This window comes from Planktothrix pseudagardhii, from assembly GCF_904830925.1.
GTDB lineage: Bacteria > Cyanobacteriota > Cyanobacteriia > Cyanobacteriales > Microcoleaceae > Planktothrix > Planktothrix tepida.
In genome coordinates this window covers 3633299-4094671 of sequence record NZ_LR882967.1, presented here as the reverse complement: position 1 = coordinate 4094671, position 461373 = coordinate 3633299, and the positions used below count along the sequence as shown (strand labels likewise).

404 protein-coding genes, 4 tRNA genes, 7 pseudogenes and 2 riboswitches (2 of these 417 only partly in view) are annotated in these 461373 nt (G+C 38.8%); of the genes and pseudogenes, 198 read left to right on the top strand and 217 right to left on the bottom strand.

Features of this window, described 5'->3' with window-relative positions:
- Nucleotides 1-592 carry the 3' portion of an NAD-dependent epimerase/dehydratase family protein gene (locus NMK36_RS17405; protein ID WP_072719548.1) on the top strand. The gene continues 398 nt to the left of window position 1, outside the view, so 592 of the gene's 990 nt are visible here — the last part of the coding sequence; its start codon lies beyond the left edge, outside the window; its stop codon occupies nucleotides 590-592.
- Between the two features lie 27 nt (nucleotides 593-619).
- Entirely contained in the window at nucleotides 620-1429 is an 810-nt protein-coding gene (locus NMK36_RS17400; protein ID WP_254174268.1) for an MBL fold metallo-hydrolase, read from the top strand.
- 21 nt (nucleotides 1430-1450) lie between these two features.
- Here the strand turns inward: NMK36_RS17400 and NMK36_RS17395 are convergent, their stop codons facing one another.
- Together NMK36_RS17395 and NMK36_RS17390 are read right to left on the bottom strand one after the other, a co-directional pair.
- Nucleotides 1451-3574, bottom strand: a complete 2124-nt coding sequence (locus NMK36_RS17395; RefSeq protein WP_254174267.1) for a PAS domain S-box protein — start codon at nucleotides 3572-3574, stop codon at nucleotides 1451-1453.
- A 423-nt stretch (nucleotides 3575-3997) separates the two neighbouring features.
- Nucleotides 3998-5494, bottom strand: coding sequence for a glycosyl hydrolase family 57 (locus NMK36_RS17390; protein ID WP_254174266.1), 1497 nt, complete (start codon nucleotides 5492-5494; stop codon nucleotides 3998-4000).
- 380 nt (nucleotides 5495-5874) lie between these two features.
- Between NMK36_RS17390 and NMK36_RS17385 the strand changes: the two genes are divergently transcribed.
- The 8 genes from NMK36_RS17385 to atpC all read left to right on the top strand — a co-directional run bounded on the left by NMK36_RS17385 (nucleotide 5875) and on the right by atpC (nucleotide 13366).
- Nucleotides 5875-7863 (top strand): amylo-alpha-1,6-glucosidase, encoded by a 1989-nt coding sequence (locus NMK36_RS17385; RefSeq protein ID WP_254174265.1) that lies wholly within the window; start codon nucleotides 5875-5877, stop codon nucleotides 7861-7863.
- Nucleotides 7864-8027: 164 nt separating this feature from the next.
- Nucleotides 8028-8756, top strand: coding sequence for an HAD family hydrolase (locus NMK36_RS17380; RefSeq protein WP_254174264.1), 729 nt, complete (start codon nucleotides 8028-8030; stop codon nucleotides 8754-8756).
- Between the two features lie 54 nt (nucleotides 8757-8810).
- A tRNA-Ala gene (locus tag NMK36_RS17375) sits at nucleotides 8811-8883 on the top strand.
- A 144-nt stretch (nucleotides 8884-9027) separates the two neighbouring features.
- Nucleotides 9028-9849, top strand: a complete 822-nt coding sequence (gene minC, locus NMK36_RS17370; protein WP_254174263.1) for a septum site-determining protein MinC — start codon at nucleotides 9028-9030, stop codon at nucleotides 9847-9849.
- Between the two features lie 60 nt (nucleotides 9850-9909).
- The gene (minD, locus tag NMK36_RS17365) at nucleotides 9910-10716 is read left to right on the top strand and encodes a septum site-determining protein MinD (protein ID WP_072719542.1); all 807 of its coding nucleotides are present in this window, start codon (nucleotides 9910-9912) and stop codon (nucleotides 10714-10716) included.
- Between the two features lie 58 nt (nucleotides 10717-10774).
- Entirely contained in the window at nucleotides 10775-11260 is a 486-nt protein-coding gene (gene minE, locus NMK36_RS17360) for a cell division topological specificity factor MinE (RefSeq protein ID WP_254174262.1), read from the top strand.
- Nucleotides 11261-11411: 151 nt separating this feature from the next.
- Complete coding sequence (gene atpD / locus NMK36_RS17355; protein WP_072719540.1) at nucleotides 11412-12860, top strand: F0F1 ATP synthase subunit beta; 1449 nt, start codon at nucleotides 11412-11414, stop codon at nucleotides 12858-12860.
- Nucleotides 12861-12952: 92 nt separating this feature from the next.
- The gene (gene atpC, locus NMK36_RS17350; protein ID WP_072719539.1) at nucleotides 12953-13366 is read left to right on the top strand and encodes an ATP synthase F1 subunit epsilon; all 414 of its coding nucleotides are present in this window, start codon (nucleotides 12953-12955) and stop codon (nucleotides 13364-13366) included.
- A gap of 170 nt (nucleotides 13367-13536) precedes the next feature.
- Here atpC and NMK36_RS17345 read toward each other — a convergent pair whose 3' ends face one another.
- The 7 genes from NMK36_RS17345 to NMK36_RS17315 all read right to left on the bottom strand — a co-directional run bounded on the left by NMK36_RS17345 (nucleotide 13537) and on the right by NMK36_RS17315 (nucleotide 22152).
- Nucleotides 13537-13884: a hypothetical protein gene (locus NMK36_RS17345; RefSeq protein WP_072719538.1), complete on the bottom strand. Its 348-nt coding sequence runs from the start codon at nucleotides 13882-13884 to the stop codon at nucleotides 13537-13539.
- 25 nt (nucleotides 13885-13909) lie between these two features.
- Entirely contained in the window at nucleotides 13910-14272 is a 363-nt protein-coding gene (locus NMK36_RS17340; RefSeq protein ID WP_072719537.1) for a papain fold toxin domain-containing protein, read from the bottom strand.
- Nucleotides 14262-14579, bottom strand: coding sequence for a hypothetical protein (locus NMK36_RS17335; protein ID WP_072719536.1), 318 nt, complete (start codon nucleotides 14577-14579; stop codon nucleotides 14262-14264). The genes NMK36_RS17340 and NMK36_RS17335 overlap by 11 nt, the downstream gene beginning before the upstream one ends.
- Nucleotides 14580-14942: 363 nt before the next feature.
- Nucleotides 14943-17648 (bottom strand): cadherin-like domain-containing protein, encoded by a 2706-nt coding sequence (locus NMK36_RS17330; RefSeq protein ID WP_254174261.1) that lies wholly within the window; start codon nucleotides 17646-17648, stop codon nucleotides 14943-14945.
- A 340-nt stretch (nucleotides 17649-17988) separates the two neighbouring features.
- On the bottom strand, nucleotides 17989-18279 hold the full coding sequence (locus NMK36_RS17325) for a DUF7734 family protein (protein WP_254174260.1): 291 nt from the start codon (nucleotides 18277-18279) through the stop codon (nucleotides 17989-17991).
- Between the two features lie 58 nt (nucleotides 18280-18337).
- Nucleotides 18338-20944 carry an ATP-binding protein gene (locus tag NMK36_RS17320; protein WP_072719534.1) on the bottom strand — a complete coding sequence of 869 codons (2607 nt, stop codon included), beginning with the start codon at nucleotides 20942-20944 and terminating at the stop codon, nucleotides 18338-18340.
- A 290-nt stretch (nucleotides 20945-21234) separates the two neighbouring features.
- A complete protein-coding gene (locus tag NMK36_RS17315) occupies nucleotides 21235-22152 on the bottom strand; it encodes a histone deacetylase family protein (RefSeq protein WP_254174259.1) in 918 nt (305 codons plus the stop codon).
- A gap of 58 nt (nucleotides 22153-22210) precedes the next feature.
- Between NMK36_RS17315 and NMK36_RS17310 the strand changes: the two genes are divergently transcribed.
- From NMK36_RS17310 to NMK36_RS17290, 5 genes are all read left to right on the top strand, one after another.
- Nucleotides 22211-22720: a hypothetical protein gene (locus NMK36_RS17310; protein ID WP_254174258.1), complete on the top strand. Its 510-nt coding sequence runs from the start codon at nucleotides 22211-22213 to the stop codon at nucleotides 22718-22720.
- Between the two features lie 119 nt (nucleotides 22721-22839).
- Nucleotides 22840-23451, top strand: a complete 612-nt coding sequence (locus NMK36_RS17305; RefSeq protein ID WP_254174257.1) for a hypothetical protein — start codon at nucleotides 22840-22842, stop codon at nucleotides 23449-23451.
- Between the two features lie 209 nt (nucleotides 23452-23660).
- Nucleotides 23661-25202: a glycosyltransferase gene (locus NMK36_RS17300; RefSeq protein WP_254174256.1), complete on the top strand. Its 1542-nt coding sequence runs from the start codon at nucleotides 23661-23663 to the stop codon at nucleotides 25200-25202.
- A gap of 10 nt (nucleotides 25203-25212) precedes the next feature.
- Complete coding sequence (locus NMK36_RS17295; RefSeq protein WP_254174255.1) at nucleotides 25213-26367, top strand: ATP-grasp domain-containing protein; 1155 nt, start codon at nucleotides 25213-25215, stop codon at nucleotides 26365-26367.
- Between the two features lie 47 nt (nucleotides 26368-26414).
- Nucleotides 26415-27317, top strand: a complete 903-nt coding sequence (locus NMK36_RS17290; RefSeq protein ID WP_254174254.1) for a succinate--CoA ligase subunit alpha — start codon at nucleotides 26415-26417, stop codon at nucleotides 27315-27317.
- Nucleotides 27318-27442: 125 nt separating this feature from the next.
- On the opposite strand, the gene NMK36_RS17285 is transcribed toward NMK36_RS17290, so the two are convergent.
- A complete protein-coding gene (locus NMK36_RS17285; protein ID WP_254174253.1) occupies nucleotides 27443-33184 on the bottom strand; it encodes an MG2 domain-containing protein in 5742 nt (1913 codons plus the stop codon).
- A gap of 248 nt (nucleotides 33185-33432) precedes the next feature.
- Between NMK36_RS17285 and NMK36_RS17280 the strand changes: the two genes are divergently transcribed.
- Nucleotides 33433-34020, top strand: a complete 588-nt coding sequence (locus NMK36_RS17280) for a Uma2 family endonuclease (protein WP_254174252.1) — start codon at nucleotides 33433-33435, stop codon at nucleotides 34018-34020.
- 155 nt (nucleotides 34021-34175) lie between these two features.
- Nucleotides 34176-34289, top strand: a complete 114-nt coding sequence (gene psbM / locus NMK36_RS17275; RefSeq protein WP_193870927.1) for a photosystem II reaction center protein PsbM — start codon at nucleotides 34176-34178, stop codon at nucleotides 34287-34289.
- A 99-nt stretch (nucleotides 34290-34388) separates the two neighbouring features.
- Here psbM and NMK36_RS17270 read toward each other — a convergent pair whose 3' ends face one another.
- A complete protein-coding gene (locus NMK36_RS17270) occupies nucleotides 34389-35243 on the bottom strand; it encodes a universal stress protein (protein ID WP_254174251.1) in 855 nt (284 codons plus the stop codon).
- A 115-nt stretch (nucleotides 35244-35358) separates the two neighbouring features.
- Between NMK36_RS17270 and NMK36_RS17265 the strand changes: the two genes are divergently transcribed.
- The 4 genes from NMK36_RS17265 to NMK36_RS17250 all read left to right on the top strand — a co-directional run bounded on the left by NMK36_RS17265 (nucleotide 35359) and on the right by NMK36_RS17250 (nucleotide 40605).
- Entirely contained in the window at nucleotides 35359-35856 is a 498-nt protein-coding gene (locus tag NMK36_RS17265) for an acyl-CoA thioesterase (protein WP_254174250.1), read from the top strand.
- A 173-nt stretch (nucleotides 35857-36029) separates the two neighbouring features.
- Nucleotides 36030-37169, top strand: a complete 1140-nt coding sequence (locus tag NMK36_RS17260; protein WP_254174249.1) for an ATP-binding protein — start codon at nucleotides 36030-36032, stop codon at nucleotides 37167-37169.
- 200 nt (nucleotides 37170-37369) lie between these two features.
- Entirely contained in the window at nucleotides 37370-39064 is a 1695-nt protein-coding gene (mutL, locus tag NMK36_RS17255) for a DNA mismatch repair endonuclease MutL (RefSeq protein WP_254174248.1), read from the top strand.
- A gap of 236 nt (nucleotides 39065-39300) precedes the next feature.
- Entirely contained in the window at nucleotides 39301-40605 is a 1305-nt protein-coding gene (locus NMK36_RS17250) for a TldD/PmbA family protein (protein WP_254174247.1), read from the top strand.
- On the opposite strand, the gene NMK36_RS17245 is transcribed toward NMK36_RS17250, so the two are convergent.
- Nucleotides 40602-42404, bottom strand: coding sequence for a ShlB/FhaC/HecB family hemolysin secretion/activation protein (locus NMK36_RS17245; RefSeq protein ID WP_254174246.1), 1803 nt, complete (start codon nucleotides 42402-42404; stop codon nucleotides 40602-40604). The two genes, NMK36_RS17250 and NMK36_RS17245, sit on opposite strands and share 4 nt — an antisense overlap.
- 280 nt (nucleotides 42405-42684) lie before the next feature.
- Here NMK36_RS17245 and NMK36_RS17240 point away from each other — a divergent pair, with 280 nt between their 5' ends.
- Entirely contained in the window at nucleotides 42685-43017 is a 333-nt protein-coding gene (locus tag NMK36_RS17240; RefSeq protein ID WP_254174245.1) for a 2Fe-2S iron-sulfur cluster-binding protein, read from the top strand.
- Nucleotides 43018-43074: 57 nt separating this feature from the next.
- A complete protein-coding gene (locus NMK36_RS17235; protein WP_072719520.1) occupies nucleotides 43075-43512 on the top strand; it encodes a hypothetical protein in 438 nt (145 codons plus the stop codon).
- Nucleotides 43513-43700: 188 nt separating this feature from the next.
- Here the strand turns inward: NMK36_RS17235 and NMK36_RS17230 are convergent, their stop codons facing one another.
- The 4 genes and pseudogenes from NMK36_RS17230 to NMK36_RS17215 all read right to left on the bottom strand — a co-directional run.
- On the bottom strand, nucleotides 43701-44120 hold the full coding sequence (locus NMK36_RS17230) for a helix-turn-helix domain-containing protein (protein WP_245824252.1): 420 nt from the start codon (nucleotides 44118-44120) through the stop codon (nucleotides 43701-43703).
- A 262-nt stretch (nucleotides 44121-44382) separates the two neighbouring features.
- Nucleotides 44383-44454 (bottom strand) — tRNA-Thr (locus NMK36_RS17225).
- Nucleotides 44455-44520: 66 nt separating this feature from the next.
- A tRNA-Tyr gene (locus NMK36_RS17220) sits at nucleotides 44521-44602 on the bottom strand.
- A gap of 71 nt (nucleotides 44603-44673) precedes the next feature.
- Nucleotides 44674-45333, bottom strand: a pseudogene (locus tag NMK36_RS17215) (CBS domain-containing protein); the annotation flags it as partial.
- 11 nt (nucleotides 45334-45344) lie between these two features.
- Here NMK36_RS17215 and NMK36_RS17210 point away from each other — a divergent pair.
- Both NMK36_RS17210 and NMK36_RS17205 read left to right on the top strand, forming a co-directional pair.
- A complete protein-coding gene (locus tag NMK36_RS17210) occupies nucleotides 45345-45587 on the top strand; it encodes a hypothetical protein (protein ID WP_254172700.1) in 243 nt (80 codons plus the stop codon).
- Between the two features lie 32 nt (nucleotides 45588-45619).
- Nucleotides 45620-46519: an IS982 family transposase gene (locus tag NMK36_RS17205; RefSeq protein WP_254172701.1), complete on the top strand. Its 900-nt coding sequence runs from the start codon at nucleotides 45620-45622 to the stop codon at nucleotides 46517-46519.
- A gap of 137 nt (nucleotides 46520-46656) precedes the next feature.
- Here the strand turns inward: NMK36_RS17205 and NMK36_RS17200 are convergent.
- Both NMK36_RS17200 and NMK36_RS17195 read right to left on the bottom strand, forming a co-directional pair.
- Nucleotides 46657-47115, bottom strand: a pseudogene (locus NMK36_RS17200) (CNNM domain-containing protein); the annotation flags it as partial.
- 201 nt (nucleotides 47116-47316) lie between these two features.
- Complete coding sequence (locus NMK36_RS17195; protein WP_072719519.1) at nucleotides 47317-48606, bottom strand: glucose-1-phosphate adenylyltransferase; 1290 nt, start codon at nucleotides 48604-48606, stop codon at nucleotides 47317-47319.
- A gap of 304 nt (nucleotides 48607-48910) precedes the next feature.
- Between NMK36_RS17195 and NMK36_RS17190 the strand changes: the two genes are divergently transcribed.
- Nucleotides 48911-51424, top strand: a complete 2514-nt coding sequence (locus NMK36_RS17190) for an NACHT domain-containing protein (protein WP_254174244.1) — start codon at nucleotides 48911-48913, stop codon at nucleotides 51422-51424.
- An 8-nt stretch (nucleotides 51425-51432) separates the two neighbouring features.
- Here the strand turns inward: NMK36_RS17190 and NMK36_RS17185 are convergent, their stop codons facing one another.
- Nucleotides 51433-53535, bottom strand: a complete 2103-nt coding sequence (locus tag NMK36_RS17185; RefSeq protein ID WP_072719517.1) for a S8 family serine peptidase — start codon at nucleotides 53533-53535, stop codon at nucleotides 51433-51435.
- Between the two features lie 292 nt (nucleotides 53536-53827).
- Here NMK36_RS17185 and NMK36_RS17180 point away from each other — a divergent pair, with 292 nt between their 5' ends.
- Nucleotides 53828-55291, top strand: a complete 1464-nt coding sequence (locus tag NMK36_RS17180) for a glycoside hydrolase family 13 protein (RefSeq protein WP_254174243.1) — start codon at nucleotides 53828-53830, stop codon at nucleotides 55289-55291.
- A 140-nt stretch (nucleotides 55292-55431) separates the two neighbouring features.
- Nucleotides 55432-56628, top strand: coding sequence for a M20 family metallopeptidase (locus NMK36_RS17175; RefSeq protein ID WP_254174242.1), 1197 nt, complete (start codon nucleotides 55432-55434; stop codon nucleotides 56626-56628).
- A 96-nt stretch (nucleotides 56629-56724) separates the two neighbouring features.
- On the opposite strand, the pseudogene NMK36_RS29135 reads toward NMK36_RS17175, so the two are convergent.
- The 3 genes and pseudogenes from NMK36_RS29135 to mnmG all read right to left on the bottom strand — a co-directional run.
- A pseudogene (locus NMK36_RS29135) lies at nucleotides 56725-56979 on the bottom strand (IS701 family transposase); the annotation flags it as partial.
- Nucleotides 56980-57175 (bottom strand): annotated as a pseudogene (locus tag NMK36_RS29130) (IS701 family transposase); the annotation flags it as partial.
- Between the two features lie 212 nt (nucleotides 57176-57387).
- On the bottom strand, nucleotides 57388-59304 hold the full coding sequence (mnmG, locus tag NMK36_RS17165; protein ID WP_254174241.1) for a tRNA uridine-5-carboxymethylaminomethyl(34) synthesis enzyme MnmG: 1917 nt from the start codon (nucleotides 59302-59304) through the stop codon (nucleotides 57388-57390).
- Between the two features lie 468 nt (nucleotides 59305-59772).
- On the opposite strand from mnmG, the gene NMK36_RS17160 reads away from it, so the two are divergent.
- Entirely contained in the window at nucleotides 59773-60810 is a 1038-nt protein-coding gene (locus NMK36_RS17160; RefSeq protein ID WP_072718165.1) for an IS630 family transposase, read from the top strand.
- Between the two features lie 169 nt (nucleotides 60811-60979).
- Nucleotides 60980-62311 carry a hypothetical protein gene (locus tag NMK36_RS17155; RefSeq protein ID WP_254174240.1) on the top strand — a complete coding sequence of 444 codons (1332 nt, stop codon included), beginning with the start codon at nucleotides 60980-60982 and terminating at the stop codon, nucleotides 62309-62311.
- A 27-nt stretch (nucleotides 62312-62338) separates the two neighbouring features.
- On the opposite strand, the gene NMK36_RS17150 is transcribed toward NMK36_RS17155, so the two are convergent.
- From NMK36_RS17150 to NMK36_RS17140, 3 genes are read right to left on the bottom strand one after another with little or no spacing between them, the layout of a single operon-like run.
- Nucleotides 62339-63412, bottom strand: coding sequence for an SGNH/GDSL hydrolase family protein (locus NMK36_RS17150; protein WP_072719512.1), 1074 nt, complete (start codon nucleotides 63410-63412; stop codon nucleotides 62339-62341).
- Between the two features lies 1 nt (nucleotide 63413).
- The gene (locus tag NMK36_RS17145) at nucleotides 63414-64628 is read right to left on the bottom strand and encodes an alginate O-acetyltransferase AlgX-related protein (RefSeq protein WP_072719511.1); all 1215 of its coding nucleotides are present in this window, start codon (nucleotides 64626-64628) and stop codon (nucleotides 63414-63416) included.
- A 58-nt stretch (nucleotides 64629-64686) separates the two neighbouring features.
- Nucleotides 64687-66030, bottom strand: a complete 1344-nt coding sequence (locus NMK36_RS17140; RefSeq protein WP_254174239.1) for a hemolysin family protein — start codon at nucleotides 66028-66030, stop codon at nucleotides 64687-64689.
- 240 nt (nucleotides 66031-66270) lie between these two features.
- Between NMK36_RS17140 and mfd the strand changes: the two genes are divergently transcribed.
- From mfd to dcm, 6 genes are read left to right on the top strand one after another with little or no spacing between them, the layout of a single operon-like run.
- Nucleotides 66271-69783: a transcription-repair coupling factor gene (gene mfd / locus NMK36_RS17135; RefSeq protein ID WP_072719509.1), complete on the top strand. Its 3513-nt coding sequence runs from the start codon at nucleotides 66271-66273 to the stop codon at nucleotides 69781-69783.
- Nucleotides 69784-69810: 27 nt separating this feature from the next.
- Nucleotides 69811-70047: a DUF6737 family protein gene (locus NMK36_RS17130; protein WP_072719508.1), complete on the top strand. Its 237-nt coding sequence runs from the start codon at nucleotides 69811-69813 to the stop codon at nucleotides 70045-70047.
- A 12-nt stretch (nucleotides 70048-70059) separates the two neighbouring features.
- The gene (locus tag NMK36_RS17125) at nucleotides 70060-70215 is read left to right on the top strand and encodes a hypothetical protein (protein WP_186440392.1); all 156 of its coding nucleotides are present in this window, start codon (nucleotides 70060-70062) and stop codon (nucleotides 70213-70215) included.
- Entirely contained in the window at nucleotides 70199-70318 is a 120-nt protein-coding gene (locus tag NMK36_RS29125) for a hypothetical protein (RefSeq protein WP_437126714.1), read from the top strand. The genes NMK36_RS17125 and NMK36_RS29125 overlap by 17 nt, the downstream gene beginning before the upstream one ends.
- A gap of 7 nt (nucleotides 70319-70325) precedes the next feature.
- Nucleotides 70326-70622, top strand: coding sequence for a DNA cytosine methyltransferase (locus tag NMK36_RS17120; RefSeq protein ID WP_254174238.1), 297 nt, complete (start codon nucleotides 70326-70328; stop codon nucleotides 70620-70622).
- Nucleotides 70570-71613, top strand: coding sequence for a DNA (cytosine-5-)-methyltransferase (gene dcm, locus NMK36_RS17115; protein WP_254174237.1), 1044 nt, complete (start codon nucleotides 70570-70572; stop codon nucleotides 71611-71613). The genes NMK36_RS17120 and dcm overlap by 53 nt, the downstream gene beginning before the upstream one ends.
- A gap of 36 nt (nucleotides 71614-71649) precedes the next feature.
- On the opposite strand, the gene NMK36_RS17110 is transcribed toward dcm, so the two are convergent.
- Nucleotides 71650-72834: an aminotransferase class V-fold PLP-dependent enzyme gene (locus NMK36_RS17110; RefSeq protein WP_254174236.1), complete on the bottom strand. Its 1185-nt coding sequence runs from the start codon at nucleotides 72832-72834 to the stop codon at nucleotides 71650-71652.
- Nucleotides 72835-72954: 120 nt separating this feature from the next.
- On the opposite strand from NMK36_RS17110, the gene NMK36_RS17105 reads away from it, so the two are divergent.
- From NMK36_RS17105 to NMK36_RS17095, 3 genes and pseudogenes are all read left to right on the top strand, one after another.
- The gene (locus NMK36_RS17105) at nucleotides 72955-74067 is read left to right on the top strand and encodes a YihY/virulence factor BrkB family protein (protein WP_083580028.1); all 1113 of its coding nucleotides are present in this window, start codon (nucleotides 72955-72957) and stop codon (nucleotides 74065-74067) included.
- 21 nt (nucleotides 74068-74088) lie between these two features.
- Nucleotides 74089-74442, top strand: a pseudogene (locus tag NMK36_RS17100) (RNA-guided endonuclease IscB); the annotation flags it as partial.
- Nucleotides 74443-74511: 69 nt separating this feature from the next.
- The gene (locus NMK36_RS17095) at nucleotides 74512-74967 is read left to right on the top strand and encodes a GAF domain-containing protein (RefSeq protein WP_083580027.1); all 456 of its coding nucleotides are present in this window, start codon (nucleotides 74512-74514) and stop codon (nucleotides 74965-74967) included.
- Between the two features lie 140 nt (nucleotides 74968-75107).
- Here NMK36_RS17095 and rpsU read toward each other — a convergent pair whose 3' ends face one another.
- The 3 genes from rpsU to NMK36_RS17080 all read right to left on the bottom strand — a co-directional run bounded on the left by rpsU (nucleotide 75108) and on the right by NMK36_RS17080 (nucleotide 82114).
- Nucleotides 75108-75305, bottom strand: coding sequence for a 30S ribosomal protein S21 (gene rpsU, locus NMK36_RS17090; RefSeq protein ID WP_006616180.1), 198 nt, complete (start codon nucleotides 75303-75305; stop codon nucleotides 75108-75110).
- Nucleotides 75306-75668: 363 nt separating this feature from the next.
- The gene (locus NMK36_RS17085) at nucleotides 75669-78002 is read right to left on the bottom strand and encodes an Ig-like domain-containing protein (RefSeq protein ID WP_254175197.1); all 2334 of its coding nucleotides are present in this window, start codon (nucleotides 78000-78002) and stop codon (nucleotides 75669-75671) included.
- Nucleotides 78003-78019: 17 nt separating this feature from the next.
- A complete protein-coding gene (locus NMK36_RS17080) occupies nucleotides 78020-82114 on the bottom strand; it encodes a DUF4347 domain-containing protein (protein ID WP_254174235.1) in 4095 nt (1364 codons plus the stop codon).
- A gap of 1088 nt (nucleotides 82115-83202) precedes the next feature.
- Here NMK36_RS17080 and NMK36_RS17075 point away from each other — a divergent pair.
- Nucleotides 83203-84849: a sensor histidine kinase gene (locus NMK36_RS17075; RefSeq protein WP_245824251.1), complete on the top strand. Its 1647-nt coding sequence runs from the start codon at nucleotides 83203-83205 to the stop codon at nucleotides 84847-84849.
- A 289-nt stretch (nucleotides 84850-85138) separates the two neighbouring features.
- Here NMK36_RS17075 and NMK36_RS17070 read toward each other — a convergent pair whose 3' ends face one another.
- Nucleotides 85139-85336, bottom strand: a complete 198-nt coding sequence (locus NMK36_RS17070) for a YqaE/Pmp3 family membrane protein (RefSeq protein WP_072719500.1) — start codon at nucleotides 85334-85336, stop codon at nucleotides 85139-85141.
- A gap of 207 nt (nucleotides 85337-85543) precedes the next feature.
- Here NMK36_RS17070 and NMK36_RS17065 point away from each other — a divergent pair, with 207 nt between their 5' ends.
- Nucleotides 85544-85927 carry a phage holin family protein gene (locus tag NMK36_RS17065; protein WP_072719499.1) on the top strand — a complete coding sequence of 128 codons (384 nt, stop codon included), beginning with the start codon at nucleotides 85544-85546 and terminating at the stop codon, nucleotides 85925-85927.
- 195 nt (nucleotides 85928-86122) lie between these two features.
- Here the strand turns inward: NMK36_RS17065 and NMK36_RS17060 are convergent, their stop codons facing one another.
- From NMK36_RS17060 to NMK36_RS17035, 5 genes are all read right to left on the bottom strand, one after another.
- Nucleotides 86123-86950: a DUF1206 domain-containing protein gene (locus tag NMK36_RS17060; RefSeq protein WP_254174234.1), complete on the bottom strand. Its 828-nt coding sequence runs from the start codon at nucleotides 86948-86950 to the stop codon at nucleotides 86123-86125.
- Nucleotides 86951-87010: 60 nt separating this feature from the next.
- Complete coding sequence (locus NMK36_RS17055; protein ID WP_072719497.1) at nucleotides 87011-87958, bottom strand: putative 2-dehydropantoate 2-reductase; 948 nt, start codon at nucleotides 87956-87958, stop codon at nucleotides 87011-87013.
- A 23-nt stretch (nucleotides 87959-87981) separates the two neighbouring features.
- Nucleotides 87982-89037: a hemopexin repeat-containing protein gene (locus NMK36_RS29015; RefSeq protein ID WP_072719496.1), complete on the bottom strand. Its 1056-nt coding sequence runs from the start codon at nucleotides 89035-89037 to the stop codon at nucleotides 87982-87984.
- 108 nt (nucleotides 89038-89145) lie between these two features.
- The gene (locus NMK36_RS17040; RefSeq protein WP_072719495.1) at nucleotides 89146-89559 is read right to left on the bottom strand and encodes a tellurite resistance TerB family protein; all 414 of its coding nucleotides are present in this window, start codon (nucleotides 89557-89559) and stop codon (nucleotides 89146-89148) included.
- An 82-nt stretch (nucleotides 89560-89641) separates the two neighbouring features.
- A complete protein-coding gene (locus NMK36_RS17035) occupies nucleotides 89642-90961 on the bottom strand; it encodes an ATP-binding protein (protein ID WP_072719494.1) in 1320 nt (439 codons plus the stop codon).
- Between the two features lie 215 nt (nucleotides 90962-91176).
- Here NMK36_RS17035 and NMK36_RS17030 point away from each other — a divergent pair, with 215 nt between their 5' ends.
- The 4 genes from NMK36_RS17030 (at nucleotide 91177) to NMK36_RS28815 (ending at nucleotide 96463) form a co-directional block, all read left to right on the top strand.
- Nucleotides 91177-91497 carry a TMEM14 family protein gene (locus tag NMK36_RS17030; protein ID WP_367400274.1) on the top strand — a complete coding sequence of 107 codons (321 nt, stop codon included), beginning with the start codon at nucleotides 91177-91179 and terminating at the stop codon, nucleotides 91495-91497.
- A gap of 44 nt (nucleotides 91498-91541) precedes the next feature.
- Nucleotides 91542-92720, top strand: coding sequence for a cobalt-precorrin-5B (C(1))-methyltransferase CbiD (gene cbiD / locus NMK36_RS17025; RefSeq protein ID WP_072719492.1), 1179 nt, complete (start codon nucleotides 91542-91544; stop codon nucleotides 92718-92720).
- 180 nt (nucleotides 92721-92900) lie between these two features.
- Nucleotides 92901-94520, top strand: coding sequence for a glutamine-hydrolyzing GMP synthase (gene guaA, locus NMK36_RS17020; RefSeq protein ID WP_072719491.1), 1620 nt, complete (start codon nucleotides 92901-92903; stop codon nucleotides 94518-94520).
- A 356-nt stretch (nucleotides 94521-94876) separates the two neighbouring features.
- Nucleotides 94877-96463 (top strand): SDR family NAD(P)-dependent oxidoreductase, encoded by a 1587-nt coding sequence (locus NMK36_RS28815; RefSeq protein ID WP_072719490.1) that lies wholly within the window; start codon nucleotides 94877-94879, stop codon nucleotides 96461-96463.
- A gap of 327 nt (nucleotides 96464-96790) precedes the next feature.
- Here the strand turns inward: NMK36_RS28815 and NMK36_RS17005 are convergent, their stop codons facing one another.
- Nucleotides 96791-98626 (bottom strand): vWA domain-containing protein, encoded by a 1836-nt coding sequence (locus NMK36_RS17005; protein WP_254174233.1) that lies wholly within the window; start codon nucleotides 98624-98626, stop codon nucleotides 96791-96793.
- Nucleotides 98627-99179: 553 nt separating this feature from the next.
- On the opposite strand from NMK36_RS17005, the gene NMK36_RS17000 reads away from it, so the two are divergent.
- Nucleotides 99180-99302, top strand: a complete 123-nt coding sequence (locus NMK36_RS17000; protein ID WP_072719488.1) for a photosystem II protein Y — start codon at nucleotides 99180-99182, stop codon at nucleotides 99300-99302.
- 211 nt (nucleotides 99303-99513) lie between these two features.
- Complete coding sequence (locus NMK36_RS16995) at nucleotides 99514-99765, top strand: MoaD/ThiS family protein (RefSeq protein ID WP_072719487.1); 252 nt, start codon at nucleotides 99514-99516, stop codon at nucleotides 99763-99765.
- Nucleotides 99766-99978: 213 nt separating this feature from the next.
- On the opposite strand, the gene NMK36_RS16990 is transcribed toward NMK36_RS16995, so the two are convergent.
- Nucleotides 99979-103374 (bottom strand): diguanylate cyclase domain-containing protein, encoded by a 3396-nt coding sequence (locus NMK36_RS16990; protein ID WP_254174232.1) that lies wholly within the window; start codon nucleotides 103372-103374, stop codon nucleotides 99979-99981.
- Nucleotides 103375-103768: 394 nt separating this feature from the next.
- Between NMK36_RS16990 and NMK36_RS16985 the strand changes: the two genes are divergently transcribed.
- Entirely contained in the window at nucleotides 103769-104182 is a 414-nt protein-coding gene (locus NMK36_RS16985; RefSeq protein WP_254174231.1) for a thiol-disulfide oxidoreductase DCC family protein, read from the top strand.
- A 47-nt stretch (nucleotides 104183-104229) separates the two neighbouring features.
- On the opposite strand, the gene NMK36_RS16980 is transcribed toward NMK36_RS16985, so the two are convergent.
- Nucleotides 104230-106011, bottom strand: coding sequence for an ArnT family glycosyltransferase (locus NMK36_RS16980; RefSeq protein ID WP_254174230.1), 1782 nt, complete (start codon nucleotides 106009-106011; stop codon nucleotides 104230-104232).
- A gap of 14 nt (nucleotides 106012-106025) precedes the next feature.
- Complete coding sequence (locus tag NMK36_RS16975; RefSeq protein WP_072719483.1) at nucleotides 106026-106694, bottom strand: phosphatase PAP2 family protein; 669 nt, start codon at nucleotides 106692-106694, stop codon at nucleotides 106026-106028.
- 172 nt (nucleotides 106695-106866) lie between these two features.
- On the opposite strand from NMK36_RS16975, the gene pap reads away from it, so the two are divergent.
- Together pap and NMK36_RS16965 are read left to right on the top strand one after the other, a co-directional pair.
- Nucleotides 106867-108354 (top strand): polyphosphate:AMP phosphotransferase, encoded by a 1488-nt coding sequence (gene pap, locus NMK36_RS16970; protein ID WP_072719482.1) that lies wholly within the window; start codon nucleotides 106867-106869, stop codon nucleotides 108352-108354.
- Between the two features lie 202 nt (nucleotides 108355-108556).
- Nucleotides 108557-109543 (top strand): YdcF family protein, encoded by a 987-nt coding sequence (locus tag NMK36_RS16965; protein ID WP_254174229.1) that lies wholly within the window; start codon nucleotides 108557-108559, stop codon nucleotides 109541-109543.
- Here NMK36_RS16965 and NMK36_RS16960 read toward each other — a convergent pair.
- Entirely contained in the window at nucleotides 109540-109827 is a 288-nt protein-coding gene (locus NMK36_RS16960; RefSeq protein WP_254174228.1) for a hypothetical protein, read from the bottom strand. The genes NMK36_RS16965 and NMK36_RS16960 overlap by 4 nt on opposite strands.
- 233 nt (nucleotides 109828-110060) lie before the next feature.
- Nucleotides 110061-111722, bottom strand: a complete 1662-nt coding sequence (locus NMK36_RS16955; RefSeq protein WP_254174227.1) for a mechanosensitive ion channel — start codon at nucleotides 111720-111722, stop codon at nucleotides 110061-110063.
- Nucleotides 111723-112029: 307 nt separating this feature from the next.
- On the opposite strand from NMK36_RS16955, the gene NMK36_RS16950 reads away from it, so the two are divergent.
- Both NMK36_RS16950 and NMK36_RS16945 read left to right on the top strand, forming a co-directional pair.
- On the top strand, nucleotides 112030-112479 hold the full coding sequence (locus NMK36_RS16950; protein WP_254174226.1) for an SRPBCC family protein: 450 nt from the start codon (nucleotides 112030-112032) through the stop codon (nucleotides 112477-112479).
- Between the two features lie 114 nt (nucleotides 112480-112593).
- Complete coding sequence (locus NMK36_RS16945) at nucleotides 112594-114096, top strand: multicopper oxidase family protein (RefSeq protein WP_254174225.1); 1503 nt, start codon at nucleotides 112594-112596, stop codon at nucleotides 114094-114096.
- Between the two features lie 79 nt (nucleotides 114097-114175).
- Here the strand turns inward: NMK36_RS16945 and NMK36_RS16940 are convergent, their stop codons facing one another.
- The 3 genes from NMK36_RS16940 to NMK36_RS16930 all read right to left on the bottom strand — a co-directional run bounded on the left by NMK36_RS16940 (nucleotide 114176) and on the right by NMK36_RS16930 (nucleotide 117559).
- Nucleotides 114176-114817: an alpha/beta hydrolase gene (locus tag NMK36_RS16940; protein ID WP_072719189.1), complete on the bottom strand. Its 642-nt coding sequence runs from the start codon at nucleotides 114815-114817 to the stop codon at nucleotides 114176-114178.
- A 110-nt stretch (nucleotides 114818-114927) separates the two neighbouring features.
- Nucleotides 114928-115752, bottom strand: a complete 825-nt coding sequence (locus NMK36_RS16935) for a SirB1 family protein (RefSeq protein ID WP_072719188.1) — start codon at nucleotides 115750-115752, stop codon at nucleotides 114928-114930.
- Between the two features lie 346 nt (nucleotides 115753-116098).
- A complete protein-coding gene (locus NMK36_RS16930; RefSeq protein WP_254174224.1) occupies nucleotides 116099-117559 on the bottom strand; it encodes a hypothetical protein in 1461 nt (486 codons plus the stop codon).
- Between the two features lie 379 nt (nucleotides 117560-117938).
- On the opposite strand from NMK36_RS16930, the gene murQ reads away from it, so the two are divergent.
- Nucleotides 117939-118853 carry an N-acetylmuramic acid 6-phosphate etherase gene (gene murQ, locus NMK36_RS16925; protein ID WP_254174223.1) on the top strand — a complete coding sequence of 305 codons (915 nt, stop codon included), beginning with the start codon at nucleotides 117939-117941 and terminating at the stop codon, nucleotides 118851-118853.
- Here the strand turns inward: murQ and NMK36_RS16920 are convergent.
- On the bottom strand, nucleotides 118843-120171 hold the full coding sequence (locus NMK36_RS16920) for a lipid-A-disaccharide synthase-related protein (protein ID WP_254174222.1): 1329 nt from the start codon (nucleotides 120169-120171) through the stop codon (nucleotides 118843-118845). The two genes, murQ and NMK36_RS16920, sit on opposite strands and share 11 nt — an antisense overlap.
- A 235-nt stretch (nucleotides 120172-120406) precedes the next feature.
- On the opposite strand from NMK36_RS16920, the gene NMK36_RS16915 reads away from it, so the two are divergent.
- Complete coding sequence (locus NMK36_RS16915) at nucleotides 120407-121447, top strand: diguanylate cyclase domain-containing protein (protein ID WP_072719184.1); 1041 nt, start codon at nucleotides 120407-120409, stop codon at nucleotides 121445-121447.
- A 6-nt stretch (nucleotides 121448-121453) separates the two neighbouring features.
- On the opposite strand, the gene NMK36_RS16910 is transcribed toward NMK36_RS16915, so the two are convergent.
- Nucleotides 121454-121648, bottom strand: coding sequence for a hypothetical protein (locus tag NMK36_RS16910; protein WP_072719183.1), 195 nt, complete (start codon nucleotides 121646-121648; stop codon nucleotides 121454-121456).
- A gap of 317 nt (nucleotides 121649-121965) precedes the next feature.
- Here NMK36_RS16910 and NMK36_RS16905 point away from each other — a divergent pair.
- The 3 genes and pseudogenes from NMK36_RS16905 (at nucleotide 121966) to NMK36_RS16895 (ending at nucleotide 125187) form a co-directional block, all read left to right on the top strand.
- Nucleotides 121966-123057 (top strand): annotated as a pseudogene (locus NMK36_RS16905) (ISAs1 family transposase).
- A gap of 363 nt (nucleotides 123058-123420) precedes the next feature.
- On the top strand, nucleotides 123421-124614 hold the full coding sequence (locus NMK36_RS16900; protein WP_072719182.1) for an XRE family transcriptional regulator: 1194 nt from the start codon (nucleotides 123421-123423) through the stop codon (nucleotides 124612-124614).
- An 18-nt stretch (nucleotides 124615-124632) separates the two neighbouring features.
- Nucleotides 124633-125187: a hypothetical protein gene (locus NMK36_RS16895; protein WP_072719181.1), complete on the top strand. Its 555-nt coding sequence runs from the start codon at nucleotides 124633-124635 to the stop codon at nucleotides 125185-125187.
- Between the two features lie 34 nt (nucleotides 125188-125221).
- On the opposite strand, the gene NMK36_RS16890 is transcribed toward NMK36_RS16895, so the two are convergent.
- Together NMK36_RS16890 and NMK36_RS16885 are read right to left on the bottom strand one after the other, a co-directional pair.
- Nucleotides 125222-127051 (bottom strand): DUF3685 domain-containing protein, encoded by a 1830-nt coding sequence (locus tag NMK36_RS16890; protein WP_072719180.1) that lies wholly within the window; start codon nucleotides 127049-127051, stop codon nucleotides 125222-125224.
- 8 nt (nucleotides 127052-127059) lie between these two features.
- Complete coding sequence (locus tag NMK36_RS16885) at nucleotides 127060-127698, bottom strand: TetR/AcrR family transcriptional regulator (protein WP_186440353.1); 639 nt, start codon at nucleotides 127696-127698, stop codon at nucleotides 127060-127062.
- 232 nt (nucleotides 127699-127930) lie between these two features.
- Between NMK36_RS16885 and NMK36_RS16880 the strand changes: the two genes are divergently transcribed.
- Entirely contained in the window at nucleotides 127931-129232 is a 1302-nt protein-coding gene (locus tag NMK36_RS16880) for an ABC exporter membrane fusion protein (RefSeq protein ID WP_254174221.1), read from the top strand.
- 262 nt (nucleotides 129233-129494) lie between these two features.
- Nucleotides 129495-130670: an ABC transporter permease DevC gene (gene devC / locus NMK36_RS16875; RefSeq protein WP_072719179.1), complete on the top strand. Its 1176-nt coding sequence runs from the start codon at nucleotides 129495-129497 to the stop codon at nucleotides 130668-130670.
- Between the two features lie 56 nt (nucleotides 130671-130726).
- Here devC and NMK36_RS16870 read toward each other — a convergent pair whose 3' ends face one another.
- The 3 genes from NMK36_RS16870 to NMK36_RS16860 form a co-directional block, all read right to left on the bottom strand.
- The gene (locus NMK36_RS16870; protein ID WP_072719178.1) at nucleotides 130727-131146 is read right to left on the bottom strand and encodes a PIN domain-containing protein; all 420 of its coding nucleotides are present in this window, start codon (nucleotides 131144-131146) and stop codon (nucleotides 130727-130729) included.
- Nucleotides 131147-131148: 2 nt separating this feature from the next.
- Nucleotides 131149-131376, bottom strand: a complete 228-nt coding sequence (locus tag NMK36_RS16865; RefSeq protein ID WP_072719177.1) for a hypothetical protein — start codon at nucleotides 131374-131376, stop codon at nucleotides 131149-131151.
- A gap of 145 nt (nucleotides 131377-131521) precedes the next feature.
- Nucleotides 131522-132094 (bottom strand): GNAT family N-acetyltransferase, encoded by a 573-nt coding sequence (locus tag NMK36_RS16860; protein ID WP_254174220.1) that lies wholly within the window; start codon nucleotides 132092-132094, stop codon nucleotides 131522-131524.
- A gap of 15 nt (nucleotides 132095-132109) precedes the next feature.
- Between NMK36_RS16860 and NMK36_RS16855 the strand changes: the two genes are divergently transcribed.
- Complete coding sequence (locus NMK36_RS16855) at nucleotides 132110-132871, top strand: DevA family ABC transporter ATP-binding protein (RefSeq protein WP_072719176.1); 762 nt, start codon at nucleotides 132110-132112, stop codon at nucleotides 132869-132871.
- Nucleotides 132872-132950: 79 nt separating this feature from the next.
- Here the strand turns inward: NMK36_RS16855 and NMK36_RS16850 are convergent, their stop codons facing one another.
- The 3 genes from NMK36_RS16850 to NMK36_RS16840 form a co-directional block, all read right to left on the bottom strand.
- Nucleotides 132951-134543 carry a bifunctional metallophosphatase/5'-nucleotidase gene (locus NMK36_RS16850; RefSeq protein ID WP_254174219.1) on the bottom strand — a complete coding sequence of 531 codons (1593 nt, stop codon included), beginning with the start codon at nucleotides 134541-134543 and terminating at the stop codon, nucleotides 132951-132953.
- A gap of 120 nt (nucleotides 134544-134663) precedes the next feature.
- Nucleotides 134664-135014 (bottom strand): hypothetical protein, encoded by a 351-nt coding sequence (locus tag NMK36_RS16845; RefSeq protein WP_072719174.1) that lies wholly within the window; start codon nucleotides 135012-135014, stop codon nucleotides 134664-134666.
- 156 nt (nucleotides 135015-135170) lie between these two features.
- The gene (locus NMK36_RS16840) at nucleotides 135171-136610 is read right to left on the bottom strand and encodes a glycoside hydrolase 100 family protein (RefSeq protein WP_072719173.1); all 1440 of its coding nucleotides are present in this window, start codon (nucleotides 136608-136610) and stop codon (nucleotides 135171-135173) included.
- A gap of 109 nt (nucleotides 136611-136719) precedes the next feature.
- On the opposite strand from NMK36_RS16840, the gene NMK36_RS16835 reads away from it, so the two are divergent.
- The 4 genes and pseudogenes from NMK36_RS16835 to NMK36_RS16820 all read left to right on the top strand — a co-directional run bounded on the left by NMK36_RS16835 (nucleotide 136720) and on the right by NMK36_RS16820 (nucleotide 146156).
- Nucleotides 136720-140223 (top strand): AAA-like domain-containing protein, encoded by a 3504-nt coding sequence (locus NMK36_RS16835; RefSeq protein WP_254174218.1) that lies wholly within the window; start codon nucleotides 136720-136722, stop codon nucleotides 140221-140223.
- Nucleotides 140224-140250: 27 nt separating this feature from the next.
- Nucleotides 140251-141858, top strand: a complete 1608-nt coding sequence (locus tag NMK36_RS16830; RefSeq protein WP_254174217.1) for an AAA-like domain-containing protein — start codon at nucleotides 140251-140253, stop codon at nucleotides 141856-141858.
- 50 nt (nucleotides 141859-141908) lie between these two features.
- A pseudogene (locus tag NMK36_RS16825) lies at nucleotides 141909-143059 on the top strand (ISL3 family transposase).
- Nucleotides 143060-143105: 46 nt separating this feature from the next.
- Nucleotides 143106-146156 (top strand): eIF2A-related protein, encoded by a 3051-nt coding sequence (locus NMK36_RS16820; protein WP_254175196.1) that lies wholly within the window; start codon nucleotides 143106-143108, stop codon nucleotides 146154-146156.
- A 122-nt stretch (nucleotides 146157-146278) separates the two neighbouring features.
- On the opposite strand, the gene NMK36_RS16815 is transcribed toward NMK36_RS16820, so the two are convergent.
- The 4 genes from NMK36_RS16815 to NMK36_RS16800 all read right to left on the bottom strand — a co-directional run bounded on the left by NMK36_RS16815 (nucleotide 146279) and on the right by NMK36_RS16800 (nucleotide 151219).
- On the bottom strand, nucleotides 146279-147016 hold the full coding sequence (locus tag NMK36_RS16815; protein ID WP_072719168.1) for a DUF928 domain-containing protein: 738 nt from the start codon (nucleotides 147014-147016) through the stop codon (nucleotides 146279-146281).
- Between the two features lie 211 nt (nucleotides 147017-147227).
- On the bottom strand, nucleotides 147228-149504 hold the full coding sequence (locus tag NMK36_RS16810; RefSeq protein WP_072719167.1) for a CHASE2 domain-containing protein: 2277 nt from the start codon (nucleotides 149502-149504) through the stop codon (nucleotides 147228-147230).
- A 71-nt stretch (nucleotides 149505-149575) separates the two neighbouring features.
- Complete coding sequence (locus tag NMK36_RS16805) at nucleotides 149576-150523, bottom strand: DUF1822 family protein (RefSeq protein ID WP_072719166.1); 948 nt, start codon at nucleotides 150521-150523, stop codon at nucleotides 149576-149578.
- A gap of 48 nt (nucleotides 150524-150571) precedes the next feature.
- On the bottom strand, nucleotides 150572-151219 hold the full coding sequence (locus tag NMK36_RS16800; protein WP_072719165.1) for a hypothetical protein: 648 nt from the start codon (nucleotides 151217-151219) through the stop codon (nucleotides 150572-150574).
- Nucleotides 151220-151270: 51 nt separating this feature from the next.
- On the opposite strand from NMK36_RS16800, the gene NMK36_RS16795 reads away from it, so the two are divergent.
- A complete protein-coding gene (locus tag NMK36_RS16795) occupies nucleotides 151271-153631 on the top strand; it encodes a CHAT domain-containing protein (RefSeq protein ID WP_254174216.1) in 2361 nt (786 codons plus the stop codon).
- Nucleotides 153632-153766: 135 nt separating this feature from the next.
- Here the strand turns inward: NMK36_RS16795 and NMK36_RS16790 are convergent, their stop codons facing one another.
- A complete protein-coding gene (locus tag NMK36_RS16790; RefSeq protein ID WP_254174215.1) occupies nucleotides 153767-154462 on the bottom strand; it encodes a TIGR04283 family arsenosugar biosynthesis glycosyltransferase in 696 nt (231 codons plus the stop codon).
- A 168-nt stretch (nucleotides 154463-154630) separates the two neighbouring features.
- Between NMK36_RS16790 and ilvD the strand changes: the two genes are divergently transcribed.
- On the top strand, nucleotides 154631-156316 hold the full coding sequence (ilvD, locus tag NMK36_RS16785) for a dihydroxy-acid dehydratase (RefSeq protein WP_072719163.1): 1686 nt from the start codon (nucleotides 154631-154633) through the stop codon (nucleotides 156314-156316).
- A gap of 92 nt (nucleotides 156317-156408) precedes the next feature.
- Here the strand turns inward: ilvD and NMK36_RS16780 are convergent, their stop codons facing one another.
- The gene (locus tag NMK36_RS16780; protein ID WP_072719162.1) at nucleotides 156409-156576 is read right to left on the bottom strand and encodes a type II toxin-antitoxin system PemK/MazF family toxin; all 168 of its coding nucleotides are present in this window, start codon (nucleotides 156574-156576) and stop codon (nucleotides 156409-156411) included.
- Nucleotides 156576-156830 (bottom strand): hypothetical protein, encoded by a 255-nt coding sequence (locus tag NMK36_RS16775; RefSeq protein WP_072719161.1) that lies wholly within the window; start codon nucleotides 156828-156830, stop codon nucleotides 156576-156578. Before NMK36_RS16775 ends, NMK36_RS16780 begins: the two co-directional genes overlap by 1 nt.
- A gap of 375 nt (nucleotides 156831-157205) precedes the next feature.
- On the opposite strand from NMK36_RS16775, the gene NMK36_RS16770 reads away from it, so the two are divergent.
- A complete protein-coding gene (locus NMK36_RS16770; RefSeq protein WP_072719160.1) occupies nucleotides 157206-158909 on the top strand; it encodes an EAL domain-containing protein in 1704 nt (567 codons plus the stop codon).
- A gap of 122 nt (nucleotides 158910-159031) precedes the next feature.
- Here the strand turns inward: NMK36_RS16770 and NMK36_RS16765 are convergent, their stop codons facing one another.
- On the bottom strand, nucleotides 159032-159631 hold the full coding sequence (locus NMK36_RS16765) for a chorismate lyase (RefSeq protein ID WP_245824241.1): 600 nt from the start codon (nucleotides 159629-159631) through the stop codon (nucleotides 159032-159034).
- Nucleotides 159632-159721: 90 nt separating this feature from the next.
- Between NMK36_RS16765 and rnhA the strand changes: the two genes are divergently transcribed.
- The 5 genes from rnhA to NMK36_RS16740 all read left to right on the top strand — a co-directional run bounded on the left by rnhA (nucleotide 159722) and on the right by NMK36_RS16740 (nucleotide 162990).
- Nucleotides 159722-160204, top strand: a complete 483-nt coding sequence (gene rnhA, locus NMK36_RS16760; RefSeq protein ID WP_072719158.1) for a ribonuclease HI — start codon at nucleotides 159722-159724, stop codon at nucleotides 160202-160204.
- Between the two features lie 99 nt (nucleotides 160205-160303).
- On the top strand, nucleotides 160304-160846 hold the full coding sequence (locus tag NMK36_RS16755) for a Uma2 family endonuclease (protein WP_072719196.1): 543 nt from the start codon (nucleotides 160304-160306) through the stop codon (nucleotides 160844-160846).
- Between the two features lie 93 nt (nucleotides 160847-160939).
- Entirely contained in the window at nucleotides 160940-161560 is a 621-nt protein-coding gene (locus NMK36_RS16750; protein WP_072719157.1) for an AAA family ATPase, read from the top strand.
- A 7-nt stretch (nucleotides 161561-161567) separates the two neighbouring features.
- Nucleotides 161568-162437: a hypothetical protein gene (locus NMK36_RS16745; RefSeq protein ID WP_072719156.1), complete on the top strand. Its 870-nt coding sequence runs from the start codon at nucleotides 161568-161570 to the stop codon at nucleotides 162435-162437.
- A complete protein-coding gene (locus tag NMK36_RS16740; RefSeq protein ID WP_139295049.1) occupies nucleotides 162406-162990 on the top strand; it encodes a hypothetical protein in 585 nt (194 codons plus the stop codon). Before NMK36_RS16745 ends, NMK36_RS16740 begins: the two co-directional genes overlap by 32 nt.
- Nucleotides 162991-163103: 113 nt before the next feature.
- On the opposite strand, the gene NMK36_RS16735 is transcribed toward NMK36_RS16740, so the two are convergent.
- Nucleotides 163104-164528 (bottom strand): NADP-dependent isocitrate dehydrogenase, encoded by a 1425-nt coding sequence (locus NMK36_RS16735; RefSeq protein ID WP_072719154.1) that lies wholly within the window; start codon nucleotides 164526-164528, stop codon nucleotides 163104-163106.
- A gap of 616 nt (nucleotides 164529-165144) precedes the next feature.
- Between NMK36_RS16735 and pckA the strand changes: the two genes are divergently transcribed.
- Complete coding sequence (gene pckA / locus NMK36_RS16730; protein ID WP_072719153.1) at nucleotides 165145-166872, top strand: phosphoenolpyruvate carboxykinase (ATP); 1728 nt, start codon at nucleotides 165145-165147, stop codon at nucleotides 166870-166872.
- 344 nt (nucleotides 166873-167216) lie between these two features.
- Here the strand turns inward: pckA and NMK36_RS16725 are convergent, their stop codons facing one another.
- A complete protein-coding gene (locus NMK36_RS16725; protein WP_083579994.1) occupies nucleotides 167217-168095 on the bottom strand; it encodes a choice-of-anchor L family PEP-CTERM protein in 879 nt (292 codons plus the stop codon).
- A 557-nt stretch (nucleotides 168096-168652) separates the two neighbouring features.
- On the opposite strand from NMK36_RS16725, the gene NMK36_RS16720 reads away from it, so the two are divergent.
- Entirely contained in the window at nucleotides 168653-169873 is a 1221-nt protein-coding gene (locus NMK36_RS16720) for a threonine synthase (protein WP_222425234.1), read from the top strand.
- Here the strand turns inward: NMK36_RS16720 and NMK36_RS16715 are convergent.
- The gene (locus tag NMK36_RS16715; RefSeq protein ID WP_072719151.1) at nucleotides 169863-171203 is read right to left on the bottom strand and encodes a dicarboxylate/amino acid:cation symporter; all 1341 of its coding nucleotides are present in this window, start codon (nucleotides 171201-171203) and stop codon (nucleotides 169863-169865) included. The genes NMK36_RS16720 and NMK36_RS16715 overlap by 11 nt on opposite strands.
- 39 nt (nucleotides 171204-171242) lie before the next feature.
- Nucleotides 171243-172460 carry a transporter substrate-binding domain-containing protein gene (locus tag NMK36_RS16710; protein ID WP_083579993.1) on the bottom strand — a complete coding sequence of 406 codons (1218 nt, stop codon included), beginning with the start codon at nucleotides 172458-172460 and terminating at the stop codon, nucleotides 171243-171245.
- Nucleotides 172461-172879: 419 nt separating this feature from the next.
- On the opposite strand from NMK36_RS16710, the gene NMK36_RS16705 reads away from it, so the two are divergent.
- Entirely contained in the window at nucleotides 172880-174826 is a 1947-nt protein-coding gene (locus NMK36_RS16705) for an adenylate/guanylate cyclase domain-containing protein (protein ID WP_254174214.1), read from the top strand.
- Here NMK36_RS16705 and NMK36_RS16700 read toward each other — a convergent pair.
- From NMK36_RS16700 to NMK36_RS16675, 7 genes are all read right to left on the bottom strand, one after another.
- Nucleotides 174823-176175: an ArsB/NhaD family transporter gene (locus NMK36_RS16700; RefSeq protein ID WP_072719149.1), complete on the bottom strand. Its 1353-nt coding sequence runs from the start codon at nucleotides 176173-176175 to the stop codon at nucleotides 174823-174825. The two genes, NMK36_RS16705 and NMK36_RS16700, sit on opposite strands and share 4 nt — an antisense overlap.
- A gap of 73 nt (nucleotides 176176-176248) precedes the next feature.
- Nucleotides 176249-176740, bottom strand: a complete 492-nt coding sequence (locus NMK36_RS16695) for a hypothetical protein (RefSeq protein WP_072719148.1) — start codon at nucleotides 176738-176740, stop codon at nucleotides 176249-176251.
- Nucleotides 176741-176766: 26 nt separating this feature from the next.
- On the bottom strand, nucleotides 176767-178908 hold the full coding sequence (locus tag NMK36_RS16690; RefSeq protein ID WP_072719147.1) for a cation:proton antiporter: 2142 nt from the start codon (nucleotides 178906-178908) through the stop codon (nucleotides 176767-176769).
- A gap of 265 nt (nucleotides 178909-179173) precedes the next feature.
- Nucleotides 179174-179323: riboswitch (cyclic di-AMP (ydaO/yuaA leader) on the bottom strand.
- Nucleotides 179324-179432: 109 nt separating this feature from the next.
- Nucleotides 179433-180077 (bottom strand): M48 family metallopeptidase, encoded by a 645-nt coding sequence (locus NMK36_RS16685; RefSeq protein ID WP_438822840.1) that lies wholly within the window; start codon nucleotides 180075-180077, stop codon nucleotides 179433-179435.
- 108 nt (nucleotides 180078-180185) lie between these two features.
- Nucleotides 180186-181223, bottom strand: coding sequence for an IS630 family transposase (locus tag NMK36_RS16680; protein WP_072718165.1), 1038 nt, complete (start codon nucleotides 181221-181223; stop codon nucleotides 180186-180188).
- A 44-nt stretch (nucleotides 181224-181267) separates the two neighbouring features.
- On the bottom strand, nucleotides 181268-181396 hold the full coding sequence (locus NMK36_RS28805; protein WP_302184670.1) for a hypothetical protein: 129 nt from the start codon (nucleotides 181394-181396) through the stop codon (nucleotides 181268-181270).
- A 148-nt stretch (nucleotides 181397-181544) separates the two neighbouring features.
- On the bottom strand, nucleotides 181545-184919 hold the full coding sequence (locus tag NMK36_RS16675; protein ID WP_254174213.1) for a Calx-beta domain-containing protein: 3375 nt from the start codon (nucleotides 184917-184919) through the stop codon (nucleotides 181545-181547).
- A 419-nt stretch (nucleotides 184920-185338) separates the two neighbouring features.
- On the opposite strand from NMK36_RS16675, the gene ccmS reads away from it, so the two are divergent.
- The gene (ccmS, locus tag NMK36_RS16670; RefSeq protein ID WP_072719145.1) at nucleotides 185339-185770 is read left to right on the top strand and encodes a beta-carboxysome assembly chaperone CcmS; all 432 of its coding nucleotides are present in this window, start codon (nucleotides 185339-185341) and stop codon (nucleotides 185768-185770) included.
- Nucleotides 185771-185878: 108 nt separating this feature from the next.
- Here the strand turns inward: ccmS and NMK36_RS16665 are convergent, their stop codons facing one another.
- The 5 genes from NMK36_RS16665 to NMK36_RS16645 form a co-directional block, all read right to left on the bottom strand.
- Nucleotides 185879-186088 carry a hypothetical protein gene (locus tag NMK36_RS16665; protein WP_254174212.1) on the bottom strand — a complete coding sequence of 70 codons (210 nt, stop codon included), beginning with the start codon at nucleotides 186086-186088 and terminating at the stop codon, nucleotides 185879-185881.
- A gap of 86 nt (nucleotides 186089-186174) precedes the next feature.
- Nucleotides 186175-187071, bottom strand: a complete 897-nt coding sequence (locus tag NMK36_RS16660) for an alpha/beta fold hydrolase (protein ID WP_254174211.1) — start codon at nucleotides 187069-187071, stop codon at nucleotides 186175-186177.
- 161 nt (nucleotides 187072-187232) lie between these two features.
- A complete protein-coding gene (locus tag NMK36_RS16655; RefSeq protein ID WP_072716837.1) occupies nucleotides 187233-187448 on the bottom strand; it encodes a hypothetical protein in 216 nt (71 codons plus the stop codon).
- A gap of 289 nt (nucleotides 187449-187737) precedes the next feature.
- Nucleotides 187738-189723 (bottom strand): FHA domain-containing protein, encoded by a 1986-nt coding sequence (locus NMK36_RS16650; RefSeq protein ID WP_254174210.1) that lies wholly within the window; start codon nucleotides 189721-189723, stop codon nucleotides 187738-187740.
- Nucleotides 189724-189756: 33 nt separating this feature from the next.
- Entirely contained in the window at nucleotides 189757-190293 is a 537-nt protein-coding gene (locus NMK36_RS16645; protein ID WP_072716839.1) for an FHA domain-containing protein, read from the bottom strand.
- Nucleotides 190294-190529: 236 nt separating this feature from the next.
- Here NMK36_RS16645 and NMK36_RS16640 point away from each other — a divergent pair, with 236 nt between their 5' ends.
- Nucleotides 190530-191399 (top strand): SDR family oxidoreductase, encoded by an 870-nt coding sequence (locus NMK36_RS16640; protein ID WP_072716896.1) that lies wholly within the window; start codon nucleotides 190530-190532, stop codon nucleotides 191397-191399.
- Between the two features lie 107 nt (nucleotides 191400-191506).
- Here the strand turns inward: NMK36_RS16640 and NMK36_RS16635 are convergent, their stop codons facing one another.
- The 3 genes from NMK36_RS16635 to NMK36_RS16625 all read right to left on the bottom strand — a co-directional run bounded on the left by NMK36_RS16635 (nucleotide 191507) and on the right by NMK36_RS16625 (nucleotide 193309).
- Entirely contained in the window at nucleotides 191507-192220 is a 714-nt protein-coding gene (locus tag NMK36_RS16635; protein ID WP_139294917.1) for a hypothetical protein, read from the bottom strand.
- Between the two features lie 238 nt (nucleotides 192221-192458).
- The gene (locus tag NMK36_RS16630) at nucleotides 192459-192866 is read right to left on the bottom strand and encodes a hypothetical protein (RefSeq protein WP_254174209.1); all 408 of its coding nucleotides are present in this window, start codon (nucleotides 192864-192866) and stop codon (nucleotides 192459-192461) included.
- 41 nt (nucleotides 192867-192907) lie between these two features.
- Entirely contained in the window at nucleotides 192908-193309 is a 402-nt protein-coding gene (locus tag NMK36_RS16625) for a response regulator (protein WP_072716897.1), read from the bottom strand.
- 338 nt (nucleotides 193310-193647) lie between these two features.
- Between NMK36_RS16625 and NMK36_RS16620 the strand changes: the two genes are divergently transcribed.
- Nucleotides 193648-194061 (top strand): hypothetical protein, encoded by a 414-nt coding sequence (locus tag NMK36_RS16620; RefSeq protein WP_072716842.1) that lies wholly within the window; start codon nucleotides 193648-193650, stop codon nucleotides 194059-194061.
- A gap of 56 nt (nucleotides 194062-194117) precedes the next feature.
- Here the strand turns inward: NMK36_RS16620 and NMK36_RS16615 are convergent.
- The 3 genes from NMK36_RS16615 to NMK36_RS16605 form a co-directional block, all read right to left on the bottom strand.
- A protein-coding gene (locus NMK36_RS16615; RefSeq protein ID WP_139294985.1) for an IS630 family transposase occupies nucleotides 194118-195154 on the bottom strand; the annotation gives its coding sequence in 2 pieces (ribosomal slippage) (nucleotides 194118-195022 and nucleotides 195022-195154; 1038 coding nt in all).
- A gap of 64 nt (nucleotides 195155-195218) precedes the next feature.
- Complete coding sequence (locus NMK36_RS16610) at nucleotides 195219-195683, bottom strand: hypothetical protein (protein WP_254174208.1); 465 nt, start codon at nucleotides 195681-195683, stop codon at nucleotides 195219-195221.
- A 17-nt stretch (nucleotides 195684-195700) separates the two neighbouring features.
- A complete protein-coding gene (locus tag NMK36_RS16605; protein WP_072716844.1) occupies nucleotides 195701-196051 on the bottom strand; it encodes a hypothetical protein in 351 nt (116 codons plus the stop codon).
- Between the two features lie 343 nt (nucleotides 196052-196394).
- Between NMK36_RS16605 and NMK36_RS16600 the strand changes: the two genes are divergently transcribed.
- The 4 genes from NMK36_RS16600 to NMK36_RS16585 all read left to right on the top strand — a co-directional run bounded on the left by NMK36_RS16600 (nucleotide 196395) and on the right by NMK36_RS16585 (nucleotide 197985).
- Nucleotides 196395-196643, top strand: coding sequence for a hypothetical protein (locus NMK36_RS16600; RefSeq protein ID WP_254174207.1), 249 nt, complete (start codon nucleotides 196395-196397; stop codon nucleotides 196641-196643).
- Nucleotides 196640-197056, top strand: coding sequence for a type II toxin-antitoxin system VapC family toxin (locus NMK36_RS16595; protein ID WP_254174206.1), 417 nt, complete (start codon nucleotides 196640-196642; stop codon nucleotides 197054-197056). Before NMK36_RS16600 ends, NMK36_RS16595 begins: the two co-directional genes overlap by 4 nt.
- A 147-nt stretch (nucleotides 197057-197203) precedes the next feature.
- Complete coding sequence (locus NMK36_RS16590) at nucleotides 197204-197563, top strand: hypothetical protein (protein WP_254174205.1); 360 nt, start codon at nucleotides 197204-197206, stop codon at nucleotides 197561-197563.
- Nucleotides 197560-197985, top strand: coding sequence for an HNH endonuclease (locus tag NMK36_RS16585; protein WP_254174204.1), 426 nt, complete (start codon nucleotides 197560-197562; stop codon nucleotides 197983-197985). The genes NMK36_RS16590 and NMK36_RS16585 overlap by 4 nt, the downstream gene beginning before the upstream one ends.
- 208 nt (nucleotides 197986-198193) lie before the next feature.
- Here NMK36_RS16585 and NMK36_RS16580 read toward each other — a convergent pair whose 3' ends face one another.
- From NMK36_RS16580 to NMK36_RS16535, 10 genes are all read right to left on the bottom strand, one after another.
- Entirely contained in the window at nucleotides 198194-198592 is a 399-nt protein-coding gene (locus NMK36_RS16580; protein WP_072716849.1) for a helix-turn-helix domain-containing protein, read from the bottom strand.
- Nucleotides 198576-198878 (bottom strand): type II toxin-antitoxin system HigB family toxin, encoded by a 303-nt coding sequence (locus tag NMK36_RS16575; RefSeq protein ID WP_072716850.1) that lies wholly within the window; start codon nucleotides 198876-198878, stop codon nucleotides 198576-198578. The genes NMK36_RS16580 and NMK36_RS16575 overlap by 17 nt, the downstream gene beginning before the upstream one ends.
- Before the next feature lie 411 nt (nucleotides 198879-199289).
- On the bottom strand, nucleotides 199290-199676 hold the full coding sequence (locus tag NMK36_RS16570) for a type II toxin-antitoxin system VapC family toxin (protein ID WP_072716851.1): 387 nt from the start codon (nucleotides 199674-199676) through the stop codon (nucleotides 199290-199292).
- A gap of 1 nt (nucleotide 199677) precedes the next feature.
- The gene (locus NMK36_RS16565; RefSeq protein WP_072716852.1) at nucleotides 199678-199902 is read right to left on the bottom strand and encodes a hypothetical protein; all 225 of its coding nucleotides are present in this window, start codon (nucleotides 199900-199902) and stop codon (nucleotides 199678-199680) included.
- 97 nt (nucleotides 199903-199999) lie between these two features.
- A complete protein-coding gene (gene pruA / locus NMK36_RS16560) occupies nucleotides 200000-202975 on the bottom strand; it encodes an L-glutamate gamma-semialdehyde dehydrogenase (protein WP_254174203.1) in 2976 nt (991 codons plus the stop codon).
- A gap of 137 nt (nucleotides 202976-203112) precedes the next feature.
- Nucleotides 203113-203259: a hypothetical protein gene (locus NMK36_RS16555; protein WP_186440268.1), complete on the bottom strand. Its 147-nt coding sequence runs from the start codon at nucleotides 203257-203259 to the stop codon at nucleotides 203113-203115.
- On the bottom strand, nucleotides 203253-203726 hold the full coding sequence (locus NMK36_RS16550) for a hypothetical protein (protein ID WP_072716854.1): 474 nt from the start codon (nucleotides 203724-203726) through the stop codon (nucleotides 203253-203255). Before NMK36_RS16550 ends, NMK36_RS16555 begins: the two co-directional genes overlap by 7 nt.
- 199 nt (nucleotides 203727-203925) lie before the next feature.
- A complete protein-coding gene (locus NMK36_RS16545) occupies nucleotides 203926-204243 on the bottom strand; it encodes a helix-turn-helix domain-containing protein (RefSeq protein ID WP_245824125.1) in 318 nt (105 codons plus the stop codon).
- Nucleotides 204240-205307, bottom strand: coding sequence for a hypothetical protein (locus NMK36_RS16540; protein WP_072716855.1), 1068 nt, complete (start codon nucleotides 205305-205307; stop codon nucleotides 204240-204242). The genes NMK36_RS16545 and NMK36_RS16540 overlap by 4 nt, the downstream gene beginning before the upstream one ends.
- A 235-nt stretch (nucleotides 205308-205542) precedes the next feature.
- Nucleotides 205543-205788 (bottom strand): hypothetical protein, encoded by a 246-nt coding sequence (locus NMK36_RS16535; RefSeq protein WP_072716856.1) that lies wholly within the window; start codon nucleotides 205786-205788, stop codon nucleotides 205543-205545.
- A gap of 163 nt (nucleotides 205789-205951) precedes the next feature.
- Between NMK36_RS16535 and NMK36_RS16530 the strand changes: the two genes are divergently transcribed.
- From NMK36_RS16530 to NMK36_RS16520, 3 genes are all read left to right on the top strand, one after another.
- Nucleotides 205952-206647, top strand: coding sequence for a hypothetical protein (locus NMK36_RS16530; RefSeq protein WP_254174202.1), 696 nt, complete (start codon nucleotides 205952-205954; stop codon nucleotides 206645-206647).
- Between the two features lie 68 nt (nucleotides 206648-206715).
- Nucleotides 206716-207123, top strand: coding sequence for a helix-turn-helix domain-containing protein (locus tag NMK36_RS16525; RefSeq protein WP_254174201.1), 408 nt, complete (start codon nucleotides 206716-206718; stop codon nucleotides 207121-207123).
- The gene (locus NMK36_RS16520) at nucleotides 207120-207572 is read left to right on the top strand and encodes a transposase (protein WP_254174200.1); all 453 of its coding nucleotides are present in this window, start codon (nucleotides 207120-207122) and stop codon (nucleotides 207570-207572) included. Before NMK36_RS16525 ends, NMK36_RS16520 begins: the two co-directional genes overlap by 4 nt.
- A 35-nt stretch (nucleotides 207573-207607) precedes the next feature.
- Here the strand turns inward: NMK36_RS16520 and NMK36_RS16515 are convergent.
- A protein-coding gene (locus tag NMK36_RS16515) for an IS630 family transposase (protein WP_254172945.1) occupies nucleotides 207608-208665 on the bottom strand; the annotation gives its coding sequence in 2 pieces (ribosomal slippage) (nucleotides 207608-208270 and nucleotides 208273-208665; 1056 coding nt in all).
- Nucleotides 208666-208822: 157 nt separating this feature from the next.
- Between NMK36_RS16515 and NMK36_RS16510 the strand changes: the two genes are divergently transcribed.
- Complete coding sequence (locus NMK36_RS16510; RefSeq protein ID WP_254174199.1) at nucleotides 208823-209452, top strand: hypothetical protein; 630 nt, start codon at nucleotides 208823-208825, stop codon at nucleotides 209450-209452.
- Between the two features lie 9 nt (nucleotides 209453-209461).
- Here the strand turns inward: NMK36_RS16510 and NMK36_RS16505 are convergent, their stop codons facing one another.
- From NMK36_RS16505 to NMK36_RS16480, 6 genes are all read right to left on the bottom strand, one after another.
- Nucleotides 209462-209701 carry a type II toxin-antitoxin system HicA family toxin gene (locus tag NMK36_RS16505; protein WP_072716858.1) on the bottom strand — a complete coding sequence of 80 codons (240 nt, stop codon included), beginning with the start codon at nucleotides 209699-209701 and terminating at the stop codon, nucleotides 209462-209464.
- Nucleotides 209694-209957 (bottom strand): type II toxin-antitoxin system HicB family antitoxin, encoded by a 264-nt coding sequence (locus NMK36_RS16500; RefSeq protein WP_072716859.1) that lies wholly within the window; start codon nucleotides 209955-209957, stop codon nucleotides 209694-209696. Before NMK36_RS16500 ends, NMK36_RS16505 begins: the two co-directional genes overlap by 8 nt.
- Nucleotides 209958-210087: 130 nt before the next feature.
- The gene (locus tag NMK36_RS16495) at nucleotides 210088-210348 is read right to left on the bottom strand and encodes a BrnA antitoxin family protein (protein WP_083579835.1); all 261 of its coding nucleotides are present in this window, start codon (nucleotides 210346-210348) and stop codon (nucleotides 210088-210090) included.
- Complete coding sequence (locus NMK36_RS16490; RefSeq protein ID WP_072716861.1) at nucleotides 210323-210610, bottom strand: BrnT family toxin; 288 nt, start codon at nucleotides 210608-210610, stop codon at nucleotides 210323-210325. Before NMK36_RS16490 ends, NMK36_RS16495 begins: the two co-directional genes overlap by 26 nt.
- 153 nt (nucleotides 210611-210763) lie before the next feature.
- Complete coding sequence (locus NMK36_RS16485) at nucleotides 210764-211171, bottom strand: barstar family protein (RefSeq protein WP_072716862.1); 408 nt, start codon at nucleotides 211169-211171, stop codon at nucleotides 210764-210766.
- Nucleotides 211168-211572, bottom strand: a complete 405-nt coding sequence (locus NMK36_RS16480) for a ribonuclease domain-containing protein (protein WP_072716863.1) — start codon at nucleotides 211570-211572, stop codon at nucleotides 211168-211170. The genes NMK36_RS16485 and NMK36_RS16480 overlap by 4 nt, the downstream gene beginning before the upstream one ends.
- A gap of 57 nt (nucleotides 211573-211629) precedes the next feature.
- Between NMK36_RS16480 and NMK36_RS16475 the strand changes: the two genes are divergently transcribed.
- The gene (locus NMK36_RS16475; protein WP_072716864.1) at nucleotides 211630-212649 is read left to right on the top strand and encodes a GUN4 domain-containing protein; all 1020 of its coding nucleotides are present in this window, start codon (nucleotides 211630-211632) and stop codon (nucleotides 212647-212649) included.
- 5 nt (nucleotides 212650-212654) lie between these two features.
- Here NMK36_RS16475 and NMK36_RS16470 read toward each other — a convergent pair whose 3' ends face one another.
- Nucleotides 212655-213149, bottom strand: a complete 495-nt coding sequence (locus tag NMK36_RS16470; protein ID WP_072716865.1) for a tetratricopeptide repeat protein — start codon at nucleotides 213147-213149, stop codon at nucleotides 212655-212657.
- 270 nt (nucleotides 213150-213419) lie between these two features.
- On the opposite strand from NMK36_RS16470, the gene NMK36_RS16465 reads away from it, so the two are divergent.
- From NMK36_RS16465 to NMK36_RS16440, 6 genes are all read left to right on the top strand, one after another.
- The gene (locus NMK36_RS16465; RefSeq protein WP_254174198.1) at nucleotides 213420-214187 is read left to right on the top strand and encodes a hypothetical protein; all 768 of its coding nucleotides are present in this window, start codon (nucleotides 213420-213422) and stop codon (nucleotides 214185-214187) included.
- 239 nt (nucleotides 214188-214426) lie between these two features.
- Nucleotides 214427-215662: an ABC transporter substrate-binding protein gene (locus NMK36_RS16460; protein WP_072716867.1), complete on the top strand. Its 1236-nt coding sequence runs from the start codon at nucleotides 214427-214429 to the stop codon at nucleotides 215660-215662.
- A 157-nt stretch (nucleotides 215663-215819) separates the two neighbouring features.
- Nucleotides 215820-216770, top strand: a complete 951-nt coding sequence (locus tag NMK36_RS16455; RefSeq protein WP_072716868.1) for a branched-chain amino acid ABC transporter permease — start codon at nucleotides 215820-215822, stop codon at nucleotides 216768-216770.
- A gap of 9 nt (nucleotides 216771-216779) precedes the next feature.
- On the top strand, nucleotides 216780-217742 hold the full coding sequence (locus NMK36_RS16450; protein WP_254174197.1) for a branched-chain amino acid ABC transporter permease: 963 nt from the start codon (nucleotides 216780-216782) through the stop codon (nucleotides 217740-217742).
- A 3-nt stretch (nucleotides 217743-217745) separates the two neighbouring features.
- Nucleotides 217746-218525 (top strand): ABC transporter ATP-binding protein, encoded by a 780-nt coding sequence (locus NMK36_RS16445; RefSeq protein WP_254174196.1) that lies wholly within the window; start codon nucleotides 217746-217748, stop codon nucleotides 218523-218525.
- Between the two features lie 3 nt (nucleotides 218526-218528).
- A complete protein-coding gene (locus NMK36_RS16440; protein ID WP_254174195.1) occupies nucleotides 218529-219230 on the top strand; it encodes an ABC transporter ATP-binding protein in 702 nt (233 codons plus the stop codon).
- Between the two features lie 199 nt (nucleotides 219231-219429).
- Here the strand turns inward: NMK36_RS16440 and NMK36_RS16435 are convergent, their stop codons facing one another.
- Nucleotides 219430-220731 (bottom strand): hypothetical protein, encoded by a 1302-nt coding sequence (locus tag NMK36_RS16435; RefSeq protein WP_254174194.1) that lies wholly within the window; start codon nucleotides 220729-220731, stop codon nucleotides 219430-219432.
- Nucleotides 220732-220986: 255 nt separating this feature from the next.
- Between NMK36_RS16435 and NMK36_RS16430 the strand changes: the two genes are divergently transcribed.
- On the top strand, nucleotides 220987-221994 hold the full coding sequence (locus tag NMK36_RS16430; protein WP_254174193.1) for a hypothetical protein: 1008 nt from the start codon (nucleotides 220987-220989) through the stop codon (nucleotides 221992-221994).
- A gap of 225 nt (nucleotides 221995-222219) precedes the next feature.
- On the opposite strand, the gene NMK36_RS16425 is transcribed toward NMK36_RS16430, so the two are convergent.
- The 5 genes from NMK36_RS16425 to NMK36_RS16405 all read right to left on the bottom strand — a co-directional run bounded on the left by NMK36_RS16425 (nucleotide 222220) and on the right by NMK36_RS16405 (nucleotide 227479).
- Complete coding sequence (locus tag NMK36_RS16425) at nucleotides 222220-223068, bottom strand: pentapeptide repeat-containing protein (protein ID WP_254174192.1); 849 nt, start codon at nucleotides 223066-223068, stop codon at nucleotides 222220-222222.
- 271 nt (nucleotides 223069-223339) lie between these two features.
- A complete protein-coding gene (locus NMK36_RS16420) occupies nucleotides 223340-225649 on the bottom strand; it encodes an S-layer homology domain-containing protein (RefSeq protein ID WP_254174191.1) in 2310 nt (769 codons plus the stop codon).
- Between the two features lie 212 nt (nucleotides 225650-225861).
- Nucleotides 225862-226068, bottom strand: coding sequence for a hypothetical protein (locus NMK36_RS16415; protein WP_072716877.1), 207 nt, complete (start codon nucleotides 226066-226068; stop codon nucleotides 225862-225864).
- Nucleotides 226069-226144: 76 nt separating this feature from the next.
- The gene (locus NMK36_RS16410; protein WP_072716878.1) at nucleotides 226145-226957 is read right to left on the bottom strand and encodes a hypothetical protein; all 813 of its coding nucleotides are present in this window, start codon (nucleotides 226955-226957) and stop codon (nucleotides 226145-226147) included.
- A 162-nt stretch (nucleotides 226958-227119) separates the two neighbouring features.
- Nucleotides 227120-227479, bottom strand: coding sequence for a BON domain-containing protein (locus NMK36_RS16405; RefSeq protein WP_072716879.1), 360 nt, complete (start codon nucleotides 227477-227479; stop codon nucleotides 227120-227122).
- A 419-nt stretch (nucleotides 227480-227898) separates the two neighbouring features.
- On the opposite strand from NMK36_RS16405, the gene NMK36_RS16400 reads away from it, so the two are divergent.
- Complete coding sequence (locus NMK36_RS16400; protein ID WP_254174190.1) at nucleotides 227899-228306, top strand: pentapeptide repeat-containing protein; 408 nt, start codon at nucleotides 227899-227901, stop codon at nucleotides 228304-228306.
- A gap of 378 nt (nucleotides 228307-228684) precedes the next feature.
- On the opposite strand, the gene NMK36_RS16395 is transcribed toward NMK36_RS16400, so the two are convergent.
- Nucleotides 228685-229107: a hypothetical protein gene (locus tag NMK36_RS16395; RefSeq protein WP_254174189.1), complete on the bottom strand. Its 423-nt coding sequence runs from the start codon at nucleotides 229105-229107 to the stop codon at nucleotides 228685-228687.
- Nucleotides 229108-229992: 885 nt separating this feature from the next.
- Here NMK36_RS16395 and NMK36_RS16390 point away from each other — a divergent pair.
- On the top strand, nucleotides 229993-230877 hold the full coding sequence (locus tag NMK36_RS16390) for an SDR family NAD(P)-dependent oxidoreductase (RefSeq protein ID WP_072716883.1): 885 nt from the start codon (nucleotides 229993-229995) through the stop codon (nucleotides 230875-230877).
- 85 nt (nucleotides 230878-230962) lie between these two features.
- On the opposite strand, the gene NMK36_RS16385 is transcribed toward NMK36_RS16390, so the two are convergent.
- Nucleotides 230963-231370, bottom strand: coding sequence for a DUF4112 domain-containing protein (locus tag NMK36_RS16385; protein WP_072716884.1), 408 nt, complete (start codon nucleotides 231368-231370; stop codon nucleotides 230963-230965).
- Nucleotides 231371-231521: 151 nt separating this feature from the next.
- On the opposite strand from NMK36_RS16385, the gene NMK36_RS16380 reads away from it, so the two are divergent.
- Together NMK36_RS16380 and NMK36_RS16375 are read left to right on the top strand one after the other, a co-directional pair.
- A complete protein-coding gene (locus tag NMK36_RS16380; protein WP_072716885.1) occupies nucleotides 231522-232037 on the top strand; it encodes a DUF2267 domain-containing protein in 516 nt (171 codons plus the stop codon).
- Between the two features lie 728 nt (nucleotides 232038-232765).
- Nucleotides 232766-238084: an nSTAND1 domain-containing NTPase gene (locus NMK36_RS16375; RefSeq protein ID WP_072716886.1), complete on the top strand. Its 5319-nt coding sequence runs from the start codon at nucleotides 232766-232768 to the stop codon at nucleotides 238082-238084.
- Between the two features lie 502 nt (nucleotides 238085-238586).
- Here the strand turns inward: NMK36_RS16375 and NMK36_RS16370 are convergent.
- The 11 genes from NMK36_RS16370 to NMK36_RS16325 all read right to left on the bottom strand — a co-directional run bounded on the left by NMK36_RS16370 (nucleotide 238587) and on the right by NMK36_RS16325 (nucleotide 248448).
- Entirely contained in the window at nucleotides 238587-239120 is a 534-nt protein-coding gene (locus tag NMK36_RS16370) for a GDSL-type esterase/lipase family protein (protein ID WP_438822825.1), read from the bottom strand.
- Nucleotides 239032-239325, bottom strand: a complete 294-nt coding sequence (locus tag NMK36_RS29120) for a hypothetical protein (RefSeq protein WP_438822824.1) — start codon at nucleotides 239323-239325, stop codon at nucleotides 239032-239034. Before NMK36_RS29120 ends, NMK36_RS16370 begins: the two co-directional genes overlap by 89 nt.
- A 189-nt stretch (nucleotides 239326-239514) precedes the next feature.
- Nucleotides 239515-240627 (bottom strand): IS630 family transposase, encoded by a 1113-nt coding sequence (locus NMK36_RS16365; RefSeq protein ID WP_254172743.1) that lies wholly within the window; start codon nucleotides 240625-240627, stop codon nucleotides 239515-239517.
- 316 nt (nucleotides 240628-240943) lie between these two features.
- Entirely contained in the window at nucleotides 240944-242038 is a 1095-nt protein-coding gene (locus tag NMK36_RS16360) for a class III poly(R)-hydroxyalkanoic acid synthase subunit PhaC (protein WP_072716888.1), read from the bottom strand.
- A gap of 82 nt (nucleotides 242039-242120) precedes the next feature.
- Nucleotides 242121-243113 carry a class III poly(R)-hydroxyalkanoic acid synthase subunit PhaE gene (phaE, locus tag NMK36_RS16355; protein ID WP_072716899.1) on the bottom strand — a complete coding sequence of 331 codons (993 nt, stop codon included), beginning with the start codon at nucleotides 243111-243113 and terminating at the stop codon, nucleotides 242121-242123.
- 144 nt (nucleotides 243114-243257) lie between these two features.
- Nucleotides 243258-243980 (bottom strand): acetoacetyl-CoA reductase PhaB, encoded by a 723-nt coding sequence (phaB, locus tag NMK36_RS16350; protein WP_072716889.1) that lies wholly within the window; start codon nucleotides 243978-243980, stop codon nucleotides 243258-243260.
- Nucleotides 243981-244025: 45 nt separating this feature from the next.
- A complete protein-coding gene (gene phaA, locus NMK36_RS16345) occupies nucleotides 244026-245216 on the bottom strand; it encodes an acetyl-CoA acetyltransferase PhaA (protein ID WP_072716890.1) in 1191 nt (396 codons plus the stop codon).
- Nucleotides 245217-245541: 325 nt separating this feature from the next.
- Nucleotides 245542-246753, bottom strand: a complete 1212-nt coding sequence (locus NMK36_RS16340; RefSeq protein ID WP_072721577.1) for an ISAzo13 family transposase — start codon at nucleotides 246751-246753, stop codon at nucleotides 245542-245544.
- A 337-nt stretch (nucleotides 246754-247090) separates the two neighbouring features.
- Nucleotides 247091-247528 (bottom strand): heavy metal-responsive transcriptional regulator, encoded by a 438-nt coding sequence (locus NMK36_RS16335; protein WP_254174188.1) that lies wholly within the window; start codon nucleotides 247526-247528, stop codon nucleotides 247091-247093.
- 101 nt (nucleotides 247529-247629) lie between these two features.
- Complete coding sequence (locus NMK36_RS16330) at nucleotides 247630-247938, bottom strand: hypothetical protein (RefSeq protein ID WP_072716893.1); 309 nt, start codon at nucleotides 247936-247938, stop codon at nucleotides 247630-247632.
- Between the two features lie 339 nt (nucleotides 247939-248277).
- Nucleotides 248278-248448: a hypothetical protein gene (locus NMK36_RS16325; protein ID WP_186440269.1), complete on the bottom strand. Its 171-nt coding sequence runs from the start codon at nucleotides 248446-248448 to the stop codon at nucleotides 248278-248280.
- A gap of 60 nt (nucleotides 248449-248508) precedes the next feature.
- On the opposite strand from NMK36_RS16325, the gene NMK36_RS16320 reads away from it, so the two are divergent.
- Nucleotides 248509-249093, top strand: a complete 585-nt coding sequence (locus NMK36_RS16320; protein ID WP_190516705.1) for a DUF3611 family protein — start codon at nucleotides 248509-248511, stop codon at nucleotides 249091-249093.
- 24 nt (nucleotides 249094-249117) lie between these two features.
- Here the strand turns inward: NMK36_RS16320 and NMK36_RS29115 are convergent, their stop codons facing one another.
- Nucleotides 249118-249297 (bottom strand): NACHT C-terminal alpha/beta 1 domain-containing protein, encoded by a 180-nt coding sequence (locus NMK36_RS29115; RefSeq protein ID WP_438822839.1) that lies wholly within the window; start codon nucleotides 249295-249297, stop codon nucleotides 249118-249120.
- A gap of 216 nt (nucleotides 249298-249513) precedes the next feature.
- On the opposite strand from NMK36_RS29115, the gene NMK36_RS16315 reads away from it, so the two are divergent.
- On the top strand, nucleotides 249514-250155 hold the full coding sequence (locus tag NMK36_RS16315; RefSeq protein WP_254174187.1) for a Uma2 family endonuclease: 642 nt from the start codon (nucleotides 249514-249516) through the stop codon (nucleotides 250153-250155).
- Between the two features lie 18 nt (nucleotides 250156-250173).
- Here NMK36_RS16315 and NMK36_RS16310 read toward each other — a convergent pair whose 3' ends face one another.
- The 8 genes from NMK36_RS16310 to NMK36_RS16275 form a co-directional block, all read right to left on the bottom strand.
- Nucleotides 250174-250728: a Uma2 family endonuclease gene (locus NMK36_RS16310; RefSeq protein ID WP_254174186.1), complete on the bottom strand. Its 555-nt coding sequence runs from the start codon at nucleotides 250726-250728 to the stop codon at nucleotides 250174-250176.
- Nucleotides 250729-251113: 385 nt separating this feature from the next.
- A complete protein-coding gene (locus NMK36_RS16305; protein WP_254174185.1) occupies nucleotides 251114-251434 on the bottom strand; it encodes a hypothetical protein in 321 nt (106 codons plus the stop codon).
- 98 nt (nucleotides 251435-251532) lie between these two features.
- The gene (locus NMK36_RS16300; protein WP_254174184.1) at nucleotides 251533-253578 is read right to left on the bottom strand and encodes an ATP-binding protein; all 2046 of its coding nucleotides are present in this window, start codon (nucleotides 253576-253578) and stop codon (nucleotides 251533-251535) included.
- Between the two features lie 193 nt (nucleotides 253579-253771).
- Nucleotides 253772-254068, bottom strand: coding sequence for a type II toxin-antitoxin system RelE/ParE family toxin (locus NMK36_RS16295; protein WP_254174183.1), 297 nt, complete (start codon nucleotides 254066-254068; stop codon nucleotides 253772-253774).
- Nucleotides 254069-254076: 8 nt separating this feature from the next.
- Nucleotides 254077-254298: an addiction module protein gene (locus NMK36_RS16290; RefSeq protein WP_072719451.1), complete on the bottom strand. Its 222-nt coding sequence runs from the start codon at nucleotides 254296-254298 to the stop codon at nucleotides 254077-254079.
- Nucleotides 254299-254514: 216 nt separating this feature from the next.
- Complete coding sequence (locus NMK36_RS16285) at nucleotides 254515-255918, bottom strand: NAD(P)(+) transhydrogenase (Re/Si-specific) subunit beta (RefSeq protein WP_072719204.1); 1404 nt, start codon at nucleotides 255916-255918, stop codon at nucleotides 254515-254517.
- Nucleotides 255918-256214: an NAD(P) transhydrogenase subunit alpha gene (locus NMK36_RS16280; RefSeq protein WP_072719205.1), complete on the bottom strand. Its 297-nt coding sequence runs from the start codon at nucleotides 256212-256214 to the stop codon at nucleotides 255918-255920. The genes NMK36_RS16285 and NMK36_RS16280 overlap by 1 nt, the downstream gene beginning before the upstream one ends.
- Before the next feature lie 20 nt (nucleotides 256215-256234).
- Nucleotides 256235-257392: a Re/Si-specific NAD(P)(+) transhydrogenase subunit alpha gene (locus NMK36_RS16275; RefSeq protein ID WP_254174182.1), complete on the bottom strand. Its 1158-nt coding sequence runs from the start codon at nucleotides 257390-257392 to the stop codon at nucleotides 256235-256237.
- A gap of 296 nt (nucleotides 257393-257688) precedes the next feature.
- Here NMK36_RS16275 and NMK36_RS16270 point away from each other — a divergent pair, with 296 nt between their 5' ends.
- The 10 genes from NMK36_RS16270 (at nucleotide 257689) to NMK36_RS16225 (ending at nucleotide 264831) form a co-directional block, all read left to right on the top strand.
- Entirely contained in the window at nucleotides 257689-258201 is a 513-nt protein-coding gene (locus NMK36_RS16270; RefSeq protein ID WP_072719207.1) for a DUF2808 domain-containing protein, read from the top strand.
- Nucleotides 258202-258350: 149 nt separating this feature from the next.
- Complete coding sequence (rpmH, locus tag NMK36_RS16265; protein ID WP_071783091.1) at nucleotides 258351-258488, top strand: 50S ribosomal protein L34; 138 nt, start codon at nucleotides 258351-258353, stop codon at nucleotides 258486-258488.
- Nucleotides 258489-258598: 110 nt separating this feature from the next.
- Complete coding sequence (rnpA, locus tag NMK36_RS16260; protein WP_072719208.1) at nucleotides 258599-259003, top strand: ribonuclease P protein component; 405 nt, start codon at nucleotides 258599-258601, stop codon at nucleotides 259001-259003.
- Nucleotides 258975-259367, top strand: coding sequence for a PH domain-containing protein (locus NMK36_RS16255; RefSeq protein ID WP_072719209.1), 393 nt, complete (start codon nucleotides 258975-258977; stop codon nucleotides 259365-259367). Before rnpA ends, NMK36_RS16255 begins: the two co-directional genes overlap by 29 nt.
- Nucleotides 259368-259532: 165 nt before the next feature.
- Nucleotides 259533-260696 carry a membrane protein insertase YidC gene (gene yidC / locus NMK36_RS16250; RefSeq protein ID WP_072719452.1) on the top strand — a complete coding sequence of 388 codons (1164 nt, stop codon included), beginning with the start codon at nucleotides 259533-259535 and terminating at the stop codon, nucleotides 260694-260696.
- Between the two features lie 2 nt (nucleotides 260697-260698).
- Nucleotides 260699-261175, top strand: a complete 477-nt coding sequence (locus NMK36_RS16245; RefSeq protein WP_072719210.1) for a protein jag — start codon at nucleotides 260699-260701, stop codon at nucleotides 261173-261175.
- Nucleotides 261176-261227: 52 nt separating this feature from the next.
- Entirely contained in the window at nucleotides 261228-261731 is a 504-nt protein-coding gene (locus NMK36_RS16240) for a YceD family protein (protein WP_072719211.1), read from the top strand.
- Between the two features lie 149 nt (nucleotides 261732-261880).
- Entirely contained in the window at nucleotides 261881-263392 is a 1512-nt protein-coding gene (locus NMK36_RS16235; RefSeq protein WP_254174181.1) for an AAA family ATPase, read from the top strand.
- Between the two features lie 130 nt (nucleotides 263393-263522).
- Entirely contained in the window at nucleotides 263523-263981 is a 459-nt protein-coding gene (locus NMK36_RS16230) for an SH3 domain-containing protein (RefSeq protein WP_072719453.1), read from the top strand.
- Nucleotides 263982-264078: 97 nt separating this feature from the next.
- On the top strand, nucleotides 264079-264831 hold the full coding sequence (locus NMK36_RS16225; protein WP_072719213.1) for a hypothetical protein: 753 nt from the start codon (nucleotides 264079-264081) through the stop codon (nucleotides 264829-264831).
- On the opposite strand, the gene NMK36_RS16220 is transcribed toward NMK36_RS16225, so the two are convergent.
- Nucleotides 264832-265623, bottom strand: coding sequence for a Uma2 family endonuclease (locus NMK36_RS16220; RefSeq protein ID WP_254174180.1), 792 nt, complete (start codon nucleotides 265621-265623; stop codon nucleotides 264832-264834). It abuts the gene before it with no gap.
- Nucleotides 265624-265948: 325 nt separating this feature from the next.
- Between NMK36_RS16220 and NMK36_RS16215 the strand changes: the two genes are divergently transcribed.
- On the top strand, nucleotides 265949-269233 hold the full coding sequence (locus NMK36_RS16215; RefSeq protein WP_254174179.1) for an Eco57I restriction-modification methylase domain-containing protein: 3285 nt from the start codon (nucleotides 265949-265951) through the stop codon (nucleotides 269231-269233).
- A gap of 140 nt (nucleotides 269234-269373) precedes the next feature.
- On the opposite strand, the gene NMK36_RS16210 is transcribed toward NMK36_RS16215, so the two are convergent.
- From NMK36_RS16210 to NMK36_RS16200, 3 genes are read right to left on the bottom strand one after another with little or no spacing between them, the layout of a single operon-like run.
- Complete coding sequence (locus NMK36_RS16210) at nucleotides 269374-270498, bottom strand: ATP-binding protein (protein ID WP_083580000.1); 1125 nt, start codon at nucleotides 270496-270498, stop codon at nucleotides 269374-269376.
- Between the two features lie 9 nt (nucleotides 270499-270507).
- Nucleotides 270508-271485: a WD40 repeat domain-containing protein gene (locus NMK36_RS16205; RefSeq protein ID WP_254174178.1), complete on the bottom strand. Its 978-nt coding sequence runs from the start codon at nucleotides 271483-271485 to the stop codon at nucleotides 270508-270510.
- On the bottom strand, nucleotides 271472-272941 hold the full coding sequence (locus tag NMK36_RS16200; RefSeq protein ID WP_254174177.1) for an ATP-binding protein: 1470 nt from the start codon (nucleotides 272939-272941) through the stop codon (nucleotides 271472-271474). The genes NMK36_RS16205 and NMK36_RS16200 overlap by 14 nt, the downstream gene beginning before the upstream one ends.
- Before the next feature lie 482 nt (nucleotides 272942-273423).
- Here NMK36_RS16200 and NMK36_RS16195 point away from each other — a divergent pair, with 482 nt between their 5' ends.
- The 5 genes from NMK36_RS16195 (at nucleotide 273424) to NMK36_RS16175 (ending at nucleotide 276905) form a co-directional block, all read left to right on the top strand.
- Nucleotides 273424-273900 carry a hypothetical protein gene (locus NMK36_RS16195; protein ID WP_072719219.1) on the top strand — a complete coding sequence of 159 codons (477 nt, stop codon included), beginning with the start codon at nucleotides 273424-273426 and terminating at the stop codon, nucleotides 273898-273900.
- Between the two features lie 113 nt (nucleotides 273901-274013).
- Complete coding sequence (locus NMK36_RS16190; protein ID WP_072719220.1) at nucleotides 274014-274544, top strand: hypothetical protein; 531 nt, start codon at nucleotides 274014-274016, stop codon at nucleotides 274542-274544.
- 68 nt (nucleotides 274545-274612) lie between these two features.
- Nucleotides 274613-274879: a hypothetical protein gene (locus tag NMK36_RS16185; protein WP_072719221.1), complete on the top strand. Its 267-nt coding sequence runs from the start codon at nucleotides 274613-274615 to the stop codon at nucleotides 274877-274879.
- A 148-nt stretch (nucleotides 274880-275027) separates the two neighbouring features.
- Nucleotides 275028-275204, top strand: coding sequence for a hypothetical protein (locus NMK36_RS16180; RefSeq protein WP_186440354.1), 177 nt, complete (start codon nucleotides 275028-275030; stop codon nucleotides 275202-275204).
- A gap of 102 nt (nucleotides 275205-275306) precedes the next feature.
- Nucleotides 275307-276905, top strand: a complete 1599-nt coding sequence (locus tag NMK36_RS16175) for a peptidoglycan-binding domain-containing protein (protein WP_254174176.1) — start codon at nucleotides 275307-275309, stop codon at nucleotides 276903-276905.
- 106 nt (nucleotides 276906-277011) lie between these two features.
- Here the strand turns inward: NMK36_RS16175 and NMK36_RS16170 are convergent, their stop codons facing one another.
- Entirely contained in the window at nucleotides 277012-277557 is a 546-nt protein-coding gene (locus NMK36_RS16170) for a transcriptional repressor (RefSeq protein WP_254174175.1), read from the bottom strand.
- A 155-nt stretch (nucleotides 277558-277712) separates the two neighbouring features.
- A complete protein-coding gene (gene sigC / locus NMK36_RS16165) occupies nucleotides 277713-278963 on the bottom strand; it encodes an RNA polymerase sigma factor SigC (RefSeq protein WP_254174174.1) in 1251 nt (416 codons plus the stop codon).
- A gap of 597 nt (nucleotides 278964-279560) precedes the next feature.
- Here sigC and psbZ point away from each other — a divergent pair.
- From psbZ to NMK36_RS16125, 8 genes are all read left to right on the top strand, one after another.
- A complete protein-coding gene (gene psbZ, locus NMK36_RS16160; protein WP_072719225.1) occupies nucleotides 279561-279752 on the top strand; it encodes a photosystem II reaction center protein PsbZ in 192 nt (63 codons plus the stop codon).
- Between the two features lie 352 nt (nucleotides 279753-280104).
- Nucleotides 280105-281382: an RNA-guided endonuclease IscB gene (gene iscB, locus NMK36_RS16155; RefSeq protein ID WP_254174173.1), complete on the top strand. Its 1278-nt coding sequence runs from the start codon at nucleotides 280105-280107 to the stop codon at nucleotides 281380-281382.
- A 72-nt stretch (nucleotides 281383-281454) separates the two neighbouring features.
- Entirely contained in the window at nucleotides 281455-282015 is a 561-nt protein-coding gene (ribH, locus tag NMK36_RS16150) for a 6,7-dimethyl-8-ribityllumazine synthase (RefSeq protein ID WP_190516507.1), read from the top strand.
- Nucleotides 282016-282118: 103 nt separating this feature from the next.
- Nucleotides 282119-282190, top strand: a tRNA-Gly gene (locus NMK36_RS16145).
- Between the two features lie 103 nt (nucleotides 282191-282293).
- Nucleotides 282294-282797: a hypothetical protein gene (locus NMK36_RS16140; protein ID WP_254174172.1), complete on the top strand. Its 504-nt coding sequence runs from the start codon at nucleotides 282294-282296 to the stop codon at nucleotides 282795-282797.
- A gap of 71 nt (nucleotides 282798-282868) precedes the next feature.
- The gene (locus tag NMK36_RS16135) at nucleotides 282869-283093 is read left to right on the top strand and encodes a type II toxin-antitoxin system HicB family antitoxin (protein ID WP_254174171.1); all 225 of its coding nucleotides are present in this window, start codon (nucleotides 282869-282871) and stop codon (nucleotides 283091-283093) included.
- Between the two features lie 419 nt (nucleotides 283094-283512).
- Complete coding sequence (locus NMK36_RS16130) at nucleotides 283513-283926, top strand: hypothetical protein (RefSeq protein WP_072719228.1); 414 nt, start codon at nucleotides 283513-283515, stop codon at nucleotides 283924-283926.
- On the top strand, nucleotides 283923-285185 hold the full coding sequence (locus NMK36_RS16125) for a glutamate-5-semialdehyde dehydrogenase (protein ID WP_254174170.1): 1263 nt from the start codon (nucleotides 283923-283925) through the stop codon (nucleotides 285183-285185). Before NMK36_RS16130 ends, NMK36_RS16125 begins: the two co-directional genes overlap by 4 nt.
- Here NMK36_RS16125 and NMK36_RS16120 read toward each other — a convergent pair.
- Nucleotides 285182-286015 carry an acyl-CoA desaturase gene (locus tag NMK36_RS16120; protein WP_254174169.1) on the bottom strand — a complete coding sequence of 278 codons (834 nt, stop codon included), beginning with the start codon at nucleotides 286013-286015 and terminating at the stop codon, nucleotides 285182-285184. The genes NMK36_RS16125 and NMK36_RS16120 overlap by 4 nt on opposite strands.
- 85 nt (nucleotides 286016-286100) lie before the next feature.
- Here NMK36_RS16120 and NMK36_RS16115 point away from each other — a divergent pair, with 85 nt between their 5' ends.
- Nucleotides 286101-287333 carry an aminotransferase class I/II-fold pyridoxal phosphate-dependent enzyme gene (locus NMK36_RS16115; RefSeq protein ID WP_254175194.1) on the top strand — a complete coding sequence of 411 codons (1233 nt, stop codon included), beginning with the start codon at nucleotides 286101-286103 and terminating at the stop codon, nucleotides 287331-287333.
- Nucleotides 287334-287488: 155 nt separating this feature from the next.
- Here the strand turns inward: NMK36_RS16115 and NMK36_RS16110 are convergent, their stop codons facing one another.
- Entirely contained in the window at nucleotides 287489-288946 is a 1458-nt protein-coding gene (locus tag NMK36_RS16110) for an NB-ARC domain-containing protein (RefSeq protein ID WP_254174168.1), read from the bottom strand.
- Nucleotides 288925-289137, bottom strand: coding sequence for a hypothetical protein (locus NMK36_RS16105; protein WP_254174167.1), 213 nt, complete (start codon nucleotides 289135-289137; stop codon nucleotides 288925-288927). Before NMK36_RS16105 ends, NMK36_RS16110 begins: the two co-directional genes overlap by 22 nt.
- Before the next feature lie 43 nt (nucleotides 289138-289180).
- Here NMK36_RS16105 and NMK36_RS16100 point away from each other — a divergent pair, with 43 nt between their 5' ends.
- A complete protein-coding gene (locus NMK36_RS16100; protein WP_254174166.1) occupies nucleotides 289181-289639 on the top strand; it encodes a hypothetical protein in 459 nt (152 codons plus the stop codon).
- 395 nt (nucleotides 289640-290034) lie between these two features.
- Here the strand turns inward: NMK36_RS16100 and rsfS are convergent, their stop codons facing one another.
- The 3 genes from rsfS to NMK36_RS16085 all read right to left on the bottom strand — a co-directional run bounded on the left by rsfS (nucleotide 290035) and on the right by NMK36_RS16085 (nucleotide 293746).
- Nucleotides 290035-290451 (bottom strand): ribosome silencing factor, encoded by a 417-nt coding sequence (gene rsfS / locus NMK36_RS16095; RefSeq protein ID WP_254174165.1) that lies wholly within the window; start codon nucleotides 290449-290451, stop codon nucleotides 290035-290037.
- A gap of 205 nt (nucleotides 290452-290656) precedes the next feature.
- The gene (locus NMK36_RS16090) at nucleotides 290657-291931 is read right to left on the bottom strand and encodes a WcaI family glycosyltransferase (protein WP_072719239.1); all 1275 of its coding nucleotides are present in this window, start codon (nucleotides 291929-291931) and stop codon (nucleotides 290657-290659) included.
- Between the two features lie 171 nt (nucleotides 291932-292102).
- Entirely contained in the window at nucleotides 292103-293746 is a 1644-nt protein-coding gene (locus tag NMK36_RS16085) for a DUF3352 domain-containing protein (RefSeq protein ID WP_254174164.1), read from the bottom strand.
- A gap of 156 nt (nucleotides 293747-293902) precedes the next feature.
- Here NMK36_RS16085 and thyD point away from each other — a divergent pair, with 156 nt between their 5' ends.
- Nucleotides 293903-294829: a thylakoid membrane protein ThyD gene (gene thyD / locus NMK36_RS16080; RefSeq protein WP_072719241.1), complete on the top strand. Its 927-nt coding sequence runs from the start codon at nucleotides 293903-293905 to the stop codon at nucleotides 294827-294829.
- Nucleotides 294830-295096: 267 nt separating this feature from the next.
- On the top strand, nucleotides 295097-296524 hold the full coding sequence (locus NMK36_RS16075) for a GTP-binding protein (RefSeq protein ID WP_072719242.1): 1428 nt from the start codon (nucleotides 295097-295099) through the stop codon (nucleotides 296522-296524).
- On the opposite strand, the gene NMK36_RS16070 is transcribed toward NMK36_RS16075, so the two are convergent.
- Nucleotides 296506-296931, bottom strand: a complete 426-nt coding sequence (locus tag NMK36_RS16070) for a DUF4359 domain-containing protein (protein ID WP_254174163.1) — start codon at nucleotides 296929-296931, stop codon at nucleotides 296506-296508. The genes NMK36_RS16075 and NMK36_RS16070 overlap by 19 nt on opposite strands.
- Before the next feature lie 180 nt (nucleotides 296932-297111).
- On the opposite strand from NMK36_RS16070, the gene NMK36_RS16065 reads away from it, so the two are divergent.
- Both NMK36_RS16065 and NMK36_RS16060 read left to right on the top strand, forming a co-directional pair.
- Nucleotides 297112-297321 carry a hypothetical protein gene (locus NMK36_RS16065; protein ID WP_254174162.1) on the top strand — a complete coding sequence of 70 codons (210 nt, stop codon included), beginning with the start codon at nucleotides 297112-297114 and terminating at the stop codon, nucleotides 297319-297321.
- Nucleotides 297318-297731, top strand: coding sequence for a type II toxin-antitoxin system VapC family toxin (locus NMK36_RS16060; RefSeq protein ID WP_254174161.1), 414 nt, complete (start codon nucleotides 297318-297320; stop codon nucleotides 297729-297731). Before NMK36_RS16065 ends, NMK36_RS16060 begins: the two co-directional genes overlap by 4 nt.
- A gap of 51 nt (nucleotides 297732-297782) precedes the next feature.
- On the opposite strand, the gene NMK36_RS16055 is transcribed toward NMK36_RS16060, so the two are convergent.
- On the bottom strand, nucleotides 297783-299153 hold the full coding sequence (locus NMK36_RS16055; RefSeq protein ID WP_254174160.1) for an NB-ARC domain-containing protein: 1371 nt from the start codon (nucleotides 299151-299153) through the stop codon (nucleotides 297783-297785).
- Between the two features lie 235 nt (nucleotides 299154-299388).
- Here NMK36_RS16055 and NMK36_RS16050 point away from each other — a divergent pair, with 235 nt between their 5' ends.
- The 4 genes from NMK36_RS16050 (at nucleotide 299389) to NMK36_RS16035 (ending at nucleotide 303169) form a co-directional block, all read left to right on the top strand.
- On the top strand, nucleotides 299389-301569 hold the full coding sequence (locus NMK36_RS16050; protein ID WP_254174159.1) for a hypothetical protein: 2181 nt from the start codon (nucleotides 299389-299391) through the stop codon (nucleotides 301567-301569).
- A 192-nt stretch (nucleotides 301570-301761) separates the two neighbouring features.
- Nucleotides 301762-302409 carry a calcium-binding protein gene (locus tag NMK36_RS16045; RefSeq protein WP_254174158.1) on the top strand — a complete coding sequence of 216 codons (648 nt, stop codon included), beginning with the start codon at nucleotides 301762-301764 and terminating at the stop codon, nucleotides 302407-302409.
- 253 nt (nucleotides 302410-302662) lie between these two features.
- Nucleotides 302663-302878: a hypothetical protein gene (locus NMK36_RS16040; protein WP_079680660.1), complete on the top strand. Its 216-nt coding sequence runs from the start codon at nucleotides 302663-302665 to the stop codon at nucleotides 302876-302878.
- Nucleotides 302879-302881: 3 nt separating this feature from the next.
- Complete coding sequence (locus tag NMK36_RS16035; RefSeq protein WP_026786313.1) at nucleotides 302882-303169, top strand: type II toxin-antitoxin system RelE/ParE family toxin; 288 nt, start codon at nucleotides 302882-302884, stop codon at nucleotides 303167-303169.
- Nucleotides 303170-303370: 201 nt separating this feature from the next.
- On the opposite strand, the gene NMK36_RS16030 is transcribed toward NMK36_RS16035, so the two are convergent.
- From NMK36_RS16030 to NMK36_RS16010, 6 genes are all read right to left on the bottom strand, one after another.
- Nucleotides 303371-303616 carry a DUF4926 domain-containing protein gene (locus NMK36_RS16030; protein WP_254174157.1) on the bottom strand — a complete coding sequence of 82 codons (246 nt, stop codon included), beginning with the start codon at nucleotides 303614-303616 and terminating at the stop codon, nucleotides 303371-303373.
- Nucleotides 303609-303950 carry a DUF6883 domain-containing protein gene (locus NMK36_RS16025; RefSeq protein WP_254174156.1) on the bottom strand — a complete coding sequence of 114 codons (342 nt, stop codon included), beginning with the start codon at nucleotides 303948-303950 and terminating at the stop codon, nucleotides 303609-303611. The genes NMK36_RS16030 and NMK36_RS16025 overlap by 8 nt, the downstream gene beginning before the upstream one ends.
- Nucleotides 303951-304091: 141 nt before the next feature.
- Nucleotides 304092-304355, bottom strand: coding sequence for a DUF4926 domain-containing protein (locus NMK36_RS16020; protein WP_254174155.1), 264 nt, complete (start codon nucleotides 304353-304355; stop codon nucleotides 304092-304094).
- A gap of 53 nt (nucleotides 304356-304408) precedes the next feature.
- Nucleotides 304409-304540, bottom strand: a complete 132-nt coding sequence (locus tag NMK36_RS28800; RefSeq protein WP_302184669.1) for a hypothetical protein — start codon at nucleotides 304538-304540, stop codon at nucleotides 304409-304411.
- 129 nt (nucleotides 304541-304669) lie between these two features.
- On the bottom strand, nucleotides 304670-304882 hold the full coding sequence (locus tag NMK36_RS16015) for a DUF6883 domain-containing protein (RefSeq protein WP_254174154.1): 213 nt from the start codon (nucleotides 304880-304882) through the stop codon (nucleotides 304670-304672).
- Between the two features lie 12 nt (nucleotides 304883-304894).
- A complete protein-coding gene (locus NMK36_RS16010) occupies nucleotides 304895-305212 on the bottom strand; it encodes a DUF433 domain-containing protein (RefSeq protein ID WP_254174153.1) in 318 nt (105 codons plus the stop codon).
- Nucleotides 305213-305472: 260 nt separating this feature from the next.
- On the opposite strand from NMK36_RS16010, the gene NMK36_RS16005 reads away from it, so the two are divergent.
- Nucleotides 305473-305775 (top strand): hypothetical protein, encoded by a 303-nt coding sequence (locus NMK36_RS16005; RefSeq protein ID WP_254174152.1) that lies wholly within the window; start codon nucleotides 305473-305475, stop codon nucleotides 305773-305775.
- 602 nt (nucleotides 305776-306377) lie between these two features.
- A complete protein-coding gene (gene ltrA / locus NMK36_RS16000) occupies nucleotides 306378-308105 on the top strand; it encodes a group II intron reverse transcriptase/maturase (RefSeq protein WP_254173914.1) in 1728 nt (575 codons plus the stop codon).
- A 382-nt stretch (nucleotides 308106-308487) separates the two neighbouring features.
- Here ltrA (NMK36_RS16000) and NMK36_RS15995 read toward each other — a convergent pair whose 3' ends face one another.
- A complete protein-coding gene (locus NMK36_RS15995; RefSeq protein ID WP_190516346.1) occupies nucleotides 308488-309447 on the bottom strand; it encodes a M48 family metallopeptidase in 960 nt (319 codons plus the stop codon).
- Between the two features lie 84 nt (nucleotides 309448-309531).
- On the opposite strand from NMK36_RS15995, the gene NMK36_RS15990 reads away from it, so the two are divergent.
- The 4 genes from NMK36_RS15990 to NMK36_RS15975 all read left to right on the top strand — a co-directional run bounded on the left by NMK36_RS15990 (nucleotide 309532) and on the right by NMK36_RS15975 (nucleotide 314197).
- A complete protein-coding gene (locus NMK36_RS15990; protein ID WP_254174151.1) occupies nucleotides 309532-310212 on the top strand; it encodes a chromophore lyase CpcT/CpeT in 681 nt (226 codons plus the stop codon).
- A 78-nt stretch (nucleotides 310213-310290) separates the two neighbouring features.
- Entirely contained in the window at nucleotides 310291-310914 is a 624-nt protein-coding gene (locus tag NMK36_RS15985; protein WP_254174150.1) for a hypothetical protein, read from the top strand.
- 187 nt (nucleotides 310915-311101) lie between these two features.
- Complete coding sequence (gene glgX, locus NMK36_RS15980) at nucleotides 311102-313225, top strand: glycogen debranching protein GlgX (protein WP_254174149.1); 2124 nt, start codon at nucleotides 311102-311104, stop codon at nucleotides 313223-313225.
- Nucleotides 313226-313339: 114 nt separating this feature from the next.
- Nucleotides 313340-314197, top strand: coding sequence for a lysophospholipid acyltransferase family protein (locus NMK36_RS15975; protein ID WP_254174148.1), 858 nt, complete (start codon nucleotides 313340-313342; stop codon nucleotides 314195-314197).
- A gap of 123 nt (nucleotides 314198-314320) precedes the next feature.
- On the opposite strand, the gene NMK36_RS15970 is transcribed toward NMK36_RS15975, so the two are convergent.
- Nucleotides 314321-314821, bottom strand: a complete 501-nt coding sequence (locus NMK36_RS15970) for an Rpn family recombination-promoting nuclease/putative transposase (RefSeq protein ID WP_254174147.1) — start codon at nucleotides 314819-314821, stop codon at nucleotides 314321-314323.
- 572 nt (nucleotides 314822-315393) lie between these two features.
- Here NMK36_RS15970 and NMK36_RS15965 point away from each other — a divergent pair.
- Nucleotides 315394-315567 carry a hypothetical protein gene (locus NMK36_RS15965; protein WP_186440356.1) on the top strand — a complete coding sequence of 58 codons (174 nt, stop codon included), beginning with the start codon at nucleotides 315394-315396 and terminating at the stop codon, nucleotides 315565-315567.
- 101 nt (nucleotides 315568-315668) lie between these two features.
- Here the strand turns inward: NMK36_RS15965 and NMK36_RS15960 are convergent, their stop codons facing one another.
- Both NMK36_RS15960 and radA read right to left on the bottom strand, forming a co-directional pair.
- Nucleotides 315669-318320: a sensor histidine kinase gene (locus NMK36_RS15960; protein ID WP_072719257.1), complete on the bottom strand. Its 2652-nt coding sequence runs from the start codon at nucleotides 318318-318320 to the stop codon at nucleotides 315669-315671.
- Nucleotides 318321-318662: 342 nt separating this feature from the next.
- Complete coding sequence (gene radA / locus NMK36_RS15955) at nucleotides 318663-320276, bottom strand: DNA repair protein RadA (protein WP_072719258.1); 1614 nt, start codon at nucleotides 320274-320276, stop codon at nucleotides 318663-318665.
- A gap of 424 nt (nucleotides 320277-320700) precedes the next feature.
- Between radA and rpaB the strand changes: the two genes are divergently transcribed.
- From rpaB to NMK36_RS15935, 4 genes are all read left to right on the top strand, one after another.
- Nucleotides 320701-321432 carry a response regulator transcription factor RpaB gene (rpaB, locus tag NMK36_RS15950; RefSeq protein ID WP_072719259.1) on the top strand — a complete coding sequence of 244 codons (732 nt, stop codon included), beginning with the start codon at nucleotides 320701-320703 and terminating at the stop codon, nucleotides 321430-321432.
- A gap of 151 nt (nucleotides 321433-321583) precedes the next feature.
- The gene (locus tag NMK36_RS15945) at nucleotides 321584-322249 is read left to right on the top strand and encodes a cofactor assembly of complex C subunit B (protein ID WP_072719260.1); all 666 of its coding nucleotides are present in this window, start codon (nucleotides 321584-321586) and stop codon (nucleotides 322247-322249) included.
- A 397-nt stretch (nucleotides 322250-322646) separates the two neighbouring features.
- Entirely contained in the window at nucleotides 322647-323060 is a 414-nt protein-coding gene (locus NMK36_RS15940; protein ID WP_072719261.1) for a hypothetical protein, read from the top strand.
- Complete coding sequence (locus NMK36_RS15935; RefSeq protein ID WP_072719262.1) at nucleotides 323032-323367, top strand: hypothetical protein; 336 nt, start codon at nucleotides 323032-323034, stop codon at nucleotides 323365-323367. Before NMK36_RS15940 ends, NMK36_RS15935 begins: the two co-directional genes overlap by 29 nt.
- Nucleotides 323368-323430: 63 nt before the next feature.
- Here NMK36_RS15935 and rfbB read toward each other — a convergent pair whose 3' ends face one another.
- A complete protein-coding gene (gene rfbB / locus NMK36_RS15930; protein ID WP_072719263.1) occupies nucleotides 323431-324540 on the bottom strand; it encodes a dTDP-glucose 4,6-dehydratase in 1110 nt (369 codons plus the stop codon).
- A 145-nt stretch (nucleotides 324541-324685) separates the two neighbouring features.
- On the opposite strand from rfbB, the gene NMK36_RS15925 reads away from it, so the two are divergent.
- From NMK36_RS15925 to NMK36_RS15890, 8 genes are all read left to right on the top strand, one after another.
- Nucleotides 324686-326380, top strand: a complete 1695-nt coding sequence (locus NMK36_RS15925) for a CapA family protein (protein WP_072719264.1) — start codon at nucleotides 324686-324688, stop codon at nucleotides 326378-326380.
- Between the two features lie 122 nt (nucleotides 326381-326502).
- Nucleotides 326503-327969 carry a hypothetical protein gene (locus NMK36_RS15920; RefSeq protein ID WP_222425236.1) on the top strand — a complete coding sequence of 489 codons (1467 nt, stop codon included), beginning with the start codon at nucleotides 326503-326505 and terminating at the stop codon, nucleotides 327967-327969.
- 74 nt (nucleotides 327970-328043) lie between these two features.
- Nucleotides 328044-328472: a hypothetical protein gene (locus tag NMK36_RS15915; protein ID WP_072719266.1), complete on the top strand. Its 429-nt coding sequence runs from the start codon at nucleotides 328044-328046 to the stop codon at nucleotides 328470-328472.
- Between the two features lie 246 nt (nucleotides 328473-328718).
- Nucleotides 328719-329096 carry a 50S ribosomal protein L21 gene (gene rplU, locus NMK36_RS15910; protein ID WP_072719267.1) on the top strand — a complete coding sequence of 126 codons (378 nt, stop codon included), beginning with the start codon at nucleotides 328719-328721 and terminating at the stop codon, nucleotides 329094-329096.
- A 54-nt stretch (nucleotides 329097-329150) separates the two neighbouring features.
- A complete protein-coding gene (rpmA, locus tag NMK36_RS15905; protein WP_072719268.1) occupies nucleotides 329151-329435 on the top strand; it encodes a 50S ribosomal protein L27 in 285 nt (94 codons plus the stop codon).
- A gap of 508 nt (nucleotides 329436-329943) precedes the next feature.
- Nucleotides 329944-330423, top strand: a complete 480-nt coding sequence (locus NMK36_RS15900; protein WP_072719269.1) for a GNAT family N-acetyltransferase — start codon at nucleotides 329944-329946, stop codon at nucleotides 330421-330423.
- A 271-nt stretch (nucleotides 330424-330694) separates the two neighbouring features.
- Nucleotides 330695-331627 carry a class I SAM-dependent methyltransferase gene (locus NMK36_RS15895; RefSeq protein WP_072719270.1) on the top strand — a complete coding sequence of 311 codons (933 nt, stop codon included), beginning with the start codon at nucleotides 330695-330697 and terminating at the stop codon, nucleotides 331625-331627.
- A 137-nt stretch (nucleotides 331628-331764) separates the two neighbouring features.
- Complete coding sequence (locus NMK36_RS15890) at nucleotides 331765-333963, top strand: alkaline phosphatase D family protein (RefSeq protein ID WP_254174146.1); 2199 nt, start codon at nucleotides 331765-331767, stop codon at nucleotides 333961-333963.
- On the opposite strand, the gene NMK36_RS15885 is transcribed toward NMK36_RS15890, so the two are convergent.
- Nucleotides 333936-334988 (bottom strand): GGDEF domain-containing protein, encoded by a 1053-nt coding sequence (locus NMK36_RS15885; protein ID WP_186440357.1) that lies wholly within the window; start codon nucleotides 334986-334988, stop codon nucleotides 333936-333938. The two genes, NMK36_RS15890 and NMK36_RS15885, sit on opposite strands and share 28 nt — an antisense overlap.
- Before the next feature lie 631 nt (nucleotides 334989-335619).
- On the opposite strand from NMK36_RS15885, the gene ltrA (NMK36_RS15880) reads away from it, so the two are divergent.
- A complete protein-coding gene (gene ltrA / locus NMK36_RS15880; RefSeq protein ID WP_367997175.1) occupies nucleotides 335620-337335 on the top strand; it encodes a group II intron reverse transcriptase/maturase in 1716 nt (571 codons plus the stop codon).
- A 520-nt stretch (nucleotides 337336-337855) separates the two neighbouring features.
- On the opposite strand, the gene NMK36_RS15875 is transcribed toward ltrA (NMK36_RS15880), so the two are convergent.
- A complete protein-coding gene (locus tag NMK36_RS15875; RefSeq protein ID WP_072719273.1) occupies nucleotides 337856-338935 on the bottom strand; it encodes a PIN/TRAM domain-containing protein in 1080 nt (359 codons plus the stop codon).
- Between the two features lie 287 nt (nucleotides 338936-339222).
- Here NMK36_RS15875 and hemW point away from each other — a divergent pair, with 287 nt between their 5' ends.
- Entirely contained in the window at nucleotides 339223-340491 is a 1269-nt protein-coding gene (gene hemW / locus NMK36_RS15870) for a radical SAM family heme chaperone HemW (RefSeq protein ID WP_072719274.1), read from the top strand.
- 62 nt (nucleotides 340492-340553) lie between these two features.
- On the top strand, nucleotides 340554-341876 hold the full coding sequence (locus NMK36_RS15865; RefSeq protein ID WP_072719275.1) for an aromatic ring-hydroxylating dioxygenase subunit alpha: 1323 nt from the start codon (nucleotides 340554-340556) through the stop codon (nucleotides 341874-341876).
- A gap of 93 nt (nucleotides 341877-341969) precedes the next feature.
- On the opposite strand, the gene purF is transcribed toward NMK36_RS15865, so the two are convergent.
- Both purF and purL read right to left on the bottom strand, forming a co-directional pair.
- Nucleotides 341970-343451, bottom strand: coding sequence for an amidophosphoribosyltransferase (gene purF, locus NMK36_RS15860; RefSeq protein ID WP_072719276.1), 1482 nt, complete (start codon nucleotides 343449-343451; stop codon nucleotides 341970-341972).
- 299 nt (nucleotides 343452-343750) lie between these two features.
- Entirely contained in the window at nucleotides 343751-346096 is a 2346-nt protein-coding gene (purL, locus tag NMK36_RS15855) for a phosphoribosylformylglycinamidine synthase subunit PurL (protein ID WP_254174145.1), read from the bottom strand.
- Nucleotides 346097-346437: 341 nt separating this feature from the next.
- Between purL and tadA the strand changes: the two genes are divergently transcribed.
- The 3 genes from tadA (at nucleotide 346438) to NMK36_RS15840 (ending at nucleotide 348233) form a co-directional block, all read left to right on the top strand.
- Nucleotides 346438-346917, top strand: a complete 480-nt coding sequence (tadA, locus tag NMK36_RS15850; protein WP_072719278.1) for a tRNA adenosine(34) deaminase TadA — start codon at nucleotides 346438-346440, stop codon at nucleotides 346915-346917.
- 108 nt (nucleotides 346918-347025) lie between these two features.
- Complete coding sequence (locus NMK36_RS15845; RefSeq protein WP_254174144.1) at nucleotides 347026-347736, top strand: lysophospholipid acyltransferase family protein; 711 nt, start codon at nucleotides 347026-347028, stop codon at nucleotides 347734-347736.
- Between the two features lie 56 nt (nucleotides 347737-347792).
- Nucleotides 347793-348233: a hypothetical protein gene (locus NMK36_RS15840; RefSeq protein WP_072719280.1), complete on the top strand. Its 441-nt coding sequence runs from the start codon at nucleotides 347793-347795 to the stop codon at nucleotides 348231-348233.
- An 87-nt stretch (nucleotides 348234-348320) separates the two neighbouring features.
- Here the strand turns inward: NMK36_RS15840 and NMK36_RS15835 are convergent, their stop codons facing one another.
- Nucleotides 348321-348515, bottom strand: a complete 195-nt coding sequence (locus tag NMK36_RS15835) for a hypothetical protein (RefSeq protein WP_072719281.1) — start codon at nucleotides 348513-348515, stop codon at nucleotides 348321-348323.
- Nucleotides 348516-348999: 484 nt separating this feature from the next.
- Between NMK36_RS15835 and NMK36_RS15830 the strand changes: the two genes are divergently transcribed.
- Together NMK36_RS15830 and NMK36_RS15825 are read left to right on the top strand one after the other, a co-directional pair.
- Nucleotides 349000-351660, top strand: coding sequence for a TIGR03960 family B12-binding radical SAM protein (locus NMK36_RS15830; RefSeq protein ID WP_254174143.1), 2661 nt, complete (start codon nucleotides 349000-349002; stop codon nucleotides 351658-351660).
- Nucleotides 351661-352899: 1239 nt separating this feature from the next.
- Nucleotides 352900-355161 carry an Rne/Rng family ribonuclease gene (locus tag NMK36_RS15825; protein ID WP_072719283.1) on the top strand — a complete coding sequence of 754 codons (2262 nt, stop codon included), beginning with the start codon at nucleotides 352900-352902 and terminating at the stop codon, nucleotides 355159-355161.
- Nucleotides 355162-355290: 129 nt separating this feature from the next.
- On the opposite strand, the gene NMK36_RS15820 is transcribed toward NMK36_RS15825, so the two are convergent.
- The 10 genes from NMK36_RS15820 to NMK36_RS15775 all read right to left on the bottom strand — a co-directional run bounded on the left by NMK36_RS15820 (nucleotide 355291) and on the right by NMK36_RS15775 (nucleotide 364195).
- A complete protein-coding gene (locus tag NMK36_RS15820) occupies nucleotides 355291-355779 on the bottom strand; it encodes a hypothetical protein (RefSeq protein WP_072719284.1) in 489 nt (162 codons plus the stop codon).
- Nucleotides 355780-355997: 218 nt separating this feature from the next.
- On the bottom strand, nucleotides 355998-356843 hold the full coding sequence (locus NMK36_RS15815) for a M56 family metallopeptidase (protein ID WP_072719285.1): 846 nt from the start codon (nucleotides 356841-356843) through the stop codon (nucleotides 355998-356000).
- Nucleotides 356843-357265 (bottom strand): BlaI/MecI/CopY family transcriptional regulator, encoded by a 423-nt coding sequence (locus NMK36_RS15810; protein ID WP_072719286.1) that lies wholly within the window; start codon nucleotides 357263-357265, stop codon nucleotides 356843-356845. The genes NMK36_RS15815 and NMK36_RS15810 overlap by 1 nt, the downstream gene beginning before the upstream one ends.
- Nucleotides 357266-357436: 171 nt before the next feature.
- Nucleotides 357437-357775 carry a cytochrome c6 PetJ gene (petJ, locus tag NMK36_RS15805; RefSeq protein ID WP_072719287.1) on the bottom strand — a complete coding sequence of 113 codons (339 nt, stop codon included), beginning with the start codon at nucleotides 357773-357775 and terminating at the stop codon, nucleotides 357437-357439.
- A 168-nt stretch (nucleotides 357776-357943) separates the two neighbouring features.
- Entirely contained in the window at nucleotides 357944-359827 is a 1884-nt protein-coding gene (locus tag NMK36_RS15800; RefSeq protein ID WP_072719288.1) for a hypothetical protein, read from the bottom strand.
- A gap of 18 nt (nucleotides 359828-359845) precedes the next feature.
- Entirely contained in the window at nucleotides 359846-360808 is a 963-nt protein-coding gene (locus NMK36_RS15795) for a lysylphosphatidylglycerol synthase domain-containing protein (protein ID WP_222425237.1), read from the bottom strand.
- Nucleotides 360809-361094: 286 nt separating this feature from the next.
- Nucleotides 361095-361505, bottom strand: coding sequence for a lysozyme inhibitor LprI family protein (locus NMK36_RS15790; protein WP_072719289.1), 411 nt, complete (start codon nucleotides 361503-361505; stop codon nucleotides 361095-361097).
- Between the two features lie 74 nt (nucleotides 361506-361579).
- Nucleotides 361580-362833 (bottom strand): rod shape-determining protein RodA, encoded by a 1254-nt coding sequence (rodA, locus tag NMK36_RS15785; protein ID WP_072719290.1) that lies wholly within the window; start codon nucleotides 362831-362833, stop codon nucleotides 361580-361582.
- Nucleotides 362834-362859: 26 nt separating this feature from the next.
- Nucleotides 362860-363210: a VOC family protein gene (locus NMK36_RS15780; RefSeq protein WP_254175193.1), complete on the bottom strand. Its 351-nt coding sequence runs from the start codon at nucleotides 363208-363210 to the stop codon at nucleotides 362860-362862.
- A 43-nt stretch (nucleotides 363211-363253) separates the two neighbouring features.
- Nucleotides 363254-364195: a tetratricopeptide repeat protein gene (locus tag NMK36_RS15775; RefSeq protein ID WP_254174142.1), complete on the bottom strand. Its 942-nt coding sequence runs from the start codon at nucleotides 364193-364195 to the stop codon at nucleotides 363254-363256.
- 878 nt (nucleotides 364196-365073) lie between these two features.
- On the opposite strand from NMK36_RS15775, the gene ltrA (NMK36_RS15770) reads away from it, so the two are divergent.
- Entirely contained in the window at nucleotides 365074-366804 is a 1731-nt protein-coding gene (ltrA, locus tag NMK36_RS15770; RefSeq protein WP_254174141.1) for a group II intron reverse transcriptase/maturase, read from the top strand.
- Nucleotides 366805-367203: 399 nt separating this feature from the next.
- Nucleotides 367204-368316, top strand: a complete 1113-nt coding sequence (locus NMK36_RS15765; RefSeq protein ID WP_254174140.1) for a hypothetical protein — start codon at nucleotides 367204-367206, stop codon at nucleotides 368314-368316.
- A 219-nt stretch (nucleotides 368317-368535) separates the two neighbouring features.
- Here NMK36_RS15765 and NMK36_RS15760 read toward each other — a convergent pair whose 3' ends face one another.
- The 4 genes from NMK36_RS15760 to NMK36_RS15745 all read right to left on the bottom strand — a co-directional run bounded on the left by NMK36_RS15760 (nucleotide 368536) and on the right by NMK36_RS15745 (nucleotide 372869).
- Nucleotides 368536-369633, bottom strand: a complete 1098-nt coding sequence (locus NMK36_RS15760) for a patatin-like phospholipase family protein (protein ID WP_254174139.1) — start codon at nucleotides 369631-369633, stop codon at nucleotides 368536-368538.
- A gap of 653 nt (nucleotides 369634-370286) precedes the next feature.
- The gene (locus NMK36_RS15755; protein ID WP_254174138.1) at nucleotides 370287-371462 is read right to left on the bottom strand and encodes a homocysteine biosynthesis protein; all 1176 of its coding nucleotides are present in this window, start codon (nucleotides 371460-371462) and stop codon (nucleotides 370287-370289) included.
- 60 nt (nucleotides 371463-371522) lie between these two features.
- The gene (locus NMK36_RS15750) at nucleotides 371523-372569 is read right to left on the bottom strand and encodes an AI-2E family transporter (RefSeq protein WP_072719301.1); all 1047 of its coding nucleotides are present in this window, start codon (nucleotides 372567-372569) and stop codon (nucleotides 371523-371525) included.
- 162 nt (nucleotides 372570-372731) lie between these two features.
- Nucleotides 372732-372869, bottom strand: a complete 138-nt coding sequence (locus NMK36_RS15745; protein ID WP_254174137.1) for a hypothetical protein — start codon at nucleotides 372867-372869, stop codon at nucleotides 372732-372734.
- 241 nt (nucleotides 372870-373110) lie between these two features.
- Here NMK36_RS15745 and NMK36_RS15740 point away from each other — a divergent pair, with 241 nt between their 5' ends.
- From NMK36_RS15740 to NMK36_RS15730, 3 genes are all read left to right on the top strand, one after another.
- Nucleotides 373111-374433: a class I SAM-dependent methyltransferase gene (locus tag NMK36_RS15740; RefSeq protein ID WP_254174136.1), complete on the top strand. Its 1323-nt coding sequence runs from the start codon at nucleotides 373111-373113 to the stop codon at nucleotides 374431-374433.
- A gap of 103 nt (nucleotides 374434-374536) precedes the next feature.
- Nucleotides 374537-375037: a type IV pilin-like G/H family protein gene (locus tag NMK36_RS15735; RefSeq protein WP_302184668.1), complete on the top strand. Its 501-nt coding sequence runs from the start codon at nucleotides 374537-374539 to the stop codon at nucleotides 375035-375037.
- Between the two features lie 132 nt (nucleotides 375038-375169).
- Nucleotides 375170-377398, top strand: coding sequence for an O-linked N-acetylglucosamine transferase family protein (locus NMK36_RS15730; RefSeq protein ID WP_254174135.1), 2229 nt, complete (start codon nucleotides 375170-375172; stop codon nucleotides 377396-377398).
- A gap of 35 nt (nucleotides 377399-377433) precedes the next feature.
- Here the strand turns inward: NMK36_RS15730 and NMK36_RS15725 are convergent, their stop codons facing one another.
- From NMK36_RS15725 to NMK36_RS15710, 4 genes are all read right to left on the bottom strand, one after another.
- Nucleotides 377434-378426 (bottom strand): hypothetical protein, encoded by a 993-nt coding sequence (locus NMK36_RS15725; RefSeq protein ID WP_254174134.1) that lies wholly within the window; start codon nucleotides 378424-378426, stop codon nucleotides 377434-377436.
- A 110-nt stretch (nucleotides 378427-378536) separates the two neighbouring features.
- On the bottom strand, nucleotides 378537-379649 hold the full coding sequence (locus NMK36_RS15720; RefSeq protein WP_254172743.1) for an IS630 family transposase: 1113 nt from the start codon (nucleotides 379647-379649) through the stop codon (nucleotides 378537-378539).
- 44 nt (nucleotides 379650-379693) lie between these two features.
- Complete coding sequence (locus NMK36_RS15715) at nucleotides 379694-380197, bottom strand: hypothetical protein (RefSeq protein WP_254174133.1); 504 nt, start codon at nucleotides 380195-380197, stop codon at nucleotides 379694-379696.
- A 44-nt stretch (nucleotides 380198-380241) separates the two neighbouring features.
- Nucleotides 380242-384042, bottom strand: coding sequence for an FkbM family methyltransferase (locus tag NMK36_RS15710; protein WP_254174132.1), 3801 nt, complete (start codon nucleotides 384040-384042; stop codon nucleotides 380242-380244).
- Nucleotides 384043-384339: 297 nt separating this feature from the next.
- Here NMK36_RS15710 and NMK36_RS15705 point away from each other — a divergent pair, with 297 nt between their 5' ends.
- The gene (locus NMK36_RS15705; RefSeq protein WP_254174131.1) at nucleotides 384340-387348 is read left to right on the top strand and encodes an O-linked N-acetylglucosamine transferase family protein; all 3009 of its coding nucleotides are present in this window, start codon (nucleotides 384340-384342) and stop codon (nucleotides 387346-387348) included.
- Here the strand turns inward: NMK36_RS15705 and NMK36_RS15700 are convergent.
- The 7 genes from NMK36_RS15700 to NMK36_RS15670 all read right to left on the bottom strand — a co-directional run bounded on the left by NMK36_RS15700 (nucleotide 387318) and on the right by NMK36_RS15670 (nucleotide 392387).
- Nucleotides 387318-387488 (bottom strand): hypothetical protein, encoded by a 171-nt coding sequence (locus tag NMK36_RS15700; RefSeq protein ID WP_254174130.1) that lies wholly within the window; start codon nucleotides 387486-387488, stop codon nucleotides 387318-387320. The genes NMK36_RS15705 and NMK36_RS15700 overlap by 31 nt on opposite strands.
- On the bottom strand, nucleotides 387466-387825 hold the full coding sequence (locus NMK36_RS15695) for a nucleotidyltransferase family protein (RefSeq protein WP_254174129.1): 360 nt from the start codon (nucleotides 387823-387825) through the stop codon (nucleotides 387466-387468). The genes NMK36_RS15700 and NMK36_RS15695 overlap by 23 nt, the downstream gene beginning before the upstream one ends.
- A gap of 8 nt (nucleotides 387826-387833) precedes the next feature.
- The gene (locus NMK36_RS15690; RefSeq protein ID WP_254174128.1) at nucleotides 387834-388259 is read right to left on the bottom strand and encodes a tetratricopeptide repeat protein; all 426 of its coding nucleotides are present in this window, start codon (nucleotides 388257-388259) and stop codon (nucleotides 387834-387836) included.
- A gap of 72 nt (nucleotides 388260-388331) precedes the next feature.
- Nucleotides 388332-389150 (bottom strand): Uma2 family endonuclease, encoded by an 819-nt coding sequence (locus NMK36_RS15685; protein WP_254174127.1) that lies wholly within the window; start codon nucleotides 389148-389150, stop codon nucleotides 388332-388334.
- Between the two features lie 99 nt (nucleotides 389151-389249).
- Nucleotides 389250-390329, bottom strand: a complete 1080-nt coding sequence (locus NMK36_RS15680) for an acyl-CoA dehydrogenase family protein (protein WP_254174126.1) — start codon at nucleotides 390327-390329, stop codon at nucleotides 389250-389252.
- Between the two features lie 443 nt (nucleotides 390330-390772).
- Nucleotides 390773-391891: an AbrB family transcriptional regulator gene (locus tag NMK36_RS15675; RefSeq protein WP_083580004.1), complete on the bottom strand. Its 1119-nt coding sequence runs from the start codon at nucleotides 391889-391891 to the stop codon at nucleotides 390773-390775.
- A 34-nt stretch (nucleotides 391892-391925) separates the two neighbouring features.
- Nucleotides 391926-392387, bottom strand: coding sequence for a peroxiredoxin (locus NMK36_RS15670; RefSeq protein WP_072719310.1), 462 nt, complete (start codon nucleotides 392385-392387; stop codon nucleotides 391926-391928).
- 154 nt (nucleotides 392388-392541) lie between these two features.
- Here NMK36_RS15670 and NMK36_RS15665 point away from each other — a divergent pair, with 154 nt between their 5' ends.
- The 3 genes from NMK36_RS15665 to NMK36_RS15655 all read left to right on the top strand — a co-directional run bounded on the left by NMK36_RS15665 (nucleotide 392542) and on the right by NMK36_RS15655 (nucleotide 396241).
- The gene (locus tag NMK36_RS15665; protein WP_072719311.1) at nucleotides 392542-394104 is read left to right on the top strand and encodes a B12-binding domain-containing radical SAM protein; all 1563 of its coding nucleotides are present in this window, start codon (nucleotides 392542-392544) and stop codon (nucleotides 394102-394104) included.
- A 291-nt stretch (nucleotides 394105-394395) separates the two neighbouring features.
- Entirely contained in the window at nucleotides 394396-395079 is a 684-nt protein-coding gene (aqpZ, locus tag NMK36_RS15660) for an aquaporin Z (protein ID WP_254174125.1), read from the top strand.
- Between the two features lie 253 nt (nucleotides 395080-395332).
- Nucleotides 395333-396241, top strand: a complete 909-nt coding sequence (locus NMK36_RS15655; protein WP_254174124.1) for a cation diffusion facilitator family transporter — start codon at nucleotides 395333-395335, stop codon at nucleotides 396239-396241.
- Nucleotides 396242-396302: 61 nt separating this feature from the next.
- On the opposite strand, the gene NMK36_RS15650 is transcribed toward NMK36_RS15655, so the two are convergent.
- The gene (locus NMK36_RS15650; protein ID WP_254174123.1) at nucleotides 396303-397940 is read right to left on the bottom strand and encodes a peptide chain release factor 3; all 1638 of its coding nucleotides are present in this window, start codon (nucleotides 397938-397940) and stop codon (nucleotides 396303-396305) included.
- A gap of 186 nt (nucleotides 397941-398126) precedes the next feature.
- On the opposite strand from NMK36_RS15650, the gene NMK36_RS15645 reads away from it, so the two are divergent.
- Nucleotides 398127-400859, top strand: coding sequence for a PAS domain-containing protein (locus NMK36_RS15645; RefSeq protein WP_254174122.1), 2733 nt, complete (start codon nucleotides 398127-398129; stop codon nucleotides 400857-400859).
- Nucleotides 400860-401091: 232 nt separating this feature from the next.
- Here NMK36_RS15645 and NMK36_RS15640 read toward each other — a convergent pair whose 3' ends face one another.
- Nucleotides 401092-401826 carry a 4'-phosphopantetheinyl transferase family protein gene (locus NMK36_RS15640; protein ID WP_254174121.1) on the bottom strand — a complete coding sequence of 245 codons (735 nt, stop codon included), beginning with the start codon at nucleotides 401824-401826 and terminating at the stop codon, nucleotides 401092-401094.
- The gene (locus NMK36_RS15635; RefSeq protein ID WP_254174120.1) at nucleotides 401819-404188 is read right to left on the bottom strand and encodes a response regulator; all 2370 of its coding nucleotides are present in this window, start codon (nucleotides 404186-404188) and stop codon (nucleotides 401819-401821) included. The genes NMK36_RS15640 and NMK36_RS15635 overlap by 8 nt, the downstream gene beginning before the upstream one ends.
- Before the next feature lie 340 nt (nucleotides 404189-404528).
- Between NMK36_RS15635 and NMK36_RS15630 the strand changes: the two genes are divergently transcribed.
- Entirely contained in the window at nucleotides 404529-404906 is a 378-nt protein-coding gene (locus NMK36_RS15630; protein ID WP_083580006.1) for a hypothetical protein, read from the top strand.
- 169 nt (nucleotides 404907-405075) lie between these two features.
- Nucleotides 405076-405441 (top strand): hypothetical protein, encoded by a 366-nt coding sequence (locus NMK36_RS15625; RefSeq protein WP_254174119.1) that lies wholly within the window; start codon nucleotides 405076-405078, stop codon nucleotides 405439-405441.
- 75 nt (nucleotides 405442-405516) lie between these two features.
- Here NMK36_RS15625 and NMK36_RS15620 read toward each other — a convergent pair whose 3' ends face one another.
- Together NMK36_RS15620 and NMK36_RS15615 are read right to left on the bottom strand one after the other, a co-directional pair.
- Nucleotides 405517-406275 (bottom strand): CorA family divalent cation transporter, encoded by a 759-nt coding sequence (locus NMK36_RS15620; protein ID WP_072719461.1) that lies wholly within the window; start codon nucleotides 406273-406275, stop codon nucleotides 405517-405519.
- 184 nt (nucleotides 406276-406459) lie between these two features.
- Entirely contained in the window at nucleotides 406460-406981 is a 522-nt protein-coding gene (locus tag NMK36_RS15615) for a hypothetical protein (protein WP_072719320.1), read from the bottom strand.
- 372 nt (nucleotides 406982-407353) lie between these two features.
- Here NMK36_RS15615 and NMK36_RS15610 point away from each other — a divergent pair, with 372 nt between their 5' ends.
- On the top strand, nucleotides 407354-407611 hold the full coding sequence (locus NMK36_RS15610; protein WP_072719321.1) for a hypothetical protein: 258 nt from the start codon (nucleotides 407354-407356) through the stop codon (nucleotides 407609-407611).
- Nucleotides 407612-407839: 228 nt separating this feature from the next.
- Here NMK36_RS15610 and gatB read toward each other — a convergent pair whose 3' ends face one another.
- Complete coding sequence (gatB, locus tag NMK36_RS15605; protein ID WP_072719322.1) at nucleotides 407840-409324, bottom strand: Asp-tRNA(Asn)/Glu-tRNA(Gln) amidotransferase subunit GatB; 1485 nt, start codon at nucleotides 409322-409324, stop codon at nucleotides 407840-407842.
- A gap of 164 nt (nucleotides 409325-409488) precedes the next feature.
- On the opposite strand from gatB, the gene egtD reads away from it, so the two are divergent.
- On the top strand, nucleotides 409489-410511 hold the full coding sequence (gene egtD, locus NMK36_RS15600) for an L-histidine N(alpha)-methyltransferase (RefSeq protein ID WP_072719323.1): 1023 nt from the start codon (nucleotides 409489-409491) through the stop codon (nucleotides 410509-410511).
- Nucleotides 410512-410603: 92 nt separating this feature from the next.
- Here the strand turns inward: egtD and NMK36_RS15595 are convergent, their stop codons facing one another.
- From NMK36_RS15595 to NMK36_RS15585, 3 genes are all read right to left on the bottom strand, one after another.
- Entirely contained in the window at nucleotides 410604-411914 is a 1311-nt protein-coding gene (locus NMK36_RS15595; protein ID WP_193868669.1) for an LCP family protein, read from the bottom strand.
- Nucleotides 411915-412041: 127 nt separating this feature from the next.
- Entirely contained in the window at nucleotides 412042-412725 is a 684-nt protein-coding gene (locus NMK36_RS15590) for a HEAT repeat domain-containing protein (RefSeq protein ID WP_254174118.1), read from the bottom strand.
- A gap of 153 nt (nucleotides 412726-412878) precedes the next feature.
- Nucleotides 412879-413529, bottom strand: coding sequence for a methyltransferase domain-containing protein (locus NMK36_RS15585; protein WP_254174117.1), 651 nt, complete (start codon nucleotides 413527-413529; stop codon nucleotides 412879-412881).
- 131 nt (nucleotides 413530-413660) lie between these two features.
- On the opposite strand from NMK36_RS15585, the gene NMK36_RS29010 reads away from it, so the two are divergent.
- Complete coding sequence (locus NMK36_RS29010) at nucleotides 413661-414911, top strand: CBS domain-containing protein (RefSeq protein ID WP_367997189.1); 1251 nt, start codon at nucleotides 413661-413663, stop codon at nucleotides 414909-414911.
- The gene (locus NMK36_RS29005) at nucleotides 414886-416070 is read left to right on the top strand and encodes a GAF domain-containing sensor histidine kinase (RefSeq protein WP_367997215.1); all 1185 of its coding nucleotides are present in this window, start codon (nucleotides 414886-414888) and stop codon (nucleotides 416068-416070) included. Before NMK36_RS29010 ends, NMK36_RS29005 begins: the two co-directional genes overlap by 26 nt.
- Before the next feature lie 39 nt (nucleotides 416071-416109).
- On the opposite strand, the gene NMK36_RS15575 is transcribed toward NMK36_RS29005, so the two are convergent.
- Complete coding sequence (locus tag NMK36_RS15575) at nucleotides 416110-416877, bottom strand: class I SAM-dependent methyltransferase (protein WP_254174116.1); 768 nt, start codon at nucleotides 416875-416877, stop codon at nucleotides 416110-416112.
- A gap of 523 nt (nucleotides 416878-417400) precedes the next feature.
- Between NMK36_RS15575 and NMK36_RS15570 the strand changes: the two genes are divergently transcribed.
- From NMK36_RS15570 to NMK36_RS15555, 4 genes are all read left to right on the top strand, one after another.
- Nucleotides 417401-417802 (top strand): 6-pyruvoyl trahydropterin synthase family protein, encoded by a 402-nt coding sequence (locus tag NMK36_RS15570; RefSeq protein ID WP_072719328.1) that lies wholly within the window; start codon nucleotides 417401-417403, stop codon nucleotides 417800-417802.
- 79 nt (nucleotides 417803-417881) lie between these two features.
- Nucleotides 417882-418610 carry an HAD family hydrolase gene (locus tag NMK36_RS15565; RefSeq protein ID WP_072719463.1) on the top strand — a complete coding sequence of 243 codons (729 nt, stop codon included), beginning with the start codon at nucleotides 417882-417884 and terminating at the stop codon, nucleotides 418608-418610.
- A 52-nt stretch (nucleotides 418611-418662) separates the two neighbouring features.
- Nucleotides 418663-419670 carry a S66 peptidase family protein gene (locus NMK36_RS15560; protein ID WP_254174115.1) on the top strand — a complete coding sequence of 336 codons (1008 nt, stop codon included), beginning with the start codon at nucleotides 418663-418665 and terminating at the stop codon, nucleotides 419668-419670.
- A 483-nt stretch (nucleotides 419671-420153) separates the two neighbouring features.
- Nucleotides 420154-421200 carry a hypothetical protein gene (locus NMK36_RS15555; protein ID WP_254174114.1) on the top strand — a complete coding sequence of 349 codons (1047 nt, stop codon included), beginning with the start codon at nucleotides 420154-420156 and terminating at the stop codon, nucleotides 421198-421200.
- Nucleotides 421201-421261: 61 nt separating this feature from the next.
- Here NMK36_RS15555 and NMK36_RS15550 read toward each other — a convergent pair whose 3' ends face one another.
- Both NMK36_RS15550 and pheA read right to left on the bottom strand, forming a co-directional pair.
- Nucleotides 421262-422650, bottom strand: coding sequence for a hypothetical protein (locus NMK36_RS15550; RefSeq protein WP_254174113.1), 1389 nt, complete (start codon nucleotides 422648-422650; stop codon nucleotides 421262-421264).
- Between the two features lie 122 nt (nucleotides 422651-422772).
- Entirely contained in the window at nucleotides 422773-423615 is an 843-nt protein-coding gene (gene pheA / locus NMK36_RS15545) for a prephenate dehydratase (protein ID WP_072719332.1), read from the bottom strand.
- 327 nt (nucleotides 423616-423942) lie between these two features.
- Between pheA and NMK36_RS15540 the strand changes: the two genes are divergently transcribed.
- The 3 genes from NMK36_RS15540 (at nucleotide 423943) to NMK36_RS15530 (ending at nucleotide 425777) form a co-directional block, all read left to right on the top strand.
- Nucleotides 423943-424530 (top strand): DUF1997 domain-containing protein, encoded by a 588-nt coding sequence (locus NMK36_RS15540; protein ID WP_254174112.1) that lies wholly within the window; start codon nucleotides 423943-423945, stop codon nucleotides 424528-424530.
- Between the two features lie 177 nt (nucleotides 424531-424707).
- Nucleotides 424708-424920, top strand: a complete 213-nt coding sequence (locus NMK36_RS15535) for a hypothetical protein (RefSeq protein ID WP_072719334.1) — start codon at nucleotides 424708-424710, stop codon at nucleotides 424918-424920.
- 341 nt (nucleotides 424921-425261) lie between these two features.
- Complete coding sequence (locus NMK36_RS15530; protein ID WP_245824244.1) at nucleotides 425262-425777, top strand: hypothetical protein; 516 nt, start codon at nucleotides 425262-425264, stop codon at nucleotides 425775-425777.
- 17 nt (nucleotides 425778-425794) lie between these two features.
- Here NMK36_RS15530 and NMK36_RS15525 read toward each other — a convergent pair whose 3' ends face one another.
- Nucleotides 425795-426598, bottom strand: a complete 804-nt coding sequence (locus NMK36_RS15525) for a DUF928 domain-containing protein (RefSeq protein WP_083580007.1) — start codon at nucleotides 426596-426598, stop codon at nucleotides 425795-425797.
- A 175-nt stretch (nucleotides 426599-426773) separates the two neighbouring features.
- Between NMK36_RS15525 and NMK36_RS15520 the strand changes: the two genes are divergently transcribed.
- From NMK36_RS15520 to NMK36_RS15475, 10 genes are all read left to right on the top strand, one after another.
- On the top strand, nucleotides 426774-427325 hold the full coding sequence (locus NMK36_RS15520; RefSeq protein ID WP_072719336.1) for a PAS domain S-box protein: 552 nt from the start codon (nucleotides 426774-426776) through the stop codon (nucleotides 427323-427325).
- Nucleotides 427289-427588, top strand: a complete 300-nt coding sequence (locus NMK36_RS15515) for an EAL domain-containing protein (RefSeq protein ID WP_083580008.1) — start codon at nucleotides 427289-427291, stop codon at nucleotides 427586-427588. The genes NMK36_RS15520 and NMK36_RS15515 overlap by 37 nt, the downstream gene beginning before the upstream one ends.
- Before the next feature lie 80 nt (nucleotides 427589-427668).
- The gene (locus tag NMK36_RS15510; RefSeq protein ID WP_072719338.1) at nucleotides 427669-428193 is read left to right on the top strand and encodes a DUF937 domain-containing protein; all 525 of its coding nucleotides are present in this window, start codon (nucleotides 427669-427671) and stop codon (nucleotides 428191-428193) included.
- Between the two features lie 54 nt (nucleotides 428194-428247).
- Complete coding sequence (locus NMK36_RS15505) at nucleotides 428248-428541, top strand: TIGR03792 family protein (RefSeq protein WP_072719339.1); 294 nt, start codon at nucleotides 428248-428250, stop codon at nucleotides 428539-428541.
- 439 nt (nucleotides 428542-428980) lie between these two features.
- Nucleotides 428981-429883, top strand: coding sequence for a hypothetical protein (locus NMK36_RS15500; protein WP_139295051.1), 903 nt, complete (start codon nucleotides 428981-428983; stop codon nucleotides 429881-429883).
- 107 nt (nucleotides 429884-429990) lie between these two features.
- Entirely contained in the window at nucleotides 429991-430434 is a 444-nt protein-coding gene (gene cynS / locus NMK36_RS15495; protein ID WP_072719341.1) for a cyanase, read from the top strand.
- A gap of 78 nt (nucleotides 430435-430512) precedes the next feature.
- Nucleotides 430513-430654, top strand: a riboswitch (cobalamin riboswitch).
- Nucleotides 430655-430684: 30 nt separating this feature from the next.
- A complete protein-coding gene (locus NMK36_RS15490; protein ID WP_186440361.1) occupies nucleotides 430685-431356 on the top strand; it encodes a HupE/UreJ family protein in 672 nt (223 codons plus the stop codon).
- Nucleotides 431357-431444: 88 nt separating this feature from the next.
- On the top strand, nucleotides 431445-432482 hold the full coding sequence (gene cobW / locus NMK36_RS15485; RefSeq protein WP_072719343.1) for a cobalamin biosynthesis protein CobW: 1038 nt from the start codon (nucleotides 431445-431447) through the stop codon (nucleotides 432480-432482).
- 248 nt (nucleotides 432483-432730) lie between these two features.
- On the top strand, nucleotides 432731-434758 hold the full coding sequence (gene dnaK, locus NMK36_RS15480) for a molecular chaperone DnaK (protein WP_254174111.1): 2028 nt from the start codon (nucleotides 432731-432733) through the stop codon (nucleotides 434756-434758).
- Nucleotides 434759-434834: 76 nt separating this feature from the next.
- Entirely contained in the window at nucleotides 434835-435827 is a 993-nt protein-coding gene (locus NMK36_RS15475) for a DnaJ C-terminal domain-containing protein (RefSeq protein WP_254174110.1), read from the top strand.
- 151 nt (nucleotides 435828-435978) lie between these two features.
- On the opposite strand, the gene NMK36_RS15470 is transcribed toward NMK36_RS15475, so the two are convergent.
- From NMK36_RS15470 to NMK36_RS15420, 11 genes are all read right to left on the bottom strand, one after another.
- Nucleotides 435979-436722, bottom strand: coding sequence for a methyltransferase (locus NMK36_RS15470; RefSeq protein WP_072719346.1), 744 nt, complete (start codon nucleotides 436720-436722; stop codon nucleotides 435979-435981).
- A 48-nt stretch (nucleotides 436723-436770) separates the two neighbouring features.
- Nucleotides 436771-437892 (bottom strand): iron-containing redox enzyme family protein, encoded by a 1122-nt coding sequence (locus NMK36_RS15465; RefSeq protein WP_254174109.1) that lies wholly within the window; start codon nucleotides 437890-437892, stop codon nucleotides 436771-436773.
- 439 nt (nucleotides 437893-438331) lie between these two features.
- Complete coding sequence (locus tag NMK36_RS15460; RefSeq protein WP_072719348.1) at nucleotides 438332-439654, bottom strand: four-carbon acid sugar kinase family protein; 1323 nt, start codon at nucleotides 439652-439654, stop codon at nucleotides 438332-438334.
- A 44-nt stretch (nucleotides 439655-439698) separates the two neighbouring features.
- Entirely contained in the window at nucleotides 439699-440811 is a 1113-nt protein-coding gene (locus tag NMK36_RS15455; RefSeq protein WP_254172743.1) for an IS630 family transposase, read from the bottom strand.
- Nucleotides 440812-441110: 299 nt separating this feature from the next.
- Nucleotides 441111-441833: a hypothetical protein gene (locus NMK36_RS15450; protein ID WP_072719349.1), complete on the bottom strand. Its 723-nt coding sequence runs from the start codon at nucleotides 441831-441833 to the stop codon at nucleotides 441111-441113.
- Between the two features lie 134 nt (nucleotides 441834-441967).
- Complete coding sequence (locus tag NMK36_RS15445; protein ID WP_072719350.1) at nucleotides 441968-443539, bottom strand: MotA/TolQ/ExbB proton channel family protein; 1572 nt, start codon at nucleotides 443537-443539, stop codon at nucleotides 441968-441970.
- A gap of 62 nt (nucleotides 443540-443601) precedes the next feature.
- On the bottom strand, nucleotides 443602-446829 hold the full coding sequence (locus tag NMK36_RS15440; RefSeq protein ID WP_139295052.1) for a tubulin-like doman-containing protein: 3228 nt from the start codon (nucleotides 446827-446829) through the stop codon (nucleotides 443602-443604).
- Nucleotides 446830-446850: 21 nt separating this feature from the next.
- The gene (locus tag NMK36_RS15435) at nucleotides 446851-447999 is read right to left on the bottom strand and encodes a VWA domain-containing protein (RefSeq protein WP_254174108.1); all 1149 of its coding nucleotides are present in this window, start codon (nucleotides 447997-447999) and stop codon (nucleotides 446851-446853) included.
- A gap of 252 nt (nucleotides 448000-448251) precedes the next feature.
- Nucleotides 448252-448944, bottom strand: coding sequence for a hypothetical protein (locus NMK36_RS15430; RefSeq protein ID WP_072719353.1), 693 nt, complete (start codon nucleotides 448942-448944; stop codon nucleotides 448252-448254).
- A gap of 121 nt (nucleotides 448945-449065) precedes the next feature.
- Entirely contained in the window at nucleotides 449066-449704 is a 639-nt protein-coding gene (locus NMK36_RS15425; protein ID WP_072719354.1) for an SLATT domain-containing protein, read from the bottom strand.
- A gap of 122 nt (nucleotides 449705-449826) precedes the next feature.
- Nucleotides 449827-451230: a sensor histidine kinase gene (locus NMK36_RS15420; RefSeq protein ID WP_254174107.1), complete on the bottom strand. Its 1404-nt coding sequence runs from the start codon at nucleotides 451228-451230 to the stop codon at nucleotides 449827-449829.
- A gap of 143 nt (nucleotides 451231-451373) precedes the next feature.
- Here NMK36_RS15420 and NMK36_RS15415 point away from each other — a divergent pair, with 143 nt between their 5' ends.
- Entirely contained in the window at nucleotides 451374-451697 is a 324-nt protein-coding gene (locus NMK36_RS15415) for a DUF3155 domain-containing protein (protein WP_072719356.1), read from the top strand.
- A gap of 279 nt (nucleotides 451698-451976) precedes the next feature.
- Here NMK36_RS15415 and NMK36_RS15410 read toward each other — a convergent pair whose 3' ends face one another.
- The 5 genes from NMK36_RS15410 to NMK36_RS15390 all read right to left on the bottom strand — a co-directional run bounded on the left by NMK36_RS15410 (nucleotide 451977) and on the right by NMK36_RS15390 (nucleotide 455812).
- A complete protein-coding gene (locus tag NMK36_RS15410; RefSeq protein WP_072719357.1) occupies nucleotides 451977-452510 on the bottom strand; it encodes a cofactor assembly of complex C subunit B in 534 nt (177 codons plus the stop codon).
- A gap of 46 nt (nucleotides 452511-452556) precedes the next feature.
- On the bottom strand, nucleotides 452557-452910 hold the full coding sequence (locus NMK36_RS15405; protein ID WP_072719358.1) for a PadR family transcriptional regulator: 354 nt from the start codon (nucleotides 452908-452910) through the stop codon (nucleotides 452557-452559).
- Nucleotides 452911-453097: 187 nt separating this feature from the next.
- The gene (locus NMK36_RS15400) at nucleotides 453098-454204 is read right to left on the bottom strand and encodes a leucine-rich repeat domain-containing protein (protein WP_083580021.1); all 1107 of its coding nucleotides are present in this window, start codon (nucleotides 454202-454204) and stop codon (nucleotides 453098-453100) included.
- A gap of 67 nt (nucleotides 454205-454271) precedes the next feature.
- On the bottom strand, nucleotides 454272-454949 hold the full coding sequence (locus tag NMK36_RS15395; RefSeq protein ID WP_072719359.1) for an ATP-dependent Zn protease: 678 nt from the start codon (nucleotides 454947-454949) through the stop codon (nucleotides 454272-454274).
- On the bottom strand, nucleotides 454949-455812 hold the full coding sequence (locus tag NMK36_RS15390) for a M15 family metallopeptidase (protein WP_254174106.1): 864 nt from the start codon (nucleotides 455810-455812) through the stop codon (nucleotides 454949-454951). The genes NMK36_RS15395 and NMK36_RS15390 overlap by 1 nt, the downstream gene beginning before the upstream one ends.
- Before the next feature lie 102 nt (nucleotides 455813-455914).
- Here NMK36_RS15390 and NMK36_RS15385 point away from each other — a divergent pair, with 102 nt between their 5' ends.
- The 3 genes from NMK36_RS15385 (at nucleotide 455915) to NMK36_RS15375 (ending at nucleotide 459234) form a co-directional block, all read left to right on the top strand.
- Nucleotides 455915-456856: an AEC family transporter gene (locus tag NMK36_RS15385; protein ID WP_072719466.1), complete on the top strand. Its 942-nt coding sequence runs from the start codon at nucleotides 455915-455917 to the stop codon at nucleotides 456854-456856.
- A gap of 324 nt (nucleotides 456857-457180) precedes the next feature.
- Complete coding sequence (locus NMK36_RS15380) at nucleotides 457181-458290, top strand: DegT/DnrJ/EryC1/StrS family aminotransferase (RefSeq protein ID WP_254174105.1); 1110 nt, start codon at nucleotides 457181-457183, stop codon at nucleotides 458288-458290.
- Entirely contained in the window at nucleotides 458287-459234 is a 948-nt protein-coding gene (locus NMK36_RS15375; protein ID WP_072719361.1) for an NUDIX hydrolase, read from the top strand. The genes NMK36_RS15380 and NMK36_RS15375 overlap by 4 nt, the downstream gene beginning before the upstream one ends.
- 238 nt (nucleotides 459235-459472) lie before the next feature.
- Here NMK36_RS15375 and NMK36_RS15370 read toward each other — a convergent pair whose 3' ends face one another.
- The 3 genes from NMK36_RS15370 to NMK36_RS15360 all read right to left on the bottom strand — a co-directional run.
- Nucleotides 459473-460393, bottom strand: coding sequence for a transposase (locus tag NMK36_RS15370; protein WP_254172698.1), 921 nt, complete (start codon nucleotides 460391-460393; stop codon nucleotides 459473-459475).
- 67 nt (nucleotides 460394-460460) lie between these two features.
- Nucleotides 460461-460643, bottom strand: a complete 183-nt coding sequence (locus tag NMK36_RS15365; protein WP_254174104.1) for a hypothetical protein — start codon at nucleotides 460641-460643, stop codon at nucleotides 460461-460463.
- A 316-nt stretch (nucleotides 460644-460959) separates the two neighbouring features.
- On the bottom strand, nucleotides 460960-461373 hold the 3' portion of the coding sequence (locus tag NMK36_RS15360) for an IS630 family transposase (RefSeq protein ID WP_254172743.1). 699 nt of this gene lie beyond the right edge of the window; 414 of the gene's 1113 nt are visible here — the last part of the coding sequence; the start codon falls outside the window, past its right edge; the stop codon is at nucleotides 460960-460962.

Genomic DNA, 461373 nt, shown 5'->3' with positions numbered 1-461373 from the left:
TCAAAATCCTATCCATCCTTATATTAAAACAAAGCAATTAGCAGAACAAGAAATTAATCGTGGGTTTCAACAAGGTTTACCTGTGATTTCTATTCGTCCGCGTGGTATTTTTGGCGCTGGGGATACGGTGATTTTTCCCCGACTATTAAAAGTAAGTGAAACAACGGGTATTCCATTAATTAATGGAGGAAAGGCGATCTTAGATATGACTTATGTTGATAATGTTGTGGATGCGTTATTATTGTGTCAAACTGCACTGGATCAACAATTAGGAGAATATTTTAATATTACCAATGGAGAACCGATGGAATTATTAGCCTTATTAGAAAAATTATCACAAAAATTGAATATTTCCTTAAAGTTTAAACCTTTACCCTACGCGATCTCATACACTTTAGCAACGGGGATGGAATGGTTTTATCAATCTTTTTTACCCAGTCGAGAACCTGCTTTAACGCGCTATACTCTAGGATTATTAGCTTTTAGTCAAACTTTGGATATTACATCGGCTAAAATCCAGTTAGGGTATAAACCTCAAATTTCCATTGAAAAAGGTTTAGATGAGTTTGTTAGATATTGGAAATCTTTATAAAATAAGGTTAAAGTACAACAACAGAATATGGTAGAAATTACATTTTTGAAGGCGGGATATTGTACACACCCTGAAGCGATGGTACTTCCGGGGGAAAGTTGGAAATCGATAATTTTCCCGGCGTTATTTGCTTTAATTCGTCATCCTATGGGGTGGATTTTATTTGATACGGGATATTCTGAACGGTTTTATCAAGAAACACAGCATTTACCCCAAAAGCTTTATGCTTTATTAACCCCGGTTTATTTAAAACCTCAAGAAACTGCGATTTCTCAACTCAAACAGTTAGGAATTGAACCGGAGGAGATTCAATATATTATTATTTCTCATTTTCATGCGGATCATATTGGGGGATTAAAAGATTTTCCTCAAGCAGAATTTATTTGTTTTCAGTCGGGTTATAATACGATCAAAAATACACAGGGTTTGAGGGCATTAAAAGCTGGTTTTTTAGCAGGTTTAATGCCTGATAATTTTGAAGAACGAGTCATTTTTGCGGACAATAATCAGGCTATAAAATTACCTGAAACTTTGACTCCCTTTGAACAGGGTTTTGATGTGTTTGGAGACGGTTGTTTAATTGCCATTGAATTACCGGGTCATGCCGTTGGACAACTGGGGTTATATTTAACAGATAATAACGGAAAACAGTATTTTTTAATTGCGGATGCTTGTTGGTTAAGCCGTGCCTATCAAGAATTAATTTATCCTCAACGCATTGCTGATTTATTGTTTGCAGATAAAACGGCTTATCGAGAAACCCTGAAAAAAATTAATCAGTTATATCGAAATAATCCTCATCTTAATATTGTTCCATCCCATAGTTCAATAGATTAGCAGAAATAGCTTAGTTTCTATCTAACTTTTTAACGGAATTGTAATTAAAAACTCGGTTCCGACTCCTAAGCTAGAAAAACAATTGAGTTCTCCCTGATGTTTATCCGTGACTAAATGATAAGCCAAAGATAATCCTAAACCTGTTCCTTTTCCCTGTATGTGTGAGGTCATCAACGGGTCAAAAATACTTTTACATTCAACTTCTGACATTCCAATTCCATTATCAGAAATCGAGATAGCAACGGTATTTTTATCCGGTAAATAGGTACGAATGATAATCTGAGGTTGAGTGGTTAAATCTCCTTTAGAACTGGTTGCTTCTAACTGATCAATGGTATAGGTGAGTAAATTCATAAACACCTGATTCAATTGTCCGGCGTAGCACTCCACTTTCGGTAAAGCACTATATTCTTTAATTAAGTTAATACTCGGTCGTCCCGCTTTAGCTTGCAGACGATTTTGTAAGATTAAAATTGTACTATCTAACCCTTCATGAATATCAACAGATTTCATTTGAGCTTCATCTAAACGAGTGAAATGACGCAGCGATCGCACGACATCCCGAATTCGTTCTGACCCGACTTTCATCGATTCTAAAATTCTCGGTAAATCCTGTTTTAAAAAGCTCAAATTCATCTCTTCTATTTCATCAGCAATTTCAGGAATAATCTGAGGATAATGCTGTTGATATAAAGTTAATAACTTCATTAAATCCTCAATATAATTTTTGGCATGGGCAATATTTCCTGAAATAAAATTCACGGGATTATTAATTTCATGGGCAATTCCCGCCACTAACTGACCCAAACTTGACATTTTTTCCGTTTGAATCAGTTGGGTTTGAGTGCGTTGAAGCTGATTTAAAATCGCTTCTAATTCTGCTCGTCGTTTAGCTTCTTGTCCTTCACTTTGGCGTAAAGCCTCTTCCATTTTTTGTCGTTCTGTAATATCTAATCCGACGAAAACCGCCGCTGATCCGCGATGATATTTTTGAGCAACAATTAAATAGGTGTAAGGAACGCCACGAACATTAGCCGTAATTTCCCTAGAGCTTTTCCAAGCATCTTGGGCAAAAAATTCATAGACAAATTCATTAAATTTAGGGCTATTTTGCAGAAATCCGACTTCTTTCCCGACAAATTCTTCCGCCGGAACATTGTAAGAATTGGCTAAATGGCGATTGACCCCTAAATATTTTAAATCAGAACTAATCCAAGACACTAAACCCGGTACAGCATTCAACACCGCTTCTAATTGATCTTTGGATGCGACCACCGCAGAGGATGTGGCTTTTCGGTCAGAAATATCCGTCGCAAAACCACAAATTAATGGGGAACAGAGAACACAGGCTGAACCAAATTCCGTTTGAACGGTTAAGTCGGGTTTAGTAGACTGTAATTCTAAATAATTAATGGTAAAATCAACTGGAAAAATAAAACCAGATTTTTTTTGATGACGGGACTCAAAAGTTAATGATCCTTTTTGCTGTAATTCTTGGCAATATTCTCCCCAAATGACAGGGGTTAAATCTCGATCAATATCATGAATATTCAGTTGTAGCAATTCACTTTGGGTATAACCCAACATCCGACAGGCGGCTTGATTCACATAACAAAAACGACCGTCTAACGTCATCCCAAAAATCGCCGTCGCCGCTTGTTCAAAAGCTTGTTGAGTCAGTTGTAATTTTTCTTGTAATTGTTTTTGAGGGGTAATGACTTCTAGGGATAACATTAACCCCCCTATGGTTCCTGATGCGGTTTTCCAAGGTTGAACAACCCATTTTTTCCACTCCAGAGCACCATTCACCAAGGGTTGACAAATTTCTAGTTCCCAATAAGGTAATTTTCCCACTAAACACTGTTCAGCATTTTGATACCAAATTTCGGGTAAATGGGGAAACCAGTCTTGATGAGAACAACCGATTAAATCAGGATGTCCACCTGCATAATGTTGTTGCCATTGACGGGACACGGCTAAATATCGCAGTTGCGAGTCAACCATTGCCACTGCCGTTGGTAAATATTCCACGAAACGACGGAAATAATCTTCCTCGGCATTGGCAGAAGTCGGGGAAAGAATCAACTTCCCTGGGGGATCAGGAGGGTTAGAAATGATAATGGGTAGAACTCGCCTTTTGTTCACGGTTTGGCACTCCCTCAGTCAAGGTTGGGTCAAATAAGTTGATCCATTTCTGAATACAAGATGGAAGAAATTGATTTCTGAAATAGACTTTTAAATGGAAGTTTACCCGAATGAGGGGTATTACCCTCCATTGTATGATTAATTACACCCTGTTGTCTATAAGTACCCTCGATTTATCGTCGAAATTCTCGGCGGTGAGGGCTGGCTAGACAGTTAATCATTCTTTTTTTAAATTAATTGTTATCTCTGATACTGAAATCTCAGTAACTAATTAATGTAACTCACGTCCAGTAGAGATTTCCTCTATCTGGGGTTAAGTAGAGTATGGCATTGTTTTGTTCAGTTTCCGAGGAAGTTAGAGATGACTAACTTCCTATAACACGGTCAATAAGATAATTTCAGCGACTTTTATCCCAAAATGAATTAATTTAACAATTCCATTCCTCGACGATAAAGTTCTTGAGCATAATCTGTCCAGGTTCCCTGTCCCCAATAGCGAAAACAACTGGTTTGTAATAACAAGTTGTACAATAACGCTTGTTGATAATGAACGTCTTTTGTAATATTGGGGTTTTGCTGCACTAAGGAATCATACTTTTGATGAAAAGCAATACTCAATTGTTTCATCGGTTCTAAAACATTTTCATAGCCTTGTACCCAGCTTAAATTATTTGTCCAGGATGCACCCTCCATTTGAAATGAATGATCGGTTTGTTTTAAATGGGCGATCGCAGTTTCAACGGCTTCCGGTGTTGCTTGATGGGGATCAACGTGTTGCCAAATTTTATGCTGATGAACTCCTTGACAGGTAGGATAATCTTCTGGGTTCACTCCTGATGCTTCTAATAATTCTAAATATTCCGTTCCATTCAACGCCACAACTCCAGAATTCCCAACATTTTGATCCCGCATTTCATAATAAATTCTAAAGAAATCACGGGGATATTCATTCATCATCACCCCGCCATTTTCTCCATCGGCAATTTGGGTCACTAAAGCCGGAATTTCAACCCCAGAAATCAATTGTTTTTGTTTCGTTTTGGCTTCAAAATAAGGCTGCATCTGGGCAACTAATTTAGTATCCGATCCTTGGGTTTTAATTAAAGCCATCATGCTTATCGTTTCCCCCTGAGAATTCCGGGCAATTAACCGATTAGGAATATATTTTTGCTCTTGAGGTAATTCGCAACCTTTTAAGGTTTCTACCGAATGTTCCTGAACCAATAACCAGCGATAACCACAATCTTTTAACGCTTTTATATATTCATATAAGGTATCGGGATGGTTGGGTAAGTGCATTTCGGGAGGTGAAAACCCCTTAACTCGCTTTAAAGCTTCTTCTCCAAAAATAGCTGCAAAATGATGTTGCCAAGCTTGAATTTGTAATAAAATATCAGGAATCGGAGTTGAAGGAACCACCCCATGACTCCACAGAGTTCCTAACCATTCCACATAGGGTTGATAGTTGGGATCGCAGGTAATTTTTTTCAAAGAATTTAGAATATCCTCTCGCCCCATTTGCTCAAATGCCCATAATAAATTCCCGGAATAATCCAACATAATTCGAGGGTTACATCCTTCGGCGACTAATTGAGGAATAAACTCTCCCATCCGCCGATAACACCAAGCAAAGGGTTCCGCATTATGGTTATCCCCTTCCTGGGGATGCTCATACATATATTGAAGATTACTGATTAATGCCCCATTTTCCCCCGCCGGAATCGTGGGTTGATGAAAATGTAACGCACAAGCAAAGCCAGCCGTGATTTTATCTAAGTTTAAATTTGTTTTTGGCAAAAATATGGGATAATTATGATTAACAAGATCTCTAATTTTGGCTTCCCAACCACAAAGGTTAGGGAGGCTAGAATCTAAGTATTCTAACAGAGGAAAAGGAGTTAAAAATTCGGGTTTTGTCATAAAACTAAAGTTTAATAAATGGGGACACAAAATTGGATCATTGCATGATTTTTGGGAACACAAAAACTCAAAAAAGTGCAGTTAATACGCCACAATATTTTGAGACAAAGGAGGAATGAGTTTAGTCGGGGTTCGATTTGAGGAAATGGGGGTTTTGATTTAGACGATAAAACGTTATAGTAAATAACGCTGGTACTTGACGTGGAGTCAACAAGGACAACCTTTTTGAGTCGTAAACAGTTATTACTGACATTCTATCCTGAAATTGGACAAATGATCCTTCATCTGTTGTAGAGGTTTAAGTTGTGAATTGAGAGGGTGAAAGGCTTCTAAATCTTTAATTTTATTGTTGATGCAAAATTTTGAGTGTTTAAGGTAGTATGAGTATTAATTTTGGACGAGAAACTTGCTGTAATTTGCCCAGTGCTGAAGCACGAGAATGGTTAGTCACCAATGGGATCGGTGGCTATGCTTCAGGAACAATCGCAGGTGTACTAACACGCCGTTATCAAGGGTTATTAGTGGCGGCTTTAAAACCTCCCTTGGGTCGTACCTTACTGGTGGCGAAAATAGATGACCTTGTAAACTATCAGGGACAAGTTTACCCTCTTTATACGAACCGTTGGGCCGGAGGCTCAATTGACGGTTATGGACATCACCAGATTGAACGGTTTCAGTTAGAACGAACGATCCCCACCTGGAAATTTGCCTGCGCCGATGCGTTGCTGGAAAAACGAATTTGGATGCAGCCCGAAGCGAATATTACCTACGTTCGTTATAGTTTAACTCGTGCCTCTGGCCCTATTACCCTGACATTAAAAGTTTTTGTTAATTATCGAGATTATCATAGCGATACCCAGGCCGGGAATTGGCAAATGCAGATCGAACCCGTTGAAAACGGCTTGTGTGTGACTCCCTTTGCAGAAGCAGTGCCTTTTTATTTATTAACCGATCGCGCTAGTGTTACCTCCACCCCCCAATGGCACTATAACTTTGATTTAGTACGGGAACGGGAACGGGGCTTAAAAGATTATGAAGATCATCTTCAAGCCGCCACCTTTACCGCCACCTTAAACCCCGGAGAATCTTTATGTTTTGTTGCGAGTACAGAACCCAATCCTAGTTTAAATGGAGAAGCCGCCTTAGAAGTCCGTCGCACCCACGAACGCAAATTATTAGGATTTTGGCAAGATAGCTGTCCGGCTAACATCCGAGAAACGCCTCAATGGATACAACAGTTAGTTTTTGCGGCGGATCAATTTATTGTCAATCGTCCCATCCCCGAAAATCCAGTTGGTAAAACCATTCTAGCTGGCTATCCTTGGTTTGGTGATTGGGGACGGGATACCATGATTAGTTTACCCGGTCTGACCATCACCACAGGTCGGCTACAAATTGCCCGCGCGATTCTTTATACCTACGCCAAATACGTTGATCAAGGGATGTTACCCAACCGTTTCCCCGACGAAGGAGAAATCCCAGAATATAACACCGTTGATGCGACCCTTTGGTATTTTGAAGCCATTCGTCAATATTATGAACTCACTGAAGATCTTGATGTGATCGAAAATTTATTTCCTGTACTCACGGATATTATTCACTCTCACTGTCGAGGAACTCGCTACAATATTCACCTTGATCCGGCCGATGGTTTACTGTATGCCGGAGAACCCGGAACTCAATTAACCTGGATGGATGCCAAGATCGGGGATTGGGTTGTTACGCCCCGCATCGGCAAACCCATTGAAATTAATGCTCTTTGGTATAATGCCCTGCGAATCATGGGGAAATTTGCCCGTCAAATTGGCAGACCTTATCAAGAATATGATGCCCTAGCGGATCGAGCTTTAGCTCGGTTTGAACGGTTCTGGCATCCTGAATTAGGCTATTGCTATGATGTGATCGATGGCATTTATGGGGATGATGCCACCTTGCGTCCGAATCAAATTTTTGCTGTTTCTTTGCCTAACAGTGCTCTGCCCCCCGAACAGCAACGGGCCGTTGTTGAAACCTGCGGACAGTTTTTGCTGACATCCTTTGGGTTGCGATCGCTCGCCCCCAATAATTTTCACTATCGAGGGTATTATGGGGGAAATCCGATTCAACGAGATAGTGCTTATCATCAAGGGACAGTTTGGGCGTGGCTGTTAGGGCCGTTTGTGATCGCCCATTTGCGGGTGTTCCAAAATCCCAATATAGCCCGTACTTTTTTAGACCCCATGATTAACCATCTTTCAACAGCCGGGATCGGAAGTATTAGCGAAATTTTTGATGGCAATGCCCCCATGCACCCCCAGGGCTGTATTGCACAAGCTTGGTCAGTGGGAGAAATTCTTCGGGCTTGGTTAGCGATAGAACGTTTTAGATGAAAATCAGTTATCAGTTATCAGTTATCAGTTTATAATTAGCAAATCTTATAGCAATTTGCGCCGAGGTTGTAATCATTTACAACTGACATAAAACAGCCAAAAGTATTATTGCTGTTCCCTGTTCCCTATTCCCTGTTCCCTCTCTTAAGTTTAGGGTTTGGACGATGAGTTTAAAGGCAGTTCTATTTGATTTTAATGGAGTCATTATTAATGATGAACCCATCCATGAACAACTGATAGAAGAATTGTTACTGGCAGAAAACCTACGTTCTAAACGGGAGGAAATTCGCAAATTTTGTTTAGGAAGAAGTGATCGGGCTTGTTTAACAGATTTGTTAACTTATTGCGGTCGTACTGTTACCAATAGCTATTTGGATCAGTTAATTGAACGTAAATCCCTTGCCTATAAACAGCGTTTAGAACAGCTAGAACAACTTCCTATCTATCCGGGTCTTGAGGAGTTTATTCAACACTTGCAAGCAGCTGATCTAAAATTAGCCTTGGTGACGGGGGCGATCCGGCCAGAAGTGGAACTGATTTTAAATAAAATCGGGCTGATGGAGGTTTTTCCGGTGATTGTAACGGGGGATGATATTATCCTCAGCAAACCCGAACCCGAAGGCTATTTATTAGCAGTACAAGCTTTAAACCAAGTCTACCCCCAGTTAAATTTACAGCCCTCGGACTGTCTCGCCTTAGAGGATACCTTTGTCGGGATTATCGCGGCTCAACGGGCCGATATTCAAGTGGTCGGGATCGCCCATACCTACCCCCTGCATCTTCTCCAACGCTGGGCTAATTGGGCTGTGGATCGATTCAGTGATCTGGAATTAGACAGAATTCAAAAAAATTTTTTACAAGAATCTTTACAATCTGGGGTTCCGTTGTGTTAGAATAATAAATCGGAGTCAGACATTATTCCTCACACTGGATTGTTTGACTCGCACGGGGAATTAGCTCAGTTGGTAGAGTGCTGCGATCGCACCGCAGAGGTCAGGGGTTCGAATCCCCTATTCTCCATTTTTGTTGAGAACTCAAATTTCTGAATCTCTGGGGTAATTCTAGCTTCTACCCCCTCAGCTAATTCCCTAAAGTGATTAGATCTGTCCCTGATCCCTTAGAATAACCAATTGAGTTGAACGATTGCCCATTACATTTTTATCTATGTCTTTGGATACCCCGACCTCCGAGTTGATCACCACTGAACCTGAATCTCCTGTGAGTGTACTGGAGGTTGATCCGAATTTACAAGTCCGGTTTAAGCGCGAAGACGGACGATTACTCTTATTTTTACCGCCGGAAAATAATCGTGAAGACAGTGAGACTAACCTCAATCATACCTGGACAGAACTTTGGCAACAACTCAAACATCGTCTCAATGGCAGTGAACACGCAGAACAACCCCAAACCGAGGTGCATCTGATCGCCGAAAATCGGTTATTAGATGTTCGTCAACTGCAAGATATCGCCGAAGCCTTAAACGAAGTCGAACTGCAACTGAAACGGGTTAAAACCAGTCGTCGTCAAACCGCCGTCGCCGCCGTCATGGCAGGATATAGTGTTGATCAAGATGCAGAACGGGAAACCTTAACTCAATCTGTCTCGGAACCTTCCCCATCCACCTTAGCAGAACCGTTATATTTGAAAAAAACGGTGCGGTCTGGGGTGGATATTCGTCATCCGGGAACCATTGTGATTTTTGGGGATGTTAATCCGGGTAGTTCGATTATTGCCGATGGCGATATTATTATTTGGGGACGTTTAGGGGGAAATGTCCACGCCGGGGCTAAAGGCAACCGTAACAGTTTAATTATGGCCCTGCAAATGGAACCCAAGTTAATTCGGATTGCGGATCAAGTGGCACGGGGGCCAGAAACATCACCCGAACAAGTTTATCCTGAAGTGGCTTATATTAATGCTAACGGTATTCGCATCAGTCACGCCAGGGAAGTTGCTAAAGCCAGAGTATTGACCCTTGAGCCTTAACCGATTAAGCGCATAAATACGTTATCCTAATCACCGGATCAATTATTGCTGAATACAAATATGAGTCGTGTTATTGTAATTACCTCTGGAAAAGGAGGAGTCGGAAAAACAACCTGCACCGCTAATGTGGGGATGGCATTAGCAAAACGAGGACATAAAGTTGTCCTGATTGATGCCGATTTTGGATTAAGAAATTTAGACTTACTCCTGGGTTTAGAAAATCGAATTGTCTATACCGCAATGGAAGTTTTATCCGGGGAATGTCGCCTAGAACAAGCTTTAGTCAAAGATAAACGAGAAGCCCGTTTAGTGTTATTACCGGCGGCTCAAAATCGCATGAAAGAAGCCGTGACCCCGGATCAAATGAAACAATTAGTAGAAATGTTAGAGGGGAAATATGATTATATTTTAATTGATTGTCCGGCGGGTATTGAACAGGGATTTCAAAATGCGATCGCTCCCGCTAAAGAAGCCATTATTGTCACAACTCCAGAGATTTCTGCCGTTCGAGATGCGGATCGAGTGATTGGGTTATTAGAAGCCAATTCCGTTAAACAAATTCGGTTATTAATTAATCGAATTAAACCCTTAATGGTGGAAGCTAACGATATGATGTCGGTGCAGGATGTGGAAGAAATTTTAGCGATTCCTTTAATTGGGGTGGTTCCCGATGATGAAACCGTGATTGTTTCTACCAATAAAGGAGAACCGTTGATATTAGCAGAAAACGCCTCTCAAGCTGCCCAAGCGTTTAATAATGTCGTGCGTCGCATTGAAGGGGAAAAAGTGGCATTCTTGGATCTCAATCCCCGTCCAGAAGGGTTTTTTGCAAAACTACGTCGTTTGTTTACCTCTAAAGTGGGTTAAAGGTTTTTCTCTTAGTTTTTTGATTTTTCTGCCTCTGTAGTTACCCTGCAAACACCCCATGAAAATTAATGAAATCCTAGAACGACTTTTTCCTCGAAATAATCAAAGTAGTCGAGAAGCAGCTAAACGACGTCTGAAATTTGTTTTAGCCCATGACCGGGCTGATTTACCACCGGAAATGGTGGAAGCCATGCGAAAAGAAATCCTTGAAGTGGTGTCCCGCTATGTAGAAATCGACACCAATGATTCTGAATTTAATTTAGAAAGCGATAACCGAGTCACCGCCTTAGTTGCTAATTTACCGATTCGCCGGGTTAAACAAAAAGCATTAGTTGATTCGGTGGAGCCTGAAGTTACTCCAGAACCTCAACCTGAACCGTCTCAAGCGGAAAAAACTGACAAAATAGAAAAACCCCCCGAACCTCTAACGGAGAGTTCTGAACCCTCCCCAACCCCACTGGGGAAAGCAGGAGCAGCAGAAGAGGAGAAGCAGGGGAAGAAACCGAAAGCAGAAGAAGAGAAGAAAACAAGAACACAGGAGTAGGATTAGGTCTAACCTGGATTGCAGCCAATAGCCAACTCTTTGTTAACGGGTGACTGATAGCGTGATACCCTAAAAGATGGCAATATTAAATTCTTCTAAAGCTTTCCGAGATGAATTCGGAATCAGCTTGTATTAACCCATAGGCAAACCCATGGTCACCACCGCAGAAAAAACACACGTAGGCTACATTACTCAAATCATTGGCCCGGTTGTAGATGTTAAGTTTCCGAGCGGTAAATTGCCGGAAATCTACAACGCATTAAAAATTAGTGGCAAAAACGAAGTTGGTCAGGAAGTTTCCGTTGTTTGCGAAGTCCAACAACTCCTCGGCGACGGCCAAATCCGTTCCGTCTCCATGAGTACCACCGATGGCTTAGTCCGAGGGATGGAAGTAGTGGATACGGGCGCCCCCATTAGTGTTCCCGTTGGCCCTGCTACCTTGGGACGGATTTTCAACGTGGTGGGCGAGCCCGTTGATAGCTTTGGCCCGGTACAAACCCAAGAAACCTCGTCTATTCACCGTCCCGCCCCTGCATTTACTCAGTTAGAAACAAAACCCGCCGTATTTGAAACGGGGATTAAAGTGGTAGACCTGTTAGCTCCCTATCGTCGGGGTGGCAAAATTGGTTTGTTCGGTGGAGCCGGAGTGGGCAAAACCGTTATTATTATGGAACTGATTAATAACATCGCTAAAGCTCACGGGGGAGTATCCGTGTTTGGCGGTGTGGGTGAACGGACTCGTGAAGGGAATGACCTTTACAATGAAATGATTGAGTCTGGGGTTATCAACACCAACGACCTGACTCAATCTAAAGTGGCTCTGGTTTATGGTCAGATGAATGAACCCCCTGGAGCTAGAATGCGGGTGGGTCTGTCGGCTCTGACCATGGCTGAATATTTCCGGGATGTCAGCAAACAAGACGTGCTGCTGTTCATCGACAATATTTTCCGGTTCGTGCAAGCGGGTTCTGAAGTGTCCGCTCTGTTAGGTCGGATGCCTTCTGCTGTGGGATATCAGCCTACTCTAGGGACGGAAATGGGTGAACTGCAAGAACGGATTACCTCGACCACCGAAGGGTCTATTACCTCAATTCAAGCGGTTTATGTGCCTGCGGACGACTTAACCGACCCCGCTCCAGCTACAACCTTTGCTCACTTAGACGCCACCACCGTATTATCACGGGGTTTGGCTTCTAAAGGGATCTATCCGGCGGTTGATCCTCTGGATTCGACTTCCACAATGTTACAGCCGGGGATTGTCGGTAGCGAACACTATAACACCGCTCGTGCTGTACAAGCTACCCTGCAACGGTACAAAGAACTGCAAGACATCATCGCCATTTTAGGGTTAGATGAACTGTCTGAAGAAGACCGCATGACGGTGGCTCGTGCTCGGAAAATTGAGAAATTCCTGTCTCAACCTTTCTTTGTGGCGGAAGTGTTTACGGGTTCTCCGGGTCAATATGTCACCCTGGAAAAAACCATTAAAGGGTTCAATATGATTATGTCTGGGGAACTTGATGATCTGCCAGAACAAGCCTTTTACATGGTGGGCGATATTGACCAAGTGATTGCTAAAGCTGAAAAATTGAAAGGCTAACTTTCACCTGCGTTGTTGGGCTTTAGCTATTTGGCATCAGTCCAACAACGATTCTGTTTTAATCTCCACAATATTTTTTTACCTCTTGACAAATGACATTAACTGTGCGTGTAATCGCTCCAGATCGGACGGTCTGGGATGAAACTGCCGATGAGGTGATTCTTCCGAGTACCACAGGACAACTGGGTATTCTGACAGGTCACGCCCCCCTATTAACGGCTTTAGATACCGGGGTACTGCGGGTTCGGTTAAAAAACCAATGGACTCCTATTGCTTTAATGGGTGGGTTTGCTGAAGTTGAAGCCAATGAAGTCACAATTTTAGTGAATGGTGCCGAGCGCGGTGACTCTATTAATTTAGAGGATGCTCGGACTGCTTATACCAAAGCTCAAGCTGATTTAGAAGCGGCTGAAAGTAGTGGTTCTGAAGAAGGCAAAATTAAAGCCAAAAAAAGAGTAAAAAGAGCCAGAGCAAGGTTACAAGCGGCGGGTGGTAGCGTCGAGTAACAAACAAGAAACCGGGTTTCTGCCCTAACCTTTGCTATTAACAGAAAGATAACTTAACAAACCCGGTTTCTGACTCTCACCCACCTCCAAGAAACCGGGTTTCTCCCTTAACCTTTGCTATTAACAGAAAGATAACTTAAGAAACCCGGTTTCTGACCCTCACCAGTAATTTAAACCTTTAAAGATAAAGACTCTTTTTTAATTGTTTCTGAATCATGTTGCTGATTTCTAAACTCTGATAATAAATCAAAGAAATTTTTAAAAGCGTCGGCTTCATCACTAGAATACAATAAAATAATTCTAGCCCAAGATGCGGAAGTATTGACTCCAAATTTAGCTTGTAGCCAAGGCTGAAATTGTGCAAATTCTATTTCTTGTTGAGTTTCAGGAAGTTCCATCGCTTCACAGGCGTATTGATAACCACACAAAAACATCAATAAATTATTAATATTAGGGTTCCCAATATACATTCCTGGTTTTTGTTTAATTTGTTCGAGTAAGTCATAGAGGTTTGTCATCTTTATTTCTCCAGAAATATTATAGTTAAAACTTTTCAATTTCTTCTATTATAAACTTTCCACTTGGACAGTCAAAGTCTACTATCCATTCTTCTCTAGTTAATCCGAAAGTAGATAGGTTATCAAAGACTTTACCTCTTGCTTCAATACCATAGTGCGTTCCATTTTGGGTAATTGATGTTTGACCATTATCCCAACGCTTACTAACAATAAATAATCCCCGACCTACGAGTTTTATTTTCAAATGGATGCCATTAATTTGATTCGCCTTTAACCAGTTTTTGATAGCAGCAGCACACTCCGCACATTCTAACAATTTGTATTTTTGAATAATTTGAGCAATTTGTTGATAGATTTGTTCATCGGGAAATTGGGAATTATTGGACATTATTGGGAATTAAGAACGTAGATATCAAGTTAGGATTTGAATTAGTCTCAATAGAAACATCCTCTGGATCTGAATATCGAGAAAATAATTCGTTTAAAGCTTCTTCTCCAGATATTTCGCCTTGACTAATAAATCTTTCAATCTCGACAGATCCATCATTCAAAAATTCAACTTCCCAACGCTCCCCAGGAAGCGCAACACTCACCATAATCGCCTCATCCCGATGATGAGCTAGAGAATAGCTAATTTCTTGTTGATCTAAATTTTGTAAGAAACCAAGAAACTGATCAAAAATATCATTTTTCATTTATCAAACCTCCGATCACTTAATAATTTGCGAACAACTTTAAAACCCGGAGAGTTTTCAGCAACTCCTTTTTCTATTTCTTCCCATGTCATCTCACTAAATTCTTCCCAGCTAGGCGATCCTTGTGGAAGTTGTGCTTGTTTGATACTGCCTTTTTTTAGTTTTAAAATGTCACATACTTTTTGGCCAGAGAACTTATGTACGATTGTTTCACCTCCTTTTCTTTTCCTTTAACTTAATTATATCGAACAGGCATCACCCACGCCTCCTAAAAACCGGGTTTCTGAGCCTATCGGAAACCCGCAACCCGCATGACTTCGAGGAAAATGTTGATGTCATCCTTGCTGATTGCTATATGAATTTTTAGACAACCGTAAAAGGAAATATCTGTAACCCGGTGCTGATAGATGAATCAGAAACATTAAACCCGAAACTATCTACAGATCCACCGGAAACTGTGGTAGGATCGTAACGGAAAATCTGGTTATTATTTGCACTTCCTAAACTTCCCTGGAAATAAATGATTTTTGTCTCGGGGTTAATGTCTAGGTCGGACAAACTATTAAAGTTCTGTTCTGTTAACTGGGTTGTTATCTTAGTTAACAGATCATAATGGAACAGTTCTACATCATTGGAATTACCATCTGCTTCCCCATCTGTTCCTGACCAGAATAGACCGTCTTCCGGGTTAGAAGGGAAGAAGATATTTGGAGAGTTACCCGACTGGGTTGTCAACTGAGTCGTTTCATCTGTAACAGGATCATAGCGAAATAAATCTACTTTAGCCACAAAATTGACATAGGTTTTTGATCCTGTCCAGATAACACCTAATAACGGATCAACCTTTTGAAGATAATTGTCTTCAATATCAGGTTTGCTAATTTCTTTGGTGGTGTTTCCATCAGTCAAAAAGATTTGAATCTTTGGATTATTGGAATTACTCCTGCTATAGGTACTAATGATCAACTTTTGACTATCAAGGTGTTGTACTTCACCAATCCAAGAAAAGTCCCCATTAGTCAATTTTTCTGTAGTTGTACCATTAAAACGGTAGAGTTCCGTACCTGAACCATCATTACCTTGCCAGTAAACATTGTTTGAGTCGTTTGAATCATTAAGAATGATACCGGAGTTCTGGGTACTTTCGGACGATAGTATTTTAATCTCATCTGTTTCTGTGTTATAACTGTTATAACTCAAAGAATTTTTTGTGGTCTCATCGCTGGCTTGAAAAGCATAGAGATTTGATTCCAAACCTCCAACTTGTCCTAATGACGAAATGTAACTATACTTGTTGTTGGTAATTTTAGTTGTAGTTTTTCCATCGGAGCGGAACAGTTCATACCCACTACCATCGTTTTCTTTCCAGACAAGAGTATTAGAAGAAGAAATCTCAAACATTTTTTCACTGTCACCCTCATTATTGAGTTTAATGGTGTTTGTACCATCGTGAAAGAAGATATGTGTCTCGGCGAACCTGTGTGAGTCAGCTGATGCAAAAATAGGGCTATCGGTTTCAATAAAGAACTGGTCATTTTGCAACTTGCTCACGTCTAAATATATCAAGTTAGTATAGGTTGACATTAACCCTACTATTGAGATTAACTTTGTGGTTGTTGTCCCATCAGATTTATAAACTGCGGAACTCTCTCCTTCTTTATCGCCAATAAACACGAAGGCTTCTTGACCATTAACAGAGGTTCCTAATGACTTAATGGAGTTAATTTCCCTAAAATCCTCATTCGTGTATTGAGTTATGGTTTGACCATCATAAGTAAATAGTTCATAACCACCACTATCTTTTCCTATAAACAGGTAAGTAACCTTACCATCTTCACCTAAGATTGATAGTTTAAATTGATTATTGGTTGTATTCGGACTAATAGAAGTTACTGTTGATCCTTCAATCCGCAGAATATCAGTAGTATTATCAAAGGTAGAGGCACTAAACAACGCAGTAGTTGAGGAATTCGGATTACTTCCGCTATACATACGATCGACATAGGAATAGAGAAAGTCTGTTAACTGAGTGGTTTGACTGCCATTATAGCGAAAAATTGCCTTTTTAAAAGGAACGCTGTTAATATCTGAAAACGATTCCAGCCAGAAGGTATCGGAACCGACAAACTTCACAGAATCATCACTGACACTATCGCCACTGATCAAAACAGCTTCAGACTGAATTGGGGTATAATTATAATAAGTAAGCTTGCCTTGATTAATATCTGCTTGAGTAAAGGTTCCATTAGTTGCTAATACCGTTCCATCTAACTTGAGTTCTCCCTGCTTGGGCAGATTAATGAGAGTGTAAACAATCTGGTTTGGGTCAGTTTGTTGGTCATCCGTAAACTTGAGTTCAGTTTGGCTGATGGTTTTAGTTTCGCCCTTAGTGACCTGTAACCCTTTGTTAGCTTCTACAGTGAGTGGATTAAAGTCAGGTTGAGGGGTTAGTGTGGGTGCGGGTGTAGGTACGGGTTCTGGTGCGGGTTCTGGTGCGGGTTCTGGTGCGGGTTCTGGTGCGAGCACGGGTTCTGGTGTGACTTCCGGTTCTTGAATATCGGACACTAAAATACTTTTGTCAACACTATTGCTGTCAACCCCCTGAAGAATTGCAATAATTTCCAGGGTGTCTTTATGTTGGATAATCGTACCTCCTGAATCGCTATCTTTGAACTCAATATTTTGAACGGAAATCCCCTGAAGTTGAATCCAATCCTCGCCTCTTGTAAAATCCGTGATGACATTGGTTTTTACAAGTTCTAATGAACCTGAGTGTGGTTTAAAAACAAATACATCTTTACCTCCTCCACCTGCTAGGGTGTTTGAACCTGCATCGGCATACAGGGTATCATCTCCTTTACCCCCAAATAAACTATCATCGCCTTTTCCGCCAAATAATAGGTCGTTTCCTTGTCCACCATAGAGAATATCATTGTCTGCATTACCCAATAATTGATCATCTCCTCGCAGACCAAAGAGGATATCATTTCCTCCTAGTCCGATGATTTCGTCATTCTCTTGGGTTCCTACTAAAAAATTGTTATTCAGGTTGTCGATAGATTTTACCATGTCAACCTCATCAAAATAATAAACTATTCTTTTTTAGTTATGACTCTCTCCAAGGAAAAATGTTGCAATTCAATTCACATTTTAACAATTAAAACTTCTTGAGGATGTTTAATTGTATTGGGAAACTAAGTAGGTAAGTAGGTAAGTAGGTAGACGGGATTAAACTTTTCCATATAACAATACGTAAAGGAGGGTTAGATCAACTATTAGAGAGCGTTAGAACGATTTACAATCTTTTACATAGGGAGTTTTTATAGAGCCTACCTACTGACCCTAACTTTTGCTATTAACAGTAAAGATAAATTGAGAAACTAGGTTTCTGACCCTTACCCCAGTTTTGCTATAGCCCCAATTCTGTTAATAATTCCTGCATCATTTCCCAAGTTAATGCCTGTTGAATATAACGGGGATTAGTGGGATTATAAGGGCTTAATAAGCGATCAATTTCAATAATTTTAGCAGTATCAGGAAGAACTGGAACATCAGGATCAAAAGCAGTAGGACGCATTAACGAACTGGAAAATCCTTTGAAAATAGCAATTTCATCCGCGTCTCCCTCAATTTCAATTTTAACAATTAAAACTTCTTGTGGACGTTTAATAGTATATTGTTCTAAGCGATGTGAAATCATAATTAAAACCTGTTTTTTTGCAAAACTGTATTCAGAAGATAGCCTAATTTTGATTCATTTAATTGTTAGAATTAAGAGCAGCGAAATAAGATGATTTTCTCAAGGGTAAAGTAACCGTAAAAGTTGATCCTTTTCCTTCCCCTGCACTTTCAGCTTGAACGCTTCCGTGCTGCAATTTGACTAACTGTTTAACAATAGCTAATCCTAATCCTAATCCTCCATGTTGTCGAGTAATTGAACTATCAGCTTGTCGAAAGGATTCAAAAATAGAAGGTAAGGATTCTTCTGGGATGCCTTGACCTGTATCTTGAACTTGAATAAAAGCTTGAGTTGAATTTGTTGTTAAACTAATCTTAACCTGTCCCCCTTGAGGGGTAAACTTAATCGCATTATCTAAAAGATGTTCTACAATTTGTTGTAATCGTTCTGGATCTCCAATGACATTACTAACGGATTCATCCACTTGTACTTGCAAATTAATTCCTTTGGTAATTGCGACAGATTCAAAGTTTTTTAATACAGATTCAATCACCGCTTGTAACTTAACAGACATTAAATTAATTTTAGTTTTGCCTTGTAATAAATTAGAAATATCTAATAAATTCTCAATTAACTTCGTCAAAGCCTTAGCGTTACGTTCCATCGTTTCTAAGGCGGCTTGGGAACGTTCAGGAGTTAAAGAACGGGTACGCAAAAGATATAACCAACCTAAAATAACATTTAAAGGAGTCCTTAATTCATGGGAAACGATTGCTAAAAATTCATTCTTTAATTGATTAGCTTGTGTCAATTCTTCTGTTTGTTGTTGGAGTCCTTTTAAAGCAATTTGTAATTCTCGTTTTCTTAACGCTAATTCCTGAGCTAAGGTTTCTAAATCTACACTTTGAGTCGCTAATTCTTGCTGTAATAACTCTCTGGTTCGCTTAATGATAATCCAGTTACTAACCCTGGCTCTTAATTCCTCTACCGAAAAGGGTTTCATTAAATAATCTTGTGCGCCTTCTCGTAATAATTGTACCCGTGATTCATCATCCACTTTAGCCGTTAACATCACAATCGGAATCATATTTAGTTCTGGATAAGTTCGGATTTGATGTACCAGTTCATCCCCACTCATTCCAGGCATCATAATATCACTAATAATTAAATCAGGATGTAGGGCGAGGGCTTGCTGTAAACCTGTTTCTCCATTATTAGCAGTAGCTGTATTATAGTCTAATGCTAAAGTCGTACAGACAAATTGACTCATCGTTGGATTATCTTCGACTACCAAAACTAACGGTTTTTCCGGTTGAGAAATTTTTTGAGATAAGGACTCATTAGGGATTAAGGTTCGCAGTTCATCTAACCAAGGTTGAATTTTCTTTTCACTCCAAATGGGGGAATTCTGGTTAATATTGGTAGTAGTTAAAGACTCAACTTCAGTCTCAGAGATCATTCTTAACGGAAATTCTACCCAAAATAATGCTCCGTCCTCTGGTGCATCCTTAACCGTAACAAAACCGCCTTGAAGTTCCACAAATTCTTTAACAATGGCTAATCCTAATCCCGTTCCTCCAAACTGTCGAGCTAACCCCGTATCTACTTGACGAAACCGTTCAAAAATTTCCTCCCGAAGTTCAGGCGCAATCCCAATTCCACTATCTTGCACTTGTATAATTCCCCAAGGAGAATCTGTTTTTTCAGACACAGATAAACCGCAGTAAACTTTCCCCCCCTTTGGCGTAAATTTAAAGGCATTTGAAAGTAAATTTAATAAAATACGTTCCATTTTTTCCACATCGATTTCTGCTAGAACACATTCTGGCGTATCTACCGTGAAATCAATATTTTGTTCCTGGGCGAATCCGTCAAAATTTGCGGCCATCACTTGCACCAGATGGGCAATATCCACCGAGCTATAGTGAAGCTCCATTTGACCTTCTGCTAATTTAGAGACATCTAGCAGGTCATTCACTTGTTTGAGTAATAAACGCGCATTACGTTCAATAATTTGGATATCTTTATGGTGTTGTTGAGGAAGTTCGGGTGAAGCTAATAACTGTTCTGCTGGCCCCAAAATTAATGCCAAAGGAGTCCGAAGTTCATGGCTCATATTGGCAAAAAATTGTGTTTTGAGGTGATCTAATTCCTTGAGTTGATCATAAAGCGTTTCTAATTTTTGATTAGCAGATTTTAAATTTTGATGCCGTTGTTCTGATAAATGAGCCGATTCAATTAAAGCTAAAGCTTCGGGAACTAAAGGCGGTAATGCTAACGCCGTTACCACTGAAACAAAGGCTGTAATAACTTTAATGACTCCCGCTAACCAATACATCGGATGCCAGAGTGTCCAGACCTCCATCAGATGAGTCATTCCACAGGCAATAATAAAGGCTCCAAACGCTAAGAACATCCAATGGAAGGGAATTTCTCGACGAGATTTATGAACAAAATAAACCAATGTGACAGAAATGGAAAAATAAGCTAAAGCAATCAGAACATCAGAACTGACGTGCATCCAGACCAGTCCGGGTTTCCATAAATAACAATGACCATGAGGAATAAAACCAGACCCATTAAATAGGGTTTGAAAGACTTCTGGTGTAAAGATGCCAACCAGAATCGGAATGGATAGAATAACAATCGTACTTGAAACAATAGAATTAGATTGAGTTGTGATCATTGTCACTTCGGAACCGTTGGGACGGGAATTTAGGGAATATATTCTTTAGTTTAAACTACCCCAGAGGAAGTTGTAAGTCTATCTTTAAAGTTAATAATGACAGCAGATGGAAAGAATAGTATCCTTAATCTTGGATATGGCGTTATGTTAGGCTAAATTAAATAGATTCATCAAATCAGGATGAGGAAATTTAATGAAAATAAAAATTTAAGCTATTTTTTGAATATAGTTATGGTTTTAACCTCGAAAATCATTCTTTAATTTTCAATAATTTTTGTCGGTTTTTGATTTTAAAGACGATATTGATGATAAACTTGAGAAGCAGCGCGGTGCAGTAAAGAATGGCGATAAACTAATGCTTCTAAATCATCGGAATAGCCCCCACCAATGATTCCAGCAACCGGATAACCCAGACTAACACAAGTGCTCAAGACTTGCATTTCTCGCCGCCAAAGTCCCGTATCAGTTAAAGCTAATTTTCCTAATCGATCCTCGCAATGGGGGTCAACGCCTGCATCATAAAAGACTAAATCGGGTTTCACTTGAGATAATATATCTGGTAAATAATCAGCTAAAGTTTGTAAATATTCCTCATCTTCCATGCCTATCGGTAAGGAAACATCTAAATCACTGATTTGTTTTTTAGCGGGAAAATTCGCCTCACAGTGCATTGAAAAAGTAAATACATTCGGATCATTTTGGAAAATAACGGCGGTTGCATCTCCTTGATGTACATCCAAATCCAGAATTAATATTGTTTTAGCCAGTCCTAAATGTTGTACCACACGAGTAGCGATCGCCATATCATTAAAAATACAAAATCCTGATCCAAAACTGGGAAACGCATGATGAGTTCCTCCGGCGGTATTGCAAGCTAAACCCTGAGATAACGCTAATTTTGCGGTTAAAATTGACCCCCCCACAGCAATACAAGTTCGTCTTGCTAAAGCCGGACTCCAAGGTAAACCGATGCGACGTTGTGCTTTAGGCTCAAGAGTTCCCTGACAATACCCCTCTACATAATCTTTATCATGCACCCATTCAATCCAGTCTTGAGGCGGTAATTCTGGGGTATGAACCTGAGAAATGTCCGTCACTCCATCCCGCAATAATAACTCATATAATAAAAGAAACTTAGCCATCGGAAACCGATGTTCAGGCGGTAAGGGAACAACATAATCAGGATGAAAAACAATCGGTAAATCCATACTTGCTAACTGTAGTTAAAACGTTAGAGTTAAATCAAATAGAATTGAGTCAAAAACAATGACAACCCTTTGGCAGTATGGCAGTAGTAACCCTGATAATGCAACCCATCTCGATACCATTCGTCAGTGGTGGGCATCCTTACAAGATCAGGAAATTCATTGGCAACAACGGTTACTCCCGACCGATGGAGATCTCACCCATTTAGACTGGGAACCCCAACGATTTGATGAAATCTTTACCATCAAGACCCCACAAGTTCGGGGTGCTACACTTTATTGGTTTAAACCCGAACAACCTCAAGAACGAAGTATTACCCCCCATAAATTAGAACTGGATTTACAACAAAAACGATTGTATATTTTTCCTCAATCTCAACAACAAATTGTGATTCGAGTGGAACGCTATAAACTGCCCTATCAACTGATTGAATTAACCGATCCAGATTTAGCAGTCGGTAAAAATGGTATGATTTTATTACGGGATCATCAACAGTTAATAGAAGTGAAAATCAATCTCAGTTTAGATCGGCTGAACCTGTTAAAATCTAAACTGAGTTCGGCTCAATAACTTCCCCCAGATGTGATTCAACCCCAGATCAGTTCCTTGACATCCTTGAGATTGATGCACTACCATGTCGTCTAATCACAAACCCATCTGATAAATACTGGCAAGTTAGGACGTTTCTGATGTCAAAAATCTATAGTACAGAGGAACTGATCCACATCTTAAATAAGGAGCGCGAGGCTTGCCTGAAAGGGGAGCGTTTGAATTTAAAGGCAACGCCTGCCGTCGGAAATCCAGTCATTGATTGTTTTTTGAAGCCGGAGGGAATTCAAAAGTTTACAGCCTATCAAAATTTTAAAGCCACTATTCACCAGTATCAAAAAGACAATCAAGTTTCTGGGATTCTGGAGCGAGAAATTACCGTTCAGGGAAAAACCCTACAGTTTCCCTTTGTTAATGAACAATTAATCGCCTTACCTTGTGATTTTGAACAGTTAAAACGGGCAAAAATTCGAGTCTTAGAATTTTGGGACGAAGTAACGGCTGGAATGGATTTATATTTAAGTTTAAATAATGGTAAAGATTATCGTCAAATTTGTGTTGAAGAAGTAGATGCTATTGTCCAACGCACGGAATGGGCTTGTATTTGGACATGGGAAAAATCTAGTTTTTTAGAGATGTTATTACAATTAGGTTGGGGACAACCCGGAGAAGCCGGAGATCGAAGAGGATGGCCTCAATCAGGAAGTGAAAATATTCATGCCGTTAAACCCGGTCAACAGCCCATTTGTTGAACAGGAGCAGAGCTATTTCATCTTGTTTGCCTGCATAGAACTCAATTTAGGGTTCGGTTTCTATCTGAGATCCCAAACCTAGCCATGATTCCAGTATCACTGATAAAATGCTCTCAACAGTTAATCCGCCCCAAACAGCGAAGAAGTGTCACAATATTGGATACTAGATAGCAGATTGGACGAATATTGAGGGTTAAATCAGATTATCTATGCCAAAACAGTCTTGGCCAGAAAAAGATGCTGACAGCTTATGCAATGGTGATGTAAAAGCGCTAACCAGTGATCAAGACTATCCTGATCCATCTCCGGCTTGGAAATCTCAACGGAATCAGCAGGATAGTGAGGTCAGTGGGAATGGAGCCTCAACGGTTTATCCCTCGGTAAATGTCGCTACTCCACAGGCTGGCACGAGTTTTTCCCCCAAAAAGTCAGACTTCAAGGTTTGCTCCCAGTGGTATCAAGGTCGTAGACAGAAAGCGGCCGTTGCCCTGAGCTTAATTTGGGGTGGAATCATTATTCTACATTTTGTTTCTTGGGGAATGGGATTTGTCCTCGGTTTAACGGGTTTATTATCCATTCATGCCTTAAGAATTTTTTTAGCCAAAACCCGCTCTTTTGAGGAAATTTTATCGGAACAACCCCAACAAAATTGGCCTTATGTTTCGTTATTAGTCGCCGCTAAAAATGAAGAAGCCGTCATTGGTCGTCTGGTTAAAAATCTCTGTAGCTTAGATTATCCCAGTGATTGCTATGAACTCTGGGTTGTTGACGATAATAGCAGCGATCAAACCTCTGTTGTTCTGGAAAAACTCGCCCCAGACTATCCTCAACTTAAGGTATTACGGCGTTCCGGGAATGCCACGGGTGGAAAATCAGGGGCGTTAAATCAAGTCTTACCCTTAACTAAAGGCGAGATTTTAGGGGTTTTTGATGCCGATGCTCAAATCGCACCGGATATGTTACGCCACGTTGTTCCCCTCTTCAATACCGAACAGGTGGGGGCTGTCCAAGTGCGAAAAGCCATAGCCAATGCCTCGGAAAATTTTTGGACTCGTTCTCAAGCCGCAGAGATGGCTTTAGACGCTTATTTTCAAGAACAACGAATTACCATTGGTGGCATTGGAGAACTGCGGGGAAATGGGCAGTTTGTCCGACGTCAGGCTTTATTAAGTTGTGGGGGTTGGAATGAAGAAACCATTACCGATGATTTAGATTTAACGATTCGATTACATTTGGATCAATGGGACATTGAATGTTTATCCTTTCCCCCCGTGAATGAAGAAGGAGTTACCCATTTCAAAGCCTTATGGCATCAACGCAATCGTTGGGCAGAAGGAGGTTATCAACGCTATTTAGATTATTGGCGTTTAATTCTCCGTAATCGCATGGGAACTTCAAAAACCATCGATTTGCTCGGTTTTTGGATCACTCAATATATCTTACCGACGGCGGCGGTTCCTGATTTGGTACTGTCTTTAATTCAACGCCGTTTACCCTTAACAACGCCCTTAACTTGTTTTACCGTCACCCTTTCTTTATTGGGAATGTTTCTGGGCTTACGACGAATTCGCCAAACCCAATCCCTAACCCTTTGGATTGATACTGTTCGGGGTACGGTCTATATGCTTCACTGGTTATTAGTGGTCGGGAGTACAACGGCTCGGATTTCGATTCGTCCCAAACAACTGAAATGGGTCAAGACCGTTCATCAAGGAACCCGTACAGACGCGCCATGGCACGTCTCTGAATGAGGAACACTGCATGGATTTGCTAGAGTATCAAGCTAAAACGTTATTTCGTCAAATGTCGATTCCGGTTTTACCGTCACAACGGATTGATCAAGCTCAGGATTTGAAGGGTTTGACCATTCCCTATCCGGTGGTGCTTAAATCCCAAGTCCGGGCGGGGGGACGGGGAAAAGCCGGAGGCATTCGGTTTGTGGAAAATACCATTGATGCGGTCGCTGCGGCCCAAATGATTTTTAATTTACCCATTCGCGGTGAATGTCCCCAAGTCCTCTTAGCTGAAGCCAAATATGATGCAGATCGGGAATTATATTTAGCCGTTACTTTAGATCCGGGTTCACGGCGTCCGGTGTTATTGGGCTCACAACAGGGAGGGGTGAATGTAGAAGCTACCCTCTCCAAAATTCAGCAAGTGATTGTCGATCAGGATTTTTCCCCGTTTTATGCTCGACGATTAATGTTGAAAATGGGATTAGAGGGAGATTTAATTCTCTCGGTGAGTACCATTGTTGAAAAAATGTATCGTTTGTTTGTTGAGAAAGATTTAGATCTCGTTGAAATTAATCCGTTAGGGATTAGTCCGACGGGTGAAGTGATGGCACTAGATGGTAAAGTAATCGCCAATAGTGGCGCCTTGGGACGACATGAAGACTTGATTTTGCTTTTGAAAGCCCAACAAACTTATCATGCGGTTTCCCTACCGAAAATTGCAGATGAATTGTTTCATCCCCAACTGAATTTAGTGGAATTAGAAGGGAATATGGGGATTTTATGTAATGGGGCTGGCTTAACCATGGCAACCTTAGATTTAGTCATGCAATCCTCTGGTAAACCTGCAAATTTTCTCAATTTAGGTGGGGCGGATCATTATGAAATTACAGAAGATTTTCGCCAACGATTATATCGGGGAATTGATTTAGTAACCCAATCCAAACAGGTTAAGGTTGTGATTGCAAATCTCTGGGTTCAACCTACGATTCGTTTCCCGATATTAGTGGAAATTGCCGGGTATTTAAAACGCAAAGCTCGGACAACTAATTTACCTCAATTTGTGTTTCGGTTAGCTGGAATTGATCTCGAATCCTGTCGAGAACAGTTTGCTGATTTACCTGTAAATTTATTTGATCGGTTAGATTTAGCTGTGGTTGCAGCGATTAATTTAGCGAAATAGTTTGTGACTCACCCTTGTAAAACTTCCCCCGAATTGGATGATCAAATATGAATTTAACTCCTGATAGTAAAGTGATCGTACAGGGTACAACGATCTCGCCTTCCTTAACCCAAGCGGTTGTACAAATGAAAACCTACGGGACTCAGATTGTCGCCTGTGTCAGTCCGGGTCAGGGAGGGCAGGAGTTAAGTGAAATTCCAGTTTTTGATTTAGTTGAACAAGCCATTGCCAGTGTCGGAGAAATCGATATTAGTGTGATTTTTGTTCATCCTTATCAAGTTTTAGATGCGGCATTAGAAGCAATGGCGGCGGGAATTCGTCAGTTAATTATTATTACTGAGGGAATGCCACCTTTAGATATGGTGCATTTAGTCCGCAAAGCGGAAGTTACAGAAACTTTAGTCATTGGCCCTAATTGTTCAGGGATTATTATTCCAGATCAATTATTATTAGGAACTCACCCCAGTGAATTTTATAAACCGGGAAATGTAGGATTATTAAGTCGAAGTAGTACCTTAACTTATGAAGTGGCGGCAGAATTAACCCAAGCGGGATTAGGTCAATCGGTGGCGGTGAGTATTGGAAGTGATTTTATTGTGGGTTCTTCTTTTTTACAATGGTTAGAAATTTTAGATGAAGATGAAAATACAGAGGTGATTGTTTTAGTGGGAGAAATGGGGGGAACTAGCGAAGAAGAAGCGGCTTCTTATATCGCTGAAGCTATTGATAAACCCGTTGTTGCTTATATTGCCGGGTTACACGCTCCAGCGACTAAACTTTTAGGTCATGCTAGTTTATTAATGACTTCAAAAGTTGTTAGTAATATGGTAGATGCAGGTACGGTTGAAAGTAAAATTGCGGCTTTTAAAACGGCAGAAGTTCTCGTTGCAGAACGTCCTTCGGAAATTCCTATTTTAGTTAAAAAAGCACTCAAAAGACGGAAAAAATAATGGGACAGGGAATAGGGAATTACGAATTACGAATTACGAATTACGAATGGGGAACAGGGAACAGGGAACAGGGAACAGGTTTCATGATCTAGTAGAGACGCGCCATGGCGCGTCTCTACAGGGGACTAAGGTTTAGAAACTAATAAAGTTGTTGATGCACTGCGACCAAATTCTTCAGGAGTATATTGTAATTTAGCTTCTGCACCGGGCCATAAATATTCTCCTGGGGTGACAGACCGAACTAAATAATGCAGTTGATAAATTCCCGGTTCCAAACGATCACTATAGGCAATAATTCGATCTTTGTAAATGGTTTGATAGTTAATTTGCCAACTACTTTTTTGAGCTTGTACTGCCAAATTAGTTGTTTTAAAACTAGCATCAATGGCTTCAAATCCAGCCGGAAGGGGATCAGTAATCATCACTTGATCAATGGGATGATCCGTAATAATATCTAACCCAATATCAAACACTTGTCCGGGTTGAACTTTCAAAAGCTGTTGAGGAGAGTTTAAATCAATTGTTTGTAAGACTTTATCCTCATTAGCCGGACGAATTGTTCGGGTAATTCTTAATCCATTTAATCGTCCCGGTTGATTTCCTTCTAAACGATATCGATAAGCAACCCAATAATTTAATAAACCCTGATTAGATTGTTGTAAAATTAAATCGTTTTTGCCTTTCGGTAATTCTGACATCGGTACATTCAAACGATAACTTGAATCTTTATACCCTTTAAATTGAGTTTCTCCTAAGATTTGATTACCAAGTTGAATGGCAACATTAAAATTAGGAGGTGTGGTTTCTGTATCTGCATAAGCAACTAAAGCTGTTAACGCTTGTGCATTATCATAACTACTTCCCCAAGTGCCATCTTGACGTAGATTCAATAAACTTTGTACCAGTTTATCAACGGTTTGAGATTGGGGATTTTGGGTGAGTGCTAAACGTAATCCTTGAGATTGAATAGTTGTCGGAGAATTTAACCAACGGTAGCCTTGGGGGAAATTGAGCGTCGCAGTTCTTCCGGTGATATAGATCTGTTTCTGCACTTGCTCAAAAAGACGATTATACTCTTCTTTCCATTGAGAGAATTGGAATAAATAGCGCACTAATTTAATTTGATTAACAGCATCAAATTCCTCAAAGTTTTGCAAGATAGTATCTAAGAAATCACTCCGTTTTTCTCCTAAGTTATCCAAAGCTATTAACGCATTTAAGCGAATTTCATTTTTACAAACTTCTTCGGTACAAAAGTCATATTTACCAGGGTTATCAACCCCTTGGATTAAATAGGTTTTGAGGGAATTAATCACCTGAGAATCAACAGCAAATCCCGCTTTTGTAGCTTGAGCTAAAGCTTCCCCCGTATAGGCAGAAAGAAGCGGATCGGAGAGTCTTGAACCCGGATAAGCTGCAATCCCACCATTTTCCTTCTGTAACGTCTTAATCTGAGCTAAAGCGGTTTTAGCGCGTTTAGATAACTGCAATTTGCTGAAATTTTGATTATATTTTTTACCCAGAATTTCCAAATTAGCAGCGATTAGCAATTCACTCACCGCAGGTTCCAGAAACGGCCATTCGTCTTGATTAAAAACTTGTTCAGCAGCAGCCGTTAATTGAGGAATTAAGGTACTCGCTAAATTAATTTCTAATCCTCCCACATCGGGAACAACTTTTTTACTAATATTCAGGGGAATGGTGATGGAATTCGTCGTGCGTCCTGACTCAATGACTTGTTCAATAACGTTAAACGGTTTAACTTCTAAAGGCACTTCAAACCCATCGAATTTGTTGTTAAATTCCGTTTTGAACTCAACTTTGGCGTTACCTGCTTGTTTGACTAAAATTGGAAAACGGTAAGCATTTGTTCCGGCTTCAGCTTTAGTTTTTAAAGTTTGTTGATTGGTATTTCCCGGCGAAAATTGAATCCCCCCATTAACGGTTCCCGTAATATTTAAGTTACCTTGTTCTTCCGTTAAATTAGTAATGGATAATCCGCCTAAAATGCGATCGCCAGGACGAGCAAATTGAGGTAAAATGGGATTAGAAATTAACGCTTGAGTGGTAATAAATGTGGTTTCCTCCGAACCAAATTTAAGATTTCCATCCGTTGCGACAACCATCACTCGCCAAGTCGTCAAATCATCAGGAACCTTGAAATTAACCGTTGCTTTTCCTTGATTATCCGTAACAATTGAACCGTTATAAAAAGCTAAAGGTTGAAATTCTTTGCGAATTCGAGGATTAGCAGTTGCAGTGGATAAACCGCCTCCATAACCCCAACCTTTTGCTAACGGAGAGGCGACTTGATTTAAAATAACCGCCGGACGATTATCACTAAATCGGGTGGAAATCGGTTGATCAGCATAGACTGTTTCGATTAAATTGGGGGGACGATAACCATTAAGTTGTAAAATCGAATCATTCACCACCATTACCGTCAATTGTCCGCGAACAGGTTGATTTTTTGCATCTGTTAAAGTTAGATTTAAGGTTTGTTCAGAACTGGGTTCTAGCTTGTTTTGTTGAGGATCAACTTGGACTTTGAGATATTGATCTTCGAGATTAATATTAAACGGTGTTAACCCAATTTTAGCTAAGTTTTCTAAGCTCCCCGGTTCAAGTTCAGAAATCGGTTTTCCTTGTCGCACTAATACCGCTTCAACTGCTGCATTCGGTAACATTTCAGGAGTCACTTGAAACTTGATTTCAGGTGCACTTCCTTTGACTTTCATCACCGTTTCATACAAAGGTTTATCGCGGACGACGGCAAAATATAATTCTCCTTCAGGATAGGGAGATTGAATTAAAGCCGTTGCAGTTTCTCCAGGTTTATAGGTGGTTTTATTGAGTTTAATTTCTAAACGGTTCTCGTCTACTCCTCCCCAGTTCACGAATTCATTTCCTGTTACCCAAATTTGTAAATCTGTGGCTGTAATTTCATCATTAGTGTCCGTAAAATTCGCCCGAATTCGATAGGAACCAGACTCAGAGGGGGTTAAAGAAACCGTTTTTTCTTTAGCACCGGACGTTACCTCAATTTGATCAACTGTTTGATATTGGATTTGATTTTTATCCGTTTGTGCGCCTTCAACAACCCGTGTAACGCGGCTATAATCCATTTTTTGCAATTGCAAATTTACCCCAATATTTTCTAAGGGTTTTCCTTGATCATCTGTGACAATTATATCAATGGGTAAGGCTTTACCTGCTTCTCCAATAAAGGGAGTTTTTAACCCAATTAAACGATGACTCGGAAGGGCAATAAACGATTGAGAATTGGCAACGGATAAATTAGAAATATCCGTTACTTCTACATCAACGCGATAGGTCATAGGATAGGGTAAATCCTTAGCAACGGTAACGGTTTTACTTCCCAAACCTTGGTCATCTAAGGCTTGATTTTCTTGCAATACACTATCAGAAACATTCGGTTTTTCTTCCGGCCAAAACCATTGACGACCAAAGGAATAATTATCCCATCCTTTCGGACTAAAATCCGTTGCTGTCCGGGTGACATAATATTGAGCTAAACCCTCCGCAACGGGAGAACCAAACAAATATTCACTCTTAGCATTCGCCGTAATTGTTTCTCCAATTTGAGCAAATTTTTGAGTTAAATTTAGGTCTACTTTAAAATTAGGGGGTTTAAATTCAGCGACACGGAAATTCCCTAAAATTTCTACCCCATTTTGATTTTTTGCTCGAACAATATAATTTCCTAAAGGTTGATTTTCTGTTAAGGGTAATTCTACAGAAAATGTTGCAAATTCGTTGGTTTTATACTCTCCTAACGTTTGGGTTTGCTTTTTAGGATTTTCTAAGGTCACGGTATAACTTTCATTTTTATTGGGTTTTAAAATTCCCTGTTCTAAGGAGTAAGCGATACCTGTTAAGGCAATTTTTTCTCCCGGTTTATAAAGTTGACGGTCGGAAAAAATTACTCCCCGTGATAAAATTTGTTGGTCTTCCCAATTGGCATAAATTCCATAACCGTAAGCTCCACTATCGGAAAAAGTTCGAGTAAATGCCCAATCTTTGCCTTCTTTAGCAATGACTAATAACGCCGGAGCTTTAGCAAATCGTTTCCCCTTCATACATTGCTGTAACTGTTGAGAATTTAACACTAACATTCCCTGTTCATCAGTCATTCCCGTTGCACAAACTTTGGGCTGAGGATAGGATTTTGCCTCCAGTTGAGAGGGATAAATATCCACTGATACCTTCTCAGCAACGGAACCATTATCTAAGTGATGAACTCGGACTAATCCTGATTCGGGAAACCATTGAGCAAAGACTCCTAAGTTAGTTAACTGTACCAGTCCATAAAATTGAGGTTCACTCCATTTTTGTTGACCTTCTCGTTGATATTGAGTCGTTTTTGCGCTTACTCCATAAGCTAACATTCCTGTATTTCCGCCTAATTTTTCTCGTAAATTAATGGAAGTTTCTTGAATTTTATTTTTTGGGGTAGAAGCCTCAAACGTTGCCCATTTTTCTACGGGAACTAATAAATTTTTACCCTCAGTTCTGGGGTAAGCACTATCGGTATAAACTAAATCTGTCGGTTGAACAACATTATAACTCGCTTGATATTGAGATTCAGGTAAATTTAACGTGGAAATATTGAGTTGTAAATTTTGTTGAGAGGGAAAAATATTGAGTCCTGAAGGGACAAAAATATCGGGGGTTAAATCTCCGGTTTTATGAGTAATCGTAACAGGTTTGCCTAATTTCTGATTAAATTGATCTTCAAGTTCTCCCCCTATGGTAATTGTATAATTGGTTTGCGGTTCTAAAGCCCAAGGATTAAGGGTTATACTGTCATTATTATCATAGGCTTGGATTAATTTAATATTGGCTTTAGGTGCAGGTTTAAGGGTTATATTTTTAAGGGCTGATTCTGCAATAATTCCATTATTAAATCGTAGTTGGGGGTTTCCGGTTACAAACCTTCCAAATGTTCCTTCTATGCTGGCTTTACCGGGAAGTTCTAAACTGATAAATTTTAAGGTATCATAGGTTTTAACTAAGCTAGAAATCTCAACTTGAGTCTCTAAATTTCCTTGCGCTGGACGTAACCCCGGTGTGATTTTAAATTGATATTGGGTAGCAGTTTGTAAGGGTTGTTTAGGCGTAACACTATATTCTATAGTTTGAACAGCCGGATTAAATTTAACATCGGGTTCAACTGGGGTTTTATTGTCTTCTGGTTCGGCGAGTTTAACCTCAACTGGAATCACTTGATTGGTTTTTTGTGAAATCAGTTGTAAATGTTGTTTTAAAGAGTTTAAATCTAATTCTACGTTAGAATTAAATTTAAGTTGGGGATTTAATCTTAACGGGTTTTCTGGAGAGCCGGGTTGTTCTTTCGTTCCGGGTAAATTCGATAATTTGATCGGTTCGGTGGCAAATGTCCAGGCGATATCTTGGTCTAATTGATGTTGGTTTAAATCGGCTAATCCTTTTTTCAGAGTGACTTGTAACCGAGTGGCTAAAGGTAAGGCTTGATCAGCTTGAAATCCGACCATTTTCGGGGTTAAAAATCGAAATTCTCCGGGTATTTTAGGGGTAATTTCAAAGTTGTTTAAAAGTTGTTTTTGTCGGGAACTGTCTAAATTTTCAACCGGAATTAAAGGATCTTTAAAAATAACATGAATTTGGCTTAATTCTGGACTATCCCCTAACGGATTAATAGTTTCAATCCAGTTAGGAAGTTGGGGTTTGGGTAAATCAGCCACCATCGGAATCACTTCGCTAACGGGAGCATGACTAATGATGCGACATCCCACCAGAGTTAAGATAAATAGAAAAACGAAGATAAACCGCCGCCGAATTAGGCGAAATTGGGTAAAATTTCTCATCGTCTTTAATAGGTGATACTTTCCTTTGTAATAACAGATATTTCAAGTAAAATTCCAGAAAATTCCAGAAGATTTAATTTTAGTTTCTGTTTGGGGTTCAGGGGTGCAAAGTGACCGGATTATGAATTAAAAATGTTACAAAAGTTAACATAAATTAGAGATGAGTTTGTTAGTTGAAGGTGTTTCTTTTAAAAATATTATGCTATAATATCTTAATAAAATTTTATAATTTTATTTACAAAATTCCTATGGAAACCAATATTCTAACTTTACCCCCCATTTTAACATTAAAACTCGATTTAACTCAGGAACAATTTTGGCAACTGTGTCAAGAAAATCATGATTTGCAATTTGAACGCACGGCGACAGGAGAGTTAATTATTATGCCACCAACGGGAGGAAATACGGGGAAACGAAATGTTAAACTCATCACTCAATTGGATTTATGGAATTCTAAAACCCATTTAGGTGAAGTGTTTGACTCAAATACGGGTTTTACCCTCCCCAATGGTGCTGACCGTTCTCCTGATGCGTCTTGGGTAAGTCGAGAACGTTGGGAAGCGTTAACTCCTGAACAACAGGAGAAATTTATCCCCTTATGTCCTGATTTTGTGGTGGAGTTAATGTCTCCCAGTGACCGTTTAGAAAAAACTCGTCAAAAAATGCAAGAATATCAAGAAAATGGGGCAAAATTAGGATGGTTAATTAATCGGAAACAGCAACAAATTGAAATCTATCGCTTGAATCAAGGCGTGGAAATTTTAGATTATCCAAACGAAATTTCAGGAGAGGATATTTTACCCGGTTTTGTGTTAGATTTAACTACAATTTGGTAAGTTGTGCTTACCTATCACCGCAACACTGAAGACCAGGGAGAGGAACTCCGTACTTGGTACTCCGCACTCGGCAACCCTTAACACTATTCAGAAACGTCAATCAATGATATCCTATGTCTATTAGAATTTTCTGTTTAAGCTAAGGTAGGGCAATTATGCAAGTTAATGATCTGGGTTTTGTAGCCAGCCTTTTGTTTGTGCTAGTTCCGGCTGTTTTCCTGTTGATTCTGTATATTCAAACCCAAAGCCGCGAAGGAAAACAAGGTTAATTTAGGTTTTCGTGAATTTGGGTTGAATTTTCATTCAAAAAAGCGCCCTCAGACTATTGCTGTGGCGCTTTTTTCTAACTAGGATTGATTCAGAATAAATTATGCGCTGGTTGTCCGGGTTAATAACACAGGACAACTCGCATAAACTCGAACATAATCTGATAGCGAAGCTCCTAACAATCGGTCTAAGTCGATGAAGCTCTTCGCTACGTTGGGGCGACGGTCTGGGGAACCCAACATCAATAAATCAGCGTTTACTTCTTCAGCAACACGACATAATTCCGGGCCAGGTTTACCAATCCCACTCACACAACGGTAACTAATTCCCATGCGTTTTGCTTCTTCAATAGCAGGGGCTAAAATCGGGTCTCTTTCGGCATTCATACTGAAATCTTCGCTCGATTTCCCCGATAAATCTTTATTAATATGGACTAAAATCAGTTGAGCACCTGGAAGATCTTTAGTAAAGGAAATCGCCAACTGCAAACACTGTTTAGAGGATTCAGAAGCGTCCACCGCTACCATGATTTTGCGGAGTTTTTTGACATAAGTATCGTCCTTAACTAATAGCATCGGACGACTGGTTAATTGAAACACATATTGACTAACGGAGTTTTCCAGGATGGCTTGAATGCGCCCCAAACCCCGTGAACCCATAATAATTAAATCCGCATCTTCCTCATCAGCCACTTGACAGACAATATCTTTAGGGTCACCTTGTTTACGTTGAGAAGTAATTTGTTTGGAGTCAAGGTGAATTGATTTAACAGCCTCCTCCAGAATTTTTTCCCCCTCCTCTAGCTTTTCTGACATTGTATCTGAACTGACTTGAGGGGGAACAACGTGCAGAACCGTGACAGATGCTTTTTGGAAGGAGGGGATATCCAACAGCATATTCAGCATTTCTTCGCACAATCCCCGACCTGCAACAGCAACTAGAATTTTCTTTATCATCTGTATTTCCTTGGATTAAAATAAATGATTTGTCAGTGGTCAGATTAACTCCGACTCGGATTAAAAAGGTTCTATACCTAGAATAAACCTGACTGTTGACAGATAATTTGTAGAAATGTTGCGTTCTCAATCTATTTGTAACGTGTTTGAAACAAATCCTTTCCCTCAGTCTGGGCCCTCAACGGATACCGTTTCCGAAAAGCCTTGGTTTGACTATATTGTGCGAGTTTTTCCCCACCATACCGACTATGGCGGGATTGTTTGGCATGGAACTTATCTGTCTTGGTTGGAAGAAGCACGGGTAGAACGGTTACGTTTGACCGGATTGGAGTATCATACCTTAGTAGAAATCGGGTGCGAATTGCCGGTTGTGTATCTCAATATTCGTTATCATCAACCCGTGAAAATGGGCATGGAGATTGTTGTTAAAAGTCGAATCCTACCAACAAAAGGCGTGCGATTGCCCTGGGAATATCGGATTGAATCTTTAGATGGTCAATACCTTTATCTTACGGCTCAAGTAACTTTAGTTCCCATAGACCGACAAACCGGAAAAATTATGCGTTGTCTACCTCCCGTGTTACAAGCGTCTTTAGCTCAATTGCTGGATTAACTCAAGCTATAATTTAGTCAAGAGATTGAACTCTCGTTTTTTGATCCCCAAAACCTAATCCAATCCTACCTTTGAAATCCCTCTTTTCTCAACTATCAAGCCCTTTCTCTTCCCCTGTTTAACTCTACAAGAGCGGATCACTCCTATTCTGCATGATAACCCGGTATTTTGAAATGGATCTACCCTCCCATCGATTTATTAGTTATTTTGATGCTCCAGAAGCTCAACAACTCTGTGATCTCGCCGTTGTTGAACAATTTACAGACCAATCTATTATTTTTGAAGAAGGGGAAGACCCTAGTTTTTTATACTTAGTTTTAGAAGGTCAAGTTGAGTTTAAAAAACAAGCTTCCTTCAATCAATATCAAACCGTTGCTGTTGCTAAAGCTAATGACTTTTTTGGAGAATTTGGGGTTTTAGATGGACAACCTCGCAGTGCTAGAGCAATGGCGGCTGGAAAAATCAAATTAGCCAAAATTTCCCGACCTCACTTGATGGAAATTTTAAGCAATGCTAAGGGTAAAGTTATTCTAAATTTATTTAGTTATATTATTCACCATTTGCGAGTGACCACTAATCAATATGTTAATCAGTTGGTTCGGAAAGAAAAAATGGAATTAGTCGGGGAAATGGTAAATACTATTTTGCATGACTTTAGAAGTCCTTTTACCGGAATTCAGTTATCCAGTGCCATGTTGAAGGAAATGCACCCCGATGAAGAAACGGAAGAATGGTGTGATTTAATTTCGATGCAAATTCAACGAATGTTAGGCATGGCGGAGGAAGTTTTAGAATTTGCCAAAGGCAGCACGGTATTGTATCGTCGCCCCGTTTATGTTGCTAAAATGTTGGAACATTTTGAGAAATTAAATCGAGTCTATTTTCAATCCACTCAAGTTGGGTTTTCTGTGAAGGCGGATGATGATTGTGTTATTTATGTTGATGAAAATAAATTGATTCGAGTCTTTCAAAATTTAGTGGGGAATGCGGTAGAAGCCTTTGAAAAACCAGGGGGAAAAATTGTAATCACCACCTCAAAAACTCCAGGCTGGGTTACAATTGCCATTGCGGATAATGGCCCTGGAATTCCTGAAGCGATTCGAGAGCATTTATTTGATGCTTTTGTCACCTATGGAAAACGCAGTGGGACGGGATTAGGCACAGCAATTGCTAAATCAATTATTGATGCTCATGGCGGTAAAATCGAGTTTAAATCGATTCCTCACGAAGGCACGACCTTTTATATTCTATTGCCAGAAACCCAACCCGAAGAAATGCTAGAAGAAGTTGCTGAAGAAGTCAAATTAAATTAAAATTATAGTAGGGAACAGGGAACAGGGAACAGGGAACAGAGAGGAAAAGAGTTCTCTGCACACGGTTTTGGCATCAGTCTATGTTCTAACTGCCTTGGCAACTGCTATACGCTTTAACCCTGAGATCAAGATCGGAACTGTAGGGAAAGAATAAACTCGATCTCTACAGCATTTTAACGTTAAACTTAACTGTTTTTCCTTTGAATTTAATTCGTGTACTCCCCCAAGATGTTGTTTATTTAATTGCGGCTAGTGAAGTTATTGATTCCTTAGCCGCTGTGGTTCGAGAATTAGTTGAAAATGCCTTAGATGCCCACGCAACTCGGATTACAATCTCCGTATGGCCGGAATTGTGGCGGGTACAAGTGGCGGATAATGGGTTAGGAATGGATTTAGCCAATTTAAAACAAGCTGCCACCGCCCATAGTACCAGTAAAATTAATACTATTACTGATTTATTTCAAATTAAAAGTTTAGGATTTCGCGGGGAAGCCTTACATAGTTTAGCGCAATTATCAAATTTAGAAATTATTAGTCGTCCGAGTTCTCCTTCTATTTCGAGTCCGGGTTGGCGAGTTCATTATAATCAGCAAGGAGAAGCGATTAAAACCGAAACTATTGCGGTTGCATCGGGAACCGTTGTTACTGTTTCTAATTTATTTGAAAATTGGCAAACTCGTCGCCAATCTTTGCCGTCTTCTGCTCAACAATTGCGGGGGATTCAGTTAATAATTCAGCAAATTGCCTTATGTCATCCCCAGGTCACTTGGCAACTTCGTCAAGGTAATACTCCTTGGTTTCAAATTAGTCCGGGAGTCAATGCTCAACAAATTTTACCCCAAATTATTAAAAATATTCGTTTGAATGATTTATATTATTTGAAAATTCCCCAAAATTCTGATAATATTAATGAAGAAACTATTGAATTAATATTAGGATTACCCGACCGATGCCATCGTCGTAAACCCGATTGGGTGAAGGTTGCTATTAATGGCCGGATGGTGCGATCGCCTGAATTAGAACAAACCTTATTAACGGCCTTGGCGCGAACTTGTCCCCGTGATCGCTATCCCATTTGTTTTGTTCATGTCCACCTTTCTCCCAATCAAATAGACTGGAATCGTAACCCGGATAAAAGTGAAATTTATCTTCAAAACTTAAACGTATTACAAGGACAAATTAGTCAAGGAATTGATCAAGCCTTACGGTTAAATTTTGATCGAATTTCTTTGCCTCAAAATCGAATTGATCAGTTAATCAAAGTTTCAGAAGAAAAGGGAAAGTATCAAATTAATTCTTCGATAAACTCTAATTTAGAAGAATCTGCAATTTCCTCTCATAATGAATTAGGGATGATCGAAATTAAAGCGATCGCCCAAGTTCTGAATACTTATATTATTGCAGAACATTCTAGCGGATTATGGTTAATTGAACAACATATTGCCCATGAACGGGTTTTATATGAACAAATTTGTGATCAATGGCGATTAGTTCCTCTCGAACCTGGTATTATTTTACAATCTCTCTCAACAGCCCAATTAGAACAAATGCAGCGTTTAGGATTAGAAATTGATTTGTTTGGCGAGGAGGTTTGGGTGGTTAGAAATGCACCGGAATTATTAGCAAAACGCAGTGATTGTTCAGAAGCTTTATTAGAATTAAGTTTAGGCGGAGATTTACAAGCCGCCCAAGTCGCAACAGCCTGTCGCAGTGCGATTAAAAATGGCACATCTCTGAGTTTAACCCAAATGCAAACTTTATTAGATCAATGGATCAAAACTCGAAACCCCCGCACTTGTCCCCATGGTCGCCCGATTGTTTTACAATTAGAAGAATCCTCCCTATCCTGGTTTTTCCGTCGTCATTGGGTGATTGGAAAAAGTCATGGAATTTAATAATAAGGGAACAGGGAACAGGGAACAGGAAATCATCAAATAAATGTATAAATAATTATGTCTCGGTACTTATAAGGCAATGATCAATGGGGAATAGAAAAAAGTGATTGTCTAATATTTTAGGGTTTAACATTAGAAGTCAAAAAAAGTTTAAAGGCTAATAGAGAGTAACTTATAATTGCAGACTTTCTGATTTTTGTTATACAATAAAAATAATCCTATTTTATTAATTTCCAATGGTAAATCCTATCTTAGATCAAATCTTACAACTCGCCACTCCAAAAGCAGATGCTGTTGAGGTTTATTATCTGTCGAGTCAGAATACTCCTATTGAGTTTGAAAATAATCGCCTCAAGTCCCTACAAACAAAAGCAAGACAAGGAGTAGCATTACGACTCATTCACCAAGGTAAATTAGGATTTGCTAGTTCAACGGATTTAACCCGTTTAGAAGATTTAGTCGAAGCCGCCTTACAAACCTCAGAAATTGGAGCCCCGGCTGATTTTGAATTTGCGGCGGATCTCCATTTATCTTCCCCGACTTCTTCCTTTATTCCTCCCACCACTCAAGAATTAGTTGAAATTGGGAAAAACTTGATTGAACAGGTACTTAATTATAATCCTGAAATCTTAGTGAGTGTGGGATTTAATATTTCTCGTCAACAAATCCAAATTGCCACAAATCAAGATGTTTATGCCGAACGTTCTAGTCAGTTATTCAGTGCTTCCTTATCGGGAAATTTAGTTAGAGGAGAAGACTTTTTAGAAATTGGCTGTTATGATGTTGCCAGCGATCGCCCTTTACAAACTGACCGCTTACTCCAAGACTTAATCCAAAAATATCGCCTAGCCGAACAAAAAGCCACAATTCAAAGTGGAACTTTCCCCATCTTTTTTACCCCACAAGCCGTTGCGAGAATATTTGGGGGATTATTTAGAACAATTTTATCCGGTCAAACCATTGTTCAAAAATCTTCCCCCTTAGTTGATAAAGTCGGAGAAACTTTATTTGATTCTCGTTTAAGTTTATATGAAGACCCCAATTTCGGCCCCTCCGCCTGTTCTTTTGACGATGAAGGAACTCCAACCACCGCCAAACGATTCATTGATCACGGAACAATAAATCAATTTTACTGGGATCGACAATGGGGAAGTAAGTATCAAATTTCATCCACCGGAAATGGATTTCGCGGGGGGTTATCTCGTCCTAGTCCGTCCTTAGTTAATTTATGTCTTGAACCCGGAAAAACCTCAACCGAAGACTTAATTGCTAGTATTGATCAAGGTTTAATTGTAGATCAAGTTTTAGGGGCAGGTCAATCCAATCAACTCGCCGGAGAATTTTCCGTTAACCTCGATTTAGGCTATAAAGTTGAACAAGGTAAAATTGTCGGTCGGGTGAAAAATACAATGGTAGCGGGGAATATTTTTGAAGCCTTTAAACAGTTAGTGGATTTAGGAAATCAACCGGAATGGGTGGGAAGTAGTTCCTATGTTCCGAGTTTATTATTTGAACAGTTAGGAGTTGCAGCTAAACATTAAAAAAGCCGCCAATTTAATAAAAAATAAATTCCTTGTTCCTGTAACGTGCGATCGCCAGACTCTGTTTGAATTAAGGGAATTCCCCAGTCAATTCGTGCGGTCAAGCGATCGCTATATTTCCACCTTAATCCTAACCCGACGGACAATAATGTGCGATCGGGTAACTCCAATTCTCCCGGTGCATTCCAAGCTTGACCAAAATCTATAAAGGGGGTGAGTTGTAAGACTCCCTCACCATTTTTGGTGCGAACTAGGGGATAACGCAATTCTGCGGAAGCAAAAATCACATTATCCCGTAACAACACATCCTGACGATAGCCGCGCACACTTTCCATCCCTCCCAGTCCCATTTGTTCTAAAGGAAGTAATTCTTGGTTTGTCAGTTGCACATCAGACCGCAATAAAAACACAGTATCAGGTGCTAACAACCGCACCCACTGCACCTGACCTCGCCAAGCAAAATATTGACTATCCGGTTGATCTGAACTCAACGTTGCATCCAAGAGTCCGACCCCAAAACTCAATTGCGATCGCACCGCAAACACCTGTTTTGGCCCTTGATAGGTATATTCTTGAGAAAAGCGAAAAATCGAAAGTCGCGTTTTCCCGTCCTCCTCTGCACCCCTGGACAAAGGAAAACCCACCCCTAAAATGCTGGTATCACTTTCCCGACGACCAAAGGTTAACCCTAATGCGAATTCTTCCGTTGGGGTTTGAATAATGGGTTGACGAATGCGGAATTCATAATTAACACTATTAGCTTTAATATCTAAATCGTTAAACGGAGGTTCCACAATGCGACTATTAGTATAGTTAAAATAAAAACTTAATGTCGTATTGCGAGAGGTAACAGGAAAGGTATACAACGTATCGACAATATTACTCCCTTGAGTATTACTATAGGACAACTCTAAGCGATCGCCTTGTCCTAATAAATTCCCTTCACTGACTTCAATTCCCCGTTCCCATGATCCGACCGTCGGAGAGCGATTATTATCGGTAAATAAATTAACATTAAAGGTGTTTGCCGTTTCAAACGTAACATTCAGAATACTTTCGCCTGGATTAATTCCGGTTGCTAATTCCGCCGAAATCCTTTCCACAACCGGATCAAGTTGCAGTAATTGTAAAGCTTGTAAAAGGTGTTTTTGATTAAAGGGTTTACGAGTTACTAATTCCAACCGACTTTTAACATAGTTAGGATTTAATCGCCCTTTTCCTTGAATATTAATTGCGGTAATTCTTCCTTCTAAAACGGTAAGGGTCACGGTTCCATTAGTTAAGGTTTGGGGCTGAATTAATGCACCGGACGTAATATAACCCTGAGAAATATAAAAATTTGTCACCGCAGAACGCGCCTGCAATAACTCGGTAAAGGTAATGGGATGACCCACAAAGGGTTTAGTGATTTCCGCTAATTGTTGATCACTAAAAACCGTATTTCCTTCAAATTCAAACCGTTCAATTGTAATGGTATTCAAACTCTCAGGAATTTGTTCTGAGGGGATTGGGGTAGGAACTGACGGAGAAAGCAAGGGTTCTAATGGAGGGGAAGGAGAAGGAAGTTGAGGTTCTAGGGGTGAGGGTTGAGGGGGAATTGGGATAATTGATCCGTCGTGGGGTAAAGATTCAGGACGTTGATCTATTAGAGGAGAACTCACCTGAGCTAAGGCAGAATTGATCTGTAAAAATAGGATAAAAAATGGAGAATAGGCAGGAAAAAAACGAAGTTTAATATTAAGTTTTAAAGAATTAAAACCCAGGTTTTTAATATTAAAAAAATGTAAAAAATGAGGCATAAAAAATATAGAAATCTGGTTTTACTAGAGTCTTAGGAGTTAAGGAATCCAGAAATTGAAAATAGTCCAGAGCATGAATATTTCATCAACCTCCAGAGCCTTTATTCTTCTATTGATTTCTTTCTTCAAGTCAGCCAATCTAAATCCTGATTATTAGCCATTTTAACTTTTGCAACAAATTGATATCAAGATTAGAGATCTTGGGTCTAAAGTGTCTCCTTCTTCTTTTATAATTAAAAATTAGGCTACTCCTGAACAGCAATTGAGTCAAATTTTTACAATGACGGTTTATCAAGTCCGCTTAATTAACGAAGCTCAAGGTTTAGATTGCACCATTCCGGTTCCTGATGATCAGTATATTCTCGATATTGCAAAAGACAATGGTATTCGTCTACCATCAGGATGTGAGCAAGGAGATTGTTCAGTTTGTGTTGCTAAACTCCTAAACGGTCAAGTTGATCAAAGTGAACAAAAATTTCTCCGGCCTGCGGAAATCGCGATGGGGTATACTGTAACCTGTGTTGCTTATCCTCGTTCAGATTGTACCCTCTATACCCATCAAGAACAAGTTTTATATCAATCCTCTCTTTATCATCAACCCAATTCAGATTGATATTTATCCCTTGATTCATCTAAACTCGCCGTCAAAACTTAACTTTTTATTCTTAATATGGATCGTTTTTTATACGAAAAATCTATTTCTTATCAAGGGTATTTAATTATTCCCTTCGTTCGAGTAACGGTGAGTGATAAAAAGATTTATTCTTATATGTTATTATCCCAATGGGGACATAAAGGAAAATTTCACAAATCTGAAAATCCGGCTGATCTCTATTGTAGTCAACTGGAAAAAATTATCGAAATTGCTCAAGATCATTTAGATCACTATTCGGATATTGTTCCTAAAGAAGATTATTTTCACTGTCGATATACCTATCAAAATGATTTAATTGTAATTTATCAAGAAGCGGAAAAATACTTTTACGATCATTACAAACCTTATAGTTTAAATAATATTGCAGCCCCTAAACTTTTCCTTTCACAACAAGATTGTATTAATTGGGTCAAAGCCGGATTAGATCGTTCTGGGACAGTCACCGAGCCATAAAAAACTCTTGTACATTAACTATGGAACCAATTCGGTTGTGCGGGGCGTGTTATGCTGAATCTCCTTGTCATAAGCTGCGTAGCAGCTTGATTTAATAAACGGCATTTCCCTTGTTTTTAATTTTACGATGCCAATTGATGATTAGCTTTCCTTCATTAATAATTTATGTAACAAGTCTTCTAGCTGCTCTACTTTCTTTGTAATATTCTCCTGACTTGAGAGCCGCTCAACTTAATTCCTGTTGCTTGCTCTAAATATGTTGCTAATCTATTTCCTGTCCATCTCCCAAATTCATATCCATATTCTGATGGCTCTTTTTCTACTACTTCTACTAACATTTCTTCATATTCAGCAGTGGCTTTCCGAAAGTTTCCTTGGCTTCTCCCATCTATAAAACTCTCCATTTTATCTGGATCTCCATGAACGGCCCAGTACGCTACTGTCGGATAGGAAATCTCTAAAAAATTGGCTATCTCTTGATACGTTTTTCCCTCATTCATTAATAATAAAATTAATATTCTTTCTCTAATTTGAGCATTTTTATTCTCTTTCATTTCTTTAAGTAATTTTCTTTTTTGCTCTTTAGACAGATGATTTTTGGCTGGCATTGGGGGTTATATTCCTAAAAACACTTAATCTTCTATTATACAATCAAGCTGCGTAGCAGCTTATTCGCTCTACATCTAGCTAATTTGGGGCTCGTTTGGGCATTTCTATATAAAAGTTATGGGTGAGTTACTCATTTTACTCTTAAGCTAGATATAGATTGAGTAATTTTTGAGTAACTCAGTGGTAGAATCTCTCTTGCGTAAGGCTGAAGTCACGATGTAAGCCTTGTCAGCAAGTGCTTAGAGTGAACGAAAGAACAGAAGCCCGTGACGAGGATTGAACTCGTGACTTCCTCCTTACCAAGGAGGTACTCTACCACTGAGTTACACGGGCAAAAAAAATTAAGAAGTAAGAACTAAGATTTGGAAGTTCCTAATCTCTAAGGTTTAATTTTAGAGGTGGGCCGAGCTGGATTTGAACCAGCGTAGGCGTAGCCAGCGGATTTACAGTCCGCCCCCATTAACCGCTCGGGCATCGACCCATTTATTCAACAATTTTATATAGTAGCACAATCTCAGGAAATGTCTAGGGGTTTGGAAAACTTTTTTTCCATTAGGAGGAAGGAGGCTCAAAATACTGACGATTTGGGAGTCGGCGGGATTGTTCTGAAGTTCGGTTTGGGCGGGAGGGATTGCGGGGACGTTGGGTACGACTCGGAAAATCGCTCTCATCGTAAATTTCCCCGACTAACTCCTCTAAAATATCTTCTAACGTGATTAACCCAACGGTTCCCCCATATTCATCAACCACAATCGCCAGGTGGAGGCGCTGTTGTAGCATTTCCTTGAGTAAATCCCCGACTCGTTTCGTTTCGGGAACGTAAACCGGCGGGCTCATAGCTTCGGTGACAGAAATAGTGTTGCGTTCCTCCTCGTGGGTATGAGCTAATTGTAACGCCCGTTTTAAATGAACAATTCCCACAATTTCATCTTTGGATTCTCCTTGAACTGGAATTCGAGAATATCCGGTTTCTAAACATAACTCAATCACTTCGGGTAAAGTGGCTTGGTTGGAAATTGTTCGCATCTCAATTCGCGGTTTAACGACTTCTCGCGCCATTAAATAATCCATCATCAACGCTTTATTCAACAGTTGATGTTTTTGCCAATCTAACTGACCCCGACCCCCTAAAATTTCAATCATCAGTCGTAGGTCTTGCACCGATAACCCCTGCTGGACTCCACCGGGGCTAAACAGGCGAATAATGCTTTGACGTGAGTTCGATGGAGTGCGATCGCGACAAAACAGACGACTATTGGACAGGCGATCGCGATAAAACAGACGACTATTGGACAGGCGATCGCGATAAAACAGACGACTATTGGACAGGCGATCGCGATAAAACAGACGACTATTGGACAGGCGATCGCGATAAAGCAGACGGCTATTTGGCAGGCGATCGCGATAAAACAGACGGCTATTTGGCAGATGATCTAATCAGTAAGCGTGGGAAAATAGAGATGTAACCAGCAAATATTAGACAATTAGGGAGGCTTTTATGGATCACAGAGCATCACACTTAGACATGACAGAAGTTTTTTGTGACGTGGATGACTTTTGTCAAGTATTTGAACCCTTATTGGCACAAATGTTGTTACCAGAAGTGGTGGGTCAAAGCCGACCCAAAACCCGCTTGACTTTAAGTGAAATAATGACAATATTGATCGGATTTCATGGTTCACGTTACCGAACATTTAAAGACTTTTACCGATTACAAGTAATGGCATATTGGTCGAAAGCTATGCCTAACTTAGTCAGTTATAATCGTTTTGTTGAGTTAATGTCTTATGCTTTATTAGCACTATGTTGTTACTTTGAGTATTGTTGTAAAGGCGAGGTAACTGGAACAAGTTTTATCGATTCAACCGCCTTAAAAGTCTGTCATAAAAATCGAGCAAATAGCCATAAAGTCTTTGCTGGACTAGCGGAATGGGGGAAAAGTTCAATGGGCTTTTATTTTGGATTTAAGTTACATTTAATCATCAACGACTATGGGGAAATTTTAAATTTTCAAGTCACACCTGCCAATGTTGATGACCGAAAAGTAGTCCCAGAATTAACAGAAGGAATTGTGGGGAAAATTTTTGGAGACAAGGGATATATTTCGGAAAAATTATTTAGGCAATTACATGAAAAAGGTTTACAACTGATAACTAGGCTGAAGAAAAACATGAAAAATAAATTAATGTTGTGGTCAGATAAAATGAAATTAAGAAAAAGAGGTATAATAGAATCAGTGAACGATCAACTGAAAAACTTATGCCAAATTGAACATACAAGACATCGAAGTGTAGCTAATTTTATGGTGAATTTAGTAGCCGGAATGATAGCTTATACTTATCAACCAGAAAAGCCATCATTGTATGACATTGAACAACCCGTTTATCATTTTGAATAAATTTAAATTTCCCGCGCCTTAAATAAACATTAAAACTGACAAGCAAATTTCGATCAAGCCTTAGCACTTACAGCTTGGGGCTTCGCTGTGAGCGTCAGCCGGACGGTGTAGCGATCGAACTCCGTCGAACTCACGTTGCTTTGAGTAATCGTTTCTAATAGAACAATAACCGGAGACAGGATAATAGATAACAGGTAAATCGGGCGAACTACAGCTTTAAAAATCGGTAAAATGTTGTTAATGGCAAAGGATTTGGGAGTAATTTCTCCAAAAATTAGGACTAAGAAAGTAACAACAGCCGTTGCAATTCCTATTCCCGCATTTCCTAGCCAAATTGCAAATAAATTACTGGTGAGAATGGCAGAGAAATTATTCACCAAGTTGTTTCCCACTAACAACGTTGTAATAAATCTTGCCCGTTTTTCTAAAACCAAGGTATACATTCCATTGGGGTCACCTTGTTCTTTAATTAAAGCTCGCAGTTTTAAATTATCGAGGGCGGTGATAGCCGTTTCGGAACCGGAGAAAAAGGCAGAGAGAACCAGCATGAAGGTCAGAACCAGAATATCTAGCCCAACATTTCCCAGTAAAGGCATCGCTTCCGCAAGGGCCAACAAGAATTCAGACGGAAAAGTTGTAAACACAACAGGATAAAGTTATCTAAAAAAACTGTTTTGATTGTAGAGCATTGTCATTGTAGTCAGCCAATTTTGAAAAGGAATCTATGCAAGAAAGGACTCCTGATTTTCAGGAAGTCCTCTGAATACAATGGGTTAAGTTTTATTTTGGCAGTAGCCTTAAATCACGGTATCGTCAGGAATCACCGCATTTTTAAGAACAACAACAATTCCACTGCGGATATAAAATCCTAAATCTTCCCGTTCTGCTTCTTGGATATTATCTTTGTTGATAATTTTAACATTGCGACCAATGCGGGCATTTTTATCAACAATTGCCTTACGAATTAAGGTATTAGAACCAATCCCTAATGGAACTCCACCTTCTTGTAAACCCGATTGACGTTCTGAAAACGGTTGATAAAAGTCTGAACCCATAAGCAGGGTATCTTCAATCACACATCCAGCTTCCACACGGGAACGTAAGCCCAAAACAGAATGATCAATCCGACATTCTTTGAGAATACAACCCTCAGCAACAATAGATTCAGTAATGTGACAATCTAAGATTTTCGTGGGGGGTAAATAACGAGAACGGGTATAAATCGGGGATTTTTCGTCGTAAAAACTAAAGGAAGGTTGAGGTTGTTGGGTTAAACCAATATTGGCATTATAAAATGCTTCAATGGTTCCAATATCTTCCCAATAGTCTTTAAATAAAAAGGCTTGAACATTATGATCGCCGGAGGCGCTGGGAATAATTTCTTTACCAAAATCTGTCTGTTCAGGATTGTCTGTTAACAGCTTAATCAAGACATCTTTGTTAAAGACATAAATCCCCATCGAAGCAATATAAGGATTTTCTTTCGCTTGTTCAGGAGATAAACCCAACATGGAGGTATCGACCTGCATTTGTTTGAGAGCGTCTCCTTTTGGTTTTTCACTGAAACTGACCACTCGCCCTGAGTCATCCAGTTTCATTAACCCAAAATCAGAAGCTCGTTTTTCATCAATGGGTAATACTGAAAGGGTAATATCCGCATTAGTATCTAAATGACGTTGGACAAATTGTCGATAGTCCATGCGGTAAAGATGATCACCGGATAAAATCAGATATTGGTCAACGTCCCATTCTTGAAACAACCACAAATACTGACGCACCGCATCTGCTGTACCCTGGAACCAATTGGGGTTTTGGGTGGTCTGTTGGGCGGCTAACACTTCTGTAAAGCTATCATCAAAGCCAGAGAAGTTGTAAGCACGAGCAATATGACGGTTTAAAGATGCTGAGTTAAACTGGGTTAAAACGTAGATTTTGAGGATTTCGGAGTTAATACAGTTACTAATGGGGATGTCGATTAACCGATATTTACCCGCAATGGGCACCGCAGGTTTGGCCCGCATTTTGGTTAAAGGATACAGGCGGCTACCCGCACCGCCACCGAGAATGATTGCTAAAACTCGTTTCACAAAAAATTACCTCTCAACTGCCAATAGTCTTCCCAAGTCCAGTGTCCGACTGTACGGTACTCTTGACAAGGGGGGAGAAGCAAAACCTGTCTTAAGTTTGGGTTAGGGGGAAGTTAACAGGAAGGGATAACAATGGCCAAGGAATTGTTCAAGAAGAATTGAATTTTAAGGGTTGAATCGTTTCTACTTGCATTGTTGTTGATAATTCTTTATATTTTTTTGCTGGATTAATGGGGAACGGTTTTGAATAATTAAGGTTATACCAGAATAAACAGAATCAATTTTGATTCAGAACAGAGGATTTATGATGCACCCATATTGGCATAAGGTTTCTCAGGCGATTAAAGTGGCTGTGGTTGGCGTTTCTTTACCGTTATTGTTGTCGAGTGCTGGGTTAGCGCAACAGAATGTTAAGCAAGAAGCTATTCAGGTTGATCCGAGAATTAAAGAGCCGATTGAGATGTTGATGGATGATAATATTGATAATGATCAAGAAGCTATTAGCCAATTAAGCAAAATTCCTGATGTTGTTAATACTTTAATTCAAGAATTAGAAAATAATAACAATCCTGAAGTTATTGCCTCTGTACTCCAAGCCTTATCAGAAATTGCACAAACTACTAAAATTCTGCCTCAACAAACTGATTATATTACTAATTTAATCATTGATCATAAGTTGCTCAGTCACCCTGATCAGTTAGTGCGTGTTTATGCTATTGATGTTTTGAGCAAGATTGCACCGCCAGAGAAAATACAGAAGACACTTAAAATTTTATTAAATACCCTGAAAGATAATAACAAAGGTGTTCGTTATCGCGCTGCTGGTGCTATCTATTTTCTACTTCGTAAAATTGATTCTTCAGATTTACAACAGGCTCTAGTAGACGTGAGATCAGTTGCATTAACTAAAAGCAATGATTGGCAAGTACGACTAGGTGCTGCTTATGCTCTTGCAAGTAGTGGTCGAGACGTTAAAACCGCAATTACCACCTTTAAACAATTATTAGACCAACAAGATCAAGAAATAACACAAGAGGTAATTACGTCATTGCGTTATGCAGGAGATGAATTATCAATAAAATCATCTAACTTAACAAAAGAAGAAAAGTCCAATGCTAAAGAAGGTTTGGAAGATGCTTTAGATTATTTGAATCAAAACTATAGTAGTGAAGATCAACAATCAAGATCAAATATCACCCAAGCCAAAGAATCTTTAAATTATGCCATCAATAATATTGATAATATACCCGACTCAGTAGAACCTAAAATTATACTGGATTGGATAGTCAGTAAACCTCAAGAATCCGTGCCAATATTAATCATTATATCTTGGCTATATTTTGTTTTAATGTCTCTGTGGTTACGTCCTTTGTGGCTGTTAAGGTGTAATGATATTCTACAGCGCTATACCGATATTCCCTTACCAAATTTTCTAGGAAATCTCAAAATTTCAGATTTATTAAGGTTGCTTTTATTTCGGTCTTGTTACCACCCCAGGGTACTAGACGCATGGGTTAAAGATAATTTAGGTAAAGCTCGTAAAGAATTTGACAAAAAAACAACGGTTAAAGAGCGTAGTATTTATGTTCCCATCCCAGTCATTTTAGATGGTATTGATATAGCGGAATTGACAGCGAAGGAATTGCAAGCTAAATTTAGTGAACAACAAGAATGTCTTTTAATTTGGGGTGAAGGGGGTTCAGGAAAAACAAGTCTTGCCTGTCAAATTGCACGCTGGGCTATGTCAGATGTTCCTGAAAAACGGCTGTGTAAACATCGGATGCTGCCAATATTAGTTGAACAGGAACTAGATGTTAAAGTTGCTGAAGGAAAACAGGTTTTTCTTGAGGTTATCCGAGGTTTATTGAAAAATTTAGTCGATGCTCAGAAGCCGGTTTCTGAAGAATTTTTAGAACAACTTCTGATTCAACAACGTTTACTGGTAATTGTGGATCACTTCTCAGAAATGAGTTCACCAACCCGCGAACAAATTCGTCCTGAATTACCCGGATTTCCTGTTAATGCTTTGATTGTAACATCACGGATGGAGGAATCATTAGGTGGAGTGAATAAAACGATACTTCAACCGATGCGAGTTGAGCGAGATCGCCTATTACCTTTTATGCAGGCTTATATTACTCAACGGGGAAAACACGATATCTTTAAAGATCAAGAATTAGTTAATGCCCGTGATCGACTGTTGATGATTGCCGATAAAAGAGATGTTACAGTGCTGTTAGCTAAACTTTTTATTGAACAGATTATTTCAGTTAAAACGGGAGGAAATATTGATAAGTTTCCTCAAAATATCCCTGATTTAATCTTAGAATACTTAAATCGAATTAATGGGAATATATCAGGTGATCATCCAGAAAACTCTAAGATTCATCAGGATGTTAAAATTATTGCTTGGGAATGTCTAAAACAAACGTATCGACCGACAACAGCGTTAAAAGAGACTGTTGTTAAAGCGTTAGGGAGTGATGATGCAGAAGTGCGTCTCAAATATTTAGAAAATCGTCTCTGCATCATCCAAACTATTCCTCCTAGTTACACTGAAATTCGCTTTGTGCTTGATCCTTTAGCTGAGTACCTAGCGGCTATGTCCGTTGTAGAACATTGCGGTAATAATGAGCAGTTATGGCATGAATTTTTTGCTCAAGCCGATATACAACAAGGTACGCCGGAAATGATTAAAGGATTGCTATTAGCAGTGCTAGATTGTTGTTTAGCTAACGATAAAGCTGCAAAAATCCCTGAGTTTGTATTATTAGAACTTGATACGAGAACAAGTTCAGGCTCCAACTCAAAGATTTAAGTTTTTCTCTATCTATTGGGTGGGGTACATGGAATGAGCATTCGTCCGCAACGCGCATTCCAAATTCCATTTTCTTTTATATTACACTCCGCAGATGTACCGTCACTGCATCGTACCATCAGTTCATCATCCTCATTAGGATTACTGGATTTTGAACCACAACCACAAAAACTCAGTTCTCCTAACGCTTTAATTGCACGAGATCTTGCTATTGGGCGATCAGCTTTTTCCAATACTTCTGTCAGAAACTCAATTACAAAATCATCGGCTTGACCCATCTTTAATAGACTTTCAGCCGCGACTAAAGCCGACAGAGGAATGTTGATTTTTCCTACATTTTTCATGCTATTTTTCACTTCTTCAATTTCTTGTTTCAGTGCAGCAACAACATTAGTTTTTGGAGAGCGTATGGTAAAGCTGATTTGATCAATTTCCAGATAGGGGATATCGGGATCATGGCGTCGAGCATCCTTTAGAAGCTCTTGCAGTTTTTGGTCAAGTTGCCACTTAATATCTAATTTGTTTAATTTTTGGGTAAGCTGTTCGTTAGACTGAATATCAACAGAAAAATTCATAAATCCCTCCACTGGTTTGATGTTTTGATGTTTTGAAACTGGGTGTGCATATCGAACTTGAGAATTTCGATTTTGTCTTTTTGTTTCCCCTTTTGCTAATTTTTTTGCTGTTTTTACCGCCTCAAACCCATTAACTAAACCGCTCCCTGTTGCCCAATCAAATCCGGGTTTTGCCGAATGTCCTCCCGTCGCAGAATTGCAATTTCCTGCAATTACATCAATGGCGGTCTGTTGTAGAATTTCATTAGCTTGTTGGGGCGATAATTGCGGGTTAACTTGCTTCATCAACGCGCAAATTCCCGCCACTTGGGGGGCTGCGGCGGATGTTCCACTAAAGGCTGCCCAACCATCTTCTGAGGACGTTTCATCCGCGTCAGGGTGTTTAACACCGGGTATACCAAAAACGGCATCTAACGTGCTTCCAGGGGGAACAGGTAAGACAATATAAGCCGCCCTGGGTTTTTTTCCCACTAACCCACAAATATCAGGAACAATTCGCCCCGAATAGATGTTACTGCTAAAACCACTAGCATAATTACTCGCTTCTAACTTGCCATCAGAATTGATATAAACGCCTCCAGCCGCAATCACATCTGGGTGTTGAGAGGGAAATCCCCAATGTCCATTTCCGGCGGAAAAAACAACAATAATTCCTTGATAAACTGCATCGGCAATATTAGCAGTTAAGGCAATATCATAGGCAGATAAAGGCAAATATTGTTTGCTGCTTCCCCAACTACAAGAAATAACATCAGGACGCAAGGAAACCGCTTTTTTAAAGGCTGCAATGGAATTTTTAAAGTTCCATTTTATCATGGTAAAATTGATATCTGGAGCTACAGAAAATAGATTGGCAGATTCTCCGGTTCCATGTCCATTTTCATCGACTTCGGGATTAATACATCCTGCCCCTAAAATAACTTTACCTTGATATCGATTCCGGGCAAAAAAAGGATGACGATACCATCCAGAATCGACCATGACAACGTTAATCCCTTGACCTTTAATTCCTTGGTGATGAGCCGTTACTGCATTGAGTTTTTGGGCAATATCCTGGGGTATTAAATGCCAATAGGACGGATTTGGAGGAGATTCCGAAGGTAAGCCGACATCTGTATAATAAACAGGTTCACTTAAGGCAATTCCTTCAATTAAATCGGATAAAGGACTAGAAGACGGATCAACAAAACCCACCATATCAGTATCGGGAGTATCTAAAAATGTGGCGATACTTTCTAATCCTCCCCCTTTGATAACGGTTTTGTCTTTAGCAATGATTTTTGTTTTAAAAACCCGCTCGTACAGGTCAATAGAACCTGCAATGCTGAGAGTAACTCGTCCGGTTTGTAAAACTTCAAATCCTTCTGCTTGTAGACGCTGAATCGCTAAATTAACCTGTTGAGGATGAGAATAAAATTGATTAATATTCTCATGGGTAATTTGTTCTGAAAATTGGAATAGGGAAACCCCGCCTTGGGAATGGACGGAGGCTTCCGCATACACAATTGATGGTAATTTATTATTTAAGTCATTCATCCCTCTGGGTGCAAATCCAATAATTTGTTTTTAACCTATCATAGATAACTGAGAAATTTAGGATGTCTTAAGAAAAATTCAATATTTGATCAGGACGCTTGATCTTTTTAAGTAACAATAACTAGGGGTATAATCACTAATGTCCCAGCTTAGTTTAGTTTAGTTAAGTTAAATGAAGTAATTTTGTGAAATTTTGCTTAACTTTAGAATTGCTACCAAAATTTACACCTAAAGTCAGAGGTTAAATAGGATAGAGGCTTTTACTGTATTTTGGATGAGTTATAAGGATTCTATGATTGTACAAACGCCTGATTGGGTCAAACACGCGGTATTTTATCAAATTTTTCCCGATCGCTTTGCTCAAGCTGCCATTCCCCGCAAAAAATTGTTAAGTTCTGATCGCTGGGAACAATGGGATTTACCTCCGAGCTTACAAGGATATAAAGGAGGAAATTTATGGGGCGTGATTGAACAATTAGATTATTTACAAGATTTAGGAATTAATGCGATTTATTTTACCCCCATTTTTCAATCCGCTTCTAATCATCGTTACCATACCCATGATTATTATCAAATTGACCCCATCTTAGGTGGAAATCCAGCGTTTGAAGAAATGCTAAAAGCGGCTCACCAACGCAATATTAAAGTTGTTTTAGATGGGGTATTTAATCATGCCAGTCGGGGTTTTTTTCAGTTTCATGATATCTTAGAAAATGGCCCCCATTCTCCTTGGTTAGATTGGTTTAAAATTGAAGGATGGCCGCTATCAGCTTATGATGGGAGTAAACCTGCAAATTATGTAGGTTGGATTGGAAATCGGGCTTTACCTCAATTTAATCATGATAACCCTCAAGTTAGAGAATTTATTATGGAAGTTGCCGAATATTGGGTTGATTTTGGCATTGATGGTTGGCGTTTAGATGTACCCTTTGAAGTGAAAACTCCAGGGTTTTGGAAGGAATTTCGAGAGCGAGTGAAGGCGGTTAATCCAGAGGCTTATATTGTCGGAGAAGTGTGGGGGGATTCCAGAGAATGGTTAGATGGAACCCAATTTGATGGGGTAATGAATTATTTATTTGCAGGCTCAACCATTGCTTTTACCGCAGGCGATCGCGTTAAAATGGAATTAGTCGAAGGCCCTTCTTATTCTCCCTATCCGCCTTTATTTGCAAAAGAATATGGAGAGAAAATTAAAGCGTTATTAGACTTATATCCTTGGGACATTCAACTCACCCAATTGAATTTACTTGATAGTCATGATACAGCCCGATTAATTACGATTGCTGGAGGCGATAAAGTTACGGTTCAATTAGCTACGCTATTATTATTTACTTTTCCCGGTGCACCTAGTATTTATTATGGGGATGAAGTCGGGTTAGAAGGACAGCTTGATCCTGATTCTCGCCGCGCTTTCCCGATGAAAGAATCTTGGCATCAGGATGTTTTAGATTATCATAAAAAACTGATTGCTATTCGTCATCAGTATCAGGCATTACGAATCGGTTCCTACAAAATATTATATGCTGAGGGAATTGTTTATGGGTTTGCCCGGTGTTTAGAAAACGAAGAAGTGATGGTTTGGGTGAATTCAGGAACTGAACCAGCCCATATTCATTGTACTGTTACCGATTTAAAAACCTGTCCGAATCGGTTGATTTATGGAGAAGGGAAAATTAGCTGGAAACCAGAAGATGAACACACAGAATTAGAGGTATACATTCCCCCGCGTCAAGGGATAATTGTAGCGAATTTTTAGAATCTTCGAGGAGAGAAATTCAAGATCAGGGTATGGCAATGCCATGCCCTAGGGTTAGAAAATTACCCTATAATAAAGAATCAACTTTAATTGAATACTTGGTAATTTCATTCTAGCCCATGACCCAGACTCCCCCATCTATGCTTGAAAAAATTAAAGAGATTGCGACTGCTTTAGCACCTCGGTTAATTGAAATTCGTCGCCACATTCATGCACATCCAGAACTCAGTGGTCAAGAATATCAAACCTCTGCTTATGTTGCTGGGGTTTTATCTTCCTGTGGACTTAAAGTTCAAGAAGGGGTAGGAAAAACGGGAGTTATCGGAGAACTCAAGGGAAACACCACCGCTTCCCGTTGGTTTGCGATTCGCACGGATATGGATGCTTTACCGATGACGGAATTAACCGGGTTAGAGTATGCTTCCCGACAGATGGGAGTCATGCACGCCTGCGGACACGACTTGCACACCACCTTGGGGTTAGGAACAGCGATGGTGTTATCTCAGTTAGGTCAGGAGTTCCCTGGAAAGGTGCGGTTTCTGTTTCAACCGGCGGAGGAAATTGCCAAAGGCGCGACCTGGATGGTACATGATAACGTCATGGAGGATGTGGCGGCGATTTTGGGGGTTCATGTCTTCCCCAGTATTCCCGCCGGATGTGTGGGACTGCGCCAAGGTGCGTTAACGGCGGCGGCGGATGATTTGGAATTAACAATTATCGGGGAGTCCGGTCATGGGGCGCGACCTCATGAAGCTAAGGATGCAATTTGGATAGCCGCACAGGTAATTACCATGTTACAACAAGCCATTAGTCGCACCCAAAATCCGTTAAGACCTGTGGTTTTATCTATTGGTCAAATTATGGGGGGACGGGCTCCTAATATTATTGCGGATCAAGTTAAACTATTAGGAACGGTGCGATCGCTTCATCCTGAAACCTACGAAGCTTTACCTAATTGGATTGAACAAATTGTTGCCAATGTCTGTCAAATGTATGGGGCAAATTATGAGTTAAATTATCGTCGGGGCGTTCCTTCGGTGCAAAATGACCCAATATTAACTCAAATTGTAGAAGAAACGGTACGAGAAGCCTTTGGCACTCAAGCTATTATTAATTTACCCGAACCTTCTTTAGGTGCAGAAGATTTTTCCGTCTATTTAGATTATGCACCAGGCATGATGTTTCGGTTGGGTGTCGGACACAAAAAGAAACAAAATTATCCCTTACATCATCCCAAATTTGAAGTCGATGAATCTGCGATTATTACGGGAGTGGTGACATTAGCTTATTCTACTTATAAATATTGTCAGAAACAATTAACAATGGAAAAGAGTTAATCAACAGGTTGACTATTGTAAAGAAATGTAAAGTTTGCGTAACCCTTGGGGGAACTGCCTATAACTCTATAGTTCTTAACGGGATTTGAACAAAGTTCAAGCCCAAACAAGCCCCAAATTGCTTAGATGTAGAGCAAATACATCATGATTCTCTTGGAGCCAAGCGACAAATCGATAAGATATAGCTGTTCTAAAAGCGGATAAAGCATCAGTAAATGTATTTAACGGTTTGTTAGCCCAACGCCGTCTTAATCCGCCAGTTAACTGTTGCCAAATAATGAAACTGTAGGCACAAAAAACTAAGATTAGATGCCGATGAAGGCTTTTAAGACTTCGAGTCTGATATTCTTGATGCAATTGGTGATAAACCACGCAAAGCTGCATTATTTGACATCTGAGTTAAGTTTTTTCGTTCACTTTCGCCCAATAATCCTCCTAAATAGTGCCTAAATCCTTTTTTTTGAGATGGATTCCTGAATACCAAATCGAACCTAGCGCACCATTTCTCAAAGCACGGTGGCATAGCAGAGGGAGTGGTTTCTTTCATGGCAGCTTCCCAACGTAGAATACTTACCCTATCGATATTATAGACGTTTTATTTCTTTTTTTCTGTTTAAGTACCGATAATGAACCCAATTATTAATTATAAAAAATACCCAAGTTTTGGGTAGGGGCGAGGCGCGCCTCGCCCCTACACTGAATTGGATTTTCAGACTGATGTACAACTGATTTAAACTTACTATCAAAAATCAGTGAACTTTAAGAATTAAGACTCACCTGATGTTGACGATTTCGCACTTCTAAATAAATCAATAACGCATTAATATCAGCAGGATTCACCCCGCCAATTCTCGACGCTTGACCCACCGTTAATGGTTTAACTTTCATTAACTTTTCTCGCGCCTCCATAGACAAAGTTTCAATTTTCATATAGTCTAAATCTTCAGGTAATGCCCGATTTGATTGGCGACTAACTTGGTCAATTTGGTTTTGTTGGCGTTGCAGATACCCTGAATATTTAATCTCGATTTCTGTTCCTTCTTTTTCCAGTTGATTAAGATTAATATTGCCTAAATTATACTTTTCTAAATCAACGTAATGGAACCCTGGCCGACGCAATAAATCTGCTAAGGTAATTGACCCTTTAATTTTTTGTTGGGTGTCATTAAAAATCGCAATTCCCACCGGATGATTTTCCTTAATTCGAGTCGAGTATAACCGCTCTTTTTCAGCAATAATATTTTCTTGTTTCTGTTGAAATAACTCCCAACGACGGTCATCAATTAACCCAATTTCTCGACCCAACGGCGTTAACCGTTCATCCGCATTATCAGACCGTAATAATAACCGATATTCAGACCGACTTGTTAACATTCGATAGGGTTCTCGCAAATCTTTGGTACACAAATCATCAATTAACGTTCCGATATAACTTTGTTCACGGGAAAATACAATCATTTGTTGATGTTTGACAAATCGCACCGCATTAATTCCGGCTACAAAACCTTGCGCTGCCGCTTCTTCATAGCCCGTTGTGCCATTAATTTGTCCCGCACAAAATAGCCCCTCAATTTTCTTCGTCATCAACGTGGGATAACATTGAGTGGCGGGTAAATAATCATATTCCACCGCATAAGCCGGACGCAACATTGCACAATTTTCTAACCCCGGAAGACTTCTTAACATTTGCAATTGCAACGTTTCTGGTAAACCTGTCGAAAATCCTTGAATATACAACTCAGGAATATCTCGACCTTCCGGTTCTATAAAAATCTGATGACTTTCTTTATCCGCAAACCGAACAATTTTATCTTCAATACTCGGACAATAACGGGGGCCCTTCGCATCTACCCAACCGCCATAAACCGGAGATAAATGCAAATTTTCTCGAATAATTCTATGGGTTTCGGCTGTAGTTCGAGTCAAATGACAACACATTTGTTCCCGTTCAATTTGAACTTCTGGGTCAAAACTAAACCACCGCACTTCTGTATCTCCGGGTTGGGGTTCTAACTGAGAATAATCTACAGACCGTTTATCCACTCGCGCCGGAGTTCCAGTTTTTAATCGTCCCGTTTCAAACCCTAAACGGTTGAGGGTTTCTGTTAACCCAATAGCCGCAAATTCTCCCGCTCGTCCAGCCGCCATTGATTTATTACCAACCCAAATTATTCCACCTAAAAATGTACCCGTTGTTAAAATTACCGCTTGGCATTTAAAGGCAACTCCAAAATAAGTTTGTACTCCAATAATTTCCTCATTTTTACCTAAAATTAAATCCGTCACCATCCCTTCTCGGACGGTCAAATTATCCTGATTTTCAATAATAGTTTTCATCACGGCGGCGTATTCCCGTTTATCGGTTTGCGCCCGTAACGCCCACACCGCAGGGCCACGAGAAATATTCAGCACTCGTTTTTGCAAATAGGTACGGTCAGCCATTTTGCCAATTTCCCCCCCCAAAGCATCCACTTCATGGACGAGTTGGGACTTAGCAGGGCCTCCGACAGCCGGGTTACAGGGTTGCCAAGCGATTTTATCCAAATTTAAGGTTAACAGCAGGGTACGGCATCCCAACCGCGCGGAAGCCAGCGCTGCTTCACAGCCGGAATGTCCAGCACCGACAACAACAATGTCAAATTCATCTAAAAATTCTACTGAAGATGTTAGGGTCATAGGTTAGTTTAAGGTTTTATAGACTTATTTTTTGATTTTAGCGGTTAAAATTAATATCATCATAATATCCCGTTTCTGTATTTACATAAATACAGCTTATTAAACCAATTTCTCCAATCACTCGATGTTCATTGCCACGCTTATTGACGAGCGAAGTTGGTTAGAGTATAGTTGATTTGGCTACTCATAAGAAATCAATATAAAATCCATATGAAAGTTAACTATTAAGAAAAAATTGATTTAACATCAGAAAAATTATCAACTTTACTGATGGCATCTAACTGAAACAAAGTAAATATTAGGCTTAGAAATTAATGTCTCTATTTAGATTTTTAAAGACCCTTATGAATGGGGGCAAAAGAAGAATTTCAAAAGGTCATTTTGCTATTGGAATAATGATATAGCACTTCCAAATGAGTTATAATAAATGTAAGGTTAGCAATAATCCCCCAAAGCTGGCAACGGAAAATGAATATAATCGACGAAATAGACGATTTTATCAATCAGACAAAAGATCCTAGAGAAATTAAAAGAGCGATCGCTGTCAAACTCAAATTACAAGGTAAAGCCTACCGGGAAATTCAAGACTTATTACAAGTTTCTCAAGGATTTATTAGCCAATGGAAAAATCGGGTGCTTGTGGAAGGAGTAGACAGTTTAAAACTTCAATATAAAGGAAGGAAAGGTTATCTAAGCCCTGAAGACAAACAGAAAATTATTGAAGAATTAAGGGAAAGAGATTGGTTAAGATTGTCTGATTTACAAGTTTTGTTAGAAAGGGAGTATGGAGTCGTGTTTCAATCCCATCAAAGTTATTATAGCTTGCTGGAAGAGGCTCGCATCAGTTGGAAAAAAAGCCAAAAAAAGAATCCGGCTAAAAATGAGCAGTTAGTCCAAGAGAAAAAGGAAGAAATTGAAAAAAAGTTAGCGAGTTGGAAAGAGGAAATAGGGGCGGGAAAGCTGACAGTGTTTATGATTGATGAATGTCATCTTCTTTGGGGAGATATTTTAGGGTATGTTTGGGGAAGGACGGATCGAAGAATAGAAATTCCCATCAAAAATCAAAAAGAAAGGCAAACTTATTATGGAGCTTTAGATTACCAAACGAAAGAATTTATTATCAAAGGTTATGCGGCGGGCAATACAGAAAATACCGTAGACTTTCTCCAGTATTTACAACAGCAAAATCCGGGGAAAAGGTTGGCTATAGTCTGGGACAATGCCACTTATCATTGTTCTCAAAACTTTCGAGATTACTTAACTCAAGTTAATCAAAATTTATCGGAAGAAGAATGGCGGATTACTTGTGTAAATTTTGCTCCTAATGCGCCGGAGCAAAATCCGGTTGAAGATATTTGGTTACAAACCAAAAATTTCGTGAGAAAATTCTATCATTTATGCCCATCTTTTAAAGTAGTTAAGTGGCTATTTGAGTTTTTTGCTCAGGGGCAAATTTTTGATTTTCCCAAGCTTTTTATGTACGGGATTTTGCCACAACCTATTTAGGATTGCTATAGCAATTTTCTTCATTATTTGTTTTACGTTTAGACTAATCCCAGACCCCTATGGAGACAGAGCGGTTTTTGTTTCTGTAGCTGAGTATCTACTCTCAGGACATCGACTTTATATCGACATTTATGATAATAAAGACCCTTTGTTCTTCTATGCTGTGTCAATGCAGCGATTGCTCGGAGTGGCAGGTGAATACCTATTTGAGTTGGTAATGGTAATCATAGCCGCAGTATCCGCCTATGACATATCGAGAATTGTTGATCACACTGGCACAAAGCATAAAATACTTCTGCTGATTGCAGTACCTCTTCTTGTTACGGGGGCTTTTTGGATGCCAGGAATGACACATCTGCCCGCTACAGCATTAAGCTTATTGGCATGCGCTCTTTTTTTCAGAAAAAAAATGGTATTTGCTGGAGGATGTATAGGATTAGTGGCATATATGAAATTGATCATGTTTCCTCTACCTGCCATCTTTTGCCTTACTCATGAAGTTATTTTGTGGGATAAAAAAAATAGCCGAGAACATTTCAATCGAATGGTCATCGGATTCACTTCTGTTTCCATAATGATGATCATAATACTTCTCACTAGGCATGAGTTACTTGGCTATATACAAACTCAGCAAAATAACTTTTTATATTCCAACAGTGTGCTAGTAGACAATAGTAACCTAGGAAATTCTTTTGCTTCGCATCTTCGATCAATCTTCCTGCTATCTGGTGGGTCGTTACGCATAGGACTCTCAATAATAGCAATCATAAGCTTTTCTGGATATATTGCAACTCAACCCACGGTCGAGAAGAAGAGCAAGTCTTTTTTGATTAGCACACTCGCTACATACATCATTTCAATAATAATATTGGGGTTGACAGGTATATGGTCTCATCACCTGCAGCTAATATACTTCTCGCAAACTCTTATATTAATTTACATAGCAATAAACTTTAAGCCAAAGAAAGCCTTTATTAATTCATCATTTGGAATTGCATTTGTAGTTTTGGCAATCCTACTCAGTGGGACACTTCGCTTGACTCACTATGTTGTCTCCCCACAGGAAATAATAACAAAGATTTCATCCTTAACTCAAGAGCCACCTCAAACCAGAGCTTTCAGGGCTATATATCCAAATGGAGCAGCATTTGCGCGGCTTGGTCTAAACACTTATATAATACCATATGGAGCCGCCAACGATAAACTCCTGTGCCCAGACTTTGCTCAGTATCCTTTCTATTCTCGCGAAAGATTGGATAATATTCTTACTTGCATCAAAACGTCACCGACACTCATCGTTGATGAGTCATTTTCGCTTCATCACAGCAGAGTTTCCGTGTTGCCAAGAGATGCGGAGAGAAAAATTATAATGGAGAATTGGAATAATTTCGTGACAGAGGGAGAAAAGATAATTACCACTCAGTATTCTTGCAAAAAGCTAGGGACTGTTAGAATATGCAATACCGATAAAATTAAGCTCATCCCCTTTGTGTCTTTGTAGTTTCTTCTACAGTTAAAAACTCCGTTTCTAAGGTTGGTTGTTTTTTGAGGTGAGATGTTGGGTAATTAATTCAGCCGCTAAACGATTTCCGGCGATATTCCAGTGGGTATCATTGGGTTTATAGAGGCGGGTTTGTTGAGAAGAAGCCTTAAAATAAGGTAATAAATCCAAATAATCAATATTAGCTTGCTGTAACTGTTCTGTTAACATTCGGTTGGGAAGTTCAAAGTCTAATAAATTCTCATTCTTAGGATCAAACACTTGTTTGACTTGTTGTTGAAGTTGGGAATTGACTTGAACTTCATCGGGAATGATCACAACGGTTAAGGGGAGCTTTTGAGAATCACAAATTTGTTTAATTTTTAGTAAATCTTGTACCGCATCCTCTACAAAGCTTTTAAAAATACTATCCGCAGGGTTTCTAACAAACATATTACTTTTATTAACCGTATCTTGGAGATATTTTTGGTTATTAAATGTGGGTTGATTATCGTTATATTTAACCGACGTTGGATTGAGAACTTTTCCTTTATAATTACTTTGAATTTTAATTAAAGATTTAATTAAAGCAATCACATAGGATTTTTCCTCAGTTCTAAGGTTAGCGGTCAAGGAATTATCTAAAAAATCATTGCCAATATAGAAAAATACCATCACTTTATCGGGATTAAGTTTTAATCCTTCATTGACTAAAATTGATAAATAATCTCTTGGCCCCATTCCGGGTATTCCCATATTAATCACTTCTGTTTTTTGACCAGACTGGTTTAAGTTTTCCTCTAAAAGCGTCAAATAATTATATTGATAGGGAACCACGCCATAAGCAAAGGAATCTCCTATCCCTAAAATTCGATAGGTTCCCGCAGGTTTTTCAACGGTAAATTCAACATCTTTAAAGCCTTGGGAATTTAACTTAAAGTCATAGTCGGGGGCGTTAGGTTTTCCACGAAACCGATTATAGGATGAATCATAAAACACAAAACTGGGATTGATTTTATTATAAATTCTTAAGGTAATTTCGGACATTACAAAGGTAATTAAGGCAATTAAGGCGGTTTGTCCGAGAATTTTACTAAAAGCTTTGAGTTTAAGTTTTTGCATTTTAAATTTTGTTTGAGGAAGGAGGTAGACGTTTAAAAAATTGTTGAGTTTTTTCTAATAACTGATTAAAGAGGATATCCGCAGCTAATTGATTTCCGGCTGTATTCCAGTGAGGTTCCTGTAATAGATATAAGAGACGCTGTTTTTGTTCCGCTTGAAATTGAGGTAAGAAATCAAGATAAGCAATTTGTTGTGTTTTAAGATAAGGAATCAGAAGATTCTGCATACAGGTTGGATCATAATTTGCTAAGTTTAATTTATGGGTTTGGGTAATTTGGGTTAATAAATTTGGGTTGACTTGGAATTCATCAGGATAAATGGCAACGATAAATTGAATATTTTGCTGTTTTAACAGCTGGTTCATTTCATCAATGCTTTGGAAAATATAGTTAATATTATCATTCCAGACACCCTTTTGCAAATCTTTGCGTTTACAAAAGTCTAAGCGAGTTTTTTCAGTATCCAGAAAGGTTTCTAACGATAAAATACCCGGAGATTTTTCTGGGAGAGATGAATTAGAAACGAGTTGGAATTGATAGGGGGAGGAAGATGGAATAACGGAGTGTTGTTTTGCTTTGGTGGCTTCTTGAAAAATTTTATATTTTTGTTGAAGAAACAGAAGGAAACGAGATTGATTAATAATGGGATAACCGAAGATTTTTACTTCTTTGCGTTTATCAATATCAATATAAATATCATTAACAATAATGCGTTTTCGGTTGGGGTCAGCATCAATAAAATCATTGCCGACAAAAAACCCTAACACGACTAAATCAGGATGATATTGTAAAGCATATTTTTTTAATAAGGCTAACTGTTCCCCGGTATGAGTTCCGGGGTATCCAGCATTAATCACTTCAACGTTAGGTTTTTGATAATAGCGTTCAAATTGTTTTTCTAATAACGCTGTATAATTTCCTTCCTTTCCTCCCGCCCAGTTAAAAGAATCACTGAGAATTAAAATTCGATAGTTTTCAGGTTGTTTTTGTAGGGGATAATCTCGATCATTAAAGCCAAATTGATTGTTTCCATTAGCATAGGGACGAATTTTGAAGCCTAAATCTGGATCGTATTGATATAGCCCTTGGGATAAATAAGGTTCGAGGACAATCATTAACAATTCCACAAGAAATAATGGTAAAATTGTCCAACAAAATAACAATAGTAAGCTTTGGCGTAGGGATTTTAAACGCAATTGGGAGAACTTTTTAAACATGAATCAAAAGGAAACGGAAATGAGCGATCACAAATATCCTAAACCTAGTCTGTTAGGTTTAAGCTTCTTCGGGTTCAATATCAGAAGCGGGGTTATTTTCAGGGGAAGATAAAGGTACAATTAACACTTTATCGACTCGGTTTCCATCCATATCCATAACTTCAATACGGAGATTTTGCCATTCAAAATGATCCGCCGCTGCCGGAATACGACCTAACTGGGTAATCACAAACCCCCCAACGGTGTGATAATTTCCTTCTGATTCTTCTAATAAATGTTCTAAACCAAATAGCTCAAAAAATTCCTCAACGGGTAACATCCCATCCAACAACCAAGACCCATCTTCTCGTTGAACTTTCTGCGGTTCTTCTGGGTTTTCCCAAGACGGAATATCCCCGACTAATTCCATTAAAATATCATTTAAGGTGACTAATCCTTGAATCACCCCATATTCATCGACCACCAACGCAAAATGGGTTTCTCCCTGTTTAAATAATTCTAAAATTTTTAAAACCGATGTGGTTTCTGGTACAAATAAAGGGCGGCGTAAATTAGCCGTTAAATCTAAGGGTTGACCCGATAAAGCTTGGGTTAATAAATCCGTGACTTTAATAAACCCGACAACATGATCTAAATCTTCTTGACAAACCAAAATCCGAGTATAAGAACTTTCGGAAATACTTTGACGATTTTCTTCAACCGGATCATCAATATCAATCCAAAAAATATCCGGGCGAGGGGTCATTAAGGTTCGCACTTGGCGATCGCCTAATTCAAACACCCGTCCGACAATATTTTGTTCCGTTTCCTCAACAATTCCTGATTTTGTTCCTTGTTCAATCAGAATTTTAATTTCTTCTTCGGTGACTTCCGGCTCTGTCGAGGTATGACTGCCTAAAAACCGAACAATTAATTCTGTAGACGCACTCAACAAATGAACAATAGGGGAACTAACGCGAGATAACCAACGCATAGGAATAGAAACCGTAGTTGCGATTAATTCAGGAGAATTCAGAGCCAACCGTTTCGGAACTAATTCCCCTACAATTAATGATAAATAGGTAATCGTAATTACAACAACGGTAAAACTAATGGCATTACTGTAAGGGGCTAAAATTGGAATTTGCTTGAGTTGGGTATCTAATCGAGCCGAAATTGCCGCCCCTCCAAAGGCACCTGCTAAAATTCCAATTAAGGTAATTCCCACTTGCACCGTTGAGAGGAAACGATTTGGAGAGTTTGCTAATTCTAAAGCGACTTTTGCTTTTTTATTGCCTTGATTGGCTAATTGTTGTAACCGCACTTTACGCGAAGAAACAATCGCCATTTCGGACATCGCAAAAACCCCATTGGCGAGAATCAGCAGAACAACAATCAAAATTTCTTGGAACACAGATGACATTTTTGGGTCAGGATAGAACGATAAAAGATAAGAATAACCGATCACATCTCAATGTGATGATTCTAAACCCCAAAGGTCAGATTGTGTCATCTGTGTTTAGACGGGAAAATAATCTAACTTCTTTCGAGATCGAATCTTCTGGAATTCCTTAAAATATGAGAACGACTGTTGTAGAGATGCGCCACGGCCCGTCTCTACCCAGGCCATGATCTGTTCCCTGTTCCCTGTTCCCTCCTCTATATGACGTTTTCCTCTATCGTGCGTGCATTGGGGCGATCGCCGTTAACGGCTGAACTCCTGACCAAACTTAACAAATTTCAAGCCCTCTACCTCAACGGTATGCCTCGCATTCCCAAGGGGTTAGTTGCGTCCACCTTAGCGCAGGAGTCGGGATTAAATTTATTCGTCGTCACCGCCACCTTAGAGGAAGCCGGACGCTGGGCGGCGCAACTGGAGGCTATGGGATGGACAACGGTTCACTTTTACCCCACGTCGGAAGCCTCCCCCTACGAGTCGGTGTCTTCTGAAGAAATGACCTGGGGACAAATGCAAGTTTTAGCCGACTTAGCAGGACGTTTAAAAAACCCTGGTTCTCCCGTTGCGGTGGTCGCCACAGAACGCAGTTTACAACCCCATTTACCCCCCGTTAACGTCTTTCAACCTTATTGTTTAACGCTGTATCGGGGAATGACGTTTGAAGGAAAAACCCTGGATCAACAGTTGGCTAAATTAGGCTATGAACGGGTAGCCACCGTCGAAACCGAAGGACAATGGAGTCGGCGAGGGGATATTGTCGATATTTTTCCCGTCGCCTCGGAATTACCCGTGCGTTTAGAATGGTTTGGAGATGAATTAGAACAACTTCGAGAACTCGATCCCACCACCCAACGATCATTAGATAAAATCGAAAGTTTGATTCTCACCCCAACGAATTTTGATGTCATGATTCAGGGGAATTTACCGGAAGCAGAAACCTTAATTACAGAAGTGATTCCCCCAACTCCGACACCGGAATTTCAACTGGATAATACTAATTATAAACCCCCCAAATCCTATCATCCTTTATTAGGATTAGCCTTTGAAACTCCGGCTTCGTTATTAGATTATTTAACCGATACTACCTTAATTGTTATTGATGAACCGGATCAATGTTGTGCCCATAGCGATCGCTGGTTAGAACATATTGAAGAACAATGGCAAACGTTACCTGAAAAACTGCCGAAAATTCACCGTTCTTTTATAGATGCTCTCCAAAAAATTGAAGGGTTTGACAAATTATATTTATCTGAATTAGCAGATTATCAACCCACTCTAATTAATATTGCTGATGTTCCTAGTTTAAATTTATCTTCCCGTCCCGTACCTGCCACTCCCCATCAATTTGCCAAACTCGCTGAACTCATTCGTCACGAACGACAACGACATTTTGCTATTTTTCTCGTTTCTGCTCAACCTAGTCGATCCGTTGCACTGTTATCCGAACATGATTGTCCGTCTAAATTTATTCCTAACCCCCGTGATTATCCGGCTATTGATAACTTAATTAAAAATACCCCCGTCGCCTTAAAATATACCGGACTAGCAGAATTAGAAGGGTTTGTTTTACCGACATTTCGATTAGTTTTAATCACCGATCGAGAATTTTATGGGCAACATTCCCTCGCCACTCCCAGTTATATTAGAAAGCGGCGTCGGGCGACCTCCAAACAAGTTGACCTAAATAAACTAAGACCCGGTGATTTTGTCGTTCATCGTCAACATGGGGTGGGAAAATTTATTAAATTAGAAAGTTTAGTGATTAATCATGAAACCCGTGAATATTTAGTATTACAATATGAAGATGGAACCCTACGGGTTGCGGCCGATCAAGTCGGAAGTTTATCGCGGTTTAGAAGTGCGGGAGGGAAAGTTCCTCAACTGAATAAACTCACCGGACAAGCGTGGGAAAAAACCAAGGAAAAAGTCAAAAAATCCTTAAAGAAATTAGCCGTTGATTTATTGAAATTATACGCCCAACGTGCCCAACAAACGGGTTATGCCTTTCCTGAAGATATGCCTTGGCAACAGGAACTTGAAGATTCCTTTTCCTATCAACCCACACCGGATCAAATTAAATCCACCCAAGACGTTAAATGGGATATGGAAAGCGATCGCCCGATGGATCGTTTAGTTTGTGGAGATGTGGGATTTGGCAAAACTGAAGTGGCAATTCGAGCTATTTTTAAAGCAGCGACGGCTGGAAAACAAGTGGCATTATTAGCCCCGACAACAATTTTAACTCAACAACATTATCATACCTTAAAAGAACGATTTGCCCCCTATCCCATTGAAGTTGCTTTACTGAATCGTTTTCGGACAACAGCAGAAAAACAAGAAATTTTAAAACGATTAGCAACCGGGGAAATTGATGTGATTGTCGGAACCCAAGCGTTACTTGGAAAAGGCGTTCATTTTAAAGATTTAGGGTTATTAGTGGTGGATGAAGAACAACGATTTGGTGTTAATCAAAAAGAAAAAATCAAAACCTTAAAAACCCATGTGGATGTGTTAACATTAACTGCAACTCCCATTCCTCGAACGTTATATATGGCATTATCGGGAATTCGAGAAATGAGTTTAATTACAACTCCACCTCCCTCCCGTCGCCCCATCCAAACCCATTTAGCACCGTTAAATTTAGAAACCGTAAGAACCGCTATTCGTCAAGAATTAGACCGAGGCGGACAGGTGTTTTATGTTGTGCCTAGAATTGAAGGAATTGAAGAAAAATCTGCCCAAATTCGAGAGATGATTCCTGGGGTCAGATTAGCGATCGCTCACGGACAAATTGATGCCTCTGAATTAGAATCGATTATGTTAACTTTTAGTTCTGGGGAAGCGGATGTTTTAGTGTGTACCACGATTATTGAATCCGGGTTAGATATTCCCAGAGTTAATACCATTTTAGTTGAAGATGCTCACCGTTTCGGGTTAGCTCAATTGTATCAATTAAGAGGTCGGGTTGGACGTTCAGGAGTACAAGCTCACGCCTGGTTATTCTATCCCACCACCGCCGATGGACGGGTTAATTTAACTGATGATGCTCGTAAAAGATTAAGAGCGATTCAAGAATTTGCTCAGTTAGGATCGGGTTATCAATTAGCGATGCGAGATTTAGAAATTCGGGGTGCGGGTGATATTTTAGGGGCAGAACAATCCGGTCAAATGGATGTGGTGGGGTTTGATCTTTATAGTGAAATGTTACAGGAAGCCATTCAAGAAGTCAAAGGTCAAGAAATCCCGCAGGTTGATGATACTCAAATTGACTTAAGTTTAACTGCCTTTATTCCTTCCGATTATATCCCTGATTTAGATCAAAAAGTCAGTGCCTATCGCTCAGTAGCGGCTTGTCAAAGTCGAGATGAATTATCTCGAATTCAAGAAGATTGGTGCGATCGTTATGGCCCTATTCCTACCCCAGCACGTCAATTAATTAGAATTATGGAACTTAAACAAATTGCCAAGAAATTAGGCTTTTCTCGCATTAAACCCGACGGTCAACAACATATCTTATTAGAAACTCCAATGGAAGAACCCGCCTGGAATTTATTAAAAGCGAATTTAGCGGAACATTTACACAGTCGGTTTGTGTATAGTAAAGGTAAAGTTACTGTTCGGGGATTAGCCGCCGTCAGCGCCGATAAGCAGTTAGAATCTTTGGTAAGTTGGTTGGCTCAAATGCAAACCGCTTTACCAGAGAATTCTGTTGTTTAGAACTTGACGTTTTAAGGGAATTATAAAATGACGAATCAAGAACCGTTTAACCCCTGGAATTATAAACCTTGGTGGTGTCAACCTTGGTCTATTCTATTAACTGGAATGACGTTGATTTTAGGAAGTTGGTTTCTATTGCATATTATTTGGATTACGATTTTAGTTGCTATTCCTTTGTTAGCTTGGATGGGATTTTTTCTATTGATATGGCCGAAGTTAATGGCGGAGGTTTATGCTCAGGAGTATTTAAGCAATAAAGATTAAGTGATTAAAACCATGTATCAAGAAGATCAAGAACAATATTTTGTGGTCTGTGTTAATAACCAAGATTATCCAGCTTCCTTAGAAGTAAAAAAGATTTATCAATTTATTCCTGATGAACAAGCAACTCATCATCAAATGATTCGTGTTATTGATGAATCGAAATATTAGAGAAAATGCAGTCAGTACAATTTGCCGTTATAGTGATTGTACGGTAGCTTTCTCAAAAGAAGAAATTCAACTGTTAGCTAAGTTTATTCAAGAAAATTCATAACATTACAATGAAAATAATTAAATTTATTGATTTATTTGCTGGAATTGGAGGAATTAGACTCGGATTTGAAAAAGCTGCTTCTTCATTAGGATTTAAACCCCAATGTTTACTCAGTAGTGAAATTAATCAAGATTCGAGATGGGTTTATCAAGCTAATTTTAAAGAACAGTCTTTCGGTGATATTAGAACACTTGAACACTTACCAGAACATGATGTTTTACTAGCGGGTTTTCCTTGTCAATCTTTTTCTTATGCGGGAAAAAAAAGAAGGCTTTGGAGATACGAGGGGAACCTTATTTTTTGAAATCATGAGATTAATTGATACCAATAAACCTCAAATCATGATTTTAGAAAATGTACGAGGAATCCAGACTAATGATCAGGGAAGAACCCTAAAAACTATAGAATATGAAATTACAAAAAGAGGTTATAGTTTTCAATTTTTTTTATTGAATAGCTGCAACTTTGGTTTACCCCAAAATCGATTAAGAGCTTATATGATTGGGGTATTAGAAAAATCACCTAAATTAAATATTGTTTCCGATTGTGGGCCACCCGATTCTCATTCTTATAGTCAGCAACTTTCTCTGTTTCAACAGCATCAATTTTCCTGTGTAAAAACAATTTTAGAAGATAATCCTGATCCTAAATATGATTGTTCTCCTGTGTTTATTGAACGCTTAAAACACCATTTTAAGGGAGACTTAGACAAGTTACATGGGAAAAGATTAATTGATTACCGAGGAGGAAACTCAATTCATTCTTGGGAACTTGGTTTAAAAGGAGAATGCAGTCCCGAAGAAATCGAGTTAATGAATCGTTTTATTTTAAAAAGACGAAATAAAGAGTTTGGAGATGAACAAGACGGAAAGCTTTTAACCCAAGAGCAAATTGCGACGTTTTTTAATGCTCCTAATTTAGATGATATTCTGCAAGGATTGGTTGATAAAAAATACCTAAAAATGATTAATAATCAATATAAACCTGCTAGTGGTAATTTTTCCTTTGAAGTGTATAAATTTTTAGATCCTGAATCTATTGCTGTAACGTTAGTAGCGAGTGATGCAAATAAGTTAGGAATTTATCATCAGGGTCGAGTTCGTCGGATTACTCCCCGTGAAGCAGCCCGTTTACAAGGTTTTCCTGACCATTTTAATCTGCATTATAATGATGATAAGGCTTATTATCAACTGGGGAATTCAGTTAGTATTAATGTGATAGAGTTTATTGCTAAGGAAGTTTTGTCAAAAGTGTTATTGAGTGAAATTTATTTGCTGACCCATCCTACAATTTAAAGGTTATTGGCTAATAAGTGACACCTGCAACCTGAGTCAATTTAATAAAACTTCTGCTAAATATTCATATTGAGATAAATGATTATAAATTTGGGCAGAAATTCTGATTAAAGGTTGATTGTCATCATCCCAAGGCATAATTGGGACTTCGATTTTATGTTCTTGCCAAAGTTTTTGATTCAAATCGGAGAAACTTTGCCATCTTTTCCCTAATGGTAAAACCGCCATTGAACCGATTAGATGATCAGGACAAGGTAAAGGAATTTCTAATTTTTCTGATAGTAATTTTCGAGCATTTACCGCTAAATTATGATTGGTTTTGATTAATTCTGTCCATCCTCCGGGTAACAGAGAACCCATAAAATTAATAGCTTCAGGAATCGATAAATAAGCACTGGGATCAGGGGTTCCTGTCCAGTCAAATTCTAATAAAAATCGAGAGCGATCGCTACGGGTAGAATTAGCTCCATGACTAATAGTAAGGGGACGAATCAACCCTTGTTTATCTTGTTGTACTGCTAAAAACGCCGCTCCTTTGGGTGCAGATAACCATTTATGGCAATTTCCCGTGTAGTAAGTTGCCTTAATTTCTTGTAAATTTAAAGCTAACATTCCGGGTGCATGGGCTCCATCGATTAGAGTATCTATTCCTAAATGATTTAATTGTTGAATAATCTCTTGAATCGGAAAAATTAACCCCGTTTGGCTCGTAATGTGATCAATTAATACTAATTTTGTACGAGGAGAAACCTTTGCCATGACTGCTTCAATAATTTGTTGAGATGAAGTGATAAAAAAAGGAATATCTGCTATAATAATTTTAGCTCCTGTGCGAGTTGCAACAAAATCTAAGACATTGCGACAGGCATTATATTCATGATTGGTGGTGAGGAGTTCATCTTGTTCTGAAAAAGAAAGCGATCGCAAAACCGTATTGATCCCTGTTGTCGCATTCGGAACAAAGACCAAATCTTCAGGATTTGCCCCTACAAAATCAGCTAACTGTTGTCTAGCCTGATCGAGTAAAGTTTCATATTCTCGGACAAAAAAATGGAAAGGTTGCTGTTCAAGTTGTTGTCGAAATTGATATTGAGCGTCTAAAATTGGAATCGGACAAGCACCAAAAGCACCATGATTCAGAAAAGTTACCTCTGGATCAAACATCCAATAGCGATGAAAAGCAGAATATTCAGGTTTAGTCTGTGAAGGATTATCTTTCATGTCCGATAATATTAAGAGCTACAATAATCTTAAATCAATCTTGAGCTAATTTATTTTGAACCACTGTTTCAGAATCCTTGTAAATTAGAAAGAAAGTATGCTTTCCTTAAGTCAATGGTAATGGCCAGCTTTTTCCGGTTCTGGCGACATCTCAAATGGGTAAAGTGGCAACCTTGTTCAGTTCACACCCATTTAGTAAAACTGATTGCTGACAGTGCTGATTGCGTCGCTGATCTATTAATTGCCTTGTTTCCTATCCTAATCAAAGGACTCAAAAGGATTCATCGGCGAATGATGCGTTTTTGCTGTTTTTTTCTGTATTTGAATCGCAGAACCTTCAAACAGCTAATTCAAGCCAGCCTAGAACAACGATTACCAGGTTTTGCGGCGGAAATGGCTTATCATGCTACCCTCGCTTTATTTCCAGCCGTATTAGCTTTATTAATTGCTATTAGTTCATTTCAATTAGTACAAACTGAACTCTATCAAATGGCAATCTTACTGAGTCAGATTGTCCCGGAAGAGGTACAGGATTTAATTGGAAATGGCATTGATCAATTATCCCTCACGCCTAGTTCTAGTTTACTCTCGTTTAGTTTTCTGGTTTCTTTGTGGATTTTTTCAGGTGTTATTGGTGCAGCGATGGACGCATTAAATCATATTCATCGCGTTAAAAAGGATCATCTTCGACCTTTTTGGAAAAATAAATTAATTGCCTTAGCTTTAGCATTAGGGACTCTATTATTATTAATTTTGGCATCAGCATTAGTCTTAATTAGTGACTTGATTGTTGAAGGAATGGCTCGGCAAAGTTGTATGCTTGAGACGGTTGGTAATTGTGCTTTAGAGGATTTAGCAATTTGTATGATCAAACCTCCAGTACAAAGTTGTTTATTAGAATCAACTTTATTAGAAACCTGGAAACAATTTCGCTGGCCGATAACGTTAGGAATTGTTTCCACAAACTATGCGTTTATTTATCGTTATGCACCCAGTTACCGAGAACCCGGAACTCCGTTGATGCCGGGAGCGATTTTAGCGGCTGTATTTTGGGCATTTGTGTCTAATTTATTTCGCTGGTATGTTTACCATTTTGGTAATTTTAATATTACCTATGGCACAATTGGCGGTTTCGTTGTCTTATTACTTTGGCTGCAAATCAGTTCATTGATTATGTTGATTGGTGCTCAACTTAATGTTATTGTGGGAGATGCCATGAACACTAACTCCTAAGCAGTAAACAACCCCCACTGACACTGGTTAGATGCAGCTTGTGTGGGAAAAGTTGAATCCTTAAAAATCTTAACTCGTCAACCGTTATTGATTCAGGCAACAGGTCATGGGTCAAGGCAAATGTGTCGAACCGATAAATACGGGTTTCCGTCTCGTTATGTTCCTCGCTTTAAATTTGTTAAAGGATTCCAGACCGGGGACATTATTAAAGCTGTTGTGACTCAAGGAAAGAAAATTGGAACCTATTTTGGACGAATTGCTGTTCGTTCAAGCGGGAGTTTCAATATCACCTCGAAAGGGGCAATTGTTCAAGGAATCAGTTACAAATACTGCACAATAATTCACAAAAAGGATGGTTACTTATATGCAGTCTAAAACCCACCCTCTGTTTCCTCCCACCACTGACCTGATTACAGGTTCAGTGGGGGTCTCCACAGAGAAAGAATGATGAATCAAGCTCTAACATTACAAACCATTGCTGAACAAGTTCAAGAATTACTGCAAGCTGAAACGGTTGTTGTTATGCTGGCAGAATCTTCTGGTGAGCAAGTTTACTTTGCGGCAGCCGTAGGAAAATATGCAGCAGATGTTGTGGGAAAACGAGCAAATGCAGCGACATCCGGTTTACCGGGAATAGTGTTTAAAGGTTCATGTCCTGTTTTAGTCGAAAATACCAAGGGAGATCCTCGAGTTCGCCAAGATACTGCACAAGCCTGGGGAATTAAAAGCGCTTTAGCAATACCTTTATTTTTCCAAGGTCAACTTTGGGGTGCTTTAATGGCTTTGAATCGTTTAGACGCTGAAAGCTTTACTGAACAAGATCAGCAAAAGTTAGTCAATTATGGAGCGACGATTTCCGATTACCTTCCCCTCTCTCAACATTCAGAATCCACAAGTTAGAATGAAGGTATGCAAGATCAAAGAGACCTGGAAAAAACGAAAATCCGCGACGTTACTCCCGGCTTTGTCCATTGGGCCTCAAGCGGGAGTTGTGGCGCGGTTCATTCAGAGTGAGGTTTTAGGTTGTAAAATCCCTAAAACTAGAACATCCGTTTTTTGCGGAAAGCACGTCTTTGACGTTGGTTAGCGATGGCTTTACGCTTACGCTTTTCTGGAGGGGTTTCAAAGTGACGTTTTTTTCTAACGTCCGCCAAAATGCCAGCCTTAGAAACTTCACGCTTAAAACGTCTTAAGGCTGACTCTAGCTGTTCATTTTCACCCAGAATAACTTGGGTCATGTCCTCTCCTTAATGGTCTACAACAACATTTGAAAATTTTTTGTGAGATTATTCCCCTTATGCCATATTACAGCAATAGGGGAGATCTCGTCCATGTTTGTGATGGCTACAATCCTGGAGATAGTAGGGCATAGAGCCTAAATTTAGCGGCTCACCGAACTTAAAACACCAGTACCAATTGAGAGGATGAGTAATATCCAAATCACATAACCCGGAATAAAAGCTAAAAAGGATAAGCCCCTGAGCGTCCATAACACAACTAAGACGGTTGTGATGAATGCAAACAGATAAGAGAAAATCAGCTTTTGGGAATCAGGATGTCGAGTCACAAAGAGTACCAGGCTGGAAATGCTCCTTTATAGCTTAACTTAAGAGTTCAAAGCTATTCGGAGTAATTAAATCTACCGATACACCCGCAAGACGGGCTAAGGATTTATCCCCTACCCGAATTAAGGTAGAAGTTCCATCTTGGGTGAGGGTTAATTGATTAAACGTTAAACCGTTAGCCAAGACTAAAATATCTTCTCCGACTTGGAAATTAATAATTTGGTCAAACCCAGTTTCAGCAGACATAACAAAGCGATCACTACCACTGCCGCCACTGATTAAATCATCACCGAGATCCCCAAACAACCAATCATCCCCTGACCCCCCACTCAAGGTATCATTTTGTTGTCCACTGTAGAGGGTGTCATTGCCATCGCCACCACAAAGTTTATTCTCTCCCTCATTGGCCGACAGTAGATCGTTACCCGCACCACCACTTAATTGATCTTTAGCTGAACTATCATGAACGGTATTATTCTGGCCCAGACCGCCATAGAGGGTATCATCTCCATCACCACCGCAGAGAATATCCGTACCTTGATCACCGTACAGGAGATCATTTCCAACATCTCCATAGAGCATATCATCCTGCTCACCGCCATATCCTGTATCATCGCCCTCACCGCCCATGAGGGTGTCGTTGTTGCGGTTGCCAGAAATCCAATCATTTCCGGCTCCTCCCCAAACTACATCAGCCCCATCTCCAGTGTTACTGAGAGCATCGGTGTCAATACCAATACTGAGATTATCGGCAAAGATGGTGTCATTACCCTGATCTCCATAGATCGTATCCGTACCCAACTCACCCCGGAGGAGATCGTCACCTTGACCGCCAAACACAAAATCATTGCCAGGGCCAGCATAAACCGTATCGTTGCCAACACCGCCTTGGAGTAAATCGTCCTCTGTGTAGCCATAGAGGACATCCTGTTCCTCGTCTGCGTTAACAACATCATCAGTGGGACTGCCAATCACAGTATCATTCCCCTCATCACCATAGAGAGTATCGTTGCCGTGATCTCCAAAAATTAGGTCATCATTTTGACCCCCATATCCGATATCGTTGCCTTCTCCTGCCGTCAGCGTATCGTTGTTTTCGTTACCCGATAGAAAATCATCTCCAGTACCCCCACTGAGCCAATCCCGTCCTTCCAAGTCTTGGGGAACATCAGGATCATCAATTCCAGCTAAGAGAGTATCATTCCCCTCTTGACCCTGAAGGGTATCATTGCCATAGCTACCCCGAAGTAAATCATCACCCCCGCCTCCTTCAATCCAATCATTACCGGATAAAGCATCAACGGTATCATTTCCTTCACCAGCATAGACATTTTCATTTCCTGTAAAGGCTGTAATCAAATCATCCCCACCAAAGGTAAAGATGCTTTGATTAGCAATGACTCCGATGACAACATCATTGCCCTGTGTTCCATTCAGGATACTGAAAGTAGGATTGGGTGACTCTAAACCTAGTATGGGAGGTTCAGGGAATATGACATTCGGTAACTCTGGAGCAGGGAGACAGATATTACACTCAGAATTTTGCCCAGATGACCGTGGTGGTGTAGGTTCTGGTGTGGGAATGAGTTCTGGTGTGGGAATGGGTGTGGGAATGGGTGTGGGAATGGGTGTGGGTTCTGGCGTGGGAATGGGTGTGGGTTCTGGCGTGGGAATGGGTGTGGGTTCTGGCGTGGGTTCTGGCGTGGGAATGGGTGCAGCTACTACAGAAATGGTTAGGGTTGCTGGATTAGAAGTAGCACCGAAATTGTCCGTTGCCAGATAATTGAGAACAAAGGAACCTACAAAGTTAGGATTGGGAGCGAAGGCTAGGGTTTGGGCTTGTTCTGGGGTGAGTCCTTGTACCTGACTCAGATCCGTAATCGGGGTTTGACCTAAGAATAAGGTTCCTTGTTCAGAATTAGGTAAGCTGGTGAGACTATAGCCAACGATACTTCCGGTTAAATCCGTTGCGACCAAATTGGGTATTTTCACCGAATCAGAAGTATTGACAATTCCTGAAAGGTTAAGATTTTCAGCAACTGGGGGTTGATTGGGAATCGTCACCCCAACTTTGGCAGGATTTGAAGTAGCACCTTGATTATCCTCAACCGTATAACTCAGGGTTGCAACTCCAGCAAACCCTGGAACTGGGGTAAAGGTAATATTGCCCTGATCATCAACCTTAAAGGTTCCTTGATTGTCCAGAGTAATGGTTTTTTGTTGACCCGGAGTATTGGGGTCAAGATCCACAGTGGCTAAATTAAGCGTGCCATCGGGGTCAGTGATCTGATCAGCAATATTAAAAGTAATTGGTGTATTAGGAGTGCTTTCCAGATTTTCATCCGTAGCAACCGGAGGTTGATTGGGAATGGGTTGAAAGTTTAAGTTTAAAGTCGTCGCTGGAGAGGTTGCGCCTTTGTCATCCGTGACTGTAAAACTAAAGCCACCGTTGCCGCCTGTACTGAAACTGTCCCTTGATTATCCGTAACCGTGTAACTAAAGCTACCTCCGTCAAACTGATCTGTTGCTTGGAATTGCAGTTGAGAAGCTTGTTCGGGTGTAACAGTTTGATTCAGGGTGACAGGGTTTTCATTCAGTAATAACAAGCCATCAGCCGGATCTGGTAAAGCAGTAATTGTATAATTGGCAACGGTTCCATCGGCATCTGTCCCTGATAGACTCGGTAGATTTACGGTGCTATTCGGGACAATCAGAGTATTTAAGTTATTGGGAATGGGAGGTTGATTGACGGGAGGTAGGATCAACCCTATGGTTCCGGCTCCGGCTGAAGTTAAACCTTGATTATCTGTTACTGTGTAGCTAAAGCTACTACCATTAAAGCTACCCGTAGATTGAAATTGCAGGCGAGAGGCTTGTTCAGGGGTCAAAACCTGGTTGGATGTTATAGGTTGACCATCAAGCAGCAGCACCCCATCCGCCGGATCTGGCAGTTTGGTAATGGTAAAACTTGCGACAGTCCCATCAGGATCACTCCCCGATAAGCTGACAGGAACAGTGGTATTAGGGGTAATAGAAACGTTCAAATTATTCGCCACAGGCGGTTGATTTACCAGAGGCGCAATTAAACTAACAACAGCAACTCCTGGCGAACTTAAACCTTGGTTATCCGTGACAATGTAGTTAAACTGGCTACCATCAAAAGTTCCTGTAGATTGGAATTGCAGTTGTGTAGCTTCTTCAGGCGTTAAAACCTGATTTAACTCCACAGGTTGACCATTGAGCAGCAATATCCCATCGGCTGCATCCGGTAAGCTGGTAATGGTGATAGTCGCGATTGTTCCATCCGGATCTTGTCCCGATAAAGAAACAAGTGTGGTACTATTCGGAGTTAAGGTAAGGTTGATATTATTAGCAGTCGGAGGTTGATTTACCGAAGGCTGAATCAGTGTTACCGTAGCTGGAGTGGAGTCAGTTGCTCCTTGATTATCCGTAACGGTATAACCAAAACTACCCCCATTAAAGGTTCCTATAGCTTGGAACTCCAGTTGTGTCGCTTCTTCTGGGGTTAAAACCTGATTCAACTGTACAGGTTGACCATTGAGCAGCAATATCCCATCGGCTGCATCCGGTAAGCTGGTAATTGTAAAACTAACAATAGTACCATCAAAGTCACTTCCTGATAGTGAGATGGGAATCTTACTATTGGGTAAAACCGCAGCATTCAGGCTGTCAGCCACCGGAGAAATATTCTCTGGCGCTGGTGTCGGTGAAGGTGTTGGTAATGGTGTGGGAGTTGGTTCCGGCGTTGGTGTCGGTGTGGGATTCGGTGGCGGTGTGGGAGTCGGTTCCGGCGTTGGTGTTGGAGATGGTGTTGGTGTGGGATTAGGTGTGGGAGATGGAGATGGAGATGGAGATGGAGATGGAGTCGGTGTCGGTGTTGGTGTTGGAGATGGTGTTGGAGATGGTGTTGGAGATGGTGTTGGTGTTGGTGTTGGTGTTGGTGTTGGTGTTGGTGTTGGAGATGGTGTTGGAGATGGTGTTGGTGTTGGTGTCGGATTAATATTAATGGTTGTTTGAGCAATATTACTATCATTTTCTCCGTCATTGACCACCACTGAAATATTCCGAGGGGTGAGGTCGGGGTTGCTGCTATTGTTGCTAAATTGAATTCCTTTAATGGCGGTTTGATAGTTGCTTAAACTGCTACTCCCCGTTAAATTCACGGTGATTTGTCCAGCTACACTGGTGTCAATTGTTCCGCTAATTCCTGTGGGGAATGTGGGCAGGGTTAAATTGTCTGCTGTTTGAGCGTTCGTCAGGGTAATAACAGCATTTTCAATATTGGTATCGTCTAGGTCTGTGATACTAATATCGCTATTGGCTATGGCTACTCCTGCACTGTTTTCGGTGAAGGTTGTTGTGTAGTTTGTTCCGGGTTGGCTACTGTCTAAATCGATGACGGGGGGGTCGTTGACAGGTACAACCGTAATTGTACTAACAGCAGTATTACTAACATTAACACCATCATTAGCAAACACATTAATCTTACGATCTCCGGCAGTGGGGTTTTCTGAAGTATTCTTGTAGGTAATACCTTGTAATAAACTCTGTAAGTCAGCCGTCAGAATATTGCTATTATCCGGTTTAGTGACTTTAATTTCCTTTTGGGTGTCATCGTAAGCAACATTGAAACTGGTGCTACCTACTGTAATTGTTGCTGTTTTATTTGCATTTTGGGGAAACTCTGTACCCCCAATTGTTAAGACTTCTGAGGCTCCATTTAAAATACCAGAAATCTGGAGGGTAAGACTGATAATATCATTCCCATCAGGATCACTGACTGTGGCAAGATTGCCCGCGATATTACTAGCAATATTAACTGGACTATTACCTTCGGTGAAGGTCGTGGTATAATCAGTTCCAATGGTACTGCCATTCAAATCAACAACTGGGGGAGAACCCAAACTTAATACTTTGGTATTGGTAATTTCATGAATATTTGTAGTTCCACCCGTAGAGGCAGCAAAGCCAAATTTGAAGGTAGCAGGTACTATACCTCCATTGGCTGCTTTGATATCCAAATTCTGAAAAACATATTCACCTGCATCTCCAATTCCATCAGCATCAGCATCAAAGAAAAGGCTTAATTTTCCATCTTTAGACAGTTGAATTCCTACTTTTCTTTCAACACCTGCATCCGTTCTTTTCGTTGCACCATTAGGCCCATCAATGCTAGTAATACCTCCTGCTAAGGTATTATAAGTATTAATCCAGGGATAAGATTGATTGCGATCTTGTACCCCGGCTCCAGATAGAATTTCCCTCCCCCGAATTGTAATCGAATCAGGAACAGAAGTTTTTTTAGCGGCACCTGCTAGGGGACTTGCTCCTACACGAATAGTTGCACTATCACTACTTCTGACCTCTGTAGCAAAGTTCCCATACTCATCAAATCCAATTCCAATATAACCTCCGGCGATACCGTCTGTATTATTAGAGCGGTTTTGAGCATATCCCAAGGAACCCCCAAACGCTCCTGCTTTGGTTGGAGATTTGCTGCCATCTATTAAAAAAAAGCTTAATCCATCTCCTCTATTCCCTGTTGCATCAGCGGTTCCTCCATAGGAGTAATAATCAAATAATATTGTTAATCCAGAGGTGGAAGAAACGGGTTGATTATAAATCACAAACCCTGACTGGTTAGTGGTAGCTGAAGTTAACCTTAAGGCTCCCGTCCCATCAGGATCAGCCGTTACTCCTGATGAAGGAATCCCAGGAATTGCACCAGTAGTTTGTTGAGGTGCTCTAATTGTTCGCGCTGTTAAGTAGGGAAAAAATTGAGTATTTAACAGAGAAGGATCAGCAACAACATCCGCCGAACCTTTCGTGTTATTTCCATACAACCAATTAATCGTAGGTGAAGCGCTTCCTGGGGGTTGAGGTGTTAGGGTGCTATTATTAAAAGATTCATCGACTAATGTGTTCAGTAATACGCCATCATAGTTCGATAACGTTTGAGTTTGAATGGCTAAACTGGTATCAATGGTTCCGGTTGCATATTCTAAATTCCAATCTCCTCCGAACTGAGTCGCACCTGTTAAATTTTCCGAGGCTGCGATGTCTGCTTGAGTTAGTTGGGATAAATTTGTAACGAAAGATTGTCCTAAACTTCCTGAAGCCGTATTACAGCTATATAATAAAATATCAGCATTTTCAGTTAATCCGGTTTGCCATTCTTGGAATTGTGCAGTATATTGATTTAAGGTTTGATTATCTAAAATTGTATTGCCTAATTGGATACTTCCTGAACTTCCATGAGCAATAATTTGTAGAGAGCCAATATTGTTAGAATTTGATAAAATAGAAGTAATTTGATAAATTCCGTCTTGATTTGGGTCAAGAACTACTACCTCTGCATTTGGATCAATACCTTGTAGTAATGTTTCATAATTCTCAACTTGAGAATCAATAACAACAAGGGTTTTATGAGAATTATGGATGGAATTATGATTAGATGACATACCCTGATTTCCTTTGATTGAGATAGGCTTTAAGAAAGTTTAATAAATGGGGTTTATACAAGATAAACTCAGTATCTTAAATGGCAAGATACTTTTTTATCCATTAAGTATAATCTATCTTAAACGCAAATTTTTATAGCAAAAAAGCTTTTGCTCATTAGATTAGAGATTATACTGATAAACTCCTATTAGAGATGCGTTTTTGCTTTGAAAGGCATTGGCGAGCAAATCCAAAAATATTCATCACTACTTTTAGAAATCATCAAACAAGTAGGGAAGCTTTTAAAACTAGATTTGTGCAGAAATATACACAATTAAAACAATGCTCTTTCATAGAAAGAAGGATTTTTTTTATACAAAAAGCTAGATTTCTCGAAAACTGATGATCCAGTTTGTATTCGAGAGACACTGATACACTATTATGATGCTTTTGACCCTGAATTAAAATTGTGTATCACAATTTACATTTTGTAAGTATAAATGCGGATGTTTGAGAAAATCACTCTGTATATGTCAGATTTAAAATTGTCCTATTAACAGTTGACAAGATACTATCAATATAGTAAAAGTGCTTTTTTGAATCCAATTCATTAAATCTGGGAACCAAATCCCTCCCCACAAGGGTTATAGACCTATTATCTTGTTGTAGAGAAGCGATAGATGAGTGGAGAAATATTAAGAATAATCAATTGAGATTCTAACTTCTATGACCCTGTTTTAAAACTATTATCCGAGTTAACACGGATATATTGATCAAAAATCCCACTCTCTCAGTTTGTTGGGTGTACTCGCTGGAAAATACTGGGGTAAATCGTAACGTTCCGGGTGGGCAATCAGCTAGAGAAAATGGACGACAAGGAAACATAAGGTTATCTTAAAAGTAGTGGCATCCCGTGAAGCGTCAACATCCCTCAAGCAATTCAGTTAATTTTGTTTTAGGAAATCCCTGGCGTAGAACAGCAAGGTGGATGTCAACTAGCATAAAATAATATAGACCTTCTTGGCTAAGAGCGACCTTGCGGATGTCTCTAATTTCATCTCAACATAACTTAACAAAAAGTAAACGTTCCTCTGGCATTGTATTGCCTATGTTTGATCGTCTAAGCATTCGGCAAAAAATTGGCTGGGGTTATGGATTAGTGATTGGGGTAGTGCTGGTTGGCGTAACCACAGCATTTTTAATTGAAACCGCTTCTCAAAAACCTCTGCGAACCCAATTGCAAATTGATCAGGAGAAAGCAACGGTTCTTGATGGACTCAGCCAAAGTCTTCTACAGTTAAAGCATAATCAAGATAATTTAGTCCAATTCCTCAGCAATAGCCAGGATATGGAAAAAGTTGAACGAGGGGTTTCAGCCTTGCGTTCTACTCTTTTTGTGATGAATAATCAGCTTCAACAACTTCAAAATATTCCTGAAACTACAGATAACGAGGTTCAACAGGATTATCAACTCTTACAAGACTTAACTCAACGCTATAAAGAACGACTCAATAACTATTCATCCCCGTTTGAAAAACTCATTCAAATCACAGAAAGACCTAACCTTAATCCTAAAATTTTGCAATCCGTTCAAAAATCTTTGATTGATTTGAATCGGAGTGCCGGAATTACCCAAGTTTATCCCCTTTATTCAGAAACAACTCAACTTGAAAATAGATTTCGGAAACGAGCCGAAAATGCAATCCAAGCTTATGATAAAATCAGTGTTTTAAGCAATCAAATTATTATCGTTACTTTATTAATATCTGGGGGATTAGCAATCATATTAGCCATTGGTATTGGTCGAATGATTGCCTTTCCTTTGGAAACAATGATTAAAGTCGCCGAGCAAGTGAGTGAAGAATCGGATTTTGCCTTACAAGCTCCCGTGACCAGTTCCGATGAATTGGGAGCATTAACGCTATCTTTAAATCATTTAATTCAACGGGTTGCTGAGTATACGGAAGAATTGCAAAAAGCAAAAATGGCGGCGGAAGCTGCCAACCGTTCTAAGAGTGTCTTTTTAGCCAATATGAGTCATGAATTAAGAACCCCTTTAAATGCGATTATTGGCTATAGTGAAATGCTTCATGATGAATCTGAAGATTTGGGATATACAGACTTTTTACCTGACCTAGAACGAATTCAAACCGCCGGAAAGCATCTGCGGGATATGATTAGTGATATTTTAGATATTTCTAAAATTGAAGCGGGTCATGTCACCCTATATTTAGAAAATTTCCCCGTTGATAAATTGGTAGAAGATGTGATTACAACGGCTAAACCCTTAGCCGAAAAAAATAATAATGTTTTGAAAGTTAAGGCTAAATCTAATATTGGAACGATGTATGCCGATATGCCGAAAGTTAGACAAATTTTATTAAATTTACTGAGTAATGCTTCTAAATTTACTGAAAAAGGAACGATTTATTTAATTATTGAACGAACTCAGGAAAAACCCCCTATTTCAGAAGATGATGAGTTAATGTATGGATTGATTGCTAACTCTCCTCAATATCTGGTGTTTCGAGTACGAGACACAGGAATTGGGATGACAGAAGAACAATTACAACAGATTTTTAAACCGTTTATTCAAGCGGATGCTTCTACAACAAAACGTTTTGGGGGAACGGGTTTAGGACTAGCTATTAGTCAGCGTTTATGCCAAATTTTGGGGGGAGTGATTACCGTAGAAAGTCAAATTAATAAAGGTTCTATTTTTAGTGTTTGGCTACCCGTTCATGTCAAAGGATAAATAACCATACTCAACCTTGTAACAAGGGTTAGAACCTACTATTCTTTGTTATAGTGCTACTTGAAGAGGGAACAGGGAGCAGGGAACAGGGAACAGTAAGAATTGAAAGGGTTTCAGAGTTTAAAAATGTCCTAACCGTAATGCGTAGTGCTATAAAAGCGCGTAGTTCTATAACTTGTAAAAAAACCCAGTTTCATGATGAAACCAGGCTTAACTTTGGAACAAATCCTAACTCGAAATTTATTGGCGACCCTGTAGAGATTACCGAGATAAAATTCGAGAAAATCTGTTAAGTATTGTAGGTTCTTTCTACTTCTCCTTGTCTTTCGGCGTGCTTGGCAATCACCCAAACCGCATGAATTGAACCGGGTAGCCAACCTAACAGAGTAAGCAGAATATTAAATAACAGTGCTGAACTAAACCCAACTGTTAAATAAACCCCAAGAGGTGGCAAAAGAATTCCTAAGATAACTTGTAATAATCTCATCAGAATTGGTTTCCATAGCAACTACCTTATGCTTTTATTTTTAATTTTAACCCTTAGATTTACATCTTTCTAAAGGACGATTCAGGTCTGGGGGATGAAAATGATTTACGATAACGAATCTATCTATCTATAGAGGTCAATCATTACTTTTTTTAACTAAGATAAAAAGTAAAATTTGTTAGATTTGTAAAAAATTGAGGAAAATTTATGATGGCATCGTTATTGACTTTGGTAGCAACGGCTCTAAGTTTATTAGTTGTTGATCTTGTTGTTCCTGGAGTAAATCTAGCCACATTTCCGGCTGCTTTAATTGCGGCAGTAGCCATTGGTGGGGTGAATGCTTTTATTAAGCCTGTGATCTCAACATTATCTCTTCCCCTGAATTTTTTAAGCTTGGGTGCTTTTTCCTTTGTTGTTAATGGTTTGTGTTTCTGGTTGGCTTCTGTATTAGTTCCTGGATTTCAGGTCTATGGTTTCTTGGGCTTTATTTTAGGCCCTGTAATTTTATCAGCCGTTAATACTTTCTTGAATAGTTATTTTGTGGAGAAATATCCCCAACAATTTAATGCTCAAGAACCCTTAACTAAATAAGTGGCATCTATAGTAAGTCTAAATCAATTGTACAACTGTCTTGATCCCAATTGATCGTAGGGGCGAGGCGCGCCTCGCCCCGAACTGCAAATCAAAGTATTTTTTAGTATTAATAATCAAGTTGACCATTTTATAAAATTCCTTTCAACTTGCTATATATCTGATACAAATTAGTAAAGATTCCCCCTAAACTCCTTAATCCACTTCAATGCGCTTATAAATGGCTTTTACCGCCATATAAATTCCGTAAGCAACTAAACCTAAAGCGACTAAAGTTAATAGAAATTTACCAAAAGGTTGTTGTTTTAAGGTTTGTAAAGCTCCATCAATTCCTTTAACTTCATTGGGATTAGTAAAACGAGCGGCTTGAATCAAGAAAAAACCAATAATAACAAAAACAATCCCTCTAGCAAAAATCCCTAATCGGCAAATATTAATTAATAAGTTTTGCTTTTTGGGTTCTAAATTCCTTAAATCTAGCTCTTGAGTAAACTTAGTTTTATAGGCTTTATAAAACATATAAAACCCTAAGCCAATAATGAATGCTCCTAGGGTGGCAACTAGCCAATTTCCCCAAGGTTGAGCGAGTACAAACGCTGTCCAATCTTGTTGGGAATTTCCGCCTCCGGTGGCTGCACCCATGACTAAACGAGCCGATGTTAAGGCTAATCCGGCATAAATTAATCCGCTTATCGCATAACCTAAACGGCTAAAAATTCCTTTCGCATCGCTACCTTTATGTTCAGGATCTTGAATACATTCAATCCATCGCCATAGGGCATATCCGATTAATCCAATCGTGATTAATACTAATAGAAATTGTCCAAAAGGTTGGGTTGCAATTGTCTGTAAGGCTCCAGTGGTATCCGTTGTTTGTCCGCCCAAACCAAAGGCAGCCATTAGGGCTAACACTCCAATTAATCCATAAACAAAGCCTTTCGTTATATACCCTAAGCGGGCTAAACGTTCTATCCAAGTTGAACGATTTGCAGTGACAGTATAGGAAGGTCGATTAGAACTCATAACGTCCTTCAAATTAGATTTGATCTTTCTAATTTAACGAACCCTTCCTAATTTCTCCCTCTATCGGAGGATAGTTTGATTTCGGGCATCTAAAAATTTTAACTGTTGATAGAGCATCGTAATTTTAGGAACATCAACACCCTGAGCAATAGCAGCTTGTAAAGGATTTCCAACAATAGCTTCCAGTTCTAAAGGACGATGAGCGTCATAATCTAACTTCATACTGGTTAAATAAGGCTTCATTTTATCCGTATGATCGAGCATCAATTCAATATAATTTTTAGGAAGATGGCGATTATAACTAGAAGCGATCGCTACGACTTCTCCCATTAATTCTTCTGCTAAAAGACGAGTTTCTGGGTTTGCCATGATTTCATCGGTTCTGGCATCTAACACCACTGAAAGCCCATTATAAGGAATATTCCAGACTAATTTTTTCCATCGAGATAACATTAAATCTTCTGTCAGTTCCACCGGAATATTAGCTTGCTGAAAATCTCTTCCAATCTCTTGCATACGCTCGGAAATTCCTCCGGGTTGATATTGAGCTTGATATTCTCCTAAATGAACCGCACTATAATCAATATGCTGAATATGTCCAGGCCCGACTTTATTAGAACAAATAAAACAAAGTCCCCCCATCACTCGTTTTTCCCCAACGATTTCAGCAATTTGAGGTTCAACATTGAGTCCATTTTGTAAGAGTAAAACAACTCCATCGGGTTTAACAATGGGTGGCAATAGTTGAGGTAATAAATAATTGTGAGTCGTTTTTAAAGCAACAATCACAACATCACAGGGAGGCATTTGATGAACATCATTATAGGCCTGAACTTGGGGCAGGGTAAAATTCCCCTCTAAAGAGTCAATTTTTAAACCTTGTGTACGGACAAATTCATAATCTCGATTTAGGAGAAAATGAACTTCCAGACCCGCTTTTTGAAGTTTCGCACCGTAAAACCCTCCGACTGCACCTGTACCAATAATTGCATAGCTTCGAGTTGCCATAACCTTAAAAAACGCTCCTGAATTTAACGAGGTTTACAATAAAAAATTGACCAAGTTTCATTGATTTTTTTAGGATGACCTGGCTCAATAGAGCCTAGATTAATATCATAGACAATATATTGATCTTCTTTAAATAAAAAGGCTTTCTGATAATTAAGTGTTACGGCTGCATCAATCCCTTCCGTAAATTTCAAAGGCCATTCTTTTCCTAATCCGTCTTTAATCTTCTTGGGATAACCTCGATCTGTCATTTCTTTATAAATATCATATTGTATATATTCATCCCCTTTAAAAAAATAAGCTTTTCCATTATTCCATAAAACAGCAGCATCAATTCCTTGATAAAAATGACTAGGCCATCCCAACCAATTCCCACTATTTAATTTTTGAGGATAACCCGGTTCTACCCGATTTTGATATAAATCAAAGCGAAGATATTCATTTCCTTTAAATAAAAATGCTTTGCCATTATTCCAGAGTAAACCCGCATCAATTCCCTGATGAAAGGACTCTGGAAAACTAGCTCCGATTCCCTGTTGAATTTTTTTAGGGTATCCTGATTCAATACAGTGGTGGGCTAAATTATAATTAATATACTGATTGCCTTTGAAAAAATAAGCATTTCCATCTCGCCAAATTACAACTGTATCTAAATCCGCCATCAAAAACCGAGCTTTTCCCAAATCTAACCAGTTAAGAATTTCTGCTGGTAAATGTTTGCGTTGACGAGTTTTTGGATCAATACAGATATGTTTCGTTGATCCTTGAGCAATTAATTGATCAGAAGATTTCAAGACAACTTTATATTGTATTTTGAAAGAAGTTTCATTAATCAATTCAGGGGTTGATTCAATTAAAATGTGATCTCCACAATATAAAGGAAAGCGGAAATCAACTGTTGCATGAACAACAGGAATAGCAGAATCAGGATTAATAAAAAAATTTTTAATATCAATTTCAGCCGTTGTTAGAGAGGCTTCATAAGCTTCATGACACATCGCCAAAATATTGGTAAAATAAACCACACCCGCAGCATCCGTATCTTGAAAACGAACGATTCGACTGTAGATATAAGTCATTTTATCCTCTCATTTCAAACCTAAATCTTGAAAACTTAAATTTTGTAAAAATACACTGAGGTGGGCAATGCCCACCTACTCAATTTTAATTCTTTTTCTCTAATTGTATCATCCTTTATTTTTGATCAACATAACATCAATAATGTTATTTGCCATGCTTTCAGAAATCTCTAAGACATTAAAGAGATTATCGAGCAAGGCATCTTCTTCTTCGGTAATTTCTCCATCGGCTAAGGTAATATCTGTAACAACGGCAAAAGCCGTTTCTCTCAATTCTTTAGGCAATTTTTCCACGGCTGCTTTTAATAATACATCCGATCCCTGCTCTTGTAATTGATTTAGGAGTTGATCAATCATAGCTCGCATTTTCTCACCGGAATAATCACTGAAAAGCTGCATTCGTGAAAACGTTGTTGTTATCGCTTGGGACTCACTTCCGGTAATATAACCATCGGCTGCTACTGCAATTAATGAGATCGCAGCAAAAGCTTCCGCAGAATTCAGTTCAATGGGACTTGGCATTGTTAAAACCTCCTGACTAATTTGGAATTGAAGCAGATTTTTCCCACGCTTATGATGACACTATCTGCTGATTTTTTCCAATTTATTTTCTGAAAATTGCTAATTCAGCCGTTAAAAAGTCAATAAATTGTCGCGCCGTCCGCCCAGATCGACCATTATGACGAGTGGCCCATTGTAAGGCTCGAAACTGCAAATCTTCAGGACTAATCTCAATTCCTCCTTGATAAGCTAAATGTTTGACAATATTCAAATAAGTATTTTGATCCGCCGGTTCAAAGGTTAAGGTTAAACCAAAGCGATCGCTAAAGGATAATTTTTCCTGTACCGTATCCCAAACATGAACTTCATCCTGATCTTTTGGAGACGGTCGATCTTCAAAATATTCTCGCACTAAATGACGACGGTTAGAGGTTGCATAAACCACAACGTTTTGAGGACGGGCTGTTAAATTTCCTTCTAATACAACTTTCAAGGCTTTAAAAGCATCGTCATCTTCTTCAAAGGATAAATCATCCACAAAAATAATAAATTTTTGCGGTACACCTTGCAACTGTTCGACCACAAGAGATAAATCTTTTAAATCTGATTTTGCGACTTCAATTAATTTTAAATTTCGATCCCTATAATGGTGTAATAATGCCTTGATTAAAGAGGATTTACCCGCACCTCGACTTCCATATAATAAAACATTTAAGGCGGGATATCCGGCTAATAAAATTTCAGTATTTTTTAAGAGCATATCCCGTTGGGTTTCATAACCGACTAACTGGTTTAAATGGACAGGATCGGGATTTAAAATTTTAATAAATTGTTTCTGTTGCCAACGAAATGCAGAGGCACTGGCAAATAAACCCGTCCCAAATTTCCGATAATGATCTGCTAAACTTTCTACGGCATCTGACCAATTTTCTAAGGTTGAAAACTGACTTTTTAGGGGCAATTCTTCAATTTTATTTAACTGTTCCGGTTGCGGTTGCCAAATTGTCGGATTTTCGGATAATTGGGCAATACTTCGTAACCACTGACTTATTTTTTCACTATTACATTGATAGAGGGTTTGTAATGTTTTTAAGTCTAGTTTTGTTGCTTCAATTAAAGACGAGGATAATTGATTAAAGGAGATTTGCTGCGCTTGTTGACTAAAGGGATTATCAGCGCGTAAAATTTGGGTAATTAAATAGTCTTGCCAAGTTTGTCGATGTTTGGCTTGAACTTGAAACCAAATTCCATAGGCTTTTAAACAATTTAAAATACTAGATTCACCGTGATGGAATGCTTCTAGCAGGCTTAAAAATGCCTGTCCAATTTCATCATTTAAAACCTCTTGATATAATAATAAAGATGCAGCTTGACGTTGCAAAAAGCGTACCTGAGAGATGATTTGACTATTCAGAGAAGACATAGGAACAAGTTGACAATTTATCTTCCATTTTACCAAAAATTGTCTGATTCAGAAACTCTTTTTTTCCCAGATGCTGGATTTCTAGGATTAACAAGCTCTATATAAATTTTTACAACGTTAAAGTTTAACTTTTGATACAATTAGAACAAATGTTAATCCAGTTCGCCCCTAAAGTTGTATAAAAGAACTTTGTAATAATGGGATGAACAGGAGTTATGATGAGTTTAGGGGTAATTGCTGCGATCGCTTACGGCTTATTAGCGATTATCGGTGGCATTGTTGGTTATACTAAAGCTAAAAGTAAAATTTCTCTGTTTGCAGGTTGTACCACTGGTCTATTACTGGTGTTAGGTGGAATTCTTCAGATTCAAGGGTTAACCTGGGGATTAATTTTCTCCATTGTTCTGTCGGGTTTTTTGATCATTACTTTTATTTCCCGTTTATTCAAAACCCGTAAATTCATGCCTTCTGGATTAATGATTATTGCCGGATTTGTTGCCTTGGCTTTGATGGGATATCAACTGCAAATTCTTTGAATATAGTAATAGGGAATAGGGAATAGGGAATACAGCTAAAAATTATGATTATAAATCAACCTTGTTCTGGATATACACTTCCTGTTTTTGCTTGTGCTGCGGCTGTAGCTGCTTTACAATATTTACAACAAAAAAATCAGTTCCTTCAGCAAGTTTCCATTGATTTAATAGATCCGGCGGAAACAGTTAATATCCCCATTGAACAAATTGCGATGTTAACCGAAAATTCTGCTTTAGCGATTACTCGTTCTGATCCAGGAGATAATTTAGATTTAACTCGAAATACGCCCATTTGGGCAAGGGTAGAATGGGTGAATCATTTACCCCTACCTTTGTCTTCTCCAGGGAGAAGGGATCAACTTTCAGATGCTATTTTTATTCAAGGTGGAGAAGGAATTGGCTATCATGAAAAAACCGGACAAACCGCAATTTATCGTTATGCAAAACTTTTATTATTAGCCAATCTTGAGAAATACCTAAAACCTAACGAAAAAATTTTAATCACCTTTATTTTACCTGAAGGGAAACAACTGGCAACCCGCACCTCTAATGCTGCTTTTGGAATTGTTGAAGGCTTATCGTTATTGGGAACAACCGGAATTTCTCAAGCCTTAACTGTTCCTGAACAATTAGAACACTATCAAGCGCAATTACAAGAAAAAGCTAGAGAATTTGATTGTTTAGTTTTCTGTATTGGTGAAAATGGATTAGATTTGGCTCAGAAAATGGGAATTCCACCTCAACAAATCGTGAAAACAGCAAATTGGTTAGGATCAATGTTAGTTTCCGCAGCCTTAGCTGGAATTCAATCCATTTTATTATTAGGTTATCATGGCAAATTAATCAAATTAGCGGGGGGAATTTTCCACACCCATCATCATCTAGCTGATGGCCGATTAGAAATATTAACCGCCTATTGTGCAACTGCTGGACTCCCCACCGTAAATCTTCAACAAATTTTTAACAGCACAACGGCTGAGGATGCCTTACAATATCTGCGAGAATTAGAGGTAATACAAGGGGAAAATTGGGTTAATCAAGTTTATGGAGCGATCGCAACCGCGATTGATCACCGATCCCAGGCTTATATTTACACCCACTGCGAAAAAAATGTCAAGGTAGGTTCCCTAATGTTCGACCGTAAGCGTAAAATTATCATCACAAGTAAAATCGCTGATACACTTTTACAGCAAATTTGTTATTCTAATTTGAATCACTCTTGAAGGCTGTTGTCAAGATTTGTCCATCCTGACCCATAACCGCTAATTCAGGATCGCTAAATCTATAATCATGTCATGAGCCGTTGAAAGCCTCCTCTATATATTCTCCTCAGTGAGACTAGAGGACGTGTGGATTTTATAGTTTTTGACCTTCTAATTTCTATCCCTTACATTAAACTCAATATGTCTCCCCAGACTCAAACTCCAACTCAACCCCAAGATACTCATACTTCAGGCGAAAAATTGAACCGACAAATGATTGTCATTCTTGACTTCGGTTCCCAATATTCCGAATTAATTGCCCGCCGCATTCGGGAAACCGAGGTTTATTCTGAGGTGATTTCCTACCGCACCACCGCCGAACAACTCACAGCCCTGAACCCAAAAGGCATTATCCTCTCTGGTGGCCCCAATTCTGTCTATGATGAAGGCGCACCCGAATGTGATCCCCAACTCTGGGAGTTGGGTATTCCCGTTTTAGGGGTTTGTTATGGAATGCAGTTAATGGTAAAACAGCTAGGTGGCGGCGTAGAACGAGCCAAACGCGCCGAATATGGTAAAGCTTCTTTACAGATTGATGATCCAACGGATTTACTCACCAATGTTGAACAGGGTGCAACGATGTGGATGAGTCATGCTGACTCCTGCACCCAATTACCCCCTGGATTTGAAGTTTTAGCCCATACTGATAATACCCCCTGCGCCGCCATTGCTGACCATGAAAGACGTTTATATGGTGTCCAATTCCATCCTGAAGTGGTTCATTCCATTGGGGGTCAAGCCTTAATTCGCAATTTTGTTTATCATATTTGTCGCTGTCAACCGACTTGGACAATGGAAGCTTTTGTTGAAGAATCCATTCGAGAAATTCGTGCGCGAGTTGGTGATAAACGGGTATTATTAGCACTTTCCGGTGGCGTTGATTCTTCAACTTTAGCCTTTTTATTACACCGTGCCATTGGCGATAATTTAACTTGTATGTTTATCGACCAAGGGTTTATGCGGAAATTAGAACCGGAACGATTAGTTAAGTTATTTCATGAACAATTTCATATTCCGGTTCAATATGTGAACGCCCGTGAACGCTTCTTAAAACAACTTGAAGGTGTTACTGACCCCGAAGAAAAACGTAAACGCATTGGTCGAGAATTTATTCGAGTTTTTGAAGAAGAATCGACTCGTTTAGGGCCCTTTGATTATTTAGCTCAAGGAACATTATATCCTGATGTGATTGAATCGGCTGATACTAATGTTGATCCCAAAACCGGAGAACGGGTTGCGGTTAAAATTAAAAGCCATCACAATGTCGGAGGATTACCTAAAGATTTACGGTTTAAATTAGTAGAACCCCTGCGAAAACTGTTTAAAGATGAAGTCAGAAAAGTCGGGCGTTCTATTGGTTTACCCGAAGAAATTGTTCGACGTCATCCTTTTCCTGGCCCTGGTTTAGCCATTCGGATTTTAGGAGAAGTCACGGCTGAAAAGTTAAATATTCTCCGAGATGCAGATTTAATTGTTCGTGAAGAAATCAATAAACAAGGGGTTTATCACGATTATTGGCAAGCTTTTGCAGTATTACTTCCGGTGCGAAGCGTTGGGGTGATGGGAGATCATCGCACCTATGCTTATCCGATTGTTCTACGATTTGTGAGTAGTGAAGATGGCATGACGGCCGATTGGTCACGGGTTCCCTATGATTTATTAGAACAGATTTCTAATCGGATTGTGAATGAAGTTCGTGGCGTGAATCGGGTCGTTTATGATATTACGTCTAAGCCGCCTGGAACTATTGAATGGGAATAGAATTTTTTAAGTCAAATTCCCCATAAACAATCGTAGAGACGCGCCTTCAATAACCGTAGAGACGCGCCTTCAATAACCGTAGAGACGCGCCTTCAATAACCGTAGAGACGCGCCTTCAATAACCGTAGAGACGCGCCTTCAATAACCGTAGAGACGCGCCTTCAATAACCGTAGAGACGCGCCTTCAATAACCGTAGAGACGCGCCTTCAATAACCGTAGAGACGCGCCTTCAATAACCGTAGAGACGCGCCTTCAATAACCGTAGAGACGCGCCTTCAATAACCGTAGAGACGCGCCATGGCACGTCTCTACAAAGGCATTTTTTTAACCAGAGTGAATTTTAACCAGAGTTAATATGAAACCACCAGTTTGTCTAATCACCGGGGGAAGTTCTGGAATAGGTTTAACCACCGCATTAGAACTCGCTAAACAGGGATATCATGTTTTAATAGCTTGTCGTTCTGAACGCAAAGCCTATCAAGCCATTGATTATATTGAAAAACACACAAATCAGGGAAAAGTTGAATTTTTACCGTTAGATTTAGCTTCATTAGATTCAATTCGTTGCTGTGTTAATCATTTTGAAAAACGACAGCTTCCGTTAAATTTATTAATTAATAATGCAGGTATTTTTAATCAATCTGGAACCACAGAAGAAGGATTTGAATTAATTTGGGGAACCAATTATTTAGGACATTTTTTATTAACCTATTTATTATTAGATAAACTCAACTCATCAGAATCCAGCCAAATAATATTCATAGGTTCTGATGTAGCTTTATGGTCAAAAAATCTGGACTGGAAACGATGGGTGAAGAAAACGCCCTTGAACTTCCTGAAATTATATGCAGATTCTAAAATGTGTTTATTACTCTTGATGCGGTATCTTCTACAACATCAATTGTATCAAACCGCCGTCAGAGTCAATACATTTCATCCGGGTTTTGTTCAATCTAATATTACCATTTGGCATCAGTTAAGCCGTTTTTTAAAGATTGGTAATTCTCCTCAAAAAATAAGTAAAAATATTATGAAATTTTTGACTGATCCTGAATATAATTCAGTTCAAGGTCAATTCCTAAATCGAAATCTTCAACCGATGCCCTTAACGGATGTTAGCATAAATGATCATTTAGCGAGTCAAATTTGGGAAAAAAGTTTATTTTGGACTGGATTATCTAATCCAATTATACAAACCCCCGTTCAATATAACCCTGAAGATGGAATCTGGGGGCCTTATTCTTTAAATTTAACCGAAACCGAACTGAAAGAGATTCAAAAACAGATTTTCAAGATTGTTTTACCCCGTTCTCCTATTCCCGTCCTTTTTAATAGCTATCAATTTCTCAAAACCGGAAATTTTGGCTCATTAATATTATTACTAATTCAAGGATTAAAACGGGAATTTCACATGGAACGCCATTTAGATTCTCCTGTTATTTTTGAACTTTGCCAAAACCCCTATTTACTCGAAAAAGTTCGAGAATATTTAGGAGAATCTTTGTTTCTTTGGCGTTCTGAATTATGGGTGAATTATCCCGCACAACAATTAATTCCCCTTTGGCATCAAGACCGATATCCTCAGTTATTAACAAAAACGGGAAAAACTCTCCATGCTTATCTTGCTTTAACTGAAGTAAATGCGGGCAATGGATTTCAATATTTACCGGAAAAATATAACTCGTTATGTTCGGTTAAAATGAATGATCCCTTTAGCGGAAATCCTTTTTTTGAAGTCAAAACAGATGTAGAACAATTGGCATTACCCGTTTGTTTAAAACCGGGAGAATTTATCTTTTTTACTGATGATTTAATTCACCGTTCGATTTGTAATATGAGTGGTCAAGTTCGTCTCTCCTTAACCCTCCGTTTTGCCGAATCTAGCGTTAAAATGTGTAGAAGTTATAGTTCTCACATCCAATCTCCCATTGTATTTTTTTAGAGGTAAATCGTAGGAGCGAGGTTTCTTTCAAAGTCCGTCAACTTAACCCTAAAAGCCTTGAAATAAATTTCAGGCTGTAGAGACGTTGCATGCAACGTCTCTACGTCATCTAAAGATGACTGAAGGCTTGTTTTTCTTAACCCGTTAAAACGGGTTTGAGCTTTTAGCCCGAACTTGAGTTCAGGGCATTATAACTACAGTCAGCATTGAATCACTAGCGACCAAGCCTGCCGTAGACGATTCCTTTTTTCAGTAATATGTGCTAGTTGTTTAGACCCGAAACCTTGAGGTTTATTTTCTTTAAGTGTTGATGGTTAGCATCCAATTCTATTGAATCAGACGGCGAATTTTGCCATAAGCGGCATAAGATTTGCCATCGGAAGACTCCCGAACTTCATCAACTACATAGAGTACACCTTCGGCGCGAATATCACGAGGAAAGCGAATATTATAATTAGGATTATAACCATCGGAAACAACTCGCGCCCGGAGTTTACTGCCTTCTTTCACACATTGAATAATCACGCCATTTCCGACGGTATCAGTGGTTTCTAAATCAGCGAAGGATTTAGGAGCTTTAGCAGCTTGTAAATTAGTCGTTTTTGGGGTTTTCTGTGTTCCGGCTTGACATTCTTCTCCGGGTTTGACGAAGCGTTTAATGGTTCCAGAAGCACGATAAAAATCTCCATTGGCAGACAGTTTAATTTCTTCGACAATATAAGTAACGCCTTCTTCTCGAATATGACGTGGAAACTGAACATTAAACTCTGGATTATACCCGTCTGAAATAACTCGAACTCTTAATTTTCCCCCCTCGCGAATACATTCGACTAATACCCCTTGTTCAAAACTGGAAACGGCCTCTAAACTATCAGCATCTCCGGCTGCAATTCCTCGTAAATTTAAGTCTTCTCGGTTGCGAGTTCGGGTTTGATAGGATTGATCTCGCATTTCTTTACGGCTGACGGAATCAAAATTTCGGGTTTCAATCCGTTGAGCATAATATTCTAATTGTTCAATTTCTTCAGCAATTTCAAAGATTTCGTTTAAGAGTTTTTGTTGAATGTCTTGAATCGCAGATCGTAAGGTTTCCGCCGCTTTTTGATAGTCTCCTTTATCGGTTAAAGAGATCGCTTGTTCTTTAACTTGAGCAATTCTCAATTTACTGGTTTGTTCAAAAACGGATTGATCGGGTTTAACTTGTTGAGCGTCTGCCTCGGAACCGATATTAATGGTAATCGGTAATTCTCCAGAAAGCTGTTCAATACTGTCATTAACAATAGTTTGATATTGATAATGAATCGAGATCAGTGGCAGTTGACCAATAGGATTTTGAGGCGGAATTACTAATTGTACGGCTAACTGTTTGGCTTCTATTTCATAAACATCCCCGACAAAAATTTCTAAGCCCTTTTCAGTGGAGGATGTTCGGTAATTATTTAAGATTTCTCGGAGTTCAATCGAGGATTCAGGGTGTAATGTTACGGTTAAATTTTGGCCAACTACGGAGGTTAAACTTTCTAATTCAATCCGAAAGACATCGGTGGCTTCATCGGGAGATTGAATAAAATAAAAATTCCCTCCCGCCGCCTTAGCCATCGCAATTAATAAATCTTCATTAAAATAAGTACCAAATCCCAATGTAGTTGTGATAATACCCTGTTCTGATTGTTTATGAGCCGTTTTTGTCAAGATTTGAGGATCGGTAATGCCCTCATTGGCTTGTCCATCGGTTAATAATAAAACTCGGTTTAAATGTTCACGATTGAGACAAGATTTAACTTGTTCGCAGCCTAATAACCAACCCCCACTTAAATTTGTACAACCTCCGGCTTTAATTTTGCCCAGGATTTTACAAATTTCCGCTTTATTTTTAACGGGTTGAGGAGGTAAAATTAAATCAGCTTGATCATCATAAATGACAACAGAAACAATATCTTGCTCCGTTAAAGATTCAACTAACTTTTGGGCAGCTTGAATGGCATAACGCAAAGGTTGACCTGCCATTGAACCCGAACGATCAATGACTAAACTTAAATTCAACGGTCGTCGAGAAGAAACACGGGCTGTTTTTTCTCCATTAAAATTTAGAATTAAATCAACGGTAGTCGCTGTATTCGTAGCAATTAATGAATGAGAAAGCGAATAGTTAACCTGAATCATAATTTAAACTCCTAAAGATCAGCCAAAATTTCAAAATTCATCAAAAGCTGTCATCACAAGTGTGATCGGGTTAACATGGTCTATCCCCCAATTTCTCTGGTTTCTATTGTGCCCAGTAAAGGTTCAAATCGATCAAAATTTAAGATTTGCTTTTTGGGTCTATAGCGCTACACATTACAGTTAGGACATTTCTAAATCCAGCAAAAGGATTCACTGCTTACTGTTCGGTGTTCCCAGTTAAGCTGTTCCCTCTTCAAGTAGCGCTATAGGTTTTGGGGACTTTCCCTGAAGATAATTAACAAAACTTCACATTTTTGAACAGGGTTCTCATTCCATCCCCCCGGAAATCTGATAGAATCTCCTTATCATGCTTGACTTTAGGCCATTAGCGAAACCTTAGCTAATCGCTAAACAGTCAAAGATCAGTTTTTTGGGTCTTGGGTCTTGGGAACCCCAACTCCTGCCTGGGGAGGAAATTTAAGACCAGTAAAGACAAAAATACGATCACAATAAAAAGATGAGAGACGTTTAAAAATTTTTAGGAGGAAAATCTATGGATTTCGATTTTCGGATTCTCATTGTTCTGTTACCCTTGCTGGCTGCGGCGGGATGGGCTGTCTATAATATTGGTGCGATCGCCCTCAGACAAGTTCAAGGCTTTTTAAATAAAAGTTAAATATTAACTCTTAACCAATGCTTTGCCCTATCCTGTGATTCTAAGGGGTAGGGTTTTTATTTGCTTTAAAAGGGTTCAAATTAACGTTAAGATTAAGCTAATTTTTAAAACTTTTCTCTAGTGGAAAAAATAACAATTTGATTTTTCATTTCAAGCCGCGATCAGCTGCTTTTTTTGTTATCATAATATTTTTTAAGTCTTCATTCTCAATATGTCAATTACGGTTACGGTTAAACTCTTTGCAGCCTTTCAAGAAGCCTACAGTGTTTCCGAATTAGTGTTACACCTTCCACCTCAAACGCCTGTATCTGCAATTTTAGACCACTGTATTCAGGAACATCCTGAACTAGAGAAATGGCGAAATCTAACGCAATTTGGCATTAACCTAGAATTTGCCAGTGCTGAGACACCTCTAAAAAATGGAGATGAAGTTGTTTTAATTCCCCCGGTTAGTGGTGGTTAATTTTAAGGGAATTGAGGTGATTTACCGCTATTGATTTGTTGGAATTAATGAAGAGCGCTCTCCCCCTTTCAGTTCAACAGAGCGCTCAGTCCCCAAAATTTCATCACAATCGTATATTATCACACCTGTTTAAAAAACGATACCCCTATTAGGCATAAAATTTTATACCGTGCATTCTCATTGGGAATCAATATTTCTCCAAAATAGTAAATTCTACACGGGTTGAACACAATAACGGGCACGTCCTTTTTGTTTAGCTTGGTATAAGGCTTGATCAGCAGCCTCAATTAACACAGACAAAGACGTTAAAGGAGAGGGAAGGGTACAAGCTACCCCTAAACTTAAGGTTAACCACGGACTTACTGTTGATTTGTCGTGGGGTATTTCTAGTTGTAAAACCGCCCCTTGAATATGTTGTGCGACATGAATCGCTCCATCCTGATTGGTATTGGGTAAAATAATGGCAAATTCTTCTCCACCATAACGAGCGACTAAATCCGCAGGCCGTCGTAACGTATTCTCAATCGCTTGAGCGACTTGTTTCAAACAGCTATCTCCGGCGGGATGTCCATAGTAATCATTATATTGTTTGAAATAGTCAATATCACACATAATTAAAGCTAAAGAACCTTGTTCTCGTTGTAAGCGTTGCCATTCCTGTTCCAAATATTCATCAAAGCGACGACGGTTTGCGACTTGAGTTAAACCATCAACGGTGGCTTGGCGTTTTAATTGTTGGTTAGCAACTTGTAATTCTTGATAAAGTTCAGATTGTTGAATCGCGATCGCTAATTGATCAGCAATGGCACAAGTTAACTCGATTTCCGATTCTTTCCAGCCCCTTAAATGTTGATGTTTAAGTAACCCCAAACAGCCCCAAACTTGAGAACCCACCCGCAAAGGAATCGGTAACCAAGTTCCAGAAATTCCGGTTAAATGTTGAATTTCTTGAGAATTTGGAACAGTCAAATCCTCAGTTTCTGAGTGATGAAGTTGCTGAATGGGGGAAAGAATTGCAGGAGTTGTATTGCGATCATAACTATAGGAAGCTACCTCTTTCCATTGTTCTTCTTGGGGAAGATGTTGTAAAATACAAGCCCGATCCACCCGTAATAAGGTGACAATTTCAGCGACGGCTGTGGAAAAAATAGTATCCAAATCCAAGGATTGACGAATGAATTGAATCACATGATTTAACGTTTGGGCACGACGAGCTTGATATTGAGTTTGTTGATAAAGTTGACTTTGTTGTAGGGCAATTCCAACTTGTTCGGAAATTTGTCGCAGTAAGGTTGCTTCCCATTGTAACCAATGGCGTAACCCATGATTTTGACAAATCATTAAGAGTCCCCAAAGTTGATTTTGTTCAAATAAAGGAACCATAATCGCCGAACAAATTCCCCAATATTTTAAGACTTTTAGCATTCCTGAATGAATCGGATCATGATTAATATCATTAATCACTCGCATCCGACCTTGATTAAAATTTTCATAGCATTCCAGAGGAATTAAAGGGGTTTCAGATTGTCGGTTTCTCAAGAATTTTAAGGATTCATCGGGTTCTGTTTCGGCAATAATTTTACCTCGCCGATCCGGGAAAATTCGATAAATTAAAACCTGATCACATTCGAGTAACTGTTGCACTTCTTTAACCGTTGCATTTAAAATATCATCTAAATTCAAGGATTGACGAATTTGATGGGTAATTTCCCAAATTAAATGTTCTTGAACAATCAATTGACACAATGCTTTTTCGGCTCGTTTGAGCGGTGTAATATCTTGAAACGTCGATAAAAATAAGCGATGTTGCTGATCTTGCATCATCACCGTTGATAATAGTAAGGTTTTTAACTGCCCATTTTTAGCTTGAATTGTCGTTTCCAAATTAAAGATTGAACCCGTTGAAGCCACCTTTTTTAATCGGTCTTGCGCCTTCTGATAACCTTCAGCCGTTGGATATAATAAAGCCAGAAAATCGGAATGAGATTGAGCTTCTTCTAAGGTATATCCGGTAATTTCTGTCATTTGAGGATTAAACAGATAAAAATTCCCCTGTTCATCACTGAGCATAATTCCACTGCCCACGGTTTCAATCACTGTTTTTAACCGATTTTGTGTTGTTAAAAGTTGCATTTCAGCTTCTTTGCGATCGGTAATATCAACAAAATAACCTACAATTTCTAATGGATTTCCTCGCCCATCTTTAATCAGTCGCATTTCTAATCGTAACCAACACCAATGACCTTGAGCGTGTAAAAAACGAGCTTCATGAATATGGGTTCCAGTTGTTAATACCTGAATAAAAGCATCCTGCCATTGAGATTTTTCTTCTTCTGGAACATAGTTGTGCCAAATATTCTCTTCCTTTAAAAAGGTAGCAACCTCATATCCTAAAAGCGTATATACATTGTCACTAATAAATGTAATTTGATAGTGGGGTTGAGGTTGACAACTAAAAATCACCGCCGGACTACTGCGAAGTAATTGTTTGAGGCGTTCACTCACTTGATGAAGTTCCGATGTCATTTGTTGACGACGCTGGAGTTCTTCTTGTAACCCATCATTCGCCTGAGTTAATTCGGCTGTCCATTGTAATAAAGAAAGTTGTAGTTGTTCATTAGATTGTTGAGATTGTTGAATAGGCGTTTGGGTTGGTTGATCTTCTGTAATATCTGTGATTGTACTCAGAAGTAATGCTCTACCATCGGTCAATTGTCCCAAGGTCAGGGCACTCCATTCCCAAATTCTCAGATAGCCTTGATGATTCGTAATCAGATAATCTCGGCGAAGTTCAGGTAAACGAGATCCCCCGACTAAATTTTTAGTGCTGGGGAGAGGTTCTGGGTTCGTTAACCGTTCGCTCCAGGCTGAAATGGTGGGTAATTGAGCCACAGTATAACCTGTAATTTCTGCCCAACTCTGATTAATTTCAATGACTTCGCCATCTTCGGTGTGTAGCATCAGGGGATGGGGGGCAGATAAAAGAGCTTGGTAAAGCTTTTCTTGGGGTTGGGAGGTGTCATTTTCCCCCGGTGGCAAGTTCTGTTTTAGTTCCAGAGGGTTTGAGTCTTCAGCTTGAGAATGGCGGTAGGACATATAATTAACATGATGGATGATCCACCCAATAAAGATTAGAAACAAAACCCAATTGGTCAGATTTTGGATCATCTCTTCAGGTTCACGAGTGTAGAGGGGGTAATGGAACCCTAAAAAGATTAATCCTCGTAGGAACAACCCCATTAAAAATATTCTGGGTAAAAACTGTTGGAGGATTTGACAGGCGAGTTGATACACGCCCTGAAATTTAAGCCAAAATAGTGTAAATTTCTGAAAAACAAATGAAGAGTTTTGATACCATAGCCATAAACTGATTCCCGCTAAAACCAGACAAAACGCCATATCAACTTGAATCTTGAAAAAATCTCGTAAGACAATATTCAAAACCGAACTGTTCAAATACAAACCTAACAGCACACTTAGCACTAAACTGATTAAGTCTAAACCCATTGACCGGGAAAAAGGCTCAAAATCCGTCTTTTTCTTCTCAAAAAAAGATTGTTGTAGATGAGTTTTGAGTTGCCAAGAGTGATTGCTTCCATTCTGATTCATATTGACAATTCCAGTTTTTGAGATGGCTATCAATTTTAACCTCAATCTTTCGGTATTTCCCTCTATCTATAGCTAAGAAAACTGGCTTATACAGAAAAAAAAAGATTTTAAGATGAGGATTTAAACGATCCTACCTCACAAAAATTTTTCGAGATAAACTTATTAGTTTACTCAAAAAAATATCTGTAGGAAACAGTGATATTACGGAACTTTAAGCGTTGTACAGATTAGGCTTGATACGGTACTGGTACAAAAATACTGATGAATTCCCCTATTTCTTTAGATAGAGGTGATCCTTGAATCAATATCACTTCTTAATTCCCTGGATGGTTAGAAATGTTTTATCCTATAAGAGCATGGTAACACTATCGGATTGTGACTCTGGGCTAATTTAATGACATATCATGTAATCTATGACGGGAATTGCAACTTATGTGTAACCCTGGTGCAACTGTTAGAAATTTTAGATCAAGGACACCAGTTTACCTATATTCCTATGCAGGATGAGCAAGGGTTAAGCCATTTTGCCATTACTCCCGGCGAGTGTAACTTAGGTATGATTTTAATTGATGGGAATCAACCTAACCACCGTTGGCAAGGAAGTGATGCGGCGGAAGAAATTGGCAGACTTTTACCCGCAGGAGGAATTTTTGTCGCAACTTATCGAGCCTTACCTGGGTTAAAATGGATTGGCGATCGCCTTTATGAACAAGTTCGGGATCATCGATATCTATTATTTGGTAAACGTTCAACTCCTTATCAGTCTACTTATCCCAGTTGTTGTACAAAAGGTGAATGTAATCTTTAACACCAAATTCTGGCTGAACTATTTGAGGTGGGGTTTCTCCACCTCTATTATTTTAATAGCACATCTCGCTTAATTCTAATTAATTGATAACCGCCTTGATTTTCTAAAACTTGATATTCTGAAGAATTTAATCCTAATTTGGCGATTTCTTTAGGTTTTGTAATCATTAAAATGGTATCAATGGGACGATTTAAAGGAAATAATTCTAATAATCGTTGTTTAATATTGTAGGTCATGAAATAGATCCGGCGTTGGGTATAAAATACCAAACTGGGTTTAAAAACACCAATGGTAATCAGGGGTTCATTGGGTTGATGAACTTGTTGAACTCGTAGGGATAATTGTCGCAGAGGTAAGTGTCTTTGAGTATCTAATAATTGACCCACTGGTAAGGCAACTAAACTCATAAATGCTAAAAATCCTAAAACATTTCCGATCCAAACTGCCCGTCTCCATCGAGGTTGCAAAAGGCAATAAAGGGTGATTCCACTAGCGATTAACCAGATTATTCCTGATATTATGGGTAAATGACTGGTTTGTAATAATTGAGGAAAATTAGGAGTATCTTCTCCCACCAGTTTCGGACTTAAAAAACTGGCAATTGCTAATATTAATAATATCAGAATATTAATACTGCCTGTGATTAAAAAAGGCAGAGATATTTTAGTTTTGTTTGACTCAATATTATTCTGCTGATTTCCCCATAAACTGATTAAAATCACTCCGGCGGGAATACAGGGTAAAACATAACTGGGTAGTTTGGTTGCAGATACACTAAAAAAAGCGAAAATAATCACAAACCACAATAAAGCAAATACACCTAACTGTTGAGAACGATCTTGAGAACGCCACTCTGGAAGTTGCCAAAATTTGACTTGATAAATTGCTATCGGTAAATAGACAGACCAAGGTAATAACGCTACTAAAATTACGGGGAAATAATAAAACCAAGGGCCAGGATGATTACTAACCACACTGGTAAATCGTTCTAAATTATGATGTCCAAAAAATGTGTCTAAATAAGCTTGACCATTGGCAAGGGTGACTAAAATAAACCAGGGAACTGCTATGATGATAAAAATTAAAATTCCGGGTAATAACTGCATTTCCCAGATCACCCTTTGCCATTGTTGGGTATAAATTAAAAATGCACCAATAATTAGAATCGGAAATACAATTCCAATCGGCCCCTTGGCTAAAACGGCTAAAGCAGAAAAGGTATAAAATGTAAAATACCAAGCTTTTTGTTGGCGAGTTTGGGGTTGAGCATAACCTAAGAAAAATGCTAATAATGAAATCGTTAAACAACTGGCTAAAAGCATATCGGAAACCCCCGTGCGTCCCCAAGCAATCCAAGCCGGATTTAACACCATCATTGCCATTCCCCACCAGGCTCCAATCCACTGTTGACGCAGGGTAGAAGGTTTAATTTCCCCTAGTAAAGAGGCTGGGTTTCCAAAGTAACGCAGGGTATAAAATACAAAAAAAGTCGATAAAATTGCGGTTATAGCTGACGGTAATCGTGCGCCCCATTCATTCACCCCTACAGCTTGAAAAGCGATCACCATTAACCAATAAATTAAGGGCGGTTTATCAAAACGAGTTTCCCCATTCCAATAGGGAGTAATCCAATCGCCTGTGAGGTGCATTTGTCGGGCGGCTTCAACAAACATGGGTTCGGTTTTATCAATTAACCCAATATCGCCTAAATGACTTAAAAAGGCGATCACACTGAGCAATAATAATCCTAGAATAGTTATTCCCCAAAGAAATTTCGGATAATTTTCCCAGGATTTCCAGATCGTTTTAAAAGATTGATTCAATAACATGGGTTGATGGTTGACTATTTCCTGATTTTATGATTTTCACGCGCTATTTTTAACCACGCCAAGCTCAGGGTTAAACTAATATAGCCTAAACCATACCCGGCGAGAATATCACTCGGCCAATGACATCTTAAATAAACACTACTAAAGCCAATAATCAGTACCCAGAGGGTAGCAAATCCATAGATATAGGGCGTTAATTTGGGATAACGTTCTGCGAGGAGATAAGCCATAAAAAAATAAAACAAAACATTCCCCGTCGCGTGACCACTGGGAAAGCTTCTTCCGACAGATTCAACTAATCGATCTGGGGGACGACTGCGAGAAATTAGCGGTTTCAGGATATCATCGACTACAATTAAAATACCCAAGGTGGAAAACGCTAAAACTTTGGCTTCAATCCAATACCGTTTCCAAACGAGTAACCCTAAAGTTAAAGCAATAATAACGGCTGTTCCTTTGACCCCTGTTAATAAATAAAAAAACCGAAAAATAGCATCCCAACTCTGGGGAAAGATTTGATGGGGAACTTGAATTAAAATTTGATCCAGTAATAAATCTTCGTGAACATTAAATCGAACAGAAAGTAAGATAAAAGGAACTAAAATTACCAGACAAATCCAAGCTTGCTGTTGAGAAATGGCTTTTTTAAACGAAACAAATCGACGATTGCAAGTTAAACGCATTATTTCCCACGTTTACTAATCCGTAGTTGAGTGAGTTTTGATTATACAATAACTGATCCCAATCCGGTGAATGTTCTCAAACCAAAAGTTAAAAAAGTTATTTAGGTTTTTGAGTCATGCCCTAATCAGAATTAGAATATTGAATCAGGACTTCATGAGGATCAAAGAGTCAATGTTAGATACCCTTGACCTGACGCTATCGCTGGATAAAGAAAGCTATAAAACTCAGATAGAAGCTTTAATGAAGGAGTTGCGATCGCTTCAACAAACCTGCCGAGATAAAAAATTACCGATTATTATTGTATTAGAAGGATGGGCAGCGGCGGGAAAAGGTGGACTCGTGAAAAAAATGGTGGGATACATGGACCCGAGGGGGTTTACGGTTCATCCCATCTGGCCCCCGACCCCTGAAGAATCCCGTTATCCGTTTCTGTGGCGGTTTTGGCAAAAATTACCTCCTCAAGGCACTATTGGCATTTTTTATCATAGTTGGTATACCCATATTTTAGAAGATCGCTTGTTTGGGCGACTGGAAGCACCGGATGTGCCCATGGCCATGCGACAAATTAACGCCTTTGAACGTCAGCTTGTCGATGATGGGGCGGTGATGGCGAAATTTTGGATCCATTTGAGTAAAAAAGAACTGAAAAAACGTCTAAAAACGGCTTCAGAAGATGAGTTAGAAGCTTGGCGGGTGCGTCCTGAAGATTGGAAACAAGCCAAAAATTATGATACCTATAGCACCCTAGCAGAAGAAATGGTGATTCATACTGGGACAGGTTCAGCCCCTTGGATATTAGTCGAAGGAGACTGTAAACGCTGGGCTAGGGTAAAGGTATTATCAACAATGGTGGCTTCCATAAAAGAAGCCTTAGACCGTTTGTATATTCAATTACCTCCTGCCTTTACAACGCCTCAAGACCGTTTACAACCCACAGAACCTAACCCCCTGGCTGCGGTTAATTTAAGTGCCGCCTTATCTTCGGAAAACTACAAAATCCAGTTACGTCAGCAACAAGTTAATTTAAGTCAATTGCAACAAACTCTCCATCAACAACAAATCCCCGTTTTAGCTTTATTTGAAGGTTGGGATGCGGCAGGAAAAGGAGGAGCAATTAAACGATTAACCGATATTTTAGATCCCCGTAGTTATGAAGTAAATACCTTTGCTGCACCGACGGATGAAGAAAAAGCTCATCATTATTTATGGCGGTTTTGGCGTTGGTTACCTCCGGGGGGAAAATTAGGAGTATTTGACCGCAGTTGGTATGGTCGAGTATTAGTAGAACGAGTCGAAGGCTTTGCGACTGAGTTAGAATGGCGACGAGCTTATCAAGAAATTAATGAATTTGAAGAACAGTTAACCAGTGCGGGCTATGTGTTAGTTAAATTCTGGTTACATATTGATCAAGAAGAACAATTAAAACGTTTTCAGGAACGGAAAGACAACCCTTATAAATTACATAAACTCACGGAAGAAGATTGGCGAAACCGCGAAAAATGGCCGTTGTATGAAGTAGCCGCTAATCAAATGATTCAACGCACCCATACACCCCATGCGCCTTGGACATTAGTAGCTGCTAATAATAAATATTATGCTCGTGTGAAAGTCATTGAAACCGTTGTTGAGGCGATTCGCCGTCGGTTAAAACAGGACTAATCTAGTGTTACTTGAAGAGGGAATAGCTTAACTGGGAATTACGAATTGGGAATTACGAATTACGAATTGGGAAAGGGTTTGCTGGATTTAGTAGATTAGTAGAGACGTGCCTATTTATGCTGTCAGACTATTGGCACGTCTGTACCACTGTTAAGGATTGATTCAAGTTAAGCGGTATTATTATAAAAATTCCTCTAATGCTATGTTTATTATCCTGACTCAACTTTTATTTCTGTTACTGGTAGGAGCCATTGCATTTAAAGTCTGGCAAATTTTGGGAGGTAAGGATAATAGCTTAATTAGTCGGTTGTTATTCATCCTGGTTTTAGTCTTAATTGTTTCTGCCTTGATTTCACCCGATAGTCAAGTCGGGTTAGTGGTATTAGGAATTTTATCAATTTTTTTTCGTCCCTTGGGATTATCAATTTTACTTTTATTAATTGCCTCTATTTTTATTAAAAATGGTAAAATCGATAAACCAGGGCCAACCTTAATTTTAGTCGCTTTATTAATTTTAATTGTAGCCAGTACCCCCGTCTTTGCGAATTGGCTGGCTCAACAAGTGGAAAAAGTTGCCTTAAAAACCGTACAAACCGATTTATGTTGTGGAGAACGGGCGGGGGCTATTGTTTTATTAGGACGGGGAACCACAGAACCCAAATTACCCTATCGCAAGCAAATTCAATTAACAGATACAGGCGATCGCATTCCCTACGCAGCCCAACTTTTTCGACAAGATCGAGGGCCGTTTATTATTGTCAGTGCAGGGCCTCGTCAGGAGTTAATTAATCCGATCATTGAAGCTAATGATATTAAACAACTTTTAATTTATATGGGAATTCCCGCAGAACGAATTCTACTCGAATCTCATGGAGGAACCACTTATAATAATGCTGTTGAAATTTATCAAATTATGCAAAAACATCGTTTAGGTCGAACGATTATTCTCGTAACCTCTGCCTTAGAAATGCGTCGGGCGAGTTTAACCTTTGCCAGAGTTGGGTTTAAAGTTATTCCCGCCCCCACCAATTTTTATACCTTTATTCATCAGAAAAAATATGTTCGTCATATTACTGGGGCAGATTTCGCGCCCAGTGCAGAAGCCTTATTATTAACAACACGGGTTTTAGATGAATATTTCTTAACCTTCTATTATTTTATTCGCGGTTGGTTAGCTCCCAGTATTTAAAACCGAGCATATTGAACGCGATCAAGAGCAGAACTCGGCTGTGAGACTGGACTGGAAGAGGAACCTAACCCGACGGAATTTCCTACCATTGCTACTAAGAAAAAGAGGAGCAGAAATAAAAATCCTAGAGTTTCCCAATCGGAATTTTTCTCAGGTTTTGGTTTCTGTTCCTCTTTAACGGATTTAACATCCACTTTAACTTCTATCTTTTTCCCCTGTAAGGGGCCATGCAGTTTAATACTGTTGCAGGTAATTTGATCCGCGATATTATCTTTATTAGACATGGTGCTTTCCTGAATTGTTAGTCTTAGAGCAATTCGCTAATCAACTACAACTCGGTTAACCTGAATTCGGGATCAAAATCTTAACCTAAACCCCCTTGAACTTACGTTCCCGATTCCGGGCTAAAAAATCAATCCGCTTTAAGGTTTAGGGGCGGGTGCTTTCGGAATTTCTGTTAACCCCAGAACCCAGTTAAAAACCCGTCCCAACCTAGGAGAACAGAAAACAGAATTAACTATTCATTGCGGAATTTAGAGAGGAAATTGCGAAGTTGTTCCCCCGCAACATCTCGTCCTCCTAAACCAAAAGCGATCGCAATTGCTACCGCAACAGCCCCTAACAACAAACCAAAGGCTAAATTGACAATATCGCTGGCAATTCCCATTTGTTGTAACGCCATTGCACCGACAAAGATAATAATCGCAATTCGAGCCGCTTGGGCTAAAAGACTAGATTGACGAGTTCCCGAACTCTCGATTAAATCATGAGCTAAATTGGCAAAATACAAACCAATGGCAAATACAATAATACCAATCAAAACTTTACCCGCAATCACGATAATTTGATTGAGAATTAAAGTTAAGGCGGCTAACCCTAAAATATCCGTTGCGGTGACGGCCGCAAACAACATAATCCCCACTAACACAATAATTCCGGCTAATTCAGACGGTGTGTTTTGGGGTAAGCGGGTAGAAACCGGAGAAACGGTGGGTTCCGTTGGAATGGTTTCTTCCGTAATAATACGTTCCTCAACTACAGGAGTTTGGGGAGAATGAATCCCTAACCAGCGAAAGATATTATCAAACCCAATACTGGTTAGAATATTAGTGACTAAATCCGCTACAAAACGCCCAATCAAATAAGCAAAAATTAAAACTGAAATTGCTAAAAAGATTTGGGGTAAGGCGTTAAAGATTTCCGTCAACATTAAAATGGCTGGCCCAGAAATCGCCTCGACTTTCAGGGTTTGTAAGGCAGAAATTGCCGTAGGAATCAGAATTAAAATGTAGACAATCAATCCAATAAGAGATGATAATCTTTGATTCCCTGTAAGCCGATTTAAACCTAAACGACTGCCAAATTGATCAATCCCAACCGCCGCCAAAAGATTGGTGACAATTCGACTCACGACTTGAGCCACTAACCAACCCGCACCTGCAATGACTAAAGCCGCAACAATATTAGGGAGAATCGAAAGGATTTGATAGAGCATTTGTTGAACGGGCTCTAATAATCCTTGTAACTGAAGCGTACTCAGAATGGCAGGCAAAAATAACAGAATGATGAACCAATACAGAGCATTTCCCAAGGTTTCACTCAGGGAAAATTGATCCGTAGTGGCATCATTCACTTGTTGATTTAAGCGTTCATCAAGGCGAAAGGCTCGGAAGACTCGAATTAATAAAGTTCGGGCAATCGTTGCTAAAATCCAAGCAATAGCAATTAAAATTGCCGCCCCAAACATTCGGGGTAAATAGTTTGTAACTTGGTTCAGTAAACTGGTTAAGGGTGTCGATGCTGCGGTAAGCTGAAGCTTATCTAAAAACGCAACAATTGCAAAGATAAAAATAATCCAGAATATGGCACTCCCCAACCAATCTTCTACCGGAAGTTTATCTTCTGGTGCCGTTGAACCCGAAACCCAAGCGGCAATTCGGTTATCTAAGTCTGTTTTTTTAAACAGGCTTTTCACTAAAGATTGAGCAAATAAGGCGATGAGGTAGCCAACCAATAAAATCCCACAAGCTAAAGCAATATCCACTACGGAAGTTTGACCTAACTTTAGGTTATTTAAGTCTAAGGGAACCGCTAGGGGATTGTCCTGAGCCAAATAAAGCGGGGATAAGGAATATAATTCCGTTCCCAACGGTGCTATTTGGTAAAATGTTCCATTCATAATAGTTCCAGTTACTTATTGGATGTCCAAACGTCGGCAAGGTTGTCATTCTCCCAGCCTTTCTGTAGAGTTGAACGGTTGTCAATTCCTAAAGTGGAGGTTTTTGGTCTCACAGGAACATGAACCGTTCTTCGCAAAGTCCTGGCTCTCCTGTTTTAACGAGGGTGCATCTTAAAGTCTGGTTATAATAGCGGAAAACAGGGGAATTTTTGAACGTTATTAGGGGTTTTCCACTCATTCCCTCGTTAATAGCGTGGCTTTTTCACGTTTAACATGAAAAAAATCTGCCTATAGCTTGAAGGTTATCATGCCATCTCGTCAAGTTTTTGAACAATCAATTTTAATTCGGGCCAGTGCAACGGTTGTAGAACGATGTTTTACCGATTTGGAACTCATGCACCAATGGTTGAACCCTATGTTACGTTGTGAACCCCTTGAGGTCTGGGATACAAATGTAGGGGGTCGTTGTCGATTTGTGATTAAACTTCCTTTGTTTCAACCCACATTAAAAACGGTGGTTTTAGAACGGGAACCGGGGTTAATTGTTTGGGGATTTGAAGGGTATTTTCAAGGCTGCGATCGCTGGGAATGTGTCCCGGAACTTGCCGGAACTTGCTTATTAAATCGATTTGAATTTGAAATCCCTAATCCTCTGATTGAATTCGGGTTTAATCGTTTCGCGGCTGCTGTTACAAAATCAGATATGGAAGCTCAATTAAGACGTTTAAAGCAAGTGGCTGAACGAATTAAAAATTGAGTAGTGGTAGGGTAATATTTCATCCGGGTTTCATTTTTTCGTCTTAGCATGGAGACAAAACAACGTTAGTAAAAATTTTGATCGCTCTTTTATTAAGTGATCGTAGGGAAAGTTATGAATCTGATCAATCGGCGAAAATTTTTGATGTTAAGCGGTGGTGTGACTGGATCAGTTTTATTGACTCATTGTCAAACAAGTCCTGCGTTACTACTACCCATCAAGCAAACAACAGCAATCTCCTCCACTACTAGCAACAACGGATTGTTAGAGGTTGCCTTAGAAGCCCGCTCCAGCTTGATTAATCTGGGAAGACAGCAGGCACACCTGATGACTTATAACGGTAGTATTCCCGGCCCCCGATTAGAAGCCAAGCCTGGAGATAGGGTGCGAATTCGCTTCACCAATAAACTCTCTGAGCCAACCAACCTGCATTATCATGGCTTGCACATTCCGCCAACGGAGAATGCAGATAATATCTTTCTCAGCGTCCCTCCCAACGAAACGCTGACTTACGAATTTACGTTGCCTCAAAATCACCCGGCTGGGACTTTTTACTATCATCCCCATTTACATGAATTTGTAGCGGAACAGGTATTTGGTGGGTTAGGTGGTATTTTTGTGGTGCGAGGTGAATTGGATAAAATTCCTGAAATCGAGGCAGCAAAAGAAGAGTTTCTGTTTATCAAAGACTTTGCGGTCGATGCCAATGGGCAAATTTCCACTCCGGGACACATGGATCTGATGCAGGGGCGAGAGGGAAACATTCTAACAGTGAATGGGCAGGTGAATCCCAACTTCTCTCTGGTAGCAGGCGGACTGTCCCGGCTACGGATTGTGAATGCTTCAACCTCTCGCTTCTATCGATTACAACTGGAAAATCATCCCTTTTTCCTGATTGCGACTGATGGAGGCGCGATCGTTGAACCTGTGGAGCTACCAGAGCTACTGCTTTCTCCCGGAGAACGAGCAGAGGTTTTAATCCAAGGAAACCGTTCACCAGGAGAATATCGGTTACTCAGCCTACCCTACGATCGCGGAGGGATGGGAATGATGGGGAGTGGAATGATCGGAGGTGGAATGATGGGGGGGATGTATCACGGTAATTCAAGAGGTTCAACTCAAGCTCCGCAAGTCATCGCCACTGTGACCTATCAGGGTGCGAACCCAACGACCTTGCCACTGCCCCAGACACTCTTGCCTGTTCAATCATTACCACAACCCATTACAACTCGTCGGATTGAAATGTCGATGTCGATGGGTATGGGTCGTGGAATGGGAATGCAAATGGCATTTTTGTTTAATGGCCAAGTATTTGACATGAATCGGGTGGATGCAGAGGTCAAGCTGGGAACAGTTGAAGATTGGGAGTTAGTCAATGTTGACCCAGACGGGATGGAACATTCCTTCCACCTACACACCAATCCCTTTCAAGTGGTGAGTCGCAACGGTCAACCTGATGCCTATCGAGCATGGGAAGATACCCTGCGGGTGCGAGCTAACGAAACCGTCCGTATTCGGATTCCATTTCTGGATTATCTCGGTAAAACGGTTTACCACTGTCATGTGCTCGATCATGAGGATTTAGGCATGATGGGAATAGTGGAGATCCAGAAATAGTAGGCAACATCTAAAATTTAACTCGACTCCCAACCGTTAACTTTTCGTTACATACTTGTTGATTTTTCTGCCCACTGACTTATTGACAAAGGCGTTGTTGAACTGCGGGTTGAGCTTTCAAGAAAGCGATCGCTTCTTCTCCTAAATTAGAAACATCATTATAGAGGTTGATCAAATCTTGAACATTAATCGTAATCGCATTAACTCCCTGGTAGCTGAGAAGTAATTCTAACATTGAGAGTTGACCATCACGGGTTACATTGCGTAATGCAGCAATCACCTTATCAACGGCAACGTCAACGGTACTTCCTGAAGCCACAAATTGATTAAAAGCTCCTACTACTAATCTGCCATAGGTGGAGTCCAGCAGATCATTAACAACATTAGTCGGAATTTGAACAGAGTAATTGAGAGCTTGACGGAATTGTTGAACCTGATCTGGAGTCAGTTTAGCTAAAGTAATCAAAGAACGTAGTTGATTAGACTGATCCCCAGTTTGAGCAAAGGTTTGTAAATCGACAATTGATAAAGAAATATTGGCTGGCCCATACATCAATCTTAACTCATCAATAGCAGGTGCAGGTTGAGCAAATATTCCTAAACTAATTGTTAATCCCAAAATCATTGCTAATGCAAGGGATATATATTTAGATAGACCCTGAGTAAAAAATTGATAGGGATTACGAACTTTTTGAAACCAACGTCCTGATGTTAAGTTCATTTGTTCCTTCCTCACAAGTAAAATTTAGTAACACAGTTATTTTGTTGTCCCCTTCTATAGGTCTGTTTGGCCTCTATTAAGGTTCCCTTAGAAGGGGACTTCCCAAACTGTTACATATTCTGGCTCATTTGATCCAGTATCTGCCGGATTATAGCAGCATCCTGAGCCATTGGTAGAATTTCTAAATAATTCTCCAAATCTTGCTGTGCTTCTCTCCATTGCTCCTGATGGTAGTAGAGAATACCGCGATCGCGTTTTTCATTGACTGAATCTGGAAAGAGCAATAAAATCCGTTCAATCACTCCTAAAGCTTGTTCAATTTTGCCTTCATTCAAATAAATAACTTTCAAATTCATCAACATTCGACCTAAAAATTGGCGGGGATTAACTGCCGCTAAAAATTCGGGTTGCATTTCGATAGGTTGTTGATAAATTTGTGTTAATCGGGTTGTACAATCTTCTGGAAATAAAATTTCTCCTTGGTTAAACGCATCTACATAAATTTTGGCATCCTCAAACTCAGGACGGATTAAAAAATGCCCTGGCATTCCAATCCCTACCATCGGAAAATCAATGCGTTTACACAACTCTAAATAAATGAGGGAAAGGGTTATTGGAATTCCTGTTCGTCGATTGATGACTTCATTAAAATAGCTATTTTTGGCATCGTAATAGTTATTTTGGTTGCCCCTAAATCCTAAATCTTCATAGAGATAGTGATTGATGGTTTGAATCACCCGTAGAGGATAGCGTTCCTGGGGTAATCGTTCTAAAATTTCCGAGGCCATTGTATCTAAAGCATTGATATATTCTTCAGGTTCAATTTCTGGATATTCTTCTTGAGCAATATAAAGAGCCGCTTTTGCTAAATCAATTTGTTCCTCCGGTTGTTGAATTTCTTGAAAAAAGCGTTGTCTAGCTTGTAAACAATTCATATTTTATTAGGAGAATTTTAAATTAATGGGGTTTTAACTAACTTGTGTTTAATTTTACCTGGTAAAGCTATAATCCAGAACAGACATCTATCTTTAGGTAGATTTTGATATCCTTGTTAATCAAAACAGTATAAATTGTTATTAATCTTTTGGGGACAAATCTACTTCCTGACTCTTGGATACTTACCCCAAAAATGAATAGGGATGACTGTACGCCACCCCTACAACGGTGATTGGGAAAGTAATAGACTCAGGAAAAAGGTTTAAATCGAAAAAATCGGCTCTGTGTTGAACAGTGAACGGGTGAAGAGATGACCCGTTTTAGAATAGAATTTTAAACTGAGCCTTAAAAGTCTTCCGTTAAGAAGGGATTTTCTTTGGGAAAAGTTGGTAAGTGAATTGAGGCTAAAGACTCTAATTTTTTACGTCGTTGGGGATAAATTAATGGGGCTGGCCAATTAGCAGTTTTACTTTCCTCCGATTCCCGTTGTTGAACTGCTACTGCACTGGTAGATTGAGATTTTTTTACCTCTAAATTGAAGGATTGTTCCCCCGTTGATCTAGCAAATTGTTGTTGCATCGGCATAGTTTCCGATGGCGTTTGCAAGACAAATAAATCCGCATCTTCTGAAATAAACGAAGCATATTCTAAACGAATTCGTTCTAATTCCCCTTCTAAAAATCGAGGTTGGGGAGATTCTTCAACAGGAATTTCATCGTTGGAAACGGTTAATTCTACAGGGGGTTTAAACGGTTCAGGGTTAGACAATGGTGTTTCCTCAGAAGATAGAGATTCTAACCCTTCCGATAAAGCTTGAACCACTGGAAGCGTCATCTCGAATTCTAAGGATGTTTGAGCACCTATATTCCCTGAATCAGTCGATGAATTAACCGAATCTTTCATCGGATGTATGGGGTTATTGTTAGAGGCTGACCAAGGTTGTACTGGGGGAGCTTTAGGTGTTAATAAACCAGCAGAATAAAATAGGTGAGGTTCTTCTGTAATCACCGGAATTGATTCTAAGGTTTGTTTTCCGGTTTCAAATTGAGCTTGATTTTCTAAACATCGTTCTAATGCTACTTTAAATTGTAGGGCTTGGCGTTGTTGACGATGGAGTCGTGATCGCAATTCTCGACCCATATTTTGGGCTTGAACTAACTCATGAAACTGCTCATTATATCGTTGTTGCGTTAAAGCACAATCCCGTTCCATTTGTGCTAATCGAGTTTGGGTAGATTCCCATTGTTGGGTTAAGGTTTCAACTAAAACCTGTTGTTGTCGGATAACTTGATTGGCAATTTCTAACTTTTTAAACAGTCGTTTAACTTGATCTTGTGTTGCCCCTAATTCTTGGGTACGTTGCAATAATTCTGTGTCTTGATTCTGTCGATTCTGCCGATTTTCATCTAATTCTGCTTCTAATTCCGCCACCCGATTAATTAAATCTTGGTTACACTGATGTAAAATTTGCACCACCCGCACGGGATTATCTTCCGTTTCCCCTTCCACCGACATTAAGGACGCGGTTGCCATTTCGTTTCCCTCGGAACCCTCTAGGAAAATCCCATCGGGAACGGCTGAATCCTCATCCCTCGCCTCAGTTTCTGCCGATTGTTCTAACTGGTTGATAAACTCAGTTAACAATTCCTCCAGGGGAATCGTGTTAGGAAAGTTCACCGTCTCCCACTCCTCATCAAGGGTTGCAGCAGGACTAACGGACTCTTCCGACGGGGGCAAAGGTTCGGATAAAGGCGCTTCAGGAGGCTGATCAAACGAGTCAGGAGTGGGGAGATCGGCTTCAGACATGGCTTTTTTTATTTGATTTGTTTATTTATTTCTATTCTCAATACATGGTGAAATGTATTGTTTCTTATATTAAGGGCAATGGAGAATCGCGTCAAGTTGCTAATTTAAAAAGGTTTTATTAATGATCAGTTAAATCGGAACCTCCATTGATCTCGATTAGAGATCTATTGCATCCCTGATTAATGTCTTGCTGATCAAGTCTTAAATAATAGCGATTTTTGCGCTTAATCTATCAAAAAAATGATAGCAAAATAGGCTGTAATTGATATTATTCGTTTAGCTGATCACTCAATGTTAACGAAAACCATCACCTGATGACAGAAATTGGATATATTGGAGTAGCTGAAATCATACAGATTACATACAGGTTGAGTTAAATATGGAACAGTGGGAGTCACGGGGACATTTATTAACCGAACAAATCAACGCGAGTAGTCAGAACTTAGATCAACTCAGTTCTTTAGAATTAGTCGATTTGTTCAACCGGGAAGATGTACAAACGTTACTGGCCATCGCCCGTTCCCGTGAATCATTGGCCCAAGCCATTGACCTGACTACTGCCGCCTTGCATCAGGGAGGGCGACTGTTTTACGTTGGTGCGGGAACCAGTGGCCGTTTAGGGGTTTTGGATGCGGCGGAATGTCCTCCCACCTTCTGCACCCCCCCAGAATTAGTACAGGGTATTATTGCGGGAGGGGCGGGGGCGTTAGTCCGCAGTTCTGAAGATTTGGAAGATCAAGCTGAAGATGGGGCAAATGTGATCGCCTTACGGCAAATTACCCATAAGGATGTGGTGGTTGGAATTACGGCTGGAGGGACGACACCTTATGTACAGGGGGCGTTACAAGCTGCCCGTCAACGGGGGGCAAAAACGGTGTTTATTGCCTGTGTTCCCGTAGACCAGGTAGAATTTGAAGCAGATGTGGATATTCGCTTATTAGTAGGGCCAGAAATTTTAGCAGGTTCAACTCGATTAAAAGCCGGAACGGTGACGAAAATGGCGTTAAATATTCTTTCAACTAGCGTCATGGTTAAGTTAGGAAAAGTCTATGGCAACCGCATGATTGATGTGGCAGTAACGAATAAAAAATTGCAAGATCGAGCCTTAAGAATTTTAATGGATTTAACAAAAATTAATCGAGAAGAAGCCGAAATTTTATTAGAAAAAAGTGGAAAATCGGTGAAGTTAGCGTTATTGATGAAGTGGACAGGATTAGATGCCCTATCCAGTCAAGAATTATTAGATCAGCATCAAGGACAATTAAGACAAGCCGTATTAAGCCTTAAACCGTAAAATTTGTTGATAAATATTCAGCAATGCGACGACTCGCTCCCGGCTGTCCAAGGCGACGTTTGCCATTTTCTGCGATTAATTGTAATCGATCCGGGTTGCGAAGCAGCGATTGCAATATTTCAGGAATTTCTGTGGGATTTTGCCCAACAATTAACGATGGCCCTAATAGACGGTGTTGATTATCAGCAAAGGTTGGGGTAAATTGTGGCCCTGTACCGGGAAGAGCGATCGCAGGTTTCCCTAAACCGACAAACTGTTCCGTTGCAGTTCCTGCCATTGCAAGGGCTACATCTGCTAACCTTAAACACGCATTAAACCCTTGATTTGTTAAGATTAATGTTGCCTTTTCCAACGAAAATATTAAGTCTCCATGACCCCAATAAAAGTTAAGATCAGCTTGGGTTAAATCCGAGCTTTCTTGCCACCCTAAAGCCGTGAGAGGTTCACAAAAGGAGGATAACTCTAAACCGGGGGAAATCGCAGCTAGAAACACTAACCGTTGATAGCTACGGACATGATTTCCGGGTAAAAGCATTAAACCTTGATTGGGATCAGTCAACCCTTGAATAATATTTTGAACCCCCTGTAAAATTAAGTCCCAATTGCGATAAACTTCGGGAGGGCGAGAACCAGGAAGTAAGGTAATTACCAGCGATCGCTGTTTTTCTTCCGGTTCAATAGTGAGTTGATCAAAACGGGTTGTTATGGGTTCTAAATCATCCATCATTGGATTTCCAAAATCAATCGCTGGAATAGAATATTTCTGTAAAGTTTGAGTCGTTAATGTATCTCTGGGAAATACCCCGCGACAGCGAGAATTTTTCATTAACCAACATTCCCAAGGAAAATAAATTGAATCAAAATAGCGATACCATCGCCACATTTGAGTTAAGGGTAACTGTCCCTGTTCATCCCGCAAATAATACTCCGATTTCGCTGTCCCCACAAAGGCATAATTAGCACCACTCAACCACGCTAAAAACAAAGGAACAATATCCCCAACGGCGAGAATAAATCCCCCTTGTTTGACCCACTGACGAAGGGTTTGATATTGCTGAAGAATTAACGGAAATAACCCGGCTTGGAGATCTCGCCAAAGTTGGTCTTGATCCATATAAATAAATCCCCCGGAAGGGAGAGATTTTACCGGGCCAATAATCGGTACATTGTCCAGTTGACCATAGGCTTGTCCCAGTCCCACCAGGGGTAAAGCGGCTAATTCTAGGGGGTGGGGTTGTTGCTGAAGTTCTTGTAAAATCCGAACTGCGATCGCATCCTCCCCATGACCATTACTCAAAGATAGAATTTTGACCGTCATGGCCTAATTTCCTCACACACTGTTTCGTTAGATTAACAGCAAGAGGTCTATGATCAAGGAAAGAGTACAATCAAGATTAACTTTAAGTTTTCCCTGATCCTGGGTTTGTAGGTGTCATCTTGAGTGTGAATCAGGGAGTTTTGGATCATTGAAGAGTTCATGAGTATTGAAGAAGAAGCATCGGCTCAATCTGAATCAATTCTGATTTTGAACTCTATTTTATTTGATGAAACTTATGATTTTGCCAGCCCCAGTATCTCCTTTCTTAGATTGCTTAATTATTGATTCCCATGACCAGGATGTACAACATCTATCTCAAATTTTAGTGGAACAAGGGTATTCTATTAGAACTGCCTTAAATGGATCTGTGGCATTAAAAGAGTTAAAGTTTAAACTGCCTGATATTGTTTTTTTAGATTATTTAGAGTATCAAAATCAAGAATTTTGTCTTGATATCTTTTTAAAGCTTTATCACAATCAATGCCAGAATATTATTATTATTTTCTTGATTTCCTGTCCTGAACAGAGCCGTTTTCTTCTGTTAGAACCCAACCTTCATTGTGACTCAATTAGAAAACCTTTTTATCCTGAAGAAGTCATTTTAAGAATTAGAAATATTTGGCATGATTGTCAGAATCAGAAGGCTATGGAACAGTCCAGACTTCAGTTAAAGCAAGAAATTTCGGCTCGTCGGAAAGCAGAACAACAACTCGAACAAATTAACCAACAGTTACAAACGACAACGGAACACTTAAAGCATTTGAGTCGGTTTGACTCCTTAACACAATTAGCAAACCGTCCTTATTTTGATGAATATTTATTCAGAGAATGGCAACGTTTAGCCCGCGAAAAAATACCCTTATCCCTAATTATTGGGGATGTGGATGGGTTTCAAGGCTATAACGAAGCTTATGGATATTATCAGGGAGATATCTGTTTACAAACCATTGCTCAAACGATGAGCACTTGCATTAAGCGTCCGGCGGATTTAGTGGCTCGTTATAGTGGGGAAGAATTTGCCATCTTGTTACCCCATACGGGCAGTTCGGGGGCGATAGAAGTTGCCAAGCTGATTCGAGCTAAAATTAAGCAGCTTGAAATTTCCCACCCTAAATCCCAGATTAGTTCCTACCTGACGCTTAGTTTAGGGGTGGCAACGGCGATTCCTCTGCCTGACTTACCTCCAGATCCCTTAATCACTGTTGCTGAGGAGGCTCTACAGGAAGCCAAACGGCAGGGTTGCGATCGCATTGGCGTAGGAGTAAGTTGGCGTTAGGGGTATTTATTTAGCTTTTTTCGTATCGATGTCTTCGGCTTCCCCATCCTCATTTTTTCCCTTGTAATCATTTGTTGTCCAACGCTCGATGGTAGTTTTATTGACCTCGGATTTGGACGGGACTGCATGAGCAGAAGAAATGGAGAACATGGTAAAACTTGTGGAAGCAACCAGTCCTAAAACAACAAGAATATTTTTCATGAAATGACCCCTGATGGCTATCAAAATAGATGCCTTGATTGAACGGAACAGTAATATGAGAAGGTCGTAACAACCTCATCAAATCCTGAACAATCTGCACAGTATCTAGGAAGCAGTTTTGGTAAATGCAAACAAAACTTAAATGCTTCCTTGTGTCTTTTATCTTCCCTCTATCTTGAAGATTTGGGGAGCAGGGAGTAACCCATCAGGGGGGTGAGGGGGCAGGGCTGTTTCAAAGTCGGATGAAAAAGAGTAAAGAGATAGCGATCGCAGCCTGATAAAATGAAGAGCGATCGCCATTTTTTATAAAATCAAAGATGCTAAAAAGTTTAATAGAAAATTTAAAAGAAGTCAAGGATTTCCGAAAAAATCAGGGAAAAAGGTATGGGTTATGGGAAGTGTTATTAGTAGTAGTTTTAGGGGTGATGTCAGGATACCAAGGATATCGAGAGATGGGATATTTTGTCAAAGCCAACGAAGTGATCCTGAAAAGAACATTCAATATCTATAGCCAAGAAATGCCATCTTATTCAACAATAAGGAGAGTAATGAGAGGAGTAGATGAGAAAGATTTAAGCAGAATAGTAAAAAAATGGTCAACAGAGAATTCTCCTAAATTAAAGGGAATAGAGGGATTAGCAATCGATGGAAAAAGCTTAAGAAGTACGGTAAAATTCCCCGGAAATCAGCGACAAAACATGGTAATAATGGTATCTCTATTTAGTCAAGAAACCGGATTAGTATTAGCGACGGAAAAGTTCGAGAGTAAAACGGGGTCAGAACAAGCTGTAGCCCAAGAGATAATAGGAAAATGTGGTCTAAAAGGAAAGTTAATAACGGCGGATGCGTTACATTGTAATGTCACCACAACACAAAAGATTATGGAGAGTTGAAACGATTATTTAATCGCTGTTAAGAAGAATCAAATCAAGCTGTATAATCAAATTGAAAAAATCATAAAGACGACAAAAGCTGAAAGTATAGATACTCAAAAAGAGCGGGGTCATAGACGAGAAATAACTCGTCGGGTATCAGTGTTTAAAAAATCGATAAAAATTGAAAGCCCTTGGGAACATATTCAAAGTATAATTCAGGTAGAGCGGTGGGGATACAGAGGAAAAAAGCCTTATAGAGAAACGGTTTATTATATAAGTAGTATCTGGGAAAAAGCCGAATTTTTTTCCCAAAAGATTAAAGGGCATTGGGGGATTGAGAATCAAGTTTATTGGGTAAAAGATGTGTTATTTAAAGAGGATAGTATGAAAATTCATCAAGTACAAGCGGCGACTAATTGGGCACTGCTCAACACCCTAGGATTGAATCTTTTCAGAGGTTTAGGATTGTTATCAATAACAGAGGGAAGAAGGTGGTTAGGAAATCAGTGGGAGAAATTACTGGCTATCTCTTGATCCCCACGTTAAAACTTAAAAAATAGAGCGATTAATTTAGAGAAAATAGATAAGAATTAAAAACGTAAGTTTTACTCCGTAGGGAATAGGAATATTTCTGCTGTTTAGATCAATAGTGAATATAACTGATATATAATATGAATTATATCCCCTATTAATTTTTCTGAAAATAGCTATCATGTTTGAGAATTATGACCCCAAAGTAGGCTATAATTTTCAAACATGAAACAGCCCTGGGGGGGGTAGTCCCAGGTTGGATCAAAGTGTTAGAGCAGAAAATATATTACTTTAGATCAAGAAAATAATAAGCAGATATCAGATCACCGTCTAGTTACTGTTCAGTCAAGTTAAAGGAAAAATATTATGACTGTCAACATTCTCGATAAAATTGATCTCCGCCAATTGGGTGAACGACTGCAACAAGCTCGTAAGAAATGTGGCATGACTCAAGCTGATGCTGCTCAAATTATTAATGCTGCAAGAACAACTATTGTTGCAATTGAAAAAGGAGAACGTCGCCTTAAACCCAACGAACTTATTAAACTGGCTCGTGCTTATGGGCAAGCTGTTAGTAATTTTGTTCGACAAAGCCCCATTATCGAGCCTTTTGAGGTTCAATTTCGCGCAGCTTATCGACGTAGTGAGACAGAGGAAGCCCAAATTAATCCTGCGATTTTGCGCTTAGAGGAACTCTGTCAAAACTATTTAGAACTTGAGAAAATTATGGATGCTCCTCTTCCTCGGAATTATCCTCAAGAATATGATGTCACAAATATGCCCATAGAGGCAGCAGCAGAAAGTATTGCTATTGCAGAACGTCAACGATTAGGACTCGGTGACAGTCCAATTCCCATTCTTCGGGATGTTTTAGAACAGAGTGTAGGATTGCGTATTTTCTATTTAGAAATGCCATCCAAATATTCAGGTTTATACAGCTATGATGAACAACTGGGTGGCTGTATTGCGATTAATGCTAAACACCCAGAGGAAAGACGGCGTTGGTCATTAGCTCATGAATATCTTCATTTTCTTGCCCATCGACGTAAACCTGTACTCGACTATGAAAATCAATACCAAAGAAAGCCAGATACTGAACGACTAGCTGACAGTTTCCCTGACCATTTTCTAATGCCAACCAGTGGTTTATTGAAACGGTTTAATGATATGTACCAGACTCACGGCAAATTTACTCCAACTAATTTATTTACCTTGGCTCATTATTATGGGGTGTCTATTGAAGCCCTGGGTAATCGATTAGAATCGATAAAATTGATCCCTTCTGGTACTGTAGAGCGACTGCGCGATCGCGGATTAAAAGTAAGAAAAGTTCAACAGGAACTTGAGTTAGAAGAAATTCCACAGCGCACTGATATGCTTACCATTCACTATCAATACCTTGCAATTGAAGCGTTTGATCAAGGGCTGATCACTGAAGGACGTTTTGCCGATTTCCTGGGTGTTGATCGCTTAGAAACTCGTCGTATTGCAGAGATATTACGGCAGCATTCAAGTGGAATGATGGAGGAAATTGCTCATTTAGATTTACGTCAAGGGTAGGATTTGGGAGAATTATTTATGTTTATTAAAAGCTCCCATATTGTTCTTGATACCTGTTGTATTTTGAACTTTTGCGCGTCGGGCAATTTCCTATCAATATTAAAGGCTATTCCTGCCCAAGTTTTGGTAACAGAAGTGGTCAAAGAACGAGAACTATTGACCCTGCGACGACTTGAAAATCAGGAAAATGAAGATGCAACTCAGTTAGAAATTGCAATTGAACAAGGTTTACTTTTTGTTGTAGATTTTGAATCAGAAGCAGAGGAAGAAACCTTTATTAATTATGCGTTTGAACTGGGAGATGATGGTGAATCTGCAACTTGTGCGATCGCTGCTCATCGAGGATGGGCTATTGCAACAGATGATAAAAAAGCGATCGCATTTTTTGAAAAAGAAGCACTTAATTTACAGATTTTTTCAACCTTAGAAATCATTAAATATTGGTCAGAATCAGCTAATCTTAATTCAGAAGAATTACGGTCTATACTTGATAATATCCAAGTTAAAGGACGCTATATTCCCCATAGAAATCATCCTTTACGGAGTTGGTGGGAAACAGCAACTAAGACATAATTTCATCAGTTTTCATAACTAATCAACAATTCTATCACTTTTTCCCCATGCGATTATCCTGAAAAGATGTTCCAATCCCCTGTAAAATCCCTTTTCCAACTAAACCTAAGCCTCGACCGACAACATTCGTTAAAATATAAATAATTCCACTACCCACAAAAGAAACAGCCGAACGCAGACGAGGAGCAACAGCATCTCGTGTTTCTAATATTAATGTAACGGCTAAGGGAATTCCTGATAATTTTTCTAATTCCTCTCTGCGGGGAGAATAAATGACTTGTTTTTGAATGCCTCTTTCTCCTAAAATAAAGAGTAAATAGGAACTTTCAAAAATAGCTTTAGGTTCGGCTACATATTGAGAAAGACGATATCGCCAGGATAAATTATTTCTGAATTTTTCTATTTCACGGGTTGATAATAAACGCCGATCATAAAATTTGAGTTTAATTTCTTCATAATCAGAAAAATAATTGAGTAAAGGTTGTATGACCGCATTGGCGACTTGAATTAATAAATTTTGTAATAATGCTTCTGAACGTTGCATGGCTTCCAAACTTCCAGCCGGACAGGATAAATTATCAATAGTTAAGGGGGTTTGGAATAATAAATGCTCAAATAACTCTGTTACTAGAGGAATTTTATTTAAAATATCCCGTTGAATCAGATTAGCATCTTTTAATAAAATCGGAACGATTTCAAGATCTTGGTTGTTCATGTTCAGAGTATAATATTTCCCAAAATAATCTAAAATAGCAGCTTCCCAGAAATCTTGAACTAAATCAGGAACTTTCTCTGGGAGTTGTTCAGGTTGAACATCCGATAATATTAATTCATCCAATAAATTTTCTAATTGTTTTAATAAAATATATAATAATTCTCGCTTTTTAGATAATCTTAAAATATCAATTTCTAAGGGGATTCCCGTGGCATTAATTAATCCTGACTGTAACTTCATGACAGTTTTATCAAACAAAATGGATTTTAAATCACTGACTACAATCGCTGAATTCTGAGAGTTAATCGAGTTAGAATTGAGAACTAAGGCTTCTTCTGAATTAGAGTTTTTAGGTTCGAGTTTAGAACGATTGAAAACGGGGAAATTATCAGGAGAAATGGAAGCAGAATTTTCTGGCGTGAGAGAAGGAGAATCCAGTAAAAGCTGACTAACTAGCCAACGTGCAACGAACAGTTCTCGCCGTTTCCCGGTGAGAATAAATTGATTAATAATTGCAATTTTATCCTGTTGATTTAATGCCTCTAAATTTTGTTGAATTTCTTGGTTAACTTCGGCGATCGCTTGTTCAATTTGTCGAAGTCCGGGTTGGACTAAAAACCCTTGAACTTGCTTAAAAAAAGATCCGGTTTTTCGAGATACGATTTCAGCAACTGGTTCTCGATTTAATGCCACTAAAGATTCCAACCAATAGCGTTCTCCCGTTGCTATTCGGCGAATAACTGGAACCAATTCTATAACCGGAATTCCCTTATAACAATAACCGTCTACCCCTATTTTTTGGGCTGCTAGTAATAAATTAGATTGTTTAATTGATGTTAATAATAAAATCGGAACGTCAGGATATTCTGTTTTTAACTGTTGACAAAAATCGAGGATAGGATGAGTTTTAATTTCGGGATTTTTCTCGATTTTAAACCCCAATTCTAAAATAATTAAATCAATAGGTTTTTGATGAGTGGCATTAATATTGCTCTGACTGCGACTGACTAACACCTGTAATGCAGCATCCCGACTTCCAACATCTGCGATGACTTCTAAATCTGAAAAAGGTTCTAATGCTGTTCGCAACCCCATCCGAAAAATAGGGTCATCATCGAGGATCAAAAGTTGTAAAGAAGATAGAGTCATAAACGCATTCAAGTGTCAGGTGTCGGCTGAGGAATAATTAAATCTACTAACGTATTAATAATACGATCTCGTTCCATCGGAACAATCTCTTTACCTTGCAAAATTTCTTGCAATAACACATAATGGGCTAAGGTTCCAATAATCACTCGTGCCATGGCTTCAGGATCACCAATTGTAATATAGCGCTGATTGGTTAAATATTCGGTTAACACTTGAATTCCCGGTTTTCCTAAATTATGGACAAAGGTTTTAGCTAATTCTGGAAACCGCCCAGATTCTCCAATCACTAAGCGAATAAACGCTAAATATTCCTGATCTTGCATGGAATGATCTAAAATAGTATTGGCAAGTTGCCTCAACACAATTTTAGGTTCAGCTTGCATCAATTCCGCTTTTTGAGACTCAACAAGAATGTAATATTTTTTCTGGGCTAATCGTTTGACTAAGGCAATAAATAACCCTTCTTTATCCCCAAAATGGTTATAAACCGTTGCTTTCGACACTCCCGCCGATGACGCAACCCGATCCATACTGGTTCCAGCATAGCCATGCACTAAAAATTCTTGCAGTGCCCCTTCAAAAATCTGTTCTGCTTTCTCGCCAATACTATCCATCTGAGAGAGTTCGGTTTGTTCCACGGGGTTCATTAATTCTCTTATTAAATGCTATTGCCTTCATTGTACAGAATCATTTCTCGCCATCCGTTATTCCTGATCCTGGATCAAGCTTTACAGAGGTGTTTTCACTTCTGAGAAGCCTGGGTTTTCAGTCCCCGATAAGTTTTTTTACTTAAATTCATACTTATTCACCTTCACAGAAGAGAAGTTGTGATATACTAAACTAAACAGTTTAGTATGAGTGGAAGCGGGAGGCACAATTATGGTGCGCGAAGCGACAGTTGGTAAACTTTCAGCCCCGAAATTCCCCCAAGCCGGGATTTTGATTGCGGCAACGACCCTAGCGATCAGTGGTTTAACGGCCTATACCTTCTGGCGATATCGCCCTACTCCCGCCGAACCTGTAGCTACACCTGAAACCCTCGCCCCAGAAATCAAAACGGTGACGGCGTTGGGTTGGTTAGAACCCCAAGGGGAGATTATTAAACTGTCAGCCCCCCAGTCCAACCAAGGGAGTCGGGTGGATCAATTATTGGTGAAAGAGGGAGACTGGGTAGAGGCGGGAAAAGCGATCGCCGTTTTGGATAGTCGAGATCGACTGCAAGCCGCCCTAGAACAAACTAAAACAGAAGTGGAAGTCGCCCAAGCCCGTTTAGAACAAGTTCAAGCCGGGGCAAAACAAGGAGATATTGAAGCCCAAAAAGCCCGATTTCAGGGCAACCAAGCGGAGTTAGAAGGGCAAATCATGACCCAAAAAGCTGCCATTGCCACCTTAGAAGCCCAACTCCGGGGAGAACGCAGTGCCCAAGAAGCCACCCTCGACCGTATTCAAGCGGAACTCAACAACGCTGAAACCAACTGTCAACGCTACGAAACCTTATATGCTGATGGGGCTGTATCTGCCCAAGATCGGGATAGTCAATGTTTGCAAGCTGAAACCAGTCTCAAACGCTTACAGGAAGCCCAAGCCAACCTCAACGAAACCGTTACCAGCCGTCAAGAACAAATTCGAGAAGCCCAAGCGAACCTCAGCCGCACTATCGCCACCGTAGACCGACAAATTGCTGAAGCGGAGGCGACGTTAACCGCCGTTGCAGAAGTTCGTCCGGTGGATGTCCAGTTAGCCAAAAGTGAGTTAACCAAGGCCCAAGCTGCTGTTAAACAAGCTGAAGCGAACTTAGAACAAGCTTATGTGCGATCGCCCCAAGCTGGACGGGTGATCGAGGTGAATACCCACGCCGGAGAACTGATTTCTAATGAAGGCATTCTGGAATTGGGACAAACCCAACAAATGTATGCCGTTGCAGAAATTTATGATAGCGATATTCCTAAAGTTCGCCCCGGACAAACCGCAACTATTACGGCGGATGCGTTACCCCAAGCGTTAAAAGGAACGGTTGAAGAAGTGGGGTTAAGGGTCAAAAAACAAAGTGCTTTAGATATTGATCCGACGACAAATATTGATGCCAGAGTGATAGAAGTTCGCGTTAAATTAGATGAAACTTCTAGCAAAAAAGCCGAGAGTTTAACGAATTTACAAGTAAAAGTCACCATTAATCAGTAATCAGTTATCAGTTATCAGTTATCAGTTATCAGTGTATAGTTTTAAGTTTGCTATCCAGAATTTACAATCATTAACTATAATAATCCCTGTAAGATTGTTGGAAGAAACCTATCAGGTTAATGACTATCCAAGCTTAAGCAATAACAAAGTCAAGCTGATTTAAGATTGCTATATCAACTATACACTCACAACTGACAACTGACAACTGACAACTGACAACTGACAACTGATAACTGATAACTGATAACTGATAACTGAAATTATGATTGGATTTATACAACGATTAACAAATAGAACACCGTTAGGATGGTTGCAATTAAGTCATGATAAAGCTCGAATGTTAGTGGCGTTATCAGGAATTGCCTTTGCGGATGTTTTGATTTTTATGCAATTGGGGTTTCAAACGGCATTATATGATAGTAATACTCGCTTGCATAACCATTTAGATGCGGATATTTTTATTATTAGTCCCCAAGCCAGAAATTTAGTTAATTTATCAACCTTACCCCGGCGGCGTTTATATCAAGCAATGGATGTTCCGGGGGTGAAATCCGCAGACTCTTTATATGTTAATTTTTCCGATTGGAAAACTCCCAAAACAGGTAAAAAAACAGCGATTTTAGTCATCGGATTTGATCCCCGTCAGTCGGCTTTTAATTTACCCGAAGTTCAACAAAATTTAGACGTGATTAAACTCCCTGATCAGGTTTTATTTGATCGGTCTTCAAGGGGGGATTATAAAGAAGTCATTGAAAAAGTTGATCAAGGTAAAATTGTCAGTACGGAATTAGAAAAACGCACCCTTAAAATTGCGGGATTATTTAAAGTGGGGGCTTCCTTTGCGGCGGATGGTACATTAATAACGAGCGATCGCAATTTTTTACGATTATTTCCCCGGAGAAAACCGGGCGGAATTAGTGCTGGACTGGTTAAAGTTGAACCGGGTTATGATGTCCAAAAAGTCGCAACAGATTTACAAAATTATTTACCCAAAGATGTAAGAGTTTTAACCAATGAACAATTTTTAGCCTTTGAAAAGGATTATTGGTCAAAAAATACCGCCATTGGATTTGTGTTTAGTTTAGGGACAGCAATGGGGTTTGTGGTTGGGGTGATTATTGTTTATCAAGTTTTGGCGACAGATGTTGCTGACCATACCCCCGAATATGCTACTTTTAAAGCAATGGGATTTAGAAATGCCTATTTATTAGGAATTGTATTTGAAGAAGCGATTATTTTAGCAATATTAGGTTTTATCCCCGGTGCTACGATTTCTTTAGGGTTATATCGGTTAACCCGACAAGCTACAAATTTACCGTTATATATGACCTTATTTCGAGCAATTCAAGTGTTAGTATTAACGATTATTATGTGTATGTTATCCGGTGCGATCGCCACTCGTAAATTACAAGCCGCCGATCCGGCTGATATCTTTTGATTCTTACTTCTAAGTGTCTCGTTGTGAATGAGGAGTAAAAGAACGGGGTTGATCTTTTATTGGAGTTCAAAAAATTGTTCAAATCCTTTGTTTTTTAAGCCTAGTTTTAATTTTTTATCTCCAGTCCATAATAATCCATTCAATTGCAGCGTTAATGCTACATGAGGGGTATCACTCACATCAACACCTTGGCATAGTTCGTAAGCTAGTCTACGATATTCTAAATTAATTAAATCTTCTTTATACAGATGAAGACGTTTTAGCAAAATATAATAAATTTGAATAATTTCTTCTTCGGTTAAATGACTAAGTTGAATAATTTTTTCCTTGCGCTTAAATAGTTCTACAAATACAAGTTCGCAAACAAAAAACGTATACTCTGAAGTTACCAATAATTCATTGAAACGAGAATTTTCCCTCAGTAATGCAGAAAACAAGATATTGGTATCAACAATAATTGGCTTTTGAGTTAACATAATTAACTAACCCAAGACTTAGACGTTAAGTTAGCCCAAACTTCTTGATTAACTTCTTGACTCAGGTTAGTTATTTGTTCTGCTGTCAGTTGACTACGATTACGAATTGATTCTAACTCAAGATATTCTAAAAATTGAGTTAATAACTCCAAATTTACCATCTCGCGATTCAATTTAATAATAATATCTTGATTTTCCAGACTAATACTGTATAGGCTTTGATTTGACATTAGTTTTATTCCAGCTAGATTTGATAATATCTATTATAGATTATAAAAACCGTTATTGTGTAATTTTGAACGGGGTTTCTGAACACATCTTTGTTAAAATACAAAAGTTATCGCAGAAACAACGTTTCTGAGAATATTTCGGTATCTATCTACCTCGACTATATTTAACCGCTTGACGTTCTTCAAAACTCGAATAAGGGAGTTGATGTTCACTAAATCTAAACTGTTTTTCTAAAGTTAATCCTAGTTTTTCCATGACTCGAATTGAACCTTGATTAGCCACTAATGCCCAAGCAATAACTCGTTTTACGCCCCATTCTGAAAACCCTTTATCGATTAAAATTTGACAAGCTTCCGTTGCGTAGCCTTTCCCCCAGCTTTGATAAACTAATCGATATCCTAACGCAATTTCATCGGGTTGTACTAGATTTAATGCTACTGCAAAAGGATGATCAATGGCTGGAAAAAAATGTACCCAACCGATCAACTCTCCGGTTGCTTTTTCAATGACAGCCCAAACCCCAAAAAAAGGATATCTGCTATAATATCCTATAAATCTCGGTAATGTTTGAGTCTGAATGACTTCTTTGGGTGTGGGATGTCCGCCATTAATATATTTCATCACCCTGGGGTCGTTATCTAAATTCCATAAAAAATCTGCATCCAGTTCGGTAAACTGTCGTAACATTAACCGTTTCGTTTCTAAAAAAATATCCATTTTTAGGTTAACTCCATGCAAACTCAAATCCAAGATATTCAAGAGTCCACAAAACGTAATCCAGCGATCTCGATTCAAAATTTAGATCATTATTTTGGAAAAGGGCAATTACAAAAACAAGTCTTATTTGATATTAACTTAGAAATTACCATTGGTGAAATTGTGATTATGACTGGCCCCTCTGGTTCAGGAAAAACCACATTATTAACCTTAATTGGTGCTTTACGTTCTGTACAGTCTGGAAGTTTAAATATATTAGGACGAGAACTTTTAGGTGCTAGTGCAGGAGAATTAGTTAAAGCTAGACGAAATACAGGTTATATTTTCCAAGCTCATAATTTACATGGGAGCTTAACCGCCTTACAGAATGTGCAAATGGGGTTAGAAGTTCAAGGAGCATTCTCTCGTTACCAAATGCAGCAAAAAGCCACTGCAATGTTAGAAAAAGTGGGGTTAGGAAATCGCTTAAATTATTATCCTGATAATCTTTCTGGAGGACAAAAACAACGAGTTGCGATCGCTCGTGCATTAGTCAGTCATCCCCCGATAGTTTTAGCCGATGAACCTACGGCTGCTCTTGATAGTCATTCGGGAAGAGATGTAGTTAATTTAATGCAAACCTTAGCCAAAGAACAGGGTTGTACTATCTTAATTGTTACCCATGATAATCGAATTTTGGATGTTGCTGATCGCATTCTTCACATGGAAGATGGCGCATTAGTGACTAATTCTGAATTAACACCCAATAATAAGTTAAAATCAAATACTCAATCTTAAATTAGGGTTGACTGAATGAGGATAAGAGTGGAGATAGGGAACAAGAAACAATCGTTCATATTCCCCTACTATTACTCTCCTACAGGGATTGTTTGACTATAATGCGATCGCCGGATTTCACATTAATATTAGATTGTTGTTTAATATAATCAATGACGACATCCAAAAACAAAAACCCCGTATCAACAGAATTTTTTCCGGCTTTCATAACTTCATAACCATCTCCCCCATTCAGCATAAAACTATTGGTAATAACTCGATAGGTTGTAGTTAAATTCAGGGGTTTTTCTTGTCCAGTTTGATCAACAACAAAAATAGACAGAACGCGAGAACCAACGGGCGCTTTGGGGTCATAAATAAACCGTAATCCTGCGACTTGGGGAAATCTCCCTTCTCCTAATTCAACCTGACTCACACCATGTTCTAAGGCTTGTTTAATTTGTTCTCCGGTTAAATCTAAACGACCAATAGTATTACCAAAGGGAAGCACTTCAATCACTTGACTAACACTAATCTGTCCCGGCGGAATACTAGAACGAATTCCACCGCCATTTACAATGGCGATTTGTGCACCATCGGGTCGGAATTTATTTAAAATGGCATCAGCAATTAAATTGCCTAAATTTGTTTCTTGGGTACGAATTTTATCTCGACTTCCATCTAAAAGAACATCGGTTTTGCCGATAATGGTTTGACGTAAAATTTCTAAAGGCGTTGAAAAGGCTTCTAATTGTTTAGCAAAACTGGCATCCGGTGGAATTGTATTATCAATAGCATGAGGTGAACCTTGCCACGAAATAACGTCTCCTTGGCGATTAAATTTAACTTTTAAATCCCCTAAATATTTCCCCCATTCCCAATCTGTAACAACTAAAACAGTTTTACCATTGGGTGTGTTAGTAACAACAGGATAGGGTTGTGTTGCATTCGGCATAGAACCGAGAGGGGTATGGCTATGTCCGCCAATAATAATATCAATATCATCGATATTTCTGGCTAAATTCAAATCAGATTCAAACCCAATATGAGTTAAACCAATAATTTTATTAATCCCTTGCTGCTTTAATTCTGCAACAGCTTTTTTTGTCGCTTCCATCGTATTAGTAAAGCTCACGCCTTCCCCTGGACTTGAAAGTTTAGCGGTTTCTTCTACGGTTAAGCCAAAAATTCCGATTTTTTCTCCATTAACGGATAGAATTATCCAAGGTTTAACTAAATTTTTTAAAGGGGAATAATCGGCAACTTTTAGATTAGCAGAAACAAGGGGAAATTTCGCTTTTTTAATAAAATCAGCTAAAATGCCTTGTCCGCGATCAAATTCATGGTTTCCCAAGGTGCCAGCTTGATAATTCATCTGATTATAAAAGGATAAATCTGCTTGACCCAAATATTGATTAAAATATAAAGTTCCTTGAAAAATATCACCTGCATCTAAGAGCAGTGTTTCTCTAGGATTTTCCGATTTTAATTGATCAATTAAGGTTTTCCGTTGAGCAATTCCCCCCAGTTGTGTTTCCTTTGTCGAAATCGCGTCTAAATGAGCATGATGATCATTGGTATGGAGAATTCTGAGGTTAAATTCTGGGTTAAATAATCCTAAGCTTTGGGGGGCGATCGCTAAAATTAGCCCGATTAAAAATAAACTTAAACCAAATTTTAATGTCCGTTTCATAGGGTAAGTTTTCCTTGATTATTTCTCTGGATTTTTAATGCCTAAACCGGGTTCCTGACTGGTATTCAGAAGGTGATATTAATAGGAGAAGTTGAGAAACCCGGTTTCTCGAATTACCGTTTAAGATAACTCTTGATTTGCCTGATTTTCGGGAGATTCTGAGGAATTAGATTGCTCATGAACGACTTGAGGAACTTCATAACTAATATCCCCAAAAGCAGAAATAAAAGCCCCCATTTCTGGTGTATCAATCACAACTGAAAATTGATCAGGATATAGGATTACACTTTCATATTCAAAACCCGGTTCTCCAGTTTCACTCAAAATTGTTAGGTCAACCGCATACCCTTCTTTGGGTCGTTCATAACATTCAATAACCGTTCCAATTGTGCCTTTTGGAATCAGGGATTTTCCAAAATCTGCGGGAATATCCACTAAAGTTTTAATGCGATCATAGGTTTGTGCTTTCATAATTCAGTCCTAAACGGAAGTGAAACGAACAGTTGGGGGTTTCGAGTCTGTTATGGCTGTGACCTTTCCAATCTGTAAGTTTGTAAGGTTGGGTCTATCATAGCGGATCAGTTTGCATTCGTCTAATTGATCTGGAAATTCAAAATAGAATTTCTATTAATCATCAGGTGAAGCTGAAAATGAAATTAGGTCTAAATATTGAGGATTTTGGAGTAAATATTGAGCCACTAAATAGCCGGAAATTGTCCAAGTTTGATAGAGTCTTGCTTGACGACCAATAATATTTCCATCTTCATCATCATAATATTCTGGCCATTCATCCTTCATTAAATTTTTTTCAGCAATTGTAATCGCATGGGTCGCAATTTCCGCCTGACCCATTTTGACTGATGCTGCTGCTAATGACCACATTAAAACCGGCCAATTTCCGCCGTTATGATATGACCAAGGAACATTTTTGGGATCACATCCGGTAATAATTTCCCAATCTCGACCACTGACAGCAGGATAACAAATTTTCATCGGCATTTCTCCAATTAAACTTAACCATTGTTGCTCAATTAAAGTCAAAATGGCTTGGGATTGTTTTGGAGTAGTTAAAGAACTAATTATTGATAATAAATTCCCCTGAGTAAAGAACCGAAAATCGATCCAACCGACTCCAACATTTCCAACTAAATAGCCGCCTTTGCGATCTAACCATCGTAAAACCCAACCGGGAACCGTATTCGCATAAATATTAAATTTATTTAATGCCGTTTCTCCAAATTCTTCAGTTTGATAACGATAAACTCGACGTAATAAACCCGGATCTAACCAATAGTGATGTCGAATATACTTGATTAATCGATGACATCTATTTTCCAAGTCTAAAAGTTGAATATCTTCAGGATTTAATAATTCTAATCCTACTTTTAAAGCAATATAAAATAAAGCTTGAATCTCGATAGGATGACCGTAAACCCCCATGCGTCGATCAATCATAAATGCTCCTTCAGGAACTAACATGGTAGGGGTCATATCAAAGCGTTTCGCTAAACATAAATCTAATAATAATTTCATTCCCCGTTGGAATTCAGGACGATGGGCAATTTTTTCTTCGGGAACGTTAGCTTGATCACAGGCTTTTTCATAAATTTTCAATAAAAAAATCCACCATAATCCTGAATCAACGGGAGTCACTCGACCAATAGCACGTTGACCAAAATCAGCTTTAATTTCCTGTTGATTAACCACTAAAAAACTAGCAGGCATTAACCCTTGTCCGGGTCTAACCCATTCCTCATTTTGAGGGTCTTGAGTCAAAAGAGCTTGGCGCACTTCTGCAAATAATCCTTCTCCTTTAATTGGGCTTTCCCAATCTAATTGTAAACCTAAAGTAACTTCTAAAAAATTTTTAACAATGTCTCGTTTTCCCTGCATTAAAAAAGCTAACCCGCAGGGAAAAAAATCTCGAATAAAACATTCATTATAATTAAGTTGTTCTTCGACTAACACCTTTTCAGTCGCTGCAACGGTTCCGACTGGTTTACCGTTATAAAATCGAATGGATTGTTGAAAGCAAGCTTCGGCTTCTGCTATTAAACTCTGATTCATAGGGGAAAAGGGCAAATCTTCATTAAGACTAAAACTATTTTATCAACAGTAGAACCAATTTGATAAGATTATTAAAAATGGCTATAGATGATCTATAAAAAATCCCCTAATGCTAACTGAATATCAAGTCGGTGGTAGTTTACATAATAATGATCCGACCTATGTTGTGCGTGCCTGCGATCACCAACTGTATCACGCCTTAAAAGCCGGAGAATTTTGCTATATTTTTAATTCCCGACAAATGGGCAAATCCTCCTTATTAGTTAGAACCAAACATCAACTTGAAACCGAAGGATATTGTTGTGCTGTTGTCGATATGACCCAAATTGTCAGCCAAGACACCACGCCACTACAATGGTATAAAGGCATTATGATGGATTTATTGCGGGGATTTAGATGTTTTGGCAAACTGAATTTTAAAACCTGGTGGCAAGAACAAGAGGGGATTTCTTTAGTTCAAAAATTAAGTAAATTTTTAGAAATCTTATTAATTGAGCAATTTCCTGAACAAAATCTCTGTATTTTTATTGATGAAATTGATAGTCTTCTGAGTCTAAATTTCGCTATTGATGACTTTTTTGCTTTAATTCGAGCTTGCTATAATCAACGGGCGGTTAACTCTGAATATAAACGTTTAACCTTTGCCTTATTTGGTGTAGCGACTCCCTCAGATTTAATTGCGAATAAAACCCGTACCCCATTTAATATTGGAACCGCCATTGATTTAACAGGATTTACCTTAGAAGAAGCGACTCCGTTAGCTGAAGGATTAATCCAAGTTCTTGAACAGCCTAAAGTGATTCTCCAAGAGGTGTTAAACTGGACAAACGGGCAACCTTTTTTAACCCAAAAGTTATTCAAATTATTACTGTTAAATTACGAGCAAAATCTCGATTTTATAGCTGAAAATAGTTTGAATCTTTGGATCAAAAAAATCGTGCGATCGCAAATTATTGAAAAATGGGAATCTCAAGACGAACCCGAACATTTAAGAACCATCCGAGATCGGCTAATTCATAACCCCAAAAACGCAGGCAGATTGTTAGGAATTTACCAAACGATTCTGCAAGGGAAAGACATTGAAACCAATGATAATCGGGAACAAATTGAATTATTCTTATCCGGTTTAATGATTAAACATCAGGGATATTTAAAAGTTAGAAACTTAATTTATCAAGAAGTGTTTAATTTAGAGTGGGTACAACAACAATTAGCGAAACTCCGCCCCTATTCTCAAACCTTTGACGCTTGGATTGCGTCGGGTCAACAAGATGAATCTCGTTTATTAAGAGGACAAGCCTTAAAAGATGCTCAACTTTGGTCACACGGAAAAAGTTTAAGCGATTTAGATTATAATTTTCTCAGTGCATCCCAAAATATTGATTATCAAGAAAGCCAACAAAAATTAGAACTAGAACGAGCTAAAGCAATTGAAGCGCAGTTTATTGAAGAACAAAAAAATGCTCGATTACAGCGATTATTATTAGGAGCGATTAGTCTAGCATTTTTGCTCTCTTCTGGCTTAGGATTCTTTGCATTTAAACAATATAAAAAAGCTCGGATTAGTAATAGAGAAGCCCGGATTAGCGAAATTAAAGCCTTAGTATCCTCTTCCAAAGGTTTATTTGCTTCTAATCACCAATTAGACGCGATGATTGATGCCATTAAAGCCAAACGCAGATTAGAGAGTTTAGGAAATGTCGATGGTCAAACCAAAGAAAATGTAGAAATTGCCTTAAGAAAAACCGTTTATGGAACCAACGAATTTAACCGTTTAATCGGCCATAAAGGTGTTTTGCTGGGTGTGGCGATTAGTCCTAACGATCAATTGATTGCCACTGCCAGTATGGATAATACGGTTAAAATTTGGCAGCGAGATGGCAAATTGCTGAACACCTTAAACCATTCTACAGCAGTGACTCGCGTAGCTTTCAGTCCTGATAGTCAACAGATTGTTTCAGGAAGTTTAGATGGGACAGTTCAACTTTGGCGAGTTGATGGGAGTTTAGTTAAATCTTTTCCAGCCCATCAAACCCCAGTCTGGGGAGTAGCGTTTAGTCCAGATGGTAAACGGATTGCTTCTGCAAGTACAGATAAAACGATCAAATTATGGGATCTTGATGCTAGATTATTGCACACATTTCCAGGACATCAACTACCCGTTTGGAATGTAGCATTTAGTTCCGATGGTAAACTGATTGCTTCTGCATCCCTGGATAATACCGTAAAGCTTTGGAGTCTTGACGGTCAGTTACTTCACACCCTAAAAGGACATCAGAATGCGGTTTGGGATGTGGCGTTTTGTTCCCAAGGGAATTTATTAGTTTCAGGAAGTGGCGATCACACTGCTAAAATCTGGAAAACTGACGGAACTTTAGTGAAAACTTTGATCAGCAATGATGCTGTTATGGGGGTTGATTGTCGGGGTGAATATATTGCTACAGGTGGTAAAGATAATCAGGTTAAACTTTGGCACATTGATGGAACTTTTATTAAAGACTTAAAGCAACATGATTCAGCCATTCGAGATATTGCAATGAGTTCTGATGGTTTGATGGTGGCTTCCGCAAGTGTTGATCGCACTGTCAAACTTTGGAAACGCAATCAACATCTGTTAAAACCCCTTTACGAGCATAAAGATACCATTTGGGATATTGCCACCAGTCCTGATGGCAAGTTATTTGCGACCGTTAGTGAAGATAATACTCTGAAACTATGGCACACGGATGGCAAATTGTGGCAAACCGTTGAACAACCCCAATCTAGTTTTCGCGCTGTCATTTTCAGTCCAGATAGTCGTTTCATGGTGACAGGGAGCAATAATTATACAGTGCAACTTTGGGATGTCAGTAATCGAGATCAATCTCCGGTTAAACTGTTGCGAACCTTTAAAGGACATCAGGCTACTGTTTTTGCCCTTGCGATCGCTCCCAATAGCAAAATCATCGCTACGGGAGGAGATGATCGAACGATTAAAATTTGGAATTTAGATGGCAAACTTTTGCATAATATTCAGGCTCACAAGGAAAGAATCGGAGGATTAGCCTTTAGTCGGGACGGTCAACTCCTGGTTTCTAGCAGTCAAGATGGTACTGTGAAACTTTGGCAAGCTGATGGTAAACCCGTGAAAACTTTAACTCATTCAAAGGCGGCTTGTTGGGGAGTTGCCTTTAGTCCTCAAGGAAACTTTATCGCTTCTGTCTGTCAAGATCGCAACCTGAAACTGTGGAAACTAGATGGAACATTACTGAAAACGATTCAAACAGAGAGGGAGAATTTAACGGAAATTGCTTTTAGTCCTGACGGTCAAATTATCGCCATAGGAAGTCTTGATAGTCAGGTGGAATTATGGAGTTTAGAAGGAAAATTACTCAAGTCTTTGCCCGGAAATCAAGGATGGGTAATGGCTCTGGCTTTTACTGCGGATGGTAAATTCTTGATTTCTGGAGGCGATGATCGCACGGTGATTTTGTGGGATATCAAAAAGATTCTTCACGTTAATGAATTAGAGTATGCTTGTGATTGGGTTAGGGATTATTTACGAACAAATTTAGAAGTTGAAGAGCGCGATAGACCAAACGGAACGCTACGCGAACACTCTTTATGCCCTTAAATTAAATTAAGAATATAAAATCCCCAAATGTTAACTCAATATCAAGTCGGTGGAAGTTTACATAATAAAAACCCAACCTATGTGGTTCGTTCCAGTGACCATCAACTCTATAATGCCTTGAAAGCCGGAGAATTTTGCTATGTATTTAATTCCCGACAAATGGGCAAATCCTCCTTATTAGTCAGAACCAAACATCAACTCGAAGCCGAAGGATATTGTTGTACGGTTATTGATATGACTCAAATCGGTATCCAAGACACCACGCCGCTACAATGGTATAAAGGGATTGGGCTAGATTTATTACGGGGATTTGGATGTTTTGGTAAATTCAATTTTAAGGCTTGGTGGCAAGAACAAGAGGGGATTTCTTTAGTTCAAAAATTAAGTGAACTTTTTAAGATTTTATTAATTGAGCAATTTCCTGAACAAAATCTCTGTATCTTTATTGATGAAATTGATAGTCTTTTAAGTCTGAACTTTCCCATAGATGACTTTTTTGCTTTAATTCGCTCCTGTTATAATAAACGAGCGGTAAATCCTGCCTATAAACGCTTAACCTTTGCCTTATTTGGTGTGGCGACTCCCTCGGATTTAATCGCAGATAAAACCCGAACCCCGTTTAATATTGGCACAGCCATTGATTTAACGGGATTTACCTTAGAAGAAACTGCCCCGTTAGCTCAAGGATTAATCGGAGTTTTTGAACAGCCGGAAGTGATTCTCCAAGAAATCTTAATTTGGACAAATGGGCAACCTTTTTTAACACAGAAATTATTAAAATTATTAATTTCAAATTATCACCAAAAGCCAGATTTGATTGCGGAAAGTAGCCCGACTCTCTGGATTAAAAAAATCGTGCGATCACAAATTATTGAAAAATGGGAGTCTCAAGACGAACCCGAACATTTAAGAACTATCCGAGATCGCCTAATTTATAATTATAAAAACGCTGGAAGGCTGTTAGGAATTTATCAAACTCTTCTACAAGGACTGGAAATAAAAACAAATGATAGTCTTGAACATAGTGAACTTTTATTATCCGGTTTAATCATCAACCACCAGGGATATTTAAAAGTCAGAAACTTAATTTATCAAGAAGTCTTTAATTTAGAGTGGGTACACCAGCAATTAACCCAACTGCGCCCCTATTCTCAAACCTTTGAGGCTTGGATTGCTTCCGCGAGTTTTGATAGCACTGTCAAGCTTTGGAAACGCAATCAACATTTGTTAAAACCCCTTTATGATCATAAAGATACCATTGGGAATCTTGCCAGCAGTTCGGATGGTCAATTATTCGCAACGGTCAGTGAAGATAATACTCTAAAACTATGGCACACCGATGGCAGATTGTGGCAAACCGTTGAGCAACCCCAGTCTAGTTTTCGCGCTGTGGTTTTCAGTCCAGATAGTCGTTTAATGGTGACAGGAAGTATTAACTATACAGTGCAACTTTGGGATGTCAGCAATCGCGATCAATCTCCGGTTAAACTGTTACGAACCTTTAAAGGACATCAAGGAGCAATTTATGGTCTGGCGATCTCGCCTGATGGCAAAATGATTGCTTCGGGAGGAGATGATAAAACGATCAAAATTTGGAATTTAGAAGGCAAACTCCTGCATAGTAGGCTCTCCTGAATAAATAGTGTAAAATGTAGCGTAAGCTACGTTTTACACTCCGACTGAATATGGACTTTCAATTAGAACGCTTGCTCAACCTCCCGAATATTACGGTGTTCAGTTGCCAAGAACAAGAAGGTTTTGTTGTTCTTAAGTTAGAATTATTAAACGAGGGAATTACTTGTCCACATTGTCAAAGTTATACCGATCATATTCATCAAACTCGCTCAATGTTAATTCGAGATCTATCTATTTGTGGGCAGGGAGTTTATTTGCATCTTCCCCGTCGCCAATTTTATTGTGCTGGATGTAAAAAATATCCAACAGAACCCTTAGAATTTGTAGAGAAAAGGAGGAATTACACCATTCGTTATGAAGAATATATCTATGAAAGAGTTAAAGAATTAACTGTAGAGCAAGTCAGCCAGAACGAACAATTAAGCCCTCATCAAGTGGGAAGTATCTTTCAAAGAATCGCCCTTCAGAAAAAAAAAGCTGGGGAGAGCCGGAAAAATTAAGCTTAGATGAATTCAGCCGTCAAAAAGGAAAAAGAAACTTTGTTACTGTAGTAAGTGATCTATCGAATGGTTCGTTATTAGAAGTTATTGATTCTCATAAAAGTTCAGAGATTATCGAAGTGTTAAAGCAGCAACCCGAATCAATGAGAGCCAAGGTCAAAGAGGTTTCTGTGGATATGTGGGGAGGATTTAAAAAAGTGATTCGGGAAGTTTTTCCTAATGCTTTAATTGTCATTGACCGATTTCATGTGATGAAGTTAGTCAACAGTTCTCTGAATCAACTTCGACTTAAATTAGAACTAAAAGGCTTAAAAAATCGGTGCTTACTGCTCAAAAATTATGTCGATTTAACCCCCGAAGAGAGAAGTGATCTGAAACTGTTGTTAAAGGCCTCCCCCTGTTTGAGTATCGCTTATGAATTAAAAGAGGAACTCCGAGATATTTATGAAAGCAGTACAACGGTTCTTATGGGAATGAGAAGATTAAAGAAATGGCTCAATTCGGCTCTTATTGTTTTTGGAAAAACCGCCCAAACTCTTAAACACCATCTTCCCGATATTTGCCATTATTTTATTAATCGAACAACCAGTGGAGTTATGGAGGGATTAAATAACCGGATCAAATTAATTCTTCGTCAAAGCTATGGCTTCAAAAATTTTGAGATGATGCGTGAAAAGCTACTAGCTTGTCTTTCTTTATAAGATTTACTTATCACCATAGGTACAGGAGAACCACTTTTTTGCTTTAATTCGAGCTTGCTATAATCAACGGGCGGTTAACTCCGAATATAAACGTTTAACCTTTGCCTTATTTGGTGTAGCGACTCCCTCAGATTTAATTGCGGATAAAACCCGTACCCCATTTAACATTGGAACTGCCATTCATTTAACCGGGTTTACCTTAGAAGAAGCTGCTCCGTTAGCCGAAGGATTATTCGGAGTTTTTGAACAGCCTCAAGTGATTCTGCAAGAGGTGTTAAACTGGACAAATGGACAGCCGTTTTTAACTCAAAAATTATTAAATTTATTATTAAATCACCCTCAAAAGTCAGATTGTAGGGTTCAAAATAGCTCGACGCTCTGGATCAAAAAAATAGTGCGATCACAAATGATTGAAAAATGGGAATCCCAAGACGAACCGGAACACCTCAGAACCATCCGAGATCGGCTAATTCATAACTTAAAAAACGCGGGAAGACTGTTAGGAATTTATCAAAGAATTTTACAAGAAACCGAAATTGAAGCGAATGATAGTCGAGAACAAATCGAATTATTTTTATCAGGTTTAATCATTAAATCTCAAGGATATTTAAAAGTCAGAAACTTAATTTATCAAGACGTGTTTAATTTAGGGTGGGTACAACAACAGTTAGCCAAACTCCGCCCCTATTCCCAAACCTTTGATGCTTGGATAGCGTCGGGTCAACAAGATGAATCTCGTTTATTAAGAGGACAGGCGTTAAAAGATGCCCAACACTGGGCTTTAGGAAAAAGTTTAAGCGATTTAGATTATCAATTTTTAGCAGCCAGTCAAGACTGCGATCGCCAAGAAGTACAATTAGCTTTAGAAGCAGAAAGATCCAAAGCCATTGAAGCCCAATTAGTCGAACAACAGAAAAGACTCATTCAGGAAAAAAAAAGTACCGAGAACCAAAAGATTTTGCTGTTTTTAGTCAGTTTTGCCTTAGTCCTCGTCGGTATATTAAGTATAGCAGTTTACCAACAATATCAGCTTGCCACAATCAGCGCAACCCGTGCTAAAATCAGCGAAATTCAAGCCCTTGCATCCTCTTCTAAAGGACTTTTTGCCTCTAATCAAAAGTTTGATGCTCTGCTGGAAGCCATTCGATCCCAACAAAAACTCAAACAGCTAGAAAATGTAGATATCACCACCAAAAATCAAGTTAATTCAGCCCTGAGACGAGCCGTTTATGGAGTCGAAGAATATAACCGTTTGTCAGGACATAAATCTGGGATTTTAGACGTTAATTTTAGTCCCAATGGTCAATTTATTGCCTCCGCAAGTTCCGATGGCACGATTAAACTTTGGCATCCAGATGGCAGTTTGTGGAAGAATATTAAAGCAGATCAAGCGATAGTGTGGTCAGTCAAATTTAGTCCTGATAGTTCAATCTTGGCTTCTGGAAGTGATGATACTATCCTCAAACTCTGGAATCAAGACGGCATTTTGTTGAAAACCTTTCAGGGACATCAAGCTGCAATTACGAACGTAGCTTTTAGCCCCGATGGTCAAAAGATTGCCTCAGCGAGTTTGGATGGTACGGTTAAACTTTGGGCTGTGGACGGAACTCTGCTCAAAACGTTCTCGGCTCATGGTCAGGCGGTCTTGGCAGTTACGTTTAGTCCCGATGGTCAAAGGATTGTTTCGGGAAGTACAGACAACACGATTAAACTCTGGAATCTGGACGGAATGTTAGTCAACACCTTTCGCGGTCATAATGCGTCGGTCATGACCGTGGCTTTCAGTCCCGATGGTCAAAGGATTGTTTCAGGAAGTGCAGACAACACGATTAAACTTTGGAATCTGGACGGAATTGTACTCAACACACTTCGCGGTCATGAAGCTACGGTTTGGACGGTAAAATTTAGCCCTGATGGTGAGATGATTGGTTCTGCCAGTTGGGATAAAACCCTTAAAATTTGGGATCATAATGGTTCTTTACTAACGACTCTTAAGGGAAATGAAGCGACGTTGTGGGCAATGGCTTTCAGCCCGAATAGTTTGGTAATTGCTTCTGGCTCTGGTGATAGTATTGTTAAACTTTGGAAAATCAACAGCCCATTTTTGAGAATCCTTTCTAAACATACTGCTTCGGTTTGGGGTGTCGCGTTCAGTCCTGATAATTCGGTGATTGCTTCCGCCAGTTGGGACAAAACCGTGAACTTGTGGAATCGAGAGGGAATCCTCCTCAAAACCCTCTCTGGTCATCAATCTGCGGTGCTGAGAGTCGTTTTCAGTCCCAATGGTCAAACCCTCGCCACTAGCGGTTCAGATGGCACGATTAAACTCTGGAGTCGAGACGGGGTTTTACGGAAAACACTCACAGGGCATCGGGCGATGATTTTTGGGCTGGCTTTTAGTCCTGATGGTCAGATGATTGTCTCTGGGAGTTTGGATAAAACGATTAAACTTTGGACGGCGAACGGTAGTTTATTAAAAACGCTCAAGAGTGGGAATAGTGGGTTTTGGAGTGTTGCGATTAGCCCTGATAGTCAGATGATTGTTGCTGGTACGGGCGAGGGTACGGTGAAAATTTGGAATCGCCAAGGTACTTTATTAAAAACTATCAAAAGTCATCCTGTGGTAATTTGGATTCTGGCTTTTAGCCCCGACGGTCAGATATTAGCCACAGGCAGTGCAGATCATACGGTTAAACTTTGGAAACTCGATGGTACTTTATTAAAAACTCTCAGCGCTCATAACGCTGCCGTTTGGGGAATTGCTTTCAATCCTGCTGGCGTTAGCTTGCCGTTAGGTCTGGGTCAAACCATTGCGACTAGCAGTGTTGATAACACCGTTAAAATTTGGAAACTCGATGGCACGTTATTAGTTACCCTAGAAGGTTATGCTTCTGGAATTCGCTCTATTGCTTTCAGTCAAGATGGTAAAACCCTGGCTTCAGCTAGTGATGATAATAGTGTGATTTTATGGAATATGGAGCGTGCTTTGAACGTAGATTTATTACAGTATGCTTGTGATTGGGTCAAGGATTATTTACAAACCAATATTGATGTTAAGGAAAGCGATCGCTCTTTATGCAAACAAATTAAACATTAAACTTTAGAGTCTTAACTTTTATATCCTTTCTCGATATAATTTTCTGGTGTCTTAGATTCCCCTAACTCTCTGGATTAAAAATATCTAATCCCCCTTAGCTTTTAAGGAGGATTTAGAAAGCTCTAATCTTGAGATATAATCGGTTCTTCTGCCAAATTTTCTAATCCTATCGAGGTTAACAACTCCTTCCATTCCTCTAAAATTTGAGGATCTTGGAGTTTTTGCTGTCGCATTGATCCTAACATGGTTAGAGTTTCATACCAGAATTGATTTTGGGCATAAACCTCTATTTGTTCTAAAGGAGTTGTGGATTGTTCTAACTGATTGATTAAGGCTACTGTGGGTGCAACCCGTTGAATGGCTCCTTGCACATAATCATCTTCTGCCCTAATTTTGGGATTACAAATAAAGGCAAATTGCCAAGAATAGGTTTTACCCACTTCTAAACCAGGAACATTTTGAGGGAGTTTAAACTTAATGATTCCAGGGGTTCCTGAAAGGGTTATTTTTTCTTTGAAAATCGCTTCTTCCTGATCATCTAAAAGAATAAATTCAGCTTGAGATTCACCATTCGATTGATAGGGAACATAAACCCAAAATGTCGGGTAGGCGGATAACGTTAAATCTATTTTACTATTAGGAATTATAGCCGTTAATGGTTTCGTTACGGCTGGACATCCTGTTCGACTTCCCGAACCTTCTCGGTTGTCATCTCCTTTTGAATCAGGAGGTGTAAATTCCGTTGCTACTTGCTGGGAATTTGAGGCATTTACTTGTGGAGTTACTAAGTTAAAATCAGCAAAAATAGACAATAAATGAATTGAAAGAAAGGCGAACACTGTCAATTGAGTTAGATTCATAAATGAATACTATTTTTAATACAAAAACATCAAGAAACCGGGTTTCTGATTTCAGTTTGATTTGAGTAACAGAGGTTTCTTGAGAAACCCGGTTTCTGGGTTACTTATCTATTGCTAGTTACCGTAAACTTTATGCAAATACTACAAAAATTTATTGTAATACAAGATTTATAGGTTGTAAAGGGGAGAGATTCTTCGATTATAGACCTCACTATTTCAGTCGGATTAACAACGCTGATAATACTAACCCTAAACCGGGTGTTACCAAAGGAACCCAAACTCCCTGAACTAAAAACAACCAACACACCCCATACAGCACACCTGTAGCACTTCCCCCAATCACCAACAACCCAACTTGATCTCGAACAATCCAAGCTAACCCCCCACCCAACAATGACCACAAACTAATCCAGAGGAGTTCAATACTGATAGGCCAAACCGTCATTAACGCACGTCCATCTAATACAGCCGATATAATTTGACTCACCATTTCTGCTTGTAAAAATAACCCAGGAACAGGTTTCTTACTATAGGGAGTAGGCCTAGATTGTACAACGTAAGAAGATGCAATTGTACCAATCAAAACGATTTTATCTTTAATTAAATTAGGGTCTACTTCTTGATTTAAAACCTCTGTTAAGCTTACGGATTTTGCTAGTTTAACGGAGTTACGATAATTTAATAAAATTTGAAACATTTTTATATTATTTTCAACATAAAATCCGACTCGGATTAAGGGTTTAAAAAAGGTATTATTTAAAATAACTATATTTGTATTGTCAATCCGCTCCGGTTTAATCCCTTCCCCCTCAAGATAATTGAATGCGACACGGGTACTAAATCCATAGTCTGTCTTACAATTTTCAGGAGGAGGCATAAACATAATTTGACGACGTAATACCCCATCAGAATCAATTTGAATATCACTAAATCCTATCTGATTAGGACTAGCCTTTGAGGGGGGTTGAGTTCCATCTGAATTATTACTTTTTCCTTGACAAATGACCATGACTTGCTTTGGGTTATCCATTAGGAATTGAGTAAAATCTTTACTACCTGGGGGTTTAGGACGATCTCGATAAACATTTAACCCAATAACTCTTGGTTGATGACGTTGTAAGCTTTTTAAAACTTGGCTCAATTTTTGATCGGTAAGTGGCGATTCTCCGTTTAAATTTTGAATATCATTTTCGGTAATTGTTACTAATAATAATCGTTTGTCCGGTTGTTCAGGAGGACGCGATCGCATTAATTGATCATAAGCGTGTAATTCCCAAAATTCAAACCCTCCTAAAAATCGAAACCCTATAATTAAGATTATAATCGATAAATTAACAGCTATAGGAAAAGAAGATAAAGATTTTAATTTATTTTTAAACAGAGCTTTCTTCTGAGGAATTTGAGGTTTAAATTTTAAGGGTAAAACCGCCGGATTTTGACAAATAACAGGCAACCAACTCGCACAAGGAAACTGATTTTCCAGAATATATAATCGTTCCCTAGCTTCTCGAACTGACAAATAAAAAGAGTCTCCCGATATCAATTTTTGCAGAAAAAATTTAAGAAAATGATGGGCGACAGCATCCGCAACTGGTTCTCGCATTACAATCATTTGAGGAATATTTAATTGGGTGAGTTCCGTTGCAATTCCTAACCCATCACAGGAGTTAAAAATCGCTAAAGTTAACCCTCTCTCAATGGCTTTTTTAAACCCCGGTATTAAGTCTCTAACAGCGACTCGCTCTTGAGGATTAATTACAAATTCTCCCGTTTCTTCGGGGTCAAGACTACAACTATGTCCGGCAAAAAATAGAATATCCCATCCCTGTTGATTCCATAACTGTTCGTCCAATTGTTCACGAGAAGGTTCAACTAAAAATACTGTTTCTACATCGGGTAATGTCGTCAATAATTGACGATCCGTATTCACATCAATACCTCGACTATCTCCCAAAATCGCTAAAATTCTTAGGTGAGTTTTAATTGAATTTGAAGAAAATTGTTGATGATATTCTGGGGTGCTTAAAGCGAATTCGGTTTGAGGATAATCTTGGAGAAATTGCCACTGATGCCAAGGTAAACGGCGAACAGGAATATTATCGGTTTCTAAGATTAATTGAATGCTATCGGAAGGATGTAAAATCGAACGTAATTTTTGATCAATTTTTCTAAACTCAGGAGAATTTAACCAATTATTGAAATAGCTTTTATATTGCTGACAAATATCCCCAAATTCTACTTGAGAAACCTGAGTAATATCTTCTGTTTCTAATTCAATTCTCGGACGAAACGCTAAACTTTGATAGAGACTTTGATACATTAATTGCCAACGACGGGCGATAGCCATTAATTCCGAACTACTCGGTAAACTACCATTAAACTTCATCGGATAGGGATTTCCTGAGTCCAAAACCATGACCGTTACCCCAGGAAAACCTGCGATTAAATCCCCTAACCCTAAGTTTAACAATACAATTTTATCGGTCATTCTATCTCTAATTTTACAGTCTTAATTCAAGTATAATTTGTAGAAACATTGTACACAACATCTCTACAAGTTTAAATTTCAAACGCCTCAGTGATAGCAACTTCACCGAACACTACCTGGATTTGAAATCCTTCTCCAGGTTGTCCCTTAAACCGAGGAAGTTGAATATAATTATCCTGTAAACGAGATGGAACTTCCTGCATTACCTCTTGGGATTCTCCTAGCAAAATTAACCGAACCCCAGGTGGTAAATACAATTGATTTTCCATCGGATACAGTCGAACTCTCACCGCAAATCTGCCATCGGATTCTATATTAAAAGCGACTAATAAAACAACCGTTATCTGTCCTAATTGTACTCCTAAATCGATTAATTTTGCCGCTTGAGTTATTTCCTCTCGATCTCCCGATAAACTCCGCATAGCAAACGCCTGTTGTTCATCGGTAAGATCGGATGAAATCAATTGCCATCCTGCTTCAAAAACATCAGCTAACCACAAACTTAACTGGGCAGGTTTAATCGGAAATTCTAATTGTTGTAATGGGTTTAAATCCGAAAAAAAATCTTCAAAAGGTCGAAATTGTGCTAAAGGAATTTGTTCTTGATTGACCTGTTTAACAAATCCTAAAATTTCCGCTTCTTTTAAAGAATCAAAAATTCTGATAGCCACATAACCGATGCGATTTGTCCAGACTTCCGCCGGAACAAAACAACTTTGCTCTTGTTCTCGTACAGGACGACATTCTAAACGACCCTTTTCCGTGAGTTGTAAATCCGCAATATTGCCTCCTAATTGACAAATCGGATTCCAACTATCACTGGTATTAAGTTCAGTCGAAATTTCCATCCATTGTAAATAAGTATTCACCACCCAAACCGCTAAGGTATTAAAATAAACTTGCTCTCGTTTAGCAGGAGTTGGATGTTGTCGGGCAAACTGTCGTGCTTGTTCGTGGGCGGTTTGCGGAATCAACATCGGTAAGGTTTGATTGTTAAGATGAAAACGATGATTAACCATAAATTAAAGGCTCCAAATTTTTAATGATGACTCCTAAATTTCCTCTTGTTATAGATATCCCTCAGCCTCGCCAAATTTACGCAAATATTTTGTACAATTTCGTTCATAAAAACTGCTGAGAGTAGAGACGGGTAAACCCAATTCTTGAGATAAGTCTTTCCAATTTGTTTCCGGGGGTAAACGTCGTAAAATGAGCAGTTGACAAGTAACATCCTTTCGCCCTCGAATATGATGGTTGCGTAACTCCCCGGTAACATCACTTTCTGCCCATTTTCGCACCGTTTCTAACATCGGTGGAACATCTTCAGGAGCTTTGAGAGTCTCTAAAATATTAATGAATTGATTTTCAACTAAAATTTCATTCGATATCATCCGATTAGCTTGTTCTTGGATTTTACTTTTCTCATTATGTAAAACCCATTTTAGATGGTTATTCAGCCAAGTAATAACACTACTTAATTCAGAATTATAGCATTTTCCTGTAACAGATTCACATAAATTTAAACAAAAAAATAACCAGGTTTTTTGCCATGCGTCTGCATAATAAGATGTATTTTCCTGCCAAAGTTTACCTGATTTTTGAATGACCCGATAAATCTGGGTTAAACCTCGCTGACGTTCTACGGTTTTCGGAGGAAATTGGCAAGTTTGAGCAATAAGTTGCTGCAAATTTTTCTCAAATTTTGTTAAAGACATCTCAAATTAGACTAGGATTAATTTTGAGGTCAGAATTAATTATAAACAAGTATGCGACGCCGAACTTTCTTTTTTTGGTTTTATGGGACATTGTTACTTTCCTTTACATCTTCTCTGGGGATCAACAAACCCAATTCAGCCTTAGCCCTTCCTACCCCGCAGGAAGCGATGAAACTCTATGAACAAGCGAATCAATATATTGATCAAGGAAACTTCACCCAAGCTTTAACAACATTAAAACAAGCATTAAGTCAGTTTCAAGTATTAGGAGATCAACTCAGTGAAGCCGGAATTTTAAATGATATTGGATTAGTATATCGTAATCAAGGTCAGTATGAAACTGCCTTAGAGTATGGGGAAAAAGCCTTAAAAATTCGTCAACATTTAAACGATCAATCTGCGATCGCTCAAAGTCTTACTAATATTGCTCAAGTTTATAGTGTACAAGGGAATTATCCCCAAGCAATAGAATATTTTGAAACCGCTTTAAAGATTGTGAAAAACTTAGGTGAAACCCAATCCCAAGGTTATATTTTAAATAATTTAGGGGGAGTTTACCAAAATTTAGGGCAATATCAAAAAGCTCACTCTTCTTTTGAATATTCTTTATCTATTTTTCAACAATTAAAGCAACCTCGTGAAGAAGCTATTCTATTGAATAATATTGCGTCTAATTATGTTTATCAGCGTCAATATGAGCCAGCAAAGCCTATTTTTGAAAAAGCATTAGCTATCTCTCAAAAACTTGGAGATCAGCAAGGAATTGCTCAAAATTTAGTTAATTTAGCTGCCGTTTATGACCGTTTAGAACAATATCCGAAAGCCTTAGAATTCTATCAACAAGGGTTAGAGTTAGCAACCCAAGTGGAGGATTTATCACTCATCGGACAAGCGTTCAATAATATGGGAACAGTTTATCGACTTCAACAACAATATGAATCGGCAATTAATTTCTATCAAAAAGCGTTAGAAGTTAGAACACAAATCGGAGAGAAATTAGGGATAACGATAACTTTAAATAATCTAGGAGTTGCTCAATTTCAATCTGGTAAACTTCCCCAAGCCACAGAAACCCTTTATACTGCCATTCATCAATTTGAAACCCTACGTCCGGGGTTAAATGATGAAAATAAAATTGCTTTATTTGAAAGATTTGCCAATACCTATAGTATTTTACAGCAAGTTTTAATAAGTCAAAATCAAATTGAAAAAGCATTAGAAATTTCTGAACGGGGAAGATCCAGAGCCTTTGTAGAATTATTAGCTAAAAATTTAGATCCCGAAGACATCAAAAAAATTGATGTTACTCCTCCCAATATTAATCAAATTAAACAAATTGCTCAAGAACAACAATCAACCTTAGTCGAATATTCGATAGTAGTTGACGAAAAGGGTAAAAATTCTGAGTTATTAATTTGGGTAATCTCACCCACCGGAAAAATTGATTTTCGTTCCGTTGATTTAACACAATTTCCACAGTTAGGAGATAATTTATTAACTTTTATATCCCAAGGAAACCAAGACCAACGAATTAATAATGCTTTAACTGGAATTGATACAGAAGTTTCTAATATTCCTGAGAGAGATATTACTCATAAAAAATTACAGGATTTATACCAAATTATCATTGAACCCATTGCAGATTTACTTCCAAAGACTCCAGAAGAACAGGTGATTTTTATTCCCCATCAAGAACTATTATTAGTTCCATTTGCAGCATTAAATGATGCTAACGGTCGGTATTTAATTGAATCCCATACAATTAGAATAAATCCCTCCATTCAAGCTTTACAATTAACCCGTCAATATCCGACCTTTCAACACAGTTTAAAATCGGCTTTAGTCGTTGGAAACCCAAAAATGCCAGTCAATATTCGGTCTCTTCCTGCTTCTGAAAATGAAGCAAAAGTGATTGCTAATCTCCTCAAAACTCAACCCTTAATTGGAGAAAAAGCGACAGAAACTGCTGTTATTAATTTAATGAAAGATGCTCAATTAATTCACTTAGCAACTCATGGCTTATTCGATGATTTTACAGGATCAGGGCTTCCGGGTGCGATCGCACTTTCTCCTTCAAATCAAGCTGATGGCTTACTAACAACCGCAGAAATTATGAATTTAAAACTCAACGCTAATCTATTAGTATTAAGTGCCTGTAATACCGCCTCTGGAAAGATTACCAGCGATGGAGTCCTAGGATTATCCCGTGCTTTAATAACCGCAGGTGTTAAAAATTTAATAGTCACGTTATGGAGTGTTGATGATCAACGAACAATGGAATTGATGCAAACCTTTTATCAAGAATTCCAGCAAAATCCAGATTACGCCCAAGCCTTACGTCAAGCGATGTTAAAAATGATTAAAACCCATCCTAATCCTAAAAACTGGGGTGCTTTTATATTAATAGGATAACCCCTTTTCTCGTTGCTAGGTTCAACCTAGCAATGCTTATTTGCAGGCTCCGCCTGCTGTTAACTAGAGGCGGAGCCTCAGAAAATGTTATCCCTGGTAGAACCAGGGAACTAGGGGAAATCTGTTTGAAATTTTCTACAATTTACGATACCATTGAGATAATTTTATCGGGGAAATTCCCCAATAATATCCAATCACAACTAATTGATTAATTAACGTCGTTTTGAACACTCCTAACTTTTGCCATCGTCTTCCTGAAGTCATCACAGAACTCGATAAAATCTCAATTTTTCCTAAACGATTTAAACGACGAATTAACTCAAAATCCTCCATAATCGGTTGTTCAGGAAATCCCCCAACTTCCCAAAAAGTAGAAGCTTTAATAAAAATAGCTTGATCTCCGTAGGGCATTTGTAAATATTTTGAACGCCAGAATACCGTTTTTTCAATTACCCTTAAACTGAATTCAGGAGCATTAATTTTTAATTGAAATGCTCCCGCAATTATGTTAGAATTAACCCAAATCTTTCTAACGTCCTGTTCAAACCCTAAAGGTAATTGAGTATCCCCATGCAAAAATAATAAAATCTCCCCTGTTGCTATCTTTGCCCCTGCATTCATTTGTAGAGCCCTTCCTCGATTTGCCACAATCACATTTACCCCCAAACCTTGGGCAATCTCTACCGTATTATCCTGGCTTCCTCCATCCACAATAATCATCTCTATATTTTGTGCAGTTTGAATCCCAGAAATCACCGACTCAATATTTTCGGCTTCATTTAAAACCGGAATAATAATTGAAATTTTTGCTATCGCTGGATTAAAATTCATCAATGGATTACTCAGCCAATTAGGTCAATTCATAAAATCCTTGATAATTTATCACGTTTTCTGAGATAATAATAACGACATCAAAAACGGGTTTACAGCGAGGAACAACGCTACAAAAAAACGTCGTTGAACCGTTGGAGCACAACCCACAAGTCCGAGGAACTATCCATGTCCGATAACTTTAGAAGTCAAACTATTACCCAAGGAACTCAACGCACTCCCAACCGTGCTATGTTACGGGCGGTGGGATTTGGAGATCAAGATTTTACCAAACCCATCGTTGGAATTGCGAATGGTTACAGCACCATTACCCCCTGCAATATGGGGATTAATACCCTAGCATTACGCGCAGAAGCCGCCCTCAAACAAGCGGGAGCGATGCCACAAATGTTCGGAACAATTACCGTTAGTGATGGCATTTCTATGGGGACTGAAGGAATGAAATATTCCTTAGTTTCACGAGAGGTTATTGCTGATTCAATTGAAACCGCTTGTAACGCCCAAAGTATGGATGCAGTTTTAGCAATTGGCGGTTGTGATAAAAATATGCCGGGGGCAATGATTGCGATTGCTCGTATGAATATTCCGGCTATATTTGTATATGGTGGAACGATTAAACCCGGACATTATAATGGTAAAGATTTAACCGTTGTTAGCGCCTTTGAAGCCGTCGGACAATATAGTGCTGGAAAAATTGATGATACAGAATTAATTGAAGTGGAACGTCGCGCCTGTCCAGGGGCGGGTTCCTGTGGGGGAATGTACACCGCAAATACCATGTCTTCCGCTATTGAAGCGATGGGAATGAGTTTAATGTATTCCTCTACAATGGCGGCAGAAGATGAGGAAAAAGCCGAAAGTACAGAAAAGTCGGCTTATGTGTTACGAGATGCTATTAAAAATCGCATTCTTCCTCGTCAAATTCTAACAAGAAAAGCCTTTGAAAATGCGATCGCTGTAATTATGGCTGTCGGCGGTTCAACCAATTCAGTTTTACATTTATTAGCCATTGCCAATGCCATTGGGGTTGAATTAACCATTGATGATTTTGAAGAAATTCGCGCTAAAGTTCCGGTTTTATGTGATTTAAAACCCAGTGGTCGTTATGTCGCCACAGATTTACATAAAGCGGGTGGTATTCCGTTAGTCATGAAAATGCTATTAGAAAAAGGCTTAATTCATGGCGATGCCTTAACAATAACAGGGAAAACTGTAGCCGAACAATTAGCTGATGTTCCCTCCGAACCTAGCCCCGACCAAGATGTAATTCGTCCTTGGAATAATCCCATGTATGCTCAAGGACATTTAGCCATTTTAAAAGGCAATTTAGCCACAGAAGGTTCCGTTGCTAAAATTACAGGCGTTAAAAATCCTGTGATTACTGGCCCAGCACGGGTTTTTGAATCCGAAGAAGAATGTTTGGATGCAATTTTAGCCGGAAAAATTAACGCTGGCGATATCATTGTTATCCGTTATGAAGGGCCGAAAGGCGGGCCAGGAATGCGGGAAATGTTAGCACCAACTTCGGCAATTATTGGGGCGGGTTTAGGCGATAAAGTCGGATTAATTACTGATGGTCGTTTCTCTGGAGGAACCTACGGAATGGTGGTCGGTCACGTTGCTCCAGAAGCGGCAGTTGGCGGTAATATTGGTTTAGTTCAAGAGGGAGATAGCATCACAATTGATGCCCATCAACGGTTACTGCAAGTTAATATTTCCGATGAAGAATTAGCCCAACGTCGTCAAACTTGGCAAGCTCCAAAACCTCGTTATACGAAAGGAGTTTTAGCCAAATATGCAAAATTAGTTTCATCTAGTAGTGTGGGGGCTGTGACGGATTTAAACTTAGGTTAATTCTCTTATAACCAGGCGTGAAACCCTCATGATAAGGCGTTCACGCCTCATAAAAAAAGTTTAATTTTTAATGACTGACTCCAAAATTTACTTTATTCTTGATCTTCATATTCATCAAGTTGTAATGTATATTCTAATGCTGCTACAGTTGTAGTAAAGCGGTCAAGCGTATTTCTTTGAACAACAATAACGGGTCGAATACCTGCTTGTTCTGAACCGCGACTTGGATTCAAATCAGCTAAATAAACATCTCCCCGCATCACTTAACATCCTCTTGGTGAAGCTGATACAAATAATCGCTTAAAATCCCTTCTGAATAAGCTAAATCTTGATCAGCAAACTCAGCTTTTATATCCGCAGCTTCTTGATCAGAAATACTATCCCAATCCTGAAATTGTTGTTTTTTATGTAATAAAAGTGCATATTTCAACACTTCCTCTTGCTTAGATAAGGATAATTGGGATAAGACTTTCAACAGTTGGGATTGGACAACATCAGGTGTTTTTGTGATCATCAAACCAACCTAACTAAGATTTTAAACAAACTTGATAGATTTTAGATCCTATAGATCAATTATAACCCATTTTTATTTTAGAGGAAAAAACGATACCTATGGTAAGCTGCGAAGATCGTAACTCAACACCTGTTGTTGGGCTTTAACCCTCTATTCTAGCTAAGACTTATGCAATATAGTTAACTTATCGACGGGTTTTCTAGCTAAATTTCCCAAAGCCTCTTTCAAAAAGATACCTTAATGATTCGGTCTGGGGTGATATCATTGACCTCAATCAAGTTAGATTACTTTTAAAAAGCAAAAAATAGAGTCATAATACGAATAATGAATTTTCCCTTCTTATCATAAAGTCCACCAAATTCCATGAGTTTCAAAATGCTAGATGAAATGATTAATCTCCAAAATGCGATTATTCCTGCTTGTGCTGTCGTGACACCCGATACACCTCTGTTACAGGCACTCATGGCAATGAATCAAAGCAATAAACAACAATGCTTACTCTCAGAAGCCCCTAATTTGGTTGAAAATTCAACTCTTCCTTCTCACTCTCCTGGATGTGTATTGGTGATGGAAAATGAAGAATTAGTAGGAATTTTAACAGAACGAGATACGGTTAAATTAGCAGTTAAAGGGGAAAATCTTTCTCAAACAACGGTTAAAGAAGTGATGGTAAAACCCGTAATTACTTTAAACCATGAAGAATTTACGGATGTCTTTGTGGCTTATAATATGATGCGTCGCTTTCAAATTCGCCACTTACCCATTCTTAATCAACAGAAAAAAGTTTTAGGTTTAGTCACCTTAACGAGCTTGCGACAAGTTTTAAATTATCACCATTTTTTAAGGTTTCGTCAAGTTTCAGAAGTCATGACTCGTCATGTCATGACGGTTTATCCCTTTACCCCAGTTCGAGAAGTTGCCCAAATTTTAGCTCAATATAATATTAGTTGTATTGTTGTTGTTGTCGAACAAGAAGGGCTTTTATATCCGGTCGGAATTGTCACAGAACGAGATATTTTACAACTGCAAGCTTTAGAACTGACTTTACAAAATCTCACCGCCGAGACAGTCATGAGTTTTCCTTTATTTTCAGTTAAATCCATAGAAACTTTATCAACAGCACAGCAAATTTTACAAAAACATAAAATCAGACGATTAGCTGTCGTGGGTGAACAAGGAGAATTACAAGGAATTATAACTGAGAGTAATTTAGTTCAGGTCTTAGACCCTTTAGAATTGTATGGAATTTTAGAAATATTAGAACGAAAAGTCATGCAATTAGAAGAATGTCGAATTATCTTACTCACCAAACAAGATTTAGAATTAGCTAAAGCCTTAGAAAATAATGAATTTAGTCTTTACTATCAACCTCAAGCTGATTTAAAAACGAGGGAAATTGTGGGTGCGGAAGCATTAATTCGGTGGATATCTCCTCAAAAGGGAAATATTTCGCCGGCGGAATTCATTCCCATTGCTGAAAATACAGGTTTGATTATACCTTTGGGTAAATGGGTCTTACGAACTGCCTGTACTGAAGCTGTTGCTTGGAAAAATGCTGGACTTCCTCCGATTGAAATTGCGATTAATATTTCCGCTCAACAGCTTGAAGATGAGAATTTCGTATTAGATGTGAGATCAATATTAGATCAAACAGGCTTAGAACCTCAACGATTAAAATTAGAATTAACAGAAAGCGTCCTGGTTCATAATATTAATTTAACTTTAGAAAAATTTAAACAGTTACAGGAATTAGGAATTGAAATTGCTATTGATGATTTTGGAACAGGTTATGCTTCTTTAAGTTATATTCAAAATTTCTTATTTGATATTTTAAAAATTGATCGTTGTTTTATTAAAAATATTACTCAAAATAATAAAAATTCTGCTATCGTTTCTGCGATTATTCGCCTCGCTCGTCAGCTTAATTTTAAAGTGATTGCTGAAGGAGTCGAAACTCAATTAGAACAAGATTTTTTAGCGCAACAAGGTTGTGATTTCATTCAAGGGTATTTTATTAGTCCTCCTCTCCCTTTTGAAGAATTTTGTGAGTTTTATTGGGATTATTCTAAGCTGAAATAGACGGGGATAGAGAGCAAATCCAGAGGAGGGAATTATTAACTTTTGAAACCAAAATTAACAGGCAAGATGCCTGTTCCACAGATCTATTCTTCTGTCAACAGTAAACAGTAAATAGCCAACAATTAACAGTTTCCTGTCTGTCCTAAATATTGAGTTAAATAAGGGGAAAAAACTTCATAAATTAAAGTTAACGGTTTGCCATGATGCCAAAATAAATAATGACGTCCCCAAAATGGCCCTGATTCGCCAAAGGCTAATTCTAAGGCTTTGCTATCGCCATAATAAATTCCCTGCACATCCCGATACAGTTCCGTCCGTAATCGTGCTAAACTTGCCCAGATGGGTAACGACCGATTTTGTAAATATTCATCAACATGACTGGCTTCCCACCAAGAAGTTGCGTAAGCTAACCGTTGTCCTGATGCGGTTCTTAACCACACTTGACGGCGCACACGGGGGCCAGGAACGGCTAAAATCTGCTCTGGGGCATTATCCGTACTGATGCCAATGGCTGACATATCAATCACATCAACCTCTGTGGGTTCCCCGGTTAACAGTTGTAAATGTCGAGTCGGAGAACCATCTCCTAAGAGTAAAATTTGCCAAGGGGGAGACAGTTGACTGTGGGGTAGTCCTTGTTTAACAATAGCTTCATCCCCCTGCCATCGACACCGAAGACGATGCCAAGCAGTTGGTTGAGTAACGGGTTCGAGTCTTCTAATACTGGCAGTCAAGGGTATGCAACAAAACTTAACGTCTGTTGTTTATGATAGCGCAACGGATGTCAGGTGTCAGGTTTCAACGATGAGATTATGAACGACAATTTAAAAGAAGTTACAATTTATACCGATGGAGCCTGTAGTGGCAATCCAGGGCCAGGAGGATATGGCGTCGTGTTAATGTATGGCCCCCATCGCAAGGAATTATCGGGGGGTTATCAACTTACCACAAATAATCGCATGGAATTAATGGCGGCAATTGTCGGATTAGAAGCTTTAAAGTTTCCTTGTGCTGTTAATTTATATACGGATTCTCGCTATTTAGTGGATGCAATGTGCAAAGGATGGGCGAAGAAATGGCAACAAAATGGTTGGAAACGTAATCCAAAAGAATCTGCTAAAAATCCCGATTTGTGGGAAAGATTACTCAATATTTCTCAACAGCATCAAGTTCAATTTCTCTGGGTGAAAGGTCATGCTGGAGATGAAGAAAATGAATGTTGCGATCGCTTGGCAGTTAACGCTTCCCAACAACCCGATTTACTCCCGGATTTGGGTTATTCACAAGAGAATTAATCCCGTTAATTTAGATTGAATTAGATCAAGATAGGATAAATTTATATCCCGATTTGATATAATAATATTTGTCAGTTCTGCCAAGGCGAATGAATGAATATGGCGATCGCTACTGTCACAGAAACAGAAACCTTTTCCCTAGAAGATTTTATGGCAAATCCTCCCGATCATCAAGAGTGGGTGGATGGACAATTGGTGGAGACAACCGGAATGACAATTAAACATAGCCAGATTCAATGTCGGTTAGGTCGTTATTGGGGAAATTACGCAGTTGAATCAGGACAAGGAGGAGATGCTTATACAGAGCTTCCCTGTCGTACCTTAAAACAAGGTCGCCGTCCTGATGTGTCCTATCTCACACCGGAATTACTAACACAATTTGGGGAGTTTCCCACCTTACCCCAAAGTCCTCCCCTCCTCGCTGAAATTGTGTCTCCCAGTGATGCGGCGGAGGATTTATTTGCTAAAGCCAGTGAATATTTAGAGTCCGGTTGTCAGGAAGTTTGGTTAGTTTTTCCTGAAAATAAACGAGTTTTAATTATTACAGAAAATCAAACCTTAGCGTTTAAAGCTGGCGATATTGTTAATACACAAATTATTTTATTAGGATTTAGTCTTGAAATTAATCAATTATTTGGTTAATTGAGCTATAATATTTCTTGTTTACAAACTTAAGGTACGTTTATTACTAGCCTAATCCAGAAATGGATTACATTACCAGAGGAATACAGTACAGTGATCAAGATAGTCGTCAATGCAACTAAGGGTGGAGTAGGAAAAACAACAGTAGCAACGAATATTGCTCTACTACTTGCCCAGCAAAACAAACGTGTTTGGGCTTTAGATCTTGCAGGGAGAGGCCGCATGGCAAGGTTTTTGGAATCTACCAGTTACTTCAATAACAGTACCAATAAAATCGATATTCCAGAAACAGAGACTTTACCCGATTCTTTCTCAGGAGCATCAGATTACGATTTTCTAGTTGCTGATACTGATGACTACTATAAAGTTCCTGCTACTATTGTAACACAACGAGGTTGGAGATTGATCATTCCAATTGTACCTGATGATTCGGTTGGGGTAGAAGATATAGTAGAGGAAACTGCATCCCTTTTAAATTTTGGTCTTCTGACTAACTTAGTTCCAAGGGCAAGAATTGTAGTAAATAATCGTCATCATAATGATAATTATGAACAACTTTACCACCAAGTATATAAACAAGTTGAGGCTGCTTCTATTGATGAATTTTTGTCAAATCAATGGTTGCCATTTGTAAATTTATCTCCGTTCGATTTTACATCTGATGAAGTTTTCTCAAAAACTTTGGGTTCTGTTCTCTCTGAGCTTGGGATTTAAAAAAATTATGTCAAAGCTAACTGAAACTCTAAGCAACAATGTACAAAATCACTTAGACAATATAACTATACGATTCTCTACTCAACAGTTAGATCAAGACTTATTAAACCAATTAGGTATCTATTTATGCACGAAAGCATCAGAAAAGTTAATTGAAACTGCATTGGCTTTAGCTTGTGGGTATTACATGGATATTGATAAAGCCATTATTAGCCAAATCAAATATAAGCCTGCTCAAAAACTCGAAGGGATCATATCTAAGAGATCTCAAAGTGAAACTGAAAAAGAATTACAAAAAGTTGATGTTCCTCGATGGATAGTGCTAATTGTAGGCAGCACCGAAATCTACTCTACGAATCATCAAAATTTTGTGACTGTAGAAGATGCTATTAATGTTATATTCAAAAATGTAACTAAGACTCTTAACAACAAAATTCAAGAATCTTCAGGGAATTTAACTCATGTAACTATAAGATTCTATGCTGAACGATTAGATCAAGACTTATTAAATCAATTAAGGAGCTATCTATGTACCGAATCCTCAGTAAAGTTAATTGAAACTGCATTTGCTATGACTTCAGGGCATTACATAAATATTGAGCCAAGCATTATTGATCACTTCGATAAAACATCTATTAGCCAACTACTAAACATAGTATCTCAATCATCTCAAAGTCAGACTGAAAACAATTTGCAACAGACTGATATTCCTCAATGGATGGTGAAAATTTTATACTCCAAAATCTACCCTGAAAACGCTCTAGGGCCTCTGGCTACTGTAGAAGATGCTATTAACACAGTATTTCGTTTGTGTATTAATTTATTAAAAAAACCGCTAGGTAATAATGATGGGAAAACTACAAAGAAAGCTAGTTGAAAATTTAATTTCTCGTAATCCAACCGAAAAAAGGGAGATTGGAAACCGAATTGTTCGTGCTTTAGGAGGCGACCCAACTCCACAAGCTACAGGATTACCTCGTCGGCGTGGTACTGGTGACGGAGGTATAGATGGAAGAATTCCAATTCTCATCAGACAACGTGTGATTACAGAAAAGTTGAAACGGAAACCTGATGGTACACAATTCCCGGTCAGCATTGCTAAAAGCGAATTTGAGTTGGTTGAAGCTCAAGCAGGTTTTAATATTAAGATTGAGCGAGACAGCTTTGAAAGGGATACAATTAACGCTTTTGTAGAAAACTTAAGGCGTGAAGGAATGTTTGCGGGTGTGATTGTTACTGCAAGTGGGCTTTGCCCAGATGCTGAATCTGAGTTGCAACGACACAATAATAATGATATGGATTTATGCCATATTTTATTAGAAGATTTATTAAGTGGAAATATATCCTGTAAGGAGATCAAATTTGTGGTTGGTGATCTTGTAGAACAACTTCGAGTTAGCCTCCGAGAATATATTACTTCTAATATCTAAATTCCTTGATAAAGTAATACTTTTTTACCCATTTATGGGTGTTGTAAAAACACTGTGCGTAAAAGTTTTACAACACCCATCAATATTGGATATCTTAAGGATTTAATCCTTCATTAATCATCGAAATGTTTAATAATTGCATCGGCAAATTCTGAACATTTCAACGGTTCAACGGGAGGCTCCATTAATCGGGCTAAATCATAGGTGACTTCTTGATTTGCGATCGCACCACTTAACCCTTTTTTAATTAAGTCTGCCGCTTCTTGCCACCCCATATATTCTAACATCATCACCCCCGATAAAATCAAAGAACCCGGGTTAACTCGATCTAAACCTGCGTGTTTAGGTGCTGTGCCATGAGTGGCTTCAAAAATCGCACATTCATCGCCAATATTTGCCCCTGGCCCCATACCTAAACCTCCGACCATTGCAGCCGCTGCATCCGATAAATAATCCCCGTTTAAATTCATCGTAGCCAGAATAGAATATTCATCAGGACGGGTTTGAATTTGTTGGAAAATACTATCAGCAATACGGTCATTGACCATAATTTTCTCCTTCCATTTCCCATTACCATGCGTTTCCCAAATAGCATTGAGAACCCCTTCTACTTCTTTACAAATTTCAGCTTGTTTTTCCGGTGTTAAGGCATCATAACCGGGTTCAATTTGACGAGCATTGTTTTCTAAAGACAGATCAGGATTTTTCTCTTTATTTCCTAAAATCCAAGATTCCCGTTCTGTAATACATTCGTTGCGGAATTCCGTTGTTGCTAATTCATAACCCCAATCTCGGAAAGCCCCTTCGGTGTATTTCATAATATTACCTTTATGCACCAACGTCACCATTTGTTTATTTTTAGGCAGACGCAAAGCCTGATAAATGGCACGACGAACTAACCGTTGAGAACCCGTTTTACTAATCGGTTTAATCCCAATTCCAGAATCGAGGCGAATTTGTTTTTTCCCATGTTCAGGAGTCGCCGGAATTAATTCGGTATTGAGAATATTAATTAATTTTTCGGCGATTTCCGTTCCCTGACGCCATTCAATTCCTAAATAAATATCCTCGGTATTTTCCCGATAGATAATCACATCTAATTTTTCAGGGGTTTTATGAGGAGAAGGAGTTCCGGTGTAATATTTACAGGGACGAACACAGGCATATAGATCATGAATTTGCCGTAAGGCCACATTCAAAGAGCGAATGCCGCCACCGATGGGCGTGGTTAATGGCCCTTTAATTGCCACTCCATATTCCCTGATGGCGGTGGTGGTGTCTTCGGGTAAATATTGATAAGTACCGTAGAGTTCGCAGGCTTCGTCCCCAGCGTAGACTTTAAACCAGCTAATTTGACGTTTGCCGCCGTAGGCTTTAGCAACAGCCGCATTCAGAACTTTTTCTGTAGCCGGCCAGAGGTCAATTCCGGTGCCATCTCCGCGAATGAAGGGAATAATTGGATTATCAGGAACAATGGGTTCGCCGTTTTTGAAGGTGACTTTCTCGCCTGTGGTGGGTGGAGTAATCTTTTCGTACATATTCTTGACTTGAGATGTAGATAACGATGCACCTTATTTTGTCATGATTTTTTACATAAACCCCCAGGACTACCTGAAAAATTTTAGTTTTTTGGGGTAGGATTAGGATTAAGTGGTATTTTGTTTCTAATTTGTATCAGGAAATACTGACATTTGCATACTCATAGAAAATTTAATTGCAAAACCTGCATCTTGCATTATTTCTTAAGGAATTGCAAAAAAAATACAAGAAACTTTTAAAGAAAGTTAATGTTCTGCCAGGGAAAACTGTGTATGATGATGAGTAGCGAAAGTTCATGGAACTGAATTATTTTTTTCACGAACTCAAGGCAACTGTCAACAAGGGTTAAGTTAAAGATCAAATATCAAACTCGTCCTAACTGAATATTCAGAAGTCAACGCTCCCAAATCGGGAATAGCAACGGTTAAACTAGCAACCTGAAAACTAAAATGATACACATGATTTGAACATCACTAACTCAGTCATAATCGAGTTTGTAAGTTCAGTGATTCTTCAATTTTTCACCCTTCTTCATTTTTATTAACAGGCAGGATGCCTGTTCCACAATCCTAGAAAATTTCCTATCAACCTCTTATTTATTGGAGACTAGAAACAATGGAAACCACAAATACCGTTAATCACAATGTCTATCAAGATGTGTCTTCTTCAACTTTAATTAATAATCGATTAGCCGAGCAGGAAGGTGCTTTTCCCACAAATAATACGACTAAAAAATATTCAGAACACCCAAATTTATTAGAATTACCCCATTATGGATTAGAAGAATTAGGACTCAGAAACCTAGGTCATGTTTATCGCAACTTACCCATTCCTACCTTAGTTGAACATTCCATAGCTCGTGCTGAAGGCATTCTCGCAGCCAATGGATCTCTATGTGTCAAAACCGGAAAATATACCGGACGTTCACCCCATGATAAATTCATTGTCGATGAACCCGAAAGCCGGGATGAAATTCACTGGAGCAAAATGAATGTTCCTATCCCGGAATTCAATTTTGATCGTCTGTATCGTCGGGTTCGGTCTTATGTTCAAGGACGGGATTTATACATTTTTGATGGCTATGTGGGTGCTGATCCTCACTATCAATATGGTGTACGAGTCATTACAGAACGAGCCTCTCAAAGTTTATTTGCCCAACAATTGTTTATTCGCCCCACCGCCGAACAACTCAAAACCCATCACACTGATTTTACCGTAATTGCCGTTCCAGGGTTACACGCCGATCCTGAAGATGATGGCATTAATAGTGAAGCGTTTATCGTCCTGAATTTATCGAAAAAAATGGTGATCATTGGGGGATCAAAATATGCCGGAGAAATCAAAAAATCCGTGTTCTCCCTGATGAACTACTTTATGACTAAAGCCGATGTGCTACCCATGCACTGTGCCGCCAATATGGATGCAGACGGACACACCGCCCTATTCTTTGGTTTATCGGGAACCGGAAAAACCACCCTCTCGGCTGACCCCGAACGCTATTTAATTGGAGATGATGAACATGGTTGGTCAGATCATGGGGTGTTTAACTTTGAAGGCGGTTGTTATGCCAAAACCATTAAACTGCGTCGGGAACAGGAACCGCAAATTTGGGATGCGATTCGGTTTGGGTCTTTAATGGAAAACGTGGTTTTAGACCATGACACCCGTGTTCCTGATTATGATGATGGCAGCTTAACGGAAAATACCCGCGTTGCCTATCCCATCGAGTATATTCCTAATGCAGTGATTCCAGGGATTGGTCGCCATCCAAAAACAATTATTTTCTTAACAGCAGATGCCTTTGGTGTGCTACCTCCCATTGCCAAACTCACGAAAGAACAGGCCATGTATCACTTCATGTCCGGTTATACCAGTAAAGTCGCCGGAACAGAACGGGGAATTAAAGACCCAGAAGCCACCTTTTCCGCCGGATTTGGCAAATGCTTCTTACCCTTGGCTGCGTCAGTCTATGCCAAATTATTAGGGAAACGATTAGAAGAACACCCCGAAACCAACGTCTATTTAGTCAATACCGGATGGTCGGGTGGCGCCTACGGAGTCGGACAACGGGTTCCGATCTCCTATACTCGCGCTATGGTCTCGGCGGCAGTCAATGGAACCTTAGACAACGCCAAGTTCTATCCCCATCCGATTTTCAAAGTGTTAGTACCCGAAAATATCCCAGGAATTCCTTCTGAAATTTTAGATCCGGTACAAACCTGGAAGAATCCCCAAGCCTATCAAAAACAAGCCAAACAATTAGCGCAGTTATTTGTGGACAACTTCAAGAAATTTGAAGGGGTTCCTGAAAGTGTTCTGGAAGCTCAACCGAATCTTAACTAAGTTAAGCCCTAGTTAGAGCTTTAACTCTACACGCCTAAATTAATCTTTGATCTAATTTTACCCCCTGACTGTATCCAGGGGGTTTTTACTACCCTAACTTATAGCCTAACGCTATACACTAAGGACAGTTTTTAGTCCTTAAACCCTTTCACTGCTTACTGTTCCTAGTTAAGCTGTTCCCTATTTATTCTAAGATTGCGTAACGCTATCGTGCTTGCACTCTTATTGCATTCTTCTGTGAAACAACAATCCCCCGTCGAGCGCGCCGGCTTGACGGGGGATTGTCAATCAGACTTATTCAGACTTTATTCAGACTCTCTCAGAAGACGAGGGAACGAAATTTATCAAGAATTGGAAGATTTATCTGTTCTGTGTAACCGCCCCGATGGAAGACGCCGAGCCACACCAGCTATTCCTGCCGCAAAGACTAAGCCGATAATTGTTCCGGGTTCAGGAACATCTTTAGGTGGTTTGACGGTTCCGAGAGAACCACCTTTAAGCAATACCCCTGAATCATAAATCCCATCAGCGAGATCTTTAATTTTGATGCTTAAAGTATTTGTGTCGTTCTGCTTTAGCAAACCTTCAAAAGTTAGCTTTTTCGTGTAGCCATCCAGTTTTGTTACCGTACCTGGGCCAGCAGGATTGTTGATATAGTCTGGGTGAAACGGCCCACTAGGGTTACTAACAAGGTTGTTGATAGTAACAGTTTGACCGTTACTTAATTGCGCTAGGTTTACACCGTTAAGCAATAATTCAAAAGAATCATTGAAACTGGTTCCCCCATACTCGACAAACTCTTCTGAACCGAAGACATACTCGAAATATATCTTGTTTACGGTGCTGTCAGCGTGAAAGCTGATATCAAATTTAGCCAAGTCATAACTACCAGGAGTATCACCGAATAGCCCAAAATTTGTGCTTAAATCAGGGTTATATACGCTGCTGCTGTTCACTCCGGGTAAGTCTACTACTCTCCCAGTGCTCATCACAATCCCAGATTTCAACCCAAATGGATCATTTTGGAACAAGCCAAAAGCATCGGCGTTTCCGGTGATACTGGTGGAAAAATTACTTAAACCATTGGTGTTTCCTAAAAGGGCATTCAGCAAAGCAGAAGTATTATTATTTTGAGTCACGGTAAAAGCTGATGCTGGTGCTTCAATCATACCGAGAGCGGCAATAGCAGTAATAACGGTAGAAATTTTTTGGAATCGTTTCATTTTTTCCCTCTGGTTAATCTAAATCAGATTTATCAGTCAAATCGATCAAGTACCAACATCAACCAAATCAGTGATGTTGGCTAAGTAATTTTCAGATAAACTGATGATAATTTTCTGGAACTTATTAACAGTTTCTTGTCTTGTTGCCTCTTAATGTTAAGCAAGCATTCTCTTCACTGTCAATAGCTCTTCAGCAACTTTACGAGAACTTTAAATATCTGATCGAAATATAGGACTAAATTCGGCAAAAATTGCCGGGTGAATCTTAGACTAACTTTACAAACGTACCTATCCCTCTTCTGTAATGCTAGTAGACAGCACGACCCAGTTGCTGAGTTGGAGGTTATAGCGTTGGTATTGGACTCATAGTCAACCAGAACATGACGGCTGCACAATTGAGGCAATAAAACTTGTTTTTTTGACAGCCCTCAAATCGTAATGTAACAATTGAAAGTAGAGAATATTGTGAATCAGGGTCAATGGTTTCCTGTTAAGTTTTGTTGTCAGTCGAAACTTAATTGTAAGTTTGGTTAAATTTTATGTGCAAAGGAATAAGAATGTTTTTAAAATCCAAAGAAATTCATTTGAAATGCACCCATTGTTCTCAGATTACCGCTTATCAAAAAGCATCCATTGTCTGTCCTCTGTGTGGTGGAACCATTCTTCAAGCCGAGTATGATCTTGAAGAGTTAGTTCATTGTCATTGGAAAGACAAACTTTCCACTCGTTACCCCAGTTTGTGGCGCTATCACGAACTTTTACCTTTATTTGATTCCAATCATATTGTCACCCTAGGAGAAGGTTGGACACCCTTAATTCAGGCCCAACGCTTCGGAAAGTTAATCGGTTTAGATTATCTTTATATTAAGGATGAACGTCAAAACCCTACAGGTTCCTTTAAAGATCGACAAGCTTCCGTGACCATTTCGGTGATGAAGGAACAGGGAATTAAAGAAATGGTTTTAGCCTCAACCGGAAATGTGGCTATTTCCTATTCAGCTTATGCAGCTAGGGCGGGAATTAAACTTTGGGCGTTTCTGTCAGGTTTAACCCCCGATGAAAAAATCCGAGAAATTCAATTATATGGTGCAGAAGTCGTTAAAGTCCCTGGAACCTATGATCAAACCAAACAAGTCGCTGCGGAATTTGCCCAAAATCAGGGGATTTTTTTAGATAGTGGCTTGAAAAGCTTTACCAGTGGGGAAAGCATGAAAACAATGGCCCTGGAGTTAGGCGAACAACTGCACGGACAAGCCCCAGACTGGTTTATTCAGGGGGTGAGTGGAGCCATGGGGCCCATTGGAGTGGTTAAAGGTTTTGAGGAAATGATGGCGTTAGGAATGGTCGATAAAGTGCCCCGTTTGGGAATGATTCAATCCTCCGGTTGTAACCCGATGGTACAAGCTTTTGAAAAAGGTGAACGGGAAGCCATTCCGGTTACAGACCCAAAAACGGCGATCGCCACCTTAGCAACAGGAAATCCGGGTTTTGCCTATAGCTGGCTTTATGATTTAATGCAGAAATATGGGGGAGCGATGGAACAAGCAACGGATGCTGAAGCCTATACCGTGACTCGACTGTTAGCCCAAACCGAAGGAATTTCTGTGGAACCTGCCACGGCTGTTGCTTTTGCTGGGTTAATCAAACTGGCTCAACGGGGAATCATCCAACCTCAAGAACGAGTGGTGATTAACTGTTCGGGTCATACCTATCCGGTTGAAGAACAGATTTTAACCGAGGAATTTGCACCAGAAGCGTCAACCCAGTTTAAGTGGTAATCAAATCTTGTTGAGATTCTGATTCTAAGCTAAAAAAATTAGGATCTTGATCCGCAATTAAAGCCGTCGCTGCCATTCCCGTATGTACCGTACATAATGTCCGAAAGGGATCCATAATCGGGTCAATGGCAATAAATAAAACTAAGGCGGCTTCTAAGGGTAATCCCAAAGGTCTAAGAACAACATTCAGGGTCGTTAAGGTCACAATTCCGGTCGCCCCTGAACTGGCCATTCCAGCAAAAATCGAACCGACAATGATAATGGCTAACCCCGATACACCAATCGAAATTTGATACAGTTGGGCAACAAAGATACTCGCCAAAGTGAAATAAACCACTTGACCAAAACGACCGACCGTGATCCCCAAAGGAACAACTAAGTTTGTGGTTTGTAGAGAAAATTTTAAACCCTGACTCATGGTAGAAATCATTGAGGGTAAACACGCTAAAGCATTTGTGGTTGCTAAGGCTAAAATTGTGGGTTCTTGAGCCATGGAGAAGACATAACTTAATGGACATCGAGATCGCACCCAAATCAAAATGGTACTCACGGCATAAATTAATAAATAGGTAAAAACAGCCACCGCAATAAAATTCACCATGGCAAACACAACGTTTAATCCGGTGTGAGCAATTTGAGCCGATAGTAAACCATATAAACCAAACGGCAGCAGCAAGGTTAACCAACTAATCCATTTATTAAAGGTGCGATAAATAATTTCTAAACCATCTAAAAAAGCCTGAGATGCAGAGGTGCTATCTTGAACCATTCCCAAAGAAATCCCAAAAATAATCGAGAAAAATAAAACCTTTAATGTATCCCCTTTACTCAGGGCATCAAAAATATTATCGGGAATCATACTGATCACAAAACTCCCTAATCCAGGCTGATTTTTTAAGGGAGGTAAAGGTTGATTTAATGCGACTTCTAAATCAATTCCTGATTTATTCACTAATATTCCCAGGTTTTGTAGGGTTGTTGTACTTAAACCTGTTCCCGGTTTTGTGATTCCAGCAACTAATATTGCAGTTACGGCAATGAATACCATTAACACCGGAAAGATAATCATAATGCGTTTGATGGATTTTGTCGCATTATTAGAAGCCATAAGTCGCCCAATACTCATTGTAATTGCTGAAATTAAAATCGGCAAAACACACATTTTAAGCAAGCTTAAATACATCTGACCAATGGGTTCAAGTTGAAAAGCCAGGGACGGTTTTAACAATCCTGTGGCAATGGAAAAAATAATGCTAATTAGCAGGAGCCAAGGATTCTTTAAAATATTAATAACCTGAGATCTCAAACTCTTTTTTTTTGATAACTTCATGGGTAGACTCTCCTGTGTCCCATTATTAATTCCTCGAATTTAGGATTCCTGCTTAAAAATATCTGGATATTTATTAATTAACTGTTCAACAGTATAGTTTAAGTTATTGAGATCCAGATAAGTATTGACAAACGCTAGGAAATGGTCATAATCCCAGGGAATAACCATCGCCAGTGCATCCTTAGTATCCGTGAGAGCGACGGTTTGAATATCTAAAGCTGAATCAGGTTGAGCGAGTACAATTTTTTTCACTTCTAATTCATCTCGATAAGCAGCTAGGACTTCTCCTTTTTTCACCGCTTCTACAACGTCATCCCAAGTTTCAAATTCAACGACTTGAGCCTGGGGAAACCGAGTTTTGGCAAAAAATAGCGCATATTGAGTTCCCTTAATCACTCCCAATTTTCCATCTAAATTTTGAATAACTTCTTCAGGACGTTTATTTTGAGCTTTCTTCGCTAATTCTAAACGATTCACCAACAATCCTTGACGCATACTGACATAAGGAGAAGAAAACAGCACTTTTTTAGCCCTTGCCATACTAATACTTAATTTCGAGATGCCAATATCGGCTTTGTGCTGATACACTAAATCTACAACTTCATTAAAAACTTTTGCCGACCGATCAAATTTAACTTTAACCCCTAATTCTGTGGCAATGGCTTGACCTAAATCAATATCTAATCCGGTTAATTTACCCTGGGAATTCTCGCTAAAAAAGGGCGGGTTATCCGTTCCTAAAACCGCAACAACCAGTATCCCTCGATCCAAAATTCCTTGAATATCGGGAGGAAGATTAGAGGAAGAATTTAGAGGAGTTGATACAGGAGTCCAGGCAGTCAATAGAGAAGAATTATTGAGAGATTTTAATGTTTCTTGACCTACAACCCCATCCGCCAATAATCCCATACTAATTTGAAAATTATAGACAGCTAATTCAGTTGTTTGATCGTAAATCCCATCAATTGGCCCTGTAAAATAACCATTTTGCTTGAGTTGCTTTTGCAATTGTTTAACCGCAGTTCCGTAGGTTCCTAAACTGAGTTCTGGATTTGATTCAGGGGGTTTTGCAGCCGGATTATTGGGGGATGAAGAGGGGACGGTTACTAACGTTGTTGTTTCCCGGATTGTGGCTGGAGCTTGATGAGTTTGAGAGAATGAAGTTAGGGATGGAAACAAAATCCCAATTCCTACCACTATGATGAAGAAAACATTAAGAATTTTCCCTTTAAATATTTTATGGAATCGAGCTTTCAATGATAATCACCCTCCTGGTATCGATATAGCACCCCTGAAATATCTCATTGTTAGTATAGAAGGATACCTATGAAGAAATTTCCCTAGGTTGAATTTGATGCCTCTAAACTATATCTTAACTTCTAAGGCGACCTTACTTGATCAGTATCGATTCATTAAACTTATTTTAGGGTTACACACATTCATGAATTAGGTACTATATTTTACAGAGCCCCACCAACTCCTGCATCTACATTCAAACTCTTCCGTTAGAACACCGTAACTTGATCCATCATCCCAATCTAGTCAACATACTAGGAATGGAATTTTTTTAATCCACCCTATCCTATCGCCAGATCATCATGAAAGGAATTCACAAAAATCAGGGAATCGAAACCAGCATCAGTTTAACAACTCTGCTTACAGGTTTTATTCTGTTAATGATCAGTTTTACTACAGCAATTGTTTATTTTTCCTGGTACTTTACTTCTAAAAAAAATATCGATCAGATTGTGACTCAAATTAATGAAGAAATTGCCCTATCAACCTCTAAAGAATTTGCCGATTTATTTCAAGATGTATCCTATACACAAGATTTAATCGGGAGTACCATTACTCGAAATTTAATTGATATTAATGATCCACAACAACGAGATAAATTTTTTCTCAGTGTTTTGCAATCTAATCCAAATTTTAGTTTTGTTCAGTTTGCCTATCCTAATGGTAATTATGTTGGCGCACAACGTTTATCTGTAGGAAATGATCGGTCTAAACTAGATCCTCAAGACTTATTAAAACTTCATTTTCGTCAATGGTATCCCGATGAAAAATTAGCAGTAAAAACTACGGATAGTTATCAATTAATAGGAAAAGATCTCCAATTTATAGGAACAACTCAAATTGAAGAACCGAATTGGTATGCTCCTCATCGCCCTTGGTATCAAGATGCTTTGAAAACACCGGGTCAAGCGGCTTGGACAGTTTATGTTTATCGTTCAACCAATACACCAGGGATTGATTCTAATGTCACCCTTTATCAAGGAGATGAATTGTTAGGAATTATTGGTGTCGGTTTTGAACTCAAACAAATTTCTCAACGTTTAAAGGAACAACAAAAAGGACGTAGAAATATTGATGTTTTCGTCATTAACTCTAAAGGGGAAATGATTGCTTCTACTGATCCCAATGAACATAATCCCATTCAAATTAAAGGTCAAGATCAACCTCAACTCAAGCTATTAAAATACTCTAAAAATCCTGCTTTTCAGCTTGCTGTCAAAACTATAGAAAAACGGGGAATTGACTTAAAAATGGTTAGATACCCTCAACAGTGGGGTTACGAAGATCCCCAAACCCACAAATTTTATTATATATCATTGACTCCCATGAATAAATTAGATTGGTTGGTGGGAACAGTTATTCCTGAAGATAAATATATGGATCAAATTAAAAGAAACAATAAAATTTTATTGGTGTTTATCACCACATTAATTATTGGAACGACGGCTTTAGGAATTGTTATCAGTGATCGATTTTTTGTTAAACCGATTAAACAGATTCAGAAAGTAACCTATCGCGTTGAAAATGGGGATTTAGAAGTGGCAAAACTGGAGATTCAAACCTGTCAAGAATTAGAAGTGTTAGCCCAGGCGATTAATAAGATGATTGTGGGACTGCGAGAACGAGAACGAGAACGGGATATTTTTGGCCGTGTGGTTTCGCCAGAAGTGCGAGAAAAATTATTACAAGGTCAATTACAATTAGGAGGAGAACTCTGTTGGGTATCGGTTTTATTTAGTGATATTCGCAATTTTTCTACCCTATCGGAAGAAATGAAACCGCAGGAAGTTGTAGCATTTCTCAATGAATATTTAACGGAAATGACCGCAGCTATTCGTCCTTGGGGAGGATATGTAAATAATTTTATTGGCGATGCAATTGTGGTAATTTTTGGAGCACCCTTATCCCCAGCAGAAACAGAATGGCGGTCAGTGGCCGCTGCATTAACCATGCGTGAACGTTTGGGAGAATTGAATCAACGGCGCATTCAACGGGGGGAAGTACCCATTCATGCGGGAATTGGCATTAGTAGTGGAGAAGTGGTTGCGGGACAAATTGGCTCTTTAGAACGGTTATTATATACGGTGATTGGCGATGCGGTGAATGTGGCGGCACGTTTGGAAACCTTAACTAAAGAATATCCTGAATATAATATTTTAATTAATGAATCAACGGCTGCTGCTATAGAAACTCATCAAGATATTATTTTGAAAAGTTTAGGGGAAGTCAAAGTTAAAGGTCGTAAACAACCTGTAGAAGTTTATGCGGTTTTAGAGTGGAAAAAAGTAGAAGTTTCTCCTCCCATTCCTACAGAAATCATGAATTAACCTTTAATTAGAAACACAACCGTAACATATAAAATCGCCATTAGCAATTGGACAACCATTACCGGAATCCCATACCGAAGAAAGGTTTTAAACGAAATGGTTCGTCCATGTTGTTCAGAAATTCCCGCCGCAACAATATTAGAAGAAGCCCCCACTAATGTGCCATTTCCTCCTAATGTTGCTCCATACATCATTGCATAAAATAGTGGTAATACTTCCGGGGGAAACTGTCCGTTAAAAGCAGGGTCAAGCACTTCTGCGCCCACAAATCCCACATTAACTAAATATTGCTTTAACAAAGGAACCATCGCCACAACTAAGGGAATATTTGGCACAACACTAGAAATAATTCCTACTGTTAATAATAGTAAAATTGAACCCAGAGCGATATTTTTTCCTAAAATAATTGCTAGAAGTCCTGATAAACTGTTAATGACTCCTGTTTTTTCTAATCCTCCAATTAAGACAAAAATTGACATGAAGAAAATTAAGGTACTCCAGTCTAAATCCCGCAAAATATGATTAACCGTATCAATTTTACTGTGATGGGCTAACATTAAGGCTAAAGCGGCTCCTAATAACGCCACCGCCGCCGGAGAAATGGGAACGGGTAGGGTTTCTCCAATGACAAAAAACGTTAAAACAAAAGCCATAATTAATCCCCCCATTGCTAAAGTTCGAGGATGATTAATTTGCGGATGGGGTAAATCTTCTAAATGTTCAAATTTAGTATTCCAGGTTTTACGAAATAAAATAGGCAATAAAATCACCACGCTAACAACTGCTAATGCTCCTCCAATACTCAAGCGTTGTAGATAATCTACGAAGCTAATATTAATCGAATCTCCGACAATAAATGTGGCTGGATCTCCCACTAAGGTTAATAATCCTGAACTATTGGCAATGAAAACCATTAAAATTAATAAAGGGACAAAATCAATGCCTACATCCTGAGCAATGGGAGGAATTAAAGGTGCTAATAACATTACCGTTGTGGCGTTGGGTAACATAGCACAAATGGGGGTAGTTAACGCTACTATTCCTAATAGTAATCGTTTCCCTTCTCCCTTGGCTAACCAAATCATTTTAACCGCTAAATACTCAAAAATTTTAGTGGGTTCAAAGGCTCTAACTAAAATCATCACGCCAAAAAACAAAGCTAAAGTTGCATAACTACGACTAATATAGTGAACAGCTTCAGTTAAACTCATGACGTGGAAAAAGATCAGGAGGAGAGATCCTAAAAATGCTGCAATGGTGAGGTGTAACCACTCTCCCATGATCAGAATAATAACTCCGACAAAAATACTTCCAGCAATTAAAGAATCCAGTGTTTCTAGTGATAACATTTGTTTTAAATAAATAGAGATTTTACCAGCAGATTACTCATAATTTTAAACAAATTACCTCCTGTTGATAGGATTAATGAGCTTGTTTTTTTGATGGGGAAACAAGATTTAACTCAGCTTTAAAATTAATAGGATTTGATAAAGTTGGAGTATCGAGTTTACCTGTAATTTCTTTTTCTTTAAATATACCTTCTAAAGTCAATATATTCAAAGAATTTAAGGAATCATTTGCACAAACAAAGAATGGATTTAAAGTTCCTGATATGTTCATTTTATGATCCTTAAGGTTGCCCTGTAATTGAATTTTATCTCGATTATGTTCAGCATTTTTTAACCCTAAATTTGCAAAAACATAAATTCCTGATTGCTCTATTTTTAAAACTAGATCTCGATTTTTTAAACATTGAGGAGGGTTTTCTAGTTCGATGGTATAGTCACCCCCAAGACTAACGGGTGCTTTTAATTGCTTTTCTCCATAGGCTGTGACAGCTTGAAAAAGTAGAAAGACCGCAGCAGTCATAGCCCCATAAAATGCTAAGGATTTGGCGTGAAAATGTTGGTGCATAATATTGATCAAAGTTAAATTTTAGGTTAGGTATTGATGGGTTGTTGTAATAAAGATGTGATGTGTGATGTCACTTGAGAATAGCTCCGAGTAATTAGTAATGATGAATGACAATCTTGAGCTAATTGATCGGTATAACGTCCTAAAGTTTGCCGTTCAATTCCCCAAGTCCGACTGGTTCCTACAATGGTTAAATCTACGGTTCTTGAAGCTTCAATCACCGCTTGAATGGGATAAGTCTCTTCGGCTCGAACCAGTTGTACACGGGCTTGAATTGGGGTCGGTAAGGAATCAATTGTATTTCGTAATTCATAACTTAATTCTTCTCCAGGTTCGCTGAGTATTACTAAAATCTTTAACTGACGATTGGGGTCATTAAATAGCATTCTCAGAGCTAAGGTTAACCCTAAATCATCATGAATATTAGACGCATAGGCTACTAATAAAGACTGAAGTTGGGGCTGCTCTTTGTTTACAAATACGGCAACATCCGCCGGGGAGGTATTCAAAATTTTACCGACTCTTCCTCCTAAACGATTGTCACTAAAGGCAGGACGATGCCAACCCACTAAAATTAAATTAGCTTGATCGGCTAGGGCAATTTCTCCCGTTTCTTTAGCGACATCATGGGCAATGCGAATAATAGGATAAACTCCTTGTCTGAGTTCCGGGGGTTCTAAACTTTCAATTAATTCTTCTAAGCGTTTTTGTTGTTCAGAAATCAAACGATTTGCTTCATCGGGGGTGCTTTGAAATAAATAATCTTCTTCTAGTTCTACTAAACTTAACGGATGAACGACCGCAGGAGGTTTTCCAGCAATGGCTAAGGCTAATTGTAATAATCCTTTTTGAGTGTTGGGATTGGCAACGGGAACCAAAACTCGATAGGATGGATTGATGGGTTGAGGACTAATGGCTTGAGGTTCAGGTTGAATCAAATCCAGTTTAATTAATTCTTTAGGATAGGTTCTTTCTAATAACGGTGAGGTCATAAAGGTTGTCACTAAAGCCATAATCACTAACATGGTGAATAGCAAGGGTGAAATTACCCCAAAACTTAAACCAATATTTAAAACAATCAGTTCAGTTAATCCCCTCGTATTCATTAACCAACCTAAAGCAGAAGCTTCTCGTTTATTAATGCCACTCACTCGGGCTGCGACATAAGTTCCCACATATTTTCCTGTAATGGCAACCACAATCACTAACCCGCATAATAACCATAATTCAGGACGATTGAGTAAGCCAATTTCTGTGCGTAATCCACTGTAAGCGAAGAAAATCGGGAGTAAGAAAATTAGAACAAAATCTTCTGTTTTTTCGGCGATTTCTCGGATTAAACCCGGATCTTTTGGCATGACTGCACCGACTAAAAAAGCCCCAAAAATTAAGTGAATTCCAATCAGTTCTGTAATTAATGCCGATGCTACCACTCCCATATAAATCCAAGCTAAAACCCATTGAGTGAGTCGTCCTCGGCGTTTATAATGAATGGAGAGTTTTTGTAAGAGCCAGCGTCCACCTGTTGCCATTAAAGTAATATAAAGAATTGAGGCCATAATGGTAGGAAATGCCCCGGATATACTATTGGTTCGGGTAACGGCGATCGCTAAGGCTAATAAACACCAGGCGGTGACATCATCTACGGCGGCACAAGTTAATGCTAAGGTTCCTAAACGGGTTCCTTGTAAATTATTTTCTGTAATAATTCGAGCTAGAACGGGAAAGGCAGTAATCGATAATGCTGAACCTAAAAATAAAGCAAAGGCTGTAAATGAAACACTATCGTTAGAAACAATCGGATACAGAATTAACGCCGAAGAAATGCCTAATGAAAAAGGAACAATAATACTAACATGAGAAACTAAAACTGCCGTTTCTATCTGTCCACTTAAATATTTAGGGTTTAGTTCTAACCCAATTAAAAACATGAAGAAAATCAGTCCAATTTCTGATAAAACATTTAAGTAGGATAAGGTTTCAGCCGGAAATAAAGCCGCCATCGCATCAGGGGCTATTAACCCTAATAAAGATGGCCCTAGCATAATTCCGGCAATAATTTCTCCAATGACTAAGGGTTGTTTAATGGCGCGACAAGCTAACCCCATTAATCGAGATAACCCAATCACTATTAAGACTTGCAAAAGAACTAAAATTGCAGGGTGCATAGTCAGCCTCAAATTGGAACAAAAAGAAAGTTAACAGGGATTAAGGATTAACCCCCGCACTCGTTAAATTTGTGGATAACCGATTTATGCTTTGATTCCCCAAAATCGGTAAACCTCAACACTCAGCCATCTGCATGACTATCGTACACCTTGGAAAGTGTGTCTTACCTCACGATTCAACACTCATAGGTTGAATGTTATTAAATAACAGAGCCTCGTTTTTTAGAATCCTGGTGAAGGCGATGACAAAAATTTTGCCACTCAACAGTCTTCTCTCACAGCCGACGGGGTTAGCTGACGGGCTAGGACTGAGAGATGTCCTTCTCGACAATAGTAAACAATCAAGATAAGCCCCTAAAAATGGTTCCCCCGTTCCAACTCCATTAAAAAAGAGTGGATTAGGCTGACTGACTCTACTTAAAAAGTCACCATACCATATTAATTGAATTTTGTCTATTCCTACTGATCAAAAATGCCCTGAACTCTACATTCAAGGCACTAAGGGTTCAATTAATTCGATGAAGTTAAGATAAAATCCGTTCAACCGTGGCGCGATAGGAATTGCTATCTAATCCATCCCCAGAATTAATAATACTTGGATCTAACAGTTGTTGCATGGCAGAAATGCGATCGCGGGTAGCGGGATGAGTGCTGATAATCGTTGGAGGAGACCCACTTTTTAATAATTTTGCCATAAAATCAACGGCTCCTCGTGGAGCATAACCTGCACGAATTAAAGTTGCTAAACCCATGCGATCAGCTTCATATTCAGCTTCACGACTTTTAGGACGGTTTAAGGCCAGTTCTACCCCAATTTGAACTAATTTATTTCGATCTACTCCGGCGACGGTCGCTACCCCCGCAGCAACAGCAGCTTGGCGCATTTGTTTAATCGCATGACGACCCCCAATATGTCCGATTTCATGGGCCATGACACTGGCTAATTCCGCTTCATTATCGGCGGCGGCAATTAACCCAGTATGAATATAAACAAACCCCCCCATTGTGGCAAAAGCATTGATATTACGATCCTCAATCACTTGAAATGTATAGGGAAGATTGGGGCGATCGCTGGCTTGGGCTAAACGTTGACCAATTTGATTAATATAGTTTTGAGCTTCTGGGTTCCGAAATAATTTAACTTGCTTGGTGAGTAATTCTTCATTAATTTGCTCTCCAATTGCTACTTCTTGACGGGCTGATAAATTCGATAATTGGATAATTTGAACTCCCCTAAAAATTAACTCTGGTAACGGAATTGCCCAACTATAGCAATCCTAAATAGGTTGTGGCAAAATCCCGTACATAAAAAGCTTGGGAAAATCAAAAATTTGCCCCTGAGCAAAAAACTCAAATAGCCACTTAACTACTTTAAAAGATGGGCATAAATGATAGAATTTTCTCACGAAATTTTTGGTTTGTAACCAAATATCTTCAACCGGATTTTGCTCCGGCGCATTAGGAGCAAAATTTACACAAGTAATCCGCCATTCTTCTTCCGATAAATTTTGATTAACTTGAGTTAAGTAATCTCGAAAGTTTTGAGAACAATGATAAGTGGCATTGTCCCAGACTATAGCCAACCTTTTCCCCGGATTTTGCTGTTGTAAATACTGGAGAAAGTCTACGGTATTTTCTGTATTGCCCGCCGCATAACCTTTGATAATAAATTCTTTCGTTTGGTAATCTAAAGCTCCATAATAAGTTTGCCTTTCTTTTTGATTTTTGATGGGAATTTCTATTCTTCGATCCGTCCTTCCCCAAACATACCCTAAAATATCTCCCCAAAGAAGATGACATTCATCAATCATAAACACTGTCAGCTTTCCCGCCCCTATTTCCTCTTTCCAACTCGCTAACTTTTTTTCAATTTCTTCCTTTTTCTCTTGGACTAACTGCTCATTTTTAGCCGGATTCTTTTTTTGGCTTTTTTTCCAACTGATGCGAGCCTCTTCCAGCAAGCTATAATAACTTTGATGGGATTGAAACACGACTCCATACTCCCTTTCTAACAAAACTTGTAAATCAGACAATCTTAACCAATCTCTTTCCCTTAATTCTTCAATAATTTTCTGTTTGTCTTCAGGGCTTAGATAACCTTTCCTTCCTTTATATTGAAGTTTTAAACTGTCTACTCCTTCCACAAGCACCCGATTTTTCCATTGGCTAATAAATCCTTGAGAAACTTGTAATAAGTCTTGAATTTCCCGGTAGGCTTTACCTTGTAATTTGAGTTTGACAGCGATCGCTCTTTTAATTTCTCTAGGATCTTTTGTCTGATTGATAAAATCGTCTATTTCGTCGATTATATTCATTTTCCGTTGCCAGCTTTGGGGGATTATTGCTAACCTTACATTTATTATAACTCATTTGGAAGTGCTATAGCAACCGTTGAACTTAATAAAATACTGAGGGTAACGGTTATTGAAATCAAAGGATACAACCAACGATGGCGCAAAGATCGGGTCATTGCAAAGCGTTTTAACATAGTGAGTGTGTGTGAGAATTCACAGGTTAGAGGTAGAAAATAAAAGTGGGAGTAGGCTTAAGCTCATAGACGCAGATTATAGAAACCGGGTTTCTAACCGTTATCTGTGAGTCTCCATCAAATTTTATGAAGAAACCCGGTTTCTGAGCTAAACTGACCAAGTAGCTAAATAAGCATCATTTCCCCCTAATGGATTAGGATTAATAGCATTAGTTGTTGTGGGAACAGAGGGTTGTGTTACCGTCCCAACAATCACCGCTTGACCCTTCGCAACGGTAAAACCATTTATAGTTCCTTTAGCGCCATCTGCATCACTTGTTTGGGTTAAGGGAGTCCAGAATTTTCGGACGGTATAATCGGAGGATAATCCTAATACTGCCATTTCTCCCAAGGTATAAGCACCAACGGGTTGACTATTAATGGTTTTAGTCGGACGATTTTGCAATTGAAATGCAGAAGATCCGCCTATATATACGTTACCAAATTCATCAGCCGTGATGGAATTCGGGGTAAAACTATTTGCTCCTGTGTTAGTTCGGGTGACAATAAATTGACCTTGATCTATTGTTCCCGTATTGGGATTAATTTTGCTATGGAATGTGAAAGAGCCTGCACCTGCACCGGAGAAATTATTAAAAGAATCTACATTAACCAGAGTGGTTAAAGGTTGGGTAATATTTTGACCATTGCGTTGAAAAACATTATTTCCGCCGTCGGTTCTTCCTAGGAAATAAAGTCCACCATCTTGACCAATAGTAATGCGTTCTCCCCGTGTATCTGCACCTAAATTTTGTCCGGTGACTTCAGCCGCAGTAAAGTTCCAGGTTTTCCATAATAAATTCAAGGAAGAATCAAACCCTCGTAAAAAGGGAGTTTGTAAGATACTGCTAACTTGATTATATCCCGTAACAAAGACTTGTTTTGTGGTAGGATCAATCGCAATATCCGCCGGATTAACATTAGTTCCTGTTAAGGTCGCACTCGTTAATAAGGTTCCCGTTGGACTCCATAATGTTACGGTATCGGTACTATTATTTAAGGTGGCAACTGTGCCATCATTTGCGATCGTTACTCGATTAAAACTGCCGGGTTGTTGCCATAAAACCGTATTAGCAGTAGGATTATAAACTTTAATTCCAAAATCCCCAACGGCGACAATTTCCCCACTATCTCGATCCACATCTAAATCATTAACAAGACCACCTAATGGGGTAGTTGATAAGGGGGAAGTATTGCCATTTTGTAAGCGTTGAATTTCTCCCACCCCGTTAAAATTACCCGCCACAATAATATTATTATCAACGGGCGAAATTTCTACTGATGCTGCACTATCACTTCCCGTTGTTCCCAAATAAGTTGCACTATTTAAGAGGAGATTATCGCTGGGATCATTATCAACAATTTGTAAGGTAGCTGTGTTTTGGGTTCCTAATGTTGCTGTTCCTGCGGTTAGAGTTAAGCCTAAATTAATAGTTTCTGTCGGTTCAAAAGCTGTATCATCAATCACCGGAATTGTAATTGTTTTTGAAGCGATATCTCCATCAGCAAATGTCACCGTTAAGGGAGTATTGTTATAATCTGAAGCAGCCGTTGCAGTTCCATCCGTTGGGGTAATTTGTGCTGTCACTAATCCGCTACTTCCTCCCGTGCGGTTAATCGTAATTCTGTTAATAGGTGTGCCATTTTCATTCACACTAAAATTTGCACGACTAAAGGAAATAATACCCGAATTTGCAATATCATTTTCTACAATTGTAACCGTAGAAGTGGCTGGCGTTCCTAATATTGCTCCTCCGGTAATATTACTCAAACTTAAATTAAAGGTTTCATTGCCTTCGACTAAAGTATCATCAAGGATATTCACCGTAAAAGTTTGATTAGTTTGTCCCGCAGCAAAGGTTAATGTTCCTGATGTTGCAGTATAGTCATTTCCGGGGATCGCATTTCCATCACTTGTGGTATAATTAATCCCAACAATTCCATCGGTTCCAACCGTTCTATTAACAGTAACGGTAGCAGTTCCCGCATTTTCATTAATATCAATGTTGCCAATACTAAACGCTAAGGTTCCAGGGTTTGTTAAGACATCATTGTCTAAAATTGTTAAGGTTGCAATCGATTGAGTTCCTAATACAGCATCCCCAATAATATTACCCAAACTTAAAGCAATCGTTTCATCTCCTTCAACTACAGCATCATCAACAATAGGAATGGTAACAATTTTAGGTGTTATATCTCCATCAGCAAAGCTAACAGAAATGGGGCTATTATTATAGTCATCGGGTGCGGTTGCTGTACCATTATTAAGGTTAACTGTAACTCCCACATTTCCCACACTATTTCCTGTCCGAGTTACACTCACATCGACTTGAGGTGTGCCATTTTCATTAACACTAAAGTTAGCCGCACTAAACCCTAAGACACTCAGAGGTGCTGGTGAGGGTGTGGGTACAGGGGTGGGGTCAGGGGTGGGACTCGGCGTTGGTATTGGGGTTGGTGATGGCGTTGGTGAGGGTGTAGGTACAGGGGTGGGGTCAGGGGTGGGACTCGGCGTTGGTATTGGAGTCGGTGATGGAGTTGGTGAGGGTGTGGGTACAGGTGTGGGGTCAGGTGTGGGACTCGGTGTTGGTATTGGAGTCGGTGATGGAGTTGGTGAGGGTGTAGGTATTGGGGTTGGGTCAGGGGTTGGTGATCGTGTAGGATCAGAACCGTTAAAAATAAAATCATCCGAACTGAGACTATTGCTATTTACATTTTTGAGAATTGCCAAATATTCATTAGAATTTTTATCTTGAATAATCGTATCATTTGCATAGTTTCCAGTTCCCTGAGTAATATTCAAATCACTAAAGGTCAAATTTTCTAATAATCCAATAGAATCTTGATTGAACGTAAAATCTTCAACAATATCAGCCTCAGTTATCGTAAATCCTCCCATCGTTTTACCCATATAAAATCGATCATTTCCCTCTCCACCTGTTACCATATCTGCACCCAAATCTCCATAAAGAATATCATCTCCTAAATCACCGAATAATTGATCATTACCATCTCCACCCGTAACGAAATCATTCTCTTTTCCCCCATAAATTCTATCGTTATCCTGATTTCCAAATAATGTATCTGCACCGCGATCACCCAATAAAAGATCATCTCCTTGATCACCAAAAATTAGATCAGAATCTTGACCCCCTGCTAAAGTATCGCTATCTTGACCACCATAAAGGCTATCATTTCCTTGATTACCAAAAATTTGATCGGCTTGTTGATTTCCTCCTAAAATATCATTCCCTTCTAAACCATAAACCGTATCATTTCCACCCAAAGCAAAAATATTATCCTGAAAGATTGTACCCATAATTAAATCAGCATTAGCGGTGGGTAAAGAATTTATTTCAGGAGTTGAATTTCTTCCCAGAGGAAGATTAAACCCTAACGAAGAAGATAAGGGTTGAGGATCGGGAACACTAACCAAAAACGGACTGAAGAGTAAATTTCCTGAATTAAAAGTGTCAAGACTCATAATCGAATTTTCCTCTCAAAGACTCAGAATGCCTATACCATTTATTCGAGATTCATCCTATTAATCAGGAAAATATTTAATTCAACTTGATTAAGAATATAAATAAGTAAAAATCCGTTAAATCCTCAGCTAGAGAGGGATCTACAAAAGTTTAAAGATGAGTTGTTGCGATCAAAAGTTACACAAATTAAATTATACTTTAAGATAATAATTAGGTTTTAAACGTGATTTAATATACATCATTTTTTGAGCTAACCGTATTTTTAAGGATACTGAGTTATCAATTGCATTGCCTATTCCTCAAAAATACTGATTTTATTAACCCTTTGTCTCAAAACTTGCTACTGATGACTGATAACTGATAACTGGTGACTGATAACTGATAAAATATAATCTTAGTGAAAGTCAGTCGTAAAACAATGATTAAACTTGATAGCAATCAATCCAGTTTAGAAAAACCAAGTTGGCAAAGTCAGTTAGATCGGTTTGTGGAAGCTCATCGCCCGGAATTAGCAGCTTTAGCTTGGGGTTTGCGTTTACAGTGGGGTGAACAACCCGATACCCTAGGAATTGATCTCAAACCCACCCCCCATTTTGTTCCTTGTCCGAAATCTGCTATTGAACAACTCAATGTAAGTGTTGAAAATCGTTTGCAAGAACTCTTAGGAATTGTAGATGGATATCAACCGGAAAAAGAAGTGATTTTGATAGGAATTGGTTTTGATCGTGTCAAATTAATTTATTTTGAATCTAATCCCACTCCCCCTGATTGTTTTGAACAGATTGGAAAAGATGTTGATACATTATTAAAAGAGTTAGAAGATTCTATGAATCAAATGATAAAATTGTAGAAATTAATCGGGTTTTTGGTGTGTTTCTTCTTTCTTTTACCCCAGATATTAAAAATAATCGTCTAATTTTTATTAATTTAAACTGCTATTTTCGCTTATAAATGGTTTCTACGGTTTAATTTCAAAATTAATACGACGATAGACTTCAGCCACCGGAAATTCCACATTTAAGCTATGGAGACGAATTGACTGATCCAAACGATCATAAACCTGCCATTGCCAGCGATCATTGCTGTTGTGTTCAAGATTGTAATATTGCTCAACATCGAACACCTCACAGAAGATTAGCTCAATATATATAGGTATTTGCCCTAACATGAACAATTATTAGCTTTTTAGCTACTGTTGCTCTCCCTTCAGTTGCCAGAAGTAGGATCTTCCGGCGAGAGCAGCCTAACCTATGCCTAGGGAGTTAAATTTTTGGCAAAATCTAAAATATGTTGTGCTGTAATTTCAGGTTGTTCTAAATGGGGAACATGACCCGAATTTTTAATCCAAATTAATTGAGAATGGGGAATGGCTTTTTCAAATTTATAAGCATCAGCCGTTCCTAATATTTTATCATTATCTCCCCATAAAATCAAGGTTGGTTGTTGAATATCATTTAACTCATTACCAAACTTTCCATATCCTCCCGTTTTACTAAACCGAATTAACGCTTGATTCCAGCCCATCGCTTCTAAATGCAAAGCAGCACAAAGTTGAGCATCTAAAGACGCAAAGCTTTTATCAAAATAAGCACTTTCACTAATGGCTTGACGAACTTTAGGATTTCTCAAAAATTCTGTCGCTAAATAATCAAAGGGAGGTAATAAAAATTTACCCATCACTGGCCCTGGTTTCATTCCAGCACTATCTAATAATACGATGGATTTCACGGCTGCGGGATACCATAAGGCAAAATCTAACGCAACTGCACCCCCCATTGATGCTCCGACTAAAATAACAGGTTGATTAATTAAGGTTTCCCAAAAGGAATATAAATGAGTCACAATTTCCGATCGCTTAAACTGAAATTCTGCGCCCCGTTCTGTGAATCCAAAACCTAAAATATCTAAGCTCCAAGTTTCTTGTTCTGTGGCTAACAACGGCAATAATCGCCGATATTCAAAAGAAGAACTATCAAATCCATGAATTAATAAAACGGGGGTTCCTCCCGTTCCTTGATGAATATAGACCGTTTGAATCGGTTGCTCTCGTAGAGGGGTAGAAATTGCCTTACATTTGAGATTTTGAGCAAAAGCGATAGAAGTTGCTTCAGTTAACCTTTGTACAGACTGGGGTAGAAAACTCGGAAACATATTTAGCCGCAATGAGGGTCTGTTTAATTCTATAGCAGGGAACAGGGAACAGGGAACAGGGAACAGGAATAGAAATAATTTTTGAGATCAAAAAATTAGAGCCATGTTCTGGGTTTGTCGAGTTCACAAAACATGGCTCTATTATTGATTTCAGGTTGAATTTAGGCAAGTGCAGAGACTTCATTAACGATTTCAATTTTTCCCCGAAGGAGTGATCTTAACATCCGGTCAATACATCGGCGTTCTTCTTCGGATAAGGATTCGTCTAAAATTGCAGCCATCAATCCATAGCGGTCAGCTTGGGTTAAGGAATGGGTATGGGCTGTGGTTGCCAGCATTTCTATAATCGCACCGGGTAAAAGATTAAGGTTAGGCATCATGGTTAGAGATTGAACTCGACACTTTTATCATCCCCCGTTTGTCAAATTAGAGTAGTGATTGATTAACGTTGCGTAGGTGATTCTTCGGAAACTATCTTGTGATTGATGTCACTTCCAGGGGTTTTGGCCCTTATCTTCTCTAAGATAAAGATTATATTGCCCTATCTTCCTCAAAAGATTACAGTTTGTTAAGCGATATGAGGGGTTATACCCATCATTAAGCTATACTCAAGATCATAAGTAGATGCACCCTGGCAAGCGCCCTTCATTCGTTGGGCGTGTTTTTTTAATTAGGGGGTTGATTATTAACCCATTTGAACCATTGCCACAGGGAGTGCCATCCCGTCAATTTGCGTAAGCTTGGTGTTGAAAGAGAAGCTAAATTTTCAACAGAAACTAAGGCAGCATATTGTAACCCTAAAAAGCTATCAACTGCCGCATAGGGCCCCCCTAAAGTGATTGCACCTACGGCATACATACGACCCCCAAAACCCTCTCCAGAACTATTAGAATTTCGCATTTCTACTAATTCAAAATCATTGGCAACACTCAAGCGTCCTAAAGTATTTAAGGGTAAATTGTAATGCGTCACTAAATCATTTAAGAAAGGATTTGTATTGACTTTGGCATCTAATCCTGTGGCATCAATAATAAAATCGGCTTCCAACTGAAGGTTAGCATTTAACCCATGTTCTCGAATGGTGGTTAACGTGCGACCTTGAGGCGTGGGTTCCACTCGTTCAACGGTTCCAAATGTAATGCGATACCACCCTTGGCGCAGTCCTTGATTAACAATATTTCGCCAATCTTTTCGGGGGGCGGTGGTTGTTCCTCCCCACTGTTCTAAAAGTTTTAACCGAGCTTGAGGGTTAGCAGCTTCTAATTGTTGCCGTAAGTCACCTCCCCAACAAGATTTAGGCCAGTTAAAGGGTTGAAATTCAAAATGATTTTCAACGGTTCGTTTTGCCTTTTCAAATTGATTTCCTTGGGCTTTAGGCGATCGCATTAAATGAAGAATTTGGATTTGAGAATTTTTCTGTCTAGCTTCATAAAGTCGCTGTAAAATTCGAGAGGCAACAATCCCTCGACCCCTAATAATTACGGTTCCCCCTGATTGTTCTAACTTCTCATAAATATAGTCATGATTTTCATAGGCATTCACAACGGTTTTAAAATCTTTAGTTTGTTCTCGATAAGCTTGTAAATCCGGGAGAAATTGAATGGCTGGATAGCCTGTGGCAATCTGAACATATCTAGCGAGGATAAAGCCATGGTCTCGACGATTTTCGGTAGAACGGGAATAGGCGATCGCATAACGGCCATCGGTCATTTTCCGAATACTTTTGACTCGTCCATAACGATACATTTGTGACCACTGAATTCGATGCGCTTCTCGATCAATTGAATTAAAAACATCTCCTGAACGGGGGGTATAGGTTTCGGCAAAGGTAGGTTCTGCAAACACTTGCCACAGCAGTTTTAAGGCTGTTAAAAATTGCCCTTGTCTGGCTTCTGTATAAGCTTCGCGTAAGGCATAACTCGGCCATCCCCAAATATTATCGGGACAAGAATCAGAGTTTGAGCGTAACCGTTCCTGGGGAGGGATTTGAGAATTTAAACACAATTGTTGATAATGGGTATAGGGTTTATTATCTATCCCTAATGCGATAATTTGATTCGATTTAATCCCAGAAATTCTTAATAAATCTACCCAGATAAAACTTCCTAATCCTGCCCCAATCGTGAGATAATCGATTTCATCCGTTGGTAATCCTAGGGTTTGTAATTGTTGTACAGAAATTTGTAAGGAATTTACAAAAGATTGAGGCGGGAAATTTTCTCGATTTGCTGATGAAACCGTGGAAGATGAGAGATCAGTATCCGGTAATTTCGTAGGCGGAGAAAACGAAATTTGAGATTGGTTTTGGGGGAGAGTGTTAAAAGAATTGGTGACTAAAGAAAGGGTAATATTATAGTGAGCAATTTGTAAGAGATCTCCATCTTGAAGCACACAACGGGTTTGAGGAATTCCATTGACTAAAATTCCATTACGGCTTCCCGTATCCGTTAACATTAACGTTCCGTTTTCCCAGGTAATTAACCCATGAAAACGGGACACTCTTTCGCCATTTAAAACAAGACGAGAAACTCGTTCTCCATTAACCGTAGAAGGCATTCGTTCAAAAACCCGTCCTAATGCGATGGGAGGCGTTAGAACTGGGGTTCGCCATTCTCCTGTTTCTAAGTTTTGCCAACTCAGTCGAATTTGCATCCGTTTTTTAGTTTCGATTTCGAGGGTTATAGTTTAATGTTCAGTGGATAAAACCACGCTAATTGCTGAGGCTAACGACGTTCCACACCAAGGACACCCTGAATTTAACTGTTGATAAGAGGAAACGTGATCACATTTGGGACACTGTAAACCATATTGTACAGGATTTGGATAAAAAATTGCTTGAGAGTTTGGTTCATTTGGGGAAAATAATTGGGTTGGGGGAATTAAAAAAGGTTCTAAAGAAACTGCGGTAACTTCCAGTTGTTGCTGTCCTAATTGGATATGGCTGCCGAGGCTTAAAAGAACTTCACCCGTTATTAACTTTTGATAATTAATTAAAGGAGGATTTGTATCTCGTAGATTTTTCAAATAGAAATTCTGTTTAGCTTGATTAAAATAAATTTCAATATGTAATCCTGATACCGTTGGATGGGATAATACAATATCGCAACGTGTTGGATCTCGTCCAATGCGAACCATTCCCGGATGTTGGGTGGGGTATTGATCATTCAGGGTTCGGGTACAGGACTGACCTGCTTCTGTCCAAGTTAGGGTTAATTCGTTCATGGGGATTAATCATTAAAATAACGATTTCTATTTCGGTTGACTGAATGAGATTTCGGGTTATTCTTAATTTTCAATTTTATCCTAGTTGGCTGATTCAAGGTATCTTGTTCATAAAAAATAATGTAAAATATTATTATCAGGGTTTGATTCTAATCAATTAATAGAGGAAGAAAGCGATCAGAATTTGCCCCTAAAGCCAATTTTATTAATCTATTTAATTTTAATTTTTACCTGTTATGAATAAACTATTAATTACAGGAGCAAGCGGTTTTTTGGGATGGCATCTTTGCCAACTGGCTCAAGCTCAATGGCAAGTTTATGGAATTACCCATTCTAAAACTATTAATATTCCTAATATTAATTTAATTCAAGCTGATTTAACAGATGAGCAAGCTCTTAAAACCATGTTTCAAGAGATACAACCGGATGCAGTGATCCATGCGGGGGCTCAATCTCAACCCAATTTTTGTCAACAATATCCTGAACTCTCTCATCAAATTAATGTTACAGTTTCCCTTCTAATTGCTAACTTCTGTGCAGATTTAAATATTCCTTGTGTATTTACATCAACAGATTTAGTTTTTAATGGGTTAAATCCACCCTATCGGGAAACTGATCCGGTTTCTCCAGTGAGTTATTATGGAGAGCAAAAAGTATTAGCTGAACAGGGAATGTTAGAACGATACCCCAGAACAGCAATTTGCAGAATGCCGTTAATGTTTGGGAATGTTCCTCCCCATGCAACCAATTTTATTCAACCGTTTATTCAAGCTCTAAAAGACGGAAAAGAGTTAAAGTTATTTGTCGATGAATTTAGAACTCCCGTGAGTGGAACAACCGCAGCAAAGGGATTATTATTAGCGTTAGAAAAAACTCAAGGAATTCTTCATTTAGGCGGGAAAGAACGTCTCTCTCGTTATGAATTGGGAAAACTCATGGCTGAGATTTTAGAGCTTCCTGCTGATTTGATTAAACCTTGTTCTCAAGCAGAGATTAAAATGTCTGCACCCCGTCCTCCTGATGTTTCTTTAGAAAGTTCTAAAGCGTTTAATTTAGGATATCAACCCTTATCTATTCGAGAGGAATTACAACTTTTAAACCGTTGATCATCATCAAATTTCACGTAGAGACGTGCCATGGCACGTCTCTACACTAGACTGCTTTCTATCATCTTGAAGTCCTGGGATAATTAATGATATTCTGCTATAATAGTTTAAGCAGGAATGATCGATGATTTTGAATACCCTTGTAATTGAAGTTTAGCTACTTCCTGAACTTGAGAATGAGGATCAATAGCTAGGGTTTTTAAGACAGAAATGGGGGTATTGGGGTGTTGAGCGATCGCATATTTAACCAACCAAGAATTAGAATATTGAACCTGTTCTATTATTGTTGATAAGAGTGATGGAGACGTTTGAGAATCTAATAAAACAATCGCACGAATCACCGGAGGGGAAGTTTTAGCATAATAGGCAATTAAATGTCCTACTCCTTCTGGAGTTTGAGCTAAAGATTGAGCAGCAATTGTCCTAATTTGGGCTTCAATATCATATAATAACCCTTGTAAAATTACCGTTGGGGTCTGGGAATGAGCCGCTAATAACAGACGATTTTCATGGGAACATTCTGATAGTTGTTTCCATAATAGCCCAGGTTTATTACAATCAGTAGCAATTTCTAAGATATCCAAAAAATTATTTTTTTTTGCTACCTTTTTAAGAGGTGCTTCCAACAAGCTTAGTGATGGTTTTAAATAGCGAATATTATTTACTCTTCCGTTAAGATTTAATCCATCAATCATAAAATTAGGGAGTAACTCTAGTTGAAATAACTGATCTAAATAATTGCTATCCTCCGACCCATTGTGATAGAGTTCTGCTCGATCAATTAATTCTTTTTTTACAGATTCATTAAACCCTGACATCATAATACTACCCCTTTGTGTGATTAGGATTCATAAAAATGGTGTTAAATTTAGAGAAAAGATGAAGGATAAAAAACAAGGATTATTAGAGGTACAAAAGTCTATATTTAACCTTTCAATACCACTAATTTAGTGTGAAATTGAGGACTGAAGGGATTAAATTAAGGGGGAGATAGAGGAAATTCAGTCTTCCCTGATTTCTCAGTGAATCAATGAGGATTTGATGAAAGTTTTAATACAGCTAAAACATTGGGATTTGGATGGTTAGCCGCCCATTAAAAAAACTATCTGGGGCTGTCTTCAACTGAACCAAAAGACAAATCGTTGAGAGGGGAATTTGATATAATAATGGGGAATCTGTTGAACATAAAATCGAAAACTGAGAATTACTCAAAACCGGTTTAGGAAACTCATTGAGTAATTCAAGTAAGGTTTCTCCAGGGGTATTGGGATTAGTCGCAACCAGATGGCGAGTTGCCACGTCCACACTCATTCCCAAGGCTTTTAACACCTCTGGGGGGGCATTAGAATTATTGGCAACCAGTCGCGCTAATTCTATATTTTGTTGAGCAAGTTCGACTAAACGTTCGCCAGAAGTTGTCGGGTTTGCTGCTTCATGTTGAAGAATAATGCACTCTGGTAAGATCATGATGTTGACAACGTTTAGGGGTTAAAAAATTAACATCACCTTTAATCGTCTACAGGTAATTTAGATTTAATTTGTTCGACAAAGGCTTTATGATCAACAACAGGTTTAGGAATATAATCATCAGCACCACTTTGGGCTAAAAAGTTTTCTCGATCACCTGTTGTCGCATGGGCAGTGACTAAAATAACGGGTAGTTTTGCTGTTTCTGGGTTGGCTTTTAACATTTGGGTAATTTTAATCCCATCAACGGCTTTCCCGTCGTAATAACTATTCGTTAAAGACACATCCATTAAAATTAGATCGGCTTGTTTATTAACCGCCATTTGCATCACGGTTTCCACATCTTCGGTGTGTTTAGCCACTAACCCACCCCGTCTTGTTAAAATTCGTTCAAAGACTTTCCAATTAATAATATTGTCTTCAACCACCAAAACGGTTCTCATCATGGTCTTGCCCCTCCAATAAACCCAATTTCATCTATCCATCTATACCTTAAGTGTGTTCTATAACCGTCAAACCGTCGATAGGGATAAGTTCAGGAGTTTTTAAATTCTTCTTGTGACGGGATACAATCTTTCTCAGCAAGTCAGGCTAGAAAAGGATAGAAAAGTTCAGGATTGCATCGTCACAAAGACGTGGAATAGGTATTTTCTATGTTAAGCGGGTGGGGGGAAATTTTCTCTTGAATTGTTAAAAGATCCTAAACACACTGCGTTTTATATTGAAACGTGCTTAGAGGAACAGCATCCCTGGTCTACTTAATTAATCAACGTTAAAATCTATGAACACTTTATTAGAAAATAAATTTTTACAAGCAATCAATATTTGCCAATCTTTAACAGAGTGGAAATCTAAACCCACTGATTTAACCTTTCAAGCCATTGAACTATTTTGTGAGGTTGCACAGTCTCCGAGTCATTTTTTACGTTTAGCAAAAAACTATTCTCAAGAAACTCAATTAGCATCCCAAGCCCTATATGAATATGCTACAACTGTTGATAACTGGCGAGTTGATTGTGAATTAGGATTTGGAGTTAAAGATCATTGTACAATTCTAAACTTCTTTCTAAATATTTATACTCATGATTTTCATTATTTTACAGGAAATTTTAACAGTCCTGAACAAATTAATGAACTACTTCAGGATTGGAAACAAATCGATTTAACAGCAGTTTCATTTATGTTACAATATTAATAGAAAAGATACATCAATTAAGATTTATTATCATGAAGTCGGTTTCTATAGCAATCCTAAATAGGTTGTGGCAAAATCCCATACATAAAAATTTTGGGGAAATCAAAAATTTGACCCTGAGCGAAAAACTCGAATAGCCACTTAATTACTTTAAAAGATGGGCATAAATGATAAAATTTTCTCACGAAATTTTTGGTTTGTAACCAAATATCTTCTACAGGATTTTGTTCAGGTGCATTGGGGGCAAAATTTAGACAAGTAATCCGCCATTCTTCTTCCGATAAATTTTGATTAACTTCAGTTAAATAATCTCTAAACTTTTGAGAACAATGATAAGTGGCATTATCCCAGACTATAGCTAACCTTTTCCCCGGATTTTGCTGCTGTAAATACTGGATAAAGTCTACGGTATTTTCTGTATTTCCCGCCGCATAACCTTTGATAATAAATTCTTTCGTTTGGTAATCTAAAGCTCCATAATAAGTTTGCCTTTCTTTTTGATTTTTGATCGGAATTTCTATTCTTCTATCTGTTCTTCCCCACACATACCCTAAAATATCTCCCCAGAGAAGATGACATTCATCAATCATAAACACCGTCAGCTTTCCCGCCTCTATTTCTTCTTTCCAACTCGCTAACTTTTTTTCAATTTCTTCCTTTTTCTCTTGGACTAACTGCTCATTCTTAGCCGGATTCTTCTTTTGGCTTTTTTTCCAACTGATGCCAGCCTCTTCCAGCAAGCTATAATAACTTTGATGGGATTGAAACACGACTCCATACTCCCTTTCTAACAAAACTTGTAAATCAGACAATCTTAACCAATCTCTTTCCCTTAATTCTTCAATAACTTTCTGTTTATCTTCGGGACTTAGATAGCCTTTTCTTCCTTTATATTGGAGTTTTAAACTCTCTACTCCTTCCACAAGAACCCGATTTTTCCACTGGCTAATAAATCCTTTATAACTTGTAATAAGTCTTGAATTTCCCGGTAGGCTTTCCCTTGTAATTTGAGTTTGACAGCGATCGCTCTTTTAATTTCTCTAGGATCTTTTGTCTGATTGATAAAATTGTCTATTTCGTTGATTAGATTCATTTTCCGTTGCCAGCTTTGGAGGATTATTGCTAACCTTACATTTATTATAACTCATTTGGAAGTGCTATATAGCTGTTGTCAAACAAGATCCCATGAAATATTGATTTTTATTTATAGGTGAATTAAAAATAAAATTATAGATTTGATTAATTGATATGTGTGCAGATTTTTTACTCCCTGGACTAAAGAGAAAGACAAAAGACTGAGTTGGTTGCCATTCCTTTCCAAAAAGGTCAATTTCAGGAAATGATATTAAAATGCAGGCAAAACAATTAGTTTGATCAGCTACAGTTTGAATTTTATCTATTGCTTCACTTGAAGGAAATTTTGGTTTTATTTCTATCCATAAATTTACATTCTTTAAATGAAAATCAGGTAGATACCAGCCATATTTTGTATCAAATCTCTGGCTTTCATACTGATATTGAATTTTCAAATAATCAAATAAAATTGCCCATTTAGCTTCTAAAAGTGATCTAAAGATATAACCATTATAGTAAGTTAACTTACTAACAACTTCGTCGCTCATAAGTTGATAAACTCCTATTAACTAGCATACTGCTCTTGAAGTTGATCATTTTGTTTATCGTTTTGCTCAATTAAATCTACTGGCTGTTGTGATTTTAAAAACCTTTTAATTTCTATAGGAGAGTAACCGTAGTGAGAAGCAGCTTCTATAAAATTGTCTGGATAATTCTTAAATAATAGTTGTAGAGAAGCACTCTTGGTTTCAGCTATTGAAAAATAGCCATTTTTGATCAAACTTTCTTTATATAAAAAATTTCTAATCTCAACGTGAGAGTATCCTAACAATAGGGCTGCATCTCTAAAAGCCATCTCACCATGAGCTTTGTAAGCTTTCCATAAAGTACCTAGTGGGATCAGTAGGTTTTTCATAGCACCAATTTCAAACTAGCTTCAAGTTTGATTATACGTTATCTACCTAAAAAAAACAAGGTAGGTAAACTCAGACATTCAACCACTTAATACGCATCTTCACCTGAATAGGCGATCATTTGTCTCATGAGCTATCCACCTTTTTTTTCAATTATAATGTGATCGCCCTTTTTACAAGAGCGATCGCTTTTTAATGCGCTAAAGCTCAACTACGGGGTGGGATTGCCCTTTAACTCAAAAAGAGCGATCGCTTTTCTGGCTGGTTCATGTGTAGGAATGCGATCGCCTCTGCTACAATTTACTAAGATACTATAATTAACTTACATTAATCAATAAAAACACTATGACAACTAAAGAAATAATTCTACAAGAATTAGAACAAATTACCCCTTCTCAACTGGATGAGGTATTAGATTTCATTCGCTCTCTTAAGCAAACTGTTAAACCGACTGAGAAAGCTTATAAACCCATTTGGGAAGTAGCAGATGATATTATTAAAGATATTCCTGAAGAAGTTATAAGTCAATTACCAAAAGACGGGGCAGAAAATCATGATTTTTACTTGTCTAAAAACCTCCATCAAGAATTATGAAAACTCTTTTTGTCGATACGTTTTATTGGGTCGCTTTAATTAATGTGGCTGACTCATGGCATCAGTCCGTTAGAGATTATAGTCGCAATCTTAATAATATTCAATTGGTGACAACAGAAGAAGTATTAATAGAAACGATTAATTTTTTTGCCTCTTTTCCATCCCCTATGAAAAAAGCAGTTTTTCAGTTAATTACCCAAGTTCTCGCTGATCAGAATATAACTGTTATTCCTCAAAGCCATCAATCTTTTACCGCAGGTTTAGAGTTATTTAGTCAACGATTTGATAAAGGATACAGTTTAACAGATTGTATTTCTATGGTAACGATGAATCAACTTAATATTACTGAAGTTTTAACCCATGATAAGCACTTTCAACAAGAAGGTTTTATCATTTTATTTAAGCAGAGTTGAATTATCAATTGCGATCGCCGTTTACCTTAAAAAGAATGATCGCTTTTCTGACTGGGTTTATGTGTGGGAATGCGATCGCCTCTGATACAATTTACTAAGATGCTATAATTAACTTACATTTCTCTTTAAGTGTTGCAAAGCTCGATCATGCAGATTAAAGTCGAAGTTCCCGATGAATTGGCGATGCGGTTAAGTCCACTGCAAGAGCAGTTAACACACATTTTAGAACTGGGTTTGCGAGAATGGAGTGCAGATGCTCAATCAGGATTTTCTGGGTTGGCAGATGTATTAGAATTTTTGGCAAATCTTCCCACTCCAGAGGAAATTTTGGCGTTGAAGCCGTCGGAACCATTACAACAACATATTAACAATTTGCTAGAAAAAAATAGAACCGTTGGGTTGACGGCTGAAGAGGAACGATCATGGCAACAATATGAATATATTGAACATTTAGTGCGGGTGGCTAAGGCTAAAGCATTGCTGAAACTTAACGAAGCTAAAAAATGAGCAAGGCTTATGTTTCTGCTGCTCTCAAACGCTTGGTTTGCGATCGCGCTAATTTTGCTTGTGAGTATTGTTTGATGCCAGAAATTTCTGTTTTTGTACCCCATGAAATCGATCATATTATTGCAGAAAAGCACGGCGGACAAACGAACGAAAATAATTTGGCGTTGGCTTGTACAATCTGCAACAAATATAAAGGAAGCGATCTGGCTTCAATCGATCCCATGAATGGGGAAATTGTGAGATTGTATCATCCTCGTCGTGATCGCTGGCGGGAGCATTTTAAATTAGAAAAAGGCGAAATTATCCCGTTAACTGCGATTGCACGAGTGACCGTAAAATTGTTACAGATAAATCGTCCAGAGCGAGTTGAGGAACGAAGGTTACTATCACAAGCAAATATTTTGGATATTCCAGAATTCTAATTTTACTATAAAAAGTAGGTTAGATTGAGCTTCATTTTTCTAGGTTTTGTCTTTCTTCTGGTGTTAATGAAGAAATAATTTGAACTAAAGAATCGATGAGTTTATGGTTCATATTCTTTCAATTTCTCAATAATCTTATATTAATTATAGCGCGATCGCTCCCTTGTTTTCACACTTAAGTGCCACTAAAGATTGAATTAAAATTTAACTAAATAAATAAGTTGATCGAAACTTGAAAATAATCAGCCAGTGCTTTTGCTTGCACCTTACTAATAGAACGTTTACCATTAACAACTTCAGAGACAACATCACTTGAGCCAATAGCACCAACTAAATCGCTTTCACAAGTTCCACTCATTTCCATCAAATGTTGTAAGATCTCGTAGGGTGTAGACTCATCGATGGGATACTGTTCTGATTCGTAGGTTTCAACTAACTGAACCAGCAATTTTAATAACGCTCGTTCTTCAGGGGTGCGAGTTTTAGCAAAGGTTAATCGTTCAACAATGGCTAAAATACGATCATACTCCTCCTCCGTTTCAATCACTTGAGGAGTGACTTCAGCTAACAGATTGCTATAAACAGTTTTATCAATAGTAAGGGTCATTTTTCCACTTGCCTTTGTCATATTCGGCATGAGTCAGAAAATATTTGTAGTAAACGATCTGTTCTTCGTAGTCGATACCTACAATTAATCGATAATTGTTACCTTTGATGTTAAATACAGTAAAATTACTCACGGCTTCAGCATCTCGGTAAATTTTACGAACATCTTCTAAGTTCTTCCAATTGGCTTTTTTGACAACTGCATACCAATCATCAATCTGCTTTTTCACATCAGGATATTTTGCAGTATCAGTACGCAGATTCCGTATTGAGATTAAATGGAACATAATCTTTAAATTCAATTATATTTTTCATAGTCTTACCAAATAACTTCTCTGAATTTATTTTAATTGTACCATTTATTCAATGTATCGTCAAGTCTTTACAGTTATTATTGACCATTAGGTTTACTATAATTCTTTAAATCCTCTCGATTTTTCCACTAATTGTTGTTATAGGCTTTGTCTTTCTTTTGGTGTTAATGAAGAAATAATTTGAACTAAAGAATCGATGATTTTATGGTTTATATTCTTTTAATTCCTCAATAATTTTATATTAATTAGAGCGCGATCGCTCTTTTAAAAAGGGCGATCACTTTTTAATGCGCTAAAGCGCAACTACGAAGTTATTCGACACCTTCAATGGGGGCAAAACCTTGACGTTGAATGTTTTTGGTAATATGACGGCATTCATTAAAGTTAAGGATAAGGTAACAAATTTACTTCTGTAATAAAACGATAATCACTCTGATTTTTAGTGAGGAGAGGGATATTAAAACTAATGGCTGTCGCAGCTATTAACGCATCAGGAATTAATAAACCATGACTGAGGCGGTATTGCCTCAATAGTTCAACAGCTTGATCCGAAATAGATTCATTAATTTTAAGAATTACATAGTTGTTTAAAAAAACAGTTAATTTTTGCTGTTCAGATTTATTGCGACAACCGACCATTAATTCCATCTCTGTCACCACACTAATTGACAACAAGGCTGTGTGGGATTCATCTTGAAGTCGATTAATAGCGGGTTCAATTCCCCGAAATACATCAATTAAGATATCTGTATCAATTAAAATTTGCTTCATGCTAACCCATCCATTCTTGCTTTCTCATTTGACGAACCCATGCTGAACTATCTTGTAAATCTTCTCGATCTTTCCACATTCCCACGCAAGGATCATCTTTAATAGAAATAAAAGACTGTTGAATTGAGGGTTGTTGACTGGCTAATTGTTTTTCTAGGGTTTGCCTTTCTTCCGGTGTTAATGAAGAAATGATTTGAACTAAAGAATCGATGAGTTTATGGTTCATATTCTTTCAATTCCTCAATAATCCTATATTAATTATAGCGCGATCGCCCTTAAAAAAAAGCGATCGCTTTTTAATGCGCTAAAGCGCAACAACGGGGTTATTCAACACCTTCAATGGGGGCAAAACCTTGACGTTGAATGTTTTCGGTGATGTGACGGGGTTCTAAGAACTGTAATAAATAATCGGGGCCACCCGCCTTAGAACCCACACCGGAAAGTTTAAACCCGCCGAAGGGTTGGCGAGAAACAATAGCCCCCGTAATGCCTCGGTTAATGTACAAATTTCCCACTTCAAATTCAGCTTTTGCCTTCTTAATATGGGACGGAGTTCTGGAATATAAACCCCCCGTTAAAGCAAAATTAGTGCCATTGGCAATATCCAACGCTTCCTCAAAATTTTGAGCTTTGATCACCGCTAAAACCGGGCCAAAAATTTCCTCTTGGGCGATTTTTGCCGTCGGTAAAACATTAATAAAAACCGTTGGCCCCACAAAATAACCCGTTTCCGGTGCCGCAACTTGGATCGCTAATTCTGCTTCTTGTTTGCCAATCTCAATATACTCTTTAATCTTCTGTTGAGCATTGGCATCAATCACCGGGCCAACCTGGGTACTGGGTAACACCGCATTCCCCACATTTAAAGACCGCACTGCCTCTGTTAACCGCTTGACAAATGCCTCATAAACAGGTTCTAACACCACCACACGGGAACAGGCGGAACATTTTTGACCCGTATACCCAAAGGCAGAATACACCACACCTGCCACTGCTTGGTCAAGGTCGGCACTTTCATCAACGATAATGGCATTTTTGCCCCCCATTTCCGCAATCACCCGTTTCAGGTGTTTCTGTCCGGGTTTGAGTAGTGCCGCTTCAGCATAAATGCGACATCCCACCTCCTGGGAACCCGTGAAGGTAATCATGTGAACGTCCGGGTGTTGTACCATGTAGGAACCCACCGTTGAGCCTTTTCCGGGTACAAATTGGAACACACCCGCCGGAATACCCGCCTCTACTAATACTTCGGTAATTTTCGCGGCGATCACCGATGACACTTCCGCAGGCTTCAATAACGTGCAGTTCCCCGTAACTAAGGATGCGACCGTCATCCCAACGGGAATGGCCAGAGGGAAATTCCAGGGGGAAATAATCACCGAAATGCCACGGGGTTGATAGTTGTAACGGTTGGTTTCGCCAGCAGTGTCATACTGGTAGCCCTGATCCAAACGTTCCATTTCATCGGCATAATAACGACAGAAATCAATCGCCTCGGACACTTCCGCATCCCCTTGATGTAGGGGTTTTCCGACTTCAAACGCCATCCACGCACATAACTCCGCCCGCCGTTGTTCAAACAGTTCTGCGGCTTTTCGTAGCACACCTGCCCGTTGCCGAACTGGAGTATGCCGCCAAGCTGGAAAGGCAGCTTTAGCGGCTTGAATAGCTGTTTCCGCCTGTTCAACGCTAATTAACCCGACTTTCCCCACAATTTCTGAGGGGTTAGAGGGGTTTAAGGAGTCTATCATTTGGGCGGTATTAATATATTGACCATTAATTAACGGTTGATAGGTTTGTCCTAATTGTTGACGCACCATTTCTAACGCCCGTAACCCTTTATCCCGTAACGCAGCATTAGAAAAATCCGTATCGGCTGAATTTGGAAATACGGGTTTCCAAGTCTCAAAAATATTGCTATTCGGGTTATCTTTAGGGGCAGATAATAACTCTTCAACAGGGCGATTTTCTGAACTTTGACGCACAAAAGAACTATTGGCCGTATTTTCTAATAACCGCCGAATTAAATAGGACATTCCGGGTAATAAATCTCCATAGGGGCAATACATTCTCACCCGATATCCTTTTTGAACTAAGGCTTTAGCGAGTTGGTCGCCCATGCCATATAAAACCTGCATTTCAAAGGCACGACGAGGCACATTTAAGGTTTCTGCAATGGCGATCGCTCTGGCTTGAGAACGAACATTATGGCTACCAATAGCAGAATAAATATATTGATGATTTTCTAACATCAATTGAGTCAATCGTTCAAAATTAGCATCCGTTGCAGCCTTATCATTATAAACAGGTTGGGGCCAGTCATTTTGCATCGATTTAATGGTTTCTTGATCCCAATAAGCCCCTTTAACTAATCGTACACTAACGGGATAACCTCGTAATTTCACCCATTCTATAATGCCTTCTAAATCCTTTTGAGACTCTCGTAAATAAGCTTGCACCGTCATGCCAATATCAGTGCGGCTGCGGAATTCTTCTTCCATCAACAGATTTTTTAGAATGCTGAAGGTTAAATCTTTATAGGCGTATTGTTCCATATCAAAATGCACCGCCGCCCCCAATTCTTTCGCCCGACGCAATAAAATTCGGATACGTTCTCCGACTTTTTCTTCACTTCCTTTTGCATCTAAGGGATCAAATTGAGAATAAAATGCCGTTAATTTAACGGAAACTTGAACTTTAGGAATGGGCTGTCCATCGGCTTCATCAATTTGGGGAATAGTTGACCATTTTTTAGCCGCATCGCTGAGACTTTCCATCAATTCTAAATAATTATTGAGATAAGATTGTGCCTCAGTTTCAGTAATAACGGCTTCCCCTAATAAATCAACCGTAAACGCCATTTTATCTTTGCGTAACTGTTCTAAAGTTTTAATAACTTTAGGAATATTAGCACCTGCAATATATTTTTGGGCTAAGGTTTCTACCGCAGGCGCTACCGTTGTCGCCGCTAGTTGTCCGGGGAGGGAGTCAGGGTTAGCAAAATTGAGTAATTTTTTGAGAACATCAGGAAGTTCGACTGCTTCTGTGGTCAGATATTCTTGTAAATGGGCTGCAATTTCTGGTTTACTTCGTAATGCGGGTAAACAATCAATAAAATGGAACAATTGCACTCGTAAACCGGGGTTTGACATTGCCCAGTCCATGAGTTTATCATCAAAGCGCATTTGGTCTTGTAACTGTCCGAACAATGAGCGCTTTTTCTCTTGGGTCGCTGCTAAAAGTTGTTTAGCAATCTCTTGTGTTTTGGCTTCGTAAGTGTCAGGATATTGTGCAACCACTGTTTAAAGTCTCCAATTCAGATAGAGCATGACAAAGGGGGGAAAATGTCAGGATATTCTGACAATTCTTTCCCCGCGTTAGTGTTTTGGTTCATTTCTTCTATTGTACGTCTAAAGGGGTGACTGGATTTATAGTATTAAATTAGATTTATAATTTGATTAACAATTCTATCAACATCTTGAATTAATAATCTAGCCTGAGTGATGGTAATTTGCTCATGAGGTGCTTTATAACTATCATCAGATTGAAACTCAGGATAGAGAAACTTTTCTCGATTTAGCACTCTCCATATACCGTTGCGCTATTTCTTGATAAATTTTCTTCGCACTCATAGACAATAATTCCCTGTTTAAATTCCTGTATTAATTCTGAATTAATATCAGCATAGTTAAAAATATGAAAAATAGGCATTAACAAGAATTCAACATAAAAGTCTGCAAAAACTTCTGATAATTCCCAAATAATTTGATTCTCAGGCTCAAAATTGCCTAAAATCCAAATATTAATTGTTTCCTGTTCATGTTTTTGGATAATGACATGAGGACTAATTTCTGACCGATAATAATTTTTATACAAATTTTCAACAATAATTAAATCAATCCCATGTAACTGCTTAATGATATTTATTTCAGCATAAATACTGTTGTTAATCCTTTGATAAAATCCCAGAAAATCATCAGGGTATGATTTCAAGGGAATTGTTACCCCCTTAATTGTATCTCTAATATTTTCTATATCAAGAACAACCATATCAACGCTCCTGATTAAACTAATGTATCTACTCATTATAAACGATAACATCAACCCAATCATTCTGTACCCTAATTCCCTGATTCCCTGGTTCTACCAGGGAATTAAAGTAGGAGGCTCTGCCTCCAATTAAAACAGCAGGCGGAGCCTGCAAAATAGTATTGCTAGGTGGAACCTAGCAACGAGATTAACAGAACTTTTAGGCTGCTTTTATATTGACTTCAACACGAATATCCATACCTGCTTTAGCTATCATTATTACTAATTTATCAATACTAAATCTTTCGATATCGCCATTCATCAAATCACTAATGCGAGGTTGGGTTTCACCAAAAAATACAGCAGCTTGCTTTTGAGTCCATCCTTTTGTCTGAATAAAATGTTTAATTGTTAACATGAGATCAGCGCGAATTTTGAGATTGAGAGCTTCTTCAGGTGCGAAGCCTAAATCTTCAAATACATTAGTGCGACCTTGAATAATTTCGGGAACTTGATTCTGGCTCATTTGTCCATTCATACTTTAGGAAAGCTAATAGGTTCATCAGGATGATATAATGAAACTATAAAATATATTTCTTGAATATCAATCGATTTATTGTATTTTTTTAATTCGTCTATTTGCTCTTTATAAAAAACGCTATAATCGAAAAATACCAAAGCACTACCTATTAAAAATAAATAAATAGGATTTCTTAAAATTATACCTGTCAGGGAATAATATAAAATGCACCTTATAGCAAAGTAAAAATTCTCTGTAAGACATTTTTTAGAATAGTATTTAGATATAAAAAAGTTGATTTCGTCAAATGATACCAATGGTTCTTCGGGAGAAAAATCATAACAAAATTTATGATAATAATCTAAAAAGTAAGGTTCCACTTTCAAATAACCATCTATATAAATAGAATAATATTTTCTATTTTTCCAACTTGTGTTTTCATTAAATCTTTTTCTAGTTAAATAAGTAGATTTAACAAAACTATTTTTTCTTTCTGTAAGTCCTCCACAAAATTTACATCGAACATAAGGATAATCCATCAAAGTAGAAACACTTTGGCCACCGCATTTAGGACATTGGGCAGTATCTTGGATACGCAAAGGATAGCGATGACTTCTAACAGGAGTTAATTTCCAAACATCATAATTTCGTGGTAAATTAATCATATCTTCTAGCTCGGATTTTGACCTAATCATATCTTCAAGCTTTGGGTTTAAACAGATACGAGCATGGACATTACGACTATTACTCCTCGTATCTTCACTACAAAATTTAGCAGTCTTGGTAAAATTATGTTTACAAGTTTGGCAAGTAAATTTAACAGAATTAAATATGACATCTAGATCACTTATAATTTCTGGAGCCTTGTGTTTACAACTCTTACAGAGAGCGATAGGTACCTTCCTTGTAGTGTCAGAAGGATAGTCAAGGATTTGCCAATACTGCGCTTCAAACTCTGGGATTGCTGTTTGACATTTTTTACAATTAACATATCTAAATTTTGTTTCACCACAGTGAAAACAACTTCTTAAACTACTGTCAAATAATTTTCCGCATCGAGCACATTGAATTAACTGAGACATAAGTAAATCACAAGGTTGTTTTATTTTTGGAAATAATCGCTAAAAATTCGGCTGTAAATTTTAAATTTTGATAATAGGACTTAATAAATGCAAAAAGAGGCTCTGCTTCGGATTAAAAAACAGCAGGCGGAGTGTGGAATCTAGTATTGTTAGGTTCTACCTAGAAATCAGGGATTATTGAGAGTGCCTTTTTCTAAAAATCTGAATATTTGCATCAGAAAAAGGCAGTCGCTGATTAATTAAAACCTGCTGGGATTACCTTAATCCCCTGTTGAGCAGCTAGATAAATTCTATGTCTCCCATTACAAATTTCGTAAGGTCGTGTTCCTCTGTATAGTACAATAGGCTCTTTTTTGTCATGAAGCAAACTGGATAGCGAATTAGGAGAATTTTCTAATGCGCGTATTTTAAGCTCATTAAGTTCGCTTCTCTTAGGAATCCTAATATCCGACATTTTTACAGGTACAGTTTCTATATCCATATTTTCATTTTTACTTTACTCAATTTTAATTTAAGAATAGGTTAGACTCAAATCAATGTCAGTCTGAAAAGTAGGAATTTTGACAAAGTTGCAAAAGTACGCAAAGTACGAATAGTATTAAAAGTAGGGTAAAATGTGATCACCTTTAACATCTTCTTGGGTTATGGATATTGAAGAAGTCCTAGAACTGGCAGATCATCTCATTTTTACCAAGACAGGAAAACACTTAGATCATCTCCAACAAGCGATTCTGCGAGGTACTATACAAAACTGTACATACTCGGAAATTGCTGAAGATCATTATGCCAGTGAAAGTCATGTTAAATGGGTCGGTTCAGAATTATGGAAAATGATCTCTGAAGAGTTAGGAGAAACGGTTAAAAAATCTAATTTTAGAGCTATATTTGAGAAAGGGAAAATTTATAAGAATAAAATTTCATCAGCTATTGTTGGTGAGACAGTTACAGTTCATCATATTAATATTTGTTCTGAATCAGAAAGAGCTAAAGCTCAACAACAAAAGCAATCCCATCTAAATGATCCTGAAATAACTCCTAATCAACCCTATATCGATTTAAACGACGCACCAAAAATAACAAAATTTTACGATCGCACTCAAGAACTTTCTACCCTAGAAAAATGGATTATAGAAGATGGAGTTCAGTTAATAACCCTTTTAGGTTTAAGTGGAATTGGCAAAACAACCCTTTCCCTTCATTTGATAGATGAAATTAAAACTAACTTTGATTATATAATTTATCGCAGCCTTGGTTTTGCTCCTACCCTAGATGAAACCTTAACGAACTTGTTAGAAATATTCGGCAATCCAGATAAAATAGAAATTCCTTTAAGTAGGTAGGCAGGAAGAAACGAAAGTATGTAAAGATAAATGAAGAGAGAGAAGAAATCTACCGAGGTCATGAAAATATGGGTGCTCGTTTAAGGGTATTTCTAACTCGTGAGCAAGACAAAACCCTGTTCAAGCTCAGAACAGCAGATGTGCCACAGAAAGTTAAAGACCGAGCCGAAGTGATTCGATTAAACTCACAAGGTTGGTACGTGGAAAAAATAGCAGCTTATTTTAATTGGACAGCACAGACAGTTAGAGAAGTGTTGCACAAATGGGAAAAGTTAGGACTAGAAGGGTTATGGGAAAAACCCGGTCGCGGGGGAAAAGCCAAGTGGAAAGAAGAGGACTTAGTATTTTTAGAAGAATGTCTCAGAAGAGAACCCCGGACATACAACTCTGAGCAATTAGCCCAAAAATTAGAACAAGAACGGTCAGTTAAATTGAGTCCCGATAGATTAAGACGGGTGCTCAAAAAAAGGGGGTGAATTGGAAGCGAGCCAGAAACAGCCACAAAGGAAAGCAAGACCCGATAGTCCGCGCGCAGAAACAGGCGGATTTAGAAATGTTGGAATTATCAGCCGCCACCGGAGAAATTGACTTAAAGTATTTAGATGAATCGGGTTTTTGTCTGTGGAGTGAACCGGGGTATACCTATTATTTTAGAGGGGAACAAAAACGTTTAGAACAAACTCGTCGTCGGGGTCGAAGATTAAGCATTATTGGGTTTTTGCAACAGCAAATCAGTTTTGTTTACGGCTTGGTGATTGGAGGTGTCAATCGCCAGTGTTATATCCAAATGATGGAACAAGAAGCAGCAGAGGCTGAAAAAGCCGGACGGATGAGAGTCATTGTCCAAGATAATAGCCCCATACATCAATGCCATGAAGTCAAAAAACTCTGGCCAAAATGGGAAAGTATGGGTTTGTATAAGTAGGTAGGCGAGAAAATCGACAAGTATGTAACGAAAAGTTAACTGGGTTGTTGCTGCGAGTGAAATTTCATCCGTTGTGTGCTGTAGTTTCCTCTTTCTCCCCTAGCTTGAATACCATTCATTACCGCATAGGCCAGGTCTAATTCATCCTCAAATGTTTGTCCTGATAGTTCATCTTTTTTGAGATGTTGCCACTCTAATTCAATCGGATTCATTTCCGAACAATATTTAGGCAAATAGAAAATATACAAACCCATACTTTCCCATTTTGGCCAGAGTTTTTTGACTTCATGGCATTGATGTATGGGGCTATTATCTTGGACAATGACTCTCATCCGTCCGGCTTTTTCAGCCTCTGCTGCTTCTTGTTCCATCATTTGGATATAACACTGGCGATTGACACCTCCAATCACCAAGCCGTAAACAAAACTGATTTGCTGTTGCAAAAACCCAATAATGCTTAATCTTCGACCCCGACGACGAGTTTGTTCTAAACGTTTTTGTTCCCCTCTAAAATAATAGGTATACCCCGGTTCACTCCACAGACAAAAACCCGATTCATCTAAATACTTTAAGTCAATTTCTCCGGTGGCGGCTGATAATTCCAACATTTCTAAATCCGCCTGTTTCTGCGCGCGGACTATCGGGTCTTGCTTTCCTTTGTGGCTGTTTCTGGCTCGCTTCCAATTCACCCCCTTTTTTTGAGCACCCGTCTTAATCTATCGGGACTCAATTTAACTGACCGTTCTTGTTCTAATTTTTGGGCTAATTGCTCAGAGTTGTATGTCCGGGGTTCTCTTCTGAGACATTCTTCTAAAAATACTAAGTCCTCTTCTTTCCACTTGGCTTTTCCCCCGCGACCGGGTTTTTCCCATAACCCTTCTAGTCCTAACTTTTCCCATTTGTGCAACACTTCTCTAACTGTCTGTGCTGTCCAATTAAAATAAGCTGCTATTTTTTCCACGTACCAACCTTGTGAGTTTAATCGAATCACTTCGGCTCGGTCTTTAACTTTCTGTGGCACATCTGCTGTTCTGAGCTTGAACAGGGTTTTGTCTTGCTCACGAGTTAGAAATACCCTTAAACGAGCACCCATATTTTCATGACCTCGGTAGATTTCTTCTCTCTCTTCATTTATCTTTACATACTTTCGTTTCTTCCTGCCTACCTACTTAAAGCTAGAAACAAAACTTTCTCAACTGTTTAATTATCTGCGTCAATATCGCTGTCTTCTCATCCTAGATGATATCCAAATGCTGTTTTTTGAGGGACAATTGGCAGGTCACTATCAATCTGGTTATGAGAATTATCAACTATTTTATAAAAAAATTGCCGAGGTTTGTCATCAGAGTTGCGTGATCTTAAACAGTTGGGAAAAACCTAGAGAAATTGAAAAAATTGAATTTGAAAATCTTCCTGTTCGTACTTTGATATTAGGAAGTTTAGGTCTAGCTGCTCAAAATATTTTTAGAGATAAAAATTTATCTAATCCTGAAACATGGGATATCTTAATTAATACTTATCAAGGCAACCCTTTATGGTTAGGAATGATAGCAACTCTGATTCAAGAATTATTTAATAGTAGAGTAACTGAGTTTTTGTACTATGATGAGCCGATTTTATGCGACTCCCTGCAAGAGCAACTTAAGCTACATTTTCAACGTTTATCTCCCCAGGAAAAAACTGTAATTACTGTTCTTTCTCATTCTTCAGAAATCATGAATTTACAGTCTCTTGCAACTCAGACTAAACTATCAAATTCAGAGTTATTAAATACTATTCAATCTCTAATCAGGCGTTTTTTAGTGGTCAGAGAAGAACAAGATAACGTGACATTTTTTATTGTGAATCCTCTGTTAAAAGAATATGTTAAAAAGATTTAAAGTTGGGTTTTATTTTAACAGTTGATCGATTTCTTCATCAGTAAAGCCAAATTGCCGAAAAATCCTTAATACATAAGCAGGTGACATTTCTTTCGCACCCATATCAATAGGAACAATATGTTTACTTTCTGGAGTTAAACGAATATATAAGCAATGATCTCCTTTCCCTTCTCGATCAAACCTACATCCACCTTTTTCTAAAATTTTAATCAATTCTCTCGGCTTTAATGAAGGGATGTTTTTAGGCATAAACCTTCCTTAATTCATAACTATTTGATTTATTATCCTCATCAATAGTTAAAAATTCATGAAGTTCTAAAATCGAAATAGGAGATTGATCAACTTTTTCCTCGGTTTCACATACTAATAAAAAAGATTCAATCGCTTCTTGAAGTTTACTAATGGATTGTTCAGGATTGTCCCCTTGAGCAACAATTCCATTTTCTAAACATAATGCAACCCAATATCCTGAACTTTTCCTAAGAACAACGCTATAAAACTCCATTATTATTACCTCATCTTTACTTGGATTAAGGATCATTCTTGATAACTTGCTGTTGAGAATAATCTAAATTAGTTTGATATTTAACTCTATTAATTCTCCTAATTAAACCAAGGTATTGATTAGTAATGACTTATTCTTTAGTCGTGTTTACCTCATGTTCAAAATAAGAACGTAGTACGGAATTCATCATCGATTGATAGCCTTTTCCTTGGCTTTTAAACCAATCTAAAACATCACTATCAACTCTTAAAGAAATAGCTTTTTTGGTAATCGGTTTAACGAGTTTAGCTTTTTCCCAAAAACTGGCATCTAATTCAGGTATATCTGATGTGTCAATCGCATTTTCTGGGAGATTTTCTAACTCTTTAAGTCGTTTTTGCGAGATAGTCATAATAGGTTTTTCTTTCTTGACGAGTAGCTTTTCTTGCAGATATGATTCGGATGACTCCACTTCTTTCAGTATGCACTACGGTCACGATAACAACACCCTGTATTGCACCGATACTAATTTCTCGAATCTCTCCGCCGTAATCAAAACGTTCATCAATGGCGGTAAAAACAAGTCCGTCAAATATTTCTTGAGCTTCTTCAAAGCTAATACCATGTTTTTTGAGATTTTGAGCATTTTTGTTTACATCCCATTCAAACTGCATGATTGAGTATATACAAAATGTATCTACTAATTATAAACGATAACATAAATCAATCATTATGTCTTCCCTATTTCCCTTGGGAATGTAAACAGCAGGCGGAGCCTGCAAAATAGCATTGCTATGTGTAACCTAGCAACGAGGGGATAAGGAGGATTAAGGACTGGTTAATAATACATAAAATCGCTTATTTCTTTTTAACCAATAGGTGATTGCTTCTGAAAAAATATCATTTAAGATTTGCCAATCATCAGGATAATTCTCAGCGAAATTTTGCCATTGATCATAAACAATCAAATAAGATGACGCTTCAAACCAACTGAGATCAGTTAGACAATCTTCCCAAGCATCCCAATTATAGCCAAAATATTCAGGTAAATTCATCACCGTGCTGGCTGTTTTTAGAAAATCAGCTTTATTGTTAATTGTGCTGCCGTCAAAATAAAATAACTCACAGCTATACTCTTGACAAAGTTGAGATAATTCTTCTGGAGAAATATCTAAGGGAAACTGATAAATATTCGGTTGACTTTCACCTTGTATGAGGTTTAATATTTGATTCATTGTCTTAAAACCCTAAAAAAACTTTGATAATGGTTGCTGGTGTAATAAATTTCCCCCTGACTACCGACGACAAAGCGCCTAGCTCCCCGACTTCTTTCCCCTGGAGTGGGTATAGTATATTCCCGATAATAACCATTGGGTTTATTGGGTAATAATTTTTCTCGGTTAAAGAAAGTTGAGCCATCTTTTTCGGGGTAAGGGAAAGGGCCTCCTTGCTCAATTAATTTTAAAGTATTCCGGGCTTCTGCTGGCAGTTGACTTAAATTAACGGTTGGAATTTGAGCAATAATAGTGATTTGCGTTGCAGAAACCGGAGAAAAATGAAAATGATGGGTAATACTAACGCTAAAACAGACTAAGCATGTCAGGAAAAAGATCAATCCTTTTCTCAAAAAAGACATAATTCTTGACTCAATACCTCCTGAATCTTATTATTGATAATATCATGATTCCAGCTTATGTTAAAAAAATCTTCAACTTGGCGATATTTGTGGATTGTAGTGATGTTTTCCTGGGGTCTTCAGGCTTGTCTGTTCTCGTCTCCATCCCCTAAACCCGATCCGGTTTTTGAACTCACATCAAATGCCAATATACACTATCAACAACTCAAACAATTCTTAAGGGAAAACCGCTTGAAAGAAGCGGATCAAGAAACCTTTAAAATTTTACTCAAACTGAGTAACCGACAAGCTGAAGGTTGGTTAAGTCAAGCTGATGTCGAAGGTTTAGCTTGTGAGGATTTACAAACAATAAATCGATTGTGGAATTATTATAGTGATGGTCGGTTTGGGTTTAGTCAACAGGAAAAAATTTGGACATCTTTAGGAGGAATAATTGGTAACTATACCCCGGGAATGGCTGAGAAATTTGGCGATCGCGTGGGTTGGCGTCGGGGAGGTCAGTGGCTAAAATACGATCAACTGAATTTTTCCCATAGAGCTCCCGATGGACATTTACCCGCTACCACCGGAAATGGTGTCAGTGGGGGGGTTTGGAATGGGGTCGCCTCCATCACCCATCGAGTTAAATACTGTGGTGTTATTGATGCGTTAGCGATGGGTGAATGGATAAAAGCGGACTGGAAAACCTTAGAATTGTTTGAAGTTTATCGAATTCCGATTGAAAATTCTCCTGATGTTCCGGCGCCTTTGGTAATTTCTGAAATTCCCTGTTCGGAACTCCAGGGAATTGATCAGCTATGGGTAAAATATTCCAAGGGGCGCTTTGGTTTAAGTGTTCAAGGTAAAATTTTAAAATCCATCGGTCATTCTTCAGAAAAGCTTGAAGACCGTTATGAACAATTTGAAAAAGCAGTGGGTTGGCGTATTGATCCTCGTGATATGACCTACGAGAAAAGTGATCCTAAAACGGTTCCGTTGGGGCATTTTCCCTATCGATTAGGCTATAGTTATGATACCTTTGGTTCAGGTTTTCACCGGACTTGGCGACTGTCAATTAACCCTAATTGTGGGTTTTAAGTGTATTATCGTCTTCTCCGACTGCGACTCCGACTCGAACTCGTAGAAGTAGAATAAGTATTTTTCTTCCGTCTTAACTTGTGATCATGATCATCGTCATCTTCTTCTACAATAATGACCGGGCGAGAAGCTTCTAATTCTTGAATAATTGATAGGGTTAATTGTTGCGTCTTAGCATCTCCACTATTTCCCAATAATTCCGATGCTTTCTGAAAATCAGCGATCGCTTTTTCTGTTTCATTTAATTCTCGATAAATATAGCCTCGATCTAAATAAGCATTTGTATTATTGGGATTCAATTTAATTACCTGAGTATAATCCCAGAGGGCTAGACTATAATCTTTATTTCCTAAATATTGCTCTCCTCTCAATAAATAAGCTTCGGAACTTTCAGGATTAATTTTCAGGGCTTGATTAAAATTCGCGATCGCCGATTGATGACTGTTTAATCGGGCATAAACAGCCCCTCGATAAAACAAGAAAACTAAAATCTTGTACATCAAATTAACATATTAGCGTTAAAGTCCCAATATCTATCTACAGAGGGATTTATATTTTCTGTTGGAAAAATTAACCTCAGAATAGTTAAAATCAGTTAAACAGAAGATTAAGATCAGGTTGATCTTCCAAAGCCAGAGAACAACCAGCGAACACGCATCTCTACTTTTCGATAACCCTTTCTAACACTTTCCGCCGCCGCTGCTATTGTCATGACAGGAGATTTTACTGTGTCTAATTTTAGAAAAATTATCCCCACCCAAACGACATTAATGTTACTCAAATCCTATGTATTCTTTTTTAATAAATTTTTGAGTGTCAGAGGACGACAAAGTGTTCCTGCTCATGGGTTGACCAGGGATATTTCTCCCAAAAAACGGAATCAAGCTTTTTTAAATTTGCTGAAGTTCTATGTTCCTTTCCTGAGCATTTTAATTGGGGCTGGGTTGCAAAATCGTATTCCTGTTCCCCTATTAACAAGAGATATTTTTGCGATTGCTAACCTATCTCCTTTTACGGGATTTATATCGAATTTAAGTGTTTTTACCTGGGGTAGTAGTGGGGTGATTTGTATTTTTTCATTTTTTATTCTGTCACCGATTAACAACAAAGATAAAAAGTTGAAAAATTTTATTGGGTTATCCGGTTTAATTTCATTTTGGTTCATGTTGGATGATTTCTTTATGCTCCATGAGATGCTACTTCCTTACTTTTTGAAAGTCCCTGAAAAGTTTATTGTTGGTGCTGAGTTTGCTTTGCTTTCTTTACTTCTAATTTACTATAAAAATATCATCTTAAACTCTACTCAATTTCAAATTTTAGGAACGGCTTTACTTCTTTTTGGATTGTCTGTTTTTATAGATATTTTACCTATTTCTGTTGATTATACTGGATCTAAAAATAACCAGTTATTTTTATTAGAAGATGGGAGTAAATTGATGGGAATTGTAACCTGGTTTTTTTATTTTTCTAGTATTTCTTATCAACAAATATTCAAAGAGCGAAAGCTTCTTGATTCTGACTTTAATTTACCTTCCTAGTCAGGATTAAGCCACAGAATAAGAGGTTTCAAAAGCTGCCAAAAATCAAATCATGAGTTTAATCAGCCATTCAAATTGATTTAACTATCAAACTGTCATATTTCTAGGTTGTGATCGCTTTTTTGAAATTAGCTTGTCTCCGATCCCAGACAGTTGTATAATTAGCAGCCATCCCCCTTGCACTCACGAGTTCAATTCTGGGTGCAAGATCGCTTATTCCTTGTGTGGTTTGCACCCTAATGATCAAAAGACGCCAATTTATTCCTCTATTTTTATCAGGAATTACCTTTTCTTTAGTAGTAGCCTGTAATTCCTCTCAACCATCTGGAACTAACACAACTTCGAGTCAAAATTCAACTACAACGGCCAGTCAAAATGCGAATGGAATCCCCATCGGAGTTGTTCTTGCTCAAACCAGTAACGCCGCATTATTAGGACAAGAACAAGTTATCGGCGCGAAAATGGCTGAAAAATATTTTAATCAACAAGGAGGGGTGAATGGAACTCCGATAAAATTAGCCCTTCAAGATGGCGGCGGCGATGAACAAAGTGCTATTAATGCCTTTAATACTTTAATTACTCAAGAAAAAGTTGTCGGAATTTTAGGCCCTTCTTTATCTCAACAAGCCTTTGCGGCTGACCCCATTGCAGAACGGGCAAAAGTTCCGGTTTTAGGCCCTTCTAATACCGCTAAAGGAATTCCTCAAATTGGAGATTATATTGCCAGGGTTTCTGCACCCGTTGCGGTGGTTGCTCCTAACGCGGTGCAAGCAGCATTAAAACTCAACCCTAACTTAAAAAAAGTTGCGGTTTTCTTCGCCCAAAATGATGCGTTTAGTAAATCAGAAACGGAAACGTTTCAACAAACGGTTAAAGATTTAAACCTAGATTTAGTAACGGTTCAAAAGTTCCAAACCACAGACACCGATTTTCAAAACCAAGCCACTGCTGCTATTAACTTAAATCCTGATTTAATTATTATTTCGGGACTCGCTGCTGATGGTGGAAATTTAATTAAACAGTTACGACAACTCGGTTATCAAGGATTAATTATTGGCGGAAATGGTTTAAATACCTCTAATATTTTACCCGTTTGTCAAAAGGAATGTGATGGCGTGATTATTGCTCAAGCTTATAGTCCTGAAATTGATAATCCGATTAATAAAACCTTTCGGGAAACTTATGTAGCTGAAAACAAAAAAGAACCGCCTCAATTTACCGCCCAAGCGTTTGCTGGAATTCAAGTGTTTGTAGATGCGTTAAAAGCGGTTGACCAGAAAAATAAAATTAGTAGTTTATCCTTAGAACAGCTAAGAGAACAATTAAATCAAGCAATTTTATCAGGGAAATATCAAACGGTTTTAGGGAATATTTCCTTTACTCCTGAAGGGGAAGTGGTACAAGAAAAATTTTATGTTGCTCAAATTAAAATGGATGAAACGGGAAAAAATGGCAAATTCACCTATTTAAAATAACGCTGATATCCTCGTTCCCCTGGTTCTACCAGGGAACATCATTAAGGAGGCTCTGCCTCCTATAATAAACCAGCAGGCGGAGCCTGCAATATGGCATTGCTAGGTAGAACCTAGCAACGAGAGATGAGAGAAAAACAACCTTATATTGATAATAATTATGGATTTTAATGTATTTCTACAATCCTTTTTAAATGGTCTATCAATTGGTAGTGTTTACGCTATTTTTGCTTTAGGATATACTTTGGTTTTTTCAATTTTAGGGGTGATTAATTTTGCTCATGGAGCTATTTTTACCTTGGGAGCTTATTTTACATATACCCTATCTGGTGGAGTTTTTGGATTTAATGGATTATTAGCCAATGGAAAATTACCGTTTCAATTGCCATTTTTTCTAGCCTTAATTTTAGGCTGTATTCTAGCGGGATTTGCCTCTATTTTGTTAGAACGATTAGCCTTTAAACCGTTAAGAATAAGAGGGGCTGATCCCTTATTAACCCTAGTTTCTAGTTTAGGGGCTGCGGTGGTGATTGTCAACGTGATTCAATATTTAGTTGGGGCAGAAATTTACACTTTTCCTGATAATATTTACGGAAATATTCCCGTCGCAATTAATTTCGGAACTGCGACTCGACCGATTATGATTAGAACCGTACAAGTGATTATTTTTGCGGTTTGTGCAGTCATGGTGGCTTTATTAACCTATCTGGTGAATGGCACAAAAATCGGGAAAGCGTTACAAGCCGTCGCCGAAGATGAAACCACCGCTAGTTTATTAGGAATTAACCCCGAACAATTTATTAAAATAACCTTTTTTGTCAGTGGACTTTTAGCGGGATTAGCCGGAACATTAGTGGGTTCTAGTGTGAGTATTGCAGGGCCGTATTTTGGGATTAGTTTTGGGTTAAAAGGGTTAGGGGTGATTGTTTTAGGAGGGTTAGGAAGTATTCCAGGGGCGGTAATTGGGGGGTTATTATTAGGATTAGCAGAAGCCTTTGTTCCTCCTGATTTTTCCGGCTATCGAGAGGCGATTTCTTTTGCTATTCTCTTTATTATGCTATTAGTTCGACCGGAAGGATTATTAGGACGTAAACGGATTCAAAAGGTATAATTAAAATTCATGATTAATTTTTTCAACACCTATGGCTTTTTAATCGTTTCCATGCTATTGGGAGCGGTTCTGGGGTTGTCTGTTTATTTACCCTTAATGGCGGGTCAACTTTCCTTAGCAACCCCTGGATTTTATGCGTTAGGCGGTTATATTGCTGCGATTTTATCAACTCAAGTCTTTAAATTCACGGGGACTATTTTTCCTTTTCCATTTCTGGTGTTAGAACTCATCATAACGGCTCTGGTTTCTGCTATTTTAGCCATAGCATTAGGAATTCCCGTGTTGAGATTAAGAGGGATTTATTTAGCAATTTCAACCATTGCTTTTGTCGAAATTTTAAGGGTTTTAGCGTTAAATTTAGAGATAACTGGTGGGGCGGTTGGTATTTTTGGAATTCCTCAACCCTTTGCAACTCCCTTAGAATATTTATGGGTAGCCATTCCCTTGTTAATTCTGAGCATGGTTTTCTTATACCGCTTAGAAAAAATTAAAGCGGGACGAGCCTTTAGTGCCATTCGAGAAGATGAATTAGCCGCCGATTCGATGGGAATTAACCCAACTTATTATAAAGCATTATCCTTTACTTTGGGGGCTATTTTAGCCGGATTAGTGGGAACGATTAGTGCCCATTTTCTCAATACTTGGAATGCTCGTCAAGGAACCTTTGATAGTAGTATTATTTATTTAGCTTTTGTGTTAATTGGCGGTTCAAGAACCTTTTGGGGGCCCGTTTTAGGCGGAATTATTCTGACTGCATTACCGGAAGTATTACGAGGAATGGGGGGAATTAGTAGTTTACCGTTATGGTTCGCTCAATTTTTACGGGATGGTCGTTTAATTATTTTTGGGGTGTTATTGGTTTTGGGATCAATTTTTTATCCACAAGGCTTAATTACTCCTGAATTCTTAAATAAAATCGCTCGAAAAAATCCGTTTCGAGGAATTTTGAACAAACAATCCATTAAAGGTTAACCGATGAGTTCATCAACAGTACAACCGATTTTAGAAGTACAAGGTTTAACCCGATATTTTGGCGGTTTATTAGCGGTTGATCAAGTCTCTTTTACCGTTCAAAATCAAGAAATATTCGGTTTAATTGGCCCCAATGGAGCCGGAAAAACCACATTATTTAATTTAATTACCGGGTTAATTCCGCCTTCTAAGGGTTCATTGATTTATCAAAATCATCCTATAACTCAATTAAAACCTTATCAAATTGCAGAAAAAGGAATCGCCCGAACCTTTCAAAATCTCCGGTTATTTGGTAATTTATCCGCTTTAGAAAATGTAGCGATCGCTCGTCATATACACAACCAATCTAATCTGATTTCAGGGATTTTAGGTTTACCTCAAGCGGTACAAATTGAACAAAAAAACTATGAAAAAGCTAGAGAATTATTAGCAATTTTTGGATTAGCAGATCGAGTGGAACAAAAAGCGCGTAATTTTGCCTATGGCGACCAACGACGCTTAGAAATTGCTCGTGCGTTAGCTTTAGAACCCAAAGTATTATTATTAGATGAACCAGCCGCAGGAATGAACCCCAGTGAGAAAAAAGAACTCAGTGATTTAATTCGCCAAATTGCTAAACAATTCCAATTAACGGTAATTTTAATTGAACATCATGTTCCGTTAGTGATGGGGTTGTGCGATCACATTGCGGTTTTAGATTTTGGTAAACTCATTGCATTAGGAGAACCAGAAATTGTGAGAAATAATCCTGCGGTCATTGAAGCTTATTTAGGAGATGAATAAATAATGTTAGAATTAGTGAATGTATCTGTTAATTATGGTTCGATTCAAGCTTTAAAAGATATTAATCTTGTCGTCAATCAAGGAGAAATTGTCACTTTAATTGGTGCAAATGGGGCGGGTAAAAGTACCACGTTAAAAACGATTTCTCGCTTAATTAACCTTCGTCAAGGAAAACTAATTTATCAAGGAAAAGATATCACGAATTTACGACCGGATCAAGTCGTTAAAATGGGTATCGCCCAAAGTCCAGAAGGTCGGAGAATTCTATCTCAACAAACGATATTAACCAATTTAGAATTAGGAGCTTATACCCGCAGCGATCGCTTAGGAATTAAAACAGATATTGAAAAACAATTTATCACCTTTCCCCGGTTAGCTGAACGAAAACATCAATTAGCAGGAACCCTCAGTGGGGGAGAACAACAAATGTTAGCGATCGCTCGTGCGGTGATGAGTCGTCCTCAGTTATTATTATTAGATGAACCGAGTTTAGGATTAGCCCCCCAAATTGTTCGAGAAATCTTCTCTGTGATTCGTCAACTGAATCAATCGGGTGTTACAATTTTATTAGTAGAACAAAATGCCAATTTAGCCTTAGAAATTGCGGATCGAGGTTATGTTTTAGAAGCGGGTTGTTTAACGTTAACTGGAAAAGCTTCTGAGTTATTAACAGATGAACGAGTTAAACAAGCTTATTTAGGTTAAAAACTCGATAAATTTATTAGTAACAATACTATTTTAACTGTAGGGGTTTGGTTTCCAAACCCTCTAGGGTCTGGGTGAGAAATAGTGTAGGAGATGAGTCCGAAGCAGTGATAGAAGTTTGGTTTCCAAACCCTGTAGAGTCTGGGTTGGGAGACCCAACCCCTACCATAAAATATATTACTTTGAGCGTTATTAAAATTCAAGCTTGAACTTGAAAATAATGGTAAAGATTAGCAACAGTTAAATCCGGTACTTCTTCCCAATTTTTAGGGGCTAATCCATTTAAACCTTTGGCGATCGCTTTATTAAAAATATAAGATTCATAATCTCGGCGTAATTCAGGTTTAACGATAAGTTTTAATTGATCTCGTAAAGCCGAATAGTGAGATTTTTGTTTTAATTCTTCATAGATTTGCATTTCTAAGGGTTTTACAGCTAAGTCATTTTGCGGTAATTCTAAATTAACCGCTTCTGATGTTCCAGGTTCTAACATTGCTAATTGTTCTCGTTCATCAGCCGATAAGCTTTTAAACCAATTGGTATGATCTTGCCAAGATTTTAAAGCGGTACAATCATGAATTTTAATCCGGGCGATTTCAGGAAATAGAAAATCGAGTTCTTCCTCGGAACTACATTGATTAATAATATTAAGTAATTCTCGATGAATTTTATTTTGCAGTTGTTCAAGGTGTTCATTAACTGCTGTTAATTGATTTTGAGCTTGATAAGCGGCAATAATGGCTTGTTCAATCGCCCAAGCGCATTCCATCCGACGCAGTTGACCCGCAGCACAAGTCTTTTCTAATAAATGGGGGTTAGAGTAGTCAGCTAAAGCATCATAGAGAGTATTTAAAACTCCTTGAATTTGATGATTTCTATCATTAACTTCTTCAAATTTTATCGCTAATTTAAACCGATCTAAGGCTATGATGAATTTGCCATAAGCTTGTATTAAAATCAAACGATGATTATTATATTTAATATCTTCTGCAACTTCATCAATACGTTTAATAATACTGTCTCCCTGATCTTTTAAGGCTGATTTGAGATCAATAAATCCTCCCATTACCGTTAATTTAAGTTGTTTGATATCTTCTCTTAACTTTAAAGTTTGATATAAATTTACCGCAGTAAGAACACCCGTTACCGCTACACCGACACCAATAACCGCAGTCGTTGATTGTAGAACTCCGAGACTTGCTTGTAACTGGTTAATTCCTTGATAGGTTTTCTGAAATCCTCGATGAACCTGATACATTTGAGCTAGACCCATACCCACTTCCACAGGTGCGGTTATGGGTGCTAGGGGACTATCATTCATGATTGTACCAATGGCGTGACCTGCAAACTGACCCGCATTGGCTGTTCCTTTCGCCCATCTAACCATACTTAAAGGTACTCCTGAGTTGGAAGAAACTAACTCATAGACACCCTTGGCTAAACCTTCTTGAATTGCAGGGGGAAATACAAATTGCATGGAAGGACTGAAAAAAGACATCATTTTTGACCTAACTTTTTAATTATTGTAAACTCATTATCCTCTAAAAATTAACGAATATTGCTAAATTTTTAAGTTATAAAAATTTTGTTTAAATGATTTAAGTATTTTTACGGAAAATTAATTAATATATATACAAATTTGTTTTTATTCAACCGTATAATTACAGATAAATAGGTTATAGTTTATTACTAAGTGAGTGAATTGTATCTTTAATCTTGTACAGTAGAACTGTATGCTTTATTGAGGTTGGCTGCAATGAATGAATTTTTAAATATCTTCGAGTCTATTACTGAATCAACGATTTCTGTAGAAAATAATCCGGGTGAATCTTCCGAGTTAAAACAATCTGCAACAGAGTTAAATCAGTCGATTCAATCCTGTACTGAGGAGTTAAAACAGTCCGCAGCCAGATTAAAAGAATTAATGGAAGTTAGTTATAAAGATTTAGATCATGCTGAAGATGTCTGGAATAGTAAACCTAGAATTATGTCTGTCCCTAAGTCTGAACTCTGGGAACAAATAGGAGAATTAACAGCTATTGATTTTAGAATTCGTGAGTTACAGAATCAATGTCAAACAGAAGTAATCCCAGAAATTAAAAATTCATGGTTAAATCAATGTGAACAGCTTAAGGAAACATGGTTTAAAGATAGTAAAACCGGAACATATAAAAAAGACTTGGGTTATTCAGATAAAGATGGTATGATTCAAGGGTTAGAAAAGGCAATAAAAGTTATCAATAATGAGATGATCAGCCTAATCAATACTAATTTAGATCTTTTAAGTGAAGTCATATCTGATTTAAGCTTTGATTATATCTTAAATATAATTAATTTACTTGATTTCAAAAAGCAAGCTAATATTGCAATTAATCCTAGTTTATTTTCTTATGAGAAAAACTATTTAATTAATATAAAAGGTCAAAGTAGTAATCTTATGCAAGAGTGGATAAAACCAGTTTGGGGTGCATTTTTAAAAGAAGGATCTTCTTTGATTAAAAGAGAGAAATTTAATGATTTTGTTAATGATATCAAGAAAATCATATTAGACAATATGGCTTCAAGATTTTCTGAATGCTTTGATTTTGCATTGATTACTATAACCAACATTATTAATTTCTACAATGATTTTTTAGAAAAACAAAACCGATATGAACAAGAAACCCAAGAACAACGAGAAGCCGAAAAAGCTTGGATTGATCAACAACGTCAAAAATTAGATGATATTCAGAAACAAATTAATATTATTTTAAATCAATCCTAATCCCGTTTAAATGTAGAATTTAAAAAATATTGTAGGGGTTTGGTTTCCAAACCCTTTAGGATCTGGGTTGGAAGACCCAACCCCTACAGGTGAATTATTGATTGGTTTCTGAATTGTTAAAGCATTAAAAGCTTTTTGATTCAAGGTTGAAAATTGCGATCGCAGATGACAATAGATTAACCCAATTTAACCCATCTATTTTTCAGATCAATCCATCCTAAATTTTTATTGTGGATGAACCGTACCATCAGGTAAAATTGCCCCTTGTAATTGAGCACCTGTTAATTTTACCATAATTTTATCGCCAATTCCTACTTTTGCTCCGGTTAAATTAGCACATCTTAAATCCGCCCCACTTAAATCAGCCCCAATTAAATTAGCTTCTTGTAAATTAGCATAAGTTAAATTAGCTTGTAAACAATTCGCTCGAAATAAATTGGCTTTATATAAACAAGCACCACTTAAGTTAACTTTATGCAGAAACGCATCACTTAAATCGGCTTCGCTGAGGTCTGCACCGCTTAAATTTCGACTAGAAAAATCCCGTTCTTTTAAGTCTTCTCCTTTAAAGCTTAATCCACTTAATTCTGTGGGTTTAGGGGGAGGTGGTGGAGGAGAAGGAGAAGGAGAAGGAGGACGAGGAGGCGTTTGTGGTTGGGAATTTACAGGAGTTTGTGGACGTTGAAAAGTTTCATTTCCAGGAGTTTTTACGCGGCTTTGATAGGTCGAAGATTGATAGGAAGAAGACGCACGTTGATGGGTGTTATAAGTTGAATGTCCTGAACCATTAGAGGACGATTTAGCATAGGATTCTGAACGCTGAACCGTTGATGAGCGTTGAGTTGAATTCGATGAAGAACGACGCAATAAAGAACGTAATTTATCCCGTGCTTGATTAATTTCTTTGAGTTTTTCCTCAGCGATTTTTCTTAATCGTTGATTTTCTTCAGGAATGCGATCGGGATGCCAAATAAATGCTAAGTCTTTATAAGCCTGATCCACCAATTCTAAGGAGGCACCAGGCTTAAGATCTAACACTTTATAGTAATAATTCAATTCACCCGGAGTTATCATGGCAGGAGTCCGCAATTAAGAATTTAGCAGTTATAGCAGGGAACAGGGAACAGGGAGGAAAAGATTTTACGTCCCTTGGTTGGCTGCATCAGTCTTGGTCAATCACTGTTAGGCGCGACTGCTATAAAATTAAGAATCAGAAAAGAAAAAGTTTTCTATTCCTAATTTTGTCCTAATTTGTGATGTAATTAAAACAGACTTAAGGGGAGATAGGAACTGTAATCTATATTAGCGTTATAGCTTAACATACTCTTCTCTCCCTGAGTATTGTTTATCGGCGAAATACCCCTAAACCATTGTGAACCGGGGCGGCTGTATCGGGAATTCGGTTTAACAGTTGACCTCCTAAGACTAAACTGGTGGAACTTCCTCCGTCTAAATTTAACGCATCTGTGGCACCGAGTTGCTGCATCAGGAGTGCCATTTCTGTTAATTTAGCACCCACACCCCCCACACGGTTATGGACGGCGGCAATTAACCATTCTCCCTTGGCGGTAATTCCGACGCTGCTACGGATAGCAGATTGATCCGCAAACCAAATATTAAACCCTTCAGCGACTGCATCAACTACGACTTGTCCATTTTGTAATAATAATGGCCCCCCGCCTAAAATATGGGGAAATAAATTAAAATCCGAGGGTGTGGTTTGGGATTCTATCGTAATAGATGTTCCCACTGAAAACGAACTTAAGGCGCTACGAAATGATCGCAAGGTTAACAAATAGCCATTTTTAGGAATTGCAATGGCAGTGGTAGTATTTGTTGATTCAATTTGTTGTTTAACAATATTATTTTCCACAACAATAACAATTTCATTCGCCGTTAAAGGGGTATAACTTTCACCCCATTCGGGAGTATATCGAGCAATTCCAGCTTTTACATAACCTGTATTCATTAATTCACAATCTAACCGTTGTCCTGATGATGGGATTAAGGTTTCTTTTAAACTCAAACGGGCAATTTTAGTTTGTCCGGCATCATTCCAAGCGATCGCACCTCGATTTAAAATTGGCCCTGAAAACCATTTTCCATCCCGACGAATTGCTCCTAATGGTAAGAGATTATTTCGGTTAAAATAGCCTCCATTAATTGCTGCTAGACATTGACAATTATCTACAGTTTTCGCTAAACTGTCAATCCCTTTCATTCCCGTTAGATTTGCCCAAATCGGACGTAAATTCAAACTTGAACCCGGAGTTAACATTAACCAAACCACCGGAAAACGGCTATTATTTAAGGTGATATATTGTTGTCGCCAACGCAATCCTTTTGTCCAGGTAATATCCCGTTCAATTAACGCATCTTGTCGGAGTTCAATTAAAATTCGGTTAGGATTATTTAAGGTAGAAACTTTTACCCCATAACCATCGGGTAAGGTTCCTTGAATCACCGTTTGATTATTGGCAATTTTAACAATAGGTCGAGAGGGTTTTTTTGTGGTTCCTGCGGTTTCGCCTTCATTTTGTTGTTCAGAAGTTCCTGAAGTGGGTGTGGGTTGAGATTGTTCTTGAAACGGTTTAGCAACGGTCGCAGAAGTGACCGCATCAACCACAACTTCCCATGGGGTATTTTGTTGATAAAGTTCCCAAGGAGTCGGTTGATTTAATGTTACCATCATTTGAGAACGATTAGGCTGTTCTTCAAAGGTTAAAGCTTGAACAGTTCCCAATTTAGAAACAATATTTAAGGTTTGATCCTGTATTTCTAAATCCCATCCTGATAATTCCGCTAATTGATTAATTTTTAAATAGCGATATTCTGTATCCCAAGTTGTCTGGAATTTATAGGGAGTTGAAGAAAACCAATTGACAGTTTGCGAGTTTTCATCGGTTGTGTTTAAGGGATTAATCCCTAAAACTTGGATAATTCCCTTATCACTAATTCCTGTATTCGTTGCGGTTCCAGAACTCCACTGACTCCAGGGTAACTTCCATTTTCGACCATTGACAGAAAGATGGGTTCCGGTGCGGATAATTCCGGGTTTAGATAATTCTATACTATATTGACAAATGATAGGATCAGCTTTTTTAAGCAACACTAAAGCTTGATAAATAATAGCAGCTACTTCTCCTCTAGTAGCGTTTAAATTAGGATTGAATGTTTCAGGATTAGGATGATTAACTACCAATTGAGAACGAGTTGCTGTAATGATTGCTTGAGTTGCATAATTAGGAATTTGATCCGCATCAGTATAAAGATCTTCTAAGTTTAAATGATCACCTGTAGCCAAGTTTAAACCTGATACTAATGCTAATAAAACTTGTAAACGAGTTACCGGATTTTGAGGATAAAACCGTCCATCAGGGAACCCCGAAATAAATCCAGATTCGTAAGCGGTTTGAATGGCTTTTGCAGCCCAAAAATCCTTGGTAACATCACTAAATTGGATATATTGACGTTTAGCAGGAGTAGGAAATGCAGCTTTTAGAAGAGTCGCAAATTCCGCACGAGTTAGGTTTTGATCTGGGCGAAATGTGTTATCTTTAAACCCATTAATTAAACCTTGAGCTTGTAACCGTTGAATAAAAGGACGTGCCCAATGCTGGGTAATATCTAAAAAAACAGGTTGGAAACTGGTCATATTATTAGCTTAAGAAGGAAAGAGAGAGCAAATATAGTTATATTATTTCACCGGATTGAGTTTTGATTCCGTATGAGTTTTTGAGTTTTCTGTTTAAAGTGTCACATTCTGTCGATAACGTTTAATTTAAAATTCAGGGCGGTTTAAGGAACAAAACCACCCTTTAATGTGTTGAAAAGCTTTATTTTTAAATACCCTCAATCTGCCAAAATTTAGGATTCCCACTGATCAATGATCCGTTGTAATCCCTCAGCAATCTCTTGCCAATTTTGAGCCAAATCTGTACTGCGATCTTGGCGTAGAAATTCAGCTTCATTAAAACAATGATCCGCTAAAGAATGGACAACACTTCTAATTCCATGTTCCTCAATTAGTTGATTTAAAGCACGAGTTAACTTTTCAGTTTTTGGTTCAGTCATGTCCTGCTCAATTCATCATTCACGGGTGACAGCCTCTATAATACTGCCATTTGTTCACTTTTTGCTAGAAAGGATTTTAATTTTGAGCAGGTTCAAGATTGTGTTGAGATAGGACAATGGAAATCTTCTGAAGCCGTCGCTGTTGATCTTGTTTTAACTGTTCTAAATCATTATTAAATCCTGCCGCTTCTATCTCACCTGTATCGGGATTCCGATAGGATTGAATTCGAGCGCATAATACAACATCATATTCTAAGAGATATTGGGTTTTACAATCTTGAAGAGACGAAATATAAGCATTTCCGGCTGCGGGAGATTGGTTAATTAAATCAATCCCTGCTAACAGTTCAAATAATCCTAATCGCAAATTTTTAAGTTGAGCTTCCTGCTGAAGTCGCTCTGTGGATTTCCTTAATTTTTTAATTTGTTTTAAATCAGCTTCTAAAGGTGATGAAGCTTCATGTTGATAGGCAAAAGTTCCTAAATTTAACGCTGCATTTCCAGAATCTCGATGTCCAAAATATTGGGGTGTAAATCCTCCCTGAACGGTTCGTGTCCCTTCTGCTAGTCCAATTGCAATTACACCCAAGGAATTAGGAGTTAAAAATAATTCATTTGCCTTAAAATTCGAGATTTTAACAGGATTTTTAGGTTCAGAAGTGGATACTATTTTAACAGTTATAGGTTGTTCTGAACCCACATTAGGTTGATTATGATTTGAAGCCAAAAATGTAATCAACTCAACCAATGCTAAACCCTGAAGTAGACTTAAAAAAATGAAGGGACGAAATAAAACTAAGGAAAATAGTTTTTGGCTCAGAATTTGATAAAATGAATTTTTTTGCAGATTACGAGGCTTTGCACCCTTGAATAAACTCGTATTAATCACGGTTTAATCTCTTTTTTTACCTGGACAAATTCAGATTACCAGCAAGGAAAGCAATAAAAATCTTCCTGAAGTCATAAAATAACGGATTGTTTTTAAACGAAAAGCAACAAGATTAAAGCATTACTTCAACCTTGCTGCTTTTAGGAATTTAAAAATTAAGAATTAACCAACCGTTAATTGGCTAGTATCAACTGAAGTTGCTCCATTAACGCCTTTAGCAACTGTCACCATTCTACTAAACAGTTGTTGACTGGGAACCTTCCCTTTTAACACAACTGTACTATCAGTTTGAGCAACCCAAACGCTATCCATATCATCTAATTCAGAATCTTGATCAAACGCATAAGCCACTCGTTTTGCTAAACCACTTTGATCATATTTCCCATCTAAACCCATCCGTTCAGGTGGAATTGTAGCGGTTGCTGTTGTTGCGGGAGCACTCGCCTGAACATTTTGTACAGGTTGAGCAGTTTTAGCTTTTTCTTCTTCATGACGACCAAATAATCGGCTTAACCAACCCATTGTCATTCTCCTATTTTTTATTTTTATTTATCATCTTTCAATATAAAAATATTAGTTGAGAATTACCTCTATCTCTTGATAGAAACTTTCAGCAAGATTAAACTTTACTTAAATATAGCAATCCGCGCCTTCGAGATGGAGGTTGTGCTCATTTACAACGGATATGAAACAGCCAGAAGTATTATCCCTGTTCCCTGTTCCCTTTGGGTTCAGACTTGGTATTGAGGAATACATTCTGAGGATATACACTTTAATTCTTTTGTGTGATTCAGTTTATCAGTAAATCTTAGACTATCAAGAGAAGTAATCACTTGATAAATAACTGCTCATTGGGAGTTAAATACTATGCCGATTTCTTCAATGGAATACAAGCTAAAGTTGAACATTAAAACCTAAACCTAAAAATCGACTCTAAGAATATGAGCTTTAATATATTTTGGAAGCGCTATTTAGAAGGTGGAAAAAATTTTAGTGGCTTAGACTTAACAGAAGCAAACCTAACCTATGCCAACCTGACTCAAGCAAATTTATCAAACACCAATTTGAATCATGCTTCATTAAGTCAAGCCAATCTGGATGGGGCAAATTTAAGTCAAGCCAATTTGATGGGTGCAGATTTGTCTGATTGTAACCTAAGTGATGCTGATTTGACGGATGCTGATTTAAGAGGAGCTATTCTTTTAAGAGCGAATTTAACAGGAGCCAAACTCAACGGAACGAATCTCAAGTGGGCAGCTTTAACTAAAGTTATCCCCCCTGATATTAATCTCAACCATGCTATTTTAAATCGAACAATTTTGCCCAATGGTTGTCCATCTGAACTGTAAAGCCTCTGGGTTTGAGATGGAGTGCTATTCTTGAGTTGATATCAGAATAATTTCTGCCCGTATTTTATCTTCACCTGATTGGGAATTGAACCAAAAAATGTAACAGAAAACCGTTACTGTAGGGGTATGTCTTCACCGTTGTAGAAATGAAATAATGAATTAATCCTTTCGTATGTTCATTGCGGTAGCAAGACGAGTGTTTATTTGCAGAGTGTTAGGCACTCGTCATTTTTACCCAGAACACGGGGAAGCCTAAGTCCTGAACTTTCAAAGTTAGTTATTTAGAGGGCAACCCAGGGGGTTTTTTATGGAGTTGAAATCCTACTCAATTCCATGAGGTCATCAACCTTAACTCTGGGGTTGCCCCATTCCCTTAAGTCAATCTTTATGTAGGTTGAATTTAACTATTGAATAAATTTTTTCCCAAGTCTCAGGAGATTTTTCTGACGAATATTTATGATATGCTAATCTCAACCTGTCATCTATTTCTTGAAGTAAATTAGGTTTTTTGGCTTTAATCGAAAAATATTTAGCTAATCCAAAACTTAAGGCAAACCAGAGCAGATAAATGATATCTAAATATTCTGTTTCTAGTTTTCCCATGTATCCCTCTATCACCCTTTTTGTCGGGATTAGAGTGATATTATTTTGATAAGCGTTTTCTCCTTCTTTAATGAGTTCACTCAATAAATTTTCACAATTATAATCCAAACTATAATAACAATCTTTAAGACTACAAATTGAAGATACTACATCTTCTAAAGCAAAATATAAAATCTGCAATTTGCCTTGATTGTTCATACCCCTTTATTTATTATATTTATTAATTGTATGGATTTCCCTAAGAAATGGTAAGTGCCTATTGTAAAGAAAGGTACTCACCAATTAATGCCAATCAATTTTATTTAGCTTGATTATTCTATTTTTAGAAAGTTTTAGGAATACCTCTACAGGATTGATTTTCTGTTACATTTTCTGGTTCAGCTTCTTTCTGTTGCCCATCTATCAAGGGTTTCACCCCCTGTGAACCTATCTGACAATTCTAATTGAACAGGGAACACTTCGACAAGCTCAGTGCTTCGCAGGGAACAGGAAATGAGTTTGCTGGATTTAGTAGAGACGCGCTATACCTTGGACGAAATTAAATCCTATGTCCGTAGCATTCCAAGGGATGACACTACGAGAAAATACGGAAGTCTGACGAAAAAAAGCACTTAGATTGCTGCTTTGAAATCATGGAATTATTTATGCTAATTCTCCTGTTACCCTATTATCCATAGGGGTTTCAAGTAATTGTAAACTTAAGTAAAAGGTAAAGTTTTTATTAAGAAATGGGGGAAATCCCAAGTTTTTATGCTTATAATTGAAGCAATCCGAAAGGATGAAAAATTTCAACAGTATAATAACTTTGTAAATAATCCTCTGATAAAAGGGGATTAAAATATTCAATCCTAAAAGTAAAAACGCCCAAGTTTAACAGCCTCCGAGGATCTGAACTCAGAGGCTGTTAAACGTTTAAATTAATTCGATCACAGCAATGCCTTGAGGTTGACAATAGTTGATTGCTGTTTAAGATGCAACAAGAGCAATCAGGAATTAATAAACTTCCAGAATCTAACTGAAGATAGAGGAAAGTTTGATGCTATTTAACAACAGTGGGAGAGGAGAATTTATTAGGAATAAATTATGGATGGGTTAACAGGACGGCTGGTAAATAAGGTGGCAATTGTTACAGGGGCTGGAACTGGAATTGGGGAAGCGATCGCCCATAAATTTGCTAAAGAAGGTGCTAAAGTAATTGTTAATGGTTTACCCGATGATCCGATTGAATCTGTCGCTGCATTGATTCGGAAATCTGGCGGTTCAGCAATGGCTTATGCTGGGGATGTATCCGTTGAAACCCAGGCTCAAGGGTGCATTGATGCGACAATTGATGGGTTTGGAAAGCTGGATATTCTAGTGAATAATGCGGGTGTATTCTTAACCAATGCAGAAATTGATGATTATCCCATTACCGATTTTGATCAGACTATTCGGATGAATATTCGGTCAGCATTTTTAATGACTAAATATGCTATTCCTCACTTAAGAAAAACCGCCGGAAATATTATTTCGGCTGGGTCAGAAGCGGGATTTAATGGACTCGCTCAAAATGCACCTTATGGAGGTACAAAAGGCTGGATGCACTCTTTTATGATGGGGGTTGCAGTTGAACAAGCTAAACATGGAATTCGGGCAAATTGTGTGTGTCCGGGGGCAATTGATACCGCTTGGACACATAAAGAAACTGGCCCGATGGATCAAAAAATGGAAAAAACTTTAATTCAAGCAACACCAATAGCGCGAAGAGGTACACCGGAAGAAGTTGCTAATGTTTATGCGTTTCTGGCCTCCGATGAAGCCAGTTATGTTACAGGTGCATTATGGTTAGTCGATGGCGGTGTGACTCCTGCAAAAGGCCCAATGGGTAAAGAGACTCCCTTCTGGAAACGGTCTGAACCTTCAGGAGAATTGCGTTTAGAGCATGGAAAAGAAGGGTTAAAAAACAAAGAAACCCATACCATTAAATAAAATCAACAAGTAGGATGGGCTATCCCCATTCTACTGAATCATATTGGGAGTTGATGAACATAAAAATAGAGGATTTCTGCTAAAATCAGACCGTTATTTTTTCTTTCTTAGCTGAATTCATTGGCTCAACTTGGCTTAATTCGGGTTCTGTATTGTTCAGGTGTTCTTCTAATAAATTCAAGTTGCGAATATTAGATTTATAGAAAGCATCAAAGATATCCCCTACCAAAGGGACTGTTCCTAATATAGCTTCTAATACAATATTAAAAACCATCCAACCTAATACTGAATTCGGTAACTTAAATTGGGCAGCTAAATAAATTAAATACCCTGAAAAAGCAGTATCAATGATATCTCCGAAACCGGGAATTAAACCAATAATCGGATCTAAACCAATCCGAAAACCAATTACCGGAAGGCGAATCGAAGTATCCATTAAACGGCTGAGTTTACGGATACGGTTTAAAGTCGCTAAACGTTGGTTTGTATTCATAATTTCATCTTGACAAACCCCAAAATTAATATGTTATATCCAAAGATATAATTTAAAAAAAACTTAATACACCTATCTTTTGAAAGATTCACTTCTACAGTTTCTCCTCTACTGTCTTAAATACAGTTAAACTTTTAAAAGAGGTTAAAGTATGACGACACAACAAGCCCAACAAAAACAACCGGATGCGAATGTTGAAATTTCAGAAAAACATCAGCCATTTTTAGAAAAAGTTATGACTGAAGGAGGTCTTTCTGATCTCTATGATGCCAGAGATATTACAGAAGTTGTCTTTCGGGTCATGCGGGATGTTATGAGTACAGAAACCGCCGACCATGTTGCTGAAGAATTACATAAAGAAGTGATGCCAACTTCTAATAAAAGACTCCAAATGGAAATTGCCGAGTTATGGGAAGATACTAATCCGATTGTCGGTTTTTTAAGCCGGATTCGTCCCCCTTTAAAAGGGCCTGGTCTATCAGGAATTGATTCGGAAAAATTTTTAGTTCGTGTGGCCAATGAAGGGGGTTTACCTCCAACAACCAATGCAGAAACCGTGATTAAAGCTGTATTTTCTGCAACAAAAGCTGAACTTTCTAAAGAACGAATTGAAGAAATTACAGGGTGGCTTCCAGACGATATTCAAGAAATTTGGAAACAAGTCTAGGGGGTCAGAGGCTAGGGGGGTGTAGGGTGTGTTAGGGTAAACACCTTCAACGGTTCACATCCTACTCCCCGGTGCTTCCTGTCTCGACAAAGGTGATTTTTTGATCCCCATTCTTTGATGAATTTTGGGGAGAAGCGCAAAATCTCTGTGTTTTGATAACTTTTTTTAATATTTTTTTAATATTGTAAAGGAAAGTTAAATTTATATTCAACCTGTTCTTGTATTTGATTAATGATATACTTTTGCTATAATTGTTAGAGCATGGAGGGCTTTAATTCCCTTCCCAAAAGCTGCATCAGTAGCCAATTGTAGTTTAAATTCAACTTAATGTTGCTTTTTTTGTTTTTTTCTTTCCAATTGTGATGATTTACGCTACAGTAGACTCATGGGAATAAAGTATAGTGAAGTATAGATTACTTCCGTACACTCAATCTATTTTTTCAAACTCTCTACTTTGGGGATGTAGAGAAACCTAATTTCCGAGATGGGGAATTTTAGGTTTCTATGGCGAAATGCTCTAGGGTGTTTCTGGGTTTTAATCTCAATAATATTACCAGTAAACCCCCCAGAACTTTGATGGATAATCACCTCCTTAACCGATTGTTTCCTTGACTCGTTAATTTCAGTTTGATAGGAAGCAGAAAATTCGGCAGGAGAAACCCAAACTTCGACAGAATTAAAGATTGAGCGTCAATATAGTATTTTTACCCTCAGTGTGCAATCTTCCTATGAATAGACTATTGGATTCTCAAGCAGTAGCCTCAGTTAATCAACAAGGTTTACATCGATTAGTGCGCTCGGTTTCCCTATCTCAAGGACAATTTTCCTTAGTCTTAGTGCGATGCAATTCTAGTCAACTCAGACAACAAGTGCTTCAGGCTGTACAAGCTGATTCTGAAATTACAATTGAACTTCTCATCCTCTCTGCTCAAACGTCAACCCTGTATACAACCTTATCAGAATACGTTCAAACCCATTCCCCGTCAGCATTGATGATTCTAGGGTTAGAAACCGTTGAAAATCTCGATGCTCTTCTGAGTTCAACGAATCAAGTTCGGGATGAATTTCGTAAACAATTTAATTTTCCTGTGATTTTATGGATTACCGATGATATTGCAACACAGTTAATTCGTCTAGCACCGGATTTTAAAAGTTGGGCAGCCGCAACGATTAAATTTCAATTAACAACGGCGGAGTTATTAGATTATTTAAAATTACAAGCTAATACCCTTTTTACCTTGGCAGAACTCAAAATTAAAGCTTGGGAACCGGAAACACAACAAACCTTTCAATCTTCCGTTTCTCGGAGTTATCCGTCTGACTTTGCCATCAATTCTAATCGTCGCCGAGAACTTGAACTCCATTGGCAAGATTTACAAAATCGAGGTTATGAATTAGACCCAGCGTTAGAAGCGTTTCGTCAGTTTATTTTCGCTCAAGATTGCGATGCTAATGACCACAGTGAAAAAGCTCGCCAACATTATCAACAAAGTTTAGCTTTTCTACAACATGAATGTCTTCAGAAAGATGTAGGGTGTTGGTTCACGGTCAACCGTCAGGGAATTGTTCTCTTTCATATTGCCTTAACTTATTGCATTCAAGCTACAAGAAATCCAGGGATAAAACACACATTATTACTGGAAGCTAAAAATTATTTTGAGCAAAGTCAGCAGATTTTTGAACAAGCTGGACGACCGGATTTAGCAGCAGGAGTTCTCTCCCATTTAGGAGAAGTTTTACAACGTTTACAATTATGGGAGGAGTTACAAGAATTAGCCATCTCTGGGTTAAAAATGCACCTGATTTATGGAACCGCTAGCCAACTCGCTCAAGATTATGGGTTTATGGCAGAGGTGGCGTTACGACGGTCGCAATGGAATCAAGCCCTTGCTTTAGCGCAATTGGCGTTAACAATTTTACCCGAATTGAATCGAACAGCAAGTCGAGGACAATGTTTATTATTATTAGCACGCTGTTATCAACAGCAGCGAGAATGGCTACAAGCGCGGCAAGAATTAGAATTAGCTTTAGAGCAAACAAAACCTCAATATAATCCACAGTTGTATCTGGATATTTTGGGAGAATTACGGAATATTTACTATCATCAAGGTCAGTATCGTAAAGCGTTTAGAATCAAGAAAAAACAACGAGAACTTGAGCATCAATATGGATTCCGAGCGTTTATTGGGGCTGCCCAACTTCAACCGCCTAAACAAGCGATAAATCCCTCTAGTCTTCATGGGGAAAATATCGTAACTATTGCGGAAGAAATGATGGCATCCTGTCGCCAACAGGATATTCAGAATTTGCTGCATCGATTAAGTCGAGATGATCACAAATTGATTATTGTTCATGGGCGTTCTGGCGTGGGCAAAAGTTCTTTAGTCAATGCAGGTTTAGTTCCAGCCTTGAAGAATACGGCGATTAGTGCTAGAGGTTGTTTACCCGTTGTGATTCAGGGTTATACGGATTGGGCCAGAGAATTAGAACGTAATTTAGCCAATGCTTTACTGAATTGTGATACCTTCAAATATCCTGATGAATCCATTAAAAAACTCTGGTATAACGTGATTGCTCAATCCTCAACTAAACCGATTAACTTTTTCCAAAAAACCGCAGAAACAGCTAATTCTTTTATTCTTGATTCGTCTTCTTTTGTGTTAAAACAATTGACTCAAAATGCAGATCGAAATTTACTAACGGTTTTGATTTTTGATCAATTTGAAGAATTCTTTTTTGTCTCTCAGCATCAAGCTAGACGAAAAATATTTTATGATTTTTTGAAAATTTGCTTGGATTTACCGTTTGTTAAAATTATTTTTTCTTTAAGGGAAGATTATCTTCACTATCTTTTGGAATGTGATTATTTATTAAATTTAGAAGCAATTAATAATAACATTTTGGACAAAAAAATCCGCTATCATTTGCGAGATTTTACTTTAGCTGAAGCAAAAACAGTGATTGACCGATTAACGCAACGAGCTAAATTAAAATTAGAACCCGCTTTAATTAATGCTTTAGTCGCCGATTTAGCGGATGAACGTCAAGAAGTTAGACCCATTGAATTGCAAGTTGTGGGTGCTCAACTTCAGGAAGAAGGAGAACATGGAATTACCACCTTATCGGCTTATCAAAAATTGGGACTTAATCCCAAAGCCGAATTAATTAAACATTCCATTGAACAAGTGATTCAAGATTGTGGTCAAGAAAACGAAGATGCGGCGTGGGAAGTGTTATTTGCCTTAACAGATGAAAAATTTACTCGCCCCATTAAAACAAAAGCTGAATTAATTACAGCCGCTAGGAGGAGACAAGAAGAGGCGGACAAGGGGACAAGGGGATGGGGGGACAAGGGGACGGGGAGACTAGGGGATGGGGGGACTAGGGGACTAGGAGATGGGGGGATCAACACGATTTTAGCGGGTGGTCAACACTTCGACCCTTCGGCAAGCTCAGGGCATTGCAAACTCAGTGCCAAGCTGTCAACAATTGTTGAAGATCGGGAGGAACCTGAAGCCTTTATTGATGTAATATTAGAATCCGGTTTGCTGTTACGAAGACGGGAGGAACCGGAAGATCGATATCAATTGCTGCATGATTATTTAGTATTACCAATTCGCCAACGATATGCCTTGCAAGAACAACAGCGCCAGCAAGATATTCAGCAGCGTTTAAACCAAGTTCAAGCTGAAAAATATCAAGCAGAAGCCGCTTTAGAAAAAATGAGTCGAGAGCAATTGTTAAAACGCAATCAACTCTTACAACAGTTGTTAGGTGTTTCGATGGTGGTTGCCCTATTATTGGGTTTTACAACAAAAGTAGCGACTCATCAACAGCGACGGGCTGATCAACAAAAACAACTGGCAGATTTAGCAACCTTAACGGCTTCTTCCGAAGCACTTTTCTTCTCACAATATAAGTTTGATGCCTTAATGGAAGCTTTAAGGGCGGCTCGACAATTTCAACAATTGAAAGCCACAACAGCCCAGAGTCCTGAACTGACCACGATGGAAACTCGAATTGCAGCCACATTACAGCAGGCGGTGTATGGTATTGGAGAACGCAACCGTTTAGAAGGACATCTGGATGTCGCCTGGGATGTCTCTTTTAGTCCCGATGGTAAAACCATGGCTTCTGGGAGCTTTGATAAAACCGTTAAATTGTGGACACCTGAAGGTCAACTTTTACAAACCTTAGTCGGTCATACCGCCAGTGTCACGAGCGTTAGTTTCAGTCCCGATGGTCAATTACTCGCCTCTGCATCTCAGGATGGAATAATTAAACTTTGGTCTTTAGAGGCGGAGGTAACAAAAGTTAGGGGCCAGATGTCTGTTCCCTTAGTAACACTCCGAGGTCATCACAAAAGCGTTTCCTGTGTCACCTTTTCACCGGATGGCCGTTTGATAGCTTCGGTATCTGAAGATCATCAATTAAAATTATGGAGTCGAGACGGGAAATTATTACGAACGTTTGTGAATGGGGCGGCGTTAACGTCCGTGGCGTTTAGCCCTGATGGTGGCGTTTTAGCCATCGCTCTTGCTAATGGCATGGTAACCATTTTGGAATTGGATGGAACAATTCTCTACAATTTAGACCATACCCAAGATCCGAAGGAAACGGTTTATAAAGTCCAATTTTCTCCCAATGGTAAATTCATAGCCACGGTGGGACAAGATCAAACGCTGAAACTGTGGAACCGTCGCGGTCAACTGTTAAAAACCTTAAAGGGAGATGGCTCCAGAGTTTATGGGGTTCATTTTTCTCCCGATAGCAAATTATTAGCGACTTCTAGTGACGATAAGAATATTTATTTATGGACAGTGGAAGGAACGTTATTAAAACAATGGCAAGGACATGGGGATAAAGTCACGAATGTTCAATTTTCTCCCGATGGCAAGACTTTAGCGTCTTCTAGTTATGACAAAACGGTAAAACTATGGAATATTGATCACATTCCTCTGAAAACCCTGACTGGACATCAACATCGAGTTTTAGGGGTAAGTTTTAGCCCTAATGGTGAGATATTTGCCTCGGCGAGTCAGGATAAAACCGTGAAGTTGTGGAGTCGTACAGGAGCATTATTAACGACATTAACCGGACATCAAGATCGGGTGGCGACGGTGAGTTTTAGCCCGGATGGTGAACTGTTAGCAACAGCCAGCTATGACCATACGGTGAAATTGTGGCAACTCAGTGCTGATGCCGAAACCCCCCAAACATCCTCTAGGCGGTTATTTCAGTTTGGGATGTTCCGGGGAATTCCTTGGCTGTTTAATCGCAGGACAACGGCGTTACCTGTTCAGAAAAAGCGAGTTTCCGTAGAATCAATTCAATTGCTCAACAGTTGGATTGCTCATGATGATAGCATTATGAGTGTTACCTTCAGCCCTGATGGGGAAACGATTGCCACAGCCAGTAAGGATAAAACAGTGAAATTGTGGAACCGCCAGGGGGAATTATTACACACCTTAATTGGACATCATTTATGGGTTAATAGTGTTACGTTTAGCCCGGATGGTCAAGTGATTGTGACTTCTAGTGACGATGGAACGATTAAACTGTGGAATCATCAGGGAACTTTGTTAAAAACGATTGCGGGCCATCAAGGTTTGATTCTCAGCGTCAGTTTTAGCCCCGATGGTCAAGTCATTGCGTCCGCCGGCTATGATAATACGGTTAAACTGTGGGATAGCAAGGGGAACTATCTCAAAACATTATTAAAGGGATCAAGTGATAGTGTAACCAGTGTAGTGTTTAGTCCCGATAGTCAGTTAATTGCCTCAGCCAGTTTTGATGGTACGGTTAAACTCTGGAGTCGTCAGGATGGCACATTATTAAAAACATTAGTCGGCCATCGGGATGGCGTCATGGGGATTAGCTTCAGTCCCGATGGTCAGGTTTTAGTGTCCGCCAGTCGGGATAAAACCTTAATTATGTGGAATCTCGATTTGGATAACCTGATTGATCGAGCTTGTGATTGGGTTTACGATTATCTGCGAACAAACCCTAAAGTTGGCAATAGCGATCGCTACCTGTGCCATCTATAGCGTTAGGGAACACCGAACAGGGAACAGACGCGCCATGGCGCGTCTCTCTACTACAATTTTAATGCGTAGTGCTATACCCTTATATCTTCTTATAAAAGCAAGGAAAGTAATAAAAAGCCGAAGAATAGGAGGGCAGATTCAAAAAATACTTGAAATTCTAATTTGCTAGTCATGGTTTCAACTCCTGATAGGGGTTAGTCTTGTTAGTTTGTGGAGTATTCCCCGAACATTGCGTTTGCGGGAAATTCGTCTATTTTTACTGTTTTGCTCACCGCCTTATCTCTAATCGGGTGTTAGTTGAGGAGAATTAACCCCATAGTGGAGTAGAAATAGAACGTTGTGACTCAGAAATTAAGTAGGTTTAATTTTGAACAACTTAATCTTCTGGAATCTAAACAACTTAGCTTTTCTCCTTACTCTTATATTGTATAATTTTTTTTCACGTCTGTACCTTAAGTTTTCCCCCTATTTGCTATTCTGTGATTAGTTTTATTAATCCCTATCAAGCGCTGGTTTCCCAAGAAGGCAGATAGGTGTGAAGACCAGACATGGGTTCCCAGTTGAGAATATCGTGTAATAAGGCTTGATAGCCTCGGATATTGGGATGAAGACCATCAGCACTTAAGTGTAGCCGTCGCCAATGTTCTCCTCGTTTCAACCACAGGTCAAAAATATCGAGATAGGGAATCTGACGTTGTTCACAAGCTAACTGGGTGGCTTGTTTGTAGCGGTACTGGTCAGCGTGATTATAATAAAAACAATCGAGAAATGGCATCTTACTTTCATCCACAGGCACCATTCCCACAAAGAAAACCGGACACAAATTGACGGCTTGATCTAACAAATGATTCAGTTGGGTATGAAAGTGTTCAAATTCTGTAAATGGCCTTCCATTTGCTCGTCCTAACCGGGGAGAATCATTCACCCCAACGGACAGAATCATTAATTCAGGCTGACGATTTCGGAATTCTCCTCGGTGACTCCATTCTTTTTCCAGCCGTTGGGAAACTTGAGCGACACCATTTAGCGACACCATTTCCTCGCACCCCTAAATTATAGAGGGCATGACCGGGATGGTTGGGAGACATCCACAGGCGACGTAAGCGTTCTACCCAACCCCCACCAACGGGATCACCAAATCCATAAATTAGACTGTCTCCGAGAGCAACAATCCTCATGGGAAGATGGGGGTGATAAGGCTTAGGAAAATGGGAAAAAGATTGAGGAGAAAGGGTTCGCATACAAGCCTTCTTTTGAGGTCACATTGAAACCGAGGCGTTAAATTTTAGCACATTAAAATCCCTGACTAGCAGGCAGAATGCCTATTTTAGGGAAATTTAAACTGCTAGTTTTAACATGAATCTAGTCTAGCCTTGCTTTCGTTGAAAAAAAAGTTCCTGATGAACCTTTAAGATTAAGCTGTTGTGTATTTAAACTGTGATTATAGCATTACCTTTGTTTTTAAGTTTACGTCCCCATTTAATAGATAACTGTCCTTCATTTAAAAGCTGATGTAATAAACACTCTAGCTCATCAACTGATTTAAAGAGTCGATGAGCTATATATTCTTTAGCTGAATGCCAGACTAATTCAATTAAATTATAATCTGGACTATATGCTGGAAGAAATTCTAAATAGACATTCGGCATTTCTGCTTTAATTTTTTCTAGGTACTCTTCTTTTTTGTGAAAACTTGCATTGTCAAGAATAATCAGGATCTTAGCTCCTTTTTCTACAAATTCTTCTGCTTGATTTCCCGCTAATACCCATTCATAAATTAGCTCTTGATAAAAACTTTTTAACACTTGATAAAAATTATCTGCATTTCCTTTATCCAGAAATTCTACAAATCTTTTTTTATCCGAGTACCTCAATCCTCCCATCACATTAACTCTTCCTTTCCTCCTGTCTCCTCTAATCTGTTTCCTCTTCCCTTTTTTACACCAATTCTTTCTTTTTATCACTCTTAAATTAAATCCACTTTCATCCCAAAACCATACCTGTAATTGTTCTGGACTTTCTTTTGCTATTTTCAAATATTCTTCTATTTTATCTTTAAATAATTTTCTTTTTTCTGGATCTCTTTTCTCTTCTAAGCTATACTTTGCCCACAAATAAACATACTTTTTTTCCTTTAATATCTTTCTCACTTGTGAACTACTTAATTTGATTCCTGTGATTTGTTCTAAATAAGTTGCCAATCTTTCTCCTGTCCATCTCCCAAATTCATATCCTAATTCTTCCGGTTCTTTTTCTACTGTTTCTAATAATATCTCTATATATTTGTCTGTGGCTTTTCTATAATTTCCTTTCATTCTTTCATCTTTTAGGCTTTCTAATTTGTCAGGGTCTCCATGTACACACCAATAACATACTTTGTTTAATGAGCAGCCCAAAAACTTGGCAATTTCACTTTGCTTTTTACCATCATTTAGCAATAATAAAATCAAGATTCTTTCTCGGATTTGTCCATTTTCTTCCTCTTTCAATCTTTTCTGTAGTTTCTCTACTTGCTTTTCATTTAAATGATTTTTAGCAGGCATCTTTTGATTGATTTTTCTAAACTTGGTTTTTCATTATACCCTATTTAGATGCTTAACAGCTTAGTTTTTTTAATGTTTGCTTGCTACCGATTCAATCCAGTGTTGCTTAAAGATAAACTATGAATATTAATGAAATAATATTCTGATTGTGAAGGTTTTTAGTTACAGTTCTTAATATTGGGAAAGATATATTCAAAAAGGGGAACTGAACTTAAACTTTAGTCAGTATCCCCTTGGTGTTTTTGGGGAGGGTTCGTTCCTAAAATCTGTATCAATACGGATTAGTCATCACCCCAATAGATCCTAGAACATTTTCTTAACCTCTGGCTTTTAACCAATTGGCAATAGTGGGGGGTAAATCCCGTTGCACTTTCCCACTCACATACATTCCAATATGTCCGACGGGGAAAGATTGGACGGTATAATCTTTACTACCCACATATTGTTTTAAGGCGATAGAAGATGATGGATCTACTAAATGATCTTTCTCCGCATACAGATTTAAAACAGGCATATTCACCGCTTTTAAATTCACCTGTTTCTCCCCAATCACAACTTCACCTTTAATTAATTTATTGCCTTGGTAGAAATCTTTTAAAAACTGCCGATAGGCTTCTCCAGCTTGATCTGGACTATCAAAAATCCATTTTTCCATCCGCATAAAATTCAGCAATTTATCTTGACTGCTCATAATATCTGGTAAATCCAAATATTTTTGATATCCCAATTGCAACGGTTTGAGCATCAAAAATTCAAGATTGAGGAAATCTCCGGGAACATTCCCCATCGCATCAATCATTAAATCGACATCTAACGCATCAGAACCTAGGGTACAACCTCCCCGCATATTGAGCAGGGTATTTTTCATTTTAAAATCAACGGGAGTCACCATCACAATTAAGTTCTTCACCTTGTCGGGGTGCATGGAACTATAACAGAGACTAAAGGTTCCCCCTTGACAAATTCCTAACAGATTAATTTTGTCTAATTGATGGGTTTTGCAAATAAAATCGACACAGTTATCCAGATAACCATTTAAGTAGTCATCTAAGGTTAACCAACGATCGGCGCGAGTCGGATATCCCCAGTCGAGTAAATAAACATCTAATCCCAATTTTAACAAATTAGCAACTAAGGATCGATCTTCCTGTAAGTCAACCATAAACGGACGGTTAACTAAGGCATAAACAATTAAAACCGGAATTTGAAAGGGTTTTTCAACTTGGGATTTAAAGCGATATAAAATCACTTTATCTTCCTTATAAACCACTTCTTTAGGAGAAAAACCTACTTCAATATCTTCTTCTCGTAAACGGCTTAAATTTTCCATACCTTTCACGAGTTTTTGCGTTAACTCCACATATTCGTGGGTGGTATCTTCCAAACTTAATTGAGTTAAAAAAGGTAACATAGGTTTAATTCAAGTTAGGGACTGTGGAATGGGGAACAGGCATCTTGCCTGTTAAAAACCTATTAACAAAACAGGTCAACCGTTAACTTTCTGGTTCATACTTTGCCAAAGTTTTTTTCAACCGTTTAACTTCTTTTCGCAGTTCATAAACGGTTTTATGAATTTCATCCACTTCGCTGCGAGAGGGCATATTCATCGCTTTCATCCAAGATTCCATTAATTCTTGTTGTTGAATGCGATAGGCATTTAAAGCATTGAGAAAATCTCCATGAACTTTGAGATTTTCTTCCGAAACAAAAGTCTTCTCAAAAATATCATCAGAAACGATACTCCAGAGATCTTGGAATTTCCTCCAGTCGGTAACGGGTTCGCCTTTTTCAGCTAACTCAACTAACTTTTGAATTAAGGCTTCAAAGGACTTAACTTGAATATCGGATAATAAAATTTGATAATTGTTACTAGCGCGATAAAGATTTGTCCATTGATCAAATCCTTTGAGAATTTTATTATTAAATTCCCGTGTAATTCCTAGGGTGGGACTTTGCAGAAAATTCCCAAAGGTGGGTTGATAAAACATCTCCCAATACAGGTTATTCAGTTCGATCCAAGGTTGGCTATTTCCTGTCCAAGTTTGGTTTAATGGCCCAAGGGAAGACTCCATATAAGCCATCCAAACTTGATTAAATTTTTGGATTTGTTGAGAATATAATTGCCAAAGTTGAGTGGTATCTTGATTGATTTTTTGATTTCCGAGGGAAAAATCATCTAATTGTTTGCGAATTTGGGCGGTATAATTCGTTAAGGTTTTTTGCCAATCCTCTCCGGCTTGAACTTTCGGTAAAATATCTTGCCAAGCATCAAAAGACAACTTCAGAAAACGCATTAATAACTGTTGATTCTGCGTAAACCGTTCTGTTAAAGCGGTCATATTGGGTTTGGTTTCCGCATTTCCGTTTTCTTCGGTTGCTACTCCCATTTGATTAAACCAAGCTTTCCAAATTTGAGTTCCTGCATCTGTCCAAGCATTCACCCAATTTCCGGTTAAATCATTCCAAGTTGCGGTTTCTTTATCCATTTTTTTCACCATGAATTCAATTGTTTAAGAGGAACCCCACCCTCCCTCCCTTTGAAGACGGGAGGAGTTTTTAATCATTTTCTTGAATCAAACAAAATAGGTATGAAACAGGCAATATGCCTGTTCCACTGTCTTGAGTGATGTTTAAGTATGATGGGCTCCATTAACTCTGAGGACTTCTCCGGTTACATAACTACTAGCAACTGGAGATAACAGAAATGCACAAGCCCAAGCAATATCTTCGGGTTCTCCAAAGCGACGGAATGGGATTTCTGCAATAATTTTTTCTTTGATATTATCGGCGATCACTTTGGTCATTTCGGTATTAATAAATCCAGGGGCGATCGCATTTGCCCGTACATTATAACGCGCCGCTTCTCTAGCTAAAGATTTGACTAAACCAATCACAGCCGCTTTCGTTGCGGCATAGTTGGTTTGACCCGCATTACCGCGATCACCTGAAATTGAACTAATGGCAACAATTGACCCAGATTTTTGTTCATACATTCCCGCAACAAAGGGTTTAATCGTATTCACAACCCCTTTTAAATTAACATTAATCACCGCATCCCAATCGGCGGGAGACAGTTTCCCAAAAAAGTTATCACGGGTAATCCCAGCGTTAGCCACAACCCCATAAACCGGCCCTAATTTTTTAGCAATTTTTTTGCCAACAGCCTCCATTTCTTCTAAATTCGTGACATCGGCTTTCGTTGCAAAGGCAGCCGGATGATCATCGGGAATATTAATATCGACAAAAGCAACTTTTGCCCCTAATTCGGTTAATAAAGAGACAATTGTTGCCCCAATTCCTCGACCGCCACCCGTGACAAAAATGACTTTATCTTCTAAACCTAAAGAAACCATACTGTTTACTCCAATTTAAGTGATTAGTCTGAATGCTCAATGCTTTTAAACTCGTTCAATGGCTAAAGCCGTACCGCCTCCGGTTCCATGACATAAGGCGGCTAACCCCAGGGTTTTATCCTGCTCTTTTAAGGCATTCAACAAGGTGACAATAATTCGGGTTCCTGATGCGCCAATAGGATGTCCTAAAGCGATCGCACCGCCATTCACATTCATTTTGTCAAAAGGAACGCCTAACATTTGATTGAATAAACAACTACTGACCGCAAAGGCTTCATTATTTTCTACTAAATCAAAATCAGCAATTGTCATATTCAATTTAGTCAGAAGTTTCTGGGTTGCCAGTATCGGAATTTCCGTAAATCGCCAAGTTTCACCTCCGGCTAAAGTTCCTGACATCAGTTTAGCTAAGGGCGTTAAACCGTATTTTTCCACCGCTTGAGCACTGGCTAAAACGACAGCCGCAGCCCCATCGGAAAGTTGACTACTATTTCCCGCCGTTAATATTCCCTCTTTACTAAAAGCTGGACGTAATTTAGCTAAACTTTCTAAGGTTGTTTCCGGGCGAATTCCTTCATCTTGATCGAGAATTTGGGTGCCTTTTTTACTCACAATTTCTATCGGGGCAATTTCCGCTTTAAAGATTCCCCGTTGAGTCGCTTCTGTCGCGCGTTTGTGGGAATAAAACGCCACTTCATCTAAATTTTGCCGGGTGAACCCATGTTCAGCAGCCACTCGTTCGGTTTCATCCCCCATTCCCTCTCCGGTGGTGGGGTCAGTTAACCCGTCATACACCAGAATATCAATTAACTGTTCCGGTGCGCCCATGAGGAATTTATATCCCCATCTCGCCCGTTGGGAAAGATAAAATCCGGTTTGAGACATGGATTCTATGCCTCCGGCTAAGACGAGATCGGCTTCTCCGGCACGAATGGCGGTTGCGGCATTAATCAGGGTCATCATACCGGAGGAACACACCATATCCACCGCATATCCATCCACATGGGCGGGAATTCCAGCTTTCAGGGCAGCTTGGCGAGGAATGAGTTGTCCGTGTCCGGCGCGGAGAACATTTCCCAAAATGTAGAGGTCTAAGGCATCGCTGGGAACTCCTCCGCGTTCCAATGCAGCTTTGATGACGTGGGCACCAAGATCGGAGGGAGAAAAACCTGCTAAGGAACCGCCAAAACGACCGAGGGGGGTGCGGACTGCTGAAACGATATACACATCAAGCACTAATCCCTGCTCCTCTTGCTAAAACTTTTAAGAACAATGATTCTTTTTTATCATATTTGAGGAGTATAAATTCCTAAATAAAGTATTAAGAATCGAAGAAAAATAATTAAGAATCAAGAAGTTAATGTTAAGAATTGAAGGGTGAATATTAAGTTTTGAAAAAATAAGCAACTGGAGAACGGATCAGAAAAGGATAGAAAAGCCTGATGATGAATTGTTTTGATGAGTTGCGATCGCACAGCACTATCCTTAGAATAATTCCGTTTTTGCTTGACACAAACTCGAAAATTGAGCTATACTTAGGAATGAAAAATCAATAAATGGATTAATGAGTGAGTTGAGGTACGGCTCGATAGTTCCATTTGGGTAAATATTCATCAAAAACAATTTTCAGAGTTTTTTTGAAATGATCAGTTACCTTCCGACCCGTTTGATAGACCTGATCAACGACATTAACAACGACAGATAGCCCTGTATTAGTACGAGTTTTTTCCATGAGAGTTTTGACCAAACCAAGACTGGTAAAAATCACTCCTTGACAAGCTCGAGTTAGATGAGGAAAAAGTCGATGTTCAATGGGATTATATTTAGATGTATAGGGAGGGTAATGAGCAATTCTGATCTCAATTCCAATTTCATCCACTAACTTTTGTAAATCTTGTTTAAAAATATAATGATTAGCATTATTACTGCCACCCCCATCACACTTAGCTAAAATCGAATTGGCATGAGGATAGAGAGCTTTTCCATAATGATTCCACCAATGTTTAAGAGCATTACAAGCAAATTCACTGGTATCTTTACTGTTACCTAATGTTACATATCCTCGGTTTTTTTGAGTATCGTAAATGCCATGGGGAATGACTTTTCCATGACCTAAGCTCCAAAAATCATGATCCCAAGTAGTAACAGGCTCAGTTGTATACAGAGTACCTGGACGATATAAATTCCCTAAAACTTCTTTCTTTTTAGTGTCAAAACTAATAATAGGATTACCGGCTTCTCTATACAGGGTATCGAGTCTAGCAATATTTTCAAATTGAGCATTTCGGTCTTTATTAATTCCTGTAGTTTGCTTTTTTTGTGCTTTTCGCTTGACATACCCATGCTTTTTTAAGAGTTTCTTTACGGTGGGAGGACTGATATTAAATCCGGCTTCCTTAAGTCCCAAAGCAATTTCTTTGTGGGTTAAATTAGTCCATTTAATTGACTCGTTCATAGGATCTCCGGCTGTGCGGGACTTTAACACTTCTAAAAAGGCTTCATCTATTCCAATTTGGGTGGAAAAAATACTTTTTCTTCCTCCTCCTTTTTTTCTAATTCTTACATCATTAATAGTCTGTTCATCCAGTTCTTTTAACTCTTTTATTCCTCGGACGATTGTGTTTCGAGTACAACCCAACAGTTTGATGATATAACTAATTCCTCCCCATCCCAGTTTTTGAGCCTCTATCGCTGCATATCTTCTTTTATCCTTTTCTGATAAAGAGTTATAAAACTTTTTCATTTCTTCCTCAATTGAACTAGAATAAAACATAGGTTTTAAGTTAAGTTGTGTAGTTTAATCGAAAAATCCGTTGCCCGGTTCTCTCAATTTTTGTAAAATCTGCCATCAGTGCCTATACTTCATTATACCTGAAGCCCATCAAGTTATTACTTTTTCATTCCTTAATAAAAGCTGTCAAAAAATATAGGTAAAAATGGCACGACAACTAAAACGTTGGGAATCTCCCCGTTCCCAAGGCAGAAATATTAAAGGAAAAGGGGGTTCGGCGAGGGCGCGACAACTGAAAAAACAACGGCAAACCCTCAGAAACAAACTCAATCAAAACCAAAGCAATGGGAAGGATCAATTAGATACCTTCCCGATTTTTTTAGAATTCACATTCCCCTTGAATGTTAGGACAAATCGTGGTATCCTCGTGATAATGTGATGGATGATCTTGCCAATGGTTGAGTAATTGTTGTAACTCATTTTTTAAAATTTCTAAGGAACTTATTTGGTGATTAATCTCTTCAACTTTCATCGCTAAATGTTGTTTAACCTCCTCACAAGGAAGTTCTCCGCGATCGCTAATATTTAAAATCTCTCGAATTTCACTTAAACTTAAACCCAAAGATTGAGCCCGTTTGACAAATGCTAAACGGTTGACGACCGAGGGATCAAAAAGTCGATACCCGGAGTCAGACCGTTCAACGGTGGGGGCTAATAAACCAATTTCTTCATAATAGCGAACCGTTTTCACCGATAAGCCACTCCGGGTGGCAACATCACCAATTTTTAAGCGTTCCTCTGTAATTACAGCACTCATTTTTAGTGATCCTGATTATTTGCTCATTAAATCAAAAGAACGATTTGATCCAGAAACTGAGTTTCTGAACTTTCCATCGGGATTTAATCTTTTAAAAAAACTTAAAAACCCGGTTTTTTGGATCGACGAGGGCGTAAGTCCTGGGTGAGTTGAGGGAGGGGAGGTCTTGAAGAACTAGGGGGGAGAGCATATTCCGGTGCGGTTTCAGGTTGTTCAATTTTAGAGCGTTGTAACATCCACCAACGCAAGACCAAAATCACCGCCACGCTGGAAAGCCCAAAGGTTAATAACGATAAACTTGAACTCACTCCACCAATCACAGCATCTACAGTTCCAACCGTTACTACAAAACTAACAATAGGTTCTCGACGATAAGCAGACCTGAGAACACGCGGCCATAAAGCATTCATCACAGTTTTACTCTAAATTTCAATTGTGTTAACTTTTAGTACAATCTCTCGGTAGGAGCCGACAGAATCATTCTCTAATCTTCTTCACAAAGAGAGTTTCTATAATCCCAATTTAACTTAATCTCCAAACTTTTGCTGCATTTTACCCCGTGTTGGGTCAGTTGTCATCCGTTATCAGAGTGATCAGAAACTGAGGATTTGACTGATTCTGTTGAGCCTTAGTTCCAGGGAAATCCCAAAATTACAGCCCAACAGGTGAACCCTGAATTAACTTTGACTCATCAGACGAATGACAACCTTCTATAATTAACGGTCAACTATGAACAGTCTTCGCTAAAATTAACTCAACCCCAGCCAGGATAACAAACCCTGTCCGCTAAAATATTCAATTGCCAAGGTGATCAAAAAACCAATCATGGCCGCTCGACCGTTTAACCGTTCAGCATATTGATTGAAACCAAATTTGGGTTCATTTAGGTTGGGGGTTGTCGTCGGTTGTGGTTGATTCATGCTTGAGTTCCTTGGATTTTAAGCGCGTTCATTATGATTTTACCCCTGATTGTATAAACAATGTCCTATCCATCCGACTCCTCCCCCCCTTCAAATGCCATTCAACGGGTTGCCTTTGCCCTGCGTACCACTGGCTGGGTTTGCTTTTGGACACAGCTTGTTTTAGCGGTGGTTTCTGCTCTTATTCAGCTTTTTGCGATTTTTGCCTTTAATCCAGGAAGAACAGCACAAACTGGCGCAACACCAGGAATGGGTGGCGGTTTAGTTTTTGCCTTAATTGGACTGGGTATTTTAGGGTTTAGTATTTTTCAAGCCTTTCGTTACACTCGTTTAGCCCGCAGACTGAAAGCACCGGGAATGGCCCGTCCCAGCCGTGCAGAAACCATGAAGCAAATTCGCCTAGGTTTAACCAGTAACTTAAGCGGAATGGCTGTCACCTTAATTGCATCAGAGGCCATTAACGGCATTTTATTAGCAAAAGCAATTTCTCAACCTCGAAATTTTTTAGCGACCGCAGGCAGTCTGCAAGATTTTATCCAGCCTGTTGATTTTTTCGTGGTTCTTGCGAATACCCACACCATTGTTGCTCACTTCGTTGGAATTGTCGCTGCTTTGTGGTTAATGAGAGAGATTTATAAAAATTAGGAGAAATTAATAGAATGAAGAGGATTAAGTTAGTTTTTCTAAACAAGCTTGAATCGCTCCGATGAGATTATCTTGGTCTGGGGGAAAACCTTGAAGACGAATATCAAGGGGCTGATTTGTAATCCATATCATATAAAATCCTAGTTCTTTATCCACTAATTTTAGGGAAACGGCGAGAGCTTCGGGGGTGGGTTCTTGAAATATTCCTACATCATTTTGGATACAAAGAATGAGATGGTGTTTATTTCCGCTATATTGCCGTGCCTCTTCAGATGCAGATGAGAATACCTCTACAGGAGTGCGGAAGCTTCAAGCAAGTTTCTCAGTTGAAGCGTCAGAAACGCACATCGAGCGCGATAGCGGATGTGCGTAGTTCATTTGTATTAAACTAAAAGTAACTCTTAGAAAAGGGTAATGGTGATGGTGACACTGCAACTTAAACAACTCAGCGTTCCCCCTGGACAGCGTGTGCTATTTGTGGATGTAAGCTGGCAAGATTTTGAGGCGATTTTAGCGGAGTTGGGCGAACATCGGGGGGCGCGAGTGGCTTATTTTCAAGGAATTTTGGAGATTAGGATGCCTTTACCAGAACATGAATTTAATAAAGAAATTATTGGAGATATGGTAAAAATTTTGCTAGAAGAATTAGAAATAGAACGGGAATGTTTTGGATCAACAACATTTAAACGTCAAGGAATGGCTGCTGGAGTTGAACCGGATAATTGCTTTTATATTCAAAATTATCAAGCAATGATTGGAAAAAAACGGTTAGATTTAACCGTTGACCCACCGCCAGATTTAGCGATTGAAGTTGATGTTACTTCTAAAACTCAGTTAAGTGCTTATCAAGTGCTCGGTGTTGCAGAACTGTGGCGTTATGAAAATGATCAATTGCAAATTTATGTTCTACGAAATGGAGAATACATTCAGTCTCAAACTAGCCCAATTTTTCCCAATTTTCCAGTCATAGAAGGAATTTCTCAGTTTGTAGAAATGAGTCGAACAACGGGGACAAGTGTAGCGTTGAGATCATTTCGGAAATGGGTACGAGATAGGACATAATTTTTTTAATCTTTCTAACTACACAACTAATAATCTCTGAACAGAGACCGCAACATCAGGAAAAGCTAGAGGGTAAATGTCTCCTTGAGTTAAAATCTCTTGAGATTGATAATCACCCTGTTGAGGGTTTTTGAACATAATTAATGTTTGATTTCGCAAATTCACAACCCAATATTCTCGAATATTTTCTGTTGCGTAGACTTTGCTTTTTTCCTCTAAATCTTTTGTTAAACTAGAATTAGAAAACTCAATTAACCAAAAAATATTATTGGGATAGGGATGATGTTCTAAATAAACAGTTCCTAGAGGTTCAACAATAGCCAAATCGGGTTCGGGTTCTGAACTAGATTGAAATAACGTAATCGGTTTTCCTTCCCGAACTTTTGCCCGATTTCCTAATAAATTTCTTAAATAATCGGCTGTCGCATCACTAAAATAAGCGTGGGGAATTCCTTCAGGAGACATTGTAATAATTTGACCCTTTAATAATTCTACTGATCGATCATCCAGAATGCCACTATCAATCATGCGATGATAGTCTTCGATTGTCCATTGCAAAAGGGAAATTGCCATTGATGTTACCTTTCAGTAAATTAATAGATATGTTTATTTTATAAATAAAAACGAATTGTGTAAATAATACCCTTTTATGATCAGGTAACTGTTCTATTAAATCCAATAATTAATTCTTGCTTAATACTGGGTATTGATGAAAATTTTTTAACCCGTCCTTGATTGTTGGTTTAAGCGATCACTTCAATCCCGTCCTTAATTATAATTCCTAATTGATTAGATGAATAAGAAGATTTGTCGATACAGGGTAAGTTTCGCAAGGTAGGAAACAAATCTGTTAAGTTCATTTTTAATATATTGGAAACTCATACATTATATTTTTCCCAATAATTAATATTAATTATCTAAATTAGAATTTATCCTAAAAATAACATAACAACCGTTTTTAGGCTTGATCTTCATGTATAAGGTAGAAGATCAAGCCTGGAGGCTCTGGAGGACTGTTTTCTTCATAATGATCTACTTTCCAGGCTCTACCCTGCTGATCACGAAAAACTGAATAGTCGGTAGGGTCAATTCTTTGATTACCCTCTCTTATGGTATTAATACAGGAAAAGTAAATAACTGCACAACCATCACAATCTTTATATTTTTGAAAGTAAACATAGAACAAAGAACACTTTACTCCTGGATACGAAACACCAGACTTCAAAGTAATTTCTAGATTAATGTCTCTGTATTCTTTATAAGAATTATTTTGATTCATAGTTCTAAATTAAAATAGGTTTGTACAAGTACAGGATTTATACTTACTACGTTATCAGCTTTGAGCATGATAGTTATGCCTGCCTTTTTAATTTTAACTTAACCTGTTAATTTTTTCCACTCTAAAAGGCAATTTTCAATCCACCCTATTTTAGTTCTGAAGTTTATAAACTCATTATCAGTTACTGTTTCTTGTGCATGAGCATCAACCTTACGGAAATCGTTAATAGTTTCCATGCTCTTCTTAAAATGATCTTGATCTCTGAAGATTCTTTGAAATATTCCCCATTCGTTAACAATAATTTCTTTTAAATTAAAAAAGTATATTTTAACCTTAGATGGATCAAATAGATCTGGATAAGTTAATGACTCTAGGGATGATAGTTTATTACGTGATTTCAAGTTTTCTATCATTAAACTCTTCGCTTTTTCCACATCATAATACCCTAGTAATTGCCCTTGAATTATTTTTCTTAATTTTAGTTCTAGATCGGTTCTCCGTTGACAAATCTCATGGCGTATTTCATCTGGGGTACAACTTAATTTTTTATACCTATTACGATTTTGCAGATATTTCTGAACAGCATCTATTTTAAAATCATATCCATCTGCATTTTGATTTCGAGATATGATCCCATAGCCTATCAAATGAGTGACATACTCTGGAGAGTCATTTGCTAAACTGTTAAAGAAGTCTATGTCTTCTATTGCTAAATATGTAAGCATAGTATGTTCATCTGGGTAGAAATCTGTAAGCACTTCTAGAATCATGCTAATGTAGTTTAAAGACTTCTCCTGATCAAAATCATCTTTAGCTTTATTGTACATTGCTCTATCCACTGTAATAGGCAACTGTTGTTTACAACGCTGATATATTAAGCTGCAAATTTGACGAACTAGAAAAGGATGACCACCGTAATCTTCGACAAGTTTACTATAAATTATTTCTTCAAAAGTTAAACCTAAAAATTTACCGATGGTACTAACCATATGGCGTGTTTGATGGACATCAAACTGCTCCAAATATTGGATCGATATAGAATGAAAAATAGGATTGTCTATCCCTCTTATTTTTGATTTTTCAATACAGGTAGGATTAGTTCCAACAATTAAGTACGAAAATACTTTGTCTAAGGTATTAAACTTTGATTTTAAAGTTTGCCAGAAGAATATAAAATCTTCCCCAGATTTCCAATGTTCTACAGTAGCCGTATTAAATGTAATCCTTTCAATTTCATCAAATACTATAAGAATAGGCTTTTTGCCCAACCTATTATATATCTTAAGAATATCCTTTTCAAAAAGTGAAGCTGCATCTTTTTCTGTGTACAAATCTACAGAGCTAAGTGAAACTTTTAACTGATTTTGTCTTTTATATTTATCAACTAATCTATCAAGAATATAGTAGAGGCACTCATTCCAACGACGCTGTTGAAAGCTTACATCATCACAACTAATAAGAACAGATGGATTACCAACAAGATCCATCTGTCGCTGAACAGCAAAAATAAGAGAAGTTTTACCTGATCTTCTTAACCCGAATACACCTGAGTTCTCATGAGAAGAATGCCGATCTCCTAATTTATTAATAAGATCTGTTCTTCCAAAAAAATATAAATCTTTTTTAAGAGGCGATGTGAAATCAAAGAGATTACGTTTATAAAAATTATCTTTAAATTTATTCCTTAAAAAGTAAGCATCTGAGCTATCTATAATTTCCTGATATGATATTGGCACAATGACCTGAGATTCTTGGGACTCCCTAAGAAGATCACTAATTTTTCTTTCAATATCGCTATCTTCACTAAAAAGAATACTACAGATTCTTTCTATCCTCAAAACTTGATATCTGTCTAAAACAGACTGATATAATGTATCGATTGCATCAATTGATCTCGGTTCAAAGTTTTTATAGCGGCTAAAAATCACTATGAGTTCTTTTTCAAACCCAAACATATTTCTATAAGTTGGTGTCGCTTTTATCAAAGCATAATTGTATCGGCTTTTTGGGCCTATGCTAAATTCTCCTGCATTGGTCACATACCACTCTTCAGCTAACTTGTATATAATTTTTTTTTCTTCTTCAGAAAAATTAGCTATATTGCCCTTTATAGTATGGTGCAATCCTGGTTTTTGTTCAGTCATTTTAAAACCTAAACTAATCCACTATATACTATATTAATCTTTTAATATACCATAATTTTAAAATTATTGATGTCTAGGCTAAAAATTTACAAAAATTTACAAAAAATTTTATCTCCGTGTACTCACTCCATCATTTGAGTTAACTACATCACTAGCACTATTGATAAAAAATAAGTTTCGCTACAACTGTTGATTATGTTCTGATTTTCAAAGTTTTTGAATCTCTCCGACTATGAAAAATTGCTGTTATAATCACCCGACTCGATACAATCCGATAGTAAACAAGATAAGGGAAGCGACGCACCACAGACCGCCTAACATCACGATAAACTATTGGATAAGACTCTGGCATCTGGCAAATGCGATTTAATACCTCGTCTATAGAATCCAAAAAATCATCACCTAGTCCGGTTTGCTGATTTTCATACCAATCATAAGCTTCATTAAGTTCTTCACGAACTTCTGGTCTAAATACTAGGACATAATTCATGATTTTTTTTATTTTCTTTTAATTGAAGCTTTTATATCCTCCCAAGTCATCACATCATCTGGATTGGTTTCATAAGCAGTAATTCGATGATCAAGTTCTTGTTTCTCTACATCTGTCAAATCAAGATAAGTTTGCTCTTCTGCTATACTATCCCAAATTGCTTGTACAAGACGAATCCGGTCTACAATACTCAGAGATGTAATTTGATTTAAGGTAGCAGTAAGATCCATGTCCATTACCTAGATAGAAGGTTTTACAACTGATACACTCAAAATATAACAGAAATAATGTTAACTATCATTTCTTGTTTAACACTGGGTATTGATGACATCTGTTTAACCATTACTCTATTGTTGATTTAAGCGATCGCTTCGCTCTTAATCTTATTATAATTCCTAAATCAAAAACCCTCCCCGAACTTACGGAGAGGGTGAAGAAGGATACTTTTACAGTTGTTTTACTTCCGACACTAATTTAGCAACAACATCCTTAGCGCTTCCAAACAACATCATGGTTTTGTCTTTGTAGAACAAATCATTTTCTACCCCAGCAAACCCAGTATTCATACTGCGTTTAATCACAATGGTATGTTTAGCTTTATCGACATCCAAAATTGGCATTCCATAAATGGGGCTATTTTTATCTTCCCGTGCGGCCGGGTTCACCACATCGTTTGCTCCGATAACTAATGCCACATCGGTTTGATCAAACTGTGGATTAATGTCATCCATATCATATAACTGAGGATAGGGAACATTCGCCTCTGCTAACAGTACATTCATGTGTCCCGGCATCCGTCCCGCCACAGGATGAATGGCATATTTAACATCCACCCCATTACTTTCTAATTGATCCACCAACTCCTTAACACTATGCTGGGCTTGGGCTACAGCCATACCATAACCGGGGACAATGACCACAGAACGGGCATATCCTAACATCATCGCCCCTTCTTCGGGGTCAATACTGCGAACCGTTTGATCGGTTGCAGTGCCTCCACTGGCAGCCCCAGAACCGGCTTCTCCTGTGCCAAACCCAGCAAATAGCACGTTCGTTAAAGAACGGTTCATCGCCTTACACATAATCACCGTTAAGATAATCCCCGATGCCCCCACCAACGCCCCAGCAATGATTAACAGGTTGTTCATCACAACAAACCCGGCGGCAGATGCGGCTAACCCCGAAAAGGAGTTTAACAGAGAAATCACAACGGGCATATCACCGCCACCAATGGGGATGACAAATAACACGCCTAATATTAGAGAAATGAAAACTAACCCTAAAAAGACCGCCACATTAAACGGGGTTAGGCAAATATAAACACTACCCAAACCAAAGGCAACAAACAGCAGAATATTAAACTGTTGTTGTAGGGGAAATAAGATGGGAGAACCACTCATAATTCCCTGTAATTTGGCAAAGGCAATCATGGAACCTGTAAAGGTTACACCTCCAATTAATACCCCTAAAATAGCCGTAATGGTTGTGCCTAAAGGGGGAGATTCTGCTAAAGCTAAATACCGCCAAAATTCTCCCACCGCTACCATGGAAGAAGCTGCACCCCCTAAACCATTGAGTAACCCCACCATTTGGGGCATTTCTGTCATTTGAACTTTATACGCAATTACTGCCCCAATAACTGAACCAATAATTAAGGCGAGAGCGATCATTTCATAGTTCAAAACTTGCCGATCTAACAGGGTGGCAACAACGGCAATTAACATCCCAATAGCTGCCCATAAATTGCCGTTTCTGGCTGTTGCTGGAGATCCTAATTTTTTTAATCCAAAGAAAAACAAGGTGACAGCCACTAAATAGCTGAGTTGTATTCCCGTTAAACGAATATCCATTAGGCTTTAGCCTCCTTTTTCTTAAACATTTCCAGCATTCGATCTGTGACTAAAAAGCCACCGACAACGTTAATCATGGCGAGAATAATGCCAATAAATCCAAGAATCACGGTGACATTCCAATCGCGATCGCCCGCAATAATTAACGCGCCTAAAACGGAAATTCCTGAAATCGCATTAGCCCCAGACATTAAGGGTGTATGCAATGTCGGCGGAACTTTGGTAATCACTTCAAACCCCGCAAAGGTCGCTAAAACAAACACAAACAATGCGGAAATTAAGGTTTCAGTAGTCATAATTTCAGAACAATTGACAGTTAACTGTTTACAGGAGACTGTTGATGATTGAGGCTTAAGGCTTGTTTAACTCTTTCGGAACGAATTTCACCGTTATGAGTTACACAAGCTCCATCGAGAATATCATCTGCAAAATTGAGGTTGAGTTGCTTCTCTTTGTTAATCATTAATGTTAATAAAGCCGAGAGATTTTTGGCATAAACTTCGCTGGCATGAATGGGCATCGAAGACGGTAAATTAATCGGCCCAATAATCGTTACACCATGTTTAACCACATCTTTTCCCGGTTCGCTGCATTCACAATTTCCGCCTTGTTCGGCTGCCAAATCAACAATTACCGAACCCGGTTTCATGTGGGCTACCATGTCTTCTGTTACTAATACAGGTGCTTTTCTACCGGGAACTTGGGCCGTTGTCACCACCACATCAGAGGCGGCGACGTGCTGGGTCAGAACTTCACGGGTGCGTTCCTTGGCTTTTTCAGAGATTTCCTTGGCATAACCGCCTTCAGCAACGGTATCTTCATCCAGGGACACATCCACAAATTTGGCCCCTAAACTTTGGACTTGTTCTTTAACTTCGGGACGAATATCAAACCCTTCGACAATAGCACCCAGACGCCGGGCGGTGGCGATCGCTTGTAACCCAGCAACCCCGGCTCCCAAAATCAACACCTTAGCGGGACGAATGGTTCCGGCAGCCGTTGTTAACATAGGGAAATATTTCGGTAAAGCCGTTGCTGCAATTAATACCGCCTTATATCCCGCTAAGTTCGCTTGAGAAGATAAGGCATCCATGCTTTGGGCGCGACTGGTACGGGGGATCAGTTCCATACTAAAAGCGGTAACGTTCTGGGCTGCGAGTTTCTGAACTAATTCAGGATTTCCCAAGGGGTTTAAAAAGCTAATTAACACCCCCCCAGAAGGCAGTTGAGAAACTTCTGAGTCTTGTAATACTCCCACTTTTAACAGCACATCTGCCTCACGCCAAACTGTGCCTTGATCAGCGATTTTTGCCCCGACCTGTTCATAAGTGCTATCCGAAAAACAAGCTCGTTCCCCAGCCCCAGCCTCCACCCACACTTCCACGCCTTGTTTCACCAAACGAGCAACAACATCAGGGATGAGGGCAACTCGCCGTTCATCGACCTGACTTTCTTTAGCAATACCAATTTTCATAAAATCTCCTCATAATTGTGTTCACTGTTAACGATTAGCTTGACTGTTGACTGTTGATGATTGACTTTGAAAAGTCAGCGAACCCTGGTAGGCGTAGCATTCCTTCTCCTGTCGCCCCTACTTCCCCTACTCCTCCTCTCCCCCTGCGATCTTTCCTCTCTATCCCGAGTTGTGTAACAATAGAGTTCTAATTTTGCATCGTAAAGCTAAATGCCTGATTTGGATTCTTATCTTTAACTTGTCTTTATCTAGTTCAGAAAACTTAAACAAAATTTCACTGTGTTACGGGAGTGTGTATGCGACAACTATTTTCTGCGATCTTGATTACGGGTTTGGCGGTGACGGGTTTAGCTGAAATAACTCAAGCCCAAGGTTTACCGGGTATTACCTTACTCAGTGGCCCCGATAAAACCAATATTTTAAATTATTTTCTTGAAAGCGGACGTTCAGGGGAGTGGGATCGCTACAAACTCAGACTTCCAGCCGATAAGTTGAACTTAGCGATCGCAGAAGTTTCCATCACCTATCCCGACTATTACAAAGGGACGATAGATCCCGACCGGGTACAAATTCGGGTTCAAAATAAACCAATTCCCTTAGAAGAAGTGATTTGGGATAAAGAAAACCATATTATCCAAATTTATCCTCAAGAACCGATTCCGGCGGGTACGAAAGTTGAAATCGTGATGTCTAACGTCAAAAATCCCACCTTTGGGGGGGTTTTCAACTTTAACGCCAATATTCGTACCCCTGGAGATGTTCCCATGTTGCGTTATGTCGGAACTTGGATTTTGAGTATTGATGATTAATCTTCGTTGCCAGAGTGCCCATTGTTAAGAGGGATCAGTCCCGATTAACAGATTACTGTGAAGCCGGGAGAGAAAGTCCAACAATTGTGATATACTGAAAAATTGTGACTTTTGATTAAAAATTAACGAAAAGGCACCGGAGGTAAGCAATGGCTCAACAAACCCTGCAAGGAACAAACCGCAAAAAGAAAAGAGTTTCTGGCTTCAGGGTAAGGATGCGGACAAAAAACGGCCAAGCCGTGATCAAAGCCCGTCGCAAAAAAGGACGGGCACGTTTAACGTTTTAATTCCTTGCTCCGAATTAAAGACACCCTATTGCTATTCCCACGAACTCATGGCGATCCCGATGGTCAAGCTGAGGGAAATGGGTGAATTTGTGGGTGGCAGTACCTGATTCATGTTACCCAAAATCAATCGACTCCGACATCCCAAAGACTTCAAAGCCGTCTACAGCAAAGGACTGCATCGAAAAACCCCTCATTTGACCTTGAGGGCGTTACGAGGTCAACCTTATAGAACAGAAAAGAATTTAACAAACTCCGCCTCTGTTCACCCGACTCGGATGGGAATTTCCATTAGCCAAAAAGTCAGTAAACGGGCTGTTGTCCGAAATCGGATCAAACGCCAAATTCGGGCAGCTTGGCATCAGTTTTTACCCCAGGTATCCCCCGGTTGGGATGTGGTGATTGTCGTCAAACCAACAGCCGATCAGTGCAATTATGCAGAAATTCTGCAAGAATTAAAACAGTTGTTGGTAGAAGCAGAGGTTTTAAATGGGTATACGGGAGGAAAGTTTTTATGAAGGAGGCCCCGCTATCGGCGACCTCATTATCAATCTATTAATAGGGCTGACGATTATTGGCATCCCTCTCACCATTGGGGCAATTGTCCGGGCGTTATGGCTGCGCTATCGCATCACCAATCGCCGGATATCCGTCATGGGTGGATGGATGGGTCAAGACCGTACTGATATCGTCTATTCAGAAATCGCCAAAATCGCGAAAGTTCCTAGAGGATTTGGGGCTTGGGGGGATATGGTATTGACCCTAAAAAATGGTTCTCGTCTGGAACTCCGGGCTGTTCCTCGTTTTCGAGAAGTCTATGACTTTATCCTAGAAAAACTCTCGCCCCAAGCTCAAAAAGCCAGTGCTGCGATGAGCCGATGATCTTGATATGGGACAACATCGCCCTTAACAGGATTGAGTTCCTTCCTGTTGAGCCTCAACGCTGATCAATCAACTGGGTTGTCACCCGCCTATCGGTCAAGTGTTGGCGAATGGTTCTTAAAATTAATCTATATTCAATCCAAGCAGTTCAATAAACTCAAAAGAATGGACTTTGGTATCGGGTTTCTTTCCAACAATGTGATGTTGCCGATCCTAGATTTTTTCTACGGGATCGTGCCGAGTTACGGTTTAGCGATTGTGGCGTTAACCTTAGTGGTGCGCTTCGCGCTTTATCCCTTGAATGCGGGTTCAATTCGCAATATGCGGCGAATGAAAGTAACCCAACCGTTAATGAAAGAACGGGTTGACAAAATTCAACAACAATATAAAGATGACCCGGAAAAACAACGGGAAGAAATGAGTAGAGTCTACAAAGAATTGGGAAATCCCTTAGCCGGATGTTTCCCGCTTCTGATTCAAATGCCCATTCTCTTCGCGTTGTTTGCCACATTACGGGGTTCACCCTTTTCAGACGTTAACTATACGGTTGATGTTCAAATTTTTCCCCGTGAACAAATTCAACAAATTCAACCCCAAGCCTACGCCACTAAACCGCAAAACTATTATTTTGCTGATGGAATTCATGCCTCTGTTGTGGCAATGATTCCCAGTGGAAACCGTTTAGGCGTTGGAGATCAAGTCCCCGTTGAACTCCAAACCGTTGAGGGTAAACCCTTACAAACGGAATTAGCTCAATATCCAGATGTGCATTTAACCCCCACCTGGAAAGTTCTCAAAGGAGAAGACAAAATTCAAGTCAATGAAAACGGTCAAATCATTGCCTTGGCTCCTGGAGATGCCAGTATTCAAGTGGGCTTGAGAGGATTAGCATCGGATAAAGGATTCTTGTTTATTGATGCCTTGGGTCGCGTGGGAGCCGTTGATCCCGATGGTACGATTCACTGGGATATTGTCGGCATGATTCTAGCCTTTGGGGTGTCTTTATACCTCAACCAAGTCCTCTCTGGACAAGGGCAAGGTTCCAGTGGGAATCCTCAGCAAGATACAGTGAATAAAATTACTCCGGTAATTTTTAGTGGGATGTTCTTCTTCTTCCCCCTCCCCGCAGGTGTGTTGCTGTATATGCTGGTTGCCAATATCTTCCAAACCATTCAAGCCTTTATTTTATCGCGGGAACCCCTGCCTGAAAACCTGCAAAAAATTGTGGAAGAATCCAATAAAACCGCTAAATTGGCGACGGCGGAAGGGGAAGAACGAGAAGCGTTACCCTTTGAGCCGAGACGTTCTAAGAAAAAGGCGCAATCCTAGCAATGAACAACAGCGATATACAACAGGGTCAAGAGTGGTTGGAGGAATTGCTCAAATTAGGGGGCGTTCCTTCCACCGTCAAACCGAGTTTAGAGGCAGACTCCTGTTGGTTAACGATAGATGAAGTCAATCTCACCCCCGAACAAGTGGCTATTTTGGTGGGCCAGGATGGGGAAGTTTTAGATGCGATTCAATATTTACTTAACGCCATTCACAACCTAGGCAAAGAGGACGAAGAACGCACCTCTTACACCGTAGAACTGAACGGATATCGAATTCGACGTCATTTAGAACTACGGGCTTTAGCTGATCATGCCGCGAATCGTGTCCGTCAAACGGGCGGGGAAGTGGAAATTAAGTCCCTTTCCTCGGTCGAACGGCGTCTGATTCATCATTTTCTCGAAGAAAGCGATGATTTAGAAACCTATAGTCGGGGACAAGATCCCGACCGTCGTTTGGTAATTAAAATAAAGGGCTAGACGAGGACTTCTTGTTTAGCCTTGTTTATTGTTGGAGGGTTTGAAAGTAATTATGGACTCTATCTATATCCCTCATTTACTGAGAACACAAAACCGATCTTTAGAATTCGAGTTTCAAGAGTTTTTTCCAGACCTAGAAACCTTAACTCCGGTTCGGGGTCGGATGCGAGTGAGCCACAAAACCACTTATCTTGAAGTTGTGGTACAAGCTGAAACCATTGTCACTCTCACCTGTGACCGATGTTTAAAACAATATAATCATCGGTTAAAAGTAGATACGTCCGAATTGATTTGGTTGGATGTTTCGGCTGATCAACTGGATACTGCAACGGGTGAAGTGGAAATTTTGCTGGATGAACCAGTAGAAAGTTTACACCCCCAAGGTGATTTTTTAGCTGGGGATTGGCTGTATCAGCAATTATGCTTGGCTCTGCCTCTGAGACAACTCTGTGATGGCCCCTGTGAACCTCCAAAACCGGCTGCAATCGAACCCCAGACCCTTGTTGACGGTCGTTGGGCTGCGTTACAAGCTTTGAAGCAAAATCTACCAAGTTGAGGGATCTGTCCGTGGAACAGGCATCTTGCCTGTTAAGCTATTAAAACCTGTTAATCTGTTAAAACCTGTTAATCTGTTAAAACCTGTTAATAGGCTACTATTAACAGGCAAGATGTCTGTTCCACGGATTCTACACTCCTGTTCTTTCTATGAGCAAATTCAATGAAGAATTGAAGCTACTATTGCGATCGCGCTACGCGATTATTTATATTCCGACTTTAGAAGAAGAACGAGTCGAAACCGCCATTAAACAAGCCGCCAAAGAACAAGGAAATCGTGCGGTTTATGTTTGGGATTTTGTTGATGGATATCAAGACGGAAATCCTAATGATTTAGGGGCTGGAAAGCGTAATCCTTTACAAGCGTTAGAATTTATAGAAAAATTGCCGGAAGCGATGCCAGCAATTTTTGTTTTAAGAGACTTTCATCGATTTTTAGAGGATATTTCGGTTTCTCGGAAATTAAGAAATTTAGCGCGAAATTTGAAATCTCAACCTAAAAATTTAATCATTATTTCCCCTCAAGTTTCAATTCCATCTGATCTCAGTGAAGTTTTAACGGTATTAGAATTTCCCTTACCCAATAAAACTGAGATCAAAACAGAAGTTGAACGATTATTAATGGCAACGGGACATCCGATAGAGCCTCGGTTACTCGATGAAATGGTACGTTCTTTTCAAGGATTGTCTTTAGAAAGAATTCGGCGAATTTTAGCCAAAGCGATCGCCACCCATGGAGAATTACAAGCAGATGATCTGGAATTAATCTTAGAAGAAAAACGCCAAACGATTCGCCAAACTCAAATTTTAGACTTCTATGCAGCCCAAGAAAATATTTCCGATATTGGGGGTTTAGATAATTTAAAAGACTGGTTATTAAGGCGGGGAGGAGCATTTTCTGAACGGGCAAGACAATATGGTTTACCTTATCCCAGAGGATTATTATTAGTCGGAATTCAAGGAACCGGAAAGTCCTTAACTGCAAAAGCGATCGCCCATCATTGGCATTTACCGTTATTAAGATTAGATGTAGGGCGTTTATTTGCAGGGTTAGTGGGAGAATCAGAATCTCGTACCCGACAAATGATTCAATTAGCAGAAGCGTTAGCACCTTGTGTGCTGTGGATTGATGAAATTGATAAAGCCTTTTCAGGAGTAGATGGAAAGGGAGATTCAGGAACAACGAATCGGGTATTTGGTACATTTATTACATGGTTAGCCGAAAAAACCTCTCCCGTTTTTGTAGTTGCAACTGCCAATAATATTCAATCTTTGCCTGCGGAACTGTTAAGAAAAGGGCGATTTGATGAGATTTTCTTTGTGGGATTACCCTATCAAGAGGAACGAAAAGCAATTTTTGAAGTGCATCTATCTAAACTCCGACCTCAGAGTATTAAAAATTATGATATTGAACGGTTAGCTTATGAAACTCCTGATTTTTCGGGGGCGGAAATTGAACAAACTTTAATTGAAGCCATGCACATTGGCTTTAGTCAAAACCGAGATTTCACAACCGATGATATCTTAGAAGCCGCGAGTCAAATTGTTCCCTTAGCCCGAACTGCGAAAGAACAAATTCAGTTTCTTCAAGATTGGGCGGCGGCGGGAAAAGCGCGTTTAGCGTCTCGACAGAGTAGTTTAAATCGTCGTTTGTCCAGTTGATGAGATCAAGAAACCGGGTTTCTAACCTATTTTTTCCTGAAAAACCCAGTTTCTGTCCTTGTCCAGTTGATGTTATCATGGTTGTTTTTAATCCTGTTAAAAATTCATGTATAGACCTGCTCCCAAAACTATGAATCTTTATGGTGTTTTTAAATTTATCGTTGGCTTTTTTCTGGCTATTTTAATTTTAGCGGGTGCAACGGTAGCAACAGCTTTATATTTTGCAGCGCGTTTAGCAGAACTTCCAGAACGTCCCACCTTTCCCAATGATAACCCCAAGGCAAAGGTCGCTTCAAAAGCAACAACTCCTCAACCTCAAGCTACTCCCACACCCACCCCAACCCCAGCAGAAGAAAAGCTGGAACCCGGTGCTTATCGAGCAATTGTGACACAGCCCATTGGTTTAATTTTACGCGATAGTCCTAGTACAGACGCGAACCGAATTGGGGGAATTGCTTATAACGAAAAAGTGGTGGTGTTAGGAGAAAGTGAGGATAAAGGATGGCAAAAAGTTCGGGTTTCTCAGGATAGCGATCGCACCGGATGGGTTAAGGGAGGAAATACAGAAAAAATTGAATCAGAAAACTAATATTTAATCAAATATGGTGAATCAATCTCTAAATTTTCTCCTGTTGAGATGGAGGATCTTCTTCAAAGTTCTCCCCTTTGTTGTCTTATTTTGCCTAATGAAATGGATAACTCATCAATTAGGATGGCAACTGGGAACCTTTGATAGTCAGATGGGTTCCTTGTTAGCTGCGGTAACATTTATTGTCGCTTTTATGTTAGGTGGAACCTTAAGCGATTATCGCATTTGTGAAGATATTCCCATCCAGATCGTTAATGCTATTGAAACCATCCAAGATAGTAACCTTTATTTAGCTGCTAGAAAGCCAGAATATGATCCTCAACCTCTGACTCAAGGGTTATTTGATATTGTTAAATCTATTTTACTTTGGTTAGAAAAAGCAGAACCTCTTGAACAGATTGAAAAAAATCTAACCGATTTGAATCAATTATTTGTTACTTTTGCTATCAATTCTGATGCTCCCATTGTCGCTAGAATTCAAGGGGAACAAGCTAAAATTCGAGTGTTAGTTACCAGAATAGAACGAATTCGAGATACAGAGTTTATGACTCCAGCCTATTCCTTACTCAAAATTCTTTTAGTTTCTTCTCTCTTAGCTTTATTACTGATAGAAACTCCTGAATTTACCATTAATTTAATGATTTCTGGACTCATTAGTTTATCCTTATCCTATATTCTGGTTTTAATTTATGACCTCGATAACCCCTTTGAATATGATGGAAAATCGAGTGCGGATGTTGACTTATCTCCTCTAAAAAAACTGTTAGAACAGTTACAACCGAATCCGTTACAAGGTTTAGTCTTATCAAACACCTTAATAGGTAGTGCTATACCCGGAAACGAAAAATAATTAGTCTTCGGGTGTAATTCCTAATGCTCGTAATTGTTCTGCTAACCGTTCCGCTCGTTGGCGTTCAGTTTCCGCCCGTTGACGTTCAGTTTCCGCTCGTTGACGTTCAATTTCCGCTCGTTCATTCCCGGTTAATAACAAATTCCCTTCACTATCCCACCAGCGCAACCAAGGTAATTCTACATTTTGATATTCACCTTGCCAAATTCCTAATTCAACATTTAGGGACGGGATCAAATAATGTCCGCGTTCATTTTGGGGCAGAAGTTCAAAGCGATTTTCTATCAAATGATAGACTTCAATACTAGCTTTTTCAACTTCATAAATTCCGTAAAATGCTGGACGAATGACTTGCTCATAAATCCAAAATTTACCCGGTTTTTTGCCTTGCGGTTCTGCTGTCCATAAGGATGTTTTATCCCGTTCTTCTGAACCATCCCCAGAGACAAATTCTACAATAATTAAAGGGGCAACATATTCTTGCCAAAGCACATAGGAACGTCGCATTTGACCGTTTAAACTGGGGGGAACATTGGGAACATAAAACCAATCTGGTGCTTCTGCTCCCCGTTGAGGTGGGTCTGTAATTCGCCAATAAATCCCACTATCTTGACCAATACAATAGTATCCGTCGGGATGAATATTTTGCAGAATTGGGTTAATTGAGTCTGTGAGTAAAATACTTTGAGGATGTTCTTGAAAGTTTTTCACAAAGGTTCCGTCTGAGTCAGGGAGTTGGGTGTGGTCAGGTAAGGTTGTTGTGAGTGGTTCGGGGGGGAGTATTGTTGTCATCGTAATATTAGAAATAAGGTTAAATTTAGGATAGCAACATTAGGCGTTTATATAATTTTATAAGTTTACCACAAATTGGCTCAATTGTCTGATTTAGCAGGGAACAGTAAGCAGTGAATGAGTTTCAGGATGTAGAAGTGTCCTAACGGTAATCCGTAGCACTATATTATTGTCCTGTAGGATGATGTTTCTTAATATTAATAACCTTAAAATTAAATAAAAGATTCAATAATTTACAGGATTCTGTTATAATGAAATTCTATTTGAATAAAAATCAGTAATTCATCTCCGGTCATCATACTTTATTCTTAATTCAGCCAACCTGATGCAAATTACTAAAACCTTATTTCAAAATAAAATTCTCAATAATGCAATCCGAAATTTTACTTTTCCTGATGATTTGCTAGACCGCCATGAAATTCTTCAACGTTGGATTAATACCCTAAAAGCAGGAACACTCGAAAAAGTTAAAGAAACATCTTTACAGGGGGATTTTTTAAAAGATATTTTTCAGGATATTTTAGGATATCGGTCTGTGATTTCAGGAGAAGGGAAAACCTGGGAAATTCATGCTGAACAAACGATTTCTGATGGAGGTGGGTTTGCTGATGGTGCATTAGGATTATTTACCGCAATTGAAGGCAAAGGAGGAAAGGTTAAACTTCAGGGTAAAATTATTGCACCCATTGAATTAAAAAGCGCTAAAGACGATTTAGATCGACCCGCACCTGGACGCAAACTTTCTGCGGTTGAACAAGGTTGGCAATATGCGAATTATACAGAAAATTGTCGTTGGGTGATTGTCTCTAATTATCGAGAATTACGTCTTTATCAACTCACGAAGACACCCGCTTACTTTGAACGTTTTTTATTAACTGATTTAGAAGTGATCGCTAATTTTAAAAAGTTTTATTACTTACTTTGTCGCACTAACTTTTTACCCAAAACCGGACAACAACAATCGATTATCGATCGGTTATTGGCTGATTCCGATACTGCACAACAAGAAATTACAGAACAACTTTATCAAGATTATGATAATGTCAGAATTAATCTTGTTAATCATTTTTGCTTCACAGGGCCTAAAAATATCCCAAATCGAGATAATATTTTAATTGAAAAAGCTCAAAAAACCTTAGATAGAATCTTATTTTTAGCCTTTTGTCAAGATAGAGGGTTATTACCGAAAAATACCCTCAATAATGCTCATGATCATAAATATCCTTATAATCCTAGACCTATCTGGGATAATTATAAATCAGTTTTTTCTTGGGTTGATAAAGGCAATGAAGATCCACCGATTCCGGGTTATAATGGGGGATTATTTGAATATGATTCGTTATTAGATGAACAGTTAACGGTTCCTGACCCCCTTTGTACACAACTCAAAAATTTAACGAAATATGACTTTGAAACAGAAGTTTCTGTTGATATTTTAGGGCATATTTTTGAACAATCGATTACGGATTTAGAAGCTTTAAAAGCTAAAACTCAAAACCAAGATTTTAACCAAAAATCAGGAAAACGCAAAACCCAAGGGATTTTTTATACTCCAGCCTTTATTACTCAATATATTGTGCAAGTTGCTTTAGGAGGGTATCTCAAACAAAAAGAAGATGAATTGCGCGATCGCTTTCAATTAAATACTACCACAAAAATAACTAAAAAGCAACAAAAACAGGCAGAAATTGAATTTTGGCAAACCTATCGAGATCAAGTTTTAAAACAAACCAAAGTTTGTGACCCCGCTTGCGGTTCTGGAGCATTTTTAATCGCGGCTTTTGATTATTTATTCCAAGATTATCAACGAGTCAATCAAGCCTTATCTTCCCTAGTAACAACATCAGAACCAGAGTTAGAACGTTTAGATACAATCATTTTAACTCAAAATTTATATGGAGTTGATTTATCGGCGGAGTCCGTCGAAATTACTAAATTATCGTTATGGTTAAAAACGGCTGAACCGGGAAAATCCTTAACCGATTTAGATCATAATATTAAACAAGGTAATTCTATCATTGCTGATGCTGACTTTACGGAAAAACCCTTTAACTGGGAAACAGAATTTCCTGAAGTCTTTGCTCAGGGGGGTTTTGATGTTGTGATTGGAAATCCTCCCTATGTCCGACAAGAGTTATTATCCTCGATAAAACCCTATTTAAAAGATCATTATCAATCCTATAATGGAGTGGCTGATTTATATGCTTATTTCTATGAAAAAGGGTTAAATATCCTCAAAACCGCCGGAAAATTATCTTATATTGTTACAAATAAATGGCTAAAAGCCGGTTATGGGGAACCCCTGCGTCAGTTTTTTATTGAAAATAGCATTTTTGAGCAAATTATTGATTTTGGACACGCCCCAATTTTTGAGGATGCAGATACTTTTCCCTGTATTATATCCGTTTATAAATCTTACCCTTCTCAAGAGTTAACAACTAAAACAGAGGTTAAACTTTGTTCAGTCCCTAGGGAAAAATTAACCAATATTAACTTAACTCAATATGTCCATAATGAAGGTTATGATGTTGCTTGGTCAAGGTTTACAGCCGAATCTTGGAGTTTAGAACGTCCCGACGTTGAGGAGTTAATGAAAAAAATTCAGCGTGTGGGAATTCCTCTTAAAGATTTTGCAGGAGTTAAACCGTTATATGGGATTAAAACTGGGTTAAATGAAGCCTTTTTAATTGATGATGAAACTAAAAATAAAATTGTTCAAGCTGATCCAAAATCTGCCGAAATTATTAAACCTTATTTACGAGGTCAAGATATTAAACGGTGGAGTCCAGAATGGCAAAATTTATGGATGATTTATACTAACTCCGAAGTTGATATTAATTCTTATCCCAGTGTCAAACAACATTTAAGTCAATATAAGGATAAATTAGAAAAGAGAGCTAGTAAACAAATTTGGTGGCAAATAGAAGCTTCTCCGACCTATTACCAGAATTTTTTAGATCCAAAACTAATTATCCAACGCATAGCATTTTATCCTAGAATAGCTTTTGATGATCAGAGTTTATTTATTAATGATTCAGCCTTAATTATTCCGAGCGATAATTATTGGATATTAGGATGCCTAAACTCTCCTGCTAATTGGTATTTAAGCTTTCGTTGTCTACCCCATAAAAAAGATGAAGCATTAGCAATGGATATTCCTTATGTTCAAAATTTTCCTATTGCACCACTCCCTAATATAATGTCTGTCGATTATGATTTTATTGTCCAAAGATTAATTGAAATCACAAAAATTAATCAAACTGCTAGTAATGATGTTTTAACCGGGCTACAAATACAATATAAAGTTAAAAAAATTAGCCGAAAACTAGAAAATTTTGCTGATTTGAGTTTTGAAGAATTAATCGAAGAAGTCATCAAACAATTACCAAAAAGTAAATCCTCTGACCCTTTAGGAGTCAAAGGATTAAAATCAATCCGAGAAGCCTATCACGAATATGTACCCGCCATTCAATCTCGCAAACAAGAAGCTTTAACCTTAGAAAAACGGTTATCAGATTTAGTGAATCAAGCTTATCAATTAACCCCTGAAGAAATCGAATTAATGTGGAAAACAGCACCCCCTAGAATGCCTTTTTATCCCCATTCATAAATTGATCACAGGGAACAGAGAGCAGGTTTAAATAGATTGCTATATAGCAATCCTATTTGATTTGTGGTAGGGGTAATTCATGAATTACCCCTACAGTAAGGGTTTTAGTCATAGAGGTTATTACAACCAATTTAGGCTTGCTATAGTTTCTTAAAAAAATCTCGAAAATGGGAATGATATAACCGATAATAGATTTCATTATTAATCATTTCAATTTGCAGAAATTCGATCCAATTTTCTAAGATTAATTCAATATCATATTCATCCTCATTGAATTGTTGGGCGATCGCTTCTAGGGTAATGCCTTGCTGATTTTGGCTTAACCCTGCAATGATTTTTAATTGTAATTCCGTTGGGTTTCCTGCGGTCATTTGTTGCCAAAGGCTTTGATAATAGGCGGTTAGCCGGGACGGGGTTATGTGTTGGAATAGATTTGCGGTTTCTGAATGCTCCTGAAGGGGAGAAAAAGAAGATAAATCGGACATCAAAAAAGCAATCCATTCTGAAATATATTTAAAGTTATTTTCGCTATTAATTTTGAGCCATTCTAATCCTAGTTCCGGTTGAATTTGCCATCGATTTAAACTTGCTTGAAAGCCAGGATTATGAATAAAAAGCTGTAAATAAGCTTGAATATCCTGTTGATTTTCTGAGGAATAATTGCTTAAATCTAAGATTTGGCTAGGGGTTTCGGTTAATAACCCCGATTTGATTTTTAGATAGGGACGACGGGAGAGAATAAAATAGACTTTTTCGGGTAAATAACGGGGTAAATATAAAAGATTTGACCCGACGGTTTGACGGGTGATGTCAATGCGATCAACTCCATCAATGGCAATGATTAACCGTTGTTCGGGGGATAATTTTTCGCTAATTTTTTGTAAAATAATTGAGAATAACCAACCGCCCTGGGGGGAATCTTCCAGTAAGGGAATATCGGTTAATTGATAGCGATTAATTAACTGATGGCAGAGAGTTTCCAAGGTGCGATCGCTGAAATTCGGGTCTAATTCTGTTGTCGTAAAAATTAGATCGGGATACAGGTTAAGCAACTGCACCAGAATGGCAGTTTTTCCCATACCTGGATAACCCACCAGGGTAAAATATCCCCGTGAATAGCGGTTAATAAACTGTTTGATGGCATCAAAAACAAAGTTTCTGCCTGTGAAATTCAGGCGTTTTTGTTGCAAAAATTCCCCCAATTCCGGTGAATTGGAATAGGCCTCAAGAGGAGTCGGAGAACGAGAGCGATTAGGATTGATCATTCTATTCAGCTAATAAAGACCCACAATTTCTAAAATGTGTATCTGCCCCAAGCTGTCACCCGCCACAATCTTTTGACCATCGGGTGTGAAAGCACAACAGTTAAAGCCACCATCGCCCCAAAAGGTGATCATCTCCTGTCCGGTAGCCACATCCCACAGTTTCAGGGTGTTATCGTCTGAAGCAGAAACCAACCACTCCCCTTTGGGACTGATGGCCACTGCCCTTACCCAATCCTGATGTCCGGTGAGGGTGAAGCGTTCTTGTCCGGTTGCCACATCCCACAGTTTCAGGGTGTTATCCCCTGAAGCAGAAACCAACCACTCCCCTTTGGGACTGATGGCCACTGCCATTACCGAATTCTGATGTCCGGTGAGGGTGAAGCGTTCTTGTCCGGTTGCCACATCCCACAGTTTCAGGGTGTTATCCCCTGAAGCAGAAACCAACCACTCCCCTTTGGGACTGATGGCCACTGCCCTTACCCAATCCTGATGTCCGGTGAGGGTACGACGTAAGCCTGTACCGGGAGGAGTTAAACTGGGGGTGAGGGGACGCAAGCAAGGGCTATCCTGAGATTGGCAAGATTGGGTGAGTAGGGATTGAATGGCAGGTAACGTCTGAAAAGGTTGCAACCGTCCCCAGAGTTGGCTGATCAGTTGGTTTGGGTCTTGACGGAGGATATAGTCGGAGAGGGTGAGGGTTTCCTGAAGGCGTTGCAGGGCGATGTCGGTGTCAGGGTCATAGTCGGGGGCGGTGATCACCCCAGGTTGCGATCGCAATTGATAATCTTCAATCAGAGAATCAATGCCAAATTCGGGATGGGCAATTTTAGCGGAGAGAAAATCAAAATCCGTTAAAATTCGATAGTATTTTTTCAGATTATTATTCTCCAGACTGATGCGAGGAGCTTGCAGTTGAATCCGTTGTTTACTGGGGGAAACGTGCGTAAAGGATTGGTAAAAATTACGCTTTTTTTTATTCTTCTTCATTGTTGTTATCCTCCCCCTCATTATCATCCCAAAAGCCATCTGTATAGCGATCTAAGAGTTGGTTCGCTTCTCGTTTAATCACGGTTTGTTTCGAGAGGAAATCCGCAAAACTTTTATGATAAAGGGTATAACAGATTTCGCCTTTGTACGGATAACTTCTTAAAAATCCCATCCAATCTTTACTTTTTAAAACGTCCTCCACATCATAAACGGTTTGATTTTGGGTACAGTTTGCGATCGCTTCTGCACTCACAGGTTTATTAATTACAGACAGCATCGCTAAAACCACCGCTTTTAGACGGTTTCGCGGTTGATCCATTCCCAACCGTTGCCAATGTTTATAATAATATTCCTCTAACCCTTTTGGGAGTTCGTTGCTCTTTAAATTAGGATAATATCCTTTACTGATATCGGGCAGAACAAAGCGCAAATACATAAAATTATAATCACTTTTTTCCGTTAAAACCTCAATAAATTCCTCTTGAGTCATTCCGGCTTTGCTGATCCAATCTTGTAAATTTTGGCAATGTTCAGGATCATGGGTGATAAAACAACGAATATAGCCTCGAATATCATTTTTAGTTAACATTTTATATTTTTCCTCCCTGAGATCTAAAATCTGTTCGAGTCCTGGGGCGACAGAAAACCGTTTTTCTTCCTGAGAATAAGGGCGACGAGTCATCAGGAAATACACATTTTTGGGGAGGGTATAAGGTAAATAAAGCAGGTTTCCAGCGCCTTCCTGTTGCACTTCGTCTAAAGCATCCACCACCAGAACTAATTTTTCATACTTTTTTTCTTTTTCATTGTTTAAATACTTCTCACTAATAGCTTGTAATAATTTCGATAAATCAAACTGTTCAGCATCTTGAATATTAAAGCGTTGAATCAGTTGTTGGCGAAATTCGGTTAAAAATTGCTCAAGAGAGGTTCTCCCGATAGAAATATCATTAAAATAATGTATCGTTTGATAATCTATTGTATATTTAGATGCGATCGCACTTTTCCCCATCCCCGGTTCACCAATAATAACAAAATATCCTCGGTCTTTCTGGGTTAAAAATTGCTGAAATTCATCAAAAACAAATTCTCGACCCTGAAAGTTTTTAACCTTCTCTTCAATTAAAGATTCAAACCCCGTTGTTAACTTTTGGGGAGGATGGGAAATAGGAGGATCATTTTGTTGATAAAATTGTTGTCTCAGATATTGATGTAATTTATTAGATTTACCTGCGCCTCTGGGTTTGCTTAATCCAGGTAAAAGATTATCGAATTTTTCATAAATTAATTGCATTCGTTTACCAACAGCGTCTTCAGTAATAATGAATTTTTTTGCTAAATCCTTTTCCTGACACTTTTTATTTTCCGATGGAAAACGCGCTAACAAGGTTTCCGTTTCATCAGGTAATAAACCCTGTTTACCTGCAATATTTTTAATAAAAGTTTCCCACTCCATCACCCAGTTCCTCCGTTAGTCGTTTTTCAATTATAACATCAAAAGCCTTGAAATAAATTTCAGGCTAAAAGCTCAAACCCGTTAAAACGGGTTAAGAAAGACAAGTCTTGAGTTATCTTTAGATAACTTTAGCTTTCAGCCCGAACTTTAGTTCAGGGCATGATAACTTAAGTTGACACTAATGTGTCCCACCTCGCCCCTACAAACCCGTTTTAACAGGTTAATGAAATTCTGTATTTCATGACCTCACCTAGAATATTAGGTTAGTTTGCTAATTGATATTATATCTAGCGATTGGGATAAATTCTTGAAAATTAGCTGAGTTTACACTTTAACTACCTCTTGATTACACCTCAATTACCTTTACACTTTTTACACCTCAAATACACTTAATTGCTATACCTTTTAGACCAAATTTCTATTGCAAATTCCCGGTAAATGGATATGATAAAAATATAGAAAGCAGACCAAGAGGTAACACAATGGAATTTGAAAGCCTGAAAGAAATTTTAATGAAAGACCCCAGAGTGCAAAGATTAATTGCTCAACAAAGTTCTGATAAAAATAAAAATTCCCTAATCCTTCAACCCGGAAACTTACCGTTAAAACAGTTAAAAATTGCCCAGGTGATGCCCCATTCTATCCGTTTAATTATTCCTTCAAAAGATTGCAATTCTCAACCCATCCCCAACACCGAAAAATATCAGGAAATGGTCAAACATCGTTTTAGTCAATGGTCTGGAGGCTATACCGATAAATCCGGTGAAGGCGGTTATTGTTCTCAAAGCGGTGGTTTAATGCGGGAAAATATTACCGAAGTTGAAACCTGGATGACAGAAATGCAACTGTTACAGCATTTGGATGAGTTAGAAGGTTTAATGGCTTTTTTATTAACAGAAATGAACCAAGAAACCCTGATGCTGATTGTTGATCACTGCGCTGTTTTATTAGCGTTGTAAGGATTATGGGCGAGGTCTTCTCGCCTCTACAGTGACATTTATTTTAGCACTAATTGACTCACATCTCAACAGTAAATCAATATAATTGATTGATAATAACAGGAGGCAAAACAATGATTTTAACAGTCAAAGATGATCAAAATCTTATCCGCAAAACTGATAACTTTCTCGAACAGTTAAACGAATTAAAACTCGATGAAAGCTTAAGCTTAATTGATCAATATTTGAGCCAATTTACAGCAACCGAACTCTTAGCATCGAAAGAATGGTTAAGACAGGAAAAGTTTTATCGTAAACCGATTTTACAATTAACATCTATGAGTGTGATTGCATTTTTATGGAATCCCAGTGATATCACAGAATATCACCGCCATCATAATTATCAAAATGGATTTTCCCATGCTTTTATTAAAGTATTAAAAGGAAAAGCCTTTCATGAAGTTGCAGAAATTGTTGATGAAACTAAACCCTTTATTAAACTTCGTCAATGTTATAGCGAAATTGTCAAACCAGGAATGATTACCCAAGTTCAACCCGAACAAGCTCACGCTTTAGGTAACTTTGGATGTGGACAAATGTTGAGTATTCACCTGTATATTACCCCTGTTAAAAACGTTGATGAACAATTTTGTTTAATTTCCTAAAACTTAGAAGTCTGGGTGAGATATTCCTCACCCCCAAAAACAAATTACAATCAGAAGGTAAAACTATCATGAAAAACAATAATTTTCAAACAGAATGTACAAGTCCTTTCTGTCTGTGGGTAGAAGATGTTAAATACCCTAATCAACATTTTGTTTGCTTAAAATGTACCCGTGAACGCTGGATTAATCGTCCCTTTGATTTCACAAATTTGGTTATTATTGTGAGTGCTATTTCTCTTTTAATCCTGTTAATTGCTCGTCCCCAGTCTCCGCAGCCTCAACCTCCCATTCAACCTAATATTGGAGAAGAAACCCTCAATCCTCGTTATCTTTAATCGTTAATTCTCCTACAGATTGATTAAGAAAAGTATCCAAATTTAAAGCTTAATTGCAATTTCAGTCAAAACTGATAAAATTTTTCGGTCTAAGTGATAGGGTTAAAGCCATTCAAACATAACGGCTTTAATCTTACTCACCTAGATTATGAACCCCAAACCTTCACAACGCGATCCCCTAGAATCCGCCGTCACCGCAGCATTAGGCGCGGGTGTAGCCACTTCTTTTGCGGTAAGTCAAGGTCAAAGTCCTTGGGTTGCTTTAGGAATTACAGCCTTTGCTGCGATTGTTGCGTTAATTTGCGATCGCGCCGGATTAGTTTGAATCTCACTTTTAACCCTGATCTACAATGGGGGAAACAAACCCTTCTAAAAAGGATTTTGTGGAAGGTTTAAGTTGATCAATAATGTTTCCTCCTGAAAAACCATGATTGAATCCTATGCGTTTCTGGCCTTAGCCTTAACCTACGAAGATCCAACTTCTGATCCATTCTCAGGATTGAATGACGTTAATTGGAAAAAGCTTTCCAGTCAAACCTACCGCTACTTTCTCGGTTTAGCCGTAGCTGTTTCAGTCTTAACCGTCGCCCAAACCGCCCAAGCTTTAGTAATGTCTGGAGATTCGGGCACCCAAGTCAGGCAAATTCAACAACGTTTACAAGAACTGGGCTATTTTAATGCGAATGTCACAGGTTATTTTGGCAGTCTGACTCAAGATGCGGTGATTCGCTTTCAACGAAATGCAGGTTTAACAGCCGATGGAATTGTAGGCCCCCAAACGCTCAGAGCCTTGGAATTAGTTACCAGCGAACCGTCTAATCCTGGTAGTAATCGAGACTTAATTGGTCTGGGACGGGGAGACAGTGGCCCCGGCGTTTCAGATTTACAGAGACGGTTACAAACCTTGGGTTATTTTAACCAACAACCCACAGGTAACTTTGGAACTGTCACGGAAAATGCCGTGATTCAACTCCAGCAGGACTACAATCTTCCAACAACGGGTTTGGTCACAGAAGCTACCCTCGCCGTCCTCAATAGTGGCCTTAATTCGGGTCAGAATGCTGTTTTACCCGGTACAACGTTACAGCAAGGCGATCGCGGATCTGCGGTTGCCACATTACAACAAACGCTACAAAACCTCGGCTTTTATGATGGCAGCATTACAGGATATTTTGATGACCAAACAGAAGTAGCTGTTCAACGGTTTCAACAATCTCAGGGGCTCTCTGCCACTGGAGTCGTTACATCCACAACATTAGTTGCTTTAAATCTTTATGTTCCTGGGGTTCCCTCTAATCCTCAGTTTGATAATATTCTTCGATTAGGGAGCCAAGGCTCTGCTGTTCGGATATTACAAGGACAACTACAAAGACTAGGATATTACACGGGGATAGTCGATGGTGTATTTGGTCGATCTACCCAACAAGCTGTGATCAATTTTCAACGCGCTTATGGGATTACCGCAACCGGAGAAGTAGGGCCGACCACTACGTTCTATCTAGCAAGTGCAAGAACAGCCAACACCTCTACTCCAATGTTCACTCCTCCCTCTCAAATCCCCATTGTTCAACATCCTATGGCTCCTGTAACCAGTCCTTTATCAACAGTTTATTTTGGAGATAGCGGAGCAGAGGTTAGAAAAATTCAACGGCGTTTACGCGAGTTAAACTATTATAATGGCCCCATTAATGGCTTCTTTGATACTGCAACTCAAGAGGCTTTAATTTGTTTTCAACGCTCCTCTGGAATTACAGCCACGGGAATTGCTGGCCCAACAACTCAAACCTATTTGTTTAATATTCAACCCCTTTCTGCAACCCCAACTCGTACCGTTTTAGTCGCACAAATGGCTCCGCCTATTTCCGGTTCAACCAACATTCAACAGTTGCAACAAACATTAAGAATTCAGGGACTTTATAATGGCCCTATTAATGGAATTTACGATAGTTCAACACAACAAGCTGTTGCACAAGCCAGAGCTTTTTATGGCCCTAGTGCAGATACCATTCTATTTGGAGGGCTATAAATAGTAACTCCTTTTGACAACAATTACACGGATTGAATACAGGTTTTAATAAGTCTTATCTTTCCCTAATCGTCCTAATTTAATCTGTGCAATCTGTGTAATCCACCTAATCTGTGTTCCCATTTTCCGTTAACTCATAATCCATTTCAAAATTACAATCGGCAATTGCTTTAGAACAAGTCCAATTACTAGAAATTAGCGACGGCCAACCCATGCGTAAAGCTTCATGACAAATGGTATGAATTGTTAATTGACAATCTAATAAATGAAACCCCGATTTCTCCGCTTGCTTCATGCTGGTTTTAGAAATGGAATCATTTTTAAATTCAATCGTTTTATTACACTGAACGCAAACTAAATGATGATGGTGATGGGGATAAGGTTGATTAATTTCATAATGTTTATGGCCTTCAGCCAATTCCAATTCGCGTAAAATTCCCATCCGTGCCATTAACTTCAATGTGCGATAAATTGTCGATAAACTAATCGCTTCTCCTCGGCTTTTCAATAAATTGTACAGATCCTCCGCACTTAAATGATTTCCTTTCGGTAAATTCTGAAAGACCTGCAAGATCGTTTCCCGTTGGGGAGTTAACCGCCAGCCTTTATCATTGAGTTCGGATTTAAACGAGACTGTTGTATATAAAGCCATACGTTAAACTGTTTTCAATAAAGCTTGCATACTGACAATAATACACAACAAATTTCCTGATTGTCAAAAAAAAACAGCTATTGAAAATAGCTGGCTTAAGAGTTCAGAGTAACAGATTTTAAATTCTGACTGCGGGCTGCTCTGGCGTTCTCAGATTAGCTCAGGGACTCCAGATAATCCCGAACCCGGTTACGACGTTTCGGTTGGCGTAGTTTTTGCAACGCTTTCGCTTCAATTTGGCGGACTCGCTCCCGTGATAATTCTAGCGCTCGGCCAATTTCAGCTAAGGAATAGGGATGGCCATCTCCCAACCCATACCGCATCAGAATCACATCCCGCTCCCGACTGGTTAAATCCGCCAACAGGTGTTGTAAATCCCGATGCAAAGATTCTCGCATCAGTAATTCTTCCGGTGTCACCTCTTCGGTTTCTAATAAATCCCCTAATTCTGTATCTTTATCCGTCCCGACTTTCGTTTCTAAAGAAACAGAACGAGGAAACCGTAACAAGACTTCTCGCACTTGAATCGGAGTCATCTCTAACTCTACTGCAATATCATCAATGGTAGCAGTACGACCTTTTTCTTGAGAAATTTTTCGTTGGGCTTTTTTAATTTTGTTGAGTTTTTCGGTAATATGAACGGGTAAACGAATTGTGCGGCTTTGGGTTGCGATCGCCCGCGTAATGCCTTGACGAATCCACCAATAAGAATAGGTGCTAAACCGATATCCCCGCGTTGGGTCAAACTTTTCAACAGCCCGTTCTAGTCCTAAAGTTCCTTCTTGAATTAAATCGAGAAGTTCTAAACCCCTATTTTGATATTTTTTCGCCACCGAAACCACTAAACGCAGATTGGCTTTAATCATCTGGTCTTTGGATTTTAGACCTTCGGCTTGAATTGTATCCAATTCTTCAACGGTTAAACCCACAATCTCCGCCCAACGTCGTTTCCCGGCGGCTAAAATTGGCTTCAGTTCAGTCACATCAACCCCCCCTGTTGTCGCCCATCGTTCTAAAGACGGACGATGACCTAACTGGGCGGATAACTGATCCCGGGTTTTAATCAGACGCACATAAACGTTGATTACACCTTCTTCTTGGCTGGCTGCATTATCCCGTAATTCAACTAACCTCAGATAACGCTGAACTTTTTGAGCTTCTGATACTTCTTCATCTCGTCCTAACAGACGAACTCGACCTATTTCTTGAAGATACAGTCGAACCAAATCCGTTGTGCGACGATTCACTGATTTCTGGAGTTTAGCGTCGCTGGCATCCTCTATATCCAGATCAATTAAATCATCCACATCAGACTCCAGGTGATTATTTATAAGATCTTCAGGTTCAGAATAGCCCTCAAAAGGCTGGTTCGAGTTATTGTCGGCATAGATTTTAGTGGCTGGCATAGTTTCTATCTCAGTTGATCTGGATAATTGAGAGGCTGCACTTACGGGGATTAGCTAACCAAGGAGATGCCCACTGCTGAATGACGAACTATCAAGGTTCTCAGTTCCCTTCTATAACTTATACTGCCCAAGGATCTATCGTTTTAGGTCAAGCCTAGAAAACAATTCGATCATGGGCATTGACAAGCAAAAGGAGTAAGATCAGGTTAGCAATATTTATTTTTAAATGACTGCCTTGCTAGTTAGTATATTGGTTAGTATAGGAATAAGCTGGCATTTTAAAAGTGATTCCGGTCAAACCCTCAATTAATTGTCATCACCTCTTACAAGCGCTTCAGATCACTACAGATATATTTTGTCTTTTTTGTTACAAAACTTAATGTTTACGATGGACTGTTAACTGATTACCCATAACCCCTGTTTACCTTGTCTTCTGATGCCCTTGTCTTCCCGACTTCCCTCTTCCTGAGAGTAACAGCTTAACGACTTCTCAGAGGTGGCAATTTCTGGTAGTTTTAACTATGAACCGCTAAACAGGATTCGGTGAGCCTGTCAGCAGTATTTTTACTTACTGCCAAGTCAAGTTGGGAGAAAAAAATGTTAACAATTCTGTTTCAAGTTGTCCTTGCGGCACTGGTGATTTTATCTTTTGTGATGGTGGTGGGCGTTCCCTTTGCCTATGCCGCCCCTCAATATTGGAGCCAATCTAAGCCTTTGCTCTATGTGGGTTCTGGTCTTTGGTTCGCATTGGTCATTTTAGTAGGTGTATTAAACTACTTAGTAGTTTAATTCATTGGCGGAATTGGGGGTTAGAGGGTTTAGGACAATTCCCCTAAGCGATTTAACCTACAATTCCGCATGGGTCTTTAAACAAAGGATAACAAGAGTCAACAACCCACCACTAATCGGAGTACCGATATAGTGGGGGCTTGAAATATAGCCCAAGTTGACCAGACTGAGTACCTTTGCGGTACTACGTTGGCGGTAAGTGTTAAAGTTCTTACCTACAAATGCGAAGCTAGTTTGTAGCTCTAAAACTTAAAAGTTAAACAGGTTTAAAGGGTTAAGCCAGTGCTTTTAAGAAAGTACCGACCGCTAACATTGTCGAAGCTAACTTTACCCTAGAAATAGGAGTTATTTCATGTCTAATTACGTTTTCGTAATTGATACAAATAAACAGCCTCAAACCCCAATACATCCTGCTCAAGCTCGATTGTTATTAAATCAAGGTCAAGCTGCTGTTTATCGTTGTTATCCGTTCACTCTTATTCTGAAGGAGTCAAAACCCAAGCCCAAAATAGAACCAATTCCTCTCAAAATTGACCCCGGTTCAAAAACAACCGGGATTGCATTAGTTCAGGGAAACAAAGTAATTTGGGGAGCAGAATTGACTCATCGAGGTCAAGTCATTAAAATGTCTTTGGAATCCCGACGTTCATTACGCCGTTCCCGAAGAAATCGTCATACTCGATATCGTCAAGCACGGTTTTTAAACCGAAAAAGACGTGAAGGTTGGTTAGCTCCCAGTCTTCAACATCGAGTCGAAACAACTTTAACTTGGGTGAATAAATTAATTAAGTTTGCACCCATTAGTTCAATTGTTCAAGAGTTAGTCAAATTTGACTTACAACAACTTGAAAATCCTGAAATCTCTGGAATTGAATATCAACAAGGAGAGTTACAAGGATACGAAGTTCGACAATACTTACTGGAGAAATGGAGTAGAAAATGTGCTTACTGTGGGATAGAAAACGTACCCCTAGAAGTAGAACATATTCATCCTAAATCCAAAGGCGGAACTGACCGGATTTCTAATCTTTGTTTAGCTTGTCATGACTGTAACCAAAAGAAAGGGAGTCAAGATATTCAAGATTTTATGTCGGGTAAACCTGACTTACTGCAACGGATTTTGAGACAAGCCAAACAACCATTAAAAGATGCTGCTGCGGTTAATTCAACTCGAGGGTCACTGTTTAACCGATTAAAAGAAACAGGTTTATCTGTTTCTACGGGTAGTGGGGGTTTAACTAAATTCAATCGAACTCGATTAAACTTACCTAAAACCCATTGGTTAGATGCAGCTTGTGTTGGGAAAGTTGAAGCTTTAAGGGTTTTAACTAATAAACCTTTGTTGATTAAGGCAACAGGTCATGGTTCAAGACAAATGTGTCGAACAGACAAATTTGGTTTTCCCTCTCGTTATGTTCCCCGCTTTAAATTTGTCAAAGGCTTTCAGACTGGAGATATTGTTAAAGCTGTTGTTACCAAAGGCAAGAAAATAGGAACCTATTTTGGACGAATTGCTGTTCGTTCTAGCGGAAGTTTTAATATCACAAGAAAAGCAGCAATTATTCAAGGCATCAGCTACAAATATTGCACAACAATTCACAAAAAGGATGGTTATTTGTATGCAACATAGACCCCGACCCCTTTTTCCTCTCACCGCTAATCGGAGTACCGATTTAGCGGGAGTCTCCAAAGGGGAAGACAGATGACGGTTTTTGAGGGGAATTTTACTCAAACAGACTCCCTGCGGTTTGCAATGGTGATTGGTCGGTTTAATGATTTGATCACAACCAAACTATTAGAAGGATGTCAAGATTGTTTAAAACGACATGGGATTGATCCTGATCCCCAGGGAACACAGGTTGATTATGTTTGGGTTCCCGGAAGTTTTGAGATTCCATTAGTCGCCCATCAGTTGGCCTTAACCCGTCGCTATGATGCGATTATTTGTTTAGGGGCTGTAATTAAGGGACAAACCCCCCATTTTGATTATGTCTCGGCGGAAGTCTCGAAAGGGATTGCAGCAACGGCGTTTCAAACGGGTGTTCCGGTGATTTTTGGGGTGTTGACGACGGACACGATGCAGCAAGCCTTAGAACGAGCCGGAATTAAGGCCAATCACGGTTGGAACTATGCGATGGATGCGATTGAGATGGCAAATTTAATGCGTCAAATCAAGCAAAGTTCAACATTACCCCCAACAACGGTGGATTCTACAGCAATTTTATCGGCTAGTCCCAGTCCCGCTTTGACTGGGGAAACCTAGAATCATCAGTCCGAAACACCTTAAACCCTAGGCTTAAAAAAATTTTGGAATAGGGGTTGACAAATCTAAAGATTTTTGGAATCATAGAAAAGGTGAACGGTTTGCGGGTGTAGCTCAGTGGTAGAGCGTCACCTTGCCAAGGTGAATGTCGCGCGTTCGAATCGCGTCACCCGCTTAAAGAAAATATAGGGTAACTTGTTAACGGGGTGATTTATTAATCGCCCCGTTAATTGTTTACAGGAATATCCGGTAAGCCTAAACCCCGGATAAAAAAATCCATGAAACTTATAGAGCATAATTCTAATCAACTGATTTTTAAAGACTCTACTGTTGGATCTTGGATGATTAGATTGGTATGTACTCCCTTTTTAATTTTAGCTGTTCTGGGATTTTTTTTAGTCATTACTGAAAAAGTTTTTCCAAGTTTCTTCATCATTTTTTGTTTGGTTGTGGGTATTTTCGGAGTTTTCTGGACTTCCACTCAAACGGTTTATCTGAATAAAAGCCAAAATAAATTAAGAATTGAAACCCAAAGATTATTAGGAACAAAAAGACTAGAATATCCACTCGACAACCTCAATGTTAGGGTGGAAAAAACTTCTTTTCGCGTCAAAACCTATAGTTCTCTATTAAAAAGTCAAAAAGAACCCATCTACATCGTTGTTTTAGAAATTGCTTCTAATGCTCAAACTATCAATATTTCTAGTAATTATAGTTTAACCCGAAATCAAGCTGTTGAAATTGCTGATCTGATTCGTACTTTTCTGAATACACCACCGTGAGAAGCCTTTTAACCGATTAATGTAGTAGTTACAGGAATTCAACTTGCTAAAATCAAGGAGGATCAACAACAATGAAAAGCTCTTATACTATTATTATTCAATGGTCAGAATCAGATCAGTGTTATGTGGTTAGTCTTCCTGAATGGGGAGAACATTGCCATACTCATGGAGATAGCTATGAAGAAGCGTTAAAGAATGCACAGGAAGTTTTAGAATTACTGATAGAGTCGGCGTTGAAAAATCATGAGCCTTTACCCAAACCTCAACTTTTCGGAAAAACATTAGAGAGTGTGTGAAAATTTATTAAAAATTTTGGCAATTTTGAATCAGAATCAACAAGTAAATAAGAGTGTGAAGGTGGCGATCGCTGGCTCTACAATAAAAGAGTCTAAAAGTGGCGATCGCTAGATTGAACCAGGGAACCAGGGAACAAGGAAAGCATACGAGCAAAAAATTAAGATGAGCTATCACTTAAGATAGAAAACACTAGATAGAGACAAAAATAAAAAAACTGAAGTGGTAGAATAGTCAGGAAGCTGAGTCGTGTTTAGATGATGAAGGGGTGAGACTCTAAAGGGTTGTGATATAATCTTTAACCAAAGAGAATGTTAGCAAAAGCTAACCCTTTCGGTTCAAACTTAAAGTTGACTATCATTGATTTCAGTTGCATTTTCAATCCAAATTATTACAAAAATATTAACTTAATGAATCGCTTGTGCCATCCCAAAAAGCTCAAAAGATTGATTTGAATGGGGATTATCCTTGCCCTTGTCGGCGGAGGGGGCGGTTAGTTCCCATTGCCTTAACTGAAGCCTTTGGCTGCGATCGCTGCCAACAAATTTTTGTCGTCGATGAGAGCGGTTATTGTTTAGAACAACTCGCAACCCATTATCCTTATAAACAGGCTTGGCGTTGGACAGGTCATCAATGGAACAGAGCCAGTCCAGGGTTAAGGGCGCATTATTTACCGATGGCTTTGGGAATGCTATTAGTTCCGTTAGTGATCTGGTTGCCATTAGCCTTGTATTCACCGGGGCCAAATCTTGTGTTATGGGCGATGGTTGCTGTACTGTTAGCGATGTTACCCGCACTTATGGTTTGGCTCGCTTACAGGCGTGATTCTCGATGATAATTGATGATTTCTCTTCCCTTGCTCCTGACCATCCTTTGCGTCGTGCTTACGTTGCTAGTTTTCAACTGGCAAAAACGAAAGGAATGGATCGGAGTCGAGCCTTGCAACTGATGGCAAAGGCCTTGCGATCGCGGCAGAATGATATCCTAGAAGCCAATACCCTCGACTTAGAAGCCAGTCGAGATTTAGGACTATCGGAATTAATTACAGACTGGCTGAAACTGACTCCTGAACGCTTAGAAACCACCGTTCAGATTTTAGAACGTCTGGGACAATTACCCGATCCCATTGGTCGGGTGATGAGTGCTTCCTATCAACTCGAACAGGGGCAAACTTATTATCAACATATTCCGTTAGGGGTTGTCGCCTTAATTTATGAAGCCTTCCCAGAACTAGCCGCCATTGCAACGGGGCTTTGTTTAAAAACAGCCAATAGTTTAGTGCTATTAGGCGGAACAGAAGCCACCCATTCTAATAATATGATTGTTCAGACGTTGCAAATGGCGTTAGAAGAATCAGGACTTCCTTTAGGTTGTTTAGAAATTTTGCCTTCTGAACAAAATGCCCCCATTCAAAGATTAGTCACCCAAGATCAATATCTCAATTTAGTCATTCCCTACGGACGCCCCCATTTTGTGCAGCAAGTCGTCAATCAATCTACAGTTCCCGTCCTGCGTTCCGCCATGGGAAACTGTTATTTATATTGGTCATCAACGACGAGTGTAGATACGGTGCGATGGATGATATTAGATAGTCATGACAGTAAACCCGATCCGGTTAATGCCATTGAAAAAGTTTTGATTGATCCCAATCAAAAAAGCTCATCCTTAGTTCGATTATGGAATAACTTAAGGGAAGCCGGATTTCAATTGCGTGGGGATGAAGCCCTAGCTCAAGAATTTACCGAATTAACCGCTTCCGAAACAACGGAATGGTCAAAACCTTATTTAACACGAACTGTTGCCTTTAAAGTGGTGGAAAACTTAGAAAAAGCGATCGCCTGGATGAATACCTATAGTAGCGGTCACGCTAATTGTTTAGCGACCGAATCTTACTCTGAAAGTCGAAAATTTGCCCAAGATGTCAATAGTGCTTTGACCTTTATTAATGCGTCTCCTCGATTTTCCCGTCACTTAAACCGGGGAGACGCAATCTTTCTGGGGATTTCTAACCAGAAAGGATATCGTCGTGGATTAATTGGTTTAGAAGCCCTAATGACCCTGAAACACGTTGTTCAAGGAAATCGGCAGTTTTAAATGCGTTGAGCTTCAGCATTGGCGGGGGGTAATTTCACTTTTTGGGCTAACCCTAACGCTTGTAATAGCGAAATTGTCATCCAGGTTAAATCAATTTCCCACCATTGCAAACCGTGACGGGCCGAATATTGGAAAGCATGGTGATTATTATGCCAACCCTCACCATAAGTAACAACCGCAACCCACCAACAATTGCGGGAAGCATCTCCCGACTGATAGGTTTGATACCCAAATTTGTGAGTGGCACTATTAACAAACCAGGTGCAGTGGAACATCACTACAACCCGAAAGAAAATACCCCAAACCACAAAAGACCAACCTCCAATCAGATAGAGCAATAATCCAAAGATTACCTGAATGACCAGAAAATATTTTTGGAAAAACAGATAGACTGGATCGTCTGCAATATCTTTTGTGAAACGGGGGATTTGTTCATCCGCCGGAGTATGGAACAACATCCAGCCGAGATGACTCCACCAAAACCCTTTTGTGGAATCATGGGGATCTTGATCTTGATCAGAATATTGATGATGGAGACGGTGTAAACCAATCCAATCAATCGGCCCTCCTTGGCAGGCTAAGGTTCCGCAAAAGACTAAAAAATATTCTAGCCATTTGGGAGCCTCAAAACTGCGATGGCTAACCAGGCGGTGATACCCTAGGGTAATTCCCAAGCCTCCAGTAACCCAATGTAAAAATAGAGCTAGGCCTACGGCAGGCCAGCTAAAGTTACTCGGTAAAAATGCCAGCAGTGCGGCAGCATGGAGAGACACCATAAAAGCAATGGTGATCCAGTCGGGTTTATATTGAGGTGAAGTTGCAATCGTCATGAAACGAAAATTCGAGCTTTTTTAAACGAAAGAGTCCTATTTGCGTCATAATAATGCACCGCCCCCAAATGGAGTGAGTTCGGTGATCCTATCTAGCATAGAACAACTAAAAGAAGCAGAACAGGAACTATTTCCGATTTTTTCTGGTATTGACACGCAGGTCAAGCATAATCTTCAACGAGTTTTAGATGCCTTTCGTCGCTACCGAGTGGGAACCCATCACTTTGCAGGCGTTACAGGTTATGGTCACGATGATTTAGGACGTCAAACCTTAGATCAAGTCTTTGCCGAGATTATGGGTGCCCAAGCCGCTGCGGTACGAGTGCAGTTTGTTTCTGGAACCCACGCCATTACCTGTGCCTTATTTGGCTGTTTGCGTCCTGGGGACGAAATGCTGGCGGTAGCTGGTGCTCCCTACGATACCCTGGAAGAGGTCATCGGTTTGCGGGGCCAAGGTCAAGGTTCATTATTAGAGTTTGGCATATCTTATCGTCAATTGGATCTAACTTCTGACGGAAAAATTGACTGGGAAGGCTTAAACACTGCAATAACCGCTAAAACTCGCCTGGTTTTAATTCAACGTTCCTGTGGCTATTCCTGGCGTTCTAGTTTGTCTATTGATGATATTGAGCAAATTGTTCAGATTGTTAAAAAACAGAATTCTCAGACGATTTGTTTTGTTGATAATTGCTATGGAGAATTTATAGAAACTCGTGAACCCCCTGCGGTTGGTGTTGATTTAATCGCAGGTTCTTTGATTAAAAATCCAGGGGGAACTATTGTTCAAGCGGGGGGTTATGTAGCGGGAAGGGAAGATTTAGTTGAAGCCGCAACTTGTCGATTAACAGCGCCGGGTATTGGTAGCAGTGGGGGAGCAACTTTTGATCAAAATCGGATTCTATTTCAAGGGTTATTTTTAGCACCGCAAATGGTGGGAGAAGCGATTAAAGGAACCCATTTAACCTCCTATATTTTTAATCAATTAGGTTATCGAGTTAATCCCTTACCGTTTGAACCGAGACGGGATGTGATTCAAGCCATTGAGTTAGGTTCTCCTGAGAAATTAATTGCTTTTTGTCGCGCTATTCAACAGTATTCTCCTATTGGTTCTTATTTGGAACCTGTTCCCGCAGAAATGCACGGATATGAAAGCCATTTAGTCATGGCTGGAGGTACATTTATTGATGGCAGTACCTCGGAATTTTCCGCCGATGGGCCGTTAAGAGAACCTTATATTGTGTTCTGTCAAGGCGGAACTCATTGGACACATATTGCTTTAGCATTAGAAGCCGCAATTGAAGCGATAGGACAGGTTTAAATGTTCTTCTGGTATTCCAGAAAATGGGTTTTTGTTATAGCTTTAGGTTTTTAATTCTCAATCCCTTCGCTATTTTTTTAACGGGAGAAGGAACCACAAAGGCACTAAGGCACTAAGGAATTAATATAATAAAGTTTTTGGCAAAAACCCGGTTTCTAATTCTGGGAATAACCCGCTTCTAGCATTTTTACATATTCCTTAATTACGGGTGATACTGTAAATAATGTTAACTTGTCCTGTGTCATTTTTTCAATTAATGAACGTCTCCCTAGTGATTGAATTCCTTGAAATAACTCGGATGAGGATAGAGGTGATTTTTGGGAAATTTCTGTCACCGTTACGGGTTGATTAATTTGACTTAATTCTAATATTATTTGTTTTTCTAATAAAGATATTCGTTGAAAATGTCGGTTTAATTGATTAACTGTTTCATCTCCCAAAAACAGACTATTATATTTTAAATAATCTCCGATTTTACCATTAAATAAGTCTTGAATCATTCGAGCTATAGTTTTCAACTCGTCAGGATGACCGCGATAGGTATTAATTAATTCTAGCCAGTGTTCTTGATCGGATAAATTGTACTCTTTAAAAATTTCTATCGCATTTTCTCCTATTCCATTTAAGGATAATAGTTTTACAGGGTTACTTAAACCTGTTAAATTGATGAGTTCTAAGGGCGCTTCCCAACTATTTAAAATGAAACAGCTACTATGAGAAAGTTGACCCATATTTTTAAAGAATTGGCCATAATTTTCAAATTGATTTTTATAATTTCCGGCTAATTTACCTTCTGCTAATATTTCTTGAACATTATCTAAAATAATTAAACAGCGATATTCCCGCAAATATTCAAACAATATTGATAATAATTCAGCAAGTTCTAAATCTAATATAGAATTAATATCTGTTAATAAAAAATTACTATGAGTTGGAGAAGATAAGGAGGAAATTAACTGTCTAACTAAGGTTGGTAACAAGGGAGAGTGATATAAATTCTTCCAAATAATATAGTCAAAATTATTGCTAATTTTTTCGAGGAGATGACGGGATAATGTTGTTTTACCTATACCGCTTATTCCTAATATTCCAACTAATCTAATATTTTCTTCTAATATCCAATTCTCTAAGATTGATATTTCGTTAACTCGACCCCAGATTTTGCCTATATCCGGCGCTTCTCTAATATCTTGACTCGGTAAGCTGTTTATATGACTTTCTGATTGATTTTGTGCTGCTGTTTGTCGATTTTTCCCATTCCTGCTATTCTCTAAAGGTGTGATGCGATCGCTACATAAACTCAAATTATTAGTAATTCCGATAACATTATTCAACCCAATCGTTGAAGAAACAGAAAATTGTAATCTTTCTAAAGCTGAACGAAAATTGGATTTATTAACATCTTCTCCCGATAAATTTGATAAGATTTTCCATAAATCTGAGGCGGTATCTCTAACATAACCTTCACTACAATGGATATTATCTGCAATATCAGTATATTTTTTACCTTCCCAAACTCCTTCAAGTACGGTTTTTTGCCGATCATCTAAATGTTTTCCTGTATGATTAAAAACTAGGTGATCAGCGATTTTTAAAACCTCTTGAATATCCATAGTTTTGATGGGTGTAGAAATTTTTCCGACAATTTCCGACAATTTCCGACAATATCTGACATTAAATTCCCGACATTTTCCGACATTTTCCGACTGACAAAAATTCGATGATCAAAAATAATATCAATATTAATAGTTACAATTACTTTTTTTGAGCTTGAGTCAGTGGCGATCGCTAGATTTTGGCGCATCGACAAAAGTTAAAGGAAACTTGCAAATATCAGAGGGAAATTCATGAATAAAAAAGCCGTGATATTGTTGCTCGGTGCAGCTTTAGCCATGAGTGGAGCTATTATTAAAGGCACTCAAAACGCTAATGCTAATCTACCAGAAACCCGTGCTACCAGTATTAATCAGAGTAGTATTCCTCCAAAGTTGAACAATGTTGGCATTATAGCACAGTATAGCGGTAGTCCTTGGGGTCAAGTCGTGAGTTCCCAAACTTACACCAATCCCGATACTGGACAAACTCTCTGTTTTTATTCATCATCACGCTGGGCTCCATGTCCAGGTCAAGGGGATAACATCATTATACCTCCCAATGCCAAATGTCGTGGAGGTCAATTAATGGAGGATGTCATGAATCATTGTCCAGCAGCACAATGTTCTCTTGATAATACCCAAAGTCGATTGGGTAATATTATCACAGGAGGCAGTGGGAGTTCTGTACCCCCCTGTACTGGTTTACCCTAGTCAGTAAATATTTGTGAATTAGAATAAAATAAATTTTCAATTCATCATACACAGGGGTAGAGATAGTTTATAGAGCAAGTTTCAATAGATTGTACAATCTTAATGCTCAGGATTATTAATTCTAAAAAATGGTTACACCCCTGTAGGGGCGAGGCGCGCCTCGCCCCTACGATGAATTAGATTTTAATAAATTTATCGCTAGTGTTCTCAGAAACCGGGTTTTTTCTCCCATCTTTGGGTTTATCAACAAGCTATCTATAAAAACCCGGTTTCTAATTGGGGGGACTCAGAAACCGGGTTTTTCTTCAATCTTTCGGTTGCTAATAAAGCTATGTACAAAAACCCGGTTTCTAATGGGGGGCTGGGTGACAATAAAAACCCGATTTCTAATAGATTTAAGATTGCCAACGGACTCGCTCGGCGTGACCCCAAAAGGCTTCTAATTTATAGAAATCTCGTTCTTCGGGTAATAAAATATGGACAATTACATCCCCATAATCCATTAAAACCCAGTTACCATCATTTTGACCTTCAATTCTGAGGGGAGGCCGTTGTAATTCTAATTCGACTTGATCTGAAATAGCTTGAGAAATTGCCCGGAGTTGAGCTTGAGAAAAGCCCGTTACAATCACAAAATAATCAGCTAAATAAGATACTTCTGATACGCGCAGCACCAGAATATTATCCGCTTTCCGATCATCGGCTGCTCGTGCGGCGACTAGGGCGGTTTCCCGGCTGCTATCTTCATCCCCAGAAAGGGCAGAGATGATCACTTGATCAGAGGCGTATTTGGTTTTGGCGTTATCAAACATTAAGCTCTTGTATTCCTCGTATAATAATCGGTTGCAGTTGGTTAATCCTGAATGGCTAAGATTGTAGCAAGGGGTGACAATGCCATAGAGATCTACTGATTATTTTAATCCTTGTTTTCGATTTTGGATGGTTCGGATTTTGCGAAAGCCATGAAGGAAATGCCAGAGTTTCCCGTAACCGATCATTCGAGTTTACATTCTATTATCATCTAATAGATTTGGTCAAGGGTTCTGGGATAGGTGTAGACTTCGCTACTACTTCTGTAAATAACTGTTCATACTTGTTCAATGCTTGTTCAATGCTAAAACAGTCTTCTGCATATTTTCGACCTTGTTGACCTAGAGTTTTGACCTGCTCTGGATTTTTGTAAAGATCGACAATTGCATTGGCTAAACTTTCTGCGTCTTCAGGCGGAACAACAATTCCTCCTCCACTATTAAGAATTGCTTCTTTTGCGGTTCCCGTATCAGGAACAGAACCAACAATAGCACAGCCACTAGCTAATAAAACCGGAATTTTTGAAGGCAAATTAAAAGCAGTAACTTCTCGTTTTTGCACCACTAATCCTACATTTGCAGCCGATAACATTTCAGGTAATTTTTCACGGGGTTCCAGGGGAATTAATAAAATATTCTGGGTTTGATAGTTCTGGCGTAAATTCTCTAACTCTTGTAAGGCTTTCTGTTCTCCGGCAATCACAAAAGAGATTTCAGGAATATACTCTAATAAAGTTGCTGCTTTAATCACCGTTTCTAAACCTTGGGTTAAAGCAATATTCCCTGAATACAGAACAACAAATTTATCTTGAAGCTGATACTTTTGGCGAAAGGAATTATCAATTTTGGGTAACGGTCGAATAAACTTTGTATCAACCCAATTGGGAATATAAACAATTTTTTCTTCAGGAATCCCGTGTTCAACTAACTTATCAATAAAACCCGTCGCAATCACAGAAATTCGATCCACCTTTTCATAGGTCAATTGTTCAACGGCTTGGGCTGTTTTAACCACAATTCCATCAGGATTCACTAATTTAACCCGTAGGGCGGCTTCTGAAACAATATCCTGAATATTCAGAATCACCGGACAACGACGAACCCCAGCATACAAACCCACCGGAACACTGACTAATAAAGGCGGAACCGTTGCAAAAATAATATCAGGTCGCCACCCCTTAAATGCCTGAATAATACTTGTGAGCATGAAACTACTATCGAGGAGGAGACGATCTAATAACCCCGGTTTAGGGCCGCGTACCCAAATATAGCTACGCTGAATCACCACTCCATGACGTTCTTCCGTCAGATAAAATTTATTCTGATATCCTTCATAAATCCGGCGTTCAGGATAGTTAGGCATTCCGGTAATCACCCGAACTTGATGACCTCGTTGAACCAAGCCTTCAGCTAACTCTGTCATCAAAGGAGCAATCCCGATAGGTTCAGGATAGTAATTATACGAGTAAATTAATATACGCATACGCTTTGGATAGACCTAAAAACGGTTTTAGCATGATTTGTAGCTAAAGCAAGGACTCCTGAGTCATGTTAAGAAAACATTTTTATGCTTAGTCTAATGGTACTCACATCGGCAACCAAAATACTAGAAAAGGCTTGAAAACCTTTATCTCTTAGGCTTATGTTCCTTTTTTTAGCTTTTCGGCTTTAGCACCAATACCATTTCCACCTCAACGGTGGAAACATCAGGAAACGTGGCACTGATACCCAAGCCTTGAATTGAATTGAGCATCGTCATGCGGTTAGGTTGCAGGGAAATAGCTGGGGACGCTAACAAATATCCCATCGCCCAAGCCGTAATTTTTTCCATATCTAAATAAACATAGCTATGGTGGGGACTGGGTAAAAATTTACTAATCGATTGAAATTGTTGGCTTTGATTTAGGGGATGTTGGGGTTTCTGGGTGATTGCTTCCACCACTGGCCCCCCAAAAGCAACAAACATTAAATTCGGACTCAACCATCCATGTCCAAATAAGGTTCCTTGCTTAGGATCGTTCCATTCGGTGACTTCAATTCCAGCTAGAACATTTTGTTCAATATTAATCGGCGGATTACTATTAGCAATAATAGCATCCAATTTATTTAACATTCGTTCTGCAGCGGGGCGATCGCTGGTTTCAATTAATAACACGCCTCCAAGTCCCAAAGCAGCTAACACGCCTTTTTCCGAAGCGATCGCACCCAAGGCAAATTCCCCATCCATCCAGCCAAAGACATCTGTATCAGCATCTAAATCAATCGCTTGTAGTCCCAAACGAATTTGACGGCTCAGGTTCTCAAGAGCGGGATTGTTTTTTCCTAAGCTTAAAAATTGTAACCACAGTTGATGTAGATCATGGCTATTGACAAACGCGAGGGTTTCTGTAGGAAAACGATTGACCATTTCCCCAAATTCCGGGGAACGCCGGGATATAGTGGCAGTGGGACGTAACTGGGCAATTGCTTTTACGCGAAGTCCTTCCGGTTCTACCCCAACTGCCAAAATAATAGATTGAATGGAGGTCAAGGGAGATAAGGAACTCAGGGATAAAGGGGAAGCCTCCGGCCAAGTCGTCGCCATCTCTTTTGTAAACCGATCATAGTCCCCTATTAACACGGTGACTAAGGGATGGGAGAGGTTAGCACTTTTCAAGAAAAGGTGGGATTGTCCTGATAAACTTACTAGAGATGGTGATCCTCTAAAGGTATCGATCGCCCGCTTTACAGGTTCGGGACTGGCTGCAATCACTAATTGATCATTAACAACCGCAACATGATATTGTTTTCCACTTTTTTCGAGATAATGGGATAAGGTAATTCCTCGATATTGACTTTGTTGAGTTTGAATATCCGATGAAGCCTTTAATTTTTGGGCAAATAGCCAAGCTTTCCATTGATTTTTAATCCCTACCACCATTAACAGTTGAGGTTCAGAAGCGGGTTTAACCGGATCACGAGGCAATAACGCCACCATCACTCCGCCAATCCAAGGTTGAATATCTCGATTGAAATTAATCGCTGTGCCTGCTAAACTTTGCTGTTGAAAGGCTTGAATTCCCTGCCGGATGAACCCTTGGGTTTCTGGGGTGCCAAAATTTTGTAATTCTGATAAAGCGCGAGGGGTGGGAGAAACAAAGGTTGCCATGATCGCTTCACCCGGTACAACTTTGCCCGTTTCTACGGAACTATAGGCTTTGTACCGTTGATGAGTTAAATAAATGAAGGTGGCGATACTCCCAACACAGGCGATCGCTGCAACAACTAGGAAAAGCTTTGATTTTTTCTGGATCAGCATGATGATTTTCAAGCGGGGGTTTTCAGGAATGTTTCTGATCAGAAAGATTGAGGTTATTTCCCCCCATGTTAGCTTGCTACCCGCACTAGGGAAGTGGCGAAGATTTGATAATCTAAAGACACAGGTGCGACCATTCAGCCATTAAGAGTTATTTTAATGAAAGTAGCAGTTACAGGAGCAACAGGATTTGTCGGAAGTCGTTTAGTAGAACGACTCCAAGAGGACGGACATTCGGTGTTAGTCCTGACCCGCAACCCAGAGCGGGCTAAACGAGTATTTCCCAGTTCTGTCTCTTCCCAGTTAGAAATTGTGGGTTATACTCCAACGAAATCGGGGGCTTGGCAACAGGCGATTTCTGGCTGTGATGGGGTCGTGAATTTAGCCGGGGCGGGAATTGCTGATGAACGCTGGACGCCTCAACGCAAACAGGAAATTTTAGAAAGTCGTTCAACGGCGACTCAAAAGTTAGTCGAAGCGATCGCCCAAGCTAATTCTAAACCCAGCGTTCTGGTCAGTGCTTCTGCGGTTGGATATTACGGAAGCAGCGAAACGGCTTTATTTGATGAAAATAGTCCCAGTGGACGGGATTTTTTAGCCAATGTCTGTTTAGCTTGGGAAGCCGCCGCCCAACAGGTGCAAGAAGTGGGCACTCGGTTAGTCATTTTGAGATTAGGAATTGTTTTAGGAATGGGGGGAGCATTAGGAAAAATGTTAACTCCTTTTAAACTGTTTGCGGGGGGGCCGTTAGGTTCAGGACATCAATGGTTTTCTTGGATTCATCGGGAAGATTTAGTCAATTTAATTCTATTCAGTTTAACAAATTCTCAAGTGGAAGGCGTTCTGAATGCCACCGCACCCAACCCTGTAAAAATGGATCAGTTATGTCACGCTTTGGGTGAAGTTCTTCATCGTCCGTCTTGGCTTCCTGTTCCTGATTTTGCTTTAGAAATGTTATTAGGAGATGCGGCGCAGGTTATTCTCCAAGGTCAACAAGTTATCCCAAAACGCACGTTATCCTACAATTTTAATTATCAATATCCTACGGTTAAACCTGCCCTAGAAGAAATTTTGTCTTCTTCGTAAATGGGATGATTTTGTCAGAGATAAAACTTTTGTCTGGGCGAGGAGACCTCGCCCCTACATTTCAAGGATTGCTGATTATTAATTTCTGATCATTACCTATTGTTCCTGTCCTCAATCCTATTAAACATCGCTAAATAATATAATACGTTCTATAAATACCTAAACATAATTATTGCCTATTCCCTGTTCCCTGTTGCCTGTTGCCTGTTGCCTGTTCCCTGTTCCCTTTCTCAACTCAGTAATTTATTCTGCACAACCACTTATATAATGAACAATCATTTTAATCAAGCACGTTCTAGTTTAAAACAAACCTTAACCCGTTATAACCATTTACGACGTCAACGGCGCAGTTCCCATCCTGAATTACAAGCCACATTACAAAAACAGTTAGAAGTTCTATCAACTAATTTAGAAAAGCTTGAACAAGGAGTCATTAGAATTGCAGTATTTGGGTTAGTCAGTCGCGGCAAATCGGCGGTTTTAAATGCGTTATTAGGGGAAAAAATTCTGCAAACTGGCCCCTTAAATGGGGTGACTCAATGGCCCCGTTCTGTGCGTTGGAGTATATCATTACCACAAATTGAAGAACCTAACCGCATTGATAATATTGAGGAACAAAATTCGATTCAAGTTGAATTAATTGATACCCCTGGATTAGATGAAGTGGCGGGACAAGTTCGGGGAGAGATGGCAAAAGATGTAACTCGCCAAGCGGATTTAATTTTATTTGTGGTATCGGGGGATTTAACTCGAACGGAATATGATGCCCTTTTAGAATTACAAAATGCCCATAAACCTTTAATTATTGTTTTTAATAAAATTGATTTATATACAGAATCAGAACAAGATAAAATCTATCAAAATTTACAACAGTTAATCAAGAGTAAAACCTTAGAAGGAGATGATTTTTCTCCAGCTTATTCCGTTGACGCTCCGCAAAAATCAGCCCCGTTTGAAATTGTTAAGGTATCGGCTGAACCCGCCCCCATCCGATTAAGAATTGAATGGCCTGATGGTAAAATCACCCATGAATGGGAATCTCCACCGCCTCAAATTGAGGAATTAAAACAAATTATTGTAAAATTATTAAATCGAGAAGGGCGATCGCTTTTAGCGTTAAATGCGTTAGTTCAAGCCAGAGAAGCAGAACGAATTATTGCCCGTCAAAGTATTCAATTACAAGCGTCAGAAGCAGAAGAATTAATTTGGAAATTTACCCGTTATAAAGCCTTAGCAGTGGCGTTAAATCCCATTGCTATTTTAGATGTATTGGGGGCAACAATCAGTGATTTAATTTTAATTCGTTCTTTAGCTCGTTTATATGGTTTACCCATGACCAGTTATGAAGCGGGAAAATTATGGAAAAAAATTCTATTAAGTTCGGGAGGATTATTATTAGCCGAAATGGGAAGCGGTTGGATCTTAGGATTTGGTAAAAGTGCCGCAGGATTAGCAACGGATCTCGCAAATTATGCCGGAATTGCCATTACTCAAGCGTCAATTTCTGCCTATTTAACTTATACCATCGGTCAAGCAGCACAAGTGTATTTAGAAAAAGGTTGTACTTGGGGTGAAAATGGAATTGATACCGCCATTCAAGGGATTTTAAGTCAAGTCAATCGAGATAGTTTTATTACTCGATTAAAACAAGACATTGAAGGCAGTTCTCAATCCCCTTATTTAGAAGCAGATTGAGAAGTTTTCGGGTCTTTTGTGGGAAAGGTTACAAAGTTACCAAATCCTCCTAAAGTTTGATATTTATAGCCCATAATTTCGGTTGTATAAACACTGAATAAAAGAGCATTTTGTTGGATTGTGGATTTATTAATCGTATCTTTAATTAAGTCTCGTTGAGTCGTAACTAAGGTATTACAAGTATTGACTAATGTATTAGAAAGTCCTTTTAAAAATTCAGGGACTTGAGACTCTTGACAAATGGATTTTTTAATTTCTGTGGATAATTGATCGGAGGCATAATTGACATATTCTTCCCGCTTGGGGTTTGTAAATATCATGGTTCCCGCTAAAATGCTGAGTAGGATTACCCCTTTTCCGATATAACCCGAAGACGGTTTAGCTTGAATGTGATCCAGTTTCATCATGTTAGTTACTGATTGAGTGATAACTCATACTAGAATATCTTTATTGTATCTTTCAAGGGTTCCTGTGTCGATTCAGGATTTCCGAATTTAGAAAGTGCGATCGCTATCAAAATAGATTATAATAGAATACCCTAACTTACTCGACCGATTAAATAACCTAATCAATTGAGGTGATTTTAAATGAGATTAATAGCAACAGAGCAAGGATTATTAATACCCAAAGAAATGTTAGGAAAAAATCAAGAGTTTGAAATCATTCAAGAACAGGAAAAAATTATTATTACGGGTATCAAAAAAGAATCTTCGATTTGGGATTTAGGTTCAAACCCTGTGGAATGTGATTTACAAGATGGTGCAGTTAAACATGATCATTATCTGTATACTCCATGAAAAATATCTATTTTTTAGATACCAGCTATATTTTAGCTCTGGAAATCAGAAATGAAGATGCTCATCAAAAAGTATTACAAAATTGGGTGGCTTTAGCAAGCTCCAAACCTTTTTTAGTAACCACAACATACATTTTTGATGAAGTCGTAACTTTTTTTAATAGTCGCAACTTTCATTATAAAGCAGTTGAAGTTGGTAATCGTCTCTTGGAAAGTCGTGATATAGAGTTGATAGAGATTGATCGGACTTTCTTTAATCAGGGATGGCAATATTTTCAAAAGAATAAAGACAAATCTTATTCCCTCACTGATTGTTTATCGTTTATTGTTATGGAAGAACGAGAGATTGTTACAACTTTAACCTTAGATCATCATTTTCTTCAAGCTGGATTTCAAATTTTACCATCATAACCTAACTGCAAATAACTTTTTATTGTTATCTCATAAAAGTTAGATGAATGATCAACTAACTTTTGAAAGAACAGATTGTCTGAAGATTGGTAAAACTTTAAAGCAGGTTTCCTGTTCCTGATCTTCTGCTTCTATTAAACAACGTCTTTCTAAAGATAGAATTGCGTTAAATACATCTCTTGCGGGTAATTGAGACATTTCAATTAATTTTGCGATCGCTAGAGGTTGCCTTTCTTGACTCAAAGTTAAAATGACTGTTTTCTCCATCTCTGATAACCTTTCAAAATGCCGATTCAAGATTTCGGTCAGTTCCTCCCCTAAGTATAGATTATCATATTTTAAAAATTCTGCCACCCTTCCCCTAAAAATATCTTGAATCATTGTTGCTACCATTTTTAACCATAAAGGGTTTCCTTGATAAGTGTTAATCAAAACTTCCCATTGTTCCTCATCCGTTAATCGTTTTTCCTGCAAAATCTCCTTTGCTGCTGAACCTAACCCCTGCAATTTTAAGCAGCCAATGGGTGCATTATCATCAGTTAAAGTAACAATATCTTGGGGAAGTTCCCAACTGTTGAGAATTAAACAACTTTGATGGGGAGTTTCGGCGATTAATTTAAACAACAGGCTATAATTTTTAAAGTCAGGATGATATTGTCCAGCTAGGGTTCCTTGATTGAGTAAAGTTTGCACATCATCCAGAATAATCAGACAGCGTTTTGTTCTTAGATATTCGATTAATAAAGATAACTGTTCGTCTAAACTAGCGGGTAATTCGGTTAAGGATTGATTAGAGAAAAATAATAATAAATTTTTCAGGGTTATTTCTAAAGTTGGGTAAGTGCAAAGACTACGCCAGATAATCGCCTCAAATTGTGGTTGTATGGTTTGAATCAGATAACGAGTTAAAGTTGTTTTACCAATTCCACTTAATCCAATAATAGAAACTAGGCGACAATTTTCTTGAATAATCCAATTTTGTAGGGTTTTTAGTTCGTGAGTGCGATCATAGATTTTGTTGAGATCTGGTGATCTTCCCAAGTCAATTTGTTGTTGTTTTGGGGGGGAGAGAGATTGATCTTTAGGGATGACGGATGATGAGTTATTATTACATATTTTAACAGGACTAAGACTTACAGACTCATTATAATTCAAAAAATCAGCTAATTGTGATCGTTCTAAACTCGATTTAATATTCGATTTACTAATATTTTCACCTAAAATCCCTGAAAACATTTTCCATAATTCAGAGGCTAAATTTCTCACATAAGCCTCGGTACGATAACATTCTTCTGCGATTTCAGAATATTTTTGGCCTTCCCATACACCGCGCAAGACCGCTTTTTGCAGATCATCCAGATGTTTTTCTGTCTCCAAAAAAACCACATTGTCTGCTAACCTCAAGAATTCTTCTATATCCATAACTCCACAAAATATCAGTATTTTCACTAGGATATCAGACTTTTTGTGATTTCACCTGACATTTTTCAAAATATTATGACAATTTATGACGAAAACAATTTTAATTTTCTGCTTAAAAGTGATATTTCATTACTTTACAGAAACAAGTTTTTCATCCATACTATTGTTTAAGTTAGTTACTTATACTTATCATAAAAATCTCACTTTTCTTGCCTAACCTAAATTCAGGAAATATATGTCTAATCCACTTTCTCCAGATCCTAACCAGAATTTGCTCCCATCTACCAGTTTTTCTGCTTTGAATTGGAGTCCTAGTCAGGAAACTAATCCAGTAGTTGTTCTACCATCTGACTTATTAATCGGTCATATTAATCAAAATCTAAATATTCCAGCAGTCACGCCAAACCCCTCTGATAGTTTATTGCTGGTTCAAATTGAAGGATCAATTGCAACTATTGATCCTAATATTATAACGTTACCAAATGACAATTCTTTCGATGGGTTGACGGGTGAAGCAATGGATATTGTCAAGGAACAATTAACCCAGTTTGCCAAGGTTCCTAATTTTGTGGAAAAGATGAATTTAGCCTTTGGAGAAAGTTGGGATAATCAAGCTGCAAATGTTCTAACCCAAGATTGGTTAAACGGTGATTTTAGTTTAATTCCCCCAGTTAAAGTTGTCTCGTCTGCTGAAATTGGTGGGGCGAATGGGGCTTTTGCAGCGGCGACGGATACGATTTATTTATCGAGGGAATTATTGACTGGGGCAAATTCGGCCGATGTTGCAGATGTGTTATTGGAAGAAATCGGGCATTCTATTGATTCACGGTTGAATGTTACGGATACACCTGGAGATGAGGGGGCAGTTTTTGCCGCAGTTGTGCAGGGGAAGGAGTTGAGTAAAGATGAGATTCACGGGCTGAGGGGTGAGGATGATAGTGGAACAGCCACTATAAATGGAAACATATTTTCAGTAGAGTATGCAACAACTGACCAGATCAATGAGTATTATTCCAAAAACTGGGCTATCCGAGCTTACAACGCCAATATTAATTCAAGAACTTGGGAACCTGTATTATGGTCAGGCAATGATGTCCTAGGTTTTGGTTCTAACACCCGCAGTGATGGTAGAAAAGGTATCGCAAAGGATTGGGGGTATACAAGCCCTGCGAACGGAGTCAATCAGGATAACTTCTACTTGCAATTTTGGACACAAGGTGATTTTCAGCAAGGGGGAACTTACAACTTCAATGTAAAAGCCGATGATGATTATGCTTTATTCGCTTTCCCTGTAGGTGCAAATAACAAAAACCAGGTAGAACCAATCGGTGAATACTGGAAGGGAGATGCGTTCGGTGGTAAGACTATTCAGTTTACACCGAAAAATAGTGGTAAGTATTGGGTCGTGGCATATTACCTTGAAAAACTTAATGATGCTTATTTCGATCTCTCTTGGGAAGCTCAATCTCCCACGGCATTAGACAACACTATAACGGTAGAAAATCAGACATTCCCAGTTGAGCTATCGCTTTACGATAAAGATGGTAAAAAGGGGATAGCTAATCGTAGCAATATTGACCCCAACAAAGACACCGTTGTAGTGATTCATGGTCGTAATTTTGATGGTAAGGAAGATGGCAATATAATTAATTTAGCAGAAACAGCAGCAGCTAGTAACTATTATCCAAACTCTCAGGTACTTTACTTAGACTGGAAACAAGCAGCAAACGATGGTTCGCAGCCTCCTTACAACGCTGCGAAGAGGATCAGGCCAGTTGCTGACTGGGCTACGAAGAAGTTGAAAGAATTAGGAATAGATCCTGGAAAAACTATTCTCTTAGGTCATAGTTTAGGCTCCTACGTTGCCTCTGAGATAGGAAGAATAGGTGGAAAAGTGAAGGATTTGGTTGCACTTGATCCGGCTCTTCCAGGTGGCACTGGGAAAGGTAGTTACGATATTGATGGAAATAACCCAGGAGATAAGATTGATGATCGCCCAATAGATTTTAGTAGTGCCGCTACTAAGTCTATTGCATTGGTTGTTTCAGACGCGGATACCGTAGGAGGTGTAGCAGGTGATAATGAAAAAGCGACGAGTGCTAATGATTCCTATATAGTTAATTTTATGGGCTATGAAGAACATGGGTCTAATCCCAAGGACAAAGCCTTCAACAAAGGCGCTGATTATCACAATGGTGTCGTTAATGTTTTCTCTAATATAATGTCGCGTGACTTCGCTTTTCCTTCTCTTCTCGATTTTAACCGATTTGATAACTCTGGTAAAGTACAGCCTTCTTACTATGTATTTGAGCGCGCTCACGAGGGTGTTATATCAGCAGATTTAGGAAACGGAAACGCAAGTATAACTGGTTTAGATTATGTGTCTAACGGTAGCAATCAAAGAACTTGGACTTAGGCAACAATTAATGCCGATTTCTCCGATTATATTAGGCATAATCTCTAAGGATCTCTGCATCCTTTACACTCCCTAGGATTTAGATTAAGACTACATCTGAGCAATCGTCATTCATATCTTGAAAGAGCGAACATTCCCAATTTCACCCTTCTCCAATCCAGTAAAATTTACGGTTTAGAATCAATAACATCTATGACATTAACAGTTACCAATGATAATGGTATTAGTCGCTTGATCGGCGATAACACCTCTGAATCTATCACTCTATCCTCTGGACAACTAACCAATATTCTAGGTGGCGTATTAGTTCTTAGTGGAAATGATACCATTATCGGCTCTGCCGACAGCGAACTAATTTTCGGGAATGAAGGTCAAGATATTATTAGAGGCGGAGACGGCAACGAGACTTTATATGGTGGCAAAGGCAATGATCAACTGTTTGGCGATGCGGGCGATGATTTCCTCTCAGGTGATAGGGATATTGATACCCTCACTGGTGGACAGGGAAGAGATAGATTTGCACTGTCAACAGGTGGTGGTTTAGATATTATCACCGACTTTGACAATGCCAATGATTTCATCCAAGTACCAGCCGATGTAAGTATTAGTGACATCTTGATTCAAGCCGCAGGTGCTAATACCTTACTTGTTCTGAAAAGTACAGGTGAACAATTAGTTCAACTGAATAATGTTCAATCTTCTAGTTTCACAACAGCAAGCCTTTTGTTGCCTAATCAGCCACCGCCTCAGAATCTACCTCCGGCTACAGATGCGTCGTCCCAGTTTCTTCCTCCTGACTTTTCGTTTCTTGATCCCCTAGTACCCACTATTTCAATTTGAAATGTACTGGTATCGCTCCTTTTTTATTAGGGGCGACCTGTTTTTATTTAGAAGATGCGATCGCTCTTTTGATTTTTTCAGGACTTACGCAAAACAACCATATCTAGTAGGGGCGAACGGCTGTTCGCCCCTACAGATGGTGTATAATTGGGTATTCTGCGTAAGTCCTATTTTTATCGGGCGATCATTTTCAGAACATCAAAAATTTTTTGCTATAATCAATTTAAATTTGATAAAACGACGAAATATTATTATGAATATTACTTTTAAACAAGATTTGATTAATACATTTGATAATTTAACTTCAGAAGAACGAGATCAACTGATTGAGTTTCTGCAAAAACGCCGGCTAGAGTTACAAGAACAAGAAATACTAAAATCTGTCAAGCTGACACGAGAAGCCAAGAAAAATGGCACAGCTTTTTGTGGCACTGCGGAAGAAGCAATTGCAAATCTTTTGGCAGACTAATTTATGAAAATAGTCTATGAAAATAGTTTTAAAAGGTCATTTAAAAGATTAGTAAAGAAGAATCCCCAACTGCAAGAAAAAGTCATTTCAGTAATAACTTTATTATCTGAAGACCCTTTTATCCCATCCCTAAAAACCCATAAATTAAAGGGAAATCTGGATGGTTTGTGGTCTTGCTCTGTTGCCTATGATTGTAGAATTATTTTTGATATGGAAACAATAGACGAGTCAACAGGAGAGGGGATTTTAAACTTATATTATATTGGTAGTCATGATGAGGCTTATAGTTGATATGATTTTGATTTTTGAAAGTGCGATCGCTCTTATTTTCCCAAATAACAAAAGGTGCGATCGCTCTTTATTTAGAAGATGCGATCATTCTTTTTTCCGAAAGTGCGATCGTTTTTTTTTCCCAAATAACAAAAGGTGCGATCGCTCTAATTTTCTGAAAGTGCGATCGCTCTCCCCATTACTTTACTTCTATCCTACAATTTAGCTAACCTCTGCTAGGCGCCGAACGGTTAAAACTTCATCGTTTCTCAAGGGTTTAATTGCAGAAATAGGAACAATAACAACGGCAATTGATTCCCCAGTAGCACTGAAGATTTCTAGCACGCTACCTTGTTCGCCGTTGCCGGGATGGGGGACATAATCAATGAGAGTGGCTACATCGCCTTTTTTGAGGTGATATTCTGGAAAATCACTATTTAATGAAACGCGCTGGTAAAGGTCAAACATTTATTGATTTCTCCTTCTTAGGTTTAAGGGTGATAAACTGAAATTTGCCGTCTATTTTACGGTTAAGCCAAATTGTAATTACTGATAAATTTCTGTTGTTAATGCCGATTAACTCTCCTTCTACACGATAAAAAATTCCATATTCGTTAGTTGTGTCTTCTACGGCTTCTACTGCATCAGCTAATTGACGCAGCGCTGATATTAACTGTTCGGGATTATCTTGGGTAAATCCAGCCTGTGCGAGAAATTTTGATTTGTCATCTTGTTCTCTAAGAACGAGCAAATAGCGAGTTATTTTAGAATCTGGAATAATGGCATCATGAGGAATTTTCATACTACAATCTTTTTCATCACTTTTCAAGTATTAAGCTTATTTTATTTGACAATGCACTGGTATCCCTCTTTTTTATTAGGAGCGATCGATATTTTTTAGAAGCGCGATCGCTTTTCTCTAACTTCTATTCCTCTTACGTTTCTAAGCAACTGCGAGTTCATATTGCAGAACTAAAATTTCATCTGCTTTTAAAATAGCCATAGCATATTCAATCCCTTGACTATCAGCAAACTCCACTAAATACTGACATTCTTTTCCCGTATCATACACTTCAACAATAGTTCCCACAAGTCCTACTGGTAAACTAGGAATAGATTCGTATTCCGGTTCCACTAGCGTTAACCGTGTACTTGAAACAGGCTTGAGAATAGCAACAGAATCCAAAAGTTTAAGATGTGTTGTCATAGTTTAAGGAAAGCTGAAATCAAACGAGGATTAGAATTAGTTGAAGTAATTTCCTAAATTGTCCGAAGTTTAATCCCTGTTGTATTGGGTACAGTCCAATCAACTTTAAACTGTTGCCCAAAATCAGTAATATCTTGTTGTATAACTTCCCCTTCAATGGCAAGGGCTGTTTCATTCTCTTCCATAAACCTCTGTGACCTAACCCCCCAACCCCCTTCCCTATTAGGGAAGGGGGAGTAATTAATAATTTTTGATATTTAATAGTAATAATTAGTCCCCCCTCTCCTTGCAGGAGAGGGGGTTAGGGGGAGAGGTCATACAGTTTTTCCTGGAAAATGAAACAGCCCTGCTTCAATGGCTGCTTTTTGAATAAGCTCTCGCAAAACCTCTGCATTGTTAGTCGTGATTCCCAAAACCGACGCAAAGACTCTGGCTTTGTGTTTGCCACTCGAATGCTCTTGATTTAAGCAGTAGCCGACCAGTTTTTGCAGAGAAATTTCAGCCTGATTACCATTGGGTAGTTTCATTATAACTCCTCCTCACCTCCTAATTAGGATCAATTTTTCTTGTAACGGAGAGGGTGGACTATTGCGCTTTAATTCTTCCACCCTAGCTCGACTTTCAGCAGTGCGACGATCAATTTCTTCTCTATGATCATAATAATAAGTCATTGCTGCATGAACCGAGGCTAGAGGCAAATCATACTTACCTGCGATTTCTTCTATAGAAATCCCCATTTTGAGATACATTTCGGCGATGTGTGCTACAGCAATTCGATGACCTGAAATGCACGGTTTACCACCAAGTACCCCAGGGGTGATTTCAATATGTTCTGTGATGACAGATTCCTTAGACATTATAATAAAAGACTCTTAATTGTTAATGTTTAAGCTCTTTAATGTTAGCACAAATAGATGTAGTGCGATCACGTTCTACATTTAATTTGTGGAAGAAAGAAAAACCTAGTTTCGCTGATACTTTCGCTTTTGCCTAAATAATGTTAATATCGAAATATGGATAGTTTGTACAGACTACAAGGTGTTGACTTTGAATGGGACAAAAACAAAGCCGAGAGCAACCTAGAAAAACATGGCGTTAGCTTTGAAAAGGAAATTATATGAACAATCCTGAAGCAGAAATAAAATTGCAATTGCGGCCACGAATCACGGAAACAGTCTCGATTGAAATCCCAACAGATACTTTAGAATCACTGACAAAAATAGCGACAATTCGAGATATGTCTGTAGAAGCGTTGCTGAAGTTTTATATAGGACAAGGCTTACGGACAGACTTAACTAAAGCCTTTTCAGAACGCCTGTTGGATACAACGGCTCAAGTTCTGGCAAGACATCTTGATTCAGAAGAAGAAATATCCACCATTATTCGAGAAATTCAAGCTGAAACTGCACGTTCACAATAGATTAGTGCGATTCGTTTAACCTAAAATAAGCCGAAAAGCTTATGGGACGGTTAACCCAGTAGTTAAGACTGGTGATAACTGATTACATTTATGGGTGAACTGCCGTGCGGTAAGTCCCATCCCTCAAGTGCTGAGGTGAAAGCATAACCCCTAGTTTGTGAGGGTAGCATCCAACAGGCTAAAGCGGGATTAAAAGGTAGAACTACTGGAAGCCAAATCTGGTAACTATCGAGCAAGAAGTCCATGTGTAGCGCAAGCAAAGATGTATCTGAACCATCGTCATTTGAAATGGTGTAATGGCTGAATCAAGATAAAACTTGATTAACACCAAGCCAAAAGGCAAGGCTAGGGCATAAGCGATTTACTCTTCGACTTATTAGCACCGCCCAATAAACCCGGTGGAAAGCATCACGCTAAAGACTTCAAACAAATATGTAATCGGAACGAAGTAACCCCCATATATCTCTGGAGAGGTCGAAATCCAGTAAGTAGCTAACGAATGATAGGTAGGGGAGGGATGGTATCAAAAGCGAATGCCCTTGGTAATGCAAGGGATATGCTGACAGATACTCGGTAATTCCAAAGAAATAGAACAAGTAGCAATGAATATATCTAAAACGCTGAATAAAAATCAGACGGTGGAGTGGAAAGACCTTAACTGGCGCAAGCTAGAACGGGTGACTTTTAAGTTGCAAAAGAGAATATTTCAAGCGAGTGAACGAGGCGATGTTAAAGCAGTTCGCAAACTTCAGAAGACCCTGATTAATTCCTGGTCGGCAAAATGTATTGCAACACGTCGGGTAACACAAGATAATCAAGGTAAAAATACCGCAGGTGTGGATGGAGTTAAATCTCTGACCCCAAAGCAACGAATGAACCTTGTAGGACGATTAAAGTTAACAGGTAAGGTTAAGCCTACTCGTAGAGTAAGGATTCCCAAACCTGGTACAACAGAAACCCGTCCATTAGGAATACCCACAATAGACGATAGAGCATTACAAGCGTTAGTCAAACTAGCATTAGAACCAGAATGGGAGGCACAATTTGAGCCAAACAGTTATGGTTTTAGACCAGGACGTTCCTGTCATGATGCAATCGAAGCAATATTTAACAATATCAGATATAAAGCTAAATATATACTGGATGCTGATATTGCTAAATGCTTTGACCGTATTAACCATAAAGCATTACTCTCAAAAATACATACTTACCCAAACTTAAACCGACAAATTAAAGCTTGGCTCAAAGCAGGGTATATGGACGGAAAGAAAATCTTTCCAACAAATGAAGGTACACCACAAGGGGGGATTATCTCACCCTTGCTTGCGAATATTGCCTTACATGGAATGGAAGAAAGAGTAATGCAATATGCAGAAACTCTACAAGGGAGAAAAAGGGATAACCGTTACGCCCTTAGCCTCATCCGGTACGCTGATGACTTTGTAATAATCCACGAGGATTTGAACATCATCAAAAGAGTTCAAGAGATAATTGCTGAATGGTTAAATGATATGGGACTGGAATTAAAACCTAATAAAACAAAATTAACCCACACCCTTAATAAAATAGAAGGAAATGTTGGGTTTGAGTTTTTAGGGTTCCATATACAACAGTACAAAGTAGGTAACTACCGAAGCGCAAAAAAAACGAATGGAACACCACTAGGTTTTAAGACATTAATCACACCCTCAAAAACCAAAATCAAAACTCACCTCGTCAAAATAGCTGAAATAATAGATACCCATAAAACCTCGCTTCAAGCTGCTTTAATTAGTAAGCTGAATCCAATTATAAGAGGCTGGTCAAACTATTACTCAACGGTAGTCAGTAAAGAAACCTTTAACAAGGTTGACTATCTAACTTATGACAAGTTGAGAGCCTGGGCAAGAACGAGGGGAAAAGGGAACATCAATAAAAACAAATACTGGCGAACAGTAGGCGACATAAATTGGTGTTTCAGTACAGAAAATGGATTAGAATTACTCACCCATGCTAGTACACCAATCGTCAGGCATACAAAGGTTAAAGGCAAGGCTAGTCCGTTTGATGGAAACTGGATTTATTGGAGTAAACGACGAGGTGAATATCCTGAGACTCCTAACAGGGTTTCCCAATTAATTAAGAAACAAAAGGGTATTTGTCCTCACTGTGGTTTGTATTTTACAAGTACAGACATTGTAGAAGTTGACCATATCAAACCCAAATCGTTAGGTGGAAAAGATACTTACGATAATCTGCAACTTTTACACAAACATTGTCACGACACAAAAACGGCTAGTGATGGTTCCTTAACTAAAACTGTTGAGAATTATGACAATCAACCGTTTTGAATCGTACCTATAACAAAGGTGGAATTATCAAGGAGCCGTGTGAGGTGAAAGTCTCATGCACGGTTCTGAAGGAGAGGTAGGAGTGGTAACGCTCCTATCGACTCTAACTATTAGACATTATAGTAAAAGACTCTTAATAGTTAATGTTTAAGCTCTTTAATGTTAGCACAAACAAATGCAGCCCGATCGCCCCTAAAAACTTAACTACTTACCAATAGCATTAGCCAAACTTTAATTAATTAATAGTCGCGGATGATGGTTTCTAAAATAGTCATTTTCATAATTTGTGAATTCTTGCCATTGTGCCCAGAAACCGGGTTTCTCCCCCAGAGTTAATGATATTAAAGCTAGATTAATACAGAAACCCGGCTTCTGGAGAATATTATTTAGATTTCATCCGATTAATTTGATTTTGTAACTCCTCAATTTGGCGACGTAAATCATCAACTTCATCTTTAGGTTTTTCGGCTTTAACATTAACAGAACCTTCGGCGGTTGCTCGTTGATATTGACCGGAGCGAATTTTCTGATATTCCGCAGAATTAGCCCAGTGTTGTAAATATTGAATGCGTTCAACGGGAAAAGGATGACTTAACATCATACCTTGACCGCCATTGTACAATAAAAATTTATACACTTGATTTAATCCATCTTGATCTAAATCTCGATATTGTTCTGATTGACGAATAAATTCATCTAAACTACATTCATGGGCATATTTGGTACTCACTCCCGCTAATTCCATCATGGATTTCATCACACATTTGAGATCATCTGTGACTAATAATGCGGCTCTATCTGCGGATAATTCGGCTTTTCTTCGCCATTCATAAAAGGCATAAATTAAACCACTACTGACTAAATTTCCTAACCCAAAGGTTAATTCTCCTAACATCGAAGCTACACCCATCGCCCAAATTGCCATCTGATTTAAAATCGGATGACCGCATTTAATATGCCCTAATTCATGGGCTAAAACCGCTCGTAATTCCGCTTCATCTACTAAGTCTAAAAGACCCGTATTCAGAATAATATAAGGGTGTTCTTGTCCCAAAGCATAACTATTAACTTGAGGATTTTGAGAGACAAATAAACCAGGTTCAGGAAAAATATCTAAATCTCGAACACATTCTCGAAATAGATGATAAATACTCGCATATTGTCTCGGCCCAACTTGTATCGCATTTCCCATTAAGTAAACATATTGAGGTCGTTCATAGACGAATTCTACAAATTTACTGGCAATTAAATCGAAACCTGGAACGCTGCGGAGAGCGGCTTCTGCTTCTTTATCCAGGGGATGACGAAAGGCTTCGCTAGAAATTCCGGTGTAAGTTGGCATAATAATAATTTACAAGGTAATGTTAGAAAGTGGATCTACAATGTTTTGAAGCCCTGAAGGGCTTACTACGGTTGGGATGTTCCGATGATTAAATTATCTCCCATTTCTATTTTAGGGGTTGCCTTTATTTTGAGTGGATGCAGGACTCAACTTGATCCGATGCAAAGTCGTGTTCAGGAAGTAGCATCTTATTTGGCAGGTGTAATGGAGACTTCAGCACAGGCTAAAGCTATTCCTGATGCGCCTAGTGTTCGCATGACGACTTGTGAGGTGAAATTGAACAATACAGACGGTTCTGTTCAACATTTTAACGGGGTTTTTCTCTATCAAGAACAAGCCTTAACTGGCAATTTATCAAAACCCTATCGTCAGAGAGTTTTAGAAATTAAACCCAGTGCGGATAGAAATAGTATTGAGTCCATTAGTTTTAAACTGATTAATCCTAAAAATTGGATGGGTTTGTGTCAGAAATCTCTATCAGAACGGGTGATTAGTTATCAAGAAATACAAAATGCTAATTGTAGTGTATTTTTGAAACCTGTGGGAAGTGAATATATTGGTGAAACTCAACCGGGAGGCTGTGCAACTAATTTTAAGGGAGCGGTTAAAATTACGAATACGATTAAGTTAGATCAACAAGGAATGGAAACTCAAGATCGGGGATTTGATGCTAAAGGTAAACAAGTTTGGGGGGCAGAAAATCGTTCTTATCAATATAGGAAAATTGGGGAACAGGGAACAGAAATAAAAGAAACTTTACCCTAGTTTTTTGGGTGTTCTATTCTTTTAAATCGCCTATTTACGGGACTGCAATCAGCTTTAAACCTTTGAATTTTTATTAAAATGATACTTAACCTTTTAATTATTAGTTTATTTTGGTCAGTGGGACTTTTACTCAATTTATGGGATATTGCCCGAAATGTTCCTACAGGAGATCTATTAACTTCAGAATTGCTACAAGAACGGATAATTTTTAGTGCAGCTTGTGGATTTATTGGGGGGTTAAGTGTGGGATGGGGATTAAAAAAAGGGGTTCCGTCTTTAAGTAGAATTCGAGTTTTTATTATTGCTTTAATGTGGGCGATCGCTTTAGCTATAGGAGTACAATTAAGCGCTTATATTAATGAATATGATATTGCCTTTAATCAGTTTAATTTAGCATCTTTTACCTTGGGTTCAATTCGTCAATTGATTAATTTTACCATTTCTGGGTTGATTGGCGGTTGTTTCATGGGTGTTGTTGTTAAGAAAATTCAATCTGAAATTTCGGTTTTAAAGCTCATTTTAATTAGTGGCTGTTGGGGGATAAGTTTCATCCTAGCAGCCGGGATTATTTTTATCATTCCTTGGTCGGGTGGAAGTGGAATTTTACGTTCATTTTTAGCAGGATTAACGATAGCATTATTAGGAGCAGGAATCATGTTTGTGCAAGTTAAATCTTTAGCTTCTGAAGAAATCTCTACTTAACCTGCAATGTTAATAATGTAACAACATGACTGTTAAAAATTAATAGTAAAAATAACAAAAATCTACCTTTAGGAATATGTTTTTAAATTATACAACTTGATAGGATTGAATCTCAAAACTGTTATTCTTAAATTCCCTAAAAATTGGGATGTAACATTTTTAAACCCTATCCCCTGGAGTCAACGCTATGTATATTCCTTTATGGCCGGGTAAACCTTATCCATTAGGGTCTCATTGGGATGGAAAAGGAACAAACTTTGCTTTATTTTCGGAAAATGCGACGGCGGTTGAACTGTGTTTATTTGATCAAAAGGGACAAGAAACTCGTGTATCTTTAACAGAAGTTAGTAATTTTGTTTGGCATGGTTATGTACCCAGTGTAGGGCCAGGTCAACGCTATGGTTTTCGAGTCCACGGCCCTTATAAACCCCATGAAGGTCATCGTTTTAACCCCAATAAACTATTAATTGATCCCTATGCTAAAGCCCTAGATGGGGATATTCAAGGGGGGATAGAAACGTTAGGTTATATTGTAGAACATCAGGATCAAGATTTTTCCTATTCTGAAGAAGATGATGCTCATTTAGTTCCTAAATCTGTTGTCATTAATGAATCCTTTGATTGGGGAGATGATCAACTTTTACGCACCCCTTTTCATGAAACAATTATCTATGAAGCTCATGTCAAAGGATTTACAAAGCTACATCCTGATATTCCTAAACAATTACGGGGAACCTATGCCGGAGTCGGACATCCGGCTAGTATTTCTTATTTACAATCGATTGGGATAACAGCTATCGAATTAATGCCTGTACATCATTATTTAGCTTATCCAGGGTATTTAGTGGATAAAAAGCTAAAAAATTATTGGGGCTATGATTCTATTAATTATTTTGCCCCCTATTCAGGCTATAGTTCCAGTGGCACATTAGGGGAACAAGTCACAGAATTTAAACAAATGGTAAAAGCCCTCCATGCAGGAGGAATTGAAGTTATTTTAGATGTGGTTTATAACCATACCGGAGAAGGCAATCACATGGGGCCGACTCTATCTTTAAAAGGCATTGATAACGCAGCTTATTACCGTTTAGTAGATGAAGATCCTCGCTATTATATGGATTTTACAGGCTGTGGTAATTCCCTGAATGTTCGCCATCCGCAAGTGTTGAAATTGATTATGGATAGTTTGCGGTATTGGGTGTTAGAAATGCACGTCGATGGGTTCCGATTTGATTTAGCTTCGGCTTTAGCACGGGAACTCTATGCAGTAGATCGATTAGCTGCATTTTTTGATATTATTCATCAAGATCCAGTGTTATCGGATGTTAAATTAATTGCTGAACCTTGGGATATTGGAGAAGGGGGATATCAAGTCGGTGAATTCCCGTTATTATGGTCAGAATGGAACGGAAAATATCGAGACAATGCCCGCAATTTTTGGCGAGGAGAAGACCAAACTTTGGCAGAATTTGCCTATCGTTTTACCGGAAGTTCAGATTTATATCAGTTTAATGGTCGCCGTCCCAATGCCAGTATTAATTTTATCACGGCTCATGATGGATTTACGTTGAATGATTTAGTGAGTTATAACTATAAACATAATGAAGCTAATGGAGAAAATAACCAAGATGGAGATCAACATAATAGCTCTTGGAATTGTGGAGAAGAAGGGCCTACAGATAACCCTGATGTGTTGAAACTTCGCAACCGTCAACGCCGTAATTTTTTAACCACTTTGATGTTATCTCAAGGGGTTCCCATGTTGTTAGGAGGAGATGAAATTGGGCGATCGCAACAAGGAAATAATAACCCCTATTGTCAAGATAATGAAATTTCTTGGCTAGATTGGAATTTACAAGAAGAAAATTCTTCTTTATTAGACTTTGCCCGTCAATTGATTTATTTTCGTCGTCAACATCCGGTTTTTCGGCGTCGTAAATGGTTCCAAGGTCGGGCAATTTATGGTTCAGGAGTTACGGATATTGGATGGTTTAACCCCGATGGTGCTGTGATGACAGAAGAACAATGGAATATGGGGTTTGCAAAAGCCATTGGTGTATTTTTAAATGGAGAAGCGATTCTAACACCAGGAGAACGGGGAGAACGCATTATTGATGATAGTTTCTATATCTTGTTCAATGCTCATTATGAACCGCTTGATTTCTTCCTTCCTGAACCCATGGCAAACCGAGAATGGCAAGTTGTGATTGATACGACTTACTCTCGTTTTATTAAAGATGATATTCGTTATACTGAAGATAAAGCCATTACGGTAACTGAGCGATCGCTAATGGTTTTAAAACGGTTATAACCTTTGTTGGGGGGTAAAAATACCAAGGTCATACAAATATTCTTGCAGAGTTAGTTGCCAATTCCCTCAAAACTAGATTATCTTGACGGATGCAACGCTTACAGTTCTGACATCTTGAACCTCTTCTTCAACTCTAATCCCTCTCCCGGCCCAACAGCCAATCCTCGTTTCACAGGTTGGTCATTACAGGATCGTGATCCTGACTATATCCGATCCTTAATGCCAATTTTAGGTTGGTTCTATGACCATTATTTTCAGGTCAAAACCACCGGTTGGGAAAATCTCCCCCCTCAAAATAAAATGTTATTAGTCGGTTCCCATAATGGGGGGTTAGCCGCCCCCGATATGTTTATGGGGTTGTACGCTTGGTGTCGTCGCTTCGGAACAGAACGCTTACTTTACGGACTCATGCACCCGAAAGTTTGGCTGGTTTCCCCAGAAGTCGCAACTTCGGCGGTGCGTTGTGGAGCAGTGATAGCCCATCCTCGCATGGGAATGGCAGCTTTACGACAAAATGCTACGGTTTTAGTTTATCCCGGTGGCGGTGAGGATGTGTTTCGTCCCCATCACTTACGCAACAAAATTCATTTAGCAGGTCGCAAAGGATTTATTAAGTTAGCACTGCGGGAGAAAGCCCCCATTGTTCCTGTAGTTTCATCCGGTGCCCACGATACGTTAATTGTACTCACGGATATTTACGACTGGGTAAAACAACTGCACCAGTTAGGAATGCCTTGGTTATTGAATCTTGACCCAGAGGTATTTCCGATTTATTTGGGGTTGCCTTGGGGAGTTGGAATTGGGCCGTTACCGAATTTTCCTCTACCAGCAAAAATTAAAATTCACATTTGTCCAATGATTGAGTTTGAATGGAATGGACGGGAAGCAGCAAATGACCGCGAGTATGTCGATATTTGTTATCAACGAGTAAAAACAGCCATGCAACAGGAACTTGACAATTTAGCTCTGTAGAGGGAGTCGTTCAAACAAGGAGAGGGGCGACTGATTCAAAAAATTCATTTGTCTACAACCTTTATTCCAAAAAGTGGGGAATTAGAAATCGGGCTTCTTCCAGAAACCCGGTTTCTGGGTAGGTTAGTTGAGCGTATTGATAAATTGTTGGACTTGCTCAATATCCAATTGTAAAATATCAGCAATTTCCTCAACAGAAAAACCTTTTCCTAATAAGCGAGGAATCGTTTGCAATTTACCTTCAATAATTCCTTCCAGCTTTAACTCTTGAGCAAACCGAGTTTTTCTCAAATCATCAACACCAAACATAGCTTCTAACTCCTGACGACTCATCTGAGGTAATTTTGCTAAAACAATCGTTTCTAATAAATTTAACAATTGTAACCGCGAAGGTTCATCGGGAAATTGTTGTTTGACTTGTGCAATTAACCGAGTGACTCTCTCTAAGAGTTCTTTCTTCTTGGCGACAATTACTTGAATAATTTGTACCCCTAAAGGAGTGGTTTCACTGACTTCTATTTCATTCAAATAGATGCACTTGACCAAAGCAGAATCTAAAAACGGTTGAACTGATTCTCGTTGTCTAGCTGTGGGCTCAATGCTCCGACTCCTGAAAATAATCATAGCACGCCTTCTAATTCTAAAATAGAATCTCTAATAAAAGCACTCGCCCGCTTTAACAACTTTTTGAATGATCAATTAGATAAACTTTCCTTTGCGAAAGCGAAGGAGTATTTCAAGCCGGGATGGGGATGTGGGGAAGAGGAGAGATGAGGACAAGCCAGTAACCGTCAACCAACACCCCCTTTAATATTTCTTCACTAACAAATATTGCTGATTCTGCTTCTAGTCTTAAATTTTTATTAAGTTTTTGCCACAAGCCGTTAAAAGCAGCCTAAGAATAGATCAAGAGAAAAAAAATTTCGACGAATTAATCTAGCAATGGAGGAAGACTGGGTAAAATTCAAGGGTTTATCCTTGGGGATCAAGGGTTTCTGACTAAAGAGAGAGTGTAAAAATAGGATTAGGGTGTAAAAATTAATTTAGGAATTAATAAAAGAAACGAATCCATCTGTTTTTTCAAAATCAACAGAATATTCGCCGATTTCCCTATTATTACCACTCTTAAAAGATAGCAGAATAAAAATTGATTTTGACAAAAAATTATAAATGGGGTGAAACCCAAAGGATTAAAAATGGCTACTAAACAAACGGTTCGTTGTCCTAACTGCGGAACTTTAGCAGAACGGTCTTACACCCACAAAATCACCCAAACTCAATGTCATCGTTGCGACTATTTAATGATTACCTGTTCTGTGACGGGTAAAGTTGTGGAAGCTTATGCACCAGGACTTTCCCTTCGTTGTTAAAAAAGAAATCAGGTAGAAGAAGTGTGTAATCAGTTATCAGTTACCAGTCGTTAGACCTGCTTGGGACTTATTTCACTTCTCTGTTGTTCTTCCCTTGTTCTTTAAAAATCTGAATCAGAGGCAGTATCTTCTGAGGCTCCAGGCAAACAACGCAAGATTTTGGGGAGTTTCATCGTGAATGTGGAACCTTTACCCAACTCACTAATCACGGATAAATCCCCCCCCATCATTTGACATAATTTTTGAGTAATGGTTAACCCTAAACCTGTTCCACCATAACGGCGAGTGGTGCTTTCGTCAGCTTGAGTAAAGGGATTAAAAACCGTTACTAACTGTTTAGGGGTCATACCAATTCCGGTATCAATCACTTGAAAAACAATAACCGTTGAACAGGTTTTAGGGACATCGGGGAGAGAACAAGCTTCATTAATGCCTTCCTCATTTAAACTCAGTAATTCTGAGTCTAGGGTAGGATTTCCATTCAGATTAACCTGATCTATTGCTTCTTGAAAAACTTTTAAGGTGATTTGACCATTTTCTGTAAATTTGCACGCATTACTGAGGAGATTTAATAAGCATTGACGAACTTTCGTTAAGTCAGTGTGCATCAAATCTACATCTTCTGCCATGTCTAAAATAAACTTATTCAAATTCTTCGCCACCGAAGGTGCAACCGTGGTTTCCACTTCCCAAAGTAGTGTAGCGACTTTAAAGGTTTCTAAATGGAAATTCATGCGACCCGCTTCTATTTTAGAGAAATCTAAAATTTCACTAATTAATGTTAATAAATGTTGTCCCGCTACATAAATATTTTTTAAATCTCCGACTAATTCGTCTTGCTTTAACTCTTCAGCATCTTCAATTAACAATTCACTATAGCCTAAAATTGCATTCAGGGGAGTCCGAAGTTCATGACTCATATTCGCTAAAAATAAACTTTTAGCATGATTAGCCGCTTCGGCAGCTTCTTTTGCCGTTCTGAGAACCTCTGCCTGTTGACGTTCGGTAATATCATTCGCCATCATCAGTAAACAGGAAATTCCCTCTAAATCAATTAATTCAATCGAGACCAACCAATCTCGAACTCGTCCTGATTTTTGGCGAACTTTTAACTCAACATTACTAATCTGATTTTGACGTTGTAATTGTTTTTTCAGTTTGAGATGTTGTTGAGGATGAACCCACATCTTTAGTTCTTCGGGAGTGTGATGCAGAACATCTTCTCGATTCCAACCAATTTGACGTAAAAAACTATCATTAACATCTAAAAATAGCTCCTCAACCAGCGTCATAATACTAATCCCAATCGGACTCGCACTAAAAGTTTTTGAAAATCGTTCTTCGCTGGCTCTTAAAGCAATTTCTGCTTTTTTCCGATCAGTAATATCTTGAATTGTGCTCGTAATATGGCTTGAGGTAATCACCGCCTGTTCAAAAACAATCCGTTCCTCACCATTGATTAATTTCAAACGATAATCAATACAGTAAGGTTTTTGTTGAAATAAAGCTTGATCAATATAATGTTGTACAAATATTCGGTCTTGAGGATGGACAAATTCTAAAAATTGAGGAAAACTAGGTTTAACACCCTGGGGGGTTGTTCCTAACATCCGATAAAGTTCATCCGACCAAAATAATTCATAACTACTGATGGTCAAATCCCAATGACCTAACTTGGCAATGCGTTGAGCATTGGCTAAACTCGCTTCACTATTTCTCAAGCTAATTTCCGCTTGTTGGCGTTCTGTCACCGTTGCTGCTAACACTAAACCTGTAACGGCGATAACCAAAATAAAGGCCTGCAACGAAAAAATTTGAGGCGTATCCGTACCGCGACTAAAAAACGGCCCACTTTCACGCGCTACACCCCAAACTGCAAAACTGGCGGTAATAAAATGGCCGAGTGCCGTTCCCCGTTGACCAAATCGTAAAGATGCCCAAACAAAAAAAGGAAAGGGTAAATATTCCAAGGGAAAACTAATCGTTGCGGAGCGGGTGCGAGAACAAAATACAAACCAATTTAAGGCGAATAATAGTAATAACCAAATCCCCACCTCGACCTGGCGCATCCACAAAAATTGACGAGGAGACCGTTCAATCAAACGTAACCGTGTTGTTCCCAAAGGTAAACTTTGAGACAATGCGTTCAGGAAAGATGAAAATGGCGAAGCCGGAGTTTTGCAGCGATAGTAATACCGTTGAAATTCACTTCCCCAGGTTAATAGTACCGGAGTTACCACTAATACCCCCATGGCATTTCCCAACCATCCCGCCACCCAGGTTTCTCCAAAATCTTTCCACAACAACCAGCCATTTAAACAACCCACGAGCAGGGTAATTGTGGGATGAATCAAAGTAGCAATCACTCCGGCTAAAATCATTAATCCCAGAACATCTTTGAGACGTTTGAGTTCTGGGGAAAAGTCTAGCCGATGAAGTAAGTGAGTCGCTAAACACGCTTGTAATGTCGCTCCTACGCTGGAAAATACCACCACCATGAGCGGAATTTGTTCCGTTCCTAGAAGGGAAAAAAAGCAACCCAGGGTAATTGCGGGCCAATATCGATAACCACACAACAGAATAATCGCTTGGGCGACTCCTGCTGTCGGCAAAAATAAGGTTTGGGTAGGACTCAACATTAAATATTCAATGGTCAACTTCCCGATGAGCCAGTAGGCTATCGCCATCAAACCCACTGCACCGAGGTATCGGCCATTGGTGACCTTCGCACGTTCAAGGGATTTCATTAACATGGTCGTTGTGAGTAAGCTGATGTGGAGTGAGTAACCCTGAATTTCTAGTTTAGATTGCTTCTTGGGGAATTGCTTGAGTTTGATTTAGATTGCCTATGCTTTAAAAATAGATGGGAAAAAGCGAAAGAGCCGTTGACAATTTTGCTCTTAATTGCTGTATAAAACCAATACGAATTGTCCCTAAATCTACTGATTTTTTAACCAGGTTAGATCAGTCACGGATTAGGGTATCAATCAAACTCACCCTAAAAATGTCCCGGATGATTAATAGTTTAACAGATTCGATCCCGCAAATATCGCAACAGACAGTGAGGCTGGCAGCCAGATACCTAAGATTCAGGATCAGAATTCATCATTGAGGGTTGGGGGTTGAGCCGGAATAGAAGCGATAATCGCATCAATCACTTTACCCACCGGAAGAATTTGTAACCCTAAATCGGCAGGACTTTGACCTCTGGGGATAATTGCCCGTTTAAATCCCAATTTTGCCGCCTCCCGCAGTCGGAGTTCCAGTTGGGACACCGGACGCACCTGTCCCCCTAAACCGATTTCCCCGATTAAAATCGTTCGTGGATCAACCACCCGATCACGGAAACTCGCAACAATAGCAATGGCGATCCCCAAATCGGCTGCGGGTTCTTCCACTTTTAACCCCCCCACCGATGCTACATAGGCATCCAATTTAGACAACGGAATCCCCACCCGTTTTTCTAATACCGCTAAAATTTGTAATAAGCGGCTACTGTCTACCCCGGTTGTTGCTCGTCGAGCCGAACCGTAACTAGCGGGACTGACTAACGCTTGAATTTCCACCACAATGGGCCGAGTCCCTTCTAACGCCACCACCGTTGAAGTCCCCGGAGCAAATTCATCTCGATTTCCTAAGAATAATTCTGAGGGATTAGAAACTTCTTTTAACCCATGGGCGACCATTTCAAAGACTCCGATTTCATGGGTCGCTCCAAACCGATTTTTCATTGACCGTAATAACCGATGGGAGGCAAAGCGATCGCCCTCAAAATATAAGACCGTATCGACTAAATGTTCCAAAACCCTCGGCCCTGCAATACCTCCATCTTTGGTGACATGACCGACAATTAATAAGGTAATATTTTCCCGTTTTGCCACTTGCATTAAAGCTGACGTGCATTCCCGTACCTGAGCCACCGAACCGGGTGCAGAGGTCAGACTAGCGAAATAAATGGTTTGAATACTATCAATAACGGCTAACTGCGGTTTTAAAGATTCTAATTCTCTTAAAATAACTTCTAAATCCGTTTCAGGAAGCAAATATAAGTTGTCTTCGTGATGTTGGGGTGTCACAGATTCAGACTTCGGGGGTGGATTTTTTTGCCCATTTTCTGGGGAATTTGACTTTTTCTGTCGCCGACCTTTAAGCTGTTCACTAAAGGGATCAACTGTTGTAGCAGAAGGTTGGGAATTGCCGTTTTCTGGTTCAGGTGAGGGGTCTGTTTCCTCATCCACACCCACCCCTAAACGTTGCGATCGCAATTTTACTTGCTGTCCCGACTCTTCGGCTGAGACATAGAGTACCCGACTGCTGTGGGATAAACGATTTGCCACTTGTAACAACAGCGTAGACTTGCCAATTCCGGGTTCACCTCCGATTAAGACTAAAGAACCTGGAACAATACCCCCTCCCAAAACCCGATCTAATTCTCCATAACCTGATGGCATTCGGGATTGGGATTGATCGGAAATTTGGGATAATCGGAAGGAAGACCGAGGTTGTCCGGGTTTAGTCACTTCCGGTGAACCCTCTGGGTGTTCTGGGCTCAGGTTACTCCAACTAAAGCGTTGCAAAGAGGTCGGAGGGGGTTGTTCAACTTGTTCTTCCAAAGAATTCCACGCATGACAAGCAGAGCACCGACCAAAATATTGAGGAAATTCGGCTCCACATTCGTGACAAACATAAAGGGTGCGAGATTTCGGCATGGTTGAGAATCATCAAGTGAAATGCAAGAAAACCTGTATTTACCCCTAAAACACAACAACCCCAAATTAAAGCAACTTTAAAAAACTTTAAAGCTGATTCATCTTGACAAGAAAGATGATTAAACTTTTGTTACAGCTAGTGATCGATGTCCAAGGAATACGGGGGTATAATTCGGTATCTCAATGGGGGTTCCCTTAATGATAAGGTAAAAAAATCAATACATTTCTCAAACTAAACTTAACATAAGTTGAGATTCGCCTAGTACAGTCGCGCCAGCCACGAGTTCATACCGTAGGCTAAGGCCTTGCCCCAAGGCAATGGGTGTGGTTGTCTGCTAGAAATTCCTTAGATTCAGGGTTGCGAGTCTTACTGTTGTTCTATCTAAACTGTAACTTAATGCAACTAAGGGAGCGTTGAAATCCATTGGAAAATCATAAAGAAAAAATTTTGGTTGTTGATGATGAGGCCAGTATCCGTCGGATTTTGGAAACTCGCCTTTCCATGATTGGTTACGATGTCGTTACCGCCGCCGATGGAGAAGAAGCCTTAGAAACGTTCCGCAAAACTGACCCGGATTTAGTGGTCTTGGATGTGATGATGCCCAAATTAGATGGGTATGGAGTCTGCCAAGAGTTACGCAAGGAATCCGATATCCCGATTATTATGCTAACGGCCTTGGGAGATGTCGCAGATCGGATTACCGGGCTAGAGTTGGGGGCGGATGATTATGTGGTTAAACCGTTTTCCCCCAAGGAACTCGAAGCGCGAATTCGTTCAGTATTACGTCGCATTGACAAAAATGGCGCATCGGGAATTCCCAGTTCGGGTGTCATTCATGTTAGCAATATTAGAATTGATACCAACAAGCGACAGGTTTACAAGGGAGATGAACGCATCCGCTTAACGGGAATGGAATTTAGTTTATTAGAACTTTTAGTGAGTCGTTCTGGTGAACCCTTCTCTCGGTCTGAAATTTTACAAGAAGTCTGGGGATATACCCCAGAACGTCACGTTGATACCCGTGTCGTGGATGTTCATATTTCTCGTCTCCGGGCTAAGTTGGAAGATGATCCCAGTAATCCTGAATTAATCTTAACGGCCAGGGGAACCGGTTATTTGTTCCAACGCATTATTGAACCGGGGGAAGTCGGTTAGAGTCGGGGAAGCAGGGGGAGTTGGGGAAGCAGGGAGAAATGGTTGATAGTTCGCACTCCGCACTCCGCACTCGGTACTGTAACCATCAAACCCTTCTTCCTCACCCCTGCCAAAATCAACAATAATGTTTCAGCTTAATTCAGATGCAGTTATGGCGACATCAGATCGGAATCGGGTTTTACGATTATTACCGATATTTGCAGGCAGTTTAGGGGGGGTGCTACTCCTGATCAATCGGGTTCTAACCCCGGAATTATTGGACTCTCAAGCGCGTTCTGATGCCTTGGGGGTTATTTTAAGTGCCGTATTGATTTTAACGGGGTTATTGTGGCAACAAATTCAACCTCGATCTCCTGATGCGGTTGAATTAATCGGAGAACAGGGGTTTGAATTGAAACAAGATTTACCCGAATTTGTTAAAACGGAATTAGCTTGGGCTTCTCATCTATTATTAACAAATACTGTCACCCGTTCTGTTGTGGTTTATTATCAAGGTGAAGTCTTATTACGGCGAGGAGTATTAGGGAACAATCCTACCGTTAATCCAGGGCCGATTTTACAACGGGTTTTAGAGAAACAAAAACCTGTCTATTTAGTCAATTTAGCGTTATATCCGGGGCGAATTGAATTTGATTATTTACCCGAAAATACCCAGGGGGTCATTTGTCAACCCCTAGGGAATCAGGGAGTTTTAATTTTAGGAGCTAATGCACCTCGGAGTTATACCAAACAAGATGAAAATTGGGTGGAAGGAATTGGGGATAAGTTAGCGAATACCTTGTCCAATTTACTGAATGAAACGTCAACTTTGATCTAGGAATTTTAAAATGGCATACCCCGATACAATGACTGTCCGGGTATTTTATATAATATGATGAACAAATGGGTAGTGGCTCAGTTCAAACCTCATCCAGACATTTAAAGGAATTCTAATTTTCCAACTTGAATATGGACTTAGTTCTGGCTCAATTTAGAGAGTTTGGAAGACAACTGAGGCTGAAGTCAGTGGGCAAAATCCAAGAAAGTTGAGAAAATCTTAATTTTTTCCGATTAACAGATAACATTTTTTCCAGAGGGGAAGTTTACCCGTAAAATATTAGGTAGAGCAGGGAATCGGGAATACAAGGATTTCAAAGATGATGAAGTAGGATAGCACAATTGAATTCTCTGTTGATTTGCAAAACCGTTAAAATGTTGACTTTGGAGTCTAGGTCATGGAGATAATATTTGAGTCTACTGAAGAATTTGAAGAGGATTTAAAAACCTATAGTGAAGCAGAACAAACGCTGATTTTGCAACAGCTTCATGAATATTCTTCCTGTTTATTACAAGTTAAAGGGTATCGAGAAAGACGACTTCATCAATTTTATCAATTTGATTTACTAGGGGATTATGCCTCCTCTCTCTATTCTTTTATTGTTAATTATTACCTGCGAGTGATTTTAACAATTGATGATGATCCTTTATTCAATCGCACGATTATTACGTTATTTAGAGTGGTAGATAGTCAAGTTGTAGCGAAGGTCTATCAACAAGTTGGAGAATCTATTTATCAATCTTTCTTACAATCTACGGAATTTATTGAGGTTCAATCAAACAATGGTACAGTTGTCGCCGTCACTGGTTGATGAACGGGGAATTATTCGTAAAGCGTTAACCCTGCTTCCCCCCCAACTTCGAGGTCGATTTTTAGAAGTTTTAGCAGAATTACAGGATGAATCTTGTTATCGCTATCAACGATTTATCAAAACCAAACTAAAACGCATTAAAGGCACACAGATTCCTCTGTATTGCGCCCGAATTGATGAAGCTGAACGCTGGAAACTTTATCTTTACTATCAAGACGGTAAATTATATTTACAGGATATTATTTATCCCCTTCCTAAAGCCAATAAAGATAGTTTAGATATTATTGCTGAATTAAATGATTTTTAGAATTTATAGGAGGGAACAGGAAAACTGTTTTTCTTTCTGTTCCCTGTTCCCTGTTCCCTGTTTTTAAGACGGATAAACCTGTCGATAATAAGCTTGATATTCTTCAGATAATAAGGGTTCCCACCAATGGCGATGGGTTAAATACCAGCCGACAGTTTGACGTAAACCTTCTTCAACGGTAACTAATGGAGCCCAGCCTAATTCCGTTTTAATTTTAGTGGCATCAATCGCATATCGTCGATCATGTCCGGGTCTATCTTTAACAAAAGTAATTAATTGATTAGACGGTTTTATCGGTAAATGTACGGCTAATTCATCCATAATCCGACATAATATTTTAACTAAATCAATATTCTTAACTTCATTATTTCCCCCAATATTATAAGTTTCTCCCGGTCTGCCATGATGAATGACTGTATCTAAAGCCCGACAATGATCTAAAACATACAACCAATCTCGCACATTTTGACCATCGCCATAAACCGGAAGCGGTTTCCCTAATAAAGCGTTAATACACATTAACGGAATCAGTTTTTCAGGATAATGGTAGGGGCCGTAATTATTAGAACAATTGGTAATAACAGTAGGCATTCCGTAGGTATGATAATAAGCCCTGGCTAAATGATCACTTCCAGCTTTTGAAGCAGAATAGGGACTATTAGGAGCATAAGGAGTCTTTTCTGTAAACGCATGATCATGAGGGCCAAGACTACCATAAACTTCATCGGTTGAAACGTGCAGAAACCGATAATGGTCTGGTTGACCTTGGGCTAACCAATATTGACGAAAGGCTTCTAAAAGGGTAAACGTCCCAACGACATTGGTTTGCACAAACGCATCAGGGCCAAGAATTGACCGATCAACATGGGATTCTGCGGCAAAATGGGCAATAGTATTGATCTGTTCTTCTTGTAACAGACGATCAATTAAGGCGCGATCGCAAATATTCCCTTCAACAAACCGAAAATTCGGGTTATTTTCCAAACTCGCTAAATTCTTGCGATTTCCGGCATAGGTCAACGCATCCAAAACCACAACCCGGTCATTGGGATACGCACTAAACCAATGATGGACAAAGTTTGAACCGATAAAACCCGCCCCCCCTGTAATCATGATGCGATGGGGTGAACGAATACCTATATTATCGTAGCTATACTGAACAGCCAATGTCATATCCTCCCAAGATCTGCTGGATAAAAATCATGCTGAAGATTCCGTTTAAAGCCCTGATCCGATAAACTGTTGATCATTGTACTCGTTGAGATGGCTCTCTAAGGGAAATTGCGCCAGAAATTAAATTGGATGTGAGGACATTGGAGTGAGTGACCACAAGACTATCGCCCTGGCTAAAGCAGGGGATGCAACAGCAATTGCTATTTTAATCAATCAGGCGCTACAACCCAAAGGGGTAACGGCAAAAGCTACTCGTCAAGACCACCATCTCAGCGTGGTTTTGGAGTCTAGCCAAGTTCCCGATGCTCAAGCCTGTGTGCGGGTGGTTCATAACGGTTTGATGCGGTTAGATGCCGCCTGTATTGGGTCTGTGACGATTTCCGCATTCCGTCGAGGTCAGAAAAAAGTTGCTTGGACACAAACTCTGGTTCTGAGAGAGTTCGTCTCTAACCCTCAACCTTCCCCGGTCAGACCCCCAACTCCTCCGAAACCTCAACCTCAAAAAACGCCTCAACTCAAGGTATCCCTTCCTAAACTTTCAAGCCCTAAACTGCACATTTCGGTTCCTAAAGTTGTTTTCCCTAAACCTCAAATTTCAGTTTCTAAACCTTGGTTGATTGCGGGTTCTGTTAGTTTAATGGTTTTGCCATTATCAGGATTTCTCGTTAACCAAAATCATCAACAAATTACGGCTATTTTAACGGGAATTTCTCAACATATCTCTACCGATTTACCTAAAATCCCCTCTCTATCTTTAGCAGTAGAACCCGTTTCTACACCCTCACCCTTGCCAGTTCACAAAACTGCAACAATTAAAACTCTTAATCAAGTCTCGCAGTTAACCTTAACAACGCTGCAAAATCCGATTAATCCTGATTTACAACTGACCATTCGGGCTGTCGGAGATATTATCCCTGGAACGAATTATCCTTATAATAAATTATCTTCTAATAAAAAAGCTTTATTTGCAGATGTGAAACCGGAATTAAAAGGAGATATTGTTTTTGGTAATTTTGAAAGTACATTAACGAAATATCCTAATAGCGCGAAATCGATAGGTCGTGGGTTAGTTTTTGCTTTTCGCACTCCTCCTGAATATACGACTTTATTGAAGGATGCTGGATTTAATATTTTGAATGTTGCGAATAATCACTCGTTTGATTTTTTTGAAGCGGGTTTTAAAGATACCGTTCAGAATATTCAAAAAGCCAATATCAAGGCGGTGGGAGAAAAGGGAAAAATTGTTTATCATGAAGTCAAAGGGGTAAAAGTTGCCTTTATTGGATTTAGTAATTATGACGCTCATAATAATTTAAGTAATATTGAAGCGGGCAAAAAGTTAGTTAAACAAGCTCAGAAAAATGCTGATTTTGTCGTGATTTCTTTTCATGGTGGAGCGGAAGGAACAGGTGCGTTAAATGTTAAGAATAAAACGGAATATTTCTACGGAGAAAATCGCGGAAATTTAGTTTCATTTACTCATAATATGATAGATGCAGGGGCTGATTTAATCTTAGGACACGGCCCCCACGTTCCCAGAGCATTAGAATTGTATAAAGATAAATTAATTGCTTATTCTTTAGGAAATTTTATGGGATATCGAACCTTATCAACGGATGCAGAGTTAGGATATTCGTTAATTTTAGAAGCAAAAGTTAATCCTCAAGGAGATTTTATAAGCGGGAAAATTATCCCCGTTCAATTAGATTCTCAAGGAGTTCCTAATTTAGATAACCATTCTAAAAGTATTAAGTTAATTCGCAATCTCATTCAACAAGATTTCCCCAAAACCCCTTTAAAAATTGATGATGAAGGCAAGATTTCAATCAAAAAACCTTAAACCTTCGTCTTTTGACTTAGGATTATGCTAAATTAGTTCTTAAAATCTGTTTCTGTGCTGATGAAGTCAGCTTCAGTGCAATGACTAGGATAAGTCTTGAAAGTTCAATTGAGAGAGTAAACATGAACAAAATTTTGAGCTTATTCAGCTTAAGTCTAGTCCTAGCAAGTTTGAATTGGGGATGTGGGGAAGCATCCTCTTATCAACAAGAAAGCTTAAGCAATTCTAATCCAAATGTTAAAGTGATTCCCTTAGATTTTTCCATGAAACCTAAAGATCAAGGGGGACTGATTGCGGTTGATGTTAATAACAATAATCAAAAAGACTTTATTATTACCCAGTCTCGTTCAAATCTTCTGGGTCAGCAACAAGGTTTAATTCGGGTTTACGATCATTCCGGTCAAAAACTCTGGGAGAAATCTGCTAAGGTGCAACTCACCACACAAGCAGAAAGCGAAGGTTTACCGGGGTTACACGCACCTGGAGTTCAAGCTGCTGATGTGAACGGAGATGGCAAAATAGAAGTCTTGTTTCTGACGTCAGATAAGCGGTTACATATTGTTGAGGGTGCAACGGGACAAACAATTCGAGAAATTCAACTCACCTCTCCTGAAGGAACTGATCGGTGGGAACATTTAGTAATTGCGAATTTTCGCGGAAAAGGCGATCGCGATCTACTTCTACAAGCCACTGAAAATGCTGATTATCGGATGGGTCGTTATATTGCGGCTTATTCTATTGAAGATTTACTCAAACAAGATAATCCTCAACCTTTGTGGACAAGAAATGATTTTGTCGCCAATGCACACAATGGCGCACGGGTTGGAGATCTCGATGGAGATGGCTTAGATGAAGTGTTAGGGGGGACGCTAATTTCTCCAAAAGGCGATATCTTGTTTAGTCTTCCTCTTAAAGGTCATCTTGATTCTGTTTTGATTGCGGATGTTCGACCTGATATTCCTGGGTTGGAAGTTGTGGGTTTAGAAGAAGGGGGGGAAAAAAGAGAAAAGGCCCTGGGTTCCAACCGTCTTAAACGTGATCGTGTTTTTCTCTACAATAAAAAAGGACTGATTTGGGAAACAGATTATAAAAATTGGGAACCTCAAAATGCTGCGGTGGGAGACTTTGATCCCAGTCGTCCTGGATTGGAAATTTGGTGTCGGAGTCGTTTTAATACGGATCAAAAACCCTTTGTCTTTGATGCTAAAGGTCAACTCATTTCTAACTATGAATTCAGTAAGACTGCGCCTGAAGGTTGGACACAGAAAGGGGTTGAAGTGATTTTTCCGATTGATTGGACGGGGGAAGCTAAACAGTTAGCCGTCGCCAAGGAACGCCATGAACAGGGAGATGTGGCGATTTTCGATCCCCTTAACGGTGAATATCAAATTCAATTTCCTGAACAAACCTATCGCCTCTATGTTGCAGATGTTTCTAAGGATTGGCGAGAAGAATTAATCGTCTTGAGTACCAAGGAACTCCGCATTTATCATAACCCTGAACCGAACCCTAATCCGAAGCGTGCGTCCCTGTGGGAGCAAAATCGCTATCGTCGTAGCAAGATGACCTGGAATTATTACAGTCCCTAGATATTCCCTGGTTTTAACAAAAGCGATATACTATGTAACAAATTGTAAAAAATCCTTCCTTTTTGGCATTGATTATGATCTCTGAACCCCTTGTCGTTTCCCCGATTTATATTGTTGTTGTAGCTTCAACGGTGTTGGCTGTCTTGTGGGGAATCATTTTTAAAGATATGTTGGAATATCAAGTGGCGGTGTGGAGAGAAAGCGCTCAACGCTCAACGTCTATTCCTTATAAAACCCCCAATTTAATTACTGCTTATTTGGGGATGACGTTATTTATCTCATTGTCTGTAAGTTCCAGTTTGGCGGTGTTTTTTCCCGTCTATTGGATTGCGGGATTGATGGGGTTAATCGTTGTGATTCCAACGGCTTTATTGATTTGGGTACAATTAGGTTCAATGTTGAATTTATTAGCCACAAAAGGTTATGAATCAATTGATATTGATACCCTATTTGTCGATAAATCTGCTGAAAAAGTACCGAATCCAACTGTTAGTAAAAGCTAAAGTTAATTAATTTTTTGTCTTTGTTGTTGACACTGGGTTGAAGCCCTGAAAAGCTGACTACGGGTTTGGACTTGACAGAATGAATACTCATCAACGATAATAAGAGATTGTGTCTAAACCTTGCTCGGAACAGGTGCAGACATGGCAAACGCTCGAAAAAGACACAAAGTTCATTAACCTGTTAAGGGTTGAACGTGCTTTCAGTGTTTTTGGGCTACCTGTACGGCAACCTTAACCCAAAATTCCATGAGTTACGCAATTATTGAAACAGGCGGTAAACAAATCAAAGTAGAACCCGGTCGGTTTTACGATATTGAACTATTAGCCGCCGAAGAAAATGAACAAATTACCATTGATAAAGTTCTGTTAGTCAATCATGACGGCGACGTTCAAATTGGTCAGCCTTTAGTGAGTGGGGCGACCGTTGAAGGAACTGTGATGCGCCATCTGCGGGGACGAAAAATTATTGTTTATAAAATGCGTCCGAAGAAGAAAACCCGCAAAAAACAAGGTCATCGCCAAGAAATTACTCGGTTGATGATTGACTCTATTTCTCTGAATGGGTCTGTCGTGGCAAAGCGGGAAGAACAACCCGCAGAATCTGGGACGATAACTGAAGAGTAACACCACATTGCGTCAGACTATCTAACATACTGATTATTTCATTGGGAGAATAAAATGGCTCATAAGAAAGGGACGGGTAGCACTCGTAACGGTCGTGACTCTAACGCCCAGCGCTTGGGTGTCAAGCGTTTTGGGGGTCAAGTGGTGCGCGCTGGTAATATTTTAGTTCGTCAACGGGGTTGCAAATTCCACCCAGGTAACAACGTGGGTATCGGTAGCGATGATACCTTATTTGCGAAAATTGATGGGGTTGTTTGTTTTGAACGCAAAGGTAAAACTCGCCAAAAAATTAGTGTTTACGCTGTTCCTCAAGCTGAACCCGCAGCAGTTGAAGCTTAATTAATTTTATCTCTTGCTAAAGCGGGCTAAAATAGCCCGTTTTTTGTTGAAAAAATTTAGCATTATTCAACTCCTGTAGGGTTTGTAAGTACAGCGCACGCACCCCTTTATTTAAGGATTAAAAACATGACAAATCAGGGAATTAGTTACTGAAATTACAGAATTTCTGAGAGTGTTCTAGGGAAAATCTCACCTTCTGGCTGCAAATGTCATTAAACGCTGATATTTTATCCTAAACTCTTGATTATTCCATTCCTATGTTATAGGATTTATTTCAAGAAAAACACTCAATATCAGTCCAGTTCCCATCTGGAAAAGAGGCGTATTTTTTTTAATCTTGTTAAATTCGCCACACACTCAATGAACTTTGATCTGTTCCATAGCACCTTGTTTCAGTGGATTAAACTGGATCTGCTTTAACGTGCTAATCTTGAGTTAAAATTTATCAGTTTCTTAACAGTTATCAGTGGTTATCGGTTGCTCAAAATCATTTGAAGGATTATTCTCTATGAAAGCCGTTTACCCGGATCACCATCATATCTTATTTAATGATTCTCGTACCAACATTGATTTAAACCAGCTTCAAGCTCTATTTCAACTCGCTGCATTTTGGGCAAAAGATCGAAGCCAAGAAGATTTAAAAATTGCCATTAGTAATAGTGAACCCGTTGTTACGGTATGGGATTATGAGCAAATGATTGGGTTTGCAAGGGCAACTTCTGATGGCATTTATCGCGCTAATATTTGGGATGTGGTGATTCATCCTGATTATCAAGGTAGTGGACTGGGACGAAAATTAGTCCAAACTGTATTAAGTCATCCCAAAATGTGTCGCGTTGAACGGGTTTATTTAATGACAACCTATCAACAAAAATTTTATGAACGTATTGGCTTTGAATATAATTCAAGTACCACAATGGTTTTGAATAATCAACTGTTAGAAATTAACCCTCAAAAATCTGAATTGACGACTATTTTTTCTTCATAATTAACCTAGAAACTCAGTTTATTAACCCATCTCTCCATCATTTTTTATCGTAGGGTATGTGACCTAAAAAAAACTATGATCCCAGCAGTAAAGTTATGGGTCGTCACCTACCCTATTATCGTTTTTCGACGGTATTGCCAACAAAAACCTATTGATTTCACTGCCTCCCTCTAAGGGAGAAACCCGGTTTCTCGTTTCTCCTTCCGAGGTGACAAAAAACCCCCGTCGTGAAACACTAAAGAATATAAATGCAAATACTCAAATATTAATTATGACGGTCAGCACCACCTCCAAACCCGAATTGATGTCCCGCTTCGTCAACGGGATTTTAGCGGTTAAACCCCTCAGCAATTTTGCGAAACACCAAGCCCGACAAATGATGATTAAACGGGCTGAAAAAATGGGAGTTCCTTGGCGAAAACAGACGGAAACCTTACTCGCCCGGAATTGGGATGCAGAATTATCTCAAGTTGAAAACCCCAATCTGCAATATCCCGATTATTATGTTACGTCCTTCCACGCCTATGAGGAGGGAAATCTCAGTTGGCAAGCCGCCGTTGAAGTGGAAGTTGCAGCTTATGCGGTTCATGCTAAAATCTGGCCAGAAGCAGGAGTCCAGGGGGATGCCAAACTCCGACAAAGTTATCATGATATTTTAAAAGCTCAATTACCGACTCCTCCACAGGATATTTTGGATTTAGGATGCAGTGTGGGAATGAGTACATTAGCGCTGCAAGAAACGTTTCCTGATGCGAAGTTAACTGGTGTGGATTTATCGCCTTATTTTTTAGCAGTTGCCACCTACAATACCCAAAAACAATCGAATTGGAAATATCCTCCCCAATGGGTTCATGCACCTGCGGAGTCAACCAGTTTACCCAGTGCTTCTTTTGATTTAGTTTCTCTGTGTTTAATTTGTCACGAATTACCCCAAGCTCCCACCCGTGAAATTTTCCACGAAGCACGACGTTTATTACGTCCGAATGGTCATTTAGCCATTATGGATATGAATCCCCAATCAGAACAATTTAAGAAAATGCCGCCTTATGTTTTTACCTTGTTAAAAAGTACAGAACCTTATTTAGATGAATATTTCACCTTAGATATTGAACAAGCCATAATAGAAGCAGGATTTCAACGTCCTACGATTAATTTTAATAGCCCTCGTCACCGAACCATTATTGCTACTGCGAAATCGATTTAAATAGATTCCGCTTTAAAACTGTGGAACTATAGGATATTAAATTGAGTCCTATTAACCATAAATGAGCATTTTCGGATGTAGGGGCGAGGTCATCTCGCCCTTAAAGGTTATCAGGTTCATTTCATTGAATTACGTTTATGTTAGATGCTGCTGGTTTATTTAATGAATCCTTTTATTTAGCTCAAAATCCTGATGTTGCCGCCGCCGTCAAGAGTGGGGTAATTGCCAATGGATTTCAACACTTTATTGAGTCGGGTCAATTTCAAGTTCGCCAACCGAGTCCCCTCTATGATGAATCTTATTATTTAAGTACAAATCCTGATGTTGCCCAAGCCGTTAATAGTGGAGCATTTGCTAGTGGTTTTCAACATTATATTACCCTAGGGCAATTTGAAAATCGTAACCCCAGTTTTTTATTTAATACCTCTTATTATTTAAACGAAAATCCTGATGTTTCTCAAGCCGTTGCCCAAGGTAATATTACTGGAATTGAACATTTTATTGAATTCGGACAATTTGAAGATCGTAGCCCCACACCCCTCTATAATTCTAGCTATTATTTAGCTCAAAATCCTGATGCAGCGGCTGCTGTTGAACGAGATGAACTCACGGGAATTCAACATTATATTAATATTGGGGCTGCGGAAAATCGACGGTTTACCCCCTTTATTGACCCAGAGGGGTCTAGCTTACCCAACCGAGTAGCAACGGGGGATACAACTGCAACTTCAACGGTATTTTGGACACGCAGTTCTGCGACTGGGCCGATTACTTTAGAATATGCGACTAATCTAAGTTTTTTTAATCCTATTGGCGTTCTCAATACCACCGTTACAGATATTACTGAACCTGTTAAATTAGAAGTCAATAATTTAGTACCTAATACTCAATATTTTTATCGGTTTACGAATGCTCAAGGTGTCTCCTCGGTGGGGAGTTTTCGCACGCCAGCACCCCTCGATATCCAAACAGAATTAAGATTTGGAGCAACGGCAGACGGACAAGGAGAATTAATGCCTTATATGTCTGTCAATAACGTTCCCGAACGCAATTTAGACTTTTTTGTACAACTGGGAAATACTATTTCTGCGGATACCATCTCTCCCGATTTACCCGATGTCCAACAAGCAACAACACCCCTAGATTTTAGAACTAAATATAATGAAATTGTTTCCCCCCGTTTAGAGCTTAATCCTTGGGCGAATTTACAAGCTTCCACAACTTTATATGGAACTTGGAATGATCAAAATTTAATTCACAATTTTGCCGGAGGAGAAAATCCTGCCTTATCTCCTCAACAATTCTTTTTTGGAAATGAAGGACAATTTATTAACGATACCAATCAATTTAATATCGGTTTAGACGCTTGGAAAGACTATAATCCTGTGGGAAATCAAGTTTATGGAGAAACGGGAGACCCACGCACAGCTAATCAAGAAAAACTCTATCGATTTCAACCTTTTGGTCAGGATGGGGCTTTATTTGTATTAGATGCCCGTTCCTTTCGAGATGCACCTTTAACTCAAGTTCCTGACCCGGCTTTAGACAGTCAAATTAATCAATTTTTAGCGTCTTCTTTTGACCCCAACCGGACGTTATTAGGTAAAGTTCAGTTACAAGATTTAAAGACTAATTTATTAGATGCCCAAAACGCCGGAGTCACTTGGAAATTTATTTTTTCTCCGGTTCCGATGCAAAATTTAGGACTGTTTGATTCGGCTGACCGTTGGGAAGGCTATGCGGCTGAACGCACGGATTTATTACAATTTATTGATCAAAATAATATTCAGAATGTGGTGTTTGTATCAGGCGGTGCAGATGGAACCATTGTTAATGAGTTAACTTATCAATTAAGTTTTGATCAACCTCAAATTCAAACCGATGCGATTGAAATTACGGTGGGGCCTATAGGTCAACAATTGAATTTAGGGGAGGAGTTGATTCCCGCAACTTTTGGTTCAGAAATTATTAACTTGAGTTCAATTGATACGATTACTCAAGAGACAAAGGATTTTTATCAAACTTTAGAGACCACTTCTAGTAAAGATCAATTGGTTCAAACGATTCTCAATAATCAATTAAATCAATTAGGATATAATAATCCGATTGGTTTAGATGAAACTCAAGGAAAAGCTGAGTTAATGCAAGGGTCTTATTTTGCGGTGCATAATTTTGGCTGGACAGAATTTGTGGTAGATGAACAAACCCAACAGTTACAAGTCACAGTTTATGGAATTGAACCCTACACCGAAACTGATATTAAAACAAGTCCTGCTAATATTATTAATCGTCAGCCCGAGGTGATTAGTCAATTTGTTGTTAATTCCATCCCATAAACAATGATTAGATTTCGTCCTTTAGCTTTCGCTTCATAGAGGGCATCATCTGCCCTTTTAATTAACAAATCAATATTCGTGTTAGGACAAGGAATACAACTACTTATTCCTTGACTCAAGGTAACATAATGATGGGGTGAATCGGGGTGAATAATTTTCATTTGAGCGAGTTTTTCCTGAATTAATTTAGCGACAGTAAAGGCCCAAGATTGGTCTGTGTTGGGTAAAATCAGAGCAAATTCTTCTCCCCCATAACGAGCAACTAAATCTGCTGGACGTTGAGCAAATTTTTCTAAAATTTCAGCGACTTGCTTGAGACATTCATCCCCTTTTAAATGTCCATACTTATCGTTATACTTTTTAAAAAAATCTACATCGCATAAAATCAACGAAATGGGCAATTTTTCCCGTGCTAACCTTGCCCATTCAGCTAATAAATAGGTATCAAAATAACGACGATTTGCAACTTGAGTTAATCCATCAACAGTGGCAAGGCGGTGTAATTCTTGATTAACTTCTTCAAGTTTATGATAGAGTTGAGATTGTTGAATTGCCATGTTAACTTGGGCAGCTAAAGAAAGAATAATTTTAACTTCTGATTGTTGCCAACGAACTTCCCCAGAAGATAGAATAATAGGATGTTTGTAAGTGCCGACTGACGCTTGGGGAGATAAACTTTGGAGGTAAGTTTTTAAGGGTTGATGTTCGTCCGGGGGGATTAAGGAATAAATCATTTTTCCGATTAATTCTTGAAAAGATTGATTAAAATAACGACTAAAGGCTAAATTAACAAAGGTAATTGTTCCATCCGGGAGAAATCGACAAATTAATTCTGTTTGCGTTTCTACAATTTCTCGATATTTTTCTTGACTTCTGAGCCGGTTTTCTAACTGTTTGCAGTTTTGTTTTTCTTCGTACAGTTGTAATTTTAATTGTTGGTGCGAAACGTTCCTGTCAAAGTCTAGGGATAAACCCCAAACGTAAGCAGGGAGATAGGTGTAGACAATTGATAGAAGGGCATTCAAACCCAACAATAAATCCAATCAAAACCTGTCTTAACTTTGGAAATGTGACCCTAAAGGAAGGTCAATCTCGGAGTCAATGGTGCGGCTTTCCGAACAATAAAGTACGGTAGCCCATTCCAAAGAGATACGGCAATTCCCACAGTGTCAGACTGATTATCAAAACACTGAAGCTGGGAGTAAAGGGGAATCGGATATAAGTCAAATACCTAAGTAATTTCTCTAGCCAATTGCCCAAGAATAACGAAAGTGAACATCCGACTTGAACCGTCGTTATAATAAAGTAGCGAAATTGACTTGATTACGCTGCGTTCAAAAGAACAAAGGGAAAAGATGGAAGTTTCAACGATACTTCTATAAAAGGTAAGTATTTCAGTTCAACACTTACTAAGACTCCCAAAAGTACCTCGGCGGATAGGATGATTCTAAAGGCAATAAACCCATTTCCAAGGAACGTTAAAACCCCTCGTATACTCCTACAGAGGTCGAATACTGTTAGGTAGCCACAAATCTATGGCGGATGTTGTGAGGGTGAGAGATGGATTCTGAAGCTAATGCTTAAACGTAATGTTTAAGATATGCCCATGGAGTCCGGTTTAGTTGTTAGGTAAGGTTTTAATTAGCAGTTAAAACGGTGAAAACGAGTATAACCAAGACTACGACTGCATGGAATACTATCAATTGGGCGAAAGTTCAACGTGTAGTATTTAAGCTGCAAAAGAGAATTTACCAGGCATCATTATCGGGACAAAATGCAAAAGCTCGGAAGCTCCAAAAACTTCTAGTCAAGTCATATTACGCCAAACTCTTAGCAATTAGAAGGGTAACTCAAGATAATCAAGGCAAGAAGACATCCGGGATAGATGGGGTTAAATCCATCACACCCAAACAACGATTAGAACTTGCCCAAAACTTGAATAAATACCAAAAGGCAAAACCACTCCGAAGGAAATGGATACCCAAACCCAACGGTGAGGAAAGACCTCTAGGAATTCCAACTATAAACGACAGAGTAAGGCAAGCCTTGGTGAAATCTGCATTAGAGCCACAATGGGAAGCCAGATTTGAGGGTGAAAGCTACGGGTTTAGACCCGGACGCTCTGCCCATGACGCAATGTCACGAGTCTTCCATAGCATCAAACAAGGGGAATATTACATCCTAGATGCTGACATCTCAAAATGCTTCGACCAGATTAATCATGATTACCTACTGTCCAAAATTGATTGTCCATCAATAATAAAAGCCCAAATCAGACAATGGTTGAAAGCTGGAGTAATGGACAACGGCATATTTGAGGCAACCGAGGCAGGTACACCACAAGGAGGTGTTATCAGTCCTCTACTCGCTAACATCGCACTGGATGGAATGATTAGACTAATTGAACATAAATTTCCAAAAAAGAAATACCGTGTTCAAGCCCTAGTCATTAGATATGCCGATGATTTCATCGTGGTAAGTCCACAATTAGAAATTATTCAACAGTGCATGATTGAAATCGAAGAATGGTTAAAACCTATCGGATTAGAACTGAAACCAGCCAAAACCCGAATTTGCCACACATTAAGAGAAATCGAAATAAACGGCGAAAAGGTAAAACCAGGATTCGACTTTCTAGGCTGGAACTTCCGGCAATATCCAGTTGGTAAACACCATTCTAGTAAAACCGGAAGTCAAAAACCCAAATTATTAGGTTTTAAAACCTTAATCAAACCTAGTAAGAAATCAATCAAAGCTCACTCGGATAAGGTGAAGGAAGTAATTAAAACCCACAAAACTGCACCCCAACACGCATTAATCAAAAACCTAAACCCAGTCATAAGAGGATGGTGTAACTACCATTCCAAAGTTGTTTCCAAAGAAACATTCTCCTCATTAGACTATGTTACATGGCAAAGATTAAGAGCATGGACAGTCAGCCGATGCGGTAAAGCAAGTTACAAAAAACTGAAAAACTACTTCAGAAAAAACGAGAATAGGGCATGGAGTTTTGAAACCAAAGACGGGTATAAACTACTAACCCATGCAGAAATACCTATCACCCGCCATGTAACTGTAAGACCTGACGCATCACCTTATGATGGAAACTGGACTTACTGGAGTACAAGAAAAGGAACATCTTTTGATGTACCTAAAAGAGTAGCAACTTTGCTCAAAAAGCAAAAAGGTAAATGTAACTTCTGTGGACAATATTTTACCCCAGAAGATGTTGTAGAAATCGACCATATTCATCCTACATCTTTAGGCGGGAAAAACGAATATAAGAACCTGCAACTATTACATCGCCATTGTCACGATATCAAAACGGCAACTGATGGGTCTTACAACTCAATCATAAACCAGATGTTCTGATGATAACAGTCAACTAGACTAGGAGCCGTGTGCGGTGAAAGTCGCAAGCACGGTTCTGAATGGGAGGTGAGGGTTGTAAAGCCCTCATCGACCCCTAATAACTTGAATCTTTAGCTTTTGACACTGGCTTTCTGGGTGATAGGAACAATCTGTTAGTTCTTCTGCCATAAATCCTCCCTGGATTTTGTGAATTGATAGAGAAACTTCAAACAGTGCCAGTTTTTGAGAATAATTTGCCCCTGAAGAATATAACAATATTATCGCTCTTCTTTAAATAGTATTTTAAAGTAATACCGGGAATAGGGAATAGTCTTTATTTCTGCAATTTTTAGACAAAAGCAATTATAATTCGGCTTAGTGACTATTAATATTAACTGAATAAAACAGCCACTCCTAATAAATCTTCCTTGAAAAATAGCTGATCATCAGCTAAAAACCCAGCCTCCCTATCCCCACTGGGGTCTTATTCCTAAGATTTTTAAGAGAAACCAGGTTTTATTTTAGGGCTGAATTTGGTAATTTAAGCTAACACAGAATGTTCTGGACGAGCAAAAATCATTCGACCTGCGGAAGTTTGTAGAGAACTGGTCACAATGACGCGCACCTGATCTCCTACATATTCACTTCCATCTTCTACCACAACCATTGTGCCATCATCTAAATAGCCAATTCCCTGAGAAGGTTCTTTTCCTTCTTTTCTAATTTTTAACTCAATAATATCCCCTGGTAAATAGGAGGGACGAATGGCTTGAGCTAAATCATTAATATTCAGAACTGGAACTTGCTGTACCGTTGCTACTTTGGATAAATTGTAATCATTCGTTAACAGCGTGCCGTTAATTTCTTGAGCAAATCTCACTAATTTTGCATCCACTGTTTGAGGTTCTTCATAATCAGCCGGATGAATAGAAATTTGCTCAGGATAGTCTTCCCGCAGACGGTTGAGAATATCTAATCCTCGCCGTCCCCTGATTCGTTTTTGATCATTTGAAGCATCGGCTACTAATTGTAATTCCTGTAAAATAAACTGAGGAACTAAAATTTGACCTTCGATGAAACCCGTTGCTAACAAACTTTCAATCCGTCCATCAATAATACAGCTTGTATCAATGACTTTTGTATAGGCAGGTTTTAGGGTTCCTTCTGCCAATAACATTGATTCTAAACTATTGGGATTAATAATTCTGAAAAATGCTCGTCCGTGAGTATCTGCTAAATTAACCCCAGTAAATCCAAACATGACACTGCATAACACCGCTAACAAGGGTTTAATAAACCCAACTTCACGCGGAATAGGCAGTAAAAATAAAGGTGCTAACATTAAATTAGCCACTAATAATCCAATCACTAAACCAATCGCACGGGTGATTAAGACATCCAGTGGCATCTGACGAATTTGTTCTTCCAGACGGCGATAGGTGGTTTGCACCACTAAACCCATCACGCCTCCGATTAACGCGGTAAATGCACCTGTAACCGATCGCAGTCCTTCGATATTGGTGACTTGATCGAGTACAGGTTTCGGAAGCAGTTCAATGCCGTAGAAGCCCGTTCCAGCACCAGCTATTATGAATAAAATAATAATGATTGCATCTAGCATGATTTTAAGCCGATGGAAGTGGGTTGGAAATCCTGTTGAGGATATCCGCAGGTTTGCGTACTATTATATCTTCTGTCGGAAACCTGATCTGTATTCAAGTGTTAGGGAAAACCGACTGCATCTATCCATCCTCCCTTAAGTTTGGCATTAGAGATCACTCTAAACCCGCTTGTACCTATCCTCTCTACATCTTGATGGGTTCAAGGTTTACTGTTTCATACCCAATCAAACTCCTCATTTCTTTACAAACAATTTAGAATTGAAGATACAAATGTTGATAAAATTCCATGAATGCTAATCCTCTTGTTAACAAAATTCAGCCTCCGGTATCATTTCAAGATTTAGAACCGCCCAAATCTGCTTATTTACATATCCCTTTTTGTCGTCGCCGTTGTTTTTACTGTGATTTTGCTGTTGCGGTTGTGGGCGATCGCAAACACGGGGATAATTCTACAATGATTCAAGATTATGTCGATATTTTATGTCAAGAAATTGATCAAGAATCTGTAATTGTTCCAGCTTCTAACTTAAATACAATTTTCTTTGGAGGGGGAACTCCTTCATTATTATCTGTTCATCAGCTTCAGAGGATTTTAAACACCATTGATCAAAAATTGGGTATTGCTAAAAATGCAGAAATTTCAATGGAAGTTGATCCCGGAACCTTTGATCGCGAAAAATTACAGGGTTTTGTGAATCTAGGGATCAATCGGGTGAGTTTAGGGGTTCAAGCTTTTCAAGATAAATTGTTACAATTAGCAGGGCGATCGCATACCGTTGAGGAAGTTTTTTCCGCTATTAATATTATCCAAGAAGTAGGAATTCAAAACTGGAGTTTAGATTTAATTTCTGGTTTACCTGAACAAACGCTCAAAGATTGGGAATTTTCTTTACAGGAACTATTACAACTTAACCCTAATCATGTTTCAATTTATGATTTAATTGTTGAAGACAAAACCCCTTTTTCTCGCTATTATACTCCAGGTGAATCTCCTTTACCTTCTGAAGAAGCTACGACTCAAATGTATCGTTTAGCTCAACAATTATTAACACAAGCAGGATATGAACATTATGAAATTTCAAACTATGCCAAACCGGGTTTTCAATGTCAGCATAATTTAGTTTACTGGAAAAAACAATCCTATTATGGGTTTGGCATGGGTGCGGCGAGTTATCTTCAAGGTTATCGTTTAACAAGACCTCGAAAACGCCTAGAATATTATGCTTGGGTGAAAGGGGATCATTCTGATGATATGAGTGAATTTGTGAATACAACTCAAGAACAATTATTAGAAACCTTAATGTTAGGATTACGGTTATCAGAAGGCATTAATTTAAAAGCATTATCCCAACAATTTGGAACAGATACCCTACACAATATTATAACACTATTAATGCCTTTTTATCAAGAAGGTTTAGTTCAATTTTTAGATATTAATCAGAATTTAATTCAATCTAACTTTAATCAAGGGTTAATCCGATTAACTGACCCCGATGGTTTCTTAGTATCCAATCAAATTCTATCAACAGTATTCGCCGGACTCAGTGAACTGTAGCTTAAAGTTTCTCCCTTAAGCTGTTCCTTGCTATATTATTGAAAGTCTTTGGAGAAAAAGAGATGACAACACCCGAATTTAACTTTTTCCAACACTGGTATCCTCTAGTTCTTCTAGCCGATCTTGATCCTAAATATCCCAAACCAATCACCCTATTGGGAATGCGTTTAGTGATTTGGAAACCGAAAGATCAACAACATTATCAAGTCTTTTTAGATGAATGTCCCCATCGTTTAGCTCCCTTAAGTGAAGGCAGAATTGATGAAAAAACGGGAAATTTAATGTGTAGTTATCACGGTTGGGAATTTAATTCTCAAGGTGTTTGTACTCGCATTCCCCAAGCCGAAAACCCGGAATTAGTGAAAGATAAATTTTGTGTTCAAAGCTTTCCCACCCGTGAACAACAGGAAATTTTATGGGTTTGGACTGATCCATTATCTCCTGAGTTAGCTGCAAAAACTCCCTTAGCTTTATCCCCTCAAATTGATGCTAAAAAAGGATTTGTTTGGAGTTCTTTTTTTCGAGAATTAGACTATGATTGGCAAACGTTAGTCGAAAATTTAGTTGATCCAAGTCACGTTGCTTTTGCTCATCATGGATTACAAGGAAGACGAGAAAATGCTCAACCGATTACGTTTGAACTTCTGCAATCAACAATCCAGGCTATTGAAGCCACAATTTCTGTTGCAGGTCGTACAATTAAATTTTATCCCCCTTGTCATATAGAATATCAAATTGAATTTCCTAACAGTAAAAAAGTTGGAATTTTGGCATATTGTATTCCTGTTTTACCCGGAAAATCCCGATTAATTAGTTTCTTTCCTCAAAACTTTGCTAAAACTTTAGTTCAGCTTAAGCCTCGATGGTGGGATCATATTATGTTGCGGAATTTAGTCATGGATAGCGATATGATGCTACTCCATCAACAGGAACGCTTGTTACAACAAAATCACCCGAATCAAACCTGGAAAACCGCTTATAAAATGCCAACCAGTGCTGATCGTTTAATTATTGAATTCCGTAAATGGTTTGAAGAGTATTGTCACGGACAGTTACCTTGGAAACAAGTTCATATTCCGGTTCCTGAATATTCCCCTTTTAATGATAACCGTCGCCAAGTTCTGGATATTTATCACCAACATACCCAACATTGTAGTAGCTGTCGAAATGCTTTAAAAAATATTCAACGGGTGCAATTAGGGTTATTAATTTATTTTGTATTAACAGTTTCCATTGTCGCGTTAATGTCAGATTCTCTTCGGTCACAATGGGGAATTCCCTTAATAGTGATCGCCCTTTTAGGATTAGGAATTTATGGCGGGTTAAAATATTATTTAGAACCTAAATTTTATTTCGTTGATTATATTCACACCGATAAAAAGTAGGATGAATTTTTCCCCATCAAAACACCCTAAAAAACAACCCATCAAAACTCTATCTTGAATAGAATTCTGATGGGTGAAGCTCATCCGACGAGGTTAAACCGTTGCGGTTTTTTCTAATATTAATTTAGAGCGTTTGACTTTTTCAGGAATATCAATGGGATAATTCCCCGTAAAACACGCCGAACAGAAAGTATTAGGATCTTCCTGTGTCGCTGTTAACATTCCTTCCCAACTCAAATAAGCTAAAGTATCCACCTCAATTTGTTGGCGAATTTCCTCAATAGATTTCGTCGCCGCAATCAATTGTTCTTGACTATCGGTATCAATTCCATAGAAACAAGGATGGGTTACTGGAGGAGAAGAAATTCTCATGTGAACTTCCGTTGCACCCGCATCCCGTAGCGCCTTAACAATTTTGCGACTGGTTGTTCCTCGGACAATAGAATCATCCACAATGATCACCCGTTTACCTTCTAACACATCCCTTAACGGGTTTAACTTCATGCGAATTCCTGACTCCCGCATACTTTGGGTAGGTTGAATAAACGTCCGTCCCACATAACGATTTTTAATTAAACCTTCAGCAAAAGTAACGCCTGACTGTTGGGAAAATCCAATGGCGGCGGGAATTCCAGAGTCGGGAACGCCGATGACAATATCCGCATCTACAAAGGATTCTCTGGCTAAAATCCGACCAATTTCCATGCGATAACTATAGAGACTTTCGCCACACATCACACTATCAGGACGGGCAAAATAAATCATCTCAAACACACACAATTTCCGCGCAGGTTTCGGACTCCAGTGAAAGGATGCCATTCCTTCTTCGCTGATCCAAACCAGTTCCCCAGGTTCCACATCCCGCAGATATTCTGCCCCAATAATATCTAATCCGCAGGTTTCTGAAGCCAAAACATACCGTTTAGGATTGGTCGGTAACGTTCCAATCACTAAGGGTCGAATTCCATTGGGGTCACGCACTCCCATTAATCCTTTTGGAGTACCAATCACTAAACTATAAGCTCCTTGGCAGAGGTTAAAGGCACTTAACGCTCCTTCCAACCAATCTTTGCCATTATTGACTTCTGAGGCGATGGCTAAGGCAATCATTTCGCTATCCGTCGTGGTCAGAAAGTCAAATTCACGCTTGGTTAATTCCTCACGCAATTCCCCAGTATTGACTAAATTACCATTATGTGCTAATGCGAGGGAACCTAAACGAGTTGAGACGACCGCAGGTTGAGCATTCACCACCCGACTCGATCCAGTGGTGGAATAGCGGGTATGGCCCACCGCAATATAGCCAACGAGGTCGTTTAATAGGGTTTCATTGAAGACTTGGGACACTAAACCCATGTCTTTATGTAGATGTACCTTGTCGCCCTCAAAGGTGGCAATTCCGGCGGATTCTTGGCCTCGGTGTTGGAGCGCGTACAGACCAAAATAAGCCAGTTTTGCAACATCCTCACCCGGAGCATAAACCCCAAAAACGCCACAGGCTTCTTCTGGTTTATCGGGTTGTTCGTGATCAACCGGGTGGGCAGAGTGCGTATCAAGGGAATCGTTTGGAATCATGTTACGGTTTGGCTCCTGATTGGCAAAGTCAGATGGTGGGAACGGTATAACGCTACTGGATTATAGAGGTAGAATGACTAAAAAGTTAATATTCTCTTAATCTTGTCCCTCTTTACTGTAGCTTATTTGACACGGATCAGGGAATAAAATCAGTTATCAGTTATCAGTTATCAGTTATCAGCGTGTAGAACTCAGATTTTGATCATTGGTTAACATCTTGATGAGTCTGTACGGACGGACTCCCGCTATGCGAGTGAATCAACTGTCTATTTCTCGACTGATCACTGATCACTGATTATTCATAACCGTCGTTCAATGGCGTTTTCATAGGAAACCTGCATTTCTGCAACATTAACCTCTATTAAGCTCTGATCATCAGCCGTGAGAATTTGTAAAGATTCAGACACCGAACCCACAGAACCTAAAACCTGCCAGATGTCGTGTTCTGTTCCTAACTGTTGTTGCAGATAGGTTTCCCAAACCGATTGATTTTCAGGCTTAACAGAAACCAGAATCCGTCCCCCGCCTTCTGCGAACAAAATATTATCCCAACGCACAGAAGCGGTAGAACTTAAACTCAGCTTAACCATTGCGCCTTTTTGACTACTCATGCAGCATTCAGCTAACGCCACTGCTAACCCTCCTTCGGCACAATCATGGGCCGATTGAATCCAACCTTGACGAATGCCTTCCCGACAAGCTGCTTGTACCTTTTGTTCTAACTCAAAATCGACTCTGGGCGGTTTCCCTGCAATGGTTTGATGAACTACAGCCAGATATTCAGACGCTCCTAACGTAGGTAAGGTTTTGTCATCCCCCAAAAGATAGATTAAATCCCCTGAATTTTGCCAAGCTTGGCCACAAATTTTCGTTAAATCTGAAATCAATCCCACCATTCCCACCACGGGAGTCGGATAAATGGCTTCAGGATTTCCTTCTGCATCAAGGGTTTCATTGTAAAGCGATACATTTCCCCCCGTTACGGGAGTATTAAACGCTTTACAGCCATCGGAAATTCCCCGACAAGCTTCGGCTAACTGCCAATATCCGATGGGTTTTTCAGGGCTCCCAAAATTTAAGTTATCCGTCACCGCCACAGGTTCAGCCCCCACACAACTTAAATTCCGGGCGGCTTCGGCTACTGTTGCTTTTGCTCCTTCGTAGGGGTCAAGATACACATACCGAGAGTTACAGTCTACCGTTGCGGCTAATCCCTTATTAACTGACCCTTGGAAATTTGGAACAGGTTCCAACGGCCTTAACCGAATCACGGCCGCATCTCCACCGCCAGGAACTAAAACGGTATTATTTTGAACTTGATGATCATATTGACGATAAACCCAGCGTTTAGAGGCAATAGAAGGAGTATCTAATAATGTTAATAAAACTTGATTCCACGATTGAAATTCTCCGTTAATTTCCAATCCTGAAATTGTAGATTGAGGTAAAGATTCCGGTGTCCATTGCCATGCTTTTTGAGCATATTCTGGCGGTTCTGATAATATTTCTCGCGGATATAAAGGTGTATTTTCTGCTAAAGCATCGGCTGGAATTTCCGCCGCAATTCCCCCTTTAAATAAAATTCTAACAATGGGTTCTGCAATTACTGTTCCTGCTACAACCGCTTGCAATCCCCAACGATGGAAAATCTCAATTAACTCCGGTTCTCGTCCTTTTTGAGCCACAAATAACATTCGTTCTTGAGATTCCGATAACAGATATTCATAGGGAACCATCCCCGTTTCTCGTACCGGAATTTTATCTAAATCCAGTTCAATTCCCACCCCACCTTTTGCCGCCATTTCTGACGTTGAACAGGTAATTCCTGCGGCTCCCATATCTTGGGCTGCAACCACCGCCCCGGTTTTAAATGCTTCTAAACACGCTTCAACTAAAGACTTTTCTAAAAACGGATCTCCCACTTGTACGGCGGGGCGATCTTGGATCGATTCTTCACTTAATTCGGCACTAGCAAAACTCGCGCCACCCATGCCATCCCGTCCGGTTGTTGAACCTACATATAAAACGGGATTTCCCACACCCGAAGCTCCTGATTTAACAATTTCTGGGGTTTCCATTAACCCAATTGCCATTGCATTAACCAGGGGATTTCCATTATAAGCCGGATCAAAATAAACCTCTCCCCCAACAGTCGGAACCCCGAAACTATTCCCATAATTACTGATACCTGAAACAACCCCTTTAAAGATTTGTCGAGTTCGGGAATCTTCTAAGGAACCAAATCGCAAAGAATTTAATGCAGCAATGGGACGCGCCCCCATTGTAAAGATATCTCTTAATATTCCTCCGACTCCTGTGGCGGCACCTTGGAAAGGTTCAATGGCTGAAGGGTGATTATGAGATTCGATTTTAAAGGCAATATGGAGTCCATCCCCAAAGTCTACAACTCCGGCATTTTCTCCAGGGCCAACTAATATTCTCTCTCCCGTCGTGGGAAATTGTTTGAGGAGGGGACGGGAATTTTTATAACAACAGTGTTCACTCCACATCACGCCAAACATCCCCAATTCTGCTTGATTGGGGTGTCGTCCTAAGCGTCGGACTATTTCTTCATATTCTTCGGGTTTAATTCCTTCAGAGGCGATTTCTTCAGCAGAAAAGGGACAATTGGTTTCGGTAGACATGGGTTAAGTGATCGCACTTTGCAGACAGCATTGTTTATTCTATAGCAAGGGAGAGGCAACAGGGAACAGGAAGGAAAACCTTCTGGGATAGCCCTACTTATTGTTTATTCTTACCGATAATATTTGTCCAAAGCTAATTAATATACTTCATCATGGCTACCAATATGTACAAATACAGCCTTTTCATCTTCGGTAAAGTAGAACAATACCCAATAATACCCTGGCATCATAATCTATAATAAAACTCCAAAATTCTTTAAGCTTGCCCGATAGTTTATGCGTTTTTAAACTCGGATCGTAAGGATTGACTGCAAACTGTTCCAATTTCCCATAATTGCCTCATGACCTTCCCCCAAATTAACAATTATTCCATCCATCAATATTGGATGAATCAAGCGTTAGAATTAGCGCAACAAGCAGGAGAAGCCGGAGAAGTGCCCGTTGGAGCTATTATTATTAATCATAATAATCAATTAATTGCCCAAGCTCAAAACCGCAAAGAACGAGACTTTGATCCGACGGCTCATGCAGAAATATTAGTGCTACGAGAAGCGGGAAAACAATTAAAAAATTGGCATCTCAATACTTGTACCCTCTATGTGACCCTAGAACCTTGTCCCATGTGTACCGGAGCCATTTTACAAGCTCGTTTAGGGTTACTGGTTTATGGCGCAGATGATCCTAAAACGGGTACTATCCGCACCGTTGCGAACCTTCCTGATAGTGCTTGTTCGTTTCATCGGTTATCGGTTTTAGGAGGAATATTAGAATCTTCCTGTCGTCAACAGTTACAAGCTTGGTTTGCTCAAAAACGCCATTGAAAAGCTTTGCTGAACAGACAATAGAAAAACTGTCCTGAACCCCATAGATAATCCCTTTTAAACTTTTTAATCTAAAGTTAAGAGGTTTATTTGATCCAGAAAACCATTATGCTCATCCTTGACTCTCATCAATCTTCTGCAAAAATGTCCATCCCGACAAAGGAAACACCCACTAATTCTGATGTTTCCCCCTGGTTAGCTTCCTTGGTTTACCCCTTGGGACGATATTTTGTTTTACCGTTCTATTTCAAATCCCTGGAAGTCATTGGCCAAGAACATCTTCCCAAACAAGGCCCTGTTATCTTAGCACCCACCCATCGTTCTCGTTGGGATGCTTTGATCGTTCCCTTTGCGACGGGTCGCCATGTCACCGGACGAGATTTACGATTTATGGTGACAGTGGATGAAATGAAAGGACTCCAAGGCTGGTTTATTCGTCATTTAGGAGGGTTTGCAGTGAATCAAAAACACCCGACTATTGCCACCCTCCGTTATGGGTTAGAATTACTCCACCAAGGAGAAATGTTAGTGATTTTTCCAGAAGGTAATATTTTTCAGGATCATCAAGTTCACCCGCTCAAACCGGGACTTGCTCGTTTAGCACTACAAGCGGAAACCAGCTATCACAATTTAGGGATTAAAATTGTACCGATGTCCTTACACTATGATCCGATTATCCCCCATCAAGGTACTCGTGTTCAAGTTAGGATTGGTTCGCCCTTATCGGTTCTTGATTATTCTCAAGGTTCGATTAAGAAAAATGCTCAATCTCTGATGCAAGATTTAGAATTTGCTCTCCATCAAATTGATCAGCAATAACCGTTATAATCAAGATTAAGAGTCAGCCATATGTTGTTTGGATTAAATCAATACGAATGAACTCTAGCTTGAATTTCCAGCCCGGTCAGATTGTGGGATTAAATCATCTCAACCGTTGTTTATATGCAGAAGTCATTCAAGTTGTCGAATTTCGGGGAGTGTGTTGGGTACGCCCTTTGATGTTAATTGAAAGGTTAGCCGATCAAGATCAAGGTGATTATTTGGATGTTCCTAATACCCCAGAATCCTTTATTTTGTACAATTTGCAACAAAGCCCTGATTTAATTTGGCCGACTCAGTTATTTAGAGCCGCTTTAGATACGGAGGTGATTCCCTTCTTAGCTCAGTTAGACGCTCCAGATGTCAATTTTCCGGGAATAAAACCCGTTAATGCTCGTTCTGCTCACCAACAATTGCGAGAGTTTATTCGTCAGGTTTGGCAAGCTTATCCTGATGTTTTTCAGTCTGTTGATCATCCTGAAGTTGATGTTAAATGAACTGAAAAACACGTTTAGTAAGCACCGTCAACCTAATCGCTGAAAATATTTTATTTGGCTATATCAAAATTTTAAACCGTGAACTCATTAATGGCTAGAAATTAACCGAATACGACCTGCATCCATTTCTTCCATTAAGAGTTCTAAGGCTTCATAATCCACATCTGAAATATAACCGAGTCGGGTTAACTCAGTGTTAATCGCATTCTCAATTTCAGGGGTCAGACATTTGAAATAGAGTGCTTTTTCAACCAATTTACGAATCATATTCGTTGCTGACATGGCAGGTACAGAGAACTCAGATAGCTTTATTGTCTTATAAACTGTTATTTTGACTTGTGATCACATCCTTTGATTCTGCGTGATCCCTATCACTTAATTTTCAGGAACTTTATTGATAGTTATTCTGTCCCCAATCCATCCTTCTTAAGGAATATTTTTTAGTGTCATTGGATACATTTTACTTAAAATCTAGCTTCAAAAATTAATCGGTCTTTTGTTTCGGTAACAACTATTTTATGACACTTGAGGCTCGAAATTCCTGTATTAATTGTTACTCTTTTCGGGAAAAGAAAAACGGTACTCTAGCCTAGTCTTATTACCCAATCAGTCTGATCACAACTCCTACTGAAAACAATAACATCCTGATTTCGGTAACATTTATACTTTCTGGTCTAGGTTAACCCCTCAGTTTCTGCTACAATGAGCCAGTAGAATTATCGATTAAAACCTTAAAGATTGTCCTTTTATACAGGTGAGGTTGACTTTGGCAGTCGCAGTAGAACAACTGATTACACCGGAAATTCACCAACCTGCACGTTATTTGGGTCAGGAGTTAGGCGCGAAACGCAAACCTTGGGAGTCCGCCATTGTGCGTTGGTCGTTGACCTATCCTGAAGTTTATGAGGTGGGAGTCTCTAATTTGGGCCATGTTATTCTCTACAATATTTTAAACACTCAACCTCGGCAATTATGCGATCGCGCCTATCTCCCGGCACCGGACTTTGCTAAAAAATTACGCGACACCCAAACCCCTCTATTTGCTGTTGAGTCCCGTCGCTCTTTAATTGATTTTGATATCTTAGGATTTAGCCTCAGCTACGAATTAGGGGCAACCAATATCCTAGAAATGTTAGATTTGGCTGAAATTCCTTTAACCTGGAAAGAGCGACAAAATTATTCGGTTTGGGCTAATGAAAACGAAGCTACTCAACGCCATTATCCGTTAATTTTTGCGGGAGGACAAACGGCAACTTCTAACCCTGAACCCTACGCTGATTTTTTTGATTTTATTGCTTTAGGAGATGGCGAAGAATTATTACCCGAAATCGGATTAATTATTGAAGAAGGCAATAAAAATAACTTAAATCGAGAAGAAGTTTTATTAGATTTAGCGCAAATTCCAGGGGTCTATGTTCCCCAATTTTATCAGATGGCAGAAGATGGTTCTGTTCATCCCTTACGGGCTGATGTTCCAACTCAAATTTTAAGACGGGTTGCGGCACCAATGCCCGCTTATTCAATTAAATTTGTCCCCTATGTCCAAACAGTTCATGATCGATTAGTGATTGAAGTTCGACGGGGTTGTACAAGGGGATGTCGCTTTTGTCAACCCGGAATGTTAACCCGTCCGGCGCGAGATGTGGAACCGGAAGCGGTGATTCAAACCGTTGAAAAAGGCATGAAAGAAACGGGTTACAATGAATTTTCTTTATTATCTTTGAGTTGTTCCGATTATTTATCCTTACCCTCGGTGGGAATGGAAATTAAAAACCGCCTCAAAGATTACAATGTTAATTTAGCTTTACCGAGTCAACGGGTGGATCGCTTTGATGAAAATATTGCTAATATTATTGGGGGAACTCGACAAAGTGGGTTAACCTTTGCGCCTGAAGCCGGAACTCAACGGATGCGAGATATTATTAATAAAGGGTTAACTAATGAAGAATTATTAAAGGGAGTTAAAACCGCCTTTGAGCAAGGGTGGGATAAAATTAAACTCTATTTTATGATCGGTTTACCCGGAGAAACCGATGCCGATATATTAGGAATAGCCGAAACCGTTGCTTGGTTACAACGAGAATGTTCGGCTCAAGATCGCAGAAAATTAAGCTTTAATTTAACGATTTCTAACTTTACCCCCAAACCTCACACCCCGTTTCAATGGCATTCCGTTTCAACCACAGAATTTGAACGGAAACAAAAATTATTAAGGCATGAATTTCGCCGGATGAAAGGGGTGAAAGCGAATTTTACTGATGTTAGAATATCAGCAATGGAGGATTTTGTCGGTCGAGGCGATCGCCGTTTAGGATCAGTTGTTCGTAGAGCTTGGGAACTCGGCGCGGGAATGGACTCCTGGTGGGAAAGTTTAGATCGGGCGTTTGGTGCTTGGACACAAGCGATAGAAGAAGCGGGTTTAAGTTGGAAATATCGTCAAGTTGAAAGCGGAGAATGGAGTTTAATCCAATCTGTAGAAACCCATGAAAACCCCGTAGAGACGCGCCATGGCGCGTCTCTACAGATGGATCAAACTTTATTAGATCAGCCGTTACCTTGGGATCATATTAATAGTGGGATTGAAAAAGATTGGTTAAAAGCAGATTTAAAACGGGCGTTAGAAGCGGCGACTGTTCCTGATTGTTCTTTTGAGAGTTGTTCCCATTGTGGCGTTTGTGGAACTGATTTTGGTCATAATATTGTCATAGAACCTCCAGCTATTCCTAAATTTTCTGGTGAATTTATTCCCAATTCTCAAAAAGTCCAACGGTTAAGAGTTTGGTTTGGAAAATTAGGGGATATGGCTTTAGTCGGACATTTGGATTTATTAAAATTATTAGATCGGGCGGTTCGTCGTGCTTCACTTCCCCTGGCTTTTACCGCAGGATATCGCCCTAGTCCGCGAATTTCTATTGCTTATGCCTTACCATTAGGGGCAACCAGTAGCGGAGAAATTGTTGATTTTGAATTAACAGAATTTATTGATTTAGAAGAATTTCGCCAAAAATTAGCCGAGGGTTTACCCGAAACAATACCCTTATATTCTATCCAAGATATTCCGGTCAATGCTCCTTCCTTAACGGATGTTGTTAAACAAGCAGAATATCATTTAACCGTGCAGTGGAAATCCGAAACCGGAAATTCACCCCAATGGTTAGAGTGGATTAATAGTGTTAAATCTACATCAGAAATTCTATGGGAAAAAACCACAAAATCAGGGAAAAAGAAATTAATCAATTTACGAGAACAATTACAGGAACTAGACATAATTTCCCCCGAAGGGACAGTGCTGCGTTATGTCGGAACTTGTCTCAATGATGGGACACAACTGCGACCGGAACATATTATTGAGATGTTAGAACAAGTGACTCACCAAGAGTTTCAATTGTTGCACATCCACCGTCAGCAGCTTTTAACCCACGACTAACAAAGTTCTACGGACTGAGAAAATTTGCATTTTATCCAGTGTTATAATACAATTCGGTAAGCCAAGTTTTGTGGCGTAGAGGCGGGTTCGTCCAGATCTAGGCTACAAACCGACAATATTGCTAAACCCACCTGGATTCAGCTAGGGTTGTCAGAATCAAAAAATGCAGGCTGACGCTAAAATAAACTCAATCAAAAGTGTTCATTGAACAAAAGCTACTGCTATCTCTCAACGCTGAGGAAGAAGTAGACCGAAGGGTTATCGACTTACGCCAAAGTCACCTTGATGGCTGACGACAGTTGTATAAAACCCGATCCTCATTTAGAAAGGATGGGAAAACATTGGACAACTCTTTGTCAATTGATAATCAATAGATAGTCAAGAATCAAGGGTTTAGAAAGGTTGAGCTTTGAAACCCCAACCTACTTTTAGGAGTAGCGTACCTGTCCCTTGGGCGGTTGAGAAATCCAGAAACCTTAATGTTGCTGAAAGTTAGGGAAATCAGGAAGAAAGTAGCGGAGTCTCGTGTGGGAACATTCGCTTTCTTGAATAGAACTAGGGGGAAGGTTGTTCCAAGGTTAAGCCTGTAGAGAATCATCTTTGATGGGAATACCGACTGAGAAGGATCTTAATACAGGAAAAAATTGGGTCAATATCCAAAATTATCCTAGGGTTGCAGTAGCTCAAATTCAATTCATTTGATTTGCAATGTGGCATCTGTTTGTGCCAGTATTTGACAATAAAACTTTCTCTGGTATATGTCTTAAGACCAGAACAAAACAAACTTACCTGAAGGGCCTAGGTTTAAGTCCAGTTCAGTGAGGATTAGGGGATATTGTGTAGCTTAGACCGTGCGATCTAAGCTGTACGCTCTAAAAAACTTTTGAGAAGGCGGATACGGTGTGCTGAGTCTGTCAAGAGGGAAACCCCTGTCAAACCCAAGTATCGTTTTAGACAGAAAATGATGAAGGCTAACGGATAACAAATAACCTGCTTTCATTTCAGTTGCCCATAACGGTTTAAGGCTGACGGTTGATGGATTTTTGCGATGGGATTAGGTTAGGTATTAACTGTTATTTTTAAACAATCACTCACCTAATTTCCTCCGGCTTCCTGTCTTCAGTTTTTAGTCTTCCTAAAGGGCGACAATTCGCATTAATAGATTTACTAATCACGTCAATATTGCGAGGTACACGCAACGTAGGTGCCTTCAATATGACTCAGTTTTGAGGGAATTGAATGTCAAAACAAATTATTATCGCAGAACAACAACGCATCGCGGCGGTTTTTTCAGAAGATCAAATTCAAGAACTGGTTGTAGCGACCGGAAATCACCAAGTCAGTGATATTTATCTGGGTATCGTTGAAAATGTCCTACCAGGGATTGATGCAGCATTTGTCAATATTGGAGATCCTGAGCGCAATGGATTTATCCATGTTTCCGATTTAGGGCCATTACGATTAAAACGAACGTCTGGTTCCATCACCGAATTATTAACCCCCCAGCAAAAAGTGCTGGTACAGGTGATGAAGGAACCGACGGGAACTAAAGGCCCCCGGTTAACTGGAAATATTTCCTTACCCGGACGGTATTTAGTGTTAATGCCTTATGGCAGGGGGGTAAATTTATCTCGGCGCATTCGTTCAGAAACAGAACGCAACCGTTTAAGGGCTTTAGCAATTTTAATTAAACCCTCTGGAATGGGGTTATTGGTGCGGACAGAAGCCGAAGGCATGGCTGAAGATGCGATTTTAGAAGATTTAGAAAGTCTGCAAAAACAATGGGAAGTGATTCAACAAGAAGCTCAATCTTCCCGCCCTCCGGCTTTGTTAAATCGAGATAATGACTTTATTCAACGGGTGCTGCGAGATATGTACAGCACCGAAGTTAACCGAATTGTGGTGGATAACAGCCCGGCGGTTAAGCGGGTCAAACAACATTTGATGAATTGGAGCGTCGGAAAAGCGCCTCAAGGGGTCTTAATTGATCACCACCGGGAACGAATTCCGATTTTAGAGTATTTCCGAGTTAATGCAGCCATTCGAGAAGCCTTAAGACCCAGAGTTGATTTACCATCAGGCGGTTATATTATCATTGAACCGACGGAAGCTTTAACGGTGATTGATGTTAACTCTGGCTCCTTTACCCGTTCGGCGACATCACGAGAAACCGTGTTATGGACAAATTGTGAAGCCGCCACGGAAATTGCCCGTCAATTGAGGTTACGCAATATTGCTGGGGTGATTATTGTGGACTTCATTGATATGGATTCCCGGCGAGATCAATTACAAGTCTTGGAACATTTTAATAAAGTTCTCAAAGCCGATAAAGCCCGACCCCAAATTGCTCAATTATCGGAATTAGGGTTAGTAGAATTAACCCGTAAACGCCAAGGCCAAAATATTTATGAGTTGTTTGGGCGAACCTGTGCCACCTGTGGCGGTTTAGGTCATACCGTTCATCTACCGGGAGAAATTGAACTCGAAATCGGAGAACCCCCCGCCGAACGAGTTGTCCTCACCAATAATCGGATTGTTCCGCCACCAGCCAGTAGTGAATCCCCAGAACGACCTAGTTTACGCACTCCGATTTCCCCCTATGAACCCACTTCTCGGGAAGAACCCGAAGTCGTTGAATTTGATGCGTCTAATAATTTCCAAGAGTTAGAACTGCTCAACCATCCCAGTTATCAAGATATTGGAACCAGTAACGCCCGTCGCCGCCGTCGTCGAATTCGGGATATGGATTCGTTAACGCGAGATGAAGAAACCCCCCGGACTTCCCTGCGGATGTCTCCTCCGGTTCAATATGGCGAGTCTCGTTCGGATATGGGGGGATTCAGTGAAGGGTTCTCCGCCCGAAGCGGATTCAGTGAACGCAGTCGTCCCACAAAATCCGAAATTATTAAACCGCCTGTGGAACCCCCGGAAGTTGTTTCGGTGGAAATGACCCCAGAAGAGCAGGAAATGTATGCGTTGATGGGGATTTCTCCCTTGATGCTCTCCCATCAACAGGTGAAAAACCCTCGTTCGGTGATTGTTACCGTTCGTTCCCCTGGGGAAGCCCCCGTGTCTCCCTCAACCCTCATCGATGAAGACTATGACGAACCCGACATTCCTGGGATTTCCATAGGGGTCACAGACCGGATTATTCCTGAACGGACGATTTCTGAACGGATTATTCCTGAACGGACGATTTCTGAACGGATTATCCCCGAACGGTCGATTTCTGAACGGATTATCCCCGAACGGTCGATTTCTGAGCGGATTATTCCCGAACGGACGATTTCTGAACGGATTATCCCCGAACGGTCGATTTCTGAGCGGATTATTCTGGAACGAGAAACACCAGAAGTTGAAGAACCGGAACCCACCCCAGAATTTTCTATTTTGGAAACCGATAATGAGGATTTCTCAGAAGAGTCTTCTGACTCAGACCATGAACCGGGTGAACCCATTATTCGTCGCCGTCGCCGTCGGTCTTCTGCGGTTACAGAGTAAGCTGTCCTTTTCCAACAAACTCAGCGTTGAAATCGCCTCTAAGGGTTAGAGGCTAGGGTGTGGGGGGAACAAAGTGAAGTAGAGAGTATCAATGATGTTATCCTCTCTTCCTGTGTCCCTACACCCCTCTTATTTTTGAACTTCGATAATTTCTGTATCTCCAATTTCTTGATCATGAACCATTAACATTTCATGACCATTTCCTGTTAAACCCACTCGAATTTCATGGCGTCCTGGTGGCAATTCGGGGAGATAATACCAATTTCCATAAATTCGGGTTACTTTTTTGCCATTAATATAAAGATGAGCGTGTCCTTCTTGATAGGAACTCATGGCTTGATTGACATTTTCAGGTGTTAATTTAAAATTCGTTAATTTTAACTCTAAATTCCATCCTTGACGGGCATCAGGATGGACAATTAAATCAACGGTTGGAATGGGTTGACCCGGAGGAATCGTCACGGTTTTATGATGACCAGAAGAGGAATGGTGCTGTTGTTCATCGGCTTGGACAGATAATAGACCCAATCCTGTAAAATGACTCAAAACCATTCCCAATAGTAGAGAAAATCCCAGCACAACGTTTTTGTCTTTTCTCAGATTAAATTGCCAGTTCATGAAATCAAGACCCTATATCAAGAAAGTGTTTTTCCTTTGTTCTGGTCTTGATTTCTCACCCTCATGTTATTCTTGTCAAAAGACAGTTTGTCAAACTTATAGGAAATTCAAAAATGTTAGCTAAAAATCCTTTATCGGGTAGCTAATCACTTTTTACTATCCTCTATTTTCTGTTCCCTGTTCCCTGTTCCCTGTTCCCTGTTCCCTCTTTCCTAAATTTAAGAATAATGAAAAGGAACTGTAATCCAAGGTAAACAAACCCAGAACAGTAACATCCACATCCACCATCCCCAGGTTAAAGTATCAGAATCTTCCGCTAAAATAGCATCGATTCGCTCTCCTAAACGACTACTCCGAATCGAACAACTAAACGATAAATTGCAATAAGTTGGAGATTTAAACGGAGCTTTGGCAAGATATAATAAAGATTCTGCTAACACTAACGGATCGACTTTTTGGGTTGCGTAACGGTCAGCCCGCATTTCTCTTAATAACAGTAATTCTTGCCATAGATTCTCTGTATTGGGTAGCCAAACTGTGAAAGTTTTTAACCAACCTAAAATACAAAACCAAAAGGTATCTCGATAGTTTAAATGAGCTTGTTCATGGGCAATAACGGCTTCTAAATGGAGGTCATCTAAGGTTTCTAATAATCCTCGACTCACCACTAATTCCGGTTGCCAAAACCCAACTTGAGCACTGTAGGGAAAATCATCTTGTAAAATTCGGGCTGTTTTTCCCATCACCACCTGTTGAGACAGACAATCAATTCGGTGTTGAGACTGACACAATTGACTCAGTAACTGAACCCCTGTGAACAGTCCCCAAGCGACAAACCCCACAGCTAGTAAATAACTAAACCAACTCGCTTGGAGTCCTAACATTTCCCCTTTTGTCCCCATCGACAACACCGCCAACGCCGTCATCAACAATACTAACGGAGGACAAACAAATAAAAATAGAGATTTTTGCCAACGTTGATGCCAACTTCTTCCTTGAGGTAAAGGCATCACTCGTAAACCCAGCGCCACTAAGAGTGCTAATAAAATAATCATTAAGTGCATTATTGTTGTCCCTCCCGTTGACGACGAATGGCATCCAGACGTGAGGCAATGGCATCAATTTGTTCTAAACTTGCTGTATCCAAGCTATCGGCAAAAGAAGCCACTACATCAGGATTACCAATCGCTAAAAATCGATTTAAACGATCATAAGCCAAAATAGCCTGCGCTTGTTCACGGGTGACTAAAGATTGCCAATAAAAAGCACGTTCCTGTTTATTACAGGTTAACCAACCTTTATCGGTTAAACGGCGTAAAACTGTTGTGACTGAAGTATAAGCTAATTCTCGATTAGGGTCAGCTAAAATTCGTTCATGAACATCTTTAACCGTGGCAATACCCAAGTCCCAAACGATTTCTAGGATTTCCGTTTCTAATGGGCCGAGAGACAGTTGGCGAGGACGATAATCTGGCAAAGGGGCCATAAGGAATTAAGAGAAATACAACTAATTCGTTAGTTTAGTGGATGATTTGAACAGAAATCAAGGATTGGTGATGTTTCGACATGAAGATCTAATAAAGATACACCTCTCACCCTTTAATTGATCCAAGGGTTTGAGAGGTTTAAGGGTATTAAAATTTGGGATTAATTGATATTACTTTGGCCAACCTTGATCGGCTTGAGACAACACATAAGTCGCAACATCAGCAATTTGTTCTGGTTTTAAACGACCTTTGAAAGCTGGCATGGCATTTTTCCCGTTTGTAACTTGGGCTGTGATTGCCTCAATACTATACATTCCATATTTTTCGAGATCTGCTTTTTGTAAGGTATATTTAGCATTGACTAGATTTTTTCCACCAGCATGACAAGATGCACAATTTGCTGAAAATACTTTACCTCCATTTGCTACATCTCCAGCCAATGCACTAGGAACAACAATTAAAACAGCCACTGCAATCATTAACAAGGCTGAGATTAACTTCTTTTTCATCACTATTCTCCTCTGAGGAAATTAAATCAATCCTTCTATCGTGCAAAACAGATTTCTGGTTGTCAAAAGACAGGCTGTCAAACTTCCAATTTAAAACCGTTTACATCTAGGCTGTGTAAGCTGCATACTACGGCACAAATAAATATTAAAAATTATTAATCAAATCGCTTAATCTGGAGTCGGAGAAATCTGTTTCATGACTTCAATATTAGCTGGCTTAATACTTGATTTTGCTTCTAAATCTTTAACTTGATTGGATTTTAGTTTGTCTAGCCAATTCACTAAAATCGTTTCGACATCATCAATAATCTGTTCTTTATTTAATTCTATGCGTAACTGATCTACAAACTTTTGAGTTAATTGTTTTTGTAACTGCATAGCTATAAAATCAGGGGGTTTATTTTTACCTTCCTCCAGAGATTTTTTAGGGTTTTCTGAAATAGCGATCGCAATTTTTTGGGCTACATTATTAGCAACTTGTTGGGGAAGATGACGAACACCTGGAATTTTATTTAACCCTTTATAAATGGGGGATTTTTGGATGGATTGAGAAACTTGATAATGTACATAAGCTTCTAATTCAGGATGAATACTGGGTAAAACCTGAGTAATTGTAAGTTCAACAATCCGATTAGGAATTCCTGGGGGAACTTGTTGAGTCAGGTCTACAAAATCGAGGGCTTGATAGGAGGAAGCAGGATTACCGATTAAATTTTTAATCGCTCCTTTTTTCACAAAAGATTGAACTTGATTAACGCCTTGATTGACCAAAACTTGAATTAATTCTTGAGCAAAACTATAGATAAATTTTAATTTTAGATAATCAATAGTAGGCTGTAATCTAGGAAAATTAGCTCGATTCAAGTGATAAACGGCTGAAATAAACCGCAAGAACAATAATTTAGGAATTAATAAAAACAAATAATACCATAATTTTAAAATAGCTTCCCTTAATGTCAACTCCGGTTGACGACGACGAAGGGCATAGATCTCCATTAAAAATGTTAAAAAGAATAAGGTAATCCAAGGTAAATCAATCAACCAAAATCGGTTAACAAATTCACCATCTATTCCTAAATGTCGAAAATAAAATAACTGCATTAACTCTTGCATTTCAGCTTCAAAAAATTGAAGTTCAGTTTCCCATCCATATTGTTCTAAGTTTTCAAGGCTCCAAAAAGTGTTAAACGCTTGTTTAGCGGATCGATCTGACCAAATTAACTCTGGGGCTAAAAAATTTAAGAGTTTAATTTGATATAAAAATTTTAAGGTGGGTGTCAGTCGAGTTGTAAATTGGGGATCTCGACCATAAATATGATCAATAATTCGATATTTAATTTCCGTTAATTTCCCTAAATTAGGTTGTAATTGTAAGGGATAATTACGGTCAATCAGTTCTATGCTAATTTGACGAATTTCTTTCAATAAACTCTGAGATTTAGGGTGATTTAATCCGTTGTATTTTAAATTAACCTTTAATTCAGAAACTTTTCTTAAATAGTTTTGGCTAAGTCGATCCGGTTCAACCCCTTTAATCAGGTCATAGGTTAAACTAGGTTCATAAAAAATAATTAAAAATCGAATATTTTGATTAAAAAAAAGTAATTGCTTTTTCCAGGTTTTCTGATTAAAATAAACAGGACTCCAAAACAATTCTAAGGCTTGCTGAAAATTATTAGCCTTGACCTGATTTTGAAAACGTTTTTGAATTTCAGCTAAGGTTCCAGATGAATTAAGAACCGGAAAGGGAGGATTTTTAATGAATAGTTCTACACTGGATGTCTGAATCTGCTCTAAGGCTAGTTTAACTTGTTGAGATTCAATCCCAAATTGATTAATCGTTTTTTCAAGTTGATCAATTTGTTGTAAATATTGATTTTGAGGCGTATTTTCAGATTGTTGTTGATGTTGATCTATTTTTAAATAATATTCCCGAAATTTTATGTAGCTTAAATCAAAAATAACTAAACAGAAATTAGCAGTGACAACTAGAGCTAGAATTCGAGCCGTGAGTAGGGATAAACCACTGGATGGAGAAGATGACAATCGCATTATTAGAATCGCCTAGAATCAATAAAATGAACGCTGTTTTTTAATTTCATGAATTCCCAGTAATAAGGTCGCTACAATTAAAGGAAGAAGATAGTAAATTGCGCGATAAGCCAATAAAGCTCCTAAAACCTCTGCTGGATTTGCTTCTGCGGAAACCAAGGTGAGAACAACGGTTTCAAAGACACCTAAGCCCCCTGGAATACTACTAATCATACTAGCAGTCATTGCCAATAAATAGATACTAAAACAACTGAGATAGGAGGAAGTGCTCCCTGCTGGTAATAATAAATATAAAACACCACCCGCAGCCCCCCAATCGAATAATGCAAAAGCGATTAAGGCTAAGGAAAGGCTAACAGTTGGAAAATTTAATTCCCAGTCTCCCAGTTTCAAGGGTTGATGATTGAAACTACTCCATAATAAATAAAGACTAATAGTGAGGAGAAAGATCATTCCGATGGGACGAACAGAGACAAAAGGTAAATCTAAAATACTAGGAATTTGTAAAGGGGTGATTAGAAAAACAAACCCACAAACACCAAATAATCCCAACCAAAATGTTAAGTTAGCGAAAGCAATCACTTGAGCAATCACACCCGCAGGAACACGCCATCCTGAATAGATTCGATATCGAAGAGCACTGCCTGTTAATATGGATAATCCAATATTATTACTAATAGCATAACTAATAAATGCACCGTAGGCAATTTTGCTATAATGCAGGGGGAAACCGATATAACTAAATGCTAAAACATCATAACCTGTTGTCATTAAATAACTAATTAACATCAGGAAAATTGCACCTGATTGATGAGTTTTAGGAATATTCGATAAACTGCTTAAAACATCTTGAAGAGAATATCGTTCTAGCTTTTGACTAATGGCCCAGATGGAAAGAGCAAATAGAAGAAAGCCAAGAAGAGAAGGCCAAATCTTACGCAGTCGATTCATCTCTGAATTTAACCATGAACTGGTGGACATTGATTCTTAACCTCATGCTGGGGACAAGGGGACAAGGGGACAAGGGGACGGGGGGACAAGGGGACGGGGGGACAAGGGGACAAGGGGACGGGGGGACAAGGGGACGGGAGAATGGGAGAGGGGGGGAGTAATAGTTAAGGGTTAATATGGCGATGCCTTTTGTAGATCAGGAGGTGAAATACCTAATACTAACGTTTCATACAGTTCGGTTTTTGGGTTGCCATTTTTGAATGCCCTAGAGATCAATAGATAGTTTTGCTCTAGGGAGGGAATGAAAACCAAAAGATTACTTAATTTGGGCTAAATAGTTTTGGAAGTCTTGAACCCGTTGCTGAGTTACTTTTGTTAAGCAAGTGGTTAGGAATAAAGATTCTGCCGAACCTCCTAAAACTTCACTAGATTCAAAACGGCAGGTTTTGTCTCGGAATGAAATCCAAGCTCGTTGAGCTTCAATTAAGCGTTGTTTTCGTTCAGGTGACAGTTGACCGATTAGGGTTTGGTAATTTTGATTGAGCTTTTTATCCGCTAATACATATTGATCGGATGCACACTTTTTCATTTCTAAATTTGTTCCATTCGGATTACACTGAATATTTTGAGCAATCACAATTGGGACTGTTGCCCAACTTGGATCGACACCAAACAAAAAATTCACCATTAAAAGCAATAGAAAAAAACCGGGTAATAATCGTCGCATATTTTTTTAATAAACTCTGATTTAAGGACAAAGAACATTAGATCTATTCAACAATCCCTTCCGGTTTAAATCCCTTAAAACTTAATACGCTGTCGGTGGTTGGCAACGGATTGGACAATGCCAATGGCAATCCAATTACTCAGTAAGGAAGACCGACCATAACTTAAAAACGGTAAGGGAATTCCAGTGACAGGTGCGATACCAATATTCATGCCAATATTAACAAACACCTGAAACAACAGCATACATAGCACTCCAATCGTAATTAAAGACCCGAAGGAATCTTTAGCCGTTTGAGCAATAATGACTAAACGTAAACAGACAAACCAAAATAGAGCTAATACAGCAATACAACCAATAAAACCCAATTCTTCCCCAACGGCTGAAAAAATAAAGTCTGTATGTTGTTCAGGAATAAAATTCAATTGAGTTTGAGTCCCTTGATACAGTCCCCGACCATACAATTGTCCTGCACCAATTGCAATTCGAGACTGAATTAAATGATAACCACTTCCTAACGGATCTTGCTCAGGATTTAAAAATCCAATCAGCCGCATTTTTTGATAGTCTTGCAGGACATTCCATAAAATATGGCTTAACTGTCCCGCTCCTAAATTCGCTAATAAAGCCAGAGGGCCTGTCAACCATCTCAAGGGAAGACTCCACCACCCCACAAAACCCATCAAGATCGCCCAAACAATTCCCACCGGGAGAGAAACATTAAATACAATGGCTGTAATCACTGGAGACACCAGCAAAATTAACCACCCCGGATGAATATTGCCCCAATACATCATGCCAACGGTAATCGCACCAAACACTAAGGAAGTTCCTAAGTTCGGTTCAATAAAAACCAATCCCCAAGGAACCGCAGCAATTCCTAAAATCCGAACCATATCCCCTAAATTTGGCGTTTTTAACTCTTGAAGTAAAGCCGCCAAGGTAATAATAATTCCGACTTTGGCAAATTCTGAGGGTTGGACATGAAACCCCGCAATATTAATCCAGCGTTGCGCTCCTAATGCCGTTGTTCCAATGATTTGTACCGCAATCAAAGACAAATTGGTAACGCCATAAATCACCCATCTCCACTTAATCAGACGTTCATAACGACATCGAGAAAAAATGAGAGCTAAGATTAAACCCACCCCTCCAGTTACCCAATGTTGCCACCAATCCGTTAACCCTTGGTTTAATTCCACACTGCGGATCATAATTCCCGCAAACAAGGTGAGAGCAATGCAACTCGCCATTAACAACCAATCGACTTCAGCCCAAGCATAAAATCGTGAACTCCGGCGACTTCCCACTCGGATTTTTTGAAACATAGTTTTTTAGTGCAACTTTTCTTAACTCATTTATTGGGTTCATACAGGTATTCAAAGCCATTTCCGTCAGGATCACGACCATAAAAAGAGGCTGTACCATCTCGATGTTCATGAATCGCCGTCACCGGAATTCCTTGGGCTTTTAACGCTTGATAGGCGTTTTCCATCTCACTGCGTTCATTAAACACAAAGCCAAAATGGGGGCCGGCTTGATCATAACCAGGACTCAGTAATGCTAATCCATCTTCACCTGCTTTTAAATAAGCCCAGTCCGCATCTTTCCAAACCAGATCCATGCCTAAGTTTTGATAAAACTGAGCGGATGAGTCAATATCGTTGACACAAATAGCAACATGGCCTAAACGTTTCAGGTTCATCATGGGTACAATTAACGTCTCTACGACTTTCTATTGTAGGGAATTAGTTACTGGATGCTGGAGCCGAAGGTCGGGGTTCAGGAACCTCCGTTGCGGGTGCTGATTTGGTTGAAGGTTGGGTTTCTAACGCTTTCGGCTCAGGGGGTTCACCCGACTTGGCAGGAGCAAGATTTCCTCCGGCTTGTTTTTGAATTTGATCTTTATAAACCGCCGGAGCTAAATCAACTGCTTTAGCAAATAAAGGTTCAGCTTCTTCGGTATTTCCTTGTTCTTTTAAAACCAATGCTTTTGCATAAACGGGGCGAAAATCTTGGTCGTTATTTTTAATGGCTTCATCGTAAATTGCTAGGGCTTCATCATAGCGTTTATCTTCAGCATAAACCTGCCCTAAAATTAATTGTACCGACATTTCATCAATCGTACCCGGTGCAGTTTGATTGACATTTGCGGCAGATTTAAGCGTATCTTGTAATAATCCAATTGCCGCTTCAGGACGTTTTTGTTCTAAGAAAAGGTTCACTAACCCTTGTAATGCTTGAATATCTCCAGGTTGACTCGCTAAAATCGTGCGATAGGTTTGAGCCGCGCCTTCTTGATCTCCAGTATAGGCTTTAGCCTGTGCTAAAAGAACACTGTAACGTGTATCTTCCGGGTGTTTTTTTGACAGTTTCTCTAAAGGTTCAATCACATCTTTAATCTCGGCTTGCTTAAAGCGAATAAGCTCTAATTTAGCTTGCAATAAACCTTTCAAAGCCGTTTCGTTATCTGGCTCTCGCTGCAATACTAACTCATAACCACGAGCTTGTGCTTGTAAATCGGATTGTTTACCCGTTGGAGTTGATTGCGTGGGTGTTGGAGCAGGTTGTCGTTTGGACTGATTGTTTTCCACAATCCCACTAATCAGTGGCCCCATAGAAAATCCCACAAAGGCGATTACAGCTAACACTAAAACTACACCAATAAACCCACGACGTTTATCTACCATGAAACTCAATCCTGAACTGATTAGGCCAACTTCCTTGCAGCTAATATCGTAACAGAAGCCAGAGATTCCCACTTAACTTTATTTTCTACAAACTCAGTCGTTCAGGCACAAAGCCTACGGATTTGTCCGATCAGCCTGTGGATTCAGTACAATAGGTAGGTTAGTGCGAAACGTTCCTGCTAAAGTCTAGGGTCAAACTCGAAACGTAAGCAGGGAAATAGGTGTAGACAATTGGTAAAACGGAAAGTTAAACCCACCAATAAATCCAATCAAGCCTATTTTAACTTTGAAAATGTGACCTTAATGGAAGGTCAATCTCGAAGTCAATGGTACAGATTACCGAACCCTCAAAGTACGGTATCCAATTCCAAAGAGATAAGGCAATTCCCACAGTGTCAGACTGATTATCAAAACGCTGAAGCTGGGAATAACGGGAAAATCGGGTAAAGTCAATACTTGATAATTTCTCTAGCCAATTGCCCATGATGAACGAAAGTAAATGTCCGTCTTGAACCGTCGTGACTATTAAGTAGTGAAATTGACTTGTTACACTGCGTTCAAAAGAACAAGGGGAAAAGATAGAGGAATCAACTTTCCATCTATAAAAGGTAAGTATCTTAACCTAATACTTACAAAGACTTCCAAAGTACCCCGGCGGATAGGACACATCTAAAGGCAATAAACCCATTTTCAAGGAACGTTAAAACCCCTCATATACTCCTACAGTGGTCGAATACTGTCAGGTAGCCACAAATCCAAGGCGTATGTTATGAGGGCCAGAGATGGAGTCAGAAGCTAAAGCCTAAATGTAATGTTTAGGATATGCCGATAGATTCCGGTTTGGTTGTTAGGTAAGGTTGTTATTAGCAGTACAAACGGTGAAAACGAGTTTTAAGACTACGGAAGCATGGAATACTGTAAATTGGGCGAAAGTCCAAAGAAAAGTATTTAAGCTGCAAAAGCGAATTTACCAGGCATCATTATCGGGACAAAATGCGAAAGCTCGGAAGCTCCAAAAACTTCTAGTTAAGTCATACTACGCCAAACTCTTAGCAGTTAGAAGGGTAACTCAAGACAATCAAGGCAAGAAAACAGCCGGGGTTGATGGAATCAAATCTATCACACCCAAACAACGACTAGAACTTGCCCAAAACCTGAGTAAATACCAAAAGGCAAAACCACTCCGTAGGAAATGGATACCCAAACCCAACGGTGAGGAAAGACCTTTAGGAATCCCAACTATAAACGATAGGGTTAGGCAAGCCTTGGTGAAATCTGCATTAGAACCACAATGGGAAGCCAGATTCGAGGGTGAAAGCTACGGGTTTAGACCCGGACGTTCAGCCCATGACGCAATGTCACGAATTTTCCAAAGTATCAATCAAGGTGAATATTACATCCTAGATGCTGACATCTCGAAATGTTTTGACCAGATTAACCCTGAATACCTACTGTCCAAAATTGATTGTCCATCAACTATAAAAGCACAAATCAGACAATGGTTAAAAGCTGGAGTGATGGATAACGGCATATTTGAAGCAACAGAGGCAGGCACTCCGCAAGGAGGAGTCATCAGTCCTTTACTTGCCAACATCGCACTGGATGGAATGATTAGGTCTGTTGAACAGAAATTCCCTAAAAAGAAAAGCACTGTTCAAGCCAAAGTTATTAGATATGCCGATGATTTCATTGTGGTAAGCCCACAATTAGAAGTCATTCAACAATGCCAAATTGCCATAGAAGAATGGCTAAAACCCATCGGGTTAGAACTGAAACCAGCTAAAACTCGGATATGTCATACATTAAGAGAAATCGAAATAAATGATGAAAAGGTAAAACCAGGATTCGACTTTCTGGGTTGGAACTTTCGACAATATCCAGTTGGCAAACACCATTCTGGTAAATCAAGTGGAGGAAGAAAATTATTAGGATTCAAAACCTTAATAAAACCCAGCAAGAAGGCAATCAAAGCTCACGCGGACAAGATGAAGGAAGTGATTAAAACACACAAAACTGCACCTCAATACGCACTAATCAAAAACCTAAATCCTGTTATAAGAGGATGGTGTAATTATCACTCCAAAGTTGTTTCCAAAGAAACATTCTCCTCTTTAGACCACATCACATGGCAAAGATTAAGAGCATGGACAGTCAGCAGATGCGGTAAAGCAAGTTACGGGAAACTGAAAAATTACTTCAGAAATAATGGTAAGAAAACATGGAGTTTTGAAACCAAAGATGGTTTTAAATTATTAACCCATGCAGAAACACCTATTACCCGTCATGTAACCGTAAAACCTGAAGCATCACCTTATGACGGAAACTGGACTTATTGGAGTACAAGAAAAGGAACATCTTATGATGTTCCCAAACGAGTAGCATTTTTGCTTAAAAAGCAGAAATGCAAATGTAACTTCTGTGGGCAATACTTTACCCCAGAAGATATTACAGAAATCGACCATATCATCTCAACGTCATTAGGCGGAAAAGATGAATATAAAAATCTGCAATTATTACATCGCCATTGTCACGATATTAAAACGGCAACAGATGGGTCTTATAACCCAAAAGAAACCGGATGCTCTGATGATAACAGTCAACTAGACTAGGAGCCGTGTGCGGTGAAAGTCGCAAGCACGGTTCTGAATGGGAGTTGGGGGTTGGAAAGCCCCCCTCGACCCCTAATACTCAAGATCAATTGTGATGGCAGCCTTCAAGCACTTAACTTGAGATGACAACATTTTCTGACAGGATAAACAATAGGCTACGGCTTTAGGGTAGGCACAAATCAACCTAGGTTGTTTGTTAACAACAACGATCTAGGTCAAAGTATCTTTACTGCTTCCTATTCCTCAAGAAGGGGTGCAAATGTTGAAATGTCCTGATAGTGTTGATCCGTGACTTAAGTTTAGTGTCAAACTTTTACCTTTCCTCAAATCATTAGGAAAGATAGGTTGGTTTGCCATGTCCTCGATCCCACAAGGGATGTGTCTCCGCTAAGAGGTTTTATGAGTCCTTCTCCCAATCGATCCTCTCAATCTAAACGTTCTTCCCGCTCAAGTCCAGTTAATGAGCCAGCCGTGAATATGTCTAAAGATATCCATTTGGATGCCCCTCACGAGAGTGAACGTGTCATCCCTGAAGCGTTAAAAGAAATACCACCAGAACCAGAGAGTCCTGACCCAACACCCCAAGATGGTGCATTGGATCAGCCTGAAATGATTGAATCCGAAGAAGAAACAGAGGAAGAATCTTCTGAATCTTCTGAGTCCTCTGACTCTGTAGAACGTCTCTGGCAACATCCAATTCCACCACCTAGCGAAGCTCGCCAGTATCGTGCTATTGGATTAGTTCATGGCCGATATATTGCTTCTGCGGATCAGTTTACCCAAGGAACCTTACTCACCAGTGAAGGAAAACTTCTGGATGCGGTGTTATTAGGTCGAGTCATGAGTTTAGTGAAAAAACATATTGACTTAGATCAAGATCATCTTTGGGTGGTTTATCCTCGGACACGTCAACAAGAAGGGAATTTACACGTTCAAATTATGGGGGTTTGGGAACCTGAAACCCTCCGATCTGATGAATCTGAAATTTCTGATGAATCTTCACCCGAAATAAAAGATTCTGCATCGGTTTCTGAGGAATCAAAATTAGCAGAATCTGGGAATAAAACTGAAGCCTTACCGGACGTTCAACAAGGCTATTTTTCCATTCGAGGTGAGGTTGTTTATCAATCTCAAGAAGTTGAGAAATATGTCATTGTTAAAATTCGCCAAGCTCCTCGTAAAGATAATGATAAACCCAAGTTTTTCAAACTGAAACTGATGGGAATTGCTGGAATGAGAGCCGTTGGTCATTTCTGGGATTTACACGTTCAGTTACAGGAAGATTATTTGGTCATCCAAGAAAGTCATGATATCGGCTTTCTTCCTACTAAAAAGCGCAAACCTCCCTTTCAAAAAGGTGGCCCCAGAAGACAACCCGGTCAGGGTTACTCCAATACGGGCTCTCGTCCTCCCTATAAGCCTAAATTCCAATCGGATGCGCCTCCGCCTCCTCCCCGTCGAGAACCCCTTGCTAAACCGTTAAAACGGAAAGCTGCATCAGAAGAAAGTTAAAGCTATTAGTCGTTTTTTTAACAATTAATATGAATTGAAATTCCCCAGAGCTACAAGCTAGGGGAGTTTCAATTAAACCAACAGAGCATTTAATCAATATTAAGTAGGTAGGCTAAATTCAACGTAAAATAGACGGGCCTCAAAAGCTGGCTCGACCTAGATCACATCTTGTGTTTATTTATGCCCACCTACTTAAAACATTGATTTCTCTCCCTATTCTCACTTCAAACCCATCTGTTTTAATCGGGTTTCAACAAACTTTTTCCCTTGTTTTTCCCCATCTTGAATCAACCGATTAATCATCTCTGGAGAGCGATCTAATTTACTTTCATAATTCAATATTTTAGCTAAATCTTCAGACATTTCAATCATAGGAATATGGTAATCTCGGTCAGGATCATCAGGAAAAGATTTAGGAATTTTCATCGGTTCTTTCACATCAATTTTAGCGAGAAATTCCTCGTTAAATGCCCCCCTTAAAAAGAGATTATTGAGATTTTCGATTTCACCAAGGCTTTGAAATAAAGAGAGGTTTCCCTCTAATTCATTACGACGATCAGCAATATCATCGGGTTCTGTAGGAATCTTATCCCTAGTTGTGGGATTGATTTTAATCACCCAAATTTCCTGGGGAAGATTGGCAATTCCCACAAAATTGCTTTTAATCAAAGAATCAATCGGTGGATTATCGGAAAAAAGTCCGTCCCAATAAGCCATTTCTTCAATAGAAACAGCCGGGAAAAGGTTCGGTACGCAAGCAGAAGCCAAGATATGTTCGAGTTTAATGGCTTCGCGATAGGAGTTGAATTTATGTAATCTCCCTGTGAGGATATTACAAGCGCCAATCAGTAAAATTGGGGGTTCGGGTTGCATACCCCAAGTCGCTAATTCCGAGAAATCAATATGGGCTGCGAGTAATTCCTCAAAATCAGTAAATCGACTGCGTAAACCTTGGGTCGCAAAGGAAAACCAAGCTTTAACAATCGGTGAATAAGGACTTAAATTGTACTGAGGAATTTTCCCTTTGCTGACCCATTCCAGAGTTTTAATTGCAGAATCGTTGAAAAACTTTTCTTGAGCGGTTTGGGCTGTATTATCGTCCCAAAAGTCGATCAGTCGTTTCCAAATAATATCATCTTCTTTTTTCAGGGCGTACCAAATCAGAAAAGCACAGATCGCGCCTCCAGAAGTTCCACTTAAGCTGACAATATTAAAATAATCCTGAATCTTGTTTTCAAATAGGGCTTTGAAGACACCCGCCGTGAAAGCGGTTTGGCTTCCTCCTCCCTGACAAGCGATCGCAATTTTGGGCTTCATAATAGAATTTATTCTAAAGGTTTTCGGACTAATGGGTTCAAGGTTGGATCAGTTTAACTTGATCAAAACAAGTATATCTGATTCATTACAATTAAAGCGTTTTGTCAAAACTAATGATCTACTTGTCCCATCCCATCAACGTATTTGATCCTTGTTTAACCATTTCTTGAATTTCTACAAGATTAGCGATCGCCATTTAACAAAACCTTAACTTAAAATCCGGTTAAATGCTGAATGGCTTAACTTGTTAAACCTTAATTGAATTCATTTTGGAATTATTATTAAGTTATTATAATCATTTTTCTCAAATCATTTTGTTTTTTAAAAGATTGTCAGGGAATCTTGATATTTTATTGAAAATAATTATCAAATAGTTGACGACAGCATGGGGGTTCTGGTATATTTAGAAAATACCGCTCAAGGGTTTATTGTGTCTATTTGCTAAAACAGAGGCTAAAACCCTTATTATTTCGTAAAATATCTGGATTTCCTGACTCAATTTCTGCTCTACGATTCATCAATTTTGGGGGTAAATCCTTAAGCGACGGAGAGGGGTATTGACAAAATTACTAATTTATGCAATTAGAGAGGAATGGAAGAGGTGATTTTAAAATAACTGGGTGTTTCCGGGTTTAACTAGGGTGAAGTTTCATTTAATCTAAACTAATTTGAGAACCCCAAATATTCTGAGGAAGAAATGATCGATCTAAGGGAATAGAAGCAACGGGTTCTGTGAGGGTAAAGGTTCCTGATTCAATCCATTTTTTTAACTCTTGGGCAATTTCACGAGAACGGGAAATACTCGCTACAGGTGCAGTTCTGACCATTTTTCCCTCAATAGAAATTTTGCCTTTTTTCAGTTGACTATAGGAAACTAAACCAAAGGTGGGACGAACCCGTCGAGGGATGGCAAAATCCACTACGGGTGCAACAATATCTTGATCAGAAACTGCACAACGAGCAATCACATCTTCATTCAAAACGGGTAAAGGAATCCCCACACCTAACATTAATGAAGGGCCATAATTTTTAAAATAGCAACCCCTAACCCAATAAGGATTCATTTGTTTTGCATCTCCAATTAACGCTAACGTTGCAGCAGGGCCGATGGGGGTGCGATTGTCTAGGCGTTTTTGCAGGGGAAAATGTTGGGTTCCTTCCCAAGTAATATAGCCAATTCCGCCTCCTAAAAAAATCCGAGTCCCAATTCCAATTACTTGTAAATCAGGATCATTAATTAAGGGAGAAATTGCACCCGGATTAGAATAAACTGCATTTCCTAAATAGGGTTGGAGGGGGCCTAAATAAGTATAAAGGGGGCGATCGCCACCATTAACTCCGACAATAAAATTTTGATAGAGATTGCGAGGATTGAATAAATAAAATTGGTTAATGGTATCACGGGTAATTGTAGTTTCAAAAGAACTCCGGGGATAACAATCAGAAACCACTCCTGATGCTCTGAGATGCACCGATTTTCCCCCAATTAAATCTTCAATCACATGACCCCCCCCTTGTTCATTTCCCTCTTCCCCATCTTCCATCATTTGACTCGCGCCCAGATATAAATCAACGGAACCAAATCCACTATAGGCAAGAACCCCATTTAACCAACAGGTTTTAATATTAATCGGGGGATCGGTATGACCTAAATTAATCACCGCGCCAGAGGCTTCCATCGGTTCAAAAGTTCCTGTGGTAATGACATCAACCTCTTGAGCAATTTGGGGAATAGTATCGGGGGTGACTTTGGCTTTCAATTCCTCCACAGTCCAAACAACAGCACGATTTTGAAGAATTTTATCGTTAATTTCAGCTATAGTTTTCATTAAATTTTGACACCCCTTTAATTCTATTGTTTATGTTTCGTCGTTTTCAATTGTCGGAAATTATTGTTTCCAGTGATCCAGAATATCTCGAATTAGGATTTCTTGCACTAAAACTTGTCCCACAACCGTTAACGGTAAGGCTAAAAGTAAACCCAGAAAGCCAAAAAAGGTAAGAAAAAAGCCTTGGGAGAGTAACGTAATTGCAGGTAAGAGGGAAACTTGTTGCGCCATAAGATAGGGCATTAAAAAATTGCTTTCCGCTTGTTGAATCAGAAAATATAAAATAAAAACAAACCCGGCTTTCCAAGGATCTTCTAATAAAGCAATCGCCATCGGAGGAATCACACTCAAAGTCGGCCCAATATTGGGAATTAAGTTGAGCAATCCTGCTAATATGGCATTGGCAAAGGCTAACGGAACTTGTAAGACTAAAAGCCCTGCTAAACTACAAACCGCCACAACACTCATATCAATTAAAGCTCCAACAACCCATAGTCCTAACGCTATTTCACATTGATCTAAAATCCCATTCAGGCGTTGACGGTAAAAGGAAGGGATGAGTTGAATAAATGCTCTGCGATAAGCTACAGGATCAGCTAATAGCATGATTGTTAAAACTAGAATTAATAAAAAGCCGAGAAGTCCTCCTAATGTATTTCCCACGAAAGCCCCAACGCCTCCTATTAAAGGATTTCCGATGCGTTGTAACTGTTGAATCAGGGCATTAATTTGTAAATCGACTTGAAATAAATTTTGCCAAAATTCCCCTGGAAGTTGGGTTTCTAGGTAATTAATCCAAAGATTTAGCCGTTGTAATCCTCGTTCTAACCCTCTAGGAACCCGTGTAGCGAGTTCTTGTAATTGGTCAAATAAAGGCGGAACAACTAACAAGAATATCGTTATAAACCCTAAAATTAGTAAACTAATTGAGAAGAATACCGCCCAAGAGCGTTTAATTCCAAAGCGTTGTATCCATCGAGCTAATTTATTCAGGGCGGTTGCTAAAACAATCGCAGCAAAAACAAGTAATAAAGCTTGTCGAACTTGCCAAAGGATATAGATGGCACAGAGAATTGCGCTAAAACCGAACCATTGCCCTAGTGTCACAGGATAAACACCGATGAGATGAAATTCTGATCTATTATGATCGATTTAAGTCTTAAGAATATCAATTATCTGTTAAAATTAAGCGATCGCTCATTCTGAAGGGAACAGTCAGTAAATTTTCAATCCGTTTCCCGACGTTCCCTTTTGCGATTCTTTACCCTTCTATTCCGGTTGTTGAGAATGTTGTCTCATCCGCCAACTAAATAAAACGGCTAGAATAACCGAAGGTAAGCAAACCGCAATAGCTGCAAGAATTGAGGATTCAGGAATCGAAAGCAAGGGGCCAACGAATTTGATCACAACCGATAGTCCCAGGGACAAAAGTAGAACTTTGAGTAGAAATGTTATTTTGTTATCCATACAGGGCATTTTATAAAGGGTGAGGGTGCGATGGCGTAGCCGCCGCCTGTCGGCATCGCAACTAGGCAGAAACCCGGTTTCTCAACAAAAAATCTGGATAGAATTACTAAAATCTGGGTGAGAAACTCGGTGTCTTGGGTTTTGTGCGATCGCCAATTCATAGTTTACTTGAGAAATACCAATGCAAAACCAAGATCCAAAATTATTAGAAAAAATTCGTCAACAGTTTGACTCAGCCCCCTATCCTAGAATTCCCTTAGAACACTCCCCTAAAACCGATTATGAGTTGCTATTTATCCACAATTTAGTCACGCCTTATTATTTAAAATATCAGAAAGTTATTAATACAGAAGGAAAAGTTATTTTAGATGCAGGCTGTGGAAGCGGATATAAATCCTTAATGTTAGCAGAAGCCAATCCAGGGGCTAAAATTGTAGGGATTGATATTTCTGAACAATCTATTGAACTGGCTCGTCAACGTTTAAAATTTCATGGGTTTGATAATACAGAATTTTATGTTTTACCGATAGAAAACTTACCAGAAATTGGGTATGAGTTTGATTATATTAATGCAGATGAGGTGCTTTATCTATGCCCAAATTTATTCAATGCAATGCAAGGGATCAAACAAGTTTTAAAACCCCAAGGTATTATTCGGGCTAATGTACATAGTTTATATCAAAGGGTCGGTTATTTTAGGGCGCAATCTCTGTTTAAACTCATGGGAGTCATGGATGAAACTTCTCAAGAATTGAAGGTTGAGATCGCTAGAGAAACAATAGAATCCATCAAAGATGAAGTGGTACTCAAGACACAAACTTGGAATAGTCCAGATTATAAAAATGACGAATGGTTGCTGGTTAATTATTTACTTCAAGGGGATAAAGGCTATACAATCCCAGAGGTTTTTGCGGTTTTGAAGGCAACTGATTTACAATTGATCAGTATGGTAAAATGGCGACAATGGCAGTTACTAGATTTATTTAAAGATCCTGATAACTTACCTGCGTTTCTAGCCTTGAGTTTATCCGAAATTTCTATCGAGGAACAGCTACATTTATTTGAGTTAATTAACCCCGTGCATCGGTTATTAGATTTTTGGTGTGGTCATTGTGAGCAAGAATTGATTCTCCCGGTGTCTGAATGGGCTGAAGTTGATTGGCAAACGGCACGGGTTCATTTACATCCCCAACTCAGAATGACTCAAGCTAAAGCAGACTTAATTGAATGTATTCAGACCCATAGACCTTATGAAATTAGCCAATATGTGAAGCTACCCACTCGCATACCCATCACCCTTGAAAGCAGTCGAGCCGCCTGTTTACTGCCGTTATGGGATGGAGAACAAACGGTAATCTCTCTGGCAGAACGGTGGCAACAAATTTATCCTATTGATCCTATTACCCTAGAACCGATTACTGTCCAGAGGGCACTGCAACAGATCAAAGAAGTCCTTATCACCCTGGATGCCTTTCTGTATTTGCTTCTGGAGCATTCCGGGTGAAATAAAAAAAATTTTTGTAGGGGTGATATGAAAGGTTGAGAGAGTGGGTAAGTTAGAACTACCAGATAAAAAGTTAAACATCCCCCCAAGAGGAGAAAAACCTATGAAGACCGAATTTAAAGCAAAATTCCTGCAATACGTTGCTAATAGAAAAAAAGAAGAAGGTTTCACCTTAATTGAATTGTTAGTTGTTATTATCATTATCGGTATTTTGGCTGCGATCGCTCTGCCTTCCTTCCTCAGCCAAGCCAACAAAGCTAAACAATCTGAAGGAAAACAATACATTTCTTCGATTAACAAAGGCCAGCAAGCTGTTTATGCAGAAACGAGCCAGTTTGGAACCAGTGTTGATCAATTAGGTTTAGGTCTAAAAACAGCAACTAATAATTACACTTACACTGTTAGTAACACTACTGCTGCCCCTGCAACGGCTCAAGCCACTCCCGTTAGCGGTCTGAAAGCCTATGCTGGTTCAGTCTTCTTGATTTCTGCTGGTGAAGCGAATACAACTAGCACGGTGTTGTGTGAAAGTAAAACAACCTCTATTACTGCCTTTGATAGTGTATCAATTTGTGATGGTATCAACTGGACATTTGTTAAATAGTTGATAACTCTAATATGGTTTGAAAACTGGTGTTTAGTACCATTATATTCGTCAACTCAGATTAGGTAGCGTCAAAAACGCTACCTATTTTGTTCCTCGATCTTTTTGAAATTTTCGCATTACAATGGGCTTATGTTAGAAGAGTGCAACGTGGAAAGTTTCAGGGTTAAAAATTTAGGCTATGAATCTCTGGTCAAGGGAGATTATAGTAAAGCAGCTAATTTCTATGAACAGAAGATTACTACAGAACCTGACATTAAAACTAACTATTGGTATCTAGGTTTAGTTTTTCTGTTACAGGGACAAGAAACCGAAGCTCAAACCACTTGGCTGATCGGGATGGGAGATGGAGAAGCAGAAGATATAGAAATTTGGACAGTTGAATTAAATCAAGTTTTAGAGAATGAAGCACAACGAAGAGAAACCTTAGAGGACTATTCTGTAGCTTGGGCAATTCGGCAACATATTCGAGAGCTTAACCCTTCCGATATTATCAATCTCTTTCATCTGATTGAACTTTCGATTCATTTGAAGATGGATGTTGGCGAAGAACTAACTTCTTTAGGGTTGATTGATCTTTTAAATGAAGAACCAGCGAGTGAAGTAGATACTCAGCAGTTACTTGAACTATTGCCTAAAATTCTCGATTATATTCCTCTACATCCGGCAACATTAACATTGACTGAGGCTTGTTTAGCCCATATCCCCAACCCCAATGATTTAATTCCGATTTTGCTCAAATTTGTTTATGACACAGCCTATCTTAGGGGTCAACAAAGATGGGCAATTAAGTTTATTGAGTTAGGATTACGCATTGCTCCCTTAGAACCTGAACTTTTACGAGCTATTTCTTCATTCTATGCAGAGATTAGTGAACATACTAAAGCAATTGAATCCGCTAAATTAGCTTATTCTTTAGTTACGCACTTGCCCGAAAAAATCTTTGATAATCACATGATTTTACGAGGCTTGATGAGTGCAGGTGGCTATTGGGAGGAAGCAGCTTCAAGAATTAAAGAGCATAAACATCTCATTGAAAAGTTACTTGAAGAATATCCAACTAATCTGGGTTCAGGTGCTCACATTCTTCGTTTATATAATGCAACATTCTTTTTCAATTATATTCAGGATAAGCCTAAAGAAAATGCCCAACTTCGTAACCGTTTGTCACGATTCTGCCAAACTAATATTGAAATTGACTGCGCTGAAGAAGTGGAGCGATATCGTCAGGGAGTCAGATCAACTTCTCGACAACACGCATCTAAAAAGCTAAAAATTGGATATATTTCCCATTGCTTAAGAAAACATTCGGTTGGCTGGTTAGCACGAGGATTATTTCAATATCATAATCGAGAAAATTTTGAGCTTTATGCTTATATTATTGGGCCAAAAGAAACATCGGATTCCTTAGAAGGTTGGTATATTAATCAGGTTTCAAAGGCGTATAAAGTAGGACTAGGAGGTTTAGAAGTTGCAGAACAAATCTATAAAGATGAGATTGATATTTTAGTTGATCTTGATAGTATCACCTTAAATAGCACGTGTGGATTTATGTCTCTCAAGCCTGCTCCCATTCAAGTGACTTGGCTGGGTTGGGACGCATCAGGAGTACCTGCTATAGATTATTTTATTGCTGATCCTTATGTTTTACCAGAGTCTGCACAGGAATACTATCAAGAAACAATTTGGCGTCTTCCTCAAACCTATATTGCTATTGATGGATTTGATGTAGGGGTTCCTACTCTGAGACGGGATCAATTAAATATTCCAACGGATGCAGTGGTTTTTTATAGTGGTCAACGGGGATTTAAACATAATCCTCAAACCGCACATTTACACATGAAAATTATTAAGGAAGTACCCAATAGCTACTTTATTATTAAAGGTTGGGGCTCTGAGGAATCATTAAACAGATTCTTCATTGATATTGCAGAACAGGAAGGTGTGAATCCAGATCGCTTGCGATTTTTACCCGGAGTGGCAACAGAAGAAATCCATCGTGCTAATTTAGGTATTGTAGATGTTGTCTTGGATACTTATCCTTATAATGGTGCAACAACAACAATGGAAACCTTGTGGATGGGAATTCCTTTAGTTGCACGAGTGGGTGAACAGTTTTCGAGTCGCAATAGCTACGGAATGATGATCAATGCCGGGATTACCGAAGGGATTGCCTGGACAGATGAAGAATATTTAGATTGGGGTATTAAGTTAGGAACTGATGAACATTTGCGGCAAAATATTTCCTGGAAATTGAAAAAAAATCGGCAAACTGCACCTTTGTGGAATGCTAAACAATTTACACTTGAAATGGAAAAAGCTTATGAACAAATGTGGCAACGATATTTAGACAGCCATTAGTGGACAAAAACCCTGCTATACTTAGATCTATTCATCTAAAATTGCCAGTTTAAACAATCCAGAGAATAGCAGGGGAGTTGGTCAGCTTTACTTTCTGCGATCGCTGTTTGGTCTTCATTTTCTAATTGAATCCGACCCAAAAGTCTAGGAAGTAAAACTGGCCATTGGTTAGAATTTCCTTGACCAATCAACGTAATTTCTAAGTGTTCCGATCCAAGAGAAACTTCCCCCTCCATTAAAAGATCCATTACCACACTCGATAAAATTAAATTAGCTTCTTCATCCGTTTTATTTCGATTATCCAGTAATAATGTGATGTCCAGAGCATCCGGGTGATTGGCGAGGGTTTGAAGTATCGGTTTTAGCTCTAAACTTAAAGAGAGTTCAGGTTGAGACCAATCGGGGAAAATAACAAGATTAATTTTCCTTAAAGGTAAATTAATCGTTTGCTCTAAGGACTGCTGAGAAGTTTCAAAAAAACCATTTTTGGCGTTTTGATATGCAGAAATCGTTTCTAAAAATCGTAATGCTGTCGGAACTGGGCTGTAATGATTGATAGCCCACTGGCGTCCTTCAGTAGAAATTTGCTCTAAAATATTGGGTTCACTGATAATTCGATCAATCGTGTCTTGTGGATGTTCTAAATCAATCCCAATATAATGTCGCCAATTTTCGGGGATCACAGGCAGATCAATACCATATTTATCAAAGTCTACATGGAAAGTAACACATCCAGCAGCCAAAGATTCCCAAAATCTCCAACTATCCCACCATTCTACTAAGAATTCTCCTGAGTTATTATAGGGAATAACACAGCCTGCAAAACCAGCACAAGCCACTGATTCTTTTAATCGCTTGTAATATTGAGGATGATGCCTTTTTCCTGTTTGTTCCCACTGCAAGGCATGGTAGCTATCAGAAGGCGGTTGATCAAATTGATCAATCCGATCATCAATATTAAGAATTCCTTGAAAGAGAGGAAGAATCTGTTGTTTTGAGATCCGTCGGACGGGATTTTCAAAAACCAATAATCCGCTATTTAAAAATGAAAACCCAGCTTCAAATTTGAACCAACTTCTCGTTGTTATTATCTGATCTTGCTCTACTCTAAAGTTAAAGATGATAAGCTGTTGTGTATTTAAACTGTGATTATAGCATTACCTTTGTTTTTAAGTTTACGTCCCCATTTAATAGATAACTGTCCTTCATTTAAAAGCTGATGTAATAAACACTCTAGCTCATCAACTGATTTAAAGAGTCGATGAGCTATATATTCTTTAGCTGAATGCCAGACTAATTCAATTAAATTATAATCTGGACTATATGCTGGAAGAAATTCTAAATAGACATTCGGCATTTCTGCTTTAATTTTTTCTAGGTACTCTTCTTTTTTGTGAAAACTTGCATTGTCAAGAATAATCAGGATCTTAGCTCCTTTTTCTACAAATTCTTCTGCTTGATTTCCCGCTAATACCCATTCATAAATTAGCTCTTGATAAAAACTTTTTAACACTTGATAAAAATTATCTGCATTTCCTTTATCCAGAAATTCTACAAATCTTTTTTTATCCGAGTACCTCAATCCTCCCATCACATTAACTCTTCCTTTCCTCCTGTCTCCTCTAATCTGTTTCCTCTTCCCTTTTTTACACCAATTCTTTCTTTTTATCACTCTTAAATTAAATCCACTTTCATCCCAAAACCATACCTGTAATTGTTCTGGACTTTCTTTTGCTATTTTCAAATATTCTTCTATTTTATCTTTAAATAATTTTCTTTTTTCTGGATCTCTTTTCTCTTCTAAGCTATACTTTGCCCACAAATAAACATACTTTTTTTCCTTTAATATCTTTCTCACTTGTGAACTACTTAATTTGATTCCTGTGATTTGTTCTAAATAAGTTGCCAATCTTTCTCCTGTCCATCTCCCAAATTCATATCCTAATTCTTCCGGTTCTTTTTCTACTGTTTCTAATAATATCTCTATATATTTGTCTGTGGCTTTTCTATAATTTCCTTTCATTCTTTCATCTTTTAGGCTTTCTAATTTGTCAGGGTCTCCATGTACACACCAATAACATACTTTGTTTAATGAGCAGCCCAAAAACTTGGCAATTTCACTTTGCTTTTTACCATCATTTAGCAATAATAAAATCAAGATTCTTTCTCGGATTTGTCCATTTTCTTCCTCTTTCAATCTTTTCTGTAGTTTCTCTACTTGCTTTTCATTTAAATGATTTTTAGCAGGCATCTTTTGATTGATTTTTCTAAACTTGGTTTTTCATTATACCCTATTTAGATGCTTAACAGCTTAGAAGACTGTCGTTCTTGAAATTGAGGGTAGTCTTGAGTTTGTTCAATGATGCGGTTTGACAAACCAAAAACCCAAGAAACGCAGTTTTCAGGATGTTTTGACCTTTGATTATAGTGAGTTCTAAATCGTAGGTCAAACTGTTCTAATGGTGGATTCCAAATGGTTAAACCATCCATCTCATCTAGGTAAACTGTTATGTATTGTCTACCTGGCTGAAAAAAGTTTTCAGGAAAATCACCTTTACTATTGAGCCATTTTGTATCTAAGACAACAATAGAGCAGTCATCAGCAGTGATCTCAGGGTTATGCTCAAACAAATATTCATCAGGATGCTCAGAAAGTTTCCAATAATTAATATTAGAATAAAAAGGTATTCCTAGTTCTTTAAATCCTTCTGCTAAACAAATACTTAAATGGGAAAAGCTGTCTTCATAAAGGTAAAAAAATACAGGTCGCTTTAAAATCAAGTGTTGATTGATGTTCATCAGAAAACTCCTCATTGATGAATAAATTTTAAGGTTGATTATGATCAATCATCAGTTTTCAATGGCAAGGATAAATTTCTGACTTGGGTTAAAGAATAAGAACTGAGCTTTTCTCCCTGAACTTGGAGCAAAGCTTCTTGATTTTCATGTTCTAAGATAATTCGACCTTGCAGACGAGAATGTAAAGCTGACCACTGGACTGAACTGATGTTCCCGATGAAAGCAATAGTTAAACTTTCATCAAGCTCTACATTTTCTTCCATCAGTAGATTCATAATCACACTAGATAAGGTTAAATCCGCCTCTTCATCTGTTAGAGGGTGATGATCAATCAGTAATGTAATCTGATGCTTGTTCGGATGAGAGGCAATTTCTCGAATCACATCTGCTAATTCAGCATATAGTATTTCTTCAGGCTGATTCCAATCTGGAAAAATAATAAGATTTGTTGTTTTTAAGGGTAAACGCAGCAACGTTGCATTGATTAACGCCTGACTCACAACATTCCCCATATTTGACCATGAAAACTTTTTCGATTGTTGTAGCCCAGCCTGAATTAATTTCTGACGAACTAGGGGTTTTTGCACCTCACAAAGAGCATTAGCGAGTTCATTAATATCATCGTCATTGACGTAAATTGCAGCTTCTCCAGCAACTTCTGGAAGTGAAGCATTGGGACAAGTAATTACTGGACAACCGCAAGCTAAAGCTTCTGCTACAGGCATTCCAAACCCTTCGTATTTGGAGGGGTAAACCAGTGCCGTTGCTCCTGAATAAGCGAGTCTGAGTTCATCATCGGAGAGTTGTAGGGGATGAACAACACAACCTGAAGTAAAAGCTCGGTACTCTTCAGCCAGTAGATAGCCACTACCTGTTGTCACAATGTCAAAGCCTTGTTTACTTTGGAGTTGGGAAAAAGCTTGAAAAAATAAAATGGCATTTTTATAGTTACTGCCTGCTCCCACTAGGAGAAAGTAAGGTTTTTGAATTCCATACTTAATTTTAAATTGATGAATTTCTTCGGCTGTTGCTGGAGAAAAAAGACTTGAAATACCGCAGTAAGCAACAGTTACAGGTGCATTAATCTCTGGAAAATATTTGACCAAATCAGTTGCTGTATTTTCTGAAATCGCTATATAAGCTGACCCATGACGGATGCCATGATGTTTTTCTCGCCACATCGGCTCGTTAAGATTTCCACCCAAAACTTCAGGAATCATGTCATAAGCCATAAATACTGAGGGGGTTGAAATGGGAGTCGTGTAGTAAGTTGAGATAAATAAGTCTGCTCCTTCTTCATCACAAACCTGCTGAAGAATTTGCCGATCATTAGCGGTGTTTGCATAGTCATAAGCAGGGATTGTCCGATACCAAAGCCCAGGTATTTTGGGGATAGTTCCGTTGCGATCTAAAATTACGAGATGACGACCAAAACCGTTATTGGCCCATTCCTCAAATAAGGAACGCCAAACCCGGGCAATTCCGGTATTATACATTTGGAAAAACACACCATCAATCAAGATTTTAGGTGATAATTGTTCGTAATGTGAAGGTAAAATTTTTGAACCTTCAAGCTTCCGAAATTTCCAAGTTTCTGTCTGACGGTCTCTATAAACAATCGGAGTTATACCATAGGCTGTTGCAGTATTGACTTGAGTTTGATCTTGTACCCAAGCAAAATACTCCCGCAGAAATACAGGAAATTGAGTGGCGGATTGTAAATTCTGCCATTGTGCTAGTGCATTTTGATAGCCATAATATTCTTCTTTAAATTGCAATTGTTCTGGCATAATATAGGCAAAATGTTGAAAGACTAAGCCTTTTTGTTCAGTTTCATGATGTAAAAAGGGATTAATACCTGCTACATTTTGCTGTTGACCATCGGGTAAAGTTTCTACTAAAATCGGCGGTTCATGGGCAGCCCAAACCATTCCTGGTTTAAATCGCCAAGTTCTTAACCAATCTTGTTGAGGATTTTGTGTATAGCAATTACGAGTGCTGATCAGTAAATTTTCTCCCACAAAATACCAACACCAGTAAAACGCTGCGGTTTTTTCAGGATGATTAACAAAGGTTTGACGAGCGGCATGGATTTGTTCTACTGTCCAGAGTTCATCTACATCAATTTGCCACAATAAACATTCTTCTTGGATATTAGAAAGAGGAGCATTCACCATTTCTCGCTTGCCATCCCAAACAATATCTTTAGGTTGGCGGTAAATCGTGATATTTTCTGGATATTGTTGAGCGAGTTGATCTAAATACTCTGACGTTCCATCTTTACTTCGTCCATGATCATGAAACTGATCTGTTAGTTTACCTCCCAGTTTTAAGCTCCAAGAAGTATCATGTTTTAAGTCAGCAACTCCTTCAATAATATGCCAGTGCCATTGACAACTTAATTTATTAAAAATATCAATATGGTATCGGATAAACGGTTGCCCATTTAGAACAATGGTAAAGAAATGAATCGGTAGTTGTGGGAAAGCAATATAATTTTCATAGAAAGAGTTAGAGCCAGTAACCTGTTCACCAATATCCCCGTTGACTTGGATGCGATGACACTCGTAACCATTTTGAATCAACAGATCAAAAGTTGTTTGAGCATTACGATTTAATCCTTCGAGCATTTTTTGAGAAATTTCAAATTGGATAAATTGAATCGACTGATTTTTTAATAATTCAGTAGCACCCAGCAGAACATCACTTTCTGCACCTTCTACATCAATTTTTAAATAATCTATAGATTGGATATTATTTTCTTCACAGAAAGAGTCGAGAGTAATAGCTTCTAAAATTTCTGTTTTAACAATAGGAACATATTCTGTACTTTTATTGGGATCAGGCATTTGAGGAGATCCAATGCTATTCCATACTGAATATTCATCAGAAAATTCATTAAACTCAATAGGTTGATTATTAGAAAATATTACTTTTTGGTAAACAGAAGCATTATCACATTTATTTTCTTGTAATCGGTTTTGCAAGGTTTGAAAAGTGTTAGAAGTGGGTTCAAATGAATAAACTTTTCCTGAATTCCCTACAAGTTGACTCAATAATATAGAATAATCTCCAATATTAGCTCCAACATCAAAAACAGTCATTCCTGAAGTTACTAGGTTTTTAACGAGCTTTTGTTCAGATTGCTCAGTTTCAAAAGAAAATGTGTTTTTTCTAAAAATAGCGTATCCATTACGAAGGTTAATATTTTGATTAACTAATGTATATTGGGGATCAGAAAGAAGCCTATGATAATTAGTATAATTTTTAAAAGTATTAATATCATCTAATAAAATTAATTTAGCACCGTATACTTCTTGTAATTCACTAACTCCTGTAAATTCTGAACCATCAATTAAAACAACATCAAAAAAATCAATATTATTAGTTTGTTTAATTTTTGCTATCCCATTCGTTTCCACCTGAGAAGCTTTAATATATTCGATATCTTGTTGAAGCCAACCCAAAACTTGCTCTAAAGGATAATAATTTAACCCAGATTGTTGTTGATTATAAAATTCAATAACATCTGTCTGATCAGGAAATTTCTCTAGTGAAACAGAAGATACATTATAACATTTAACAAACTCGTCTTTTTCATATCTATTCTTTAATTGTTCAAACCGTATTTGAGAAACTTCCATACAAAATAAATTCGGTCGGCTTGGGTTATTCCGAATTCCTTTAACAAAGGCTTCTGTGCTGCCTTCTCCCGATGATGAACCGATTTCTAAAATATATTTTATATTTTCTTCTTGAGCAATTCTTTGAATATAATCATAAAATTCATCATTTTTAATTTCAGGAGAAATTATGGAATTTAAACTCGAACTCTGCTCAGACATTATTTGATCCTCGAAACTAAAATAAGTTATCTTTTTCAATTAGTAATACTAATGAATCTATTAATATTACTAATTTTATGTAGATTAATTGGCTTAAGATAATCAGAAAAAATTGAGCTTTCTTAGTCTAAATACTACTAAGTTAATGCTTAGATTCAGTGAAAGTTACTGTACTCCTATAATACCCGATATAATCCCATAAACGATCAGGTTTCTTTTAATGCAAATTCAACTCATTGCCTATGACAAGCTTGTACTATATTATATAGGCTCTATTCAACGCTCCTAAGTTTGACTATGGATGATCAACGCTTTATTCAAGAACTACCCCGTTTATATGAACAATGGGGAACTGTCTTTGTCCACCCGCAATATAAACGGTTTCAGCAGTTGCTTAACCTCGCTTCAGAGCAGTTTCCCCAGAATTTGCTCCCGTTACTCAACTGTGCGGTTGCTAGTCTGGAACCCAATGAAATTTATTGTGAGATTGGAACACAACAGGGTTTAACATTGATTGGTGCGCTTTTGAATCAACCAGAAGCTATTGCCTATGCTATTAATGACAATCCTGATTTTACACCAAAAGGTGAAGGTTTAGAACAGTTATTTAAAAATTTACATCAGTTTAACCTGGAGGAACAGGTTTGTTTTTATAACCAAGATGTAGAAGAATTTTTATTAGAACTGCGACAACTGGAAACGGAGATTAAAATAGGAGTTTATGTTGTCCAGAGTTCGACCGATTATCGTTCTACTTTATTAGCTTTATTATTAGCTAAACCCCTTTTATCGGATTCAGCTTTAATTATTGTTGATCATGGAAATATTAGTTTTGTTCAGCAAGCAATCTGGGATTTTCTAGCCTCTTTTCCACAAGCAAAACTGTTTCCAGAATTGTCTATTTTAGTAAATTGTCATCTCCCTGATCAAATTCAAGTCTTAAGTTGGAATCAGAAAAGAACGTTTAATTATTCAGTGCAAATATTTCAAGCACAACGTCAAGATTCTGTCATCCAAGGAATTCTTGAATTAGCAGAACAAAAACCCACAAACGAACAGTTACAACAAATTTATCAACAAGGGATAACTGCTCATCAAAACCAACAGTTGGATTTAGCTGAAAATCACTATAAATTATTGCTTAGATGGCAAGAAGAAAACACCGAAGTTTGGGTTAATTTAGGAATTTTATATTACCAAAAAGAAAATTATTTTCAATCTATCTTAATATTATCTCATGTTTTAAACCAAGATCAAACTAATAATTTAGCTTATTATTATTTAGGAATGAGTTATGAAAAATTGAATCAAGTTGAACAAGCGATCGCAGCTTACCAAAAAACAATCGAATTAAAACCCGATCATATTGATGCTTATAATAACTTAGGAAATCTCTTAACGCAACAAGGGCAATTTGCAGAAGCAGAAACAATTTATCGTCAAGCCATAGAGATTAACCCTAATCATTTTTGTAGTTACCTGAATTTAGGCAATTTATTTTTATTGCAAAATCAATTTCAATTCGCTAAAGCAACCTATCAAAAAGGTTTAAGGATTATTCCAGATCAGCCTGATATTCTGCATAACTTAGCTCTAACGGATGAAATTGAAAAAAATCCGATTTCTTATTATCGTAGTTTTGGCGATCGCTTGTACCAATTAGGCAATTATGAAGCAGCGATCACAGAATATCAAAAAATCCTAAATTTGCAAGTAGGAGATGTTGATCTTTATGAAAAACTCAATCACTGTTACTGGCAACTCAATCAACCGAATGATGCCATAGATATCTTGAAAATTGGAACAAAAATATATCCTGATTTTGCTCCCCTTCACTTTACATTAATTATGAACCTTCTTTATCAAGGAAGAACAGAAGAAGCTGTTAAACAAGCGGAAATCGCCTCAGAATGCTTACCCAAAGATTATACCTTTACCCTGCTTAAAAATCTCATAGTACCGATGTTGTACCACTCTATTGAGGAAATCAACAATTATCGAGATCGGTTTAATCAAGGATTACAAAATTTAATTGCAACCACAGATTTAACTAATCCTGAAACGGTAGATCAAGCATTTTTAGGAATGGGACGATTTACCAACTTTTATTTAGGGTATCAAGCGAGAAATGTGATTGAAGAACAAAAAATTTATGGCAATTTTCTGCATCAAATTATGTGCTTAAAATATCCTCAGTGGGTTCAACCGCTAACCCTACCAACAGTTAAGGATAAAATTCGAGTGGGATATGTTTCTAGTTATTTGCATTGTTATAGTGGTTCACTGTGGTTAATTGGTTGGTTACGCTATGCTAACCGGAATCAGTTTGAAATTTACGCTTATTATACCGGGAATTCTCCTGATCCTGTTACGGAACAATTTAGACAATATAGCCATCAATTTTATCATATTCCTAACAATTTTGAAGCCGTTTGTGAACAAATTATTAAGGATCAACTGCATATTTTAGTTTATCCCGAAATTGGGATGAACCCCCCAACAATGGAACTCGCCACCTTACGTTTAGCACCCATTCAATGCACCGCTTGGGGTCATCCCGTCACATCAGGACTCCCAACCATTGATTATTTCCTATCAAGTCAATTAATGGAACCGGAAAATGCACAGGAACATTATTCAGAAACCTTAATTTTATTACCTAATATTGGGGTTGCTTATCCAAAACCTCAAGATATTCCACCGTTAGTTAAAACTCGATCAGACTATAATCTACCCGAAGATGCGGTGATTTATTTATGTTGTCAAGCTCCCTTTAAATATCTTCCCCAATATGATTATATTTTACCTAAAATAGCACTCAAAGTTCCGAACGCTAAGTTTTTATTTTTCCGAGGAACATTACTTAATGAACGCTTAAATCAAACTTTTTCCAACTATGGCTTAAATTATCAGGATTATTGTTTACATCGAAAAGTTGACGAACGCTTTGATTATTTAATGTTAAACCAACTTTCGGATGTGTTTTTAGATACCTTTACTTGGTCGGGAGGAAATACCTCTTTAGAAGCGATCGCTTGTTATTTACCCATTGTAACCTGTCCTGGGGAATTTATGCGAGGTCGCCATGCGGATAGTTTTCTAAAAATGATAGGTTTAACAGAAACTATTGCCAAAAATGAAGCAGAATATCTTGAAATTGCGGTCAAATTAGGGTTAGATTGTATAGGACGTGAAACAATTTCTCAACAGATGAGTGAACGCCAACATCTTCTGTTTGATGATCAAGTTTGTGTGACGGCTTTAGAAGAATTTTATCAAGCTGTCATTAAGGCTAGACTTTCATAAAAAATTGGTGTTCTTTCTGAATTTCGTTGAATTTCATTATGGACTTGAGCGATTGTTAATTCCAACTGTCCTAAACGTTCTAACTCAATTTCAATATCCGTCGCTAGTTCCCGAATTTTACTCGCTGACATTGGCTTCATAAACACATTCTCCTGTTGTTAAAACCCTTTCTCGAAAGTGAGGTTCTAAGTCTTCTAGGGGTTTTAAATCTACCCATCGGGATGTTAAATTATTAGCGATCGCAACGGCTGTAAAATAATCCTTTTTTGGCACTCCTTCTACCGCTAAATCAATATCAGAGTTTTCATGAAATTTTCCTCGAACTAAAGAACCAAACAAAATAACTTTTTTAATAGAAAATTGTTCTATTAATACTTTAACAATCCCTTGAACTTCTGTTCTGGCTTGTTCCGTTCTAATTTGATCTTCTAACTGTTGCTGTTTTTGCTGTTTTCTCCAGTAATCTAAATGTTTCATGACGGGATTTATTTTTGATTTCCCTGTTTTAATTGAGTTAACAACTGTTGATAATCTTGCCGATCAGGATATAATTTTATCAAGGTTTCTAATGGTTCAATTGCTCCTTGAATATTATTTTTTTCTAGTCTAACCTTCACTAAACCTTCCAAAGCTGTTGGGTTATTCGGTTCTCGTTTGAGTACAGTTTCATAACCGTTTTCTTGCTTTTGTAATAAAGCGGTTGCAGATTGTTCTTCTGTGGTTTGAGTTGGTTGGGGTTCAGGTTCAAATACACCTTTAAACACTTTTCCTAATCCAAATATGGTAGAACCAAAAAAAGCAAGCATTGATAAGATCATAATGACTTTTTGTACCTGCTTAGAGCGTTCCATTCGGCGCATACGATCTGCCCCATATTGCCTTTCTAAGGATTCCTTCTCAACGGGATTCATGGCTAATACCTTCCTCAGATTCTTGATTAGTTGGCTTGAATAGCACCTATTTTGAGAATACCCTGTTTGTTCTCAAAATTGATCAGAACTAGATTCGGGTAATTCGCCGAACTGTTGACGGTAACGGTTTAGCAACGTTTCTAACTCTTGGGAACGCTGTTGAGCTTCTTCGGTTTGGCGTTGAGCTTCTTCGGCTTGGCGTTGAGCTTCCTCGGCTTGGCGTTGAGCTTCCTCGGCTTGACGTTGGGCTTGTTCGGCTTTGTGGGCGGATAATTCATCGGGTGTAGGCAGAATTTCACCTTCTGAAGTTGCCCATCTTAACCAGACCGTTTCAACTGTCTTGTAAACACCTGACCATCGCACTAAGGATAACCCTAATTGTTGACTGAATAATTGATTAAAGTGATCAGGAAAAATAGGTTCATAACTGCCATTAATTAACGTAAATCCTGCCCAATCATCGGGATTAAAGGGATCATACCAAAAATATTCAGGAACCCGAACTTGATTTTGATAGATCAATTTTTTGTTGGTTTTATCTTCTGATGCGGTACTTTGTGATAATAATTCAATAATCACATCGGGGGCTTTTCCTTCTTCCCAAACGACCCAACTTTTTCGTTCTTTTTTGGGAACGCCTAATACGGCAAAAAAATCAGGGCCTTTGAAGTCTTGGTTCCGCACTTGGGCTAAACTAAAATAGAGGAACATATTTCCCCCAACATAACCATCTTCTCGTTGTTCTAACCAAGGAATTAACTGATCAATCAGTAAATCCATTTGCAGTTTATGGCGTTGAGTTTCCATCGGGACTCCATCGTCACAAGGTAGTTCATCTTGCGTGGGCGGTAATATTATCCCATTTAGGAGTGTTTCTTGGGGTGGTGACATAGCTCTCAATTAATCAATAGATTAATGATTTTAGAGATATTCTATCATAGCAATCTACCATAATGGTAAGTGGACTAACCATTCAAGTTACAACACAGATTATAAAACCCTACAATGCTTAATTTTTTCTAGGGTGGCTTTCATTAATTCTGTTGTTTGACCGGATACCGTAAAAACTAACGCTTCTCGATAGATTCTTTGGGCAGAATTGCTGTTTAAATTTGCCGCACCACTGGAAACTGTTATCGCAGCATGGGCACAACGCACGGCTAATTCTATCGCCCAGGCGCGGAGTTTATATTTTTGTGAAGTATTCAGAGTTTGAGGATGATTTTGAGCCGAAAATATTTGAGAGCGACATTGATTGAGTTCTTGATTTAAAGAATTAAAGGCATCTTGAATAACGTAAAATTTTGTTTTTTGAAAGGCTGTTTCTACAATATCTAATCCGGCTCTTGCACAGCCTAATACTAAAAAACTAGCTTGTAGAACTTTGGCTTGATCATTGTCTTGTATCCAGCCAACGGGATGAATAGAAACGACTTTTTCTGCTGGTAAAAACCATTGGGTAAAGGTTGCTGTTACGGTATTAGTGGAAGTCATGCCGCAAAGGGACAGGGGAGGACTTAATGCTATCGTACTTTCTCCTATTTTTTGTTCGCAAAAGGGGACTAACCCCCAAACAGATTGACCATCCGGTAATATTGCAGCAACTACAAATTCTTCAAAAATTCCCCATCCTGTTATCCAAGGAACAAAGCCATTAAGTTGATATCCTCCTGGTCTGGGAATAGCAATAATTGAGGGATTTCCTAATCGTCTTAAATGGGAAAAACCGACTCCAATTTTAGCAATTCCATGACTTATTCGGGGTAAATAATCTGCTTGTAATTGAGTATTAGAGCTTTGAATTAACATCCCAGCAACACTTTGATGTTGAGTTTGCAAAAAGGCTAAGGCACCTGAATAACGGGCGATTAATTCTTGAAATTTAAAAAAGGTTTCTGCGTCGAGTTGTCGTCCTCCCCAACCCTGGGGAATTCTTAATCCTAAAACCCCTAATTCTCCTAATTCCTTAAAGGCTTGATTCAGGGCTTTTGAACATTCATCTATTTGATTAGCCTGGGGGTAAATCTTTTGTTTTAAATAGGATTCTGTTTGTTGTAGCAGTTCAGACACAATATATTGAGTTTAGGGTAAAATTATAACGGTTTTTAATAAGAGTGAACTGTTCGAGGTGGAAATCGGGTTTTTGGGAAAAAGCCCATGCCTTGTTCCTCAATGCACAAATTTTGCTTTTTGTCAATCCCCCTGTTTCTCAGGCAATCATTTTTGTCCAAAATTCGCGCATCGCAGGGTAGCAATTGGCAGCGAAACTCAAAAGATTTTACGAAAGAATCATGGTTTCAGACTTAATTTTGGGCTATAGACACAATAAACCCTTGGAGGGTGTTTTTCACACTATACCAGAACCGCGATCATCTCGTCAACTTTTTGAGAAATATTTTTAATAAAATATCAGGATTCCCTGACAATCTTTTAAAAAACAAAAGTATTTTTAGAAACCTATTAGATAAAGTTAACATAAAAACCCAAAACCCGGTTTTTTCCAGGGAGTGAAGTTAGATAAGCTTTGAATTTTTAATTAATAGATTTCCAAACCAAGGACTAATTAATAAGATCAATAACATTCGGGTCATTTGCATCGCTAATACAATTCCAGAGTCTCCCCCCAGTTGAATTACGGTTGCAATCATAGCTGTAATTCCTCCCGGTGTGGAACCTAATATAGCAGTCATGGTATCGACTTGGGTGATTTCATGGAAGATATAACCCGCGCCTAAACAAAATAAAATTAATAGTAGAACTAAAATGATTTCAATTAAAACAGCTTTCCAAAGTGTTTTAGCATTGTTCCAGTCAAACTTTAACCCTATAGAAAACCCCACAAACAATAGCCCAATGGTAAAGATTAAAGGGGGCATTTGAATACAATAGGGCAGTATCCAAAATAGAATTAAGCTGACCAAAAAAGGCCCAAAAAACAACGAAGAGGGGAGGCGAAATTTCTCTCCTAAAACAATCCCTAATCCACCACAACTCGCTAACAGAAAAAAGTTTAAAAGGGGAGGTAATACGGATATATTGGGAGTTGAGATAGACAAAACAGAATGAACAGTCCCATCCCCTGCAAACCAGTAACCCACAATGGTGGGAACAATAACAGCTACTAATAAAATTCGTAGATATTGTAACAGGGCAACGGCGATCGCATCGGCTCCCATTGCCTCACTCATAGCAATTAAACTGTAACTCGCCCCAGGAACACAACTGAGGAACCCCGTCGCCCGATCAAGATTACCCCAACGCCCTAATAAATAGCCATTTAAGACACTCATTCCCCCAGTGATCACAATACAGATTATCAGGGGAAAAGCGTAAGTTTTCATTAACCCTAGGGTATGCAAGGAAAACCCTGTAGCCGTAGCGATCGCAACAATAGCCTGACCTACGATAAAAAATATCGGGGGTAGGGGCTGGGGTTTTCCTCGAAACACGGCATAAAGAATGCCCGCCACCATCGGGCCAATCAGCCATCCCACAGGAAAGTGCAACCCGTTGAATAAATAGCCGACCCCCACAGCCAGCATCAACTGAGGTAAAAGTTGGACAAGTTGGGACAAAGTTCGAGAGAATTCTTGCCTCAAGTGTGTCAGGGTATTTTGATAGTCTATATTCATCGACGAGAACCGATCACTCGGATTAGGATTTAGGCTAAGAAACCGCAATAGTCTTGAGAGTGGTTAAGGCTTCGTCAACGTGACGCTGAAACTCTAGCATCGAATCAAACAGATGTCGCACCACACCGTCTTTATCAATAATGTATGTCACACGACCGGGGAGAATCCACAGTGCGGCTGGAACACCATAGAGTTGACGAACTTTATTTCCAGTATCACTCAACAAAATAAACGGAAGATTGTATTTTTTGACAAACTGTTGATGAGATTGGGTACTATCGGAACTAATCCCAATCACTTCTGCACCCGCATCTTTAAAGACTTGATAGCTATCTCGAAAGCCACAGGCTTCCGCCGTACAGCCCGGAGTATCATCTTTGGGATAAAAGTAGAGGACAACGGATTTTTTTCCTTGGAAGTCCTTAAGGCTAACTGATTCGCCCGTTTGCGAAGTCAAGGTGAAATCAGGAGCCATATCTCCGACTTTAACGGCCATAGTGGTGATAACCCTGTATGATTTGATGAAATGTTAACGTTTGTTATGATAGCGCGGAGAGACTAACTCGGCTACCCAAGGAGGATTTTTCAGGGAGAATTTAACAAATTGAGATTCTACGTTAACATTTTAACTCACAATTACCCTTTTTTCCATGAAAACATTATTGATTTATCCTGAATTTCCTCCTACTTTTTGGTCGTATGAAAAAATTCTGGAATTAGTTAATCGCAAAGTCTTATTACCTCCTTTAGGATTAATTACAGTGGCGGCAATTTTGCCTCAAACTTGGGAATTTAAACTGGTTGATCGCAATATTACCTCTGTGAGTGAAGCGGATTGGGATTGGGCAGAATTAGTCATTCTTTCAGGAATGATTGTTCAAAAATCCGATTTTATCGCTCAAATTCAAGAAGCGAAAAGACGAGGAAAATTAGTGGCTGTTGGTGGCCCCTACCCCACGTCTGTTCCCCATGAAATTGAAACCGCCGGAGCAGATTTTCTGATTTTAGATGAAGGGGAAATCACCCTTCCGATGTTTGTTGAAGCGATTGAACGGGGGGAAACATCCGGGGTATTTCGTACCCCAGAAAAACCCAGTGTCACCTTAACGCCTATTCCCCGTTACGACTTATTAGAATTGGATGCTTATGATTCCATGTCGGTACAGTTTTCACGGGGATGTCCGTTTCAATGTGAATTTTGTGACATTATTGTGCTTTATGGTCGCAAACCCCGCACCAAAACCCCTGAACAATTATTAAAAGAATTAGATTATCTCTATGAACTGGGATGGCGACGAGGGGTGTTCATGGTGGATGATAATTTTATTGGCAATAAACGCAATGTCAAATTATTGTTAAAAGCCTTAAAAATTTGGCAAGCCGAACATCAATATCCCTTCCGGTTTAATACAGAAGCTTCCGTAGACTTAGCGGATGATGCTGAATTAATGGATTTGATGGTAGAGTGTAATTTTGATGCGGTATTTTTAGGCATTGAAACCCCCGATACCAGTAGCTTAGAACTGACTAAAAAATATCAAAATAACCGCAGTCCCTTATTAGAAGCCGTTGATAAAATTATCCGGGCTGGTTTACGTCCGATGGCGGGATTTATTCTAGGGTTTGATGGCGAAAAACCCGGTGCTGGTTCTCGAATTATTGACTTTGTGGAACAAGCTGCCATTCCAACGGCTTTATTTAGTATGTTACAAGCCTTACCGAATACGGCACTATGGACTCGTTTAGAAAAAGAAGGACGGTTAATTAATCCCAAAAAGTTTGATATTAACCAAACCACTTTAATTAACTTTATTCCCACTCGTCCCGTTGAAGAAATTGCTGAAGAATATATTGAAACCTTTTGGCAACTTTATGATCCTGAACGGTATTTAGAACGCACCTATCGCTGTTTCTTAAAGTTAGGCGCACCTAAATGTCATCCTCCGGGTAAAATACCGAGTTTTATTGATTTAAAAGCCTTAGCCACTGTGATTTGGCGACAAGGATTTAAACGCAAAACCCGTTGGAAATTTTGGCAATATTTGTTCAGTATTATCAAACATAATCCCGCCGTTTGGGATCATTATTTAACCTTATGCGCCCATAATGAGCATTTCTTAGAATATCGGCAAATTGTCAAAACCGAAATTGAACAACAGTTAGCTGAATATAAAGCTCAAAAAGCTCAACTGCAAACTCAAGTTCCAGCTTAGGAGATTCGGTAAAATTTAGCTCTAATTTTATTGGGGGTGTGTAAGCTAGACTTATACTCCCCTTCAAACTTGAAAAATTTATTGGAGATAAAACAGGTAATAATAACCGCTTTTTTGGAAGAATAAGAATTTTTTCATATTTTCTTTAAAATTTATTTATTGTTTTATTAATTTTTTCTGATTTTGCTACATATAGCACCAAAATATTTCAATCTTATGGTAGGTTTCAGGGGAAAGTTATCTGCCAAAAGGCAGATCTTTTAACTAGGTTGTATTCTAAGAGGTTTAATAATGCCGATCACTAAGCGATGTCTTGCCGAGTTTATCGGAACATTTTGGCTCGTTTTTGGAGGGTGTGGATCTGCTGTTTTTGCGGCTCAATTTCCAGACGTAACTAATCCGCTTGGTATTGGATTTACCGGGGTTGCCTTTGCGTTTGGTTTAACCGTTTTAACGATGGCCTATGCCATTGGTCATATTTCCGGTTGCCATCTCAACCCTGCGGTTTCCTTCGGATTATGGGCGGGTAAACGCTTCTCTGGAGGGCAAGAGTTAGCCTTTTATATTGGCTCTCAAGTTGCGGGTGCAATTGTAGCCTCTTTAGTGCTTTATCTAATCGTGAGTGGCAAAGCGGGATTTGATGCAGCAGCCTTTAAGAGTGGCTCTAACCCCTTTGCAACCAATGGATATGGAGACCATTCTCCCGGCGGTTACGGGTTATTTTCAGCCCTATTGCATGAATTTGTGTTGACATTTATGTTCTTGATGGTGATTATGGGATCAACCGATCGCCGCGCCCCTCAAGGCTTTGCCCCCATTGCTATTGGTTTAGGATTAACCTTAATTCACTTAATCGGAATTCCCGTCACCAATGTATCTGTAAATCCAGCCCGTAGCACCGGCCCTGCATTGTTTATTGGCGGTTGGGCAATCCAACAATTATGGTTATTTTGGGTCGCACCTATTTTAGAGTGAATCGCTAGAAGCGTGGGTACATCCCACGAAAAGCCCCCTTCGTTTTCCCAAACTTCCTCAGCTAATTCTCCAAAGATTTGTAACGGAAAAAAGACTCCAACCAACAAAATTAATAAAGCAACCCGATGAGCAATCAGCGAACGCTTCAAAATCAGGAAAAATGACCGGATATAATTCCAAAAACCGCCATCAAACATGACTGAATCCCTTAAACAATTGAGAGCACTCGCCTGTCATATCAGAAAAATTTACTATGAACAATAATAAATCTGCCCGTTTCTACACGTTTCTGTCCATTGGAGCAGCACTCCTAACCATCGCCCTGAAAACGGGAGCTTACTTACTCACGGGTTCTGTTGGCTTATTATCGGATGCGGCAGAATCCTGTGTGAATTTAGTCGCCGCTATTATTGCAACCTGGGCTGTTACTTATGCAGCCAAACCACCCGATGAAAAACATACCTTCGGACATTACAAAGCCGAATATTTTTCCAGTGGAGTTGAAGGTGCATTAATTCTAGTCGCCGCAGGTAGTATTGCCTTCGCAGCTTGGCAACGCTTGCTTCATCCTCAACCCTTGGAGCAATTGGGAATTGGACTCGGATTATCTCTGGTCGCGGCTGCCATCAATGGTGGATTAGCTTTGGTGATGTTGAGAGCGAGTAAGCGATTACGTTCAATTACATTGCGCGCGGATGCTCATCACCTGCTTACCGATGTCTGGACTTCCGTAGGGGTTGTATTGGGATTAATTCTAGTCCCCATTACTCAATGGTTGATTCTTGATCCGATTATTGCTTTTATCGTTGCTGCTAATATCGTTTGGGCGGGTTTCAGGTTACTACACGAGACGGGTTTGGGACTGCTCGACACCGCAATGCCTGTAGCAGAACGTCGCCTGATCACAGATATTTTAGCGCGTTACGATGCTCAAGGTGTTCAGTTCCACGCCCTCAGAACACGGGTAGCAGGTTCTCGTCGTTTTGTCTCCCTTCATGTGTTAGTACCAGGTGCTTGGACAGTTCAACAGGGACATAATATTTGTGAAGAGATTGAACTGGCAATTGGGCGCTCGTTGCCGGGAACTTATGTTTTCACTCACTTAGAACCGTTGGAAGACCCCATTTCATGGCAAGACCAACAACTAGAGCGAGACCTATAACTTAACATCCCCGTAAGAGCGATAGGTATGGGTCATTACCTATCGCTTGTTGATTTAACCTTTATTCCTCCTCCCCAGATGAAGAATTTTGAACGGAAACAACCGGAGCAATAGAACTGAGTTTTAACTCAGGATGATCCCCTTCCGCTTGACGACAATTCCAGTCATTTTTAAACAATAAAACGGGACGATTCCAACTATCTTTAACTACGGCTGCATTAAAAATCCGTCCGACTTGATTTAAAGCATCCCAACCCCCTGTTACCCAACGAGCCACACTATAAGGTAAGGGATCTAATAAAGTTTCAGCACCGTATTCATTTTGCAATCGAAACTGAACTACTTCAAATTGCAGTTGACCTACGGCGGCTAAAATCGGGTCACGTTTCGATTCATCGGCGGAAAACATAATTTGTACCGCCCCTTCTTCTCGCAATTCCGAAACCCCTTTATGGAATTGTTTAAACTTAGAAGGATTCGGATTTTTTAAATAGGCAAATAATTCCGGGCTGAAACAGGGAATTCCTTCATATTCTAATTTTTTGCCCATATAAATCGTATCCCCAATGGCAAAAACCCCTGGATTATTTAATCCAATTACATCTCCCGGATAAGCAATTTCAATCGATTGTCGTTCTTGAGCAAATAATTTTTGGGGACGAGAAAGACGGATCACTTTTCCCGTGCGAGCATGATTAACCGTCATATCTTTTTCAAATTTTCCGGTACAAACGCGCACAAAAGCCACTCGATCTCGATGCTTGGCATCCATATTCGCTTGGAGTTTAAACACAAAGCCTGTAAACTCAGGATATTCCGGTGGCATATCCCCCAAGGTACTGAGGTGAGAACCCGGTTTTAAGGCATAATCTAAGAAGGAATCTAAGAATAATTTAACCCCAAAATTAGTCATGGCACTTCCGAAGAAAACCGGGGTCATTTTTCCCGAATGAATTTCATCAAAATTCAATTCTGAACCGACTTCTTCGAGAAGTTCTAACTCTTCTTTCAACTGATAATATAGATCCTGCTCTAAGAATTCCTCAATCCGGGGATCACCTAAATCTAAAACCGTATCTAACGCTTCTCGACTTCCGTGAGCACTGCGTTCAAATAAATGAATTTGTTTTTTACGCCGATCATACACCCCTTTAAAGCGATCACCCATGCCAATTGGCCAATTTACCGGATAGGTTTTTAACCCTAATTCTTTTTCGATTTCATCCAGTAATTCTAAGGGTTCTCGACCCGGACGATCCATTTTATTAATAAATGTAAAAATAGGCAGACTTCGCATTTTACAAACTTCAAAAAGTTTGCGAGTTTGCGGTTCTAATCCCTTCGCCGCATCTTCTAACATCACGGCATTATCGGCGGCTGCTAAAGTCCGATAGGTATCTTCACTAAAATCTTGGTGTCCGGGTGTATCTAGCAGATTAATCTGACAATTGTTATACTCGAACTGCAAAACTGTTGAGGTAATCGAAATTCCCCGTTGTTGCTCCATTGCCATCCAGTCTGATGTTGCATGACGTTGAGCCTTCCGTACTTTAACAGCACCTGCTTCATGGATTGCACCTCCGTAGAGGAGTAATTTTTCAGTCAGGGTCGTTTTTCCAGCATCAGGGTGAGAAATAATCGCAAAGTTACGACGTCGCTCAACCTCCGCTTGAATTTCAGTTTGGATTTCTGTAGTCATACTAAAGCCTAAATCGGGGTTTTGTATCAAACTTATAATTATAGAGGCTAAAGGGGATTTTTGCTCTGTGCAGTATAATTCCCCTGTACTGTTGAGGTTATTATCAATTATTAAGGGTCGTTTTCTTTGAGGTCATTATCGATATTTTATTCTGCCTTTCTCCTTAAATAAATTTTTTAAACCGTCATGAACTTGACCTGGATAATTTCACAAAAACTGGTTGCAATGGCTTCATGGATGCCTCATGGTTCCTGCTACCTTTGGCAATCTCAATTAATGGGGCTTCATCTTGTTTCAGATTTGTTGATTGCGTTGGCTTATTTTTCCATCCCAATTTCATTAATTTATTTTGTTCGCCAGCGTCAAGATTTACCCTACCCTCAAGTTTTTATCCTATTTAGTGCCTTTATTTTTGCCTGTGGACTCAACCATTTAATGGCGATTTTTACCCTTTGGTATCCTCTATATTGGTTATCAGGAGGATTGAAGGCAATCACGGCTTTAATTTCAATTTTTACATCTTGTACAATTATTCCTTTAGTTCCCAAATTATTACAACTTCGCACGCCTAAAGAGCTTGAAGCCATCAACCAAGCGTTAACAACAACCCAACAGCGTTATCAATCTTTAATGCAAGCTTGTCCAGTGGGTTTGTTTGAAACGGATGTAACGGGACACTGTTTATATGTGAATGAATATGGATGTCGAATTACGGGACAGCAACCTTCAGATGCGTTAAATAGAGGTTGGGTTGATAGCATTTATGTTGATGATCGAGAACGGTTAATTCAAGAATGGTCAAATGCGATTCAAAATCAACGCCCTTTTTCTTCAGAATATCGTTTAAACTCATTAGATCAAAGTGGGGTTTGGGTCTTAGGTCAAGCGGTTCCGATCAAAGATCCGTTCGGGAAGGTAACGGGATATATTGGTACACTGACTGATATTAATGATCGCAAAAAAGTAGAGGAAGCACTAGAACAATCCCAACAAATGTTAAAGTTAATTATGAATACGATCCCGCAACGGATTTTTTGGAAAGATCGAAATTCAGTTTATCAAGGGTGCAATTTACAGGTCGCTTTAGATGCGGGGTTTAATTCTCCTCAAGACTTAATTGGAAAAACGGATTATGATTTACCTTGGACTTTAGCTGAAGTTGAATATTATCGAAAAATTGATCAAGAAGTCATGGCAGCTAATGCCCCCCGTTATCGGATTATCGAAACTTTATTGAATGCCAATGGCGAACAATGTTGGATAGAAACTAATAAAATTCCTCTGCATGATCCAGAGGGTAATGTGGTGGGAATTTTAGGAACTTATGAAGATATTACAGAACGAAAAGTTGCGGAAGAATTATTAGCACAATCGGAAGTTCGGTTCCGACAATTGGCTCAACAGGAAAAATTAATTAATCATTTAGCTAACCAAATTCGTAATTCTTTAGATTTGAAAACAATTTTAGAAACAACCGTTTTGCAAGTTTGGGAGTTAATGAAGGTTGATCGCTGCTATTTTTGTTGGTATCGCCGGGAAGAAATGAATTTTAATTCCGTTTACTCTAATCCGTCTAAACCCTATTTTACTCCGGCTTATTGGGAAATTGTAACGGAAGCTAAAGATCCGGCTTTTGCCCATATTGTTGGTCGCTATTCTTTAGAAGAAGTTGGGGTTTGGTCACAGCAATATTTAGATTTAAACATAGGACGAATTAATCATGTTGTTAATCTTCCTGATTCTCAAGAAAAATCCTGTTTACTTCAGTTTGGATTTGTGTCTGTTCTGTCTCTTCCTATTCAAACCCAAATGGGAGAAATTGGGGTTTTAGTCTGTGCTAATCATCAGGAACCTCGATGCTGGACTGATTCTGAAGTGGAATTATTACAGGCTGTAACGGCGCAAGTGGCGATCGCAATTAATCAAGCCCAACTCTATAACCAAACCCGTGAAGCGGCGACGTTAGCAAAAGCTCAAACCTTAGAATTAGAAACAACGTTAAAGAAATTACAACAAACTCAAGCCCATTTAATTCAAACGGAAAAGATGTCTTCTTTAGGTCAGTTGGTGGCGGGTGTGGCCCATGAAATCAATAATCCGATTAATTTTATTTACGGAAATGTGGATTATGCCACCCAATACATGGAGGATTTATTAAGTTTAATTGAACTTTATCAACAGCATCATTCTGAACCTGTTCCTGCTATTCAAGAGGTGACGGAAACGGTTGATTTAGATTTTTTAAAACGGGATTTACCCAAACTCTTAAGTTCGATGAAAGCAGGGGCGAGTCGCATTCAACAAATTGTTTTATCCTTACGCAATTTTTCTCGTTTAGATGAATCTTCTGTGAAAAAGGTGAATTTGCATGAAGGTTTAGAAAATACATTATTAATTCTCCAAAATCGCTTATCAGAAGCAGGGGGAAAAGAAATGATTCAGGTGATAAAAAATTATGGTGATTTACCCTTAGTTGAATGTTATGCAGGTCAAATTAATCAAGTTTTTATGAATTTACTAACGAATGCGATTGATGCGGTTCATGAGCGCAGACTAGAACGGGATGAGGCTCTTTTTTCTCAATCTTCTCAGGAGGAGATCCCTTGTAATTCCTTAAATTCTTGGCAACCTAGGATTACTATTACCACTGAAATCCTTCAAAATGAACAGGTTATTATCCGTATTATTGATAATGGGATGGGAATGACGGAAGCGGTTCAAAATAAATTATTTGATCCCTTCTTTACAACAAAACCTGTCGGGAAAGGGACGGGTTTAGGATTAGCTATTAGCTATCAAATTGTTGTGGAAAGACATCACGGTCAATTAAAGTGTTCGTCTCAAGTTAGAGAAGGCTCAGAGTTTATGATTGAGATTCCGATTCAACAATACAAAAATTTTACGCTTGATCAAAATTAATTCCTTTATAGGGAACAGGGAACAGGGAGTTACGAATTACGAATTACGAATTACGAATGGGGAATAGGGAATAGGGAATAGGGAATAGGGAATAGGGAACAGAGATAATACTTCTGGCTGTTTTATGTTAGTTGTAAATGATTAAAACCTAATTTTTGATTGCTATATCTCCTTGTAATATTAACATAGCTCAAATCAATTGTAATCAACCTTTTGCTATCATATGATTAAGTCATTCTTCATCTATCCACTGCCAAAATTTAAACTGATAATTTATTCCCTCAATGGCTAAAGTTGCTCTATAGTTTTCTGCGGTTTGAATTGTTTTTAATGTCCAATTTTTGGCAATTTCTGAATTTTGGGAAATCTTTAAAATTTGTAAGACTGAACTTAAAGGCGTTTTAATTTCAATATCTTGTAACCCCACTAAGCCTTCTCCTGTTGATTTTAGATAAGCTTCTTTGCACGTCCAGAGTTGAAAAAATGCAGCATCTTGTTCTTCTAACCGTAAAGAATTTAACCATTGATATTCGGAATCACAAAAAAAGCGTTTTGCTAAAGAGAGGATTTCAATTTTACGAATATATTCAATATCTACACCGATATTTTTTTCTAAGGCGATCGCATAAATAGCTTTTCCATAAGAATGAGATAAATTAAAATGTAGCGGTAAGGGATTTTGATCTAAACAGGGTTTTCCTTTGAAACTATACTTAAATTTAATCTCTTCTGGCGACAAAGTTAAATACTGACTTAAAATCATTCTTAGGGTTCCCCGTGCGATGATAAAGGCCTGTTGATCTTTTTCAAATTTAAAGCGTTCAGCCCGTTTTTTTTCATCAGCAGAAAGAATAGTTTGGTAAAATTGCAGAGATGAAAGCGATCGCTTCAGGTTTGTTTGCCAAACATGAATACTCTGAGAAGATAACTGAAAATTTGATGAAGTTGCCAATAAATGACTATCCATTACGATGATGAACCTGTTGATATAATTGTTGTAATGTTTGTCCCTGGGTAGGAAATTCTGTAATTTTTACCTCACAAACGACCTGAAACCGTTGTCCTTCCAAAGTAGTAAACACCTGCTGTCGAAGAGAAATCAAGACATCAGATAGGTGTTCCTGAGCTTCTGCTTGAGTTAACCCCGGCATTCCCACCACAAATTCCCCATTTCCCCAATATCCAATCGTTTCAACTCCAACCGTAGTCATTCCTTGAAATAAACGCCCCCACCGTTGCAAAACTTGATAGCTAATCAAATGCCCATATTCAAGATTAATGTTATGCAGTTGACTAAAAGTTAATACTCCCAAAGAAAACGGTTGTTCTAATTGTTGACACTTCTGGATTTGTTGTTCTAATTCTTGGCTAGACTGGAGATAATTTGCTAACCCTGTAATCGGATCTTTTGTAGATAATGTTTGTAATAATCGAGTCCGTTCTAAACGGTTAGTAATGCGAGTTAATAGTTCTGGCCCCATGACGGGTTTGCTGACATAATCATCCGCACCCGCCGCAAATACCTGTTGAATGGTTTTACTATCACAATGAGCCGTGAGAAACACAATGGGTAATCCTTGCCAATGGGGATCAGCCCGAACGGTTTGGCAAAGTTCGATCCCACTAACCGGGGACATTTCCACATCTAAAATTAATAAATCCGGTGAGACAGATTTCAAAACCTCCCAAAACCGCAGGGGGTCGCTGAGTCCCGTCATTCTTATCCTCCAAGGCTCTAAAACGGGACGCAAGGTGGCTAAAAATAAGGGGTCGTCATCGACAACCAAAACATTGACTTTGGAGTGCGGAGAGGCTTGTAAGAGTTGGCTGGTGGCTTCCCAAATTTGGGTTGGGGTCACAGGTTTAATGAAGATTCTGCGACCCCCTGCACGAGCTACTGTGACTCGATCCATTAAACCTTCTGTGGAGGTTAGGACTAAGACGGGAATGGGAGGAGTGCGTTTGGCTAAATCTATAATGAGTTGGGATCGGTCTTCGGTTTTAATATCAGGATAGTCATTGAAAACAACAACCTCTGGAGTATTGAGGTTTAACCAAGTTTTTGCTTCTGCTAAGGTGGGGATTTGTTGCCAAGCTAACCCCATAGAATCTGCTAAAGATTGCAGAGCTTTTCCGAATTCGGGATCGGAATCAATTAATAACAGGCGAGGGGAAATCTCGGAAACTGAATATTCAGGTAAGGAACTCACATTGGGGGAAAGATTTATTTCCAAATTTGGGGGGGTTGAGGTCGGGAAAGGCAGAGGAGATTGATCGGTTTCAGACATTGAGTGAGGAAGTAACTGTTCTAATTCGTGAATATAGGATTGTAACAGTTGGATTTGCTCAAAGGTTAGGGCCTGATCTCCTTCTAAATTCTGTTCAATTTTTTTAGCAATTTCTGTCCCTTGTTCTAGGTCAAACATGGCTAGAACTCCGGCTAATTTATGGGCGGCTTGTTCGGCGGCGTTACGCAGGGAAGGAAGCAGAGTGTTTGTGGTTAAGGCGATCGCTAAATGTTGTAAAATCGCTAACCGTTCTATTAATAAATCTTGATATTGATTCCAGAGTTTTTCTTTAGCTTGGTTAAACTGTTGTTCTAGGGAAATTTCGATTGTGGGCTGAGGAGAATCAGCAGAAACAGAGGGCGTTGTTTGGAGTTTTGCACTGAGACGATAACCCAACCCATAAACATTTTCAATCCACTCCGCCGCACCAACGGCTTTTAATTTTTGTCTCAGTCCTTTAATATGAGCTTTAACGCTTTCTTCTTGGGGTGGATCATCAAAACTCCACAAATATTCAATCAGTTCAGCCCGACTAAAAACCCGTGCGGGGTTTCGCATTAATAATTCTAATAAACTATATTCTTTGGGGGTCAAGGTAATGGGTTGATGGGCATAATGAACTTGACAAGTTACCGGATTTAGTTGTAAATTTCCAATTTCTAAGATGGAAGAATGGGAAACTTCACCTCGTCGTAATAATGCCCGAACTCTCGCTTGAAATTCGGCAATATCAATCGGTTTAATCAAATAATCATCAGCACCCGCATCTAAACCTCGGATGCGCTCGCTTGTTCCGTCTTTAGCGGTTATTAATAAAATCGGGATGGTACTGCCTTGATAACGTAATTTTTGACACAGCGTAATACCGTCTAATTTAGGTAATCCTACATCAATGACAATTAAGTTATAAGTGGTACTTTGAGCATATTCCCACCCCATTTGACCATCTTCAGCTTGATCGACAATATAACGCTGGTTGGTTAAAGATTGTACCAACATTGATGCAAAAATTGGATCATCTTCGATCAACAAAATTTTCATGGTGAGTTTAATCTTTCCCTTGAAATGCGATACCTTCCCGACTTTTTCCCGATCCTACCTTAACTTTAGATTTGAGAATTCCTTCTGACTCCAACTCAAACGGTTTTTCTCGGTTTATTCTCCAGTGTAACGTACCTGTAGATAGGCGTTATCTTGGGTTCTACATTGAGAAGAAGCAAGGAAATTAATTCCTCACTTCTTCTCGATTTATATCTTATCTTAACGGGATCTTCCTCTAGTCTCCAATTATTCTCTCTTGATTTTGATAAATTGCCGATCATTAAACCTTGACTAGACTGGAATTTCCCAGTTTTGAACAGATGCTGAGGTGCAATTAGAAATGTTCCAGATTCCTTTACCCTCAACCTTACCCATCAGTCGATTATTTACAGCCTTCTTAGTTCTTCCCCTCGTGATGTTTCATAGTCAGCGCGCGATCGCTGATAAGTCGGATTTTGTGATTGCCAATAACAGTAGTAAAATGGTAACAGAACTCTATCTGTCTGATTCGAGCCTTGATAATTGGGAATACGACATTTTGCAAACCGATGTGTTACCAACAGGGCAAAGTGTTCAAGTTTTATTCTCTGATCCAAACTCGGCTCGGTGTTTTTACGATATTCGTGCTGTATTTGCTGATGGGCAAATCTTGGAAGACTACCAGATTAATGTTTGTAGGAATAATCTTTACACCTTTGTTGATCCTACTCAAACCTGAGATTAATTGTTTTAGATTTGAGTCATTAATGTTAACTCATTGTTTCAAAAATCCCTATGATTCATCACCTTTCTATTCCAGCTAAAAATCCCCGTCAAGTCGCTGAAGTTCTAGCCCAGATTTCTCAAGGAAAATTTGCTCCTTTTCCCCCCACCCCGGTAGTTATTTTGTGTTAATGTTAGATGAATATGGAACCGCCATTGAGGTCTATCCCTTCGGCACAGAATTAACACCGGGAACCGGATATCAAGATGTTCTATTTACCCATAATGCTTGGGGTTCTAACTATAGTGCAACCCATCTGGCTCTTTCTGTTCCCATTACTCAAGAGGAAATTGAAGCTATTGCAGCAGAAAACGAATGGCGAGCGGTTCGCTGTAATCGAGAAAATGCGTTTGATGTGATAGAATTTTGGGTAGAAAATCAATTTTTAATTGAACTTTTACCTCCAGAATTTGCCCAGAAATATTTATCCTTTATGCAACCCCATCAAATTGAGCAATTTCTAGCGGCTGCTACTGTTTCGACACCTTGAATCAGTTATCAGTTATCAGTTATCAGTTATCAGTTATCAGTTATCAGTTCAGGAGTTAACAATACAATAGTATTGCTATTCTTTTAACCCTTGTTTTAAATCCATTGCTAATTTATTAAAGCTTAATTGGGAAAAGGTTCCTGTAAAAACCCATTGTCTAACAACTAACCCTAACCAAATTCCGGCTAAAAAAATCAGCCAAAACATTAGGGGAGATTGAAATTCCAAGCCGCTTTTTAAGTTCATCCCAAATACACAGGAAATAGCCGTAAGCGGAAAGAAAATTGCAGCTAAAGTATTGAGCCGATTTCCAGCTTTAGCAGCGGCTTCTGTTTCAGTTGCGATTTTAAAATCCAGGGCATTTTTTGTGTTAATATAAAGAATATCTAACGTGCGTTCAATTTCATAAGCCCAATCTCTTAAATCCAGAATATCTCGATCTTGAGGAATTGCTTCTCTGGCTGTTTGTAACGTGGCGTGTAAGTTTTCTGTCGCTAACTGTAGGGGGGTAATAGCCTCTAAAAGGTTAAAATAATCCTCTGCGGTTTTAGCAATATTATAAAATTGATTTAAGTCTTCTTCGGCTGAATGATACTCTTTCAAATGATTGGTTAATTGTTGAAACGCTACACCCCCTTTACTGCATTCCCAACGACCATCGGGTCTACGCCAAAATAATACCCCTTCTCGATGGCGCTCGCCCGGTTTGGGAACTTTATGTAATACTAATAACAGATTCTCATCGGCTATCATCGCCCGTTGTTTACCAAAACTTTTTTGACCAAAGCGATCGCGAAGTGTTGCGGGAAGATTCCAAGTTGAGGGTAATTTCATAAGAGAGGAGGGAACAGGGAACAGGGAACAGGGAACAGAAAAGAAGAGTTTACTTTTTAAGTTTGCTGTATTAGTTTTTGTCAATCACTGTATTTACAGAACTGCTTAATTTAAGGGTTATCTATTGACAGTTCAGGGTTAACAGCAAATTGTAAACTGTCAACAGATAATAGCCTCCTAAAACCTATTTTTTATCTTTTTTTCCGGGAGCATTTTCGGGTTTAGCTTCAGCATCAGAAGACTTTAAAGCTTCATCTAAAATCGCTCTGGCTTCTTCGGCTTTTGCTCTAGCTTCTCGATATCGCAGATTAGAAACCGCGAAATTTTTTAACACCTTAAACCCATCTTTTAATTCGGTTACTTCTTCTACTGTTACAGGTTGATCTGTAAACAAAATATCAATGGCTTCTCGTACTTTTAAGGCTTCTTCCCGTGAGTCCATTACTTTCAATTTCAACGAAGCCAAATTACTCAAAATCTGCACAGCTTCAGAAATGGCATCTTCTTCTTCAACGGGGGTATCATCGGGTTCTTTGACTTCGATAAACTGTTGAGGACTAAAGCCTTCATCTAATTCCGTTGGCAGTTTACCTGCATCCATCAATTCCATCAGTTTGTCCATCGCTTTCTCACGCGCTTGGGATGAATCTTTACCTCGGACGGTGAGAACGATTTCTGGACTTTGAGCAAGGGTGTAGCGAACCATATTGACACAGACTGCCTATGATAACTCTTGACTTCTATTGTAGCAAAGGTTCGGTTCAGATTAGGTTAAGCTTGTCTACAAATTGTGAATTAATATTTGCAAAAAGAACCCTTTGATGCTTAAAATATACAAGACAATAGGGAACAGGGAACAGGGAACAGGGAACAGGGAACAGGGAACAGCAAATAGAGAATAGGCAATAGGCACTCTTGCAATAGGCACTCTTGCAATAGACACTCTTGCAATAGGCAATAGGGAAATTTAGATTTTACGGTTTAGGGTTGATGATTAATCTGGGCTTTAAGCGTTAGGAGCGACTGATAAAGGTTTAAGATTAAATGAGTTAATCTAATTTTGAGTTGAGTTGGGACGATGAAAGAACAATTGATCAAATGGTTAAATCGAATTTTAGTGGCGGATGTCTTTTTAGTATTATTCAGTTTTTTTTGGCTAGTAATTGCGGTTTTAGGACATTCTTTTAAAGTAAATCTAGGCTTAGATTTATGGTACAAACTCTGGGAACCTGTGTTTACTCCCGCCATTGGAATTTTAATGGGCGGGGCGATTCTCAGTTGGGCTATTAGTAAAGTTAACCAATTATTTTTTAGCCCCAAATCTGATGAATTCTGAAGAATAGGTTGGGTTTAGCAATTGTGAAACCCAACCCTTTAAACAATTTCTGATTTCTTGAAGATTAAGGAATAATCAAGAAAATTCCCCAAGCGAGAAAAGACAAAATCAACAAAAAACTAACTCGCCAGTACAATCGCTCCCGTTCGTATTTTTGCATGGCTTAAAATCTCCTTAAAATCTAAGAAGAGTTGGGTTAAAGTTAATCACCCAACCTTCAGACGTTTCTTATTTTTTTAACTTTTCCCCTAAGAGTTGATTCGTGAGTTTAGGATCAGCTTTTCCTGACGTTTTCTTCATAATTTGACCCACAAAAAACCCTTGAAGTTTAGTTTTTCCCGCATGATATTGTTCGAGTTCTTTGGGATTTTCGGCTAAAACTTGATCGATAATTTCTTCTAAAGCTTTAGGATCGGATAATTGAATTAATCCTTTCGCTTCCACTAAAGCTTTAGGAGAACCTCCTTTTGCCAATAATTCCGGTAAAATATCTTTAGCAATTTTACCACTAATCGTTCCGGCTTCAATTAAGGCAATTAACTCCGCTAATTCTTGGGGTTTGAGGGCAATTTCAGTGATACTGCATTTTTCGTTTTTTAGATAGGCGGTAATATCCCCCATAATCCAGTTTACCGCTTGTTTAATATTAGCACCTGCGGCAATAGTTGCTTCAAAATATTCAGAAACCGGACGATCATCCGTTAAAACACGAGTATCATAGGGGGATAATCCTAATTCTGTTTCATAGCGATGACGTTTGGCGGCTGGGAGTTCAGGTAATTGCGATTGCCAAGTTTTTAATTGTTCAACAGACACTTCAATCGGGGGAAGATCGGGTTCAGGAAAATAGCGATAATCGCTTGATCCTTCCTTCGTTCTCATACTAATAGTTCGTTGACTTCCTTCTTCCCATAAGCGAGTTTCTTGAATAATTTTTTCTCCCGCTTCTATGGCTGCAATTTGCCGTTCTATTTCATGATCAATCGCCCGTTGAATGGCACTAAAAGAGTTCATATTTTTAATTTCAACTTTCGTTCCAAACTCTTTTTGACCCACGGGACGCACGGAAATATTCACATCACAGCGCAGGGAACCTTCCTGCATATTGCCATCACTCACGCCTAAATAACGCATAATTCGACGCAATTCTTGGGCGTATTCAGCCGCTTCTTGTCCAGAACGAATATCCGGTTCAGACACAATTTCAACTAAAGCAATTCCCGCCCGATTATAATCAACCATAGAATAGGTTGAACCGGAAAGGCGATCGCTTCCACCATGAACTAATTTCCCCGCATCTTCCTCCATGTGTAAGCGAGTAATGCCGATAATTTTGCGTCTTGAACTGCCATCTTCCTCAACAATTTCAATTTCTAATTGACCCTTTGCGGCAATCGGTAAATCATATTGAGAAATTTGATAATTTTTAGGCAAATCAGGATAAAAATATTGTTTGCGATCAAATTTACTGTAAGCAGCAATTTCACAATTAAGGGCTAACCCAGCTTTTACGGCATATTCTAAGACTTTTTCATTTAACACCGGGAGGACACCGGGTAATCCCATACAAATGGGATCAATATTCATATTGGGATCAGCCCCAAATTTCGTGGAAGAATTGGAGAAAATCTTAGTTTCCGTACTCAGTTGACAATGGGTTTCTAACCCAATAATCGCTTCATACTTCGTTGTAACAGGTGCAGTAGCGGTCATAGACATTCATCAGACTTTTGTTAACAGCTATTCCCTATTGTATATTTTTTTTGTTGCTCTGAGTCTGTCAGACGATGGATAATGGCTTAATTTTATCTAAAAATAGGTTTTAATCAACAAAACAGGGTAAAATCTTATTCTTAAGCTGAGTTTTATCTTTTATAATGCCAATTTCAAATTCTTCCTTCGTATCATCAGAGGAGTACATCCGAGTTAACCCTCGCTTAACAATTGAAACTTTTCGGGAAAAATGCCCGGTTACGGCTGGAGAGGACGTGATCAAAGGGCTAACTCAAACTCCCAAAACCTTACCGCCTAAATATTTTTATGATGATCAGGGATCATTATTGTTTGAGAAAATTTGTGAGTTACCTGAATATTATTTAACCCGCACAGAAACTAAAATTTTACAAGATTATGCCTCGGAAATTGCCCATTTAACAGGCCCTTGTGAAGTTGTAGAATTAGGAAGTGGGAGTTCTACAAAAACTCGAATTCTATTAGACGCTTATCAAGAGTTAGGTCATCCCTTACATTATTTACCCATTGATATTAGTGGGGGAATTTTAGAACAAAGTGCCTATTCTCTCCTGGAAGATTATCCCACGCTGCATATTCATGGGATTGTTAGTACCTATGAAACAGCCTTGAAGCATCTCAATTCTTCTCCTTTACCATCACGAATGATCGGTTTTATTGGGAGTACATTAGGCAATTTAAAACCCGAAGAATGCCATGTTTTTTTTGCCCATGTTGTTGAAGCGTTGCAGCCCGGAGATTATTTTTTATTAGGGGTAGATTTACATAAATCTAAGTCGATTTTAGAACCTGCTTATGATGATAGTCAAGGGGTGACGGCTGCTTTTAACTTAAATATGTTGCGACATTTAAACCGTTTGTTTGAAGGAAATTTTAAGATTGAGCAATTTGAACATTTAGCCTTTTACAATGACACGAAGCATCAAATTGAAATGCACTTAAAAAGTTTGCGATCGCAAATCGTTGAACTTAAAACCCTGAATTTAACCCTTGAATTTGCAGAAGGGGAAACGATTCATACGGAAATTTCTCGTAAATTTCAATTTGAACAAATTCAAGAGGAATTACAAACCCTAGGATTAGTTTCATTAAAGAATTGGACAGATGAAAATCAATATTTGGGTTTAATCTTGTATCAATTGCAATAGACAGTTATCAGTTATCAGTTGTCAGTTGTCAGTTGTCAGTTGTCAGTTATCAGTTAATAATTATTGACTAAAGTTTGAAAATAAGTTGCTGATCACTTGTTTTTTATCCAATCTTCGCCGACTCGAATGGTTAAATCTGAACCCAATTCTCCTGTGGCAGAGGCTTTAATTTCCCCTAAGCCAAGGGCTTTTTGCATCAATTTTGCCGCCCCTAAATCTCCGCCTTGAACAATAATTTGGGTTTGCAATTGTGGAGTTGATTCTATTGGGGCTAAATAAACTTGATTAAATCCTTGATTGGATAAAAAGTTAAGCATTTTTTCTGACCCAATCGGATGACCAGAGGCATTTTGAATCGCAATTTTTAAATCTTTGGATAAACTTTCATAAGCCGAAGGTTCATAGGAACTTTTTAAGGTGTATCCTGTTGAATCTAAACGGAAATATTGATACATCACTCGATCCCGTCCCTGTTCATCCAGGAACCAATAACTACTATTAGAATCTTCCTGAGAACTAGAACGACCGGGTAACATCACCATTTTAAAATTCTGGGGGTCAAGATTCAAACCAAAATTAACTAAGGTTAAAATTTCTTCAAAACTCAAATTAGTATCAATATATTTTTGCATAATCCGAATAATTTCAGGAACACGCGGTAAAACTGTCGGATCTTTGAGTCGAACTAAAATCGCTTCCATTAACGCTTGTTGACGCTGAACACGGCCTAAATCTCCATAACCATCACCCCGAAAGCGCACAAATTGATCGGCTTGTTCTCCATTAATGGTTTGCCAACCGGGTGCTAAATCAATTTTTAATTGCTGAGTTTTATCTTGATAGGACATCGGTTGAGGAATATAAACTTCTACTCCTCCTAAAAAATCCACTAATTCTCGAAATGCACCGCTACTTACACGAACATAACGGTTAACTTCAATTTTATTTAAAGTATTTTCAATTACCTGTTGCGCTAATTGAGCACCCCCCCAATAATTCGCCTCATTAATTTTTCCAGTTCCATAACCCGGAATTTCAACTTGAGTATCACGGGGAATAGATAATAAACTCACGGATTTATCTTGGGGTTCAAAACCCACTACTAACACCGTATCACTGCGACCTTTAAAAACATCAGGGGACGCTGAATCTTGATTATGATTACCATCAATTCCCAACACCAAAATATTAACCGAACGAGATAAATTATATTTAAACCGATGTCGCCATAGCCCATCTAAAATATTTAATTCGGGTTCATTAAAATCAAATTTTTCAGGAGCAAGTAAAGCTGTCATTGCTCCTAAAATAGCTGAAATACTAGCCAGCAATAAGACAATAAAACTAAAAAATATTAATTGGAGAATTTTAGGTTTTTGACGGTAAGGGAACGGAGAAGTCATAAGCTGATTTAAGGATAGCTTTTCAGGGAAATATAAAAACTGAAAATCTATCGTCTAATAGTCAGGTTCATTTGTCAAGATAGATTAAATCATCCTTTGTGTTCTCCATTCCCCTGTGATCAAATTCTTAAGATTTTAATCCGGCTTCTTGTAAGCGTTCTAGGGAAATTTTAGCAGCTTCAGCCACTTGAGGATGACTATCTTTGACTAAATAGTTCAACGCCGAAAGACTTTTGGGCGTCATCAAATGACCTAATGCTTCAGCTAATCGTTGCCGAACTAACCAATCTTCAGCTTGAGCAAAGCGCAGAATATGATCAACAGATTCAACATCTTTAATTTCTCCGATCGCCGCGATCGCCGCTTGATGTAAAATCACTTCATTACTATTTAATGCGGCTAATAAAACATCACGGGCGCGAATATCTTTCAGGTTGCCTAAAGAAACTGCCGCACTAAATCGAACCAGCCAATCTGTATCTTCATAAAAAGCTCTAACTAAAGGTTCAAATGCTCGAATATCTTCTAAATAACCCAAAGCCCCTGCGGCATCAGCCCTGACTCCATAATCGGGATCAGTTTCTAATAGATTCACCAACAGGGGATAGCATTCGGCTGTGGGTTTAATTCCCAGGGCAAAAACCGCCATTGACCGGACTTGTAAACTGGGATCATTAAGAACTTTTTTAATCAAAGGAACAGCATCTTCTGGGGGAACTCCCCGCAAAGAAACTAACGCCAATAAGCGATCGCGTAAGTTGTCGCTCTCTAACTGATTTGAAATATTTTCTAAGTTCAACGGTTGACTCATTCGTAAATCAGGTTCAATTTAATCTTTATTTATTATAATAAGGCAGACTAAAATTTGCAGAACACAAAGTCCCCTAAAGGTAACTGGATTCTGAATTCCTCTATCAAGGGGAGTTAGACAGATCAACTTTAGCCTAAAACCCCTAAATTTCTCTTATTTTTTTTTGACCCTAAACTGTCCCCAATGTTCTTCACCTTGACGCTTAGAGGTTGAGTTTGTCACGGGATGGAGATCAAGAATGTGAAATTTCTCTTGAAAATACTGTTGAATTTCCCCAGGTATGATCCCAAAGGGTGGCCCTCCGGGGCGGGAATGAGTAAAAAACAACCCCAATAATTGCCCATTGGGTTTAAGAATAGACTCAACTAACTGCACATAATTTCCTCGTTTTTCGGGCGAAATAGCACAAAAACAAGTATGTTCAATCACATAATCAAATTGTCCTGAAAACTCTTCCGATAATTCAAAAATATCCCGTTGTAAGAATGTTGCTGAGGTGGGTAAATCTTGTCCTGACCCTGTTAAAAGAGACGGTTGAGCTATCAATAATTGTTGCCATTTTAAGGCTTCTTCAATGGCAGAAGGCGCAAAATCAATCCCAACCACATCAAATCCATAACTAGCAAACAACAGAGCCTCATAACCCCGTCCACAGCCTAAAACCGCAGTTTTTCCCGGTGGTAGGGTGTGAGAAGATTGCAAAAAATCAATAAAGGGGGGTGCTGGTTCTCCTAAGTCCCATCCTGGGGTTCCCTGTTGATAGTGTTCTTCCCAAAAATTGGGTTCATTAACTGATAAAATCATAACTATTTATTGTGAAATTGTGTTAAACTCATTAGCGATGAGTCTCCGATAAATGCTGAGTGAGTTTGTGTTGACATTTCAAGATTAAAAACCTCGTGTCTTTTGCCACGAACTTTTTTTAGAGTATCACTATGGAATTTTATCAGTCTGTGCGGTATTCATCAGCCTTAGAACAAGCCATTGATCGAAATCCATTTATCGTTACGCCCGAAACTTCTTTAGCCGATGTGATCAAGGTATTGGGACTCTCTCAAAATCATTGTCTGTTAAACCCTAGCCATTCTTCAGTAGAAGATTCTAGGGCAAGTTGTGTGTTAGTGATTCATCAAGATCCAGAAGAATTTGTTCATGTTCTTCCTGATGAACACCCTCAATTTTCCTCTCTTTTAGGGATTGTAACAGAACGAGATATTGTTCAGTTAATTGCGGCGGGAATTTTAGATAATTTAAAGGAAGCACCGCTTCATAAAATTCGTGTCGCTGAAATTATGTCTCCGGTTACAGTTAGTTTAACTGAATCCGATGATCAAGATATTTTTACCGCTTTATCCTTATTTCGACAACATCAAATTCTCCATTTACCGGTTTTAGATAGTCGAGGGCAGTTAGTGGGAGTGATTACCCCAGAACGAATTCGTCGGGTTTTACAACCGTCTAATATTTTAAGATTGCGAAGAGTCGGAGATGAAATGTTAACCCAAGTTGTGACGGCTCCGGTAACAACATCTGTATTAAGTTTAGCTCAAATGATGGCGGCACATCAAGCCAGTTGTGTTGTCATTTTTCAATCGGGAACTCGAAAAAAATTAACTCCCGTTGGATTAGTTACAGAACAAGATATTGTGGAGGCACAATTTTTAGAATTAGATTTAACCTTAACACCTGCAACAACGGTAATGGGAACTTTATCCTTTTCTTTAAAACCCAATGATTCTTTATGGCTGGCTCATCAAGAAATGCAAAAGCAACAGGCACAATGGTTAGTCGTTTGTGGAGATGAAGGAGAATTATTAGGAATAATTACACAAGTTAGTTTATTAAGAATGCTTGATCCGACGGAAATGTATCGGGTTGTTAAACAATTACAGCAATCAATTAATCAACTGCAAACGGAAAAATTAGAACTGTTAAAAAGTCGCAATGCGGAACTGGAAAAACAAGTTCAAGAACGCACCTCTAAAATTCATGAACAGTTACAACGGGAAAGACTGTTAGCTAAAATTTCCATGAGAATTCATCAATCCTTAAATTTAGATGAAATTCTCAATGCAACAGTGGCGGAAGTTCGACAATTTTTACAAGCTGATCGGGTGTTTATTTATCATATTGAATCCGACCAAACCGGAAAATTAGTGGCTGAAATCCGTTGCTATTGGATGTAAATCCCTGGCTAATGATCAGCTTTTTAAAGAATCAGTTAAATGTTACTTAACGGTCTTTGAACATGATAATATTTATGCCGTTTCTGATATTCAAAAATCTTCCTTAAGTCCTGAAGAAATTAATCAATTAAATCAACAGGAAGTGACGGCTTATCTCGTGGTTCCTATTTTACAAGATGGGCAACTGTGGGGAATTATTACAGCCCATCAGTGTTCAGGTTCTCGCCATTGGCAACCCTCAGAAACCCTATTATTACAACAGCTTGCCACTCAATTAGCGATCGCCATTCAACAAGCTCAATTATATCAACAAGTTCAAGCGTTAAATACTGATTTAGAACGTCAAGTTCAAGATCGAACCGCCGAACTCCAGCAAAAAGTTCAAGAATTGCAACAGTTAAATATTCTCAAGGATGATTTTTTGAGTACCGTTTCTCATGAACTGCGGACTCCTTTAGCGAATATGAAAATGGCGATTCATATGTTAAAAATTGCCCCCAATTCTGAGCGAGGTCAAAAGTATTTGGAGATCCTAGGATCTGAATGTCTGCGAGAAACAAATTTAATTAATGATTTATTGGATTTACAACGGTTGGAATCCTCCTCTACCCCCATTGCTCTCGAAAGTTTAGATTTATTGGAATGGTTGCCCAATATTATAAATCCTTTTTATTCCCGCACTCAAGAACGCCAGCAGTTGCTCACTGTATCTTATTATCCCCATTTACAACCCATTAGAACAAATGCCAATAGTTTAGAGCGGATTTTGGCAGAACTGTTAAATAATGCCTGTAAATATAGTCCAAATGGGGGAGAAATTTTTCTAGAAATTCATTATCGTTCTTTATCAAATTGGTTGGAATTAATATCAACCCCTAAAACCAAACGCAAAGGTAAAAAACAAGATAAACCTCTCCCTTCTCCCTCAATTTCCGACTCCTTACAAATTGTCATTCGTAACCCAGCAGAAATTCCGGCTAAAGAACTTCCTCGCATTTTTGAGAAGTTTTATCGGGTTCCCAATGCAGACCCCTGGAAGCAAGGAGGAACCGGGTTAGGATTAGCATTAGTCCAAAAATTAGTTGAACAATTAGGCGGAACAATTCAAGTTGAAAGTGACCAAACTTTAACAACTTTTATCATTGAGTTTCCCTGTTAAGTTCAGTTCTTATTGAGCGAGTTGGGACAAGTTACACAATCATTTTTCAGCAATAACAAGCATCTCAAAATCTTCAGTTGTTAATCTGTCATGTCTGGAAAATGCCCCCAACTTAGCGCTATAAATATCTATGCTGCTGTAACCCAGAGATTTCAGGAGCCAGGTAATTTCACTCGGCACATAATACCTTTCATTACAGGCAAGAGATTTCTTGTTTCCCAGGTCATCTTCAAATTCCGTTATGTTATGATCCCGGAAGGTCATCAAGTCAAAACTATTGCTTTTGCAGGTAGAATTTCCGGCTTCTGTTGTTGATTCATAGAATTGCTCAACCGAATGATATAAGGGGAACAATCCATTTAAAGTTGTGAATATAAGTTTAGCATTCGTCTTTAATGATTGGGTGACATTTTTCAGGATTTCAAAGTTCATTTCATCAGTTTCCATGATGGAAAATCCTCCCTCGCAAAGCATGATCGCGGCATCAAATTCATGATTAAATAGCAAATTTCTGGCATCCTGCTGCTGAAAATCAATCATCAAATTTTCAATTTTTGCTTTATCCTTTGCCCTTTTAAGCTGAGATTCGGATAAATCAATTCCCGTAACAGAATATCCCCGCTTGGTCAGTTCAATTGTATGTCTTCCTGTCCCGCAACCTACGTCTAATATGTTTAAGGATTTATTAAATCCTAATTCTTTTTCTATGAAATCACATTCACCCATTGTCCCTTTTGTAAAATTCTCAGAATCATATTTTTCTCCGTAATTCTCGAACAGGGATTCGTACCATTGTTTTTGAGTCATATTATTTAAAATCTGATTGCTTTGGAGTCAATAAACCTTATAGCAGATTGGTTTTTAATTACAATCCCCTGAGAGGGGATAAGGTGAATGAAATCGCGGCTCAAGCTGCCTCAGAGTGTGGTATTCCTCGATTAATGTTAAGTCGTCCAGCTTGGAAAACAGTTTCACTCATGCAGGAAAAAGTAAACTAGCAAAAGACTCAGCCTAATTTCAATGTCAAGGTTCTGGCTAATCACCCTATACGGGATGTTATACAGAAAAATTCTGCCTAATGACCCAAATGGCGTGTTAGCCCGACATTATAGCACTACGCACAAGGAAAAAGTAAAAAGGATAAAGGAAAAGTTGCCTGCTTATGGTTTTTAGCGTTTAACAAAGTTAATTGATGTTGAGTATTCGGACTCAATTAGGGATCGTAAAGAGTGAACTTATCTGTTTAATTTATGTTTCAAAGTTCTTGAATGGATGGAAAGTTCACGGTGGCGTCAAAATAAGATCAGATGTTGAGTTGAAGCCCGTACCTATGCCGAAATGGAAATTAACAACAGAATTTACCTTTGATAGCGCCCATTATATTAAAGATTATGATGGCCCCTGTGGACGAATGCACGGTCATAGTTATCGTGTGCAAGTGGAAGCAACATCTAACCAACTCCATTCCTCGGAATATTGCCCCCATCCCGTGATGGTCGCAGATTTTAGAAGTTTACGATGGGCAAAAAAAGATGTTACCAAAGGAGGGTTAGATCATGGGGTGTTAAATGAAATTTTACCCCCGGAATATGAAACAACAGCCGAAATGATTGCCAAATATATTTATGATGTCACCAAAAAACGAGTCCCTGAAGGAGTCCGATTAAAAGTTAGGGTTTCAGAAACCTCTAATTCTTGGGTTGAGTATGAAGATGATGAATCAGAAAGTTAAAGGTTAATTCAACGGATGAGTGGTAGAATTAATTCAATCTAAATCTACCCCTTCCTCAACAGTTTTTTTTCTGATCATCATGAACTATTTAGCTTTAGCAACGGATTTTGATGGAACCTTAGCGACCGATGGAATGGTGGAGGAGTCTACTTTAAATGCTTTAGAACGGTGGCAACAGTCAGGGCGAAAGTTAATTCTGATTACGGGCAGACAACTCGATAATTTAATTGCTCATATTCCGGTTATTAATGTGTTTGATTGGGTGATTGCAGAAAATGGTGCTGTATTATATCAACCCCCTACAAAGCTCGAAAAATTATTGGCAGAACGCCCGTCTGAAGACTTTATAAGCCTCTTACGCGATCGCATTGACCAAAAACAACAATCTTTAAAAAATCAAGCGGTTCCAGAGGAATTTTCTCAGATTGCTCAAGCTCAATTATTTGAAGCGTTGGGGGTGGGTCGAGTGATTATTGCCACTTGGGAACCCTATTTAGAAATTACCCAGAAAACGATTCAAGAGTTAGGCGTTAATCTCCAAATTATTTGCAATAAAGGAGCAGTGATGGTATTACCCGAAGGCATTAATAAAGCCTTTGGATTAAACGCTCTTTCCCAATTAATCAACCTCCCTCTACAACAAATTGTAGGTGTTGGGGATGCAGAAAACGATTGTGACTTTTTAGAACAATGTGGTTATTCCGTAGCTGTTGCTAATGCCTTACCCCAAGTCAAAGAAAAAGTTAATTGGGTCACAAAAAACAGCCGAGGAGCAGGGGTAATAGAATTAATTAATCACCTTCTATAACTGATGATGCGGATACTTGATAACTGATAACTGACAACTGATAACTGATTACATGAATCGTCGTGATTTTTTAGCAGGATTAACCTTAACGGGAATTGCGACTCAGTTGCCCGTTTTAGCTCAGTCTGTATCTGTTCCTCGGTTACTCAAACCGTCCCGTTTAAACCCAGGAGATACAGTGGGGTTAGTAACTCCAGCCAGCCCCATTTTAAAAGAACATTTAAAATGGATTCAACTGCAATTAGGACAACAGGAATTAACCGTTAAAGTTGCCCCTCATGTGCTGAGTGAATACGGCTATTTGGCGGGAACCGATCAACAACGGGCGGCTGATATTAATCAAATGTTTGCTGACCCAATGGTTAAGGGAATTATTGCCACAGGAGGGGGTTGGGGAAGTAGTCGAATTTTATCGTTATTAGATTATGATTTAATTCGCCAATATCCTAAAATTTTTCTCGGTTATAGTGATATCACAGCCTTGCTATTAGGATTATATAGCCAAACGGGATTAGTTACCTTTCATGGATTATTAGGCACTTCATTATGGACTCCTTATTCAGTCAGTTGGTTACAAAAACTCTTATTTGATGCCCAAATTATTACCTTTCAAAATCCTGCCAATATTCGAGTTGAAACCCTTTATCCAGGTCAAGCCCAAGGACAGTTAATAGGAGGCAATTTATCTGTTTTATCAACTTTAGTCGGTTCAGACTATTTACCGAATTGGCAGGGCAAAATCTTATTTGTGGAAGATGTAGGTGAGGATATATACCGAATTGATCGAATGTTAACTCATTTAAAATTAGCTGGAATTTTAGATCAGATTTCAGGGTTTATTTTTAGCCAATGTACATCCTGCACTCCGGGGGAGGGAAATGAACCCTCTTTAACCTTATGGCAAGTTTTAACGAATTTAATTCAACCCTTAGAGATTCCCGCCTGGTATGGTTCGATGATCGGTCATATTCGAGATCAGTTTACGGTTCCTTTAGGAATAAAGGTAGAAATTGATACTACACAAGGCACAATTGCAATGTTAGAAAATGCTGTGATTTAAGAATAATATTCCTGTTTTAATGTATTCAGTTTTACTAAAATCAGGGGAACACAGACAATTCAGGAAACTGAGTGTCTGCGTTACTGCCGATGATCAAGGGAAATATATCACTCTGATATCGATTGTTGCCTCTTTTTTATTGTTTGTTCCCTCTTTTTTATTGTTTGTTCCCTCTTTTGGAGGAAAACCTTTACAATTCCTATAAAAAAACTACATTTATATTAAGTTTTGGTTAAAGTTTATTCATGCTATTATTGATTTTTGTATCCCAAACTACAAGTATTGTACTAAAAAGTTGACAGAGTTAAAAATTTCCAAAAAGTATAGAATGTCTTTAGAAAAATTGCCTAAAATTATCAATTAATTCGACTAGACTTGAAACAGACTGTAGAATTTTAGTAACGAACAGTTTTCTGAATTCTACTTTTGCTGATGTATTGCTAAATCCTCCACTGAACCTGACTACCAAGGACGCAAACTTTTATGATGTTCTCCCAATCTCCAGAACAACTCAACCCTCTATCTATATCTAATTCCGTAGATAGAACTGAAATGATATTGAGGGCTGTTCGATGGGCGCAGAAATATTATGCAAAAGCTGCTGCTCATAGCCATCGCAGTTCAACTCATCTTTTTTTAGACGATCAGGAAGTTGATGTTACTGAATTTGATGAGGATCGTTCTCGCATCGTGGCAGAGATCATGAAAAACTTGAGCCTTTTAGGAACATTAGCATGGAATAAAGTTGGAGCCATTTTAGGAATTGACTGGAATCGCTATCCGGTCAATAAACTAGAATTAAAACAGGCAGCTACCCTGATTCAAGATGTATCTAAACTGTATCATCAAGCCTTGGAAGTTTTTGCTCAATATGAATACCCCTTCCGCCTATCGGTATCCCTAGGGCGAGAGACGATCAAACTGCGTCGTAAATACTCTCAAGCAGAACCCTTGATGTTAGTTTTACTCCAATTGCAGTTTCATTATATGGGGCGAATGTTGTTGGAGTGGATGTCAATGAAAGAAAGAACAGTTTTCTTTCTCTACTTTAAAACGTTGGAGGATTATTTATATTCTCCGTTAGGGGAAGTGAATGATTTAGCCGCCCAACATCAACCAGATTCTCCCGCTTTAATTGCGGTTCAACAGTTACTTTCCATCTTCACAACCGTTGCTCATCATACTTATCATAAAGTGTATGATTTGAATCTAGGGTATCGCAGTATTAGCGGGGATCTGAAAAATCATCTCCTTCAATACTCTGCTACTCGCGATATTGAGTTATTCCAAATTTATTTATGCTGGTGCGTCTTACAGAATAGTTTATACCCAATCCAACAGGAATTATTTCCCATGTGTGTAATTTTATATCCTAGACTCCATATTAGTTGGAAGTTAATTCAGGATATGTTGAGTGAGCTATCCGAGGAATTAGAAAAACGTTTGCTTCCTCAAAATTTCGCCGTCTTTTGTCCCTATCTTCAGGTATTAGCAGAAATCTTTTCTGATCGAGTAGTGCAACCGATCTAATCCAAGAAACCAGGTTTCTCAGCCAGAGATAATAGCAAGAAACCCGGTTTCTGAGTAACCGTTAAGATTTCCCTGGCCCTAACTTATACCAATGTTGTACCGCTAACCAAATTCCTGATAATAATCCCGCTAGACTTAACGTTATCCCACTATAGGGAACTAATAAACCAAAAATCGGTAATATAGCCCCAGAAATGGTACAAATCATTGTCACCCAAGCGGCTTGACGGTTTTTTCCGAGTCCCCAAACTGCAAAAAGTAATAAGGGAGATATCAACATCCACGCCAGTTTCGCATCAATGAAGCGACTGCTATAGGTTAAAGTTAATAAACAGGCAAAAAACAAGCCTGCAATGATCATAATATCTCGCAAGGTTAAGGGTAAAGAGAGATACAGTAAAATAATCCACCATAAAAATATTCCTGGTGCTAATAATAATAATCGTGGGATCACGCCTGTATTCCGAACTGGGGAAGTTGCCGTAAAGACCCCTAATGGATTTTTAACAGAAATATTGCCTTCATAAACCCAAGAAAGTTGTCGATTTTCTCCTGCTTCTTTTGTAACAGTTGGGACTGCGCCTGCAAATTCAGCATTCGCAAACTGGGCTAAAACATTTAACTGAAAATTCGATAATAATTGATCCCCCGGTTGATAAACCCATCGGGGAGCGCCTTGAGCTTGATAGCTAACTTTAAAATTTGTGGTTTCTCCCGGTGCTAATTTAAACGGAAATCCATAATCTCCAGGGTTGACTTGAACTAAGGGTTTGCCATTTTGTTCAACTTGAAAATCCTGTAATAATAAATAACCATAGGGAGGCGGAACTTCAAAGAAAAATTCTGAGATGCCTTTGAGTTGATTTTTAACTTCATAGTTTCCCACGAAATCCACACTATAAATCCATTGTTTGGTATCGGGACTGGTCGTTTGATTGATTTTAACCTCAATTTTTGATCCCGCTAAGGTCATCCAACGAGATACAATACGGGTACTTTTAAGTTCAATGGTTTTACCCTCAACATATCGATAATCGGTGAAGGGTTCTTCAATGTCATAGCGAATGCGAGGTGCGGTTTGTTCTAAACGTTCTCCCGCAACGGTAGTGGCAATTTGAGTAATCTGTTGTTGTTCCCAATTATGATAACGATTGGCTAAGGTAGAACAGAGAAAAAATCCACTGGTGATCACCAGAACAATTAAAATAAAATGGGGTAACATTTGCAGCCATTTCACATATTGTTCTAAGGCGGTTCTCAGAAGAGGAACTGAAATCCCCTCCCCTCGTTTCTTGACTGACCAATTCATCAAAGATAAAATCACACCCATTGCTGTTAAAAAAATGGCAAAGTGGGTTAATCCTTTCATTATTCCTGATGCCAATTCAATTAATTCATTCGGATGGGTCAAATCAGGAATACTGGGAATGCTACTCAAAAAAATATCCATAGAACCTTAAAAACTCAGTAGGGTGTCAGTAGGGTGGCGGAGAACAGGGGGAAATTTTTTCTCCCCTCAACCTGGATTCTCACCCATCCTACAAGAGAAATTGACCCGTTTCCGAATCGAGATTAATTCAGGTTTAATAGGGTATAACTTCCAAAAATTTTGAGGGTTTCTGTGAAGGATCTTAATTCTGCTAAAGCGGATTGTACGGATTGCTCATGGCTATCCGCTTCTAAATCCATAAAAAATAGATAATCTCCTAGGGAACGCTTACTAGGACGGGATTCTATTCGGCTTAAATTAATACCTCGTTCCGCAAAAATAGTTAAGGGTTTAGCTAATGCACCCGGAACATTCGCCGGAACACTAAAGCCTAAAGACGTATATTTTCCCGGCCCTGAAGGTTGTAAACTGACGACCCAAAAACGGGTACAATTATCGGAATAATCGTTAATAGGATGGGCAAGAACGGGAAGTTGATATAATTCTGCTGCTCGTAAAGACGCGATCGCAGCGACATGAGTTTCATCCCTGACCAATTGTAAGGCTTCTGTTGTTGAATTTTTAGCAATTAATGGCACATCGGGGAGGGATTTTTCTAACCATCCTTGACACTGGGCTAAGGCTTGGGGATGGGAATAAACCACTTGAATTTGCTCAAAGTTTTGGGCTTGGGAAATCAACGCATGGGCGATGGGAAGAATTAACGCCTGTTGAATTTGTAGAGAACCAATTTGCCATAATGTATCCAGAGTCATACTCACACTGCCTTCAATGGAATTCTCCACCGGAACAACCCCAATTTGGGCATCTCCTTTGGCAACTGTCCATAGGGTTTGACTAATACTCGAACAGGGACATAACATCACCTCTTCCCCGGTATTTTGGGTCAGAGATTGGGCATAAGCTAAGGCTGCGGCTTCCGCATAAGTCCCCGATGGGCCAAGATGGGCAATGGAAACGGTCATAATTTCACTTCCGTAGATATAAATTAATCGCCAAGGATGGAATTAACCCCCAAGATAGAAATTGTTTTGAGGGTTCCTCCACTTCAGTTACATTTTGCTAGATTACGTTACAATTATTTACATTAATCTCATCAATGTTACCCTTATCATGAAAAGATTACGGATTTTAGGGATTTCACCGATTTCATGAGGTTTACCGATTTCATGGCTTTCGTGAATCATCAGCGACCCGGTTTGATCCTGACTTGCGATGGATGAAAATTGTTTGAAAATTTCTTAAATTTTATTAAGATAAATTTCAAAATTTGTAGACTTTAATAATTTTTTATGTATACCCACTTTCAAGCTTCTCAAACTGTTGAAATGGCTGTACCCAAGCCCAATTTGATTCACCATTATCTACGTCAACCGAAACGTTTGGTGAAGGCGTTAGTTGATCCGACTCGTTTGGATCACTTGGGAGAGGAGATTTACCGCTTAAAAATGCGTCCTTTGCAGTTCATGATGTTCAGTTTACAACCGACGGTAGACTTGAAAGTCTGGATACAGTCCGATGGAATTCTTAACTTAAAATCCGTTGGCTGTGAAATTCGAGGAATTGAGTATATTAATCAACGGTTTTCCCTGAATTTAGTCGGGAAACTCTATCCGGTTGAATTACAAGGAATTACCCATTTAAAAGGCCAAGCGGATTTAGAAGTAAAAGTTGAACTTCCTCCCCCTTTATGGTTAACGCCCCAACCTATTTTAGAAACAACCGGAAATGGATTATTAAAAAGCGTGCTGATGACGGTTAGGCACCGATTAGTTCATAATTTATTATCGGATTATTCCCATTGGTCTGAAGAACAATTAGGAGTTGGGGGACGCCAACCTCAGTCTAACAATGCGGTATCGAGTATGGAGTGGCTGTAGCGTTAAGTTGTGAGAGATCACATTCCTAAGATGATGTAGATCACAATTAACCTTTGTTCCTCATCACCCTATTGTTTCCGTAGAAATCAGTACAGTAAAGGTATCAGGATCACCCCAGGTTTTGTGGAAATCCCTGATACTAAATATTGTGATGGCTTTTACCAGGAGAATATTGCAATGACTTGTATTCGTGATGTTGTTCAAGAAGTGATGTCTACCGGCTATCTTAGCCTTCATACCGAAAACAAATTAAGACAAATGCTACAAACTACCCATTATGGTACAGATGATATTAATGCCTTTGCCAATTTGCAGTTAGCAGCAATGTCAGGGAAGGTTAAGCAGGAGTCGCGGGAATTATATCAATTGGCGATTATGCAACAGTTTTAAACTTAAACTTGCGGATAGGAAGCACCGAAGAACTCATTTTTAAACTTTTATTATTTTCCTGGAATATTATTATCATTTTTTTATTAAGATTAATTAATTTTTCTATATTTTTAAATTTATAGGTAATTATTTTTGATCATATAGCAATCCCAAATAGATTGTAATAATTTAAAAGAGAACAGTCGGTTATGACTCTTGTTATAAGGTTTAGTCTTGTCAAACCCCTTATCTTCTGACCGGGCTAGTTGTGATCCATATCACTTTTGAGATGTTAATTCAGTCAAACGCCATCGTGCGTATTCTCACGGAGATGACGATAAGAGCATCACGGGGAAACCCTAGTGGTATCACTGACAGTTGGGGATAATACCGCGATTATTAACAATACAAATCAGGATAGTCCCTTAGAGAGAAACACAAGAATGATCGTGGTTGTCAAATCTAGTCAAACCTTTGTGAGCGCGACGGGTTCACTCAAACCCATTCCCTTATCCACTAAATTTGGTGAGATTGAGTTGGAACAACTTTGTAGAATTGCTCAACAAAATCAATGGAAAACCGAAGATCTCGAACATCGAATTGCTCAAGCTCGGTTGATGGTGGATGCGAATTGGGCGACTCCCAAGGATTATGCTCTTTTAGAGTTAGATAAACGCGGGAAATTACATCTGGTGGATGGGGTAGAGTATTGGATGGTGGAATTAGATCAAAACCGTGCGGCTGGAGTTTACTTAAATCCAGATGCTTATACTCTCGATGTCATGATTGTCAATGTAGAATGGTTCGCACCCATTCATCGGGAGACAGTAACTACTCTTCAACGATTAATCGAGTTAACAGAATCTCCTTATCCTTAAATATTCAAAGTCAGGGTTTAATGATTTTGGGGTTGAGTTGGCATCGAATTAATTTCAACGTTAATCCAAGGAACTCCAATTAACCTTTCTAGTCCGTTCGCTTTTAAAAGATTGTCCCAAGTAGCTGTTAAAGTCGCATCATTAGGATTTTGATGACGTAATTCATCTAATAAAATCAGGGCATCATATTCTAATCCCAGGGATTGATACAGTTTAAAACGATCATAAGCGGTCATCTGTTGTAGAAGTTTTGTTTGTATTTCTCGATTAGTGGAAAGCCGTTGGATTTTTCCTTTAATCATAGTGCTTCCACTAAAATCTCCTGTCGTGTCACAAGTGATTTGAAAAGACCAAGAATAAGGATTACCCGTTTCTACAAATAACTCAGCAACGGATTTGGGTAAACTGATACGCAATAAACCAGATTGAGCTTCTAAATTCAATTTCCCTTCATAGATTGTGTTTTTATTTTGATCTGTAATGATGAATTCTCCTAGGAAGGGTGATTGTTCAGGAACAGATAAAATCTGATCGGATTTCAAAGGGGGAATATAAAATAAAAAAGTAGGAGTATCTGCTAAGGTCGTTGGTGTCCCCTGTTTGGGTTTAATGGCAATTAATGGAATATCAAAACAATATCCTCGCGTGATATTCGGTTCTGTGGCAGGTTTGTCGGTATCGGGTGGGGGTGTTACATCTTCACTGACTTGAATGGGAGAGGTTTGAGGTTGTGGAGATTGTTGGAATATAGAAAAGTTAAAACCTAGCCCCGTGGCTAAGGTCATACTGAGGAAAGCGAAATGGAATGGATGACGTGACATTTATGTTTTTCCTCGTCTATAAAATACGTTAACCTGACCTGTAATCTCCTAATTATTGCATCAGTGTAGCATTCAGATTCATTCTAGTTTTCTGCTAGCTCATTGGAATGACTCAGGAAATATTCAGGGAGACTCGGTTAAACTATAAACAACCTCTTTAGGCATAGTTTTTTATATGAAATTCTGGAAAAAATTACTGATTGATCCATGCTATCAAATTACTTTAATTTATGCAATAACGGGTGGTCTTTGGATTGCTTTTTCTGATCATCTATTAGCCCTATTAGCCCATTATCCCTATTCTATTACGGTTTTTCAAACGATTAAAGGCTGGTTTTTTATCTTAATTACCAGTCTCCTCCTCTATTATTTAATTCGTCAAGAAACCCAGCGTTTGCAACTTTCCGAAAAACGGTATCGAGATTTATTTTTGAATCATCCTCAACCTATTGGGGTTTATGATCTAAAAACGTTAAAATTTTTGGCTGTTAATGAAGCTGCGATCGCTCATTATGGTTATTCAGAATCAGAATTTCTGAAGATGACAATTTTAGATCTGTGTTCTCCTGAAGAGTCTGAATCGTTTAAACTTTTGATGACATCAAATGCTAAAAGTAGTGATCAAAAAAATCTATCTAAACATCGCAAGAAAGATGGAATGTTAATTGATGTTGAAATTCTTTCTCATCAATTACAGATGATTTTGGAACCGGATATTCTTCTTTAAGTTATTTACAGAATTTACCCATTGATACCCTAAAAATTGATAGGAGTTTTGTCAAAAATTTAGAATCTCCAGGGAAAGATTTGGAAATCACAAAAACCATTGTTAATTTAGCCAAATGCCTGAATTTAGATATTATTGCTGAAGGGATAGAAACCCCAGTTCAAAAAGAAATTTTACAATCCTTGGGTTGCGAAGCCGGACAAGGATATTGGTTTTCACCGCCCTTAAATTGGACAGGAATAACAAATTTTTTATCGATTTAATTTAAGCAGTTGACGAAAGATCAGTTAAAATAGAGTTAAACTTCAAGATAGTTTATTTGTATTAGGACTTTAGGAACACTATGGGACTATTCGATCAAATTATAACGGCTCTCAATGATCCAAACCAAGCCGGAAACAGCACTCAGATGAGTAATATTCTCAATACGGCTCAACAGCTTGGGAACCAATTAGGTATTTCTCCTCAAACCAGTCAAATGGTGATGTCAATGGTGGGGAGTTCTGTTCGGTCTTCTTTACAAGAAAAACGAACCCAACTTGGAAATGAGGCGACTCAAAATATCGTCAATGAATTTGGAGGAACAACACCGAGTACCCAGGCGGTTCAAATGTTATTTTCTCCCACTCAGCAACAACAATTAATTCAAACTATTTCTCAACATACGGGTGTTAGTTCCCAAACCCTTCAATCCCTTTTACCAGTGGTTGTTCCTTTAGTTTTAAACCTTCTAAAAACCGGAACAAATCAACAACAACCTCAAGGAGGTTCTAATCAAGTTTTGAATAGTTTTTTAGATGCAGATGGCGATGGAGATGTTGATGTTGCGGATGCGATGCGTTTAGCAGGACAATATTTTCAAAGTTAAAGGAAATAGGGAGAAGGAGAGGGAATACCAAATCGGAAATTAGCACCAAAAATTATGGTTATTGAGTGGTTAAAATTTCAAGTTCCCCCTGAAAAATGGGAAGCCTTTATTCAACGGGATGAAGAAGTTTGGACAGCCGGACTTCAAGAGTTTCCTGGGTTTTTAGGAAAAGAAATTTGGGTTAATGCTGAACAACAGGAAATTGTTTTAGTGATTCGTTGGGAGTCTCAGACCCAATGGGATGCTGTTCCCGAATCTAAAATCCAACAACTCGACGAAGCAATGGGCGAATTACAAATGCCTATTGTAGAAAGTCGAGCTTATCAAATGTCGAAATTGATTCCCTAAAAATCCGTTAAATTATTGATGATAATTTGTGAATTAAAGCCAGAATAAAATTCACACTTAGAAACCCAACCCCAATCACTAAAATCACAAAAGTTGTAAGACTCAATATTGAGCGCAACCTATCGGATTTTAAGGGTTCATTAGGTTTCATGGTCATTCATCTCCTAGGAATTATCGTTTTTTGAGTCTTTTGTTACCCTTTTACAAACCCCATTTTCTAGGGATGAGGATTGAAAACAAGAGTTAAAGGTGTTAAAATCCAGACCAGTCAAGACAATCACGGCAGAAGTTAAACTGATTCTGTCCGACCCCAACATCTTAACAGTTAAGCACTCAGGAAGCGAGTATCACTTAGTAAATTTTGCGTGCGTTGATCGATTAATTTCTGTATTCTGGAGTTAGCCACTCTGTCCTACTCTAGCCAGTAAAATAGATTATTATGTTTCCTCCAGCCTCTTCTGCCCATCCTTCTCGACCCCATGCTATAACTCCTAGCGCTATGCCAATGCCTAACTCTATCTTTCCTAGAACGGTTTTTTCAACGTTGAAACAACGGCATTGGTTAGAGTGGTTAGAGTATCTCTCCCTAGCAAGTTCAGCCATCGGTTCTGGAGTTGTTGCCCTTTCCGGTCAAGCCTTTTATGGCGTTGCCCCCTTAACCTTAGCAGTTTCATTAAATGTTGCTAACCGCTATCGTTTAGAACAACAAACCCATCAAAGTCAAATGGAAATTGTACAGGTTCAAAATTCCGTTGAAAAGTTAGAAAAAAATACGGTTAAAGTGGTTATGGGGTTGAGACAACAACTCCTCAATGAAATTGAATCCCTCCAGCAAAAATTAGAAGAATATCCGAACACAGACGCTTTAGAATCGGTTTATCGGGCTAAACAAGTTGCCGCTTTAGGACAGTCAGTAACATCCATGCAGGAACATATTGCTGGAGCTTTAGAAGAAGTTCGGGAGCAGTTTCGTCAAGAATTACACAATTTTTCCTCAACAGAATTTGTCCATTTAGAATCGTTACAAGAAAATTTGAAACAATTACAGGATATTACCTACGAATTAAGAAATAATGCTGTAACTCAACAGGATTTTCAAGGCCGATTTGTAGAAATTCAAGATGTCATTCATCAATTACAACAAGAAAAATCTGTACAACCTTCTTCCTCGGTAGATTTATCCCAAATTCAAACGAGATTAGATGCACTAACCCAAGAACATAAAGAGGTGATTAAACCCCATCTGAGACGTTTATTGTCCGTTGTTAAACAATTACAAACCACTCAGACTCGACCCTTGCCCGTTCCTCCTAAACCCCTGCCCAAACATCCCACCCAATAAGGATAACCTACCTTTTCTAAAAATCAAAAACTTTTGTTAATATTGACCCAAACTATTTTATAATCTGAGATGATTCTACACGCTATAAATTCTACGAGGAAGATTACATGGCTGTTTCAGAAATCACTGAAAAATTGTTAGCCGCAAAAAAACATAAAGGAGTCACATTTTCTGATTTAGAACAACTATTGGGACGCGATGAAGTTTGGATTGCTGCTGTTATCTATCGGCAAGCTAGTGCTTCTTATGAAGAAGCCAAAAAACTGATTGAAGCGTTAGGTTTAAGTTCAGAATATATTGAAGCCTTGACTGATTATCCAGTAAAAGGATCACTGGAGCCTGTGATTCCAACTGATCCCTTAATTTATCGATTTTATGAAATTATGCAAGTCTATGGAATGCCCCTCAAAAGTGTCATTCATGAAAAATTTGGAGATGGTATTATGAGCGCTATTGATTTTACCTTAGATGTGGATAAAATTGAAGATCCAAATGGTGATCGGGTTAAAGTCACGATGAATGGAAAATTCTTACCGTATAAAAAATGGTAATTTTTTGAATGGATCTCTGAGATTTCTCCTAGTTAAATACTGGGAGAAATTTTTGACTAAAATGTAATCCTATGATACAGTCAAGGATCTGAGTCGGTTCTAGCGGGGAACAGTCGCTAGAAGTAAGGGGAAAGTTTGGCGCAAATCCAACACTGTCCCGCAACTGTGATGAGAGTCTTGATCTCTAAGTCAGAATACCCACCGAAATCAGATTATTCTTTCACACATCTGCGCGGTACAGATGATGTTTATGATGTTCAAATCATTTCAGCGTTTTTGTCAGGATTTCTCGCTACAAAATAATAATCGAGTCTTTTTTTTAGGCATCAGTTTATTATTACTGTTGATGGCGCAACCTGCCACAGCCCATCATGCCTTTGGCGGTCGAATTCCGAAGAATTTTTTTGAAGGATTTTTATCAGGACTCGCTCATCCCATCATTGGAATTGATCACTTTGCCTTTATTCTTTCCATTGGTTTAATTGCAGCTAGTATTGTGGGTGGAATTTGGATAATTGTCGGGTTTCTAGGGGCTGCTATGTTAGGGACAGCAATCCATTTAATGAGTTTTAATTTGCCGGTTCCTGAAGTGGCGATCGCCCTATCGGTGATTACCATTGGCATTTTATTAGTGCTGAAAAAACAATTACCCCTAGCCGTATTAATCAGTTTAGCAAGCGTAGCGGGTTTATTTCATGGCTATGCCTATGGAGAATCAATTATGGGGGCAGGAATGATGCCTTTAATCTCCTATTTGGCAGGATTTACTTTGATTCAATTGGGAATAGCGGGAGCGACGATGAAACTCGCTCAATCCTTCCAACAAACCTTAGAAACTAGCAAATATTCCCTGATCAAATATTCAGGTTTTGCTGTTGTAGCGATTGGGGTAATTGCTTTATCTAGTGCAATTACAGGCTAATTTCCCTTAAGTATATTTCAGTTTTACTGCTGTAGAGATGTTGAAGAGAACATCTCTACTTTTTACCTTTAATCTTTAACTCAATCTTATGTCTGCCAAAATTCCTGTTACCGTCATTACTGGATTTTTAGGAAGTGGAAAAACCACCACCATTCGTCATTTATTACAAAATAATCAAGGTCGTCGCATAGCCGTTTTAGTGAATGAATTTGGAGAAGTCGGTATTGATGGAGAATTGATCCGTTCTTGTCAAGTTTGCGATGATGAAACCCCAGAAGTCAACTTAGTAGAACTCACCAATGGTTGTTTATGTTGTACCGTGCAGGAAGAGTTTTTTCCCGCTATGCAAGAACTTCTAAAACGACGAGATAAAATCGATCATATTGTGATTGAAACCTCTGGGTTAGCATTACCAAAACCCTTAGTTCAAGCCTTCCGATGGCCGGAAATTCGCACGGGTGCAACAGTTGATGGTGTTATAACCGTAGTAGACTGTGAAGCCATTGCTAAGGGGACGTTAGTGGGGGATATTGAAGCAGTTGAAGCCCAACGTCAAGCTGATCCTAATTTAGATCATGAAACCCCTATTGAAGAATTATTTGAAGATCAACTCGCCTGTGCGGATTTAATTTTATTAACAAAAACCGATCATGTTGATGCCGAAACTCAACAGAAAGTTGAAACCTGGTTAAAACAAGAATTGCGTGAGGGCGTTAAAATTGTTTCTTGTCAACAGGGAAATATTCATCCTGATGTGATTTTAGGGTTTAATTCAGCCGTTGAGGATAATTTAGAAGCCCGTCCCAGTCATCATGACACTGAAGAAGAACACGAACATGATGATAATATTAATTCAGTTCCTGTGATTTTAACCCAAGACTTTGAACCTCAAGACTTAATTGAACGGTTAAAAACAATAGTTAAACAACAGGAAATTTACCGGATTAAAGGGTTTGTTTCGGTTCCCCATAAACCGATGCGGTTAGTTTTACAAGGAGTTGGCGATCGCATTGAAACCTTTTATGATCGTCTCTGGAAACCAACAGAATCTCGTCAAACCCAATTAGTATTTATTGGGGAAAATTTACAAGCTTCTGAAATTAAAAATGCCGTTTTAGGGAATTAAAACCTATTTTTAGGGTTGATAGGGGCGGGTTAAAGTTAACTTTTGATCCTCAAAAATCATTGATTAACACCTGCCCTAATTTTGTGCCAAAATTTGTAAATCATTAGGATCGGTAGTCTTCAAGATTAAGAATAGCCCCAAACTTAAATTATAGGTCAGGGAACCAGTAGACGTTACACTGCGTTACAACACGATAGAATATAAGGTGATCTAGCCAGAAACCATATTGACAAGGAGATAACCAACGCATGGGCAAAGTAGTCGGCATTGACTTGGGGACAACGAACTCTGTGGTTGCGGTCATGGAGGGCGGTAAACCCGTTGTGATTGCTAACTCTGAAGGGATGCGAACCACCCCCTCCGTCGTTGGGTTTACCAAGGAAGGAGAACGCATCGTGGGACAGATGGCTAGACGTCAGGCGGTTTTGAACCCCCAAAACACCTTTTATGGGGTCAAACGGCTGATGGGTTGTCGCTATTCTGACCTGTCTCCCGCCTCCAAACGGGTTCCCTACACGATGCGACGGGATGAAACGGATAATATTAGAATCAAATGTCCCAGAGTTAATAAAGATTTTGCGCCGGAAGAAATTTCGGCAATGATATTAAAAAAATTAGTTGAAGAAGCGACTCGGTATTTAGGAGAAGAAATTACCGGGGCTGTGATTACGGTTCCTGCCTATTTTAATGATTCTCAAAGACAAGCCACTAGAGATGCCGGACGCATTGCCGGATTAGAGGTTAAACGCATTTTAAATGAACCGACTGCGGCTTCTTTAGCTTATGGTTTAGAACGCAGAGATTATGGCACAATTTTAGTGTTTGATTTGGGGGGCGGAACCTTTGATGTCTCGGTTTTAGAGGTGGGAGAAGGGGTATTTGAAGTCAAGTCTACCAGTGGAGATACGCAACTGGGAGGAACGGATTTTGATCAGAAAATTGTCGATTGGTTAGCAGAACAATTTCTATCAGAAGAAGGAGTAGATTTAAGACGCGATCGCCAATCGTTACAACGGTTAACAGAAGCGGCTGAAAAAGCAAAAATTGAGCTTTCTGGCGTTGGAGTTACGGATATTAATTTACCCTTTATTGCTGCTACAGAAGACGGCCCAAAACATTTAGAAACCCGCTTAACCAGAGGAGAATTTGAGGGATTATGTGGGGATTTAATTCAACGGTTACGTCGTCCGGTGAAACAAGCGTTAGCGGATGCGGGATTAACTTCTAATGATATTGATGATGTGATTTTAGTCGGTGGTTCTACTCGAATGCCAATGGTGCAACAATTAGTTAGAACGTTAATTGATTTAGAACCGAATCAAGGGGTGAATCCTGATGAAGTAGTGGCGGTTGGTGCGGCAATTCAAGCGGGAATTTTAGCCGGAGATGTACGAGATGTATTATTATTAGATGTTACTCCCTTATCGTTAGGATTAGAAACCATTGGGGGAGTCATGAAAAAATTAATTCCCCGTAATACAACTATTCCAGTGCGTCGTTCTGATATTTTTTCAACTTCAGAAAATAACCAAACTTTGGTAGAAGTTCATATCTTACAAGGAGAACGGGAATTAGCCGTTGATAATAAATCTTTAGGTCGGTTTAAGTTAACTGGAATTCCGCCCGCACCGCGAGGAGTTCCACAAATTCAAGTCGCTCTTGATATTGATGCGAATGGTATTTTACAAGTTACCGCCTTAGATAAAACCACCGGACGAGAACAAAGTGTTGTAATTCAAGGTGCTTCTACCTTATCTCAAGATGAAGTTAATCGCATGATTCGAGATGCGGAAAAATATGCAGAAGTTGACCGTTTACAACGAGAACGAGTCGAAAAACGCAACCGCGCCCAAGCGTTAACTTATCAAGCTGAACGACAATTAAGAGAAGTTGCTTTAGATTATGGAATGCAATTTGCTCAACGTCAACGGTCAAGAATTGAAACCTTAATTCGGTCTTTAAGAGATAGTTTAGAGCGAGATGATGAACGAGGAATTGATCAAATTAGTGTAGATTTACAAGATGCTTTATATGAGTTAAGTCGGGAAGTTTCGATTTTTGCGACGGAGGACGATGAAGATGATTTATTTGGTTCTATTCGTCGAACTTTTTCCGGTGAAAAACGTCGAGTTGATCCCTATGAACCTCCGACTCGTAGTTATTCCCGTTATGAACAACGGAGCAGCAATGGCGGTAGTTTAGGTGGAGGTGTATCACGTTCTCGTCGCTATTCTCCTAGTGATAATTGGGATGATGATGATGATGATTGGTTGTAACCTTAGAAACCCGGTTTCTAAAAGAAACCGGGTTTCTGACCACTTAATTATGAACTCGTTAACCTAAATTTAACCTATGCAAAATTTTCGGAATTATTATCAAATTTTAGGGGTTTCGCGCGAAGCATCTGTTGATGAAATTAAGAAAGTGTATCGCAGACTAGCCAGACAATATCACCCGGACTTAAATCCTGGGGATAAGGAAGCAGAAGAAAAATTTAAAGATATTGGAGAAGCTTATAATATTTTATCTGATCCTGAAAAACGATTAGAATATGATAATTATAGTCAATTTTGGAAACAAAAAGGGTTTCAAGATTGGCAAAAAAATGCGTTTTCAGGAATTAAAAACTGGGGAAGTCGTCGGACAATTTCTCAAACTGAAGATGTAGATTATGGAGATTATTCTGATTTTGATACCTTCATTGATCAATTATTAGGACGGCGGCGGGAAGTGCGAACCGTTGACCCGAAAAACTCCCCTCAAATGACCTCCACTGACCCCTATGATTCTCCTCGAACAAAAGCAGTTTATAAACCCACTCCCCGCGAAACAAAACGGGATATTGAGGCGCGATTAACCTTACCGTTAGAAAAAGCTTATACCGGAGGAACAGAACGCATCCGTTTAGAAGATGGACGGTCTTTAGAAGTGGATTTACCCCCAGGAATGGTGAAGGGTCAACAAATCCGTTTGAGAAATCAAGGAATTAATGGGGGAGACTTATTTTTAAAAATTAATATTACTCCCCATCCCTTTTTTAGAATAGAAAAATCAGAAATTTATTGTCAAATTCCTGTCACTCCCACAGAAGCAGTATTAGGGGGAGAAATTGATGTTCCTACGTTAGATGGTTTGGTTAAAATGCGTTTACCTGCGGGGGTGGTATCGGGTCAACGGTTACGATTAGCCAATAAAGGTTATCCGAATCTTGAAGGAGAACGGGGCGATCAATTAATTGAAATTCAAGTGGTTATTCCTAAAAATATTACTCCCGAAGAACGAGAATTATATGAAAAATTACGTCAAATTGAAACCTTTAAACCCCGTCAAAACTTAAAAATATAACCCGTAGGGTGTGTAAGCAACGCGCACGCACCCTAAAATTTTTAACAATAAAATAATAATCGTTTGGCGGAATTATGGGGGTCTGAGGCGACACAACAAAATATTAGTTATGCTTGAGGAATGGGGGAAAGCATTCTACTCCTGCCTTCTGTTATAACGCGGTCATAACCTTCAACAATTCTGCTGATAAATCAACATTTAAAGGATCTTCTTTTTTAAACAGAACCCCGGCTAAAAAGTAGATATTTTCAGAATAAAAGGCTTTCTGTTTTTTCTGAAGGTTTTCAATGGTTTGTTTAACTTTTGGTTCGCAACTATAGTAACCAAACTTTAACGGTGAAATCATAAAATCAACCACTTGATAACCCTGTGCTTGAGCATACTCAATAGTTTCTACCGGATTAGAATAAGCTGCAATCATTAATAAAACATTCTTACAACCCACTGTAAACAGCTTCTTTGTAATCGTAGCTCCATCAATTCCTCCATACAAAGCAGGCATATATAAATCATTATCAGGTGCCGGAAGATAAGGAGGATTTGCAATTAAATAACTCGCGGAACCAGGGGAAGCACTAAAAAAACATTCATTATGAATAATATACTTGTTTCTAAGCTGATATTGCTCAATAGTAGACCGAGCTAATTTACAAGCATCACTGTTTAATTCATAGCCATGAATACAGCCTTTAAATCGAGTTTTAAGTAAACAATTAATGACAGGACTTCCTTCACCCGTCCCAAATTCAATAATTGAGTCAAAGGGTGTACATTGATTTAATACCATTTTCTCAATACATTGAGAGTAAAATTGAGATTCTTCAGGACAGAAGAATACTTGATCAGGAGAATAAGATTCTGTAACTTGATTAGAAGGTAATAATCCGCTTTGCATGATGAATATTTAGAGATAAATGTTAATTGGAAATTGTTGAAAATTGAATTAGGAATTGCTAACCGATTTTTCTGCTTGTTTAACCGCTTTAATCACGGCATCCCCAGCCCGATCGCCCATCCATTTTTCTTGGTCATAACCGAGTAGAATTTGCCAAGCATCATTCGGATATCGATCCACTAACGGTAATGCCACTTTGTCTAACATCCAGCGACCATGACGTTCATCTTCGCGGATATGTAATGCCCAATACCCCATTGCCGTATCTGAAAGTTTGAGTCGTTCTGCGGCTAATTTATAATCGGTATAAATGGCAGGGCCAGCAATTTCAAAATAAGTTAAGCCCCCGTTATAACGTAAGAAATAACGCTTGCATTCTGTTAGGAGAAAATTATGATTAATTGAGGCTAAAACTTCCCAAGGAACAATGTTAAAATAAGCTTCTGGCTCCGTCTCTAACCCCAATTCTGCCATCATTTGAGCAAAAAAGGTTGAATGTTTTCGATTGAGACGACCATTGCCATATTCTTCGAGTAATACTAAGATTAATGTGGCTTGAACTTCGTTACTCGCACCGCCCAAAATCCGCGACATTCGACTGGCTTCTACTAATCCATCTAAAGAAGCGATCGCTAATAAATGTTTATACCCTTCCAGGGTCATTTCGTGCCGCAAATAATATTTATTTTCAGTAATCGCTGGATTGAGATCAACCTCGCTGCGTTCATTTAACGCTTGTTTAATATCTTGTTGTTTGTATTCTTCCAAATCAAATTGGGCATTTTCCCACGTTTGCCAAACTTCCTCAATGCGATCGCGCACCCAGTTTAAATAATAAGACCGTTCGTTGCTATAGTGCTTTAAATCATCATACCAAAACAAATTCAGCCGATTAATTCGATAAAGAATGCGTTGTAAAAATAAATGGGCTAAATCAATCTCATTATTGTTAACTTTTTCGGTATAAGCCCTTAATAAAGCGGTATTGAGTGTGACTTCAAAAGGTTGTACTAATTCTGGCTTAATACTGATTTTTTGATCGAGATTTTCTAAATTTAGCAGTTGAATAAAGTGTTCTTCTGCCTCAATAAAATTAACGGATTGAGAAAGTGAAGGCAGATGGGTTGATATCCCTTTAATCACTTGATCGGGACTCAAAGTTGCTGTCATACGATAATTCCTAAATTCAAGATTATTTCCTAACGATTAATTCTGACCTGAGCCAAGTATTAAGATTTGTTTCGTTAGCTCATCTCACTATAATCAAGTTTCAGTTCTTCCATGTTCTATCTATAGATAGAACATCAAGGAATAGCCTAAAAATAAACGATTTCAGCAAGATATTTGATGAATTTTTAAGATTTAAAGATGTATCAATCTCTTTCTAAAGATAGTTGAATTAATCGACTTTATCCGCTATTTTAAGCTGAATTGATCGAGAAAGATTCAGTTTCGTTGCTAAAATTTTTATGTCGGAATTCTGGGACTGGCTTGGATTTTTAAGAAGAAAAAACCATAGGCTTGTTAGTAGGGGTTTATGATTATTGGTAGATTAATTAAGTTTAATTAGGGAGTGGTGCGTGCGCGGAGCTTACGCACCCTACGGTTGTTAGGTTGGGGGTTGGGTTAAACGTCGATAAACCGTTGCTAAACCATCGGAGTCTCCCACATTTCCAGGGAATAAAACAACGGGTAAATTGGGGTATAAAGGATGGTTAGAAGAGGTTTTCACCATTGAACAACCTGCTAACACTTGACCGAGTAACCGTGCTGTTTTTAACGCTAATCCTTTACTTAAAACATCATTAGAAGTAATCCCACCTTTACTAATTAAAAATCCAATATCTTTCGGTAAACCTCGAACAATATCCATGAGTAAATCAGAGACTTTAATTCCAAAGGCTAACCGAGTTTCTACCGTGTCAAATTGTAATTCTTGACGACTGGTATAAATGACTGGGGTTTGACCCGCTTCATGAATAGCCTTGATTTGGTCTAAAATTTGCTGTAAGAGTTCCTGTCTTTGAGTCTCACTTTCTTCTAATAAATGGGAAACATCCACTTCAATCCCCACAACTCCAGGTTCTTGTAATAATCGTTCTAATTGTTGAGTTGATTTTTTAACATGAGAACCCATAATCACTACACCCGGTTTTCCATTTCGGGTATATTTTGCCATTTCTTCTGCGGGAATGGGTTGATTTCCCAATGCAGCTAAAGACGTTAAAATACTCGCCGCGCTGCGGAATAAAAAGCGTTTTCCTTGACTAGCGGCGGTAATAATATCCGAGGCGAATTGATCAAAATCGGCTTGAGTTTCACCATCGACAACCACACATTGATTGTCTGTTAAACGCATTAACCGAGGTAAGGTTCCTACCCGAATATCGGATAAAGAAAATCGTTCTACTTTTTCCGATGGAATCAAACCTTTGGTTTTTTCGGTGACATAATCGGGTAAATAACTATGTTGATAAGCAAAGACCGAATCCTTAGCAAATTCCGTTAAATGAACGGGGGTTTCTACACCATCAACGATTAAATAATGAATACTATTGCGGGTAATTCTTCCCCCTTCAAAAAACGCAGGAACTAGAAAATGAGCATCAAAGGGGCCAAGTTCCTCGGCGATAACATCGGTTTCGACAGGATAGTGACCCCGGAGAGTTGAATCAGAACGACTCACCACCATAAAATCCGTAATGGATTCGGCGGCGAGGGCTAATTTTAAATTTTGGGTGACTTCACGGGTAACAGAAGCGGCTTGTTCGGGTGTTAAAGCTCTAGTATTGGTGAGAATAAAGGAAATCGGAGATTGGTCAGCCAGTCCAATTCGCAGAGTATCCACATCCCACTGAGTCAGCAATAAGCAACTATGAACGGTTTGAGAACCTGTGGGGTCATCATCGAGAACAATAATTTTAGGTCGCATTGGAGTTCCCATCAAAATTGTGTTGAGGTTAAGCTGTTGTGTATTTAAACTGTGATTATAGCATTACCTTTGTTTTTAAGTTTACGTCCCCATTTAATAGATAACTGTCCTTCATTTAAAAGCTGATGTAATAAACACTCTAGCTCATCAACTGATTTAAAGAGTCGATGAGCTATATATTCTTTAGCTGAATGCCAGACTAATTCAATTAAATTATAATCTGGACTATATGCTGGAAGAAATTCTAAATAGACATTCGGCATTTCTGCTTTAATTTTTTCTAGGTACTCTTCTTTTTTGTGAAAACTTGCATTGTCAAGAATAATCAGGATCTTAGCTCCTTTTTCTACAAATTCTTCTGCTTGATTTCCCGCTAATACCCATTCATAAATTAGCTCTTGATAAAAACTTTTTAACACTTGATAAAAATTATCTGCATTTCCTTTATCCAGAAATTCTACAAATCTTTTTTTATCCGAGTACCTCAATCCTCCCATCACATTAACTCTTCCTTTCCTCCTGTCTCCTCTAATCTGTTTCCTCTTCCCTTTTTTACACCAATTCTTTCTTTTTATCACTCTTAAATTAAATCCACTTTCATCCCAAAACCATACCTGTAATTGTTCTGGACTTTCTTTTGCTATTTTCAAATATTCTTCTATTTTATCTTTAAATAATTTTCTTTTTTCTGGATCTCTTTTCTCTTCTAAGCTATACTTTGCCCACAAATAAACATACTTTTTTTCCTTTAATATCTTTCTCACTTGTGAACTACTTAATTTGATTCCTGTGATTTGTTCTAAATAAGTTGCCAATCTTTCTCCTGTCCATCTCCCAAATTCATATCCTAATTCTTCCGGTTCTTTTTCTACTGTTTCTAATAATATCTCTATATATTTGTCTGTGGCTTTTCTATAATTTCCTTTCATTCTTTCATCTTTTAGGCTTTCTAATTTGTCAGGGTCTCCATGTACACACCAATAACATACTTTGTTTAATGAGCAGCCCAAAAACTTGGCAATTTCACTTTGCTTTTTACCATCATTTAGCAATAATAAAATCAAGATTCTTTCTCGGATTTGTCCATTTTCTTCCTCTTTCAATCTTTTCTGTAGTTTCTCTACTTGCTTTTCATTTAAATGATTTTTAGCAGGCATCTTTTGATTGATTTTTCTAAACTTGGTTTTTCATTATACCCTATTTAGATGCTTAACAGCTTATTGGAGGATTTTTTGGATATTAAGAAAAGCCTACCATTGTTGACATCCTCTCCGCCGTGAACGGACAGAGATTCCATCTATTTAAGTTACAAAAATTGACAACTGCTTAAATTTTGGCGGGTTGACGCTTCTTTGGGTGCTGCTATCTTGAGATAGTCTTACGTTTCCTCCACGTCCGTTTAGAGTCTCCGTGCATCCCGCCGGCGACAGTTCCAGATTACTTTGGTATCACCCTATTAATATTGTTCAACTCCTGGGGGAGTAAAGCGAATTTCGATACGTCTTCTTGTTTCATCAGAAGCACGATTTTGCGACGCATATTGTCCTGAAGGTAAAAATAATTGTGCGGCTGAATAAGCTCTAAATTTTAACCCCTTTAAACGACCTTGTTCTTGAATAGCTTGGAGTTTTTTAACAACTGCTAAAGAGCGCATTAATCCTAAATCAGCATTGGAACCGGGTTTGAGATTTTTAACAGGTTGGTTCCCCTGTGCAACTTGTTCTAAGATTTGATCTAAATTACTAGCAGGATTAAAGGTTTCTTGACCATCAGTATGTCCAATTACATCCACTACATAACCTTGATAAACTTTAGAAAATTCCTCTAATTTTTCCACCACATTCCCTTCAATAAAAATTCGCAACCCTTCCGGTAAATCTGCCTTACCTGTCTCAAATTTTAAAGATCGCCCCTGTGCATCTCGATCAGAATCTTTAATCACAATGACTGGTGGAGCTTTTAATCGTTCAATTTCGTTTTTTAATGAACCAACTGTTAATTCTAAGCCTTTAATTTTCTGATCTTTTTCTTTTGAATTAGAAGTTAATAACGATGATTTAACAATGGCTAACAATAAAAACAAGCTCATAATTAAAAAAGCATTAGACATTAAATCTGTAAATGCTTGCCAGACATTCAAATCTTCCGATGAATTTTTAATTTGAGTCGGACGACGCATAATTTTAAACCTTTAATAATAATAATTACAAAACTTACCAACTTGTACCCAAGAAACCGGGTAACTAATATGAAAACCTGAACTCAGGATCAATCTCCTGATCTAGCCGAGAATCTCCAGCATCAGTCCTAAATTTATTTACTTTCCCAAAATTTTGGTTTATTTTTCTTAATTCCCGGATTACCGCTTTGTTCTTTTAAGAGTTTAAGTACCTGAGATAAATCAGATTTCATCTCAATAATATACTTAATATTAGGTTTAATTGCTGCTTCTAATTTATCCGCTAAGACTTGTGAATAGGACTGACTACTATTTGTTTGTTCTTTAATGAGCTTATTCATCATTTTACTTAAAGATTCTAGTTCAAAATTCACTGTATTTGTATAACTATTAAGGGTTTTAACTAAGGTTTCTAATTGTTTATGAATACCTTCTAAATGATCGGATTTATCAATAAGTTTGTTTTGGATATTCTCTAACGTTTGAGAACTTAACTCCAAGCTTTTTCCTCCTTGTTGCAGTTGAGGAATAATTTCAACTAGGGATTGTTGATTAATTTGATTTAACTCTAAAACTTGTAAGGAACTTTGATTAAGTTCACTTAATTTTGTTTCCGTTTTTAATAACTGCTCTGTAAAGATCTGAAGTTGATTTAATATTGTTTCCAAAGATTTAACCGTTTGAAATAAACCGAATGCTGAGTCAGAAAAATTCTTTTGATTCTCTCCAAAATCAGTAGCGATTATTGATAATTGTTTAGGAAATTCACTTTGTTCAAAACCTTGAGCAACTTGTTCTAATTTATCAGCCGTTGTGTTACTCACTTGTACCGCATTTGTAAAACTTTCTGTGGCGGTTTGAAACTCTCTAGCTCCCCTTTCTAACGTTCCTGTAGCATTGGATAATTGACTATAGACTTTTAGAGCTAATTCACTCGCTTCTACATTCGCTTTTGTAATTTGATGAATATTATCTCTCATGGCAGATTCCACCGCATCTCTAACAGTAATACCAAATCGATCTAAAAAATCTTTAAATTCACTCGACATTCCTTTAACAACTTTATCCAACCGAGTTTGACCATTTAAGGATGAATAATAAATATTATCGAGGTAATGTTCTAAAGAAACCGTTAAACGATATTTCGCTAGACTCGTATTCCATAAAAAGTTTAAAACAGTTAATAATGCACTACACAATAACCCAGCTAAACTGGTAATAAAAGCGATCGCCATTCCTTCTAGGGGTTGTTTTAATTCCTCTACTAACTGACTAACATCCGTTGCTTGACTTTGACTAATAGTTTGACTCAAAGAACCCAAATTGACCGTAATTCCAATAAAGGTTCCAATTAATCCAAAAGCCAGGAGTAAATTCGGAATAATTCGACACCAATATTCAATTTGTTCGCAGGATTTCCCTAAAACCTTTTCTTGGCTGTAGGCTTGATCAATCAAAGCCGCCGTGTTCACTTGTTCTAAATTTTGGCTGGATTCTGCAAAACTCTGTTCTAAAACTTGTACAATCGCAGGCGGGAGTTCAAGCTCCCGTTTATTGATAATCTGATAAATTTTATTCGCTTGAGTGGTTAAATGTTGATAAAGATTCCAGCGATAATAGAGGGTAATGATCGAGGGAATAAACACAAATATCCCGATCAAAATGATTAACAAAGGCGGTAAAGGAGGAAAAGAAGGAAACAACATAAAATATCCTCAAGATTGAACATGAGCTTAGATTCAAATCAATGTAACTAAATTAAAATGAGTTAACAACCATATTTCCGTAGAATTTCTTCTTTCTCAAATTCATATCCTTTTTGAGTAATGAACCCCTGATCTAATTTTTGTTTTAGCTGCCTTAATTTTGCCTCTAAACTGTCATCACTTTGGTTAAAATCTCTGGAATTTTCTCCACGCTTTACTAAAGCGGCAGAATCGTCATTAACCGATGTTGGTAAACTTCCAGTCTTAGTTAGACTTTCCTGAATTTTTCGACGAAAACGATTAATAACTCCTTCATGTCCTAAATTATTAATTGTACCCGGAGTCCCCACAACCGTTGATTTATAAAGATAATTAGGATTAGATTCAGGTAAATTATCCACATAATCCACAAATTGCTGTAATCTGGGTAAATATTGACTTTTCCAGAGATCAGGATTTTGACGAATCTGATTAATTTCCTCCTCTAATAACTCGTTTAACGTTTTCGTCATTTCTCGGTGATTCGCTAGTTCTTCTAACGCTTGATTCCAAATTGGGTTCAGTTCTGCTGTATAATAATAGTCTCGTAAATTATCGTAATATTGAAACTCTAAGCCTTGATTTTTAGGATTTTTAACAATTAACTGAAATGCTAAACAAGGATAGAAAACATCTTCCAATTCTTCCATGAGTCTAGCATCTGGGGGGATAATATCAGTAAAGGGGATCTGATAATCAGAATGACAAGTTGAGCCATCTTTATTTTGTTCTCGGATATAATGATTTCTGATTTCTTCTAAACCATTAATCAACCGTAAAGGAAACCCACCATATTCCCGAACAATTAAAATTTGATCTTCAGCTTGAGTCGGTTTTAAAGCCGTTGGGTCGATTCCCAAATCACGAGTCAGAGTCATTTTAAACTGATTTACTTCTACCTCATCGGTATCTTTAAATCCAATAAATTCTTTTCGTTTATCCGAAAGATTAGAAAAATAAGGATCACTCACATTTAAACGTAATAAAGGTTCTGCCTGCTCAATAATTTGTCCTAAACGGGTAGGACGAATTGACCCAGAATATTTTTGAATAAAACGCTTAATCACAGATTTAACAATTTGGTTACTCCGAGAACCAAATTCACCATCTATTTTTTGATCAATTTCTGTTTTCAGTTGCTCTCCAGTGGTACGATTAATTAAATAGCAGATCGATTCTCCTACCCCAGATGCCTCTGTAATATCTTTACTCACTAACACCAATGCAGAGCGAAACTCTAAATCAGGTAATAAGGTTTGATAACATTCTTCAATATCTTCTTGAGCAAAAATAGCTTCTCCACTCATTTCATTAAAATTAGAATTTATCAGATCATTTTGTTCTTTCTCATAATTCGTTTTTAAATTTTCGATCATCCGGCTAAAGGTGGCAACTTCAGTCGAACAATCTCTAACATACTTTTGCAAATCATTGACGATTTTTAATGTTTCTTGAGTTACTGCTAATTTGAAATTATGCTGAATTAACTGCATAATACTTTGAACAACGTTTCTCGCTAATCTCTGAATATCGGCATTTTTACGATTCAGTATGGGGAGTTCAATTCTTTGCTCTATCTCATCCATGTTCTGTTCTAAATCTCGCAATTTTTTCTCTAAGTCTTCATTTTTTTTCATTCCTTCCCCTTGACTAATTTCTTCCTCTAACTGACGTTGATAGGTGTTTAATTCTGTTTGCATCGCCTCTAACCAATCACGAACACTTTTAGTCGAAAATTTGGGATTGCTAGGGGTCATTAATTCCTCAATAAATTCATTAATATGATTTTTCAATTGTTGAGCGATGAGCGGTTGTACCTGCATTAACCGAGTTAACCAAATTCCTCTTGTTGTTTCCGTTTCTCCCGGCAGAACTTTTCTGAACTGTTCTCGTAATTCTCGTAATAAGTTGTTTTTTAAACTGAGCCGATCTTCACTATTTCTACACTCATTAATTTTTTGAATTAATTTCTCTCTGAATTTAGTTAAGGTCGTAGAAAAGTTTTTGCTCCCTTCTTGAACGCCTCCAGCAAGTCGTTCTTTAAACCCATCCCGTTGGATTAAATCGCTATACCAATTATATTTAATCAAAAATTGTTCAATAATTAATTGAGGATCGGGACTTTGACCTTCTCCATTTAACCAAAAATTAACCAATTTTAAACTAATTCGATTTAAGGCAATTTTTACGATAATTTCACGAGGAAAATAAATCGCAGCCAAGCCAAAGGTTAAATATCCTTGAGTATTAGGACGGGGATGATTATCCGATTGAATTAAATGGTTTAGTAAATTATCCCGCATTCCTTTAGCAACAGGGGCTAATTCTCCGATAAAATCTAACGCGATTTTATGGGCAATTACATTACATAATTTTTGTTGTTCTAAGATTGTATATTCACCGTTCGTTTCATTAGAAATTAAATAAGTATAATCAAATGGGGCGCGAGGTTCCTGAACAATTACCAAATTTTGCATATCATAACAAGCTTCAAATCGAGTCCCCGCACTGCTATAATAATTGAGTTCTTTTAAGGCTGCATAAGTATTAGCATTCATATAGGACGCATTGCTGTATAACTGTGGACTTACCACTAAATATCCGAGTAATTGCGTGCCTTTATCTCCATAGGATTTCCTTAAACTATAAGCAACATCTAAAAACATTCCGCTTCCTGTACCGCCACAGAGGGAACCAATCACAAAAATATTTAATCCGGGTTCAAGTTTTAATCTGGCTTTCAGTAAGGTTGCTTCATGACCCATTGTCCGTTTTGCTGCGGTTTCAATGACAGTTTTGATCTTTTGATAATTATGAAAAAACGCTAATCTTCCCACAGGTCGAATTCCTTTTGCTCCTTCTTCAACGGCTCTAATATTACGAAGTAATTGAGGCGGAAACCAGCGAGAAATATGATCAAACGGCCCAGAACGATTGGATTTAGAACGCTGTTCTACACCTCGCACAAAATTGGTTACTTCTGCGGAAGTTAAAATGGCATTTACTTTTTCAGAATCTCGAAAACTTAAATCAACACCCCGATAGGTATTACCTGTTTTTAAACTGGCGGACTGAGTGGCAGTTTTATCTGTGTCAATATGAACAAAACTAACAATTGGTAGTTCTGTTAAATCTCCATATTTTTCTACAATTAACCGCCGAATTCGCATTAAAACATCTCGTCCTGTTCCTCCTAATCCGATACAAATTGTGCGTTGAACTCCTTGCAGTTGATAATCATTAGCTTGCATGATAAATCCCTTTTGGTTAGTTTATTTTTGAATTTTAATGGTTAATCTGTAGTTTTTGGGAGGTTTAGGATTAGGGCAATTAAAATTTATCCTACTTCTGGTTATTTGGATTTTTTGATCGACAATTTTGTCTTGATATTCAATCCGGCTATTGTTCGTCGGTTCTAAATAAAGTTTTTCTCCTTTTCTGACTAAATAAGCCCGAACTTCTGCTCCAGGTAAATCAATGGTATCCTGACAACCAGATTCATATTCACCAATGGCAATTCTTTGATGATTACCGAGAGAGCAGGTTTGATCTGCTACCTGATCATCATCATCAAAATTAACCATCAGTTTCCATTTTTTATTCAAACGATAAATTTTAATTCCCATCCCGACACTAGCAAGAATTAAAATTCCTAAAATTAATCCGGGTAGCCATAACTGTTTCCATAAATAAGGAGAAACTAAACAAGTTTCTTTCTGTCCGGGGGTAGGAGTACAGAACTCTTGAACATTCGGAGGAATATCAACAATTGTTAGGTTATATTGTCGCTGTTCTTGAGTTTTAATCGGAAGCGATCGCTGATTTAAAGGTAATTGATTTAACCACTCTTGGCGCTGTTGTGTTTCTGGAGAAGTTGCTATTCGGAAAGGACTGTCTGCTGGGGTTTCCGTCCATTCTTCAGAGGTAGCAGGGGATTTTGTAAATAACGGTGCATCGGTAATCCAAACAATCGATTGCGGTTTAATCGGTTGATTCTGGGTTAAACGACATTGATTGAGATCTGCTAAACCCTGATAAATCGTTAACTCAGCTTGTTGAATATCGGTATTTTGTAATCTCAGGTCAGGCTGAAAGGGAATTAATTGTAAAATCTTTTCTACATCGGCTTTCCCTTTAAACTGAATTGCAGTTTCTAAAGTTAAAGGGTTGATCTCAGGTGTTGAAGGGTTAGTTTTTGTAGCAAAAGGCACAACATAAACGGTGTCTCCTGATTTTAAGCTATCTTCAACAATTTGACGTAAACGCAAATGACCTTCATCATTCAAACCGACGCTTTCCGTTAGGTCAATCGCCAGTACCACATCCCGTCCGCCATGTAGACGAGTGACTGATTCCAAACCAATTTTCTGGTAAGGTGTCAACGGTTGACCTGGTGCGACTGGGGTACAAATCTCACTCAAGATAGTTTACTTAGAAACTTATACAGTTCCTTATCATATCGTAAAACCAGGTTATCCAGAAGGGGTTGGGGTGAAACTTTTTTTACCCGTTTATTGGACAAGGGTTGACAATAAGTCGCCAGAATAGTGATTAATATAAGCTATTCAGTCTCTAATGGTGATGGGGAAATTGCCAATTCCTTGTAGTTGGAGCGTCCCCGCTCCCTAGAATATACACTTTAAATGTAATAGCAGCTTAGATTGATTTTTTTCCTATTCCTTGTTTCTGATTGTCTGTTGCTTGCGATTAGGGGAAATCTGTTGTTCCTGAAGTTGTTTTAATTGTTGATGAACGTCTGAAGCAATTTCAAAGGCTTGATACAGGAGTCTTCCTTGTTCTGTTGTGGGTTTTTCTGTTTGTAAGACCGTTAAGGCGGTGAAATTTGGATCAAAAAGTTCGGAATATTGCTGAATAAATTTTTGATGTTTTTTCAAGGTTCGTTCTATTTTTAATCCTTTAATTAATTCTGTTCTAATTAAGTTTAAAGCTGCAATAATAGCTTCTCGATTGTTTAATTTTCCAGGGGGATGGGCTATTGCATCGAGTTGATCATAAATTTTTAAGGCTTTAACAATGGCGTTATAACGCTCCACTTGATGACACAGTTTAACGAATTGGGGACGGGTTAAGGTATTCCACAGTTTTACACTATCCTCAAGAATTAATAGTCCCCCAATGGTTAAATAAATTATGATTAAAATTAAAGAGAGTTCTGGAAAAATTAAACTCCAAATCCAATAACTCATTAATAATAATAAAAAGATAAAAAAGGTTTTTAAACCTTCCCCTAATAATTTTTTAACGGTAGCTGGTCGGTAGAGTAACTTCTGATTAATACCACTCCAATGTTTGATTTCCCCTGGTGTAATTTCTAATCCTTCTAAATCAGATTGTGTGTTACCCATTGAAGATCTCCATCCCGTAGAAGTAGCTTTGGGTTGGTTTTAGGTGCTGATTCAAAACTGAACTCAAACCTGCCTCTACAGAAATTAAAAGGTGTTTAAGGGGATAAAATTTATTCTCCTTTCAAGAGGGCGCATCGGCAATATATTTGTCATACCCTCCAGCTTTCTTGATCTCATCAGGAATCAGTTTTTGGATGTCATTTTCGGTGCGGAGGGCTTTTTGATACGCCCATTCAGGACAAGCCGGAAGGGATTTTTTACTTTCACTATACACAGAATTTATCTGAACTAAATCATTCAGTTCTTCCTCGATGGGTCGGGGTTCTAAACGACATTTGAGTAAAAATGAATCATATTGATCGGCCATTTGTTCATAAACCCTGGAGGCGACTAAATGGGTATTCGCTTTACCATTGGGATCTAAAAAGGTTAATAACGGTGCAAGAATAGCGACTAAAACGGGAATAATCACCGCCACTAATTGATAATTTCCGCCTAAACTGGAGATGGCTTGCACACCAGCAACAGCCGCTAAAACGGTGCTGGGAATGCCAATATAAAGATGAGTTCTTGTCCAGCGAATGGAAACATAAATATGAGCTTGGCTTAAAACCCGACAGACGGTTTTGCGATCAAAAGCACGATAAATGATATCTTCCTGGGCAACATAAGAAAGTGGTTTACCTGAATTTTCTTCTAAAGGAACAGAGGAACTCACTGGGTTATTAATCAGATTATCAGGGTTACTGGATGCACTCATAGGCTTTAAACCGGGTACAATAAAGGTGTAAAAAATGAATCTTCAGACCAGTTTGTTGGGACTCCTAAGCTTAATATTGGCTTGGGGATGGAGACAACATCAGTTGAGAAAAAATAATTCTATCAACTTCTGTTCAATTCTTGATCAGGAGTAACACCCTTTAACCAAACGATAAATGTAGTTCCTCTAGGAATATTCCCCCGAGAAAGCATCTCCTTGGAGACCCAAACCGAATTAACAGGAGAGAACACTTCAATCTTTCCCTGCATTTGTTCGACTAAGGTTTTTGCGATCGCTAACCCTAACCCTGTCCCCGGAATTTCAGAACGTCCTTGGACACCTCGATAGTGACGTTCAAATAAATGAGTTAAATCTTCGGGTGGAATACCGGGGCCAGTATCACTAATGCCAATTCCTACTTGCAGGGGTTGAGATTTCCGTTTTTGAGTCAGTTGCACTCGAATACAAAGTTTTCCGCCTGGTGGGGTATATTTTAAGGCATTATCGAGGAGGTTACTCAAGACTTCTCGCAAGGCTTTATGATTCCCTTGGATCACGGGTAATTTAGGGGGAAGGTCAACAAAACATTGAAGCTGTCGTTCTTCGGCGATCGCTTGGGTTGATAAAATTAACGGTTGTAAGACCTCAGACAATTCTAGGAATTCGAGTTGATCCCAAGCGGGTAACAAGGTTAACATTGAGGACGCAGACGTGGCTTCTTCCCTAGGCGGCATGGAAATTAAGACAGAATCAACGGTTAGGGGTAAGCTTACAGCAGGTTCTGTGCGGTCTAAAGTTTGATCAGCTTGTTGTAACAACTCTTGAATGCGATCGCTTTCTCGTAAAATACTATTGGCAATTGGATAGTTTTTATCTTCCGGTAGTAACCGCTTTAATAATAATTTTCCAAAGGTACGCACCGCCGTGAGGGGACTTTTGAGTTGATGAAAGATATTATGAAGGGCATCGGCTTGTTGCGCCTGTAGGTGTTGTTGTCGGCTTAATTGTTGTTGGAACCATTGGGAGCGTTGATCTAAAATACAACCCAGGGCTAAGGTATGGGCAATTCCTTGCAATTGGCCATATTCCTCTGGGTTCCAGGAACGATCATTGCGTCCCGTTACTAAAAAGCCTAAGACCACCTCTTCTTGAATTAAAGGTAACACCGTTTGACTGCGTTGTTGCCAACTTTCCTCTTCTTCTAGGGGTTGCTCTCCCTGTGCTTCGGCTTCTATAAAATCATTGATATCCACCGCAGGTAACAAAATCCAGGTTTTGGTAATTTCTTCTGTTGTTAACAAACGAGGTAGAGTTGGAGTTAACAGGGTCGGAAAGCGCATCAAACCCGGAATATCCAAATCTTCCAGGGAGGTTTCAGGATAAGTGGCGATCGGAATTAATTTCTGATGTTCCTCATCCACCCAAGCCTCAGCCAAATACACCACACTCAAGGACGCACCTAAACTCGCCGTCAATGACAATTGCGTGCGACAGAGTTGGACAAATTCAGAACTAGCTGTAAGCATAGGAGGAGGAGCCGGGGGATCAGTGTACTGATTTTGTATCAATCTATTAAAACATCTTGAAATTTTGAACTAAAACAGATATACTTCTTTCGGATTTTGTAGCTATATTTACAACCCGCCTGCTTAAAAAGGAGGTCAACAAGTTGGCTAGAAGACGTAAGCGTAAAAGCCGTCGTAGACAAGAAGGACGAAGAATTTTAGAATGTGTGCCTCAATATAGCATTTCCAGTGGCGAAGATAAACCCGTAACAGCGGCTCGCAAGTTTATCCATGCCGAGGGAATTATTCCCCCTGCTGTGCTTCTTGTCAAACGCAATGAGCATACAACAGATCGGTATTTCTGGGCTGAAAAGGGTCTGTTTGGCGCTCAGTATGTTGAAGAAAATCATTTTTTATTCCCCAGTTTAAAGCAGCTTGTGGAAAAAGCAACACCCCTATCTTCTGCTTCCGCCATCAAAAGCGTTTGAAGTCTAGATCCTGTGTTGAATATTCTTAATGCTTAAAGTAAAGGGTTTTCTAAATGCGGAACTTTTCTGGCGTCCTGAAACCGAGTGATAGCTATCATCAACATGAGCTTCTTCCTTAACTCAGATTAAGCCAGCACGACAGAAAAACCGGATAGGTCTGGTGGTGAACCGTCAATGGAGGCAATCTATCTCTGGGGGTTTAGTCGGTTAAAAGGTTGTTGAATTTCTTTTAACCCAACTAGCCCAGGAGTCCCTGCTTCTAGCAAGGATCAGATGAAATTATTCGCAAGGTTTGAGGTGCAGTGCTTGTTTGAGCGTTGCCAGTTCGTCTCGGTGAGCGGTTACAGTAATTAAACTTTGAGTTTGGTTTCCCTGACCGAGAACAGCATCCAGCTTAAGAGAGACTTTTTCTGGCCGCTTGGCACCTTTCCAATAAAACCACCCCGCCAGGGGCGAAAGCAACACCAGTCCCCAAAACAGTTCGCCAAGGTTGGGAATAGCCATCGATAGAACTAATCCTAAACATAACAGCCCAACGGCCGTTAATAGGGTTAAGAAGATGGCTAGAAACCAACTGGGACGAACTAACCCCTCAAAGGTGATTTGATTGTCTTCCCGATTTAATTTCGTCACACGATAAGCTCGTGCTGCGAAATACTGTTGAATTTGCGTAAGCAAAGAGTCTGCTTCTTGTTCAGCCATTAGCTTTTCCTGCTGTGTTCGATCTTTGGTCGAAGCCCGCACAAAGAAGAATAAGCCAATCGCCAGTAACAAGGTCAACACAAACGTGGAAGGAATTACGGGAATCATCATAGATTAAATTAGTCTAGTTTTAAACGGTCACTCGTCGATGTGTAGTTTACACAAATTTATCTCGACGAGTTGTATATTCATGCCAAAGTCTGGCTAACTCTTGCGCCTGGGTTTTGTATTCAGGTATGATTTGGTACATCCTACGAGGGCGACCTCTACCTTCTACCTTCTGCCAGTATCCCGTAATCGTTCCTTGTTTTTCTAGGAACTTCAAGGCACTATAGAGAACCGTATCCGATAATCGATAAGCAGAATACTCTTGTTCTAGTCGTTCAATCAGTTCGGTTCCATAGGAGTCCCCTCGCAGAAAGACAGATAAGATGTAGCAAACCGCCAGTTCTTTATTGAGATAGATAGGCGGGGGTTCTTGGAAAAATTGATAGATCTCTTCAAAGGTCATAAGATTCTCCCGCTTACTCTGAAGCATGATTGATTCACCTAAATTTTAGATAAGGATGAAAATTTTTGACTTCTAGCCTGACTCTATTTATATAATTTATCGCGCCGTGATTCGGGATTTAGTCAATGTGGTCACTATTTTTAGGGATATTGGAGAAAATCAATCACGGTTATTCCCTATAGGTTAACTAAAAACGACAGGTTAAGGTGGTTTTAACGGGACAGGCTCGTTCTGTCAAGGGATTCCCTCTAAGGTCTAATCCGGTTAGGTTGGTCAAGCTTTGCAATGGACGACTATCGGAAACTTTAGTATTATACAAATCTAACGTGATTAATTGAGTTAACGATTGCAAGGGTGCAAGATTTGAAACCGAGGTATTAAACAAGCTGAGGATTTTGAGGTTGGTCAATGCTTGTAAGGGGGTTAAATCGGAAATGGGATTATTTCCAATGTAAAGTTCGGTTAGATTGGTCAGGGTTGCTAAAGGACGCAGATCGGAAATTTGATTATCAAATAAAGTTAATTGGTTGAGATCGGTTAAAGAAGCCAGGGGCGTTAAATCTGCAATTTGATTGTTAAAAAGTAGCAGTTGTTTTAGATGAGTTAAAGAGCTAAGGGGAGTTAAATCAGCAATTTGATTATCATAAAGGGCTAAATAGCTGAGTTTCGTTAAGGGGTGTAGCGGTGTAATATCAGAAATTTGGTTTCCCTGTAAGGATAATTTTTTTAAGGTTACTAAAGATTGCAACGGCGTAATATCTTGAATTTGATTATCAAATAATACTAAACTTTTTAATCGGGTCAAATTTTTAAGCGAGGTTAAATCCGTAATTTTATTCGTATCTAAAATTAAGGTTTCTAGCGCTATTAAGGAAGAAAGAGGGGTCAAATCATGAATTTGATTGACATCTAGTGCTAAGACTTTTAAATTTTTGAGATTAGCCAATGGCGTTAAATCAGAGATTTGATTTCCACTTAAATACAAAAATTGTAGTTGAGAAAAAGAACTTAAGAGGCTTAAATCTTTGATTTGATACCCACTCAAATTTAATTGAATCAGTTGAGATAGAATTTTATTTGCTATTTTACAGTCTTTGGTTTGAGAAATTTCTAATAATAAATCTAGTGTTTTTTGTGTTTCTAAGTTTAAATTATTTTGATTTAAACAAATCGTTTCAAAATTATTTAAAGGTTGTACAGCATTCTCTGAAGCTAAAGCAGGATTTAGGGGTAATAAAAATATTAAAAAATTGAGTGCTATTTTATAGGGATTTATGTTAATAAATTTTATCATGATTTTAATAAAATTTTTGTTTTCAAAAAAACACAATAAAATCAACACTTTATCTTAGAGTTAAACCTTAATCCTCAACCTTAATAATTTGATAACACTCTTCAACAGAAGCCCGATTTTTCATGGCTTCTACCAAGCGATAATAGGTCGTTTCGTGATTTTGAATTAAGGTTTTAGCTTGTAAAATAGCCCAACGTTCTTTAACTTTGGCTTCACTCATCGGACGGTTTAACTGAGTCCAAATTGCGGTAATTTTTTCTCGGTCTTCCTGTCCTCCCTCCGCCTTTTGAAATACTAACGTTTCTGCGGCGATTCCCGCCATCCAAACCGTACAATAACGATCTAAAACCCGTGATGAAAGTTGACCTTGCTGCAATTGTTCCCATAACCGTTGATCAGCAAACTGCACCCCGCCTTGAGCCTTTAATCCCTGTTTGAAAGCTTCCCAACCATTTAACGCATATCCCTGAATGGGAATTTCCATCAAATAGGCGACTAAAAAATGTCCGGCTTCATGGTGTAAAATTCGTTCCCGAGTGGAAGCCGAAGTTCCCGCTAACCAATCTACTAATAAATTAGCACCTTGACCTTGAAATTGAAAAACATCTAATGTCGCAACCCCTAATAAAAAACAAGTTACACTCGCCGGAATAAAAGGCGAAATATTGAAAACCGGACTCAATAACGCCGATAGGGTTATGCAGAAAACACTAATTGCAATCAAGTTTAAACTGGTCGTTCTCATCAGCTTTTCTTCAGCTTTCTGGCTTTATAAAACGTTTCCAAACTCTGGCGATCTCCGACAAACCGCCAATGCCAAGGTTCATAACTCACCCCTTGGGGATTATCTTTAGGAAAGGATAACTCAAAACTATAAAAAGCGGCATTATCTTTTAACCATTGAAAAGCTTGAGTTTGTTCAAAACTGACATTTAAGTTCGTTGAGGGCATATTTCCATCGCCAATATCAATGGCATAACCCGTATGATGTTCACTATATCCCGGAGGCGCGCTTACCTCTGCGCGTTTGGTTGCGACTTGTCCCCGTTGCGCTTTGACTTCAAAAAAGATTCCTTCCTGTTCTTTAACCGTGCGAAAACTGGAAATCGGAACTAAACTCACCCCACTGGCTAAAGCCGCTTGCTCCATTTGCTGATAAGCTTGGGCGGCTGCTTTGCGTAACCGATGACTCCCATCGGGGGTAATACTTTCTAACTCTGCGGCGGGAGCTTCTTCGTAGGGGAGATGGCCCAATAAATTGTCCGGTAAGCTTGGGGAGGCTGTTGGGGACGCGGCGGCGCTTGGAGTTGCTGAAGCACTGGGAGTAGGTGAAGGGGAAGAAGCCGTAGAACTCTTGGGTTCTGGGGTGGGTTCTAACAGAGGAATATAAGCTTTAGGAGAGAGAATTCCAAATTGATAATTAATGGCTAAAGCCGTACAGAATGCAACGACGGCTAACCCCAACATTTTCCAGAAGAGTCCGGGTCTGGGGGACGGTCGGGAGGAAGCCACGGTCACAACGGGGAGATCTCGTATCGCCTCTGGAATCTCTTCTGTTGATCCATCCACGACAGTTTCGGCTTGTTTAGGCAGACTAGAATTCTTCAACGGCTTCACTCCTGCACATCCATTAAAGGCTGAATTTTATAATACTTCATGTTGACGGCTAACCGTCAACCGTTCATGCTCAACAGTCAACACCTAATCTTTATGTCTCATTCTGTAACTCAACTTCTAACACTTTATGAATGGCTAATAGGTGGCGTTTTAATCGGATGGATTTTAGGTCGGAAATTACCCGCTATTGTTCCCTATTATTTAGGAAAAATTTTATATTGGGCAATTGTTCCGATCGCAATTATGGCATTTTTAAGAAAAGCGGATTTATCCGGTTCGATTTGGATTGCTCCCTTAGTGGCTTGGGCTGCTATTTTCCTCGGTGCTGGATTAGCTTGGATGGGGTTACATTGGCAAAGCCGTATTCCTAAATTCAATATTTTACCCCAATCTTTACCTGCTCAAGGCAGTTTTTTATTAGCTTCAATGGTGGGGAATACGGGATATATTGGTTTTCCGGTTAGTTTAGCCTTAGTCGGCCCCCAATATTTCGGTTGGGCGGTGTTTTATGATGGACTAGGAACGGTCATTGGCGCCTATGGATTAGGCGTGGCTTTAGCGGCAAGATTTGGAATGGGAAAACAAGACCCTTGGCAATTAGTTGCAGTATCATTAACGAACCCGGCTTTAATTAGTATGGTGATCGGTTTAATGGTACGAAATATTCCGGTAGCTGATCCGATTGAACAGGGATTAAAGGGAATTGCTTGGGGTAGTGTTGCGTTAACATTAGTCTTGATGGGAATGCGTTTAAGTCAGCTTCATTCTTGGCGCTATTTTCAAACTGCCTCTGTAAGTTTAGGAATTAAAATGTTAATTGTACCTTTGGCATTAGGCTATGGATTAATGCTATTGGGATTAACCGGATCTCCTTTATTAGTTTTAGTGCTTCAAATGGCAACTCCTCCCGCTTTTGCAACCTTAGTTTTAGCTGAAGCCTTTAATTTAGATCGGGAATTAGCGGTTACAAATTTAGCGATGGGTTCTACACTCTTATTATTAACCTTACCTCTGTGGTTATTTTTATTTGGTTAATAAAATTTAGAATGGGGGTTTCTTACTGGGCTTTGGTCTGTCCCCAATACTCGATATAAGAAGTAAAATTTAATCTAAAGTTCTGGAAGCACTAAGCTGAAAAAGCCTATGGAGTGAGAGGATAACGTCACTGGATCATCTGAAGTACGGGAGAACCTCTTTTGTAGTATTTTACTTTTACCTATTTCCTATCGAAATTGGGTTAAAGTAAAGTAATTTAAACTTTAACGAGAGTTTAACTTTTGTGGTATAAAGGCTAAGTAAGGTTAAAATCCCGTGCGTTCCTAACTAGGAATACCCATTTTCATATTTTGAATTGAGATCATGTCGAAACCCAAAATTATTCAAATTGAACCCTGGATTGATGAAAGTGAACTGGTGCAACTTAAACGAGTGATTGAATCGACTTATCTGACCGAGCATAAAATTACCCAAGAATTTGAAGAAGGGATTAAAAGTTTAACGGGAGCAAAATATGCGATCGCTACATCCAATGGAACCACCGCGTTATATTGTGGATTAAAAGCATTAGGAATTGGTTTTGGGGACGAAGTTTTGGTTCCTGATTTAACCTTTGTTGCGTCTTCTAATGCCATTATTATGACCGGAGCAACACCGATATTTTGTGATATTGAGAAAGATAACTTGGGTATAGATGTTAGAGAAGCTGAAGCGTTAATAACTGAACGAACAAAAGCCATTATGCCTGTTCATTTATATGGACAAAGTGCAGACATGGAAAAAATTATTGAGTTTGCTACTCGTCACCATTTAAAAGTTATTGAAGATGCCGCTCAATCGATTGGGGTACAGTTTAAAGGGGAGCATATTGGGCTTCGGGGAGATGTGAGTGCCATTTCTTTTTATGGGAATAAAACCATTACCTGTGGTGAAGGCGGCATTATTTTAACCAATAGTGATATTATTGCTCAATCCTGTCGTCGTCTTAAAAATCACGGTCGAGATCATCGGGGAACCTTTGTACATGAACATATTGGGTTTAACTTTTCGATTACGGAAATGCAATCTGCAATTGGAGTTGCTCAGTTACAAAAATTACCTGCCATTATTCAACGCAAACAAGAGATTTATGATCGCTATGTAGCCGGACTAAAAGATATTCCTGAACTGCAAATTATGCCGATTGATTCGCGTTGCGAACCTGTTCATTGGTTTACCTCCTGTTATACCAATCAACGGGCTGAATTAGCCGATTATTTAGCGGAAAATGGCATTCAAACGCGGCGATTTTTCTGTCCATTACATTTACAACCTTGTTATCAAAATCAAGAATGGATGAATCCTGAGCGAAATTATCCTATTAGTGCCCAAGCTTATGAACGGGGCATTTCTTTACCTTCATCTTATGGATTGAAACCAGAAGAACAAAATTATGTGATTGAAAAGATCCGTGAATTTTATTCGGGATCATGAAGGATTATCTTCAATCTTTAGAGGCGGTTATTAATCAATTAACTGGGATTTCTCAAGGGGAAAAACTCGCTCAAGCCTTGATCAAGGATGACAGTTTGATTGATTGGGTAACACCGCAACAAGTCGAAAATATTACTCAAATTCAGGTAACAGCAGGTTATGGCCCGCAAAATTTAGAGGGAGAACTGATTGATACGGATTTTGACACCTATTTAAAAACGGTAATTCAGCCTCAAATTAGCAACGGGATCATCACTGATGGTACTAATCCTAACGACTATGATGATCGTAAAATTCGCTGGTCAGGAGGTGAGATTGCGGGTTATTGGAAACGAGAAGAAGAACGGCTAATCTTAGAGGTGGGGCCAACGACTTATCCCCGTTATCATCAAGATTGTTCTCGGTCTAAACTAGAAGCGTTAAAATTAATGTTGAAGGGGTTACAAATTTATCAAGATCCCTTTGTTTATTTTGCTAGGGCTTTAGCGGTTACTGTGATTCCCATTACCGCCCAAGGTACGGTTTATATTGGGGAACGTGTTGGCAATATTGATCGTCCTGGGTTCCTTAATTTTGTAGCAGGTTTGGCGACATTTAACGAACAAATTGAGCAGATTAATTTTTATCAAGATGCTCAACGAGAATTAAAAGAAGAAGCCAGGATTGATTTGCCATTAGATAAAAGTAATACTCGTTTAATTGGGATGGCGGGAAATCCATTTACCAGCGAAACCGATTTAGTTTTTGCTGTGAATACGGGGATAGATGAAAATCATTTTAAATCTCAGGGTTGGGAAGAACATTTAAGCTTTGTTCGTTTAAGTAATAAAACTGAGGCGGAAAATTTACTCTATGAGGGAATTTTACCCGGACAAAACGATAAAAAAGAAATAATTTATGCGTCTCGTTTCGCTTTGAAATATCTGATTGATGATCATTTTTAACTTTTCTCAGCCCCTTGACCCGTTTTAGCAATATAAATTCCCAGGAGAATCAGGATAAAAGCTAGACAGTTAACGATTCCTAATTAGACATCTCCGAAAATCTCCAAATGCCCTCTATCGCTACTTTTGGAATCTCTAGCACTCCTGTGCCGGCTTCTCCAAAAGTAACGGATTCATAGGCTTTTTCAGTCACATTAATAATAACTAATGAATTTTATCTCTGATATGCAATCATTTCTCAAAAGAATTCTGGGCAATTCTTAGATGGTAATACAATCGCTCCTATTCGCCATCTTATTAATCCACATACTGTCAAGATTATTGCTTCATAATTTTGCCTCTTTAACCGAAATCTTTCTGAAGCAACTCGATAAATTTTTATCAGTCTTATTAAATGTTCGACTACAATCCTTTGTTTAGCTTTTAATCGATTTTCTTCTTGCTTTTCAGCCGATATCTCTTGATTCCTCGGTTTCTTATGTGGTGTATTAATTGCTGTTTCTCCTACATAAGCTTTATCCCCTCTGTATTTTTGATTATTCCCCAATTCCTGGCTTCTTTCTCTCCACAATTTCAGATCACTTGTTGCTCCGGTATAACCCACAGCTACATCCACTATTTCTTTTCCATTTGGCATGACAATGACTTGATTTTTAAAGGTATGTGTCTTTTTCTTTCCTGAGTAATATTTTTTCTGCTCTTCATTGTCTGTTGGTCTTTCCCTGGGCTGTTCATAGCTATCTACTACTAACTCAAATTCCACCAGAATTTTTTCTACCCACTCCCAATCACTCTCGTTTTTTTTTACTTGCTCTAGCAAACTCGCTGGTAGTAATTCTCTCAAGATTTTTATCCAGTTATGGAAAATATCATTCGCTGTTGATTCACTGACTTCAAACTGTAACCCTAACATTTGAAATGTGGGCATTTGATGCAGATAAATTAGAGTCAGTAAGATTTGTTCCTCCACAGATAATTTCTGCCGACGACCCCCACCTGCTTTAATCAACCTGATTTTAGTTTTTTCTTTTTCCTGTCGTTTTTCTTCTTCTAATAACTCCGCAGCTTGAATGAGTTCTATCATCTGTTCATATTCCATCCCTAATAGCCTTTTTGCTTGCTGGGGATTCTTGTCCAGATAGTCTCTTAATTTACTCATCTCTAATCCGGGGTAAAATTTAATTTTATCATCTTTTTACCCCTCCTTTTTTCTATTTTGGAGATGTCTAATGTTCAGCAAAGATTATCCAAGCTAAAATCGCGGTAATCACAGGTTCTAAGAGCAAAAATACAGTCACAAATCCAAAAGATAGGCAAAATAAAGCAATAAATAATAAAATTAAATTCAGGGGTTTGGTTAGAACATTAGGCAGCTTTTGTTCTAGTAATATTATTTTGCTGGTGGTCATCAAAGTAGAGTTTGAGGAAAGGAGAAAATGGGCATAATCTGGGTTAATAACGTCTAGGACTGCTGAGATCACGATTCTGTCATGATTTATTAAGATTAACTCCGATCAGCAGAAAATAACCGAGTTTACGTTTTTTTCATTATATGCTAAAATTCTATTCTTAGCAATCCAACCATTAAACCATAGGGACTTAAAGATAAGACAATGACATCTATTGAATTTCTCTCACCCATCTTCTCCGTTGCTAACTTACCCCTTTTAAGCCAATTAGATGCTTTACCTTCTATCTCGTCTAACTGGCTAAGCTGTTGTGTATTTAAACTGTGATTATAGCATTACCTTTGTTTTTAAGTTTACGTCCCCATTTAATAGATAACTGTCCTTCATTTAAAAGCTGATGTAATAAACACTCTAGCTCATCAACTGATTTAAAGAGTCGATGAGCTATATATTCTTTAGCTGAATGCCAGACTAATTCAATTAAATTATAATCTGGACTATATGCTGGAAGAAATTCTAAATAGACATTCGGCATTTCTGCTTTAATTTTTTCTAGGTACTCTTCTTTTTTGTGAAAACTTGCATTGTCAAGAATAATCAGGATCTTAGCTCCTTTTTCTACAAATTCTTCTGCTTGATTTCCCGCTAATACCCATTCATAAATTAGCTCTTGATAAAAACTTTTTAACACTTGATAAAAATTATCTGCATTTCCTTTATCCAGAAATTC

Bases quoted from the DNA above. Each gene is read 5' to 3' on its own strand.
- NMK36_RS17400 (WP_254174268.1), top strand. From the start codon at position 620: ATGGTAGAAATTACATTTTTGAAGGCGGGATATTGTACACACCCTGAA.
- NMK36_RS17390 (WP_254174266.1), bottom strand. From the start codon at position 5,494: ATGACAAAACCCGAATTTTTAACTCCTTTTCCTCTGTTAGAATACTTA.
- NMK36_RS17385 (WP_254174265.1), top strand. From the start codon at position 5,875: ATGAGTATTAATTTTGGACGAGAAACTTGCTGTAATTTGCCCAGTGCT.
- NMK36_RS17380 (WP_254174264.1), top strand. From the start codon at position 8,028: ATGAGTTTAAAGGCAGTTCTATTTGATTTTAATGGAGTCATTATTAAT.
- minC (WP_254174263.1), top strand. From the start codon at position 9,028: ATGTCTTTGGATACCCCGACCTCCGAGTTGATCACCACTGAACCTGAA.
- minD (WP_072719542.1), top strand. From the start codon at position 9,910: ATGAGTCGTGTTATTGTAATTACCTCTGGAAAAGGAGGAGTCGGAAAA.
- minE (WP_254174262.1), top strand. From the start codon at position 10,775: ATGAAAATTAATGAAATCCTAGAACGACTTTTTCCTCGAAATAATCAA.
- atpD (WP_072719540.1), top strand. From the start codon at position 11,412: ATGGTCACCACCGCAGAAAAAACACACGTAGGCTACATTACTCAAATC.
- atpC (WP_072719539.1), top strand. From the start codon at position 12,953: ATGACATTAACTGTGCGTGTAATCGCTCCAGATCGGACGGTCTGGGAT.
- NMK36_RS17345 (WP_072719538.1), bottom strand. From the start codon at position 13,884: ATGACAAACCTCTATGACTTACTCGAACAAATTAAACAAAAACCAGGA.
- NMK36_RS17340 (WP_072719537.1), bottom strand. From the start codon at position 14,272: ATGTCCAATAATTCCCAATTTCCCGATGAACAAATCTATCAACAAATT.
- NMK36_RS17335 (WP_072719536.1), bottom strand. From the start codon at position 14,579: ATGAAAAATGATATTTTTGATCAGTTTCTTGGTTTCTTACAAAATTTA.
- NMK36_RS17330 (WP_254174261.1), bottom strand. From the start codon at position 17,648: ATGGTAAAATCTATCGACAACCTGAATAACAATTTTTTAGTAGGAACC.
- NMK36_RS17325 (WP_254174260.1), bottom strand. From the start codon at position 18,279: ATGATTTCACATCGCTTAGAACAATATACTATTAAACGTCCACAAGAA.
- NMK36_RS17320 (WP_072719534.1), bottom strand. From the start codon at position 20,944: ATGATCACAACTCAATCTAATTCTATTGTTTCAAGTACGATTGTTATT.
- NMK36_RS17315 (WP_254174259.1), bottom strand. From the start codon at position 22,152: ATGGATTTACCGATTGTTTTTCATCCTGATTATGTTGTTCCCTTACCG.
- NMK36_RS17310 (WP_254174258.1), top strand. From the start codon at position 22,211: ATGACAACCCTTTGGCAGTATGGCAGTAGTAACCCTGATAATGCAACC.
- NMK36_RS17305 (WP_254174257.1), top strand. From the start codon at position 22,840: ATGTCAAAAATCTATAGTACAGAGGAACTGATCCACATCTTAAATAAG.
- NMK36_RS17300 (WP_254174256.1), top strand. From the start codon at position 23,661: ATGCCAAAACAGTCTTGGCCAGAAAAAGATGCTGACAGCTTATGCAAT.
- NMK36_RS17295 (WP_254174255.1), top strand. From the start codon at position 25,213: ATGGATTTGCTAGAGTATCAAGCTAAAACGTTATTTCGTCAAATGTCG.
- NMK36_RS17290 (WP_254174254.1), top strand. From the start codon at position 26,415: ATGAATTTAACTCCTGATAGTAAAGTGATCGTACAGGGTACAACGATC.
- NMK36_RS17285 (WP_254174253.1), bottom strand. From the start codon at position 33,184: ATGAGAAATTTTACCCAATTTCGCCTAATTCGGCGGCGGTTTATCTTC.
- NMK36_RS17280 (WP_254174252.1), top strand. From the start codon at position 33,433: ATGGAAACCAATATTCTAACTTTACCCCCCATTTTAACATTAAAACTC.
- psbM (WP_193870927.1), top strand. From the start codon at position 34,176: ATGCAAGTTAATGATCTGGGTTTTGTAGCCAGCCTTTTGTTTGTGCTA.
- NMK36_RS17270 (WP_254174251.1), bottom strand. From the start codon at position 35,243: ATGATAAAGAAAATTCTAGTTGCTGTTGCAGGTCGGGGATTGTGCGAA.
- NMK36_RS17265 (WP_254174250.1), top strand. From the start codon at position 35,359: ATGTTGCGTTCTCAATCTATTTGTAACGTGTTTGAAACAAATCCTTTC.
- NMK36_RS17260 (WP_254174249.1), top strand. From the start codon at position 36,030: ATGGATCTACCCTCCCATCGATTTATTAGTTATTTTGATGCTCCAGAA.
- NMK36_RS17250 (WP_254174247.1), top strand. From the start codon at position 39,301: ATGGTAAATCCTATCTTAGATCAAATCTTACAACTCGCCACTCCAAAA.
- NMK36_RS17245 (WP_254174246.1), bottom strand. From the start codon at position 42,404: ATGCCTCATTTTTTACATTTTTTTAATATTAAAAACCTGGGTTTTAAT.
- NMK36_RS17240 (WP_254174245.1), top strand. From the start codon at position 42,685: ATGACGGTTTATCAAGTCCGCTTAATTAACGAAGCTCAAGGTTTAGAT.
- NMK36_RS17235 (WP_072719520.1), top strand. From the start codon at position 43,075: ATGGATCGTTTTTTATACGAAAAATCTATTTCTTATCAAGGGTATTTA.
- NMK36_RS17230 (WP_245824252.1), bottom strand. From the start codon at position 44,120: ATGCCAGCCAAAAATCATCTGTCTAAAGAGCAAAAAAGAAAATTACTT.
- NMK36_RS17210 (WP_254172700.1), top strand. From the start codon at position 45,345: ATGGAGTGCGATCGCGACAAAACAGACGACTATTGGACAGGCGATCGC.
- NMK36_RS17205 (WP_254172701.1), top strand. From the start codon at position 45,620: ATGGATCACAGAGCATCACACTTAGACATGACAGAAGTTTTTTGTGAC.
- NMK36_RS17190 (WP_254174244.1), top strand. From the start codon at position 48,911: ATGATGCACCCATATTGGCATAAGGTTTCTCAGGCGATTAAAGTGGCT.
- NMK36_RS17185 (WP_072719517.1), bottom strand. From the start codon at position 53,535: ATGAATGACTTAAATAATAAATTACCATCAATTGTGTATGCGGAAGCC.
- NMK36_RS17180 (WP_254174243.1), top strand. From the start codon at position 53,828: ATGATTGTACAAACGCCTGATTGGGTCAAACACGCGGTATTTTATCAA.
- NMK36_RS17175 (WP_254174242.1), top strand. From the start codon at position 55,432: ATGCTTGAAAAAATTAAAGAGATTGCGACTGCTTTAGCACCTCGGTTA.
- mnmG (WP_254174241.1), bottom strand. From the start codon at position 59,304: ATGACCCTAACATCTTCAGTAGAATTTTTAGATGAATTTGACATTGTT.
- NMK36_RS17160 (WP_072718165.1), top strand. From the start codon at position 59,773: ATGAATATAATCGACGAAATAGACGATTTTATCAATCAGACAAAAGAT.
- NMK36_RS17155 (WP_254174240.1), top strand. From the start codon at position 60,980: ATGCAGCGATTGCTCGGAGTGGCAGGTGAATACCTATTTGAGTTGGTA.
- NMK36_RS17150 (WP_072719512.1), bottom strand. From the start codon at position 63,412: ATGCAAAAACTTAAACTCAAAGCTTTTAGTAAAATTCTCGGACAAACC.
- NMK36_RS17145 (WP_072719511.1), bottom strand. From the start codon at position 64,628: ATGTTTAAAAAGTTCTCCCAATTGCGTTTAAAATCCCTACGCCAAAGC.
- NMK36_RS17140 (WP_254174239.1), bottom strand. From the start codon at position 66,030: ATGTCATCTGTGTTCCAAGAAATTTTGATTGTTGTTCTGCTGATTCTC.
- mfd (WP_072719509.1), top strand. From the start codon at position 66,271: ATGACGTTTTCCTCTATCGTGCGTGCATTGGGGCGATCGCCGTTAACG.
- NMK36_RS17130 (WP_072719508.1), top strand. From the start codon at position 69,811: ATGACGAATCAAGAACCGTTTAACCCCTGGAATTATAAACCTTGGTGG.
- NMK36_RS17125 (WP_186440392.1), top strand. From the start codon at position 70,060: ATGTATCAAGAAGATCAAGAACAATATTTTGTGGTCTGTGTTAATAAC.
- NMK36_RS29125 (WP_437126714.1), top strand. From the start codon at position 70,199: ATGAATCGAAATATTAGAGAAAATGCAGTCAGTACAATTTGCCGTTAT.
- NMK36_RS17120 (WP_254174238.1), top strand. From the start codon at position 70,326: ATGAAAATAATTAAATTTATTGATTTATTTGCTGGAATTGGAGGAATT.
- dcm (WP_254174237.1), top strand. From the start codon at position 70,570: ATGCGGGAAAAAAAAGAAGGCTTTGGAGATACGAGGGGAACCTTATTT.
- NMK36_RS17110 (WP_254174236.1), bottom strand. From the start codon at position 72,834: ATGAAAGATAATCCTTCACAGACTAAACCTGAATATTCTGCTTTTCAT.
- NMK36_RS17105 (WP_083580028.1), top strand. From the start codon at position 72,955: ATGGCCAGCTTTTTCCGGTTCTGGCGACATCTCAAATGGGTAAAGTGG.
- NMK36_RS17095 (WP_083580027.1), top strand. From the start codon at position 74,512: ATGATGAATCAAGCTCTAACATTACAAACCATTGCTGAACAAGTTCAA.
- rpsU (WP_006616180.1), bottom strand. From the start codon at position 75,305: ATGACCCAAGTTATTCTGGGTGAAAATGAACAGCTAGAGTCAGCCTTA.
- NMK36_RS17080 (WP_254174235.1), bottom strand. From the start codon at position 82,114: ATGTCATCTAATCATAATTCCATCCATAATTCTCATAAAACCCTTGTT.
- NMK36_RS17075 (WP_245824251.1), top strand. From the start codon at position 83,203: ATGTTTGATCGTCTAAGCATTCGGCAAAAAATTGGCTGGGGTTATGGA.
- NMK36_RS17070 (WP_072719500.1), bottom strand. From the start codon at position 85,336: ATGAGATTATTACAAGTTATCTTAGGAATTCTTTTGCCACCTCTTGGG.
- NMK36_RS17065 (WP_072719499.1), top strand. From the start codon at position 85,544: ATGATGGCATCGTTATTGACTTTGGTAGCAACGGCTCTAAGTTTATTA.
- NMK36_RS17060 (WP_254174234.1), bottom strand. From the start codon at position 86,950: ATGAGTTCTAATCGACCTTCCTATACTGTCACTGCAAATCGTTCAACT.
- NMK36_RS17055 (WP_072719497.1), bottom strand. From the start codon at position 87,958: ATGGCAACTCGAAGCTATGCAATTATTGGTACAGGTGCAGTCGGAGGG.
- NMK36_RS29015 (WP_072719496.1), bottom strand. From the start codon at position 89,037: ATGACTTATATCTACAGTCGAATCGTTCGTTTTCAAGATACGGATGCT.
- NMK36_RS17040 (WP_072719495.1), bottom strand. From the start codon at position 89,559: ATGCCAAGTCCCATTGAACTGAATTCTGCGGAAGCTTTTGCTGCGATC.
- NMK36_RS17035 (WP_072719494.1), bottom strand. From the start codon at position 90,961: ATGTCTTCTCTGAATAGTCAAATCATCTCTCAGGTACGCTTTTTGCAA.
- NMK36_RS17030 (WP_367400274.1), top strand. From the start codon at position 91,177: ATGATGAGTTTAGGGGTAATTGCTGCGATCGCTTACGGCTTATTAGCG.
- cbiD (WP_072719492.1), top strand. From the start codon at position 91,542: ATGATTATAAATCAACCTTGTTCTGGATATACACTTCCTGTTTTTGCT.
- guaA (WP_072719491.1), top strand. From the start codon at position 92,901: ATGTCTCCCCAGACTCAAACTCCAACTCAACCCCAAGATACTCATACT.
- NMK36_RS28815 (WP_072719490.1), top strand. From the start codon at position 94,877: ATGAAACCACCAGTTTGTCTAATCACCGGGGGAAGTTCTGGAATAGGT.
- NMK36_RS17005 (WP_254174233.1), bottom strand. From the start codon at position 98,626: ATGATTCAGGTTAACTATTCGCTTTCTCATTCATTAATTGCTACGAAT.
- NMK36_RS17000 (WP_072719488.1), top strand. From the start codon at position 99,180: ATGGATTTCGATTTTCGGATTCTCATTGTTCTGTTACCCTTGCTGGCT.
- NMK36_RS16995 (WP_072719487.1), top strand. From the start codon at position 99,514: ATGTCAATTACGGTTACGGTTAAACTCTTTGCAGCCTTTCAAGAAGCC.
- NMK36_RS16990 (WP_254174232.1), bottom strand. From the start codon at position 103,374: ATGAATCAGAATGGAAGCAATCACTCTTGGCAACTCAAAACTCATCTA.
- NMK36_RS16985 (WP_254174231.1), top strand. From the start codon at position 103,769: ATGACATATCATGTAATCTATGACGGGAATTGCAACTTATGTGTAACC.
- NMK36_RS16980 (WP_254174230.1), bottom strand. From the start codon at position 106,011: ATGTTATTGAATCAATCTTTTAAAACGATCTGGAAATCCTGGGAAAAT.
- NMK36_RS16975 (WP_072719483.1), bottom strand. From the start codon at position 106,694: ATGCGTTTAACTTGCAATCGTCGATTTGTTTCGTTTAAAAAAGCCATT.
- pap (WP_072719482.1), top strand. From the start codon at position 106,867: ATGTTAGATACCCTTGACCTGACGCTATCGCTGGATAAAGAAAGCTAT.
- NMK36_RS16965 (WP_254174229.1), top strand. From the start codon at position 108,557: ATGTTTATTATCCTGACTCAACTTTTATTTCTGTTACTGGTAGGAGCC.
- NMK36_RS16960 (WP_254174228.1), bottom strand. From the start codon at position 109,827: ATGTCTAATAAAGATAATATCGCGGATCAAATTACCTGCAACAGTATT.
- NMK36_RS16955 (WP_254174227.1), bottom strand. From the start codon at position 111,722: ATGAATGGAACATTTTACCAAATAGCACCGTTGGGAACGGAATTATAT.
- NMK36_RS16950 (WP_254174226.1), top strand. From the start codon at position 112,030: ATGCCATCTCGTCAAGTTTTTGAACAATCAATTTTAATTCGGGCCAGT.
- NMK36_RS16945 (WP_254174225.1), top strand. From the start codon at position 112,594: ATGAATCTGATCAATCGGCGAAAATTTTTGATGTTAAGCGGTGGTGTG.
- NMK36_RS16940 (WP_072719189.1), bottom strand. From the start codon at position 114,817: ATGAACTTAACATCAGGACGTTGGTTTCAAAAAGTTCGTAATCCCTAT.
- NMK36_RS16935 (WP_072719188.1), bottom strand. From the start codon at position 115,752: ATGAATTGTTTACAAGCTAGACAACGCTTTTTTCAAGAAATTCAACAA.
- NMK36_RS16930 (WP_254174224.1), bottom strand. From the start codon at position 117,559: ATGTCTGAAGCCGATCTCCCCACTCCTGACTCGTTTGATCAGCCTCCT.
- murQ (WP_254174223.1), top strand. From the start codon at position 117,939: ATGGAACAGTGGGAGTCACGGGGACATTTATTAACCGAACAAATCAAC.
- NMK36_RS16920 (WP_254174222.1), bottom strand. From the start codon at position 120,171: ATGACGGTCAAAATTCTATCTTTGAGTAATGGTCATGGGGAGGATGCG.
- NMK36_RS16915 (WP_072719184.1), top strand. From the start codon at position 120,407: ATGATTTTGCCAGCCCCAGTATCTCCTTTCTTAGATTGCTTAATTATT.
- NMK36_RS16910 (WP_072719183.1), bottom strand. From the start codon at position 121,648: ATGAAAAATATTCTTGTTGTTTTAGGACTGGTTGCTTCCACAAGTTTT.
- NMK36_RS16900 (WP_072719182.1), top strand. From the start codon at position 123,421: ATGACTGTCAACATTCTCGATAAAATTGATCTCCGCCAATTGGGTGAA.
- NMK36_RS16895 (WP_072719181.1), top strand. From the start codon at position 124,633: ATGTTTATTAAAAGCTCCCATATTGTTCTTGATACCTGTTGTATTTTG.
- NMK36_RS16890 (WP_072719180.1), bottom strand. From the start codon at position 127,051: ATGACTCTATCTTCTTTACAACTTTTGATCCTCGATGATGACCCTATT.
- NMK36_RS16885 (WP_186440353.1), bottom strand. From the start codon at position 127,698: ATGAACCCCGTGGAACAAACCGAACTCTCTCAGATGGATAGTATTGGC.
- NMK36_RS16880 (WP_254174221.1), top strand. From the start codon at position 127,931: ATGGTGCGCGAAGCGACAGTTGGTAAACTTTCAGCCCCGAAATTCCCC.
- devC (WP_072719179.1), top strand. From the start codon at position 129,495: ATGATTGGATTTATACAACGATTAACAAATAGAACACCGTTAGGATGG.
- NMK36_RS16870 (WP_072719178.1), bottom strand. From the start codon at position 131,146: ATGTTAACTCAAAAGCCAATTATTGTTGATACCAATATCTTGTTTTCT.
- NMK36_RS16865 (WP_072719177.1), bottom strand. From the start codon at position 131,376: ATGTCAAATCAAAGCCTATACAGTATTAGTCTGGAAAATCAAGATATT.
- NMK36_RS16860 (WP_254174220.1), bottom strand. From the start codon at position 132,094: ATGGATATTTTTTTAGAAACGAAACGGTTAATGTTACGACAGTTTACC.
- NMK36_RS16855 (WP_072719176.1), top strand. From the start codon at position 132,110: ATGCAAACTCAAATCCAAGATATTCAAGAGTCCACAAAACGTAATCCA.
- NMK36_RS16850 (WP_254174219.1), bottom strand. From the start codon at position 134,543: ATGAAACGGACATTAAAATTTGGTTTAAGTTTATTTTTAATCGGGCTA.
- NMK36_RS16845 (WP_072719174.1), bottom strand. From the start codon at position 135,014: ATGAAAGCACAAACCTATGATCGCATTAAAACTTTAGTGGATATTCCC.
- NMK36_RS16840 (WP_072719173.1), bottom strand. From the start codon at position 136,610: ATGAATCAGAGTTTAATAGCAGAAGCCGAAGCTTGCTTTCAACAATCC.
- NMK36_RS16835 (WP_254174218.1), top strand. From the start codon at position 136,720: ATGCTAACTGAATATCAAGTCGGTGGTAGTTTACATAATAATGATCCG.
- NMK36_RS16830 (WP_254174217.1), top strand. From the start codon at position 140,251: ATGTTAACTCAATATCAAGTCGGTGGAAGTTTACATAATAAAAACCCA.
- NMK36_RS16815 (WP_072719168.1), bottom strand. From the start codon at position 147,016: ATGAATCTAACTCAATTGACAGTGTTCGCCTTTCTTTCAATTCATTTA.
- NMK36_RS16810 (WP_072719167.1), bottom strand. From the start codon at position 149,504: ATGACCGATAAAATTGTATTGTTAAACTTAGGGTTAGGGGATTTAATC.
- NMK36_RS16805 (WP_072719166.1), bottom strand. From the start codon at position 150,523: ATGGTTAATCATCGTTTTCATCTTAACAATCAAACCTTACCGATGTTG.
- NMK36_RS16800 (WP_072719165.1), bottom strand. From the start codon at position 151,219: ATGTCTTTAACAAAATTTGAGAAAAATTTGCAGCAACTTATTGCTCAA.
- NMK36_RS16795 (WP_254174216.1), top strand. From the start codon at position 151,271: ATGCGACGCCGAACTTTCTTTTTTTGGTTTTATGGGACATTGTTACTT.
- NMK36_RS16790 (WP_254174215.1), bottom strand. From the start codon at position 154,462: ATGAATTTTAATCCAGCGATAGCAAAAATTTCAATTATTATTCCGGTT.
- ilvD (WP_072719163.1), top strand. From the start codon at position 154,631: ATGTCCGATAACTTTAGAAGTCAAACTATTACCCAAGGAACTCAACGC.
- NMK36_RS16780 (WP_072719162.1), bottom strand. From the start codon at position 156,576: ATGCGGGGAGATGTTTATTTAGCTGATTTGAATCCAAGTCGCGGTTCA.
- NMK36_RS16775 (WP_072719161.1), bottom strand. From the start codon at position 156,830: ATGATCACAAAAACACCTGATGTTGTCCAATCCCAACTGTTGAAAGTC.
- NMK36_RS16770 (WP_072719160.1), top strand. From the start codon at position 157,206: ATGCTAGATGAAATGATTAATCTCCAAAATGCGATTATTCCTGCTTGT.
- rnhA (WP_072719158.1), top strand. From the start codon at position 159,722: ATGAACGACAATTTAAAAGAAGTTACAATTTATACCGATGGAGCCTGT.
- NMK36_RS16755 (WP_072719196.1), top strand. From the start codon at position 160,304: ATGGCGATCGCTACTGTCACAGAAACAGAAACCTTTTCCCTAGAAGAT.
- NMK36_RS16745 (WP_072719156.1), top strand. From the start codon at position 161,568: ATGTCAAAGCTAACTGAAACTCTAAGCAACAATGTACAAAATCACTTA.
- NMK36_RS16740 (WP_139295049.1), top strand. From the start codon at position 162,406: ATGATGGGAAAACTACAAAGAAAGCTAGTTGAAAATTTAATTTCTCGT.
- NMK36_RS16735 (WP_072719154.1), bottom strand. From the start codon at position 164,528: ATGTACGAAAAGATTACTCCACCCACCACAGGCGAGAAAGTCACCTTC.
- pckA (WP_072719153.1), top strand. From the start codon at position 165,145: ATGGAAACCACAAATACCGTTAATCACAATGTCTATCAAGATGTGTCT.
- NMK36_RS16725 (WP_083579994.1), bottom strand. From the start codon at position 168,095: ATGAAACGATTCCAAAAAATTTCTACCGTTATTACTGCTATTGCCGCT.
- NMK36_RS16720 (WP_222425234.1), top strand. From the start codon at position 168,653: ATGTTTTTAAAATCCAAAGAAATTCATTTGAAATGCACCCATTGTTCT.
- NMK36_RS16715 (WP_072719151.1), bottom strand. From the start codon at position 171,203: ATGAAGTTATCAAAAAAAAAGAGTTTGAGATCTCAGGTTATTAATATT.
- NMK36_RS16705 (WP_254174214.1), top strand. From the start codon at position 172,880: ATGATCAGTTTTACTACAGCAATTGTTTATTTTTCCTGGTACTTTACT.
- NMK36_RS16700 (WP_072719149.1), bottom strand. From the start codon at position 176,175: ATGTTATCACTAGAAACACTGGATTCTTTAATTGCTGGAAGTATTTTT.
- NMK36_RS16695 (WP_072719148.1), bottom strand. From the start codon at position 176,740: ATGCACCAACATTTTCACGCCAAATCCTTAGCATTTTATGGGGCTATG.
- NMK36_RS16690 (WP_072719147.1), bottom strand. From the start codon at position 178,908: ATGCACCCTGCAATTTTAGTTCTTTTGCAAGTCTTAATAGTGATTGGG.
- NMK36_RS16680 (WP_072718165.1), bottom strand. From the start codon at position 181,223: ATGAATATAATCGACGAAATAGACGATTTTATCAATCAGACAAAAGAT.
- NMK36_RS28805 (WP_302184670.1), bottom strand. From the start codon at position 181,396: ATGTTAAAACGCTTTGCAATGACCCGATCTTTGCGCCATCGTTGGTTG.
- NMK36_RS16675 (WP_254174213.1), bottom strand. From the start codon at position 184,919: ATGAGTCTTGACACTTTTAATTCAGGAAATTTACTCTTCAGTCCGTTT.
- ccmS (WP_072719145.1), top strand. From the start codon at position 185,339: ATGATTAAACTTGATAGCAATCAATCCAGTTTAGAAAAACCAAGTTGG.
- NMK36_RS16665 (WP_254174212.1), bottom strand. From the start codon at position 186,088: ATGTTAGGGCAAATACCTATATATATTGAGCTAATCTTCTGTGAGGTG.
- NMK36_RS16660 (WP_254174211.1), bottom strand. From the start codon at position 187,071: ATGTTTCCGAGTTTTCTACCCCAGTCTGTACAAAGGTTAACTGAAGCA.
- NMK36_RS16655 (WP_072716837.1), bottom strand. From the start codon at position 187,448: ATGCCTAACCTTAATCTTTTACCCGGTGCGATTATAGAAATGCTGGCA.
- NMK36_RS16650 (WP_254174210.1), bottom strand. From the start codon at position 189,723: ATGCAAATTCGACTGAGTTGGCAAAACTTAGAAACAGGAGAATGGCGA.
- NMK36_RS16645 (WP_072716839.1), bottom strand. From the start codon at position 190,293: ATGAACGAATTAACCCTAACTTGGACAGAAGCAGGTCAGTCCTGTACC.
- NMK36_RS16640 (WP_072716896.1), top strand. From the start codon at position 190,530: ATGAATAAACTATTAATTACAGGAGCAAGCGGTTTTTTGGGATGGCAT.
- NMK36_RS16635 (WP_139294917.1), bottom strand. From the start codon at position 192,220: ATGATGTCAGGGTTTAATGAATCTGTAAAAAAAGAATTAATTGATCGA.
- NMK36_RS16630 (WP_254174209.1), bottom strand. From the start codon at position 192,866: ATGATCTTACCAGAGTGCATTATTCTTCAACATGAAGCAGCAAACCCG.
- NMK36_RS16625 (WP_072716897.1), bottom strand. From the start codon at position 193,309: ATGAGAACCGTTTTGGTGGTTGAAGACAATATTATTAATTGGAAAGTC.
- NMK36_RS16620 (WP_072716842.1), top strand. From the start codon at position 193,648: ATGAACACTTTATTAGAAAATAAATTTTTACAAGCAATCAATATTTGC.
- NMK36_RS16610 (WP_254174208.1), bottom strand. From the start codon at position 195,683: ATGAGCGACGAAGTTGTTAGTAAGTTAACTTACTATAATGGTTATATC.
- NMK36_RS16605 (WP_072716844.1), bottom strand. From the start codon at position 196,051: ATGAAAAACCTACTGATCCCACTAGGTACTTTATGGAAAGCTTACAAA.
- NMK36_RS16600 (WP_254174207.1), top strand. From the start codon at position 196,395: ATGACAACTAAAGAAATAATTCTACAAGAATTAGAACAAATTACCCCT.
- NMK36_RS16595 (WP_254174206.1), top strand. From the start codon at position 196,640: ATGAAAACTCTTTTTGTCGATACGTTTTATTGGGTCGCTTTAATTAAT.
- NMK36_RS16590 (WP_254174205.1), top strand. From the start codon at position 197,204: ATGCAGATTAAAGTCGAAGTTCCCGATGAATTGGCGATGCGGTTAAGT.
- NMK36_RS16585 (WP_254174204.1), top strand. From the start codon at position 197,560: ATGAGCAAGGCTTATGTTTCTGCTGCTCTCAAACGCTTGGTTTGCGAT.
- NMK36_RS16580 (WP_072716849.1), bottom strand. From the start codon at position 198,592: ATGACCCTTACTATTGATAAAACTGTTTATAGCAATCTGTTAGCTGAA.
- NMK36_RS16575 (WP_072716850.1), bottom strand. From the start codon at position 198,878: ATGTTCCATTTAATCTCAATACGGAATCTGCGTACTGATACTGCAAAA.
- NMK36_RS16570 (WP_072716851.1), bottom strand. From the start codon at position 199,676: ATGAAGCAAATTTTAATTGATACAGATATCTTAATTGATGTATTTCGG.
- NMK36_RS16565 (WP_072716852.1), bottom strand. From the start codon at position 199,902: ATGAACCATAAACTCATCGATTCTTTAGTTCAAATCATTTCTTCATTA.
- NMK36_RS16550 (WP_072716854.1), bottom strand. From the start codon at position 203,726: ATGGTTGTTCTTGATATAGAAAATATTAGAGATACAATTAAGGGGGTA.
- NMK36_RS16545 (WP_245824125.1), bottom strand. From the start codon at position 204,243: ATGAATGGACAAATGAGCCAGAATCAAGTTCCCGAAATTATTCAAGGT.
- NMK36_RS16540 (WP_072716855.1), bottom strand. From the start codon at position 205,307: ATGTCTCAGTTAATTCAATGTGCTCGATGCGGAAAATTATTTGACAGT.
- NMK36_RS16535 (WP_072716856.1), bottom strand. From the start codon at position 205,788: ATGGATATAGAAACTGTACCTGTAAAAATGTCGGATATTAGGATTCCT.
- NMK36_RS16530 (WP_254174202.1), top strand. From the start codon at position 205,952: ATGGATATTGAAGAAGTCCTAGAACTGGCAGATCATCTCATTTTTACC.
- NMK36_RS16525 (WP_254174201.1), top strand. From the start codon at position 206,716: ATGGGTGCTCGTTTAAGGGTATTTCTAACTCGTGAGCAAGACAAAACC.
- NMK36_RS16510 (WP_254174199.1), top strand. From the start codon at position 208,823: ATGCTGTTTTTTGAGGGACAATTGGCAGGTCACTATCAATCTGGTTAT.
- NMK36_RS16505 (WP_072716858.1), bottom strand. From the start codon at position 209,701: ATGCCTAAAAACATCCCTTCATTAAAGCCGAGAGAATTGATTAAAATT.
- NMK36_RS16500 (WP_072716859.1), bottom strand. From the start codon at position 209,957: ATGGAGTTTTATAGCGTTGTTCTTAGGAAAAGTTCAGGATATTGGGTT.
- NMK36_RS16495 (WP_083579835.1), bottom strand. From the start codon at position 210,348: ATGACTATCTCGCAAAAACGACTTAAAGAGTTAGAAAATCTCCCAGAA.
- NMK36_RS16490 (WP_072716861.1), bottom strand. From the start codon at position 210,610: ATGCAGTTTGAATGGGATGTAAACAAAAATGCTCAAAATCTCAAAAAA.
- NMK36_RS16485 (WP_072716862.1), bottom strand. From the start codon at position 211,171: ATGAATCAAATATTAAACCTCATACAAGGTGAAAGTCAACCGAATATT.
- NMK36_RS16480 (WP_072716863.1), bottom strand. From the start codon at position 211,572: ATGTCTTTTTTGAGAAAAGGATTGATCTTTTTCCTGACATGCTTAGTC.
- NMK36_RS16475 (WP_072716864.1), top strand. From the start codon at position 211,630: ATGTTAAAAAAATCTTCAACTTGGCGATATTTGTGGATTGTAGTGATG.
- NMK36_RS16470 (WP_072716865.1), bottom strand. From the start codon at position 213,149: ATGTACAAGATTTTAGTTTTCTTGTTTTATCGAGGGGCTGTTTATGCC.
- NMK36_RS16465 (WP_254174198.1), top strand. From the start codon at position 213,420: ATGTTACTCAAATCCTATGTATTCTTTTTTAATAAATTTTTGAGTGTC.
- NMK36_RS16460 (WP_072716867.1), top strand. From the start codon at position 214,427: ATGATCAAAAGACGCCAATTTATTCCTCTATTTTTATCAGGAATTACC.
- NMK36_RS16455 (WP_072716868.1), top strand. From the start codon at position 215,820: ATGGATTTTAATGTATTTCTACAATCCTTTTTAAATGGTCTATCAATT.
- NMK36_RS16450 (WP_254174197.1), top strand. From the start codon at position 216,780: ATGATTAATTTTTTCAACACCTATGGCTTTTTAATCGTTTCCATGCTA.
- NMK36_RS16445 (WP_254174196.1), top strand. From the start codon at position 217,746: ATGAGTTCATCAACAGTACAACCGATTTTAGAAGTACAAGGTTTAACC.
- NMK36_RS16440 (WP_254174195.1), top strand. From the start codon at position 218,529: ATGTTAGAATTAGTGAATGTATCTGTTAATTATGGTTCGATTCAAGCT.
- NMK36_RS16435 (WP_254174194.1), bottom strand. From the start codon at position 220,731: ATGATGTCTTTTTTCAGTCCTTCCATGCAATTTGTATTTCCCCCTGCA.
- NMK36_RS16430 (WP_254174193.1), top strand. From the start codon at position 220,987: ATGAATGAATTTTTAAATATCTTCGAGTCTATTACTGAATCAACGATT.
- NMK36_RS16425 (WP_254174192.1), bottom strand. From the start codon at position 223,068: ATGATAACTCCGGGTGAATTGAATTATTACTATAAAGTGTTAGATCTT.
- NMK36_RS16420 (WP_254174191.1), bottom strand. From the start codon at position 225,649: ATGACCAGTTTCCAACCTGTTTTTTTAGATATTACCCAGCATTGGGCA.
- NMK36_RS16415 (WP_072716877.1), bottom strand. From the start codon at position 226,068: ATGACTGAACCAAAAACTGAAAAGTTAACTCGTGCTTTAAATCAACTA.
- NMK36_RS16405 (WP_072716879.1), bottom strand. From the start codon at position 227,479: ATGGGTTGGTTAAGCCGATTATTTGGTCGTCATGAAGAAGAAAAAGCT.
- NMK36_RS16400 (WP_254174190.1), top strand. From the start codon at position 227,899: ATGAGCTTTAATATATTTTGGAAGCGCTATTTAGAAGGTGGAAAAAAT.
- NMK36_RS16395 (WP_254174189.1), bottom strand. From the start codon at position 229,107: ATGAACAATCAAGGCAAATTGCAGATTTTATATTTTGCTTTAGAAGAT.
- NMK36_RS16390 (WP_072716883.1), top strand. From the start codon at position 229,993: ATGGATGGGTTAACAGGACGGCTGGTAAATAAGGTGGCAATTGTTACA.
- NMK36_RS16385 (WP_072716884.1), bottom strand. From the start codon at position 231,370: ATGAATACAAACCAACGTTTAGCGACTTTAAACCGTATCCGTAAACTC.
- NMK36_RS16380 (WP_072716885.1), top strand. From the start codon at position 231,522: ATGACGACACAACAAGCCCAACAAAAACAACCGGATGCGAATGTTGAA.
- NMK36_RS16375 (WP_072716886.1), top strand. From the start codon at position 232,766: ATGAATAGACTATTGGATTCTCAAGCAGTAGCCTCAGTTAATCAACAA.
- NMK36_RS16370 (WP_438822825.1), bottom strand. From the start codon at position 239,120: ATGGTGTCGCTAAATGGTGTCGCTCAAGTTTCCCAACGGCTGGAAAAA.
- NMK36_RS29120 (WP_438822824.1), bottom strand. From the start codon at position 239,325: ATGCGAACCCTTTCTCCTCAATCTTTTTCCCATTTTCCTAAGCCTTAT.
- NMK36_RS16365 (WP_254172743.1), bottom strand. From the start codon at position 240,627: ATGCCTGCTAAAAATCATTTAAATGAAAAGCAAGTAGAGAAACTACAG.
- NMK36_RS16360 (WP_072716888.1), bottom strand. From the start codon at position 242,038: ATGTTACCTTTTTTAACTCAATTAAGTTTGGAAGATACCACCCACGAA.
- phaE (WP_072716899.1), bottom strand. From the start codon at position 243,113: ATGGATAAAGAAACCGCAACTTGGAATGATTTAACCGGAAATTGGGTG.
- phaB (WP_072716889.1), bottom strand. From the start codon at position 243,980: ATGGTTTCTTTAGGTTTAGAAGATAAAGTCATTTTTGTCACGGGTGGC.
- NMK36_RS16340 (WP_072721577.1), bottom strand. From the start codon at position 246,753: ATGTTTTATTCTAGTTCAATTGAGGAAGAAATGAAAAAGTTTTATAAC.
- NMK36_RS16335 (WP_254174188.1), bottom strand. From the start codon at position 247,528: ATGAGTGCTGTAATTACAGAGGAACGCTTAAAAATTGGTGATGTTGCC.
- NMK36_RS16330 (WP_072716893.1), bottom strand. From the start codon at position 247,938: ATGAATGCTTTATGGCCGCGTGTTCTCAGGTCTGCTTATCGTCGAGAA.
- NMK36_RS16325 (WP_186440269.1), bottom strand. From the start codon at position 248,448: ATGAATCAACCACAACCGACGACAACCCCCAACCTAAATGAACCCAAA.
- NMK36_RS16320 (WP_190516705.1), top strand. From the start codon at position 248,509: ATGTCCTATCCATCCGACTCCTCCCCCCCTTCAAATGCCATTCAACGG.
- NMK36_RS16315 (WP_254174187.1), top strand. From the start codon at position 249,514: ATGGTGACACTGCAACTTAAACAACTCAGCGTTCCCCCTGGACAGCGT.
- NMK36_RS16310 (WP_254174186.1), bottom strand. From the start codon at position 250,728: ATGGCAATTTCCCTTTTGCAATGGACAATCGAAGACTATCATCGCATG.
- NMK36_RS16305 (WP_254174185.1), bottom strand. From the start codon at position 251,434: ATGAATCAAAATAATTCTTATAAAGAATACAGAGACATTAATCTAGAA.
- NMK36_RS16300 (WP_254174184.1), bottom strand. From the start codon at position 253,578: ATGACTGAACAAAAACCAGGATTGCACCATACTATAAAGGGCAATATA.
- NMK36_RS16295 (WP_254174183.1), bottom strand. From the start codon at position 254,068: ATGAATTATGTCCTAGTATTTAGACCAGAAGTTCGTGAAGAACTTAAT.
- NMK36_RS16290 (WP_072719451.1), bottom strand. From the start codon at position 254,298: ATGGATCTTACTGCTACCTTAAATCAAATTACATCTCTGAGTATTGTA.
- NMK36_RS16285 (WP_072719204.1), bottom strand. From the start codon at position 255,918: ATGGATATTCGTTTAACGGGAATACAACTCAGCTATTTAGTGGCTGTC.
- NMK36_RS16280 (WP_072719205.1), bottom strand. From the start codon at position 256,214: ATGACTACTGAAACCTTAATTTCCGCATTGTTTGTGTTTGTTTTAGCG.
- NMK36_RS16275 (WP_254174182.1), bottom strand. From the start codon at position 257,392: ATGAAAATTGGTATTGCTAAAGAAAGTCAGGTCGATGAACGGCGAGTT.
- NMK36_RS16270 (WP_072719207.1), top strand. From the start codon at position 257,689: ATGCGACAACTATTTTCTGCGATCTTGATTACGGGTTTGGCGGTGACG.
- rpmH (WP_071783091.1), top strand. From the start codon at position 258,351: ATGGCTCAACAAACCCTGCAAGGAACAAACCGCAAAAAGAAAAGAGTT.
- rnpA (WP_072719208.1), top strand. From the start codon at position 258,599: ATGTTACCCAAAATCAATCGACTCCGACATCCCAAAGACTTCAAAGCC.
- NMK36_RS16255 (WP_072719209.1), top strand. From the start codon at position 258,975: ATGGGTATACGGGAGGAAAGTTTTTATGAAGGAGGCCCCGCTATCGGC.
- yidC (WP_072719452.1), top strand. From the start codon at position 259,533: ATGGACTTTGGTATCGGGTTTCTTTCCAACAATGTGATGTTGCCGATC.
- NMK36_RS16245 (WP_072719210.1), top strand. From the start codon at position 260,699: ATGAACAACAGCGATATACAACAGGGTCAAGAGTGGTTGGAGGAATTG.
- NMK36_RS16240 (WP_072719211.1), top strand. From the start codon at position 261,228: ATGGACTCTATCTATATCCCTCATTTACTGAGAACACAAAACCGATCT.
- NMK36_RS16235 (WP_254174181.1), top strand. From the start codon at position 261,881: ATGAGCAAATTCAATGAAGAATTGAAGCTACTATTGCGATCGCGCTAC.
- NMK36_RS16230 (WP_072719453.1), top strand. From the start codon at position 263,523: ATGAATCTTTATGGTGTTTTTAAATTTATCGTTGGCTTTTTTCTGGCT.
- NMK36_RS16225 (WP_072719213.1), top strand. From the start codon at position 264,079: ATGAAATGGATAACTCATCAATTAGGATGGCAACTGGGAACCTTTGAT.
- NMK36_RS16220 (WP_254174180.1), bottom strand. From the start codon at position 265,623: ATGACAACAATACTCCCCCCCGAACCACTCACAACAACCTTACCTGAC.
- NMK36_RS16215 (WP_254174179.1), top strand. From the start codon at position 265,949: ATGCAAATTACTAAAACCTTATTTCAAAATAAAATTCTCAATAATGCA.
- NMK36_RS16210 (WP_083580000.1), bottom strand. From the start codon at position 270,498: ATGATCAATCCTAATCGCTCTCGTTCTCCGACTCCTCTTGAGGCCTAT.
- NMK36_RS16205 (WP_254174178.1), bottom strand. From the start codon at position 271,485: ATGAAGAAGAATAAAAAAAAGCGTAATTTTTACCAATCCTTTACGCAC.
- NMK36_RS16200 (WP_254174177.1), bottom strand. From the start codon at position 272,941: ATGGAGTGGGAAACTTTTATTAAAAATATTGCAGGTAAACAGGGTTTA.
- NMK36_RS16195 (WP_072719219.1), top strand. From the start codon at position 273,424: ATGGAATTTGAAAGCCTGAAAGAAATTTTAATGAAAGACCCCAGAGTG.
- NMK36_RS16190 (WP_072719220.1), top strand. From the start codon at position 274,014: ATGATTTTAACAGTCAAAGATGATCAAAATCTTATCCGCAAAACTGAT.
- NMK36_RS16185 (WP_072719221.1), top strand. From the start codon at position 274,613: ATGAAAAACAATAATTTTCAAACAGAATGTACAAGTCCTTTCTGTCTG.
- NMK36_RS16180 (WP_186440354.1), top strand. From the start codon at position 275,028: ATGAACCCCAAACCTTCACAACGCGATCCCCTAGAATCCGCCGTCACC.
- NMK36_RS16175 (WP_254174176.1), top strand. From the start codon at position 275,307: ATGATTGAATCCTATGCGTTTCTGGCCTTAGCCTTAACCTACGAAGAT.
- NMK36_RS16170 (WP_254174175.1), bottom strand. From the start codon at position 277,557: ATGGCTTTATATACAACAGTCTCGTTTAAATCCGAACTCAATGATAAA.
- sigC (WP_254174174.1), bottom strand. From the start codon at position 278,963: ATGCCAGCCACTAAAATCTATGCCGACAATAACTCGAACCAGCCTTTT.
- psbZ (WP_072719225.1), top strand. From the start codon at position 279,561: ATGTTAACAATTCTGTTTCAAGTTGTCCTTGCGGCACTGGTGATTTTA.
- iscB (WP_254174173.1), top strand. From the start codon at position 280,105: ATGTCTAATTACGTTTTCGTAATTGATACAAATAAACAGCCTCAAACC.
- ribH (WP_190516507.1), top strand. From the start codon at position 281,455: ATGACGGTTTTTGAGGGGAATTTTACTCAAACAGACTCCCTGCGGTTT.
- NMK36_RS16140 (WP_254174172.1), top strand. From the start codon at position 282,294: ATGAAACTTATAGAGCATAATTCTAATCAACTGATTTTTAAAGACTCT.
- NMK36_RS16135 (WP_254174171.1), top strand. From the start codon at position 282,869: ATGAAAAGCTCTTATACTATTATTATTCAATGGTCAGAATCAGATCAG.
- NMK36_RS16125 (WP_254174170.1), top strand. From the start codon at position 283,923: ATGATAATTGATGATTTCTCTTCCCTTGCTCCTGACCATCCTTTGCGT.
- NMK36_RS16120 (WP_254174169.1), bottom strand. From the start codon at position 286,015: ATGACGATTGCAACTTCACCTCAATATAAACCCGACTGGATCACCATT.
- NMK36_RS16110 (WP_254174168.1), bottom strand. From the start codon at position 288,946: ATGGATATTCAAGAGGTTTTAAAAATCGCTGATCACCTAGTTTTTAAT.
- NMK36_RS16105 (WP_254174167.1), bottom strand. From the start codon at position 289,137: ATGCGCCAAAATCTAGCGATCGCCACTGACTCAAGCTCAAAAAAAGTA.
- NMK36_RS16100 (WP_254174166.1), top strand. From the start codon at position 289,181: ATGAATAAAAAAGCCGTGATATTGTTGCTCGGTGCAGCTTTAGCCATG.
- rsfS (WP_254174165.1), bottom strand. From the start codon at position 290,451: ATGTTTGATAACGCCAAAACCAAATACGCCTCTGATCAAGTGATCATC.
- NMK36_RS16090 (WP_072719239.1), bottom strand. From the start codon at position 291,931: ATGCGTATATTAATTTACTCGTATAATTACTATCCTGAACCTATCGGG.
- NMK36_RS16085 (WP_254174164.1), bottom strand. From the start codon at position 293,746: ATGCTGATCCAGAAAAAATCAAAGCTTTTCCTAGTTGTTGCAGCGATC.
- thyD (WP_072719241.1), top strand. From the start codon at position 293,903: ATGAAAGTAGCAGTTACAGGAGCAACAGGATTTGTCGGAAGTCGTTTA.
- NMK36_RS16075 (WP_072719242.1), top strand. From the start codon at position 295,097: ATGAACAATCATTTTAATCAAGCACGTTCTAGTTTAAAACAAACCTTA.
- NMK36_RS16070 (WP_254174163.1), bottom strand. From the start codon at position 296,931: ATGATGAAACTGGATCACATTCAAGCTAAACCGTCTTCGGGTTATATC.
- NMK36_RS16065 (WP_254174162.1), top strand. From the start codon at position 297,112: ATGAGATTAATAGCAACAGAGCAAGGATTATTAATACCCAAAGAAATG.
- NMK36_RS16060 (WP_254174161.1), top strand. From the start codon at position 297,318: ATGAAAAATATCTATTTTTTAGATACCAGCTATATTTTAGCTCTGGAA.
- NMK36_RS16055 (WP_254174160.1), bottom strand. From the start codon at position 299,153: ATGGATATAGAAGAATTCTTGAGGTTAGCAGACAATGTGGTTTTTTTG.
- NMK36_RS16050 (WP_254174159.1), top strand. From the start codon at position 299,389: ATGTCTAATCCACTTTCTCCAGATCCTAACCAGAATTTGCTCCCATCT.
- NMK36_RS16045 (WP_254174158.1), top strand. From the start codon at position 301,762: ATGACATTAACAGTTACCAATGATAATGGTATTAGTCGCTTGATCGGC.
- NMK36_RS16040 (WP_079680660.1), top strand. From the start codon at position 302,663: ATGAATATTACTTTTAAACAAGATTTGATTAATACATTTGATAATTTA.
- NMK36_RS16035 (WP_026786313.1), top strand. From the start codon at position 302,882: ATGAAAATAGTCTATGAAAATAGTTTTAAAAGGTCATTTAAAAGATTA.
- NMK36_RS16030 (WP_254174157.1), bottom strand. From the start codon at position 303,616: ATGTTTGACCTTTACCAGCGCGTTTCATTAAATAGTGATTTTCCAGAA.
- NMK36_RS16025 (WP_254174156.1), bottom strand. From the start codon at position 303,950: ATGAAAATTCCTCATGATGCCATTATTCCAGATTCTAAAATAACTCGC.
- NMK36_RS16020 (WP_254174155.1), bottom strand. From the start codon at position 304,355: ATGACAACACATCTTAAACTTTTGGATTCTGTTGCTATTCTCAAGCCT.
- NMK36_RS28800 (WP_302184669.1), bottom strand. From the start codon at position 304,540: ATGGAAGAGAATGAAACAGCCCTTGCCATTGAAGGGGAAGTTATACAA.
- NMK36_RS16015 (WP_254174154.1), bottom strand. From the start codon at position 304,882: ATGAAACTACCCAATGGTAATCAGGCTGAAATTTCTCTGCAAAAACTG.
- NMK36_RS16010 (WP_254174153.1), bottom strand. From the start codon at position 305,212: ATGTCTAAGGAATCTGTCATCACAGAACATATTGAAATCACCCCTGGG.
- NMK36_RS16005 (WP_254174152.1), top strand. From the start codon at position 305,473: ATGAACAATCCTGAAGCAGAAATAAAATTGCAATTGCGGCCACGAATC.
- ltrA (WP_254173914.1), top strand. From the start codon at position 306,378: ATGAATATATCTAAAACGCTGAATAAAAATCAGACGGTGGAGTGGAAA.
- NMK36_RS15995 (WP_190516346.1), bottom strand. From the start codon at position 309,447: ATGCCAACTTACACCGGAATTTCTAGCGAAGCCTTTCGTCATCCCCTG.
- NMK36_RS15990 (WP_254174151.1), top strand. From the start codon at position 309,532: ATGATTAAATTATCTCCCATTTCTATTTTAGGGGTTGCCTTTATTTTG.
- NMK36_RS15985 (WP_254174150.1), top strand. From the start codon at position 310,291: ATGATACTTAACCTTTTAATTATTAGTTTATTTTGGTCAGTGGGACTT.
- glgX (WP_254174149.1), top strand. From the start codon at position 311,102: ATGTATATTCCTTTATGGCCGGGTAAACCTTATCCATTAGGGTCTCAT.
- NMK36_RS15970 (WP_254174147.1), bottom strand. From the start codon at position 314,821: ATGATTATTTTCAGGAGTCGGAGCATTGAGCCCACAGCTAGACAACGA.
- NMK36_RS15965 (WP_186440356.1), top strand. From the start codon at position 315,394: ATGGCTACTAAACAAACGGTTCGTTGTCCTAACTGCGGAACTTTAGCA.
- NMK36_RS15960 (WP_072719257.1), bottom strand. From the start codon at position 318,320: ATGTTAATGAAATCCCTTGAACGTGCGAAGGTCACCAATGGCCGATAC.
- radA (WP_072719258.1), bottom strand. From the start codon at position 320,276: ATGCCGAAATCTCGCACCCTTTATGTTTGTCACGAATGTGGAGCCGAA.
- NMK36_RS15945 (WP_072719260.1), top strand. From the start codon at position 321,584: ATGGCGACATCAGATCGGAATCGGGTTTTACGATTATTACCGATATTT.
- NMK36_RS15940 (WP_072719261.1), top strand. From the start codon at position 322,647: ATGGAGATAATATTTGAGTCTACTGAAGAATTTGAAGAGGATTTAAAA.
- NMK36_RS15935 (WP_072719262.1), top strand. From the start codon at position 323,032: ATGGTACAGTTGTCGCCGTCACTGGTTGATGAACGGGGAATTATTCGT.
- rfbB (WP_072719263.1), bottom strand. From the start codon at position 324,540: ATGACATTGGCTGTTCAGTATAGCTACGATAATATAGGTATTCGTTCA.
- NMK36_RS15920 (WP_222425236.1), top strand. From the start codon at position 326,503: ATGAACAAAATTTTGAGCTTATTCAGCTTAAGTCTAGTCCTAGCAAGT.
- NMK36_RS15915 (WP_072719266.1), top strand. From the start codon at position 328,044: ATGATCTCTGAACCCCTTGTCGTTTCCCCGATTTATATTGTTGTTGTA.
- rplU (WP_072719267.1), top strand. From the start codon at position 328,719: ATGAGTTACGCAATTATTGAAACAGGCGGTAAACAAATCAAAGTAGAA.
- rpmA (WP_072719268.1), top strand. From the start codon at position 329,151: ATGGCTCATAAGAAAGGGACGGGTAGCACTCGTAACGGTCGTGACTCT.
- NMK36_RS15900 (WP_072719269.1), top strand. From the start codon at position 329,944: ATGAAAGCCGTTTACCCGGATCACCATCATATCTTATTTAATGATTCT.
- NMK36_RS15895 (WP_072719270.1), top strand. From the start codon at position 330,695: ATGACGGTCAGCACCACCTCCAAACCCGAATTGATGTCCCGCTTCGTC.
- NMK36_RS15890 (WP_254174146.1), top strand. From the start codon at position 331,765: ATGTTAGATGCTGCTGGTTTATTTAATGAATCCTTTTATTTAGCTCAA.
- NMK36_RS15875 (WP_072719273.1), bottom strand. From the start codon at position 338,935: ATGCTAGATGCAATCATTATTATTTTATTCATAATAGCTGGTGCTGGA.
- hemW (WP_072719274.1), top strand. From the start codon at position 339,223: ATGAATGCTAATCCTCTTGTTAACAAAATTCAGCCTCCGGTATCATTT.
- NMK36_RS15865 (WP_072719275.1), top strand. From the start codon at position 340,554: ATGACAACACCCGAATTTAACTTTTTCCAACACTGGTATCCTCTAGTT.
- purF (WP_072719276.1), bottom strand. From the start codon at position 343,451: ATGATTCCAAACGATTCCCTTGATACGCACTCTGCCCACCCGGTTGAT.
- purL (WP_254174145.1), bottom strand. From the start codon at position 346,096: ATGTCTACCGAAACCAATTGTCCCTTTTCTGCTGAAGAAATCGCCTCT.
- tadA (WP_072719278.1), top strand. From the start codon at position 346,438: ATGACCTTCCCCCAAATTAACAATTATTCCATCCATCAATATTGGATG.
- NMK36_RS15845 (WP_254174144.1), top strand. From the start codon at position 347,026: ATGCTCATCCTTGACTCTCATCAATCTTCTGCAAAAATGTCCATCCCG.
- NMK36_RS15840 (WP_072719280.1), top strand. From the start codon at position 347,793: ATGAACTCTAGCTTGAATTTCCAGCCCGGTCAGATTGTGGGATTAAAT.
- NMK36_RS15835 (WP_072719281.1), bottom strand. From the start codon at position 348,515: ATGTCAGCAACGAATATGATTCGTAAATTGGTTGAAAAAGCACTCTAT.
- NMK36_RS15825 (WP_072719283.1), top strand. From the start codon at position 352,900: ATGTCAAAACAAATTATTATCGCAGAACAACAACGCATCGCGGCGGTT.
- NMK36_RS15820 (WP_072719284.1), bottom strand. From the start codon at position 355,779: ATGAACTGGCAATTTAATCTGAGAAAAGACAAAAACGTTGTGCTGGGA.
- NMK36_RS15815 (WP_072719285.1), bottom strand. From the start codon at position 356,843: ATGCACTTAATGATTATTTTATTAGCACTCTTAGTGGCGCTGGGTTTA.
- NMK36_RS15810 (WP_072719286.1), bottom strand. From the start codon at position 357,265: ATGGCCCCTTTGCCAGATTATCGTCCTCGCCAACTGTCTCTCGGCCCA.
- petJ (WP_072719287.1), bottom strand. From the start codon at position 357,775: ATGAAAAAGAAGTTAATCTCAGCCTTGTTAATGATTGCAGTGGCTGTT.
- NMK36_RS15800 (WP_072719288.1), bottom strand. From the start codon at position 359,827: ATGCGATTGTCATCTTCTCCATCCAGTGGTTTATCCCTACTCACGGCT.
- NMK36_RS15795 (WP_222425237.1), bottom strand. From the start codon at position 360,808: ATGTCCACCAGTTCATGGTTAAATTCAGAGATGAATCGACTGCGTAAG.
- NMK36_RS15790 (WP_072719289.1), bottom strand. From the start codon at position 361,505: ATGCGACGATTATTACCCGGTTTTTTTCTATTGCTTTTAATGGTGAAT.
- rodA (WP_072719290.1), bottom strand. From the start codon at position 362,833: ATGTTTCAAAAAATCCGAGTGGGAAGTCGCCGGAGTTCACGATTTTAT.
- NMK36_RS15780 (WP_254175193.1), bottom strand. From the start codon at position 363,210: ATGAACCTGAAACGTTTAGGCCATGTTGCTATTTGTGTCAACGATATT.
- NMK36_RS15775 (WP_254174142.1), bottom strand. From the start codon at position 364,195: ATGGTAGATAAACGTCGTGGGTTTATTGGTGTAGTTTTAGTGTTAGCT.
- NMK36_RS15765 (WP_254174140.1), top strand. From the start codon at position 367,204: ATGAGTCCTTCTCCCAATCGATCCTCTCAATCTAAACGTTCTTCCCGC.
- NMK36_RS15760 (WP_254174139.1), bottom strand. From the start codon at position 369,633: ATGAAGCCCAAAATTGCGATCGCTTGTCAGGGAGGAGGAAGCCAAACC.
- NMK36_RS15755 (WP_254174138.1), bottom strand. From the start codon at position 371,462: ATGAAAACTATAGCTGAAATTAACGATAAAATTCTTCAAAATCGTGCT.
- NMK36_RS15740 (WP_254174136.1), top strand. From the start codon at position 373,111: ATGCAAAACCAAGATCCAAAATTATTAGAAAAAATTCGTCAACAGTTT.
- NMK36_RS15735 (WP_302184668.1), top strand. From the start codon at position 374,537: ATGAAGACCGAATTTAAAGCAAAATTCCTGCAATACGTTGCTAATAGA.
- NMK36_RS15730 (WP_254174135.1), top strand. From the start codon at position 375,170: ATGTTAGAAGAGTGCAACGTGGAAAGTTTCAGGGTTAAAAATTTAGGC.
- NMK36_RS15720 (WP_254172743.1), bottom strand. From the start codon at position 379,649: ATGCCTGCTAAAAATCATTTAAATGAAAAGCAAGTAGAGAAACTACAG.
- NMK36_RS15715 (WP_254174133.1), bottom strand. From the start codon at position 380,197: ATGAACATCAATCAACACTTGATTTTAAAGCGACCTGTATTTTTTTAC.
- NMK36_RS15710 (WP_254174132.1), bottom strand. From the start codon at position 384,042: ATGTCTGAGCAGAGTTCGAGTTTAAATTCCATAATTTCTCCTGAAATT.
- NMK36_RS15705 (WP_254174131.1), top strand. From the start codon at position 384,340: ATGGATGATCAACGCTTTATTCAAGAACTACCCCGTTTATATGAACAA.
- NMK36_RS15700 (WP_254174130.1), bottom strand. From the start codon at position 387,488: ATGAAGCCAATGTCAGCGAGTAAAATTCGGGAACTAGCGACGGATATT.
- NMK36_RS15695 (WP_254174129.1), bottom strand. From the start codon at position 387,825: ATGAAACATTTAGATTACTGGAGAAAACAGCAAAAACAGCAACAGTTA.
- NMK36_RS15690 (WP_254174128.1), bottom strand. From the start codon at position 388,259: ATGAATCCCGTTGAGAAGGAATCCTTAGAAAGGCAATATGGGGCAGAT.
- NMK36_RS15685 (WP_254174127.1), bottom strand. From the start codon at position 389,150: ATGTCACCACCCCAAGAAACACTCCTAAATGGGATAATATTACCGCCC.
- NMK36_RS15675 (WP_083580004.1), bottom strand. From the start codon at position 391,891: ATGAATATAGACTATCAAAATACCCTGACACACTTGAGGCAAGAATTC.
- NMK36_RS15670 (WP_072719310.1), bottom strand. From the start codon at position 392,387: ATGGCCGTTAAAGTCGGAGATATGGCTCCTGATTTCACCTTGACTTCG.
- NMK36_RS15665 (WP_072719311.1), top strand. From the start codon at position 392,542: ATGAAAACATTATTGATTTATCCTGAATTTCCTCCTACTTTTTGGTCG.
- aqpZ (WP_254174125.1), top strand. From the start codon at position 394,396: ATGCCGATCACTAAGCGATGTCTTGCCGAGTTTATCGGAACATTTTGG.
- NMK36_RS15655 (WP_254174124.1), top strand. From the start codon at position 395,333: ATGAACAATAATAAATCTGCCCGTTTCTACACGTTTCTGTCCATTGGA.
- NMK36_RS15650 (WP_254174123.1), bottom strand. From the start codon at position 397,940: ATGACTACAGAAATCCAAACTGAAATTCAAGCGGAGGTTGAGCGACGT.
- NMK36_RS15645 (WP_254174122.1), top strand. From the start codon at position 398,127: ATGAACTTGACCTGGATAATTTCACAAAAACTGGTTGCAATGGCTTCA.
- NMK36_RS15640 (WP_254174121.1), bottom strand. From the start codon at position 401,826: ATGGATAGTCATTTATTGGCAACTTCATCAAATTTTCAGTTATCTTCT.
- NMK36_RS15635 (WP_254174120.1), bottom strand. From the start codon at position 404,188: ATGAAAATTTTGTTGATCGAAGATGATCCAATTTTTGCATCAATGTTG.
- NMK36_RS15630 (WP_083580006.1), top strand. From the start codon at position 404,529: ATGTTCCAGATTCCTTTACCCTCAACCTTACCCATCAGTCGATTATTT.
- NMK36_RS15620 (WP_072719461.1), bottom strand. From the start codon at position 406,275: ATGAAATTACCCTCAACTTGGAATCTTCCCGCAACACTTCGCGATCGC.
- NMK36_RS15615 (WP_072719320.1), bottom strand. From the start codon at position 406,981: ATGGTTCGCTACACCCTTGCTCAAAGTCCAGAAATCGTTCTCACCGTC.
- NMK36_RS15610 (WP_072719321.1), top strand. From the start codon at position 407,354: ATGAAAGAACAATTGATCAAATGGTTAAATCGAATTTTAGTGGCGGAT.
- gatB (WP_072719322.1), bottom strand. From the start codon at position 409,324: ATGACCGCTACTGCACCTGTTACAACGAAGTATGAAGCGATTATTGGG.
- egtD (WP_072719323.1), top strand. From the start codon at position 409,489: ATGCCAATTTCAAATTCTTCCTTCGTATCATCAGAGGAGTACATCCGA.
- NMK36_RS15595 (WP_193868669.1), bottom strand. From the start codon at position 411,914: ATGACTTCTCCGTTCCCTTACCGTCAAAAACCTAAAATTCTCCAATTA.
- NMK36_RS15590 (WP_254174118.1), bottom strand. From the start codon at position 412,725: ATGAGTCAACCGTTGAACTTAGAAAATATTTCAAATCAGTTAGAGAGC.
- NMK36_RS15585 (WP_254174117.1), bottom strand. From the start codon at position 413,529: ATGATTTTATCAGTTAATGAACCCAATTTTTGGGAAGAACACTATCAA.
- NMK36_RS29010 (WP_367997189.1), top strand. From the start codon at position 413,661: ATGGAATTTTATCAGTCTGTGCGGTATTCATCAGCCTTAGAACAAGCC.
- NMK36_RS15575 (WP_254174116.1), bottom strand. From the start codon at position 416,877: ATGACTCAAAAACAATGGTACGAATCCCTGTTCGAGAATTACGGAGAA.
- NMK36_RS15570 (WP_072719328.1), top strand. From the start codon at position 417,401: ATGCCGAAATGGAAATTAACAACAGAATTTACCTTTGATAGCGCCCAT.
- NMK36_RS15565 (WP_072719463.1), top strand. From the start codon at position 417,882: ATGAACTATTTAGCTTTAGCAACGGATTTTGATGGAACCTTAGCGACC.
- NMK36_RS15560 (WP_254174115.1), top strand. From the start codon at position 418,663: ATGAATCGTCGTGATTTTTTAGCAGGATTAACCTTAACGGGAATTGCG.
- NMK36_RS15555 (WP_254174114.1), top strand. From the start codon at position 420,154: ATGATGTTCTCCCAATCTCCAGAACAACTCAACCCTCTATCTATATCT.
- NMK36_RS15550 (WP_254174113.1), bottom strand. From the start codon at position 422,650: ATGGATATTTTTTTGAGTAGCATTCCCAGTATTCCTGATTTGACCCAT.
- pheA (WP_072719332.1), bottom strand. From the start codon at position 423,615: ATGACCGTTTCCATTGCCCATCTTGGCCCATCGGGGACTTATGCGGAA.
- NMK36_RS15540 (WP_254174112.1), top strand. From the start codon at position 423,943: ATGTATACCCACTTTCAAGCTTCTCAAACTGTTGAAATGGCTGTACCC.
- NMK36_RS15535 (WP_072719334.1), top strand. From the start codon at position 424,708: ATGACTTGTATTCGTGATGTTGTTCAAGAAGTGATGTCTACCGGCTAT.
- NMK36_RS15525 (WP_083580007.1), bottom strand. From the start codon at position 426,598: ATGTCACGTCATCCATTCCATTTCGCTTTCCTCAGTATGACCTTAGCC.
- NMK36_RS15520 (WP_072719336.1), top strand. From the start codon at position 426,774: ATGAAATTCTGGAAAAAATTACTGATTGATCCATGCTATCAAATTACT.
- NMK36_RS15510 (WP_072719338.1), top strand. From the start codon at position 427,669: ATGGGACTATTCGATCAAATTATAACGGCTCTCAATGATCCAAACCAA.
- NMK36_RS15505 (WP_072719339.1), top strand. From the start codon at position 428,248: ATGGTTATTGAGTGGTTAAAATTTCAAGTTCCCCCTGAAAAATGGGAA.
- NMK36_RS15500 (WP_139295051.1), top strand. From the start codon at position 428,981: ATGTTTCCTCCAGCCTCTTCTGCCCATCCTTCTCGACCCCATGCTATA.
- cynS (WP_072719341.1), top strand. From the start codon at position 429,991: ATGGCTGTTTCAGAAATCACTGAAAAATTGTTAGCCGCAAAAAAACAT.
- NMK36_RS15490 (WP_186440361.1), top strand. From the start codon at position 430,685: ATGATGTTCAAATCATTTCAGCGTTTTTGTCAGGATTTCTCGCTACAA.
- cobW (WP_072719343.1), top strand. From the start codon at position 431,445: ATGTCTGCCAAAATTCCTGTTACCGTCATTACTGGATTTTTAGGAAGT.
- dnaK (WP_254174111.1), top strand. From the start codon at position 432,731: ATGGGCAAAGTAGTCGGCATTGACTTGGGGACAACGAACTCTGTGGTT.
- NMK36_RS15475 (WP_254174110.1), top strand. From the start codon at position 434,835: ATGCAAAATTTTCGGAATTATTATCAAATTTTAGGGGTTTCGCGCGAA.
- NMK36_RS15470 (WP_072719346.1), bottom strand. From the start codon at position 436,722: ATGCAAAGCGGATTATTACCTTCTAATCAAGTTACAGAATCTTATTCT.
- NMK36_RS15465 (WP_254174109.1), bottom strand. From the start codon at position 437,892: ATGACAGCAACTTTGAGTCCCGATCAAGTGATTAAAGGGATATCAACC.
- NMK36_RS15460 (WP_072719348.1), bottom strand. From the start codon at position 439,654: ATGCGACCTAAAATTATTGTTCTCGATGATGACCCCACAGGTTCTCAA.
- NMK36_RS15455 (WP_254172743.1), bottom strand. From the start codon at position 440,811: ATGCCTGCTAAAAATCATTTAAATGAAAAGCAAGTAGAGAAACTACAG.
- NMK36_RS15450 (WP_072719349.1), bottom strand. From the start codon at position 441,833: ATGCGTCGTCCGACTCAAATTAAAAATTCATCGGAAGATTTGAATGTC.
- NMK36_RS15445 (WP_072719350.1), bottom strand. From the start codon at position 443,539: ATGTTGTTTCCTTCTTTTCCTCCTTTACCGCCTTTGTTAATCATTTTG.
- NMK36_RS15440 (WP_139295052.1), bottom strand. From the start codon at position 446,829: ATGCAAGCTAATGATTATCAACTGCAAGGAGTTCAACGCACAATTTGT.
- NMK36_RS15430 (WP_072719353.1), bottom strand. From the start codon at position 448,944: ATGGGTAACACACAATCTGATTTAGAAGGATTAGAAATTACACCAGGG.
- NMK36_RS15425 (WP_072719354.1), bottom strand. From the start codon at position 449,704: ATGAGTGCATCCAGTAACCCTGATAATCTGATTAATAACCCAGTGAGT.
- NMK36_RS15420 (WP_254174107.1), bottom strand. From the start codon at position 451,230: ATGCTTACAGCTAGTTCTGAATTTGTCCAACTCTGTCGCACGCAATTG.
- NMK36_RS15410 (WP_072719357.1), bottom strand. From the start codon at position 452,510: ATGATGATTCCCGTAATTCCTTCCACGTTTGTGTTGACCTTGTTACTG.
- NMK36_RS15405 (WP_072719358.1), bottom strand. From the start codon at position 452,910: ATGACCTTTGAAGAGATCTATCAATTTTTCCAAGAACCCCCGCCTATC.
- NMK36_RS15400 (WP_083580021.1), bottom strand. From the start codon at position 454,204: ATGATAAAATTTATTAACATAAATCCCTATAAAATAGCACTCAATTTT.
- NMK36_RS15395 (WP_072719359.1), bottom strand. From the start codon at position 454,949: ATGAGAACGACCAGTTTAAACTTGATTGCAATTAGTGTTTTCTGCATA.
- NMK36_RS15385 (WP_072719466.1), top strand. From the start codon at position 455,915: ATGTCTCATTCTGTAACTCAACTTCTAACACTTTATGAATGGCTAATA.
- NMK36_RS15380 (WP_254174105.1), top strand. From the start codon at position 457,181: ATGTCGAAACCCAAAATTATTCAAATTGAACCCTGGATTGATGAAAGT.
- NMK36_RS15375 (WP_072719361.1), top strand. From the start codon at position 458,287: ATGAAGGATTATCTTCAATCTTTAGAGGCGGTTATTAATCAATTAACT.
- NMK36_RS15370 (WP_254172698.1), bottom strand. From the start codon at position 460,393: ATGAGTAAATTAAGAGACTATCTGGACAAGAATCCCCAGCAAGCAAAA.
- NMK36_RS15365 (WP_254174104.1), bottom strand. From the start codon at position 460,643: ATGACCACCAGCAAAATAATATTACTAGAACAAAAGCTGCCTAATGTT.